The sequence below is a fragment of the uncultured Sphingopyxis sp. genome (genome assembly GCF_900078365.1).
Taxonomy (GTDB): Bacteria; Pseudomonadota; Alphaproteobacteria; order Sphingomonadales; family Sphingomonadaceae; genus Sphingopyxis.
This window is the reverse complement of sequence record NZ_LT598653.1, coordinates 2838633-3292283: the sequence shown is the minus strand read 5'-3', so window position 1 is coordinate 3292283 and position 453651 is coordinate 2838633. Positions and strand designations below refer to the sequence as shown.

The following is a 453651-nucleotide window of genomic DNA, read 5'->3' as shown; positions in this document are numbered from 1 at the left end:
GTAGCAGCGGTCGGCGGCGGCGTCCTCTGCGACGTCGCGCGCGATGTTGGCGAGCTGAAAGGCGATGCCGAGGTCGGCGGCGCGGTCGAGCGTCGTTTCGTCTTGCGCGTCGATCCCCATGACCAGTGCCATCGCGACCCCGACCGCGCCCGCGACATGATAGCTATAGCGCAGCAGGTCGTCCTCGCTGCGCGGGCGCCAGTCGCGCGCATCGAGCTCGAAGCCCGCGACGATGTCGTCGATCACCGCGCGCGGAATATCGACCTGGGTGAGCAGGAAACCGAGCGCGTCGAACGCCATGTCGCCGGTCGGCTCGCCGGCATAGGCCCTGCCGGTCTGCGCGCGGATATGCGCGACGGCGGCGGCCGGATCGTGACCCGGCGTCATCGCGCCGCCATGATCCTGTCCGTCGGTCAGGTCGTCGGCGGCGCGGCACCAGGCATAGAGCAGCCAGACGCGCTCGCGCGTCTCGCGGTCGAACAGCTGGCTTGCCAATGCGAAGCTTTTCGATCCGCGCGCGATGCTGTCGTGCGCGAAACCGTGGAGGGCGTGTGCGTCATAGGCCCCCTCCTCGATCATCAGAGATTTTCGGCCTTCATCGCGAAGATCGTCTGGTGCGGGACATAGGCCGCCATCTTGTCGAGCAGCTCGTCGAGCCCCGCGTCGACGATCATGATCCCGGCATGCGCGGGGCGGATGAAACCGACCTCGATCATGTTGCGGTTGAAGGCGATCAGGTCGTTATAGAAGCCCGCGGCGTTGAGCAGCCCGACGGGCTTCGCATGATAGCCGAGCTGCGCCCAGCTGATCGCTTCCCACAGCTCGTCCATCGTCCCGACCCCGCCGGGGATGGTGAGGAAGCCGTCGGAGAGGTCGGTGAACATCTTCTTGCGCTCGTGCATGCCGCTGACGACATGGAGCTCGGTGACGCCGCGGTGCGCGACCTCGGCGCCGACGAGCGCGTCGGGAATGATGCCGATCACCTCGCCGCCGGCTTCCAATGCGCTGTCGGCGACCGCGCCCATCAGTCCGAGCCGCCCGCCGCCATAGACGACGCCGATCCCTCGTGTCGCAAGCGTGCGCCCGACGTGGCGCGCGGTTTCGATATAGATCGGATCTTCGGGGGTCGCGGACCCGCAATAGACGGCTAGGCGTTTCATCTCTTCACTCTATTCCTGTTCGTCACCCCCGCGAAGGCGGGGGTCCAGCTGGATTCCCGCCTTCGCGGGAATGACGGGAAAGTAAAGGGCTGGCGGCTTGCAGCATCAGCGTCGCCGTCGCTTTTGCGCTTCCAACCACCCCGGGAATCCCCGCGCCCGGATGCGTCCCCGCGCCGACGAAGTAAAGATTGGAAATCACATCGTCGCGGTTGTGCGCGCGGAAATATGCGCTCTGCCGCAGCAGCGGTTCCAGGCTGAACGCGCTGCCGAGATGCGCGGCGAGGTCGCGGCCGAAATCGGCGGGGGTATAGTGGAAGCGTGTGACGAGATTGGCGCGGAGGCCGGGCGCGACGCGGCGCTCGACTTCATCGAGAATCGCATCGGCGAAGCGGGCGCCGAAGTCGCCGTCCCAGTCGGCCCGCGCCTTGCCGAGATGCGCGACAGGGGCGAGCGCATAGAAGGTCGAATGGCCCGGCGGCGCCATGCCGGGGTCGGTAATGCTGGGATGGTGGAGATAGAGCGAAAAGTCGTCGGGGACTTTCCCGCCGTAGATGTCGCCGAGCAGCCCCTTGTAGCGCGGGCCGAAGAGGATGCTGTGGTGCGCCACATCGGGATATTCGCCCTTCACCCCGAAATGGACGACGAAAAGCGAGGGCGACCAGCGTTTGCGCGACAGGCTCTTCGCGACCTTGTTCCCGCGTACATGCCCGGCGAGCAGGTCGCGATAGCTGTGCATCAGGTCGCCGTTGCACGCGACCATGTCGGCCTCGCCGTGCCAGCCGCCCTGTGTCGTCACGCCGGTCGCGCGGTCGCCTGCGGTCTCGATCCGCATGACCGCATCGCCGAGGCGCAGCGTGCCGCCCAATCGCTCGAACAAACATACCATAGCCGCGACGAGCGCGTTGGTGCCGCCGCGCGCGAACCAGACGCCGCCCTCCTTTTCGATCGTGTGGATCAGCGCATAGATCGCGCTCGTCGTCATCGGATTGCCGCCGACGAGCAACGTATGGAAGGACAAGGCCTGCCGCAGCCGCTCGTCCTTCACATAGGAGGAGACGACCGCATAGACGCTGCGCCACGCGCGATATTTCATCAGCGCCGGTGCGGCCCGGACCATCGCGGTGAAGTCGAGAAAGGCGACCGCGCCGAGCTTCACATAGCCTTCTTCGTAGACGCCCTTCGAATAGGCGAGGAAGCGGTCATAGCCGGCGACGTCGGCGGGGTTGAGCTTCGCGATCTCCTCGCGCAGCGCCGCCTCGTCGTTCGCATAGTCGAAATTCGTGCCGTCGGGCCAGCCCAGGCGGTAGAAGGGCGTGACGGGGACGAGCTCGACGTCGCGCTCCATATCCTGCCCGCTGAGCGCCCATAGTTCGCGAAGGCACGGCGGGTCGGTGATGACGGTCGGTCCCGCGTCGAAGGTGAAGCCGTCGCGCTGCCAGTGATAGGCGCGCCCGCCCGGCTTGTCGCGCGCCTCGACGATCGTCGTCGCGACGCCCGCCGATTGCAGCCGGATCGCGAGCGCGAGCCCGCCGAACCCCGCGCCGATAACGATGGCGCGGCGAGTCATCGCCAGTCGAGCTTCGCCAGCGCGGCGATCGCGCGGCCGACCGGAACCGGGGGCTTGCCCGCGAGCAGGCGCAGCTTGTCGCCCGTCGTCGAGCGCCCGGCATAGAAGCGCGCGATCAGCCGCGGCGACAGGCGGTAGAAACGCTGGAAGATGCGGAAACGCGCGTCGGGCTCGGCCGCCCGGAACAGCATTGCGCCGAGCATCCGGTAGAAACGCTGGCGCCGCCACGCCGCGGCCGCGAGGCCGCGAAGCGCGGCGGCGAGATCGGATCGATCGGCGAGCGCGGGCAGCGCCGATGCGGTGCGCACGGCATGGGCGAGCGAATAGCCGGTCGTCGCGTGGAACTGCCCCGCGCGCACGCCGATCCGCGCGGTGCGGTCGGACGCCGGCCACAGCCGCTCGAAATCGCCCGCGATGACGACGGGCAGTACGCCGCTTTCCTCGCGCGTCGTCGCCTTGACCTTCCAGCCTTGTGCCGCGGCATAGGCGGCGATGCGCTCGCGCACCGCCCCCGCATCAAGGTCGGCGTCGTCGCTGTAATAAGTGTCCTCAACGAACAAGGTCTCGGCGTCGAAGGGGAGGAGATAGACGAAGCGATAGCCGTCCAGTTGCTCGACCGTGGCGTCCATCACCACCGGATATTCGATCCCGTGGCCGCCCTTCACCGTCAGCGCCTGTCCGACGAATTTCTGCCAGCCGCAGTCGAGCCCTGGGAATTTGCCAGCGCCGCGCGCGTCGATGACATGCTTCGCCGACAGCCGCCCGCCGCGCGCCAGCAGCAGATGGTCGGGCGCGACATGCTTCGCCTTGTCGGCGATGATGTGCCCCGCGGGCAGCGCCGCCGCGACCGCTTCGGCGAGCGCCTCGCCGGTGATGCTCTTGTACCCCATGCGCAACCTGCGCTCGTGCGACGGGAAGCGGACGTCGTAGCGCGGCCAGTGATGGCGCACCAGCGGCGCGACGAGCCAGCGGTCCTTCTTCGCGATGTCGCTGTCGAAAAAGGACCAGATATGATTGCCGCCGATCGGCCCCGGTTCGACCAGCCGCACGTCGAGATCGGGCCGCTTCGCCGCCAGCGCGAGCGCCGCGAGCCCGCCGGCGAGCCCGCCGCCGACGATCGCGATGTCGCATTTATCGATGCTCTGCCCCGCCATGTCTTTGCCTTAGCCACCCGAACGCGCGGGCGCAAAGCCATTGCAACGCGGCGGCGAGCGGCTAGCCTTGCGCCATGACCGGCTGGGCGATCCTTTTTTCCGCGCTCGCGATGACCGCGATCGTCGGCGTGCGCTATCTGGTCACGAGCGGCGCCTTCGCCTTCGCGACGCGGCTCCGGCACCCCGGCCTCTATCGCGGACTGGAACCGCAGATGAAGCGCGAGATCGGCTGGAGCCTCGCGAGCGCCGCCATTTACGGGGTTCCGGCAGGCATCGTCGCCTGGGGGTGGCAGGAACATGGCTGGACGCGCATCTATACCGACGTCGACGCCTTTCCGCTCTGGTATCTGCCCGTCAGCCTGTTCGCCTATCTCCTCCTCCACGACACATGGTTTTACTGGACGCATCGCTGGATGCACCGTCCGGCGCTGTTCCGCGCCGCGCACGCGGTTCATCATGCGAGCCGCCCGCCGACCGCTTGGGCGGCGATGAGCTTCCACCCGCTGGAAGCGGTCACGGGGGCGGTCGTGATTCCCGCGCTCGTCTTTCTGATTCCCATCCACGTCGCGATGCTCGGTCTCGTGCTCGCGATCATGACGGTGATGGGGGTCGGCAATCATATGGGGTGGGAGATGTTTCCGCGCGCGCTGGTCCATGGACCCGCGGGGAAATGGCTGATAACCGCAACGCATCACGAGCGGCATCATGCCGCCTACCGGGGGAATTATGGTCTTTATTTCCGCTTCTGGGACAAGGCGTGCGGCACCGATATCGGGCTTGGCGCTTTTGCCCCTGCTGCTGACCGCCGCGGCCCCGCCGCCGCCGACGGTTGAGGTCAGCGTCACCGGGCTGCGTAGCGAGAAAGGACAAATCCTCGTCTGCCTGACCACCAACCGCAAGGCCTTTCCCGATTGCAGCAAGGACGCGGGATCGGTGCGCATGGCGGTGAAGGCGGCCGAGGCCGGAAATTTCGCCGTCCACGCGCCCGCCGCCGGAACCTATGCGATTGCGGTCGTGCATGACGAGAATGGCAACAACAAGCTCGACAAGGCGATCTTCCTGCCGAGGGAAGGCTTCGGCTTTTCGCGCAACCCCACGATCACCGTCGGGCCGCCGAGCTTCAAATCGGCCAGCTTCACGGTCGCGGGCGACATGCGCCAGTCGATCCGGATGAAATATATGCTGTAAATGTGCCGGCGGCTTTGGGGCGGTGAGCTGTCGTTGCGATCCATCAAGCCCCTCCCCTTCAGGAGTGTCAGGTCGGTCATGCCCCCGGCATGACCTAAACCGTCCGGGGGACGGTTTACCTGACACTGGGTTGGGGTGGGGGCCATCGGCCTTGCGCTAGGCCGATAGCCCCCACCCCACTGCGACTAGGCAGCAAGCTGCCAAGTCTTCGTTGCCCCTCCCCTGAAGGGGAGGGGCTTGACTAGGAGAGGGAAGCTTCCGGTCGCTTTCAGACCTCCTGCGCCCGCAATTCACCCGGCGTAGGCATCGCGCAGTTCGCGTTTCAGCACCTTGCCGATCGGACTGCGCGGCAATTCTTCAACCACGGTAATCGCGCTGATCCGCTGCGTCTTGCCGACCTTGGCGTTGCAATCCGCGCGCACGCTTTCGGGGTCGGCTCCATCCTTCAGCACCACAAACGCCACCGGCGTCTCGCCCCACTCCTCGCTCGGCATGCCGACGACCGCCGCCTCGACGACACGCTCGTCGGCGATCAATATCGCTTCGAGGTCACTCGGGAAGATGTTGAAGCCGCCCGAAATGATCATGTCCTTCGCGCGGTCCATCAGCGTCAGGAAACCGTCCTCGTCGATCCGGCCGATGTCGCCGTGGCGATAGAAGAGATGTCCTTCGCCGTCGTACCAGTGCATCGCCTTGGTCGCGTCGGGACGGTTGTTGTATCCGGTCATCATCGCGGGGCTCCGGCCGACGACTTCGCCGACCGAACCTTGCGGCAGTTCCTTGCCGTCCTCGTCGATCACCTTCGCGATATGCCCGGGCGCGGGCTTGCCGACGGTGTGGAGCTTGTCGGGGAATTGATGCGCCTCGAGGATGAACGCCGCGCCGCCTTCAGTCATGCCGTAGATCTCGACCAGCCCGCCGGGCCAGCGTTTCAGCACATCGGCCTTGAGCGCGGCGGGGAAGGGCGCCGAGGTGCAATATTTCATCACGAAGCTGGAGAGGTCGAAGCGGTCGAAATCGTCGAGCGCCATGATGCGGCGATATTGCACCGGCACGAGCATGGTGTTCGTCGCGCGTTCGCGCTCCGCCAGTTCGAGGAAGCCGCGCGCGTCGAATTTCTTCATCAGGACGACCTGCCCGCCCGACCCGACGGTTGGCATGAAGCTCGCCATCGTCGTGTTCGAATAGAGCGGCGTCGACAGGATCGTCACGGCATCGGGGCCATAAGCGGGGGCGCCGCGCTGGATATGCTGCCAGCGCATCGCATGGCTGTGGACGATGCCCTTCGGCGTGCCCGTCGTGCCCGACGAATAGATGATGTTGAAGCCGTCCCCGGGCTCGATGTCCACGCTTGCGGGGCGGGTGCCTTTGGGCGCGATCCAGTCGGCGAGGGGTGCTCCGGCATCGCTCCCGTCCATCGCGATCAGGTCGCGCGCGGCGATGCTCTGTCCGGCGAGGCTCGCTTTCGCCGCGCTGTCGAGAAACAGGTGGCGCGCGCCGGTGTCGGCGATCATCGCCGCCATCTGCTCGCCGGTCGCGCTGTTGGTGACGAGCCCCGCGACGCCGCCGGCGCGCAAGGTGCCGAGGATCACCGCCATCTGCTCGACGCTGTTGAGCCCGGCGATCGCGGTGCGCTCTCCTTTTGTAAATCCGTCCTGTTGCAGCCGCGCGGCGATTCGGTCGGCCAATTGATCCAGTTCGGACCAGCTCAGCCGCCGCAGCGGGTCGGCAGCCGCTACGGCATCGGGACGTTCCGCGGCGTGGGCACGGACGAGGTCGGGCAGGGTGGCGAAGTCGCCGTCAAGCATTTCGATACTGGTCATGCCTATGGGTTAGCACAGCCGAAAGGCGGTGCAATGCCGGTGGGGCGACAAGATATTACGTCGACGACGGGGGAGACGGATGGCACCATCGGAGATTGCGGAGGCCGGCGACAGGAAATTGCTCGTCGCCGTCTATCATCCGCAGCCGGATCGGGCCCATGCGCTGATGACGGCGATCGGTGCCGCCGGCCTTGCGGTGCAACTGCTGCCGCAGCATGTCGACGGGCTGCGCGCTTGGGTCGACAGCTGTTTCGACCTGCTTCTCGTCAATCCGTTTCTGGGTTGGCAGGAACCGTCCGAATTTGTCCGGCTGGCGCGATCGATCGCCGGACGGCGGCCGCTGCTCGTCGTATCGGATCGCGACGCGCTGGGTGACCGGATGACGGCGCTGTCCGCGGGCGCCGACGATGCGGCCGGATGGACGAACAATCTCCCCGAACTGCTCGCGCGGATCGCCGGCCTGCTCTGGCGCAGCCGCATCGCGGCGGGGCAACTCGGCGAGGGCGAGCTTCGCATCGACCTGATCGACCGCCGCGTCGAGCGCGCGGGACGGCTCATCCGCCTGCCGCTGCGCGAATTCGACCTGCTCGCCAATCTCGCGCGCGTCCCCGGCCGCCCCGTGTCGCGCGATGCGCTGCTGCGCGCGGTGTGGCGGATCGATTTCGACCCCGGCACCAACCGGGTCGAGGCGCATATGTCGCGGCTGCGCGCCAAGATCGATCGCGGCTTCGACTGGCCGATGCTGCATACGGTGAAGGGGCGGGGCTATGCGCTGCGCTCGCGGCCGGAGTAGCGCGGTCTTCCCAATTTCGTCATTCCCGCGGGAGGGATTTGTCGCACCCCCTGTCACGAGCCTCAGCTTGCTTGACCAAAAGTTTCAGGTTGCTACTCATCTTCGACATAAAGAAACCAGCGATTCCGGAGATGATGCCCGATGCACCCCTCAGTCCACGCCCGCGCCAACCCCGACAAGCCCGCGATCATCGTCGCCGAGACGGGGGAGGAGATCAGCTATGGCGAACTCGACGCGGCGTCGAACCGCGCCGCGCAGCTCTTTCGGTCGCACGGGCTGGGGCATGAGGATGTCGTCGCCTTCATGCTCGACAATACGCCGCATTATTACGGCCTCACCTGGGGCGCGCAGCGCGCGGGGCTGCGCTATGTGTGCATCTCGTCGCGGCTGACGCAGGACGAAACCGACTATATCCTCGAAAATTCGGGCGCGAAGATCCTCGTCGTTTCGGCGAGCCTTGCGGGCGCGGCGCAGCAGCTCACGACCGGCATCGAGCGTTTCGCGATGGGCGGCGACATTCCGGGCTATGCAAGCTGGGAGGATGCCGTCGCCGCGATGCCCGCGACGCCCGTCGCCGACGAGCGCGCCGGGGTCGACATGCTCTATTCGTCGGGGACCACCGGGCGGCCGAAGGGTGTGCGCGTGCCGTTGCCCGAGGATCCCGCGATCGACGCGGTCAACAGCCTCGTCATGCTCGCCTCGGCGGTGTTCCAGATCAATTCGGACAGCATCTATCTGTCGCCCGCGCCGCTCTATCACGCCGCGCCCTTGCGCTGGTCGATGACGATCCACCGGCTGGGCGGCACCGTCGTGCTGATGAAGAAATTCGACCCCGAAGCGGCGCTGTCGCACATCGAGACTTACCGTGTGAACAGCAGCCAGTGGGTGCCGACCCATTTCGTGCGGATGCTCAAGCTGCCCGACGAGGTTCGCGCGCGTTACGACATCTCATCGCTCAAGGTCGCGATCCACGCCGCGGCGCCGTGCCCGGTGCCGGTCAAGCAGGCGATGATCGACTGGTGGGGGCCGGTGCTCTTCGAATATTATGCGGGGTCCGAAGGCAATGGCATGACCTTCATCTCCAGCCCCGACTGGCTGACCCACAAGGGCAGCGTCGGGCGCCCGATTCTCGGCGCGGTGCATATCATGGGCGAGGATAATGAGACCGAACTCGGTCCGGACGAGGAGGGCGCCGTCTTCTTCGAAAGCGAGAATGTCTTCGAATATCATGGTGACAGCGAAAAGACCGCATCGAGCCGCAACTCGAAAGGCTGGTCGACTCTCGGCGACGTCGGAAAGGTCGACGCGGAAGGCTTCCTCTACCTCACCGACCGCAAGAGCTTCATGATCATTTCGGGCGGGGTGAACATCTATCCGCAGGAGATCGAGAACCATCTCGTCACCCATCCCAAGGTCGCCGATGTCGCGGTCGTCGGCGGCCCGCACGAGGAAATGGGCGAGGAAGTGATCGCGGTGATCCAGCCCGCGAATATGGCCGATGCGACCGAGGCATTCCGCGACGAGCTGATCGCCTATGCGCGCGAGAAATTGTCGGGCGTGAAGATTCCGCGCCGCATCGACTTCCTCGAAGCCCTGCCGCGCCACGACACGGGCAAGCTCTACAAGCGCCTGCTGTGCGACCGATATTGGGAGAAAGCGAAGGCGGAGGCCTGATCCGGTGAGCGCACGCGTCGAATTCTTCTTCGACCTGTCTTCGCCGTGGACCTGCCTGGCGTTCCACAATCTGCCCGGTGTGCTCGAACGCACGGGCGCGACGGCGATCTATCGGCCGATCCTCGTCGGCGGGGTGTTCAACGCGGTCAATCCCGCCGTCTATGCGGCGCGCGAGCAGGCCGACAACCGCCGGCTCCAGCATAGCTGGAAAATACTGAAGGACTGGGCGCAGCTCGCGGGCGTGCCGATGAATTTCCCGTCAGAGTGGCACCCTGCGAAAAGCATCGCGGCGATGCGCTTCTGCTGCGCGCTCGAGGATGATCAGGCGGCGCTCGTCCGTTTCGCGCGGGCGGCCTTCGCGAGCTATTTCGGCCGGCAGGAGAATCTCGACGACCCGGCGGTGCTGGCAGCGGTCGCCGATGCCGAGGGGCTCGACGGCGCCGCGCTCGCCGGGGCGGCGGGCCGCGATGCTGTCAAGGCGCGGCTGCGCGCCAACACCGATGAACTCATCGCGCGCGGCGGCTATGGGTCGCCGACGATCTTCGTCGACAAGGACGATATGTATTTCGGCAACGACCAGCTTCCGCTCGTCGAGGCCGCCCTTAAAAGGACTCTCCCATGAAGGACCGCATTTCGATCGCCATGCTCGATGGCGGCATCGCCGACGTCCGGCTGATCCGCGCCGACAAGATGAATGCGCTCGACCCCGCGATGTGGGAAGCGCTGGCCGAAGCGGTCGACCGGTTGAAGGCGACCGCAGGGCTGCGCGTCGTCGTGCTTTCGGGCGAGGGGCGCGCTTTTTGCGCGGGGCTCGATCTCTCCAGCCTCGGCAATGATCGCGATCCGGGCGCGAGCAGCGCGGGTGGCAGTCTTGCCGACCGCACCAGGGGCATCGCGAACAATGCCCAATATGCCGCCTGGGGCTGGCGCGAACTGCCGGTGCCGGTGATCGCCGCGGTGCATGGCGTCGCCTTCGGCGCGGGCAGCCAGATCATGGCGGCCGCCGACATCCGCATCGTCCATCCCGACACGCGCATCGCGATCATGGAAATGCGCTGGGGCCTCGTCCCCGACGTTGCGGGCATGGCGCTGTGGCGCACGCAGGTCGCCGACGATGTGCTGCGCGAGTTGATCTATACCAACCGCGAATTCACCGGTTCGGAGGCGAAGCTGCTCGGCTTCGCGACGCATGTCTCGGACGATCCGCTGGCGAAGGCGATGGAACTGGCGGAGGTGATCGCCGACAAGAATCCGCACGCGATCCGCGGCGCCAAGCGGCTCTGCAACCTGCTCGGCCATGCGAGCGACGCCGAAATCCTGCAGGCCGAGAGCGACGAACAGGTCAAGGTCATCCGCACCCCGAACCAGATCGAGGCGGTGATGGCGCATATGCAGAAGCGGAAGCCGGATTTTACGGACTGATCGTCGATGCCGCGAAGGCGCGCGCTGGAGAATGATCATTTTTGACTGAATCGTCATCCCGGCCTTCCGCCTTCGGCGGAAGTTTATCCTGAGCGCCTGCAAGGCAGTCGAAGGGCCGGGATGACGAGATAGGGAAGGCGGGGTTTCAGTCTAACCCGATCACGCTACGAGGAGATAGCGCAAGATGCCAGCGGCCCCCGCTTTCGCGGGGGGACGTCCTGACCGCAACCCTACAGCAGCACCAAAAAGCGCGCCGCATTGTCCCAGTCGCGCTGTTTCGCGGCGCGCGCCTTTTGCGCTTCGCTGTCGGCGCCCCAGCGGCGCTCCTGATAAAGCTCGTCGAGGCTGACGGCCTCCCACAGCATGTTCGCATCAAAGGCGTCCTCGACCAGCGCGAGGCCGGCGACGAGCGAGCCGCCGATCGTCACCAGCGGGGTCAGCGCGGCGACCCGCCAATGATCCTGCGCGAGCACCGCGTCCCGCAGCGCCGCGACGGTCGCCTCGGGCTGGTCGATCGGCAGCACGCCCTGCGTCAGCGCGAATTCGATGCCATAGCGCGCCTCGGCCCAGGCGAGCAGCGGGTTCCACGCCGCCGCCTGTTCGGCCTGCAGCGCCGCATCGCGCGCGTCGCGATAGCAAAGGAGGTCGCTCTCCGCATAAGCCGCGACCGGGGCGGCAAAGGCGGCTAGGTCGGGGGCGGCGAGGTCGATCGCCGCGTTGGCGAGCCCGGTCATCGGCATCGCCGCGGGATCGATCGTCTCGCCGACATCGCGCCATTCGCCCGCGATCGCTTCGGCGAGCGCAAGGCTCGCGGCCGCCAGCGGCGCGCGCTGCGGCGTGCGCACCGGCCGCCCGTCGAGCGCGATGCCCCAGCCGTCGCCCTCGGCGACGACGGCAACCTCTTTCCAGAAGCGCTTCACCGGTCTTTGGGCGAGCGCCAGCGGCGCGCGAGGAGCATCGGCATCACCGCGAAATCGAACGCGCCGACGAGCACGATGGCGACGCCGATCCAGCGGTCGGCCGGTTGTCCCGCGAAGGCGAAGCCGCCGCCGATCAGGATGAAACCGATCGCCACAAAGGCGACGCCCATCAGGCGCATCAGGGTGATCGCGAAAAAGCGTTTCCTGGCGAGTGCGTCGTCGGCCGGGGTCATGCGTCCTCCCTATCGCTGCCGAGATGGCGCATCAACTGTGCCAGCGCGCCGTGGCCGGTGGTCTCCATTCCCGCAATGACCCGGTCACGCTCATCGGCGGACTTGTTCTGCGACAGTTTGATCGTCGGGCGCCATGCAGTGATCCGCATCTCGAAGCCGGCGATCGCGCCGGTCATCTTGCTGAACAATACGGGATTCATCTTCGCACGCGTCCACGGCGGGTTCGCCCCGACGCGGGCTTCATGTTGCGCGGAGAGCGCATCGAGCAGCGCGACGAGGGCGTCGTCGTCGAGCCGCCGCGCCACGCCCTCCATCTCGATCGCGACATAATTCCACGTCGGTACCTGATCGGCCTCGGCATACCAGCTCGCGCTGACATAGGCGTCGGGACCCTGCACGACGGCAAGCGCGGTGGTGCCGCCCAAATGGCGCGTCAGCGCATTGCCGCGCGCGAGGTGGAATTGCAGCGCCCGACCATCCTCGCTCAGCACCACCGGCGTATGCGCGACGCGCGGGCCATCGGGCGTGCCCGCGAAAATCGCGGCGAAGCCGATCTCGCGCACGAACAGTTCGGCGAGATCATCCTGTTTCGGCCGGAAAGCATTGTTGGGGTGCATCAGCGCGGCCGTGCGGGACGCGCCGGCGATTTCTTCGCGGCGGGTTTGCGGCCCGCGGGCTTGCCGGGCTTTGCTTTGACCTTGGCGGGCTTGGGTTTCGGCTTGCCGACATGGTCGGTCGGCTTGCTCGTCGCGGTGCGCCCGCGGCGTTCGCCGCGCCGCGCCTTGCGGATCGCCTTGCTGTGCGCCTTGGCCGCGGCTTTCGCGGCGGCTTTGGGCGGCGGGCCCTTGGCGACGTCGTCGATGCCGACTTCGCCGAGCAGCGGATCGAAGCCGAGCGCGTCGAGGCTCGCGGCGAAATGCTCGGGCACCTCGGCGCTGATGTCGATCGCGCCGCCGTCGGGATGGTCGATGCGCAGGCGGCGGCTGTGCAGGTGCATCTTGCGGCTGATCGTGCCGGTCAGAAAGGCGCCCTTGCCGCCATATTTGCCGTCGCCGACGATCGGGTGGCCGATCGCCGCCATATGGACGCGCAGCTGGTGCGTGCGGCCGGTCAGCGGCTGGAGCTCGACCCATGCGGCGCTGTTCCCCGCGCGCTCGATGATCCGGTAGCGCGTCTTCGCCGGCAGGCCGCTGTCGTGGACGTGCATCTTCTCGCCGCCCGATCCCGGCTGCTTGGCGAGCGGCAGGTCGATCTCGCCCTGCGCGATGTCGGGCACGCCGACGACGATCGCCCAATAGGTCTTGCGCGCGCTGCGGTTCGAAAAGCTCTTGGCGAACCAGGCGGCGGCGCGTGGGCTTCGCGCGATCAGCAGCGCGCCCGACGTGTCCTTGTCGAGCCGGTGGACGAGCTTCGGGCGCACCGGCGCGTCATATTTCAGCGCATCGAGCAGGCCGTCGACATGTTGATCGGTCTTCGTCCCGCCCTGCGTCGCGAGGCCGGGCAATTTGTTCAGCACGATGGCGCTCGCGTCGCGGTGGATCAGCATCGACGTTGCGAGTTCGATGTCGGCGTCGGTCAGTGGCCGCCCCTTGCGCGCCGGGCGCGCTTCGGCCTCGACCGGCGGGATCGGCATGACGAGCTTCTGTCCGCCCGCGATCCGGTCGGACACATCGGCCTTCTTGCCGTCGAGCGTCAGCTGCCCCGAACGCGCCCAGCGCGCGAGCAGGGCGTGCGGCGTTCCCGGCCGGTGGCGCTTGAACCAGCGGTCGAGGCGGATGCCGTCATCCTCCTCGGCAATCGTCGCGCCGTCGAAATGGGCCTTGGGTTCGCTCATGCCGGCAACTGCCGCACGGCGAGCATGCCGAGCCCGCAGGCGAGGATCGCCCCGATCACCGACGCGAGGACATAGAAGGCGGCTTGCCCCATCTGCCCCCGCTCGAAAAGCGTCCAGAATTCGAGGCTGAACGAGGAGAAGGTGGTGAAGCCGCCAAGAATTCCGACCCCGACGAACAGTCGCACCGTCTCGCTGCCGCCGCTGCGCGCGAGGAGGCCGATCAGCAGGCCCATCGCCAGGCTGCCGGCGATGTTGATCGAGAGCGTCCACCAGGGAAAACCGGGGCCGAGCCGCGCGAGCATCGCCTGGCCGGCGAGATGGCGCGCACCGGCGCCGATCGCGCCGCCGATCATGACGGGAAACAGGCTGTTCATGCGCTCGCCCTAGCCGGAAACGGCAGCAAGGCAAAGGCGGCATTGCTATGCGTCGGGTCGCTCGTGCGCCGCGCGCCAGTCGGCCGGACGGGTGAAGCTGCCTTGCCAAATGCCGCGGCGCTTCGCCTGGGCTTCGCCTTCTTCGAGCAGATAGCTGTCCCCTGTTGCGATCGCCCAGCCCGCCCGCACCATTTCGGCGCCGAGGTCGATGCCATCGGGGAAGGGCGCGGTGCGGCAGACGGCGAGCGTGCGTCCATAACGGTCCTTTGCCGCCAGTTCGCAATGAAGCGGCCCGGGGCCGGCGAGTTTTTCGAGCGCCGCCCTCGCTTCGCGGCCGCACGGCCAACGCGTCGCGGCGCGCTCGCAATCCTGCCGATATTCGACCGCGTCGAGGCCGGTCAGGCGAAGCGCCAGCGCCGCCCCATCGCCTCGCACCGCAAGGCTGTCGCCGTCGATCACATGCACGAGCGGTACGGTCGCGACCGGCGCAGGCAGCCATACCCACGCCGCAAACGCCAGGCCGCCGAGCAGGATCAGCGCCAGCAGCGACCGGAAGCGTCGGCGCCAGCGCAGCCGGGTTGAAGAGAGGCGGGGCATCGTGCGGATCGACTGGCGCGAGCCCGGCGGTTTGGCAAGGGTGAATGAGTGGTTGACGATGAGAACAAATCATGTCCAAAATGGACCAAATCGATTTCGGCGGACGCGCGCCAAACCGGTGCCGCCATCAGGCTTGGGTCCGGATCGGCGGCAAACAGGAGTGAACAAAAGGGGAATCGCGCCGAAATGACGGCATGATCATGCCAGGGTGGAGCGATGCCAATGGGGGACGACATTATGATCGATCAGGATATCATCGATGGCGGAACGGGCGCGCACGCGTTCCCGTCGAAGGGCTTCGGCGGCCGGGATGCCCGGCCTCTTGCGGCGCTGCGCGGGCCGATCGGCGCGGGCGGCGCATCGCCGCTCCTGTTTGTCGGGCCGCGCGGCGATTGGTCCGACATGGCGTCGCTTGCCGAGGTGCGCCTCGCCGGTATCGTGCCCCCGTCCGGCGCGGCCGAGCATATCCGGCGGACTCCGACGCTCGACATCGTCTGGCTCGCGGCGGGGGAGACGGTCGAAGCGGATATGCTCGCCGACATAGGCGCGGCGGTGGGGGAAAGCGGCTGCAACCTCGTCTGCGAAACCGGGCTGGCGGCGCTCGACCGGGTCGCCGCGGCGATTCCCGCTTCGGTCCATGTCCAGTTCCTCGTCGATGCCGATCCCGCCGACCGGCTCGTGGCTTTGGCCTCCGCGCGGCGTACCCGGAACTGGGCCGTTCACGATGTCGCGCGCGGCGAGGCGATGGAGCGGATCGACCGGCTTCAGGAAGAGGTGGCCCGCATCTCGCGCCTGTTGGGGGACCTGGCGGCGCAAAACGGCGGGCTTCCCGGCGCGCCCGCCGGTTTTGCGCCGCGCGGCGAGGAGTTTGCGGATTATCCGGGGCAGGTGCGCGCGCCGGCGCGCGACTATGCCGCGATGCCGCGCAGCTTCGTCCCCGAAGAGCGGGCGCTCGACCGGCAGCGAGCGAAAGCGGTGCGGCGCATGCTGCGCCAGCGGCGGATGCGCGAGCAATTTTTCCCGGCCGATCTGTTCGCCGACCCGGCGTGGGACATGCTGCTCGACCTCTATGCCGCGCGGCTTGAGCGCCAGCCGGTCTCCGTGTCGAGCCTGTGTATCGCGGCCGCTGTTCCCGCGACCACGGCGCTGCGCTGGATCAAGACGATGACCGAGGCGGGGCTTTTCGTGCGCGAGGCCGACCCGCACGACGGCCGCCGCATCTTCATCGCACTGGCCGACGGGGCGTTTGACGCGCTGGCGCGCTATTTCGAGGCGCTCGACGAATAGGCGTGGCCCGACATCGGCAAACCCGCTAGCTTTCGAGCGATGAGGGACGCCGTCGAAGTGGTCGTGCACGATCGGATGCAGCAGGGGTATCGCTACATGCGGACCGCTCCGGTGGGCCGATGTTTCGATCCCGGTTTCGAACCCGAACTCGCGCCGGCCGAGATGCTGAAGCTTGGCATATTCTGCGGCAAATATATGACCGATTGCACGGCCGAATTTCCGGGCTGGTTCGAGGGAGCGAAGCTGGCGCCGGACGGACCCGATTGTTCGCTGAATTATTTCGGCATTCGGGCGAGCGTGCCGCTCCGCGTCTGGATTGAAAAGGGCTGGATTCATCCCCACGACCCGCGCGGCTGGTTCCAATGGTATTGTCGCTATTATTCGGGGCGGCGGATGGCGGACGAGGATCAGCGCCAGATCAAGCGGTGGCGAGCGTTCCGGCGCCACGCCGCGCAGATACGCAAGCATTGCGAGCCGGGCGATCCCTTTTGCAGGCCGAAGCAACGCCAGGCGCTGCTGCAATGGGCCTATGACAGCCGCGCTATCTAGCCACGGGCTAGGGCTATTTCGCTTGCGGCCGGCGCGCATTATGTAAGCTCCCGCACCAAGGGAGTTTTTGCCGATGCCGATCATGGCCGCCCGCGTCTATCATGACGGCAAGCTCGTCCGCGACCTCGGCCCCGACGAGGCGATTCCGGAAGATTGCGATCCGGGCGATTTCTTCTGGCTTGGCCTCTACGAGCCGACCCCGGACGAACTGGCCGGCATCGCCAGGCGGTTCGGCCTGCATCCGCTCGCGGTCGAGGATGCGCTGAAGGCGAACCAGCTGCCCAAGGTCGAAACCTATGGCGATCAGCTGTTCCTGATTACCCGCACCGCCAATCTCGATGGCGATACGATCCAGCCGGGGGAGACGGCCTTTTTCGTCGGTCCGCATTTCTTCGTCAGCGTCCGCCACGGATCGGCGCGAACGCACACCGAGGTGCGGGCGCGGCTCGAAAGCCTGCCGGCGAAGCTCGCGCACGGTCCCGACTATGTCCTCTATGCCGTGCTCGATTTCATCGTCGACGGCTATTTTCCGGTGGTCGATGCCATCGAGGAGCGGATGCTGGGGGTCGAGGACAGCGTGATGGATACGCCGCTCGACGCCGCGGAAATTCGCCATCTTTACAAGCAGCGGCACGAAATCATCCGCTTTCAGCGGCTGGTCGGAATGATGAAGGATGTCGCCGGCCGTCTGACCACCGACGATGACCTGCCGAATATAGACCCTGCGGTGCGCCCCTTCTATCGCGACGTCTGGGATCATGTGCAGCGCGCCGAATATCGCCTCAACGGGCTGCGCGACATCGCCGTGTCGGTGATCGAGACCAACGGCATGCTCGAGCAGCAACGCCAGGGCGCCATCACGCGCCAGCTCGCCGCATGGGCCGCGATCCTGGCGGTGCCGACCGCGATCGCGGGCATATACGGCATGAATTTCGAGCATATGCCCGAACTCGGCTGGACCTTCGGCTATCCGCTGATCGTCGGCGCGATGGGCGCGATCTGCCTCGCGCTCTATTGGCGCTTCAGACATATCGGCTGGCTCTGACCCCGACGACCGCCGCTTGCCAGCGCCGGCGGCTTGTGGCAGGGCGCACCTCCCTTCGGGGGCGCTTAGCTCAGTTGGTAGAGCATCTCGTTTACACCGAGAGGGTCGGCGGTTCGAGCCCGTCAGCGCCCACCACCCCCACCATCCTCCCCTTGTCCTGTGGGACGCCGCGGCGCTAAAGCCCTTTCCTGTTCGGAAAGGTCGCCCATGAAATATCTGCTCGCCGCCCTCGTCTTGCCGCTGCTTGGTCTCGCGTCGCCCGCCGTCGCGGCGCCGAAACAAGGCGACGTCGTCATCCGCCATGTGACGATCGTCGACGTCGCGGCGGCGAAGACGATTCCTGGGCAGGCCGTTGTGCTGAAAGGCGACGATATTGTCGCGGTGGGCGCCGATGGCGTGATTGCAAAAGGCTGGCGCGCGGCGCGGACGGTCGAGGGCGAAGGGCGTTACCTGATCCCCGGCCTGTGGGACATGCACGTCCATTTCGGCGGCGGGCCCGAACTGATCGAGGAGAATCGGGCGCTGTTGCCGCTCTATGTCGCTAACGGCATCACGACGATCCGCGACGCGTCGGGCGACCTGCCCGATCAGGTGCTCGCATGGCGCGGCGAGATTGCCAGCGGCAAGCTGTTCGGGCCGCGGCTGTTGACCTCGGGCGCCAAGATCGAAGGGATCGCGCCGGTATGGAAGGGCACGATCGAGGTCGGCAGCGAGGCCGACGTCGATGCGGCGCTCGACCGCTTGAAGAACCGCGACAAGGTCGATTTCGTCAAGATCACCGACAGCACGCTGAAGCCCGAACTGTTCCTCTATGCGCTGCGCCGGGCGAAGGCGCTCGGGCTCAGGACGTCGGGGCATATCCCGATGGCGCTGACCACCGAACAGGCGGTCGATGCGGGGATCAGCTCGATCGAGCATCTCGATTATGCCTATAACGCCGGGGCGAAGGACGAGGCCGCGATCGCCGCCGATTTCGCCGCGAAGCGCATCGACCGTGCCGAGGCGAACCGCCGGCTCGACGCGGGGTTCGACCGCGACACCGCGATGGCGGCCTATCGCCGCTTTGCGGCGAAGGGCGTGTCCGTGACGCCGACGCTCAACGGCAGCCGCATCATCGCATATCTCGACCGCGACGATCATTCGAAGGACGAGGGGCTCGCCTATATCGGGCCGAAGCTGCGCAAGACCTATGACTGGCGGATCGAGCGCGCGGCCAAAGCCGATGCTGCAGCGATTGCGGCACGGCACAAGCAGATCGAGGATGTCGCCACGATCCTGCCGATGCTCGCCGAGGCCGGGGTTCCGATCATCGCGGGAACCGATGCGGGGTTCCTCAACAGCTTCAACTATCCCGGTTTCGGGCTGCACGACGAAATCGGCCTGTTCGTCGAAAAGGGGCTGACCCCGGCGCAGGCGCTCGCGTCGGCAACGCGCGCGGGACCGGCATGGTTCGGCTGGCTCGATCGTTATGGGGCGATCAAGCCTGGAATGGCGGCCGACCTGGTATTGCTCACCAAGAATCCGCTTGAAGACATTGCGGCGACGCGCGCCATCGACACGGTGGTGCTGCGCGGGATGGTCCAGGATCGCGCCGCGCTCGACAAGATGCTCGCCGATGCGCGGGCGAAGGTCGCGGCGTGGAATGCCGAGGCGGCGGCGCGTTAACGGATCGCGGCGCGCGCCGCCTGTCGCGCGCGCCAGACGCTCCACAGCGTGAACAGCCCCATCGCCGCCCATATGACGTTGAGCACGGCCGAGGGCAGCGCGCCGTTATAGCCCGAGTTGACGATGAAGCCGCCGGCGCCGATCACATTCATCCACTGATAGAAATAGCTGCGCCCCTCGAGCTTGCCGAGCGACAGCAGGATATAGGCGGCAAGGATGATCGCGGCGGCGGTCCAGCCGATCACCTCGATGACGATGACCTCCGCGTCCATGCGGCCCTTCTCCAAATGAAAGCGCCCGCCCCCGGTCAGGGGGGCGGGCGTCGATAGCATCAACTGTTTGCGGCGTCAGGCAGCAAGCTTGCGCAGCACATAGTGCAGGATGCCGCCGTTCATATAATATTCGACCTCGTTCGCCGTATCGATGCGGCAGAGCGTGTCGAAGGCGAAGGTCGAGCCATCGGGGCGGGTGACGTTCACGGTGACCGTCTGGCGCGGCCCCAGGTCCGCGACGCCGGTGATGGTGAACTGGTCGTCGCCGGTCAGCCCCAGCGTTTCGCGGCTCTGGCCTTCGAGGAACTGCAGCGGCAGCACGCCCATGCCGACGAGGTTCGAGCGGTGGATACGCTCGAAGCTTTCGACGATCACCGCGCGGACGCCGAGCAGATTGGTGCCCTTAGCCGCCCAGTCGCGCGACGAGCCGGTGCCATATTCCTTGCCCGCGATGACCACGAGCGGCGTCCCGTCGGCCTTGTGGCGCATCGCGGCGTCGTAGATCGGCATGACTTCGCTGCCGTAGCGCGACATGCCGCCCTCGATGCCGGGGACCATCTCGTTCTTGATGCGGATATTGGCGAAGGTGCCGCGCATCATCACGTCGTGGTGGCCGCGGCGGGCGCCGTAGCTGTTGAAGTCGGCCTTGCTAACCTGATGTTCCATAAGCCATTTTCCGGCCGGCGAGTCCGCCTTGATCGACCCCGCGGGGCTGATGTGGTCGGTGGTGATGCTGTCGCCGAGGATCGCGAGCGGCTTCGCGCCGATGATGTCCGCCACCGGCGCGGGGGTCATCGTCATGCCCTCGAAATAGGGCGGGTTGGCGACATAGGTCGAGCCCGCGCGCCACTGATAGGTGTCGCTGCCCTCGACCTCGATCTTCTGCCAATGTTCGTCGCCCTTGTAGACATGCGCGTAGCGCGCCTCGAACATGTTGCGGCTCACCGCGCCCGCGACGACCGACGCCACTTCCTCGTTGGTCGGCCAGATGTCGGCGAGGAAGACGTCCTTGCCGTCCTCGCTCTGCCCGATCGGGGTGGTGGTGAAATCCTCGATCACCGTGCCCTTCAGCGCATAGGCGACGACGAGCGGCGGCGAGGCGAGGAAGTTGGCGCGCACGTCGGGCGACACGCGGCCTTCGAAATTGCGGTTGCCCGAGATGACGGCCGCGGCGACGAGGCCATTCTCGTTGATCGCCTTCGAAATCGGCTCGGCGAGCGGCCCCGAATTGCCGATGCAGGTCGTGCAGCCGTAGCCGACGAGGTTGAAGCCGATATTGTCGAGATGCTTCTGGAGGCCCGCCTTCTCCAGATAGTCGGTGACGACCTGGCTACCCGGCGCGAGGCTGGTCTTGACCCACGGCTTGGGCTTCAGCCCGAACGCATCGGCCTTTTTCGCGACGAGCCCCGCGGCGACGAGCACGCCGGGGTTCGAGGTGTTGGTGCAACTGGTGATCGCGGCGATGGTGACGTCGCCGTCGCCGATGTCGAAATCCTTGCCCTCGACCGGCACGCGCGTCTGCGCCTTGTTATAGAGTTTCGCCATGTCGGCGTTGAACACATCGTCGACCTCGGGAAGCGAGACGCGGTCCTGCGGGCGCTTCGGCCCCGCGAGCGACGGCACGACGCTGCCGAGGTCGAGCTCGAGCGTGTCGGTGAATATGGGGTCGGCGGCGCCATCGACGATCCACAACCCCTGCGCCTTGGCATAGGCCTCGACCAGCGCGATATTCTCTTCGCTGCGGCCGGTCAGGCGCATATAATCGAGCGTCTTGCCGTCGATGCCGAAGAAGCCGCAGGTCGCGCCATATTCGGGCGCCATATTGGCGAGCGTCGCGCGGTCGGCGAGGCTGAGCGAGGCGAGGCCGGGGCCGAAATATTCGACGAAGCGGCCGACGACGCCGCGCTCGCGCAGCATCTGCGTCGCGGTGAGCACGAGGTCGGTCGCGGTGACGCCTTCCTTGAGCTTGCCGGTGAATTTGAAGCCGACGACTTCGGGGATCAGCATCGACACGGGCTGGCCGAGCATCGCGGCCTCGGCCTCGATCCCGCCGACGCCCCAGCCGAGCACGCCGAGCCCGTTGATCATCGTCGTGTGGCTGTCGGTGCCGACGCAGGTGTCGGGATAGGCGACGGTTTCACCCGAACCGTCTTCGCTCGACCAAACCGCCTGCGCGATATGTTCGAGATTGACCTGGTGGCAGATGCCGGTGCCCGGGGGCACCGCCTTGAAATTGTCGAGGCTCTTCGATCCCCATTTCAGGAAGTCGTAGCGTTCGCCGTTGCGATAATATTCGATCTCGACATTCTGCTCGAACGCCTTGGGGTGGCCGAATTCGTCGACCATCACCGAGTGGTCGATGACGAGGTGGACGGGGACGAGCGGATTGATCTTCGACGTGTCGCCGCCGAGCGTCGCGATCGCATCGCGCATCGCGGCGAGGTCGACGACGCAGGGCACGCCGGTGAAATCCTGCAGCAGCACGCGCGCGGGGCGATACTGGATCTCGCGGTTCGAATGCGGGTCCTTCTGCCAGTCGACCAGCGCCTGCACATCGTCGGTCGACACGGTGAAGCCGCCATCCTCGAAGCGCAGCAGGTTTTCGAGCAGCACCTTCATCGAGAAGGGCAGGCGCGAAACGTCGCCGAGCTTGGCCGCGGCCTTGTCGAGCGAGTAATAGGCGTATGTCTTGCCGCCGACGTCGAGCGTCGAGCGGGTTCCCAGCGTGTCGTTACCCGTGGTGGTCATAGGATTGCAGTCCCCATGTTGGCGCGGCGGGGAATGACGGCCGGTGCCCGTTCGGGAGAGCGGAGCTAAGCGGAGTCGCACGCGCAGGTTTATGTTGGCGACGCCTTACGCCGGGCCCAAGGAAATGCAAGGGGGTGGGGGGAAGATTTGGCTCGCGCAAAGGCGCAAAGACGCAAAGAAAACCGCAGCGTTTATACATGTCGTCACCCCGGATATGATCGGCGATTATCCCCCTTGCATCCGTAATCTCGTCATTGCGAGCGAAGCGAAGCAATCCAGGGCCCGCGTAAACTGCTCTGGATTGCTTCGCTTCGCTCGCAATGACGAAGGAAAGGCGCGTTACGGATGTCGAAGCGATAATCGCCGACCTGGTCCGGGGTCCATGCGGCATCGATGAAATGGATTCCAGATCAAGTTCGGGATGACGATTCAAGGAATAATGATTGCGCTCAGCCGCCCGCCGCGCTGCGCACCGGCTTGGGGGCGAAGGCGCGGACGCGGTTGCGGCCCGTGCGCTTGGCTGCGTAGAGCGCCTGGTCGGCCTGTTGCATCAGCGCCGGCAGGCCGGTGCCGGGGGCGCCGATCGCGATGCCGAAGCTCGCGGTGGGGCAGAGGCTGGCGGGAATGCGGCCGGCGCAGGCGGCGGCGAGGCCGGTGCGGACCGCTTCGGCGAGCCGGCGCGCCGCCTCGACCAGGGCCAGAAGCCGGCCGTGGTTGAGCGCCGCGCAGGTCAGCCGGCGCGCCGCCTCGACCCCCGCGCCGGGGAGGAGCAGCGCGAATTCCTCGCCGCCGATGCGCCCCGCGACCATCTCGGCGGGGCCGATCAGCCGGACATGTGCGCCGAAGGCGGCGATGATCGCGTCGCCGACCGCGTGGCCGTGATTGTCGTTGATCGACTTGAACCGGTCGAGGTCGGCGACGATCAGCGCCACCGGCGACCGTTCTTCGAGGCAGCGGCGGAGCGCGGCGCCCGCCTGCGCCTCGAACCCGCGGCGGTTGAGCAGGCCCGAGAGATCGTCGGCGTCGACCGCGCGGCGCAGCTCGGCGATCTGGTCGATCGCGACCGCGACCATCAGGCTGATCGCGGCGACGATCGACACCATCGCCTGACTGAACTGGACGGTGGTCCAATAGAGCGACTGCTGGAAGCCGACATAATCGTCGAAGCCGCCGTGGAGCGAGAGCAATACCGCGGGGCGGACGATGAGGTTGAGGGCGGAGATCGCCGCGACCCAGAAGAGCACGCGGTCGATGAGGTGGCGCTTTTCGACCGGCCAGAGCGCGACGACGACCATGATCGCGATGATCCCGGCGCCGATGCTGATCGCGAGGATCCGCCCGGCGATGCTGGGGCTCGCCAGGAGGAACCAGACGAAGACCGCGGTCGCGACCGCGACGATCGCCGCCATCGTGCGCCACGGGACGGGGAGCGCGTAACGCTTGATGATCGCGGCGGCGAAGAGCACGCCGGTCATCAGGAAGAGGAAATTGGCGGGAAGCCGCTGCAGCTCCATCGGCAGGACCGGGCCGACGTCCTGGATCAGAAAGGCGAGCGCGGTGGCGGTATAGGCACCGGCGGCATAGGCGACATACCGCTCGCGCCGGTTCAGCCACAGCAGGAAAAAGGCGGTGGCGAACAGGATGCCGATGCCCGGATTGAGCAGCGAGATGAAAAATTGTCCGTTCACACTACCGCTATCTGCCCCGGCCCCGGGGTAGCAGGGCATGGATAACGAAGCGTTACTTTTCGGGGAGTTAAGTCGCGGTTACGCGGTGCCGCGGACGACGAGGTGGACGGGGATGCGCGTGCCGCTGCGCGTGCGCTCGTCGTCCTCGAGCGCCATCGCGACGAGCGCCTCGCCCGCGGCGTCGAGGTCGGGCTCGAGCGTGGTGAGCGCGGGGTCGGCGAGGGTGCCGGCGCGGATACCGTCGAAGCCGATCAGCGCGACGTCCTGCGGCACGCGGCGGCCGGCGTCCTTGAGTCCCTGCAAGACGCCCAAGGCGAGCATGTCCGAGGCCGCGAAGATCGCGTCGGTTTCGGGGTGCGCTGCGAGCAGCGCCTGCGCCGCGGCGACGCCCTGCGCGTGGCGGTCGGCGGCGGCGGGGGGCTCGGCGACGATAGGGGTGAGGCCGTGGAGGCCGAGCGCGGCGGTGAAGCCGTCGCGGCGCTCGTCGAACTGGCGCTGCGGCGACTGCTGCGGTCCGACGAAGGCGATATGGCGGCGGCCGGTGGCGATGAAATGCTCGGCGGCGAGCTGGCCGCCGATGTCATTCTCGCTGCGCATCCAGTGAAAGGGGCTGCCCGGGCTGCCCCAGCAGACGAAGTCGAGGCCCGAGGCCTGCGCCTCGGCGAAATATTTCCACGCTTCGCGGTTGCTCGTCGTGCCGATGACGATCATCGCGTCGGCGAGGCCCGAGGCGACGAAGTCGGCGCGGAAATTGTCTTCATTCTCCTGGAACGAGACGAGCAGGTTGAAGCCGCGCGCCGAGGTCGCGGCGGCGATGCTGCCGAGGAGCGCGAAATAGAAGGGATTGATCGCGCTGCGATCCTCGCCGGGGCGGCAGATGGTGACGAGCGCGATCGTCTCGCTGCTCTTGAGGCGCAGCGACGAGGCGTGGCGGTCGACGACATAGCCGAGTTCGCGCGCGGCGGTCGCGACGCGCGCGCGCGTTTCGGCGTTGACGCCGGGCGAGTTGCGGAGCGCCCGCGAGACGGTCGACTGCGACACGCCGGCGCGCTCGGCGACGTCGAACGATGTGGGACGCAGCATCTTTCCGTTCACCTCTCGCCTCTCCCCCTTGGGCCGTCTGTTGCCGCGCGGGCGGGGCTTGTCAATGTAGGGTGGAGGGTTTCCGTTCCCGTCACCCCGGACTTGATCCGGGGCCTGCCTTCCTAAAAGAAAAGGCGGGTCCCGGGTCAAGCCCGGGATGACGACCTTTAAAGGCCGTCGAGCGCGAGGAGCGCGAAGCTCGCGAGCCAGTGTTCGCCCATATAGTCGCCGGTGACGTGCGGGAGGGCGGCGGCGAGGTGGCGTTCGGCCGCGGCTTCGGCTTGCGCGGCGACGGGATGGGCGGGACCGAGCGCGGCGGCAATCGCGCGCCAGCTCCACGCGCGGCTGAGGTTGAGGCCGTCGAGATGCGCGATCTTGCCGTCGCTGCGGTCGGAGACGGTCGCCGGGGTGAAGAGCGTCGCGGGTTGCTGCGCGGCGGCGCGCGGAAGGAAGGCGTCGAACCAGCGCGGGAAATCGTCGCCGAGGACGGCGGCCATCAGATGCGCTTCGGTGAGCGCCGAGGAAAGAAATTCGTCGCCGCCGGGTTCCCACGCCTGGCAGTCGCGATCGCCGGCGAACCAGTCGCGGGCGCGGCCGTCGATGAGCCGGGCGAGCGCGGGGTCGCGGCTTTCGGCCCAGTGGCGCGCGAGCAACAGCGCGAAGGCGATGTTGAAATGGGTGCCGACGCGCAAGGGATAGGTGAGCTTGGGCAGGAAGGCGTGGAAGCGTGCGGCGAAGGCGGCGGCGAGCGGTTCGAGCGCGGCGCTCCACGGCGCGTCGTGGCGTGCCGCTTCGGCATGGAGCGCGAGGAGCCACGCCCAGCCATAGGGGCGCTCGAAGGCGGCGGCGTAAGGACGATCGAGGAAAGCGCGTTCGCCCGCGACCTTGTCGGCGACGAGCATTTCATCGGCGCGCGCGCGGATGTCGGCGGCGACGGGCAGGTCGGGGAAGCGGCGCGCGAGGCGGAGGATCTGCCACCAGCCGTGGACGCAGCTGTGCCAGTCGAAGCTGCCGTGGAAGATCGGGTTATGTTCGCGCGGGGGCCTGGCGTCCTCGGGGCCGGTGAGGACGAGGTCCATCTTGTAGGGATATTCGCGGCCGAGATGCGCGAGGGTGGCGGTGGCGAAGCGGGTGGCGTGAGTGGGGGTGAGGTTCATATCCTGTGTCCAATTGGCGTCATTGCGAGCGCAGCGAAGCAATCTCCTGTCATCGGCGTTGCGCTTGGTCGATAGCTGGAGATTGCTTCGCTGCGCTCGCAATGACGGTTAAAAGGCGAAAAGCCAGATGAAGACGATGTTCACCGCGAGCAAAGGCACCGCGGTGCCGATCTGTGCCTTGATCACGCCATAGGGGTTCTTGAGTTCGAGCAAGGCCGCGGGGACCAAGTTGAAGTTCGCCGCCATCGGGGTCATCAGCGTGCCGCAGAAGCCCGCGAGCATGCCGATCGCCGCGACCACCGCGGGGTCGCCGTCATATTGCTCGATGAGCAGGGGCATGCCGACCGCGGCGAGCATCACCGGGAAGGCGGCGAAGGCGTTGCCCATCACCATCGTGAACAGCGCCATGCCGAGGCCGAAGGCGAGGGTGGCGCCGAACAGGCTGCCTTCGGGGATCGCGGTGCCGATGAGGTCGCCGACGACTTCGCCCACACCGGCGAGCGCGAAGACCGCGCCGAGGCTCGCGAGCATCTGCGGCAGGATCGCCGCCCAGCCGACCGCGTCGAGCAGGCGGCGGCCCTGCTGCAGCGGGAGCAAAGGCGGCGGCTTGAGGCGCGCCATGCCGACGCCGAGCGCGATGAGCACGCCGAGCGCGAGCGAGATCAGCGTCGCCTGCTTGGGGTCGGCGAGGCCGGGGATCCATTTGAACAGGAAGGTGCCGGCGAGCGCGACCGCGGGAATGATCAGCGCGACGAGGAGGAGGAAATTGCCGTGCTTCGCGGCGCGCTGTGCCTGCACGTCGGGCGGAACGTCGCCGCCCGGCGCGCGGCCGATCTGGCCGGTGCCGGCGATGGCGACGAGCGCGAGGACGAGCAGCCCGTTGCCGAAATCGCCGAGCCGGTCGCCCGCGAACATCGACAGCGCGAGCAGGCCCCAGAAGGCGGCGTTGCCGAAGCGTTTCGGGTTGCTGCGGTCGCCCAGCCCGAGGACGGCGAAGAGTGCGAAGGTGACCCCCGCGAGGATATAGACGAAGCCGAGCGTGATCATGCGCCCGCCTCCTGCTTCTTCATTCGCTTTTCGAGGCGGCGGAGGCGGAGGCCGTGGATCAGGAAGGCGGCGATCGCGGTGGGAATCGCCCAGAGCGAGAAGTGCAGCGGCTCGATGCTATAGCCATAGCCTTCGAGCACGCCCTTCATCAGCAGGATCGAGCCGATCGCGAGGAAGATGTCCTCGCCGAAGAAGAGGCCGACATTGTCGGTCGCGGCGGCGAAGGCCTTGACCTCCTCGCGCTGGTCGTCGGTGAGCGCGTCGTTCTTCGCCTCGGCGGCGGCTTCGGCCATCGGCGCGACGAGCGGGCGGACGGTCTGCGGGTGCCCCGCGACCGAGGTGAGCCCGACCGCGGCCATCGCCTGGCGCAGCAGCAGATAGGAGGTGAGCAGGCGGCCGAGCGTCGCGCCCTTCATGCGGTCGATCAGGCTGCGCGCATGCTGTTGCAGGCCATAGGCTTCGAGCAGGCCGATGACGGGGAGGACGATCCAGACGATGCTGACATAGCGCGTGTCGTTGAACGCCTTGCCGAAGGCGGCGATGATCGCGGTCACGTCGAGCCCCGCGGCGAGGCCGGTCGCGAGGGCCGAGGCCATGATGACGAGCAAGGGATTGAAGCGGAGCAGGAAGCCCGCGATGATGATGAGGATGCCGATCAGGACGAGCATGGCTAATTTCCTCCCCCTCGATGGGGGAGGCAGCGAGACTTGCGAACTTGTTCGCTAGTCGCAGCGGTGGGGGTGTTGTTTCGGCCCGAGGTGACGGTGCGGGGGCGCACCTTCACCCTCATCCAACTTCGCCTAATCGCTTCGCGATAAGGCTGCGTATCCTTCTCCCATCGAGGGAGAAGGAGGGTTTGCGCCGCTGCCATCAAGTCTCATCCCCCTCGGCTTTCCCATAGCCCCCGCCGCCGGGCGTTTCGATCACGAAGGCGTCGCCCGCCTGAAGCTCTGCGCTGCCGGTGGCGGCGAGTATCTCGACCGAGCCGTCGGCGCGTTCGACCCAGTTGCGCCCCGGCGCGGCATCCTCGCCGCCCGCGAGGCCCTTTGGCGCGATTCTGCGGCGGTTCGCGAGGATGTTCGCGGCCATCGGCTCGCGGAAACGGATGCGGCGCCTCGCGCCGTCGCCGCCCGCCCAGCGGCCCGCGCCGCCCGAGCCTTTGCGGATCGCAAACTCCTCGACGATCACGGGGAAGCGCGTCTCCATCACCTCGGGGTCGGTCATGCGGCTGTTGGTCATATGCGTCTGGATCACGCTGGTGCCGTCGAAGCCGGGCCCCGCGCCCGATCCGCCGGCGATCGTTTCATAATATTGGTGAGCGTCGTTGCCGAAGGTGAAATTGTTCATCGTGCCCTGCGCGGGCGCCATCGCGCCGAAGGCGGCAAACAGCGCGTCGGTGATGACCTGGCTCGTCTCGACATTGCCCGCGACGACCGCGGCGGGATAGCTTGGGGAAAGCATCGAATCCGCCGGAACGATCAGGGTAACGGGGGCGAGGCAGCCTTCGTTCATCGGGATCGGGTCGTCGAGCATCGTGCGCAGCACATAGAGCACGGCGGCGCGGACGACGGGCAGCGGGGCGTTGAAATTGTCGGGGAGCGTCGGCGAAGATCCGGTGAAGTCGATCGTGACGTGGCGCGCGGCGCGGTCGACCTTCACCGCCACCGCGACCTCGGCGCCATTGTCCATCGCGTAGCGGAACTCCCCGTCGCCCAAGCCCGCGATGAGCTGGCGCACCGCGGCTTCGGCCTGCCGCTGGCCGTGCGCCATATAGGCGGCGACGGTTTGGACGCCGTGCGCGGCGCTGAGGCCGGCGAGCGCGCTGGAGCCGCGCTGGCAGGCGGCGACTTGGGCCTTCAGATCGGCGATGTTGAGTGCGGGGTTGCGGGCCGGATGGTCGCCAGTCGTGAGGTGCTTATGGACATCGGCGTCGAGGAAATTTCCGTCATCGACGATGAGCATATTGTCGAAAAGAATGCCTTCGTCGGCGATGCTCCTGCTGTCGGGCGGCATCGAGCCGGGGGCGATGCCGCCGAGGTCGGCGTGGTGACCGCGCGCGGCGACGAAAAAGCTGGGTTCTGGGCCTTCGACGAAGACCGGCATGATGACGGTGATGTCGGGAAGATGCGTGCCGCCGTCATAGGGGGCGTTGAGGGCATAGGCGTCGCCGGGGCGGATGCCGCGGGTGTCTTTTGTACGTTGGCGCAGGATGGTGCGGACGCTCTCGCCCATCGAGCCCAAGTGAACGGGCATGTGCGGGGCGTTGGCGACGAGGCGGCCTTCGCCGTCGAAGATCGCGCAGGAGAAATCGAGCCGCTCGCGGATGTTGATCGACGAGGCGCTGTGCTGGAGCGCGCCGCCCATCTCCTCGGCGATCGCCATGAACAGGCTGTTGACGATTTCGAGGCGGATGGGGTCGGGGGTCGCGTTAACGCCCTCCCCTTCAGGGGAGGGCAGCGAGACTTGGTCCGGCGAAGCCGGCCCTAGTCGCAGCGGGTGGGGGCCATCGGCCTTGCGCAAGGCCGATGGCCCCCACCCCAACCCCTCCCCTGAAGGGGAGGGGCTTTTGGCGAGTCGAAGCGTGCCTTCGGCTTCCACCGTCGCGGCCCAGCCGGGTTCGACGATGGTGGTCGACAGCGCGTCGATGACGATCGCCGGTCCCGCGATGCTGCGACCGGGGGCGAGGGCGCTGCGCTGGTGGAGCGGGACGGCGTGCGCCGCGCCGGCGAGCCAGGCGGTGATGGTTTCGGGCTCGGCCTCTTCGGCGGGCGCGGGCGGCGGCAGCGTTGCGCCGCCGCCGCCCGCTTCGGTCAGTTCTACACGGATGCGGTCGACAACCAGATTGTCATGCGGGGCGTAGCCGAAACGCTGGCGGAAGGCGGCGGCGAAGGCCTGTCTGACGTCGGCGGGCGGCGCGAGCGGCAGTTCGATCGCATTGTCGCTGTCGGCGAGGCGGACGAAGAGCAGGGTTTCGCACGCAGTCTCGGCATCGGGGGCGAGGTCGGCGCGGGCCTGTTCGGCGAGTTCGGCTTCGGCGGCGGCGAGGGTGGCGGCGCAATCCTCGTCGAGCGCGAGCGCCAGCGTGCGCTCGCGGATCGCCGAGGGGCGCGCGAGGCCCATGCCATAGGCCGAGAGCACGCCCGCGAGCGGATGGAGCAGGATTTCGTCGATCCCGAGCGCGTCGGCGACGAGGCAGACATGCTGGCCCGCGGCGCCGCCGAAGCCGACGAGGCTGTAGCCTTGGGTGACGTCGTGGCCGCGCGCGATGGTGATGCGCTTGATCGCGTTCGCCATCTGCTGGACCGCGATGGCGAGCAGCCCCTCGGCAAGGGCTTCGGGGGTGATGTTCCCGACTTCGGCCGCCATCGCGGCGAATTTCCGCACCACGACCTCGCGGTCGAGCGGCTGGTCGCCGTTCGGGCCGAAGAGCTTGGGGAAATGATCGGGCTGGATCTTGCCGAGCAGCACGTTGCAGTCGGTGCCGGCCAGCGGCCCGCCGCGCCGCGAACACGCGCGGAAAGAAATCGGGCTGGATCTTGCCGAGCAGCACATTGCAGTCGGTGACCGTCAGCGGCCCGCCGCGGCCATAGGCGGCGGGGCCGGGGTTGGCGCCCGCGCTTTCGGGGCCGACGAGCAGGCGCGCGCCGTCCCAGCGGCAGATCGAGCCGCCGCCCGCCGCCACCGTGTGGATGCGCAGCATCGGCGCGCGGATGCGCGTGCCCGCGACGATCGTCTCGTTATCGCGCTCGAGGCGGCCGGCATAATGGCTGACGTCGGTCGAGGTGCCGCCCATGTCGAAGCCGATGAGGCGCGTCTTGCCCAAGGGCGCGGCGCTGCCGGCCATGCCGACGATGCCGCCCGCGGGGCCCGAGAGGATTGCGTCGCGGCCGTGGAAGGCAGAGGCGGAGGCGAGGCCGCCCGAGCTTTTCATGAACTGCGGGTCGATGCCCTCTCCGAGTTGGGCGCAAAATTGATCGACATAGTGGCGCAGCACGGGCGAGAGATAGGCGTCGGCGAGCGTCGTGTCGCCGCGGCCGACCAGCTTGATCAGTGCGCTGACGTCGTGGCTGGTCGAGATCTGGGTAAAGCCGAGGTCGGCGGCGATTTCGGCGAGGCGCGCTTCGTGCGCGGGGTGGGCGTAGCCGTGCATCAGCACGATCGCGATGCTGGAAAGGCCGCGGTCGCGCGCGGCCGCGAGCGACGCGCGGGCGGCATCCTCGTCGAGCGGCGTCAGCACTTCGCCATCGGGGGCGACGCGCTCGGCGATTTCGGCGACTTCGGCGTGGGGCGGCAGGGTGCGGTCGAGCCGCCGCGCGAACAGCTCGGGGCGATCCTGATAGCCGATCGTCAGCGCGTCGCCGAAGCCGCGCGTGATCGCGAGCAGGGTCGGTGCGCCCTTGCGCTCGAGCAGCGCGTTGGTGGCCACGGTGGTGCCCATTTTCACGCGTTCCACCTGGTCGCCAGCAATGTGCGCTCGCCCTTGCGCTCGAGCAGCGCGTTGGTCGCGACGGTCGAGCCCATGCGGATCGCGAGCGGCGGCAGCGCGCCGTCCCCTGCGCCGGTGAGGTCGCGGATCGCGCCGACCGCGGCGTCGCCGGGGCGCGCGGGGTCTTCACTGAGATATTTGGTCGTGACGACGGTGCCGTCGGGGCGGCGCGCGACGACATCGGTGAAGGTGCCGCCGCGGTCGATCCAGATATGCCAGCGGTCGTCAGTTTGCAGAGCCATTGTCCGGCCAGCGGATGACGATGGTGAGCCTGTTGTCAAGCGCGGTGCGGCGCCAGCTTCCCTTCAACTGCCGCTCGATCATCGTGCGGATGAACTGGGTGCCAAAGCTTTCGCTTTCGATTTGCGGGGTTTCGGCGAGGCCGCTTTCGGTCCAGTCGAGCTCGATCTCGTCCCCGTCGCGGCGCCAGCCGACCGCGAGACGGCCCTGGCCCGCGAGCGCGCCATATTTGATGCTGTTGGTGACGAATTCGTGGACCGCGAGCGACAGCGCCTGCGCGCCCTCTTCGCCGAGGCGGACCTCGGGGCCGACGACGCCCGCGAGCTGCGCGTCCGGCACGCCGGCGAGTTCGAGCTCGCGGCGGACGATTTGCCCGAGCTCGACGCTACCGACCGCGCCGGTGACGAGCATCTGCTTGGCGTCGGACAGCGCGCGCAGGCGGCCGTCGAAGCGGGTCTCGAAATCCTGAAGGCTCGTCGATTCGCGCACGGTGATCCGCGCGAGCGCGCCGATGCGCGCGAAGGCGTTCTTCATCCGGTGCGCCATCTCGCCGATCATCAGCTCGCGGTCGGCGGCGCGCAGCGCCTGTTCGTCGGCGAGCGCCTGGAACGCGCCGACGCGGCGCTGCTGGACGCGGTGAAGCTGCATCGCGAGCAGCATGATCGCGAAGCCGAAGAGGAAGATGCCGAACGGCCGCCCGATCCTCTCGAGCATCCGGCCATAGGAGATGCGCATCGTCCATTGCCGGTCGGCGACGCGGAGCGTCTGCTCGTGCGTCGCCCAGCCCATAGTGCCGTGGCGGAAGACGAGCGGCGCGGCCGGACCCTCGCCCGCATGGACTTCGAGCCCCTCGATCGTATCGAGCTGCGACCCGAGCACCGCGGTCATCAGGTCGCCGATGCGGAAGGGGGCATAGACGAAGGCCTCGATCGGCCGCGCGCCGGGCGCGGTGGCGATGACTTCGCCTTGCAGGAGGCGGCCGGCGGCGGCGCGTCGCCCGCCGCGTCCGCCGGGGCGGGCGCGTCGCGGCCGGCATAGATGGGGACATAGATCAGAAAGCCCGCCTGCCGCCGGGCGACGCCCTTTTCCTGAACGAGCTGGACGATCCCGCTCGCCGCGGGCTGGCCGGTCTGCCACGCACGGCGCATCGCCTCGCGCCGGATGCGCTCGCTGTACATGTCATAGCCGAGTGCCTGGTCGCGGCGCGGCGTATAGGGTTCGACGAGGACGATCGGAAAGCCGATCGGCTGGCTGGTCGCGGGCCAGACGCGAATGTCGCGCCCGTAATTTTGGCGCAGCATCGCCTCGGCAGCGGCGGGCGTCCCCTGCCGCATCGCCACCGCGATGCCGATCCCCTCCATCCCCGGCGCATGGACCTCCGGCCGCAGCGACGCGAGATAGGCGCGGATGCCCGGGCCGCTCGACTGGCTGTCGGATTGATAGAGGGCGCGCACGCCCTCCAATACCGCGACATGATCGCGCAGCCGCATGTTGACCTGCATCGCGATGCGGTCGGCGCGGTCAGCCTCTTCGCCGCGATTGTAGAGGAAGCTCGCCCCCGCGGCGAGCAGCGTGGCGATCAATATGACGAGACCCACGAAACGGGCGGAGAGTGCCAGCAGCCGATCTGCCCACGACGAAGGGCGCATAGATTCATCCTGCCTGATGGCTGCCGCGGCAGCGCCCCCCTCCGCCGCCGGATGTTCCATGCCGCGCCGCCGATGGCAAGTTTATTTCGTGCCGGTGCGGCAGCTTGAGGAAAGGGAGGGGGACGGGTTGCGATCCGCAACCCTTCGCCTATGGTGGCGCGAGGAAAAGGGAGAAGCGCGATGATCATTTACGGGTCGGTGGTGTCGCCGTTCGTGCGCAAGCTGCTCGGCTATCTGGGCGAGAAGGGGATCGAATTCGAACTGAAGGGCGTCGGCATCGGCGACCCCGATCCGGGTTTCCGCGCCGCATCGCCGCTCGGCAAGATGCCCGCGATGGACGACGACGGCTTCCTGCTCGCCGATTCGAGCGCGATCATCCAATATGTCGAGGCGAAGCACCCCGAGCCGCCGCTGATTCCCGCCGACCCGCGGGAGCGCGGGCGGGTGATCTGGTGGGAGGAATTCGGCGACACGGTGTTCGCGGCGTGCAGCGGCAAGATCTTCTTCAACCGCATCGTCGCGCCCAAATTCCTCGGGCGCGAAGGCGACCTCGCCGCGGCGGCCGAGGCCGAGAGCGAGGAATTGCCGAAGCTGCTCGCCTATCTGGAAAGCGCGATCCCGGCGTCGGGTTATCTGGTCGGCGACCGGCTGACGCTCGCCGATCTGGCGGTCGCGTCGCCGCTGATGAATTTCCGCCATTGCGGCGCTGGCATCGACGCGGCGGCGCATCCGAAGATCGCGGCGTGGAGCGAAGCGATATTGTCGCGGCCGAGCATGGCGCCGTGGATCGCCAAGGAAGAGCGGCTGATGGAGCGCGTGCTGGCGGGGTGAAGGCGGCGAACGAAAGGGCTGGAAGCGGTCGTTGCGCCTTAAATATCCGTTCGCATCGAGCGAAGTCGAGATGCCCATCGGGCTAGTCGCGATGCCGATGGGTGTCTCGACTTCGCTCGACACGAACGGAACGTGGGAAATGGCTGAAGGCGACCGGTAGTGGCCTCTTGCATCGTCATTCCCGCGAAAGCGGGAACCCAGAGCGTGCGTCGGCTTACCCCACACTGGGTTCCCGCTTTCGCGGGAATGACGAATGTTGGGAAGGGCCTCTCGCCACCCCAAAGGAGACAACCCGCCTAAGGCGCGATCGCGAGCCCGTCGCCCTGCTTGCCCGCCGCGATCCGGCGCAGCACTTCGCCGCTCGCGACGTCGATCTCGGCGACCTTGTCGTGCCCCGTCTCGGCGGCATAGAGCCACTTCGAATCGGGGCTGAACAGCAAGGTCACCTGGTCCTTCGCCGCGTCGCCCGACACCTTGATCGTCTTCAGCGGCGCGCGCGTTCCGGCGTCGAACAGGCTGATCGTGCCCGATGCGATATTGCTCGTCGCGACGAGCTTGCCGTCGGGGCTCGCGAGCACGCGGATCGCGACCGGATCGACGGGCAGTTCGGCGATCTTTTCGCCCGCCTGCGTATCCCAGATCGACACGCGCGGCGCGTCGAGGTCGCCGACCCACAGCTCGTGCCCGCCCTTGGTCAGCGCCAGCCCCTCGGGCTTGCCGCCGACCGCGAGGTCGCGCAGCTTCCTGCCTGCGACGAGGTCGAGCACGCTCACCGTCCCCGACCCGATATTGGCGGTATAGGCGGTGCGGTTGTCGGGCGCGACGACGATCATATGCGTGCCCTTCTGCCCGGTCGCGATCGACGTCAGCGCGCCGCCCGGCGCGATGACCGCGACCGATTCGCTGCCCTCCGCCGTCGCGACGAGCCGTCCGTCGGACAGCCAGAGCAGCCCGTGCGGCCGCCGGTTGGGGCTGAGGTCGATCGTCCTCAGCTTCGCGCGCTTTTCAACATCGAACACATCGATCGTCGTCCCGCCATAGGCGACCACCGCGGCCTGTTTGCCGTCGGGCGAGATCGCGATCTCGTGCGGCATCTTCCCCGTCGGCAACCGCGCGAGCTCGGCGCCGCTGTCCAGCGCGATGACGCTGAGCGTATCCTCGCCCTTGTTGCCGACGAGCAGCGTTTCGGCGGCGGCGGGAGCGGCGAGCAGCATGCCCGCAAGGGCGGAAAATAGGACGCGGCGCATGGGCAATCTCCCGGTTCCGATGCCGCCATCCTACTCGGCACGGCCGCCGCGGCAACAATGCTTCGAACGGCGACATGCGTAAAATTACGCAAAGTTAACTCGGCGATCGGCGCGGGCGCACCTAGCCCTGCCTGCGGCGGCGGGTCGCGCCGCCGTTCAGGACAGGAGGGGACTATGGAATTGCCGCCCGTTGACATCGCCGCGCTGCCGTTGCTCGACACCGCGGTCGGGCTGTTCGGGTCGCTGATGGGCGAAAGCGCCACGTCGGGGCCATCGATCTTCGAGATCGCGGTCACCATCGCGCTGATCGTTCACGACTGATCGCGAGCGGAGGCGGGCGGCGCGCTCCGCCGCCCGCCTCCGCGCCTTTCGCATGACCGCCGCCCACTCGCGCCACGACCATTTCCCCCGCGCCGATCGCGCCCGCCGCCAGCGCATCGGACGCGCGGTTGCCGCCGCCGACGCGGCGTGGCGCGCCGCCGATAGCGCGCCCGGCGGCCTGCTCGCGGCGATCGACGCGGCGGGGGACGCCGCGCCCGAGATCGCCCTCGCGCGCCTCCTGCCCTGGCTCGACGACACGGCATGGCTGCAGGCCCGGCTCGACGCCGCGCTCGCGCTTCTCGCCGCCGATCCCTTCGCCCGCCCGCCGCTGCGGCTGGTCGGCGGCGGCGATGGCGGAGCGGGGGGAGCGGGCGGCGGCGCGGGCGGGCTCATCCTTGCCGAGCGCGGCGCCGTCCGCCTCACCCTCCTCGTCCGCCCCGCGGGCAGCTGCGTCGCGCCGCCGTCCAGCGCCGTCTTCGTCCCCGGCCGCGCCGCGATCCGCGTCCTCGCGAGCGACGGCGCGTCGCTGATCGCCCACCATGCCGCGGTGAGCGAAGCCGAGGAGGCGGGCGGCTTCACCGCGTCCGCTGCCGCCCCGTGCCGCAGCGAGCCGCCGCGCCCCTTGCGCACCGGCGAGCTTATCCGCCTCGACACCGCGCGGCAAAGCTGGTCGCTCGCCGATGCCGCGCGCGACGTGCTGCTGCTCGAACTTGCCGTCCAGCCGCCGTCGCCGCTCCCCATCCGCGCCTATGACATCGCGACCGGCCGGCTGATCCACGTCAGCGCCTCGCGCCGCGACAGCAGCTTTCGCGCCATGGCGCTGACGCTGCTCCGCCATCTCGGCCGCGCCGACGCCGCGCCGTTCTTCGCCGCCGAAACGCGAAGCGAAGATTTCGCCGCGCGCTGGCACGCGATGCGCGAACTGGTCGCGCTCGACCCCGCCGCCGCGCGCCCGCATCTCGCCGCGATGGCGGCGGATGATCCGCATCCCGAAGTGCGCGCCGCCGCCGCGGCGACCGAGGCGCTCTATTCATCCCCTCCCGCAAGCGGGAGGGGCAGCGAGACTTGCGAGCTTGCTCGCTAGTCGCAGCGGGGTGGGCAGGCCGCACCGTCGCTACCCGCCCGGCGTCGGGTGAACCGTCCCCCGGACGGTTCAGGCCGGTCCGGGGGACCGATCGACCCGAAACCCCCCTCCCGCCTGCGGGAGGGGAGCAGGAGAACCGCATGCCCCGCCTGATCGACCCGCCCCCCGGCCCCGCGCTCGACCTTGCCGAAGTCACCGCGCGCCTCGACGAAAGCGGCGTCGACCTCGCCGACGAAGCCAGCATCGCGCATTGCGCCGCGCTCCTCGCCGGGCTCCAGCAAAACCGCACCTTCCTCGCCGATCGCGTCATCGCCGCGCTTCAGGCGAGCTACGCCGACCAGCTCGAAATCAATCGCTATTCGGCGCAGGTCTTCCTGCTTCATCGCGGCGCGCGCGGCTTCTATCTGCGCGCCAACCTCTGGCCCGCCGCGAGCGACGCCGTCACGACCGCGAGCGGCCCCGCGGCCTTCTCCTACGGCGTCCCGCACGACCATAATTTCAGCTTCCTCACGGCGGGTTATTTCGGCCCCGGCTATGTCAGCGATTATTATGAATACGACCCCGAAACCGTCGACGGCCGCCTCGGCGAGCCGCTGGACCTGCAATTCATCGAGCGCAGCAGCTTGAGCGAAGGCAAGATGATGCTCTACCGCCCCCACCGCGACATCCACAGCCAGCTCCCGCCGCCGAGCCTGTCGGTCAGCCTCAACATCATGGACGAGGGCGAGCACGTCCCCTGGCGCGACCAATATATCGTCGACCTCGAAGCCGGCACGATCGCGCGGCGCCCGACGCTGACCAGCGGCGAAATGCTGCTGCGCTGCGCGGTCCACCTGACGGAGAACGGCAAGGACATCGCCGGGGAGTTCGCGAAAGCGCACCCCGTGCCAAGAGTCCGTGCCAACGCGATCGCCGCGCTCGCGGCGGTGGCGGAGGGCGCGGGCAGGGCGGCGGTGCTGGAACGCGGAATACGCGATCGCGACGCGCGGGTGCGCGACGATTGCGCACGCTGGCTGGCGGTATGATCCGTCCGCTTGCCCCTTGCGACCGATCGAGCTGTGCTGCCCGTCATTCCGCCCCGAAAATCTCTTTCCTACATTGTCCCGCCATGCCAGCGTCGCCGTCATGGCCCATTCTCTCAGCCCTCTCGGATATGCTGCACCGGCGCAGTCGCGCGCGACGGGTATCATTATACCGGAGGGGAATGACAAGTTTGACAACTTCGGAATAAAATTACGCGGACACGGATGGTATCGCGGGGGCCTCGTGGGCGGCGACTCGCCTGCTGACAGCGCCGCAAACCCCTGCTAACGGCGCCCGATGACGACTCCCCTTTCGCATATCCGCAATTTTTCGATCATCGCGCACATCGACCATGGCAAGTCGACGCTCGCCGACCGGCTGATCCAGTTCACCGGCGGCCTCACCGCGCGCGAGATGTCGGCGCAAGTCCTTGATAATATGGACATCGAGAAGGAGCGCGGGATCACGATCAAGGCGCAGACGGTGCGCCTGAAGTACACCGCGAAGGACAGCGAGACCTATGAGCTGAACCTCATGGACACGCCGGGGCACGTCGACTTCGCCTATGAAGTGTCGCGCAGCCTCGCGGCGTGCGAGGGCGCGCTGCTCGTCGTCGATGCGGCGCAGGGGGTCGAGGCGCAGACGCTCGCCAACGTCTATCAGTCGATCGAGCATGATCACGAGATCGTGCCGGTGATCAACAAGATCGACCTGCCCGCGGCCGACGTCGACAAGGTGAAGGCCGAGATCGAGGACATCATCGGCCTGCCCGCCGACGACGCGGTGCTCGCCAGCGCGAAGGCCGGGATCGGCATCGAGGAGGCGCTCGAAGCGATCGTCACCAAGATCCCGCCGCCGAAGGGCGATGCGGCCGCGCCGCTCGTCGCGATGCTCGTCGACAGCTGGTACGACCCCTATCTGGGCGTCGTCATCCTCGTCCGCGTCGTCGACGGGGTGCTGAGGAAGGGCCAGCAGATCAAGTTCATGCAGGCGGGCACCACCCATTTGATCGACCGCGTCGGCTGTTTTACGCCGAAGCGCGAGGAGCTGACCGAGATCGGCCCGGGCGAGATCGGCTTCATCACCGCGCAGATCAAGGATGTCGCGCAGGCGCGCGTCGGCGACACGGTGACCGATGCGAAGAAGCCCGCCGCCGCGCCGCTGCCGGGGTTCAAGGAAGTCCAGCCGGTCGTCTTCTGCGGCCTGTTCCCGACCGACGCGAACGACTTCGAAAAATTGCGCGAGAGCATCCAGAAGCTCCGCCTCAACGACGCGAGCTTCTCGTTCGAGATGGAAAGCAGCGCGGCGCTCGGTTTCGGCTTCCGCTGCGGCTTTCTAGGCCTCCTCCACCTCGAGATCATTCAGGAGCGGCTGACGCGCGAATATGACCTCGACCTGATCACCACCGCGCCGTCGGTGGTCTACAAGCTCAAGCTTTCCCACACGAAGAATGAGGCGGCGAAGGAGATCGAGCTCCACAACCCCGCCGACATGCCCGACCCCAACCGCATCGACGAGATCGAGGAGCCGTGGATCGAGGCGGTCATCTATGTCCCCGACGACTATCTCGGCCCGATCCTCAAGCTCTGCCAGGACCGCCGCGGGGTGCAGAAGAACCTGACATATGTCGGCGGCCGCGCGCAGATCACCTATGAGCTGCCGCTCAACGAAGTGGTGTTCGACTTCTACGACCGGCTCAAGAGCATCAGCCGCGGCTATGCGTCGTTCGACTATCATCAGATCGGCCACCGCGCCGGCGACCTCGTCAAGATGAGCATTCTCGTCAACAACGAGCCGGTCGATGCGCTGAGCATGATCGTCCACCGCGGCTCGGCCGAAAGCCGCGGCCGCGGCATGTGCGAGCGGCTCAAGGACCTGATCCCGCGCCACATGTTCAAGATCCCGATCCAGGCGGCGATCGGCGGCAAGGTGATCGCCCGCGAAACCATCGCCGCGCTGCGCAAGGACGTGACCGCCAAATGCTACGGCGGCGACGCGACCCGCAAGAAGAAGCTGCTCGAAAAGCAGAAAGAGGGCAAGAAGCGGATGCGCGAATATGGCAATGTCAACATTCCGCAGGAGGCGTTTATCGCCGCGCTGCGGATGGGCGACGACGCCTGACCTTACGGCGCGGTTGCAGAAGGGGCGTTGCCTGAGCGGGCCGAGCCTTCCGGTGCGGGGGCCGTTTCGGGCGGGACGAACGTCCAGATCACATCCTCGGGCTCGACGGCGGGGCGCCGGTCGCTCGAGAAGATGACCAGCTCGCCCGACGCCTTGGCAACGGCGAGGCTGTCGCCGCCGTTCGCCTTCATCCGCGCGACGAAATCCTCATAGGGGAACTTTTCGGTGATCCGCGTCCGGCCGAAGCTCCAGCCGGCCTGCAGCCGGTCGAGCAGCTCCTCGATCGGCGTGCCGGCGAGCGTGAAGATGCGGCCGCGGCGCAGGCCCTTGAGACGCGATTGACCGCCCGTGCGGCTGACGCGGTCGGCGCCGATCTCGGGCGCAAGCTCGCTGCAGACGAGCGCGTTGTAGCTGTCGCTGCCGGTCGCCGCGATCAGCTGGCGATATTGGCCGAGTTCGACCTCGTCCTCATGCGCCTCGTCGAGAATGTCGCCGTGATAGACGGGAATATCGGCGCGGCGGGCGCGGCGGAGCGCGAGCTTGTCTTCGTCGGCGATCAGCACCTCGCGTCCTTGCCGCTTCACGAACTCGGCAAAGGCGATCGTCCAGCTGTTGGCGCCGACGAGCAGCACGCCGTCGCCCTTGCCGCGATCGAGACCGAGCAGCCGCGCCACCCTCGCCGCCGTAAAGCCGTGCGCGAAGATCGTGACGATCACCACGCCGAAGCCCAGCGGTACGAGCGCCTCGGCGCCCGGAACGCCATAGTCGGTGAGCCGAAGCGCGAAGAGGCCGGTCACGGCGACCGCGACGATGCCGCGCGGGGCGATCCACGCGACGAACAGCCGCTCGCGCAGCGGGATGCGCGTGAAGAGCAGCGCGGCCATGATCGTGAGCGGGCGGACGACGAAGAGGAGAAGCAGAAGGAACAGCACGAAGCGCAGCTCGAAGTTGCGGACGACCTGCCAGTCGAGCGTGGCCGACAGGATAATGAAGACGCCCGAGACGAGCAGGATCGTCAGATCCTCCTTGAACCGCCGGAGCATGTGGCTCGAATAGGTTTCGCGATTGCCCATCACGACCCCCATGGCGGTGACGGTGATCAGCCCCGTCTCGTGCATCACGAGGTCCGACAGGACGAACACCGCGATCACCGAGGTCAGCAGGATCGGCGCCTTCAGATATTCGGGAATCCAGCCGCGGAGATAGGCGGTGGTGAGGGCAAAGCCAGCCGCGGTGCCGATCAGGATCGCGAGCAGACTCGCCGCCGCGACGTCGATCACGACCGTACTCGCCGCCGTGCCGCCGCCGTGGGTGATATAGCTGTAGACGCCGACCGCGATCAGCGCGCCAATCGGATCGTTCACGATCGCTTCCCACTTGAGCATATGCTTGACGCGCGGCGGAATGTTGAGCGAGCGGAGCAGCGGCGCGATGACGGTCGGGCCCGTGACGACCATCACGCCGCCGAAGAGGGCGGCAAGTTCGAGCGGAAGGCCGGCGCCATAATAGGCGGCGGCGGTGCCGAGCGCCCAGCCGAGCGGCACGCCGATGAACACGAGCATCAGCACGGCGGTTCCCGCTTGCCGGAGTTCGCGGAACTTGAGGCTGAGCCCGCCCTCGAACAGGATCACCGCCACGGCCAGCTTTATGATCGGCTCGCGCAGAGCGCCGAAGTCCCGCTCGGGATTGATGAAGCCGAGGATCGGCCCCGCGACGATGCCGGCGATCAGCATCAGCGCAATGGCAGGCCGCCCCGTTCGCCACGCGATCCACTGAGCGCCGAGTCCGATGATGCCGATGAGGGCGATTTTGACGAGCAGCGAGTCGATTGCGAACATGTGCGCAAGCTATGCAGGAAGCACGCGATGGTTCCAGTTTGAATGTGCAATTGGGACACGCCGCCGGGCCTTCGACCCCAGCCATGGTCGAGGCCGGGGGATGGGGAAAAGCCCGGGCTTTGGGTGCCTCGGCTTTCGTGGTAGAAAAAGGCCGCTGTTTCGGTTCGCCTTGGGGAAGGGGAATTGTCATGCGTCATCCGTTCCGCATCGTGGCGGCGCTCGGCATCGGGCTGTCGGCCGCGAGTTTCGCGCCGCCTGCGGGCTTTTCGGCGGCCGCGCTCGACGCGCTCGACCCGAGCCGGCTCGCGAGCCTGTCGTGCGGCGCGCGGCGCGCGGGGTCGATGCTGGCGAGCGAGCTGCTGATCGCGGCGGCGGTCGCGGCGCCGGCGAGCGCGGGACGGACGATCCCGCTCTATCCCGACCTTGCGAAATCGCCCTTTCCGGTGTCGACGCGCGATGACCGGGCGCGGCGCTATTTCAGCCAGGGGCTGCTGATGTCCTATGGCTTCAACCACGCGGGCGCGGTGCGATCGTTCCGCGAGGCGCAGCGGCTCGACCCTGAATGCGCGATGTGCTGGTGGGGCGAGGCGGCGGCGCTCGGGCCGAACATCAACGCGCCGATGGACGATCGCGACCGGGATGCGGCGCTGGGCGCGATGGACCGCGCGATGGCGCTGCGCGGGCGCGCGACGCCGATGGAGCGCGCGCTGATCGAGGCCGTCGCGCGGCGCTATTCGCGCGATGCGGCGCAGGACCGCGCGGCGCTCGACGCGGCCTATGCCGATGCGATGCTCGATGTCGCGCGCCGCTTTCCGGGCGACGACGACGTCGCCGTGCTCGCGGCCGAGGCGGCGATGGACACGACGCCGTGGAATTATTGGGAGCCCGACGGAAAGACGCCGGTCGGACGGAGCGGCGCGGCGGTGCGGCTGGTCGAGGGGGTGCTCGCGCGCAATCCCGACCATGTGCAGGCGAACCACCTCTATATCCACCTCGTCGAATCGACGGACCCGGCGCGCGCCGAGGCAGCGGCCGACCGGCTCGCGAACCCGCTGGCGCCGAGCGCGGCGCACCTCGTGCATATGCCGGGGCATATCTTTCAGCGGCGCGGGCGGCACGCCGACTCGATCCGCGTCAATGTCGCGGCGGCGCGCGCCGACGAGGCCTATATCCGCGATGCGGGCGATGCGGGGCTCGTGCGTTACGGCTATTATCCGCACAATGTCCATTTCATCGTGACCTCGGCGCAGATGGCGGGCGACCTTCGCACCGCGATCGAGGAAGCGCGGCGGCTGCGGACCCTGCTCGACCCCGACACGTCGGCGGCGATCGCGTGGATCCAGTCGATCGACGCCGCGCCTTATTTCGCGATGGCGCAGTTCGCCGAGCCGAAGGTGATCCTCGCGATGCCCGCGCCCGACGCGCGGCTGCCCTATGCGAACGCGATGCGCCATTATGCGCGGGCCGTCGCCTATGCGCGGCTGCGCGACCGCAAGGGGTTCGACGGCGAACTCGCGGCGATGGCGAAGCTCAGGACATCGGGCGCGTTCCAGGCGATGGTCGATCAGGGCGTGCCCGGCCCCGACCTCGTATTGCTCGCTGAAACGGTCGCGCGCGGGCGCCTGGCCGCGGCCGAGGGGCGCCATGACGCGGCGGCGGGCCTCTACGCGCAAGCGATCGGGCTCGAGGACAAGCTGCCTTATCAGGAGCCTCCCTATTGGTATTTCCCGGTCAGGCAGGCGCTGGGCGCTGCGCTGTTCGAGCAGCGCCGCTATGCCGAAGCGAGCGAGGCATTCCGCGGCGCGCTCGCGCAGACGCCAAACAATGGCTGGGCGCTCTATGGCCTCCAGCGCAGCGAGGCGATGCAGGGCAAGCGGCTCGAGGCGGCGGCGGCGGGCAAGGCCTTGTCGAAGGCGTGGCTCGGTGACCGGCGCTGGCTGCGCATGGACCGGCTGTAGATCCTAGATTTCGATCGTGATCCGCACCTTTGACGGGGTGGTGCCCGCGGCATGGGCGATTTCGGCGCGCATCCGGCTGACGAGGTCGGCGAGATGGTCGCCGCCGGGCGCGCTGTCGCGGCTCAGCAGCTCGGTCGGCGAGGTGCCGAGGAGGTCGGCGAGCGCCTGAAGCCGCGCGAGCCGCGGGCGCGACCGGCCCTGTTCCCAATAGCAGATCGAGGTGACGGTGACGCCGAGCCGGTCGGCGAGATCGGTCTTGCTCAGCCCCCGATTGCGGCGCAACCGTGCGAGGCGGTCGCCGAGCACCTCATAGGATAGTTTGTTGTCCGGGTGGGCAGGGATCACGCAGGTGCAACCTTTCGGACTTCGAAGCGCAACATTTATCAAAGTTAAGCGCGGTTCGCTTTCAACATTTCACCGATCGCGGCCGGAGAAATTGCTTAGGGTTTGGCGGTGCGACGATTGCGGGGATGCTTCGCATTGCCTATCGTCGGGTATCGGGAGACTGCGATGACCGGCACGGACGGGCAGCGGGCGGCGAAGATGCGGCCGCGGATCGAGGATGTCGCGGTGCATAGCGCGCTGAACGACGGCACCGCGGTGTGCCTGCGCACGATCACCCCCGAAGATGCCCCGCTGATCCGCGACGGCATCGCCAGATTGTCGGCCGAATCGCGCTATCTGCGCTTCTTTTCGCCCGCACCGGAGCTGCCCGATGCGGTGGTGCAAAGACTCGCCGAAGTCGACGGGCACGACCATATCGCGTGGGGCGCGATCTGCACCGAATGCCCCGGACGCCCGCCGATCGGCGCGGTGCATGCGGTGCGATACCGGCACGATGGTCCGGTGGGCGAATTCTCGGTCGCGGTGCTCGACGCGTTCCAGGGGCAGGGGCTCGCGCGGATGATGACCGCGGCGCTGCTCGTCCATTGCCGCGCTGAAGAGCTCGCTGTGCTCGATGTCCATATATTGTCGGAAAATGCCGCGGCGCGGCGGCTGGTCAAATCGCTCGGCGCGGCGTGGACGGGTGAGACGGCGGGGGTTGCCGAATACAGGCTCGATGTCGGAGCGGCGATCGAGACGCTGCGCGCCGACAGCGATGCGCCGGGGGTGCGGGATGTGCTGCGTGCGCTCGAAGGAGAATAGTCCCTCCCGCCGCCCCGGGTCGCTTGGGGCGGCGGGAGGGTGGTCCGTGAGCGGTCGCTGAAAGCGGGTGCCCGTCCCGAAGACGCTGTTAACCCTGATGGGGGAACGCCGACGTGATGCCGGTCACAGGTTGGGCGAAAAATTCGGCGGGCAGAACAAAGGGCGCCGGAATCGACCGGCGCCCTTCGCCCTGCCCTTTAGGGAAGGCAGCCCTTGTCTGGTTCGCCTTATTTCTTGGCGGGATCGGCCGGCGGCGTGGTCGGGGCGGCCGCGCCGGTCTCCGACGGAGCGATTTCGCCATTATCGTCCATCGCATTAGCCTTTTCCTCGCCCGCGGCTTCGACGGCGTCCGCCTTATTTTCCATGGCTTCCTGCGCGGGGCCTTCGGGCATCGCGTCGGCCTGATCGTCGATCGCGTCGGCCTGGGCTTCGGCCTGATCCTCGACCTTGTCGGCCTGCGGGCTCTGGCAGGCGCCAAGCGCGAGGGCCGAGGTGGCGGCGAGGGTGATGAACATCTTGCGCATATCGAGTGACTCCCAAAGTTGACTCGGGGGCTTAACGCGGGATGAACGTCAGGGTTGCAACGAAATTGTCATTGCACTGGAATCGCGTCGATTTCATTGAAAAATCGTAGGTGCGGCGTCAGTCTTTCGCCTTGAGCCTCACCCATATCTGAACCGTCGCGGCGAATTTTCCCGGCGCGGGCGGCGTGACGTCGATGCGCTCCGCCGTGACAAGTTCGCCGGTGGCGAGATTGAAGCTGGCCCAGGGTTTGGGCATGCGGCCGAAGCTCATCTTCTGGATCGGCTGGCCGGTGGCGGTGTTCATGATCGTAGCGGTGATAGCCATGGCGCGCCGCTAGCGGGATGCCCCCTCCGCTGTCCACCCGCGGGAGCAAAAAAGAGGGCGCCCGAAGCGCCCTCTTCATGCCTGGTCCGGTCCCGCGGCCCTTCAGAAGCGCTGTTGGCGCTCGTAGAGGTCGCGATAGTGCTGGATGCGCGTGACGCGCAGTCCGGGCATGCCGCTGCGGTCGATCGACCGTTGCCAGCTGGCAAATTCCTCGAGGCTCAACCCATAGCGTTCGCACGCTTCATCGACGGACAGGAGCCCGCCGTTGACGGCCGCGACGACCTCTGCCTTGCGGCGAACGACCCAGCGGGTCGTCGTCGACGGGGGCAGCGAGTCCAGCGTCAGCGGTTCGCCCAAGGGGCCGATGACCTGTGCGGGACGGATTTTCTGATTCTCGATCATGCTCATTCCATATTTGCAACGTCGGAAGGGGGTGTGTCCGACGCTTCATGCTCTAAATCGGAGGGATTCAACATCGGCTGAAATCCTCTGGTAAACAGGCTGTTCATAGTTTCGGGCAGGGCGTGCACATCGTCGGACAGATCGAAGAAGCGAACGACGGACGGAGCCTTTTGTTCCGTCGAGCCGCGCGCGCCGCACAGGATTTGCCGGAGCGCGTTAAGCTTTGCCGCATGGCGATCGCGCTCGGCCCGCGCCCGCAACCGGCGCACCGTCGGCAGCATCGCCTGGCGCGCGCTGGAGACGGCCAATATGATGTCGAAGCCGGGCTTCGACAATCGGGCCGCACCGGCGATGCGCGGAAGATCGGACGGGTCGAGGTTCATGCGACTCGTCTAGCCCATAGGGCCTAAGGTCCCGTAAATGCCTGTTTCAGCACCTGTTAGCGAAGCTTAACCCCCGTCAATATCTTGACAGGCGCGGCGGAAAAGCTGGTATTTCGGGACCGGCATCCCTAGATGGCGCCGACGATGATCGAGGCGATTTCTTCCCCCGCCGGGCTTGCCCAGGCCGATTTTCAGCTGCCCATGCCGCTGAAAGACAGGCGAATCGTCGTCGCCATGTCGGGCGGAGTCGATTCGAGCGTCGTCGCCGCGCTCGCCGCGCGCTCGGGCGCCGAGGTGATTGGCGTGACGTTGCAGCTCTACGATCATGGCACCAAGGCGAAGCGCGTCGGCGCCTGCTGCGCCGGGCAGGATATTCGCGACGCGCGCGCCGTCGCCGACCGGCTGGGGTTCGTGCATCATGTCCATGACCATGAAAGCCGTTTCCGCGACACGGTGATCGACCAGTTCGCCGACGAATATCTTAGCGGAAGGACGCCGATCCCTTGCGTGCGCTGCAACATGGGGGTGAAGTTCACCGACCTGTTCGCGCTCGCGAAGGATCTGGGCGCCGACTGCCTGGCGACCGGCCATTATGTCCGGCGCGTGATGGGGCCCGCGGGCGCCGAGCTGCACCGCGCGGTCGATCCGGCGCGCGACCAGAGCTATTTCCTTTTCGCGACGACGCGGGAGCAGCTCGATTTCCTGCGCTTCCCCTTGGGTGGGCTTGAAAAGAGCGTGGTGCGCGAGATCGCGCGCGAGCTGGGGCTCGGGGTGGCGGGCAAGCCCGACAGCCAGGACATCTGCTTCGTCCCCGACGGCGACTATGCGACGCTGGTCCGGAAGCTGCGCCCAGAGGCCGACGATCAGGGCGCGATCGTCCATGTCGACGGCCGCGTGCTCGGCGCGCACAAGGGGCTGATCCATTATACCGTCGGCCAGCGGCGCGGGATCGAGATCGGCGGACAGGCCGAGCCGCTCTATGTCGTGCGTCTCGACGCGGACAGGAAAGAGGTCGTCGTTGGGCCGCGGCGCGCGCTCGGCGTTTCGGGCGCGCGGCTGGGTGAGGCGAACTGGCTTGCCGATGTCGAGGGGCGCGACGTGCTCGCGAAAGTGCGCAGCATGGCGAAGCCGGTGCCGGCGAAGATCGCGGGCGACCGGCTGGTCTTTGCCGAGGCCGAATATGGCGTCGCGCCGGGGCAGGCGGCGGTGCTGTACGACGCCGCCGATCCTTCGCGCGTGCTCGGCGGCGGCTGGATCGAAGAGACGTTCGCGGCGGACGTCAGGCCGGAATAGATTGCACTTCTTGCTCCGATGCCGCAGCCTGCCGGCAAAACAGGGAGAAGAGTGATGGTCAATTGGGTCTTGCGCGGCGCCGTTCTGCTGTGGGCGCTGCTCTTCGTCATCGTCGGGGTGCGCGGGCTGTTCGATCCCGCGAGCTATACCGAGACCTTCGGCATATTGGTCGAGGGGCCGGCCACCAATACGATCCGCGCCGACCTGTCGGCCTTTTTCCTTGTCGCCGCGGGTAGCGCCGCGATCGGCGCGCTGGTGCCGGGCTGGGTGCGCGCCTTGCTGGTCCCCGCCGCGCTCTACGGCACCGCGCTCGCGGGCCGGCTGTTCGGCGCGGCGAGCGGCGATCCGGTCAATGCGGGGATCGTGCAGGCGATGATCATCGAGGCGCTGACCGTGCTGCTGATGGCCGGAAGCTGGTGGGTGCTGTCGCGGCCGGCGGCGGCGGTGGATGGGGCGGCCGACAGGGTGCATTGAGGGAATGGCGGGTTTCGGCTGGAACTAGCCGTCGCCCCCGCGAAGGCGGGGGCCGCTGTCGGTTTACGCGGGCACTGCTGATTAAGGCCGCTGGCGGCCCCCGCCTTCGCGGGGGCGACGGTTATAGGCAACGTCCGCTCCCACCCCAAAGCTGACCTACTGAAAATGGCAGATTTCCGGCGTTGCTTGTCTTTTTAACCATTTTGTGAGTTACTGCGCGCCGGGTCGCTTTTCCGTTTTCCTTTGGGTGGGGAGGAAGCATATGGCGAGCGATGAGGAAAAAAGGGCGCGTTCGGAGCGGCGGTCGGGCGACCGTCGTGCGGGCGACGACCCGAATTATAACGGGCCGGATCGTCGCAAGGGCGACCGGCGGACAGGCAAGGATCGGCGGCCGGCCGACTAGGGGCCTGACCCCAAGCGCGGCACGCCGGCGGGAGAAGAGTTTTGACCGAACCGCGCGTGCCGCGTCTGAGCGTCGACATCGTGTCCGATGTGATGTGCCCCTGGTGCATCATCGGCTGGCTGAAATTCCGCAAGGTCATCGATCATTTCGCGGGCCGGCTGGACTTCCGCGTCCAGTGGCATCCGTTCGAGCTCAATCCCGATATGCCGCCCGAAGGCGAGGATGCCGCCGCGCATGTGATGCGCAAATATGGCATCAGCGCCGAGCAGAGCCGCGCCAATAGCGGGCGGCTCGCGGGTATCGCGGGCGAGCTGGGTTTCACCTTCAACCGTGGCCCGGCGTTCCGGATGCGCAACAGTTTCGACGCGCATCGGCTGCTGACCTGGGCGGGCGCGATCGAGGAACCCGAACAGGATGGGCCGACGGGCGTGCAGACCGAGCTGAAGCTGGCGTTGTTCAAGGCGCATTTCACCGACAATCGCGATGTCGGCGACACGCAGGTGCTCGCCGATGTCGCGGCGTCGGTCGGGCTCGACCGCGACCGGGCGGCCGCGATTCTCGCTTCGGGCGAGTTCGGCGACATGGTGCGCACCGAGGAAGCCTATTGGGCCGACCGGAATATCACCGGCGTGCCCGCCTTCATCCTCGGCAGCCGGATGCTGGTTCCGGGCGCGCAGGATCCCGAGATGTTCATCCGCGTGATCGAGAATAAGGTGCTCGCGGCGACAGCCTGAGGAACGGCGGTCGGGGCCCGCGCGTTTTCGAGCTATTCCCGAAAGGAGCCCGCCATGATCGACGATCCCCGCAAACCCGAAGCAGAGGCCCCCGAAGCCCGCAACCGCGAGCAGGACGACGAGACCGCGCAGGCGCAGAGCGTCGCCGCGGCGGCGCGGCGCGAGGCGCGGCTGGAGGACAGCGACAAGAAGCCGGGCGGCGGCGCGAGCGACGATGTGCAGGATCTGGTCGACCATATGCGCCAGATGGAGCGGTCGGGCCGGATCGACATGGACGCCTATCGCGGCGAGCGCAGCGACGACGACGAGGATGATGAGTTGGGCCCCGGCGGCGTCGAGGACGACGAGCCGCGCGGCGCGCCCTAACGGTCGCGCACGCGGTGCCCGGCGCGATCGGGCACCGGTTTGGGAAGCCGGCGCGGCTTTCGGGCGGCTTGTCCCGGCCTATGGAGCCGACTCGCTTTCCATGCGTATGATCGTCAGGCTCCCTCCCCCCGGAGCGGCAAGGAGAATGACCATGGCAGAGCATGACCATAGCGCGATCAAGGAAGACATGAATGTCGTGGGCGCCGACGGCGTCCACATCGGCACCGTCGACCATCTCGAGGGCGAACGCATCAAGCTGACCAAGGCCGACAGCGGCGACGGCAAGCATCATTATCTGCCCGCGGGCCTTGTCGCCGCGGTCGAAGGCGACACGGTGCGCCTGTCGGCGAATGCCGCCAACGCGGTCGACCTGTTCGAAGAGGCCGAATAGCCCAATCTGCGGACAACAGAGGGCCGGGCGCGCAATCGGGCGCGCCGGCACCGAACTGGCCCGCTCCCTCCCCTGGGGCGGGCCATTTTCATAGGGCAATTCTCAGGGGGCCGGGCTTTAGGGCGCCGGGCGATGGAACTGGCGAGCGATCCCGTTCCTGCGCTGGGCGGCTAGTCCGTCCTGATTTAGCGGAATCAAACCCTACCCCTCCCCTGAAGGGGAGGGGCTCAATCGGTTCAATCTAAATAGGACAGACTTTAGCGCGGCGAAAGCGAGCCGGCATTCCGGCTGCCTCCCCGATCGCGGACGCGATGGGTCTCTCCAACCCGGTTCGGCGGGGAGCCAGATGCACCCGGCTCCCCCGGCGCGCGGCAACATCTCGCCGTGCGGGAGGTCGCCGCGGCTTGTCCGGGCTCAGCGCGATTCGACCTCGGCGGTCGTGCGCGCCTGGATTTCGGCGCGCGACAGCTTGGTGACGAGGCCGTGGGTCGCGCCCACCGCGCCATGATAGATTTCGGCGAGCGGCACATTGTAGAGCTTGCCGCCGCGGACGATGACCGCGGTGTCGCCTTCGACGCTCTGCACCGTGCCGACGCTGGTGCCGTCGGTGCCGTAGAGCTCGGCGCCGGCGCGCACCTGCTCGCGCGTTGCGAGGGTGAGGTTCGCGGTGTCGACGCTTTTCTGGACCGCGCCGTCGAGCTGATCGACGGTATCGCCGACGGGGTCGGTCGCGTCCTGAACGGCGGCGTTGCCGCTGAGGCCGACCTTTCCGACAAGGTTGACGTTGGCGACGCCGTCGCTGCCGAGGCTGGCGGGATCGCTTTGGGCCAGCGCGGGCGTGGCGGCGAGAAGGGCGGAGGCGGCGGCCAGAAGGGTCAGCGCGCCGGGAACGGGGGCGTGCGCATCTCTCTCTCCATCATCGGGTCGGCATCGGCGTCGCCCTCGGGGGGGGGGTAAGGGACGGCGCCGATGCCTTCGCCGGAGAAACCGGCGCGAAGTCCGCGCGTTGCATCGCGCGGGGCGCGAATGCGACGGACGGTCGCATCCGGGCGACGAGTGGCGAAGGATGCGATGGGGGCTAGTGCGTGCGCGAGCGCGGCGCCCCCGCGATCAGCTTGTTGAGCGTCGCGAGGCGGCGGCGCGCCGCGGTCCAGTCGCGTTCGGGATGCGCCTGAATCTGCTCGAGGAGGATGCGGACCTCCTTGCGGCGGTCGCCTTCGGTTACGGCCTGCATGGGCTTTCTCCTTTCGAGTCGCAGCATAGCATGACGGCGCGGCGGCGGGGAGCGTTCGCCGCGCGGCCGGGGCGGTTGACCCCGGCGGAGGCGCGGCGCGCGGCGGGACGGGCAAGGCTGCGTTGCCGAAGGGCGCGGGGCGTGCGGGCCGAAGATCGCAAAGATGACCCATGCGGCGCATGCGGCAAAGGTCGCAAACATCGCGCGCAGCACGATATTTCATCCGGTCGAGGGCAGGGAGTTCAGCATGTCAAAGAGCCAGCGCGCGAGGCTGGCACGCGGCGGCAATGTAGGAAAGGGGGCGCCGGTCCTATTTTGCACCGGCGGGCGTCGCGGGCGTCAGGGCGTGGCCGCGTCCGGCGGCGGATAGGGCGCGGCGGGAGCGTGGTCGTAGCTCAGGCTTTCGGACAGGCGAAAGCGCCCCTCGGCGGGCATCCATTGCCAGACATTCATATATCTGGCGCCGCCGACGAGCGTCCAGCGCGGCGCGCGCGGTGTCCATTCGAAGAAGAGATGCGCGCCTTCTTCGAGCGCGCCCCAGTCGCCCATCGGCCGGACGATGCGCGATCCGGGGACGAACTGGCGGCGGTTCTTATAGCCTTCGTCCTCGCCGCCGGGCCGGCGCCGCGCGCATTGGCGTTCGAACCCCGCGATCATGTCGGCGCGGTCCTTCGCCGACAGGCCGCCGCGATCGTGGATCATGCGATAATCGGGGGTGAGCAGACCGGTCAGCGCCGGCGGCGTGCAGCCCTCGAACGCCGCCCAGAAAAGGCGCGCATCGTTTTCGGCGATCGCGGCGGTCAGCGCGTCGCCGGTGGGCATCGGCGCGGGGGCGGCGGGCGGCGTTGCGGGCGCCGCGGCCGAAAGCGCGGCGGCGAAGAGGAGTGAAAAGGCCATGAGTCGCTCATCCTTACTGTATCGGTGATATAATACAGTAAGCCAGAAAGAAAGCAAATGTCCGCCGCGTGGCGGCGAAAGCTGGCGCGGGCGCGCCGCGATGCCTATCTGGACGGCGATGACGAACGGGGATCGGAAGATGGTGGTGGTGGCCCGGCTGCGCGCGGCGCCGCTGGTGGGGTGGCAATTCGCCTGCGCGGTGCTGCTCGGCGTGCTCGCGGCGCGGCTGAATTGGGAGGCGTATCCCGCCGATACGCTGCGAGGGATAATCTTCGGGCAGCCTTTGCTGCTGCTTGGCATCGCCGCGGTGCTGGGCGTGTGGGCGTATATCCTTGGTATGTGGCGGCGGCGCGGCGATTATCTGCGCCATGACGGGGTGACGCTCTATCGCGGCACGAGCGCGCGGTGGCCGCTCGCGCTGGTGCGCGATGTCGTGGTGGCGCGCGGCAATCTGGGGCTCGACGCGCTACGGCTGGTCGTCGATGACGACAGTGAGGTCACGCGCGAGCTGGTGAAGCTCTATATGCTCGAAGGCCCGCCCGAGGTGGTGCGCGACGGGGTGATGTTCGCGGTGGCGCGGGTGGGCGGACGGATGGAAGCGGTTACGGTGCATTGAGGGTGAAGGTGGTACGACATAAAGGGTAGCGATCCGCCCGAAATAGCGGATCGCTACAGTTGCTTGGTGTGTTGGTGCTTAGCTGGTGTGGCAAGCGTTGCAGCACCAAAAGCAGCCATTTGACTGCCGATAGTACTTTTTCGCTTCCGCGACGGCCCCGCGGCAGTCGGCATGCCAGCCGAGATCAACCTGGTTGTGAGTGGCTGGGAGATATGTGCAGTTGTTCCGTTCGTGGACCTCATGGTCTCCATTGGACTGCTCATTGCGGTTTACGATGTAGAAAGGCATTATTGTTGCTCCACAGTGTTTGCCAAAGTGCAAACCGAGGAGTAACGACACTGGTGTCGTTGGAGTGAGGTCACTCCTCATCCCGACCGGGGAATGGCGTTGGCGCGCCATTCCCCACTCAGGGGCGAGGCCTATTCTGGCCTAGCCATTTGCAATTTCGGGGTTAGCAAAAAGTTGATCACTGATCAAGAAAAAGGGTTTGGGCCTATGACCCAAACCCTCCATATTTTTAGGCCGCCATCGATTCCCGAGGTGCCTCATCCCATTGTTCTTCCGTTTGCTCTTGCGAATCACGCGTCTCATCACTTTTGCGAACAGAAAAAGTCATAGATAGCGGCTTATCTGCAGAGTGAACGCAGGATATATCAATGTCTCTAAAAACATTTTTTAGCTTATTTACGGCGTCTCTATAAGCCTCAAGCTCTTTTTTTAGAGATGGTTCATCTTCATTGTTTCCGATTTCATCCTCTATGTCAAAGACGTGGAGGATTATTGCGAGCCTAAGGCATTTTTCTATTCCGGGAGATAGTATTCTCTCTCCAGATTCGCATCGGGACATATGTTCTACTGAGATGTCTATCATTTCCGCCAAGTCCTTCGCCTTTATTTTTAGGGCTTTGCGGACAAATTTAATCTCCTCTCCATTCAACTTTCTCGGGTGAGCTAAGCGATGGAGAGCAACCTTTCTAAGAAGGTCTCGCGGATTGGGAATAGTGGTATTTAATACCTTTCCAGTGCTCTTGTCGATCTGTTGCTTGACAGAGTCCTTTAGGATAACCTTGAACGGAGCGCCAAGGTTATCCGCCACAAACTCTGGCAAGACAACCCAGTTGTCTTGCTGGTTCTTCATAGCGATTTATCCTTAGAGGCGCTGTACGCCGTGAACACAGATCCCAACGAGGGGATCAATCGAGAGCGTCACGCGCAAGCGCTCGCCATCGACAGTCGTTCCGGTGATGGAAAAGAAAGCGTCATGCGGGTTCTCCTTGGTTGAGCTAGCGTCGTCGCTTGCTTCGAGAACGTCAATCAGATCGGTCAGCGGGATCGTTTGCGCCTTCATATCGGCTTGGGTCTCAGCCGAAAGCGTGATTTGATCAGAGAGTTGCTCCAACCAAGCTTGGACATATCCCGCGACGAGCGCATTGTTGAGCTTCGCCATAACGTCTCCTAAGCAAGCTATCGCCTTTTGCCAAAAAATTGACCTCAGGTCAACAAAGCATGCGCTGCTTCAAAATCTTCCACTAAATGCCTCAAACCGAAAACCCGCCCGAGTTCCGCCGGTTCGAGCTGGCCGCGAGCACCTTCTTGCCCGTCGGGGTCAGTGCCCATTTGGCGCCCTGCTTGACGACGAGGCCCAGCGTGACGAGTTCGTCGCGGACGGGGTCGGTGGGGAGCTGGGGGCGGCGGTTCGAGAGGCCTTCGAGGGTCGCGCGCTGGGGCTGGCTGAGGATCAGGAGCTTTTCTTTTTTCTTTTCGGTCATTTTTGGCCTCTGACTTCTTGTTGTTCGGTCGGGAGCGTGGCTCTGTTTCGTGAGCCCCCACCCCGCTTCACTAAGCCAGCAAGCTGGCAAGTTTCGCTGCCCCTCCCCTGAAGGGGAGGGGGTTTGGTTTACTCGGCGGCGATGCCGGCTTTCGCAAACATGTCTTCGCCGTCGTCGCCCGCTTCGCCGGCCGTCGCGTCGTCGTCGTTGGCTTTCGCCTTCTTGCGGTTGTCGAAGCTGGTCCAGACGGTGTTCCAGTCGCCGCGCGTCGCGCCCTTGCTGTACTCGGTCGCGCGGGTTTCGAAGAAGTTGGCGTGCTCGACGCCGTTGAGGAGCGGGGCGAGCCAGGGGAGGGGGTGTTCGTCGATCATGTAGATCGGCTGGAAGCCGAGCTGTCCGAGGCGCCAGTCGGCGATGTAGCGGATGTAGCGCTTGATCTCCTTCGGCGTCATGCCGGGGACGGGGCCCTGTTCGAACGCGAGGTCGATGAACGCATCCTCGAGCCGTACCGTCTTCTGGCACGTGTCGATGATGTCTTCCTTCACCGCCTTGGTCAGGCAGCCGCGTTCCTTCACGAAGGTGTGGAACAGCTTGATGATGCCTTCGCAGTGGAGGCTTTCGTCGCGGATCGACCAGCTCACGATCTGGCCCATGCCCTTCATCTTGTTGAAGCGCGGGAAGTTCATCAGCATCGCGAAGCTGGCGAAGAGCTGCAGCCCCTCGGTAAAGCCGCCGAACATCGCGAGCGTGCGCGCGATATCCTCGTCGCTCTCGACCCCGAAGGTGCCCATATAGTCGTGCTTGGCGCGCATCTCGTCATATTCGAGGAACATGCCATATTCGCTCTCGGGCATGCCGATCGTGTCGAGCAGATGGCTGTACGCCGCGATATGCACCGTCTCCATGTTGCTGAACGCGGTCAGCATCATCTTGATCTCGGTCGGCTTGAACACGCGGCCGTATTTTTCGTGGTAGCAATCCTGCACCTCGATGTCGGCCTGGGTGAAGAAGCGGAAGATCTGGGTGAGCAAATTGCGTTCGTGGTCGCTGATCTTCTGCGCCCAGTCGCGGCAATCCTCGCCCAGCGGCACCTCCTCGGGCACCCAGTGGATCTGCTGCTGGCGCTTCCAGAAATCGAACGCCCACGGATATTCGAAGGGCTTGTAGGTTTTGCGGGCTTCGAGAAGGGACATGTTCTTATCCTCGATCTTGATCTCTTGTTTCAGTGTCCCCGCGAAGGCGGGGATCCAGTCTGGCTTGGCGTAATGCCGCTCTGGGTCCCCGCCTTCGCGGGGACACGCGGAGCGTCGGGCCTCACTGGCAGGCCAGACACTCGTCGTAATCGGTGCTCTCGGCGCTCAGTTCGAACTTCGCGGCCTCGGGCGTGTTGTCGGCCTCGACCCCGCCCGCGAAGCCGGCGCGCTGGACCGATTTCGAGCGGAGATAATAGAGCGATTTGATCCCGAGCTCCCACGCGCGATAGTGGAGCATGAGCAGGTCCCACTTCTCGACGTCGGCGGGGATGAAGAGGTTCAGGCTCGCCGCCTGGTCGATATAGGGGGTGCGGTCGGCGGCGAGTTCGAGCAGCCAGCGCTGGTCGATCTCGAAGCTGGTCTTGAACACGTCCTTTTCGTCCTGCGTCAGGAAGTCGAGGTGCTGGACGCTGCCGCCGCGTTCGAGGATCGAGTTCCACACCGCGTCGCTGTTCTTCGCCTTGTCGACGAGCAGGGCTTCCAAATGCGGGTTGCGGATCGAGAAACTGCCCGAGAGCGTCTTGTGGGTGTAGATGTTCGCGGGGATCGGCTCGATGCACGCGCTGGTGCCGCCGCAGATGATGCTGATCGACGCGGTCGGCGCGATCGCCATCTTGCACGAAAAGCGTTCCATCACGCCCTGATCGGCGGCGTCGGGGCAGGGGCCGCGCTCGTTGGCGAGCAGCATCGACGCCTGATCGACCTGCGCGCGGATATGCTTGAAGACGCGCAGGTTCGACGATTTCGCCATCGCGCCCTCGAAGGGCAGGCCGCGCGCCTGGAGGAAGCTGTGGAAGCCCATGACGCCGAGGCCGACCGAGCGTTCGCGGCTCGCGCTATATTTGGCGCGCGCCATTTCGGGCGGGGCGCGGTCGATATAGTCCTGCAGCACATTGTCGAGCATGCGCATGACGTCTTCGATGAAACGCTTGTCGCCGTTCCACTCGTCCCAGGTTTCGAGGTTCAAGGACGAGAGGCAGCAGACCGCGGTGCGATCGTTGCCGAGATGGTCGCGGCCCGTCGGCAGCGTGATTTCGGAGCAGAGGTTCGAGGTCGAAACCTTGAGCCCGAGGTCGCGATGATGCTTGGGCATCATGCGGTTCACCTGATCGATGAAGATGATATAGGGCTCGCCGGTCGCGAGGCGCGTTTCGACGAGCTTCTGGAACAGGCCGCGTGCGTCGACGGTGCCGCGGACGCTCTGGTCCTTGGGGCTGCGCAGGTTGAATTCGGCGCCGTCGCGGACGGCCTCCATGAACTCGTCGGTGATCAGCACGCCGTGGTGGAGGTTCAATGCCTTGCGGTTGAAGTCGCCCGAGGGCTTGCGGACCTCGAGAAACTCCTCGATCTCGGGGTGCGAGATGTCGAGATAGCAGGCGGCCGAGCCGCGGCGGAGCGAGCCCTGGCTGATCGCGAGGGTTAGGCTGTCCATCACGCGGACGAAGGGAATGATGCCGCTGGTCTTGCCGTTGAGGCCGACGGGTTCGCCGATGCCGCGCACCGCGCCCCAATAGGTGCCGATGCCGCCGCCGCGGCTGGCGAGCCAGACATTCTCGTTCCACGTGCCGACGATGCCTTCGAGGCTGTCATCGACCGAGTTCAGATAGCAGCTGATCGGCAGGCCGCGGCCGGTGCCGCCGTTCGAGAGAACGGGGGTCGCGGGCATGAACCAGAGCTTCGAGATATAGTCGTAGAGGCGCTGCGCGTGATCCTGATCGTCGGCATAGGCGTCGGCGACGCGCGCGAAGAGGTCCTGATAGGATTCGCCGGGCAGGAGATAGCGGTCCTGCAGTGTTTCCTTGCCGAAATCGGTGAGCAGCGCGTCGCGGCTCGCGTCGGTCACGATGGCGAAGCGGCGCGCATGCACCTTGGGCTCGCTGCCGTCGTTGAGCTTCGCCGCGGGCTTCGCATCTGCAGGCGATTCGCCCGTCGATTCGGGTGCCGCCGGAGCGTCAGTCTTCGCCAGTTCCATCGTCGCCACGTCGCTCGTCTCCACCCGTTCGCTTTCCCGAAAATCCATTGCATTCGCCCCCGTTCCGACCGCGCACATCGGTGCGCCTTGTTCCTGTCTTGTTCGACTCGGGGCGAAGCCCCGATCCTAGCATCTAAACCTCTCCACGGGGCACTTTATTTGGGCGCAGAAAGGGTTTTTCCGGGTCCATATGCGATGGACGACGGAAATCCGCCACTTGCAGCCTGATACAATTTCTTGGGGTGCCCCCGTGGCCGACCCACCACCTATAGTGCCACGTCGGCGCGGCGATGCAAGACGGTAAATGACAGGTTGAAGACTCGACTCGTCGATAATTTGATTCGTCTCGTCGCTGCCGATGGACGAACGAAACGCGTCGCGCCAGCGTTTCCGCGGCTTTGCGCGCGAAGGGGCGGATATGGGTGCCGGGCCGAAATTTTTTCGGCCGGGAAGAAAGGCTTGCCGCGACGTGCTGTTGCGGCCCGACGCGCGATGCGGTGAGGGGAATGACGGTTCGGCCCGGTCGTCTGCGCGGATCTCCGCGCGGATCGTCGCCGGGCAAAAAGAAAGGGCCCCGGCGATGCCGGAGCCCTCTCCTTAATTTGTTTCCGAGTTAGGCCTGACCGCCACCGTTACCGGTGCCGCCGCCACCCAGAAATTTCCAAAACCAACCCATTTCAGATCTCCTGTTGGCACTGCCCATGCGGAACAGTTAACGGAGCGTATACCTTAATTAGTAAGGTAAATCGAGTCTTAACTATAAGCATTACTGCCAATCTGGCAGTTATGCGGTGCGGTTCTGCGGGGAGGCGGAGAGAGTCGCGGCGAGTTCGGAAAACAATTGGGGTTTTCCAAGGTGATAGCCTTGACCGACATCGCAGCCGAGGCCCGCGAGCAGCGCCATGGTTTCGGCGTCCTCAATGCCTTCGGCGACCGCGACGGCGCCGAGGCGGTGTGCGAGATCGATCGTCGATTTGACCACTTCGAGGTTCCGCTGCGAATCGCGCATCGTCATCACGAATCGCTTGTCGATCTTGATCTCGTCGGCCTCGATCTCGGTCAGATATTCGAGGTTCGACTGGCCGGTGCCATAATCGTCGATCGACAGACGAATACCTGTCCGGCGCAGCTGGGCGAGCGTCTGGCGCGCCTGGCGGCTGTTTTCGATCTGCGCGGTTTCGGTGATCTCGATCGTCAAAACCTCGGGCGGCAGATGATGCGCGGTCAGCATCACGCGGATCGTGCCGACGAGGTCGCTGTGGTCGAGCAGGCTGGCGGACAGGTTGACCGACATGTTGATGCGCAAGCCGCGCTCGTGGAACTGCGCCGCCGAGCGGATCGCCTGATCCATCACGAACAGGGTGAGGCGATAGATGTCCTGGCTCTTTTCGGCCTGGACGATGAACTCGTCGGGGGGGATCGGCCCGCGTGTCGGGTGCGTCCAGCGCGCGAGTGCTTCGACCCCGACGAGCCTCTTCGTCGCGATTTCATATTGCGGCTGGAAGGCGACCCAGATGTCGCCGCCGGTGAGCGCGTCTTCGAGTTGGGAGTGGAAGGAGAGTTGCCAGCCGGCGTCTTCCTTCTGGCGCGAGGTATATTTGGTCCACAGCGCGCGGGTGCGGATCGCGCGTTCGGCAGCGACGAGCGCGGCCGCGAGGCGCTGTGCGTTCGAGCCTTCGAACTCGTCGTTGACCCCGAAGGCGATCGCGACGTCGACGCGCAGCTCGCCGATCGTCAGCGGCGCGTTGAACAGCGCGGCGAGGCCCGCGAGCTGCCCCTCAATCTGGCTGTGCTGATAATAGGGGACGAGCCAGGCGAAGGTGCCGTCGAGATCGTGGTGGAGCGCGGTGCCCTGCGAGGCGAGCTGGAGGCGGCGGGTGACCTGTTCGACGAGCTTGCCGATGCCGTCCCCCGGGATGAAGGCGGCAAGATCTTCGAAATTGACGACCTTGGCCGCGATGACGGTGGCGCTGCCGAACGAGGGTTGCGAGCGCAAGGCTTCGAAATTGGGGAGGCCCGATAGGGGATTTTCGCGCTGTGCCAAGCGGCGGCGACTGGTACGCGAGACGTTCGCGCCGATCACGGCGGCAAGAAACAGGGCGGCCCCGATCGAACTGCTGACCAGCATCGTCATCAGATAGATTTTGCTGACGATCAGCACGATGGCGAGCGCCGCGGCGATGATGTTGAACCAGCGTGCGCGGCGAAAGGCGGCTGCGGCAAGCAGGAAGACCGCCGTGATGGCGAGATGAGGAAACCAGCCGATGTCGACGGGCATGCCGCGTTTCAGCGTTTCAGCACCGATCACATGCACATAAGCGCCCGGCACGCGGTCGTGCCCGGGAAGATAATGATTGTCCTGAAACTCCGCTGCAGTCGGTGCGAAGATTACGTCGCGGCCGGCCAGTTCGCGCGCGACCTTGCCCGACAGGACGTCGCTTGCGCTATATTCGGTGATCGAACTCGTCTTGTAGGAATAATCGAGAGCATAAACTCCGGCGTCGTTCGATCGCCGGTTCGCGAGCAACGACGAGAAGCTTGGAATGGCCCGACCGTCGACGTCCAGCGTGATCGGTATCCGCCAGACCTGCCAGAGTTCATATTCCCAGCCGATGCACGCGATCTGGACGGCGGTACCGAAGGCGGGGCTGGGGAAGCGCGCCAATTCGGAATCCCCGCTGCGTGCCGATTTCGCCGCGACCGCGAGGATGGCGCGGTCGCCCATTTTCCTCACCGCCGCGGTCAGCAACCGAAAATCGGGATCCCTTTCGCGCCGGTCATAAGTAAAGTCGATAAACAGGCGTTTGGCGCCGGCCCGGTCGATCGCATCGACCACCTGCGCATGCCGGGTCATCGAAAAATCGCGACCGGCGACTTCGTCGAGCGTCCGGTCGTCGAGGGCCACCACGACGATGTCATCCGAGACCGGTCGCCACGCAACGCGGCCAATCGCAGCCTCGATGACGCGATCGATCGGCTCGCTGACCGCAGCCAGCCCCACGACCACGCTGAGCAGTAGCGACAGTGCGATCGTCCGCCAGCTGATGATCAGACTTTTGACCGGGAAGGGCACGCACGTCTCCAGCAATTGCCGGTCGCGTCTAGTCCCAGATGGTTATCATCGCGTTAATTATGAATGAAATCCTGCGCGGCCCGGGAAGAGGGAAAGCACAGGATTTCCTATGATTCAGCCCATCGCGGGCAGCGGTTCGAGCGCCGCGTCGCCGGCGAGCGCCGATGCCGCCAGCCCCGTTGCCACTGGAACGATCTGCTGAAGGTAGAAACGCGTCGAGGCGATCTTGGCTTCGAGGAAGGCGCGGTCGCCTTCGCCCTCGTCGAGCGCGGCGCGCGCGGCCTTGTGCTGGATCGCCATCAGCCAGCCGCAGGTCGCGGTCGCGAGCATGGTGAGATAGGGGTAGCTGCCCGCGAGGCGGTCTGCGGTCGGAGCATTGACCATCCAGTCGGTGACCGCGCGGCACGCATCGACGAGCTGCTGCAATTCGGGGAAATCGGCGGCGCCGGCCGCAACATCGTCGATGAGGCCGCGGACGAGGTCGCCGCCCGCCATGCCGAGCTTGCGGCCCACCAGATCGGCCGCCTGGATGCCGTTGGTGCCTTCATAGATCGGGGCGATGCGCGCGTCGCGATAATGCTGCGCGGCGCCGGTTTCCTCGATGAAGCCCATGCCGCCATGGACCTGCACGCCGAGGCTGGCGACTTCGCAGCCGATGTCGGTCGCGTGCGCCTTGACGAGCGGGATGAGGATGTCCGCGCGCATCGCGGCCGCCTCGTCGCCCAATTTGCCGAAGTCGATCTGCGCCGCGGCATAGTAAGTGAGCGCGCGCGCGGCCTCGGTCTGCGCGCGCATTCGCCATAGCATGCGGCGGACGTCGGGGTGCTGGTCGATTGTCACCGGAGTGCGGTCGGGCGAGCCCGCGAGCGCCGACTGGACGCGTTCGGCGGCGAAGGCCTGCGCCTGCTGCGTCGCGCGCTCGCCGATCTGGATGCCCTGGCAGCCGATCATCAGGCGGGCATTGTTCATCATCACGAACATCGCGCGCATGCCGCCCATTTCGTCGCCGACGATCTCGCCGAGGCAGTCCTCGTCCTCGCCATAGACCATCACCGCGGTCGGCGAGCCATGGATGCCGAGCTTGTGCTCGATCGAGGCGCAATGGACGCCGTTCGAAATCGTCGGATTGCCCGCGTCGTCGAGGCGATATTTGGGGACGAGGAAAAGCGAGATGCCGCGCGTTCCCTCGGGCGCGCCGGGGGTGCGTGCGAGAACGAGGTGGACGATATTGTCGGTGAGGTCGTGCTCGCCGAAGGTGATGAAGATCTTCTGGCCGCGGATTTTATAGAGGCCGGCGTTCCGGCCCTCGGTGATCTTTTCGGCGGTCGAGCGCAGCGCGCCGACGTCGCTGCCCGCGGCGGGCTCGGTCAGGTTCATCGTGCCGTTCCACTCGCCGGTGACCAGCTTGGGAAGCCAGGTCTGCCGCTGTTCCTCGGTGCCATAGGCCATCAGCGCGTGGATCGCGCCGGGGGTGAGGATGCTGCACAGCGAAAAGCCCATGTTCGCGCTGCCGAGCGCCTCGATCACCACGGTCGCGAGGGTGAAGGGCAGGTCCTGCCCGCCATATTCGCCGGGGCCGTCGATGCTGCCCCAGCCCGCCTCGACGAACTGTTTGTACGCCTCCTTGAAGCCCGGGGGCATGGTGACCTTACCGTTGTCCCACTTGGGGTTTTGCGTATCGCCGACGCGGTTCAAGGGCGCATAGACGTCGGCGGCGAATTCGCCGATGCCGGTGACGATCGCCTCGACCATGTCGGGGGTCGCGGCGGCGAAACGCTCATGCTGCGCCATCGCGTCGATGCGCGCGATATGGTTGAGAACGAAGAGCTGTTCGGTGGTGGGCGGCGTATAGGTCATGGGCTCGGCACTTTGCTGGTGAATATCGTTGCGCGGGCGCTATAGCGCGGCATGGCCCATGCCTCAAAGCATACACTTGTTCGCGCCTTCGATAGCGCTTCTATCGCCGAGGCGGCGGCGCTGATCGCGGGCGGGCAGCCGGTCGCGGTGCCGACCGAGACGGTCTATGGTCTTGCCGCCGATGCGCGGAACGCCGAGGCGGTGGCGCGCATCTATGCCGCGAAGGGGCGGCCCGATTTCAACCCGCTGATCGTGCATGTGCCGACGCTTGGCGTCGCCGAGACGCTGGGCGCGTTCGGGGCGGCCGAGCGCGCGCTCGCGACGCGCTTCTGGCCGGGCCCGCTGACGCTGGTCGTGCCGCGCACGCCGGGATGCCCGGTCGCGAGCATCGCGACGGCGGGGCTCGATACGATTGCGCTGAGGGTGCCGGGGCACCGCGCGATGCAGGCGCTGCTGGCGGAGAGCGGCGCGCCGCTCGCGGCGCCGAGCGCCAATGCGAGCGGGCGGGTGAGCCCGACGAAGGCGGAGCATGTGCTGGCGAGCCTGGGCGGGCGGATCGCGCTGGTAATCGACGACGGGCCGACGACGGCGGGCGTCGAATCGACGATCGCGCGGGTGCGCGATGGCGCGGTCGAGATATTGCGGCCGGGACCGGTGACGGCGGATATGCTGGCGGAGGCTGCCGGGCTGCCGGCCGCCGGGGTGAAGGGATCGGAGGTCGTCGCGCCGGGGATGCTGGCGAGCCATTATGCGCCGGGCAAGCCGGTGCGGCTGGGGGCGGCGGGTTTTGCCGACGACGAATATGGCATCGGGTTCGGCGCTGTCGCCGGCGATTATGATCTGAGCGCGACGGGCGATCTGACCGAGGCGGCGGCGCGGCTGTTCGACGCGCTGCATGCGGGGGCGGCGAGTGCGAAGGCGAAGATCGCGGTTGCGATGATCCCGGGCGAGGGGTTGGGCGCGGCGATCAACGACCGGCTGGCGCGCGCGGCGGTGTGACCTGCTCCCCTCCCGCTTGCGGGAGGGGTTGGGGGTGGGCAGCGCCGTCGCAATGCCCACCCCGCTGCGACTAGCGGCCCTTCGACAAGCTCAGGACTCGCAAGTCTCGCTGCCCCTCCCGCAGGCGGGAGGGGATAAACAAGTCATGCCGCCGCCGGTTCGATGGGGTCCTCGTGCGGCACCTTGCGCGCGACGATCAGGCAGGCGGCGACGATCAGCAGCGCGCCGGCGAGCGTCGGGAGCGTCACCGGTTCGCCGTAGAAATACCAGCCGAAGAGCATTGCCCAGAGGAAGCCGGTATATTCGGTCGTTGCGAGAATCTGCGTCTCGGCGCGGGCATAGGCCCAGCTCAGAAGGAGCAGCGAGGTGGTCGCGAGGAGGGCGGCGCCCATGATGTTCGGGGCCTGCGTGGCGGCGGGCACCGCGAGGAACCATGGCGCGCCGAGCGCGAGGATCGCGGCGACGAAGAAATTCTGGAAGAAGGCGATCTCCATCGGCTCGGCCATCTTCGCCTGCCGCCGCGCGAGGATGAGGTTATAGGCGTAGAAGGTCGCGGACAGGAACACCGCGCCGACCGCCCACAGCGCCTCCTCATCATAATCGCCGCCGAGCTTGCCCGCGACGATGACGACCACCCCGGCCAGCCCGAGCAGCGATGCCGCGATCGAGCGCGGGCCGATCTTCTCGCCCAAAAAGATCGCCGCCATATAGAGCGCCATCAGCGGCGCGACGAAAGCGAGCGCGATCGCTTCGGCAATCGGCAGCCGCGCGAGCGCCCAGAAGAAGCATAGCGCCATGCCCGCGACGAAGAGCGAGCGCCAGGCGTGGATTCGCAACGTCGCCCGGCCGGGCCATTTGGGGCGGCTCGCAAGATAGAACGCACCCGCGAGGAACGTGCCGGCGCCGGTGCGCCAGAGCACGGCATTATAGGCGCCGATGTCGATCGATAGCCCCTTCATCAGCACGTCCATCGCCGAATAGGTCGCGATCCCCGCGCAGGCGATCAGAAAGGGGATGGCGGGCGAGGGCGAATCGGGGCGCATGGGAAGGGGCTGTAGCTTTCCTTCTCCCCTTGGGGGAGAAGGATATGAAGCCTTGCCGCGGAGCGGCTAGGCGGAGTTGGATGAGGGCGGCCGGTTGCGTCGGCGAGGCCGGCCGACCCTCACCCAGCTCCAGCTAGGCGGCAAGCCGCCAAGCTTTCGCATCCCTCTCCCCCAAGGGGAGAGGGACGTTAACGAAACGTCGCCTGTCCTGCGCCGTCGATATTGAGTTTCTGGCCCGAGCAATAGGGGTTCGCATCCGAGACGAACCATACCACCGCCGCCGCGACGTCGGCGGGGACGGCGACGCGGCCGAAGGGCATTTTGGCGTCGAGATGGTGGATGTCGGCGTTGCCGGTGATCGCGCGCGAAAGCTTCTCGCCCATGTCGCTAACGGTGAGCGCGGGGGCGACGATGTTGACGCGGACGCCGTTCGCGAGTTCCTCCTTGGCAAGCGTCAGGGCGAAGGCTTCGCCCGCCGCCTTCGCCATCGTGTAGGGCGCGCCGTTCGGCGAGTTTACATAGGTGGCGATGCTCGAAATGACGATGATGTCGCTGCGCGCGTGGGTGCGCAGTTGCGGGAGCGCGAGGCGCGAGAGGCGGTGCGGGCCGGCGGCGTGGACGGCGAAAAGCTTGTCGACTTCGGCGGGGTCGGTGTCGGCCACCGCAAGACCGCGGCTCGCGATGCCGGCGTTGTTGACCAGGATCGACATCGGGCCGAAATCGGCCTCGACCGCCGCGACCATCGCGGCGCAGGCACCCTCGTCGGTGACCGACGCCTGATAGGCCTTCGCCTTGCGGCCGAGCGCCCGAATCGCGGCGACGGTTTCGGCGGCGGCTTCCTCGCCGCGGGTGTAGTTCACCGCGACGTCGGCGCCCGCCTCCGCCAGCCCCAGCGCGATGCCGCGGCCGATGCCGCGCGAGGCGCCGGTAACGAGCGCGACGCGCCCCGCGAGGTTCATGTCGGTCATCTGTCTCTCTCCCTTTTCTCCCCTACCGCAAGAGGGAGGGGCAATGAGGCTTGGCAGCTTGCTGCCTGGCCGCAATGAGGTGGGCAGGCGACGTTCGCGCATGATGCCCACCCCGCTGCGACTAGCGCCTGCTGCGCAGGCCCAAGTCTCGCTGCCCCTCCCGTATATGGGAGGGGAGAAAAGGGGAATGACGTTTCCGTCAACGTAAGCTAGCTTTCGCGCCATGAGCTGGAAAAAGGAAATTGAAGAACTCGCCGCGCGCCGCGCGATGGCTGAGAAGATGGGCGGTGCGGAAAAGGTCGCGCGCCAGCACGGCCGCGGCAAGATGGACGCGCGGGCGCGCCTCGCGGGAATCGTCGATGCGGGGAGCTTTCGCGAGATCGGCAAGATCGCGGGGCGCGGGACCTATGGCGCCGATGGCGAACTCGAGGACCTCGCCGCGAGCAATTTCATCTTCGGGCGCGCAAATATCGAGGGGCGGCCGGTCGTCGCGTCGGCCGACGATTTCACCGTGCGCGGCGGCGCGGCCGACGCGGCGCTGCACAGGAAGTTCGTGCAATGCGAGGCGATGGCGCATGAATATCGCCTGCCGCTGATCCGCATGATCGACGGCACCGGCGGCGGCGGGTCGGTCAAGACGCTGGAGGATATGGGCTATACCTATATCCCGCACGTGCCGGGCTGGCACGAGATCATCGCCAACCTCGACACTGTGCCGGTGGTGGCGCTCGCGCTCGGGCCGACCGCGGGGCTGGGCGCGGCGCGCGTCGTCGCGAGCCATTACAGCGTGATGGTGCGCGGGCTGTCGCAGCTGTTCGCGGCGGGGCCCGCGGTCGCGGCGGCGATCGGCGACACGCTCGATCGTGAGGAGCTTGGCGGCAGCGACGTGCATACGCGCAACGGCGTCGTTGACGACGAGGTCACGAGCGAGACCGAAGCCTTCGCGGCGGCGCGGCGGTTCCTGTCCTATCTGCCCTCGTCGATCCACGACCGCGCGCTTCGCACCGAATGCAGCGATCCGGTGAGCCGCCGCGACGAAGCCTTGCTGTCGATCGTGCCGCGCGAGGCGAAGCAGGTCTATTCGATGCGGCGCATCTGCTCGGCGGTGTTCGACCAGGGCAGCGTTTTCGAAATGGGCGCGCGCTGGGGGCGGGCGGCGATCACGGCGTTCGCGCGGCTCGACGGCTGGCCGGTCGCGGTGCTGGCGAGCGACCCCTCCTATCTCGGCGGGTCGTGGGACGCGAAGACGAGCGAGAAGGCCGAGCGGTTCGTCAAGCTCGCCGACCAGTTCCGGTTGCCGATCGTCCATCTGGTCGACAATCCGGGCTTCATGATCGGCGGCGAGGCCGAGCGCACGGGGACGATCCGCTACGGCGTGCAGGCGATGAACGCGATCTATCGCGCGACGGTGCCGCTCGCCTCGGTCGTGGTGCGGCGCGCCTACGGGATCGCGGGGAGCGCGATGTCGAACGCCGAGCGTTTCCAGTATCGCTTCGCCTGGCCGTCGGGCGACTGGGGCAGCCTGCCGATCGAGGGCGGGGTCGAGGTCGCGTACAAGAGCGAGCTCGAAGCCGCGGATGATCCGGCGGCGCATCTGGAGGCGATCCGCGAGCGGCTCAACCGCGTGCGCTCGCCGTTCCGGACGGCGGAGAAATATGGGGTCGAGGATATTATCGATCCGCGGGATACGCGGCCCTTGCTTTGCGAGTTCGCGGAATTGGCCTGGCGGGTGCTGAAATAGACCGGCCATCCCCTCCCGCTTGCGGGAGGGGCAGCGAGACTTGGGGCTGCGCAGCAGGCCCTAGTCGCAGCGGGGTGGGCATGTGGGGCAGCGTTGCCAGCCCACCCCACTGCGGCTAGCCAGCAAGCTGGCAAGCCTCGTTGCCCCTCCCGCAGGCGGGAGGGGAGGGTTTGGGAGGGATCATGCCCACGCAACGCCATCTCGGCATGGACTGGCTCAGGATCGGGGCGTTCGCGCTGCTCATCCTCTATCATATCGGCATGTATTTCGGGCCGTGGGGCTGGCATGTGAAGATCGACCCGGTGATCGACTGGGTCGCGATCCCGATGTATGCGACCAACGGCTGGCGCCTGCCTTTGCTGTTCCTCGTGTCGGGCTATGCGAGCGCGGCGCTGGCCGGAAAGCTCGGCGGGGCGGGGGCGTTCGCGAAGTCGCGGAGCGCGCGGCTGCTGATCCCGCTCCTCTTCGGGGTCGTGGTCGTCATCCCGCCGCAGCCGTGGATCGAACTGGTGACGCAGCACGGCTATGCCAAGGGTCTCGGCGCCTTCTGGACCTCGGACTATTTTCGTTTCGGCACGCTCGACGGGATTGTGCTGCCGACGTGGCAGCATTTGTGGTTCGTCGTCTATCTGTGGGTCTATACGATGCTCGCGGCGCTGCTGCTCGCCCTCGTTCCGGCCGCGGCGCGCGGGCGGTTTGCCGGCGGAGCGGCGCAGCTGCTGCGCGGCTGGGGGCTGCTGATCGTGCCGATGCTCGGGTGGCTCGCAATCTATGCGGCCTTTCCGGGTCATGACGAGACGCATGCGCTGTTCGACGACGGTCCGTCGCATCTCCATTATCTGATGGCCTTCGGGGTGGGCTGGCTGCTGCGCGCGCGGCCGGCGCTGTTCGAGAGTGTCGCGCGCTGCTGGAAGGCGGCGGCTTTGCTGGCGGTCCTCGCCTTCCTGCCGGTCGCCTGGACCGAGTGGACTTGGCCCGGCGACACGCGCGCGCCTGGCTGGGCGGTCATCCTGTTCCATGTCGCGCGGCTGGTGCAGGGCTGGGCGGCGATCGTCGCGCTCGTCGGGGCCGCCGATCGCTGGTGGAACCGCGACCATCCGAAGCGCGCGATGCTCGCCGAGGCGGTGTTTCCCTTCTACATCATCCATCAGACGATCATCGTCGTCGTCGGCTGGTATCTGCTGCAAGCCGGTGTCACGGCACTGCCCTCCTTCCTGATCCTGCTCGTCGCGACCGCGCTCGGATGCTGGCTTTTCTATGCGATCGGGCGCAGCATCGGCTGGCTGCGGCCGCTGATCGGACTGCAGCGCAAGGAGGGGAGAGCGGCATGGGTGCGTTGAAGGGCATATTGGCGATCGTCGGCGTGGCGATGATCCTCGTCGGCGGACTGTGGGCGCTGCAGGGGCTCGACATCGTTCGCTGGCCGGCGAGCAGTTTCATGCTCGGCGATACGACATGGACGCGAAATGGCGTCGTGGTGGCGGTGGTCGGCGTGGTGCTGGTCTGGTTCGCGCGCAAGAAATAGCAATCGACTACAAATGTAGTTGATCTGTGTTGCGTACGTGATACACCTCCAACCGGCCGGGGCTGGAATGGAGACAGGAATGATTCGCCTATTGCCCGCCCTGTTGATGGCAGCCGCGATGGTCGCCGGACCGACATTTGCACCGCCGTCCGCGATGGCGGCGGATGATGTCAGTGCCGATGCGGTCGCCGAGGCATATGCCGCGCTGCTCGAACGCGATTATCTCTACCCCGAAACGGGCAAGAAATATGCCGACGCGATCCGTGCCGCCATTGCGGCGGGGCGTTACAAGGGGCTCTCCGGCGAGGCGCTGGGCGCGGCGATCGACAGCGACGTGAACGCGGTTGCGCCCGACGGGCATTTGCGGCTGCGCGTGCCCGAAGCGACCCCGCCCGCACCGGGCGGCGCCGCACCGGTGCGCCGCCCGCCGAAGGTGCCGGTCGAGCAGGCGGGCTGGATCGCGCCGGGGATCGCTTTCGTCCGCTTCAACGTCTTTCCGATGGACGATGCGGTGACCGCCGAAGCCGCGAAGTTCATGGTCGACCATGCCGATGCCAAGGCGATTATCTTCGACATCCGCACGCATAATGGCGGCGGGCTCGACCAGATGGACGTCATCTTCCCCTGGCTGTTCGGCAAGGAAACGCGGCTGGTGACGATGGCGACGCGCGCGTCGGTCGATGCCGAGGGCGGATCGCCGATCGCGGGCATCGCCTCGATGCGGATGGCGAAGGGCGATGCGGGCATGGTCGCGCGCGAGCATTGGGCGACGCCGAACGCGGATAAGCGGCTGCGCGACGCCAAAATCTATGTGCTGACCTCGGGCGCGAGCGCCTCGGCGGCCGAGCATTTCGCGCTGGCGATGAAGCATACGGGGCGCGGGGTCCTTGTGGGTGCGCCGACCGCGGGCGCCAATCATTTCGGGCGCGGCGAGGATCTGGGCGGCGGCTATGGCGCCTTCATCCCGGTCGGGCGTACCTATGATCCGGTGACGGGCAAGGATTGGGAGGGCGAAGGGGTTCTGCCCGACATCGCGGTCCCGCCGGCCGAGGCGTTGGAGCGTGCGCTCACCGAACTCGGCGTCGCGCCCGCCGAGGCGAAGCGGCTGTCCGACGCGCATATGCCGAGCTGGCCGATGGAGCGGCGCAAAGCGAGGGGGGCGAAATAGGCGGGCACGCGAAAACCCCTCTCTTCGTCATGCCGGACTTGATCCGGCATCCCGCTTTCCGAGGTTGAAGCGGGACCCCGGATCAAGTCCGGGGTGACGACTATTGAGATGCGAGTTTGATGAGCGCTTCGCCGTCCACCCGCATCACGGTCCATTCGTCCATCAGCTTCGCGCCGAGACTTTTATAGAAGCCGATCGAGGGCGTGTTCCAGTCGAGCACCGACCATTCGAGCCGCGCGCAATCACGCTCGACGCAAAGCTTGGCGAGATGCGCGAGCAGCGCCTTGCCGAGCCCCGAGCCGCGCGCTTCGGGGCGGACGAACAAATCCTCGAGATAGAGGCCGGGGCGTCCCTCGAAGGTCGAGAAATTGTGGAAGAAGAGCGCGAAACCCTGCGCTTCGCCGCCGATCTCGCCGATCAGAACCTCGGCATAGGGGCGCGCGCCGAAGAGTTTTTCGCCGAGCTTCGCTTCGTCGAAGCGGACCTCGTGCGCGAGCTTTTCATAGGCGGCGAGGTCGCGGATGAACCGCGCGATGAGGGGCAGGTCGGCGGGCGCGGCAGGGCGGATGGCAACGGTCATGCGCGCGCTGTGTCCAGTCGGAGGCCGGCTGTCAAATTTCGACCGGTAGCGGGCCTTCCCTCTCCCCTCCCTTTTAGGGAGGGGTTGGGGGTGGGTAGCCGCCGAAGGCGGCGTTCTTTGTGGGCTCGCTTCGCTCGCGCACCCACCCCTAACCCCTCCCTAAAAGGGAAGGGAATGTCTCAAATCCACCCCAAAGGCGACGGCCTCGGAAGGGTCGCTTCAATGCTGGCCTGCGTCATGCCGCCTTGCCGTGGAGCGTATCCATGCTCACCGCGCTGCCCGCCTCGATCTCGGCCGCCTTGGCTTCGACGAGCTTGACGATGTGCGCGATCATGTCGGCGTCCTCGACATGATGGTCGGTGACCCCCGACAAGAACACCATATGCTTGCCGTTGCCGCCGCCGGTGATGCCGATGTCGGTCTCGCGCGCTTCGCCGGGGCCGTTGACGACGCACCCCAATACCGAGAGCGACATCGGGGTCTTGATGTGCTGGAGCGCCTCCTCGAGCGCCTGCACGGTGCGGATGACGTCGAAGCCCTGCCGCGCGCAACTGGGGCAGGAGACGACGCGGACGCCGCGGGTTCTGAGGCCGAGCGATTTCAGGATTTCATAGCCGACGCGGATTTCCTCTTCGGGTTCGGCCGAGAGGCTGACGCGGATCGTGTCGCCGATGCCGGCCCAGAGGAGGTTGCCGATGCCGAGCGCCGACTTGACCGTGCCGCCGATCAGCCCGCCCGCCTCGGTGATGCCGAGGTGCAGCGGGCAATCGACCGCGTCGGCGAGCTGCGCATAGGCGGCGACCGCGAGGAAGACGTCGCTCGCCTTTACCGCGACCTTATATTCGTGGAAGTCGTGGTCCTGCAGCAGCTTGATATGGTCGAGCGCGCTTTCGACGAGCGCCTCGGGGCAGGGCTCGCCATATTTTTCGAGCAGGTCTTTCTCAAGGCTGCCGGCGTTGACGCCGATGCGGATCGCGCAGCCATTCGCCTTCGCGGCGCGCACGACCTCGCCGACGCGTTCGGAGGAGCCGATGTTGCCGGGGTTGATGCGGCGCGACGACAACTTCGCCCAGATGATCGAAGTGGCCTGCCGCCGCCCATGTTGCCGGGGTTGATGCGCAGGCACGCGGCGCCCGCGTCGGCGGCTTCGAGCGCGCGCTTATAGTGGAAATGGATGTCGGCGATGATCGGGATGCGTGCCGCGCGGACGATCTTCCCCAGCGCCGCGGTCGAATCGGTATCGGGGCACGAGACGCGGATCAGGTCGGCGCCGGCGTCCTCGCAGCGGCGGATCTGATCGATCGTCGCGGCGGCGTCGGACGTCAGCGTATTGGTCATCGTCTGGACGCTGATCGGCGCGCCGCCGCCGACCGGGACGTCGCCGACCATGATCTGGCGGCATTCGCGTCGTGCAATATCGCGCCAGGGGCGCAGGCCGGGATTGTGATCGCTCATCGCTAGTGGCTCGACAGATAGGGAGATATGCGCCGCTCTTTAGCGGGGCCGGGGCGGCTTGGCAAAGCCAAGCGGCGGCGGGCGGCTTGTGGCGGAGCGGCCGCGGCCCTATGCTGGGCGGATATGCGGCGGAGGCTTTGTTGCTCCACGCGTCGCGATCGGCGATTTCCCGCCAGACATGAGAGACTATTGATGCGTTTTTTCGACACGGCCGGCGCTGGCCTTTCGCTCGCGGCCGCAGCCATGTCGGCCCCCGCTTTCGCCCAGGATGATCCGATCGCGGGCGGCGGTAGCCCGTTTTCGCTGTCGGGCGAGGTCGCGGTCGTCAGCGACTATCGTTTCCGCGGCCTTTCGCTGTCGGATGAGGAAATCGCGCTGCAACCGACGCTGACGCTCAGCCACCAAAGCGGCTTTTACGTCGGCGTCTGGGGCTCGACGATGCCCGACAGTCCGCTGTCGGGGAAGTTCGAACTCGACCTGTACGGCGGCTATGCGACCGAGATCGCGCCCGGCACCTCGGTCGATGCCGGGGTGATCTGGTACAGCTATCCCGGCAACCGGAGCTGGGCCGGGCCCGCCGATTATGTCGAGTTCAGCGGCAAGCTGTCGCACGACATCGGGCCGCTGTCGGCGACCGGGACCATCGCCTATGCGCCCGCGCAGCGGTCGAAGGGCGACGGCTGGTATTATAACCTCGGCCTCGCGTCGGGCATCCCCAATACTCCGGTCACGGTCCACGCCGGGGTCGGCTATTCCGACGGCTCGCTTGCGCTGACCGCGCCCGCAGGCGATTATGTCGACTGGTCGCTCGGCGCCTCCTATGTCGTCGGCCCGGCGACGCTTTCGGCGCGCTATATCGACACCGACATCAAGAAGACGGGGGTGAAGGCAATCGATACGCTTTACGACCCGACGGTCGTGTTTACGCTCGGCCTTTCCTTCTGATCGCGCGCAGGCGTGCGATTCCGCATAATATAATTTCGCGGCGCGCATATATTCCTAATCACCTGTTGCACAAAAGTCGCATCGCGCCGTTTTAACGCGGCGGATGCGGCTTTTTCGTTTGTGCGCCGCACCAATCTGGTGAAGATCGACGCACGCACGACGGGACCAGACCCGAAAAGAGGCCGGCAGCCGTGCGGCAGGCAGGGACGATCCATCAACCAACAGGGATCTGTCCATGAAAACTCTCGTACGCGCGTGCATCGGCGCGCTTGTCGCCGCGACGGCGATGTCCACCCCCGCTTTCGCCCAGGAAGAAGAAGCCAGCGACGGCATCACCATCAGCGGCAATGCCACCGTCGTCAGCGACTATCGCTTTCGCGGCTTCAGCCAGTCGAACGAAGAGGCCGCGATCCAGGGCGGCTTCAGCATCAGCCACGACAGCGGCCTTTACGTCGGCACCTGGGGATCGAGCATCGGCTTTGCCAACGGCACCGAAATCGATGTTTTCGGCGGCTATTCGACCGAGGTCGCCCCGGGCCTGACCGCCGACATCGGCGCGACCCTCTATCTTTATCCCGGCACGTCGAACAGTTCGGTCATCGAGCCTTATTTCTCGGTCTCGGGCGACCTCGGCCCGGCTTCGATCAAGACCGGCATCGCCTGGGCGCCGGGCGGCCAGGATTCGCTCGGCGACGACAGCGGCGTCTATATCTATACCGACGCCGGCGTCGCGATCCCCAGCACGCCCTTCACGCTGAACGGCCATATCGGCTTTGCAAAGAGCGACAGCTTCCTGGGCGGCGCCGACGGTGAAGTCATCGATTATTCGGTCGGCGTGTCGGCGAGCTACAAGATGCTCACCGGCAGCGTCGCCTATGTCAACACCGATGCCCCCAAGGCCTTTGGCTACAAGGAATCGGTCGGCGCCGACGGCGCCGTGATCTTCACACTCGGCGTCTCCTTCTGACGCCGGCGCCGGGGCGGTCTCAGGGGGAGGCCGCCCCGCTTTCCGGATTCAATGCCAGCGCAGATTGGCGCGCGAGAGGTCGGCCAGCGACCTTGCGCCCATCAGCTTCATGCCGCGCTCGATCTCGGCGCGGAGCAGGGCGACTGCGCGGCTCACGCCATCCTCGCCCGCCGCGGCGAGCGCGTAGAGATAGAGGCGGCCGCCCGAACAGGCTTTGGCGCCGACCGACAGCGCCTTCAGCACATGCGTGCCGCGCGTGATGCCGCCGTCGCAGATCACTTCGACCCTGTCGCCCACGGCATCGACGATTGCGGCGAGCGCGTCGAAGGGGGCGATGCTGCCGTCGAGCTGGCGTCCGCCGTGGTTCGACACCATAATTGCGGTGGCGCCGATGTCGGCGGCGCGCTTCGCATCCTCGACCGCGACGATCCCTTTCAGGCAGAAGGGGCCGTCCCACTTTTTGCGGATCGCCTCGGCGCGCTTCCAGTCGAGGCTCTGGTCGAGCATCGAGGTGAAATATTCGGCGACCGACCTGGGCACGCTCGATCCTTCGGACACATGCGTGGCAAGGTTGGGCAGGCTGAATTTCTCGCGCAGCACATAGTTGAGCCCCCAGCTGGGTTTGGCGGCGTAGGAGAGCATGTTGCGCGCCGTGAAGCGCGGCGGCGAGGTGAAGCCCGAGCGCAGGCAGCGTTCGCGGTTGCCGCCGACGATGGTGTCCACGGTGAGCGCGACGGCATCGAATTGCGCCGCGCGCGCGGCGTCGAGCATCGCCTGGTTGAGCCCCTCGTCGTGATGGACATAGAGCTGGAACAGCTTGGGACCGGTGGTCAGCGCGCCCGCTTCGGCGAGGCCGATCGTCGCGAGGCTCGAAATGCCCGCGACGGTGCCGGCATTGGCGGCGGCGCGGAGGACGGCGCGCTCGCCCTGCCAGTGGAAGAGGCGCTGGAGCGCGGTCGGCGCGAGGAAGAGCGGCATCGCGATCTCGCGCCCGAACAGCGTCGTCTTCATGTCGACACTTTCGACGCCGGCGAGCACGCGCGGGATGAGGTCGCAGCCGTCGAACGCCGCGCGGTTGCGGCGGCGCGTGACCTCGTCGTCGGCGGCGCCGTCGATATAGTCGAACACCGGCCACGGCAGGCGGCGCTTCGCGAGCGCGCGGAAGTCGTCGATATTGTGGCAGTCGGTCAGGCGCACGCTTGCTCCCCTTTCAAATCGTCATCCCGGCGAAGGCCGGGATCTCACCCTCTCGTTTTGCCGCACCGGCGAGATCCCGGCCTTCGCCGGGATGACGAATGAGGGGGCGGGGGTCCATCAGAACACCGTCCGCGCCGCGACGGTCCCCTTGGTCGCGAAGCTGAAGCGCGGTTCGACCGCGAGATCCTCGTCGAGGATATGCGCCGCGACGCGCTTTCCCACCGCGGGGCCGTTCTTGAAGCCGTGTCCCGACCCGCCGCCGACGAGCCAGACGCGTTCCTGCCCGGGCAGGCGGTCGATCAGATAGTCGCCGTTCGAGCTGTTCTCATATTGGCAGACGCGCCCGCCGAGCAGCGGGGCGCCCGCGAGACCGGGGAAACGCCGCGCGACATAGGCGCGCGCTTCGGCGATGCCCGCCGGGGTGAGCTGGCGTTCGAGCGTGTCGGGGTCGATCGCCGGACCGTGCGTGTCGAACGCGATCTTGAACCCCGCGCCTTCGAGGTCGGGGATGCCGTAAACGATGCGGCCGTTGTTGAAATCGGCCCAGACGGGAAGCTCGGGCGGGGCGAAGCGCGTGTCGCCTTGCGGCGCGCCGAAATGATAGACTTCCTGCCGCGTCGCGACGATCTTGTTCATCAGTTGCTGCGGGAAGAGTTCGGCGATCCACGGGCCCGCGGCATAGACGAGATGATCGGCGGTGCCGCCGTCGGGGAGCGTGTGGCGCTTCGTCCGCTTCGAGAAGAGCGGCGCGGGCATGACGACGCGTTCGACCTCGATCTGGGCGTCGGCGATCAGTTCCTGCACGCCGCGCGCGGCGATCAGCGCGCCCGCCTCGGTCTCGAGGATGCCCGTCTCGCCCTGATAGAATTGGATCTGGCGATATTTGTTCTGGAGCCAGCTGACGTCGCCATGCTCGTGGCGCACGCGGTTCGCCTGCAGCCAGGCGAGCGACTGTTGGGTGTAGGCCTCGCCCTGCGGCGCGAACCAGAGCACGCCGGTGTTGTGGAAGATCGGCGCGCTCGCGCTGTCGGAAAGCTCTTTCCAATATTCGAGCGATTCGCGCGCCATCTCCGAATAGAGGGTGTCGGCGCCATAACCCATGCGGATGACGCGGCTCGCTCCGCCCGACGAGCTGCGCGCGTTGCCCGCGCCATAGGCGTCGAAGAGGCGCACCGACTTGCCCGCGCGGAGGAGATGCCACGCGGTCCACGCGCCGAAGACGCCGGCGCCGATGATCGCGACATCGACATGCTGGACCTTGGGCTTGGGCGGCTTGCGCTTTTTCGAGCGGCGCTCCTTGCGCTCGGCCGCCGCCGCGCTCGCCGCGACGGGCAGCGCCGCGAGGCCGGTCAGCAGCGCGCGGCGCGAAGGACTATCGGCCAACGGTCGCGCCTTCCTTCTGCTTGTAATAGCGATAGCCGCCGACCCAGGTTTCGAGCGGCGCCATGCGGCGGATCTCGTCGGGGCTCGCGAGCATCGGGTCGGCGTCGACGATCAGGAAATCGGCGCGCATCCCCGGCATCAGCGTGCCGATGCGGTCTTCCGCAAATCCCGCATAGGCCGCGGTGCGGGTGAAGCCGTCGAGCGCGGTCTCGCGGCTGACCGCTTCCTCCGGGCGCCAGCCGCCGAAGGGTTCGCCCTTGGCATCGGTGCGCGAGATGGCGGCGGCGATGCCGGGGAAGGGGTTGGCGCTTTCGACCGGCACGTCCGAACCGAAGGCGAGGCGGACGCCCGCATTCTGGAGGCTGCGCCACGCATAGGCGCCCTTGAGGCGGTCTGGGCCGAGGCGCGCTTCGGCCATGAGGCGGTCCGATGGTTGGTGGATCGGCTGCATCGAGGCGACGACCTTGAGCTCGGCGAAGCGCGCGATGTCGGCGGGGTCAATGATCTGCGCATGTTCGATGCGCCAGCGGCGCTCGCCGGGCAGGTCGGCGGTGAGGTCGGCGATGGCGGCGAGCGCCTCGGCATTCGCCGCATCGCCGATCGCGTGGATCGCGACCTGAAACTTGTCCATCGACGCGCGCACCATCTTGTTGCGCAGCTGCGCGGGGGTGAGGAGGGGAAGCCCCTTCTGTCCCGGCGCGTCGGCATAAGGCGCCTTCAACCACGCGCCGCGCGAACCCAGCGCGCCGTCGAGATAGAGCTTCACCCCGACCATGCGCAGCCGGTCGTCGTAGAGCCACGGTGTCGGTTCGGACCCGGCGATGATCGCCATATTGTCGATGTCGCCGCCATAGGAGAGGATGCGCACCGCGAGCTGCTTCTTGTCGCCTGCGCGGCGATAGGCCTGCCATTCCTCGATCGTCGTGCCCATGTCGGCGATCGTCGTGATCCCCTGTTCGAGCAATTTCTGCTGCGCCAGATACAGCGCGCGGTCGAGGTCGCGCGCGAGCGGCTTGGGCTTGGCGCCGTCGATCAGGCGCATCGCGGCGTCGACGAAGACGCCGCTCGGCTTGCCGCCCGCCATTTCGATGCGGCCACCCTCGGGCGACTTGCTCGCGGGGGTGATTTTCGCCGCCGCCATCGCCGCGCTGTTCGCCCAGCCGGCGTGGCCGTCGACGCGTTCGAGCCAGACGGGGCGGTCCGGCACGGCGGCGTCGAGATCGGCGGCGGTCGGGAAGCGGCCGAGGCCCCATTTCTCCTGATTCCACCCCGACCCGATGATCCACGGCATTTCGGGATTTTCGGCGGCATATTTGCGGATCGCCGCCTGCGCTTCGGCGAGGCTGCCGGTGCCCGACAGGTCGAGAAGCATCAGCTTGAAACCGAGCCCCATGACATGGCCGTGCGCGTCGATCAGCCCGGGGATGAGGGTCTTGCCCTTGCCGTCCTGCTTGAAATCGGGGCGTTCGGGGCGCTTGTCCTTGCGGCCGAGCAGCTGCTTCACCTTGCCCTCGGTATCGATGACGAGCCCGGTGAAGCGGACGAGCTTGCCGTCCTTGTCGAGCGTGATGCCGTTGACATTGTCGATCAGCGTGTCGGCGTGCGCGGGGGCGGCGAGGGTGAGGGCGAGAAGGGCCAGCAATCCCATCCCGCAGGCGGGAGGGGCAGCGAGACTTGCCAGCTTGCTGGCTAGTCGCAGCGGGGTGGGCAGGAGGCGAAGGCAGCTTGCCCACCCCGCTGCAACTAGGCCCGGCTTCGCCGGACCAAGTTTCGCTGCCCCTCCCGCCTGCGGGAGGGGATGATTTTTGCACGCGCGCCTCACTTCGGCAGCCTCGTCACGAGCGAGCTCGTATCCTTGCGGCCGCCGCCGGCCTTTTGCACGTCCGCGTAAAATTGGTCGACGAGGCTGGCGACGGGCAAGGTCGCGCCGTTGACGCGCGCTTCGTCGAGCGCGAGGCCGAGGTCCTTGCGCATCCAGTCGACCGCGAAGCCGAAGTCGAATTCGTCCTTCGCCATCGTATCCCAGCGGTTGAGCATCTGCCAGCTCGCCGCCGCGCCGCCCGACACCGCTTCGAACACCTTGTCGGTGTCGAGCTTCGACGCCTGCGCGAAGCGCAGCGCTTCGGAGAGGCCCTGGACCACGCCCGCGATCGCGATCTGGTTAACCATCTTGGTCGTCTGCCCCGCGCCGGGTCCGCCGATATGGACCATGCGCGCGGCATAGGCCTGCATCACCGGCGCGGCGGCGGCAAAGGCTTCGACGCTGCCGCCGCACATGATCGAGAGCGTGCCGTTCTGTGCGCCCGCCTCGCCGCCCGAGACCGGGGCGTCGAGGCAGAGGAGGCCGAGCCCGTCGGCCTCGACCGAGAGCTGGCGCGCGATGCGCGCCGAAACGGTGGTGTGATCGACGAACAGCGCGCCCTTTTTCATCGCCTTGAACGCGCCGTCGCGTCCGAGCGTGACCTGCGCGAGATCGTCGTCGTTGCCGACACAGGTGAGAACGACATCGGCGTCCTCCGCGGCCTCCGCCGGGGTCGATGCCGCGGTTCCGCCATGCGCCGCGACCCAGACGTCGGCCTTCGATCTTGTGCGATTATAGACGGTGAGGTCGTGCCCCGCTTTCGCGAGATGCCCCGCCATCGGTCCGCCCATGACGCCGGTGCCGATGAAGCTGATGCGCAATTTCTGTTCGCTCATGGCGGGGTTCATAACGGCGGTTTGGGTGCCGCGCTAGGTGCGCATCAAGCCCCTCCCCTTCAGGGGAGGGGTTGGGGTTGGGGGCCATCGGCCTTGCGCAAGGCCGATGGCCCCCACCCGCTGCGACTAGGGAGCGAGCTCCCAAGTCTCGCTGCCCTCCCCTGAAGGGGAGGGCGTAAGAAGGCCTTCCCCTGTGGCTTTCATGCCGTTAGGGCCGCACTCTATGACCGATCACCTCACCCTGACCCCCGCCGCCGATTTTCCGGCGATCACATTGGACGATGTGCGCGCGGCGGCGGGGCGAATTAACGGCGCGGTCGTGCGCACGCCGACGCTGCATTCGCAGACCCTGTCCCAACTGGTCGGCGCCGAAGTGTGGCTGAAGTTCGAGAATCTGCAATTCACCGCGGCGTATAAAGAGCGCGGGGCGCTCAACGCGCTTCTCCTCCTCAGCGACGAAGCCAAGGCGCGCGGCGTGATCGCGGCGTCGGCGGGCAATCATGCGCAGGGGCTCGCCTATCATGGCAAGCGCCTCGGCGTGCCGGTGACGATCGTGATGCCCAAGACGACGCCGCAGGTGAAGGTGTCGCAGACCGCGAGCCACGGCGCCGGAATCGTGCTGTTCGGCGAGAAGTTCGACGACGCCTCGGCGCACGCGCGCGTGCTCGAGAAAGAGCGCGGGCTGACCTTCGTCCATCCGTTCGATCACCCGCATATCGCCGCGGGGCAGGGAACGGTCGCGCTCGAAATGCTCGAGGATGTGCCCGAACTCGACACGATGATCGTGCCGATCGGCGGCGGCGGGCTGCTCACCGGCATGGGGACCGCGGCGCGCGGGATCAAGAACGACATGCGGCTGATCGGTGTGCAGGCCGAACTTTATCCGTCGATGTATGCCGAACTCAACGGCGTCGATATGGCGTGCGAGGGCGACACGCTCGCCGAGGGCATCGCGGTGAAGGAACCCGGCGCCTATACGCGCAAGATCGTCGCCGAACTCAACGACGATATCGTGCTCGTCGCCGAACGGCATCTCGAGCGGGCGGTGAGCCTGCTGCTTCAGATCGAAAAGACGGTGGTCGAGGGCGCGGGCGCCGCGGGGCTCGCGGCGATGCTTGCGCATCCCGAGGAGTTCGCGGGGCGCAAGGTCGGTCTCGTGCTCACCGGCGGCAATATCGACACGCGGCTGCTCGCGAATGTGCTGCTGCGCGATCTCGCGCGGTCGGGGCGCATCGCACGGCTGCGCATCCGCTTGCAGGACCGGCCGGGGGCGCTGTTCAAGGTGATGAAGCTGTTCGACGAGAAGCAGGTCAACATCATCGAAATCTATCACCAGCGCATCTTCACGACCTTGCCCGCCAAGGGGCTGATCACCGACATCGAGTGCGAGGCGCGCGACCGCGAGCATCTCGACAGCCTCGTCGCCTCGCTCCGCGATGCGGGCTATATGGTGACGACGGTGGAATTGGCGTAATTTACCCCTCCCCTTCAGGGGAGGGGTAGTGAGACTTGGCTCGGCGTAGCCGGGCCTTAGTCGAGCGGGGTGGGGGCCATCGGCCTTGCGCCACGCCGACAGCCCCCACCCCAACCCCTCCCCTGAAGGGGAGGGGCTTGCTATGGCCCACCAATGAAAGAATTCACCCTCCAACTCACCGCCACCCCCGACGCCATCGACGAACTCGGCCATGTCAATAATGCGGTCTGGGTCCAGTGGATCCAGCAGGTCGCGACCGGCCATTGGGAGGCTGCAGCGCCTGAGGCGCACAAGGACGCCTATATCTGGGTCGTGGTGCGCCACGAGATCGATTATCTGCGCGCGCTCGGCCCCGGCGAGACGGTGACCGCGCGGACCTGGGTCGCCGACAAGCCGCAGGGCGCGAAGTTCGACCGCTTCATGGAATTCACCGGTGCGTACGGCAAGGTCCATGTGCGGGCGCGGACGGTATGGGCGCTGCTCGACAAGGCGAGCGGGCGGCCGCTGCGCGTGACCGACGCGATACTCGCGCCGTTCCAATGATCATCCGGCCCGCCACGCAAGCCGATGCCGCCGCGGTCTGGGCGATCATCGAACCGGTGATCCGCGCCGGCGAAACCTATGCGCTCGACCGCGACATGCGCGAGGGCGACGCGCTCGCCTATTGGTTCGGGGCCGACAAGGAGGTGTTCGTTGCCGAAGCGGGCGGCACCATCCTCGGCACCTATTATCTGCGCGCCAATCAGGCGGGCGGCGGCGCGCATGTCTGCAACGCGGGCTATATGACGAGCGCGGCGGCGACCGGGCGCGGGGTCGCGCGGGCGATGGGCCTCCATTCGATCGACCATGCGAAGGCACGCGGCTTTCGCGCGATGCAGTTCAACTTCGTTGTCGGCACCAATGTCCGCGCGATCGGGCTGTGGCGGTCGCTGGGGTTCGAGGCCGTCGGCCTTCTGCCCGGCGCGTTCGCGCATCCGACCGGGGGGTTCGTCGATGCGCTGGTGATGTTCCGCGCGATTTAGGGGTAGGCGGTTTCGGGGTGGAGAACTGCCCTAGCCCTCTCCCCTTCAGGGGAGAGGGTTGGGAGAGGAGGCCGAAGCGGTTCATGCCCCTCTCAACTGCGGCTAGCCGGTAAAACCGGCAAGCCTGCGTATCTCTCCCCTGAAGGGGAGAGAGCAATCGCGCTTCGTCCGCTCCCGGCCGAAACCACCGTCACGCATAGCCCACCCAGCCGCGCCAGGTGAAGGCGGCGTAGAATTGTTCGACGCCGGTGAAGCCCGCGGCGCGGAGCACCGCCTCGTCGGCTTCGGGGCTGAGCATCGCGACATGGGCGGCGACCGCCTCGCGGCCCTTGGTGACCTGGTCGGGGTCGCCGCCCGAGGCGATAGCGAAGGCGGCGTAGCGGTCGAGCCAGCGGTCGCGTTCGTCGGCGCCCTGCGGGAAGCTGCCGTGCGCGGCGACGAAGGGCGCACCGGGTTTCAGCCGCTTGCGAATCTCGGCGGCGGTGCGGATACGCTCTTCGGTGTCCAGAAAGTGAAGCGTGAGCAGGCAGGTCGCGCCGTCGAAGGGGCCCGCGGGGGCGTCGTCGATAAGGCCTTCGATCAGGTCGGCGCGGTGCGCGTTCGCGCCCATGACCTCGGCGGCAAGGTCGAGCATCGGTCCCGCGGGATCGACGCCGGTGAAGCGCCAGCCGGGATGCGCCTCGGCCATCGCCTTCATCTCGCTGCCGCCGCCGGCGCCGAGGACGAGGATATGCGCGCCCGCCGGCACGCGCTCGGCGAGCAACAGCCCGGTCATGCGGTGGAGGCTGTCGAGGCCGGGGACGAAGCGGCGCGGCCCTTCGGTGTAGCGTGCGACCGCCGCGGGATCCTTGAAGCTGTCGAGGAAATGCTGGGCGCCTTCAGCCATGGAGTTGCTCCTGTATCGTGGGGGAGGTGGATCGCGCGGCCATGCGCGCGTGGAAATCGGCGGCGAGGGCGGCGAGCGTCACTTCGCCGAAGCGCGCGAGGAGCAGCGCTTCGGCCTCCCGAAAGCTGGTGTCGAGCGCGGCGTTGACCGCCTGCTCGACGAGGCAGCCGGGCGCCTCGGTGCGGTTGCCCATCGCCATCAGGCTCGGGCGGCCGATCGCGTCATAGACGTCGCGCATCGTGATGTCGGTGAGGGGCTTCGCGATCGTCCAGCCGCCGCCATGCCCTTTTTCGCTGTGGACGAAACCCGCATCGCGAAGGCCGCCGAGGATGCGGCGGATGACGACCGCGTGCGTTTGCATCGCCTTCGCGAGCTGCTCCGACGTCATCGGCGCGCCCTGTTCGGCCATGTGGAGGAGGACGTGGAGTACGCCCGAGAGTCGGCTGTCGCGTTTCATGTAACTTTAAATAGTGCGTGAAACGACATCGTCAAGGCGCGGGATTGACCGGCGTCGCCGGAGCGGTTAGCCACGTCGGCGATGACCAACGACCGATCCACCCGATTCAAGGCGTATTGGCGCTCCTTTACATAGGAGCGGCATGGCATCACCTGTGACCATCGCCGCCGTGTCCGGAAGGCGAATGGTTGTCATCACATCATCACACCACCCGGTCGCGGCGCGCGCTTTTGAAAAGAAGACGCGACATGACCGATACTCTGCTTGCCCTGTCGACCGACCATTGCCGTATCACGCCGCTGCTGGCCGACGATGCGCGCGCGCTCGCCGCGATCACCGACGAGACGGTGACCTCGCGCGTGCATTTCCTGCCCGCCCCCTTCACCGAAGCCGACGCCCGTGCGCTGATCGCGGGGTCGGGCGGCGGCGACGTCTTTCACGCGGTGCGCGACGCAAGCGGCCTCGACCTCAACGGCGTGATCGGCGTCCATCGCCGGCCGGGCGGCGAATATGAGATCGGTTACTGGTTCGCGGCGCGCGTGAGGGGCAAGGGGGTCGCGACCGAGGCGGTACGCGCGGTGGTCGAGGCGCTCGCCGCATCGCGGCCGGGCTCGACGATCGTCGCCGAATGCCATCCCGACAACGAACGATCGCGCGCGCTGCTGCGCCGTATCGGCTTCGTGTCGACGGGGCGACCGGGCAAGCGGCCGGGGCGGATGCTGATGACGTGGCGCGCCGCGCCGGCCTGGCGCATCGATGTGTGCTGAATATGCTCCTCCCTGTCGCGAAGCGATGGGGAGGTGGCAGTGGCGTAGCCGCTGACGGAGGGGCGATGGCGCGACGTCGCGGCCCCTCCACCACTCGCTTCGCGAGCGGTCCCCCTCCCCATGGCTTCGCGACAGGGAGGATTTACTCGTCTGCCCCGACCTCTTCGGTCAGCGCCTTGACGATCGCCGCGACCGAGGTGGGGGCATAGGCGAAGCCCATATGGCCGCAATCGACCTCGACCTGCCGGTCGCTTTCGTGGGGAAGGCCGCGCGCGCTGTTCACCGCGACGACGCCGTCATGCTTCGACCACAGCGCGAAGGTCGGCATTTCGGGGCGCGGCGCGGGGTGGAAGTCGATCGGCGGATTGTCGACCGGATGGCGCGCGATCAGATGATAGAGGCGCCACGCGCGGTTGGCGCGGCGGCTGCCCGAGAAAGGCGAGCCGAGCGTCACCACGCGCGCGACCCTGTCCGGATGATGCTTGGCATATTCGCGGGCGTAGATGCCGCCCAGACTCCAGCCGACGAGCGCGGGGGCATAGCCCGTGCGGTCGATGATCCACTGGACGCGGGTGTCGATCCGCTCGATGATGTCGGCGGTCGCGCCGCGGTTGAAGCCGAGGCCCCAGGCATAGCAGCGAAAGCCCGCGCGGCGAAGGTCGGCGCGCAGGGCCTTGGTCGCCCAGTCACCCGACAGAAAGCCGGGGAGCACCATCACCGGCGGATGTTCGCTGTCGGGATTGGGTTCGGGGGGCAGCGGCCGGATGCGCCCGCCGATCGCGCGCGCCAGCGATCCGACCTCGCGCCACAGCAATTTCAGCGGCGGCGGCGCGTCGGGATCGGGGACACGCGCGGGCCATTCGGCGCGCCGGGTGAGGAAGCCGCGGATCATGAGGGGGATATAGGGATAGTCGCGCCGCGGCGAAAGCCGGCGGGCCGCTACTTCTTCGGGACGAGCTTCACCAGCTTGCCGTCCTCGCCGTCGGTGAGCAGCCAGACCGAGCCGTCGTCGCGCACCTCGACCTCGCGGATGCGCTGGCGGAAATCCCACCGGTCGGACTTGTGCAGCGTCTCGCCGTCGATGCCCATGCGGATGAGGCCTTCACCGGAGAGCGCGCCCATCAGCAGGCTGTTCTTCCAGCCGGGATAAAGGTCGCCGTCATAGAAGGCGAGCCCGGCGGGCGAGACCGAGGGATTCCACCACAGCTTCGGCGCCGCATATTCGGGGCGCGTCACATGGTCGGGAATGTCCTTGCCGTCATAATGGTCGCCGTTCGAAACGATCGGATAGCCGTAATTGGCTTTCGCCGCGACGAGATTGACCTCGTCGCCGCCCTTCGGCCCCATTTCCTGATTCCAGAGCTTGCCGGTGCTGTCGAAAGCGAGGCCGAGGATATTGCGGTGGCCGAGCGACCAGATTTGCGCCGTCACGCCGCCCTGATCCGCAAAGGGGTTATCCGCGGGGACGCTGCCGTCGGCGTTGAGGCGGACGATCTTGCCGAGATTCGCGTTCATATCCTGCGCGGGATCAAATTTCTGCCGCTCGCCCGACCCGATGAAGAGATATTTGCCGTCGGGCGAGAAGGCGAGGCGGTGCGAATAATGGCCGCGGCCCGTCACCTTGGGATATTGTTTCCAGATGATCTCTAACCCCTCGATCCGCGGCGCCGCGCCCTGAACGAGCTTCGCCTTGCCGACGACGGCGCCGGCGGTGTCGCCGCTGCCCGCTTCGACCCAGCTGAGGTAAATGGTGCCGCTCGCAGCGAAATCGGGCGCGACGATCACGTCGCCGAAACCGCCCTGGCCGCCATAAGCGACGGCGGGCACGCCCGCGACATCCTGCGTCGGGCCATTTTCCTGCCAGAGTTTGAGTTTGCCCGCCCGCTCGGTGATCAGCGCGGCGCGGGTGCCGGGGACGAAGGTCATCGCCCAGGGCTCTTTGAAATCCGCGATCTCCCGCACGGTGAAGGGCGCGTCGGCGAGCGGGGTCGCGGGGTGTGCGCCCGACGCATCGAGCTTCGCCGTGTTGGCCGGGGCGGCCTCGGTCGTGGCGGGCGCCGAGCAGGCGGCGACGGCGAGCGCGGCGATCAGGGCGAGGGGGGGCAGGTTCTTCATCGGGGAGGCTCGCTTTGCTGGGGAAGGACGCGTCGTTTTGCCGCGACGGCCACTCGTTGTCGAGAGATGTGATTTATCCGTCGCCCCCGCGAAGGCGGGGGCAGCCAGAGGCCTTGCTCGGCGGGGTGGCATAAACCGCCAGCGGCCCCCGCCTTCGCGGGGGCGACGACGTGCTAACGGTTCGCCGCCTCGCGCCGCGCGGTGATCGTCTCGACGCTGTCCATGATCGCGTCGACCGCTTCGCTCGACGGCGGCGCATCGGCGCGCTTCTGCGAGAATTGGCCGCTGTTCATGATCTCCTCGAGCGCGGCGCGGGCGCGCGACACGCGGCTTTTCATCGTCCCGAGCGCGCAGTCGCAGATGCTCGCCGCCTCTTCGTAGGACATGCCGCCCGCGCCGACGAGGATCAGCGCCTCGCGCTGGTCCTGCGGCAATTCCATGAGGCCGCGCTGAAGGTCGGCCATTTCGCCGCTGTCTTCCTGATTCGCGGGGGTCGACATGGTACGCTCGACCGCGGTTTCGTCATATTCGCCGACGAACTTGTTGCGCCGCATCTGCGACAGGAAGGTGTTGCGCAGGATGACGAAGGTCCACGCCTTGATCGACGTGCCGCGCTCGAAACGGTCGCGCGACGCCCACGCCTTGACCATCGTGTCCTGCGTCAGGTCGTCGGCGAGGTCCGGATTGCCCGACAGGCTGCGGCCATAGGCGCGCAGATGCGGAATGACGCCGGCGAGCAACGCCTTGAATTCGCTGTCCGACAGGGTGTCGGCCTGCGGCTGCGACGCAGCGGCGGGGGTTCGGGTCATTATTGCTTCGGGCTTTTCTGATCGAGCTGGGACAGGAGGTCGAGCATGTTGTCGGGCAGTTGTTCGGAAACGATATTGCCATAGATCATGCGCAGCTTGGCGCTGACCGGCTCGGGCGCCTGCCGCCCGGTCAGCGTGCGATGCCACTGGTCGCCATAGGTGCCGGGGAAGCTTCCCCGGTCGCGGCGCGGCGCATCGGCGCCGGGCGGGAGAGTGCCCTTTCCGTTCATCCTGTCATTGCCTTGCGTAGCCATGCGGGAGCAACGAGGAAAAGGGGCGCTGGTTCCCCCGCCACTGGTTTTTTCGACGAATGGTGTTGCCGCAAAAGCACAGCAGGGTGCGGGCGACGGGGCGGTTTCGGGATCGGAGCCAGGGGCCCGCAATGCGCTTTCGGTTCCCATAATGGATTCAACCCGCTAAGCCTGTCCTCCATTCAGCGGCGCTTCAGGGCGCCCAACCGATCAGGATTGTGTGACTAGCGACCAGACGCCCCAGCCGCTCGACGACGCCAGCTTCAAGCGCGAGCTCGCCGCGATGTTGCCGCATCTGCGCGCGTTCGGGCGCAGCCTGACGGGCAACGCCGACCTCGCCGACGATCTGGTGCAGGAAACGATGCTGAAGGCGTGGAAGGCGCGCGCGCAATATATCCCGGGTCCCGCGAGCATGAAGAGCTGGGCCTTCGTCATCCTGCGCAACTGTTTCCTGTCGCAGATGCGGCGCAAGAAATTCACCGCCGACTATGACGAGTTGGCGGCCGAGCGGCTGCTCGTCGCGCCCGACGACCAGGACGACAGTCTGCACCTCGCCGACGTGCAGCGCGCGCTCTTGATGCTGCCCGTCGATCAGCGCGAGGCGCTGGTGCTGATCGGCGCGGGACAATTATCCTATGAGGAAGGCGCGGCGATCTGCGGCTGCGCGGTCGGCACGATGAAAAGCCGCGTGTCGCGCGGCCGCGCTGCGCTCCAGGCGATCCTCGAAAGCGGCGAGATGCCGCGGCGCAGCACCGACGAGATACCGTCGAGCGAAGCGTTCCGGTCGATCATGGAGAATGTCGACCAGCTGACGGCGAACGGGTCTTCGCCGGATTGAGGTTGTTAAAGGTTTCACCCCTCCCGCTTGCGGGAGGGGTCGGGGGTGGGCAACACCGTTTCAGATGCCCACCCCGCTGCGACTAACGAGCAAGCTCGTAAGTCTCGCTGCCCCTCCCGCAAGCGAGAGGGGAGATTACGCCGCAAGCTGCGGCGTGAAGAGCAGGCTCTGGCTGATCGCGGCGCGCACCGTATTCTCGCGGAACGGCTTGGAGATCAAGAAGGTCGGCTCGACCCGCCCGCCGGTGAGCAGCCGTTCGGGAAAGGCGGTGATGAAGATCGCGGGCACCGGCGCGATCGCGAGGATGTCCTGCACCGCATCGATGCCCGACGATCCGTCGGCAAGCTGGATGTCGGCAAGGACGAGACCGGCGTCGGTTTCCTCGAACGCCGCGATCGCGGCCTCGTGAGTCGTCGCGATCCCCGCGACGCGGTGGCCGAGGTCGCGGACGATCTGTTCCAGCTCCATCGCGATCAGCGGCTCGTCCTCGATGATCAGCACCGAGGTGCGTGATTCGCGGTCGAGTTCGCCGACCGCGTCGGCGAGCAGCGCCTCGACCGTCGGGCGGTCGGTTCCGGTGATCAGCCCGGCCTCTTCGACCGAAAAGCCTTCGAGCGCGGTGAGCAGCAGGATCTGCCGGCCGAGCGGGGTCAGCTGCGCCAGCCGGCGATGCGCGGCGCAGACCAGCGGGTGTTCGTCCTCGCCGGCGCCTTCGCCCTCGTCGATATAGGCGCTTTCCCAGATACGGTGAAAATTGCGGTAGAGGTCGATCCGCGTGCCGTCGCCGCTGTGGAACTCGCCGGGCGCCGCGACGATGACCTCGAGGGTGGTGTGGACGAAATTATCGCCATGTTGCTGACTGCCCGTCAGCGCGCGCGCATAGCGGCGCAGATAGGGAAGATGGCTCCGAATTTCCTCGCCCAATGTCATCGAAACACCTCCCTCTTGAGAGGAGTCATACGCGTGCCCGCGCGGGTCGGTTCCCTTGGCGGACGCCGAAAAAGCGATGCGCCGCGCTGCAACTTGTCTTGCCTTGAAGCGTAGATTCAGCCGGGACGCCATGGGGCCGCGGCGTAAGCGGGCGGAATGCCGCCACTTTCTTGTTGCGCGGCAAGGATGCTTTTGTAGGGACCATATGATGGCAGAGCGGCGGCCCGGGGAATATAGCGGTGCGGCGGCATCGCACGACGGCGGGGGACGGCAAGTGTCGGACGGGGGGGACGAAGAGGCGAAACGGGCCGAACGGCTGCGTCTCGATACGCTTCGCGAGTATCGCATCATGGACACCCCGCCCGAGGCGGCGTTCGACCGCGTGACCAAGATGGTCGCCGACCTTTATGGCGTACCGATCGCGCTGGTGTCGTTCGTCGGCGAGCACCGCCAATGGGTCAAGTCGGCCCATGGCCTCGGCGCGGCGGACACGCCGCGCGACATCGGTTTCTGCCGCCATGTCGTTGCCGGGGGGCGGTCCGTCATGGTGACCGATGCGGCGAATGATGCCCGCTTTCGCGACGATCCGCTCGTCGTTGGCGATCTTCGGGCGCGTTTTCATGCCGGGGTGCCGCTCCGCGCCTATAATGGCGCGATCCTGGGGACGCTGTGCCTGATCGGCGGCGAAGAGCGCGCGCCGTTGACCGCCACCGAAATCGAACGGCTGGAGGATTTCGGCGGCATCATCATGGCCGAGGCCGATCTGCGCCGCATTGTCGGCGAACGCGACGAGGCGCGGCGGACGCTCGAGCGCGCGCTCGATTTTTCGGGGATCGCGACCTGGCGCTACGATGCGCGCACCGGCGCGATCCACTGGCGCGGCGCGGTGGCCGAGCTGTGGGGTGCCGACCATGCGACCGCGCTCGCGCATGTCGACGGCTTCTTCGACCGCATCCATCCCGACGACCGCGAAGCCGTGCGCGGCGTGCTCGGCGATTCGGTGGCGAGCGGCGCGCATTATGCGACCGAATATCGCATCCAGCATCCCGAACGCGGCGTCCGCTGGATCGCCGTGCATGGCGACTGGGACGTCAAGACCGACGATGCGATCCTGACCGGCGTCAGCATCGACATCACCGAGCAGAAGAGCCGGCAGGAAAACGCCAATCTGCTGATGCGCGAACTGCACCACCGGATGCGCAATCTGTTCGCGACGGTCAGCGCGATCATCTCGCTCACCCGCCACGCGGCGCAGGGCGTCGACGATTATGTCGAGCGGATCAGCAGCCGGCTCGACGCGCTCAACCGCGCGCAGAATGTGCTGCTCGGCGCCAATTTCATGACGGGGTCGATGCACGCGCTGATGCGCGAGGTCGAGGCGGCCTTTCCGCGCATCCACTGGTCGGGCCCCGACCTGCTGCTCCCCGAAAACGCGCTGGTCGCGATGGCGCTGTTCTTCAACGAGCTCGCGACCAACGCCGCGAAGCATGGCGCGCTGACCGGCGCGAACGGCCGGGTCGAGGTGAACTGGACGCAGGACGCCGAAGGCAGCGACGATCGCCGGTTCCGCCTGACCTGGGCCGAAAGCGGCGGTGACAAGCAGGTGGTCGCGCCCGACCGCACCAGCTTCGGCACGCTGCTGATGGAGCGTAGCGTCAAGAACAACCTCGGCGGCACGATCGAACGGCGTTGGGAACCCAGCGGGCTGGTCGTCGACATCACGCTGCCCGCGCGGTGGCGCGAGGCGTAGGCGCACTCCCGACCATTTGTTCTCTTCATGTTCTCGTGCTAGCCATGGGGCATGTCCGTCCACGCGATTCCCGAACGACCGGCCCGGTATTTCCTCCTCCGCTCGCGGGCGCGGGTGGAACGCATGCGCGCAGCGGCCGTTTCCCTTGCGAACCCGTTGACCGATACATGGCGGACGCGCGTGCCCGACGAACCGGCCCCCGATGATGATGTAACGACGCTGGACGCGCTGGCGCGCGCGATCGATCGCTGCACGCGCTGCCCGCTCTATCGCAACGCGACGCAGGGGGTCGCGGGCGAGGGGCCGAAGGCGGCGCGCATCATGCTCGTCGGCGAGCAGCCGGGCGATCAGGAGGATCGGCAGGGACGCCCCTTCGTCGGCCCGGCGGGGCAGTTGCTCGACGCGGCGCTGGACGAAGCGGGGCTCGACCGGCGGCGGCTGTTCCTCACCAATGCGGTCAAGCATTTCAAGTTCGAGCCGCGCGGCAAACGGCGGCTGCATCAGAATCCGACGATCGCGGAGATCGACATCTGCCGCTGGTGGCTCGACAAGGAGCGGGCGCTCGTCGAACCCGAGCTGATCGTCACGCTCGGCGCGAGCGCGCTGCGCGGCGTGACCGGGCGGAGCGTGAGCATCAAGTCGATGCGCGGCGCGGTGCATAGGTTGGAAGGGGGCGGCAGGCTGATCGCGACGGTCCATCCCTCCTTCCTGCTGCGCATGCCCGACCGGACGCGCGCCGCCGCCGAGCGCGCGGCCTTCGTCGCCGACCTGATCCGCGCGCGGAAACTCGCCGCCTGATGGCGAAGTCCAAAACCTGGATCGAGTCGCACCCCAGCGGCATCTATGTGAAGCCCGCCGACCTGTGGATCGACCCGTCGCGCCCGGTTGCGCGCGCCGCGGTGACGCACGGCCACGCCGACCATGCGCGCAGCGGCCATGGCGCGGTGTTCGCGACGCCCGGGACGCTCGCGATCATGGCGCTGCGCTATGGCGTCGATGCCGAGGCGAGCCATAACCAGGCCTTCGGTTACGGCGACGGCTTCGAGCGCGGCGGCGTGCGCTTTTCCTTCCATCCCGCGGGGCATGTGCTCGGCAGCGCGCAGATCCTGATGGAATATCGGGGCGAGCGGATCGTCGTCACCGGCGATTACAAGCGCCGCGCCGACCCGACCTGCGCGCCCTTCGAGGTCGTGCCGTGCGACATTTTCGTCACCGAGGCGACCTTCGGCCTGCCGGTGTTCCGCCATCCGCCCACGGGGGACGAGATCGCCAAGCTGCTCGCCGCGGTGCGCGCTGAGCCCGAGCGGTCGGTGCTCGTCGGCGCCTATGCGTTGGGGAAGGCGCAGCGCGTGATCACCGAATTGCGCGGCGCCGGATGGGATGCGCCGATCTATATCCACGGCGCGCTCGAGAAGATGTGCCAGCTTTATGCGATCCACGGCGTCGAGCTCGGCGAACTGCGGCTCGTTTCGGAGACCGGCAAGGCCGAGATGGCGGGGCAGATCGTCCTCGCGCCGCCGTCGGCGCTGAATGACCGCTGGTCGCGGCGGCTGCCCGATCCGGTGACCGCGATGGCGTCGGGCTGGATGCGTGTGCGCCAGCGCGCGCGCCAGCGGATGGTCGAACTGCCGCTTGTCATTTCGGACCATGCCGACTGGGACGAACTCACCGCGACGATCGCGGAGGTGAACCCGCGGGAGACATGGATCACCCACGGCAGCGAGGACGGCCTCTTGCGCTGGTGCGAGCTGACGCAGCGCAAGGCGCGCGCGCTGCATCTCGTCGGACGCGATGTCGAGGATGAGGGCGGGGAGGCGGCGGCGTGAAACGCTTCGCGGCCCTGATCGACCGGCTGATCTACACGCGCTCGCGCAATACGAAGCTTGCGCTGATCGCCGATTATCTGCGCCATACGCCTGATCCCGACCGCGGCTGGGCGATCGCGGCGCTGACCGAGAGCCTCGACTTTCCGGCGGTGAAGGCGGGGACGGTGCGGGCGCTGCTGGCGACGCGCGTGGATGAGGAATTGTTCCGCCTGTCGCGCCACTTCGTCGGCGATACGGCGGAGACGGCGGCGCTGTTGTGGCCGGAGCCTGATAAGCCCCTCCCCTTCAGGAGTGTCGGGTCGGCCATGCCCCCGGCATGGCCTAAACCGTCCGGGGGACGGTTTACCCGACACTGGGTTGGGGTGGGGGCCATCAGCCTTGCGCAAGGCCGATGGCCCCCACCCGCTGCGACTAGGGAGCAAAGCTCCCAAGTCTCGCTGCCCTCCCCTGAAGGGGAGGGCGGATTGAGCGTCTCCGAAGCCGTCGCAGCCCTCTCCGCCGCCACGCGCAGCGATGCCCCGGCCGTCGTTGCTTCGCTGCTCGACCGGCTCGACGCCGACGGGCGCTATGCGCTGCTCAAGCTCGCGCTCGGCGGGATGCGCGTCGGGGTGTCGGCGCGGCTCGCGAAGCAGGCGTTCGCGCAGGCGTTCGCCGTGCCGGTCGACGATGTCGAGGAGCTGTGGCACGCGATCCCGCCGCCCTATGCGCCGCTGTTCGCGTGGGGCGAGGGAAGGGCGGAGCGCCCCGACCTCGCCGATGTGGCTTTCTTCCGTCCCTTCATGCTCGCGCATCCGCTTGAGGGAGAGAGCGTCGATCTCGCCGATTATGCCGCCGAGTGGAAATGGGACGGCATCCGCGTCCAGATCGTGCGCGCAGGGAAGGGGGGCGGCAGCGAGACGCGCATCTACAGCCGCGGCGGCGAGGAGATCGGCGGGGCGTTTCCCGAGCTGGTCGCGGCCTTCGATCAGGACGCGGTGATCGATGGCGAGTTGCTCGTGCGCGGGGCAGTCCAAGGGGGTGAAGCGGCGAGTTTCAACGCGCTCCAGCAACGGCTCGGGCGCAAGACGGTGTCCAAAAAGATGCTCGCCGATTATCCGGCCTTCGTGCGCGTCTATGACCTGCTCGCGCTCGACGGCAATGACCTGCGCGGCCTGCCGTGGACCGAACGGCGGCGGCAGCTGGAGGCTTTCGTCCCGCGCCTCGCCGCCAGCCATTTCGACCTGTCGCAGGTGATCGATGCGAAGGACTTCGACGACCTTGCCGAACGCCGCGCGGGCGCGCGCGACGCCGCGATCGAGGGGGTGATGCTCAAGCGCCGCGATGCGCCCTATGTCGCCGGCCGCCGCGCGGGGCTGTGGTACAAGTGGAAGCGCGACCCGCTCACCGCCGACTGCGTGATGATGTATGCGCAGCGCGGCAATGGGCGCCGCGCGAGCTTCTATTCGGACTATACCTTCGGATGCTGGTCCGACGCGGGCGAGTTGCTGCCGGTAGGGAAGGCCTATTCGGGCTTCACCGACGAGGAGTTGAAATGGCTCGACAAATTCGTGCGCGACCACACGCTGAACCGCTTCGGCCCGGTGCGCGAGGTCGAAAAGTCGCTCGTGCTCGAAGTCGCCTTCGATTCGATCCATGGCAGCAAGCGCCACAAATCGGGGCTCGCGATGCGCTTCCCGCGCATATCGCGCATCCGCCGCGACAAGCCCGCCGAGGAGGCCGACCGCATCGCGACGCTGCGGGCGATGGTGACCTAGGGACCCCTCCTCTTCAGAGGAGGGGCAGCGAGACTTGCGAGCTTGCTCGCTAGTCGCAGCGGGGTGGTGCTCCTTCACCGGCACCCACCACCCCAAACCCCTCCTCTGACGAGGAGGGGCCTAATTATAAGGAAAATTGCCGCCACGGGGTTGCAACTCGCGCGAAAATACCGAGTTAGACCCCCGAACACATAAAGGAGACTGCCATGACGATCGCTTTCCCGCCGCTGCCCTATGCCCAGGACGCGCTGGCGCCGCATATCTCGGCCGACACGCTCGCGACCCACCATGGCAAGCACCACAAGACCTATGTCGACAAGGTCAACGCCGCGATCGAGGGCACCGAGCTTGCCGACAAAACCCTCGAGGAAATCATCCACCACGCCGAGGGATCGGGCAACAAGGGCCTGTTCAACAATAGCGCCCAGTCGTGGAACCACGCCTTTTACTGGAACAGCCTGTCGCCCACGAAGACCGCGCCCGCCGGCGATCTCGCCGCCGCGATCGACCGCGACTTCGGTTCGCTCGACGAGCTGAAGAAGAAGCTCAAGGAGACCGCGGTCAACCATTTCGCGTCGGGCTGGGCCTGGCTCGTCTCACGCGACGGCGCGCTGTCGGTCACCGACACGCATGATGCCGGTACCGAGCTGACCGCGGGTATCAAGCCGCTGCTGGTGATCGACGTGTGGGAACATGCCTATTATATCGACCGCAAGAATGTCCGCCCCGACTATGTGAATGCGGTGGTCGACGAGCTCTTGAACTGGGATTTCGCCGCCGAAAATCTCGCGCGTGACGGGACGTGGACCTATCCGGCGTAATATCGTTACTTTCAGGATAATGCCGTGTGTCCCCGCGAAGGAGCATCGGGTCGGATCGTCCCCCGGACGATCCTTGACCATGCGGGGCATGGTCAACCCGATACTGACCCATCTCCCGAGGGTTCAAAATGGCGCCGACCGGAGATGGGCTCCCGCCTTCGCGGGAGCACACCCTCTCTTTTGACGTTGGTCGCGTAGGGTTCCGCGGTGAGAGAGGTTTCATGCAGGCCGTAACGAAATTTGGCCCGCGCGGGCCTATCGGGATCGTCCGCCTTCGCCTATAGGCGCGGCCATGACGATCAGCCTGTTCGAACTCTTCAAAATCGGTGTCGGTCCTTCGAGCTCGCATACCGTCGGGCCGATGGTCGCGGCGCGGCGCTTCACCGTCTGGCTCGACGAGCAGGCGTTGCTCGCGAAGACCGCGCATGTCGAAGCCGATCTTTACGGCTCGCTCGCGCTGACGGGGAAGGGCCACGCCGCCGACACCGCGGTCGTCGCGGGGCTCGCGGGCGAAATCCCCGCCTCGACCAGCCTCGCCGCGATCAAGGCGCATTGGGACCGGGCGGAGAGCGAGGGCTTCCTCTATCTGCTCGGCCGCCAGCGCGTCCGCTTCCAGCCCGCGCGCGACCTCCATTTCCAGATGAAGCAGCGCCAGCCCTTCCACAGCAATGCGGTCAGCTTCACCGCCCGCGACGGCGAGGGCGAGATCCTCGCGAAGCGCATGTATTTCTCGATCGGCGGCGGCTTCGTCGTCGATGAGGATGAGGCGGGGCGCAACAGCCGCGGGGCGGAGGACGAGGTCGAACTGCCCTTCGCCTTCACCTCGGGCGCCGACCTCATGGAAATGGGCGCCGCGTCGGGCAAGAGCTTTGCCGAAATGATGCTCGAGAATGAGCTTGCGCACCGCAGCCTCGCGGAGGTGGAGGCGGGGCTCGACGAAATCGCGGCGGCGATGGACGCGTCGATCGACGCCGGCTGCTCGAGCACCGGCGTGCTGCCCGGCGGGCTCAAGGTCAAGCGCCGCGCGCCGCAGATCGCCGCCGACATACGCGAACGGCATGAGGCGAACCTGTCCGATCCGATGGCGATGATGGACTGGATCAACCTGTGGGCGATGGCGGTGAACGAGGAGAACGCCGCGGGCGGCAAGGTCGTCACCGCGCCGACCAATGGCGCGGCGGGGATCATCCCAGCGGTGATCCGCTATTACCGGCGCAGCTATCGCGGCGACGCGGCGGGCGTGCGCACCTTCCTGCTCGCCGCGGGCGCGGTCGGCGCGCTCTACAAGCGCAACGCCAGCATCTCGGGCGCCGAGGTGGGCTGCCAGGGCGAGGTCGGCGTCGCCTGCTCGATGGCGGCGGCGGGGCTGACCGCGGCGCTCGGCGGCACCAACGCGCAGGTCGAAAACGCCGCCGAGATCGGCATGGAGCACAACCTCGGCCTCACCTGCGACCCCATTGGAGGGTTGGTGCAGATCCCGTGCATCGAGCGCAACGCGATGGGCGCGATCAAGGCGATCGACGCGAGCCGCATCGCGATGATCGGCGACGGCACGCATGTCGTCAGCCTCGACACAGTGATCGCGACGATGCTGCAAACCGGCCGCGACATGCGCGACAAATATAAGGAAACGTCGAAGGGCGGGCTGGCGGTCAGCGTGGTGGAGTGTTGAGGGACGATTATGGTCGACACAGTGCCAATCCTCCCTGTCGCGCAGCGATGGGGAGGTGGCAGCGCGGAGCCCTGACGGAGGGGCCATGGCGCGGCCCCTCCACCACTCGCTTCGCGAGCGGTCCCCTCCCCATGGCCTTCGGCCACAGGGAGGAATGCGCATCTTGCATTGCCGCCGCGTTTGTCTGATTGGGAGCGCCAAGAAGGAGACCGCCCCATGAAGACCCGCGCCGCCGTTGCGTTCGAAGCGAAGAAGCCGCTCGAGATCGTCGAACTCGACCTCGAAGGTCCGAAGGCGGGCGAGGTGCTGGTCGAGATCATGGCGACGGGCATCTGCCACACCGACGCTTACACGCTCGATGGCTTCGACAGCGAGGGCATTTTCCCGAGCGTGCTGGGGCATGAGGGCGCGGGCGTGGTGCGCGAGGTCGGCGCGGGGGTGACGAGCGTGAAGCCCGGCGACCATGTGATCCCGCTCTACACCCCCGAATGCCGCCAGTGCAAAAGCTGCCTCAGCGGCAAGACCAACCTCTGCACCGCGATCCGCGCGACGCAGGGCAAGGGGCTGATGCCCGACGGCACGACGCGCTTCAGCTACAAAGGTCAGCCGATCTTCCATTATATGGGCTGCTCGACCTTCTCGAACTTCACCGTGCTGCCCGAGATCGCGGTTGCGAAGATCCGCGAGGACGCGCCCTTCCAGTCGAGCTGCTACATCGGCTGCGGCGTCACCACCGGGGTCGGTGCGGTCATCAACACCGCGAAGGTGCAGGTCGGCGACAATGTCGTTGTTTTCGGGCTCGGCGGCATCGGGCTCAACGTGATCCAGGGCGCGCGGCTTGCGGGTGCGAACCAGATCATCGGCGTCGACATCAACCCCGATCGCGAAGAATGGGGCCGCAAGTTCGGCATGACCGAGTTTCTGAACTCGAAGGGCATGAGCCGCGAGGATGTCGTCGCGGCGATCGTGCAGATGACCGACGGAGGCGCCGACTACACCTTCGACGCCACGGGCAATACCGAGGTGATGCGGACGGCACTGGAAGCCTGTCACCGCGGCTGGGGTACCTCGATCATCATCGGGGTCGCCGAGGCGGGCAAGGAGATTGCGACGCGGCCGTTCCAGCTCGTTACCGGGCGCAACTGGCGCGGCACCGCGTTCGGCGGCGCGAAGGGGCGCACCGACGTGCCGAAGATCGTCGATATGTATATGCAGGGCAAGATCGAGATCGACCCGATGATCACCCATGTCATGGGCCTCGAGGAGATCAACAAGGGCTTCGACCTGATGCACGCGGGGGAGAGCATCCGCAGCGTCGTCGTTTATTGACGATTTCGCTATTCCCCTTATCGGCGTCATTGCGAGCGAAGCGAAGCAATCCAGAGCGGCTTCACTCTGGATTGCTTCGCTTCGCTCGCAATGACGGGAAGAGGAGGAAGCGTTTGACCGGACCCTATGTGCTGACGTTCAGCTGCGCTGACGCGGTCGGCATCGTCGCGGCGGTGACGGGGCTGCTCGCGGACGCCGACGGCTTCATCCTCGACAGCCAGCAATATGCCGACCTCGATTCGGGGCGCTTCTTCATGCGGGTCGAGTTCCGCGGCGAAGGACCGCGCTTTCCCGAGGGGCTGGCCGGGGTGCAGGCGGCGTTCGCACCGATCGTCGAGCGATTCCGGATGGATGCAAGGATCAGCGATACCGCCGCCAAGCCGCGCTTCGTGATCGCGGTGTCGCAAGGCAGCCATTGCCTCAACGACCTGCTCCACCGCTGGTCGACGGGCAATCTCGCGATCGACGTGGTGGGCGTCGTGTCGAATCATGAGACGCAGCGGCGGCTTTCCGAATGGCATGGGGTGCCCTTTCACTACCTGCCGGTGAGCGATGCGAACCGCGCCGAACAGGAAGCGGCGATCCTCGACGTGATGATGCGCGGCGGCGCTGAATATCTGGTGCTCGCGCGCTATATGCAGGTCTTGTCGAGCGATCTGTCGGCGCGGCTAGCGGGCCGCTGCATCAACATCCACCACAGCTTTCTGCCGGGCTTCAAGGGCGCCAAACCCTATCACCGCGCGCACGAGCGCGGCGTGAAGCTGATCGGCGCGACCGCGCATTTCGTGACGAGCGACCTCGATGAGGGGCCGATCATCGAACAGGCGGTCGAGCGCGTCGATCACCGCGACGGGGTCGAGGAACTGATCCGCATTGGCCGCGATACCGAGGCGCAGGTGCTCGCGCGCGCGGTGCGCTGGGTCGCCGAACAGCGCGTGCTGATCGACGGCCGCAAGACGGTGGTGTTTCGCTAGGACGCGATCGATGGAATCGTCATCCCGGCCCTTCGACTGCCTTGCAGGCGCTCAGGATAAACTGGCCCAGGGCCAGTCCGGGATGACGGGACAGGGAGGGCGGTGCTAGGGTCTGATCCGATCACGCGGCTTGCCGCTTTCGGGTTCGTCATTTTCGGGGAATCCGGAGCAGAATGGCGGCTGGCCCTCCCCGGCGGAGCAGGGTAGGTATCGATTCGCAACCAGAATCAGGAGGAGCGGAAAGCCATGTACAGTCACAATATGGTCGGATCGAACGACCTCGCCGCGTCAAAGGCATTCTATGACGCCACCTTCCAGGCGATCGGCGGCAAGCCGGGAATCCAGGACGAGAAGGGGCGCCTGATGTATCTGCACAACGGCGGCATCTTCATGGTGACCGCGCCGATCGACGGCGAGCCCGCGACCGTCGGCAACGGCTGCACGATCGGCTTCGCGATGGAAAATCCCGAACAGGCGAAGGCATGGCACGACGCCGGCGTCGCCGCGGGCGGCACCTCGATCGAAGATCCGCCGGGCATCCGCGAAGGCGGTTTCGGCCAGCTCTACCTCGCCTATCTGCGCGATCCGTCGGGCAACAAGCTCTGCGCGCTGCACCGCGTCGTCTGAGCCGGAACAGGCAGAAGCCATGCGCGGCGAAGCGGGATTGCTGGCGGACCTTGGCGCGCTTGCCATCCCCTTCGCCGCCTATGAGCATGAAGCGGTGTTCACCGTCGCCGAAAGCGACGCGGTCAACGCCGCGATCCCGGGCGCGCATACCAAGAATCTGTTCCTCAAGGACAATGGTGGCGCCTTCTGGCTCGTAACGGTGCCGTCGGCGGCGCGCGTCGACCTGAAAGCCCTGCCCGCCGCGATCGGCAGCAAGCGGGTGAGCTTCGGCAAGGCGGAGGATATGGAGCGGCTGCTCGGCATTTCGCCGGGATCGGTGACCCCGCTCGCGGCGATCAATGCCGCGCCGGCAAGCATCACCGTCGTGCTCGACAAAGGGCTGGCCGCGGCGGAGACGGTGAACGTCCATCCGCTCCGCAATACCGGCACGTTGGGCCTTTCGGGCGCAACGATCCTCGACCTCTTGCGTCATTGGGGACATCGGCCGCTCGTCGCGTCCATCCCCGTTCAGGACCCCGCATGACCATCGAAACCCTTTCCACCGTTCGCAGCCATGGCGGGACGCAAGGCGTCTATAAGCACGCCAGCACGACAACCGGCACCGACATGACCTTCGCGGTCTTTGTCCCCGACCATGAAGAGGGCGCGAAGCTGCCGGTGCTCTGGTATCTGTCGGGGCTGACCTGCACCCATGCGAATGTGATGGAAAAGGGCGAGTATCGGGCGGCCTGCGCCGAGCATGGCGTGATCTTCATCGCGCCCGACACGTCGCCGCGCGGCGAGGATGTTCCGGACGATCCCGATGCGGCCTATGATTTCGGGCTCGGCGCCGGCTTTTATGTCGATGCGACCGAGGAGCCATGGGCGCAGCATTACCGGATGCGCTCGTACATCGAGGACGAGCTGCCGTCGCTGATCCTGCGCCATTTCGCGAGCGCCGACCTGACGCGGCAGGGCATCACCGGCCATTCGATGGGCGGGCACGGCGCGCTGACCATCGGGCTGCGCAATCAGGACCGCTATCGTTCGGTGTCGGCCTTTTCGCCGATCGCCGCGCCGTCGCAATGCCCGTGGGGCGAAAAGGCGCTCGGCGGCTACCTTGGCGACGATCGCGAGGACTGGCACGCCTATGATGCGTGCGCGCTGCTCGATCAGGGACTGCGCGTGCCCGACCTGCTCGTCGATCAGGGCGAAGCCGACAATTTCCTGACCGAGCAGCTCAGGACCGAATTGCTGGTCGAAGCGTGCGAGCGCAACGGACAGAAGGCCGAAATCCGGATGCAGCCGGGATATGACCACAGCTATTATTTCATCTCGACCTTCATGGCCGAGCATGTCGCGTGGCATGCGGAGCGGTTGAAGGCGTGAGCTTTCTCCCTTCCCGCCCGCGCGGGAGGGGGGTCAGGGATACGCCCGGCTCGCGGCGCGCGCAGCCATCAGGTCCCAAAGGCCGCTGTGCTGCGTGACGAGTTGCTGCGCGCCGAACAGCATCGCGCGTTCGATCGCGGGCGTGTCGGCGACCATCGTGGCGAGCCGCGCCGTGCCCGGCAGGTCGGGCAGGGTGCAGGTCGGCGGCACCAGGTCGAGCCGCAGCGCGCTGATGTCGAGGAGCACGCGAATCATCCGCCAGTCGAGCGTCAGCGCGATCGCGGCGCCGAGCGCGCAGCCATGGCGATCCGATTCGGCGAGCATGTCGAGCGCCTTGCGCTGCGCGGCGACCGCGGCCTCGCACTGCGCCTGCCCCTGCGTACTGGGCACGGGGCCGGCCGCCGCGGCGATCTTGGACAGGAAAGCGCGTTCCAGGGCGAAGGCCTCGGCGGCTTCGTCCATCCAGCGGCGCGATGCGGGGTCGACCGCCTTGCGCGCGGCATTGTCGATGACGCCGGGATGGCGGCCGTGGAGAAGGCAGAGGAAATGCACCGCGTCGGCGAGGTTGCGCATCGCCTCGGGCCCGCTCGACAGCGCGCCCGAACGGACGTGCGCGTGCGCGCCGGTGCCGTCGCTGGCGACCAGCGCGTCGAGCAGTTCGGCGGCGCCGCGCGTCGGCGTTTTGGGCTGGGGCGACTGGCTCAACGCTCGATCCTCGCTGTGGCAGGGCGCGCAGGCCCAAGCCGATGGAATGTCAGCGATCGGTCATAGGGCAACGTCGTAAACGACGCGTTTATAAGCGGCGACGGATTTATGACCCAAGTGTTTCAGCCGGGGACAGAAATCCGAAAAACGAAGGAACCGGCAAGCCCCGGGGAGAAGCTTGCCGGTCCCATGCCATGGCGCCGGGGGCGCCATCGGAGCGGAAGGGCCAGACGGGGAGAGGGAATGCCCGGCCGGGACCGCTCAAGCCGCGAGTGCGAGTTCGCCGGTCTTTTCGGGGGTCTTTTCGGCGTTCGGCGCGTCAGCTTCGATCGTCGTCAGCGCGGGCTCGCCGGCGGTCTTCGCGGGGAAGAGCAGCCGCGAGGCGAGCACGACGAGACCGAGCGCGAAATAGGCCGCGAAGGTCTGGGCGGGGAAGAAAAAGAGCGGCGCGATGAACGCCAGGCGCAGATAGAGCGGGTTGAAGCCGAAATCCTGGCCCACGGCCTCGCAGATACCGAAGAAGGTGTCGCGGCGGCGGAAGAGATTGGTGGTTTCGTTGTCCATTTTTCTGTCTTTCCCTTTGGCTGCGAGCACTGCCCCGCGCCGATGCCCGAAGCATCGCAAAGGCCGTGCCAATTTGTGCAGTCCCTCGAATTTCCGGGCTTTTTCCCGCCTCGCCCCGACGGGTTGCCCGCTATTCCTCGTGCATCGATTCCCAACGAGTGGGAATGATTGCCATTTGATGGGTGGTGCCTGAACCGGTGATGAAGCCCCCGCATCGCTGTGACGCGGGCTATGTGATGAGGAAATATGAAGATTTAAAGAGGATTGGCGAAAATAATTGTGCAATGCAACATCGCGGCCCGCGGCCCGCGGCCCGCGGCCGGCGGCCGGCGGCCGATTCGGGCGGAAGCGGACCCATCTTTCATCGTCACCCCGGACTTGATCCGGGGTCCATTCACGCAGGGTGGAAAGAATGGATCCCGGATCAGGTCCGGGATGACGCATGTCTGGGACTGACCGGGAGCTGCCATTGATCCTCCCTGTGGCGAAGCCATGGGGAGGTGGCAGCGGCGAAGCCGCTGACGGAGGGGCAATGACGCGACGTTGCGGCCCCTCCACCATTCGCTTCGCGAACGGTCCCCCTCCCCATGGCTTCGCCACAGGGAGGATCAGGAATCGGCCGCTCTCTACCGCAAAGCGGACGGAAAAAGGCGGCCCGTCGCCGGACCGCCCTCCGATTCCCGTGGATCCCGGCCTTATTGGTCGAGGAAGCTGCGCATCTTGCGGCTGCGCGACGGGTGCTTCAGCTTGCGGAGCGCCTTCGCTTCGATCTGACGGATGCGTTCGCGCGTCACGCTGAACTGCTGGCCGACTTCCTCGAGCGTATGGTCGGTGTTCATGCCGATACCGAAGCGCATGCGCAGCACGCGCTCCTCGCGCGGGGTGAGCGACGCCAAAACGCGCGTCACCGTTTCCTTGAGGTTCGACTGCACCGCGGCGTCGACCGGGATCACCGCGTTCTTGTCCTCGATGAAATCGCCGAGGTGGCTGTCTTCCTCGTCGCCGATCGGCGTTTCGAGGCTGATCGGCTCCTTGGCGATCTTCATCACCTTGCGGACCTTTTCGAGCGGCATCGACAGCCGCTCGGCCATTTCCTCCGGCGTCGGCTCGCGGCCGCTCTCGTGGAGGAACTGGCGGCTGCAGCGCACCAGCTTGTTGATCGTCTCGATCATGTGGACCGGGATGCGGATCGTGCGCGCCTGGTCGGCGATCGAGCGGGTGATCGCCTGCCGGATCCACCAGGTCGCATAGGTCGAGAACTTGTAGCCGCGGCGATATTCGAATTTGTCGACCGCCTTCATCAGGCCGATATTGCCCTCCTGAATGAGGTCGAGGAACTGCAGCCCGCGGTTGGTATATTTCTTCGCGATCGAGATCACGAGGCGCAGGTTCGCCTCGACCATTTCCTTCTTGGCGATGCGCGCCTCGCGCTCGCCCTTCTGGACCATGTTCACGACGCGGCGGAATTCGGTCAGGCTCATGCCCGCCGCCTGCGCGATTTCGCTGATCTCGATGCGGATGCGATCGACCGCGCCGGCTTCATTCTCGGCGAAGGCGGCCCATTTCTTGTCGATGCCGCTGACGCTGTCGAGCCAGTTTTCCTCGAGCTCGCGCCCGACATAATTGTCGAGGAACGACTTGCGCGGCACCTTGTGGCGCTCGGCGAGGCGCAGCATCTGGCCGCCCAATGCGGTCAGGCGGCGGTTGTAGCTGTAGAGCTGGTCGACGAGATATTCGATCTTGGTGCCGTGGAACTGCACGCTTTCGACCTGCGCGGTCAGCTCCTCGCGCAGCTTGTGATATTTCTTCTCTGACGCCGACGGAAATTCCTCGCCGCCCGACAAAGCTTCGAGGCGCGCGTCCTGCAGCTTCGAGAAGGCCTTGAAGCTCTTGGTGATCGCGGCGAACTTCTCGAGCGCGTCGGGTTTCAGCAGCTCTTCCATCGCGGCGAGGCTGAGCGTGTTGTCCTCCTCATCCTCCTCGAAGCTTTCGCGCTTGCCCGACGAGCCTTCGCCGTCCTCGTCGTCGCCGTCGGCCGAGGGTTCCTCCTCGACCTCATCCTCGTCCTTGAACGAGACGCCGGCGGTCTTCTCGCTGATCTCACCGTCGTCCTCGGCGCCTTCCTCGTCGAGATTTTCGGGCGCGGGATCCTTCGACAGCATCGCTTCGAGATCGACGATCTCGCGCAGCTGCATGTCGCCGTTGTTGAGCGCATTCGACCATTCGATAATCGCGTTGAAGGTCAGCGGGCTTTCGCACAGCCCGAGGATCATCGTGTCGCGGCCCGCCTCGATGCGCTTCGCGATCGCGATCTCGCCTTCGCGGCTGAGCAATTCGACCGCGCCCATTTCGCGCAGATACATGCGAACGGGATCGTCGGTGCGATCGACCGTTTCCTTCTTCTTCTCGATCGCGGGGTTGGAGACCGAACCCGTGCCGGCGCTGACGTCGATATCGTCGTCGCTTTCCTGCTCGGCCTCTTCCTGCACATCCTCGTCGCTCTCGACGATGTTGATGCCCATGTCGGAGATCGCCGACATGATGTCCTCGATCTGCTCCGACGACATCTGGTCCTGCGGCAGCGCCTCGTTCAATTCGTCATAGGTCAGGTAACCGCGCTTCTTGCCGCGCGCGATCAGCTTTTTGACGTCGGCCTCGTTGAGGTCGATCAGCGGGGCGTCAGTATCGGCTTCGGTGTTCTTGGTTGCCATCTGTTCTTCCTGCCTGAAAGGGCATTTGCTGGTCGTTACTGGCTGCTGCTCTCGGACAGCGCGGCCAGGCGGCGGGTCAGATCCTCATCCATGGCGCGCAGTTTCTGCTGCCGCGCCAGGCCTTCCTCATCCATCGTGCGCTGGAAATCCGCGGTGGCCTGTGCCAGCCGCTCGCGGATTTCGGGCTGGGTGACCAGCACGCCGATATATTCGTCGAGGTCGCGAAGCGCGGTTTCGCGCGCCGCTGCGGCCTCGTCACTGCTTTCCAGCCTGCGATTGAACGAGAAGTGCATTCCGTCGGCTCTGAGCAATGTCGTCGCCCTATTATACACTTTCATTGGCTCCAATATGGCAAGCAACCCCTCGCAATCAAGCCCTTCGCGGCACATTGCGCTGTCAAGCATCAGCCGGAGCAGTGCGGCGTCGCCCGGATCGCTCACCGGCAGGCGGGTGAGCGCCTCCTCGTTGCGCCGCAGCGCCTCGGGATAGCGCAGCAATCCGCCGATCAATGCCGCGACATAGGGCGCCGAAATCCCGGCTTGCCCGATGGAACGCGTTTCGTCGGCCGGAGGTTGCAGCCGCGGGTCGGGACCGAAGCGGCGACCGGCACCGCGTTGAGGGCTCGGCGTCCACGGCTGGCGCGGTCCGCGCTCGGGGCGCGCTCTCGCGAACAGCGCGTCGAGTCGCTCGCGAAAGGCCTCGCGATAATGGTGGCGCACGTCGGCGTCCTGGATCGCGTCGGCGTGGGCGAGCAGGCGCGTCTTGAGCGCCGCGCGTTCCTCGGGGGTCGTCAGCGGGCCTGCTGCGACCTCGTGCGCCCAGAGGCGCTCGACGAGCGGCTGGGCGTCTTCGAGGATTTCGACGAAGCCCGCCGCGCCGCGTGCGCGGACGAGGTCGTCGGGATCCTGCCCGGCCGGGAGAGTCGCGAAGGACAGGCTGAAGCCGGGACGAAGCAGCGGCAGCGCGCGCATCGCAGCGCGCATCGCTGCCTTCTGCCCCGCCGCGTCGCCATCGAAGCAGAGCACGGGCACGGGCACCATCCGCCAGATCATCGCGAGCTGATTCTCGGTGAGCGCGGTGCCGAGCGGCGCGACGGCGTCGGCGATCCCCGCCTCGGCGAGCGCGATCACGTCCATATAGCCCTCGACGACGATGATCCGGTTCGTCTGCCGCGACGCCGGGCTCGCCTTGTCGAGATTGTAGAGCGTGCGCCCCTTGTCGAAGAGCGGCGTGTCGGGCGAGTTCAGATATTTGGGCTCGCCGTCGCCGAGGATGCGTCCCCCAAAGGCGATGACCCGCCCGCGTGCGTCGCGGATCGGGATCATCAGGCGGCCGCGGAAACGGTCGTAGGGTTCCTTGTCGTCGACTGCGATCAGCATCCCCGATTCGACGAGCATCGCGGTCGGGAATTTCTTGAGCGCCTCTTTCAGCGCGCTGCGGCTTTCGGGCGCGAGGCCGAAGCCGAAGGCCTTGCGCGTCGCCTCCGAAATGCCGCGTTTCGCCAGATATTCGCGCGCGGGGGCCCCGTTGCTGCTGCCGAGCTGCTGGACGAACCAGTCGGCCGCCGCCTGCGTCACGTCGCGCAGGCTCGCCTGCTCTTCGGCCTTTTTCGCGGCGCGCGGGTCGGGGGCGGGGACCTCCATGCCCGCTTCGGCGGCGAGTTCCTTCACCGCATCCATGAACGACAGGCCGCGCTGGTCGGTCATCCAGCGGATCGCATCGCCATGCGCGCTGCAGCCGAAACAGTGGTAGAAGCCCTTTTCGTCGTTGATCGTGAAGCTCGGCGTCTTCTCGTTATGAAAAGGGCAGCAGGCCTTATACTCGCGCCCGGCGCGCGTGATCTTCACCGTGCGGCCGATGAGCGTCGACAGCGTGATGCGCGAGCGCAGCTCGTCCAGCCATTGCGGGGTGAGGGTCATCAGTCCCCCTCCCGCTTGCGGGAGGGGTTAGGGGAGGGCATGTCCGCAAGAACCCGTTCGATCTCGCTCACGACGCCCTCGATCCGTTCCAACACATCATTGTTCCAGAACCGGATCACCCGATAACCTCGTGTTTCCAGATAGGCCGTGCGCGCTTCGTCTTTCGCTACATCAACGGCGTGCTGTCCGCCATCGACTTCGATGACCAATTTGGCCGATCGCGAAACGAAATCGCAGATGAATGGGCTGACGGGGAATTGGCGATTGAAGCGGATGCCTGCAAGTTTGCGGGCACTGAGTTGAGTCCAGAGCTTCCGTTCGGCGTCGGTGGCGTTCAGGCGCAGTTCGCGTGAGCGCGCCGTCGGTCGTTTATAGCCTTTGTCCAAACAGGCCCTCCCCCGACCCCTCCCGCAAGCGGGAGGGGAGATTCTCGGCGCGCCCGGCTCAACCAGTCCCCTCCCATTTATGGGAGGGGTTAGGGGAGGGCATGTCAGCCCAATGCCGCCTTCACCCAGCCCGACGCCTTGCTCATGTCGAGCTGCGAGCCCAGCCGGTCCTTCACCGCGGCCATCACCTTGCCCATGTCCTTGAGGCTCGTCGCGCCGAGCTCCGCCACGATCGCATTGATCGCGGCGGTCGCTTCGTCGTCCGAAAGCTGCGCGGGCAGGAAATCCTCGATCACCGCGACCTCGGCGGCTTCGATGTCGGCGAGTTCCTGCCGCCCGCCCTGTTCGTACATCGTGATCGACTCGCGGCGCTGCTTGACCATCTTCTGAAGCACGTCGGTGACGAGCACATCGTCATCGGCGGGCGCGGTGCCGGTCCTGAGTTCGATGTCCTTGTCCTTGATCTTCGCCAGCATCAGCCGGATCGTGCCCAAACGCGCCTTGTCGCCCGCCTTCATCGCGGCGACCTGCGCAGCCTTGATGTCATCGCGAATCATGCGTGTCCCCATGCGCTGCAAATTTCGGAAAGACCCTCCCTAGCGGGAAGATTCCAAATCCGATAGCTTGTGAATCACTTTTTTGCCGCCTACTTGGTCGGCCGTTTAGCCCCCCGTCCGGAGCATGTTGAATGGCACCTGCCAACCCCCCTGCGGCGCCTAAAGTCGCGTCCAAAGCCCAGCCTTCCGGGGCTACGGGCGTCCTGGTCCTCGCCGATGGCACGATCCTGTGGGGCGTCGGTTATGGCGCGAGCGGGTCCGCCGTAGGCGAGATTTGTTTCAACACGTCGATGACGGGCTATCAGGAAATCCTGACCGATCCGAGCTACGCCGGGCAGATCGTCACCTTCACCTTCCCGCATATCGGCAATGTCGGCGCGAACCCGGAGGATATGGAGCGCGGCGTCCACGGCGCGCTCGGCGCCATCACGCGCGAGCTGCCGACGCAGCCGAGCAATTTCCGCAGCGTCCAGACCTTGCCCGAATGGATGACCGAACAGGGCGTGATCGGGCTCGCGGGGCTGGACACGCGCGCGCTGACCCGCCGGATCCGCGATGCCGGCGCGCCGAACGGGGTGATCGCGCACAGTCCCGACGGCAAGTTCGACATTGACGAACTGCTCGCTATGGCGCGCGGCTGGCCGGGGCTTGAAGGGTTGGACCTCGCGAAGGCGGTCAGCCGGACGGATACGGGCGATTGGACCGGCGGTGCGTGGGAATTGGGCAAGGGCTACCAATCCCCCTCCCGCTTGCGGGAGGGGCTAGGGGAGGGCATGTCGACCTCCGCCTCGACCGAAACAGACCCTCCCCCGACCCCTCCCGCAAGCGGGAGGGGAGATGACAGACCCCATGTCGTCGCGATCGACTATGGCGCGAAGGACAATATCTTCAGGAGCCTCGTAAAGGCCGGCGCGCGCGTCACCGTGGTGCCCGCGACCGCGAGCCTCGACGAAGTGCTGAGCCACCAGCCCGACGGCGTGTTCCTCTCGAACGGCCCCGGCGACCCCGCGGCGACGGGCGACTATGCGGTGCCGGTGATCCGGGGGCTGCTCGAACGCGACGTGCCGATCTTCGGCATCTGCCTCGGCCACCAGATGCTTGGGCTAGCGGCGGGTGCCAGGACCGTGAAGATGCACCAGGGCCACCGCGGCGCGAACCACCCGGTCCAACGCGCCGAAGATGGCGTGGTCGAGATCACCAGCATGAACCACGGCTTCGCGGTCGATGCTTCGACGCTGCCCGCCGGGGTGGTCGAGACGCACAAGAGCCTGTTCGACGGATCGAACTGCGGCATCGCGATCACGGGGAAGAATGCGTTCAGCGTGCAATATCACCCCGAGGCGAGCCCGGGGCCGCAGGACAGCTTCTATCTGTTCGAGAAGTTTGTCGGTGGGCTGAAGTGAAGGCATCTCTGCCCGCAGTTTTCCTGATCGCTCTCCTGGGCTGTAAACCCGACGGGGAAGCGAAACCGGCAGGAGACGAAGCTGCGAAGTATGAGGCAGCTTTCGACAGCGGAAATGAGCTGCTTGGCTTCTGGATAGAGGATTTATCCGGCGGTCCGATCAAGGGCGGCAAAGAGACGACCGATCCCGTGCCGAGCGCAGGGTCGGCCGACCTTCTAGTGAGGCTACTATCCGATTGTGGGGAGACGAGATTTTTGATCGACCATAGTTGGACACACCATGAGTATGTCTCTGTTCCTATGAAGAAAAATAATCCGGCTCGCAGTCTGAGCGATTTCGAGCTCGTTGATTGCGTCCGTAAGAGTTCCCCATTCTCATTTGGTGCCGGAATTGGCCGGGTTCCCGATGTAGATCCCTCATCCTTCAAGAGTTTGTATGCCCAAAAGAACTGACATCCAATCCATCCTCGTCATCGGCGCCGGCCCGATCGTTATCGGTCAGGCGTGCGAGTTCGACTATTCGGGGACGCAGGCGATCAAGGCGTTGAAGGAGGAGGGCTATCGTATCGTCCTCGTCAACTCCAATCCGGCGACGATCATGACCGATCCTGACCTCGCCGACGCGACCTATGTCGAGCCGATCACGCCCGAGATCGTCGCGAAGATCATCGCGAAGGAGCGCCCCGACGCGGTGCTGCCGACGATGGGCGGGCAGACCGCGCTCAACACCGCGCTGGCGCTCGCGCAGGACGGCACGCTGGCGAAATATGGCGTCGAAATGATCGGCGCCGATGCCGAGGCGATCGACAAGGCCGAGGACCGGCAGAAGTTCCGCGACGCGATGGACAAGATCGGGCTCGAAAGCGCGCGCAGCGGCGTCGCGCACACGCTCGACGAGGCGTTCGCGGTGCTCGAACGCACCGGGCTGCCCGCGATCATCCGCCCGTCCTTCACGCTCGGCGGCACCGGCGGCGGCATCGCCTATAACCGCGAGGAATTCGAGCATATCGTCCGCGGCGGGCTGATCGCCTCGCCGACCACCGAAGTCCTGATCGAGGAATCGCTCCTCGGCTGGAAAGAATATGAGATGGAGGTGGTGCGCGACCGCAAGGACAATTGCATCATCATCTGCTCGATCGAGAATGTCGATCCGATGGGCGTGCATACAGGCGACAGCATCACCGTCGCCCCCGCGCTGACGCTGACCGACAAGGAATACCAGATCATGCGCAACGCCTCCATCGCGGTGCTGCGCGAAATCGGCGTTGATACCGGCGGCTCCAATGTGCAGTTCGCGGTCAACCCCGACAACGGCCGCATGATCGTCATCGAGATGAACCCGCGCGTGTCGCGCTCGTCGGCGCTCGCGTCGAAGGCGACGGGCTTCCCGATCGCCAAGGTCGCGGCGAAGCTCGCGGTCGGCTACACGCTCGACGAGATCATGAACGACATCACCGGGGTGACCCCGGCGTCGTTCGAGCCGACGATCGACTATGTGGTGACCAAAATCCCGCGCTTCGCGTTCGAGAAATTCAAGGGCGCTGAGGCGACCCTGTCGACCGCGATGAAATCGGTCGGCGAGGTGATGGCGATCGGCCGCACGATCCACGAGAGCCTGCAAAAGGCGCTGCGCGGACTGGAGACGGGGCTTTCGGGCTTCAACTTCGTCGAGCGATTGAAGGGCGCGAGCCATGAGCAGCTGCGCAACGAGCTTGCGCAGCGCACCCCCGACCGGCTGCTCAACACCGCGCAGGCGATCCGCGAGGGACTGCCGCTCGAAGAGATCAACCGCGTCGCTGGCTACGACATGTGGTTCCTCGAACGCATCGCCGAAATCGTCGCGGCCGAAGAGCAGGTCTGCCGCAACGGCCTGCCGCGCGATGCCGAGGGGCTGCGGCGGCTGAAAGCGATGGGCTTTTCCGACAAGCGCCTCGCCTATCTGGCGCTGCAGTCGGCGAACCTCCAGCCCGGCGCCAGCCATGCGACCGCGCGCGGCAGCGGCCTGATCCACGAAGCGGTCAAGGCGATGACCGGCGGCGTCACCGAGGCCGAAGTGCGCGCGCTGCGCCACAAGCTCGGCGTGCGGCCGGTGTTCAAGACGATCGACACCTGCGCGGCGGAGTTCCGGGCGCAGACCCCCTATCTCTATTCGACCTATGAAGCCCCGACCTTCGGCGAACCCGAGTGCGAGGCGAACCCGAGCGAGCGGAAGAAGGTCGTTATCCTAGGCGGCGGTCCGAACCGGATCGGGCAGGGGATCGAGTTCGACTATTGCTGCTGCCATGCCTGCTTCGCACTCGAAGAGGCGGGTTACGAAACGATCATGGTCAACTGCAACCCGGAGACGGTGTCGACCGATTATGACACGTCGGATCGCCTCTATTTCGAGCCGCTGACCGCCGAGGACGTGCTCGAAATCCTGGCAGTAGAAATGTCGAAGGGCGAGCTGGTGGGCGTGATCGTCCAGTTCGGCGGGCAGACGCCGCTCAAGCTCGCCCAAGCCCTCGCCGAAGCGGGCGTCCCGATCCTCGGCACCTCGCCCGACGCGATCGATTTGGCCGAGGACCGCGAGCGGTTCGCGGCGCTCGTCAACAAGCTCGGCCTCAAGCAGCCCGAGAACGGCATCGCGCGCAGCCGCGAAGAGGCGGTCGCGGTCGCGGCGCGCATCGGTTATCCGGTGCTGACGCGCCCCAGCTACGTGCTCGGCGGCCGCGCGATGGAGATCGTCGACGATCAGGCGCAACTCGAAAATTATATCGAGACCGCGGTGCAGGTGTCGGGTGACAGCCCGGTGCTGATCGACCGCTATCTGCGCGATGCGATCGAGGTCGACGTCGATGCTTTGTGCGACGGCACCGACGTGGTGGTCGCGGGCGTGCTCCAGCATATCGAGGAAGCCGGCGTCCATTCGGGCGACAGCGCCTGCTCGATCCCGCCCTACAGCCTGCCCGCGCATATCGTCGCCGAGATCGAGCGGCAGGCTGACGCGCTGGCGCGCGCGCTTGAGGTTCGCGGGCTGATGAACATCCAGTTCGCGGTGAAGGATGACGAAGTGTACCTCATCGAGGTCAACCCGCGCGCCAGCCGCACCGTGCCCTTCGTCGCGAAGGCGGTGGGCTCGCCGATTGCCAAGATCGCCGCGCGCGTGATGGCGGGCGAAAAGCTCGCCGACCTGCCCAAGATCAACCGCGACATCGCGCATGTCGCAGTGAAGGAGGCGGTCTTCCCCTTCGCGCGCTTCCCCGGCACCGACCCGGTGCTGAGCCCCGAGATGAAATCCACCGGCGAAGTCATGGGAATCGACCGCGATTTCAACCTCGCCTTCGCCAAGGCGCAGCTCGGCGCGGGCGACCGTCTGCCCACGACCGGCCGCCTGTTCGTGTCGGTCAAGGACAGCGACAAGCCGCGCATCGTCGGCGCGGTGAAGCGGCTCGCCGACTGGGGGTGGAAGGTGATCGCGACCGGCGGCACCGCCGACTATCTGGCGGGGCAGGGCGTCGAGGTCGAGCGCGTCAACAAGGTCGCCGAGGGCCGCCCGCATATCGTCGACCGGATCAAGGACGGCGACGTCCAGCTGATCTTCAACACGACCGAAGGCTGGCAAAGCTTGCAGGATTCGCAATCGATCCGCGCGTCGGCGCTCGCGGCCGACATCGCCTATTATACGACGGCGGCGGCGAGCGATGCGTCGACGCAGGCGATCGGCGCGCTCCGCGCGCACTCTCTTGAAGTAAAGCCGCTTCAGGACTATTATTGAAGGACCGCTCCACCTCCCCACATTGACGGAAAAGCGGCGCAGCCGCCCGGCGAAGTTTCGCTGGCGCTGGATTATTGACGAAGGACAACAGGATAATGGCAAGCGTTGAAAAGGTGCCGATGCTGGCAGAGGGCTATGAGAAGCTGACCGCGCAGCTGTCGGCGCTCAAGGCCGAGCGGCCGCTGATCGTCGATGCGATCGAGGAAGCGCGCGCGCATGGCGACCTTTCGGAGAATGCCGAATATCACGCCGCCAAGGAACGCCAGGGCCAGGTCGAAGCGACGATCGGCGACCTCGAGGACAAATTGTCGCGCGCGCAGGTGATCGACCCGACGACGCTGTCGGGCGACCGGATCGTGTTCGGCGCGACCGTCACGCTCGCCGACGAGGACGACAAGCCGGTGAAATATCAGATCGTCGGGCAGGCCGAGGCCGACGCCAAGGACGGCAAGATCAGCTATAATTCGCCGCTCGGCCGCGCGCTGATCGGCCGCCGCGTCGACGACGAGGTCGAAGTCACCGTGCCCGCGGGCGACAAATATTATCTGGTGACCAAGATCGAATTCATCTGACGGGCGTGCGAGGATGAAAACGCAGGACGCGCCGCTGGTCACGGGCTATGCGCTCGCCTGCGTCGTCATTTTCGTGCTTCTCTGGATCACGGATTTCCAGATCGACGCGATCGTGCGCGCGGGCTTCATTCCCGCGCGTTTCGGCCATGAACTGATCCTGCCGCCGGGGACGATGGTGCCCTTCCTGCTGACCCCGTTGTCGTCGGCTTTCCTGCACGGCGGGGTGCTGCACATCGCTTTCAACATGGTCGTGCTTCTGTTCATCGGCCGCCAGCTCGAAGCGCCGCTGGGGACGAAGGCGATGGCGGTGTTGCTGCTCGCCGGCGCCTATGGCGGCGCGCTCGCGCAATATCTTGCCGATCCCGCCTCGGCGGTGCCGATGATCGGCGCGAGCGGCGCGATTTCGGCGCTGATCGCGGTATTCGCGCTGATCTTCAGCCGCACGCAGGCGCCCGCGATCGGTCCGGTCCCCGGTCATTGGGTGCGCGCGCTGTGGCTCGCCGCGGCGTGGATCGGGTTGCAACTGCTGCTCGGCTTCGCGGGCGGCGGCGGCTTCGGCGCGGTCGCGATCTGGGCGCATGTCGGCGGCTTCCTCGCCGGCCTGTTCCTTGCTCGGCCGCTCTTAAGGTGGCGGTTCGGGGGGCGGTAGGCGCTCGCTTCCTAAAACGGTGTCGGCTTTGGGGTGGGGAGCCGCCATTCCCTGCTTTCGTCATTCCCGCGAAAGCGGGAACCCAGTGCGGGATCAGCCTATGCGCGCACTGGGTTCCCGCTTTCGCGGGAATGACGAAACAATGAGATACTCAACGGCCGCTTCCGGCCAAAACCAGCTACTCTGCCAGCAATCCGCCCGCCAGCAGCATCGCGACACGCACGTCGATCCCGCAGCCTTCAGCGCGCTTCGCCACGACGAAATCGGCGACATCGGCCAGCGGCACGCGGTGGACGATGATCTCCTCGCCATCGACGCCGCCGCCTTCGCCGACCCGGGTCAGCCCGGTGGCGACGAGCAAGGTAAAGCTTTCGCTGACCATGCCGGGCGAGCTGTAGAATTCGCCGACTGTGCGCCAGTGGCGGGCGCGATAGCCCGTTTCCTCCTCAAGCTCGCGCTCCGCCGCGATCTCCGCCGCCTCGCCGGCCATGTCGTCGCCGACCAGCCCCGCGGGCAGTTCGAGGCAGTTGATCTTCAGCGGCACGCGATATTGCTCGACCAATATGACGTGGCGGCCGGCCGCGTCTTCGTCGATCGCGAGGATCACCGCGGCGTGGATCCCGCGCGAGCGCGAGACATATTCCCACGTGCCCTGCTGCCTGACCGTGATGAAGCGGCCTTCCCACCGCGTGTCGATGGGCGTGTCGGGGGCGGGGCGGGTCATCTGCTATCCTATCGTCATTGCGAGCGAAGCGGGCCGAAGGCGGCCGTAGGCCAACCAATCCAGGGCGGTTTGCGCCGCTCTGAATTGCCACGCGGCTTCGCCGCTCGCAATGACGATACCGGCTATAATTCGATCAGCCGGTCCGGAAGCTCGTTCGGATTTTCGCTGCCGCGCGGGAAATGTTCGGCGAGCACGAGGCCCATCTGGCGCACGGCTTCGGCCATGCCCTCGCCGGGCTTGCCCGCGCGCACGCGCTCGATCAGCGCCGCCATCGCATCGCCCCACACACCGGGCGCGACCTTCGCGGCGATCGCCTCGTCGGCGACGATGTCGGCGCGATGCTCCTTCAGGCTGAGATAGAGGAGCACGCCGGTGCGCCCCGTGGTCTTGCCCTCGGTCCCCACCTTGAACAGGTCGATCGCGCGCGCGCGCACGCGCTCGGCCCTGATGCTGCGCGGGGTCAGCGCCATGCGCAGCGGGCGCCACAGCAGGATCAGCCACATGCCGATCCATTTGAGGACGCCGACCGCGATCACCGTGCCAAGCCATTGATTGGCCGTCAGTTCGTGCCCCCAGCCGCCGGTCAGCCGGTCGTAGAGGGTGCGATAAAATTCGGGGAAGAGCGCGACGATCGACATGGCGAGGAAGGCGATAATGCTCGCCCAGACGAGCGCGACATCGTCATAGTCATTGGATTTCCCCGCGACGACGGTGACGATCTCGCCGCTCGTCTGCGCCTCGGCCGCCGCGACCGCGGCGGTGACGATGTCGTGGTCGGCTTCGCTGACATGGCTGACTTTCATAGGCCCGCTCCCTTACCAGCCGCCCGAGGCGCCGCCGCCGCCGAAGCTGCCGCCGCCGCCCGAGAAACCGCCGAAGCCGCCGCCCCCGAAGCCGCCGCCTCCGCCCCACGACGACCCGCCGCCACCGCCGCCCCAATTGCCCCAGTCATCGTCGTCGCCCCAGATGATGATCGGCGCGGCGCCCCATGGCCCGCCCTTGCGCCGCTTGCGGCCGCGCCGCGAGCGGCTCGACAGCCAGGGGATGACGAAGAAGATCAGGATGATGAAGCCGATGAAGAAGAGGCCGCCGAAATCGCCGTCGTCGGCGCGGTCGCGTTCGGCCTTGTCGGCGGCGGCGGCGCGCGCCGCGGCCTCCTCGGGCGTCAGCTGGATCTGCTCGGCGATCGCGTCGACGCCGTCCTGAATGCCACCGGGATAATCATTCGCCTTGAACTTCGGCGTCACGACATCGCGGATGATCCGGCCCGACAAGGCGTCGGTGAGGACGGGTTCGAGACCATAGCCGACCGAGATGTTCATCCGCCGCTCGTTCGGCGCGATCAGGAAGACGACCCCATCATCCTTCTCCTTGTCGCCGATCTGCCACTCGCGGCCGAGCCGGTAGCCATAATCCGAAACATCATGGCCTTCGAGGTCGCTGACCGTGGCGACGACGAGCTGGTGTCCGGTCTTCTGCTGGAGTTCCAGAAGCTGCGTATTGAGCGCGGCTTCCTCGGCCGCGGGGATGATGTCGGCCTGATCGACGACCGGATTGCCCGCGAGCTTGGGGAAGCTCTGCGCGGTCGCGGGTGCGGCAAGCAGCGAAAGGCCCAGCGCCCAGCCGAGCAGAAGCGACCTCATTCGGGGTCTCCCGTTTGCGCGGCGATGGCGTCGATTCCGGTCGCAAGACCTCCCGCATAGTCGCCCTGCTCGAACTGCGGCGTCATTTCACGGATCACGGCGAGCGCCTTGTCGTCGGTCAATATCTTTTCCATGCCGGTGCCGGTCGCGATCCGCATCTGCCGCTCGTTCGGAGCGACGAGAATGACGATGCCGTCGTCATGGTGCTTCCGGCCGATCGCCCAACGACTGCCAAGGCAGGTTCCGAAATTATCGACCCGTGCGCTGTGCAGGCTCGGCGTCGTCGCGACGACCATCTGGTGTTTCGTTCGCGTTTCATACCGGGCCAGACGATCGGACAAGCGCGCCTCTTCCTCGCCGGTCAATATGTCCGCCGCGTCCGTTACGCGGCCAGCAAGCATCATCCGGGGAACGCCGTCGCAGGCGGCTGTTTCCTTCGCGGTGGCTGGCTCCGGCGCGGCCGTGCATCCGCTCGCGACCAGCAGGATCGCGAGTGGAGCGGCAAGAACGGTGCGGCCCACCTTATTGCCCGAAATCGACCTTCGGCGCCTGATTGGCGTTGGGCGTCACCGCGCGGTATGGCGTCATCGGCTCTGCGCCATGGACGATCTTGGCGCCGATGATGTCGGGGAAGGTGCGGATCGTCGTATTATAGTCCTGCACCGCGGCGTTATAATCCTGCACCGACACGTTGATGCGGTTCTCGGTGCCCTCGAGCTGGGTCATCAGGTCGGCGAAGCGCGCCTGGCTCTTGAGGTCGGGATATTGCTCGACGGTGACGAGCAGGCGGCCGAGCGCGCCCGACACATTGCCCTGCGCCTGCTGGAACGCCTGAACCTTTGCGGGGTCGTTCAGATCGTCGGTGCTGAGCTTCACCTGCGTCGCCGACGCGCGCGCCTGGATGACGCCTTCGAGCGTCGATTGCTCGATATTGGCGGCGCCCTTCGCGGTTTCGACGAGGTTGGGGATCAGGTCGGCGCGCCGCTGATAGGCCGCCTCGACATTCGCCCATTTGGCCTTGGCCGCTTCTTCCTTGGTCGGGACGCTGTTGATGCCGCAGGCGGACAGGCTCATCGCGGCGACGGGCAGGATCAACCAGCGGGCGTTACGATAGGTCATGGTCATCAGGCTCCCTCCGGCGGCGTTTTGCCGCAACAATACACATAATAGGATCGCGCTTGCCTTTGTGCAATCGTCGCGGCAGTTTCCGGCCCTAGGCTCAACAATCCGGGGTACGGCAAGATGCTGAATGAGTTCAGGGAATTTATCGCCCGCGGCAATGTCATCGACCTCGCGGTCGGCGTCATCATCGGCGGCGCGTTCGCGACGATCACCGGCTCGCTGACCGAGGATCTGATCATGCCGCTGGTCGGCTGGATTTTCGGCGGAGTCGATTTCTCGAGCCAGTTCATCCTGCTCGGCAGCGTTCCCGACGGCATCGCTGCGACCGACTATGCCGCGCTTAAAAAGGCCGGGGTGGCGATGATCGGCTATGGCGCCTTCATCACCGCGGTGATCAACTTCCTGATTCTGGCCTGGATCATCTTCCTGCTGGTCAGGATGGTGAACCGCGTGATCCGCAAGGGCCCCGACGCGCCTGCGGGGCCGACCGAAGTCGACCTGCTCACGGAAATCCGCGACGAGCTGAAAAGGAAGTAGTTCGCCATCCGCGACGAAACGCCCGCCCGCTCTTCCCAAGCGCGGGCGGGCTTCCTATATAGGAGGTGCCGGTTTCGACCGGCTATGAGGATAAATGGTGTCGTGGAATAGACACAGCGGACCCGGGGGCAGTACCCGGCGGCTCCACCACAAACCCGCGTTTCATCGATGGGCGCGCGGGTTTCTGACGGGGCCGAACCAGGATCGACGTGTGTTCAAAGACGATGTTTTCTTCCGGGCTGAGTAACCCGTTCAAGGCTCAAAACTATAAGTGCTAACGATAACGAAGCACTCGCTCTTGCTGCCTAACCGATAAGCCTCACGGCCTAAGGTTAGACAAATAGAACGCGGTTCGGACCGAACCGGGCAACAGAATCGGATACCAGCGGCTGGGGACGAGCCGGGCAACAGAATCGTCCCACCTTTCCTTTCCGTCGTTCTCTTGATCCTCCCTGTCGCGAAGCGATGGGGAGGGGGACCGTCCGCGAAGCGGATGGTGGAGGGGCCGCGACGTCGCGCCATTGCCCCTCCGTCAGCGCTTCGCGCTGCCACCTCCCCATCGCTTCGCGGCAGGGAGGATTTGGTTGCTTGTCAGCTGCCCTGCGGCGCGAAGGACGCGCTGTCGACGCGCAGATTGTTCTGCACATGCTTCACGCCCGTCACATCGTCGGCCAGATCCTCGGCGCGGCGCTTGGCGCGCTTGCTGTCGACATGGCCGTCGAGCGTGACTTCGCCGTCCGCCACGCTGACGCCGATGCGCGAGGCGTCGATCCAATAATCCTCGGTCAGCCGGTCGTTCACATCCTCGCGGATGCGGTCGTCCGAGCGGACATAGTCGGCGGGGCCGCGTCCGCGATGGTCGCGCTCGCGGCGGCGTTGCGCTTCCTCGTCGCCGAACCACGACAGCAGCTCGTCGCCCGCGCGCTCGAAAAAGCCGCGCTCGTGGCGCCCGCGCGGCGGAGTGCCGGCGGGGCCATAGGTCGATCGGCCGAAATCGGCGGCGCCATAGGGGATATAGGTCGGCCAGCCATAGGGGTCGGCATATCCCATATAGGTCCAGGCCGACTGGCGCTCATATTCGTCGCGCCGGTCGCGGGCGGCGCGATAGCGATCCTCTTCACGGTCGCGATGGCGCTGATCGTCGTCCCAATAGCGCCGCGCGCCATAGGTGCGATTCCAGTCGTTTCCGGCATAGTCGCGCGGGCGGTCGGCGCTGTAATGGCTTCGTTCGGTGCGCTCGCGCCCGCCGCGGTCATGGTCGCCATAACGCCGTGTCTCGCGCGGGCCGAATCCGGCTTCGGGATAGCCGCCATAGGCATAGCCGCCGTCGTCGCTGCGGCTCGTTTCCCAATCATAGAGCGGTCCCGACTGCGTCTCGCGATCGCCGGTTTCGTCGCGGCTGCCGCGATCTCTGTTCGTCTGCCTTTCCACTTTCCGTCTCCTCGTTTCGCTTGGGGGAGCGGTTGGCAGGCGCGTGGGGGACGACGCCCCCAACCTGTCCGACTGACGCGTGCCCCGGATGCAAGTTCCGGCGCATTCGACGAACCGAGTGGAAAAGGGTGAGCGGCGTCGCGTCGCCGTCAGTGCGGGCTTTCGCAGCGGCTGTGATCGCCGAGCGCCTCGATGACGCGGCAATCGGCGGCGGCTCCGCCGCGGCAGCGCCCGACGATGCGCGTGAGCTCGTCGCGGAGCAGGGTGAGCTGCGTGATCTTCGCCTCGACCTGCTTCAGATGCGCGGTCGCGATCCGGTCGGCCTCGCCGCAGTCGCGCGTCGGATCGTCCGACAGGTCGAGCAGCGAGCGGATCTCCTCGATCGTGAAGCCCAGTTCGCGTGAATGGCGCACGAAGCTCAGCCGCGACCGGTGCGCCTCGCCATAGCTGCGATAATTGGCCGCGGTGCGCGCCGGCGCGGGGAGCAGGCCGATGCGCTCATAATAGCGGATGGTTTCGATATTCGTGCCGGTGGCACGCGACAGCTCGCCGATCTTCATCGCTTGACCCTGTAGTTGCTACAGGGTCCATATAGGGTGCCGACTCGAAGATGACAGGAGATTTCGGCGATGGCCGATCAATGCTGTGCCGGCAAAAGCGGCAAGACCGCGCTCAATGACCCCAAGTGGCGGCGAATCCTGTGGTTAGCGCTGCTGATCAACGCCGTGATGTTCGGCGTCGAGATCGTCGCGGGCGTCGCGGCGGACTCACGCGCGCTGCAGGCCGACGCGCTCGATTTCCTGGGCGACAGCGCCAATTATGCGATCAGCCTCGGCGTCGCGGGCATGGCGCTCGCATGGCGTGCGCGCGCCGCCTTGCTGAAGGCGGCGACGATGCTGGCCTTCGGGCTTTGGGTGTTCGGGGCGGCGGTGTGGGGCTTCGTCGCCGGATCGGCGCCGCATGCCGAGACGATGGGGGCGATCGGCGCGCTCGCGCTCGCCGCCAATGTCGCGGTCGCGCTGATGCTCTATCGCTACCGGACGGGGGACGCGAACATGCGTTCGGTGTGGATCTGCTCGCGTAACGACGCGATCGGCAACCTCGCGGTGATGGGCGCGGCGCTGGGTGTGTTCGGCACGGGGCGCAGCTGGCCCGACCTCGCCGTCGCGGCGATCATGGCGGGGCTCGCGATATGGGGCAGCCTCGAGGTGTTCCGGCAGGCGCGGGTCGAACTTGCGGCCGAAATCTAAGGGTTGTGGGGATTCGGGTCGAATATTCTCTCTTCGCTATAAAAAAGCCATGTGCTCCCGCGAAGGCGGGAGCCCATCTCCGGTCGGTGCAAGATGGAGCCGGCCGGAGATGGGTCCCCGCCTTCGCGGGGACGCACGGCTTTTACATATAGGGAAAGGATTCGACCTGAATCCCCACAAACCCTAGATTTCGGGGGCGCAGGGCGCGTCGGGCGCTCCGCAGGGCGCCCACCCGCCGCCCATCGCCTGAAACAGCTGGACGCGTGCGGTGAGCGCGTCGGCGCGCAGCTGGACCAGCGACAATTCGGCGCCGAGCAGCCCGCGCTGCGCGTCGAGCTGTTCGAGATAGGGCGAATAGCCTTCGCGGTAGCGGTTGGTCGCGAGGCGCAGCCCTTCGGCGAGCGCGTCGCGCTGCGACTGCGCGAACAATAGCTGCTCGTCGATCCGCCTGACCGCCGCGAGCGCATCTTCGACCTCGCGGAACGCGGTGAGCGCGGCGCGGCGATAGGCGAAAGCCGCCTGGTCCCGCTGCGCCCCTGCCGCATCGGCCTGCGCGGTCAGGCGGCCACCCTGGAAGATGGGTGCGAGGATGCTGCCGCCGACCGACCAGATGGTGATCGGATCGCCGAGCAGCGTCGAAAAGGCCGCACCCGCCGCCGAGGTGAGACGCACTTGCGGGAGGAAACGTTTGCGCGCTGCCGCGAGATTCTTGTCCGACGCCGCGAGCTGATATTCGGCCTGCGCGACATCGGGCCGGCGGCGCAACAGTTCGGAGGGCAGGCCGCCGGGGATCGCGGGCACGGTCAGGCGATCGAGGGGAACACCGCGATCGATCGCGCGCGGCGTCTCACCGACGAGCAGGCTCAACGCATCTTCGGTGCGCGCGATTCCGAGCTCGAGCTGCGGGACGATCTGCGCGGTCGCGTCATATTCGGCCTGCGCCTGTTGAAGTTCGAGCTTGGGCGAATAGCCCGATCCGACGCGCGATTTCGTGATCCGCAACGATTCGGAACGCGCGCGCACCGTTTCGCGCGCGACCGCGAGCCGCGCGTCGAGGCTGCGCAGCACGACATAATTGTTCGCCACCGCCGCAGCGACCGACAGCCGCACCGCGTCGCGCGCCGCTTCGCTCGCGAAAAAGGCGTCGCGCGCGGCCGATCGCTGGTCGGCGAGGCGGCCGAACAGGTCGACCTCATAGGCGATCTGGACTTGCGGCTGGGCGAAGCTCTGTTCGGCCGGCTGGCCGAAGGCGTTCACCGATCGCGACCGTCCGGCGCCGAGCGTCGCGTCGATCGCGGGCAGGGTCTGCGCCCGCGCCAGCGCGACATTGGCGCGCGCCTCGCGCACGCGCGCCGCGGCGATGCCGACGTCGCTGTTATGGGCGAGCGCCTTTTCCACCAGCGCCGCCAGCGCCGGGTCGCCGAACGATTGCCACCAGCCGTCTTGCAGCGGCGCGGCGCCGCCCGCTTCGGTTCGCCACGCGGCGGGCGGCGCGACGGGCGCGACCTCGGTGAGCGCGACATTCGGCCCGGCGCAGGCGGTCAGCGTGCCTGCCAGCACGGCGATCGCGAAGGGCGCTATCCTCACCGCCGCGATCCGCCGCTGGTGTCGACGCGTACCTCGACCGACATGCCCGGCCGCAAGCGTTTCGCCAGCGGCTGCCCGTTGTCGATGGCGATCCGCACCGCGATGCGCTGCGCGACCTTGACGAAATTGCCGGTCGCATTGTCGGCTTTCAGCACCGCGAATTCGGACCCCGCCGCCGGCGACAGATTCTCGATCCGCCCGGTGAGTTCGGCGCCGCCGAGCGCGTCGACGCTGAACCGCGCCGGCTGGCCGACCGCCATATCGCTCGTCTGGGCCTCCTTGAAATTGGCGATCACCCAGACATTGTGCGGCACGACCGACAGCAATTGCGTGCCCGCGGTGACATAAGCACCCTGGCGGACGCCGATTTCGGAAAGCTGGCCGTCGGCCGGCGCGCGGATGACCGTATTGTCGAGGTCGATCTGCGCGAGGCGAAGCTGCGCCTTCGCCGAGGCGACGGCGGCTTCGAGCCCGGCGCGGCCGACGACGACGGTCCGCACGTCCTGCGTCCCGATCGCGCGACTGGCGCGCGCCTGTTGCAGCGAGGCCTGCGCCGCGAGCAACGCGGCGCGCGTCTGGTCGAACTCGCGGGTCGAGATCGAGCCGTCGGCGACGAGCGTGCGCGCGCGGCGCATGTCGGCCTCGGCCCGGGCGAGCTGGGCTTGCGCGTTGGCGATGCCCGCATTCTGGCTATCGGTGGCGACCTCGCGCGACCGCTGCGCCTGCGCCGAATTGGCGAGCGCGGCCTGCTGCGCCGCGACATTCGCTTCGGCCTGCGCGACGCGCGCGCGATAAATGCGGTCGTCGATCGTCGCGAGTGTCTGTCCCGCCTTCACCTCGGCGAAATCCTGGACAAGGACGCGGGTGACATAGCCGCTGACCTGCGGGCTGATGATCGTCACCCGCCCGCGCACATAGGCATTGTCGGTCTTTTCCGCCCAGCCGGCGAAGGGCGGCAGCTTCCAGGCGTAAAGGATCGCGAGGATCGCGGCGAGCGCCGCCGCGACGATGACGATCACGGCCGTGCGCGACTTGGCGGGCGGGCGCCACGACGACGGCGGCGGATCGATCTGCGGCTCGTGCGCCTCGGCATCGGGCGTCGCTTTCGGCTCTTCGCTCATCTCATTGCCCCTGCTGCGCCTGCGCCTGAAGGCGCTGCACCAATAATATCACCGGCGACGGTTCGTTGCGCCGGCGAACCGACCGGCTGATCATGAAGCCCCAGATCGTCATCAGGATCGCCAGGACCCCGACCAGCAGGAAAACATCGTTGTACGCGAGGATGTTGGCCTCGCGCGTGACCTGCCGGCTCAGCAGCGCGGCGCCTTCGGCATGGCGCAGCACCGGATCGCCGATCGTTCCGGCGACCGCGCGGCTCCCTGCACCCAGCCGCGCCGCGACGAGCGGATCGGTCGCGACGATGTCCTGGACCAGTTCGTGCGAATGATATTTCTCGCGCACCGTCTGGAACGTGCCGAGCAGGGTGCTGCCGGCAAGGCCGCCGATGCTCTGGCTGAGGCTGAACAGCACGACGAAGCTGATGAAATTCTTGCCGCCCGCGAGCAGCGTGCGCGCGATGCCGATCACCATCGCCTGCGCGAGGAAGAGCAGGGAGGCGAAGCCGATCAGCGCCTGGCTGATATAGAAGCTGCTCGGGCGCGTGAGGTTGTTCGAACTGGCATCCATGAACGATCCGATCACGATCAGCACGACCGCGATGATGATCGGCCGCGACAGATTGTCGGGGCGGAAGGTCAGCACCGCGGTCGCAAGACCGGCGATCGAGGCGAGCACGACGATCAGGTGCAAGGTGACCATCTGGTCGTTGATCATGCCGACGACGGTGAGGAAGCCGACCGATCCGAACGCCTGTTCGGACAGCAGGATGCGGACCGACGCGGCGACCGCGAACAGCCGGAGCATCTCGCGGCTGCCCAGCCAGCGGGTGTTGATGAGCGGGTTACGGCGATGATGTTCGACGAGCACCGCCGCGGCGATCAGCGCGACGCTTCCCGCGAGCGCCCAGCCCATCCAGGCGCGTTCGGTCCACCATTGGATGCGGCCCTGCGATAGTACCGCGATCAGCAGCCACAGTCCCGGCGCGAGCAGGGCGAAGGTCGCGAAGTCGAGCGGCTCGAAGACCTTCTCGCGCTCGCTGGGCGGCAGCGGCTGCGCCATCACCGCCGCGAGCGTCGCCAGCGCCAGCCCGAATTCGAACCAGTAGAGATTGTGCCATTCGCCCCAGACGAGCAGCCCCGGCGACAGGATGCGCGCGAGCGGCGTCGCGATCTGCGGGATGCAGATGCCGATCATCACCGCGGCGAGCCGCTTGGGCGCCGGAAGCGCCTGGAAGAAATAGAGAATGGTCAGCGTCGTCAGCCCGCTCGCCGCGACCCCGCTCATCGCCCGGACCGCGACCGAGGTCCAGAAATCATGGATGAACAGGTGCATCAGCGTCGTCACGGCATAGGCGACGAGCGTGTAGCGGATGAAGGGCTGGAGCCCGAATTGCTGACGATATTTGACCAGCAGCAGGTTCGCCGTGACGTTGGTCATGAAATAGGCCGCGGTCAGCCAGGCGGCCTCGTCGCTGTTGAGCCCCAGCGTGCCCTGCGCGAAATTGAGGTTCACGGTGACGAGCGCGTTGCCGAGCCCGCCCGTGATCCCGATCAGGCAGCCGATGAGGAAATAGCGCAGCCGGCGCCGGCCGGGATGGTCGGGGTTGGCGGGCGATCCCGGCAGCGTCGGCCGTTCGTGCGGTTTGAAGACATAGTCCGCCATCGCGTGCTAGGTCCTGCCGGTGGTCGACACGGCACCCAACCGGCTGTGGCGAGTCGGATCAATGGACATGCCGCTTCCTTAATCCATTGCCGGGGCGCTGACAGCCTATTCGGATGGATAACGCGACCCAAACCTTCCGCCAGACGTCTTCCGCACGGATCATCCTGTATCCGGCACGAGCCCGCGCTGGCGGCTTGTATTTCTCTCCACCCCGGACATGTTGCATCGCAACAAGATTGCGTGCTTCAGGGAGTCTCCCCATCCCATGACCAAGATCGACCTGGCGCTCCAGGGCGCGCCCGTCCGGACGCCGCTCGCGAAAGCGGCGCGACGCGACGCCAAAATCTGGCTCTGCCTCGCCCTGATGGGGCTCGACGCGGTGGCGCTGATGGCGGGCTTTGCCGTGACGCTGATCATCGAAGCGCCGCGGAACATCTCGGACGGGCTGCTCACCGCGATGTTCGGCGCGCTGCTCGTCCACGCGGCGATCGCCTTTCAGAACCAGGCCTATAACCCGCGCTGCCTGACGCGGCCGCTCAAGAGCTGCCGTCAGACGCTGATTTCCTTCGCGACGACGCTGCTCGTCTTCCTGCTCGCCGCCTTCTCGCTGCGGTTGACGGGAGAGGTGCCGCGTTTCGCCCTCGGCATGGGCATGGTGACCGCGGTGACGCTGCTCGTCGCCCAGCGGCTGCTCGTCTGCCATGTCGTGCGCCGCGTTTTCGGTGAGCTAAGCGCGGAACTGGTGATCGTCGACGGGGCGAACCTGCCGCCGGCCTATCTGAAGCGCGACATCATCGACGCGCGCGCGTCGGGGCTCCGCACCGATCTCGACGATCCCTATATGCTCGACCGGCTCGGCACGGTGCTGCAGGATTACGACCGGGTGACGATCGCCTGCGCGCCCGAGCGCAAGGTCGAATGGGCCCGCGCGCTGAAGGGCGTGAACATCCTCGGCGAGATCGTGATGCCCGAGATCGCCGAACTGGGGCCGCTGACCACGCGGCAAGCGGGCGGGGTGACGACGCTGGTCGTGTCGTGGGGCCCGCTCAACCGCGCCAACCGGGTCAAGAAGCGCGCGCTCGACCTCGCGGTGACGATCCCGGCGCTCTTCGTGCTGGCGCCCTTTCTGATGCTGGTCGCGATCGCGATCAAACTCGATTCGCCGGGACCGGTGTTTTTCCGGCAGGAGCGGATGGGGCGCGGCAACCGCATTTTCCGCATCCTCAAATTCCGCAGCATGCGCGTCGAGGCGACCGACGCGAACGGCGCGCGCTCGGCGAGCCGCGACGATGACCGGATCACGCGCGTCGGCAAATTCATCCGCGCGACGAGCATCGACGAGCTGCCGCAGCTGATCAACGTGCTGTCGGGCGAGATGAGCCTCGTCGGGCCGCGCCCGCACGCGCTCGGCTCGACCGCCGGGAATGAGCTGTTCTGGCGGGTCGACAGGCAATATTGGCATCGCCACGCGCTCAAGCCCGGCATCACCGGGCTCGCGCAGATCCGCGGTTTTCGCGGCGCGACCAACACGAAGCGCGACATCGTCAACCGGCTGGGCGCCGACCTCGAATATCAGCAGGGCTGGTCGCTGCTGCGCGACGTTTCGATCCTGGTGCGCACGGCGCAGGTGCTGATCCACCGCAACGCCTATTGAGGCAAACCCTCAGCCATCGACGATCTGCGGCGCGACGCTGGCGAGCGCGGTTTCGAAAGCCTCGGCGCGGCCGCTCGCGCGCATCAGCCCGCCATAGTCGCCGGTCCATTGATCGGCGAAACCCGCGACCTTGCCATAGCTGTTGTCGAGCAGCACATGCGGGATGTCGAGCAGCAGGGAGAGGATATGCGCGTGGAGCCGGTCGGTGACGACCAGCTCGCCGATGGACAGCATCGCGAGCCCGCGCTGCAGCCGCCATTCGGCGAGGCGCTGTTGCCGCGCCGCGCGCTGCGCCATCGGATCGCGGTTGAAAAGGCGGCCGAGCTTCAGCGACAGGCGCAGGCGGCGCTTTTGGGCGGGGTCTTCTTCGAGCCAGTCGTCGGCGACCACCCCGGCGGGGAGGGCATTGGCGCCGCCGGGTGCCCGCTCATGATCGGTGCGGAGCAGCGCGAAGACGGGCGCGGTCGCCGGGCTGCGCTGCTGGCGGCCAAGCATCAGCGCGGCATCGGGGCAGAGCCGGATCGCGCAGTCGAAATGCCGCTCGGCAAAGGCGAGCGAACGGGCGTCGCGGACGAGCAGGGTGAAGCGGCCGTGATCGCGGATCGCTTCGGCCATCTCGGCCGCGGCGGCGGGGTCGGCATAGTGGATCGACTGCGGCATCTGCACAATCGGGCGACCGCGATGCGTGCGCAGGAGGTGGAGGCGAAAGGCTTCGTGCTTGGGCCACAGCGTTCCCATGTTGCCGCCGCCGTGGATCAGGATTGGACCGTCGCCGATCGCCGCCCGGCACGCTTCGTCGTCGAAATCGGCGATCGCCGAATAATAGGCGGGAAGGCGGTTTCGTTTCCGCAGATAGGCCATCTCGCCGAGCCAGATCGCCGAGTCTCCCACATTGGAATGGTCGGGAAAATCGACGAGGGCCAGCCGGCCCGCCGGCAGCGCGGCATCGAGCACGCGGGCAAAATGGTCGGCGAGTTCGCCGACGAGCAGGTCGGCGCTTTTCATGGTCATATCGGGCTCTTTCTGAGCTGTCGGGAGAGGGAGAGAAGGCGGCCGCGCCACGTCCCCGAGATGGCGAGCAACGCGATACCGTAAAAGAGCGCCCCGACCGCGGTAAGCAGCAGCAGGGCTTGCCAACCCGCGAGACGGTCGCCGAGCAGCCGCATCGCGACCGCGAGCGCGACGCCCATCAGCGAGGAAGCGACGAGCGGCGGCGCAACCGCGCGCAAGCTGTCGATCGGCCGGATGCCCGACGCGCGGCGGAGCAGCCAGATCTGCATCGGGAGGGTGAGATAGGCGCGCCCGACATAGGAGACGGCGACCGCGAACAGGCCGAAGGGCAGCGCCGCGAGCGTCAAGGCGACGCCGAGCACGAGCTGGGTCGTCGCCAGCGAGATCAGGCTGCGCGATGCGCCGAGCACGCTGAGCGAGGGCGAGGCGAAGAAGTTGAGCGTGAAGGGTAGCGCCATGAAGGCGAAGATCTGCGCGAGCTGCCCCGCCTCGGCCCATTTGGCGCCGAATATGGTCGGGATCGCGATCGGAGCGAGCGCGCCGAAACCGACCAGCGCCGGAAAGGACAGCGCCGACGCGCGCGAAATCATCCAGCGATAGGCGCGGCGCAGTTCGGCGGGATCGTCCTTGACGCGCGCGAGCGTTTGCACCGCGACCTGGGTGAAGGGCTGGATCGCGCCGCGGCCGATCAGCTCGACGGTGCGCCAGGCGGTGCGATAGATGCCGACGGCGGCAAGCCCGATCCCGGCGCCGATCGCCATTTCCTGCACGCGGACGGTGGCGAGGAAGGCGAGCTGGACATAGATCAGGCTGGCGTTCAGCATCAGATTGCCGCGCAATATGGCCCAGTCGAACCGCCAGCCGGGCTTCCAGTCATAGGAGGCGCGTGACAGGATGAGCCCGACGATCTCGGTGACGAGGCGCTGGATCACGAGGCTCCACAGGCCGAGCCCCGCAAAGGCGGCAACCACGGCGGCGGTCCCGCCGATCAGCCCGCCGGCGACCGAGCGCAGCGCGGTGGTGCGGTGCCCGAACTCGCGCAGGCGCAGCGCCATGTGGGTCGCGCCGAAGGAGGAAATCGGCAGCGTCAGGCTCATCACCGCGAGTGGGAGCGCGATGTCCGGCGCACCCATCCAATTGGCGATCGGCTGCGCCAGCGCCATGATCAGCAAGGCGGAGAGGAAGGAAAAGGCCTGCTGCGAGCGATAGATGGTGTCGAGGAAGGCCGGTGTGATTTCGCTCTTGCGCGCGATCGTCTGAACGAGGCCGGCGGTTGCGATGATGCGGAACGCCTCGGCGGTCACCGCCATCACCGCAAAGGCGCCGATGTCCGCCTGCGCCAGCAGGCGCGCGAGGATGACGAAGACGACGAAGGAGAAAATCTGGTCGGACAGGAAGCGCGTCACCGTCCAGCCGATCGAACTGCGGCTGCGTGCGCGTAACCCCTCGTCGAAGCGGGTGGGGAGGTCAGCGTTCAAGCAGGCGCCTCGCTTTCAGCATCCGCATCCGCGCGCGCTCGATCTGGCGCCAAAGTTTTTGCCTTGCCGAATGATAGAGCGGGTCGTGCTTGGGAACGAAGCGCGAATGGCCGATGTCCGAGACGATCGCCGCTTCGAGAATCGGCGCCGGATAGAGCGCGAGATTGGGCAGGCCATGCGCCCACGACCGGTCCATCTCGTCGTCGATCGGGCGGCGGACGGTGCGGCAATGCTCGACAAGCCGCCGCGCGCCTGCGAGGGTGATCGCATAGCCCTGCGTCCCGTAGGCGAGGCCGACCAGCTCGACCACCGCGCGCGAATGCTGGAGGAAGTCGCGCTTGACCACGCGCTGCCACGTCGGCCGCTTGGCATAGAGCCTCAGATAATCGATGCCCTCCGCATGGAGGTCGGTGCGCGCGAGCGGCTCAAGATAAGCCCAGTCGACCACCGTATCGTCCTCGAGGATGATCGCCTGGCGCACGCCGCGACCCACCATGTCCTGCCAGATCGAGAAATGGCTGGCGTAGCAGCCGATCTCGCCCTTGCTCATCGCGCGGCCCTTGTTGCGGCGGATCGCGGTTTCGTCGATCGTCATGCCCGGCGCGGGGCCGGTGCAGGCGTCGAAGAAGCGCCAGGCGAGCGACGTGCCCGCGGCGCGCGCGGCGAAGGCGTGGCGCCGAGCCTCGGCGGATTCGAGCGACACCACCAATATTTCGGCGGTTTCGCCCGATTCGGGCAGGAACTCATCCACGGATATACGTCTCCTATTCACCGTCGCCGCCCTAGCCTGCGCGGGTGCAGAACGGGCGACCGGCCCGACGCGATCCTTGGTAGCGGGCAAACATTTGCGAGCGAAGGCGCGCGGGCTCCGGTCGTCCGGTCAACGGGGCGGCTCGTCTTCGCAGGTGCAGCATGAGGTTGACCCGGATGGGGCGACGACCCGATTGGGATGCCTGCGGGGGCACTTAAACAGGCGAATCCATGTTTGAAGTCGCAGTCGTCATACCCGTATGGAACGGCGAAGCCGTGCTCGGCCGCTGTCTCGACGCGCTCGCGCGCCAGACCTTGCCGCGCGAGGCCTATCAGATCATCGTCGTCGACAACGGGTCGAGCGATGCCACGCGCGAAATCGCGCGAAGTTACGCCGGCGTCGAGCTGCTCGAAGAGCTGCGGCCCGGCTCCTATGTCGCGCGCAACCGCGGCATTGCGCGGGTGCGCGCGCCGATCACCGCCTTCACCGACGCCGATTGCGAGCCCGCGCCCGACTGGCTGGAGCGGGTCGTGCGCGCGGCGGAGGCGAATCCGGGTTTCGGCGTGCTCGCGGGCAAAATCGAGCTGTTCGACGAAATCGCGCCCGAGCGCGAGGTGTTCGGCGATTACGAACGGCTTTTCAGCTTTCCGCAGGCGCATGCGTCACGCGGCAATTGCGCGACGGCCAATTGGGCGAGCGAAACGGCGGTGCTTCGCGAACTCGGCGGGTTCGATGCGGCGCTGAAATCGGGCGGCGATCGCCAGATGGCGCTGCGCATCCGCGAGGCCGGCTATCCGCTCGTCTATGTGCCGGCGATGGTCGTGCGCCATCCGGTGCGCGCGAGCCGCGCCGAGCTGGTGCGCAAGCGCCAGCGGCTGAGCGGCGGGCGCTGGGATCGCACCACCGGACGCCCGCGCCTCGCTCATGTGCTCGGCATCACCGCCGTCGATACGGTGCGACGCTTGCGCCGCGCGGCGATCACGCGCGAACTGTCGCTCCGCCGCCGGCTGGCGGTGATGCTGCTGACGTTGCAGCTCGCCGGGGTGGCGGTGGGCGAGTTCCTCAATCTGGCGGGGGGACGAAAGGCGGCACGCGACTGATGACAAATTCCCGACCCGCTCCGCGCTTTTCGGTGGTGATGCCGCTCTATAACAAGGCTGCGCATGTCCGCGCGGCGATCGAGAGCGCGCTCGCGCAAAGCTTTCCCGCGCATGAGATACTCGTGATCGACAATGGCTCGACCGACGGCGGCCGCGAACTGGCGGCCGCGATCGGGGACGAACGGATCAAGCTGCTCGACCTCGCGGCGCCGGGGCCGGGCGGCTATGCCGGGCGCAATATCGGCATTCGGGCGGCCAGCGGCGACTGGATCGCCTTCCTCGATGCCGACGATCTTTGGGAGCCCGATCATCTGGCGGTGCTTGCCGAGGGCATCGGCGCCGACCCCGACGTGCGTGCCGCGGCGACGCGGTTCGACCATGTCTTCGACGATCGCGTGCAGCCGCAGCGGATCGCGCCGCAGCTCGACCGCGCGCGGAGCCTTGACTTCGCGGACTTCCTTGCGGCGTGGCTCGCGGTGCGCGAATGTCCGATGTGGACCGGAGCGATCGCGATCCGCCGCGACACTCTATTCGACGCCGGGCTCTTTCCCGAAGGACGCGCGGTGCGCGGGGGCGACAAGGATCTGTGGCTGCGCGTGCTCGCGAAGGGCGCGCTGCGTTACGATCCGCGGATCACCGCGCGCTTTCACCGCGACAGCGACAACAAGGTCAGCAAATCGACCACGACGCTCGACCTGCCCTGTCTGGTCGAGACGGCGCGGGCGATGCTCGCCAATGCCGCCGGGCACGAAGCGGCATTGCTGCGCCGTCTGGTCAATCAGGAGATCGCGCATTACGCCCGCTATGCGATGAAATATCCGGGGCGAACGGCGATCCGGCTAAGCGACCTCTATCTCCCCGAAGGGACCGGAACGGCTGCCTTGCTGCTCGCCGCGAAGCTGATCCCCGCACCGCTCCGCCAATCGGGCCATGCCCTGCGCAACCGGATGCGCGCCCGCGCATGATGAAGCTGGTTCGCGTCTTTGGTTCCCTGCTGACTGGTGGGGGGTGTCTCGCTGCGTGGCTGTCGCTCGCGGGCTCACGGGTGCCAGGGTTCGACCTGCTTGCGTCCTTCCTGCCGCTGTTCGGCGCGGCGGTCTTGCTGGGGCTGCTGCTTGCCCGGTGGCGGCCGGGCGCGACGGTCGCCGCGGCCGTGCTGGCGCTGGCACCGGTCGCCATCGGTGTCGCGCCCGAATGGCTGCGCGATATTCCCGCTGCCCCCGCGGACGCGCCGCAGGTTCATGTGCTGACGCACAATGTCTGGAAAGGCAATCCCGACCCCGCCGGCACCGCGCAGGCGATCATCGATGCGAAGCCCGATGTGGTGATGCTGCAGGAGGTAAGCGGCAGTTTCCGGCCGATGCTTGCGGCGCTGGACCAGCATTTCGCCCATGCGGCCGAATGCCCGCGCGGCTGCGACCTCGCCATTTTTTCGCGCTGGCCGATCGCCGATAGCGATTATTTCCTGAAGGATCGGAACGGCCGCAAATTCGGCCCCGCCTTGCTCTGGGCGCGGATCGCGCCGCCGGCTGGAAAACCGTTCAGGGTGGCGACGCTCCATTATCCCCGGCCGACCTCGCGCGATCAGGCGGTGCGCAGGCGCGACGTGGCGCGGGCGCTGGCACGGATCGATCGCGACGCCTTGATCGTTGCAGGCGACATGAACCTGACCCCCTGGGCCGCGGCGATGCGCGAGCAGGACCGCGCCCTTGCCCCGCTCACTCGCATGACGCGTGCGCCCAGCTGGCCGCGCGCCGTTCCCGTGCTGCCGATCGACCATCTTTATGCCGGGCCCGATTGGGGACTGGTGTCGGCGCGGCGATTGTCCGCGACCGGATCGGACCATCGGCCGATCCTCGTGACGCTGGCGCGCCGGTGAAGCGCGTCCTTTCCATCGCGCTGCTCGGCGGCTGCGGCCTGGCGGCGCCCGCGTTCGCGCAGCAATCGGATGCGACCGACGGGCTCGGTTCGGTATCGAGGGAAAACAGCTTCGGGCGCGACCGCAATGTCAGCGTGCTCGAACGCCGCCGCCCCGACTACACGGCGGAGCCGATCCGCGTCGGCTCGCTCGAACTGATGCCGCGCATCGCGGTCGGGGCGGGTTATGACGATAATCTCTATGCGCAGCCGAATGACGAGATCGGCGACGCCTATCTGCGCATCCGCCCGCGCATTTCGCTGGTGCGGCCGTCGCCGGACCTCAAGCTGTCGCTCGAGGGCGAACTCGACCTGCTCCGCTACGCCGACCGGTCGAGCGAAAATGCCACCCAATATGCGGTAAATGCCGGTGCGCTCTATACGATCAGCAAGTCGGACACGCTCGACGTCACGCTGCGCCACGGGCGCTACAGCCAGGAACGCGTCTCGCCCGATAGCCCGACGCAGGCGTCGCGGCCGATCCGCTTCACGCTGAACGGTGGTACCGCGACCTATACGCATGTCTTCAACCGCCTGCGCGTGCGCGGCGTGATCGATGTCGAGAACCGCGATTACAGCGACAGCGTGACGCCGGGCGGCGACCCGATCGATCAGGATTTCCGCGATCATACCAGCTATACCGGCACCGCGATCGGCGAATATGCGCTGAGCCCCAGCGTCGCGCTGTTCGTCGCCGGATCGCTGGGCAAGCGCGACTATCGCGAACGCAGCGGCCCGGTCGCCGCGCGGGATTCCACCGGCTTCGATCTGGCCGCCGGGGCGAGCTTCGAGCTGGGACGCAAGGCGCGCGGCTCGCTCCGCCTCGGCTATCTTCATCAGGATTACAAGGCGGCCGAGTTCGAGGATGTCTCGGGCTTCCTCGTGCGCGGCGAGCTCGCCTATTTCCTGAGCCCGCTGGTGACGATCACCGGCACGGTCGATCGCGGCATCAAGGAAACCGGCGTCAACGGCGCGACGGGCTATCTTGCCACCAACATGACGCTGCGCGCCGATTACGAGCTGCTGCGCAACCTGATCATCAGCGCGGGCGGCGAGCTGGAAAAGCGCGATTTCAACAATATCGACCGGCGCGACGACCGCTGGACCTGGCGCGCCAACGCCTCCTATTTGGTGAGCAAGCGGCTGGCGCTGCGGTTCGACGTGCAGCGGCGCACCCAATCGAGCTGGGGTTTCAACGCCGGCCGCGAATTCACCGACAATCGCATCTCGGTCGGGGTGACCTTCTCGGGATTGTAGATCATAATCGTGGACTGAAGCATTTGAAAATTCCTGTGTCCCCGCGAAGGCGGGAGCACACGGGTTATTCAGTCAAGATGCAGACTCTAATCCCGGTCAGCCGGACTTTGCCGCGACCCAGGGAATGCCCCCTCGCAGGCGGCGAGCAGTTCGGGCGGGGCGAGACGGTTGATATAGCCCGCCGACCCCTGATCGGAGAGCAGCTTCGCCGGGATTCCCCCGACCACGCCGCGCTCGGGCACGTCCTTGGTCACCACCGCATTAGCGCCGATCGCCGCCTCGGCGCCCACGGTGATGCCGCCGATGACCTTGGCCCCCGACCCCAGAAAGCTGCGGTCGCCGATCACCGGCGCGCCGCGCCGGCCGCCGCGGTTCATATAGCCGAGCACGACGCCGTGGGTGATGTTGACATTGCTGCCGAGCACCGCGTCGCCGTGAAAATAGAAGCCGCCGAAACGGTTGAGGAACAACCCCGGCCCGATTTCCATATATTCGGGGATCGCAAAGCCATATTTGTAGCGCGCGCGCAGCAGCAGCCATTTGGCGAGCGGATAGAGACCGAAGGCCTTGGCCGGTTTCAGCTTGAGCCAGCCGGTCGTGCGCATCAGCACGGTATATTTATACCCCGGGGTGAAGGCATAATGCCGCGCGAAGGCGCCGAAGCCGGTGCGGCCGGCGTAACGATAGAGGTCGGCGGCGAGCAGCGCCTTGAGCTTGGCGAAGCTCACCGGGCAACCGCGCAGGTGCGGCTTGCCGCTGTCCTCCGAAACGGACTCCTCGAATGCCGGAGCGGGGGCGAGCGATGCGCTGGCGATGTCCATCAGAAATAACGCTCGCCGAAACGGATCGTGTCGCCGGGGAGCACGGGGAAATCGGCGGTCAGCTCATATTCGCGCTCGCCGGCCTCGCCCGCGCGCTTCAGGAAGACGCGCTTTTCGTTGGCGCGATAGGTAAAGCCGTCGGCCTTGGCGACCGCGCCGCGGACGGTCAGACCCTGCGTATAGGGATATTCGCCGGGCTTGTTGACTTCGCCGAGCACATAGACGGGCCGGAAACTCGCAACCTGGACCGAAACTTTGGGCTCGAGCAGATAGCCGTCGCCGAGCTTCGCCTCGATCGCCTTCGACAGTTCATCGGTCTGGAGCCCCGCGGCCTTGACCTCGCCGATCAGCGGAAAGGCGATCGTACCGGCGGGCGACACTTCGAAATCGCCGGTCAGCGTCTCTTCGCCAAAGGTCGCGATCTTGACCTTGTCGCCGGGCGAGAGGCGGAAGGCTTCGGCGGGCGGCGGCGCGGCGCCGCTACCGGCGAGCGGCGCTTGCCCGGCGCACGCGCCGAGCATCGCGAGCGCGCCCGCCAATGCGATCTGCTTATGCCATTTCATGAGCTCACTCCCGGACTTGATGCTGCAATGTTCGTGAATCGGGTCGGCGCGGCGAGCACCGCCTCGATCCGGGCCCAATAATGAGCGGCCGCCTGCTCGACGCCGTAGGCGAGCGAGCGGGTGCGCGCGCGGGCGCCGCATTCGCCGCGATGCGGTTCGGCGAGCACCCGGTGCAAGGCGGCGGCGAAGGCGGGCACATCATCGGTCGGCACCAACGCGCCCGCATCGACATCGATCCCGCCGGTGACGCTCTCGCGCGGCCGGTCGGCCAGAATCTCGGACGGGCCGGAGGCGCAATTGGTCGCGACGACGGGAACGCCGCACGCCATCGCCTCGACCAGCCCGTTCGGGAACCCCTCGGCATTGGAGGGCATCGCATAGGTCCGCGCGCGCGCGACCACCGCGAAGGGATTGGCGACGAAGCCGGGCATATCGACTTGGCCCGCGATGCCGAGCGACGCGGCGAGCGCCTCCAGCGCGCCGCGCTCGGGCCCTTCGCCGAGGATGACGAGCCGCTCCGGCGGCGCGGCCTTGGCATAGGCGCGCAGCAGCAGCGGAAAATTCTTGTTGGGAACGAGCCGTCCGGCGGCGACGATATAGGGTGCGGCGGGGGTGAAGGCGGGCGGCTCGGCGGCCAATTCGGCGATGCGCCGATGATCGACCGGATTGGCGATCGCCGACATGCGGCTTCGCGCCACGCCGAAATGGGCGGCGAGATCGTCGACGACCCCTTCGGACACCGCGATAACGTGCGCCGCGCGCGGATAGACGAGACGCACCATCGCTTTCGCCGCGAACGCATCGCCAAGATGGGCGCTGGTGTTGACCCGTTCGCTGATCAGCCACGGCCGCCGGCGCCCCGCCATCGCCCAGCCATTGGCGATATTGGCGCGGGTAAGGAAGCTGAGCGTCGCGTCGGGTGCCAGCCGCCGGGTCAGCGCGCGTAGCTGGGTCAAGCTCGGCAGCAATTTATGCCGGGCGTCGAGCTGGTGAACCTCGACCCATTCGGGAATATCATAGGCGCGCGGTTCGTCGTCGAGCAGCGCGAGATGGATGTCGTAGCGCGCGCGCCATGGCTCCGACCCGCCGAGCAAGGTCGCGAGCACGCGCTCGGCGCCGCCGCCCGCGAGCGAGTTGATCGCGAACAAGATCCGCTTTCGGTGCAGCATGATTCCTCGTTGGGGCCTGGCGCGGAATGCGCTTCGGAGGAACCCTTACCACGCCGATTTGTTGCAGCGCACACAGGCGCGCCCGCTTCATCGTCCCGAGGGGGCAACTGGCCGATTCGAGCGGGTTTCGCGCGGCGAGACGTCTATCACCAGCGGCACCGATGAAGCTTTGCGGAGATGAGTAATGGACATTCGGCGCGTCGAGTGTCTGGACGGCTTGCGCGGCGTCGCGGCGCTCTGGGTGCTGCTCGGACATATGATGATCCTCACCGGTTTCCGGCTGCCGTTGATGAGCAAGCCCGACCTCGGCGTCGATCTGTTCATCCTGCTCTCGGGCTTTCTGATGATGTTCCAATACCGGCTGCGCGCGGGCCGCGAGGACTGGACCGTGCCCGGCACCTGGGCCGCCTTCTGGACGCGGCGCTTTTTCCGGCTGGCGCCGCTTTTCTATGTCACGCTCGCCGCCGCGCTGATCGCGGGACCGGCGATCTATGAGGGCCGCGTCGCGATCGACAGCTTCCTCGGCCAGTCGCTGCAGCCGCCCGAACGCTATCTCGACGGCAGTCTCACGAACATCGCGCTGCATCTGAGCTTCCTGTTCGGATTGCTGCCCGATTATGCCTTTCGCACCCCGCTGCCCGACTGGAGCCTCGGGCTCGAGATGCAATTCTATCTGCTCTTTCCGTTCCTGGTATTGCTCGGGCGACGGTTCGGCTGGATCGCGTCGGCGCTGGTCGCGGCGGGGGGCGGGGTGGCCGTCGCGCTGCTCGCCGGGGCGGCGGGCCTCGACTATCCGATGCCGTCCTTCCTGCCGTTGAAGCTCCAGCTTTTCCTCGCCGGCATGTTGATCGCCGCCGGTGCGGACGAGAGCCCTGCGCGGCTGTGGACGCGCCTCGGCGCGGCGATGCTGCTCGCCGCGATCCCGATCGGGGGCGAGCAGGACGTGCCCCATTTCGTGGTTCGCGAGCTGCTGGTGTTCGGCTTTTTCGCGCTGGTTCACCTGCGCTCGCTCGGCGTCATCGGATTGGTTTCGCGGCTGTTCGGCAGCCGGCCCTTCTATTGGCTGGGCGAGCTTTCCTATGGGACCTACCTGATCCACCTCCTCATCCTCCAGCCCGTCGCGGCGGCGGTGATCGGGCGGTTCGGCACCGGGCTCGGCGCGGTCGAGCGTTTCATCTTGACCGGCGCGATCGTTGTGCCCGCGACCTATGCCCTTGCCTTTGTGACCTATAAGCTGGTCGAGCTGCCAGGGCAGCGGCTCGGGAAGGCGGTCATCAAACGAGCTGCCGGGCGCGGCACCCCGCGCGCGCATCAGACCGTGCCCGAAAAGATCGCCGCGCCGTGATGACCGGGCGCTGTCCGCATTCAATGGAGGTTATTCGATGGATCGACGAACATTGCTGACGTCAATCGCCGGCGCCGCCACGGCGAGCGCCTGCACCCGGCGCGACGACGATGACGCCGGGGCCGGCCGCACCGGCCGCCCAACCTTGGCGATCGAGTCCGAAGCGCCGGGCCGCTGGCGTATCCGCAGCTGGCAATGGCGCGCCGGCGCATGGCGGCCGCGGATCGCCCAGGCACGGACGGCCGATGGCAAGATCGAAATCAGCGGCGCGATCGACGCCGCCGACCGGGCCGAGGTGATCGCCCGGCTGCGCGCTTAAGGGCGCGATCACCTTTGTCTGAATAAGCCGTGTGCTCCCGCAAAGGCGGGGACACGGCTATTTCAGCCCTAACCCCCCGCCGTTCCCGGGGTGGCGGAAGGGCGCGGAACCGGCCGGCGCGGCGCAAGCGCGGCGCGATAGACTTCGAGTGTGTCCGCCGCCGCCTTGTCCCAGCTGAAGCGTTCGCGGACGGTGTCGCGATCGACCTGAAAGCTGGCGCAATCCGCATTCAGCCGCGCGGTGAGTTCGGTGACGTCGCCGACGGGAAAATAATTCGCGGGATCGAGCCCGATGTCGAGATTGGCCGGGATGTCGCTGAGCAGCATGCGCGCGCCGCAGCTCGCCGCTTCGAGCGCCGCGATCGGCAGGCCTTCGTGATAGGAGGGCATCACGAACAGCGCGCAATGTTCATAGAGGCATTTCAGCGTCGCGCGCGACTGGACGCCCGCGAAGATCACGCGGTCGCTGGCGCGCGCGAGGAGTTCACGCGCATATTCGCTTTCGTGATCGGCCGACCCGGCGATCACCAGCTTGGCGGTGCAGCCCGACCGTTCATAGGCGTCGATCAGGTCGTGCAGGCCCTTTTCGGGAACGAGGCGCGCGACGGCGAGGAGGAAGTCGCCGCCTTCGATCCCCAGCCGCTCGAATATCAGCGCGGGATCGGCATCGCCGGGCAGGTCGGACGTGCCGTTGGGGATATAGGCGATCCGCTCCGCGCGCTCGGGAAAGCTCCGCCGCAATTGCGCGGCGAGCGAGGGGGACACGGCGATGACCCGATCGGCGAAGCTGAGCGCCAGCCACTCGCCGGCGCGCAGCGCGCCGCGCGCGAGCGGGCCCCATTTGGCGCGATGATAATCGGTGCCGTGGTGCGTCACGACGACTTTCAGGCCGATCAGCCGCGCGACCGGCGCCAGCAGGCCGGGACCGATCGCATGGATATGGACCAGCCCGGCGCCGCGCCTGCGCGCCGACAGGACGGCGAGGAAGGTCGACACGATCGCCTCGAAATGCTGCGAGCGCGGGCAGGGGATGCCGACGATCTCGACCCCGCGATGCTCGGCCCTGAGCTCGGGCAGATAGGGCGCGCGGCCGAGCACGACCGAGCGGTGATCGGGCCACAGCGCCTTGATCCGCGGCAGCAGTTCCTCGCAATGGCTTTCGATCCCGCCCATGACGTGCGGGAAGCCGCGAAGGCCGGTCACGCAAATGACGGGCGACCCCGCGCGATCGCCGGAAGACATATTTGTCCGTTGCAGCATCATAAACTCCAATCGCGCCCGGCCGGATTTCCCGGCTCAGGCCACCGCTGCCATCGGCCCTCTTCCACCATTTTCTATTTCGCCCAGATACCAGTCGACGAAACGCTCGATCCCCTGTTCGAGCGACACTTTCGGACTGTATCCGGTAAGCGCGTTGATCGCCGAGATGTCGGCATAGGTCGCGGTCACGTCGCCTGGCTGCATCGGCCGCATCAGCTTGACCGCCGTCCGGCCGAGCGCGCGTTCGAGCGTGGAAATCATGTCCATCAGCCCGACCGGATTGCAGTCGCCGATGTTGAGCAGCCGGTTTTCGCCAGCCGCCGGCGGTCTGTCGAGCACCCCGACGATGCCATCGACGATATCGTCGATATAGGTGAAATCGCGCGCCATCCGCCCCTCGCCGAACACTTCGATCGGCTGGCCGAGCAGGATTTTCTGCGCAAAGCCGTAATAGGCCATGTCAGGCCGGCCCCACGGGCCATAGACGGTGAAGAAGCGCAGCCCGCTGAGCGGAAGATGGTAGAGCGTGGCATAGCTCTGGCTCATCAACTCGCAGCTGCGCTTGGTCGCCGCGTAGAGCGAGACCGGCGCGGTGCAGGGCTCGTCCTCGCGGAAACCGGCGCCGCCGATCGGACGGTCGCCATAGACCGAACTCGACGAAGCATAGACGAGATGCTCGATGGTGCCCGCGTGGCGCGCCGCTTCGAGCACCGCGAGATGCCCTTTGAGGTTGCTATGCTCATAGGCGAAGGGGTTTTCGAGGCTGTAGCGCACGCCCGCTTGCGCCGCGAGGTGGACGATCCGGCGGATGCCGTTCGCTTCCACCAGCTCGCTCACAAGCCCCGGGCTGGCGATGTCGCCGTCGATCAGCCGGAAACCCACATTGTCCGCCAGCCGCGCGGTGCGCGCCTTCTTGAGCGCGACGTCATAATAGTCGGTGAAGCTGTCGAGGCCGATCACCCGCTCGCCGCGCGCGAGTAACCGCTCGGACACCGCATGGCCGATGAAGCCCGCGGCGCCGGTGACGAGGATGGGGCTCTCGTCCGTCATGCCGCGCGCCTTTCGTTCGAAAGCGCGTCCTCGATCAGGTCCGGCCGGCCGATGCCGACATAGCGCAGGCCCGCTTCTTCGGCCTGCGCGGGGCGATAGATGTTGCGCAGGTCGACGAGCAGCGGATCGGTCATCGCCGCTTTGAGGCGCGCGAGATCGAGCGCGCGGAACGCATCCCATTCGGTGACGATCACCGTCGCCGCTGCGCCCTCCGCCGCGGCGTAGGCGGAAGGGGCATAGTCCACGTCGCTGAGCACTGCCCTGGCCGCCTCCATGCCCTCGGGGTCATAGGCGCGCACCCTGGCGCCGGCATCCTGCAGCGCCTGGATGATCGCGATGGACGGCGCGTCGCGCATGTCGTCGGTGTTGGGCTTGAAGGTCAGCCCGAGCACCGCGACGGTACGGCCGCGGACCGGCCCGTCGATCGCCGCCAGAATCTTGCGGCCCATCGCGCGCTTGCGCTGTTCGTTGACGGCCACGGTCGCCTCGATCAGCCGCAGCGGCGCGTCATGATCCTGCGCGGTCTTCATCAGCGCGAGCGTGTCCTTGGGGAAGCAGGAGCCGCCATAGCCGGGGCCCGCATTCAGGAATTTGCCGCCGATCCGCTTGTCGAGCCCGATGCCGCGCGCGACCTCCTGCACATCGGCGCCGACCTGTTCGCACAGGTCCGCCATCTCGTTGATATAGGTGATCTTCATCGCGAGAAAGGCGTTCGCCGCATATTTGATCAGCTCGCTCGTGCGCCGCCGGGTGAAGACGATCGGCGCCGTGTTCAGCGACAGCGGGCGATAGACTTCCTCCATCGGCGCGCGGGCGCGCTCGTCCTCGATGCCGATGACGACGCGGTCGGGGCGCTTGAAATCCTCGATCGCGGCGCCTTCGCGCAGGAATTCGGGGTTGGAGGCGACGGCGAACTCGGCTGCGGGATTGCACTCGCGGACGATCCGTTCGACCTCGTCGCCGGTGCCGACGGGAACGGTCGACTTGGTGACGATCACGGTGAAGCCGGCGAGCGCCCCGGCGATTTCGCGCGCCGCGCCATGGACATAGGAGAGATCGGCGTGGCCGTCGCCGCGGCGGCTGGGCGTGCCGACCGCGATGAACACGACGTCGGCGGCGCCGACCGCCTCCGAAAGCTCGGTGGTGAAGTCCAGATTGCCCGCCGCGACATTGCGCGCGACCAGATTGTCGAGCCCGGGCTCATATATGGGAATGCCGCCGGCGCGAAGCCGGGCGATCTTGTCCGCATCCTTGTCGACGCAGGTCACATGATGGCCGAAATCGGCAAAACACGCGCCCGAAACGAGCCCGACATAGCCGGACCCGATCATTACGATACGCATACCGCGTTGCTCCCTATTTATATGAAGGCGATTTTGCTGCGCTTGCGAACAATCATCGCGCATGACCCCCGCGCGTCAACTTGCCAGCTTTGAAAAGAGGCAATTGAAAGGCGAAGCGAATGCTGCCGCAATCGCGATTCAAAATAGGACAAAATAGGGAAACGACCCCGGATTATAAGCAGATAACTCGCGGCTTCGGCTAAACGAAGGTTGGGCGATTTGGCTGCAATGCGACGAAACGCTTCGACTTGAACTTGCCACGCGTCGGCGTCGGATTAGAAGCTGGATACGATAAATTGCGGGAAGGGCAGGATGCTGGAAGCGCGACGTGCGGCATTCTTCGCCGACCTGCCGGTGTCGCCGGCCGTCCGCCGCGACCGGCTGGCGCGGGCGATGCGGATGATCGGGGAAAATGCCGGCGCGTTGTGCGCCGCGCTCGCCGCCGACCAGACGAATCAGGACGCCGAGTCGGCGCGGCGCACCGAAGTCGCGCCCGCGCTGGCGGTGTTGCGCGCGGCGCAGGGCAGCGTCGGGCGCTGGATGCGCCCCGAAAGCGACGGCGGGCTGCTCGCGCGGCTGGGCGGCGGCGACTATGTGGAATATCAGCCGGTCGGGGTGATCGGCATAGCGGCGCCGGCCGCGCTGCCGCTGCTCCACACGGCGGGTATCATCGCGAGCGCGCTCGCGGCGGGCAATCGCGTGATGCTGAAATTCGACGCCGCGTCGCCGCGGCTGGGCGACCTGGTCACCCGGCTGGCGTCCGGCTACTTCGACCCGCTCGAATTGGCCGTCATATCGGACGGCGTCTTTGCCGGCCTCGCCTTCGACCTGCTCGTGACCGGCGAGGAACAGGGCGACGGCGTGACGATCGCGCGCTCGGGCAAGTCGCCGGTCATCTTCGGACGCTCGGCCGATTTCGCCAGGGCCGCCGACAAGGTGATCGCGCGCAAGCGTGTTCGGGGCGGGCGCGTGCCGCTGGCGCCCGACTATCTGCTCGTGCCCGAGGAAGAGGAGGAGGCGATCGCCGGCTGGCTTTGGCGGGCGGCGATGCGGGCGGGGCCGAACGAAGCGCCGCCGGCCGATGCCGAGCAGCAACGATGGACGCGGCTGCTGGACGACGCCCGCGCGCGCGGAGGCGAAGTGATGACCGCGCACCCGCGCGGCACGGACATGCCGCTCCATATCATCCGCCACGCGAGCGACGACATGCGGGTGATGCAGGAAGAGGTCGATGGGCCGATCTTGCCGCTGCGCAACTATGCCCGGATCGAGGACGCGATCGCTGCGATCCACCGGCGCGCGCCGCCGCATGTCATCTTTTATTTCGGGCGCGACGCCGCCGAGCGCCGCCATGTGCTCGATCGCACCCTGTCGTCGGCGATCGCGATCGACGGGCGGGCGCCCTCTTTGGCGAAGGCGGGCGCGGGCATGACGCTGAATATCGGCTCGGGGGAAGCAGGTTTTCGTCGCTTCAGCCGGATCCGGCGCGTCTGCCGTCCGCCTTTCTTCGACCTTGCGCGCCGGTTCGCAATCAAGGGCGGCGGCGATCTTGCCGATGCGGCGCCCGCGCTGCGCTGATCCCGGACGCGCCACGCCGCGCCGCATCGCGCTCGCCATGTGCGGGCCCCTCCGCTTAACGCCGGGGCATGGCCGACATGTCTTCCCGCCGCGCCGCGAGCGCGGTCCAGATCGCCGCGGACGGCGAGCCCGTCTATGTCGTGCGCTCGGGCGGCGTCTATCGCCGCGTGCGCGCCCGCGACGTCGGCAACGGCCTGTTCCTGATCAACGAACCGGTCCGCGATGTGCGGATTTCCGACGTCAGGGTGGCGGGCGGCTACCGCGTCATCGAAAATACGGCGGCGCCCGATCTGGTGGCGGCGGGCGTCGCCGGACTCCATGTGCGCGGCGCGCGGGCGAGCGGCCTCGAACGCAGCTTTGCGCGCATCCGCTACGACAGCCATCACGGGGTGATCGAGGATGTCAGCGCGAGCGGCACGCTCGCCACCGGCTCGACCGACCTGCCCGTCGGCATCGGGTTTGCCGACACCGCGCATGATTTCCGCATCGAACGCTGTTTCATGCGCGGCTTTCAATGGAAGCGCCGCGACAGGCAATATTGGAACGGCGACGGCTTTTCGACCGAGCGCGGCAATGCGCGCTTCCTGTTCCGCCAATGCGCCGCATGGGACAATAGCGACGGCGGGTTCGACCTCAAATCGACCGAGACATTGCTCGACGATTGCACGAGCGGCCGCAACGCGCGCAATTTCCGCCTGTGGTCGAGCATCCGCGCGACGCGGCTGATCAGCATCGATCCGATCAAGATCGGCGGGATCGGCGACACCAATCATTTTTCGATCATGGCGGTGAAAGGCGCGAGCGAGCCGCTCGTCATCACCATCGATCATCTGGTGGTGAAGAGCGACCGCGGCTGGCCGATCTTCGATGTCCACAACGGGCCCGCCCAGATCATCATCGGCTCGCACGACATCCAGGTGCCGCCCGGAACCCCGCTCGTCCGCTCGCGCAGCGGCGGGACGGTGCCGGGCGGCGTGTACTTCAAGGGCGACCCGCCGAAGCTCTGAGATAGCCCCGGCGCGCTTTGCACACGCTTCGACGCCGCGCTCTTGCTGCAATGCAGCGTAAGGGCGAAAACCGCTCCCGTCAGCACGTGGCGATCGTGTCTGCGGAATCCGAATACTGGTTTTTGGGGGGGAACCCAGTGACCAGCAAAGGGTGGAAAGATGCGAAAGATACGCAAGGCCGTGTTCCCCATTGGCGGCCTTGGAACCCGGTTCCTTCCGGCGACCAAATCCATGCCAAAGGAAATGCTGCCGGTCGTCGACCGGCCGCTCATCCAATATGCCGTCGATGAGGCGCGCGAGGCGGGCATCGAACAGTTCATCTTTGTGACCAGCCGCGGCAAGAGCCTGATCGAGGATCATTTCGATCACGCCTTCGAGCTTGAGGAGGCGATGGCGCGGCGCGGCAAGTCGCTGTCGTCGCTCGACGGCACCCGTCCGTCGCCAGGCGACATCACCATCGTGCGCCAGCAGGAGCCCCTGGGGCTCGGTCACGCCGTATGGTGCGCGCGCCGCCTCGTCGGCGACGAGCCTTTCGCGGTGCTGCTGCCCGACGATCTGATGGTCGGCGAGCCGGGCTGTTTGAAGCAGATGGTCGACGCCTATCACGACCTTGGCGGCAATTTGATCTGCACCGAGGAAGTGGCGGCCGACCAGACGCAGAAATATGGCATCGTCACCCCGGGCGCGCAGGCCGGGCCGATCACCGAAGTGAAGGGGCTGGTCGAAAAACCGGCGCCGGAGGTCGCGCCGTCGCGGCTCGCGGTCATCGGCCGCTATATCCTCCAGCCCGAGGTGATGGATGTGCTCGGCAGCCAGGAGGAAGGCGCGGGCGGCGAGATTCAGCTCACCGACGCGCTGGCGCGGATGATCGGCCAGCAGCCGTTCCACGGCGTCACCTTTGCCGGCAAACGCTACGACTGCGGCGACAAGAGCGGCTTCGTGACCGCGACGCTCGCGCTCGCGCTCGGCCGCCCCGACATCGCGCCCGCGGTGCGCGCCTTCCTGGCCGCCGCGTGACATGGATGCGCTTTCACGGCACGCGCCGCTTCGCCGGGAAGCGGGCATCGAGGTCGATCGCGGCGCGCTGATCGATCTCCGTCATGTCGGCGGGATTTTGCGCCGGCGATGGATGGTGCTGTGCGCGGCGATGGTCGCGGCGATTATCGTCGCCGCGGCCGCCTATCTCGTCGCCGAGCCGCGCTATCTGGCGACCGCGCAGGTCGCGCTCGAACGGACGGCCGAGCGGGTGATCGATGTCGATTCGGTGACTCCGACCGCCGATCCCGACTCGGCGGCGGTCGATACCGAAGTGCAGGCGCTGCGCTCGCCCGAGCTGATCGGGCGGGTGGTCGACCGGCTGCGGCTCGCGCGCGATCCCGCGTTCAACGAGGCAGCGGGGCAGGGTGCCCCGGCGGCGCAGCCCGATCTCATCGGGCGTCAGCGCGCGATCGGCACTCTGCTCGGCGGCCTGACGGTGAAGCGCGACGGCCTCTCCTATGCGATCAGCGTGTCCTATGAGGGGAATACGCCGGCGCAGGCGGCCCGGATCGCCAACGCACTCGTCGACGACTATGTCGCGGGCCAGGCGGGTTCGAAGGCCGAGGCGACGCAACGCGCGCAAGGCTTTCTCGAAAAACGGCTTGAGGATCTGCGCACGCAGGTGCTCGGCGCCGAGCGGGCGGTCGCCGACTATCGCGCCGCGCACGATCTTTTCGCCGTTTCCGAAGCGAGCACGGTGACGCAGCAGGAATTGTCGGGCCTTTCGACGCAGCTCGCGCAGGCCAAGGCGGAAAATGCGGCGGCGCAGGCACGGCTTTCGGCGGCGCGCGCGCAGCTGCGCGGCGGGCGGAGCGGCGAGGAACTCGGCGACTCGCTCGATTCGCCGGTGGTCAGCCAGCTCCGCGCCCAGCGCGCCGAGGCGGCGCGCGAGGTGGCGGCGCTCGAAAAACGCTACGGCCCGCGTCACCCGGCGCTGATCCAGGCGCAGAACCAGCTCCGCACCGCCGACCAGCATATCGCGGCCGAAGTGCAGCGCATCGTCGCCAACGCCTCGATCCAGGCGAGCATCGCCAGCCAGCGCGCGGCGTCGCTCGCGGGCTCGGTCGCGCAGACGCAGGGCAAGCTCGCGAGCGACAATGAGGCGTCGGTGCGGCTCGCCGAGTTGGAGCGCAACGCCGAATCGGCGCGGACGCTCTATCAGGCCTTTCTCGACCGCTATCGTCAGACGGTCGCGCAATCGGGGCTCGAACGCAGCGATTCCTATATCGTCAGCCGCGCGCGCGTTCCCGGCGCGCCCAGTTCGCCCAACATGCTGATCTATGCGGCGATGGCCGTGGTCGGCGGGCTCGGCATCGGCGTGCTGCTCGTCGTGCTGCTGCAATTGCTCGAGCGCGGGCTCGAGACGAGCGACGCGATCGAGGATGCGCTGGGGCTGGCGACGCTCGCCTCGATCCCCGATGCGCGCACGCTGCCCGGCTATCGCAAGTCGGGCGTGCCGGCGCCGCCCGCGGAGCTGCCGGTCAAGCGGCCGCAATCGACCTATGCCGAGGCGTTCCGGACCCTGCGCACCTCGATCCAGTTCGCCGAGGCCGCGCAGCCGGTCCGCGTCGTCGCGATCACCTCGGCGGTGCCGGGCGAAGGCAAGACGACGACCGCGATGGGCCTCGCCCGCGCGATGGCGGCGGCGGGCGGCAAGGTGCTGCTGATCGACGCCGACGCGCGCCGACGCGCATCGAGCCGGCAGTTCGCCGAGGGCGTGGAACTCGGGCTCGACGAAGTTCTGGCGGGCGAGGCGACGCTCGATCAGGCGATCGTCAAGGACAGCCTGTCTGACGCCTGCCTGCTGCCGCAACGGCTCGATTCGAAGGGCATCGGCCTGACGGAAAGTCCGCGGCTCGCCGAGCTGATCGAACAGGTGCGCGACCGCTACGACCTCGTTATCCTCGACACGCCGCCGGTGCTGCCGGTCGACGAGGCGCGCGTGATCGCCAGCATGGCGGACGGCGTCGTCTTCCTCGTGCGCTGGCGCAAGACGCCGTCGAAGGCGGCGTCGGTGGCGTTGCGACGGCTCTACGACGTTCATGCCGAAATGCTGGGCGCGGTGCTGACGCTGGTCGACGTGCGCGAGCAGGAGCGCGCCGGCTATGAGGATGGCGGCACCTTCCTCAAGGCGTACCGCCCCTATTATGCCGACTGACCTGTCGCTGCCGTGACCGCGCAGGCGCTGCCCTATGGTCCGGCCTTCGGGCTCGGCATCTTGATACCCGTCACGCTGCTGCTGCTCGTTCCGCTCGTCGTCGCGGCGCGGCGGGCGGGCAGCGTGGCGGGCGCGTTCGTCGTGGTGGCGCTGTGGCTGCGCACCACCGCGGGGGCCTATCATCTCTATATGTTCCAGCCGCTCGCGGGCGGGCTTTCGGGCAATGCGCTGCTCTCGATCGCGGTGACCGGCTTCGGGCTGCTCTTCGTCGTGCGGCCCGCCAATCTGGCGCTCAAATGGCTGCTGCCCGTCCATGCCCTGATCCTGCTCGCGCTGCTGAGCGCCAGCCTCAACGGCGATCTGGTGGGCGGCATCAACGTCGCGGTCAAATATGCCTATATGATCGTGATCCTGATTGCGGCCTTTCAGGCGCTGCGCCGCGATCCCGAGGCGCGCTTCCTGAACTGGGCGATGGTTTCCTTCCTGCCCTTGCTCGTCTTTCAGGCGCTGTCGCTGGCGCTCAATATGCCCAAGGGGGCAGAGGATGGCGACGGGCTGGTCTGGATCGGCGGCTATAATCACGAGGCGGCCTTTTCGGTCGCGCTGCTGACGGGGTTTCTGGTCGGCGGCCTCGCGCGCTCGGCGCCGCGCGCGGTGCGCACCGCCTTTCTGACCCTTACGCTCGTCGCGATCCTGCTCGCGGGCTACCGCACGACGATCCTCGCGCTCGCGCCGCTCGCGCTGGCGACCTTCCTCGGTGGGCTGACGATGAGCGTGCGGCGCGATCAGCGCGGGGCGATGGCGGTGACGGCGACCGTCGCGGGCGTGCTGCTCTTTGCGATCGCGGCGCTGTCCTACAGTCAGAGTTTCGCCGACCTCGCCGCCTTCCTCGCCGACCCGGCGGCGCTGATCAAGCCGCCGCGCGACTTCGACCTGCTCGAACGCCAGGTGATGTCGGGCCGGCCGCTGATCTGGAGCAGCTATATCTACGCCTGGGCCGATGGCACGCCGCTCCAGCATCTGTTCGGCCTGGGGCCGGAAAGCTGGGAGGGCGTGTTCAAGGTCTATCCGCACAACACGCTGGTGTCGACGCTCTACGAACTCGGCTGGTTCGGCGTGGCGGCGATGATCGCCCTGTGGACGGTGATGTTCGCGGCGGCGGCTTCAGCGCGCGGCGACCGCTTCCTGCTGATCGCCGCGCATTTCGCTTTCTTCCTGCTCAACATGGCGACGATGCCCTTCTGGCAGGTCGAGGGGCTGGCGCTCTATGGCCTGCTCTGCGGCTACACCGTCCATACCGCGCGCGCGGCGCGATGGGGCGCGGCGCCCACGCGGGACCGGCTTGCCTATGGTATATCGCACTTTCAGGACCGGCGAGGTCCCGAAAAACATCATCGAGCCTCGCCCCGCGCGGCCGGCGCGCGGCGAAGATAGCCGGCGATCAGGCGGGTCGCTTCTTCGACGAGCTCGTCCACGCGCCTTTCTTTTCAGGAGCATGGCACGCGCCCGGCCCATGTACACGAGGGGCCGCGGCGGGAGGCGCTTCGAATCGCAGACCAGGCTTGCATTTAATGACGGACAGTATACGATATATTGTAGGAGTTAACGAATCGAAGCAAAAGTGGGGAGACAGGGCAATGCGGATTAGATCGACGATTCTGTGTTCGGCGGCTTTCGGAGCGATGGCGTTCGGGTGCGTCCCGACGGCCGCGGCCGCACAGGAAGCGGATGGCGTCACGAGCGACGCCGAAGCAAGCGATGACGCGACCATCGTCGTCGTCGGCATCCGCGGCAGCGTCGAGGCGGCGAACGAGACGAAGCGCAATTCGAAACAGATCGTCGACTCGGTCGTCGCCGAAGACGTCGGCAAGCTCCCCGATAACAATGTGCCGGAGGCGCTGTCGCGCGTGACCGGCGTGCAGATCGACCGTGCCCGCGGCCAGGGGCAGAGCGTGACGATCCGCGGCCTTTCGGAGATTCAGACGACGATCAACGGCAACCAGACCAATCTGGGCGACGGGCGTTCGCTCAATCTCGCCGACATTCCGGCCGAGCTTCTGAAGCAGGTCGACGTCTACAAGACGCGCACGGCCGATCAGGTCGAGGGCGGGATCGCGGGCACCGTCAATGTCGAACTGCGCCGCCCGATGGACCTCAATCGCGGCTGGACGATCGCCGGCAGCGCGCGCGGCGTCTATGACGATATTTCGGAAAAGGTCAGCCCCTATGGCAGCCTGCTCGTCGCCAAGCGGATGGACGCGGGCGACGGAGAGATCGGTTTTCTGGTCAACGCCTCGTGGACGAAGAATTTCTACCGCGAGAATTATATTGAAAGTGAATCCCCGTTCGAGACGGTGATCGACGGCGATACCGTCGTGATTCCCTATCGCGCCCAATATGGGCTCGAATCGGGTCACGTGACGCGGCCCTCGATCAACGCGGTGCTGCAATGGAAGCCAAGCGACAATCTCGATTTCGTGCTTGAAGGCGGTTATCTCGGCTCGCGCGAGAAGCGTTCCGTCGAGCGGCTCTATGTGCAGGATATGCCCTTCCTGTCCGCCGACAGTTACAGCGACATCGAACTGATGCCCGACGGCCAGACGGTGAAGTCGCTGACGCTCACCAATCCGAACGGCATCCCCGCAGGCATCGACGCACAGTATAACTCGTTCCACTCGAACCTCTACACAACCAACTTCGAGGCGCACTGGCGCGGCGATCGCGCGCAGATCAATGCCAGCGTCCAGTATAACTGGAGCAACGAGGGCAATTATTTCGTCGAGCAGATATTGCGCCCCGGCGCGCTGACGTCGGCGACCGTCGATTTCGCCTCGGACCAGTATAAGGGCGGGGTGCCGTCGATCACCTTCAACGGCGCCGACCTTTCCGATGCCGACAGCTATGTCGTCGATCGCTTCCAGGACAATCGCGGCGGTTCGAAGAACAAGGAGTTCGCGGCGCAGGCCGACCTGACGCTGCAGCTCAGCGACGCGCATTTCCTGCGCAATTTTCAGGCGGGTTTCCGTTATAACCGCCGCCTTACCAGCCGCTATTACGGTTATCGCGACGGTTTTCCGCGTATCGGCGGCGCGCGCACCCCGCTCAGCGATTTTCCCGGTGGTGACAGCGCCAGCCTGACCGGACCCGATATCGCAGGCGTCGACAGCGCGTCCTGGTATCGTATCCCGGGATCGGTCGTACGCGACAATATCGATGCGATCCGCGCCTATATCCAGCAAAATGACCCCGGCAATGCCGAACGTTTCTCGAGCGAGTTCCCGCCGAGCGACCAGGGTCAGACCTTTGATTCGACCGAGAATAATTTCGCCTTCTATGGTCAGCTCAACTATGGCTTCGATGCGCTCGGCTTTCCGATCGACGGGTCAGCGGGCGTGCGTTACGTCAATACTTGGGGTAAATCGTTCAGCTTCAACTATCGCCCCGGCGACGCGTCGAATGGTTTCCAGGACATCGTCGAGGAATCGCCCGGTCGCGGGAATTATACCGACATCCTGCCGAGCGTAACTGCGCTGCTGCACTTCACGCCGAAGCTGCAATTGCGCCTATCCTACACCACTAACGTCCAACGCCCGAGCTTCTATAATACGCGCCCCTTCTATTTTGCCGAAACGCGCGCCAACCCGCCGGTCATTTTCGCGGGGAATCCCGGCCTCAAAGCGCAGCGCGAACAGGCTTTTGACGCCAGCGCCGAATATTATTTCGGTCGTGGCGGCCTGATTTCGCTCGCGGGCTATTACAAGAAGGCGACAGGCTTCCTTTATTACAGCCGCGAACCGGTCGAAAATCTCGCCGAATATGGGCTGCCGGGGCAGAGTGGTTTCGTCGAGCAATTGCGCAACGCCGGCGACGGCACTTTCGCAGGCATCGAGGGATCGGTGCAGAGCTTCTTCGACTTCCTGCCCGGCATCGGGAAGAATTTCGGCGTCAGCCTCAATGCCAGCCATATCCTGGAGGCACGCGTCGAATATCCCTATCCCGAGGAATTCCCCGGCGCTTTCGATTCACCCAATACGTCGAAATGGACCGCGAACGCCGCGCTCTTCTATGACACGCCGAAGTTCAGCGCGCGCGTCGCGTTCAACTATCGCTCGCCCTATCGCCTGTTCGTGTGGACGAACAATCCGGCTTATTCCTGGTATAATGACGACACCTACCGCCTCGACGCGGCGATCAACTATACCCCGGTGAAGTGGATGACGCTGTCGCTCGAGGGCGGCAACATCCTCGGCCACGACGTCTACCGTTATTTCGGGAAGGAAAAGCTGCTGCCGCTCGGCGTGCGTACGCTGGGGCGCACGGTGCAGGGAAGCGTCCGTTTCCGTTTCTGAACCATCAGGCGAAGAGGCTCGATGGGTCGCAGTGGGTCGCGGCGCGGAGGTGCCGCGGCCCATTGCCGTCTCGGGGAGGATGAGCGAAGGAAAGGGGGAAGCGGATTTTCCGCCTGCCGTCGCTACTCCTCGGTCCGGATCAAGATCATCTCGCCGATCAGCGCGAACAATATGAACGGCCCCCACGCCGCGAGGAAGGGCGAATAGGCGCCGAGGTCGCCCATCGCGAGCGCGAAATTGTCGGCGACGAAATAGGCGAAGCCCAGCCCCATGCCGATGATCGCGCGCACGAACAGCTTGCCCGAGCGCGCGAGCCCGAACGCCGCGACCGCGCCCAGCAGCGGCATCAATATCGCCGACAGCGGCCCCGAAATCTTGTGCCACAGCACGCCCTTCAGCGCGTCGACCGGGCGCCCCGCGGCTTCGAGGTCGTCGATCGCGGACTTGAGCTTCAGGAAGGGCAGCTCGTCGCCATCGACCTGCGCGAGCGTGAACTGGTCGGGGCGGACATTCTTCGCCGCGACGATCGTGCCCAAGGGTTCGAGCGTGCCCGAACGGCGGATGAAGCGCCGTGCGTTCGTCAGCTCCCAGCCGCCGCCCGCGAGGGCGCGCGCGCTGTCGGCGGACAGCATCGACGACAGTACGCCGCCGGTCCGCTCATAGATGGTGACATAGCCGAGGACGGTCACCGGCCCGCTGGTATCGACCGTCGTCGCGTTGATCAGATCGTCGCCGTCGCGAACCCAGATGTTGGTGCGTATCCCGCTATCCTTCGGCACCTTTTTATATTCGACTTTCTGCCACGCGCTGAGTGCGGCGGTCGAGCGGGTGACGATGCGTTCGTTGAAGGCGAAGCTGATCCCCGCGACGAGCAGCGCGGCGAGGAACAGCGGCGCGAGCACCTGATGCGCCGACATGCCCGCGGCCTTCATCGCGATGACCTCGCTGTTCTGGTTGAGCGTCACCATCGTCAAGATCGTGCCGAGCAGCACCGAAAAGGGCAGGAAGGTCTCGATGATCTGCGGCAGCCGCATCCCGACATAGCGCCACACGTCCGAATCGCTGTTGCCGGCCACGGCGAGAATCTTGCCGCTCTCGCCGAGCAGGTCGAGCGTCTGGAGGATCAGCACGAGCGCGAAGAGGATCGAGAAGGAGCGGACGAGGAACAGGCGGCCGACATAGAGCGCCATCGTGCGCGAGGGAAAAAAATGAAGCTGGTGCATCAGGTAAGCCGCTGCTTGCGCTGGAAGACGGCAAGGAGCGCGCGGATGCGCTGCGCCGCCTTGGCGGCGACACGTTCGAGTGCGCCGATCGGCTGCCCGCCGGGAACATGCGCGATCGTGTAATACATCCAGATCGCGAGCGCCGCGAAGAGCAGATAGGGAACCCACAGCGCGATCAGCGGGTCGATCGTCCCGCGCGCGCCCAGATCCTCGGCATATTGGTTGATCTTGTGCTGGGTGACGAGCAGCACGATCGACAGGAAGACGCCGAGCGACGAGGTCGATCGCTTCGGCGGCACCGCGAGCGCGACCGCGATCAGCGGGATCAGGAACATCGACATCACCTCGACGATGCGGAAGTGGAAATTCGCCCGCGATTCGAGGCGCGTCTGCTCGGGCTGGCTGCTGTCCTTGCCCGCGACGAACAGTTCGGGGATCGTCATCTCGCGGTCGGCGCCGCCGCGCAGGCGGAACGCTTCGATCTTGGGCAGCGGGATCGGCAGGTCGTGATTGTCGAAGGTCAGGACGCGCGGCACCGGAAATTTGGGCGATTCATGGATCAGCACGCCCTGCGACAGGCGCAGGATGATCGTGTTGGGATCATCGGTCGCGAGGAACTGCCCGCGCGCCGCGGTCGCCGACACCCGCTGTCCGTCGCGCTGCTCGCCGCGCACGAAGATACCGCGCAGGGACCGGCCGTCGTTATAGCTTTCCTCGATGCGCAGCGTCATGCGGTCGCCCAATTTGGTGAATTCGCCGACCTTGATCGACGCGCCGAGCGCCCCCGAGCGCAGGTCGAATTGGAGCCCTTCATAGGCGTAGCGCGCATAGGGTTGGATGAAGCCGACAACAGCAAGATTGAGCGCCGCGAGCGCGATGGCATAGGCGAAGGGCACGCGCATCAAGCGCCCGAAGCTCATGCCGACGCCTTTCAGCACGTCAAGCTCGCTCGACGTCGCAAGTCGCCGAAAAGCAAGAAGAATCCCGAGCATCAGGCCAATCGGAATACCGAGCGCGAGATATTCAGGGATGAGGTTCGCGAGCATTTGCCAAACGACCTTTACCGGCCCGCCTTCGACCGAGACGAACTCGAACAGGCGAACCATTTTTTCCAGGATGAGCAGCATCGACGCCAGAACCAGCGAACCCAGCATGGGAAAGAAGATGAGCCGCGCGATATAGCGGTCGATGGCAGGCAGCTTATTCAATCTTTCGTCGCCCCATCACCATGATTTGGCCGCAGTTGTTTCCGATATGCCGATTCAAGGGCGACAGGGACCCACGTCGGCGCGCGCTCAGCGTGTGCGGATGTGGCTATAGCCTCTGGAGGTTTTGAGGTCATGTCGAAATTTCTATCCGGGCTGCTTGGCGTTTCCGTGCTGGCTGTCGCCGCAACGGCGCAGGCGGAAGGCCGGGTCATCTCGAACGATCTGTCGCAGTGCAAAAGCGGTCCGTCGACGCTGGTCCAGATCAGCGGCGTCAAGGCGTCGACCGGCAAGATCCGCGTACAAAGCTATCGTGGCACCTCGGCCGACTGGCTGGAGAAGGGCCGCTGGCTCACCCGCACCGAAGTGCCGGCGCGCGCCGGGTCGATGACCGTCTGCGTCCCGCTGCCCGAAGCGGGCGTCTATGGCATCGCGGTGCGCCACGACGTCAACGGCAACGGCAAGACCGACCTCACGCGCGATGGCGGCGGCATGTCGAACAATCCCAGCATCAACATCTTCAACCTCGGCAAGCCGAGCTACAAGAAGACGGCCTTTTCGGTCGGGGATTCGCCGCGAACGATCTCCATCTCGATGAAATATATGTAAAGACATGGCTAGCGTCGCGCTCCTTTCGAATCCGCGTTCGACAGGCAACCGCGCCCTGTTGCCGCGCGTTCGCGAATATTGCGCGGCGCATCCCGACATTTTTCACTATGAGGTCGAGGACGTCGACCAGATCGGCGAAGCGATCCGCACGATGGCGATGGTGTCCCCGCGCATCGTCGTCATCAACGGCGGCGACGGCACGGTGCAGGCGGCGCTGACCGAACTTTATTCGGGCGGCCATTTCGGCGGCTCGCCGCCGCCGGTCGCGGTGCTCCCGAACGGCAAGACCAATTTGATCGCGCTCGACCTCGGCGCCGAGGGCGATCCGATCAAGGCGCTTCAGCGCGTCGTCGATCTGGTCGGGAGCGGCCGGCTCGAGGATCATGTGATCGAGCGCCAGCTGATCTCGCTCGACAGCGGCGGTGAATCGCGCCCGGTGCTCGGCATGTTCCTCGGCGGCGCCTATCTCGCCGACGTGATGCTCTATTGCCGCAACCGCATCTATCCGCTCGGCCTGCCCAACGGGATTTCGCATTTCCTCGCGGCGATGCTCGCGCTGTTCGCGATCATCTTCGGCGTCGGCGGCGGGCGGCTGCCGCCCAAACCCGAGCCGATGACGGTGTCGCTGATCCGTCAGGGCGAGTTCAAGGGCAAATTCTCGCTGCTGATCGTGACGACGCTCGAGAAATTGCTGCTCAGCATCCGCACGAGCGAAGCCTATGGCACGAACGGCAATATGAAGCTGCTCGCGACCGACAGCAGCGTCGGCGCGCTGTTCCGCATGCTCGGTGCGACCTGGCGCGGGACGCTGGGGCAAAAGCAACTCGAAGGCGTGCATTTCCAGCAGGGCGATGAAATCCGTATCGAGGGCGAACGGTCGAACGTCATCCTCGACGGCGAAATCTTCCAGGCGAAGAACGGCGCGCCGATCATCCTGACCTCGACGCAGCCGGTTCCCTTCCTGCGCCTCGCCGCCTGAGCGCGGGCCGTTCGGCGATGCCTGAGCCAATCCTTCCATCCGCATCCCCGAGCGAAGACGAGGGGCCCGTTCGAGCGAAGCGAGAACCGGAACGCAGCTTCGTCTTTGCTCGGCTTAGCCCCTCGTCTTCGCTCGGGGATGCGGGAAGATTGGCACATTTGGTTCGCGAAGAGCTCGCGACCCCCGTCGATCCGCGCGTCGCCGCGATGGCGGCGGCGCTCGCCGCCCAATATCCGGGCAGCGCGCGCGCGGTGCTCTTCTATGGCAGTTGCCTGCGCGAGAGCGAGCTCGACGGGCTGATGCTCGATTTCTATCTGATCGTGTCCGATTATGGCGACGCCTATGCGAAACGCTGGATGGCGGCCGCGAACCGGCTGATCCCCCCCAATGTCTTCCCGTTCCAGCACGGCGGCCTGATCGCCAAATATGCGGTGCTCAGCGAACGCGACTTCGAGTTGCTGAACAGCGACGAGGCATCGAACGTGTCCGTATGGGCGCGCTTTGCCCAGCCGAGCCGCCTTGTCTGGTCGGTCGATCATGTCGCGGCGGACCGCGCGATTGCGGCGGTTGCCGAGGCGCCGGTCACGCTGTTCGAATTGACCTTGCCGATATTGGCGCCGGAGCAAGCGACCGATCCGGTCGACATCTGGCGCGCCGGTTTCGCGCAGACCTATCAGGCCGAGCTACGCGCCGAGCGCAAGGGGCGGTCGGGGTCGATCGTCGATGCCGACCCCGATCGATACGAGCGGTTCGCATTGGCGACGCTGGCCGAGATGGCGGAGCGCCGGGGCGCCGGTCCGGACGGCAAGGTTTCCAATTCGCTCCACCCCAATGCCGCGCGCCGCCGCTGGCGCCGGATGCAGCGCCGGGGCAAGCTGCTCAGCGTCGCGCGGCTCGCCAAGGCGAGCCTGACCTATGCCGGCGGGATCGATTATCTGGCGTGGAAGATCAATCGCCACGCGGGAACGAAGATCGAGATCAAGCCGTGGCAGCGCCGCTGGCCGCTCGTCGCCGCGCTGACGCTGGTACCGCGGCTGATCCGGGGCGGGGCGATAAGGTAAATGAAGCTGCCATCCCGGCCTTCGCCGGGATGACGGCTGGACTCAACTCGCGAGCCGCTGGCCGTCGGGCCGCGTTTCGCCGCTGCGCCGGATCGCCCGGTCGAGCGCGCTGAGCGTGAAGGGCTTGCGTAGCACGTCATGGTCGCCGAAAGCGGCGTCCTCGCTCGCGTCGCCGGCATAGCCGGTCACGAACAGCACCGACAATTCGGGCCAGCGCCGTTTCAATTGTGCGACCATTTCGGGGCCGGTGAGCTCGGGCATCAGCACGTCGGACAGGATCAGATCGAACCCGCCGCCACCTTCGGCCAGCCGCTCTTCGACCAACGCCTCGGCCTCCAGCGGATTGCCGCACGCGACCGCGCTATGGCCGAGCTCGCTCACGGCATCGACCGTCGCCGCCAGCACGCGCGCATCGTCCTCGACCACCAGGATGCTGAGCGCGTTGGCGGGCGATGCGGGCGCGACGGTCTCGCCCGGCGCGGCTTCCGTCGCGGCCTCCGCTACCGGCTGGGCTATGGGCAGCAGCATCGAAACGCGCGTGCCTTCGCCTTCGGCCGAGGCAATCTGCACCTCGCCGCCCGACTGGCGGCAGAAGGCGAAGACCTGGCTCATGCCGAGGCCGGTTCCCTGGCCTGCCGGCTTGGTGGTGTAAAAGGGATCGAAGACGCGTTCGAGAACCTCGGGCGACATGCCGCAACCGGTGTCGATCACCTGCACCGCGAGCGCTGCCGCCTTCTCCTCGCCGTCGCCCTGCGTGCGGATCGTCAGCGACCCGTGGCCGTCCATCGCGTCGCGCGCATTGACCGCGAGGTTGAGCAGAGCGTTTTCGAACTGCTGGCGGTCGACCCAGCAGGCGAGATCGCCGGCGCGAAGGTCGAGCGTGAGCGCGATCCGGTCGCCGATCGTGCGCTCGAGCAGCTGCGCGAAGCTCGCGATGCACGCGTCGATCGGCGTCATTTCGGGGCGTGCGGGCTCCGAGCGGGCGAAGGTCAGCAGCCGCCGCGTCAGGTCGGCGGCGCGATTGGCCCCGTCGAGCGCGTTGGCGAGGTGGCGCTGCGCCTTGTCCGGCGTGTCGGGGAGCCAGCGCTGCGCCAGTTCAAGCCCGCCGACGACAACCGCGAGCATATTGTTGAAATCATGCGCGATGCCGCCGGTCAACTGGCCGACCGCCTCCATCTTCTGCGCCTGGCGCAGCTGCGCCTCCGCCGCCTCGCGGTCGGACATCTCGCTGCGCAGCGCCGCGTTGGCGTGGGCGAGTTCGGCGGTCCGCTCCTCGACCGCGGCTTCGAGCTGCGCCGCGCGGTCGCTTTCGACGAGCTGCTCGCGCCGGGCGAGCCGCCGTTCGCCCTCGGCGCGGATCAGGGAGAAGGTCGCGCCGATCGCGATGACCGCCGCGGCGGCGCCGAGTAGCGAAAAGAGCAGGATCGCCTGGTTGAGGCTGGCGCGGTCGGCGGCGGCGAGCCGGTTGCGGTCGCGCAGCAGGGCGCGTTCGTTGGCGATGATCTCGCTCAGCAGATCGTCGATCCGCGCCAGCCCGTCGCCCTGACCGGCGGCGTAAAATTTGGAAATGGCGGCGACGGTCTGATTATAGTTGGCGCTGAGCGCCGCATCGCCGAGCTGTTCTCCGCGGCTGTCCATCTCGCGCGCCAGCTGCTCGACCAGCGCGATCTGTTTGGGATTGTCGCGCACATTGCGCTTCAGCCGCGTCATGAACTGGCGCGCGCGGCCCCATTGATATTCATAGATGCGCCCGTCTTCTTTTTGCAGCCCGACCGCGAAGCGGCCGAGCGCGGCCTCGGCGCGTGCGATCGCGGCGTCGACCGAGCGGGTCTGCGAAATGACTTCCATGCTCTGCGTCTGCCATCCGAGCGAGCGATCGTAATCGTCGTTGGCGCGCGCGAGCAGCAGGACGAGCGCCCCGACCACACCGGTCAGGACCGCGCCGACGACGATCGTCAGCCAGAAGCGAATACGCTCCCGCCGCCCGTCATTTTCGCTGTCGATATCCCGCTCGAACACGCGCATCTCTTACCGGACAAGCCGAGCGCCGCAAAGCACCGAAGACCGCGCGGCTTCAACTCGCCGCGAAAAGGAATCCGCTGGTCGGCGTGAACGCTCGGTTCAGCCGATAATCCCGGCGCGCTTGCCCGCGCGCTCGAAACGGCCGAGGATTTCGGTGACCTGCTCGCTCGAATGCTCCGCGCACAGCGAACAGCGCAGCAGCGTCATGCCCGCGGGGGTTGCCGGCGGACGCGCGAGGTTCACATAGAGCCCCTCTTCGAGCAAGGCTTCCCACATCATCGCGCCGCGTTCGAGGTCGGGCATGATGACGGCGATGATCGCCGACTGCGGCTCGTCGGTGCCGAGGGTGAAGCCGAGGTCCTTGAGCCCCTTGTGGAGCGTCTTGGAATTTTCCCACAGATGCGCGCGCTTGTTCGACCCGTGCATCAGCTTGCGGATGCTCGTCGCGGCGGTCGCGACGACGCTCGGCGGCAGCGATGCGGTGAACACATAGGGGCGGCACACGAGGCGCATGATCTCGAACTTCGGGTGGTTCGAGACGCAGAAGCCGCCGACGGTACCGACGCTCTTCGAAAAGGTGCCGATGATGAAGTCGACGTCGTCGATCACGCCCTGCGCCTCGGCGACGCCGCGGCCATGCTCGCCGATGAAGCCCATCGAATGCGCCTCGTCGACCAGCACCATCGCGCCATTTTCCTTGGCGATACGGATCATTTCCTTGAGCGGCGCGACGTCGCCGAGCATCGAATAGACGCCTTCGAGCACGACGAGCTTGCCCGCGTCGGCGGGCAGGCGCTTCAGGCGCTTTTCGAGCGCCTCGATGTCGTTGTGGCGAAAGGCGACGATTTCGGCGTCGCCCATCTTGCACCCGTCATAGATCGAGGCATGGCTGTCGATGTCGAGGATGACATAGTCGCCCTTGCCCGCGATCGTCGAGATGATGCCGAGGTTCGCCTGATAGCCGGTCGAGAACACCATGGCGTGATCCATGGCGTAAAACTCTTTCAGCGCGTCCTCGCACTCCTTGTGCCCCTGATAGGTGCCGTTGAGCACGCGGCTGCCGGTCGTCCCGCTGCCGAATTTGTCGAGCGCGTCCTTGCCCGCCTCGATGACGTCCTCGTCGAAGGTCATGCCCATATAATTATAGGTGCCGAGCAGGATCGTCTCGCGCCCGTTGCAGATCGCGACGGTCGGCGAGAGCACCTTTTCCATCACCAGGCTGAACGGATCGGTGACGCCGGTCGCGAGCAACGCCTCGCGCTGCTGGATCAGCGGGTCGAATTTGGTGAAGAGGTCGGTCATCGCGGTGTCAGCCCTGCAGCTTTTCGACCGCGGCGACGAGCTGGCCGACATTTTCGATCTCGGCCTGCATGTTCATGCTGATGATGATATCGAACGTGTCCTCGACCTCGGCGACGAAATCCATCACCGTCAGGCTGTCCCACTCGAGGTCGCCGGCGAAGGTGGTCGCGTCGGTCAGTTCGATGCCCTTCTTGTTGAACGGGGTGATCAGGCCGAAAATCTGGTCGCGCAGGGCGGTGCTCATAGGGTGCGTCCCATAATGGTAGAAAGTTGCGCGCGGGAATGCCGCGATGCTTGCCGATTGGCAAGCGATTGCGGCGGGAACAGGGCAGCATCTTGCCGCACCCGGCACTTCATGTCATCCCTGTGGCGGGTCGCTGACGGGGCAAATGGGGCAGGGGCAGCTTGGCATGGACAGCGCAGATTCAAAGATACCGCCCGAACGTGCGGCAACCTCTTATCCGCCGAACGCGGTTCATCTGGTGCGCACCAACCAGCAATTGACGATGCAACTGTCGCAAATGGCCGACCAGAAGGCGTCGATCCTGATGGGCGCCACTTTCGTGGTCTTCACCCTCGCCGTCGGGCAGGCGCGCGCCGGGGCGGGCGCGCTCGCGATGCCGCTGACGATTCTCGCGACCTTTTCCTTCCTCTCGGCGCTGCTCGCGGTGTCGGCGGTGCTCCCGCGCGTCGGCAAGGGCCCGCCGGTCGTTTACAAGGACGGCAAGGATCACAGCAACATCCTCTTCTTCGGCCGCTTTTCGCAGATGGAGGAGGATGACTATATCGCCGCGGTCAAGGCGCGGCTGCGCAGCGAGGACGACATGTATGAAACGATGCTGCGCGATACCTATCAGAACGGCATCGTCCTCGCGCGGCGCAAATATCGTTATCTGGCCTATGCCTACCGGCTGTTCGTGGTGGGGCTGACGTTGACCTTTCTGGCTTTTGCCTATGAGATGGCGGGGCTTTGGAACCGATGAGGCTGCCGCGCACGGGACAGGAGCGATGACCTGGGTCGTGAACTTATAAATGCCGTCGTCATCCCGGACTTGATCCGGGATCCATTTTTCCAACGCGGCGCGAATGGACCCCGGATCAAGTCGGCGATTATCCCCCTCGCATCCGTAATCTCGTCATTGCGAGCGAAGCGAAGCAATCCAGGGCCCGCGTAAACCGCTCTGGATTGCTTCGCTTCGCTCGCAATGACGAAGGAAAGGAGCGTTACGGATGTCGAAGATAATCGCCGATCAAGTCCGGGGTGACGATGAGGGATGGTGGCCGCTGTTGCCATTCTGCCACCCCCAACCACAAATGAACCGTCGCCGCTCCGCCGTACTTGAACCGTAACATTCGCGCGCCTATCCGGGCCGGCTATGCTGCAACGGGCCGCCCCCTTGACCGCGGATATGCCGCAGGGTCTTCGCGCCGAATTCCGCGCGACGCTGGCGCTTGCCGTGCCGCTGGCGGCCGCGAACCTGTTGCAGATGCTTGTCCACGCGATCGACGTGATCTTCGTCGCGCGGCTCGGCGACGCCGCGCTCGCCGCTTCCTCGCTCGGCGTCGCGATCTTCGGCCTGCTGCTGTGGACCGGCACCGGGCTGATCGGCGCGTCGGCGCCGCTGATCGCCGCCGAGCTCGGCCGCCGCAAACATGCGGTGCGCGAGGTGCGGCGCACGGTGCGCATGGCGCTGTGGCTCTCCGCGCTCCTCTCGCTGCTCTTCATGGGCATTTGCGCCGCGGGCGGGCCGATCATGCGCGCGACGGGGCAGCCGCCCGAAACCTCGGCGCGCGCCGCCTCGTTCCTGCTCATCCTGATGTGGGGTCTGTTCCCGATGATCGCCGCGGCGGTGCTGCGCATCTTCGTGTCGGCGCTCGGCCGGCCGGCCATTGCAACGGCGATCACCTTCGGCGCGCTCTTCGTCAACGCGCTCGGCAACTGGACGCTCGTCTTCGGTCATCTCGGCATGCCCGCGCTCGGTCTCCACGGCTCGGCAATCTCGAGCGTGCTCACGAGCACGCTGATGCTGGTCGCCTATATCGTCGTCATCCAGACCGACCGGCGGCTGCGGCGTTACCACCTGTTCGGCAATTTGTGGCGCAGCGAATGGTCGCGCTTCGTCGAGATGCTGCGCATCGGCACGCCGATCGGCCTGACGATCCTTGCCGAAGCCGGGCTGTTCACCGGCGCCGCCTTCCTGATGGGCCGCATCGGCGAGGCCGAGCTGGCGGGCCATACGATCGCGCTGCAGGTCGCCGCGCTGACCTTTCAGATTCCCTTCGGCGTCGCGCAGGCATCGACGATCCGCGTCGGGCTCGCCTATGGCGCGCGCGATCACCGCGCGATCGGCCACGCGGGCTTCGCTTCGCTCGCGCTCGGTGTCGGGTTCATGGCGGCGATGGCGGTGCTGATCTGGCTGTTCCCGTCGCTCGTGCTGTCGATCTATGTCGACGTCGATGCGGCGCGCAACGCGGCGATGGTCGGTTTCGCGATGCAGTTCCTCGTCGTCGCGGCGGCCTTCCAGCTCTTCGACGGCGCGCAGGCGGTGGCCGCCGGCGTGCTGCGCGGGCTGCAGGACACGCGCACGCCGATGATCATCGCGATCTGCGGCTATTGGATCGCCGGCTATGGCACGGCGATCTACCTCGGTTTCTGGACGCCGCTTGCGGGCGTGGGCGTATGGATCGGCCTTGCCGTCGGGCTGGTCGTGGTGGCCGCGCTGCTGATCATGCGCTGGCGGATGCGCGCGCGGCTGGGGCTGCTTCCGGCCTGACGCAAAAAACTTGATCCGGGCCGCTTGACGCCCATCGGACTCCCACCCATATGCCCGCCTGTTAGCACTCGCGCCCTGTGAGTGCTAAGCGACATCCATTGCACTTTTGGAGGGATATCCATGCAATTTCGTCCGCTGCACGACCGCGTGCTCGTCCGCCGTATCGAAGCCGAAGAAAAGACGGCCGGCGGCATCATCATCCCCGACACCGCCAAGGAAAAGCCGCAGGAAGGCGAAGTCGTCTCGGTCGGTTCGGGCACCCGCGCCGACGACGGCAAGGTCACCCCGCTCGACGTCAAGGCCGGCGACCGCATCCTGTTCGGCAAATGGTCGGGCACCGAAGTCAAGGTCGACGGCGAAGAGCTGCTGATCATGAAGGAATCGGACATCCTCGGCGTCATCGCCTGAGTCCATCCGTCGAATTGAGAGTGAAGTTGCGCAGTTTTCTGCGCCTTTGAAAGGAATGAGCCAATGGCTGCCAAGGACGTTAAATTTTCGCGCGACGCGCGCGAGCGCATCCTGAAGGGCGTCGACATCCTCGCCGACGCCGTCAAGGTCACGCTGGGCCCCAAGGGCCGCAACGTCGTGATCGACAAGAGCTTCGGCGCGCCCCGCATCACCAAGGACGGCGTCAGCGTCGCCAAGGAAATCGAACTCAAGGACAAGTTCGAGAATATGGGCGCGCAGATGCTGCGCGAAGTCGCCTCGAAGGCGAACGACAAGGCCGGTGACGGCACCACCACCGCGACCGTTCTCGCGCAGGCGATCGTTCGCGAAGGCATGAAGTCGGTCGCCGCCGGCATGAACCCGATGGACCTGAAGCGCGGCATCGACAAGGCCGTGTCCGCCGCCGTGGCTGAACTGGCCAAGCAATCCAAGCCGGTCACCACCAGCAAGGAAATCGCCCAGGTTGGCTCGATCTCGGCCAACAGCGACGAATCCATCGGCAAGATCATCGCCGACGCGATGGACAAGGTCGGCAAGGAAGGCGTGATCACCGTCGAGGAAGCCAAGGGCCTCGAATTCGAACTCGACGTCGTCGAAGGCATGCAGTTCGACCGCGGCTACCTGTCGCCTTACTTCATCACCAACCCGGAAAAGATGATCGTCGAGCTCGCCGATCCCTACATCCTGATCTTCGAGAAGAAGCTGTCGAACCTCCAGTCGATGCTGCCGATCCTCGAAGCCGTGGTGCAGTCGGGCCGTCCGCTCCTGATCATCGCCGAGGACATCGAAGGCGAAGCGCTCGCGACCCTCGTCGTCAACCGTCTGCGCGGCGGCCTGAAGGTCGCGGCCGTCAAGGCGCCGGGCTTCGGCGATCGCCGCAAGGCGATGCTGCAGGACATCGCGATCCTGACCGCCGGCGAAATGATCAGCGAAGACCTGGGCATCAAGCTCGAGTCGGTCACGCTGAACATGCTCGGCCAGGCGAAGCGCGTCACCATCGACAAGGACAACACCACTATCGTCGACGGTGCGGGTGAAGCCGAGGCGATCAAGGGCCGCGTCGAACAGATCCGCGCGCAGATCGAAACCACGACCAGCGACTATGACCGCGAAAAGCTGCAGGAACGTCTGGCGAAGCTCGCCGGCGGCGTTGCGGTGATCAAGGTCGGCGGTGCGACCGAGGTCGAGGTCAAGGAACGCAAGGACCGCGTCGACGACGCGCTGCACGCGACCCGCGCTGCGGTCGAGGAAGGCATCGTCCCCGGTGGCGGCACCGCGCTCCTCTATGCGACCAAGGCTCTCGACGGGCTGAAGGGCGCCAACGACGACCAGACCCGCGGCATCGACATCGTCCGCAAGGCGATCGAAGCGCCGCTGCGCCAGATCGCGGCCAACGCCGGCCACGACGGTGCGGTTGTCGCTGGCAACCTGCTGCGCGAAAACAACCAGGAGCAGGGCTTCAACGCCGCGACCGACGTCTATGAGAACCTCAAGGCCGCCGGCGTCATCGACCCGACCAAGGTCGTGCGCACCGCGCTTCAGGACGCCGCGTCGGTGTCGGGCCTGCTGATCACCACCGAAGCGGCGGTCAGCGAGCTTCCCGAAGACAAGCCGGCGATGCCGATGGGCGGCGGCGGCATGGGCGGCATGGGCGGCATGGACTTTTAAGTCCGTACCGTTCGGCGCTCAGCCAACGAGAAACGGGGCCGGGGGAGCGATCCTCCGGCCCTTTTCTTTCCGGGCCCCTGCGAAGGCAGGGGCCCATCTCCTGCCGTCGCCTTTTCATCCGCCGGTCGCGCGGAAACCCGCCGTCCGGAGATGGGCCCCTGCCTTCGCAGGGGCACGGCGGTTCCGTCATTGTCAGTTCAGGCGATGCGGCATAGCTAGGGCGGCGATGATGTTCTTCCTTGCCCTCGCGCTCCTCGCCGAACCCGGCGCGGCCACTACGGCCCCGCCGCCGGTGGAACGCTGCGGCTACCGCATCGTCCAGAGCTATCCGCACGACACGACCAGCTTCACCCAGGGCCTCTTCTGGCACGACGGGCATATCTACGAAGCCACCGGCCAATATGGGAAATCGCGCGTCGCTCGGCTCGACCTTCGGACCGGCAAGGCGCTCTCCGAAACCAGATTGCCCGCCGACCAGTTCGGCGAGGGCATCACGCGTTGGGGCGATCAGATCATCGGCGTCACCTGGCAGGGCGGCGTCGGCAACCGCTGGTCGATCGAGGATCTGAAGCCGACCGGGACCTTCAGCTATGACGGCGAGGGCTGGGGCGTGACGATGGTTGGGGACGATCTGGTGCTGAGCGACGGCACGCCCGACCTGCGTTTCTTCGACCCGGCGACGATGACGGAGCGGAAGCGCGTGACGGTGCGCTTCGCCGGCCGGCCGATCCCGATGCTCAACGAGTTGGAGACGATCGACGGGCAGGTCTGGGCGAACGTCTGGATGACCGATTTCATCGTCCGCATCGACCCCGCGACCGGCAACATCGCCTCGCTGCTCGACCTGTCGGGACTGAAGGCCGACGCTGGCGCGCGCGGCACCGACAGCGTGCTCAACGGCATCGCGTGGGATGCGGAGAAGAAACGCCTTTTCGTCACGGGCAAATATTGGGCGAAGCTCTACGAGATCGCGCTGGCGGATTGCGGTTGAACCAGCCTGTGTGTCCCCGCGAAGGCGGGGACCCATCTCCGGTGGGTTCGGAATAGCGCCCACAGGAGATGGGCCCCCGCCTTCGCGGGGGAACATGCTCTTTATTCAAAGGATCGTGAGCGCCGCCTCCATCCGCGCCGCCGCGGCGTCGTAGACGCGCGCTTTCAGCCCCGCGGTCACCGCCTCCGGCGCGCGATCGGGGTGTCCGCCGGGAAAGGGCGGGGCGGGATCATATTCGATCGCGAGCTGGATCGCCTGCGCCACCGCGTCGCCCTTGATCCGCGCGATCAGGGTCAGCGCGAAATCGAGTCCCGAGGTCACACCGCCGCTGGTGACGACTTGGCCGTCCTCGACCACCCGGGCGTTTTCATGGCGCCCCCCGACGAGCGGCAGGAGATGCGTATAACCCCAATGCGTCGTCGCGCGCTTGCCCCGAAGCAATCCGGCACGGCCGAGCAGGAAGGCGCCGGTGCATATGCTCGTTACCCACGCGGCGCCCGCCGCCTGCCGCGCGATGAAGCCGATCGTCGCCGGATCGTTCAGCGCGTCGGTCACGCCGTGCCCGCCGGGGATGCAGAGAATATCGGCTTGCGGCGCGCTCGCGAAATCATGCGTGGGCAGAATCGCGAAGCCGCTATCGGTCGCGATCGGATCGAGGTTCGCCGCCGCGCCCGATAATATGGCGCCGGGCATCCGGGAGAGCGCCTGCGCGGGCGCGGTGAAATCGAGCTGGGTGATGCCCGGAAAGAGCAGGAAGACGATGGTGGTCGTGTCGGTCATGCGGATGGTCCTTCGCTGGCGTGGATCACCCAGGCGCGCGGCTCGCATCGGTCCCGTTCCCCGATGGAACTCCATCTTCAGCGCCAGTCGCGGAACGGCATCTTTTATCCCTCGCAGCGCGGCAAGGGAAGGCTATTCGGCGGTTTCTCCGGCCGGCTGATCGGCCGCGGGTGCGCTGTCGCGGCTTTCGAGCATCGCGGCGGCGTCGTCGAGCGCCTTGGCTTCGCTGACGGTCACGCCGCCGGGACCCGGTTCATTGTCGGTGCGGCTGCATCCCGTCGCGAGCAAGCCCAGCAGGACGGCGAGCACGAGGTTTCGCATCATATGCTCCCTATGAAAAGGGCCCCACCCGTCCGGATGGAGCCCCCTCCTTGACAGCCCAAGGGCGTGCCGGCGACTATTGCTTGTCGTTGGCTTCGGCCTTCTTGGTTTCCTCGGCGATCTTGTCGCCCGCCTTGTCGGCGGCGGCGCCGGCGGCGTTCACCGCGCCTTCGACGGCATTGCCTGCGTCGTCGGCGGCGCCTTCGACCGCGGCACCGGCGTCGGCGGCGGCATCGGCGGTCGCATCGGCGGCATCGGCCGCGCCTTCGGCCATGGCGTCACCCGCGGCGGCGGCGTCGTCAGCCATGGCGTCGGCGGTTTCGCCGGCGGCGTCCTGCGTCTTTTCCGAGCAGGCGGCGAGGCTGAAGGCCGCGGCGGCCATCGAGGCGATGATGATCTTGCGCATGGATATTCCTTTCGAATGAATGACCGGGCGAGCCGGCCATGGGCAGAGAGTTAACCGGGGATCAGGGGCTTGGCAACCGCGCTGCGAAGCCTCTCCCGAAAAGGAAAGGGGCCGCCGGCAAGCCGTCGACCCCTTCCTGTTTCTTCGGCCCCGAAGAGGCCGGAAAGAAGCTTACTTCTTGGCTTCTTCCATCGCGCCCTTGGCGGCGTCGGCGGCTTCCTGGGCAGCGCCGGCAGCTTCGGCCGCCTTGTCGGTGGCGGTGGCGGCGTCGCCGGCAGCGGCGGCATCGGCCGCAGCGTCGGCGGCGGCGCCGGCTTCGCCAGCGGCGGCGGCGGTCGCGTCGGCGGCGCCTTCGGCAGCTTCCATCGCGCCGTCAGCGGCACCTTCGACGGTCGCGGCTGCGTCTTCGGTCGTGGCGGCCGTGTCGTCGGCAGCCTTTTCGGCGCAAGCAGCGAGGCCCATCGAGGCGGCGAGGACGAGCGACAGAGTGATCGATTTCTTCATGTGGGTATACCCCTCTCAATTTGGACTGATCGACCGGCACAGGAACTGATCGATCCCGAACATTGCCAATCGCGCGCAGAATTACCCACTCGCCAAATGGCGTGCAACCGTCCTTGTGGCGATTGGCCTCCGCCATTTGTCGCAATCCGCTCACGACCACGACGCGCACCGCGGAAAATCGGGGCGCGGCGCTCGGTTGACCGGATATAAAGAAAGCTTTATATGTATGTCCATGAGCGAGCTCATCGATATTTTCCGCGCTCTTGCGGATCCGACGCGGCTGCGAGTCGTCGCGCTGCTGCGCGAGATGGAGCTTGCGATCGGCGAACTCGCGATCGTTCTCGATCAGAGCCAGCCGCGCGTTTCGCGGCATGTGCGTATCCTCGTCGAGGCGGGGATCGTCGAACGGCGGCGCGAGGGAAGCTGGGTTTTCCTGCGCATCGCCGCCGAAGGGCCGGTGGCCGAGATCATCGGCCAGGCCGAGAAATGGCCCTTTTCCGCGCGCGAGACGCGCGTCATCGCGCATGATGCGCGGCGGCTGGCGGCGGTACGTGACGAGCGCGCCGCCGCGGCCGAACGCTATTTCGCCGAGCATGCGGCCGAATGGGACGCGATCCGGTCGCGCCATGTCGCCGAGAGCGAAGTCGAGGCCGCGATGCTGGCGATGATGCACAACCGCCGGCTGGGCCATCTGCTCGACGTCGGCACCGGGACCGGCCGGATGGCCGAGATTTTCGCGCCGACCGCGCGGCGGATCACCGCGCTCGACCGGAGCCCCGAAATGCTGCGTATCGCGCGCACCAAGCTGGAGCGGCAGCCGGTGCCCGTCGACCTGCTGCAGGGCGATTTCCTCGACCTGCCGGTCGCCGACGCCAGCATCGACAGCATCGTCATCCACCAGGCGCTCCATTTCGCGCACGAGCCCGACCGCGTGATCGCCGAGGCGAGCCGCGTGCTGCGCGGCGGCGGTCATCTGCTCGTCGTCGATTTCGCGCCGCATGAGGATGAGGAACTGCGCGCGCTCGCGGCGCACGCGCGCCTCGGCTTTTCGGACGCGCAGATTCGCGGCTGGTTCGCCTCGGCGGGGCTGCTCCTTGAAAATACCGAAACGCTCGAAGGCGGGGAACTGGCCGTGAAGCTGTGGCTCGGCCGCCGTCGCAGCGATGAAGATCAACCCCCCGCCAGCGAAGGCGGGCAAAATAAAAGGCTTGCGGCATGACGTCGAACCTCAATTCGCTGGCGGAGGCGCGCCGCGCCGCGGCTACGCCGTTGTTCGCCAACCTCGACGGCGACATCGGCGTCAGCTTCGAATTCTTCCCGCCGAAGACCGAGAAGATGGAAGCGCAGCTGTGGGACACGTTCCGCACGCTCGAGCCGCTGGCGCCCAGCTTCGTGTCGGTCACCTATGGCGCGGGCGGGTCGACGCGCGAGCGCACCCACGCGACCGTCGCGCGCATCGCCGCCGAAAGCCGCGTGCCGCCCGCGGCGCACCTGACCTGCGTCGAGGCCTCGCGCGCCGAAATCGACGAGGTCGCGCAGGCCTATTGGGAAGCGGGCGTGCGCCATATCGTCGCGCTGCGCGGCGACGTTCCCGGCGGCTTGCCCTATCGCCCGCACCCGGACGGCTACGCCAATGCGATCGAACTGGTCGCCGGGCTGAAGGCGATCGCGCCGTTCGACATTTCGGTCGCCGCTTATCCCGAAGTGCATCCCGACGCCGATTGCCCGCAAGCCGACCTCGACAATCTGAAGCGCAAGCTCGACGCCGGGGCGACGCGCGCGATCACCCAATTCTTCTTCTCGCCCGACAGCTTCCTGCGCTTTCGCGACGCGGCGGCCGCGGCGGGGATCGATGCGCCGATCATCCCCGGCATCCTTCCGGTGTCGAACGTATCGCAGACGCGGCGCATGGCCGATATGTGCGGCACCGCGATCCCGGCCTGGATGGTGTCGCTGTTCGACGGTCTCGACGATCACCCCGCGGCGCGCCAGCTGGTGGCGGCGACGATCGCCGCCGAAATGTGCCGCCGCCTCTATGCGGGCGGCGTGCGCGACTTCCATTTCTACACCCTCAACCGCGCCGAGCTCAGCTATGCCATCTGCCATCTGCTGGGCCTGCGGCCGGTTTCGACCGCAAAGGATCAGGCAGCATGAGCGCCAATTTGAAAATGGGGGCACGCGAAGCCCTTGCAGCGGCGGCCAAGGAGCGCATCCTGCTGACCGATGGCGGCTGGGGCACCCAGATTCAGCTCAGGAAGCTGGTCGAAGCCGATTATGCGGGATCGCTGGGCCTGTCTCACGACCAGAAGGGCAACAATGATATTCTCGCGCTGACCCGGCCCGACGTCGTGACCGCGATCGGCGAAGCCTATCTGGCGGCGGGGTCGGACATCGTGTCGACCAACACCTTCAGCGCCAACCGGATCAGCCAGGCCGATTATGGCGCCGAGCATCTGGTCGCCGACATCAACCATGAGAGCGCGCGGCTGGGGCGCGAAGCCGCCGACAAATTTGCGGCGCGCGATGGCCGCCGCCGCTTCGTCGCGGGCGCGGTCGGGCCGACGAACAAGACGCTGTCGCTGTCGCCCGACGTCAACAACCCCGGCTTTCGCGAGATCGACTTCGACGAATTGAAGGACGTCTATCGCGAACAGGTGGTCGCGCTGGCCGAAGGCGGCGCCGATTTCATCCTGATCGAGACGATCTTCGATACGCTCAACGCCAAGGCGGGGATCGCCGCGACGCTGGAGGCCGAAGCGAAGGTCGGGCGCGAACTGCCGCTGATGATCTCGATGACGCTGACCGACCTGTCGGGACGCAACCTGTCGGGGCACACGGTCGAGGCCTTCTGGTATGCGGTGCGCCATGCGAAGCCACTGACGATCGGGCTCAACTGCTCGTTCGGCGCGGCGCAGCTTCGCCCGCATGTGAAAGTGCTGTCGGATCTCGCCGATGCGCTGGTGATGGTCTATCCGAACGCGGGCTTGCCCAACGAGCTCGGCGAATATGACGAATTGCCCGAGACGACCGCGGAACTCGTGCGCGAATGGGCCGAGCACGGACAGGTCAATATCCTCGGCGGCTGCTGCGGCTCGACGCCCGCGCATATCGCGGCGATGGCGAAAGCGATCGACGGCCTCGCGCCGCGGCCTGTCCCCGCCGTTCCGGTGCGCACCCGGCTCGCCGGGCTCGAGCCCTTCACCATGGCGGCGGCTTCGTGATGGGGGAAGGACCGACATGGACGATTCGCGAGGCCGGAGAGGATGATGTCGCTGCGCTCGCCCTGATCGGCGCCGCGACCTTCCTCGAAACCTTCGCCGGCATCCTCGACGGCGCGGCGATCACCGGCCATTGCGCCGCGCAGCATAGCGAGGCCGCCTATCGCGCCTATCTGGCGTCGGGCGCGCGGGCGTGGCTCGCCGAGGCGCAGCCGGGCGGCGCGCCGATTGGCTTCGCGCTCGTCGCCAGCCCCGATCTTGCGGTGGCGGAGGAGGGCGATATCGAGCTCAAGCGCATCTATTCGCTGTCGCGCTTCCACGGCAGCGGTCTCGGCGCCGCGCTGATGCGGGAGGCTATCGCTGCCGCCCAGGGGCATCGCCGCCTGCTCCTCGGCGTCTATGCCCGCAACGAGCGCGCGCTCGCCTTCTACCGCAAGCAGGGCTTCGCCGACCTCGGGACGCGTCGGTTCGACGTCGGGGGCAAGCTCTACGACGACCGCGTCCTCGCCCGCCCGCTCGCTCTCTGATCTCTTTCCCCCGGATCCATCAATGACCGCCTCTCTCTCCTCTTCCAGCTTCGTCAATATCGGCGAGCGCACCAACGTCACGGGTTCCGCGGCGTTCAAGAAACTGATCCTCGCCGATGACTATACGGCGGCGGTCGAAGTCGCGCGCCAGCAGGTCGAAAATGGCGCGCAGGTCATCGACGTCAATATGGACGAAGGCTTGCTCGACGCCGAATATGCGATGACGACCTTTCTGAAGCTCATCGCGGCCGAGCCCGACATCGCGCGCGTGCCGGTGATGATTGACAGCTCGAAATGGGACGTGATCGAGGCGGGGTTGAAATGCGTTCCCGGCAAGCCGATCGTCAATTCGATCAGCATGAAGGAAGGCGAAGAACAGTTTCTGAGCCATGCGAAAAAGTGCATGGCCTATGGCGCCGCGGTCGTGGTCATGGCGTTCGACGAGGTCGGGCAGGCCGATACCAAGGACCGCAAGATCGACATTTGCGAGCGCGCCTACAAGCTGCTCATAACCATCGGCTTCCCGGCCGAGGACATCATCTTCGACCCCAATATCTTCGCGGTGGCGACGGGGCTCGAAGAGCATGACAATTATGCGGTCGACTTCATCGAGGCGGTGAAGGAACTCCGCGTCCGCTGCCCGCACGCGCATTTCTCGGGCGGCCTCTCCAATCTGTCCTTCGGTTTTCGCGGTAACGAGACGGTGCGCCGCGCGATGCACAGCGTTTTTCTCTATCATGCCATTCCGGCCGGACTCGACATGGCGATCGTCAATGCGGGCCAGCTCGACGTCTACGACACGATCGATCCTGAATTGCGCAATGCCTGCGAGGACGTCATCCTCAACCGCAAGGTCGAGGGCGAGGCCGAAAGCCCGACCGAGCGGCTGATCGCGCTCGCCGAACGCTATAAGGGCACCAACGCGGCGCAGGAAAAGGCGGCCGAGGAATGGCGTGGCTGGGCGGTCGAAAAGCGGCTCGAACATGCGCTGGTCAAGGGCATCGACGCCCATATCGTCGACGATACCGAGGAAATGCGCCTTTTGATGCCGCGTCCGATCGAGGTGATCGAAGGGCCGCTGATGGACGGGATGAACGTCGTCGGCGACCTGTTCGGATCGGGCAAGATGTTCCTGCCGCAGGTGGTCAAATCGGCGCGCGTGATGAAGAAGGCGGTCGCGCACCTTCTGCCTTTCATCGAAGCGTCGAAGGAGCCGGGCGCGAAAGGCAAGGGCAAGGTCGTGATGGCGACCGTCAAGGGCGACGTCCACGACATCGGCAAGAATATCGTCGGCGTCGTGCTTCAGTGCAACGGGTTCGAGATCGTCGATCTCGGCGTGATGGTGCCTTGGTCGAAAATACTCGAGGCGGCGAACGAGAATGACGCCGACATGATCGGCCTGTCGGGCCTGATCACCCCCTCGCTCGACGAGATGGTGACGGTGGCCGAGGAGATGCAGCGCGCGGGCATGACGATGCCGCTCCTCATCGGCGGCGCGACGACGTCGAAGGTCCACACCGCGCTCCGCATCGACCCGGCCTATCAGGGCCCGGTGCTCCACGTTCTCGACGCGAGCCGCGCGGTCGGCGTCGCGACGGCGCTCGTCAGCGACACCGGGCGCGATGCCTATGTCCAGGGCTATAAGGAGGATTACGCCCATGTTCGCGACGTGCGCGCGGGCAAGGGGCAGAGCGTGCTGCTCAGCATCGAGGAGGCGCGCGCGAACTATTACGACGCCTATCTCAGCGACAAGCCCGCGCCGCCGTTGCAGCCCGGGCTGCACCGCTTCGACGACTGGTCGCTCGAGGATCTGCGCGAGTGCTTCGACTGGACGCCCTTCTTCCGCGCGTGGGAACTTCACGGCACTTACCCGTCGATCCTCGACGACGAGGTGGTCGGCGAAACCGCGCAGGCATTGAAGGCTGACGCCGACGCGATGCTCGACAGACTGATCGCGGAGAAATGGCTCACCGCGCGCGGCGTCTGCGCCTTCTGGCCCTGCGCGCGCGACGGCGACAGCGTCACGATCCACCTCGCCGACGAGGAACGCCATGTGACGCTCCCCTTCCTGCGCCAGCAGATCAAGAAGAGCCGCGACCGCGCCAATATGTGCCTCGCCGATTTCATCGATCCGGCGGGCGATTGGATCGGCGGCTTCGCGGTCGGCCTCCACGGCATCGAGCCGCACTCGGAGCGTTTCCGCGCCGACAAGGACGATTATTCGGACATCTTGCTGAAGGCGCTCGCGGACCGCTTTGCCGAGGCTTTCGCCGAGCGGCTGCACCAGCATGTCCGCACCGAATTGTGGGGCTATGCGCCCGGCGAGCAACTGACCAACGAGGCGCTGATCAAGGAGCAATATCGCGGCATCCGCCCGGCTCCCGGCTATCCCGCCTGCCCCGATCACAGCCTCAAGCCGATCCTGTTCGACCTGCTCGCGGCGGGTGAAAACGCCGGGCTGGTGCTGACCGAAAGCTTTGCGATGCTGCCGACGGCGGCGGTCAGCGGCTTCTATTTCGGGCATCCCGAAAGCCAGTATTTCGGCGTCGCGCGGATCGGGAGCGATCAGCTCGAGGATTATGCGCAACGCCGCGGGGTCGACCTGGAGACCGCGACGCGCTGGCTGCGGCCCAATCTGGATTGAGACTCGTCGCCCCCGCGAAGGCGGGGGCCGCTGGCAACCTTGCGCAAGGCCGACTGCGGCCCCCGCCTTCGCGGGGGCGACGGTTAATGGACGTGTCCGCGCCTGTCCGAAAGCGGGACAGTCGCGCGATTAACCAGCTTAGCCAACGACTTGCGCCGCGAAAATCGCTATGCGCGGACCATGTTCAAATCGATCCTTCGCCGGCCCCTGCTGCCGCTGCTCGCCCTGCCGTTGCTCTTCGCGTCCGCGCCGCTGCCGGCGCAGACGGGCGGCGCGCCCTACAGCATAGACGGCCGCGGCTTTTCGCGGCTGCAGGATGCGGTCGACGCGATCGGCGAGGGCGAGGGGACGATCCGCATCGCGCCCGGCTATCACCGCGACTGCGCGGTGCAGACCGCCGGACGCATCGCCTTCGTCGCCGCCGAGCCCGGCCGCGCTGTCTTCGACGGCGTGACCTGCGAGGGCAAGGCGGCGCTTGTGCTGCGCGGCGATGGCGCACGCGTCGACGGCGTCGTCTTCCAGAACATGCGCGTCCCCGACGGCAATGGCGCGGGGATCCGGCTCGAAACGAGCGATCTCGACGTCGTCAACGCGATGTTCCGAAACAGCGAGGAAGGCATATTGACCGCCGACGATCCGGAAGCGACTCTGACGATCGACCGTTCGACCTTTTCGCGCCTCGGCCGCTGCGACCGGGGTTTGAGCTGCGCGCACAGCGTCTACACCGGCATCTACGGCCGCGTCGCCGTCACGCGCTCGCGCTTCGAAAAGGGCAGCGGCGGCCATTATCTGAAGACGCGCGCGGTCCAGGTCGACGTTGACGACAACAGCTTCGATGACACGCAGGGGAAGGCGACCAACTATATGATCGACTTGCCCTCGGGTTCGGTCGGTCGGATTACGAACAATCTGTTCGTGCAGGGCCGCGACAAGGAAAATTATTCGGCCTTCATCGCCGTCGCGGCCGAGGAGCGCAAGAATCCGTCGCGCGGCCTCGTCATCGAGGGCAACCGCGCGAGCCTGCCCGCGGGCATCGACCGCCGGTCGGTGTTCGTCGCCGACTGGAGCGGCGAGCCGCTGGTGATCGGGGCGAATGAATTGGGTGCGGGGCTGACGAAGTTCGAGAAGCGGTAAATTCTTTTGTCCAACATCTGCTCGCCCTGAGCTTGTCGAAGGGCCGTTCTTCTTCTCGACGTGGAAAGGAAGGACGGCCCTTCGACAAGCTCAGGGCGAACGGGAAAGAGGCGGGCTCAGGCCTCGCCGCGCGTTTCGATGAGCGAGGCGGCGAGCGCCTCGGCCGGACTCTTGCCGCCCCACAGCACGAACTGGAACACCGGATAGAAGCGTTCGCATTCGTCGATCGCGCTTTCGATCAGCGTCTCGGTCAGGTCGAGCGACAACCCCGCATCGGCGCCGACGAGCATGCCGTGGCGGAAAAGGATGGTGCCGCTGTTCGACCAGAGCTCGAAATGGCCGAGCCAGAGCTGCTCGTTGATCAGCGCGAGCGCCTCGTGCGCCACGGCGCGCTTGTCCTCGACGACGCGGATGTCGGGAAAGGCGAGGAGCTGGATCACCCCGTCGTCGGGGCGCCACACCGCGCGCAATTCATAGGTCGTCCAGCTGCCCTGCGCGGTCGCAACAATCTCGTCCTCGCCGACCATCTCGTGCGGCCAGTCGTGCGCGGCGAAATAGGACGCCAGCATCTCCATCGGCGCTGCGTCCTGGCCGTCATCGTCGTCGTAAAGATCGTCACTCATAGGCGCGGCCTTTAGCGGGTTCCGACCACGCTGGCGAGTCCGGCAGTCACCGTCGCCCCCGCGCAGGCGGGGGCCGCCGGCAACCTTGCGCCACGCCGACAGCGGCCCCCGCCTGCGCGGGGGCGACGCTCATTTTTTGGGCGCAGCCTTGGGAGTGCGCGCCGCGGGCTTGACGGCCGGTTTCGCCGCGGGCTTCGCTGCGGCCGGTTTCGCCGCGGCCTTCGATGCCGCCGCCGGCTTCGTCGCACCCTCGAGCTTGTCGAGCCGCGCTTTCAGCGCTTCGGCTTCGGCGCGCGCGGTGGCGGCCATCTGCTTCACCGCCTCGAACTCCTCGCGGCTGACGAAATCCATGCGGCCGACCCATTCCTTCGCGCGGTCGCGCATCGCGGCTTCGGCTTCGCGTCCGGCGCCCGCGACGGTCCCGGCAATGCCGTTCACCATCTTGGCGAGGTCGTCGAAAAAGCGGTTTTCGCTCTGCATGTCTGATATTCCTTAGTGGGGGTCATCCCCTTGCCTTCTCCCTATCTGGGTGCTGGCGGCGGCGGGGACAAGGGTTTCGGCGGCGGGATTGCGCTGATCGATCTGGAAATTGAGGATCGCGGCGAAGGCGAGCCAGGCCATGTAGGGGACGAGCAGCCACGCCGCCGCCTTGCGGATCGGGGCGAAGGCGAAGGCGGTGGCGATCGTCACCATCAGGATGAAGATGATCAGATAGAGCGCGGTCGTCACCTGATGCTGGCTGAAGAAGAGCGGCGACCAGGCGAAATTGGCGACGAGCTGGACGAAGAAGAGCAGCAGCGCGAAGCCGCGTCCCTTCGCGCCGCGCGCATGGAGGATCATCGCGAGCGACAGGCCGAGGCAGATATAGAGGATCGGCCAGACGGCGGCGAAGACCCAGCCCGGCGGCGTGATCGGTGGCAGGTCGAGCGCGGCGAACCAGCGATTGCCGTAGCCGCTGTTCGACAAGAGGCCCATCAGGCTGCCGATCAGCACGATCGCCGGAACGGTGACGAGCGCCCAGCGCAGATAGGACATGCGAAGCTGGCTCGGCGTTGCGATTTCGGTCATGTCCGCACTATCCCCCATATGCGAATCCATTGCATTTGTGTCGCGATTGTGCGGCGCAGCGTCAAGCGCGACGATTCACTGCCGCGATCAGAAATTCGACATTGCCCTCGGGGCCGGTGATCGGGCTTTCGACGATGTCGGCGACATCCCAGCCTTCGCCGGTCAGCCAATCGCGAACTTCGGCGCACACGCGGGCGTGGACGGCGGCGTCGCGCACGACGCCCTTTTTGCCGACTTCGTGCCGTTCGGCCTCGAACTGCGGCTTGATCAGCGCGACGAGGCGCGCGCCGGGTTTCGCGAAGCCCATCGGCACCGGCAGCACCTTCGACAGCGCGATGAAGCTCGCATCGCAGACGATCAGGTCGACGGGCTCGGGGATATGGTCGGCGGTCAGGATGCGCGCGCTCGTCTGTTCGTGGGCGATGACGCGCGCATCCTGCCGCAGCTTCCACGCGAGCTGGTTGGTGCCTGAATCGACGGCATAGACGCGCGCGGCGCCGCGGCTGAGCAGCACGTCGGTGAAGCCGCCGGTCGATGATCCGACGTCGATCGCGACCGCGCCCGCCACGTCCCAGCCGAGATGGGTGAGCGCATGATCGAGCTTGATCCCGCCGCGCGACACCCACGGATGATCGCGGCCCTTGACGCTGACCTCGGCGTCGTCGGCGATCTGCTGTCCCGCCTTGTCGATCTTGCGGTCGCCGACGAAGGCGAGCCCGGCGAGGATCAGCGCCTGCGCACGCGTCCGGCTCTCGGCGAGACCGCGATCGACGAGCAACTGGTCGGCGCGCTGCTTTGCCATCAGCCGTCCGCCTTGCCGGTGAGCAGGCCCGGGGTCAGGATCTGCGGCAGGATTTCAGGCTTCGTCGCCCCGGGTGCGTACCAAAGATAGAGCGGCACGCTGTTGCGGCCATGCTCGGCAAGCGTGCGCGTGATGACCGGATCGCCGTTCGTCCAGTCGCCGACGAGTGTGACGACCCCCGCCTTGTCGAAGGCTTTTTGCACCGCCTCGCGATCGATCGCACCGGCTTCGTTCGCCTTGCACGACAGGCACCAGTCGGCAGTGAAATAGACGAAGACGGGCTTGCCGGTGGAGCGCGCCTTGACGAGCGCGTCGGGGGAGAAGGTCGAGCCCGCGCCGTCAAAGCTGCGCTCCGCCTCGACAACCTCGGTCACCGTCCCTGCAAGGCTGACGACGAGGAGCAGGCCCGAGGCGATCAACAGCCATGAGCGCCGGTCGCCGCGCTGGATTGAACCGTAATGGGTCAGCAGGACCAGCGCCATCGCGACGGCAAGGCTGGGCCAGAGAAGCTGCTCGCCGCTGCCGAGCTGGCGCCACAGCAACCATGCCAGCGCGAGCGTGGTGAGGCCCATCGGCAGCGCCATCCATTTGCGGAAGCGGTCCATCCATGGACCCGGCTTGGGCAGGCGGCGGCGCAAGGCGGGGACGAAACCGATGGCGAGGAAGGGCAGGGCGAGCCCGAGGCCCAATCCGCCGAAGATCGGCAGTGCCGCCCATGCGGGCAGAACCAGCGTCGCGCCCAGCGCCGCGCCGAGCAACGGCCCGCTGCACGGGGTGGCGACGAAGGCGGCGAGCGCGCCGGTCCAGAAGCCGCCCGCCGCGCCGCCCTTTTCGGCGAGTGCTTGTCCACCGCCGAACGACGGCAATTCATAATATCCGAGCAGATTGAGCGTGATCGCGAGCGCGAGGATCAGCAGCGCGAGCACGCTGACCGGATGCTGCAACTGAAAGGCCCAGCCGACCTGTTCGCCCGCCGCGCGGAGTGCGAGCAACGCGCCGCCGAGCAGCAGCGCGGTGATGACCGCGCCGGCGGTGTAGGCGAGCGCCTCGACCTTGGCGGTCCTTGCGTCGCCGCCCGACCGCGCGAGACTGAGCGCCTTGAGACTGAGGATCGGAAAGACGCAGGGCATCAGGTTGAGGATCAGCCCGCCGAGGATCGCGCCGCCGAGCGCGGTCCAGAACAGCGTCCCGTCGATCCCGTCCGCGGGGCCGGCGATCGCCTCGCCCGCGGCGGGCACGGTGCCGGGCTCGAGCTTAAGCGACAGGCCGCGCCCGCCGCCGAGCTTCAGCAGCGCCGACACCGGCCCGGCCTTCTCGCCCTTGGCACGCGTTTCGACGATGATCTGATCGCCGTTACGGCTGAACTGCTGGGGTGCGGCGTAATCGACGACATCCTGCGTCTCGACGAACAGATGCGGGGTATCGACCGTGGTGCTGGCGGGCAGGGGAACGGCGAAGCGCACCATGTCGCCGCGCCGTTCCCATGCGCCGTGGCGGTCGAGCGGCTGCGGAAGCAGCGCGCGCCAACCGTCGAAGCGCGCGCGCGATGCTTCGGAAACCGTCCCGTCGCCTGCTTTCAGCGCGACCGAGATCACCGCCTTTTCGGGCACGCACACCTTGTCGGTGCAGGCGAGCCAGTTGGCGACGCCCGACAGTGTCAGGTCGGTGCCCGGCGCGATGCTCTTGTCGATCTGTACCTCGGCGAGCAGCGCATAGGGATGCTCGTAGACATGGTTCATCATGCCGAAGAGGATCAGCGCATCGGGAACGGGGTAGCGGAAGGGAGCGATCGTCACTCCCTCGGGCGCGTTCCATTCGACCGACAGGCCGAAGCCCGCGTCGCCGCCATTGACCCAATAGCCGTGCCACGTCTTGTCGGGCGTCATGGTCAGCGCCAGCGTCGTCGCGCTGCCGGGCGCGGGAGCTGCCGATTCGGCGACGAGTTTCGGCTGGATATGCGTCGATTGCGCGTGCGCGGGACCGAATGCGGCGAGGATCAGCGCCAGCACGGCGAGCAGTGCGCGCCCGATGCGTGTCACAAAAGCCTCACTCAGCAAATTCATGGCCCGTCCGCAGCTGTTGATCGTTCGAAGGCTTGCCATATAGGCGGCTTTCGTCGAGAGGACAGCCCGCGCTGACATACCTCTTATGGAGAAGCCGCCCGTGAAGCTGAAATCGCTGTCCGCTACCCTCGCCGCCGCGCTGTGCCTTGCCGCCGCCGGAAACGGTCTCGCGCAGGATGCGCCGCCGCCGGTGCAGAAGGTGACGGCGGCCACCCCGGCGCCGAAACTGATCGTGATGATCGCGGTCGACCAGTTTTCGGCCGACCTGTTCGCCGAATATCGCGGCCGCTTCACCGGCGGTCTCGCGCGCCTCGCTTCGGGTATCGTCTTCCCGTCAGGCTATCAGGCGCATGGCGCGACCGAAACCTGCCCCGGCCATTCGACGATCCTGACCGGCAACCATCCGGCGCACACGGGCATCGTCGCCAATCATTATTTCGATCTGTCGGCGGCGCGCGAGGACAAGCGCATCTATTGCGCCGAGGACGAAACCGTCGCGGACACCAGTTCGGGCGGCGGCAAATATGCGCCGTCGGTGAACCATCTGCTGGTCCCGACGCTCGGCGACCTGATGAAGGCGCGCGATCCGAAGGCGCAGGTCGTCTCGGTGTCGGGCAAGGACCGTTCGGCGATCATGATGGGCGGACGCCGGGCGGACGAGCTGATGTGGCTCGTGCCCACCGGCCTCACCAGCTATCGCGGCACCACGCTGTCGCCGACCGCGCAGCAGGCGAGCGCCGCGATCGCTGCCGCGATCGGCCAGGCGCGCCCCGCGCTGACGCTGCCCGCCGACTGCGCGCCGCACGACATCGCGATCCCGCTCGACAAGGGCGGCTCGGTCGGTACCGGCCGGATGGCGCGCGATGCGGGCGACTTCCGCCGCTTCATGGCCTCGCCCGAGGCCGACGGGGCGGTGCTCGCGACCGCCGCCGCGCTCCGTCAGGCACGCAAGATGGGCGAAGGCGACAGCACTGACCTCCTCATCGTCGGCCTGTCGGCGACCGACTATGTCGGGCACAGCACCGGCACCGAAGGCAGCGAGATGTGTATCCAGATGGCGGGGCTCGACCGCGAGCTCGGCGATTTCTTCACGCGGCTCGACGCGACCGGGATCGACTATGTCGTCGCGCTGACCGCCGACCATGGCGGCCATGATTTGCCCGAGCGCAACCGCCAGAACGCCTGGCCCGATGCGCAGCGTGTCGACAAGGCGCTCGATCCCGAAGCGATCGGCAAGGCGGTCGCCGAAAAGCTCGGCCTGCCGCAGCCCATTCTGTATGGCGACGGCGGCGATTATTATTTCGCCAAGACGCTGACCGCGGCGCAGCGCAAGGCGGCGCTCGCCGAGCTGCTGCCGCGCCTGCGCGCGCATCCGCAGATCGAGGCGGTGGTGACGCGCGAGGAATTGGGCGCGCATCCGATTTCGAAGCGCGCACCCGATACATGGACGCTGATGGACAAACTCAGCGCCTCCTATAATCCGCAGCGGTCGGGCGACTTCATCATCGCGCTGAAGCCGCGAGTTACGCCGATCCCCGAATCGGGTGTCGGCTATGTCGCGACGCACGGCTCGGTGTGGGATTACGACCGCCGCGTGCCGATCCTCTTCTGGCGCAAGGGGATGGCCGCGTTCGAACAGCCCAATGCGGTGATGACGGTGGACATCATGCCGACGCTCGCGTCGCTGATCGGCTTGACCGTGGATGCAAACAAGATCGATGGCCGCTGCCTCGACCTGATCTCGGGTCCCGAAAGCAGCTGCCGGTAACAAAGAAGAACCAGGGACCATGACGAAGAGTTTGAAGAATTTTGCCGGCCGGATGCTGCTGGTGGGATGCGGCAATATGGCGGGCGCGATGCTGGGTCGCTGGCTGAAAGCGGGGCTCGATCCGGCCGCGGTTGCCATCGTCGACCCATTCGCTGCGCCGCGCGAGGGCATCGCGCAATTCGCCTCGCTCGCCGAATGGCTCGGCTCCGGCGGCGGCGCCGAGTGGATCATGCTGGGCATGAAGCCGCAGCAACTCGGCGACGTGGCGAGCGAGCTTGCCGAGGTCGTGACGGGCGAAACCCATCTCCTGTCGATTCTGGCGGGCGTTTCGCTCGCCGACCTCGCGGCGCGCTTTCCGGCGGCGCGAGCACAGGTCCGCATCCTGCCCAACCTCGCCGCGCGCATCGGCGCCGGCGTGTCGGCGGTCGCCAGCCACGGAAGCGCCGACGAGGCGGCGATCGCCAGCCTGCTCGATCCGCTCGGCACGGTCGTCGCGCTCCCCGACGATACGACGATGGATCTGGTCACTGCCTTCACCGGCAGCGGCCCCGCGTTCGTCTTTCGCCTGATCGAATCCTATGCGGCGGCCGGCGAGCGGCTCGGCCTGTCGGCCGAGGACGCGCTGAAGCTCGCGACCGCGACTTTCGGCGGCGCGACCGCGCTGCTCGCCGACAGCGGCGAAAAGCCCGGCACATTGATCGCGCAGGTCGCGAGCAAGGGCGGCACGACGCAGGCGGGGCTCGACATACTCGACAGCGACGGCCAGCTCGCCGCGCTGCTCACCAACGTGCTGCGCGCGGCGCGCGATCGCGGGCGCGAGCTGGCGGACATCGCGCGCGGCGAGGGATAAAATAGTCGTCGCCCCCGCGAAGGCGGGGGCCGCTGGCAGCCTTGCGCCACATCGATAGCGGCCCCCGCCTGCGCGGGGGCGACGCTTTTTCAACCCGCGTCCTTCCCCAACTCCGCGATCCGGCGCCGTTCGCGCGGCGGGACGAGCGCCTCACTGACCTGCCAGAATCCGGTCACCGCCTGCTGTCCCGCATGGGTATAGGCGCGGCTCATCGTATCGCGCAGCGCCGCGAATATCTCGCGCTCCGCCGTGCGGCCGGCGTCGGTCAGGCGCAGTTCCTTCGCGCGCCGGTCGCGGTTGCCCGGCCGCGTCGTCAGATAGTCGCGCGCTTCGAGTTCCTTCACCACCCGTCCGAGCGACTGTTTGGTGATGCCCAGCAAGGCGAGCAGATCCGAAATCGTCAGCCCCGGTTGCCGCGCGATGAAATAGAGCGCGCGGTAATGCGCGCGCCCCAGCGCCTTTTCGGCGAGCCGCGCGTCGATCGCGCGCCAGAGCGAGGCGTGCGCGAAAAAGAGGAATTCGATGCCGCGACGCACCTCCTCTTCGCGCAAGAAAAGAGCAGAAGCGGCGGGAACTTGTGAAAGAAAATTTTCATCCGGCATAGTCGCTACCGTTGCGCGCCGGGCCGCTCTTTGGCAAGAGGCGCGCTCCCGAAACCAGCAACCAAAGGTGTTTTCGCATGTCCGCTCCCGCCTTCACCCATCTCCCGCATCCCAATCCGGCGGCGGACGATGTACGGGCGGCGGCGATTGCGGATCCGCTTTTCGGACGCGTCTTCACCGACCATATGGTGTCGATCCGCTACTCGGACGAAAAGGGCTGGCACGACGCGCAAGTGATGCCGCGCGGCCCGCTGACGCTCGATCCCGCGACCGCGGTGCTCCATTATGCGCAGGAAATCTTCGAGGGGTTGAAGGCCTACCGCCTCGACGACGGGTCGATGGCGCTGTTCCGCGTCGAGGCCAATGCCGCGCGCTTCAACGCGAGCGCGCGCCGCATGGCGATGGCCGAACTGCCCGAGGAGATGTTCATCGCGGCGGTGAAGGAAGCGGTCGCGGCCGACGCCAAATGGTTCCCGCCCGTCGACGGCGGTGCGCTCTATCTCCGCCCCTTCATGTTCGCGAGCGAGGTGTTCCTCGGCGTCAAGCCGGCGTCCGAATATCAGTTCCTCGTCATCACCTCGCCGGTCGGCAATTATTTCAAATCGGGCGCGCCCGCGATCTCGCTCTGGGTGTCGGAGGATTATACGCGCGCCGCACCCGGCGGCACCGGCGCCGCCAAATGCGGAGGCAATTATGCCTCCAGCCTCGTCGCGCAGCGCGAGGCGATCGCCAAGGGGCACGACCAGGTCGTCTTCCTCGATGCCGCCGAGCATCGCTGGATCGAGGAACTGGGGGGCATGAACATGTTCTTCGTGTTCGACGACGGCAGCATCGTCACCCCGCCGCTGACCGGCACGATCCTGCCCGGCATCACCCGCGACGCGATCATCACGCTCGCGAAGGACGCGGGCCTGACGGTGCGCGAGGAGCCCTATGCGATCGACCAATGGCAGAGCGATGCGGAGAGCGGCCGCCTGACCGAAAGCTTCGCCTGCGGCACCGCCGCGGTGGTGACCCCGGTCGGCAAGGTGACGCGCGGCGAGGCAAGCTTCACGATCGGCGCGGGCGGCCCGGGGCAGGTCACCGAAATGCTCAAGGGCAAGCTCGTCGACATCCAGCGCGGCCGCGCCGCCGACCCGCATGGCTGGGTCATGCGGCTCTGATCCGGCCCGCCTTGCATTAGGCGCCGACGCGCTATAGAGCGCGCGTCGCACCGGCCGTTGGGGCGTAGCCAAGCGGTAAGGCAGCGGTTTTTGGTACCGCCATGCGCAGGTTCGAATCCTGCCGCCCCAGCCAGCCGGTGCCCTTGATTCGGCTCTAAGGAGTTGAAATCAAGGAGAAAGCGTGACGCGCGATCGAACGAGTAGTTGGACCGGGTTTGACTCGGTTAGACCGGTTTGGACGGCGCTTGACCCGCGATTTGTCCCCATGATTTTTTGCTTCCGGGGAACCGACCAAGGAGTCGGCAATGGCAGGGAATAAGACATTTACACCCGCGTCGATCGACGCCCATTGCAAGGGCAGGCTTTACGATCCCCGCACGCCGGGACTCATGATCGAGGTCATGCCCAGTGGTAAGAAGCTCTGGAAATACGAACGTCGCGTGACCGGAGACGGAACGAAGGTCTGGCTTTCCTTCGGACAGTTTCCCGCACGTTCGATGTCGGATGCCCGTCAGTGGGCGGACGTAGATTATGAAACCGCCGAGGCGATGCTCAATCATCTCAAGGCCGGGATGGAGCGCATCTATGACGGCTACGAACTGGAAACTGAAATGGCCGCGTGGTTCCGGAAATGGGAGAATGAAATTGTCCGCATAGCGCGCAAGGCCGGTATCGCCGACCGGCTTGAGGTTCCGAAACCCGCGCGGTCTCGTCGCACCAAGCCGCACATAACTTCTCGTCGCGGTAAGTCACGGCCGATTGTGCGTAAGCAGGTCGTCAACGTGCATGGTTAGATGATGCAGCGGACGTCCAGATTCTGCTCGAGGAGTTCGCGAAGGCGACGGGCGGAAGCACCGCCGACCATCGTCGCAACGGCCGCGTTCTCAAGATCATCCTCTTCGGTTCCTACGCGCGCGGCAAACATGTCGTCGATCCGATGGGCCGCTATTTCTCGGACTATGACCTGCTCGTCATCGTCGATCACGAGGATTTGACCGACGCATCCAAATATTGGTACGAGGCGGAAGACCGGATGGTTTCGCCCGGATCGGGACCTACATGAAATATGAGCTGAAATTCGTCGCCGACCTACCGTCGCCGATGGGCAATGTTGACGACCGCCGGCGACCATGAGCCATAATAGATCAAGCAGATCCGATGGAGAAATGCGCTTTCGGAACATGCGTGATCCGGCAAGCGAGGTCGGCTTCGCCTGACGCCACGATATAATGATCGCCGCCGTCGGCGATGCCAGTCGTGAAGACGACGTCGCGGACATAGAGCCTGTCTTCGAGCGGGCGCGTGAGTTCGGGCGCGGCTTCCAGCAGCGGTTCGGGTGCAGTGTGGATCAGCTTCGATGGGTCGTCGCGGTCGAGCAGCGACCAGTAGGTGCGGTAGATGCCGACGATCTCCTTCGGCTCGACGCCGTGCCAGAGCGTGAGCCAGCCGTCATCGGTGAGAATGGGCGGCGTACCGCCACCCATGCGCGCGTTCGCGACGGTCGCGGCATGGGGGCGCAGGCCGGGCGCCCGGTGCGGCTTCCAGTGGAGTGCATCGGGCGAGGTCGCGAGGTTGATCGAGGGGCCCGCGCGCCATTCGGACCCCGGCGGGTAGGTGAAATAAAGGTCACCGAGGGGGCGGGTCTGAGCCCAATATTGTCCATCGATACGCCCTTCGAAGATCAGCATGTCCTTGTTCTGATGGTCGAGTACGATGTCCTCGAATTGCCAGTCGAGGCCGTTCGTCGAGCTATAGAGCGTCGTCGAATGCCGCTCTGGGCTGACCGAGCAGGTCGTCATCAGCCAGCGGTCCGCGACGCGGCTGATCCGCGCATCCTCGACGCCATAGCATTGAAAATCCGCATGCGGAGCGACGGCGCAATCATAATGGACCGCGACGACGTCGAGTCCGTCCTCCGACAGCTCGACCGGCAGAATCCAAGATAGCGAGGTCAGCGCCATCACGCGCCACGCGCCGCCGCGGACGAGGAACTTGCGCGGGTCGGCGGTATCGCAAAGGTCGAGCGGCCAGGCGTCCAGCAGGTAGCGCCCGCTCGCCCATCGGATGCAATGGACATGGCCGCCCGCAACCGGATCGCGCAGCGCCTCGGCGACGCGCACCATCATCAGCAGATGGCCGCCGGGCAGCCGGGTCAGGCCCGGGTTGAACGCGCCGAGCACATAGGTTTCGGCGGCGAAATGCCCCGCGAGCGGCGAGCGCGACAGGTCGACATCGTCGGGGCCGAAGACGAGGCGGTCGACGGCGAAAGGTTCAGCCATCGGAAATCGTCTCGTCTTCGATCGCCGCGGTGATCATGCGGTCCCATATCGCGGCGTCGCCCGCCGCGACCATGCGGCCGCTGGGCTCGCGGAGCGTGCGCAGCACGGCGAGCGCGGCGTCGCTATATTCGGGCCAACTGTCGTCGACCGCGCGCGCGGCCGAGGTGAGGTCGCCTTCGGCGTTCCGGCTGAGCGCATGGCCCGCGAGCACGCGCGCAATGCGTTCGACGGGAGCGGTTTCCGCCGCATCCAGAAGTTCTTCACGCTTATCGGACATCGTTCGTCTCCTTGTTCGTTCTGGTGACGCTCCCGGCGGCGCGATGTTTGAGAGCGGATGCCTGGACCGGAACGGTCAGGGGTGGTCGAGCCGCGTCTCGACGCGGATGAGCGAAACCGCGGTGCGGCGCGGCTGGGTGAGCATGAAGTGCGCCGCCACGGCGATATCCTCGGCGCGCAGCATCTTGTCGGCATGGATCAGCTCGCGCTGCTTTTCCGGCGGAAATTCGGGGTATTGGAAGTCGGCGCCAGTAAAGCCGGGTTCGATCAATCCGACCTTGATGTCGTCCTCGGCGAGTTCCTTGCGAAAGGATGCGGCGAATCCCTGAATGCCCGCCTTGGCGGCGACGTAGATCGAACTGCCGGGGGTTTTCGACACCGCCGACATCGACCCGATGAAGATGATGTCGCCGCCCGCGCCCATCCGCCGCGCGGCTTCCTGCGCGCAGACGAGATAGGCGGTAAGGTCGGTTTCGAGCTGGTAGCGCGTTTCGCTCTCGCCGCTTTCGGCGAGCGCCGACGCGGGGATCGCGGCGTTGATCACCGCGATGTCGAGACCGCCCAGATAGGCCCCGGCCGCTTCGAAAAAGCCATCGACGTCTTCGGCGATCGAAAGGTCGACGTTGATGCCGTCGCCATAGCCGACCTCGGCGATCCGCTCCAACGCGTCATCCAGATGTTCGGGCGTGCGCCCGCAGACGAAAACCTTGACCCCATGGCTCGCGAGCAGGACGGCGATCGCGCGTCCGATACCGGTGGTTCCGCCGGTGACGACGGCGCGGCGTCCGCTAAGATCGGGCCGTTCGGTATGGGCGTCCTTCTCGTCGATCACGGCCGGCTCCTGCGGCACCCACCCCGCTGACCGACGATTCGGGCTGCGCGAAGTTCCGGACGCCGATCCGGCACGCGGCTTCTTTTTCGGGAATCGTGATGCAGGTTAACGGTCGCGCCGACGGACGGCAGGCCGGCGCCGATCCATCGCGTAAACATGATCCATGTTAGCGCGCAGGTGCGCAGGGCCGTGTAGGACTCGATCTCGACGGCTGCGGTTCCACCCTGATCGGCTTTTCGTGGTTTCGGCTCAATGCCGCAGTCCCGTTAATGCGGTCAGCCGATCATCCAAGCCGAGAGCCAGGTAGCACTTGCTCCCGACGAAGGAGCACTGCCATGCGTGCCTTTCATCTGATCATCAGCGATACCGAAGCGACGGAACCGCGGCGGATCGACTTTCACGCCGAAGGTCCCGACCATGCGTTTCAGATCGCGCGCAACGAAAACCAGGGCGTGGACGTTGCCCTGTGGGAAGGTCGGCACTTGCTGGCCCGCATGACGAAAACCGAAGCCAACGTCTGGAAACTGCACCCCCTCGACTGACGGGTGCCGACCGGCGCCAAGCGAGGATGATGTGCCGAGCGACGTCACGCCCTTGTCGCGGTGGATGGACCAGCACCGCCGGCAAATGGAACTGGGGCCGCTGAGCATCCTGATACGGAAATTGCTCAGCCACAGCCCCTTGTCGACTGCCGATCAGCAAGCGATCGCGGCGTTGCCGCACCATATCAAGCGCCTGCCGCCGGGCGGTTCGATCCTGCGCGAAGGCGACCAGGCCGAGGTCTGTCCGATTCTTCTCGATGGCTTCGCCTATCGCCAGAAAGTCGCATCGGACGGCGGCCGGCAGATCGTCGCGCTGAAATTGCCCGGCGACGCGCTCGACCTGCAATCGCTCTATCTGCACAAGGCGGATCATGACATCCGCGCCTTGACCCCGGCCGAATTCGCGCTGGTGCCGCTGGTGGCGCTCGAACGGCTCACGATGGCGCGACCCGCCGTCGCGCGCGCCGTGCTGATCGACATATTGATCGAATCCTCGATCAGCCGCGAATGGCTGCTCAATATCGGCCGGCGCAATGCGCTGTCGCGGCTCGCGCACCTGCTTTGCGAACTTCACGACCGGGTCAGCGACATCGCGACCGAGACGAGCACGAATTTCGAGGTGCCGCTGACGCAGGAGCAACTCGCCGACCTGCTTGGCCTGACGCCGGTGCATGTGAACCGGATGATCCGGCAGCTCGAAAAAATGGGAGCGATCGGCCGGCCGTCGCGATCGCTGACGATCCTGCATTTTTCGAACCTCGCCAAAATTTCAAGCTTTTCGTCGGCTTATCTGCATCGAAACAATATCTCGCGGGTTTGAACGGGCGGTCCGCGCAACAAGCCGGGAGTATTTCAATGCCCCATTATTACTTCAACACGACCAACGGGTCGCCGCATGTCGACGACGCCGGGATGGACCTTCCCGACCTCTATGCCGCGCGGCGCGAGGCGGTTCGCTATGGCGGAAATCTGCTCAGCGACGATCCCGAGATGGTGATGCAGGATAATGGCCTTCGTATCGACGTGGTCGACGAAGCCGGCAGCCCATGCTTCGCGATTCGGGTGGTGATCGAATAGCGGAGCCGCGGCCGCGGTTCACGGCGCGGCGGCGATCATCGGCCGGAAAAAGGACCGTCATAACCTGGATTAATTTCACCCACTATTTTCGCGATTTGCTGTCTTGCCGCGCCGGATGTCTGCAACTTCCGGGGGAAGATATTCATTTAAATCGCATGGGGGCACAGGAAAGGGACTGCAATGAAATCCAGCGATACCGACGCGACGCACATCCTTGCCGCCGACCACCGTGCGGTCGAAGCCCTGTTCGAGGAATTCGAGAAGGCGAGCGGCAGCGACCGCAAGGCGAAGATCGCCGACCGCATCTGCACCGAACTCAAGATCCATGCCCAGATCGAGGAAGAGGTCTTCTACCCGGCGCTCAAGGGCATGATCGACGACGACCTCCTGAAGGAGGCCTATGTCGAGCATGACGGCGCGAAGCTGCTGATCAACGACATCGTCGCATCGGGTCCGGACGACGAATATTTCGAGGCAAAGGTCACCGTGCTGTCCGAAGAGATCAAGCATCATGTGAAGGAAGAAGAGAAACAGCACGACAATATGTTCCAGCAGGCGCGCGCGGCGGGCGTCGATCTCGACGCGCTCGGCGAACGGTTGCTGGCGCGCAAGGAAGAGCTGAAGCGTCGGGCGGAGACGGCGGGGCTGCCGCCCGCCGAACTCGTGACGATGTAGCGGGCACGGGAGCCGCCGCTCCGATGCGCACATGCCGGATCGACCGGTCGTCGATGATCGATCGCGCCGCGTTCGACGCGGACGCTTCGATCCTCTGCATCCGCTTTCGGGACAGCGGCTCCTATTTCTATTTCGACGTCCCCGAGGCGCTGTTCGATGGCTTGTGCAACGCGGCATCCGCGGGCGCTTTTTTCAACGATCGGATCAAGGATCGCTTTCGTTGCGAGCGCGATCCCGAGCGTCGGCGCTATCGTCCGGATTGACAAGGGGGGAGGAGTGCGCGGGGGCGGTCACTGCGGAGCCGGTTCGTCCGCAATCAAAGGATCACCCAATAATCGCCCGCGGGGGTGCCGGCGCGTCCGAGACGGCAGATCGTCTTGCCGTCGGCGCTGAGCTCCGCCCAGCGGCCCTCCGCTTCGCCTTGCGCAATAAGCAGCGCCTGCGCCGGATTTCCGGCATCGAATTCAACTCGCTTTTCAAGACCGAGCCCGTCCTCGGCATAGCGCAGGGTGAAGGTCGTCATCGCCATGCTCGTTCAATAGGCGGGCGGGTCGCTGGCGGGAAAGGATTCATCGGTCGCCTGATCGACCTTGTTCCATTCGCGCCGCGGCATGTCGCGCATGGCTTCGGGGCCGGCCGAGCGGGTCTGGTCGAAATTCTCGGGATGGGTTTCGGCATCGGCGAAGGCGGCGGCGTGATCATCGGTTTTCGCCGCCTGCGGAGGTGCCTTGAAATATTTCCAGAGCGCGGCGCCGATCGCGGCGACGGCTACGAGCTTTCCTGTTCGCATCTCTTGCTCCACTTCGGTTCGGGCAACGATGCAGAGCGCTCCGAGGTTGCTCTCGCCGTGGTTCGGCAGAAGCAATTTTCGACCAATATTATCACAGATCAAGCTTTGCGACGAGGACGGCCCGGCGCGGGGAACTTCGCCCGGTCGATGTCGTTGTCGATGCGAGGGTCGGGGCAGAAATCAAGGGAGAATCCCGTGAAAAAGGCCTGTCTGATCACCGCCGTGCTGCTGCTTGGCGCATGCGGCGGAAACGCCGATACGAGCGCGCCGCCTGAGGACGGCAGCGCCACCGTCCCGACCGACACGATGGCTGCGCCCGTCGATAACGAGTCGGTCGCCGGTACGCCCGCGACGCCCACCGACGCCGCGGGCTATATCGCCAAGGCCGGTGCCGGCGATCTTTGGGAGATCGAATCGTCGAAGGCGTTGCTCGCCAAATCGGACAAGGCCGACGTCAAGGCATTCGCACAGATGATGATCGATCAGCACGGCCAGTCGACGGCGAAGATCAAGGCTGCCGCGACCGCCGCGGGGCTTACGGCTGCGCCGCCCAAACTCGACGCCGATCAGCAGAAGATGCTCGACGAGATCAAGGCGGCCGATGCGGCCGCAATCGATGCGACCTATCTGGCGCACCAGCGCACCGCGCACGACGCCGCGCTCGCCCTGCACAACGCTTATGCGACGAACGGCGATACCGACGCGCTCAAGAAGGCGGCCGGCGAGATCGTGCCCGTGGTTGAGGCGCACCGCGTCGAACTCGACAAGCTTGCGGCCGGACGTTGACCATGAGCGACAATGTTCCGCGCGGCCCGCTCGGCGACGCGCGCCCCGAAGCCACCGACAAGAATATCAAGACGCCCGGATCGCTGCCACCCGAAAAGGTCGAGAATCGCGAGAATGTCGGCACCGTCAGGCCCGAGGATTATCCGCGCGAAGATCGGATAGCGGGCAATGCCGCTGCCAATCGCGGCGCGCGGGCCGGAACGGGAAGCGGGCCGGCGACCGGAAGCGGTGCGGGCGCAGGCGGGCGGGGCAATCCCGAAGATTATGATTCCGACCCGCAAGGCGGCGGCGGTGCGGCGCCTTCGCCGACGGATCGTGGTCCCCGCACGGGCGCCGATGCGCCGGTGGGGGGCAGCCGCTGAACATGCCCGCCGGTGGAGGGGACAAGGCGAAGCGAGGTCGAACATGAAATATGATGGCGAAGACAGGTTCGTTCCGCGTTTTCCGGAAGACGCCGACGAGATAACATCCGCATTGGAGCGCACTGCAAAGAGCCGTGTGGGGCGTGTCGCGCTGATCGGCTGTTTCCGGCCGCGCCGGTGCGGGATCGCCACCTATACCGCCGATGTCCACGATCATTTGCGCCGCGAATACCCCGAGACGGCCATCGACGTCTATGCGATGCGCGCCGATCCCGCGCAGCTCGGCGACCCCGCCATCACGAGGGAAATCGAGGCTGACGATCCGGATTCCTATCGGGCCGCGGCGGCGGCGATCAATGCGAGCGGAGCCGAAGTGGTCTGGCTCCAGCACGAGTTCGGTATTTTCGGCGGCGCCGCGGGCGGGATGGTCCTCGATCTGATCGATCGCGTCGCCGCGCCGCTCGTGGTCACCCTGCACACCGTTCTGGCCGAGCCGGACACGGCGCAGCGCCGCGTGATGGAGCGGATCGTCCAGCGCGCGTCGCGCCTGATCGTCATGAGCGAATTCGGGCGAAGCGCGCTGATCGCCCTCTACGGCGCGCGGCCTTCGGATGTCGTGACGATCGAGCATGGCACGCCCGATCGCACCTTCGTCGCGCATTCGCCGCTTCGCGCCTCGCTTGGCCTGGTTGACCGCCCGATTCTTTCGACTTTCGGTCTGCTGGGGCCGGGGAAGGGACTGGAGATCGCGATCCGCGCGCTTCCGGCGATCACCGCCCGCTATCCCGACGTCCTGTACCGGGTCGTCGGCGCGACGCATCCGAACCTGCTGGCAGCCGAAGGCGAGCAGTATCGCGAAAGTCTCAAGGCACTCGCGGCGGAACTCGGCGTCGGCGCCAATCTCGCATGGGATAATCGCTTTCTCGACACCGAGGAACTGCTCGACCAGATCGAGCTGTGCGACATCTATCTTGCGCCCTATCCGAACCTTGCGCAGGTCACGTCCGGCACTTTGGCCTACGCCGTTGCGCTCGGCCGCGCGGTCGTGTCGACGCCGTTCATCCATGCGCGCGAATTGCTCGCCGGTGACGTGGGTGTGCTCGTGCCCGAAAACGACAGCGCGGCGATCGCCGGTGCGGTGCTCGATCTGCTGGCATCGCACGAGGGCCGGCGCGCCTTGCAGGCGCGCGCCTATCGGCGCGGCCGCCGGACGGCGTGGCCGCATATCATCCGCCAGAGCGCGGCGGCGATCGACGAAGTCGCATTTCACAGCCTGTCGGTGCCGGCCGATCGGACGGCGCCCGCGCTCGCGGGAGTTTGGGCGCTGTGCGACGATGTGGGGATATTGCAGCACGGATGCGGCAGCGTCCCCGATCGTGCGCACGGCTATTGCCTCGACGACAATGCGCGCGCGCTGATGCTGTTCGCCGGGTTGCCGGCGGCGCCCGCCGTCGACGCGCAGATGCTGCGGTTCGCGAGCTTCATCCAGCACGCGTGGAACGACGAGGAAGCGGCGTTCCGCAATTTCATGGGCTATGATCGCCGCTGGCTCGAGGCTCGCGGGTCGGACGACAGCAACGGGCGGGCGATCTGGGCGCTGGGGCATTGCGCGGCGCATGTACAGTCGAACGAACTCGCGCGCTGGGCCGCCGGATGGTTCCACAAGGCCGCGCGCGGTTTTGGAAAAGTCCGGAGCCCGCGCGCCGTCGCCTTCGCCACACTGGGGGCCGGCGAACTCCTGGGGCGGTTCCCCAGGGACGAGGCCGCGCACGCGCTCATGCAGCGGGGCGGGACCTTGCTCGCCGGCCTCCAGAGCGACGATGACGCCGATTGGGCCTGGTTCGAGCCCGTTCTGACCTATGACAATGCGCGGCTCCCGCAGGCGCTGATCGTCGCGGGCGGGGGCCTTGGCGTCGATGAATGGCATCGGGCGGGGCTGCAAAAGCTCGACTGGCTTTGTGAACGGCAGGCGGCGAGTGGCGGCCGTTTTCGCCCGATAGGGTCGGAAGGCTTTGGCCGGGACCATGACAATCTGCCGTTCGATCAGCAGCCGCTCGAAGCCTGGGCGACGATCGACGCCTGCGCGGCCGCCTATCGGGCGACCGGCGCCGCGGCGTGGCGCGATCGTGCCGAGGCCGCCTGGCGATGGTTTCTCGGCGACAACGACCGTGCGGTCGCGATCGCCAGCATCGAAACGGGACGATGCTGCGACGGGCTGACCCCGCGGGGGGTCAATCTGAACGTCGGCGCCGAATCGACGCTGGCATTCCACCTTGCCTACCGCGCGATGGACACCCTATTCTGGCGGAGGGGCGCCAGAGAGGATGCCGGTCTCGCCCATGCTGAATTGCAGACCTGACCAAACGCCGCTGCGCATCCTGCGCGAGAAGCTGACAGCCGATCCTTCGCGGGTCGTGCTGCGCCCCTTCCATCTCGCCTGGCAGGAACGCGTCGTCGAAGCGTCGCGCGCCGCCTTGCTGGTTCGCGACATCCTTGGTCTCGATGAGGATCGGGCGGAAGCGGAGCTCGATACGGTCTGGAAGGATTTTTCGGAGCGGCACTGGCAGATCGGCCGGATCTTCGATGAGCGTTTCGCCGAGATCGCCGAAGATCTGGCGCTCGACGAAGGCGGGATTTCGCCGGTCAAGCGGCGGCTGATCGGGGCCTATTTCTGTCACGAATACAGCTATGCCGCAGCGGCGCTGATGAATCCCAGCATCGTGCCGCATCCCGACCAGAGCGGGCTGGCGCGCAACCAGCAACGGTTCGTCATGTCGATGCGCGCGGTCGGCGAGGGGCACATCAGCTCGATCGCCTTTCGCGAAGGGATCATCGGGCCCGGCGGCGATTTCCGGCTCTGGCCGCAGTCGGGGCCGGCGATGGCGGGCGTGCCCGATGACTGGCACGATCTCGGACCCGATCATCCGACGATGGTGCATCGCCAGCCCGACAGCCCGATATCGAACAGCGTGCTCTTTCCGGTGACCGAAGCGCAGCGCAACGGGCTCGAGGATCTGCGGCTCGTCCAGTTCACCCACGACGACGGAAGCAAGGAATATCTTGGAACCTATACCGCCTATTCGGGGCATTCGATTCGGTCCGAACTGCTCAGGACCAAGGATTTCGCGAGTTTCTGCCTCGCGCCGCTTTCGGGCCGCGCCGCGCGCAACAAGGGAATGGCCCTTTTCCCGCGGAAAGTCGGCGGGCGCTTCCTGATCGTCGGGCGGCAGGACGGCAAGAATATCACCTTGCTGGCGTCGGACCGGCTGACCGATTGGGACGATGAAGGAATTCCCCTGCTCAGTCCGGCCTTCCCCTGGGAATTCGTCCAGATGGGCAATTGCGGCAGCCCGATCGAATGCGACGAAGGCTGGATATTGCTGACGCACGGGGTCGGGGCGATGCGGAAATACAGCCTCGGCGCGGCGCTGCTCGATCGCGACGATCCTTCGCGCGTGCTCGGGCGGACGGCTTGTCCGATCCTTTCGGCCGCCGAAAGCGATCGCGAGGGCTATGTTCCCAATGTCGTCTATACGTGCGGCGCGCTGCGTGTCGGCGACGAGCTTTTCATTCCCTATGGCATATCGGACAGCGCGATCGGCTTTGCCACGGCGACCATCCCCGACCTGCTCCGGTTGATGATCTAGCCCTCCGCACCACTCGGCAGACGGCGCGTTTCATCAAAAATATCGATGCGCGCGCCAAACTTAACCTGTGTGAATGTGTGCCTGTCACATACCGCACATCAGGCCTCCATGACGGGGGCTTACAGCGTGACATTCGGCCGGATTCTCAATCGCCTGCTCAGCCCTCGCGAGCGGCTGTTGTGGGAGGCCAGCCTTGCGCGCAACGCGCGCGATTATGCGAAGGGGGCCGATATCGTCCGCGAAGGCGAGCGCCCGGCCGCGCTGCGCATCATATTGTCCGGCTGGGCGCAGAAATACAAGCAACTGCCCGATGGACGCCGCCAGATCCTGGCGCTTCTCCTGCCCGGTCAGCCGTGCGATCTCGACCTGTTCACGGTGGTGCGCACCGATCATTCGCTGTCGGCGGTGCGGCGGCTGACCATCGCCGAAATCGGCCGGCAGGAAGCGATCACGCTGGTCCGGCAATGCCCGAACCTCGCGCAGTTCCTGTGCTGGAGCGAAATCGTCACCGCGGCGATTCAGCGCGAATGGACGATCAACATCGGCCAGCGCAACGCGATCGAGCGGGTCGCGCAGCTGATGTGCGAAATCTTTGCGCGGCAGCAGGGCATTCCGGCATCGGGCGGCGGCGAATGCGATTTCCTGCTGACCCAATGGCAACTGGCCGAGGCGACCGGGCTCACGCAGGTGCATGTCAATCGCACGGTCCAGGAACTGCGGCGGCGCTGCTCGGTCGAGTTGCGCAACCTGCGCCTGTTCATTCCGGACTTCGCCCAGCTCGCCAGTATTGCCGCTTTCAACGCCAACTATCTCCATCTCGACGAGGCCGAACCGGCCGTCGACAGGGCTGCGGCGCTATTCGGAGGGGGCGGAGCGGGATAGCCAGGAAACGCGCGGCTGCCGCTTTTGGTCCACCGCGAGCGCCGGCATGGCGAGATCGCCGGCGATTTCGGCAAGCAGGGCGAGACCGGCCGCGACCGCCATGTCGAGCACGCGGTCGCGGCCGATGGCGCCGAAATGGCATTCCTGCGCCCGGAACGCGCCGCCGCGCGCCGCGCAGGCGAGATGAACGAGGCCGACCTCCTCATCATCCTGCTGCGGGCCACAGAAGCCGGTAATGCCGACTGCGAGATCGGCGTCGCTGCGGGCGAGCGCGCCGCGGGCCAGACCCTCGGCGACTTCGGGATTGACCGCGTCGCAGCGGTCGACGTCCTCGCGGTGGACGCCGAGCAGCTGGTGTTTGGAGCCGGCCGAATAGACGACGAAGCCGCGATCGAGATGCGGGCCGAGTTCGACATCGCGCGCGAGCAGCGCGGCGAGCTGGCCGCCGGTGCAGCTTTCCGCCACCGCGATGCGGAGGTCCGTTTTCCGGAGCGCGGCGACGAGCGCGCGCCTGCCTGCTTCCATGTCCTGCATCGCGCTGCCGGGGCCCAGCTGGGTTCAGCCGCGCTCAATAGGGATAGTTCAGCCCGTAATAGCCATAGACTTCACGGCCATAGTCGCGCGTGAAATCCGGGCGCTGGTCGGCGCTGAAGCGCGGTGCCTTTTCGAGCAGCGTCTTGTCGAGATTGACCGCATAGCCGCCCTGCGTCGTGTCATAGGTGAGCACGTCCCAGGGCAGGGGATAATAGTCGCTGCCGAGGCCGAGGAAGCCGCCGAATTGCAGCACGGCATATTCGACGCGGCCGCTCCGCTTATCGACCATGAAATTATAGATCGAACCGAGCTTCTCGCCTTCGCTGTTGTAGACCGCGGTGCCTTCGACCTTGTTGGAGGCGATCAGGCGATCGGTTTCGTCGGTTGCGATATCGGACAGGGTCATGATGTTTCTCCTTTGGATAGGGATGAGGGGCAGCCGGATCGCGCCGCCTATTTCGCGGGAGGTGGAACCGCGTCGTCGGTCGGCGGGTTGACCGGCCCGGGTGCGCGCGTCGTGCTGGTGTCCTGCGTGTTTTCCGGGCCCGCGTTCGCATCGGGAGCCGTGGGCGGCACCGTCGTATCGGTCGTTGCCGAACTGCCGGAGCCGGGCGTTCCCGAATCCATCGTGTCGGCTGGCGCCGCCACCGTGCCGTCGTCGCCCGGAACCGTCGCCGTTTCGCTCTGGGTGGTCGCATTGTCCTGGGTGCCGCACGCGGCGAGCAGGGCCAGTGCGGGCAAGGCAAGGAAGAGGGAGCGCGTCATGGGGTCGCCTTTCGTGTAGTGTCTCCCAAACGACGTTATGCCTCCGCATTTGTTCCGGGAGCGGGCGCGGCCGATTTATGGAAAGTTGATCTGGTATAAGATCGAGCAAGATAGCGGCGCGGGCGCCGGCTCCCCGGGGCGTCTTCGCGCGTTCCGAGCACCATCACGGGCTGGGAAAGGCGAAGGATATGCCGGACAGAAAATGGTCGCAGGAGGTGACCGAGCATTCGGACGCGCTCGACCTCGAGAAAGACCTGTTCACGAAGGACGATCCGAAGGAGATCGCCCGGTCGCTCAAGCGGTCGGCCGAACACAGCAAGCGCCGCAAGGGAACGCCGCTTCAATCGGCGATGGGTATGCTGACATTCTACATCAACCGCGCGGGCGACAATCTGCCCGAAAAGGAGAAAGCGAAGCTCGAGCGCGCGAAGGATGAACTGCGCGCGCTGTTCGGTGCCAAAAAAGATTAGGCTCGGGGCGTCGATCAGAGCCCGAAGGGCCAGGTTTCGGGCAAGTCCTCCGCAACGTCCGCATCGCCGATCGGAGAAAGGGCGGTGGTCTCGTCGAACCAGACCCATGCGTCGAACTGTTCGGGCAGGGTGGCGCTCGCATAATGGCTCCAGCGTTCGGTATCGGGGCGGTAGATCACGCCGATGAAGCGTTCGAGCCGCGGTTCCATCAAGCGGGCGCGGGCATCGGGGCGCTCGCCTTCGCGCAGGTCGAGCAGCGCGAGCGCGTGCCCCGTTTCGTGGAACAGCGCCTCATAGCTGCCCGGGCGCGACGGGTTGACGCGCTTGACCTCCATATCGCCGCCCCAGTTCGTTGCGGCCATCAGGGTGCCGCCGTGGGTGCCGAAGCCGATCGAACAGGCTTCGCGGCCATATTCCTCGCGGCACAGCTGGCCGATGTTGAGTTCTCCGCGGCTTTGGCCCATCTCGGTCGCGCGCGCGTCGCCGATATGACTGTTGTGCGCCCAGACCACCGCCTTCGACGCCGCGCCGCGCGACTGGAGCAGCAGGTCGAGCGTGTCGAACATGTGTCGGTCGCGCAGGTTCCAGCTTTCGGCCGCGCCATAATAGATCGCGCGATAATAGGCCTCGGCGTTTGCAACGAGGCGCGCATTCTGCGCCGCGTCGAGAAAATCCTCGCCGTCTTCCGCGGCATAGTCGCGCGCTTTTTCGAGCAGATGCCGAAGCTGTTCGATCACCGCCTGCTCGCATTGCCTATTCCCCTCGCTGACCGCCATGCGGCCATAGCTCGCCGGATCGGACCCGAAGGGGCCGAGACAGCCGTAGCGCTCGCGCGCGATGGCGGCCGCCGCGGGATCGACCCGGTCGAGATAGGCCAGCACCGCGCGGATCGAGGCATGGAGGCTGTAAAGGTCGAGGCCGAAGAAGCCCGCGCGCGCGGCGGGCTCGCGGTCTTCGTTGTGTGTTCGGAGCCAGTCGGCAAAGGCGGCGACCTCATGATTGCGCCACATCCAGGTCGGAAAGCGCCGAAAGGGCGGCTCGTCGGGAGCGGCGATCGCGGAGCGATGCCGGACATAGCGGTCGATCGCGGCGCCGTCGGGCCAGTCGGCCTCGACCGCGACGATCGTGAAGCCGTGCCGCTCGATCAGCCGCCGCGTGATCGCGGCGCGCGCGCGATAATATTCGGAGGTGCCGTGGCTCGCCTCGCCGAGAAGGACGATGCGGGCATCGGCAAAACGGTCGAAGGCTTCCGCAATGGCGGGATCGTGGATTTCGGGAAGCGGCTCGGATGCTGCGGCGACGATCCGGGCGGGCGCCGCATCGCCGGGTGGAGACGTCCGGTCGGCGCCCGACCAGCCATGCTCGCCGATCAGCGGCACGAAATGGACTGGCCCCAGATCTTCCTCCCGATATCCGCTTTCGCCGTCGTTGGTCACACGCATCAGCCGCTGCTGCTCGGCCGCGCCGGCGGGGATGACGAGTCGCCCGCCGATCGCGAGCTGGTCGAGCAAGGGCTGGGGCATGGCGGGTCCGCCCGCGGCGACGAGGATGACATCGAACGGCGCATTCTCCGGCCAGCCCTTCGTCCCGTCGCCGGTGCGGATGACGACATTGTCGTAGCCGAGCTCGGCCATGCGCTCGCGCGCGCGCTCGGCGAGTTCGTCGTGACGGTCGATGGCGTGGACGCGCCGCGCGAGGCGGCTCATCACGGCGGCCGCATAGCCCGAGCCGACGCCGATCTCGAGCACGCGGTCGTCGCGGCCGATCCGCGCCGCGTCGATCATCAACGCGACGACATAGGGTTGCGAGATCGTCTGCCCCGCCTCGATCGGCAACGGGCGGTCCTCATAGGCGAATTCGGCGAGCTCCTCGGGCACGAAGCGTTCGCGCGGAACATCCGCCATCGCTTGCAGAATATGGGGGTCGAGAATGTCGCGTGCGACGATCTGGTCGGCGATCATCGCGTGCCGCCGCGCTTCCATCGCGTCGAGGGCGGTCGCCTCCGCCATGCTGACGCCTAGCCGGCGGCGCGGCGACGACGCGTTTCCCAGCCCTTCTTCGCCGCGGCGGAACGCTTTTCGCTGCTCTGGCTCGACCCGCCCTTCCGGCCGCCCTTGCGCGACGAGGCATGGCTTTCCTTCTTGCCGCGGCCCGAGCCCGATTTCTTGCCGCCGCCCGATTCCTTGTTCACCGTCGCCCAGGCGCGGCGTTCGGCCTCCTTGTGGCTCGTGCCGCGCTTTTCATAGCCTTCCTCAATATGCTCGGCCTTGCGCTTCTGCTTGTCGGTGTAGCTCGATTTGTCGCCGCGTGGCATCGCGAGTCTCCTCGGATCCCCTCTGCCCCGACAACCCGCCCGCGATTCCGAAGTTCCGGTCGCGGTCCGGCGCGCCCGCGCAAAGAGTCCGAATAGATGATCTGGATCAACTTATTCGCGGAGCCGGGCCCGAAACGGGGCAGGGCGAGCGCAACCTTAACATGGATTGATGTGTCTCATACATCTGGGGTTCATCATGCGGGCCTGGCTTTCAAAGGTGATCCTTCATGCCCTTTCGGGAGATATTGAACAGGTTGCTCGGACCGGGCGAACGCGTGCTTTGGGAAGCCAGCCTGGCGCGCAACGCCCGCGACGTTCGGCGGGGCGCGGATATCCTTCGCGAGGGGGAACGGCCGCAGGCCCTCTATGTCGTGCTTGCGGGGTGGGCGCAGAAATATAGGCAGCTTCACGACGGCCGGCGCCAGATCGTCGGCATCTACCTTCCGGGGCAGATCTGCGGTCTCGACCTGTTCACGATCGCGCGTCACGATCATTCGCTGGCTGCCGTGCGGCACGTTAGCATCGCCGAAGTCGGTCGCGCTGAACTGTGCGATCTGCTGCAACATTGTCCCAATCTGTCGCAGATTTTCTGCTGGAGCGAGCTGGTGGCGGGCGCGATCCAGCGCGAGTGGATGGCAAGCATTGGGCAGCGCAACGCCATCGAACGGGTGGCGCATCTGATGTGCGAGATGTTCGTGCGTCAGGGTGGCGAACGCGCGGACGGTGTATGCGATTTCCTGCTGACGCAGCGACAGATAGCCGAGGCGACCGGGCTGACGCAGGTGCATGTCAACCGCATGGTTCAGGAATTGCGCCGTCGCTGCGGAGCGGAACTCGGCCAGCAGCGGCTGCGTGTTCCCGATTTCTCCGCTCTCGCCTCGATCGCCTGTTTCGACGCCAATTATCTCCACCTCGGCGAAGCGGACCGGATCGCGGATCTTGCCTATCCCCTGTTCGATGCCCGGCCCGAATGGGCCGCGGGCAAGCGCCCGCCGGTCGGGCGGGAAGACGGGCTGCGGCTGGTCGGCGCGAGCTTGTGATCCCGATTACGCCGGAATATCAGCCGGGATAAGGCGACTGCTTGAGCAGGCGAGCAAGATGCGCGGCGTTGCTCGCGACCATCTTCGCGGTCTTGGTGATCATGCGCGGGCGATGCTCCAGATCCTTGAAGTCGACCGAGCCCATCGCCTCGCCGACCCAATAGCAACTCGCGACCGCCGGGATCGTCCAGCCGGTGTCGTTCAGCGACTGGAAGAGCTGCGAGCAGACATGGTGGGCGCCATCCTCATTGCCGACGATCGCTGCGACTGCGACCTTCGAATAACTCGGCATCCGGCCGGGCCCGTCGGTCTCTTCGAGGAACGCGTCCATTCTTTCGAGCACCAGCTTCGCCACGCTCGACGGCTGGCCCATCCAGATCGGGGTGCCGAAGATGAGGATATCGGAGCCGAGAATCCGTTCGCGGATGCGGGGCCAATCGTCGCCCTCGCCCTCGTCCGAGGAAACACCCCATTTGACGTTGTGGGCGGCGATGCGGATCGGCTCGCTCACCTCGACTTCATGGTCTGCGAAATGTTCTGCAAGCACGGCGATCATTGCGTCGGTCGAACTCTTGCGGCCCTTCGCCGAGAGTGAGCAGTTGATGGCAGTTGCGGTGAGCGAGGGCATGATGTCTCCTTGGGCCCCCCACGAAGATAATGATTGCCCTCCGCTCGGGTTCCGCTGGCTCTTTGGAATTGCGATTTGGGCAACGAGACTGAGCGCGCATCCCTCGACGCGCCAGGAAGCGAATTTGGCTGAGGCTGACGGACGCGCTTTCCTTGGATTGGTCCTGAAGCGGCCTGACCGCAACCGGCCATTTGAAGCAACTCACGAGGTTTTTTTTGAGATATTCCTGGAAGAAGGCCGTCCCCCCGATACGTGTCATAGCCGGCGTATCCGGGCACACTTCTTCATCCGCTGGGCATATCGACGGTCGTAGGCGCGGGACTGTGCCGGATGATAGACTGGTGCCATGACAGATGAACTAGATGGCCGAATACTCCAAATCGAAAGCGGGGCGATCCGCGGCAAAATTGGCGGCTCCGTCGTGCGCTTTCTTGGTATTCCATATGCGGCCCCTCCGCAGCGCTTCGAATTGCCGCAGCCTCCGCTCGGCTGGAACGGCGTGCGCGATATGGACGATCCGGGTCCGGCTGCGCCGCACCGGATCAGACCTTTTCCTGCGATCGACCTGTTGCCGCTTGTCGGGCGCGGAAGCGACGGCAGCGATGGCGACTATCTCCGCCTCAATATCTGGGCACCAAGAGAGGCCAGCGCTGCACCGGTGATGGTTTTCATCCACGGCGGCGGCTTTGTCGGCGGCTGCAAGGACGCGTCGGTCCACGACGGGACCGCGTTCGCGAAATCGGGTATCGTCTGCGTCGCGATAAACTATCGCATGGGCATCGACGGCTTCCTCCCGGTGCCCGGCGTGCCCACGAACCTCGGCCTGCGCGACATGCTGTTTGCGCTGGCGTGGGTCCAGCGCAATATCGCGGCCTTCGACGGCAACCCCGCCAATGTCACGGTATTCGGCGAAAGTGCGGGCGCGATGGCGATCGCCGACCTTGTCACCTCGCCGCTCGCGGAGGGCTTGTTCGCGCGTGCGATCATCCAGAGCGGCCATGGTGCGATGGTACGCGAGATCGACGTGGCGCAGCGGCTGGTGAAGAAGCTAGCCAAAATATTGCGCGTGACGCCCGACGCCGACGGCTTCCGCACCATTTCGCACGCCGCCGCTATGGACGCGCTCGATAAGGTGGCGAAGCCGTGGGCGGTCGATCTTCGCGACGGCGAAGGGCGCGAGCCGGTCTACGGGATCAGCCGTTTCATTCCTGTCCATGGGGACGACGTGCTGCCCGAAAAGCCGATTGATGCGCTTCGCAGAGGGGCCGGCCGCGATGTGGAAATTGTCATCGGAACCAATGCGGAGGAGATGAATCTCTATTTCGTCCCCACCGGCGTGCGCCGAAAGGTCGGCGGTCTCCTCGCGCGCTGGCTGCTCGGCAGATCGATGCCGCGGGCGAAATCGGCGCTCATGGCCTATGGTTATAAGAGAAAAGGCGTGCGGCCGGGCGAGGCGATGACGGACGCGATGAGTGACCTCGTCTTCCGTTGGCCCGCGCGCCAATATGCCGCGGCGCACCAGGGCAGGACGTGGATGTACGAGTTCGACTGGCGCTCGCCCGCGTGCGATGGCGAACTGGGCGCGTGCCACGGGATCGAGTTGCCGTTCGTGTTCAAGACATTGCCGAGCGTCACCGGCGCGCGCGGGCTCGCGGGGATGGACCCGCCGCAGGCGCTTGCCGATCAGGTGCATGACCTGTGGGCGGGCTTCGCCAAGGACGGATCGATGCCTTGGTCCGAATTCGGCGTTTACCGGACGGTGTACCAGATGGCGCGGGACGAGGCGCTCCACGAACCCGTGATGCCCGCCGCTGCCTTTGTGCCGGAGTAAGACCATGTATCTTGAGAGACTACGCCTCGACGGGCGCACCGCTTTCGTTACTGGCGGGGCGCAAGGGATCGGCCTTGCGACGGTGGAGGCGCTGGCCGAAGCCGGTGCGTGCGTCACTATCGCCGATCGCGATTTGGCCGCGCTCAATCGCGCGGTCACCGACCTTGGTGCCAAGGGATATGCCGTCTTCGCCGAGCAGCTCGACGTCACCGACAGCTCCGCGGTCGACGCCGCCGCCGATGCGATGCTGGCGCGCCATGGCCGGATCGATATTCTCGTCAACAATGCCGGCATCGCACGCAGCGAAACCGCGGCGGAGGATGTCGCCGACGAACATTGGCTCAACGTCCTCGATGTGAACCTAAACGGCAGCTTCTGGTGTGCGCGCGCCTTTGGTCGGCGCATGCTAGCGGCGGGGCAGGGGAGCATAGTCAATGTCGGATCGATGTCGGGGTTCATCGTCAACCGGCCGCAGTCGCAAAGCTATTACAATGCGTCGAAGGCGGCGGTGCATCAACTGACCAAGAGCCTTGCCGCCGAGTGGGCGGGCCGGGGCGTGCGCGTCAATGCGGTCGCGCCGACCTATATCGCGACGCCGCTCAACGCCTTTGCCGACAAAGAGGGCGACATGTACCGACGGTGGATCGACGGCACGCCGCAGGCGCGGCTGGGCGAGCCCGAGGAGGTCGCCTCCGTGATCCTGTTTCTCGCTTCGGATATGGCGAGTCTGATGACGGGTAGCATCGTGCTGGCCGATGGCGGCTATAGCTGCTGGTAGGCGCGGTCGGCAAAGCCGGGCTGCGGATCGGCACAACGACGAGACCTTTCATATAGGTTCAAAGCTGTCATATAGGTGCCAACGGGCGGCCGAGACCGCCGTTTTTGGGGATGCCTGATGACCAAGTTCCAATTTGCTGCCGTTTCGTCGTTCGTGCTCGCCGCGGTAGCGGGGGCCACGCCCGGCTTTGCGCAGGATAGCGCGGCGATGCCGGCCGTCACCGAAGGCGAAGATGACGGCGTCATCGTCGTCACGGCGCGCAAGCGCGACGAGACGCTGGCCGACGTGCCGATCGCGGTCACCGCGATCGACGGGGATACGCTGACGGCGCGCGGGCTCAATTCGGTGCGCGAGGCGGCGGTTCTGTCGCCCGGCCTCAACATCAACAGCGACGGTACCGGCCGCGCCTTTGTTTCGATCCGGGGTGTCGGCGTAACGCTGGTGCAGAGCGTGCAGCCGGGCGTCGGGCTGTTCATCGACGGCATTTACCAGCCGAATACCGCCTATCTCAACAACCCGCTGCTCGACGTCGAGCGCATCGAAGTGCTGCGCGGGCCGCAGGGCACGCTCTATGGCAAGAATACGATGGGCGGCGCGATCAATGTCATCACGCGCCAGCCGGGCAATGATTTCGAAGTGCGCGCCAATGCCAGCTATGCCGGGCCGGACGATGCCTGGACGGTGTCGGGTTCGGTTTCGGGGCCCATCGTTCCCGACAAGGTCGCGCTCCGCGTCGCTGCGGCGCATCGCCAGCAGGATGGCTTCCTTCACAACAGCGTGATCGGCGGCAACGCCAATCCGTTCAACACCGACTCGATCAACGCGACGCTGCGCGTGACGCCGTCGGACGATTTCGCGCTGACCGTCAAAGGCTATTACGACTGGGTCGACGGGGTGAATACGCCCTATTCGCGCGTCAGCGGCCCAAGGGATTATTCACGCGACGTCCAGTTCAACACGCTGAATGCGGTGTCGTATAAATATCGCGGCATCAACGTACGCGCCGAGGGCGATCTCGGGGGCGGGTCGAGGCTCAGCGTCATCGGCGCCTATGACATGCGCAACGGTTTCACTCCCGACGGTGAGGGCGATTTCGGGCCGAGCGACATCGTGCGGACCATCGCGCGCGACAGCCTGCGCACGATGACGCTCGAATCGCGGCTCGACAGCGAATGGTCGGACCATTTCTCGACGCTGTTCGGTATCTTCTACAGCAACGAAATGGTGCAAGCGCAATCGCGCGACACCATCTCTCTCGGGCCGGTCAACATCGTGCGCACCACCAGCGCGAGGAATTTCGCCGACACCTATGCCGCCTTCGGCACGGTCTTCTGGAAGCCGAACCTCGATTGGGAAGTCGCGCTTGGCCTGCGCTATGACCATGAGGATCGCGTCGCCAACGGAGCGGTTTCGGGCGCGATCGTGCCTACCGCGCGGATCAAGTCGAATGAATGGCAGCCCAAGCTGTCGGTCACGCGCAAATGGACGCCCGACCTGATGACTTATGTGTCGGTGGCGCGCGGTTATCGCGGCGGCGGTTTCAACGCGCCGACGGCGCCGACGCGCACCTATCGCGGCGATTCGGCCTGGACCTATGAAGCGGGCGCCAAATATTCCTCTCCGGGCCTCAATCTGTCGGGGAGCGTCTTCTACAGCGATTACAAGGATTATATCGGGCTCAACTCGATCGCGCCGGCGGCGGGTGGCGGGCTCGTGACGGTCGACCTCAACACCGGCGACGTCGAAAGCTATGGCGTCGAACTCGAAGCGATGGTGCGCCCGGTGCGCGACTGGACGCTGCGCGGCGGCCTGACCTGGATGCACGCGCGCATCACCGACGACAGCGCCTATACCGCGACGACCGGCCGGCTGCTTGCGTCCGACCGGCTGACCTTCCAGCCCGACTGGACCGCGAGCTTTGCGAGCGATTACCGGATCGAGACCGGCGGCGACAGCGACGTGACGCTGAGCGCGGGGCTGGTAGGCAAGGGCAAGCGTCTTGCCGCGACGCTGAACGAGACGGTGCCGACCTTCCTCGACAGCTATTGGCTGACCAATGCGTCGATTGCGTATCGCACCGGACCGGTGGAAGTCGCGCTGTTTGCGAACAATATCTTCAACACCGAATATTTCGAAAGCTATATCGAACAGACGACGCTGGCGCTCGCGGGGCTGCCGGCCTCCGACCTCGGCATCACTGGCGACCGCCGCCGTTATGGCGTGCGCGCGAGCCTGAAGTTCTGACGATGGGGGGGACGGCGCATTCGGGGGAACGCAAGCCGCTCCCCGCCAGCCTGGTGACGGCGCTGGAAGAGCGGTTCAGCGACCGTTTCCAGCGGGCCGACGCGGCGCTCGGGCAGCATGGATCGAGCGAGTCGCATTTCGCCCCCGTGCTGCCCGATGCCGTGGTTTTCGCGACGTCGACCGACGACGTCGTCGCGCTGGTGCAGCTGTGCTCGGCAGCCGATATTCCGATCGTGCCTTTCGGTGCGGGGACGTCGATCGAGGGCAATGCGCTCGCGATCCAAGGCGGCATCTCGCTCGACATGAGCCTGATGGACAGGGTCATCGCGGTGAATGCCGAGGATTTCGACTGCGTCGTCCAACCGGGCGTGCGCCGCGAGGAACTCAATGTGCATCTCCGCGATCAGGGGCTGTTTTTTCCGATCGACCCGGGCGCCAATGCGACGATCGGCGGGATGGCCTCGACCCGCGCGTCGGGAACGAACGCGGTGCGTTACGGCACGATGAAGGATGCGGTGCTCAGCCTTGAGGTCGTGACGCCGCAGGGCGAGGTCATCCGCACCGCGCGCCGGGCGCGCAAGTCTGCGGCGGGATATGATCTGACGCGGCTTTACGTCGGCTCCGAAGGCACGCTCGGCATCATCACCGAAGTGACGCTGCGCCTGCATCCGGTGCCCGAGACCATTTCGGCCGCGGTGTGCAGTTTCGGCACGCTGGGCGGCGCGGTCGATACCGTCGTGCAATCGATCCAGTGCGCGGTGCCGCTCGCGCGCGTCGAGATCCTCGACGCCAAACAGATGATCGCGGTCAACCGCTGGTCGAAGCTCGATTATCCCGAGGCGCCGACGCTCTTCTTCGAATTTCACGGCAGCGCGGGGCATGTCGCCGAACAGGTCGAGACGGTGAAGGCGCTCGCCGAAGCCAATGGCGGCAGTGCGTTCAGCTGGTCGAACCTGCCCGAGGAACGCAGCAAATTGTGGCGTGCGCGGCACGAGGCCTATTATGCGGCGGTCAACATGCGGGCGGGGGCGATCGGCTGGGCCACCGACGTGTGCGTGCCGATGAGCCGGCTTGCCGAATGCATCGCCGAAACGCATGTCGATCTCGATGCGGCGAGCGTTCCCGCGACGATCCTCGGCCATGTCGGCGATGGCAATTTCCACGTGATCTTCTCGATCGATCCGGACGCGCCCGAAGAAATGGCGGAGGTTGAGGCGATCAATGCCCGGCTGGTCGAGCGCGCGCTCGCGATGGACGGGACGTGTACGGGCGAACATGGCATCGGCATCGGCAAGCAGGCGTGGCTCGTCGCCGAACTCGGCGCGGCGGTCGAGCAGATGCGGATGATCAAGCGCGCGCTCGACCCGCGGAATCTGCTCAATCCCGGCAAGATTTTCACCCTCTGATGGCGACGCAGACCGAACCGCTTGCCGTGCCGTCTGCGCGGCTTACCGCGACCGCGACCTTCGTCCCGCTACTGCTGCTCGCGCTGGTGACGACGATCGGTTTCACTGCGCTCGGCAGTTTCGGCACGATCCAGGAAAGCGCCAAGGCCGAACTGGCGCTCAGCGACGATGCGCTCGCGCTGATCCAGGGGCTCGGCGCCGCAGTACCGATGGTGCTCTTTTCGATCCCGATCGGCATCCTCGTCGACCGGCGCAACCGGGTGCGACTGACGATCGGGCTGGCGCTGCTCTGGACGCTCGGAACCTTGCTTACCGCCTTCGCGCCGGGCGCGGGGTGGCTGACCGCCGCGCGCATGCTCGTCGGGATCGGCTCGACCGGATCGCTCACCGCGGCGCTCTCGCTCTGCGCCGATTTTTGCGTGCCCGAACAGCGCGGGCGTGCGATGCTGATCGTCAATCTGGGCAAGGCGCTCGGCGTCGCGCTCGGCTTTGCGCTCACCGGCTGGCTGTTCGGGCTGCTCACCGATTTCGGCGCGCCCGGCTGGCTCGGGGGGCTCGCGCCGTGGCGGAGCACGCATGTGCTGCTCGCCGCGATCAGCGCGGTATGCCTGCTGCCTTTGCTGTTCCTGCGCGAGCCCGCGCGGCGCGAGGTCGAGGCGAGTTCCGATGCGCCCTTCCGTATCGTCGCCGCCGAACTCTGGGCGCGGCGCGCCTTCCTCGGCCCGCTGTTCGCGGGGCAGGTCGCGGTGGTGATGGCTGACGTTGCCGCAACGGTATGGGTCGCTCCGGTGCTCTCGCGCGATTTCGGATTGCAGCCGCCGCACTTCGCCGGCTGGGTCGGCGCGTTGATGTTCGGCACGGGGGTCGCCGGCGCGGCGCTCGGCGGGATTTCGGCCGATATTGGGCAGAAGAGCCGGCGCCGCGGCGGCTTGCTGCTGGGAGCGGTGATCGCGGCCGGTATCGGCGTGCCGGCGGCGCTGTTCCCTCTAATGCCGAGCGTGACCGGCCTCGCCGTCGCGCTCGGCGTGATGTCGATGTGCGGTGCGGTGACCGGCCTTGTTGTGTCGGTCGCGCTCACCGTGCTGCTTCCGAACGAACTTCGCGGGCTCTGTATCGGCGCGTTCATCGCCATCGCAGGACTGATCGGGTTCGGGCTCGCGCCCTGGGTGGTGACGCGCGTCAGTGCGCTGATGGGCGGCGAGGCGATGCTTGCCGAGGCGCTGGCGCTGGTCGGGGTCATCGTCAGCGCAATGTCCTTCTTCGCTTTCCTGCTTGCGATGCGCCGCGCGCCGGAACCTGTCAGATAGCTATTGCAAAAGCTATCAGACAGGTTAGAGGTTGAGGCAGGAGAATCGCGTCATGCCGTCCAAACATCCTGTGATCGTGTCGCCCGAAATGACGACCTATATCGGTCGCGGCGAGTGTGATCGCCGGCTGCTGCCGCCGGATGCGTTGTTGCTCGGTTTCGGTGACGTCGGCGAGCCGATGGTGCGGACGCTGGCTTTTCGCGAACTCGAAAGCGAAGAGCATCTGCTGGTCGTTGCGGTGTCGCGTGGTGCGTGCCACCGGCTGTTCGGTGACATGCCCGACCCGGATGCCCGCTGGTATTTGCCCTCGGACTTGCGCGCGCTTGCCCAGTCGATCGTCGCGCCCGATTGCGACGAAGCCGCGGCCGACACGCTGCGGTTGGCGCGCAGTATCGAACTCCTCTGCCAGTTTTTCGCCGCGCTGCGCGCCGGGGATCTCGTGCCGGTAGAGGGTCAGCCGAGCCTGGCGCCCGAAAGCGACATCGCGCGCAAGTTCGAAACGGTGCTGGACGGCCACACGCGCTGGCACGAGAAGCTCACGATCGACGACATTGCAAAGAGCTGCGGCATCAACCGCGACAAGCTGACCCGCGGTTTTCGGGAGCTGTACCAGTGCAGCGTCGCCGAAGCGCTGAGCGAGCGGCGACTGCGCCAGGCACGGCAGATGCTCGCGGCGAGCGACTTGCCGGTAGCAAGCATCGGTTATCGTTGCGGCTATCTCAACAACGCCAGCTTCACGCGCGCCTTCTCGCGCCGCTTCGGCATGGCGCCGACTGCGATGCGCCGGGTGGGAGTCGCGGCATGAGCGGCATGCTCGACCCCGCCGCGCGGGGCTCGCTGGTCGAGCGCGCGGTCGAATCGGTGCGCGACTTCATCCGTATCAACGACCTCAAGGTCGGCGATACGCTGCCGGGAGAGGGAAGCTTTGCGCAGCAGCTCGGTGTCAGCCGGCCGGTAATGCGCGAGGCGTTCGGCGCCCTCGCCGCGCTTCGCCTCGTCGATGTCGGCAACGGCCGCAAGCCGCGCGTAGGCGCGATCGACGGATCCGTCATGGCGGCGTCAATGGGTCATGCCGTAAACACGGCGCAAGTGTCGCTCGCCGATGTGTGGGAGGTGCGCCGCACGCTCGAGTTGCGCACCGCCGAACTGGCGGCGATCAACCGCACCGACGAACAGGCGAAAGCGATTCTCGCCGCCGCGCACGGCTTGTCGGCCGGGCATGACGAGGCGGCGCGCACTGCGGCCGACACGGCGTTTCACCAGACGATCGCCAAGGCGAGCGGTAACCAGCTCTTCTACCAGATCGTCCGTTCGTTCGAGCAGTTGATGGCGGTTGCGATCCCGCGCGCCTGGGCTGGTCGCACAACGCACGAAGAACGCGATGAGACGCTGGCGCTGCACCGAGAGGTCGCCGAAGCGATTGTCGCGCGTGATCCCGCAAGGGCGCGCGCCGCGATGGAGAGCCACTTCAACAATTCGATCGGTGAGATGCTAAAAGATCAGTTCTGATCGAAGTGCCGTGCTGGGCAGGCTCTAGAAAAATCGGCTTGCAAGAGCGCCCGCTTTTATACGGAGTGCATCATAAACGGCCTGACCGCAACCGGCCATTGGCACGCGCGAGCCGAACCAGAGGGATCGTTTCATGTAAGCCTGTGGCAGGCGAAGAAGGGCTTGAGCCGCAACACGATCTGCGCGGGGCTTGATCGATCGATCTCGTGCTAAGCTGCGGAACATTGCCGGCGTTCGATGGTTGGCCTTGCATGATCATCGGCAAGGGAGCTTTCGAGATGAACAAGATGAGTTGGGCCATGATCGCGCTTCTGCCCCTTTTGACGGGCTGCAACGCGCCCGATGCATCGACGCCACCGGCGCAGGACGATTCTGTGGTTGCGGAAGAGGCGGCGCCCGATGCCGCCGGGGTCCTGCCGACCGAACGCGCCGTGGCGGATATCAAGACGGCGGATGGCAAGCCAGCGGGCAACGCGTCGGCGACTGTCGACGATGGACGCGTGATGCTAAGTTTGCAGGTCGAAGGGCTCCCGCCCGGCGAGCACGGCGTGCATGTTCACATGACCGGCAAGTGTGATGCGCCGAAATTCGAAAGCGCGGGCGCGCACTGGAATCCTGCCAACGCACAGCATGGCCTTGAAGCGCCAGCTGGACAGCATGCCGGCGATATGCCGAACCTTGTGGTGGACGCAAATGGTCGCGGCAAGCTTGCCTATGAACTGAAGGGCGCGACCTTCGCCGGCCTGATGGACGCGGACAGCTCCGCTATGGTCGTTCACGCCGCGGCCGACGACCAGAAGACCGACCCGTCGGGCAATAGTGGCGACCGTATCGCTTGCGGGATATTCAAGGCCGGCCAAGCGGTAGGGACGCCGACAGGTTGATCCCGTCGGGGCCTTGGCGCCACCGATCCAGTAACGCCGACGCTGCTCAGGTCGCTTCGTAGCGGTGCGCCATAAGGGATTTTGGCGTTTTCTTGGGCCTTGAGAGGATGGGACAATGACAACAGGGAAGGACCTTTATCAGATCGAGGAGGGCTTTTGGCTAATGGGAAAGGAGCACTTTCTCGATAATGTCGATGAACGATGCCTGCTCGCCTTTCCGCAGATGGGCGAGATGCATGGCGTGCATTCGCGCGCCGAGGTGGCAGCAACCGCGACGAGCGCAAACCGGTGGCGTGACCTCGCGATGAAAGATCGCCAGGTGCTGGAGATCGAAGACTTCGCAATCATCAGCTACCGCGCCGAAGTGACGCGCGCCGATGGCGAGCCTTATGCGGCGCTGGTAAGTTCCGGTTATGCGCGGCGCGCGGGCGGTTGGAAGCTCGCGTTCCATCAGCACTCGCCGCTCTGAGCGAGACTATTGGGCCTCCTTGATCGGGATGACATCGCCGCCCTCGCCGGATGCAATATCGGCAGCTCCGACCATTCGGTCGTGTTCAGCGAACACGCGCTCAATTTCCTCGCGTTTTTCGAAAAGCAGCTTTGCGACGCCTGCGGTCATGCCACCCTCTTCGCCTACCCGGCCCAGCACGCCCGCCAGGTCGGCAAGCGTCGCTTTCTCAGGCGTCGAGTGCAAACCTCCCTTGTCGTCGCGATAGGCAGTGCATTCGATGGCCATGCGATCCTCCCGAAATGCCGATTTCTGCCCGTATTACGCGGGAACCCGCCGAACGCTCCGTCATGCCCGTGGATTTGGAAGGGACGGGGACCGGTGATATGCTCGGGGGGAGCAAAATGGAGTCGCACCGATGGGAACCCGGGCCGAAAACGACCTTTGGGGCCAAGTGCTCGCCATCGAAAATCGATATGGCGATCGCGGACCAGCTATATTGACGCAGAAGATTCGGAATCTTCGCGCCGCCGGAGAACGGACGGAAGCCGATTTCTGGTCGGAGGTGGCTGGATGCCTCGACGATCTCCATGCGATCCGTATCGGTGCTCCAATACTCGAGCCCAAGCCCATCGGCGCGTCATCAACAGGGCAGGGTTCCGCGGCGGTTTTTCGCGAAGACGCGGCAGCGTCGGGTAGCTGAGCCGGCCACGGCGGTCGGCGCAAGCGGCTATCCGGCGCCAACCGGCGAGCGGCCAGCCTATCAATCGGGGCCGGGCAGGTTGGCCGGATTCCAGACAATCTCCCAGAGATGACCGTCGGGTGCAGCCCAGCAGCCGCCGCCTGAAGCAGCAGGTCGTCCACCTCGTTGTCCTCTGAGTCCGCCACGGTGGCCCGCACGGCGATGTCGGTCGCCAGGGTCGTCACTGCTTCGAACGCCGGAGTCCTTCTGAGGGTATCCCGCTCCACTTCCGAAGCGGCGTTGTAGCGCGCCATGAAGGTCTTCACCGCCTCGGTCACCGTGTCCACGAGGTCGCTCGCTTTCTGCTTCGCCTCAGCTTCGATCACTGCCGCTTTCGCGGCTGCTCGCTGGGCCAGGGCGACGACAGCAGACCTTCCGCCTTCGCTCGGGCTCGTTCAGCGGCCGCCGCCGTCCGCTCCGCTGCCGCAGTGTCGCGATCCTTCTTGGCTGCTGCTTTCGCTTCAGCCACAGCCTCCTGATCGGTTTGAATCAACGCCCGTGCGTCGGCCAGGCCCTTCTCCCTGGCGTTGCGCTCGGCAGCGGCCTTAATTTCGTTTACTTCCGCCTCCGCCTTGTCCCGTGCGGCTTTTGCGTCGGCCTCCGCCTTCTCGCGCGTGACCTTCGCATAGGCGTCTGCATCGCGGCGGGCCCCATCGGCTTCTCGCTGCGAGTCTTCCTTCGCCGAGGCGATCTGAAGCTGTTGGGAAGTCTGATCCGCTTCCCGGACGACGATCCGATCCTCCCGATCATCCAGAAGCCGCTCGCGCGCCGCTTGGTGTTGTTTGGCCGCAGCGAGACCTTCCTCGTAACCGACCTTTCGAGCTTCCACCGGCGGGTGTGGCAGGGGCCGCCGGCCGTCGGGGCCAAACAAGGACAGAAGGGAGGAAGCGAGCTTCCCGAAGAGATGAAATTCGAAGGGAGCTTAGGCCGGCACGAGCCGGACCTCATGCTATCGGAGTTCCTCCTTATGAATATTGCAGTTTTGGGCGACGGCACCTCCCGCACTGCTCGTCGAATGATCAAGTTCCTCCACGCAGCGGCGGGTGGAGGCGAGGCGTCGGTCGCACCCGACCTGCTCCCGGTCGGAGCTCTCTATCTGGAGCAGGATAGACTCATCCTCGCCACAACCTCCTGCGGCAAGGGCGTCTTCAGCGAGGCGATCCGCGATATTGCCGCGCAGACGGGCGCCGACATCATCCTGGCCCATCAGGGACGCTATCCAATTCCCGAGATCCTCGACGAAGTGACCTTCACGGTTCTGGCCCATGTCGGCGGCGAGCCGCGCATCATGGAGGACATGGTCCTCTACTGGCTACCCGGAGACGGCTATTGGCTTCTCCCATCCGCACCGGCTCCGTTCGTGGAGCTCAATGCTGACGGTTCGCGAGTGTCGTTCCATGCTCCATTCGTCGATCGGTTCGAACGAGCCGATGGCGTCGACGCAGCGGCCGCGAAGATGATCCGGGCCACTCGGTATCAAGAGGCATTCTGATGTTGATCAAGAAGCACGCGCCCATGCCCAACGGCGACTACGCGCCCGTGACGGGTGCGCATCCGGAGATCAGCTTCGGGGTCGTCCGGAATCCTGCCCCTGACGGATTGGTGATGACAGCCGAAAGGGCCGTCTTCCGGCGGCTCTATCCCGTCGCTAAGCCCGCCGATCCTACCGCTTCATGGGACTGGACGCACAGACCCTCTGCAGGACCTATGATGAGGCGTCCTTCGGGACGATTCGCGACATCGTTACGAACGTTGCCGTGCGGTTCGCCGAAGCCGATCTCATCGAGGCGCCTCTGCGGCTGGCGGAGATGTGGGAGATTGGCAGGAGCTACTTCCTCTACCTGGCGCAAATCTATCAGACGCCGATCGTCCTCTGCCTCCACCTCCCAGGGAGGGCGGCTCGTCCGGGCGTGCCTCACCTGCACGGACTGGCTCTAGGGCGCACCTGCCTGCCCAGCGGCTGGTCCCTGTTCTCGAAGCTGGCCACCGATGAGGCGCGCGCCATCATCGACGAGAGCTGGGCCGAGCACCGCGAAGGAATGCGCCTTGTAGAGTGAGGACGACCTGCTCCTGAGGCTCGAGCGGTGGCTCGCGACACAGTCGCGGCCACCGACTCTCCTTGACGTGCTGGAGACCCGCGATAGCGGCCTACTTGGAGCCTACATCCTCAAGGGCTTCAGAATCGCTACGGCCGAGGCTGTCATACAGCGGGAGCGCGTTGCGCGGGTGCGGAGGGCGGCCATCAAGGCATTTGATGGCGACGAGGACCGAGCCGAAGATTTCCTCCGCTCCCGCCAGGGAGAGCTAGGCGGGCGTCCTCCACTTCGGGCCGCTGTTTCATCTGATGACGGTGCCGAGGCGGTCCTCCGGATCCTCTCTCAAATCCGGGGTTCCCCTTAGCTCACCGCTGATATCCGGAGCTGGCGCAGCAAGTGTGTTCGGCATTACGTACTCACAGCGCGCTGGACCGCATTACTAATATTCCTTAGAACGAAACCGTGCCCGGACCGAGTGGTTTTGAGGGCAAAGAAGAGGCACAATGAACGGCTTGAGGGTGAAACAGAAGCGGCGCCGCGCAACAGACGTTGCTGGAGAAGCAAGGTTAGGCTTCGAAGAACACCTTTGGGGAGTAGCTGAGGCGCTCCGGGGGAAGATAGGCGGTAGTGGATACTGCAGCGATTGAGGAGTGAAGGAGATACGCGGGAATGCATGGACCTTGGACATACAGCCGTCCGGCCCGAGAAGCGTTTGAAATCGCGCCTTGACACTGTGCCATTAAATTGAGTCAATGGACTGTGCAGGCGGTTCCTGCACGTTAGCAATATCAAGCATTTAGCGGCTTGTGCGCTTGGCTGGGCCTCCTGCCGCCCCAGCCAGTCGGTGCTTAAACTGTTGATTTTGATGGCTCGATGAGAATCGCCAGTCAAAATATACACTTGGATGTACTAATCCGCTGGCCGCACGGGCGGGCACATATGGCAAAATCAGCATGTCTTTCGGCGCGGCCATGTTTTCTGGTGGCACGGGCTTCGCTATTGTTCTCGGGTTGTCGAGCCCGATAAACCCACCATCCGAGCCGCCGGGCGAACGCGAGAGGTGGAAACTCGGTACCGTCAGATTCGTGTTCGGGAAAATTTCAATTTTTCGGATGGACGTGCATCATGTTCGCATGGTTAGCCTGGAACGTCAGGGCCGAGTATTTACTGCGGGGATATAGTTCGAGGATATGGGACAGCGGCAGGTTTTTTCGCTGCGCGGGGTGTGCCTCGATCGGTATGCAATCGAACCGTCAGCTTGAATTGCTTTCCGGTAGCGCGGCAAATTACCGCGCGCGAAATAGGGTGCTTTGCCGGAAGGAATGCGGCGGGATGATGATCGGAAAAAATGGGTTCCCGCTCTCGTGCGCGGTGCTGCTCGTCATTCTCGCCACCGTGCCGATGTTGGCCGTCACAGTGCCCGGAGCGTCGGATTACCCCAATCATCTCGCGCGCCATCATATCTTCGCGGCGATCGCGCCGGGAACGGCACTCGACCGTTATTTTATCGTCGACTGGCGCTGGGTCGGCAATCTCGGCGTCGACCTTCCGGTCCTGGCGCTGTCGCCCTTGCTTGGAGTGGAGTCCGCCACGCGCATCGTGAGCGCGCTGATCGCTCCGCTAACCGTTGCCGGCATCCTCTTGTTGTCCCGTTCCGCGCACGGCCGCGTGACGGGGGGTGCGATGCTCGCGCTGCCATTCGCTTTCGCGCAGCCCTTTTTGTTCGGTTTCCTCAACTATTGCCTGTCCGTGGCGCTGGCGCTGCTCGTCGCGGCGGCGTGGTATGCCAGCCGGCGGGCGAGCCTTTATACGTCGCTTGCCTTCGGTCTCGGCGCCATCGCGGTATGGACCGCCCATATCATGGGGTGGGCGATCCTGCTCCTCCTGGTTGCCGGTGCGGAACTGGCGATGGTGCGAAGCCGGCGCGACCTGGTGCATCGCGCCTTGCGCGCCGTGCCGTTGCTTTTGCCGATCGTTCCGCTCCTGGTCTGGCGCGCCGAAGGCGGCGGCCGCTTGTTCTGGTATGCGCCGCACCTCCTGCAGGCGAAGGCCATGAATTTCGCCACGGCGCTCAAAGGCCTGTCGATGCCATTCGACCTCGCGATGACGGCGAGCCTCTGCCTCGGCGCGGTCCTTGCGCTCCTGTGGGCGGGCGGGCGCCGGCTGGAGCCTCGTCTCGCCGCGGGCGGCGGATTGCTGCTGTTCGCGACGCTCTTGCTGCCGACGACGGTTTTGGGAAGCTGGGGTGCGGACCTGCGCCTCGCTCCCGTGGCGATGATGGTGATGGTCATGGCGATCCGCCCCGCCGAAAGACCCGAACGCGAGCGGCTGCTGATCATGCTGGGCGCGAGCCTGTTCGTGCTGCGCGCGGGGTGGACATCGGTGCATTGGCGGCAAGCCGATCATGTGCTGCAAAAGAGGCTGGTCCTGCTCGACGAGGTGCCACGAGGGAGCCGGCTTGGCTTCCTGTCGGTGGAGGCGGGGTGCGACAACTGGGCATTGACCCCCAACCGCAAGCTCGGCGCCTATGCGATCACGCGGCGCGACGCTTTCAGCAATACGCTGTTCCAGATCCCCGGGTCGGACGTGATGACGATCCGGCAACCGTCGGATCGCGCCCGCTGGTTCGACGGCTCGCAGGACATTCCGGTCCGTTGTCCCGAAGGCGCGCCGGACCGGAATGTCCTTGGTGAGCGAATGAGAAGCATGGCACAGGCGGATTTCAACGCATTGTGGATCGCAGGGCTCGATGCCAAGAGCGTTCCCCGCTTGCCGGGCTATGCGATAGCCTACAGCCGCGGGATCGATACGCTGTTGATCAAACAGGCGTCGGAACGCCCCTGAGCCTCGACTCGATTCCGCGCCCTCAACCGGCGATCAGCTGGACGGCCGCCGGTCCGTAGAGGGCGGCTAGGAAAATGCAGGCCATCACGGCGCCGACGAAGAGGCTCCGCCCGTCCTTTATCGCGAAGGCCACCGGGTCGCCCTCGACCTCGCCGCGCCGCGCCATCATCCAGATGCGGTTCAGCCAGTAGATCAGCGGCAGGCAGAGCAGCCATAGCATTTCGGGCAGCGCATAATGTTCGGCCGTTTCCGGGTCGTGCGCAAACAGAGCGAGCACGAGGATCGCAACCATTCCGGCCGAGATCCCCGACATCATCACCACGTCAAGGTCGCCGCCGACATAGCCGCGCCCGCTGAGCAGGCGCCCGGGTTCGATCGCGTCGCGCATCTCGACATAGCGTTTGAGATAGGCGAGGCTCAGGAACAGGAAGACCGAGAAGAGCAACAGCCAGAAGCTGAGCGCCACCCCGATCGCGATCGCGCCGATCCAGATACGGATCGTGTAGAGCGAGGCGAGGACGATCGCATCGCCGACCATCACCGCCTTCAGCCGGAACGAATAGGCGGTCGTGATAGCCATATAGGCCAACAGCCAGAAGGTCAGCTCGGGACCACCCAACAGCCATCCCCCGGCAAGACCCGCGGCCGCGAGAAGCAGGGACAGGCCGAGCGCGGCGGGTATCGGGAGATCGCCATGCGCAAGCGGCCGTTTCCATTTGGTGCGATGCGCGCGGTCGGAGTCGATATCGAGCAGGTCGTTCAGCAAATAGATCGACGAAGCGATCAGCGACATGAGCAATGCGGCCGCCACCGCCGTCGGCAACACGGCGGGTTTCATGAATTCGCCCGACGTAAACGCGGGCACGATCACCAGCGCGTTTTTGGCCCATTGGTGAGGGCGCATAGCCTTGATAATCGACCGGGCGGGGCCGGGGCGCGGGTCGCCGAGGCGTTCGACCGGCGATCGCGGCGGAACATGGCCGACCGACCAGCCGCGCCGCGCTTCGCGCCACAGGCAGCTGTCGGCGCGGCTGTCGCCCACATAGTCGAACGGCGCATCGGGACCGATGCGTGTGCGGATGGCGGCAAGCTTGGCGGCTCCTTTCAGATTGGAGCGGCCGCGCGTCGCAATGACCGGATCCGAAAGCGTCAGATGATCGGCGATGCGGCGGATGTGCCGCCAATGGCTTGCGCTCGCGAGGATCACGGGGCGGCCTTCGGCCTTGGCCTGCTCGATGAGATGGAGCACCTCCGGACGGTAAGGCAGTCGCGCGGCGTCGATGCGGTCGCGCCGCGCCGCCATCGTCTTGGCGACGGCGCGGCCCGCGATCAGCCATGCCAGCACCGCGATCAGCGCGGCTATGCCCGATCGCCCGATCCGCACGAAGCTTTCGAGCGAAATATCCGCGCGCGTCAGCGTCCCATCGACGTCGACGAACAGCGGCACGGCCTCGTTGACGCTGTCGGGAACGTGGTTGGGTTGTTCATGCAGCATTGCGCAGGGCCCTTTGCGCCGCGAACCGCTCGATCCAGGCCGCGACCGGGATGGCAGCCATGACGATCAGCAGCGGAATCGCCGGATCGCGGTAGCGGGGGATGATATAGGCGGCGGCGTGGATCAGCCAGAAGCCGGCGATCATGGCGGCAAAAATCCATTTGCCGTCGCTTGCGACCCCCCGCGAACGAAAGGCGAGCAGCCCGATCAGCAGGGTCAGCCCATATTGCGCAACTTCGAAGAGCCGGATCGACGCGAGCGCCGTCGAGGCCGCGAAGTCGTTCGCGTCGGGAAGATTGGGTTGCCAGAAATAGACGAGCTTGAGCGCGGCCAGTTCTGCCGCTCTGCCGGGATTCGCGTGGATCCAGTCGAGTGCTGCGGCTTGCAGGCGGTCGGCATTACCGACCTCGCCAAGGCGCAGGCGCGCGGCGTCCCAATTCTTTGCCAGCGGGGTGTCTGCGATGCTCACGAACTTGCCGGTCGCGGCGGGGTTGTTGCCGAGATACAGGTTGAACGCGGCGTTGGTGGTGAGGACCGGGCGGCCGACCATCTGGTTGGTCGCGTAGAGCCACGGCGCCAGCATCACCGCGGCGCCGACGATGAAGCACAGCCCGGCGGAAAAGGCCGGCGCAAAACTGCCGCGCGCGCGCCACAACATCAGCAGCGCGGCGGCGACGCCGAAGCAGAGCAGCAGCGCGGAACCGCCCGTGACCAGCGCCGCGCCCCACAACAGCCCGGCGGCCAGCGCGGTGCCGGCGGGGCGTTCGCCGCGTGCGATCCCGATCGCGCACAGGGCGATGCCAAGCAGCAAAGGCGCCGCGAGATTTTCCTTTGCGAGCATCGTCGCGTTCCAGAGGCCAGGAAACCATAAAGCGTAGACGGCGGCAGCGATCAGGCCCGCGCCGCGATGTCCGGACAGCGCAATCGTGAGCCGGTAGATCAACCCGATGCTGACGGCGCACAAAAGCAGATTGACCGCTATCGCCGCGCCGACCGAGCTGCCAAACGCCTTGAAAAAGGGGGCCAGCAGCAAGGGGTAGCCGGCGCTGTAGAAAGCCTTTTGGCCGTACATATCAGCGAGCTCGCCGCGTTCGGCGAGGCCTTGGGCCATGGTGAAATAGGCGAGCGGATCGCTATCGAGCGGATGCTTCAGCACCCATGCGGCCGCCACTCTCAGCGCCACGGCGACAAGGATGATCGCGGCGAGCAGGGCCGAGCAGGCTCGCGGTGAAAGCTCCAGTATCGAGGGCTGAAAACTTGGGCTCGGTGGAGTCACGGGATTTACGCCGAGCGCGCGACAAGCACGCAGCCTATGGCGATCAGCAGGGTTCCCGCAACGCGGGCGACGCTTATGCTTTCGTTCAGCCAGAAGGCGCCCGCGAGCATCGTCAGGATGAAGCCGATCCCGACGAAGGGATAGGCCAGCGACAGCGGGGCACGGCCGAGGACGAAAAGCCAGAGCAGCGCGCCGATGCCGTAGAGGCCGAGGCCCAGGATGATCATCGGGGATTGGGCGAGGCCGCCAATCTCTCCGCCGATTCCCGTCGATCGGCCGCCGGCGGCGGCGGTGGTTCCGATCTTGAGGGTGAGCTGCGCAAGTGCGGAGAGGCTTACGCTTGCGAGGATCAGAAGGAGCAGGCGTACTGTCATGGACAATCTTTCGGTCTATCAGCGGTTTGCTACTAATCGCGGCGGCTCAAGATAAGGTTAATGTCGAGCCAATTCCTGCGCACCTGCCGCAATGTGCCGCTGGGTCGCATTTGGTCCGGAAATGCGCAAACGAAGGGCGGAACGTCAATGACGATCCGCCCCTTGGGGTCCTGATCCTAAGCTCGGCAATCGGTCCGCACCGAACGGGGCTTGTCAGCCCAGCCAGCCGTTGAAACGCCGCTCGCCTTCCGGGTCAAAGCTGATGATGCGTGATTCGGGCAACCGCCGTGCCCAGGAAAGCGCCAGAACGCGATCCAGTATGGCTTTGCCCGCGCGGCCGGCCAGATGTTGGCGCCGCTGGCTCCAGTCGAGGCATGAGCGACACAGGGGCCGGTTGCTGGGCGGCAAATCCGCCAATTCCAGACCGATCTCCGAAAGCTTGTCACGACCGTGCCCGGTAAAGGCCAGTCCATCCTGCAACCACCGATCTTCCCGCATCCGCTCAAAGAGCCGGACGCAGAGTCGTGCAGTCCATAGGGAGACCCGCGACCATGTTTGACCCCCGAGTCTCACCTTGGGAACCACGCTGCCGCGAGGGACCATTTTTCAGACTCTCCGCGATGACGAATCCCTGAGAGCCGCAACAAATTTGCTGATGCGCCGTTCGCGAACGTCCGCACTCTTGGCTTCCTGAATCGTTCTGACGTGCTTTTGCCGAAGTCCAAAAGGCAGGCGGTCGAAAGAGGCTCTGGCTTGCGGACAATCATTGAGCGCCTCCGCGAGGTCGGCGGGCTCGGCAACTTCCCGCGGCGCTTCGTCGCGTTCGACATCGATTTCGATGACATCGCCTTCGCTGATCCCGGAGGCGGCGCGGTGGGCAGCACTGATCCCTATGAGCCGCTGCCCGCGCATTGCCGCCACCCTGCTGCGCCAGCTGTGGCCGTTGATCGTGATCGTTACCGGCGGGCGGCCCTCGGGACCGAGCGCCTGCATGACTTTGTCAGGCACCTCGACGCCCGTCGCATTGCCGAAAGGAATGACTTGTGCCCGGAATTTCATCTTATAATCACCTGCAACGTTAATCCAATCGTGCCACTGGGGGCATCCTCGACAACTCCCCCGCTCGAACTTCGCTGAGTCTCCTGCCGCCCCAGCCAGCCGGTCAATCCTCCTCGCCCAATTCCTTCGGCGTCGGCGCGGCATAGTCGGCGCGCCGATATTCGCGGCCGCGCTTCACGGTCATCTCGATCCGTTCGATATTGTCGATGTCGGCGAGCGGGTCGGCGGCCAGCACGACGAAATTCGCGAGCTTGCCGGGTTCGATCGATCCCATATCCTTGTCCTGCCCGGCCGCCCGGGCGCCCACGAGCGTTGCCGAATGGACGACCGCGAGCGGCGGCATGCCGACATCATGCGCCAGATAGCGCAGTTCGGCATGGACTTCGGGCCAGGGATTGCTCGCGGGATCGACGAAGTCGGTGCCGGTCGCGATCGGAATGCCGGCGCGCCACGCCTGCTGCGTCAGGCGGATCGTCCGTGCGCCGCTGCACCGCAGCGGTTTCGCCTTGGGGTCGGCCTTGCGCGCCGCCTCGAACTTCACGAACAGGCTGCCGGTCGCGTCGAGTATCGTGCCCTGCTTTGCCATCGCCCGGTAGAGGCCGGCGACCACCGGATCGTCGCCCGTCGGCGCGAGGCGCGTCTCGTCGACCGGCGTGCGGTCCTCATAGGCCGCGAGCATTTGCGGCTGCGCTTCATAGCCCAGATAGCAGACATGGCTGACGACGTCGGCGCCCGCGGCGATGACCTCGGCGGGACGGGCGGGAAAGACCGCGCTGTGCGCCCAGATCATCATCTTCTGCCGGTGGGCCTCGGCGGTGATCGCCGCGACGCGCTCGGCGGGAAGATCGGCATAGATTTTAATCGCGGTCGCCGATGTCCCCCGCGCCAGCGTCACTGCGGTACGCAGATCGGTGTCGGCATCGACCGCCTGCATCCACGGCGCGGTCCCCGGCGCGAAGCCGCGGCTGACCGACAGGACGCGCGGATCGGCGAAAAAGGGCGGGCCCGCCATCAGCGCGGCATAATAGATGTCGGGCGCGGGAATTTCGCCCACGAGCGAGGCGCGCGCCAGATCGCCCACCGCGCGCAGGTCGTCGGCCATGTCGCGCACCGCGGTGACCCCGCCATAAAGCTGACGGCGCAGGATCGCCTCGGCGCGGACCCGGTTCGGCGGCGTCGCGAGATGGACGTGACTGTCGATCAGCCCGGGAATGACGAAGCGCCCGGACAGATCGACCCGCCGGGCTGCCCCCGCCCTTGACGCCAGTGCCCCATGCGCCCCGATCGCCACGATACGCTCGCCATCGACCAATATATCCTGATCGGGGCGAGCAGCGGCCCCGGTGCCGTCGATGACCGTCGCGCCCGTATACAGCGTGGCCTGGGGAGCCTCGGCCGCGGTCGCGGCTGGGGGCGGGAGCGCCAGGCCAAGATAGGCCAGGGCGGCGAGAATGGCGAGGCGACGGTGGCAGGGCTTTGTCATGCGCAAGGCGCTACCCGGGCTGTTTCGCCTTCGCAATCGCCGAAGCGTAATCGCCTCACGCCGATCGCGCACCCTTCGGTTGTGATTGCACCGAAGCAAGCGGTGGCTACAAGCAACGCATTCGACAGGAGAATTTTCATGCGTTTCGCCATTGCCCTGATGATGATGCCCCTCTTGCCGCTCGCCGTCCTTCCCGCCCCGGCGCTGGCCGAGGCGGCGCCGGCGGCGACGCAGGACGCGGCGCTGCTCCGTTTTCTCGACGACGCCTTCGACGCGCGGATCGCGCTCCAGCCCGAAAGCCAGACGCATCTCGGGCTCAAGACCAACTATGACCGGCTCGACGATTATACCGACGCCGCCGCGGTGCGCGAGCAGGCGCTGATCGAGCAGCAGCTCAAGGAAATGAAAGCGCGCTTCCGGCCCGAACAATTGGGACCGAGCGCGCGCGTCAGTTACCGCCTGTTCGAATATGACGTCGAGCGTCGCCGCGCTTCCTTCCCTTTCCGCAAGCTCCGCTTCCCCGTGACGACCAGCGGCAGCCCGGCGGGCGATATTCCGGTGCTGCTGATCAACAATCACAAGGTCGATAGCGTCGCCGATGCCGAGGCCTATATCGCCCGCCTGCGCGACACCGACCGCGTGATGCGCGAGGTCGCGGCGACGATGCGCGAACAGGCGGCCGCCGGGGCGGTGCCCAACAAGGTGAATTTCGCGCCCGCGCGCGCCGATGCGAAGAAAATCCTCGTCGGCGCGCCGTTCGACGGCGGGTCCGATTCGACCTTGCTTGCCGATTTCCGCAAAAAAGTCGGCGCGCTCGATGCGTCCGATGCGGTCAAGGCGAAGCTGCTCGCCGATGCGAGCGCGGCGCTGACCGGGCCGTTCAAGCACGGTTATGACGTGCTGATCGCCGCGATCGACGAGATCGAGCCCCAGTCGAAAGGCAATTTCGGCGTGTGGAGCCTGCCCGACGGTGCGGCCTATTATGCCGACCGGCTCAAGAATTCGACCACGACCGACCTCACTGCCGACCAGATCCACGAACTCGGGCTGAAGCAGGTCGCGGCGATCCGGCAGGAAATGGAAGCGATCAAGCGCGAGGTCGGGTTCGAGGGCACGCTCGAACAATTTTTCGACCATATTCGCACCGACCCCAAGCTCAAATATCCGAACACCGAAGCCGGCCGCGAAGCCTATCTGACCGACGCGCGCGCGGTGATCGCCGCGGCGATGGAAGCGGCGCCGCGCTATTTCAGCGTGCTGCCCAAGGCGGCGCTCGAAGTGCGCGCGGTGGAGAAATGGCGCGAGGCGACCGCCTCGACCGCTTTCTACAATCCGCCCTCGGCGGACGGGTCGCGCCCCGGCATCTATTATGTCAACCTGATCGACATGAACCAGACGCAGAAGGTCCAGGTCGCGGCGATCGCCGCGCACGAGGGCGCGCCGGGCCATCATTTCCAGATCGCGCGGCAGCAGGAACTGACCGGCATCCCGAAGTTCCGCAAGTTCGGCGGCTATGGCGCCTATATCGAGGGCTGGGGGCTCTATTCGGAGCGGCTCGCGAACGAGATGGGCGTATACAAGACCCCCTATGACCGGTTCGGCATGTTGTCGCTGCAGGTGTGGCGCGCGATCCGGCTGGTGCTCGACACCGGCATCCATTCGAAGCGGTGGACGCGCGACCAGGCGATCGCCTATTTCCGCGCCAACAGCTCGGTGTCCGACACCGACATCGCGCGCGAGGTCGACCGCTATTTCAACTGGCCGGGACAGGCGACGAGCTACATGGTCGGGCAATTGAAGATCGCCGAATTGCGCGAGCGCGCCGAACGCGAACTCGGTCCGCGCTTCGACATTCGCGAATTCCACGAGGCCATATTGAGCGAAGGCGCGCTGCCGCTGAGCGTGCTCGAGGAACAGGTGGCCGCCTATATCGCGGCGAAGCGATGAGACTGGCGGCGTTCGATTGACAGGACGCCGCTGCTCCGCTTTATCGAAAATCATATTATTAAAGCGGCTACGCTTTATGGCATGAGTCTGTTTGGCGGGGGGCGCCGGGCATTCGAACCAGCTTGGAGGGCAGTCCTGCAATGAGTCTCAACCTTCCGGGTCGCGACCGCCGCCAATCGGCCACGAGCGGCCCCGAGGCGCGCGACGCGCGGCTGACGCTCAGCCTGTCGGGCACGAATCTCGAGCGCGCGGGCGACTATAACCAGCGGATCGTGCTCCAGGCGATCCGCCTGACCGAAGAGACGACGCGCAGCGACCTGGCGCGCGTGACCGGGCTGACGCCGCCGACGATCGTCAACATCACGAAGCGGCTGATCGACCTCGGCCTCGTCAAGCCCGCCGGGCGGCTGCAGGGCAAGCGCGGCCAGCCGGCGATGCGGATCGTCATCGATCCCGACGGCGCCTTCGCGATCGGGCTCAACATCGACCGCGATCATATCACGCTGGTGACGCTCGACCTTGCCGGCAAGATCCGCAGCCGTCACACGCGCGAGATCGCTTTCGCGCTGCCCGAAACGGTCGTCGATCATGTGCGCGACGTGCTGCCGAAGCTGCTCGAGGAGGGCGGGGTCGACCGGGCGCGTATTCTCGGCGTCGGGGTCGCGCTCCCCGACGATCTTGGCCGCATCGCGCTGCCGCATCGGCCGAAGGAATATGATGCGTGGGATGCGATCGACCTCGGCGCGCTGCTTGGCGAGGTGCTGCCCTGGCCGCTGCACGCCGACAATGACGCCGCTTCGGCGGCGCTCGGCGAAGTGCATCTCGGCAACGGCATCGCGCTGCCGAGCTTCTTCTATCTGCTGATCAGCGCGGGGCTGGGCGGGGGGCTCGTCATCGACCGCAGCTATGTCCGCGGCGCCGATTCGCGGTCGGGAGAGATTTGGGCCATGCCCGATCCCGAACGCGGCGACGGCGCCAATGTGCAGGATACGGTGTCGCTGTCGGCACTCTACGCCCGGCTCGAAGCCGAAGGGCATCGGGTCGATGCGCCCGACGCGCTGCTCGGCAGTTCGCCCGAGCGCGAGGCGGTGATTCTGCAATGGCTCGACGATGCCGCCGACGCGCTCGTCCAGCCGCTGATCGCGGTCAACTGCCTGATCAACCCCGCCGCCATCCTGATCGGCGGGCGGCTGCCGGGCAAATTGGTCGACGGCCTCGTCGAGCGGCTCAATGCGCGGATGGCGGGGCTCCAGCTGCCGGTGGTGGCGCCGGTGCAGCGGGCGGGCGCGGCCGATGACGCGTCGGCGATCGGCGCCGCGATCATCCCCTTCCTCGACCATATCCTGCCATCGGAATCGATTCTGATGCAGGCGGGGCGCTGACGGTCAGATCGCCGCGATCCGCCGGTCCATGTCGTCGAGATCGACGCCCTTCGTTTCGGGAAAGACCGCCGCGACGACGACGAATTGCAGGACCATCGCGGCGGCGAAGATCGCGAACGGCGCGCCGGGCGACCAGGCGACGAGCACCGGGAATATCCCGGCGATCAGGGCGTTCATCAGCCAGTGCGTGCTGGCGCCGAGCGCGCTGCCGCGCGCGCGCACCGGGGTCGGGAAAATTTCCGAAATATAGACCCAGATGACCGCGCCCTGGCTGGTCGCGAAAAAGGCGATGAACCCGACCAGCGCGGGCAGCATCAGCGCCTTGTCCAGAGCGCCGAACAGCACGCCGGCCGCGGCGGCGAGGCACAGCGTCATGCCCGCCGCGCCCGCGAGCAGCAGCGTCTTGCGCCCGAGGCGGTCGATCAGCGCCATGCCGGCGAGCGTGAAGACCAGATTGGCGATCCCGATCAGCACCGCCTGGCGGTCGGGCGACAGCGACCCCGCGCGCGCGAAAATATCGTTCAGATAATAGAGGACCGCGTTGATGCCCGCGAGCTGGTTGAACATCGCGATCAGGATGGCGAGCAGCATCGGCCGGCGGTGCCGCCGCCACGACAGCTTCTCGCCCGGCGGATCGCGTTCGAGCGCCTCTGCGATCCGGTCGAGTTCGGCGGCCGGCGCGCCGATCCGGATCATCGCCATGCCGGCTTCGTCGCGGCGTCCCTTGGCGAGCAGCCAGCGCGGACTGTTAGGGATCGCGAAGAGCAGGAGGAAGAAGATCAGGGCAGGGGCCGCGGTCACGCCCAGCTTCCAGCGCCACGCCGTCTCGCCGCCCATGATCCCCGCGATCGTCGCATTGCTGAGATAGGCGACGAGGATGCCGGTGACGATCATCAGCTGGAACAGGCCGACGAGCAAGCCGCGGTGCCGCGGCGGCGCGATCTCGGCGATATAGACGGGGGCGAGGACCGACGAGCCGCCGATCGCGAGCCCGCAGATGAAACGGAAGACGAGGAAGGATGTCCAGCCCGGCGCGAGCGCGCAGCCGAGCCCCGCAACGAAATAGAGGATGGCGAGCACGCGGAGGCTGTCGCGGCTGCCGAAGGCGTCGCCCGGCTTGCCCGCCAACAGCGCGCCGGCCAGCGTTCCCCAGAGCGCGGCGGAAACGGTGACGCCGAGCGTTTCGGGGGTGAGGGCGAAGAGGCGGGTCAGGTCGCCGGTCACGCCCGCGATGACCGCGGTGTCGAAGCCGAACAGCAGGCCGGCGAGCGCCGCGGTTCCGATCGCCGCGGCCAACACGCCGCGGCGGGCGGGGGCCTGTGCGCCGGGGCCGGAAAAAGCTGCGCTTTCAGGCGTGTCGGTCATCTTTTCTCTCCCGCAGGATCGGGCATCGGCACCGTCCTCTTTCGCCGGGACATGCCATAAACGCGTCCTCGATCAAATAAATTAATTTTCATTATTATCTTGACGCCGACAGCGCGCGCGGGGCAGGCTGCGAAAAATCGGCCGCCGGAATGCCTTCGGGTGGCGGTGCTCCTGACCCGGAATGGCGGGCGGGGCAATGAAGGAGGGGATTGGTGCCAGCGACCTTGCTTGCGACTCACCGGGTGGAAAAGCCGTGGGGACGGCGCGAATTGCGTGCCCCCTTCGGCGACTCGCCGGCGGATGGCGAACCGGTGGGCGAGATATGGTTCCAGGCGCCCGGCGACGCGGCGCCCGACCTGCTGATCAAATATCTGTTCACGAGTGAAAAACTGTCGGTGCAGGTCCACCCCGACGACGCGCAGGCGCATGCCCGCGGTTTGCCGCGCGGCAAGGACGAATGCTGGCTGATCCTCGGCGCCGAGCCCGGTTCGACGATCGCGCTCGGGACGAAGGCACCGGTCGACCGGGAGCAACTGCGCACGTCGGCGCTCGACGGCAGCATCGAGCAATTGCTCGACTGGAAGCCGGTCAAGGCGGGCGATTTCTTCTATGTTCCCTCGGGCACGGTCCATGCGATCGGCGCAGGGCTGACGCTGATCGAGGTGCAGCAGAACAGCGAGACGACCTATCGTCTCTATGATTACGGCCGCCCGCGCGAATTGCACCTCGATGACGGCATCGCGGTCGCCGACCCGCGGCCCTACGCACCCTATCCGTCGCCCGGTCGCATCGCCGCCGACCGCGAAATCCTCGTCGATGGTCCGAAGTTCGTGCTCGAACGGCTCGCGGGCGGTGCGCGGACGATCACGCTTCCCGACGGGATCACCGCGTGGCTGATCCCGGTGACGGGCAATGGGCTCGCCGACGGCGTCGCCTTCGCAGCGGGCGAGTGCCTCGCCCTCACCGGCACGGCACGGATCGCGGCCGATGCGGGCGCCGACCTGCTGCTCGCCTATCCGGGGGAGAGCCGCCTCCCATGACCGCACCGCGCTGACGCGCAATCAACGATAATTTTTCAGGGAAGAGGGTCGCGATGAAAAAGGAAATGGGTTCGAACGGGTTGCAACCTCGGCTGCGAAAGGCGGCGATCGCGCTGGCGTCGTCCGCCGCGCTGCTGGCATTTACGGCCGCGACGGCGCAGTCGCCGGTCGATCTCGCCAACCCGCTCGTCGGCACCGCGCCGCTCGACGATCCGGCGGTGATCGGCAATGCGCCGCCGCCGGGCGAGCCCGTCTATTCGGGGCAGACCTCGCCTGGCGCGCGCCTGCCGCACGGCTCGGTCGAGGCGGCGCCGGTCAACAACAATATCGAGCTTCTCTATCCGAACGGCGTCCCCGTTCCCTATTATTACACCAACCCGACAATGATCGGCTTCACCGGCGGCGGCGGCTCGACCTATGGCGGCGGCGCCGAACCGATCGTCATGCCGGTGGTGGGCGACTGGTCGCCGCCGCCCGCCTACAGCCAGTCATACTATGACAAGTCGCGCGAAAAGGCGTCGCCGGGCTATTATTCGGTCTATCTCGACACCTTCCGCACCCAGGTCGAGCTCACCGCGACGCGCTGGGCGAGCGTGATGCGCTTCACCTTTCCCGCGAGCGAACGGTCGAACGTCATCGTCAATCTGCCGCGCCACGGCGGGACGGTCGAGCTCGTCGGCGACCGCATCGTTCGCGGCATATCGAAGGACGAGCGCAGCGCCGACGGCGCCTTTTTCGTCGCCGAATTCTCGAAACCCTTCGCGGCGCTCGGCACCTTCCGCAAGTCGCCCGGCGACAATATCGGCTGGGGTATCGGCACCAGCGACGTGCAGCCCGGCGCGCGCGACATCGCGGGCAGCTACGCCGGCGGCTATGTGACCTTCCAGACCAAGGCGGGCGAGCAGGTACTGATGAAGATCGCGCACGGCACCAGCTATGAACAGGCAGCCGAGCGGCTCGCCGCCGAAGTGCCGGGCTGGGATTTCGACGGCGTTCACAAGGCGGCGCGCGACACCTGGGCGCAGCTTTTGAACCGCGTCCGCGTGACGGGCGGCACCGACAAGCAGCGGAAGCTCTTCTACTCGACGCTGTTCCAGTCCTTCGCCTCGCCGCGATTGATCGCGCAGAAGGGCGAGAAATTCGCCGACACCAACGGCAAGGTCCAGACCGCGACGCACGACCGTTACGGCCCGGTGCCCTTTTGGGATACGGGGCGCAACCAGATCGTGCTGCTCGAGCTGATGGAGCCCGAGGCGGTCCAGAACATCATGGCCTCCGAACTCGCGATGGCGCGCGAGAAGGGCTATATGAACACCTCGTTCCACGGCGACAATGCGGTGTTCCTGTTCCTCGGCGCGTGGGAGCGCGGGATCGAATTCGATTACGCGGCCGCCTATGAATATCTCCGCAAGAATGCGACCGATCCGAAGGGACCGCGCGGCTATCTCGCCGAATATATGAAGCAGGGATGGATTTCGGACATCGTGCCCGACCATAATCCCAGCCCGCCCTATGCCGGCGGCAAGGCGGGCGCCGACAAGACGCTCGAATATGCGTGGGACGATTATGCGCTCGCGCTCTATGCGAAGAAGCTCGGCAAGGATGCCGATTACCGGATGTTCCTGAAGCGCGCGGGGAACTACGTCCATGTCTTCGACAAATCGATCGGTTTCATGCGTGGGCGCACCGCCGACGGCAAATGGATCGCGCCCTTCGACCCGCAGGAGCCTTATTACAACTTCATGATGAAGGAGGCGTCGGGCTGGTCGACCTTGTGGCTCGTCCCGCACGATGTTCAGGGGCTGATCGGCCTGCTCGGCGGCCGCGCCGCGTTCAATGCCAAGCTCGACGAATTTTTCACCAAACCCTATAATCCGACGGGCATCTGCCGCGACTGCACCGGCGTGATCGGCCAATATGTCCACGGCAACCAGCCAGACCAGCAGGCCCCCTATTATTACAACTGGAGCGGCCAGCCGTGGAAGACGCAGGCGCTCGTCCGCCAGATTCTCGAGAAAACCTACGCCAGCGACGCCGCGGGTTACGGCTATCCGGGGATGGACGATCAGGGCGCGACTTCGTCCTGGTATGCGCTGTCGGCGCTCGGCTTCTATCCGGTCGATCCGTCGAGCCAGGATTATATCATCGGCAGCCCGCTGTTCGACGACGCCAGCCTCGACATGGGCAATGGCAAGACGCTGCGGATCGTCGCGAAGAATAATTCGGACACGAACGTCTACATCCAGTCGGCGACGCTCGACGGCAAGCCGTGGAACAAGCCATGGTTCCGCCACGACGACGTCAAGTACGGCGCGACCTTCGTCTTCATCATGGGTCCCAAACCCAACAAGGCGTGGGGCGCGTCGCCCGATGCCGCTCCGCCTTCGATGTCGCGAAAGCGCTGATCCGACGAGCCCCTCGCCCCCGTGTCCTCCGCAGGGGCGCGAGCCCGGGATCCGCCTTCCCCCTCTGGATCCCGGGCTCCCCTATTCGACAGGAGATACCATGCGCAGCCTTCTGATCACCGCCTCGCTTCTCGCGCTTGCGCCGCTCGCGGCGCAGGCCCAAACCGCTGCACCGCCCGCCGACGATGCGGTCTACACCGGCGAGCTGATGACCCGCTGGGGCCGGGAGGTGACGCCCGAAAACGCATGGCGCCTCTATCCACGCCCGCAAATGGTGCGCGAGCGGTGGCTCAACCTCAACGGCCTATGGGACTATGCGATCGCGCCCAAGGAGGCCGAGCGTCCGGCGGCGATGGACGGCAAGATCCTCGTGCCTTTCCCGGTCGAATCGAAGCTGTCGCGTGTCGCGCGCAGGGTCACTCCCGACGACCGCGTCTGGTATCGCCGCAGCTTCACCGTCCCCGCCGGCTGGCGCGGCGAGAATGTCATGCTCAACTTCGGCGCGGTCGATTATGAGACGGTGGTGCGCGTCAACGGCTCGGTCGTCGGCTCGCACAAGGGCGGCTTCGACGCCTTCGGTTTCGACATCACCCCCTATCTGAAGGAGGGCGCGAACGAGCTCGTCGTCGAGGTCCTCGACCCGACGAGCGCGGGCACCCAGCCGCGCGGCAAGCAGATCCTCGACCCCGCCGGCATCTGGTACACCGCGGTCAGCGGCATCTGGCAGACGGTGTGGCTCGAACCGGTGCCGAAGCTCCATATCGCCGAGGTGCGCGCGACGCCCGACATCGACCGCGGCACCGTCGACGTCGCGGTGGCACTCTCCGGCTGGGCGAACGACACCGATGCGGTGCGGCTGACCGCGAGCGCGGGGGGCAAGCCGGTCGCCTCGACGATCATCCGCGCCAACCGGCGGGCGACGCTTGCGATCCCGAACGCGCATCTCTGGTCGCCCGACGATCCGCATCTCTACGACCTCAAGGCCGAACTGGTGACGATCGCCGACCCCTATGCAGGGGAGGCCGAGCGCGACCGAAAGGCCTATGACTCGCGCTTCACCGACCATGAAAGCCGCGTCTATGCAAAGGCGCAGGTCGAGGGCGCGCCGCGCGACAGCGTCGCCGCCTATTTCGCGATGCGCAAGGTGTCGATCGGACCCGGCCGCGTCGCGGGGCAGCCCGCGATCCTGCTCAACAACAAGCCGCTGTTCCAGCACGGCACGCTCGATCAGGGCTGGTGGCCCGACGGGCTCTACACGCCGCCATCGGAGGAGGCGATGAAGAGCGACATCGTCTTTCTGAAGAAGGCGGGGTTCAACATGCTGAGGAAGCATATCAAGGTCGAACCCGCGCGCTATTATCATGACGCCGACCGGCTCGGCATGCTGATCTGGCAGGACATGCCCTCGGGCGGCGGCGAGGATCAGTATCTCGCCGGGACCAGTCAGTATCAGGCGATCTTCCCCTCCGAAACGCTCGCCGAGCAGCAGAAGCAATTGTCCGAAATGGTCGGCGAACTGCGCGCGTTCCCGTCGATCGTGACCTGGGTGATCAACAATGAAGGGTGGGGCCAATATGATTCGGAAACGCTCGCGCGCTTCGTGAAGGGGCTCGATCCCTCGCGGCTGGTCAACGCCAATTCGGGCTGGCTCGACGTCGCGCCGGGCGCATCCGAAATGCTCGACATCCACACCTATGAGGATGTGCCAAGGACGCCGCCGCTCCAGACGGATCGCGCGATCGTACTCGGCGAATATGGCGGCGTCGGCTTTCCCGTGCCGGGCCATATCTGGAAACCGGGCAAGGGCAATTGGAGCTATCAGGTCGCCAAGGACGAGAAGGAATATCTCGTCCGCTTCCGCCGCAAGATGGAAGGCGTGATCCGCCAGGCGAAGGAGAATGGCCTCAGCGCCTCGGTCTACACCCAGACCACCGACGTCGAGGACGAGATCAACGGGCTCCTGACCTATGACCGCGCGGTGCCCAAGGCGCCGGCGGAGGCGTTGGCGGACATCGCCGCGCCGCTGTGGACGACTCCGGCGCCCGACTGACCGGGCAGCGGTGGAAAGCGGGACAGCCCCGCCATCCCCTGAGCCGGGATGGCGGGCCCGGCGCCGTGCGGCTGTCCATCAATCCCGGAAAATCACGAAAAACCTTGGTTTTTTGTAGTTCGGAAACGATTCGTCGCGTCCCGCCACCAGCCCGAAAAAATTATTTTGACAAATTGTTTTTTATATTCTGATAGAGACTCAACGGATCCGATGATCCGCGGCTCGGTGACCTGAGGGCGCCGGATAACAAGCGGGGGCGAACAGCCCCTCGAACAGGGAGGTCGATGTGATGAAGGCAGGACAAATCCATTCAGCGAAGACGAATCGGCGCGCGGCGCTGGTGCGTGAGCTGATGCTGAGTGCGGGTGCGATGGCCGCCTTGTGCGGTGCGGGGCAGGCGCATGCGCAGACCGCAGCGCCGCCGGCGGACGACGCGGCAGCGGAGGCCCCCGGCGACGCGATCGTCGTCACCGGCTATCGCCAGTCGATCGAACAGAGCCTCGAGCAGAAGCGCGAAGCCAATTCGCTGATCGAAGTCATCACCGCCGAGGACATCGGCAAATTCCCCGACAAGAATGTCGCCGACGCGCTGCAGCGCGTCCCCGGCGTGATCATCACCCGCGACGGCGGCGAGGGCAGCCGCGTCAGCATTCGCGGCCTCCAGTCGGATCTGACGCTCACCCTGCTCAACGGCAATTTCATCGCGGGCGCCGACAGCGGCGATCCGTCGCGCTCGTTCAACTATGTGCTGCTGCCGTCGAACTTCATCGCCAGCACCGAAGTCTATAAATCGTCCGAAGCGCGGCTCGAGGAAGGCGGCGTCGGCGGCACGGTGATCCTCAACACCCGCCGTCCGTTCGACCTCCCGGCCTGGTCGGGTTTCGTTTCGGCCGAAGGCACCTATTCGGACACGACCAAGAAATTCGACCCCCAGATCGCCGGCCAGATTTCGTGGAAGGACCCCGAAGAGCGGCTCGGTTTCCTCGTCGGCGCGACCTATCAGGAACGCTCGAACCGCGAACTGCGCGGCTCGACCGAGACCTGGCGCTGGTGGAGCGACCGCGATGCGGACAACAACGTCCTCACACCCGCGACCGACGTCAACGGCAATCCGTTCGAGAATGACGACGCGATTTCCTATTGGCCGGGCGAGGGCGTGACCGCGCAGGACGGCACGCATTATTCGGGCCATTGGGCGCCGCAGTCGGTCAATGCCGAAATCTTCTCGCAGCACCGCAAGCGCCTCGGCATCCAGGCGACCGCGCAGATGCGGCCGATCGAAAACCTGACCGTCACCGCCAATTATTTCCGCTTCGACTATAGCAGCAACTGGCAGAGCAATGTGCTGAAGATCCCCGAATGGGGCTATGGCAATTTCTTCACCGGTCCGACCTTCGACGAGAGCGGCACCATCTTCCAGTCGGCCAATTTTCAGGTGCCCGCCGCGGGAACCGGATGTCTTGATCCGCAGCCGGGCACGCCGCCCTGCACGATGGAAACGCCGCAGATCGCGGGTTCCTACAGCCGCGAAAAACAGGTTTCGAACACCTTCGAAACCGAAGTCGTCTGGAACACCGACAATTTCGACGCGGTGGTGAAGTTCGGCAAGACGCGCGCGACCGGCGGCCCGTCGATGCGCTTCGGCGTCGCCGCGAAGCCGCGCCTCACCGTGACCGGCGAAGAGCAGAACGGCAATTTCCTCAGCATGTGGGATTTCACCGGCGGCAATCTCAACATGGAATTCTCGCCCGAACTGCAGGAGAATATCAAGAACGGCATTGCCCAGATCGACGTCGGCTCGACCGGATCGGGCTTCACCAACAGCGCGATCACGCAGCGTTATGCCCAGCTCGACCTCGTCCGCCGTTTCGACAGCTTTTTGAGCGCCTTCCGCGTCGGCGGCAAATGGCGCGAGATGAGCATTCACCGCGAAACCGGCCGCAACGAATGGTATGCCGATCCGGCGACCAAGCGGCGCTATCAGGACACGCCCGAAGGCGCCGTCGCGCGGCCCGAATATTTCTATGACAATCCGATCGGCAACATCGCCGGCGGGTTCGACGCGAACCTGTTCCCGGGGATCAATTTCGAAAATTATCTCGACTATATCAATTCGACCTATGGCCCGTCGGTGCGCGTGCCCGAGCCGAACAACACCTATGACCTCAAGGAAAAGGTGTTCGCCGGCTATGTGCAGGCCGATTTCGAAAGCGGCCCGCTGCGCGGCAATATCGGCCTGCGCGTCGCGCACACCAAACAGTCGGGCGTGACCTCCGACCGCCTGCAATATCTCAACGATTATTGCGTCGACGGTCCGGGCGGCCCGTTCGATCCCGACGTGCCGCTCGGCCCCGACGGCAATTGCCAGGTGCGGCCGCTCGACGAGCGCGAGGAGATCGTCAACACGCGCATCGACCAGTCGAAGAGCTACACCGACTGGCTGCCCAGCCTGAACATCGTCTATGAGGTCGTGCCCGACGTCGTCGTTCGCGGCGCGGTCGCCAAGGTGATCTCGCGTCCGTCGTTCAACGATCTGGGGTCGCAGCGTTCGCTGACCTATCGCTCGGCGGCCTATGCCTTCGACCGCGGCCAGTTCGGCGAATTCGAAGGCTGGTCGGGCAGCGGCGGCAACGCCGATCTCCAGCCCTTCTCGGCATGGCAGTACGACCTTGGCGTCGAATGGTATTTCGACCGCGGCTCGGTGCTCGGCGTCGGCCTGTTCCGCAAGGACGTGTCCGACTTCGTCGTCCCGCTCGTGCTCGACGTGACGCGCGAAGTGAATGGCGAACAGGTGTTGATCCAGCCCTATTCGACCGTCGCCAACGGCTCGAACGCCCGGTCGCAGGGCGTCGAAGTCTATGCTCAGCATACGCTCGACTTCGGCCTCGGCGCGCAGGTGAACTTCACCTATAACGACACGTCGGTCGCCGACATCACGCTCGACGGCGAGACGGTGGGCAAGTCGGCGCTCGTCGGCAGCGCGAAGACGCAGGTCAACGCCTCGGTCTTCTATGAAACCGACAAGTTCCTCGTCCGCGCCTCCTACAACCGCCGCGGCGAAGTCGTCGGCGGGCTCGCGTCGGGGCTCAACGTCTACACCGACCCCTATGAACAGGTCGACATCAACGCCTCGTACGAGCTGATGGACGGGCTGATGCTCACCGCCTCGGTCATCAACCTGACCAAGTCGGAAGAGCGCCAGCACCTCGGCAACGACACCAAGGCGCGCTTCGTCCGCAGCAATTATTTCGGCCGCCGCGCTTATGTGGGCGTTTCGTACAAGTTCTGATGGGGCGCATAGCCCAGCTCTCCCCCTCGGGTGGCTCCGCGAGGAGCCACCCGCCTCTTTCCGGGCGAGCGGGAAAATGCTTCGGTGTTTCTAACGGATGACAGGGAGGGACGCGAAGTGCGTGTCGGGTTGAAATCGCTGCTGCTGGGCATGGCGCTGATGACGGGCGGCCCGGCTGCGGCCGAGAATCCGATCGTCCCCGGCTGGTATGCCGACCCCGAGATCCGCGTCTTCGGCGATCGTTACTGGATCTATCCGACCTATTCGGATCATGGCGAGACGCCCGACGTCTCGAAACATTTCAGCGAACAGCAGAAAAAGCTGCGCGAACAGAAGACGGTCCGGCCATCCTATCATTTCCAGACCTTCTTCAACGTCTTTTCATCGCCCGACCTCGTCCATTGGACGAAGCATGACCATGCGCTCGACGTCGAGAATGTGGCGTGGGCCGCCTACGCCGTGTGGGCGCCGTCGGCGATCGAGAAGGACGGCAAATATTATCTCTTCTTCGGCGCGAACGACATCCAGTCGGACGACCAGCTCGGCGGCATCGGCGTCGCGGTCAGCAACAATCCCGCGGGGCCGTTCAAGGATGCGATCGGCAAGCCGCTGATCGGCGCCTTCCACAATGGCGCGCAGCCGATCGACCAGTTCGTCTTTCGCGACGACGACGGGCAGCATTATCTCTATTATGGCGGCTGGAAGCATTGCAACGTCGTCCGGCTGGGCGACGACCTGACCTCGATTGAGCCCTTTGCCGACGGCACGACCTTCAAGGAAATCACGCCCCCCGGCTATGTCGAGGGCTCGTTCATGGTGAAACGGAAGGGCGTCTATTATCTGATGTGGTCGGAGGGCGGCTGGACCGGCCCCGACTATTCGGTCGCCTATGCGATGGGGCCGTCGCCGACCGGACCGTTCAAGCCGATGGGCAAGATTCTCAGCCAGGACTTCAGGATCGCGCGCGGTGCGGGGCATCATTCGGTGGTCAATGTGCCCGGCACCGACGACTGGTATATCGCCTATCACCGGCGTCCGCTGGACGAGGACGCCGGCGAGCGCCGTCAGCTCGCGATCGACCGCATGATCTTCAACGCCGACGGCACGATCGCGCCGGTGAAAATGACGAACGAGGGCGTCGCAGCGCGCCCGCTGCCGGCCCGAACGGCGAACAGGGGAGAGACGAAGTGAAGACGATCCGCAAGACGATGCTGGCCGCCACCGCGAGCGCGCTGCTGCTCACCAGCGTCGGCACCCGCGCGGCGCTCGCCCAATCGGCCGCGAACCAGACCGCGCTCGTCGATTACGTCAACCCGCTGATGGGCACCGATTCGAGCTATCGCCTGTCCTACGGCAACACCTATCCCGCGGTCGCGGTGCCCTTCGGTATGAACAGCTGGACCCCCGTGACCGGCGAGCCCAGCAGCGGCTGGGGCTATACCTATGACGGCGAAAAGATCAGCGGCATCAAGCAGACGCACCAGCCGAGCCCGTGGATGAACGACTATGCCGCCTTCGCGCTGATGGCGGAAACCGGCCCGGTGAAGGTCAAGCAGCAGGAACGCGGCAGCTGGTTCAGCCACAAGGCCGAGGTCGCGCGCCCCTATTCGTACAAGGTCTATCTCGCCGACTATGACGTGACCGCAGAGGTCGCCCCGACCGAACGTGCGGCGCAATTCCGCTTCACCTTCCCCGAAAGCGACGATGCGCATATCCTGCTCGACGGGCTCGCAGGCGGCTCGATGGTCAAGGTCGACGTCAAGAACCGCCGCATCACCGGCTATGTCCGCAACAATCACGGCGGCGTGCCCGACAATTTCCACAATTATTTCGTCGCCGAATTCGACCGCGACTTCGCGCTTGCACGCACCTGGGCGGGCGAAAATGCCCCGACGAACGAACTCGCCCGCGAAGCCGACCATGTCGGCGCGGTGCTCAGCTTCAAGACGAAGAAGGGCGACAAGGTCCACGTCCGCGTCGCCTCCTCCTTCATCAGCCCCGAACAGGCGCTCCGCAACCTGCGCACCGAAATCGGCAACGACAGCTTCGACGCGACAAAGGCGAAGGCGAAGGCGGCGTGGGAGAAGGAACTGTCGCGCATCCGCGTAACCGATCCCGACGCCGAAAAGATCCGCACCTTCTATTCGGCGCTCTACCGGATGCTGCAATTCCCGCGCACCTTCTACGAAAAGGACGCGAACGGGAAGATCGTCCACTACAGCCCGTATGACGGCAAGGTGCACGACGGCTACATGTTCACCGACAACGGTTTCTGGGACACGTGGCGCGCGGTCTTCCCCTTCTTCGCGCTGATGTATCCCGAACGCGACAGCCAGTTCATGCAGGGGCTGGTCAACACCTACAAGCAGGGCGGCTGGCTGCCCGAATGGGCGAGCCCCGGCTATCGCAACGTGATGATCGGGTCGAACTCGGCGAATTTGATCGCCGACGCCTATTTTAACGGCGTGCGCGGTTTCGACGTCGAGACGCTTTACGAAGCGATGATCAAGAATGCGACGACGAGCGAGGGGCGCCCGAAGGACAAGGCGGGCAAGGTCATCGCCGCGGTCGGCCGCGAAGGCGCCGAATATTACAACCGCTTGGGCTATGTTCCCTATGATGTCGGCATCAACGAAAATGCCGCGCGCACGCTCGAATATGCGACCGCCGATTTCTCGATCGCGCAGCTCGCGAAGCTGCTCGGCAAGGATGCCGATGCGAAGAAATATACCGAACGCGCGCTCAACTATCGCAAGCTCTACGACAAGGAGAGCGGCTGGATCCGCGGCCGCAACCAGGACGGATCGTGGTCGACCCCCTTCAATCCCTACAAGTGGGGCGACGCCTTCACCGAAGGGAACGCACTTCACTATAGCTGGGCCGTGATGCAGGACGTTCACGGACTCATGGAGCTGATGGGCGGACGCGAGAAATTCGTCGAACGGCTCGACGCGATCTTCACCACCCCGCCGATCTTCGACGAAAGCTATTACGGACAGGTGATCCACGAGATTCGCGAGATGCAGATCGTCGACATGGGGCAGTACGCCCATGGCAACCAGCCGATCCAGCACATGCCCTATCTCTACAACTGGGCGGGTGCGCCGTGGAAGACGCAGCATCATGTGCGCGACATCATGGCGAAGCTCTATTCGTCGGCGCCCGACGGCTATCCGGGCGACGAGGATAATGGTCAGACCTCGGCCTGGTATGTCTTCTCGGCCCTGGGCTTCTATCCGGTCGCCTCGGCGACGGGCGAATATGCGATCGGCAGCCCGCTGTTCCAGCAGGCGGAGCTGACGCTGCCCAATGGCAAGACGCTGACGATCAACGCGAAGAACAACAGCGACGCGAACGTCTATCTCCAGTCGGTGGCGCTCGGCGGGAAGCCGCATGCGAAGACCTATTTCACTCACCGCGCGCTGTCGCAGGGCGGCACGGTCGACTTCGTGATGGGTGCGCAGCCCAACAAGCAATGGGGCAGTGCCCCCGCCGATGCGCCCTTCTCGATCAGTGCGCCGTCCAAATGATTTCGGAGATGAACATGACCCCCAATCGCCGCGAGATCATGGCCGGCGCTGGCGTATTGGCGCTCGCCGCCGCGATGCCCGCCGCCGCGCGCGCCGCAGCCGCCGGCAGCTTCGCCAGCAAGCGTCCCGCGCCCGGCGAGCGCGCCTTCACCAGCCCGGCGATCGAGGCCGAGATTTCGCGCGTGAAGGCGAAGATCGCCGACCCCGAACTCGCCTGGCTGTTCGAAAATTGCTATCCGAACACGCTCGACACGACGGTGCAGACGGGCACGCTCGACGGCCGCCCCGACACCTTCGTCATCACCGGCGATATCGAGGCGATGTGGCTGCGCGACAGCTCGGCGCAGGTGCAGCCCTATATCCATCTCGTCGCCAAGGACGCGAAGCTCAAGCGGCTGTTCCAAGGGCTGATCCAGCGGCAGGCGCGCTGTATCCTGATCGACCCCTATGCCAATGCCTTCGACAAGGATCCGACCGCGCCGTCGAAGCTCGAATGGTCGCAGACCGACAAGACCGAGATGAAGCCCGGCGTCGCAGAGCGCAAATGGGAAATCGACTCGCTCTGCTACGCGATGCGCCTGTCCCACGAATATTGGACGCGCACGAAGGACAAGGCGCCGTTCGACGACACTTGGTCGCGCGCGATGAAGCTCGCGGTGGCGACCTTCCGCGAACAGCAGCGCAAGGACGGCCCTGGACCGTATAAATTCCAGCGCCCCGCGCTCCAGCCCTCGGACAGTCTGATGCTCGGCGGCTATGGCCGGCCGACGAAGAAAATCGGGCTGATCCACTCGATGTTCCGCCCGTCGGACGATGCGTGCCTCTATCCCTTCCTGATCCCGTCGAACCTGTTCGCGGTTTCGGTGCTGCGCAAGATCGCCGCCGTCCACCGCGAAGCGCGCGGCGACAATGCGGCGGCGACCGACGCCGAGACGCTCGCCGCCGAAGTCGAAGCGGCGCTGAAAGCGCATGCGCTGATCGACGACGGCAAGGGCGGTCAGGTCTGGGCCTATGAGATCGACGGCTTCGGCAACTATGTCTTCATGGACGACGCCAATGTGCCGAGCCTGTCGGGCTTGCCGCTGATCGACGTCGTCGACAAGAAGGACCCGCTTTTCCGTCGCACCGCCGAACTCGCCTGGTCCGAACGCAACCCCTATTTCTTCAAGGGCACGGCGGCGGAGGGCATCGGCGGGCCCCACATCGGCCTCGACATGATCTGGCCGATGTCGATCATCACCCGCGCGATGAACGCCGACGACGATGCGACGATCCTCCAGTGCTTGCGCTGGCTCAAGGCGACGCACGGCGGCACCGGCTTCATGCACGAAAGCTTCCACAAGGATGATCCCAAGAATTTCACGCGCAGTTGGTTCGCCTGGGCGAACGCGCTGTTCGGCCAACTGATCGTCGAGGTCGCCGACAAGCGCCCCGCGCTGCTGGCGCGGCCGCTGTGAGCGGGGAGGGAACGATGATCACCGCCAGCCGCCGCCAGCTTCTCGCGAACACGGGGCTCCTCGCGCTCGGCGGCGCGATCCCCGCCGGCTGTTCGCGCGTCGCGGGCGAGGCGCTCGCTGTCGGCAAGCCCAACCTCTTCATCGGGACCGGCGGGCACGGGCACACCTTCCCCGGCGCATCGCTGCCGTTCGGGATGGCGCAGCTCAGCCCCGATACGAACACGCATGGCTGGGATGCCTGCTCGGGCTATCACCAGAAAGACGGCTCGATCATGGGGTTCAGCCACACGCACCTGTCGGGCACCGGCATCGGCGACATGCTCGACGTCCTCGTCGTGCCGACGCGGCGCGAACTGAAGCTCGAACCCGGGACGATCGAAAAGCCTGGTGAGGGCTTTCGCCAGCGTTATTCGGACGAACATGCCGAGCCCGGCTATTACCGCGTGAAGCTGGAGACCGGCGTGCTCGCCGAACTCACCGTCACCGAACGCTGCGGGCTGCACCGCTATCGCTTCGGCCAGGGGCCGGGCCATATCCTGATCGATTTCGCGCATGCGATCGAGGATGATTGGGACAAGGGCATCGTCGTCGAAAACGCCTCGCTCGATCTGGGCGAGGATGGCATGCTCACCGGCAGCCGGCAGGTCAATCGCTGGGCCAAGGGCCGCCACATCCATTTCGCGATGCGGATGTCGCGGAGGCCCGACCGCGTCCAGTTCTTCGGCGAGGACGGCAAGCCCGCCCCTGACGGGGCGAAGTCGATCAAGGGCAACAAGCTCAAGGTCGCCTTCTTCTTCGACGATGCCGGCGGCCCGCCGATCATGATCAAGACCGGCCTCTCGGCGGTCGACGTCAAGGGCGCGCGCGATGCGTTGGAACAGGAGGCGCCCGCCTGGGATTTCGATGGCGCGGTGAAGGCGGCGCGCGCGACATGGACGAAGGCGCTCGGCGGCGTCCGCGTGTCGGGCGGCACCGAGGCGCAGCGCGTCATCATGGCGAGCGCGCTCTATCATGCGCAGCTCGCGCCGACGCTCTTCACCGACCGCGACGGCCGCTATGTCGGGCTCGACCGGCAGGTGCATCAGGCTGCGAAGGGCGAGGAGGCGTTCAGCACCTATTCGCTGTGGGACACCTATCGCGCGCTCCATCCGCTCTTGACGCTGATCGACCCCGAGCGCGCCGGGCTCCTGACCCGCGACATCTGCCGTCAGACGGCGCAGAGCCCTGCGGGCCCGCTCGTCTGGCCGCTGCAGGGGGTCGAGACCGCGTGCATGATCGGCTGGCACGGCGTGTCGGTGCTCGCCGAGGCGCATGCCAAGGGGATCGAGGCCGACTATGCCGCCGCCTGGCCCAATATCCGCCGCCGCGCTTTCGACCGCGATTACAAGGATATCGACAGTACCTTGGGGCGCGGCTTCTATTACGATCTCGGCTACATCCCGTGCGACGAGGTGTGGGAATCGGTCAGCCGGACGCAGGAATATGCCTATGACGACTGGGCGATGGCGCGTCTCGCCGACGCGGTCGGTGCCAAGGAAGACGCGGCGGCCTTGCGCAAGCGCGCGCAGAATTACCGCGGCGTCATCGACCCCGAAACCCGCTTCGCGCGCCCGCGCTTCAAGGACGGAAGCTGGTGGCAGGATTATGATCCGGTCCAGATCGGCCACAATGTCAAGAAATGGCGCGATTATACCGAGGCGAACGGCTGGCAGGCGACCTTCCTCAACCAGCATGACATCTATGGCCTGATCGATCATTTCGGCGGCGACGCGGCGTTCGAGAAACAGCTCGACGCGCTGTTCAACGCGCCCTCGACCCTGCCCGACAATGCGCCGCCCGACATTTCGGGGCTCGTCGGCCAATATGCGCACGGCAACGAGCCGAACCACCATGTCGCCTATATGTACGCCTATTGCGGCGCGCCCGCGAAGGCGCAGGCGATGGTGCGCCGCCTGCTCGCCGAAATGTACAAGAACGACCCCGACGGCGTGATCGGCAACGACGATTGCGGCCAGATGAGCGCGTGGTTCATCCTCTCGGCACTCGGCTTCTACCCCGTCGATCCGGTGAGCGCGGTCTATGTCTTCGGCTCGCCCCTGTTCGACGTCGCCGAGGTCACGGTAGGCGCGGGCAAGACGCTGACCGTCCGCGCCGAGGGCAATGGCCCCGATCGCCCCTATGTGCAGTCGGTCACTTGGAACGACAAGCCGTGGAGCAAGAACTGGATCGCGCATTCCGACCTGATCGGCGGCGGCGAACTCGTCTTCGAAATGGGCGCCAAGCCCTCGGCGTTCGGGACCGCGAAAGCCGACCGCCCGCCGTCCTTCGGCTCCACTCCGGCGTGATTCAGACAAAGACAATTGGTAGTAAAAAGAAAATGATAAGAACGGAATGTCTCGTGAAATCTCTCCAGATCCCGCCACGTTCGGCCTTGCGCTGCAGCCCGGCGCCCGCCACAAGCCTGAGCGATCGGGCGAAGGGGTGGCGCTGATGGATGGTCCCGTAACAGACCACGGCGAAGCGCGCCTGTTCGCCGGCGTCGAAGCGGGCCAGGAAAAGGTCTACCAGGCCGCCGTGGCCGACCTTTTCCTGGCCTGTTCGCCGGCGTCGAACTGGGCGGCACCAAATGTATCTGCACGCTCGCCGCGGGTCCGGGCGACATCCGCGACCAGCGCACGATCGCGACGACCGTGCCTTCGGAAACGCTGCCCGCGATCATGGCCGTGCTCGATGGCTGGGCACGCTCGCCCGGTTTCTGCGGTATCGGCGTCGCGTCCTTCGGTCCGATCCGGGTCGATCCCGCCAAGGCCGATTATGGCCGGGTCGGCGCGACGAACAAGCCCGATTGGGAAGGCGCCGACCTGCTCGGCCCGCTGCGCGACGCCTTTCCCGTCCCGATCGGGTTCGACACCGACGTCAACGGCGCGGCGCTGGCGGAGATCCGCTGGGGCAGCGGGCGCGGCCTCGACGACTTCGCCTATGTCACCGTCGGAACCGGCGTCGGCGTCGGACTGGTCGTCCATGGCAAGCCGACGCGCGGCTTCAGCCACAGCGAGATCGGCCATATCCTCGTGCCGCGCCTTGCCGGCGACGATATGGTCAGCGTCTGCCGCTTCCACGACGATTGCGTCGAGGGACTCGCCTCGGGCACCGCGCTGAAGGCGCGGCTGGACGGCCGAGTGCTGGCGGACGTGGCGCCCGACGATCCCGTCTGGGACCCGATCGTGCATATATTGGCATCGATGGTCCACTCGCTCGCCTGCACGACCGGGCCGATGCGCGTCGCGATGGGCGGCGGCGTGCTCGCGGGCCAGCCGCAGCTGCTTCCGCGGATCAACGCGCGGCTCGAGGCGAGCCTCGCGGGCTATATGCAGATTCCGGGGGACGGCCGCTATGTCGTGGCCCCCGAACTCGGGACAATGGCGGGACCGCTCGGCGCCATCGCGCTCGCGATGGATGCGGCCTAGGTCGCGGCATGAGTGATGCAGGCGGCTTGGCGTTGGACAGGGCGAGGCCTTCGCGGCACAAGAACGTGATGAAACGCCTGACCGTCGCTGCCGCGCTGCTCGCCCTCCTGCCGATCCAGTCCTTCGCCGGGCAACCGGCGCCCGATCCGCTGGCCTTCGTCGACCCGATGATCGGCACCGGCCCCGAAGGCCACACCTTCCCCGGCGCGACCGCGCCCTTCGGCATGGTCCAGCTGTCGCCCGACACCGACGCGACGTGCCAGATCCGCGACTGCTACGATCATGCCGCGGGTTACAGCTACCACGACCCGACGATTCAGGGGTTCAGCCACACCCATTTTTCGGGCGCCGGCCACTCCGACCTCGGCGACATCCTCGTCATGCCGCAGGTGGGAGAGGTCAAGCTCGATCCGGGCGATCCCGCCAAGCCCGGTTCGGGCTATCGCCAGCGTTTCGATCATGCGACCGAAAAGGCCAGCCCCGGCTATTATGCCGTCACCTTGGCCGACAGCGGCATCCGCGCCGAACTGACCGCCGGCACGCGCGTCGGCGTCCATCGCTACAGCTTCCCGGCGGGCAAGGATGCGCATCTGCTCCTCGACCTCCGCTCGTCGCTCTATGATTATCCGGGCAAGATCCTCTGGTCGGGGCTGCATCTGCGTTCCGACGGCACGCTGACCGGCTTCCGCGAAACGCGCGGCTGGGCGCCGGGTCGCAAGCTCTATTTCGCGATGCGCTTCTCGGCGCCGCTCAAGGGTCATGCCTTTCTCGATCGCGACGAGAAGATTCCTTACAAGGGCTTCCAGGCACCCGGCCGCGGCACCGACGCGCTCGCCGAAAAGCTCGGCAAGGCGCTCGAAGCGCGGCTCGATTTTGGCGCACTTTCCGGTCCGCTCGAGGTGCGCGTCGCGCTCTCGGGCGTCGACGAGGCGGGTGCGGTCGCCAATCTCGACGCGGAAAGCGCCGGCTTCGACACCGTCCGTGCGCGCACGGAAGGCGAATGGCGCAAGGCCCTGGGCGCGCTTCAGATCGAAGCGCCCGCGCCGATGCGCACCAACCTCTACACCGCGCTCTACCACAGCCTGCTTGCGCCGAGCGTGTGGAGCGACGCCGACGGGCGCTATCGCGGTCCCGACGATGCGGTCCATGCCGCCAAGGACTTCACCTTCCGCTCGACCTTCTCGCTCTGGGACACCTTCCGCGCGCAGCATCCGCTGCTGACGCTCGTCGCGCGCGATCAAACCAACAGCGACATCGTCAAATCGCTCGTTGCGAGCCGCAAGCATAGCCCGCACGGCATCCTTCCCGTGTGGCAATTCCACGGCCGCGAGACCTGGACGATGATCGGCTATCACGCGGTCCCGGTGATCGCCGACGCCTATCTGAAGGGCGTGGGCGATTTCGACGCCAATGAAGCTTTGGACGCGATGGTCGCGAGCGCCGAATATGCCCCCTATGGCGGGCTCGGCGACTATATGAAGCTCGGCTATGTCGCGATCGACCGCGAGCCCGAGGCGGCGTCGAAGACGGTCGAATATGCCTATGACGACTGGACCATCGCCCGCATGGCCGAGAAGATGGGCCGCAAGGACATCGCCGACCGCTTCTACAAGCGCGCCGGCTATTGGCGGAACAGCTTCGATGCGAAGACCGGCTGGCTGCGCGCGCGCAAGGCCGACGGCAGCTTCCGCACCCCCTTCGATCCGACCGCGATCAACTATGGCTCCGACTATACCGAGGGCAATGCGTGGCAATATTCGTGGTTCGTCCCGCAGGACCAGGCCGCGCTCTTCCGCATCCTCGGCGGCGATGCCAAGACGATCGCCAAGCTCGACGCGATGTTCGATTATGACATTTCGAAGCTCGATTACAGCCATGCCGAGGATATTGCGGGCCTCATCGGCCAATATATCCACGGCAACGAGCCGAGCCACCACGTCGCCTATCTCTATGCCTATGCCGGCGCGCCGTGGCGGACGCAGGAGCGGTTGAAGCAGATCGTCGACAGCCAGTATAAGCCCACTCCCGATGGTCTGTCGGGCAACGACGATCTGGGCCAGATGTCGGCGTGGCTGGTCTTTACCTCACTGGGTTTCTATCCGGTTGCGCCGGGGTCGAACCAATATGTGATCGGCCGCCCCTTCGTCGATCGCGCGGTGCTGAACCTGCCCGGCGGCAAGCGTTTCACGGTCGAGACGGTGGGCCTGTCCGACGCCAACCCCTATGTCGGCAAGGTCGAGCTCAACGGCAAGCCGCTCGCGCGCAGCTGGATTTCGGACGCCGAAATCCGGGGCGGCGGCACGCTCCGCTTCACCATGCAGGCGAAGCCCAATGCCGAGTGGGGCAAGGCGGCGGCCGCGCGTCCCTATTCGCTCTCGACCGCCCGCCGCGCGCCGTGACCTTCCTTTCCCGAATCGTCATCCCGGCGAGGAAGAAGAGATGGCGCTTCAATCCGGGATGATCATTCTTTAAGCCACGATTCGAGCCCGTCTTTCCGCGCGGGTTCGCGATCGGGTGAAGGGGACGGGCGATGGCCGCCGAAACAGCACATGCCGCCGAGGCGGCCGCGCACGGGTTCGACCTGCTGCCGATCGTCATCCTGCTCGCCGCCGCCGTCGTCGCGGTTCCCCTGTTCAAGCGGCTCGGGCTCGGCTCGGTGCTCGGCTATCTCGCGGCGGGGCTCGCGATCGGCCCGTTCGGGCTGGCGCTCTTCTCCGACGCGCAGACGATCCTCCACGTCGCCGAACTCGGCGTCGTGATGTTCCTCTTCATTATCGGGCTGGAGATGCAGCCGTCGCGGCTGTGGGCGATGCGCGGCGAGATTTTCGGGCTCGGCGCGGCGCAGGTCGGCGGCGCGATCGCATTGCTCATCTGCGTCGGGCTCGCGCTCGGCTATCCGGTCGCGGCGAGTTTCGTCGCGGGCACCGGCTTCGTGATGACCTCGACCGCGATCGTCATGCAGATGCTCGACGAGCGGCGCGCGATGGGCCAGCCCAAGGGGCGGAGGATCATTGCGATCCTGTTGCTCGAGGATCTGGCGATCGTGCCCTTGCTCGCGCTCATCGCCTTTCTCGCACCGGGCGGCGAGGCGGTGTCGATGACCGACCGGCTGGTCGCGGTCGCGATCGGTCTCGGCGCGATCACCGGGCTGATTCTCGCCGGCCGCTATCTGCTCGACCCGATGTTCCGTCTGCTCGGGCGCGCGAAGGCGCGCGAGGTGATGACCGCCGCGGCGCTGCTCGTCGTCCTCGGCGCCGCGCTCGCGATGCAACTCGCGGGGCTGTCGATGGCGATGGGCGCCTTCCTCGCCGGCGTGCTCCTGTCCGAATCCTCCTTCCGCCATCAGCTCGAAGCCGATGTCGAGCCGTTCCGCGGTGTCCTGCTCGGCCTCTTCTTCCTCGGCGTCGGCATGGCGCTCGATCTCGACATCGTCGCCGCCAACGCCGGGCTGATCGCGACCTCCGTCGCCGCCTATATGCTGCTCAAGATGATCGTCATCTATGCCGCCGCGCGGCTGTTCAGAAGCGGCCATGCCGAAGCGGTCGAGCGCGCGGTGCTGATGGCGCAGGGCGGCGAATTCGCCTTCGTCCTCTATGCCGCGGCGGCGAGTGTCGGGATCATCGATGCGGAAAGCAACGCGACGCTGACCGCGATCATCATTGTGTCGATGGTGCTGACCCCGGTCATGATCATCCTGCACGATCGCTTCATGCCGCGCGCCGAGGAGACATCCGACGACCTCGACGTCGCCGACAATCTCAGCGCCAGCATATTGATGATCGGCTTCGGCCGCTTCGGCCAGATCGTCAGCCAGCCGCTTTTCGCGAACGGCTGCTCGATCTCGCTGATCGACACCGATACGATCGCGATCCGGGAATCAATGGCCTTCGGTTTCAAGGTCTATTACGGCGACGGAACGCGGCTCGACATCCTTCACGCCGCAGGCGCGCAGAATGCGCGGATGATCATCGTCGCGACCGACGACCGCGAAACGACGCTGAGGATCGTCGAACTGGTGAAGGCGGAATTTCCGAACACGCCCCTGCTCGTCCGCGCCTTCGACCGCGAACATGCGGTCGAACTGATCCACGCCCATGCCGACTATCAGATACGCGAGACCTTCGAATCGGCGCTGGTGATGGCGGAAGAGGCGTTGCGGCGGCTCGAGGTCGATGAAGAAGCGATCGGCGACATCATGGAGGAAACGCGGCGGCGCGATCAGGAACGGTTCGACATCGACATCTGCAACGGCGTCTACGCCAGCCGTCACCTGATCCAGGGTAATGTGCCGGTCGAGGATCGCGACCAATATATCGTCAAGCCGGCCGATCAGCGATAGCGGACCTTTATCCCCCGCCCGCCGCACCCGGCGGCCGCGACGGGGGATGAGGTTCGTTGTGCACAATGAGAACATTAAGTGAACAAAGTTGCTCCGTCAACCCCTTTGCGACGTTTTTTCGATGGCCCTGCCCGTTGACGTAAACGTCAATCGCGACCAATGCGTAGCAGGTGAAGGAAGGGAAGATGATGGCCGAGCAACCCAAGTTCGATCTGACCGGGCGCGTCGCGCTCGTGACCGGCGCCTCCTCAGGCCTCGGCGCGGGCTTCGCCAAGGCGCTTGCCGCCGCGGGGGCCAAGGTGGTGCTCGCCGCACGCCGCGCCGACAAGCTCGCTGAGCAGGTCGCCGCGATCGAGGCGGCGGGCGGGCAGGCGATGGCGGTGTCGATGGACGTCACCGACGAGGCGTCGACCAGGGCCGCCTATGATGCCGCCGAGGCCGCCTTCGGCACTGTTGATACCATTGTCGCCAACGCCGGTGTCGCGACCGAGAAGATGGCGATGGGGCTTTCGGTCGAAGAGGTCGATTTCCTGCTCGCCGCCAACGTCCGCGGCGTCTTCCTGACCGCGACCGAAGGGGCGAAGCGGCTCGACAAGGCGGGCAGCCGCGAAAAGCAGCACGGCCGCATCGTCCTGATCGGCTCGATCACCGCCGAGAAGGTCTTTCCCGCGACTTCGGTCTATGGCGCGACCAAGGCGGCGGTGCGCCACCTCGGCAAGGCGCTGGCGCGCGAATGGGCGCGCCGCGGGATCAGCGTCAATGTGATCCAGCCCGGCTATTTCGAATCCGAAATGACCGCCGAACTGTTCGACAGCGACGTCGGCGCGGCGATGGTGAAGGGCTTTCCGCGCCAGCGGATGCGGCCCCCGAGCGATCTCCATGCGCCGCTGCTGCTGCTTTGCTCCGACGCCGCGCTCGGCATCACCGGCAGCGTGATCACCGTCGACGACGGGCAGACTTTGTGAGCGAACTGCTGATCGAACGCCGCGGCGCGGTCGAGATCGCGACGCTCAACCGTCCCGAGCGCCTCAACGCACTGAACGAAGGGTTGGTCGGCGACCTCAATACATATTTCGGCGGCCTCGCCGATCGCCCCGAGGTGCGCGTCGTGGTCCTGCGCGGCGCCGGGCGCGGCTTCTGCGCAGGGCTCGATATTCAGGAGGACCGGTCGAGCGATGAAACGCCGGTGCTCCGCACGCTGCGCACGCAGACGAGCATCGGCAACATCTATCGCAAGATGCGCGCCTGTCCGCAGCCGATCGTGGCGCTCGGCCACGGGGCAGCGGCGGGCGGCGGGCTGTCGCTGCTGCTCGCTTCCGACGTGCGCTATGCGGCGCCTTCCCTCCGCTGCAACGCCGCCTATATCCGCATCGGTCTCGGCGGCTGCGACATGGCGTCGAGCTATTTCCTGCCGCGGCTCGTGGGCGCGAGCCTCGCGTCCGAGATGATTCTCACCGGCCGCTTCATCGACGCCGAACGTGCGCTGCGCGCCGGGCTGGTCAGCGAAATCGTCGAAGAGGAAGCACTGCTGGACCGCGGTCTCGCGCTCGCTGACGAGATGCTCGCGACCTCGCCTTATGGCCTGCGCCTCTCGAAACAGGCGCTGAGCCTCAACATCGACGCGCCGAGCCTTGAGGCCGCGATGGCGATCGAGGACCGCCAGCAGGTGATCCTCTCGGCGACCGAGGATCATAACGAGGCGCTCGCCGCCTTCCTCGAAAAGCGCGCGCCCGACTATCGCGAGCGTTAATTGATCGCGCACCGCCCCATTGACTTGAAAATATATTGGCATAGTAAGTGTCACATCCCGAGGGGGTGGGAGTGATGGCAGTACGCTGGAGGACCACTAAGCGGGGTCGCATAGGCGCGTCCCGGTGTGCTGCCATCATCGCAATCGGCGCGCTGATCGGCGCTTCCCCCGCCCGCGCGCAACCCGCCAGCTCTGCGCCGGATCGCCCCAACATCGTCATCCTGCTCGCCGACGACTGGGGCTTTTCCGACGTCGGCGCGTTCGGTGCCGAATATGCGACCCCGAACATAGACGCGCTCGCCTATGCCGGGATGCGCTTCTCGAACTTCCATGTCGCGGGATCCTGCTCGCCGTCGCGGGCGATGCTGCAGACCGGGGTGATGAACCACCGGAACGGCCTCGGCAACATGCCCGAGACGATCCCCGACGAACATCGCGGCAAGCCCGGTTACGACACGGTGATGAACCACCGCGTCGTAACGATCGCCGAGCTTTTGAAGGCGGCCGGCTATCGCACCTATCTCACCGGCAAATGGCACCTCGGCAGTGATGCCACGCGCCTGCCGCACGCGCGCGGCTACGATCGCGCCTTCAGCCTCGCCGATGCCGGCGCCGACAATTTCGAACAGCGCCCGATCGAGGGCATGTACGACAAGGCGAACTGGACCGAGAATGGCAAGCCCGCGACGCTGCCCAAGGATTATTATTCGTCGCGTTTCGTCGTCCAGCGGATGATCGACTATATCGAGGAGGGGCGCGCCAGCGGCAAACCTTTCTTCGCCTCGATCAATTTCCTCGCCAATCACATCCCGGTGCAGGCGCCCGACAGCGACATCGCGCGCTATTCTGCGATGTATCGCGATGGCTGGACGGCGCTGCGCGAAGCGCGGGCGAAGCGCGCGGCGGCGCTCGGCATCATGCCGGCGGGCATGGCGATGGCGCCGATGTCGACGACGCCCGACTGGAAGAAACTCGACGCCGACGAACGCGCGGCGGCGGTGCGCGTGATGCAGGCCTATGCCGGCATGGCGAGCGCGATGGACCGCGAGATCGGCCGCCTCGTCGCACATCTGAAGGCGGCGGGCGATTACGACAATACGATCTTCGTCTTCCTGTCGGACAATGGCGCCGAGCCGACCAATCCGTTCGCCAGCCTGCGCAATCGCCTGTTCCTCGGGCTGCAATATGACCTAGCGACCGCCAATATCGGCCGGCGCGGCAGTTTCTCGGCGATTGGCCCCGGCTGGGCGAGCGCGGCGGTGTCGCCGCTTTCGGGCTATAAATTCACCGCGTCCGAAGGCGGCCTGCGTGTCCCGCTAATCATCGCCTGGCCGGGTCATGCCGAAATCCGCGCGGGCGGCATCAGCGATGGCCTCGCGCATGTCACCGACATCTTGCCGACGCTGACCGAACTGGCCGGCGTGCCGGGCCATGGCGGACGCTGGCAGGGCAGGATTGTCGAGCCCGTGACCGGCCGCAGCCTTGTGTCCGCGCTGAAGGGCCAGCCGGGAAGCGTCCACGGCGACGCGCCGCTCGGCTATGAGCTGTCGGGCAATGCGGCGCTGTTCCGCGGCGATTACAAGCTGGTGCGCAACCTCGCGCCGACCGGCGATGGCGAGTGGCGGCTCTTCAACCTCAAGGCCGATCCCGGCGAGACGCGCGACCTTGCCGCCGCCGAGCCCGATCGCTTCAAGACGATGATGGCCGATTACCGCGCTTACGCCAGGGCGAACGGCGTGCTCGACATGCCCGCGGGCTACACCGCCGACGAACAGATCAACCGCTACGCCTTTGAACATCAGGGCAAGCCGCGGCTGATCCGCTTCGGCCTGTGGGTCGGAGCCTTCGTCCTGCTGGTTTCGGGCCTGATCTGGGGCCTGCGCCGCCGTCGGCGTGCGCGAGGCGGATAGCGGTTAGAGGCTGAGCCTTCCCACCTGAATCGTCATCCCGGCCTTCGCCGGGATGACGTTCGAACAAGGATGGCCGGTCCTAATCCGCTGTGATGGCCGCCATCTGCGCCTCGACCATGTGCGCCATTACCGCGCCCGCCTCCTCGGCCGACAGGCTCTGGTCGTGGCGAAGCGTGCGCCAGCTATGGAAGGACAGCGCGGCGCACAGCGCCTCGACGCCGATCCGGTCGGCGCGCACGGCCGCCGGCAACAGGCGCAGGATCAGCTCGCGCTCGAGCATCACGACGCGGCTATACTGCCCCATCAGGAAGGGCGACTGATAGCGTTTGATATTGGCGGCGAGGCGAAAGGGCAGCGTCGTCTCGAACACCCGCACGCGCCGGCCGACGAGTTCGCGGATATTGCCCTGCCACGGCTGGTCGGGATAGGGCGCCATCACCGCCGGCATCACCTCTTCGGTGATCGTCGCGGTGATCTCGGCATAAAGCGCATCCATATCGTCGAAATGGCGGAACACGGTGCGCAGGCCGATTCCCGCCTCCTCGGCGACGCGCGCCGCGCTCGGCGACAGATCGCCCCCCACGATCAGCTCCATCATCGCCTCGACGATCCGCCGGTGGCTCGACCGCCCGCGTTCGCGGCGGCCATCGACCCGCGATGGTGCGAGTTTTTGCGCGCTCGATTTTCCCGACCCTGTCGCCATCGCACCCCTGCTGGCCCGGCTTGGCGCCGGGGTCAAACGATCTTGCGTATCGGCCAATATAATGACACATATAGTGTCAATAGTTTTCGAACATGCCGACAGCGCGATATGGGGGGGAAGATGATGAAGAAGAGATGGCTCGCCCTCTGCGCATTGCTACTCGCCGGCGCCGGCGGATATTGGGCATTCGAAGCGAATAAATATCGGATTCCGGGCATCCTCCAGGACTGGAACGATCCGGTGCAGCCGAACCGCGCGGTCGCGTGGCAGCAAGGGCCCGCCACGGCGCCGGAAGGCAAGCGCCCGCCCAACATCATCCTGATCGTCGCCGACGATATGGGATTCAACGACATCAGCCTGAACGGCGGCGGCGTGGCGGGAGTCGTCAAGACGCCGAACATCGACGCGCTCGCGCGCGAAGGCGTCAACTTCACCACCGCCTATGCCGCGAACGCGACCTGCTCGCCGTCGCGCGCCGCGATGATGACCGGGCGCTATCCGACGCGCTTCGGCTTCGAATATACGGCGGTCCCCGTCGAGTTCGCCGAAAACCTCGCGCATGGCGAGGGCGTCGGGCCGCACCGCGCGATCTTCCACGACGAACTGATCACCCCCGACATTCCCGCCTATCCCGACATGGGCGTCCCCGCCAGCGAGGTGACGATCGCCGAGGCGGTGAAGGCGGCGGGCTATCACACGCTTCACATCGGCAAATGGCATCTCGGCGAAGCGCCGGCGCTTCAGCCGCAGGCACAGGGCTTCGACGAAAGCCTCGCCATCCTCGCGGGCGCGGCGATGTTCCTGCCCGAGGGTGATCCGGACGGCGTCGACGCCAAGCTGCCCTGGGATCCGATAGATCGCTTCATCTGGGCGAACCTCCGCCACGCCGTCACCTTCAACGGCGGCAAGCGGTTCCATCCCAGGGGGCATATGACGGACTATTTCGCCGACGAAGCGATCGAGGCGATCGAGGCGAACAAGAACCGTCCCTTCTTCATGTATCTCGCCTTCAACGCGCCGCACACGCCGCTGCAGGCGACGAAGGCCGATTACGACCGGCTGCCGCAGATCAAGGATCACAAGACGCGCGTCTATGGCGCGATGATCGCGCAGCTCGACCGCCGCATCGGCGACGTGATGGCGAAGCTGAAAGAGGCGGGCATCGACGACAATACGCTCGTCATCTTCACCAGCGACAATGGCGGCGCCTGGTATAACGGCATGCCCGATCTGAACGCGCCGTTCCGTGGCTGGAAGGCGACCTTCTTCGAAGGCGGCATCCGCGCCCCGCTGTTCATGCGCTGGCCGGGCGCGATTGCGGCGGGCACGCAGCGGGCAGACGTGACCGGCCATCTCGACATTTTCGCGACGATCGCAGCGGCGGCCGGGGCGAAGCTGCCGGATGACCGGACGATCGACAGCGAAAATATTCTCGCTGGCCCCGCCAAGCGCCCTGCGATGTTCTGGCGCTCGGGCGACTATCGCGCGGTGCGCGCGGGCGACTGGAAATTGCAGGTGACGAAGCGCCCCGAAAAGGCGCGCCTTTATAATCTCGCGAGCGACCCGACCGAACGCCATGATCTCGCCGCGAGCGATCCGCAGCGCGTCGCCGAACTCGGCGCGATGATCGAGGCGCAGAACAAGGGCATGGCGAAACCGATCTGGCCGGGGCTTGTCGAAGGTCCCATACGCATCGATGTGCCGCTGAACGCGCCGTGGCAGGACGGACAGGACTATATCTACTGGACCAACTGAGGCAGGTTGGGCGCGGTGACGGCCGAGGCAATTGGCGGCGCGCATCCTTTGTGGCAGGGCTGGGGCACTTCCTACCCCCGCGCACTGGAGACATCATGCGAGCCCTGCTGCTTTCGATTGCCCTGCTGACGACGTCGGTGCCCGCCTTTGCGCAGGACGCCGCCATCGACACCCACGTCCACCTGCACAAGGGCGAGGCATCGCTCGCAGACTATCGGACGCAGTTGAAAGCGGCCGGCCAGTCGGTCGAGGCGTTCGGCGCGATGTGGTTCGGCGGCCCCAACCAGGCGCTTGCGGGCAATCCCGCCGACATAGCGCGGCGCAACGACGCGCTGATCGCGCTCGCCGCGAAGAACCCCGACATGATCGCAATCGCGACGGTCCATCCCTATGACGGCGACGCCGCGCTCGCCGAGGTCGACCGCGTCGCCGCGCGCGGCGTCCGCCTGCTCAAGATCCACCCGCACACGCAGAAATTCGACGCCGCCGACCCGCGCGTGCTGACGCTCGTCAAACATGCGGGCGACAAGGGCATGATCGTCGTCATGGACAATGCCAGCATCGTCCCCGCCGATAACGAGAAGCTCTTCAACCTCGCGCTCGCGGCACCGAAGACCAAGTTCATTTTCGGCCATATGGGCGGGCTCGGCTTCCGCTTCTGGAACATCCTTGCGCACGCGCGCACCGCCGAAAATCTCTTTGCCGACAATATCTATTTCGACATTTCGGCGAGCGTGATCCTCGCCGCCGACTCGCCGATCGAGGAGGAATATGTCTGGACGATCCGCAACGTCGGGGTCGACCATGTGCTGATCGCGTCGGACTTTCCGCAGATTTCGCTGCCCAAAACGCTCGAGGCCTTCGCCAAACTCGACCTCACCGACGCGGAGCGCGCGAAGATCCGCTCGGGCAACGCGCGCAAGCTGCTCGGGCTCTGACCGATGCCGGTCCATCTTCCCGCTCCCGCCCCTGTGGACATCGCCGGGCACGCGGTCGCGCCCATCGCCTGGGGCATGTGGCGCTTCGCCGGCGTCGACCTCGCTATGGCCCGCGCGCGCATCGACGCGGCGTTCGAGGCGGGCGTCACCCTGTTCGACACCGCCGACATCTACGGCTTCGATACGCTTGGCGGCTTCGGATCGGCCGAAACCTTGCTCGGCGAGGTGTTTGCCGACGCTTCCGGACTGCGCGAGGCGATGGTCCTCGCGACCAAGGGCGGGATCATCCCGGGCGTGCCTTATGACAGCAGCGCACCCTATCTGGCATCGGCGATAGATGCTTCGCTCCGCCGCCTGCGCACCGAGCGGGTCGAACTGTGGCAGATCCACCGCCCCGACCTGCTCGCCCACCCGCAGGAAATCGCCCGCGCGCTCGAAGAGGCGCACCGCGACGGCAAGATCGGCGCGATCGGCGTTTCCAACTTCACACCCGCGCAGACGTCGGCGCTGGCCCACTTCCTGCCCGTTCCGCTGGTCAGCCACCAGAGCGAATTTTCGCCGCTCCATCTCGCGCCGCTCTTCGACGGGCTCTTCGATCAGTCGATGGAGCAGGGGATGGCCTTTCTCGCCTGGTCGCCGCTCGGCGGCGGCCGGCTTGGGGACCCGGCCGACGAGCGCGGCCGGGCGGTCGCCGCGCTGCTCGACGCGAAAGCATCAGAATATGACGTCTCGCGCGCCGCGGCGACCTATAGCTGGGTGATGGCGCACCCCGCGCGTCCGATCCCGATCGTCGGCACGCAGAAGGTCGAACGGATCAGGGAGATTCCGCAGGCGTTCATCCCGCGCTGGACGCGCGCCGAATGGTATGCGGTGCTGCAGGTCGCGATGGGAGAGCGGCTGCCGTAACCGTTTCGCGGCCCGCAATGGCGATTTCTTGAAAGGGATGCCCCGCCTCCACATCGAGACGTAGGAGAGCGGGAAGCGGGGCGAGCGCGCTTAAGCAGGGCGCAGCTTGCCGGTCAATGAACGAAGCGCCAATCGCCGATGGCCCGCTTCTTGCTTGCGCCGCCCGTGGTGATATGCCTTCGCCTCATGGAACGCACCGCCTCCTGTCACTGCGGCAAGCTCGTCCTCACCTGCACCGGCGATCCGGCGAAGGTGTCGCTCTGCCATTGCTTCGATTGCCAGCGGCGGACCGGGTCGCTCTTCAGCGTTGCGGCCTTTTTTCCCCGCGAGCGTGTAAAATTGCCCGCAGCGGGCGCCAAGGCGTTCAAGCGGCCGTCGGCGAGCGGGCGCGACGTATCCTTTCATTTCTGCCCCGATTGCGGATCGTCGCTGTGGTGGGAGCCCGAACGGCTCCCGCACCTGATCGGCGTCGCGGCGGGCGCTTTTGCCGATCCTGGCTTTCCGATACCCGAACAGGCCGTATGGGCCGAACAGCGCCACGCGTGGCTCGATCTCCCGCTACCTGCGCATCCGCGCAATCCTGTCAGAACCGCGCCAGAGGGCTGATCTAGAGCCGCCGGCCGAGGCTGATGCGCTCCTCGACCGCATATCCCAGCGCGCGATAGAATTGGACGACCGCTTCGTTCGTCGCGCGGACCTGCAGGTTGATCTTTTCGCATCCGAGCGCGTGCAGCGCCCGCTCGGCTTCGCGGACGAGCGCCGTTCCCACGCCGCCGCGCTCGCACGCTTGCCGCACCGCCACCGAACAGAGCCAGCCGCGATGCCCGTCGTAACCCGCCATCACCGATCCGATCACCGCGCTGTCGTCCAGCGCCACGAAAAACAGCTCGGGTTGGAAAGCGAGTTTGGCCGGGATCGCCACTTCGGCGCGGTTCCACGGCGGGTCGTTCGGAAACGCCTCTTCCCAAAGCGTTTTCACGCCGTCGAAGTCGGATGCCGCATAGCGCCGGATTTCCATCGCGGTGCCTAACTCGCCCAGACCAGCGCATAGAGCGCCGCCATCTCCTCGGCATCGGGCACGCGCGGGTTGTTCGCCGGCGATCCCGACGCCGCCGCCTGCGCGCACATCGTCGGGACCAGCGCGTCCCAGCGCGCCGCGTCGATCCCCCACGCCGCCGGTCCCGGCACCTCGAGCTCGCGGTTGAGTGCCGCCAGTTCGTCCAGCAGCCGCGCCACCGCCGACTGGTCGCCCTCGGCCTCGTCGGCGACCCCCATCGCCCTTGCGCAGTCGGCATAGCGAGTGAGCGCCGCGGGCGCAGACCAAGCGGTCACCGCGGGCAGCAGCATCGCGTTCGACAGCCCGTGCGGGACATGGAAATGCGCGCCTATCGGCCGGCTCATCCCGTGGACCAGCGCGACCGAGCTGTTCGAAAAGGCGATCCCCGCCTGCGTCGCGCCCAGCATCATCGCCTCGCGCGCCGCCGCGTCCATCGGGTCGGCGCACACCCGCCGCAAATTGGGCGCGATCGCGCGCATCGCGAGCAAAGCCATGCCGTCGCTGAACGGATTCGCGCGCTTCGACACATAGGCCTCGATCGCGTGGGTCAGCGAATCGATGCCGGTGTCGGCGGTCAGCCGCCTAGGCTTGGTAAAGGTCAGCTCATAATCGACGAGCGCCGCGACGGGCAGATAGGCGAGGCCCGGGCATAGCATCTTCTCGTCGGTAACCTCGTCGGTGATGATCGTGAAGCGCGTCGCTTCCGAACCCGTCCCCGCGGTCGTCGGGATCGCGATCACCGGCAGCCCCGGCGTGTCCTGCACATGCGGGGCTTTATAGTCCGCCATCGCCCCGCCGTGCAGGCCGAGCAGCGCGATCGCCTTCGCGCTGTCGAGCGGGCTGCCGCCACCGAAGCCGACGACGCAGTCATGCTCGCCTTCCTTCAGGAACGCGACCCCCGCGTCGATCGACGCCACCGTCGGGTCGGGCACGGTCTCGGCGAACACGCGCGCGGCGAGCCCCGCCGCGGCCAGCCCGTCGGTCAACTCGGCGACGCGCCCGCTGCTGACGAGATAGGCGTCGGTCACGATCAGCGGCCGCGACAGGCCGAGACTCGCGAGCACTTCGGGCAGCTGTTTCGACGCGCCGCCGCCGATGCGAAGGATGCGGGGCAGGGCGATGCTGGCGACACTCAACGGACCATCTCCTCGGCGATCGGACGGCGCGCGTCAGGCGCCGCAGGATTCGCGCACAATCAGATGCGTCGGCAAATAATCAAGATATTGTTCGGCGTGCGGGTCCATGACCTGCGACACCAGCCGGCGGCCCGCCTCCAGCGTGTCCTGCTGGATCGTCGTCAGCGCGGGGGTGCTGAGCCGCGCGAGCAGCATGTCGTCATAGCCGACGACCGACACGTCCCTGGGCACCGACAGATTGGCCTTGCGCAGCGCGCGGATCGCGCCGAGCGCGATCAGGTCGCTCGACGCGAAGATGGCGTCGGGCCGGCGGCCGCGCGCGAGAAGCTGGCCGAGCGCGCGCTCGGCCGATTCGAAGCCGAAATCGACGCGCACGTCGAGCGCGGGGTCGGCGTCGAGCCCGTTCGCCTCGAGCGCTTCGAGATAGCCCTGGCGGCGCTGCATCGCCTCGGGATCGCTCGACCCGACGAAAGCGATCGCCTTTCGCCCCAGCCGCGCGAGATGGAGCGTCGCGCGGCGCCCGCCGAGCACATTGTCCGATCCGACCGAGCGATATTTCTGCCCGGGCAGATGCGCGCCCCAGACGACGAAATTGCTGTTCGCGTCGGCGAGCTGATTGAACCCGTCGTGGAGCATCGACTGGCCGAGGAAGATTACGCCGTTGGCGCGGCTGCTGTTCATTACCGTCAGCAGATCGTCGACGTCGCGCGGCGCGGTGTGGCTGACGGTGAAGTCGCAATCGCGCGCGCGCGCCGCTTCGCCGATGCTCGCGAGCAGTTCGAGGAAGAAGGGATGCGATAGCGGCAGCGGGCGGCCCTGCATATGCGGGGTGACGACGACGATCGAACCTTCGGCGCCGACCGGCGCGGCGGACATATGGCTGCGGAACGGATAATTATGCTCACGCGCGAGCGCCCAGATCTTCTTCTTGGTGGCGAGGCTGATCAGCGGATGGTCGTTGAGCGCGCGCGACACCGTCGAGATCGACACGCCGGCCATCCTTGCCAAGTCTTCCAATCTCGTATTGTTGGTGCTCATAAGCTTGCCATCCATGTTCGACGCCGACATGCGTTAGCACGATTAGGGGGAGGGAATGCAAGATTTGCATGTCGATAACCCGCGAAAGCGTCAAGGGAATGGAGTTTCACGCGGCGCTCGCCGCGCGAATTTGCACATCTGGAACATGTGCTTTGCATTGTTCGGCATCCAGATCGTCTGGGCGCTCCAGAATGCGAACACGACGCGGATTTTCCAGACGCTCGGCGCCGACGTCGCCGCATTGCCCGCGCTGTGGATCGCGGGGCCGATCACCGGGCTGGTCGTCCAGCCCATCGTCGGTCATCTCAGCGACCGCTCGCGATCGCGCTTCGGCCGGCGGCGGCCGTTCCTGATCGCCGGCGGGTTGCTGACGGCGCTCGCGCTGCTGATCATGCCCAATGCGGCGACGCTGTGGGCGTCGGTCGCCGCGCTCTGGCTGCTCACCGCCTCGAACAATATCAGCATGGATCCCGCGCGCGCGCTCGTCGCTGATAATCTGCCCGAGGCGCAGCGCGCCCGGGGCTATGCGATCCAGGTCTTCTTCATCGGCGCGGGCGCGGTCTTCGCCTCGTCGCTGCCCTGGATGCTCGTCAACTGGTTCGGCGTGTCGGGAGCCGCGGAGCCGGGCGCCTTGCCCGCCGCGGTGCGCTACGCCTTCTACATCGGCAGCGCCTGCTTGCTGCTTTCGGTCTTCTGGACCGCGGCTTTGACGCACGAGCAGCCGGCGCGTGTCGCCATGGTGTCCCACGGCGATCGGTTCGACAGTCCGGCGGATCGAGCGAGCGGCCGCCTTCTCGCGCTTGCCGGTGCGGGCTTGTTGCTGGCGGCCGTCCTCTTTCGCTGGCGTTGGGAGGTGCTTGTCCTCGGGGCGTCGGCACTGATGATCGGGGCCGGACAACTCGCGGCGGCATGGCGCCGGGGGCGCGGCGCCGACGCGCTCGGCCTGCTCCAGATCGGCGAGGATTATGCGCGCATGCCTGTCGCGCTGAAGCGTCTCGCGCTCGTGCAATTCTTCACCTGGTTCGCGCTGTTCACGCTGTGGATTTATGCTGCGCCTACCGTCGCGAGCCGATATTTCGGCAGCAACGACCCCGCATCCGCCGCCTATTCCGCGGCGGCCGACTGGGTCGGCGTCCTGTTCGCGGCCTATAATGGCGTCGCAGCGATCGGCGCGCTCGCGCTGCCCGCACTCGCGGCGCGGATCGGTGAGCGCGCCACCTATGCGCTCTGCCTGCTGTGCGGCGCGGCGGGGATGGCGGGCTTTGTGTTCGCGTCCGGCCCGGCGTGGCTGTGGATCGCGGCGGTGGGCATCGGCATCGCCTGGGCCGCGATATTGTCGCTGCCCTATGCGATCATCGTCAACGCCGTGCCGGCGGGGAAGGTCGGGGTCTATCTCGGCATTCACAACATCTTCCTCGTCGTGCCTCAGCTCGTCGCGGCGATCTGCCTCGGCGGCGCCGTGCAGCATCTGTTCGGCGGCCAGCCGGCGCCGGCGTTGGCGCTCGCCGCGCTTTTCCTCGGCGCCGCCGCGCTCGCCGCTCTGGCGATTCCCGCCTCGCGATCCTGACATCCGATCCGTCCGCTTTGTCGCCTTGTGCAATAATTTGCATAAGGCAAATCGGAAGCAAACGTATGCGGCGCTTTCTTCCGATGCGCCTATCGCGAGCTGAAACCCTAAGTAATCCCATGCTTTATTGGTGTATCACTCCGATATTCGCCTTTTGCAAAAGACGCTTGCCATTTGTGCAACAATGCGCAAAATCATGCAAATGCTGAGCGGGAAGCTTTCTCGCCGTCGGCAAGGGAAGCCTCCGCAAAAGGAGGCGCCATGGGAAGGGGAGAGAGATGAGGCTCAAGGGATTCGCGATTTGTCGGGAACGCATGCTGCGGAGCGCTTCGCTGCCGGTGGTGGCCGCCGGCCTGCTGATGGCGTCGCCGGCGCTGGCGCAGGATGCGCTGCCCGCCGACGACAGCGCGGCGGCGGGCGACGAGATCGTCGTCGTCGGCGTGCGCGCGGCGTTGCAGGACGCGCAGGACCGCAAGCGCGACGCACTGACCGTCGTCGATTCGATCACCGCGACCGACATCGGCGCCTTCCCCGACAATTCGGTGGCGAGCGCGCTTCAGCGCGTTCCCGGCATCACCGTTTCGCGGCTGCAGTCGACCGACGACAGCACCCACCCCTCGGGCGAGCCCGCCGGGGTGCTGATCCGCGGCCTCACCTTCGTGCGGACCGAGATCAACGGCCGCGACAGCTTCTCGGCCGACAGCTATCGCGGGCTCAACTTCAACGACATTTCGCCCGAACTGATGTCGCGCGTCGATGCCTATAAGAACCAGACCGCCGACATGATCGAGGGCGGCATCGCCGGCACCGTCGATCTGCGCACGCGCCTGCCGCTCGACGAAAAGGGACTGGTCGTCGCCGCCAATGCGAAAGCGACCTACGGCGACCGGTCGGACAAGTGGAACGGCGAATTTTCGGTGCTGGTCAGCAAGACCTTCGACACCGACATCGGCCGCTTCGGCCTGATGGCCGACTATGCGCGCAGCCACCTCGTCACGCGCACCGAAAGCGTGATCATGGACAAGATCCGCACCTATTGCTCGGCCGGTGCGGTCGATGCCGAAGGCAACGGGATCGTGAACCCCGACGGCAGCGTCGCCTGTACCGCAAACCCGTTCGGCGGGACGGGCTGGGCCTTTCTGCCCGACGGCATCCGCTATTCGCAGGTCGATTACGACCGCACGCGCGAGGGGATCGCGCTCGCGGGGCAATATGAAAGCCCGACGGGCGACGTCCGCGCGACGGTGCAGTTCATCAAGTCGTCCTACGACAATGCGTGGCTCGAAAATGTCTCGCACGCCAAACTCGAGGGCACCTATTACGGCACACCGGCGTTCAACCCCGTCGGATCGACGATCCTGCGCACGCCGACCGGTAATGCGGGCTTCACCTTCGGCCCCGACGGCATGCTGCGCTCGGCGCAGCTCAGCCAGGGCTATGGCAGCTGGCGCGGCAGCTTCGGCAGCGAAGCCGAAATGATCGACACCGGATCGGCGGTGCCCGGCCTGCCCTTCGTCAACTATTGCGGCCCCGGCTCGGCCTGCGCCGTTCCCGACCGCAACGGCCTTTATTTCGAGAATGAGGCGCGCAATTTCGACCATCGCGAAAGCACGCGCGACCTGTCGGCGAACATCCAGTGGGACGTGACCGACCGGTTCAAGCTGAATTTCGATGCGCAGTGGATCAAGGCGAGGACGACGAACGACGACATCCTCGTCGCGACCGCGTCGGCCGCCGATTACGAATATAGCGTCAACAAGGACGGCACGCCGAACATCGAACTGCTGCCCGGCACCAACATCAACTATGCCGACGGCGGCCTCGCCAATCCGCACAATTACTGGATGCCCTTCATCCAGGCGCATCTCGAGGACAATGACGCCGAGGAGCTCGCGCTCAAGGCCGACGCGGAATATGATTTCGACGGCAATGACTGGATCGACTCGCTGAAGGTCGGCGTCCGCTACACCGACCGCAACCAGAATGTCCGCTATTCGACCTTCAACTGGACGCCGATCGCGGCGCCTTGGAACTGCAACGGGCCGGGCTTCAACGTCGACAGCACGTCGGCGGCGCCCTACCCCGCGGGCTGCGGCGCGCGTCCCGGTTTCAACGGCTATGGCGAGGGTCTGTTCGAACCGGTGAGTCTGGGCGGCAGCTTCTATAACGGCGGCGTCTTCGACAATGGCGAGCTCGTCTATCTGAGCCGCGATGCGCTGCGCGACCGCGACCGGCTCGTCGATGGCCTGCGCGGCTCGAATGTCAGCCCGCCGATCCTGCCCGGCTGGACCCCGATCTGCGACCGGATCGAGGCGACGGTCGGCTGCTTCACGCCGTCGGAGGTGATGGAGGTCACCGAAAAGACCAAGGCGGCCTATGCGAGGCTGGGCTTCGGCGGCGACAATGCGATGCTCGGCGGGATGAACGTGCGCGGCAATATCGGCGTGCGCGTCGTGCGCACCGACATCGACAGCGTCGGCAATGTCGGCTTCCCGCAAGCCTCGATCTTCACGCCGGTGCTCAACCGGCCGTGCGGGACACCGCTGCCGCCGGGCGACGTCGTCAATCCGGCCTGTTTCCTGACGCCCGAGATATTGGCCTTCGCCAATGGCGCGGCGGTGCCGAACAATCTGAAGGCCGATTACACGACGGTCCTGCCCAGCTTCAACGTTCGCTTGGGGCTCGACGACAGTAATTTCATCCGCTTCGCCTATTCGCGGGCGATGGCGCGGCCCGACTTCGGTCTGCTCCGGAACTTCGTCGCGATCCAGACGCCGTCGTTCGATGCGTCCGCCGACAGCCCGAACATCGTCCGCGACGGGGCGGGCAACATCACCGGCTATAATTTCACCTTCCGCGCCGAATCGGGCTTTGCCGGGCTGAAGCCGATCCTCGCCGACCAGTTCGACCTCACCTTCGAACATTATGCCGGCAGCACCTCGTTCCACGCCGACATCTTCTACAAAAAGCTGCGCAATACCGTGGCTTACGGCGAATTCGAGCGCGTCTTCACCAACAACGGGGCCGAACAGACGGTGCTGATGCGCGGGCCGCGCAACGTGAAGGACGGCGGCGAGCTTTATGGCTTCGAAACGGGTTTCCAGACCTTCTTCGACTTCCTGCCCGGCCTGCTCAGCGGCCTCGGCACGCAGGCGAACTACACCCACGTCCGGCAGAGCGGGATCAGCAATTCGAACCTGGTGACGCAGGGCGCGCTCGACGGCGGCGGCACGGGGGGCTTCGGCGCCGGGCTCGACGTGTCGGGCGGACGCGGCGTGGTGATGGACTCGCACCGCCTCGCGGGCATTTCGAAGCACACCTTCAACCTGGTCGGCCTCTACGAAAAGGGACCGGTGGCCTTCCGCGTCGCGTATAATTGGCGCTCGCGTTTCCTGACCAACAATCTCGACTGCTGCATCGGCCTGCCGGTGTTCCAGAAATCGGTCGGCTTCCTCGACGCGTCGCTCCGCATCTCGCCGACACCGTGGCTCGAGCTGTCGGTCGAAGGCCAGAATCTGCTCAACACCACTACGGTCTATCAGCAGCAGATCTTCGGCGACACGCCGCTGACCCCGGGGGCGAAGCCCGTCTATCGCGATGCGAACTGGGGCAGGGTCGATCGCCGCTTCCAGTTTGGCGCGCGCGTCAAATTCTGATGCGGGCGGAGCGCGGCCGGTCATGCGACGGTCGCGCTCCGGCGTAGATAAGGGAAGGTGGACCGGCCATGACGTCTGAGGGGCCCTATCGCATCGTGATCCTCGGTGGCGGCACCGCCGGCTGGATGTGCGCGGCGGGCCTCGCCGGCCTGCTGGCGGCGATCGATTACGACATCACCCTGATCGAGAGCGACGAGATCGGCACCGTCGGTGTCGGCGAGGCGACGCTGCCGCATATCAAAAGCTTCAACGATATGCTCGGCATCGACGAGGCCGAGTTCATGCGCGCGACCCGCGGCACGATCAAGCTCGGCATCGAATTCGTCGACTGGCTGCGCCCCGGCGCACGCTATATCCACCCTTTCGGCACCTTCGGCGATCGCTGGGCGAGCGCGGATTTCCAGCACCATTGGGCGCGCGCGCGGCTCGCGGGGACCGACGGCCGCTCGCTCCAGGACTACAGCTTCGCGGTCGCCGCGGCGCGCGCCAACAGCTTCGAGCATCCGAACACCGACCCGAAATCGATCCGCTCGACCTACAGCTATGCCTATCATTTCGACGCCGGGCTCTACGCCGTCTTTCTGCGCACATGGGCGACGGCGCGCGGCATCCGGCGCATGGAGGGCAAGGTGGTCGATGTCGCGCGCCACGCGCAAAACGGCGAGGTCGAACGCCTGATATTGGCCTCGGGCGCCGAGGTTGCGGGCGATCTCTTCATCGACTGCTCGGGCTTTCGCTCGCTGCTGCTCGGGCAGACGATGGGCGTGCCGTGGCTCGACTGGAGCGCGTGGCTCCCCTGCGACCGCGCGCTGGCAGTGCCTTGCGAGAGCGCCCGGCCGCTCACCCCCTATACGCGCGCGACGGCGCAGCGCGGCGGCTGGACCTGGCGCATCCCGCTCCAGCACCGGATCGGCAACGGCCATGTCTTTTCCAGCGCCTTTTGCGGCGAGGAGGAGGCGCGGCGGACATTGCTCGGCGGGCTCGACGGCGAAGCGTTGGACGAACCGCGGCTGCTGCGTTTCCAGACCGGGCGCCGCGCGGCGGGCTGGAAGAGCAATGTCGTCGCGCTGGGGCTTGCGAGCGGTTTTCTCGAACCGCTCGAATCGACGAGCATCTTCCTGATCCAGGCCGCGACGACCGACCTCGCCGGACTGGTCCCGCGGCGCGGCGCGGGCGTCGACCCGCGCATGATACGCGAGTTCAACCGCCTCTTCGAAATCCACCACGACCGCATCCGCGACTTTCTCGTGCTCCATTACAGCGCGAACGAGCGTGTCGGCGAACCGCTGTGGGACCATGTGCGGACGATGCCGCTGCCGGACAGCCTAGCGCACAAGCTGGCGCTGTTCCGCGAAAGCGCGGTCGCACCCGATTACAAGCTGGGCCTCTTCTCGCGCGACAGCTGGCTGTCGGCGCTCGAGGGGCAGGGCGTTCTGCCGTCGGCGGCGAGTCCGCTAACCCATCGTCTGCCGGCGGCGGATTTGCAGGCGCGGCTCGACGATCTTGCGATGCGGATCGCGGTCAACGCTGCCGACATGACGCCGCATGCCGAATTTATCGCGGGCTATTGCGCGGCGGGGTCTGCGGTCCGGCCCGCGGCGAGCGCGGCATGACCGGCCCGCGCGACATCACGCTCGTCGGCCGCGACGCGCCGCTGTGGCTCGCGGCGGCGGCGCTACGCCGCGCGCTCGCCCCCGCCGGCGTCGCGGTGCGCGTGGTCGAACTGCCGGCGGAGACGGGCGCGGCGGACCTCTACCCGACGCTGCCTGCGATCGAGGCACTGCACAATCAGATCGGCATCAACGAGGCGGCGTTGCTGCGGACCACGCGCGGAGCGTTCACGCTCGGGCAGAATTTCGTCGATGCGAGCGATGCGGGGCGGCCGTCCTTCCTGCACGGCTACGGCGCCCATGGCACGGCGATCGACGGCGGCGATTTCTTTCCGCACTGGGTCAAGGCGCGTCATCACGGCCTTGACGTCGGGCTCGACGATTTCTCGCTGACCGCGAGCGCGGCGCGCGGCGGGCGGCTGTTCTTCCCCGACGCGGACAGCGAAATCTATGGCCGCAGCGACTATGGCTATCATCTGCCCGCCGCCGCTTATGCCAAGAGCCTGAAGGCGATCGCGCGGCATCTGGGCGTCGAGCTTTTCGAGACAGCGACCGTCGCGGTCGAGCGCGGCGACGCGGGGGTCGCGGCGCTGCTGCTCGATGATGGAAGGCGGATCGAAAGCGCGCTGTTCGCCGATCTGACCCGAGAACGCCTGCTGTCCGGTGGCGCTTTCGAGGCATGGGACACGCCCGGCGACCGGGTGCTGAGCGCGCTCGCGCCGCGCCCCGCCGCGCTTCCCGCCTATGCCGAGATTCGCGCGGGCGCAGGCGGCTGGACCGGCCTCTTCCCCGGCCTGACGCATATCCATGTTCAGCACGTCTTTTCGCGCGCAGCGACGACCGACCAAGAGGCGCGGGCGGCGGCGGAAGCGGCCTGCGGCCTGCCGCTCGACGCGGTGACGGTCCGCCCCTTCGCGGCGGGCGTCGCGGCAGAGCCATGGGCGGGCAATGTCATCGCCCTCGGCGACGCTGCGTGCGTTTTAGACCCGGCCCACGGGTTCGCGCTGCACGGGCTGCAACTCGGCATCGTCCACCTGCTTGCGGCCTATCCCGCCGACGGCGCTGGCTATGCTGCGCGGCGCGTCGAATATAACCGCGTCCTGCGCTCGCACCTCGCGCGCGTCGCTGATTTCCAGGCGGCGCATCATGTGCTTCAGAATTATTCGGGCGCCTTCTGGGACGCGGCGCGCGCGCTGCCGCTGTCCGAAGAGCTGGGGCACCGGATAGACCTTTTCGCCGCGCGCGGCGAACTCGCGCCGCTGGAGGACGAGAGTCTGCCGCCTGACAGCTGGCGCGCCTTGTTCGTCGGGCACGGGATCATGCCCGAAAGCTGGCGTCCCGCCGCCGACCGGGTGCCGCCCGACGAGGTGAAGGCGCATTTCCGCAAGATGCTCGGTTTCGTGCGCGAGGCGGTGCTGCGCCAGCCGACGCATGACGCCTGCCTCGCGCGCATCATGCAGTCCGCGCATGGCTGAACCCGCGCGCATTGACGGCATCGCGGCGCCGTCTTCGCCGCTCGATGGCATGCCGCGCGTCGCGGCGCGCGGGGCGCCCGCACCCGCCGACTTCGCCGCGCTCGTCGCGGCCGAAATGCCTGTCGTCATCAAGGGGGTGTTCGACGACTGGGTCGCGCTGGCGGCCGGGCGCCATTCGCCCGGCCGCCTCAACGCTTATCTCGCGGGCCTGGACCGCGGGACGCCGGTGCCGCTGATGGAGGCGCCCGCACGCGCGCGCGGACGTTTCGCCTATCGCGCCGACATGCGCGAATTCACCTTCACCAAGCGCTACGCGCCGCTGCGGGGCACGCTGGCGCGGATCGAAGGATTGATCGGGCGGGAGGATGCCCCGACCCTCGCGATCCAGATGCTGCCGCTCGCCGAAGCGCTGCCCGATTTCCTCCGCCAGAATCCGATGTCGCTGCTGCCCGCCGATGCCGGGCCCAAGCTGTGGCTCGGCGGCGCGGTGAGGACGCAGACGCATAACGACCGCGACCATAATCTCGCCTGCGTGATCGCGGGGCGGCGGCGCTTCACCCTGTTCCCGCCCGATCAGGTTGCGAACCTCTATATCGGGCCGCTCGACAATCCGCCGCCACTGTCGCTCGTCGACCCGGAGAATCCCGATTTCGACCGTTTCCCGCGCTTCCGCGATGCGCTCGCCGCCGCGCGCGTCGCGACGCTCGATCCCGGCGATGCGATCTTCATTCCCCGTTACTGGTGGCACCATGTCGCCTCGCTCGACCCCTATAATGCGATGGTCAATTATTGGTGGGGCGCTGCGGCGACGGGGGTCGAAAGCCCGAACAATGTCTTCCTCGCCGCGCTGCTCGCGTTCAGGGATCTGCCGCCGGGCGAGCGCGCTTACTGGCGGGCGATGTTCGACACGCATGTGTTCGGCGATCCCGAGGTATCGGCGGCCCATATCCCGGAGGCGCTGCGCGGCGCGCTCGGCGCGATGCGCCCAGACGAGCGCGCGGCGCTGCGGCGGCAGCTGACGGCCGCTTTCCGGCAATAATATCTTCCCCAGCATGAGAGACGCTATGAACCTGAAGACGCTTCCCCTGTTCGGTCTGTCGATGTTCGCCATGGCTTCGCCCGCCGCGGCGCGCGAATGTGCGCAGTCCCCCGGCAATGTGCTCGAGCTGTGCGTTTCGGTCGAAAAGGGTGAGGCAGTTTATCAAGTGAAGCGCGGCGGCGTGACGGTGATCGCGCCGTCGCGCCTCGGGCTGCGCTTCGCGGGCGAGGCCGATCCGCGCTTTGCGGCAATCACCGATGCGAAGCGAAGCGCGGTCGACACGACATGGGAACAGCCGTGGGGCGAACAGCGCCTGATCCGCGACCGTCACAACCAGCTGTCGGTGACGCTCGCGGGCGACACGCCGCTCAGCAAGGCCGTCGGCGTCACCTTCCGCCTCTTCGACGACGGCTTCGGCTTCCGTTATGATTATGGCGCGATCCCCGCCGGACAGGCGGTGTCGGTGACGGCCGACCATAGCCAGTTCCGCACGGTCGGCGCCTATCAAGCCTGGTGGTATGAGGGGTTGGGGCAGGAACGCGACGAATATCTCTACAAACAGACCGACGCGCGGCGCGTCACCCTCGCCGAAACGCCGCTGACGCTGAAGGGCGACAACGGCCTCTATCTCAGCTTCCACGAAGCCGCGCTCGTCGATTTTCCTTCGATGCTGCTGCGGGGCGACGGCGTGGGCACCTATGACGCCTGGCTGATGCCCTCGCCCGATGGCGTGCTCGCGAAAAAGACCGGGCCGTTCACGACGCCGTGGCGCACGGTGCTGGTCGGCGAGACGCCCGGCGCGCTCGCCGACAGCCGGATCACGCTCAACCTCAACGAGCCGAGCAAGGTCCCGGGCATCGGCCAATGGTTCAAGCCCGGCAAATATGTCGGCATCTGGTGGGAAATGCACCTCGAGAAATCGACGTGGGGCAGCGGACCCAAGCACGGCGCGAACACCCGGAATGTGAAGCGATACATCGATTTCGCGGCCAAATATGGCTTCGACGGCGTGCTGGTCGAGGGGTGGAACGAGGGCTGGGATGGCGACTGGATCGCCAATGGCGACAAGTTCAGCTTCACCCGCGCCTATCCCGATTTCGACCTTGCCGAGATCACGCGATACGGCAAGGCGAAGGGGGTCAAGCTGATCGGCCATCACGAAACCGGCGGCGGGGTCGAAAATTACGCGGCGCAGCTCGATGCCGCGCTCAAACTCTATGCCGGCCATGGCGTGTCGCTGATCAAGACCGGCTATGTCCGCCACAGCGGAACGATCAAGGATGGGGCTGGCGGGATGCAATGGTTCGCGGGCCAATATATGGTGCGCCACCATCTCGACGTCGTGAAGCGCGCCGCCGAGCATCGCATCGCGATCAATACCCACGAGCCGGTGAAGGACACGGGGCTGCGCCGCACCTGGCCCAACTGGGTGAGCCGGGAGGGCGCGCGCGGGCAGGAATTCAACGCCTGGGGCAATCCGACCAATCCGCCCGAGCATATGACGATCCTGCCCTTCACGCGGATGCTCGGCGGGCCGATGGATTTCACCCCCGGCATCTTCGACATCGCGCGCGGCGGCACGGAACTGACGCGGCGCGTGCAATCGACGCTCGCGACCCAACTCGCCGAATATGTCGTCATCTATTCGCCGATCCAGATGGCGGCCGATCTCCCCGAAAATTACGAGGCGCGGATGGACGCCTTCCGGTTCATCCGCGACGTGCCCGCCGACTGGGAGCAGTCGAGGACGCTGCAGGGCGCGATCGGCGACTATGTCGTCGTCGCGCGCCAACAGCGCGGCAAGGGCGACTGGTATCTGGGCGCGATCGGCGACGAGGAGGCGCGCGAACTACGGCAGCCGCTGGCCTTCCTCGCGCCGGGCGCGCGCTACGAGGCGCAGATCTATGCCGACGGCCCCGGCGCCGACTATCGCAGCAATCCCGGCGCGCTGACGATCGAAAAGCGCCTCGTCACCAGCACCGATACGCTGACATTGCGCCTCGCGCCCGGCGGCGGCACGGCGATCCGGTTCCGCCGCGTCGAATAGAGCAAGATCTTTCCGTCTGAATCGTCATCCCGGCCTTCGCCGGGATGACGTTAAATCAACGATGGTCGCGCTATGCGGACCGCACGGAGCATCCCTAAAAGGGAAAGAAGACACGGATCGCCATGATCGCCACCACGCAGGTGATGATATTGAGCGGCAGGCCGATGCGGACAAAGTCGAGATAGCGATAGCCGCCCATCTGATAGACGATGACATTGGTCTGATAGCCGAAGGGTGTGGCGAAGGCGGCGCTTGCCGCCATCATCACCGCGACGAGAAAAGGCCGCGGGCTGACGCCGAGACTGTCGGCGAGCGCCACCGCGACGGGGGTGACGAGCACCGCGACCGTCGCGTTGGACAAAAGTTCGGTGAGTATCATCGTCAGGAGATAGAGGATGATGAGCGCGATCAGCGGGCTGAGGCCGTGGACGCTGGCGATCAGCAGTTCGGACGCTTCGGCCGCGAGCCCGCTCTGCTCCATAGCGATGCCGATCACCACCATGCCGGCGATCAGGATCAGGATTTCGGGACGGAGGCCGCTATAGGCCTCGTCGGCACTGATGACGCGCAACAGGATCAGCAACACCGCGCCGGCGAAGGCGGTCGCTGCGATCGGCGCGACACCCATCGTCGCGAGCGCCACCGCCGCGACGAAGGTCATGAGCGCGATCGCGGCCTTGAGCGGCTGGAGCGGCCGTTTCACCTCGAACAGCCGGGCGTCGCCAATCTGCGCATTGCCGATATGCGCGGCGTCGATCTCGGCCGGCGCGCCCTCGCGCTCCTCGGCTTCGTGGCGCCCGCCGAGCAGCCGCCCGCTCACCAGAAAGAGATAGAGCCCGCCGACGAGCGCCATCGGCAGGCCGACCGGCGTGATTTCGAAGATGCCGAAGCGCGACTGCCCCGCGACGCTCGCCATGTCGTCGACGAGCAAATTGGTCGACGTCCCGATCAAGGTGCAGCAGCCGGTGAGGATGGTGACATAGGATAGCGGGATCAGGAAACGCTTGGGCGACAGGCCCAGCGACGTCGCGACGTCGCGGATCACCGGCGCGCCGAGCACGACGATCGGCGTCGAGTTGAGGAAGCAGGAGACCGAACCGATCATCGACAAGAGCAGCCAGAGGCCGCCGGTGCCGAGCCGCCGGCACATCGCGACCGCCGCGGCGATCGCGCGGTCGAGCAGCCCGGCCAGCTCGAGCGCATAGGCGATGACGAACAGCGACGCGAGCGCGATGATCGCCGGACTGGCGAAGGCGCCCTGCACCTCGACCGGCCGCACGACCCCCGTCATCAGCAGGACCGCGGCGCCGGTCAGCGCGACGACGTCGGCTCGCACCTTGTCCCAGATGAGCGCCGCGACCACCGCGGCGAGGACGAGCAGAGTCAGGATCTGGTCCACCGACATCGATCCTGCGTCAGACGGCATCGCGCCCAAGTCAATGTCCAACGACAAAAAAATGCGCCTGGGGTCTGGAGGATGCGCGCGGATTTGCTATCGAGGGACCATGCAGGAACCCAGCGTCAGAACCAGCCGGCTCGCCATCGCTGGCGGATTCGCCGCAATCCTCGTGGTCGGCGGCGGCGGCTTCTTTCTCGGGCGGGCGACCGCGCCGGCGCCACAGGCGCCCGCGCCCGTCGTCGTCCCGGCGCCTGCTCCTGCGCCCGTTCCCGAAACGCCGAAGGATTTGGGGCGCGGCGACCTCATCGCGCTGGCGCAGCGGGCCGCGGACGCCTTCGCGTCGGGCGAGGCCATGCCCGCGGCGGTCGGTGAGGCGGCCGGGCGCCGCTTCGAACTGCTGCTGCCGTTCGGATGCGGGGGGGCGAGCGAGGCCGAAAGCAGCCTGCCGATGCAGTGGCGCTATGACGAAGCGGATGCGACGCTGCGCGTTTCGGTCAAACCGATGATGTGGAACAGGACCGACTGGAATCTCGGGGACGGGGCGAAGATCGACGCCGCCGAAGGCTTCTGGATCACGCGGCCCTGGTCGAGCAGCGGCGTCTGTCCGGCGCGCGCGGGGCAGGCCTTTCCGCGCGGCGTCGAGCCGCTCACCCTACCGGGCCAGACCCTCGCCATTGCCCAATTCTTCGCGAGCGAGGCGGATCGCGACGGCCGCCGCAACGGGCGGCCGTTCGAAACCGTGACGCGGGTCGCGGCCGATCAATTCGACGGTTCGCGGGGTTTCCGCTTGCGCGTTGCAGGCCGGATCGAAGCCATTGCGGGCAATGGGCCGGTCCGCTGCGTCCAGCCCGCCGGTGCCGAGCAGCGGCCGATTTGCGTCATCGGCGCCCGCATCGATACCGTCCGGCTCGAAAATCCCGCGAGCGAAGAAGTCCTCGCGACCTGGACTATCGGGCGTTCGGGCCAATAGCCCGCTCGCCGGGGCGGCGAAGCTCGGCTGGTAAGTCGCGATACAGTCTGGGGCTGAACGCTTCCCGGCCCGCTTCCGCAAGCGGGGAGGCTATGAACGCTCCGGAATCAACAGGCTGGACCCCGTCGTGCGCCCGGCCTCGAGGTCGGCGTGCGCCCTTGCGGCATCTTCGAGCGAGTAACGCTGACCGACGGTGATCCGCACCGCGCCGCTTTCGATCATCTCGAACACGCGCGCCGCGCCTTCGGCGCGTTCGCCGGGGTGGAGATAATAATCGAACAGGGTCGGCCGCGTCACGAACTGCGATCCGTGCTGCGCCAGGACGCCGAGATTGACGCCGGTCACCGGGCCGCCGGCATTGCCATAGCTGACGATCAGCCCGCGCCGCGCGGTGGCTTTGAGCGAGGTCGCCCAGGTCGCCATGCCGATGCCGTCGAAAGTGACGGGAACGCCCTGACCATCGGTAATTTCGCGGATGTGCGCGGCGACGTCTTCCTGCTTGTAGCGGATGACATGGTCGGCGCCGGCTTCGCGCGCGGCATGTTCCTTCGCCTCGGTGCTGACGGTGCCGATGACGCTCGCGCCGATCGCCTTCAGCCACTGGACGAGGATCAGCCCCACCCCGCCCGCGGCGGCGTGTACGAGCACGGTCGCGCCGGCTTCGACCCTGGCGCAGCGTTCGACGAGCGCCTCGACGGTACAGGCCTTGAGCAGCGCGGCGGCGGCGGTTTCATCGTCGATGCCGGGCGGCAGCTTGAACAGCGAAGCGGCGGGGACGAGCCGCGCCGACGCATAGGCATTCCGCTGCGGCCCGAAGGTCGCGACGCGGTCGCCGGGCTGGAGGCCGTGAACGTCGGGGCCGATCGCGATCACTTCGCCCGCCGCCTCGACGCCGAGCCCGCCCGGAAGCTCGACCGGATAGGTGCCGTCGCGGTGATAGGTGTCGATATAGTTGAGCCCGACCGCGGTCTGACGGAGCAGCACCTCGCCGGGCCCGGGATCGCCGAGCGTGACGCTACGCCAGTCGATGACCTGGGGCCCGCCCTGCTTTTCGATGAAAGCCTCAATCGCCTGCATGCGCCGCTCTCCTGCTGATCGCCTCCATCTGGGATGGGGGCGAGGGTGGTGCAAGGGTCAAGTCGCCACAGACTCCGTCATTGCGAGCGAAGCGAAGCAATCCAGAGCGGTTTACGCGGGCTCTGGATTGCTTCGCTTCGCTCGCAATGACGAGGCTTATTGCTTGCCGCCGTGGCGCGGCTTGCCCTTGCCGAAGGGTTTGGCCTTGTAGCCGCCGGGCTTGCCGCCCGCGCCGAAGGGCTTGCGCGGGCCGTCGTGGCGCGGGCCGCCCTTGTGCCCGCCCTTTTCGCGGCGTGGCGGATAAGTGGGACCGTCGGGCGCCGGGGTGATCGAAACGCCGCTGTCGTCCTCGCCATCCTGATTGGCGGTGCGCTGCACGGCTTCGGCGAAGCGGTCGGCGATGGCGAGCGGGATGTTGAAGAGGGTTTCGGAGGGGCCGATACGGATCGCACCGATCTCGTTCTTCGTCACATGGCCGCGGCGGCAGAGCAAAGGCAGGATCCAGCGCGGGTCGGCATTCTGGCGGCGGCCGATGTTGAGGCGGAACCAGGCGCTGTCGTCGAACTGTTCGCGGCGCTCGCCGCGTTCCGGGCGGTCGCCGCGCTCGCGCTCGAAACGGTCGCCGCGTTCGGGGCGCTCGCCGCGCGGGCGCGGACCGGTGTCGAGCAGATCCTCGGGCGGCGGCATCAGCGCGCGGTGCGCGCGGACGAGCGATGCGGCGATGTCTTCGGCGCTGCGTTCGGCCATCAGCCGCTGCGCGAGTTCCAGATCCTCGGCCTCATGCTCGACCGGGGCAAGCAGCTTTTCGATCAGCCGTTCCTGATCCCTTTGCCGGACATCGGCGGCGGTGGGCGCGTCCATCCATTCGGCGTTGATGCGCGCACCGCGCAGCATGCCGTCGACGCGGCGGCGGCGCGGATAGGGGACGATGAGGACGGCGGTGCCCTTCTTGCCCGCGCGGCCGGTGCGGCCCGAGCGGTGCTGGAGCGTTTCGGCATCGCGCGGGATTTCGACGTGGATGACGAGGCTGAGGCTCGGCAAGTCGATGCCGCGCGCGGCGACGTCAGTCGCGACGCACACCCTTGCCCTGCGGTCGCGAAGGGCTTGCAGCGCATGGTTGCGTTCGTTCTGGCTATGCTCGCCCGAGAGAGCGACGGCGGCAAAGCCGCGGTTGACCAGCCGGGCGTGAAGGCGGCGGACATTGTCGCGCGTCGCGCAGAACAGCATCGCCGTGTCGGGTTCGTGCAGCCGCAGCAGGTTGATCACCGCGCCCTCGATGTCGGCGGGGGCGACGGTCACGGCCTGATAGGCGATGTCGCCATGGCCGCGATCCTCGCCGACAGTCGAAATGCGGAGTGCATCGCGCTGGTAGCGTTTGGCGAGCTGGGCGATCGGTTTCGGGATCGTCGCCGAGAAGAGCAGGGTGCGCCGCGCCGCGGGGGTCGCGTCGAGGATTTCCTCCAGGTCCTCGCGGAACCCCATGTCGAGCATTTCGTCGGCCTCGTCGAGCACCGCGACGCGCAGCGCCTCGAGGTCGAGCGCGCCGCGCTCGAGATGGTCGCGCAGGCGGCCCGGCGTGCCGACGACGATATGGACGCCCTGATTGAGGTTGCGGCGCTCGCGGCTCGCGTCCATGCCGCCGACGCAGGTCGCGATGCGCGCGCCGGCCTTGGCATAGAGCCAGCCGAGCTCGCGGCTGACCTGCAACGCCAGTTCGCGCGTCGGCGCGACGATCAGCGCGAGCGGCGCGGTCGCGAAGGGCAAGCGGCCGTCTTCGAGCAGTTCGTCCGCCATCGCGAGGCCGAAGGCGACGGTCTTGCCCGAACCGGTCTGCGCCGAAACGAGCAGGTCGCGGCCCTTGGCCTCGTCTTCGGTGACCTGTGTCTGCACGGGTGTAAGGGCTTCATAGCCGCGCGTGGTGAGGGCGTCCGCAAGGACGGGGGAAAGATTTTCGAAAGCCATTTTATTCTTCTTGTCCTGTACGGCCATGCGCGGCCGATTCTGTAATTCTTCATGCCGGACTTGATCCGGCATCCATTCGTCACTTTCCACGAAGTGCTGAATGGACCCCGGATCAAGTCCGGGGTGACGAAGGGGAGTACGAGTTTTTTCCTAAAGGGCTTGACCCGCCGCATATCCGCTGGCCCAGGCCCATTGAAAATTATAGCCGCCCAGCCACCCGGTGACGTCCACGGCTTCGCCGACCGCATACAGGCCGGGAACGCTTTTGACCATCATTGTTTGCGACGACAGGTTCGCGGTCGAAATTCCGCCGACGGTGACCTCGGCCTTGGCGAAGCCTTCGGTGCCGTTCGGGTGGAAGGACCAGCGCTTGAGACGCGCTTCCGCGTCGGCGAGCTTGCGGTCGGTGAGCGCGCCGAGTTCGCCGGGGAGCGCAAGGCGTTCGGCGAGCGTCTGCGCGAGGCGGTCGGGAAGCGCGAGCGCCGAGGCGAGCGTCGCGCGCGGCCGCGCGCGCTTGGCTTCGAGAAGCCAGCCTTGGGGCAGGTCGGGCAGGAAGTCGATCGTCACCGGCTCGCCGTGCCGCCAATAGCTGCTCACCTGGAGGATCGCGGGGCCGGAGAGGCCCTTGTGCGTGAAGAGCGCGGCTTCGCGAAAGACCGCCTTGCCGGCGCGGGCTTCGACCGGGGTCGCGACGCCTGACAGGTCGCGGAACAGCACATCCTCGCCGCCAAGCGTCAGCGGGACGAGCGCGGGGCGCGGCTCGACGACCTTCAATCCGAACTGGCGCGCGAGGTCGTAGGCGAAGCCGGTCGCGCCCATCTTCGGGATCGACGGCCCGCCGGTCGCGATGACGAGGCTGGCGGCGGTGAAATGCCGGTCGCGGAAGGCCACGCGAAAGATGCCGTCGCCATGCGTCACTTCGCGCACCGGCTGGCCGCAACGGACATCGACGCCGCCCTTGGCGCATTCGCCCAGCAACATCGCGACGATCTGTTTCGCCGAGCCGTCGCAGAAGAGCTGGCCCAGCGTCTTTTCGTGGTGCGCGATGCCGTAGCGGTCGACGAGGGCGATGAAATCGGCGGGCGTGTAGCGCGCGAGCGCCGATTTGGCGAAATGCGGGTTCGCGGAGATGTAGCGGTCGGGCGCGCTATGGATGTTGGTGAAATTGCAGCGCCCGCCGCCCGAGATCAGGATCTTCTTGCCCACCTGCTCGGCATGGTCGAGCAGCAGGACGCGCCGCCCCCTTTGCCCCGCGACCGCGGCGCACATCAGCCCGGCCGCGCCGGCACCCAGCACGATGGCGTCATAATCATGGGTGGTCATGCGATCGTCAGCGCAGCTTCGCGATCGAGAGACTGTCGGCCTTGGCGCGTTGCTTTACCGATTCCTCGCTGCGCGTCAGCGCCTTGGCGATGGCTTTCAATGCCATGCCCTTCTTGGCGAGCGTGTGGAGCTTGTCGATCTCGGCCGCGGTCCATGGCTGTTTATGCCGTTCGAACTTGTCCTTCATGCCATGATCTCCGGATCGGCGGCGGCGGCGAGAATCTCGATCGCATCCTCGCGCCCCTGGAAGGCGACCATGTCGCCGGTCTCGGCGCCCATCAAGGCGCGGCCGAGCGGCGCCGAAAAGGCGATATGGCCCGCCGCGGGATCGGCCTCGTCATGGCCGACGATCGTGACGGCGCGTTCGGCGCCGTTCAACGCATAGCGGATGCGGCTGCCGATGCCGGCGACGTGGTCGCGGGTCGGCGCCTGCACCTCGGCCGTCGCGTGGCGGGTGTGAAAATAGCGCAGCCGGCGCTGGAGCTTCCCCCGCGCTTCCTGGTCGGTTTCGGCGGCGATGGCGGCTTCGAGACGCACGACCTCCTCGCCGAGCAGGCGAAAGCCGCGCGGGGTGACGAGGTTCGGCCCGACCGGAATCGGCCACTCGAACTCGGGTTCTTTATGTTCGTCGTCGCTCTCGCGGCGAAAGGCTACGCTCATCGTCTCTTTCCTGAAGGATGCGCGCCTCTGCGCCATGAAGGTGGCGACAAGATGGCGGTGCGCGCTGGACACTCGTGCCGAGTGTGTGTTATGCAAATAACACACGAAGGAGATTCTCGATGCGTAACTGGACGATGGCGGCACTGCCGCTGGCTCTCGCGATGACCGTCACGGCGTGCAGCGCCGAAGGAACGGGCGACGGCAAAAATGGCAGGCGCACGGTTGATGCCGGGCCGGTGACGACGCAAAGCTTCGACCTGACGGGCTTCACCGGCGTCAAGGTCGCAGGTCCCGACGATGTGACGATCCGCCGCGGCGCCGCCTTTTCGATCAGCGCCAAGGGGCCGAAGGCGGTGATCGACGAACTCGAAATCGAACTCGACGGCGACATGCTGTCGATCGGGCGCAAGAATTCGGGTTTCAGTTTCAGCGGAAGTGACGATGATGTCGACATCGCGATCACCATGCCGTCGCTCCGCGCGGTGCGGTTGACCGGATCGGGCGAGATCGACGCCGATGCGGTCGACGGCGACGCGGTCGAGGCGGTGGTCACCGGCTCGGGCGACCTCAAGGTCGCGACGCTCAATGGCAAGCGCGCGAAGATCACCGTGTCGGGATCGGGCGATATCGAAATCGGCGGCGGAACGATCGGGTCGGGCAATTTCGACGTGACCGGATCGGGCAATATCGCGGCGGGCGGGCTCGCGGCGACGACGCTCGACGTGTCGATCACCGGCTCGGGCGACGTCGATGCGAAAGCGAGCGGCAGCGCCGATATCGCGATCCTGGGATCGGGCGACGCGACGATCGGCGGCGGCGGCAAATGTTCGACGCGCACGATGGGTTCGGGCACCGCAACCTGCAACTGAGGCGCCTATGGTGCTGCCGGCCCGAAAAGACTAGGGCAGCAGCATGACCAGCGCCCTGTCCTGTATCGCAAGGGGCGCCGCCGTCGCGGCGGCCGCCCTGTCGCTCGCCGTCTCCGCGCCGGCGGCCGAGAAACGCTTCGGCCTCACCAGCTTCGAGGCGATCGAGGTGAGTGCCGACGTCATCGTCGAGGTGGTGACGCGCGCGCCGGTCAGCGCGGTGGCGACGGGGCCGCAGGACGCGCTCGACCGGCTGAGCCTCGAAAGCCGCGACGGCCGGCTGGTGATCGGCCAGCGCCAGTTTGCGGGCGATGAAAAGCGGCGGCGGCCGCACGGGCCGGTGACGGTGCGGGTGAACGCCGCCAATCTGAACAGTGCGACGCTGGCCGGCGCCGGCTCGCTGCGCATCGACACGCTTAAGGGGCAGCGCGCGATGGTCGGGCTGCGCGGTCCCGGACGGGTGACCGTGGGTGAGATCGCGGCCGACCGGCTGCAGGTGGCGATGATCGGCAACGGCACGATGACGCTCGGCGGCGCCGCCAAGACCGCGCGCATGACGCTGTCGGGCGCGGGCGTGGTCGATGCCGGCGCGTTGGCCGTCGGCGAGCTGATCAGCGACAGCGAGGGCGCGGGCGATCACATCCTCCACGCGGTCAAGAGCGCCGCGGTCACCGCGCGCGGGATCGGCAAGGTCGTGGTGCTCGGCCGGCCGGTCTGCACGGTGCGCAATGTCGGCAGCGGATCGGTGACCTGCGGGGCGGGGAAATAGGCTCGGTTGGAGGGGCGGCTTTCGGCTGGTTGCGGACGTATCTTTCATCGTCACCCCGGACTTGATCCGGGGTCCCGCTTGATGCCGAAGACCGGTCGACGCCCCAAAAGCGGGATCCCGGGTCAAGCCCGGGATGACGGAAGTGGAGGAGAGCTATGGCCGCTCACCACCCCCAACCCGCCGCCGCGCTTCAATGCCCCGCCGTGCCCAGCCCGTCGATCTTCTTCGACTGGCGCGCGATCAATCCCGGGAACCAGCGCGCGAGGCGCGACAAGCGTTTTGCCATCTTGCCGACCGGCATATGCACGCGGTCGCCATGCACCGCGTCCCATGCCGCGCGCGCGACATCCTCGACCGGCGAAATCTCGAACCCGCTCGCTGACAGGCGCGCCCGCGCAGGTTCGTTGCTGTCGGCGCTGACCTGATCGAGCAGCGGCGTGTCGATGAAGCCGGGCATCAGCGAGCGCACCTTGATGCCGTGCTTGGCGAACTCGATCTCGAGCGCCTCGGTCAGCCCGCGCACCGCGAATTTGGTCGCCGAATAGACCGCGAGGCCTGCGACGCCATAGAAGCCCGACGCCGATCCGGTGTTGAGGATCGCCGACCCCGGCGTCGCCTTGAGCAGCGGTAGCGCCATATAGATGCCGTTGACGACCCCGCCGAAATTGATCGCGATCAGCCGGTCGGCCTCCGCCGGATCCATGTCCATATATTGCCCGCCCGACCCGATGCCGGCGTTGTTGAAAAGGACGTCGAGGCGGCCGCCGCTCGCCGTGGCGAATTCGTCGAGCGCGGCCTTCCACTGGTCGCGGTCGCGCACGTCCATGACGTGGCGCGAGGATGCGCCTTCGGGGAGCAGCGCGGCGGTCTCGTCGATCCCGGCGCGGTTGACGTCTGCGATGCCGACGAACCAGCCCTGCCCGGCGAAATGGCGCGCGACCGCGCGGCCGATGCCCGATCCGCCGCCGGTGATGAAAATCGCCTTTCGTGCCATCCGGCCCCTCCTTACATCGATGTCAATGAGACATGATGCGAAGTCGGCGTCGCGGTCAAGCGGCAATCGCGCTTGGCAAGATTGGAGGCTGCTGGCTAAGAGGGCGGGGATGACCCGCGGCCTTCGCTTTATCATCCTGTCGCTGCTGATGCTGTGCGCGGGCCTCACGACGCCGGCGCGCGCCGAAGTGGTCGTGAGCTTTTACAGCCATGATTTCGGCGATCGTTTCCCGCACGCCTTCATCGTGATGAAGGGGACCCTCGACGCGACGGGCGAGGTCGTTGACGTCAATTACGGTTTCACCGCGACATCGGTCAGCCCCGCGATCCTGTTCGGGTCGGTGAAGGGCAAGGTCGAATCGTCGAAGCCCGATTATATCGAAAAGAGCGACCGCCAGTTCGACGTGACGGTCGACGACGCGACCTATGGGCGGGTGTTGGCGAAGGTTGCCGAATGGCGCGACCGCGAGCAGCCCAGCTACAGCCTAAACAAGCGCAACTGCGTTCATTTCGTGATGGAGCTGGCCGAGGTCGTCGGCCTGAAGGTCAACCGCAAGAGCAAATTGTTCAAGAAGCCCAAGAGCTTTCTGATCGAAGTGAAGGGACTGAATCCGGGGGTTGAATAGGGGGGAGTGACGATGCTGACGATGATGTTCTTGCTGGCGATGCAGGGCGCGCCGGCTCAGGAGAGCCGGGCCGAAACGGGGCTCGCGCCGGCGACCAATCCGGGAAGCTGGGCCACGAACGATGATTATCCGGCGAGCGCGATGCGCGAGGAGCGCGAAGGGACGACGGGGTTCCGGCTGACGATCGCCGCCGACGGCCTGCCCACCAGTTGCGAAATCACCGCGCCGAGCGGCCATGCCGACCTCGACGCCGAAACCTGCCGATTGGTCATGGCGCGCGCACGCTTCACGCCGGGGCGCGACGCGCGCGGCGAAGCGGTCGGCGGGACCTATAGCAACCGGATCCGCTGGCAGATTCCTGAAGGCGCCGGCTATGCGGTGGAGGTCGCGGGCTTCGGGCTCGATACGACGCTGGAAAGCTGGCCGCGCGCCGCGATCCCCGACGACGCCTTCACGCGGATCGATCCCGCCGCCCATTATCCGCCCACCGCGCTCGCCGCGCGCGAGCAGGGCACCGTCCATATGGAACTCACCGTCGACAGCGCCGGGCGGGTTGCGGCATGCAAGGTCAATGAAAGCAGCCTGTCGGCCGCGCTCGACGACGCGGCGTGCGCGCTGATGCGCAGCGAGGGCAAATTCTCGCCCGCGCTCGACAGCGACGGCAAGCCGACCAAGGGCGTCCTTGCGGCGAAATTTCGCTGGTCGCTGCCGAGCGAAGTGCGGGAAGGCGGCGACGGCGTATCGATGGCGCCCGATCCGGGCTTTCCGATGAGCGAACCGGGCAGCGCGACGATAACCGTGCTGGTCGGCGCCGATGGCCGCGTTCAGGATTGCCGCTTTTCGAACACGGGCAAATTCGGCGCCACACCGAACGGGATGACGCCGTGCGACATGTTCGGGCGTCAGACGCGCTATTCGCCCTTCACCGACGCTGGCGGCAAGCCCGTCGCAAAGCGCGTGATCCTGCGCACCGACCTGACTATCGAGGATGCGCCCGCCGCAGCCGAATAGCCGGAACGCTGGACGTGGCGCCGCTTTCACCCTATGTTCAGGGAACGGGGCGCAATATTTCGCGCTCCGGACGTATAGAGGGGCGATTCTTGCGGTTGTTGCTGACCCTTTTGGCATTGCTGACCGGCTTGGCGACCGCCGACCGGGCCGTTGCCGCGCCCGCCACGCCGGCGGCGATGGGGGCGCTGGTCCTGCTGGCCGAAACGACGGGCAAGGCCGAAGCGAGCGATAGCGAGCGCCGCCCCACGACGAGCACTCCGCCGCGGCGCCAGTCGAGCGGCAGCGGCAAGGCGCGCAAGACGGCTCCGCCCTATCTTCCCGGCTTGCTGACCGGCAGCGACCGCGCGCTCGAATAGCGCCCGCTGCCCCGCGCCTTTTCAGGGCGCCGCCCCGTATAGGGCCCGTTTCCGATAGTTTTCGCGGCTCAGAGCGCCGCCATTTCATTCTCATTCCAAGGAAAATTTCATGTTTGCTGGCCTTGCCAAGAGCCTGTTCGGCTCGTCCAACGACCGTTATGTCGCCTCGATCCGCAAGATCGTCGACAAGATCAACGCTTTCGAACCCGCGATGCAGGCGCTCGATGACGCCGGATTGCAGGCGCAGACGCAGAAATTCCGCGACCGGCTTGGCGCCGGCGAGACGCTCGACGACATATTGCCCGAAGCCTTTGCGACGGTGCGCGAGGCGGCGGTCCGCACGCTCGGCATGCGCCATTTCGACGTGCAGATGATCGGCGGCGTGGTGCTCCACCGCGGCGAGATCGCCGAGATGGCGACGGGCGAGGGCAAGACGCTGATGGCGACCTTGCCCTGCTATCTGAACGCGCTTGAGGGCAAGGGCGTCCATGTCGTGACCGTCAACGACTATCTCGCACGCCGCGACGCCGAATGGATGGGCACCGTCTATGGCTTCCTCGGCCTGACCACCGGGATCATCGTCCCCAACCTCAACGAGATGCAGCGCCGCGACGCCTATAACGCCGACATCACCTATGCGACGAACAACGAGCTGGGCTTCGATTATCTGCGCGACAATATGAAGTTCGACCGCGCGCAGATGGTCCACCGCGAATTCAATTTCGGCATCGTCGACGAGGTCGATTCGATCCTGATCGACGAGGCGCGCACCCCGCTGATCATCTCGGGCCCCACCGACGACAAGTCCGAACTCTATATCCGCGTCAACGAGGTCGTCCACCAACTCGGCGAAGAGGATTATGAGAAGGACGAGAAGTCGAAGTCGATCAGCCTGACCGAAGAAGGCACCGAGCATGTCGAGCGACTGCTCGAAGCCGCCGGCCTGCTCCAGGGCAACAACCTCTATGACATCGAGAACACGCAGGTTGTCCATCACGTCAATCAGGCGCTGAAGGCGATCCAGATGTTCAAGCTCGACACCGACTATATCGTCAAGGACGGCAAGGTCGTGATCATCGACGAGTTCACCGGCCGCATGATGGACGGGCGCCGCTGGTCCGATGGCCTGCACCAGGCGGTCGAGGCGAAGGAAGGCGTGCAGATCGAACCCGAGAACCAGACGCTCGCCTCGATCACCTTCCAGAATTATTTCCGCATGTATCCGAAACTTTCGGGCATGACCGGCACCGCGGCGACCGAAGCGGCGGAGTTCTTCGACATCTACAAGATGAACGTCGTCACCATCCCGACGAACCGCCCGATCGCGCGCATCGACGACGAAGATGAATTTTACAAGAATATCACCGACAAGTTCGGCGCGATCGCCAAGACGATCCGCGAGGCGAACGAACGCGGTCAGCCGGTGCTCGTCGGCACCGTGTCGATCGAGAAGTCGGAGCTGCTCTCCTCCTATCTCGAAAAGGAAGGCGTGCCGCACAGCGTCCTCAACGCGCGCTTCCATGAAAGCGAGGCGCATATCGTCGCGCAGGCGGGCCGCACCGGCGCGGTGACGATCGCGACGAACATGGCGGGCCGCGGCACCGACATCAAACTCGGCGGCAACGAGGAATTCCGCATCGACGACGAGCTCAAGGATATGCCCGAGGGGCCGGAGCGCGAGGCCGCGGTCGCGCGCATCCAGGCCGAGGTCGCCGCCGAGCGCGAAGCGGTGAAGGCCGCGGGCGGGCTGTTCGTGCTCGCGACCGAGCGCCACGAAAGCCGCCGCATCGACAACCAGCTGCGCGGCCGTTCGGGACGCCAGGGCGACCCGGGCCTGTCCAAATTCTACCTTTGCCTCGACGACGACCTCTTGCGCATCTTCGGCCCCGACACGCTCTTCTCCAAGATGATGAACAAGAATCTGGAGGATGGCGAGGCGATCGGATCGAAATGGCTGTCGAAGGCGATCGAGACCGCGCAGAAGAAGGTCGAGGCGCGCAACTATGACATCCGCAAGCAGGTCGTCGAATATGACAATGTCATGAATGACCAGCGCAAGGTCATCTATGAACAGCGCGGCGAAATCATCGACAGCGAGACCGTCGACGAGGTGATGGCCGCGATGCGCGCCGAGACGGTCAACTCGATCGTTGCCGACGCGTGCCCCCCGGGCAGCTATCCCGAACAATGGGACGTCGAGGCGATGAAGGAGCGGGTGGCGAACATCCTCGACCTGTCGCCGCCGATCGACGACTGGATGCAGGAAGACGCGGTCGATCCCGAAATCTTCGAGGAGCGCATCCAGCAGGCGGCCGACGCGGTTGCCGCCGAGAAGGCGGGCCTCGTCGATGCCGAGACGTGGAAGGGGATCGAGAAGTCGATCCTGCTCCAGACGCTCGACCATCACTGGAAGGAACATCTCTCGACCCTCGACGCGCTGCGCCAGGTCGTGTTCCTGCGCGCCTATGCGCAGAAGCAGCCGATCAACGAATATAAGCAGGAAGCTTTCGCGCTGTTCGAGCGCATGTTGTCGAATATCCGCGAGGATGTGACGCGCACCGTCGCGCGCATCGACCTGCGCTTCGAAGAGCCCGAGCCGATGCCGCTCCCCGACCTGCCCGATTTCCTGACGACGCACATCGACCCCTTCACGGGCGAGGACAACAGCGGCGACGTCGATGCGGGCGCGCTCGGCGTGATCGCGAACACGCTGCCGCCGATGCAGGTGCCGAGGCCCGATCTGCCCGAGGGCGAGAATCCTTACGCCGCGCTGGAGATCAGCCGCAACGCGCCATGCCCCTGCGGTTCGGGGCGCAAATACAAGCATTGCCACGGGGCGATCTGAGGCCTCGCCGTCGCCCCCGCGCAGGCGGGGCCGCTGGAGGTTTACGCAGCAATGAAGAGTAAGGCCGACAACGGCCCCCGCCTGCGCGGGGGCGACGGGCTGCATTCGCCCGCTTGCCAAGGCGCGGGCGCGCGATTAGCATCGCCTTCATAAGCTTGGCGGCCGCGTAGCCAGACAAGCGACGCAGCAGGCAGGAACATAGGGGGCCGCGCCCCGCGTGCGGCCCGGTGGCGGCGTGCAGCGTGGAAAGGTCCGGGGCATTCATTTCTTCGACGAGATGACGGGACAGGGGGGCGAGGTCCGGTCGCCCTATCGCGACTATTCGGACTGGTTCGACCGCGAGGACGCGGCGCGCATCCAGCGCAAGGCGCAGCAGGCCGAGGCTTTTTTCCGCACCACCGGCATCACCTTCAACGTCTATGGCGAGGATGAGGCCGACGAGCGGCTGATCCCTTTCGACGTCGTCCCGCGCATCATCGCGGCGAGCGAATGGCGGCGGCTGTCTCGCGGGATCGAGCAGCGCGTGCGCGCCTTGAACGCCTTCCTCCACGACATCTATCACCGGCAGGAGATTTTGCGCGCGGGCCGCGTGCCCGTCGAGCTGATCGCGCGCAACGAGGCCTTCCTGCCGATGATGATGGGCATGGACCCGCCGGGCGGCGTCTATACGCATATCAGCGGCATCGACATCGTCCGCACCGGCGCCGACGAATATTATGTACTCGAGGATAATGCGCGCACCCCGTCGGGGGTCTCCTACATGCTCGAGAACCGCGAGACGATGCTCCAGATGTTCCCCGAGCTGTTCGCGAAGATTTCGGTGCGCGAGGTCGGCGACTATCCGCTCAACCTGCTCAAATCGCTGTCGGCCTGCGCGCCGCCCGTGTGCAACGGGACGCCGACCGTCGCGGTACTGACGCCGGGCATCCACAACAGCGCCTATTTCGAACACAGCTTCCTCGCCGACCAGATGGGCGCCGAACTGGTCGAGGGGCACGACCTGCGCGTCGTCGACGGGCGCGTAGCGATGCGCACGACGCAGGGCTATACGCCGATCGATGTCCTCTATCGCCGGGTCGACGACGACTTCCTCGATCCATTGAATTTCCGGCCGGACTCGGTGCTGGGCGTGCCGGGGATCTGGGACGTCTATCGTGCGGGCGCGATCACCATCGCCAACGCGCCCGGCACGGGGATCGCCGACGACAAGGCGCTCTACAGTTATATGCCCGACATCATCGAATTCTATACGGGCGAAAAGGCGCTGCTGCCCAATGTGCCGACCTGGCGCTGTTCGGAACCCGAGCATCTGCGCGAGGTGCTCGACCGATTGCCCGAGTTGGTGGTGAAGGAGGTCCATGGGTCGGGCGGCTATGGGATGCTCGTCGGGCCGGCGGCGAGCAAGAAGGCGATCGCGGCGTTCCGCGCCAAGCTGGAGGCCAATCCCCGCAATTATATCGCGCAGCCGACATTGTCGCTTTCGACCGTGCCGATCTTCACCAAGGCGGGACTGGCGCCGCGCCATGTCGATCTCCGCCCCTTCGTGCTGATGTCGCCGCAGGGGATACGGATCACGCCCGGCGGGCTGACGCGCGTCGCGATGAGCAAGGGGTCGCTGGTGGTCAATTCGAGCCAGGGTGGCGGGACCAAGGATACGTGGGTGCTGGAGGATTGATGGGGATGGGGCTTCAATTCATGCCCTATCCCCTCCCGCCTGCGGGAGGGGAGGGGCTTTAAGATGCTAGGGAAAACCGCAGGCTCGCTCTACTGGATGGCGCGCTATCTCGAGCGCAGCGAGAATAATGCGCGGCTGATCGACGCGGGGTTTCGCATCGCGCTGACGCGGTCGAGCACCGCGCGGTCCGAATGGCGCTCGGTGCTCGTCACCGCGGGGCAGGATTTCGGGTTCCGGCAGGCGCATGGCGAGGATTATACGTCGCAGCGCGTCGTCGATTTCCTGCTGCGCGATCCCGCCAACCCGTCGAGCATCCTGTCGGTCGTCAAGCAGGCGCGCGACAATGCGCGCACCGCGCGCACCTATCTGACGCGCGAGGTGTGGGAGGCGGTCAACACGAGCTGGATGACGCTCGGCGCGCTGCTCCGGCGGCAGGTGCGCGAGGACGATCTGCCCGACGTGCTCGCGGCGATCCGCCAGCAGAGCGCGCAGGTGGTGGGGGCCTTTTCGGGCACGATGCTGCGCAACGACGGCTATAATTTCGCGCGGCTCGGCACCTTCCTCGAACGCGCCGACAACACCGCGCGCATCCTCGACGTCAAATATTATCTGCTGCTGCCGTCGGTCGCGCATATCGGCAGCTCGATCGACAATGTGCAGTGGGAAACGATCCTGCGCTCGGTGTCGGCGCACCGTGCCTATCACTGGCTCTATGGGACCGAGATCAGCGCGCTCAAGATCGCCGAATTCCTGATCCTCTACAAGCAGATGCCGCGCAGTCTCGCCTTTTGCTGCGACCAGATGAACGATAATCTCGGTTTGTTGCAGCGCACTTATGGCGAGGAAACCGAAGCGGTGCGGATGGGCGCCGCGATCTGCCGCGACCGGCTCTCGCGTCCGATCGCGTCGATCTTCGACGGCGGGCTGCACGAGTTCATCACCGACTTCCTTCGCGCCAACGCCGCGCTCGCGCGGCAGATCGAGCGCGACTATCGCTTCGTGGAGTGACCATGCGGCTGCGCGTCGAACATATCACCCATTATCAATATGACGGCCCGGTCCGCTACGCGCTGCAGCAGCTCAAGCTGACGCCGAAGGAGCGGCCGGGGCAGCAACTGATCCATGGCTGGACGGTCGGACTCGAAGGCGGGGCGCAGCAGCTTCACTATACCGACCATCACGGCAATGGCGTCGATCTCGTCGCGGTGGACGGCGGCGCGCGCGAACTCGTCATCCGCTGCACCGGCGAGGTCGAGCTGGTGACGTGGGACGGCGTGATCGGGCCGCACCGCGGGGCGATGCCGCTCTGGACCTTTCTGCGCCCGACCCCGCTGACGCGCGCGGGGCGGGGAGTGCGCTCGCTGACCGCTGAGCTTGGCCGCGATTTCGCGAGCGATATCGAACGGGCGCATGCGCTGTCGGCGCTGATCCTCGACAAGCTGCCGTACCGGATCGGGGTCACCGATGCCGAGACGACCGCCGAACAGGCGTTCGCGGGGGAGGGCGGCGTGTGTCAGGACCATGCGCATATCTTCATCGCCGCGATGCGCCATCTGGGCCATCCGGCGCGCTATGTTTCGGGCTATCTGATGATGAACGACCGGACCCATCAGGATGCGACGCACGGCTGGGCGGAAGCGCATTTCGACCATATCGGCTGGATCGGCTTCGACGTGAGCAACGGCCATTCGCCCGACCGGCGTTATCTCCGCGTCGCGACCGGCTTCGACTATCAGGACGCCGCCCCGGTTCGCGGCATGCGTTATGGTGCGGCGCAGGAAAATCTGGTTGTCCAATTGCAGGTCCAGCAATAAGCGGACCGGAAAGCGGGGCAGGGACTACGGGATTCGATGACCTATTGCGTTGGCATGCGTTTGAACAAGGGGCTGGTGTTCATGTCGGACACCCGCACCAATGCGGGCGTCGACGACATCTCGCAGGTCCGCAAGATGCGCAGCTGGACGGTTCCGGGCGAGCGCGTCATCACGCTGATGTCGGCGGGCAATCTCGCGACGACGCAGGCCGTCGTCAGCCTGCTCGACGAGCGCACCAAGGCGCCCGAGGAACGGCATCCCTCGATCCTCGCCGCGCCGTCGATGTTCGCGGTGGCGACGATCGTCGGCGAGACGCTGCGCAGCATCGTGATGCGCCACAATGACGAGGGGCCCGCGGCGGAGTCGCTGTTCCGAGCCTCGCTGATCGTCGGCGGGCAGATCAAGGGCTCCGAACCGCGGCTGTTCCTGATCTATCCCGAGGGCAATTTCATCGAGGCGGGCGAGGACAATCCCTTCTTTCAGATCGGCGAGACGAAATATGGGCGGCCGATCATCGTGCGATCCTACGACCCCGCCATGTCATTCGAGGATTCGGTGAAATTGCTCTGTGTCTCGTTCGATTCGACGATCCGTGCCAATGCCGGCGTCGACTTGCCGATCGACCTCAAGATCCACGAGCGCGACGATTATACAACGGTCCGCGAACGACGCTTCGAGCGGGGCGACCCCTATTTCGAGAGCGTCGCGAACGGCTGGGCCGAGGCGCTGGGGATCGCGCTGGCGGAACTGCCGGATTTTCATTTTTAAAGAGCGACGCTGACGTAATAAGCCGCGTGTCCCCGCGAAGGCGGGAGCCCATCACCGGCCGGCGCCAAATCGAGCCGGCAGGAGATGGGTCCCCGCCTTCGCGGGGACAGGCGGCGTTATCAGCAGGCGGCGTTCAGCGGTTCTTCCGCCCGTCGATCAGCCCGTCCACCAGGCTCGGGTCGGCGAGCGTCGATGTATCGCCCAGCGACCCGAAATCATTCTCGGCGATCTTCCTGAGGATGCGCCGCATGATCTTGCCGCTCCGTGTCTTGGGCAGCGCGGGGGTCAGGTGGATATGGTCGGGGGTGGCGATCGGCCCGATCTCGGTGCGGACCTGCTGCTTGAGTTCGGCGGCGACCGCGTCGGTCGGCTCGACCCCGGCGTTGAGCGTGACATAGGCGTAGATGCCCTGGCCCTTGATGTCGTGGGGGAAACCGACGACCGCCGCCTCGGCGACGAGGTCGTGCAGGACGAGCGCGCTTTCGACCTCGGCGGTGCCCATGCGGTGGCCCGAAACGTTGATGACGTCGTCGACGCGGCCGGTGATCCGCCAATAGCCGTCGGCGTCGCGGCGGCAGCCGTCGCCGGTGAAATATTTGCCCCGATAGGTCGAGAAATAGGTCTGGATGAAGCGGTCGTGATCGCCCCACAGGGTGCGCGCCTGCCCCGGCCAGCTGTGCGTGATGCAGAGATTGCCCTCGGCCGCGCCGCCGCTCTGTTCGTCGACGAGCACGCCGCCCTCGGCATCGACGAGCTGCGGGCGGATGCCGAAGAAGGGCTTGCCCGCGCTCCCCGGCTGCATCGGATGCGCGCCGGGCAGGGTGGTGATCATGATGCCGCCGGTTTCGGTCTGCCACCAGGTATCGACGACGGGGACGCGGCCTTTGCCGACGGTCTGGTGATACCAGCGCCAGGCTTCGGGGTTGATCGGCTCGCCGACGCTGCCGAGCAGCCGGAGCGACGAGAGGTCGTGGCGCGTCACATAATCGTCGCCCTCGCGCATCAGCGCGCGGATCGCGGTCGGCGCGGTGTAGAGGATGTTGACCCTATGCTTGTCGACGACCTGCCAGAAACGGTCGTGGTCGGGGTAGTTGGGTACGCCCTCGAACATCAGGGTTGTCGCGCCGTTCTGCAGGGGGCCGTAGACGACGTAGCTGTGACCGGTGACCCAGCCGATGTCGGCGCTGCACCAGAAGATTTCGCCCTCGCGATAGTCGAAGCCGTAGAAGAAGGTCGAGGCGACCCACACGGCATAGCCGCCGACCGTGTGGAGCACGCCCTTGGGCTTCCCCGTCGAGCCCGAGGTGTAGAGGATGAAGAGCGGGTCCTCGGCATTCATCGGTTCGCACGGGCACGCATCGCCGACGTCGGCGGAGAGCGCGTCGTACCAATGGTCGCGGCCTTCCTTCATCGCGACGTCGCCGCCGGTGTGGGCGATCACCAGCACGGCCTTCACGTCGACGCGCTCCAATGCCTTGTCGACATTGGCCTTGAGCGGCACCACCTTGCCGCCGCGCAGTCCCTCGTCGGCGCAGATCACCCAGTCGCTGCCGCAATCCTCGATCCGGCCGTGGATCGCCTCGGGCGAGAAGCCGCCGAAGACGACGCTGTGGACCGCGCCGATGCGCGCGCAGGCGAGCATCGCCACCGCGCCCTCGGGGATCATCGGCATATAGATGGTGACGCGGTCGCCCTTTTGGACGCCCATCTTCTTCAGCGTGTTGGCGAAGCGGATGACGTCGGCGAGCAGCGCCTGGTAGCTGATGTGCCGGGTCTCGCCATCGGGGGCGTCGGGTTCGAAGATGATCGCGGTGCGTGTCCCATGGCCGGCGGCGACATGGCGGTCGATGGCGTTGTGGCAGAGGTTGAGAACGCCGTCCTCATACCATTTGATCGCGACGGGATCATAGGACCAGCCCGCGATCTTCGTCGGCGGGGCGATCCAGTCGACGCGTTTCGCCTGTTCGGCCCAAAAGGCATCGGGGTCCGCAATGCTCTGGGCATAGAGCCGGTCATAGTCGGCGGCGGTGCAGTGTGTGTTTGCGGCGGCGTCCGCGGGAACGGGAACCAGCGGTTCGGAGGGGGGCAGGTCGGACACGGCAAGATTCTCCCGCTTTCGATTTGACTCACTTGCTGGCTGCGATAACCCGCGAGCCGCAAACTGCAAGGCGCATGCGCGCTTATGAAGGGACGGAATATGGTTCAACTGGGCCAAGAGATAGGTGGACTGCTCGATGGGCTTGGCGTCGATCGCGCGCTGTGGACCGAAGGGTCGATGCCGTCGGTGACCCCGCTGACGGGCGAACAGCTCGGCATGGTGCGGATCGCCGATGCGGCGACGATCGATACGGTGCTGAACGGCGCGCGCGCGGCGTTCCGCGCGTGGCGCACCGTCCCGGCGCCGCGCCGCGGCGAACTGGTGCGGTTGTGGGGCGAGGAACTGCGCGCCGCGAAGGACGATCTCGCGAAGCTGGTGACGATCGAGGCGGGCAAGATCGCGTCCGAGGGTGCGGGCGAGGTGCAGGAGATGATCGACATCTGCGATTTCGCGCTCGGCCTGTCGCGCCAGCTGTATGGCCTGACGATCGCGACCGAGCGGCCGGGGCACCGGATGATGGAGGTCTGGCATCCGCTCGGCGTCGTCGGTGTGATTTCGGCGTTCAACTTTCCGGTCGCGGTGTGGGCGTGGAACGCCGCGCTCGCGCTTGTCTGCGGCAACAGCGTCGTGTGGAAACCGTCGGAAAAGACGCCGCTGACCGCGCTCGCGACGCAGGCGATTTTCGAACGCGCGGTCGCGCGCTTCGGCGACGCGCCCGAGGGCCTGTCGCAATTGCTCATCGGCGGTCGCGAAGCGGGCGAGGCGCTGGTCGATGACCGGCGGGTGGCGCTCGTCTCGGCGACGGGCTCGACGCGGATGGGCCGCGCGGTCGCGCCGCGCCTCGCGCAGCGTTTCGCCCGCGCGATCCTCGAACTCGGCGGCAACAACGGCGTGATCGTCGCGCCCTCGGCCGATCTCGATCTCGCGCTACGCGGCGTCGCATTCGGGGCGATGGGGACCGCGGGGCAGCGTTGCACGACGACGCGGCGCCTGTTCCTGCACGACGGCATTTATGACGGCTTCGTCGAAAGGCTGAAGGCCGCCTATGCCAGCGTCGGCGTCGGCAATCCGCTGGCGGGCGAGGTGCTCGTCGGGCCGCTGATCGACCGCGCGGCCTATGAGATGATGCAGGGGGCGCTGGCGGCTGCCAGAGCGGCGGGCGGCGTCGTGCATGGCGGCGAGCGGGTGGGCGAGGGCGAAAGCTTCTATGTCCGGCCCGCGCTCGTCGAGATGCCCGCGCAGATCGGGCCTGTGCTGGAGGAGACGTTCGCGCCGATCCTCTATGTCATGCGCTATGACGATCTCGACGCGGCGATCGAGCAGCATAATGATGTCGCGGCGGGCCTGTCGTCGGCGATCTTCACGACCGACATGCGCGAGGCCGAACGCTTTCTCGCCGCGAGCGACTGCGGGATCGCCAACGTCAATCTGGGGACGAGCGGCGCGGAAATCGGCGGGGCGTTCGGCGGCGAGAAGGAGACGGGCGGCGGGCGCGAGTCGGGATCGGACAGCTGGAAAGCCTATATGCGCCGCGCGACGAACACGGTGAATTATTCGGACGCGCTGCCGCTGGCGCAGGGGGTGAGTTTCGAGGTCTGAGTTCCCCTCCCGCTTGCGGGAGGGGTTAGGGGAGGGCGTGTAGCTCTCGCGCACCTCGATATTGAAACAGCCCCTCCCCCGACCCCTCCCGCAGGCGGGAGGGGAGAGGCTTACGCGCGCCAGCCATAGCCTTCGTCCAATGCGACGATCCGACCCTCGGTGCCAACCGGCTCCACCTTGCCGTCGGTCAGGAAGGCCAGCATCGCGGCGTCGCTCACATCGACATGCGCGAGCGTGCGCTTGCCTTCCGGCGTGCGCGCGACGACCACCCCCGCTTTCGGCGCACCGTCGCGCCCGTAGAACACGGTATAGCTCTCGATCGTCGCCGCCCCGGCATAATCCTCGATCAGCTCGGGCACCGCCCCGCGCTTCGCTTCGGCTTCGGCCTGATAGTCGAAATCCTGCGGGAAGCTCGCCGCCGCGATCGGCTCCTTCGCCAGCACGATGCAATGATTGTCGGTCGCGAAGCCGCCGTTGGCGAAGAGGAAGCCGGTGCGGCCCTCGTTGCGCAGTTTCTCGACCATCGAGACGATCGCGTGGCTCATATAATTGGCGATCGGGCCGCCGCCGAAGGTCAGCCCGCCGAACACGCTCGCGGGGCGATCCCACGGCCAGCCGAGGATGCGCCGCGCCATCTTGGGCACGCAGGGAAAGCAGCTGTAGAGTTCGACGCAGTCGAAATCACCGGCGGTCATGCCGTTGAGTTCGAGCGTGCGGGTGATCGACGTTTCCATGCTGACGCTGCCGTCGTAGCGGTCGCGGTGGAGGATGCTCGCGGGTTCCTTCGCGGCGGCGCCCATGCCGACGTAGATCAGCCGCTCCTCGGCGATCCCGCGCCGCCGCGCTTCGGCGAGGCTGGCGACGATAAAGCCCGCCCCCTGATTCACCGACGAATTGGCGACCATCAGCTTCGAATAGGGGAAGGCGATCGGGCGGTTGCGCTCGTCGATGCGGAGGATGTCGGCGGGCGAGGCTGGTTTCCTGATCCACGCGCCGTCGTTCGCCGCGGCGACTTCCGAAAAGCGCGACCAGATTTCGGCGCTTTCGAACTGCGCATCCTCGAGGCTTTCGCCCCATGCGGCGCGCGTCGCATTCTCGTAGAGCGGATAGACGTCGACCGGCGCGGCGAGGCCATGGCTTTGCGCATAATTGGGCTCGCGCCGCGTCGCGACCTTGCGCACCGCATTGTAGCTTTTGTCCTCGCCGCTCGCGGCCTTGGCGGCGCGGCCGGCGGCGGTGCGCAGGGCTTCGCCGCCGACGATCGCGGCGAGTTTGATTTCGCCCGCGCCGATGCGGTTCGCCGCCTCGTTGAGCAGGCGCACCGGGGTGTCGCCGTGCGGCGCGGCGGACTGATAGTTGATCGCGGGGCTCGCGCCGATCGCAGCGGCGAGCGGCTCGCAGAGCTTGCCGAGGTGGTGGAAGCTGATCTGGTCGACGATCGCGAGGCTGTCGATGTCGGCGAGTAGCACGCCTGCATCGTCGGCAGCGACTTTCAGCGCCGCGACCATCAGTCCGAGCGAATCGAGTCCCGCGTCGGGATCGTCGGGGCGATCGTTGACCTGCCCGACGCCGATGATGACGGGGATGCGTTCGGGATCGGTCATCATGTCAACGCGCTTTCCATTCGGGCTTGCGCTTTTGCGCGAAAGCCAGCGGGCCTTCGCGCGCGTCTTCGCTGCGCATCAGGACAGCGCGCTCGCGCGTATTATGTTCCCAATAGGGCGCGTCGGCGGCGATGCGGCCCTGCTCGATGCCGAGCGCGACGCGCTTCGACGCCTGCACCGACAGCGGCGCGTTGGCGGCGATCTTTTCGGCAAGTGCCAGCGCCGTCGGCATCAGATCGGCGAGCGGAACGACATGGTTGACGAGGCCATATTCGGCGGCGCGCGCGGCGGGGATCGGGTCGCCGGTCAGCATATATTCCATCGCGAGTTTCCTCGGTAACTGCTGCGCGAGGCGGAAGGCGCCGCCCGCCGCGGCGAACAGCCCGACCTTGACCTCGGGCAGCCCGAATTGCGCATGATCGGCGGCGACGATGATGTCGCTCATCAGCGCGATTTCGCACCCGCCGCCAAAGGCGAAGCCGTTGACCGCTGCGATGATCGGCTTCGAGATCGGGTGCGACACCATGCCTGCGAAACCCCACGCCTGCTGCGCCGGATCATCGGGGTAGAGGCTCTCGCCGCGCGACAGCGCGACGAGGTCGGCGCCCGCGCAGAAGCTCTTGTCGCCCGCGCCGGTGATGACGACGGCGCGGATCTCGGGGTCGTTCTCGGCCTCTTCGAGCGCGGAGCCGACGCCGATATGGACCGCGGCATTGACCGCGTTGCGCGCCTCGGGCCGGTTGATCGTGACGATCAGGATGTGGCCGCGGCGTTCGGTGAGGATGGTGGTGTCGGTCATCGCGAATCTCTCCCTTTCGGGCGAGTATCGCGGGAGGTTGACGTTTACGTCAACTGTAAAGGGTGACGGTACTCAAACAAGCCCTGTGCTCCCGCGAAGGCGGGAGCCCATCACCGGTCGGTGCTATTTTGAACCGGCAGGAGATGGGTCCCCGCCTTCGCGGGGACGCACAGCTATTCTATTTCGGCCGGATCAGATCGACTGCCCGGTCTTCGCCCAGTCGGCGAGGAAGCCTTCGATGCCCTTTTCGGTCAGGACATGCTTGAACAGCCCCTTGATCACCGACGGCGGCGCGGTCATCACGTCGGCGCCGATCTTGGCGGCTTCGAGGACGTGGATGCCGTGGCGCACGCTCGCGACGAGGATTTCGGTCGCGAAACCATAATTGTCGTAGATCAGGCGGATATCCGAAATCAGTTGCATGCCGTCGAAGCCATTGTCGTCGTGGCGGCCGACGAAGGGCGAGACGAAAGTCGCGCCGGCCTTGGCGGCGAGCAAAGCCTGCGTCGCCGAGAAGCAGAGCGTGACGTTGACCATCGTGCCGTCGCCGGTCAGCGCCTTGCACGTCTTGAGGCCGTCGATCGTCAGCGGCACCTTGATGCAGACATTGTCGGCGATCTTGCGGAGGATTTCGGCCTCCTTCATCATCGTCGCATGGTCGAGCGCGACAACCTCGGCCGAGACGGGGCCATCGACGATGGCGCAGATTTCCTTCGTCACTTCCTTGAAGTCGCGGCCCGACTTGGCGATCAGCGACGGGTTGGTGGTGACGCCGTCGAGCAGGCCGGTCGCGGCGAGTTCCTGAATGTCGGCGATTTCGGCGGTGTCGGCGAAGAATTTCATGGGATGGGCTTTCCTGTGGGAAGGTGATTCGGGATTGCTGCTCCCCTAGAGCAACGCGCGCGAAAACTGAACCGCCACCCTCCGTTCGTCATTGCGAGCGGAGCGAAGCAATCCAGAGCGGTGTACGCCGCCCTGGATTGCCGCGTCGCTACGCTCCTCGCAATGACGAGGGTGGAAAGGGCTGGAGTTCTTTGTTTGTTCCGTTTAAGCGCCGGCTATGGCAAAAGCGAAGCGTCAATATGTCTGCCAGAATTGCGGGGGCGTCTCGTACCGCTGGCAGGGGCAGTGCGCCGACTGCGGCGAATGGAACACGCTGGTCGAGGAGGCGGCGGAGACCGTCTTTTCGGCGAAGCACGACCTCAGCCGCGGCGGGCGCACGATCGCGCTCGAAACGCTCGATGCCGACAGCCGGATGCCCGAGCGGATGCTGTGCGGGATTGCCGAGTTCGACCGCGCATTGGGCGGCGGCTTCGTCGCGGGGTCGGCGACGCTGATCGGCGGCGACCCGGGGATCGGCAAGTCAACCTTGCTGCTGCAGGCGGCGGGGCGGCTCGCGAAATCGGGCAAGTCGGTCGTCTATATCAGCGGCGAGGAGGCGGCGGCGCAGGTGCGGCTGCGCGCGCAGCGGCTGGGGCTCGGCCAGGCGCCGGTTGCGCTCGCGAGCGCGACGTCGGTGCGCGACATATTGGCGACGCTCGACGGGCGCGATGCCGATTTCGTCGTGATCGATTCGATCCAGACGATGCACAGCGACCTGATCGACAGCGCGCCGGGAACGGTGAGCCAGGTGCGCGCGAGCGCGCAGGAACTGATCCGCTATGCCAAGGACAGCGACGCCGCGATCGTGCTCGTCGGCCATGTGACGAAGGACGGGACGATCGCGGGACCGCGCGTGCTCGAACATATGGTCGACACCGTGCTCGCGTTCGAGGGCGAGCGCAGCCACCAATACCGCATCCTGCGCGCAGTGAAGAACCGCTTCGGCGGCACCGACGAGATCGGGGTGTTCGCGATGGGCGAGGAGGGGCTGGGCGAGGTTGCCAATCCGTCGAGCCTGTTCCTGACCGACCGCAGCCGCGACGTGCCGGGGTCGGTGGTGTTTCCGGCGCTCGAAGGCACGCGGCCGGTGCTGGTCGAGGTGCAGGCGCTGACCGTCCGCCTCGCGAGCGGGGCGACACCGCGCCGCGCCGTCGTCGGTTGGGACAGCGGGCGGCTGGCGATGGTGCTCGCGGTGCTCGAAGCGCGCTGCGGGCTCCAGATGGGCGCCGCCGAAGTCTATCTCAACATCGCGGGCGGCTATCGCCTCACCGATCCCGCCGCCGACCTCGCGGTCGCCGCGGCGCTGATCTCGGCATTCAGCGAGCGGCCGGTGCCCGCCGATGCGATCGTCTTCGGCGAACTGTCGCTGTCGGGCGAGGTGCGGCAGGTGGCGCACGACGCCCTGCGTCTCCGCGAAGCGGCGAAGCTCGGTTTTTCGCGTGGATGGGGGCCGCAGGGGATGAAGGGCGTCGGCGGGATTTCGGTTACCGGTTTCGGCCGGCTCGGCGAACTCGTTGACCTGATGCTCGGGCGCGACTAGCGACCGGGAAATGGGAAGTCTGACGGCTCTGGATATCATCGTGCTGACGCTCGTCGGCGGCGGCGCGGTGCTCGGTTTTTCGCGCGGCCTGGTGCAGGAAGTGACGACGCTGCTGGCGTGGGTCCTCGCAATCGCGGCTGTGCGTTTCTTTCATCCGCTGGTCACCGACCTGCTCGCGGGCTGGGTCGGGGGTGAGGGCGGCGCGGCGATGCTGGCGTTCGTGCTGCTGTTCGGGGGCGTGTTCGCGCTCGCCAATTGGGGATCGCGCGCGATGGGACAGCGCAGCCGCGCGTCACTCGTCGGCGGGTTCGACCGCGGGCTCGGCGCGGGCTTCGGCGCGGTGAAGGGCCTGCTGATCGCGACGATCGGCTTCATGATCGTGACTTTGCTCTACGACATCGGCTATGGCAATGCGCAGCGCCCGGCGTGGATGACGGGCAGCCGCACCTATCCGGCGCTCAACGCGACGAGCGCGGCGATGAGCAAGGTGATCGCCGAACGGCGCGCCGAGGCGCGCGAGGCCGAAACCGAAGCCGCGAAGGACGACGCATCATGAGCGCGCCGCTCTATAATCGCGACATATTGGCGCTGGCGGTCGCGACCGCCGACTATCTGCCGCTCGACGATGCGCGGCACCGTGTCAGCAAGCGGGCGCCGCTGTGCGGCAGCGCGATCATCCTCGATCTCGACACCGACGATGCGGGCCGCGTGACGCGCGTCGGCCTGCATGTCGAAGCCTGCGCGCTCGGCCAGGCGTCGGCCGCGCTGCTCGCGCGTCACGCGCGGGGGCGGGGGCTCGCCGAAATCCGCGCCGCGCGCGAGCGGATAGCGGGCTGGTTCGCGGGCGAGGGCGAGCGGCCCGACTGGCCGGGCTTCGACCTGCTCGCTCCCGCGCGCGATTATCCCGCGCGTCAGGGGGCGATCCTGCTGCCCTTCGATGCCGCGATCGCGGCGCTCGAGGAGCGGGCGGCGGCGGCGTGACGCTGCTCGCGCTTACCGCGGCGGCATCCGAAGCGGCCGAGACGGCGACCGACACCGCGCTGATGGAAGGCGCGATCCTGCTCGGCGTCGCGACCCTGTTCGTGCTGATTTTCCGCCGGCTCGGCCTCGGCGCCGTGCTGGGCTATCTCATCGCCGGCGCGATCGTCGGGCCGCACGGGCTCGGTCTGGTCGGCGGCGGCGAATCGAAGCTGGCCTTCGCCGAGCTCGGCATCGCCTTCCTGCTCTTCCTCGTCGGGCTCGAGCTGTCGCCGCGCCGGCTGTGGCAGATGCGCCGCGCGATCTTCGGGATCGGCATGGTGCAGGTCGTGGCGACCGGGCTGGTGCTCACCGCGCTCATCCATTTGACGCTGGGGTTCAGTCCCGCGGCTTCGCTCGCGCTCGGCCTGCCGCTCGCGCTGTCGTCGACCGCGCAGGTGCTGCCGGGGCTCAAAAGCTCGGGGCGGATCAATTCGCCTTTCGGCGAAAAGGCCTTTTCGATCCTCCTCTTCCAGGATCTCGCGATCGTTCCGATGATCACGATCATCGCCGCCCTGTCGCGCGCGCCCGCCAACCCCGCGGCGCCGTCGGGCTGGCAGATGGCCTTTTTCACGCTGTGGGCGATCGTCGTGCTGGTGCTGGCGGGCCGCTTCGTCGTCAATCCGCTGCTCCGGGTCATCGGCCGCTATGGCGAGCGCGAATTGTTCGTCGTCGTCGGCCTGCTCACCGTGCTGGCGAGCGCGGCGCTGATGCACAGCCTGCACGTCTCGACCGCGCTCGGCGCCTTCGTTGCGGGCGTGATGCTCGCCGATTCGCCCTATCGGCACGAGATCGAATCGGACATCGAGCCCTTTCGTCTGATCCTGCTCGGCCTCTTTTTCCTCGCCGTCGGCATGGTGCTCGACGTCGGCGCGGTCATCGAGCGGCCGATGCTGGTGCTCGTGCTCGCGGCGGGACTGGTCGCCGTCAAATTTTCGGTCCTCACCGTGATCATCCGCCTTTTCGGCAAGCCCTGGAAAGCGGCGCTCGGCCTTGGCCTGCTCCTGAGCCAGGGCGGCGAGTTCGGTTTCCTGCTCTTCGCGCAGGCCGCCGACGCGATGCTCATCCAGCCCGAAGCCGCGAGCCTGTTCAGCGCCGTCGTCACCTTGTCGATGATCTCCACGCCCTTTCTGATGCTGTTCGCGCGCAACCTGGAATTCGCGCCCGAAACCGACGCGCCGGTGCTCGACGATCCCGCCGATGCGCCGCGGGGATCGGCGATCGTCGTCGGATATGGGCGGTTCGGGCAGATCGTGGCGCAAATGCTGCACGGCGTCGCCTGCTCGGTCACGCTGATCGACAAGAAGCCGAGCCAGATCGAGCTGTCGAGTCGCTTCGACACCAAGGTCTATTTCGGCGACGGGCTGCGGATCGATCTGCTCCGCCGGGCGGGGGGCGAGGAGGCGCGGCTGATCATCTTCTGCATGGATGACGCGTCGGTCGACGCCGACGCGATGAAGCCGATCGTCGAGGCGTTCCCGAACGCGAAGATATTGATGCGGGTGTTCGACAGGCGACAATTGCTTGCGATCGACGGATCGGGCGTCGACGGCGTCATCCGCGAAGTCTTCGAAAGCTCGATCGCGATGGGGTTGACGGCGCTTCGCCATCTGGGTGTCGATCCGGCCGAGATGGACGACGTCGAGGCGACCCTGCGCCACCTCGACGACACGCGGCTGCAGGCGCAGCTCGACGAGGGCGACCTGTCTGCGGGCATGGACCACCGTTTCAAGCCGGGCGGCGGGCGCGAGGCCGACAGCGTGCTCGAAAAATTCCGCCGCAAGCGGCAGGCAGCGAAAGCGGTCCGCGACGAGGATGAGGTAATGGGCTGAAAGGCATCGCCGGGCGCTGCGACAGGTGAGCAGGGGATGGCCGCTTTGGGGTGGAGAGCTGCCGTTCCTATAGCCGTCGCCCCCGCCTTCGCGGGGGCGACGTCCATTTTTGGGTCGTCAGCCCACTCTGCCCGCACCGTCCAGAAAGGCCGCGACGGCGTCGAGGCCATGTTCGTCGGTGACGAAGCTTTGCCCGATGCCGCGCGTCAGGATCAGCGGCAGCTTGCCGCCGCGCACTTTCTTGTCATGCGCCATATGCGCGGCGAGTTCGGCGCCGGGCGTGTTCACGCCCGCGCTCGCGAGGCTGTGCGGCAGATCGACGCTGGCGAGATGCGCACGCACCCGCTCGGCATCGGCGGCGGAGCAAAGGCCGTTCGCGGCCGAGAATTGATGCGCGAGCACCATCCCCGCCGCGACCGCCTCGCCGTGGAGCAGCCGGTCCGAATAGCCGGTCTCCGCCTCGAGCGCGTGGCCGAAGCTGTGGCCGAGGTTGAGCAGCGCGCGAATATCCTGCGTCTCGCGTTCGTCGGCGGCGACGATGCGGGCTTTGGCCGCGACGCTGTGCGCAATCGCCTTGTGGCGGGCTGCGCTGTCGCCCGCGAGCAAGGCTGCGCCGTTCGCTTCGCACCAGGCGAAAAAGTCGGCATCGTCGATCAGCCCATATTTGACGACCTCGGCATAGCCAGCGCCGAGTTCGCGGCGCGGCAGCGTTTCGAGCGTCGTGGGATCGATCACGACCATCGCGGGCTGGTGGAAGGCGCCGATGAGATTCTTGCCGGCCGGCACGTTGATCGCGGTCTTGCCGCCGACGCTGCTGTCGACCTGCGCGAGCAAGGTGGTCGGGACCTGGATGAAATGGCAGCCGCGCTTGACGATGCTGCACGCGAAGCCGACGAGATCGCCGATCACGCCTCCTCCCAGCGCAATGACATGGTCGCCGCGCTCGACGCCTTCGCCGATCAGCCATTCGGTGAGCCGCGCGAGCCCCGCCCAGCTTTTCGTGCCTTCGCCGGGGTCGAGGACGAAGGAGGAAAAGGAGATATTCTCCATCGCCAGCGACGTGCCGAGCGGGGTCAAATAATGGTCGGCGACATGGGCGTCGGTGACGATCATCGTCCGCGGGCGCTTCAGCAGCGGCGCGACATGCGTGCCGATTGCGCGGATCAGCCCGTCGCCGATCAGGATCGGATAGCTGCGAGCGCCCAGCTCGACGGTCAGCTCTTCCATTGCGGATCTTCCCATTTTGACAGGGCCTCCAGGATCGCGCGCACCGTATGGTCGTGCGGCGTGCTTGCCGAACTGACGCGCAGATGCGCCTCGGCGTAGATGGGGTTGCGGACTGCCGCCAGTTCGCGCAGCACCTCGCCCGGATCGCGGTCCTTCAAAAGCGGGCGGTGGCTGCGGCGCCCGACGCGGTCGACGAGGGTCGGGATGTCGGCGTCGAGCCAGATGCAGAGGCTGTCCTGCAGGATCAGCGCGCGCGTCTCCTCGTTGATGAAGGCGCCGCCGCCGGTCGCGAGCACCATCGGCTTTCCGGCCAGCAGGCGCGCGATCACGCGGCGCTCGCCATCGCGAAAATGCGCCTCGCCGAAGCGCGCGAAAATGTCGGAAATCGTCATGCCGGCGGCGCGTTCGATCTCGTCGTCGGCGTCGGCGAAGCGCATGCCCAGCCGCTGCGCGAGGCGGCGGCCGATCGTTGATTTCCCCGACCCCATCAGCCCGACGAGCACGATCGACCGGTCGCGGATCGACGCGGCGATGGCTGGCAAGGGGCTTTTCGGGTTTCGCGACATGGTGCGCGCGGCTATACCGCCCGTGCGGCGCGGAACAATGGTTTTGCGCGATATGGGACGAACGGCGGGCATGGGATATTGCGCGGGCCGGAATGATTGAGGTGAATGTGACCGACAAGATGGCCGAAGGCGCGACGCGATGAAGGAAAAGACGCTGTCGCTGACGTTGGGCCTGTCGGCCACGGCGCTCGCCGCCATATTGGTGCTGCCCGCGATCGCGCAGGAATCGCTGTTGCCCGAAGGGTTTGGCAACCCGGCGGAGGCGCCCGCGCCGCGCCCGTCGCCGACGCCGAGCGCGACCCCCACGCCAACCCCCGCGCCGGCCAACGGCACAGCTCCGCCGCCCGTCGCGCCGACGCTCGGCACGACCAATGTCGACGCGCCGGCCGACGAAGGCGAGGATGGCGAGGAAGGCGAAGAGGCCCAGACGGGCGGGCTGAAATATGACCTGCCGCCCGGCGCGCGCCGCCTGCTCACCCGCATCGGCCCGCTCACCCCCGAGACCGGGGGACTCGCCCCCGACGCCTTCGGGGTTCGCGGCCAATATGCCGCGGCGATCATGCGCAAGACGAGCGGCCGGCTCGCGTCGCGCTGGGGCCAGATATTGCTCCGCCGCGCGCTCGCCTCGGCGATCGACACGCCGTCGACGATCAACGGTGCGGACCTGGCGGCCGAGCGTGCGTCGCTGCTGCTGCGCATGGGCGAATCGATCACCGCGCGCCGGATCGTCCAGTCGGTCGACTATGACCGCGCGAGCCCGCGGCTCGTCGCCGCGGCGCAGCAGGTCTATCTCGCCAACGCCGATCCGGCGGGCATGTGCCCCTATGTGCCCGCAGGACTCGCGCATGGCGACGAGCAGGCGTGGCGCCTGTCGGCCGCGATTTGCGCGGGCCTGTCGGGCGAAGCCGGGCCGGCCGGCTGGGCCGTCAGCCGCGTGCGGTCGAGCGGCAGGATTTCGAACTTCGACATATTGCTCGCCGAACGCGTGCTCGGCGCGACCGGCGCGGGGCGGCGCTCGACGACGATCGAATGGGACAATATCGACCGGCTGACGAGCTGGCGCTTCGGCATGGCGACCGCAACCGCGGTCGAGGTTCCCGAGGCGCTGCGGACTTCGGCGCCCTATTATATGAAGGGCTGGGCGGTCCTCGCGCCGATGACCGACATGGCGGACCGCATCGCCGCGGCGCCCGAGGCGGCGGCGCGCGGCGTGCTGTCGAGCGAGGCCTATGTGTCGCTGCTGAGCGCGGCGGCGAGCGAGGAAGAGCCCGGCGAGGCGCTCGCGGCGCAGACCGATCAGCTTCGTGGTGCCTTTTCGCTCGCCACCGGCGCCGAGCGCTATGCCGCGATGGAGCAATTGTGGGGCGCGGGCGGCAGCGCGGCGCAAAGCTATGCCGCGATGGTCGCGACCGCGCGCGCCGCCGCCGCGCTTTCGCCGAACACCGAAACTGGCGGCGATCCGTGGCAGCTTTTGGGGTCGATGCTCGCGGGTGGTTATGACGCGAATGCGCTCGCGTGGGTTCCGGCCGTGTCGGTCGGCAGCCGGGCATGGGGCGTGCTCGCGGTCGGTTCGCCGCGGGCGCTCAGCGGGATGAGCGCGGATGCGGTCGAGCGGTTTTCGGACGATGACGACAGCGCCGGCACGCTGCGCTCGAAATTCCTGCTCGCGGGGCTGGCCGGCCTCGGGCGGCTCGATGCGAATGACGCGGCGTCGGCGGCGCGCGACCTCGACGTCGATCTGAGCAGGCAGACGCGCTGGACGCGCGCGATCATGGCGGCGGCCGAGCGGCGCGAGCCGGGCATGGTGGCGTTGCTGGCGGCCGCAGGGATGCAGGGCGAATGGTCGAAAGTGCCGCCCTATCACCTCTATCATATCGTCCGCGCGCTGCGCGAGGTCGGCTTGCCGTCCGAAGCGCGGATGATCGCCGCCGAAGCCCTGGTGCGTGTCTGAGTTTCTTTTGAAGGATGCGGCGCCAGCCCGCTCCCGTCCTTCGTGCGAGAAAATGTCCGGGGGACATTTTCGCCGGAGGGGCCGGCCTCCCATAGGCTACTATCGTTGGGGAGGCCGGGAGGGGGAGCGGGCTGGCGCCGCTTTCGTCAATGTCTGACGCCGCTTTAATCGGCCGCTTTCTGGAAATGATGGCGGCCGAGCGCGGGGCGTCACGCAACACGCTGGCGGCCTATCGCCGCGACCTCGAACAGGCGGCAGAGTGGGTCAAAGGCCCGCTCGGCGACGCCGATGCTGCGGCCTTGCGCAAATTGATGGCGGATTACCGGTCGCTTGCCGCAAGCAGCGCGGCGCGCAAATTGTCGGCGTTGCGGCAGTTCTTCGCTTTCCTGCTGGACGAGGGCGAGCGGGCGGACAATCCGGCGCTCGACATCGCGAGGCCCGCGACGCGGCGGCCGTTGCCGCGCATCCTGACGCACGCCGATGTCGAGCGGTTGTTCGAGCGAGCGGGCGAGGAGGCTTCGGGGGAAGCGCCGCCCGCGAGCGCGGTGCGGATGCTGCTATTGCTCGAACTCCTCTATGGATCGGGGCTCCGCGCGAGCGAACTCGTATCGCTTCCGCGCCGCGCCGTGGCGGGCGAGCGCGAATATCTGATCATCCGCGGCAAGGGCGACAAGGAACGGCTGGTGCCCTTGTCCGAACGCGCGCGCGCGGCGTTCGATCGCTGGCTGCCGCTGCTCGCCGACGGATCGCCCTGGCTCTTCCCGTCGGGCAAGGCGCATATCTCGCGCGTGCGGCTGTTCCAGATGCTGCGCGAACTCGCCGCGCGCGCCGGGATCGATCCGGCCGCGATCAGTCCGCATGTGCTGCGCCATGCCTTTGCGACGCACCTTCTGGAGGGCGGCGCCGATCTGCGTGCGCTGCAACTGATGCTCGGCCATGCCGACATCGCGACGACCGAGATTTACACGCATGTCGATAGTCGCCGCCTCGTCGAGCTGGTCAACAGGCGGCACCCGCTGGCGCGGATGGGCGTCGATGGAGATGGCGCATAGGAAGAACGTCGGCCCCGCGAAGGCGGGGGCCGCTGGAGAAATAGCGCAAGGCCGATTACGGCCCCCGCCTTCGTGGGGCCGACGGATTCTCCTTTTGGCAGACGTTGACCTCGCTCGGCCTTCGTCCTAGCGACTCCGCATGACAGCCTTTCTGGACTTCGAAAAACAGGTCGCCGCGCTCGATCGGCAGATTGCCGAATTGCGCGAAATGGGTGACGATCCGTCGCTCAACATCGACAACGACATTGCGCGGCTGGAGGACAAGTCCTCGAAACTGCTGCGCGAAATCTATGCCAAGCTGACGCCGTGGCAGAAGACGCAGGTCGCGCGGCATCCCGACCGTCCGCATTTCAAACATTATGTCGCCGGCCTGTTCGACGACTGGATGCCGCTGGCGGGCGATCGTAATTTCGGCGACGACCAGGCGATCCTCGGCGGGCTCGCGCGCTTTCGCGGGCGCCGGGTGATGGTGATCGGTCATGAAAAGGGCGACGACATCCCGTCGCGCATGAAGCATAATTTCGGCATGGCGAAGCCCGAAGGCTATCGCAAGGCGATCCGCCTGATGCAGCTCGCCGACCGCTTCGGCTTGCCGGTGGTGACGCTGGTCGACACCTCGGGCGCCTTTCCTGGCATCCAGGCCGAGGAGCGCGGGCAGGCCGAGGCGATCGCGCGCTCGACCGAGCAATGCCTCGCGCTCGGCGTGCCGATGGTCGCGGCGGTGGTCGGCGAGGGCGGTTCGGGCGGCGCGATCGCGCTTGCCGCGGCGAACCGCGTGCTGATGTTCGAACATGCCGTCTATTCGGTGATCTCGCCCGAGGGCTGCGCCTCGATCCTGTGGCGCACGTCGGACAAGGCGGCCGACGCCGCCGCGGCGATGAAGATGTCGGCACAGGACCTGCTCGGCCTCAAGGTCATCGACCGGATCGTCCCCGAACCCGTCGGCGGCGCGCACCGCGCGCCCGACGTCGCGATCGCGTCGCTGGGCGATGCGATCGAGCAGGAACTGGGCGCGCTGACAGGATTGCCGCGCGACACTTTGCTCGCCGCGCGCGAGGAAAAATTTCTCGCGATGGGACGGGCCTGACCGGCCGGAACCGAAAAGCGCAGGCTGGCGTTTCCTTTCCAGCTATGGCTATTTTTATCCACCGTTCGCCCTGCGCTTGTCGAAGGGCTGTCCATTCTCTTTGCCTCGGCTGAAGAAAGGACGGTGCTTCGACAAGCTCGGCACGAGCGGGTTTGTTGAATGACGGTAAGACAGGGAGGCGCGTTGATGGCCCGGATGACGATGACGGCGCTGGCATTGATTCTGGCGGGCTGCGCGATGACGGGGGGCAGCAGCCCCGCCGATGCGCAGCTGAAAGCGATCAAGACCCAGACGAATATTTCGCCCGCCGAGCGCAAGCAGGGCGACGAGGCGCACCCGCAATTGCTCCAGGAATTCGGCGGCGCATATAAGGGGCCGCAGGCGGCCTATGTGAACCGCGTCGGGCAGAATATCGCGGTGCAATCGGGCCTGTCGCGCTCGCCCAGCGATTTCACCGTCACTTTGCTCAACTCGCCGGTGAACAACGCCTTCGCGATCCCCGGCGGCTATGTCTATGTCACGCGCCAGCTGATGGCGCTGATGAACGACGAGGCCGAGCTGGCCGGCGTGCTAGGACACGAGGTCGGCCATGTCGCCGCGCAGCACAGCAAGAAGCGCCAGTCGGCGGCGACACGCAACACGATCCTCGGCGTGCTCGGCGCGGTGCTCGGCGGCGCGATCGGTGACAATGGCGGCCTGCTCGGCGGGCTCGGCGGGCTGCTCCAGAATAATTCGATGCGCGTCGCGCAGCTCGCGACGCTGGGCTTCTCGCGCAGCCAGGAATTGCAGGCCGACCAGCTCGGCGTTCAGTATCTCAGCAGCGCGGGTTACGACCCGCTCGCGCTGTCGACGATGCTCGCGAGCCTCGCCAACCAGACCAACCTCGACGCGCGCCTGTCGGGCGGCGACGCGCGCTCGCTGCCCGAATGGGCGAGCACCCACCCCGACCCCGCCTCGCGCGTGCGCAATGCGCAGTCGCTCGCCAGTCGCGTCGGCGGGCGCGGCGGCATGCGCAACGCGGATGCCTTCCTCGCCTCGGTCGACGGCGTGCTGTACGGCGACGACCCGGCGCAGGGCGTCGTCGAAGGCCGCGATTTCCTGCACCCCGATCTGAAACTGCGCTTCACCGTGCCGAACGGCTATGGGATGCAGAATGGCACCGACGCGGTATCGATCAGCGGCAATGGCGGGCAGGCGCAATTTTCGACCGGACCCTATAATGGCGACATGAACGCCTATATCTCGGCGGTTTTCCGGGCGGTCGCCGGCAATGCTTCGATCAGCCCGAGCGCGATCCAGCGCACGACGGTGAACGGCATTCCGGCGTCCTATTCGACCACGCGCGTGAACAGCCAGTCGGGTCAGGTCGATGTCACCGTCTTCGCCTATGAATTTTCGCGCGGGCAGGCCTTCCACTTCGTCACGCTGACGAAAGCAGGCGGCAGCGGAGTCTTCAATTCGATGTTGGGCAGCGTCCGGCGGCTGAGCACCGCCGAGGCGGCAGCGATCCGGCCGCGGCGGGTCGACGTCGTTACCGTTGGCCGCGGTGACACCGTCGCCAGCCTGGCGCGGCGGATGGCGTACAGCAATTATCAGACCGAACGCTTTCAGGTGCTCAACCGCCTGACCGCATCGAGCCGGCTGACGCCGGGGCAAAAGGTCAAGGTCGTGGTCTACGCGAACCGATAAGTCCGAAAGCACGAAAAAGGGCGGTGGGATGACCCACCGCCCTTTCCGATGTCGGTGCAGGCCGCAATAGCGGCGAGCAAATCCGGACAACTAACCTTATGCGGTTTCGCCGTTGAGGCCCGTCGCAACCTCGTTGAAGGTGTTGCCGACGGCACCGCCGACTGCACCCATCGCGGTGATACCGGCGACGGCGATGAGGGCCGCGATCAGGCCATATTCGATGGCGGTGGCGGCTTTGGTGTCGCGAACGAACTTCTTGATGAACTTCATGACTGGTCTCCTGATTTCACTTACCCTGTTGACGGTCTGGTCTGGGTCAACATCTGCGGCTTAGGGCGAATAGGTTTTGAAAAGCTTAATATCGGCCGGCGGAACGGGGGCGAACGCCGTCCCGGAAAGGGACCGCCCCGCGGCTACATGTTGGTTTCGGCGGCGTTCGAAACCTTACCCCACATATTGCTAGTGGAGTTCGCGACATTGCCGACCGCAACGACAGCCGCCAGAAAGACGAGGGCCAGGATCAGCCCATATTCGACGGCCGTCGCGGCCCTGGTCGACCGCATCAGCCTGTAAAAGTTTCGCATTGTTCCACCCCTGCCTGAAATATAGTTCCCGAGGGGGCCGACATTCGCATAGGAAGGTTAACAATTTGTCCGCGCTTATCCTTGGAAAACCGCCAAAAACATCGCTGGTCGTCGTCGCCGCCGCGCTGATCGACCGCGACGGACGGTTGCTTGTCCAGCAGCGCCCCGAAGGGCTGGCAATGGCGGGACTCTGGGAGTTTCCGGGCGGCAAGCTCGAAACCGGTGAAACGCCCGAGCAGGCGCTGATCCGCGAGCTCGCCGAGGAACTGGCGATCGACGTCGACCACGCCTGCCTCGCGCCCGCCTGCTTCGCGAGCGACATGCTGGGCGACCGACATCTGCTGCTCCTGCTTTACGTGTGCCGCAAATGGCGCGGGACGCCGGTGGCGCAGCACGCGAGCGCGCTGCGCTGGGTGCGTCCGGTCGAACTGCACGGTCTCGCCATGCCGCCCGCCGACAAGCCGCTGATCGGACTGCTGGAGGCGTTGGTCTAGCGAGTGAGCGGGTTAAACTGAAACACCGTGGTCATCCCGGCGAAGGCCGGGATCTCGCCGGTGCGTCAGACCGAAACGATGAGATCCCGGCCTTCGCCGGGATGACGATTCAATCAAGAGTGACCGCGCTTTAATCGTTCCGCTTCAGCGCCTCCGCGAGCGAGGCGGTGCCGCTGCCGCGGCGCGCGGGCTGCGGCTGATCGGGATGCGGCGCCCATCCGCTGAAGTGGACGATGCGGAAGCTTTCGGCGATACGGCCATCGGGATCGGCCTCTGCCGCGAACGCCGCGGCGATCCGCGCCGCCTCGTCGCGGGTCAGCGGCGGGGAGGCGGGGGCGAGGCGGCTCGACAGGCCGGCGGCGCGCAGGTCGCGCACGAGCGCCAGCAAGTCGCCATAGCGCACGGTCAGTGCCTCGACATCGACGACGGGAAGCGCGAAGCCGACGCGCTGGAGCAGATTGCCCATCGCGGCGAGGTCGATCTGCGGGTGCAGCCGCGCGATCGACCGCACGCCATCGGCCATCACCGCGCGGCGGAGGCGCGGCAGGCTGCCGTCGCCGACGAAGGCGCCGAGCAGCAGGCCGTCGGGCGCGAGCAGCGCGCGGAGCCGCACGAGCGCGCCGGGCACATCGTTGACGCTGTCGAGCCCGCCCGGCCAGAGGATGAGGTCGAAACTGCCGAAGGGCAGGTCGACCGCATCGGCCTCGACCGCGATCGCCGCGGTGCGGTCCGCGAGCCGCGGAGCCGCCTCGATAATCGTGAGGCCGGTGCCGGTGGCGCGCAGATGGTCGATCAGCGCCGCGTCGTGTGCGCCGACGAGCAGCGTGCGGCGAAATTCGCGCGTCACCATCGTCAGCCGGTCGAGCAATGTTTCGGCGATGATCGGCGCGAGGAAATTGGCCGATGCGGGCAGGCGCGCCATACGGTCGCGCTGGGCGCGGTGGCGTGCGGACGAGAAAAGCGGGCGGGGGGCTTGCGACATGCGCCGCTTGTGCCGCCCCCGGCGATGCGGCACAACCCGCTGATGGCAGGGGCGACGGGGGATGCCGAAAAAGCAGGCGCGCCAGCGGGGGCATGGCTCGCCGGTCTGCGCGTCGCGTCGCGCGCGATCGTGGATTATGCGCTGCCCCCGCGTTGTCCGGGCTGCGGCGCGATCGTCGGCGATGACAGCCAATTCTGCCTTGCCTGCTGGTCGTCGCTCGATTTCCTCGGCGAGCCGGCGTGCGCGCATTGCTCGATCCCGCTCCCGGAGGTCGTGCCCGGCGGGGAGATCGCTTGCGGGGCATGCCTGGCCCAGCCGCCGCCGTTCGAGGGCGCCCCCGCGGCGCTCGCCTATGGCCCGGTCGCGCGCACGGTCGCGCTGCGGCTCAAATATGGGCGGCGGACCGGCCACGCGCGGCTGATGGCGCGGTTGATGGCGCGCCGGCTCGCCCTGCTGGGTGACATCGATGCGATCCTGCTCGTTCCGGTGCCGCTCCACCGCTGGCGGCTCTGGTCGCGCGGGTTCAACCAGGCCGCGCTGCTCGCCAACGAGCTTGCGCGGCTGACGGGCGTGCGGCGCGATCATCATCTGCTACGCCGTGTCAAATCGACAGCATCGCTGCGCGGCAAGGGGCGCAAGGAGCGCGAGCGGATCGTCGCCGGCGCCTTCGCGCTGGCGAGCGATGCCAGGGCGCGCGCGGCGGGAAGGCATCTGGTGCTGATCGACGATGTTCATGCGAGCGGGGCGACGCTCCGCGCCGCGGCGCGGGCGCTGCGGCGGAGCGGGGCGGCGCGGGTGTCGGCGTTGACCTGGGCGCGCGTCGTGCCGGATGCCGCGAAGGGCAACATATTTGACTTTGCTTCGTTGGATTCCGATATGCAGGGCGAAAGGATGACAGGATAGCCGCATGGCCCAGATCGAAGTCTATACCAAGGCCTTCTGCCCCTATTGCACGCGCGCGAAGATGCTGCTCGACCGCAAGGGCGCCGATTTCCGCGAAATCGACGTGACGATGGATCGCGCGGGGTTCGACGCGATGGTCGCACGCGCGAACGGGCGCCGCACCGTGCCGCAAGTCTTTATCGACGGCAGGCATGTCGGCGGCAGCGACGACCTCGCCGCGCTCGATGCGAAGGGCGAACTCGACGCGCTGATCGGAGCGGCCTGACCCCATGATCGTGTTCGACCTTTGCTGCACCGCCGGCGACCACCGGTTCGAGGCCTGGTTCGCGAGCAGCGACAGCTTCGCCGACCAGCAGGCGCGCGGCCTGATCGGCTGCCCGGTTTGCGGCGACAGCGCGGTGAAGAAGGCGGTGATGGCGCCGCGCGTCGGCGCGAAGTCCAATCAGGCGGCGGCTGCGCCCGTTTCGGTCGCGACCGAACCCGAATCCGGCCCCGAACTGGTCCGCAAGCTGCTCGCCGGCATCGCGGCAAAACAGGCCGAAATGCTGCCGCGGTCGCGCTGGGTCGGCCGCGATTTCGCCGATGCCGCCCGCGCGATGCACGAGGGACGCGCGGCCGAGGATCTGATCCACGGCCAGGCCTCACCCGAAGAGGCCGAGGCGCTCCGCGACGACGGGATCGCGGCGATGCCCCTGCTGGTGCCGATCGTGCCGCCCGAAGCGGCCAATTGATCCAATCCGATTGACGCTCCGCGCGCTCCACCGCTACACGAGCGGCGGCGCACCCGTAGCTCAGCAGGATAGAGCATCAGATTCCTAATCTGGGGGCCACTGGTTCGAATCCAGTCGGGTGCACCACTTCGGAACAAAGCTGGGCACTGCGCCCGGCTTTGTTTCGGTGGCCCCCGCGATCAAGGCTTGCAGCAGATTGCTTTTCGAGCCGAGAATCCGGACCTCCCCGACATAGACCTCCACGCGCTGCGCAAGTGCGCGGAGATGCTCGCGGTGATAGCCGCCACCCTCGATTCGTATCCTCTGGCGCGCGGTGGCGGCGAACTTCGTGAGCATGTCAGGTGCGACCGACTCTTGACCCGCCGCGCCGAGTGAGGCCGTCACGCGTTCCGCATCGGCCTTCGCCTGATCGCGCGTTGCCTTGAGCGTTGCGATGCGGTCCTTGAGGACAGGATCGCTGACGTCGGCAATCCCATTCTCGATAGCGTCGAAGAGCAGCTTTAGTCGCAGGTCGGTCTCGGTGGCTCGCTTGTTGGGATCGGCAACATGAGCGCGCTTGCGCGTTGTCTGTTCCTGCCGCCGGTCCCGCACCGCCGACAAAATGACTTCCAGCCGGTCGGGTTGGAGAAGCCTGTCCTCCAGATGATTTGCGACCAGATCGTCGAGCTTATCCATTGGAACGCTCATCCCGGTGCAAGCGGTCGGCCCCTTGCGCGCTGCGGCTGCGGGCAGGGGCGCTTCGATCCGCTCGGCGGTCTCCGGCCGCGTGGCGTTGCGCGGCGCGGCCTGTTCATGAACGGGAATTTGCCGAAAACCGCCGCTCCGTGTCGCCCGCATTTCCAAAGAGTCTTGTCTCTATTGCGTCGCAGTCGCAATTAGTCTAGGGGCGCCCTCGTCATTGCAGAACAGCGGGGGGGCCTCATGTTTCGTTCGTTTCGTCCAGTCTTCAAATTCGCGCTCCTCGCCGCCAGCGCCCTTTCGGTTCCGGCGCTTGCGCAGGAAGCCGGACCGGAGCAGGAAGAGGGCGAGGCGACCAGCCGCAACGACGACACGATCGTCGTCTATGGCAGCGGCATCGACCGCAATACGGCCGCGACGGGGCTCGACCTGACGCCGCGCGAGACGCCGCAGTCGATCACGATCATCACGCGCGAGCAGATCGACGACCAAGGGGCGTCGACGGTCGCCGACGTGCTCGAATATACGACGGGGCTTTCGGTGAAGCGGGTCGATCGCGGGCGCAACCTGCTGTCGGCGCGCGGCTTCGACATCACCGCCTTTCAGCTCGACGGCCTGCCCTTTGCGACGGGCAATGTCGGGCTCGAGGAAACGAGCACGGCGATCTATGACCGGGTCGAGGTCATTCGCGGCGCGACCGGCCTGCTGCAGGGGGCGGGCGAGCCGTCGGCGTCGATCAACATGGTCCGCAAGCGCGCCGACGCGCGCGAGCCGGGCGGCGAAGTGGATTTCGAAGCGGGTTCGTGGAACCATTTTTCGGGGACGATCGACATCGGCGCGCCGCTGACCGCCGACGGATCGGTGCGCGCGCGCCTCGTCGCCGAGGTCTATTCGCAGGATGCCTTCGTCGACATCGAAAGCAGCAACGGCTTCACCCTTTATGGCACGATCGCCGCCGATCTGGGCCCCGGCACGCGGATCAATGCGGGGGCGAGCTATCAGCGCGACGAGCGCGACGGGGTGATGTGGGCGCAGCTGCCCTATTGGTATGCCGACGGCTCGCGCCCCGACTGGGCGCGGTCGAAGACCACCGGCGCCGACTGGAACGAATGGGACACCACCGAAAAGGCAGCGTTCGTGTCGATCGAGCAGGATCTGGGCGGCAGCTGGCAATTGCGCGGCGACCTCTCCTATTTCGAGCAGGTCGAGGATTCGAAGCTGATCTGGCTGTGGGGCAACCCCGACCGCGCGACCGGGACGGGCATGGAAATTTGGCCCTATTGGTATCTTTCCAAGCCCAAGCAGTGGAGCGCCAACCTGCAGGTCAAGGGCGACTATCAGCTCTTCGGCCGCCGGCACGAGCTGGTGTTCGGCGCGATGTACAGCCACCAGAAGGGCGGCTGGACCAATCGCGATCCCGACCCCGCGAGCGTCGCGCCGGTCGGCGACTTTCACGCCTGGGACGGCAGCTATCCCGAGCCCGTCTGGGGCGAACGCTATCGCATGAGCAGTTTCGGCACGACCGAGCAGACCGCGATCTATGGCGTGACGCGCTTCCAGATCCTCGACCGGCTGAAGCTGATCGCGGGCGGGCGGCTGAGTTCGTGGACGCGCGACGAGGAGGAGGCGGCGTTCACGCCTGAAGCCTATCGGATCGAGCACAAGGGGGTGTTTACGCCCTATGCGGGGCTGATCCTCGACTTCACCGACTTCCTCTCGGCCTATGCGAGCTACACGAGCATCTTCAACCCGCAGACCGCGCGCGACCGCACCGGCCGCTATCTCGATCCGCTCGAGGGCGACAATTACGAAGCGGGGCTGAAGGCCGACCTGATGGACGGCCGGCTGCGCGCGTCGGCGGCGGTTTTCCGTGTCGAGCAGAGCAATTTCGCCGTTCCCGACCTCGATCCCGAAACGGGCGATCCCTATTTGATTCCCGGCACGCCCGACGTAGCTTCGCGCACCGCGCAAGTGGTGTCGAAAGGCTATGAACTCGAAATGCAGGGCGAGCCGCTTCGCGGCTGGGACATCAGCGTCGGGTGGAGCCATTTCAAGGCAAAGGATCCGTTCGGCGCCGACGTGCAGGCGCACCAGCCGCGGCGCGTGTTTCGCATGGCGACCAAATATGATTCGGCGGCGCGCTGAACGGCTTCAGCCTCGGCGGCTCGCTACGCTGGGAAAGCCGCCCGCCGCAGACGGCGCCCAATCCCGTGACCGAACAGGATGAACCGGTTGGGCAAAAGGCCTATGCCTTGGTGAACCTGATGGGCGCTTATGACCTGACCGAGGCGCTGTCGGTGCAGGTCAATGTCAACAATGTCTTCGACAAGAGCTATTACAACACCAACAGCTGGTTCGGCGGCTTCATCTATGGCGAACCGCGCAACGCGCGCGTGACGTTGCGCTACGGGTTCTGATCGCGGCGAACGCGACCGCGCCGCTGTTGCGGCCGGCCTCGCGCTCCCGGCGCCTGTCAATTTTCGCGATATTTTCCGCGCATGATGTCGCGCCGCCGCGCCCGCTCGCGCTTGAACCGGGCGATGAAATAGACTGCCGCGCCCACCATGAAGAGGATGATGGCGTAAGCGATGAGGATTCTCGGTTCGATTGCAGTTACTCCGACCTGAATGAGCGAGACCCCGCCTTGAAACGCCGGCCCGTCGATTAGGTTCCGCAAAAGCCGCCATAAAGTCGGCATCAGATCGTTGCTTTCCATCTCGGATAAAACCATATAGGTTAAAATAACTTGACATCGTCACGCTGATATGGCACAAGTGTCACATCATGAAGAATTGTGAGTCGGGCCGGCGGCCTTCCGTTTTCGGGAGGCTGTCCGGCCCGAAGCTTTTTCGGGAGACGGGCGATGGGACGAACGGGCAAGGTAGCGGACGGCTCAGCCAATGCGCGCCCGGGCCGGCGGCAGATGGATGTCTTTCTCGATGCGCTCGCCGAATCCTCGAACGTTGCCGCCTCGGCCCGCAAAGCGGGAATATCGGCGAACGCCATGTACCGCGAGCGGCGGCGCAACCCCGGCTTTGCAGCGCGGTGGCACGCGGCGCTGTGCGAAGGCTTCGCGCGGCTGGAGGCCGAGCTTTTGTCGGAGGCGCTGATCGCGCCGACGGGCAATGTCAAGGACGCGACGCTGAAGTCGCGGGCGCAGAAATACCGGCTCGGGCTGGCGCTGTTGGCGGCGCACCGGGCGGCGGTGCGGGGCGGCGCGCCCGCGGGCGGGGCGGCGCCGAGGGGCGACGCGAAGGCGAAGCTTATCGCGAAGCTCGAGGCGATACGGGCACGGGCGGCCACCGAGGACGCCGAAGAGGACAGGCTTTGAAGAGCCTCGACGAACTGCGTCATTCGCCGCCGTCCGCATTCGCCGCGTGGGCGCACCGGCTTTCCGACGACCGGGCGGCGAAGCTGATGACCGACTGGGCGTGGTGGCGCCGCGACGATCAATGCCCGCCCGGGGGCGACTGGCGCGTCTGGATGCTGCTCGCGGGACGCGGGTTCGGCAAGACGCGGACCGGCGCCGAATGGATACGCGGCTACGCCGAAACCCATCCCGGCGCCCGGATCGCGCTGGTCGCGGCGTCGTTGCACGAAGGGCGGCAGATCATGGTCGAGGGCGAGAGCGGCCTGCTCGCGATCGCGCCCGACTATGATCGCCCCGAATATGAAAGCAGCCTTCGCCGGCTGAACTGGGCGAACGGGGCGGTGGCGACGCTCTATTCGGCGGCGGAGCCCGAGAGCCTGCGCGGCCCCGAACATGGCGCGGCCTGGTGCGACGAGATCGCCAAATGGCCGCAGGGCGAGACGGCGTGGGACAATCTGATGCTGACGATGCGGATTGGCGATGCGCCGCGCGTCGTCGCGACGACGACGCCGCGCGCCGTGCCGCTGGTGCGGCGGCTGAAGGGCGAGCCGGGCGTTGCGATCACGGGCGGGAGCACCGCCGCGAACCGCCTGAATCTGTCCGGGCCGTGGCTTGCGGCGATGCGCGGGATCTATGGCGGGACGCGGCTCGGGCGGCAGGAACTCGACGGCGAGATGCTCGAGGATATCGAAGGCGCGCTGTGGACGCGCGCGCTCGTCGAGCGGTGCCGGGTCGATGCCGATGCGGCGGTCAAGCCGCTCCGCGTCGTGATCGGCGTCGACCCGCCGGCGACGGCGAAGGGCGATGCCTGCGGGATCGTGGTCGCGGCGCTGCTGCGCGACAAAAAGGTGGCGGTGGTCGAGGATGCGAGCGTCGAAAATCCGCCGCCGCATGTCTGGGCGCAGGCGGTCGCCGCGGCCGCGGCGCGCTGGGGCGCCGACCGCATCGTCGCCGAGAGCAATATGGGCGGCGAGATGGTCGAGAGCACGCTGCGCCAGGCCGACTGCGCGCTGCCGGTGGTGCCGGTCTATGCGAGCGTCGGCAAGGGACGCCGCGCGGAACCGGTCGCGATCGCCTATGAGCGCGGCGAGGTGGTGCATGCGGGGGTGTTTGCGGCGCTGGAAGACCAGCTTTGCGGGCTCCAGACCGGCGGGGGTTATGCAGGGCCGGGGCGGTCGCCGGATAGGGCGGATGCGTGCGTCTGGGCGCTGGCGGCCTTGCTGGAGGGGAAGCGGAGGGCGCGGGAGCCGGGGGTGCGGCGGGTTTGATCCGCTGTTCTCCGAGCCGCGATTGCGGAGCCCGATGAGATCGGCTTTGGGGTGGGGAGCGGGCGTTGCGATCCATCAAGCCCCTCCCCTTCAGGGGAGGGGCAACGCAGACTTGGCAGCTTGCTGCCTAGTCGCAGTGGGGTGGGGGCTATCGGCCTAGCGCAAGGCCGATGGCCCCCACCCCAACCCCTCCCCTGAAGCGGAGGGGCTTGACTAGGAGAGGTCCGCAACCGGCCAGTTTTGGAGGTTTCTCATCCCAGATCTGATCGGGGACCATTTTTTCGAGGCTGCGAGAATGAGCTCCGGATTCCGTCCGGGATGATGAGATTGGGAAAGCAGGGCGTCGCGGCGCGACGGATAGGAGATCATCATGAACTGGTTTGGCCGCAAGGCCGCGCAGGGTGCTGCGCGGCCCGCTTTGTCGCGTGTGTATGGGAACTGGAGCGCGCCGGCGCCGCTGTCGTTCGAGGGGCAGGTGCGCGAGGGGTATCTGGGTAACGCGATCGTCCAGCGGGCGGTGCGGCTCGTTGCCGAGGCGGCGGGGTCGGCGCCGTTGGTGGCGAGCGATCCGGCGCTGGCGGCGCTCGTTTCCGCGCGGTCGGGCGGGCAAGGGCTGGTCGAGACGCTCGCGTCGCAGTTGCTGCTGCACGGCAATGGCTATGTGCAGATCCTGACCGACGGCGCGGGCGCGCCGGCGGAGTTGTTCGCGCTGCGGCCCGAGCGGGTGACCGTCGAAGCCGACAGCCGCGGGTGGCCGGTGGCCTATCGTTACAAGGCGGGCGGGTCGGCGGCGGTGCTGCCGGCCGAGGACGGCGCGGGGCGCGTCGCCGTCGTGCATGTGAAGGCGCTGCATCCATTGGACGATCATTATGGCGCGGGCTGCCTGGGCGCCGCGTCCGGCGCGATCGCGGCGCATAATGCCGCCGCGAAATGGAACGCCGCGCTGCTCGAGAATGCGGCGCGGCCTTCGGGGGCGCTGGTCCACGATCCGGGCGACAAGGGGATGCCGCTGTCGGCCGAGCAGGTCGACCGGTTGCGCGAGGAACTCGCCGAGAGTTTCTCAGGGGGAGCGAATGCGGGGCGGCCGTTGCTGCTCGAGGGCGGGCTCAAATGGCAGGCCTTGTCGCTGTCGCCGGCGGAGATGGATTTCCTGGCGCTGAAAGATAGCAGCGCGCGCGAGATCGCTATGGCGTTCGGGGTGCCGCCGATGCTGCTCGGGCTGCCGGGGGATGCGACCTATGCCAATTATCGCGAGGCCAATCGCGCGCTGTGGCGGCTGACGGTGCTGCCGCTGTGCGCGAAGATTTTGGGGGCGGTGGCGCAGGGGCTCAGCGGATGGTTCGCGGGTGCGGAACTGCGCGTCGATCTCGACCGGGTGCCGGCGCTCGCCGAGGACCGGATGGCGCTGTGGCGCGAGGTGTCGGCGGCGGACTGGCTGACGGCGGACGAGAAGAAGGCGCTGCTGGGGCTGGAATAGTGCCTGCAGGCGACGGCCCGCCCCCACCCAGCTTCGCCTAGGCAGCAAGCTGCCAAGGCTGCGCAACCCTCCCCCATCCCAGGGGGAGGGGTTTTCATGAGGATAGCGAAATGGATGAGGAAGAGGCGCTGGCGCGGTTGATCGCGCTGGCGGGAACGGGTGCGGCTGCGCCCGATGCGGCGCTGCTGCGCGCGGTGGTCGAGGAGGCGAGCGAGCTCGGGGCGCGGCGGGCGCTGGCGCGGCTCGGGCTCGCCGACGAGGCGGCGCGCGACGACATCGGCGATTTGCGGCAGCTGCTCGGCGCGTGGCGCGATGCGAAGAAGAGCGTGTGGGCGGCGGTGGTCGATTGGGCCGTGCGCTGCGTGCTCGCGCTGGTTGTGGTCGGGCTCGCGGTGAAGCTGGGGTTGCCGGGGTTGCTGAAGTGAGGGCGGTCGGTGCCGCCGCCCACCCCCCGACCCCCTCCCGCCTGCGGGAGGGGGAGATACGGTTCGCGGGCTATGCGTCGGTGTTCGGCCGGGTGGACCGGGGCGGCGATGTCGTGCGCGCGGGGGCGTTTGCGGCGAGTTTGCGCGAAGGGCGCGCGGTGCCGCTGCTGTGGCAGCATCGGCCGGGCGCGGTGATCGGGGCGATCGAGACGCTGGCGGAGGATGCGCGGGGACTGCGCGTCGTGGCGCGGGTGACGCATCCGACCGCGGCGGCGCTGGTCGCGCGCGGCGCGCTGACGGGGCTGAGCTTTGGCTATCGGGTGCGCGGTGCGCGGGGAGAAAATCCGCGCGAGCTGACGTCGCTCGACCTGGCGGAGGTGAGCTTGGTGGCGGCGCCGATGCAGCCGGCCGCGCGGGTGATTGCGGTGGAAAATCTGGCCGTCGCCCCCGCGAAGGCGGGGGCCGCTTGAAGGGTGGCGGGAGGACGGCAGCGGCCCCCGCCTTCGCGGGGGCGACGTTTTTCTTTTCGGGATTGGTGAAGGAGTGAAACGCATGGACGATATGGAAGTGAAGGCGGACGCGCTCGAGGGGGCGTTCGATGCGGTGCTGGCGGCGGAAGCGGTCGATGAGCTGAAGGCGTCGGTGGCGGCCTTGCAGCGCCAAGTCGATGCGCAGGCCGTGGCGGCGTCGCGGTTGCCGCTCGACGGAGCGAAGGCGGCCGATCCGGCGCGTGACGCCTTTGTCGAACGCTATCTGCGGCGCGGGATCGATGCGGGCGTGGAGATGAAGAGCCTGTCGGGCGCGTCGGGCGGCGAGGGCGGCTATGCGGTGCCGCGCGAGATCGACGGGAGCATCGCCGCGACGCTGAAGGCGCTGTCGCCGATCCGCGGGATCGCCACCGTCGTGCAGACGGGGACGAGCGGCTATCGCAAGCTGGTCGCGACGGGGGCGATGGGCGCGGGCTGGGTCGGCGAGACCGATGCGCGCCCCGGGACCGCGACGCGCAGCTTTGCCGAGATCGCGCCGCCGTCGGGCGAGCTCTACGCCAATCCGGCGGCGAGCCAGGCGATGCTCGACGATGCGATGTTCAATGTCGAGGACTGGCTGGCCGACGAGATCGGGCGCGAGTTCGCGGTCGCCGAGGGCAGTGCCTTCGTGACCGGTAACGGGACGAACCGGCCGAAGGGCTTTCTGGCCTATGCGACGACCGACGAGGACGATAGCGCCCGCGCGTTCGGGACGCTCCAGCATCTGGCGACGGGCACGGCGGGCGCTTTCCCGGCGTCGGACCCGCAGGACAAGCTGGTCGAGCTCGTCCATTCGCTGAAGGCGCCCTATCGCCAGGGCGCGTGCTGGGTGATGAATTCGGACACGCTGGCGCGCATCCGCAAGTTCAAGACGAGCGACGGCGCCTTCATCTGGCAGCCGGGGCTGGTCGAAGGGCAGGCGGCGAGCCTGCTCGGCTATCCGGTGGTCGAGGCCGAGGACATGCCCGATGTCGCGGCGGACAGCCTGTCGATCGCCTTCGGCAATTTCCGCGCCGGTTACCTGATCGCCGACCGCGGCGAGACGCGCATCCTGCGCGATCCGTTCAGCAACAAGCCCTTCGTGCATTTCTATGCAACCAAAAGGGTCGGCGGGGCGATCATCGATTCGCAGGCCATCAAGCTGATGAAATTCGCCGCCAGCTAAGCGGCTGGCGCGCGATGGGCGCCCGGCTCCGCGTCTCTTTCCCTTTCGGGACCGGGCCGGGCGCCAATCTTTTCCAGACCCACGATCTTTTGAAAGGATGGCCCTGCCATGCCGACCCCTTTTTTCGCCGACCTGGTGCGCGAACTGGCGCAGGAGGGCGGGACCGGGCCGCTGACGCCGACCGGCGCGGTGCCCGGCCATCGCCGCTTTGCGGGCGCGGTGCCGCCGGGCGTTTCGTTTCACTATGCCGTCGCGGGGATTGCCCATCCCGACCAATGGGAGGTCGGGACCGGGCGGATCGACGGCGGCGGGCGGCTGCTTCGCGACGTGGTGGCGGCTTCGTCCGCGGATGGCGCGACGGTCGATTTCGCGGCGGGGCTGAAGACGATCGCGCTGACCGTCGGCGCCGACTGGTTCGCGGCGCGCGATACCGCGGCCGCGGCGCTGGCGGGCGAGGTCGCGGGGCTGGGTAGCGAGCTGGCGGGCCTTTCGGGCGCGCTAGACGCGAAGCAGCCGTTGTCGACGACGCATGGCAGCGCCGATGCAGCGGACGCCGCGGACATGATGACGGTTCGCCGCGGCGCCGGCTGGGTCAATGTCCCGCTGTCGTCGCTGGCGTTTCGGGGAGCCGATGGCCGCTATGCGCTGGACGGCGCACTCGGCGTGCAACGGACGGTCGATGGCGACATGGCCGCGATCGGCAAGGAGGGCGGCCAGCGGCTGCATATATTCGCGAGCGCCGATACGATCGGGTTGTTCAACGTCGCGGACGCCGGAACCGGCCGCGACGGGCTGCGCATCGTCGATGGCGCGGTCGCCTGTGATATTGCGGCGAGCGAGGTCGCACGGCTCGATGCGGGCGGCCTGAAACTGGGCGCCGGCCAGCTGCACGCACCCGATGGATCGGCGGCCAACCCGGCGCTGACCTTCGGAAACGACCTCGATACCGGGATTTATCGTATCACCGGCAATAATCTGGGGATTGCGGCGGGGGGCGCCGAGCGGTTCAGGGTTAATACGTCCGGCGTGTCGGTCTCCGGAAACTTTTTGGCGGAAGCCAGCGCGAACAGGCGCATCCGGGTGGTCGACGCCGCGCATAACACGCTGACGAATCTGGCGGCGGCGATCACATTTTCGCGCGGTTCGGATATTGGTGAGCTGGCCGCCGTCATGGCGACCGGCAACGGCGGGATTGCCGTCGCGGGCCGCGAGGGCGTGTCGCTCTGCGCGGGCGGGGGATCGACCTATAGCGCGACGGTCGAAATCATGCGGGTGACGGGAACCGACATGCGCCCCGCCGCCGACGACACCTACGACCTTGGCGCCGCCTCGTCCCGATTCGACGATGTTTACGCGACCAACGGCACGATCCAGACATCGGACGCACGCGAAAAGAGCTGGCGCGGCGCGCCGGGCGAGGCCGAACTGCGCGCGGCGCGGCGGATCGCCGGCGAGTTGGGCTTCTATCAATGGAACAGCGCGGTCGCCGCGAAAGGCGCGGACAGCGCGCGGCTGCACTTCGGCGTGCGCGCGCAGGCGGTGTGGGCGATCATGGCCGACGAAGGGCTCATCGCCCCGCTTGCCGAAGGGGTGGCGCCGAGCAGCCGATATGCCTTCCTCTGCTTCGACCAATGGGACGGGGCGGGCGAGGGCGGGGCCGCCGGCGATCGGTTCGGGATTCGGAGCGACCAGCTCGCGCTATTCCTGATCGCTGCGCAGGACGCGCGCCTCGCGGCGCTGGAGGCGGCGGCATGATCGACGGATCGGCCTTGGCGGCGCGCGCGATCGGCGATGCCGCGCGGCGCGATCTGGCAAGCGAATGGGCGGGCCCCGAGCCAGCGGCGCCGCAGACGCCGCTGCCGCTGGTGCGCGAGGCGGCGCGGCGCGTCACCTTGCGCAAGCCCTGAGGGAAAGGGGGGAGACGATGACGATGATGGTGAAGGATCCGGGCACGCGGATCGATTTCGAGTTCGACTGGGCGGCCGCCTATCCGGGCGGGCAGGCGGTCGTCGCGAGCGACTGGTCGGTCGCGCCGGTGGAGGCGGGCGGTGTGACCGTGATCGGCGGCGCGCACGATCTGATGGAGGTCACCGTCACGCTGGCGGGCGGGATCGCGGGGCGCGTCTATCGCGTCACCAATCGTGTGACGATGAGCGACGGGCAGATCGACGAACGGTCGATGACGCTGCGGGTGGAGGAGCGATGATGGCGGAAAGCCTGCTGCCGGGCGAGGCCCCGGTGAGCCTGAACGAAGCGCGCGGCTGGCTGCGGCTGGGCGCGACGGTCGACGATGCGGTGATCGCGGGGCTGGTCCGCGCGGCGACCAATATCTGCGAAGCGTTCATCGGCCAGTGGCTGATCGTGCGATCGGGCGAGGAGGAGGCGCCGTTCCCGGCGGATCGCATCCTGCTCGTGGCGCGGCCGGTGGTCGCGGTCGACGGCGTGACGCTGCTGTCGGCGGACGGAACGGAAAGCCCGCTCGGCGCGGAGGCGTATCGCGTGACGATCGCCCGCGACAGCAGTGCCTGCGTGGCGGTGCCTAATCCGGGAGACGCCGCGCGGGCGCGTATCGCCTATCGCGCCGGCATGGCCGAGGGCGCGAACGGCATTCCCGAAGCGATCCGCCAGGGCATCGTGCGGATGACGCAGCATCTGCACGATGCGCGCGACGGCGCGGGAGCGGGGCCGCCCGCCGCGATCGCGGCGCTGTGGCAACCTTGGCGGCGGCTGACGCTGGGAAGCGGGCGATGAGCGGCGCCGAACAGGCGGTGCGCGCAAAGGCGCTCGCGTTGCTGGCGGATGATTCGGAGCTCGCGGCGCTGGTGCATGGCGTTTTCGACGGCGTGCCGCCGCGGGCGAGCGCGCCCTATGTCTCGGTCGGCGGGGCGGAGGGCCGCGACTGGGGCACCAAGGACCGGGTGGGACGCGAGGTGCAGGTGGCGCTGGTGCTGAACGGTATCGGCGAGAGTGCCGACCGCGGTGCAGTCGCGCGGATCGAGGCGGCTGCCGGGGCGTTGCGCGGCGCGGCGGATGGCTGGACGATCGTGGGCGCGCGGGTGATGCGGACGCGGTTCGCTTTTGGGCGCGATGGGGGCTGGCGTCATGAGACGGTGGTGCGATGCCGATGTTTGGCGGGATAGGCGGAACGGCGGGTTTCGGGCGGTAGCGGACGTCGAGAGAAGAAAGCCCCTCCCCTTCAGGGGAGGGGTTGGGGTGGGGGCTATCGGCCTTGCGCGAGGCCTATAGCCCCCACCCCACTGCGACTAGGCAGCAAGCTGCCAAGTCTTCGTTGCCCCTCCCCTGAAGGGGAGGGGCTTGATGAATCGCAACGGCAGCTTTCCACCCCAATGCCGACATTTCCCTGCGCTTGGGGGAGGCGGCATCGCTTGCGCTGGCGACCTTTGGCTATTCGCCCGGCATCGTGTTGGTCGACTTATAGTCCTTGAATTTTTCGGTGAAATTGGCGTGGTAATCCTCGACCTGCAGGTCGGCGTCCTCGGTCGCGACCGCTTCGGAATCGCCGCTCGCGCGGCCGAGCGCGATCACCGCCTTGCGGAAGGCGTCGCGCTCGGGCCCGCAGTTCGATTTCACCTGCATTTCATATTGAACGTCTTCGACCTTGGCCTCGAGCGCCTTCTTCATGTCGTCGCGCAGGCATTTGGTGAAGGCAACGCGCGTCGTGGCGACCGTCGCCGCGGGCGACGACTGCACCATGGCGGCCAGAAGCAATGTCGTGATCAGCATCCTGCGACTCCCCATTCCGCATGACTATATTTTGAGGAGGTTAGACGATGGCTATCGAAAATGGGAGCGATTTTCTGCTCAAGATCGGCGACGGCGAAGCGCCGCCGACCTATCGCACGGTCGCGGGCCTGCGCACCACCCAGCTGTCGGTGAACGGCGAGGCGGTGAACGTCACGACCAAGGATTCGGGCGGGTGGCGCGAGCTGCTGTCGGGGGCTGGCATCCGGTCGGTGTCGGTGAGCGCGGCGGGCATTTTTACGGGCTCGGACGCCGAGGTGCGGCTGCGCGGCCATGCCCTGTCGGGGACGATCGACGATTATGAGCTCAGCTTCGAAAGCGGCGAGCGGATGCGCGGGCGCTTCCTCGTCACGCGGCTCGACTATGCCGGCGATTATAATGGCGAGCGCAATTACACGCTGAACCTGGAATCGAGCGGCGCGGTGGTGAGCCTGTGAGCGGGGCCAATGCGCTTCGCGGCGAGGCGGAGCTGTGCGTCGGCGGGCGGCGGCTGGTGCTGCGGCCGAGCTTTGCGGCGCTGGTCGCGGCGGAGGCCGAGCTGGGGCCGCTGTTCGGCCTGGTCGAGCGAGCGGCCGACGGGCGGCTGGGACTGGGCGAGCTGACGAGCCTGTTCTGGCATTGCGTGAAGGAACGGCCCGAGGCGCTGACGCGCGAGGGGGTTGGCGAAGCTGTCGTCGCGCAGGGGTTGGCGGCGGTGACGCCGGCGCTGCGCGTGCTGCTGGGGCAGATATTGCAGGGGCGGTGAGGTGGTGGGCGCAGACCAGCAAGCCCCTCCCCTTCAGGGGAGGGGTTGGGGTGGGGGCTCGAAAGTTCGCGCAAGGCCGATGGCCCCCACCCCCTACCCCTCCCCTGAAGGGGAGGGGCTTATCGGGTCGGCGGCGGTGGCGCTTGTGGGCCTGATGGCGCGCGTCGCGGGGTGGCGGCCGGGCGAGGTCTGGGCGGCGACGCCGGCCGATGTCCGCGCGGTGCTGGCGGGGTGGGGCGACCGCGCGGAGGAGCCCTGTTTCGACGGCGCGGCGCTGGCGGCGATGATGGAGAGATTTCCCGATGGATGAGGTGAACGAAATGGTCGTCGCGGTGCGCGCCGATACCGGGGCGTTCCGGCGCGACATCGCGGCGCTGCGCGCCGAGCTGGGCGGGCCGCTGGTCGTCGAAGCCGATCGGGCGGGGCGTGCGATCGAGCGGGCGCTGTCGCGCGCGATCGTCAGCGGCAAGCTGGGGTTCGAGGATCTGAAGCGGCTCGCGCTGTCGGTGATGGCCGATATTGCGCGCGCGGCGATTGCGAACGGTATTGGTGCCGTAGGGGGCGGATCGGGTGGCGGGGGATTGCTGTCGCTCGGCGCCTCGATCGCGGCGGCGCTGTTCGGCGCGCCGGGCCGCGCGACCGGCGGGCCGGTGAGCGCGGGGCGCGCCTATCGCGTCGGCGAGCGCGGGCCCGAACTGTTCGTGCCGACCGCGAGCGGGCGGATCGAGGCGGCGGGCGGAGGTGTGCGCAACATCGCGATCACGGTGAACGTGCGGGGCGAGGCGGGCAGCGAGCCGCAGCGGCTGGCGCAGACGGGGCGGCAGCTGGCGCGCGCGGTGCGGCGCGCGGTGGCGGCAGGCGAGGAGTAGGAGCGGGGGTATGGTGGAGGTGCTGGACTGTGGGCGAGATGCTGCGGCTCCCCTCCCGCAGGCGGGAGGGGTTGGGGGTGGGCCTGAGGCGTTGGGTCGGCCCACCCCGCTGCGACTAGCGAGCGAGCTCGCAAGTCTCGCCGCCCCTCCCGCCTGCGGGAGGGGAGGGGGTTTGTGATGGGCTGGGCGCTGGTGGCGGCCGAGCCGCATCATCGGAAAGGCTGGCTCAAGCGGTTCGACCCGCGCTTCTGGACGGTCGATTTCGCGCGGCCGATGATGGCGAGCGTGACGAGTGAGCTGCCGGGCGCGCTGCGCGTCGAGGCGGTCTTTTACCGGAAGCAGGACCTGGCGGGGCTGATCTGGGAGAGCGAGGACCGGTGGGATCATCCGCTGCTCGCCTATGAGACGAAGCGCGATTTCCGGCACACGCAGCTGAGGTTCCGGTGGCGGTCGGGCGGGGTGAAGCCGCTCGACGCGCTGCACGGCCCGACGCTGACGATCGAGGGGCGCGACGCGGCGGGCAGCCCGCGCGCCTGGTATGTGCGGTTGTGGAATTATGCCGTGGGGACGGCGGAAGATGCCGTCGTCACGCTCGATTTCGATGCGCTCGACGGCGGGTTTCTGTTGCCCGGCGAGGCCGACCGGGTGTGGGCGGGCGATATCGACCGGATGTTCATTTCGCTGGTCCCGCCGGACTATGACGGCGGCGACGGCGCGCTGCCGGCGCCGGTGGAGGGCTGGGCCGAGATGAGCGCGATCGCCTGTTCGGGGTCGGGATCGGTGCTGGCGATCGGCGATGTGGTGATGCCCGAGCACGGCCTTGGGATCGCGGGCGGCTATGACGACAGCTATCATCTGACGCCGGCGCGGCTGGTGCGGCAGATGGTGCAGCTCGGCTATCGCGGCGATGTCGTCCATTATGTCGGGATGAGCCATTATATGCGGCTCGAGGCGGCAGACGGTGCGTTTCATGCGAGCGTGGCGGGCGGGGCGCTCAATGCGCCGTGCGCGGCGTGGCACGCGGGGTTCGCGGCGGCGTGCGAAGCGGCGGGGCTGGGGGTGATCTGGTCGCTCTCCTACGAATTGTTCGATGCCTATTGCCCCGACGAATGGAAGCAGCGCGCGAGCGACGGGTCGCCGGCGCTCACCGGATGGGAGCCGCCATCGACCTTGCTCTCGCCCGCGAATGGCGAGGCGATGGGGTATTTGCAGGCGGTCGCCCGCGCCTTCGTCGCGATCGGCGCGGCGGCCGGACTCGCGCCGAAATTCCAGGTCGGCGAGCCGTGGTGGTGGATCGCGGGCGAAGGGCGGATCTGCGCCTATGACGCCGCGACTACGGCGGCGCTGGGCAGCGCGAGCGTGCCGATCGCCGACGTGCGGGCGGCGCTGGACGCGCCGCAGCTGGCGATGCTCGATGCGCTGGGGGCGCTGCTCGCGGGATCGACCGCGGCGCTGCTCGCAGCCGCGCGCGATGCGGCCGGGGCGGCGGGATTGATGAGCCACCTGCTCGTCTATCTGCCGACGGTGCTCGATCCCGCCGCGCCCGCGCTGCGGCGTGCCAATGTGCCGCTGGGGTGGGCGGCGCCGGCCTTCGACGTGCTCCAGCTCGAGGATTATGACTGGGTGACCGGCGGGCGCGGGGCGGAGACGGCGCGCGCGCGGGCGGCGATGGCGGTGAGACTCGGCTATCCGATTGAAGAGCAGCATTATTTTTCGGGCTTCGTGCTGTTGCCTGAGCAGCGCGCCGGGTGGGCGGCGATCGCCGATGCCGCTCGGGCGGCACAGCGCGCAGGGGTGGCGCACACCTTTGTCTGGGCGCTGCCGCAGGTGGCGCGCGACGGGTTCGTGGCCTTTGACGGGGAGGATGATGTGCAGGCTTTCGATGCGGTGGATTTTCCGCTCGCGATCGGGCGCGAGGCGGTGGTCGCGACCGAATTTTCGACCCAGATCGTGAGCTCGCCATCGGGGCACGAGCAGCGGGCGAGCGAATGGGCCGAGGCGCGGATGCGTTATGACGCGGGACCGGGGATAAGGTCCGAGGCCGATGTGCGCCTGCTGGCCGATTTCTTCCGCGCGCGGCGCGGCGCGGCGCGGGCGTTTCGCTTTCGCGATCCCTTCGACAGCAGTTCGGCGTCGGACGGCGGTCTGCCCGCGGCGGACGATCAACTGCTCGGTCTGGGCGACGGGGTGCGGCGGGAGTTCGCGCTGGTGAAGCATTATGGCGCGGGCGACGCCGGGCAGGCTCGCCCGATCCGGCTGCCGGTCGAAGGGAGCGTGCGCGTATCGGTCGACGGGATCGAGACGGCGGCGTTTCTGGTCACGGACGACGGCGCGATATTGCTCGACGCCGCGCCGGCGGCAGGGATCGCGGTGCGTGCAGGATTCCTGTTCGACGTGCCGGTGCGCTTTGCCGAGGACCGGCTGGAGGCGAGCCGCGCGACCTTCCTCGCGGGCGAGCTGGCGAGCGTGCCGCTGGTCGAGGTGCGGGCGCCGCAAGGGGGTTCGGCATGACGCTGATGGCGGCGCCCGGCTGGCTGCGCGAGGAAGTGGTGACGCTCGCGTGGTGCTGGCGGCTGGCGCGGCGCGACGGGGTCGCGATCGGTTTTACTTCGCACGACCGGGATCTGGTGATCGACGGGTTGGCGTATCGCGCGGCGCCGGGAATGAAACCCTCGGCAATCGAGACGAGCGATAGCCTCGACGTCGCGACGATGGACCTGGAGGGCGCGATTGCGAGCGATGCGATCGCCGCACGCGACCTGGAAGCGGGGCGATGGGACGGGGCCGAGCTCGAGCTGTTCGTGACCGACTGGACCGCGCCCGAGGCCGCGCCGGTGACGGTCGCGCGCGGATCATTAGGCGCAATCGAGCAGCGCGGGGCCGCCTTTGCCGCCGAGTTGCAGGGCGTGACGCGGCTGCTCGACCGGCCGGTGTGTCCGGCGACTTCGCCCTCGTGCCGCGCGATGCTGGGCGATCGTGCGTGCCGCATCGATCTGGCGCCGCGCACGCATGTCCGGCGCGTCGTGGCCGTGGAGGGGCGCGTGGTGACGCTCGACGCGGCGCTGGACGGGATGGCGTTCGGCAGCTTGTCGTGGATCGAGGGCGCCAATTGCGGCCTGGAAAGCCCGGTGATTTCCGCCGACGGAGCCAGGCTTCACCTCGCCGAGGCGCCGGCGTTCGCGCCCTCGGGTCCGGTGCGCGTGCGGCTGGTCGAGGGATGCGACAAGCAGCTTGCGACCTGCCGCGACCGTTTTGCCAATGCGATCAATTTCCGCGGTGAGGCGCATCTGCCGGGCAACGACCTGTTGACGCGCTATCCTGGTGGCTGATTGCGGCGCGGCCGCCTTTCGCGCGGCGCGCGCGATGGTGGGGGCCCGGTTCCGCCCGCAGGGGAAAGATCCGGCGACGGGGCTCGACTGCGTCGGGTTGGTCTGGGCGGCCTATGCGGCGGCGGGACGGCGGCTGGCGCGGCCGGCGGCCTATCCGCTGCGCGGCTGGTGCCTCGATCGGATCGAGGGCGCGCTCGCGGCGGCGGGTTTCGTTCGCGCTAGCGATGCGGTGCGTCCCGGCGATGTCGCGCTGATCGCGCATCCGGCGCGGCAATATCATCTGGGCCTGATCGGGCCCGAGACTTTCATCCATGCCCATGCGGGGCTGCGGCGGGTGGTGGAGACGCCGCTGGATGACGGATTGCGGGATGCGGTGCGCTGGCGATTGCCGCTGTGCCCACCCCGCTGCGACTAGGGCGCGAGCGCCCAAGTCTCGCTGCCCCTCCCGCTTGCGGGAGGGGGATTTTCGGGGAGCAAATTGATGGCGACGTTGGTGCTGACGGTAGTGGGCGGGATTGTCGGAGGCCCGGTGGGCGCCGCGATCGGCGCGGCGGTCGGGCAGCAGGTCGACGCCCAGATCTTCAAGCCCAAGGGGCGCGAGGGGCCGCGGCTCGTCGATTTGAAGGTTCAGGCGTCGACCTATGGGCAACAGATTCCGCAATTGTTCGGGACGATGCGCGTCGCGGGCAGCGTGATCTGGGCGACCGACCTGATCGAGCGGCGGACGAAGCGCGGCGGCGGCAAGGGACGGCCCTCGACGACCGAATATAGCTATGCCGTGTCGCTGGCGATCGCGTTGTCGTCGCGCCCCGTCCGCGCGATCAGGCGCATCTGGGCCGACGGCAATCTGCTGCGCGGGACGAGCGGCAGTTTTCGGGAGCGCTGCACCTTCCGCTGGTATGACGGGAGCGAGGATCAGGCGGCCGATCCGTTGATCGCGTCGGCGCTGGGGATCGCGTCGGCGAGCGCGTTTCGCGGTCTCGCCTATGCGGTCTTCGAGGAACTCGAACTAGGGGCGTTCGGGAACCGGATTCCGTCGCTCACCTTCGAGGTCGAGGCCGATGCGGGCAGCGTCGATGCCGGGTCGATCGGCGACGCGTTGCTCGGCGGCGCGGGGCGCTGCCGGGGCGCTTGGCCCTTTTCGGGCTATGCGGCGTCGGGTGATCGGACGCGCGATGCGCTGGCGCCGCTGTTCGACGCCGACGGCATTCGGCTGGCGAGCGGGCCCGAGGGATGGCGGCTGGCGCCCGCCGCGGAAACGGGCGCGGTGCCGGTGCTGGGCGATTTTTGCGAAGCGCGGCGGAGCGATGTCGCGGGCGATCGCGCCGAGCGGCGGCGCGCGCCTTTGTCGTCGCTGCCGGGAACGATCCGCCTGCGCCATTATGAGCCGGAGCGGGATTTCCAGCTCGGCCAGCAGACGAGCCTGGTCGCGGGTGGCGGCGCGCGCGAGGAGCGGATCGACCTGCCCGCGGTGCTGCCGGCGACGTCGGCGCGGGCGCTGGCGCAGCGGCTGGCTTCCGCCGCGGCGGACGAGCGCGAGACGTCGGTGCGGCACGCCGACCTTGCCGCGCTGGCGCTGACCGTCGGAGCGGTCGTGGCCGGCGCCGACGGGAGCCGCTGGCGGCTGGCAGGGCGGACGGTGCGTGGCAACGACATCTCGCTCGAACTGCGGCGTTATCAGCCGCTTCCCGCCGCCGAGCTTCCCGCGGCGCCCGGCGCTCCCGTCGGTGTGCCCGACTGGCCCGACGCGGCCGGCATGGTCCAGCTGTTCGACCTGCCCAATTTGGGCAGCCCCGCGGCTTCGGCGCCGCGGATATTGATTGCCGCCGCGGGCAGCAACGACGGCTGGCGTGGCGCCGATTGCTGGTTCGTTCCGTCGACCGGGGCCGAGCCGATCCCGATCGGATCGGTGCGCCCGGCGGCGGCGCTTGGCCTGCTTGCGGAGCGTTGGCGGCGGGGAGCGACAGCCTTTTCGATCTTTCCGGCACCGTGATGGTCGAACTGGTCAATCCATCGATGACGCTCGAATCGGTCGATGACGCCGCGCTGCTGAGCGGCGCGAACCGGGCGATGGTGGGCGGGGAATTGCTGCAATTCGGCGAAGCCGAGATCGCGGGACCGGGGGTGTGGCGCTTGTCGCGCCTGCTTCGCGGGCGTGCCGGGACCGCAAGCGCGACGATCCATCCGGCGGGCGAGCCGTTCGTCCTGCTCGACGATCCGGCGCTGCTGATGCTGACTGGCGATCTTGCCGCGATGACGGCGGGCGGCGGGGCGACGCTTCAGTGGGCGCCGCGGAACGGCACCGCGCTGACCGAGACCGGCATCGCGGCGGCCGGGCAGGCGCTGCGGCCGCTTTCGCCGGTGCATGGGCATATCCGTCCCGATGGCGCGGGCGGCGTGACGATCGGATGGACGCGACGAAGCCGCATCGACGCCGGCTGGCGCGACCATGTCGACCAGCCGCTGGGCGAAACCCGCGAAATGTGGCGCGTTTCGCTGGTGCCGCCGGCCCCGGGTATCGGACCATGGGAGCCGGTGTCGCCCGTGCTGAATATCGGCGCGGGCGAACTCGCCGCGCTGGCGCCGGGGCACGTGCTGGAAATTCGCCAGACTGGCGATTTTTCGCGGTCGCCGCCGCTTTTCCTGGCTTTGACATAAGGACTGATCATGACCGACATGCCGATCACGCCGCGCTTTGCGTTGCCGTTACTTGCCGTTGCGCAAGCGCAAAAGGAGGTGACGCACAATGAGGCGCTCACTTTGCTCGATGCGCTTGTCCACGCGGCGATCGAAGCGGGGCCGCTTGCAGCGCCGCCGGCGAATCCCGCGATCGGACAATGCTGGATCGTCGATACCGCTGCGGCCGGGGCCTGGGCCGGAGAGAGCAATGCGATCGCCATCTGGACCGCAGGAGGCTGGAGATTCGCCGCGCCGCGCGCCGGGGTGCAGGTAACCCGTCTCGCCGATGGCGCGCGGCTGAGATTCGACGGCAGCGAGTGGACGGCGCCAGCGACGGTCAGCGCGCCCACGGGCGGGACGACGGTCGATTCCGAAGCGCGTGACGCGATTACGGCACTGATCCTCAACCTCGCTGCGCAGGGCATTCTGATTTCAGGCTGAATTTGCGTTCGTTGGCGAACAAAGTGCGACTTTTTGGCAACAGATTGACGATTTGTTCACTTGCACGGAACCAAAGCGGCGAGTAGGACGTCTGCCGAGACGTATATCTCAAATTGAAAGGGGAATTACTATGAGGAAGCTTGCCGTCGCTGTGGCGTTGGCCTCCACCACCCTGGCGTCGCCGGTTCTTGCGCGCGACAACTCCTGGTATGTTGGTGTTGGTGCCGGCGCAATGCTCGTCGAGGACCTGGACCTCGATATCGGCACCTTCAACAATGCCGGTTCGCTCGATCATCGTGCTGGCTATGATGTCGAAGGCACCGTCGGTTACGATTTCGGCGGTTTCCGCGCGGAAGTCGAAGTCGGTTTCCGTGAAGCCGACATCAAGTCGGGCCGTTTCACGACCCCCGGCATTCCGACCACCCCGGGTGGCGCTGGCACCTTTACCGGTAACACCGACCTGAACGGCGATTCGAACGCGCTCAGCTTCATGGTCAACGGCCTGCTCGACTTCGGTGACGACGACGGCCTTCAGGGCTTTGTCGGCGGCGGCGCCGGTGTCGCCCGCGTTTCGGTCGAACCCGTTTTTGCCGGTCCGTTCCTCGACGATTCGGACACGGGCTTTGCCTGGCAGGCGATCGCGGGCGTCCGCGCTCCGCTGAGCGACAACATCGACGTTGGCCTGAAGTATCGCTTCTTCAACGCCGACAATCTGGATCTGGTCGATCAGACGGGGCGCGACGTTTCGACGCGCTTCCGTTCGCACTCGATCCTCGGCACGCTGACGTTCAACTTCGGTGGCGCTCCGGAGCCGGTGGCACCCCCGCCGCCCCCGCCGCCTCCGCCGCCTCCGCCGCCTCCGCCGCCTCCGCCGCCGCCGCCGGTCGTGGAATGCGCACCTGGGCCGTACATTGTGTATTTCGACTGGGATCAGTCGAACATCACGCCGGAAGCGGCTTCGACGCTCGACAACGCGATCAGCGCCTACAACCGTGGTTGCACGGGTACGCAGGTCATGCTCGCCGGTCACGCCGACCGTTCGGGTTCGGCCACGTACAACGTCGGCCTGTCGAACCGCCGCAACGACGCGGTTCGCAGCTACCTGACCGCTCGTGGCATCTCGGATGGCTCGATCAGCGCGCAGGGCTTCGGCGAAACCCGCCCGGCCGTTGCGACCGCCGACGGCGTCCGCAACGACCAGAACCGTCGCGTGGAAATCACTTACGGTCCGAACTCGGGCATGTAAGACCGGTTTCCATCCCCGACGGGGACTGGAAGAAAAGAGGGGCGGTGCCGAAAGGCGCCGCCCTTTTTTATGCGATTTTGCGCGAGGGTGTTCGAAGTCCTTTCTCGATTTTCCTTGCTTGTCCGATATTCTGATATATCGTTACATAGAGGGTGCGGGCCGATCCCGCGCCCTCGATGCGGGGGCGGGGCGCCCATCGATTGCGGCGCTCGCTCCCCAAGCGGGAGAGAGACGATGCGCAGACGCCGCAGCATGTTCCATCGCAGCATTTTTCGCGCCGACCCCAATGGCGATCCCGACATCAACACCACGCCGTTGATCGACGTCATGCTGGTGATGCTGGTAATGTTCATCATCACCATTCCGCCGCCGACGCACAGCGTCGACGTGATGCTGTCGAATGGCGAAGTCCTCCCCGGGGAAATACTCGACCAAAATCGGGTCACAATCGATAGGCGCGACGTGATCCGCTGGAACGACGAAGCGATCGACATCGCCGAACTGGGCGTTCTGGTAAAGCAGGCGTCGGAGCGCGCCGAGCCGGCGGCGATCCTGCTCGAACCCGATGCGCGGGCGCGTTATCTGCGCGTCGATGAGGCAATCGGAGCGATCCGGCGCAACGGCGGGACCAAGCTCGCCTTTCCAGGTATCGAGAATTACGCCGGGCTGATCTGAGATCGGGGCGCCACGTCGCCGATCAGGCGGCGGGGGCCGTTCCCGGGCGGAGGTGGCGCATCATATAGACGACATAATCGGCCTTGCCGAGCGGGACGCCCATGTGGCGCAGGATCGCATAGGCCGCAATGCGGTGGAAGTAGAATTGCGGCTGCGCCCAGTCGCGGACATAGTCGCCGGCGCTGAGGTCGAAGATCATGCCGTTCGGCAGGTCGAAGCTCACTGCCCGCTCCATGTCGCCGCCGAGCGCGGCGCGATCGACGCCATCGAGGACTGCCAGCGTCGCAGCGATTTGCTCCTGCATTCCGGCGAAGTCGGTCGCATCTTCGGGAAGTTCGGGAATCGCGATGCCTCCGAGGCGGCTCAGGGGTTGCAGCGCCTGAATGCAGGTGAACCGGATCTGCGAGGCGAGTGGAAACATGTCGGGAGCGAGCCGCGCGACCGAGAACTGCAACTCCCCGATGCCGTTATCCGCGCCCCACGCGCTTGCCTTCGACAATTCGCCCGACAAAGCCTTCAGGCCGTTTTGATAGGCCGGTACGGTCAGGTCATAGAGCATCGTCATTTCCTTCGATCTGGTCAGGCGGCGGCGAGATTGTCCTGAAACTGGAGCCGCGCGAGGCGGGCATAGAGGCCGTCGGCGGCGACGAGTTCGTCATGTTTGCCTTCTTCGACGATGCGGCCGTCGTCCATTACGATGATGCGGTCGGCGGCGCGCACCGTCGCGAGGCGGTGCGCGATGACGATCGTCGTGCGGTCCGTCATCAGCGTTTCGAGCGCATCCTGCACGAGCTTTTCGGATTCGGCGTCGAGCGCCGAGGTCGCTTCGTCGAGCAGCAGCAGCGGCGCGCGGCGGAGCAGCGCGCGCGCAATCGCGACGCGCTGGCGCTGGCCGCCAGAGAGACGGGCGCCACCTTCGCCCATGAAAGTGTCGAGGCCTTGCGGGAGCTTGCGCAGAAATTCCTCGGCATTGGCGGCGCGTGCGGCCGCCCAGAGCTCGTCATCGGTCGCACTCCAGTTGCCGTAGCGCAGATTATCTCGCGCCGAGGCGGCGAAGATCACCGTTTCCTGCGGCACCATTGCGATGCGCGCGCGGATGTCGGCGGGATCGGCCTCGGTAAGCGGGACGCCGTCGAGAAGAATCTGTCCCGCCTGCGGGTCATAAAAGCGTTCGGCGAGCTGGAAGAGCGTCGACTTGCCGGCGCCCGAGGGGCCGACGATCGCGACCGTCTCGCGCGGGCGGATCGCGAGGCTGAAGTCGTGGAGCGCCGGCGCATCGGGGCGGGTCGGATAGTGGAATTCGACGTCCGCATATTCGAGCGTTCCGAGCGGCGGTTCGGGGAACGGCCGCGGCTTCGCGGGCGGAGCGATCGTCGCTTCGGCGTTCAGCAACTCGCTCAATCGCTCGGCGGCGCCGGCGGCGCGGAGCAGGTCGCCATAGACTTCGGTGAGCGCGCCGAACGCTCCCGCGACGAGCCCGCCGGTGAGGACGAAGGCGGCGATCGTGCCGCCGGTGATCGTGCCTTGCGCAACGCCTTCGGCGCCGTACCAGAGCAGCGTCGTGATCGCGCCGAACAGCAGGCCGATCACCGTCGCGGTGATGATCGCACGAAGGCGGATGCGGCGCTTCGCGGTCGCGAAATTGGCTTCGACCGCGACCGAGAAACGCTCGGCTTCGCGTGTTTCCTGACCAAAGGCCTGAACGATCTTCATCGCTCCCATCTGTTCGGCGGTGGTCGCGCCGATGTCGGCGACGCGGTCCTGGCTGGTCCGCGAAACTTTCTGGAGCCGTCGGCCGAGCAGCACGATCGGCAGGATGATCACCGGAATGCCGAGCAATATGCCCGCGGTGAGCTTTGGCGACAGGCTGAACAGATAGATGACGCCGCCGATACCCATCACCATGTTGCGCAGCGCCACCGAGACGGTCGTCCCGACGACCTGCTCGATGATCGCGGTATCCGAGGTCATGCGCGAGGCGATTTCGGACGGACGGTTTTCCTCGAAGAAGCCGGGGGCGAGGCGCAGCAGGTTGCGCTGGACCGCCTGGCGGATGTCGGCGACGGTGCGTTCGCCGAGCCAGCTGACGAAATAGAAGCGCAGCGCGGTAGCGAGGGCGAGCGCGACGCAGATCGCATAAAAGAGGCGGAAATGCGGTGCGACGTCGCCGCCGCCGGCGATGAAGCCGCTGTCGATCATTTCCTTGAATTGATAGGGGATTGCGAGCGTCGCAAGCGCGGCGACCCCGAGCGCGATTGCGGCGACGATCAATTGCAGCGGATAGCGGCTGGCATGTTGCCACACCATGCGCAGGCTGCCGAGCTTGCGGCGGGGTTCGGCTGGTGCGTTCGCGGCGGAAGGATCGGACTGGCTGACCATCGCACCGGCCCTAGCAGCGGCGGGGACCGCGCTCAACGACGCAGAATGGCGCCGCGCTTCAAAGGGCGTGAAGCATCGCAAAATGATGCGTTGCACAATGACGATGATTGCCTAGAGTGTGAAGCATCAGGGCGCCGGAAGAGTGCCCATATGGACGCAAGGAATATCAATTGATGCTGTACCACGCCTTTGACATGCAGAAAAACTGGCTCGCGGGGGCGAGCGCGCTTGCCACGGCGGGCGCGCAGGTGATGCAGCATCCGGCCAATCCGCTCGGCTATTTCGGCGGCAGCCCGATGTTCGCCTCGGCGCTCGAAGTCTTCGCGCATGCGGCGGCGCCGCGCGGCAAGCCGGGGTTCGAACTTTACGATACGGTCGTCGATGGCGAAACGGTGCGCGTGGCCGAAGCGATCGAGGCGCGCAAGCCCTTCGGCCAGCTCAAGCATTTCAAGCATAAGGGCGCGAAAGGCGCGCCCAAGCTGCTGATCGTCGCGCCGATGTCGGGCCATTATGCGACGCTGCTGCGCGGGACGGTCGAGCGGATGCTGCCCGGGCACGACGTATGGATCACCGACTGGCGCGACGCACGCAACGTGCCGCTGGAGGCGGGCAAGTTCGACCTCGACGATTATGTCGACTATCTGATCGGCTGGCTCGAGCATATCGGTCCGGGCGCGCATGTGCTGGCGGTGTGCCAGCCGTCGGTGCCGAGCCTTGCCGCCGCGGCGATCATGGCGGCGGCGGGGCACAAATGCCGGCCGAAGACGCTGACGATGATGGGCGGGCCGATCGACACGCGCAAGGCGCCGACCGCGGTGAATCAGCATGCGACGACGCGGCCCTATGCCTGGTTCCAGGAGAATGTCATCGCGACCGTGCCGGCCTATTATCCGGGCGCCGGCCGCCGCGTCTATCCGGGCTTCCTGCAGCTTGCGGGCTTCATGTCGATGAACCTCGGCAATCACATGATGAGCCATTGGGAGATGTTCAAGCATCTGGTCGAGGGCGACGGCGAAGGCGCCGACAAGACCAAGGAATTCTACGACGAATATCGCGCGGTGTGCGACATGACCGCCGAATTCTATCTGCAGACGGTCGATGTCGTGTTCCAGCGCCACCTGCTGCCAAAGGGCGAGATGACGCACCGCGGTCAAATAGTCGACGTCGGCGCGATCGAGGACATTGCGATCCTCGCGATCGAGGGCGAGCGCGACGATATTTCGGGGATCGGCCAGACCAAGGCGGCGCTGACGCTCGCGAAGGCGCTGTCCGCGGCGCAGAAGAAATATCTGATGGCGAAGGGTGTCGGGCATTACGGCATCTTCAACGGCCGCAAATGGCGCGAGGAGATCGCGCCGGTTGTGGAGAAATGGATCCAGACGCACGGCGGGTAGCGGCCATTAGCGACCGGTAGCGGACATTGATCCTCCCAGTCGCGCAGCGATGGGGAGGGGGACCGCGCCCGCAGGGCGTGGTGGAGGGGCCGTGACGGCGCGTCATAGCCCCTCCGTCAGCCCTTCGGGCTGCCACCTCCCCATCGCTTCGCGACAGGGAGGAGTTTAGGGCAGCTCTCCACCCCCAAGCAGGTATTTCGCCTGAGGCTCAATGCCAGGGTGAAATCCGCACGCCCCAATAGACGATGTAGAGCAGCCCTGCCCAGATCAGCAGGACGAACGCCATGCCGGCGCGGCTCGATGGGCGCTCGCTTGCGGTTTCGGCGGCGGCGTGGAGTTCGGCCCAGAGCGGAGCGGGGATCGATCGCCGGACGATGAGCAGGCCGAGCGGGACGATGACGAGATCGTCGAGCCAACCGAGCACCGGAATGAAGTCGGGGATGAGGTCGATTGGCGACAGCGCATAGGCGGCGACCGCGACCGCGAGGATGCGCGCGAACCATGGCACGCGCGGGTCGCGCGCCGCGAGCCAGGCGGCCTGCGCCTCGACCGCGAGACGGTGGCCGAGATCGCCGATGCGTTCGGAAAGGGATTTGCCGGTCATGGCGATCTACACTAGCCTTTCCATATGGCTATCCAACTGAAAAGCGCGCGCGTCGAGCGCTGGGCGGTTGCCGGCGAGTTCGTCATCAGCCGCGGCGCCAAGACGCATGTCGACGTCGTCGTCGCCGAAATCGAGGGCGAAGGCGCGGGCGGGCGCGGCGAGGGCACACCCGTCTATTATCTCGGCGAGGATGCGGCGGGATGCCGCGACCAGATATTGCTCGCCGCGCCGCATATCGCCGAGCTGGATGCCGCCAGCGCGCGCGCCGCGGTGCAGGAGCTGATGGCGCCGGGCGCGGCGCGCAACGCGCTCGATTGCGCGCTATGGGATCTGGAAGCGCGGCAGCGCGGACTCCGGCTCTGGCAGCTTGCTGGCTGCGACGGGGCGCCGACCGCACGGGTCACGGCCTATACGATCTCGCTCGGCACGCCGGGCGCGATGGCCGAACAGGCGGCGACGGCGGCGGCCGACGGCTATCGGCTGCTCAAGATCAAGCTGACCGGCGAGGATGATCGCTTGCGGGTTGCCGGCGTGCGCAAGGGTGCGCCCGAGGCGCGGCTGATCGTCGATGCGAACGAAAGCTGGGGCGGGATCGACATATTGAGCGAGGCCGAGGCGCTCGCCGACATGGGGGTCGAGATGATCGAGCAGCCGGTGCCGGTGGGCGCCGACGCGCTGCTCGATCCAGTTTACGCGCCGCTGCCCTTTGTCGCCGACGAAAGCTGCCAGACTGCCGCCGACGTCGCGCGGATCGGTCCCTTTTATGACGGGGTCAACATCAAGCTCGACAAGGCGGGCGGGCTGACCGAAGCGCTCAGGATCGCCGACGCCGCCGACGCGGCGGGGTTGTCGATCATGGTCGGGTGCATGCTGTCGACCAGCCTCGCGATCGCGCCGGCGTTCGTGCTCGCGCAGCGCGCGCGCTGGGTCGATCTCGACGGTCCCGCGCTGCTCGCGCGCGACCGCGAGGGCGGGTTCGAGTTTCGCGAGGGACGGATCGGACCGCCCCTCTAGCCCGCGAAGGCGAGCGCCGCTGAAGAGGCTGCGCAAGGCCGATGACGGCCCCCGCCTTCGCGGGGGCGACGCCTTTAAAGCGCCACGGTGGCGTGCTGGCCGAGTTCACTTTTCTTCATCGTCATGCCGGTGGCGAGCTTGAACATGCCCTTGACGCTTGGGTCGGCGGTCCAGATTTCGGCGTCGTCGAGGTCGAAACGCAGCAGGACGAGCTTGGGATCGTCCTTGCCGTCCGGATACCAGGCCGCGATGCTGTTGTTCCACAATTTGTCGAGCACCGCGCGATCATTCTCCCGCACCAGCGTTCCCGAAATGCAGGCGAACAGGTCGTGGCCTTTCGAGGCGAATTGCGCCATCGCCGGACCACCCGCCGCGAGGCGGTTATCGGTCGCAGTGAAGAACCAGAAGGCCCCGTGAGCATCCTTGTCGAGCTGTGCGTTCATCGGGATATGATGCTCGCGTTCGCCGGTCGCGCCGACCATGAGATAGGGGCTGGCGGCGAGGGCTTTCCAGAACTGCTTCTTGATGTCGTCGCTCATGGGAACGGCTCCTTTCGTTCCCCCCCTTGATGACCGATCAACGCCGCAGATGGCCGGTCGTTGCCCGGTTCAGCGCGGCCGCGGCTCCGCATAGCTGACGACTTCATATTCGATGCCGTCGGGATCGAGGAAATAGAAGCGGCGGCCGGGTTCATAGTCGCCATGGCTGAACGGGGTGAGCCCGACCGCCTTCACGCGCATCTCGATCGTGTCGAGATCGTCGACCTGCACCCCGACATGATTGAGCGGTTCGCCCTTGGGATAGCGTATATCCCCCTGCTCGCCGTCGGGACCGGTGTAGAGCGCGACATAGGCGGCTTCGCTGCCGAGGTGAATCGTGCGCCCGCCATCGCGTGCGGGGCCGCGCCAACGTTCGTGCCAGCCGAAGATCGCCGACAGGATGCCGGCGGTGCGGTCGGGATCGCTGACGGTCAGATTCACATGCTCGATGAAGGGATGCGTCACGAAAAAGCTCCTGATTCGGGTTGACGCAGCGGCTTATGAAAGCTCAAGTGAGGTTTAGATCAAGCGAAAAGCGAGGAGTGCGTGTCATGCACCGGACCGACCTGATCGCCATCGGCGAACTCGCCGCGCGCACCGGCGTCGCGGTGTCGGCGATCCGCTTTTACGAGGCGAGGGGACTGATCGAGGCGCTGCGCACCGGCGGCGGGCAACGTCGCTTCCTGCGGGCCGACATTCGCCGCGTCTCCTTCATCCTCATCGCGCAGCAGATGGGGCTGAGCCTCGAGGAAATCGGCGACGAGCTTGGCCGATTGCCCGCGGGGCGTACGCCCAACGGCGCCGACTGGACGCGGATCAGCACCGGGCTCCGCGCGCGAATCGACGCGCAGATCGCGGCGCTGACGCGAACGCGCGGGCTGCTCGACCAGTGCATCGGCTGCGGTTGCCTGTCGCTCAAGAAATGCGGGCTCTACAATCGCGAGGACAAGGCCGCGCAGCGCGGCGCCGGGCCGCGTTACGTGATCGGCGACCGGGCCGGGGAGATTGCGGAGATCGGCTGACGACATAGCGGTGGGGGGCAGCCATTCCCTACCTTCGTCATTCCCGCGAAAGCGGGAACCCAGTGTGGGATCAGCCTACGCGCGTTCTGGGTCCCCGCTTTCGCGGGGATGACGATGTAAGAGGCCCGCAATCGGTTGATTTCAGCCCCTCGTTATCCCGGACTTGATCCGGGATCCACTCTTTCCACGCTGCGTGAATGGACCTCGGATCAAGTCCGGGGTGACGATGTAGGATAGGTCCGTAATCGGTCGATACCCGCCACTCAGGCTGCGCTTAGCGTCTCGATCTCGGGCGCGCCCGCAAGGCACGGGCCGAGTTTTGCGCCGAGGGTGCGGAAGTGGTCCGAGGCGCGGTGCGCTTCGACGGCGGTTTCGTCGTCATAACATTCCATGACCTTGTAGACGCCCGCCTCCGCGGCGCGGAACAGCTTGTAATAGCTGTTGCCGGGCTCGTTCGCGCGGACGGCGGCGGCGAGTTCGGCGAAGACGCCTTCGAAGGCCTCTTCCTTGCCGGGCTGCACGCGCAGGGTCGCGATGATGCCGATGCTGCTCATCTTCTCTCCTCTTGTAATCAGGCCCTCAGGTCGGGATCGACGGTCCAGCCTTCCTCGACCTGGATGCCAAAGCTGTTCAGGATCATCGATACCTGGGTGTATTGGCCGACGGTCATGACGAGGTCCATGCGACCCTTGTCGCCGAGCGGCGCCAGCGCGGCCCATGTCGCGTCGGTCAGGAAATGGCCGATCGTCAGTTCGTCGGTCGCGCGCAGCATCGCGCGGTCGAGGTCGTTCCAGCCTTGCCCATCGGGGCCGGCCTTGATCCGCTCGATCTCGGTTTCGGAAAGGCCGCAGTCGAGCCCCATGCGCTTGTGCTGCGTCCATTCATAGCCCGAACGGCAATTATAGCCGGTACGCAGGATGACGAGTTCGCGATTCCGCGGGCTGAGCGCGTTGCGCTTCGACAGGATATAATTGCCCCAGCCGAGAAAGGCGGTGAGCGCCTTGGGCGCATGGGCAAGGGTGCGGAAGATGTTGAGGATCTTGCCGCCCCCGACCTTGCCGCCATCGGTGGCAAGAAAGGGTTCGAGCGCGGCGCGCTGATCGGCATCGAGCCGGTCCAAGCCGACCGGCTCGATACGCGGTGCGTTCAAACGCAAATCAGAAGACCTCGAACAGGCCCGCTGCGCCCTGACCGCCGCCGATGCACATGGTGACGACGGCATATTTGACGCCGCGGCGCTTGCCCTCGATCAGCGCGTGGCCGACGCAGCGCGCGCCGGTCATGCCGAACGGGTGGCCGATCGAGATCGAGCCGCCGTTGACGTTGAGCAGCTCGTTCGGGATGCCGAGCTTGTCGCGGCAGTAGAGGACCTGCACCGCGAAGGCTTCGTTGAGTTCCCACAGGCCGATGTCGTCCATCTTGAGCTCGAAGCGTTCGAGCAGCTTGGGGATCGCGAAAACCGGGCCGATGCCCATTTCGTCGGGCTCGGTGCCCGCGACCGCCATGCCGACATAACGCCCCAGGGGCTGCAATCCCCGTTTTTCCGCGACCTTGGCTTCCATCACGACGCAGGCCGACGAGCCGTCGGCGAGCTGGCTCGCATTGCCTGCGGTGATCGTGTGGCCTTCGCCCATCACCGGCTTCAGGCTCGCGAGCCCTTCGAGCGTCGTGTCGGGACGGTTGCACTCGTCCTTGTCGGCGACGACGTCCTTGAAGCTGACTTCCTTGGTTTCCTTGTTCACCACCGCCATCGTCGCCTTGCACGCGACGATCTCGTCGTCATATTTGCCCGCGGCCTGCGCGGCGGCGGTGCGCTGCTGCGACTGGAGCGAATATTCGTCCTGCGCTTCGCGGCTGATGTTGTAACGCTTCGCGACGACCTCGGCGGTGCCGATCATCGGCATATAGGTGTCCTTGTGCATCGCGATCAGCTCGGCGTCGGTCTCGATGAACACCTTGCCGCTGCCGCTGACCTTCGAGATCGACTCGATGCCGCCGGCGACCGCGATGTCCTGCCGGTCGACGATGATCTGCTTCGCGGCGGTCGCGATCGTCATCAGGCCCGACGAGCACTGGCGGTCGATCGACATGCCGGGGACGGTGACGGGCAGGCCGGCGCGGAGTGCGACGAGGCGGCCGATGTTCATCGTCTGCGATCCCTGCTGCATCGCGGCGCCGAACAGCACGTCGTCGATCTCCCCGCCTTCGAGGCCGGCGCGCTCGACCGCGGCGCGCACGGCGTAGGCGGCCAGCGTGGGGCCTGGGGTCTGGTTGAATTCGCCGCGGTGGGCCTTGGTGATGGGCGTTCGGGCGGTGGAAACGATAACGGCGTCACGCATGATAGGGGTCCTTCTTTCTGGTTCCGGTTATCTTAACGGGGGAGGTCCGCCAGGAAAGCTATGCTTTAGACGAAGAACTGGCTGATCCATTCGGCGATCAGCGCGGGCTTTTCCTCGCCCTCGATCTCGATCGTCACTTCATTGGTCTGCTGCCACTGGCCGGGGCGTTTCTCTTCGAGCTCGAGCAGCTTCACATGGCTGCGCACGCGCTTGCCCGAGCGGACAGGGGCGAGGAAGCGGACCTTGTTGCCGCCATAGTTGACGCCCATCTTGACGCCCTCGATCTTCGGCCCATCGGTACGCGCGCCGAGCATCGGGATCAGCGACAACGTCAGGAAGCCGTGCGCGATCGTGCCGCCGAAGGGGGTGAGCCTGGCCTTTTCCTCGTCGACATGGATGAATTGATGGTCGCCCGTCGCGTCGGCGAACTTGTTGATCATCTCCTGATCGACGAGCACCCATTCGGACGTGCCGAGATGTTCGCCCACTTTGGCTTGCAGGTCCTGCGGCGTGATGGCGGCCATATGTCATCCCCTCAATTGCTGGTTCGGGGCGCGTTCTAGGCCCCTCTTGCCGCGTTGCACAAGGGCCAAGGGCTTTGGCTACGGCGCCGTAGCGTCAGCCTTCGGAGGCTTTGGGGGCTTCATCGTCACACTCTCGGCATAGGGGAGAATCATCGAGCCGTCGGGCGCCGCGGTAAAAGTCGTCTGGGTCGGATAGGCAAATTCATATCCGGCTTTCGCCATCGCTTCGAACAGGCGGATCGCGACGTCCGTGCGCGCGGCGGTGACGACGTCATAATCGTCGCTGAACACGTCGAAGATCAATTCGAAGTCGAGACTCGACGGGCCGAAGGTGACGAAGCTCGAACGGATGAACTCCTGCCCTGCCGTCTTCACCTGCTCCTCGAGCAGTGCGGGCAGGTCGCGCAGCATCGCGGGCGTCGTCTGATAGATCACCCCGATCGTGAAGGTCACCCGGCGGCGATGGAGGTGCGCGAAATTGGTGATCTCCTTCGCCAGCAGATTGGTGTTCGAGATGACGAGGAGCTCGCCGTTGACCGAGCGCAGCCGCGTGCTCTTGAGCCCGATCCGCTCGACCGTTGCGGTGCTCGTGTCATATTTGATCGTCTCGCCGACGCGGAACGGCCGGTCGAAGATGATCGAGAGCGAGGCGAAGAGGTCGGAGAAGATGCCCTGCGCCGCGAGGCCGATCGCGATGCCGCCGATGCCGAGGCCGGCGATCAGGCCGGTGACGTTGACCCCCATATTGTCGAGGATCACGATGCCCGCGATCGCGAACAGCGCGACGCTGATCAACAGGCGGATGATGCCCATCGCATTGCTGAGCGTTTCATTATGGCCTTCGGCGGCGCGGCGTCGGATCAGCCCGAGCAGGATTTCGCGTGCCCAGATCGCGACCTGCAGCACGACCGCGACGATGAAGACGAAATGGATGACCTGCATGATCATCGCGGGCGGCTGCGCATAGCCCGCGACCATGCGGATCGCGACGATCGCGAGCACGAACGACTTGGTCTTGTGGATCACGCGTCCCGCGATGTGGGTGAGCGTCAGCTCGCCCTCAGCCGACTGGGCGTGTTTCAGCGCGAAGCGGCGGAGCATCGACAAGAGGAAATAGATGGCGAGGCCGGCGCCGATCGCCACTCCGATCTGCAGCCAGTGGCTGTTCACCCACGCGGCGCTCATGTCCCAATAGCGTTGCATATCCTCGATCGGGTTGGTCGCCGGGGCCCGGGCGGGCGCGGCTTTCGGGGCGGCGGTGGTCGCGGCGGCGATCGGGAAGAAAGTCATGCAGCGGTCCTTGGGGGTCCTCTAGAATCGGATCAGGCGGATCGAAGCAGCACCGCGGCGGCGGGCGCCTGCTCCAGATAGGTCAAAAATCCGCGCTCGTAACGCGAAAGATAGCGTGTCGCGCGTGGCAGCCTTCCGGCCATCGCCGCAAAGTCCGCGCGCTCCTGCGCCGCCGCGATCATCGCCGGATGAACATAGGCCTTGCGCGCGATCGCGGGCGTGTTGCCGAGGCGGTCGGCGACATGTTCGAGCATGGCTTTCAGCGGCGGCGGCTCGGGCGCGTCGTAAAGGAAAGCAAAGGCCTCGACGCTGGCCGACCAGGTCCGGAAATGCTTGGCGCTGAACTCCTCGCCCATCGCTTCGCGGATATAGGCGTTCACATCCTCCGACCCGACCGCGCACAGGCCGTCCGCATCCTCATATTGGAAGAGCTTCTGCCCCGGCAGATCCTGCAGTCGGCGCACCAGCGTCGACAGGCTGCGGTCGCTGATCGTCACGTCGCGTTTCGCGCCGCCCTTTGCGGCATATCGAAGGCGCAGCGTCCGGCCCGACGCCTTTGCGTGGCGCTGGCGCAGCGTCGTCGCGCCGAAGCTCTTGTTCGCGGCGACATATTCCTCGTTTCCGATACGCAGCGCGGCGAGGTCGAGCAGGCGCACGACCGCCGCGACGATGCGTTCCGCGCACAAGGTCCGCCGCGCCAGATCGTCGGCAAGGCGCGCGCGGAGCAGCGGCAGCGCGTGGCCGAAAGCGGCGCAGCGGTCATATTTGTCCGCCTCGCGCGCCGTCCGGAAGTCGGGGTGATATCGATATTGCTTGCGCCCGCGCGCGTCGTAGCCGGTCGCGAGGATATGCCCGTTCGGTGCCGGACAGAACCAGGCGTCCTCATAAGCCGGAGGCAGTGCAATCGCGTTGAGGCGGTCGATTTCGTCGCGGTCGCGGATGATCTTGCCCTTGGCATCGCGATAGCGCCAGCCGGCCCCCGAACGCTCGCGGCCGATGCCGGGCAGGCTGTCGTCGACATGGACAAGGCGGGTCGCGGCCATGCGTCCATAGCGCCCTGGCGCGCCCAATGGTTCCGGGATCAGCCGGAGTTCGCCACCGGATGGCGCGCGGGAACCTGTGCCGGGCGCGCGGTCAGCGGGCGCCATCCCGCCTCCTGCCCGCGGCGGCGCACATAGGTCGACAGCCCCATTTCGAGCGCGAGCATCATATAGATGAAGGGCTGGAAGGCGATGCCGACGAACAGCGACCCGATCATATAGACGATATGACCATGCTGGAGCGCGGTCGCGAGCGGCGCGATCCATTGCTCCTCGGCGCGCCGCGTCTTGAGGTAGCGGCGGCGGAGCTGTTCCATCCGCAGCAGCCCGACCGCGTGCAGCAACAGCCACAGCGCGAGCCCGGGATAACCCTGTTCGCCGAGCATCTCGAAATAGCTCGAATGATAGGCGCGCGAATGTTCCTCATAGACCGTCGGCTCGTCATTTTGCGGGGCGTCGGGGTCATAGCCGCTCGCCGCTCTTTCGACGCGGACATGGTTCTGGATATAGGCTTCGAAGCCGCCGCCGAAGGGATTTTCCTTCGCATATTCCCACGTCCACGCCCACACCGCGACGCGCGTCGATGCCGACTGGTCGGACTTGTGGTCGCGGATCGTCTCCATCCGCTCGGTAAAGCTTTGCGGCAGGAAGGGGATGGCGGCGACGGCCAGCAGCCCCGCACCCGCCATATAGAGGAAGCGATGCTTCACCGCGCGCAGCGACAGGACCGCGAGGATGACGAGGCAGACGAGCCCGGTGCGCGCCTGCGTGCCGACGGGGAGCAGCGCGCAGGCGAAGACCAGCGCGAAGCAGAAGAGCGACACCCGCCAGTCGGGCGGAAAGATCGTGCCATGCCTGCGATACCAGAAGATCAGCGGGATGATCGAAATGCCCACCGCCGACATGATCGACCCTTCATAGAGGCCGTAATTCTCGTTGAGCAGCAATTGCAGCGTGCCATAGCCGCCGCCGCCCGTCACGGTCTTGATTCCGCCCGCGATCGCGATCGCCGCCGCTGACAGCAGCATGACGAGGACCAGCGATTCGATGCGCAGCTTGGTCCGGAGCGTGAGCGGCAGGAAGATCGCCCAGACGAGCGCCTTCCACACCCAGCTCCATTTGTCGGCGGCTTCGACCGGGAAGTCGGCCTGGATCGTCGTCATCCAGCAATAGAGGAGCAGCGCGACCAGCAGGAATTGCCGTCCCGACCACCGGACATCCTTCTTGTCGTCGACCGCGAGCCAGCCGGTGATCGCCAGCCCGAAGACGATCAGCGAGATCGGGATCGAGTTGATGAGGAAATAGCTGAGCCGCTGCGGCGCGACGATGTCGATATAGCAAAAGCACAGCACGAACAGGAACGGCTTGCGAAAGCCGAGCCCGATGAAGGCGAAGAGAAAGGCGACAAAGGCGATGTCACGCATCGGGGCGGGCATCCGCTTCGGCGCGTTCGGCGTCGCGGCGCTGCTGCCACAGCATGCGCGGGCTCACTTCGCGGTCGAGATCGTCGCGATAGAGCAGGCGCCAGAGTGCAATCGCCATCAAGACGTGCGTCAGGCCAATGGAGAAATTGTCGACCATGTCGGCTCCCGCTACGCGATCTGGGTTGACGCCGCGTTAAGGCTTGTATGTCAGGGACATCAACGATGACCCGAATATTGCATGTCCTCGACCATAGCTTGCCCGCGCACAGCGGCTACACCTTTCGCACCCGCGCGCTGATGAAGGCGCAGCTTGCCAAGGGGTGGGAGGTCGCGGGGGTCACCGGCGTGCGCCATCCCGAACCCGGACCCGATGTCGAAACGGTCGAAGGGCTGACCTTTTACCGCACTCCGCTGATCGCGCCCATGCGCTCGCCGATCCGGGAATGGCGCGAGATCGGCGCCTTGGCGAAGCGCGTCGAGGCACTGGCGAAGGGGTGGAAGCCCGATGTGCTTCACGCCCATTCTCCCGTTCTCGACGGGCTTGCGGCGCTGCGCGCCGGCAAGAAGCTCGGTATCCCCGTCATCTATGAAATCCGCGCATTCTGGGAGGATGCAGCGGTCGGCAACGGCACCGGACGCGAGGGCAGCTTGCGTTACCGGCTGACCAAAAAGCTCGAAACCCATGCGGTAAAGGCGGCCGATGCGGTCGCGGTGATCTGCGAAGGGCTGCGCGGCGACCTGATCGCGCGCGGCATCGACGCCGACAAGATCGTCGTATCGCCGAACGGCGTCGACCTCGACCTGTTCGGCGATCCGCCGCCACGCGACGATGGGCTCGCCGAAAGTCTGGGCCTGGCCGCCGGCGATGTCGTGATCGGCTATATCGGCAGCTTCTACGACTATGAGGGGATCGACGATCTGATCGCGGCGATGCCCGCGCTGGTCGCCGCGCAGCCCGGGGCGCGGTTGCTGCTGGTCGGCGGCGGGCCCATGGAGACCGCGCTCAAGGCGCAGGCCGCGGCCTCGCCCGCCGCGGCGCAAATCCATTTCGTGGGCCGCGTCCCGCACACTGAGGTCGAGCGTTATTATTCGCTGATCGACATTCTCGCCTATCCGCGCAAGAAAATGCGCCTGACCGACCTTGTCACGCCCTTGAAACCGCTCGAGGCGATGGCGCAGGGCAAGCTGGTCGCGGCGTCCGACGTCGGCGGGCACCGCGAGCTGATCGAGGATGGCGCGACGGGGACGCTGTTCGCGCCCGATGACCCGGCCGCGATTGCCGGGGCGCTCGCTCGCCTGCTCGAAAATCGGGCGATGTGGCCCGAACGCCGGCGAACCGCACGTATTTTTGTCGAAAGCCATCGTAACTGGTCATCAAACATTTTACGTTACGAGCCGGTTTACCAGCGATTGCTGCGCGGCGCCTGAGGGCGTTCGATGATAAGTCAGGATGGCCCGGCGGGCCGATGGATTTGGGACGATATGGAAGAAGCCAGCGAGAACCGGGTCAAGGCTGCAGCAACCGAGCTGCTGCGCGCGCTCCAGCCCGCGATTCCGGCGGTGATCGGCGCCGCGGCGCTGACCTTCCTGTTCGCCGCGCTGATGCCCTTTTCATGGGTCGCCGCGATCAGCTGGAATCTTTACCTCGACCGCCTGTCCGATCTGTTCGTCCCGCCGATCGGCAATGGCGGACGGCTCGCGCTCGCGCTCGGCATGTCGGCGGTCGCCGCCGTGATCGCCGGGCTCGTCGCGCTGCTGATCGCGCGACCCGAGGCCGCCGGTCTGACCGCGCTGCGCAATCCTTTCCGCCGCGCCGCCGAAGTGGCGGAGGATGATGACGAACCCGTCCTGACGCGCCGCCGCGTCGATCTGCATCCCGACGATCCGCCGCGCCCGCCGATCCGCGCGGGCCGCGATCTGCCGGCGGGCGGGCTGGGCGCGGTCGGATCGGCCAGCATCTACGAGCCCGCCGAATTCGATCCGTGGCGCGGCGGAGCGGCGGTCGAAGCCTTCGAACAACAGGAAGACGAAGAAGCCGAAGACGAACTGGTCCTCGCCGACCTTGCTCCCGAAGAGGATTTCGGCGACGACGCGCCCTGGTTGCAACCCGCCGAAATGACCGCGCTGCCTCCTTCGCCCGATCCCGCGGATACATCGCTCGGCGCGATGGTCGCGCGGTTCGAGGCGGGGCTGGCGCGCCGGCGTCAGGATGCGGTCGCGAAGGCGGCGATCCCGGCGGCGACGGACTTAGCGGCCGAAGACGAGCCCGAGGTCGATTTCGCGCTCGAAGCCGCGCTCTCCACCCTACAGCGGATGACGCGCCAGTCGGCCGGTTAGACCATGATCGGTTTCGACTAGGATTTGTAGGGATTTCTCGGCGAATCCTTCCCCTATATGCAAAACGCCGAGTGTCCCCGCGAAGGCGGGGACCCATCTCCCGCCGGTTCAAGATGGCGCCGGCGGAAGATGGGCTCCCGCCTCCGCGGGAGCACACAGCCTATTCAGTCAAAGAGGCTCATGCTCTCGGCCAGAGCCTAATCCTCGACCGTCAATATCTCGATCCGCAACGTCTGCGGGTCGGGCCCGCATTCCACCGCGACATCGGCGACGATATGCCCGGGCAGCGTCCATTCGGCCGCCCCGAGCTTGTCCTGCAGCGCGCGCCGCGTCGCGGCCGCATCGCCCGCCGCCAGCGCGCAAGGAAAGATGTGACGCGCGCCGACGAAGCTCGCGCTCGCCCAGGGCCGGAAGGTCGAGGCGCCGGGAGAGAGGCCATGCGGCAATTCGCGCGTCAGCAGACGGCGCAGCCGCCGATGCGGACAGCCGGGACGCGGCGGCAGGGCGGGGGACCAGCGCATCATGCTTCGCTCCCCGCATCAAGGCGCCAGAAGGCACGCGTTCGGCGATCGCCCAAAGGGGCGACATGGCCGACGCGCTGGTCGGCGCGCCATTGGCTCATGAAATGCTCCACGCGGCCTATGATTGCGCGTCCCGGCGCGCGGCCCCTGCGCAGATCGCTGACGAGGCACGGATCGCGCGCCGCGGCCCGGCCGAACACGCTGGGCGGCATGGCCGATTCCTTCAGAAAGGCCTCGATCCGTTGCAACAGACTGCGCTCCATCATGTCCTCCCTGCTCGCGCTCGAAACCGGGCGACTCACCCGATAGGATATTTCCTATCTGTTGACAGTCGATTTCCTACTTGTCTAGGAAAAATCCTCTTGCTAGATACGAAATAGGAAGGACCAGCCCCGCACGATCCCATGACCGATTTCGTTCACGACCCCCGCGCCGCGCTCGATCGCCTCCTCGCCGACAAGGGCATCGATTATGCGCGCCTGTCGCAGGTGATCGGGCGCAACCCCGCCTATATCCAGCAATATATCAAGCGCGGCTCGCCGCGGCGGCTCGCGGAGCAGGACCGTGCCCGCATCGCCGCCTATCTCGGCGTGTCGGAGGCGATGCTCGGCGGGCCGGTGCAGCGCGTCGCGACCCCGGCACGCGGGCGCGGACCCGGGATGGTCCTCGTGCCGAAACTGGCGATCGGCGCATCGGCGGGCGCGGGGGCGAGCGTCGACGGCGAACCGGTCGAGGGCGAGGTCGCTTTCGATCCCAAATGGCTGCGCGACCTCGGCGCCGATCCGCGCGCGCTCAGCATCATTCGTGTCGAAGGCGATTCGATGGCGCCGACCCTCGACGACGGCGACGATATTCTGGTCGATGGCGGGGATGCCGCGGCGCGGCTGCGCGACGGCATCTATGTGCTGCGCATGGACGATGTGCTGATGGTGAAGCGTATCGCGCGCGCGCCGGGGCAGGGACGCATTTCGGTGATCAGCGACAATCCGCATTATCGCAGCTGGGACGATTTGCCGATGGCGGCGATCCAGCTGATCGGCCGCGTCGTATGGACCGGACGGCGGGTGCGTTGATCATCTTCGCCTGATGGCGAAAGCGGTACCGGTTCGCCCTCCACCCGGCCTTCCGTTTTCCGTCATCCCAGCCTTCGCCGGGATGACGATTCAAATAAGGATGATCGATCTAGCGCGGCGCCGCCATTTCGGCCTCGATCTCATGCTCGAGCACCTCGGCGCGCCGGCACTGCTCCTCATCGCCGTCGCGGCATTTCTCGACCGCCTTGTCGCGCTGGCGCGACAATTTGCCGACGCGCTCTTCGCTCTTGCGCAATTCGCGGCCGCGATTGCGGTCGGATTCGTCCTGGCTGGTCGTCGACCAGTCGGCGACCTGGCCGACGGCCTTCACCGGCGCGGTCACCACGGACTTCACCGCGCCGACACAGCCGGCGAGCAGGGGCGCGGCCAATGCCGCAACGATTACACCGCGCATTTCATTCTCCTGCCGACCGGGCGTCCCATCGCATAATCGCCTTCGTCTGAACAGAATATTGCGACGGGACGACGGCCGCTTCGGTTCATGTGTCATATCACTGAAATAAATGGTTAAATTACTATTTACCCTCTGGCTCTAGTCGGGGCGCGAACCGCGTCGCTACTTGAAGAGGATCGAATGAACGCCATCGGACATGCCTTTACGCCGGCGTCGGGCCATGCGTCCGCGATCGGCGCCGACGCGCATATGTCCGAGGTCATCGACCTGTTCCGCCGCAATCCGCAATTGCGCGCGCTCGCCGTGGTCGATGCGGGGGATCGCCCGATCGGCATCATTCGCGAACAGCGTGTGCGCGAACTGCTCTTCTGCCCCTTCTGGTTTTCACTGATGCAGAATCCGACGATCGGTGGGTCGATCGCCTCGCTGATCGAGCCTTGTGCGACCGCCGACGTCGCGCGATCGACGACCGACCTTCTGCGGGTCGCCGCGCGGTCGGCGGGGCAGCAGGAACTGATCCTGACGCGCGCGGGCCGGTTCGTCGAGACGCTCGATGGCGGCCAGCTTGCCAAGCTCGCGATGCTGCGCGAAGTCGAACTGGCGCAGGAACGCGCCACGCGCGCGACCCATATCGACGACGCCGGGCGGCGGTTTCAGCAGGACATTGCGGCGCTCGCCGCGACGCTCTCCGAAATGGCGAAGAAGGTCGAGGCGGTTGCCGGCGCGTTGTCCGAGCGCGCGCAGCAGACGGGCCGCGACGCGGTGACCGTCGCGGGAGCGACGGCGCAGACGCTCGCCGGGCTTCGGGACCTTGGCGATCGCGGCCATGCGCTGGCCGCGACGATGGTGAAGATCGTCGACGACGGGTCGCGCGCCCGCGCGGTCCGCGGCGAGGCGCACGGCAAGATCAGGCAGGCCAGCGAGCGGGCGGCGGCGCTGAAGACGGCCAGCCAGTCGATCGAGCAGATGCTCGCGCTGATCGTCGACATGGCGAGCCGCACCAACATGCTCGCGCTCAACGCCGGGATCGAGGCGGCGCGGGCGGGCGATGCCGGTCGCGGTTTCGCCGTGGTCGCATCCGAAGTGAAGACGCTTGCCGGCCAGACGCGCGTCGCGGCGGGCGACATCAGCCAATATATCGACCGGATCCGCGACATCGTCGGGCAGGTTGCGGCGGGATTCGACGAGGTCGAGAAGGCGATCGATGCGAACAACGGTTTTTCCGACGCGATCGATCGCGCGGTCGACGGGCAGAGTGCGACGACGCTGACGATCGCGAGCTATGTCGAGCAAGCGGTGTTCGCCGGGCGCGAGATCGACGCGCGCGTTCGCGAGATCGGCCATGGCGCGACCGCGGTGGGGGACGGCGCCCGGACGCTCGGCCGCTTGTCGGCGGGGCTCACCGAAGCGGCGCAGTCGCTGCACCAGCGCGCGCAGCACTTCGTCGAAGCGGTCGCCGCCGCCTGATTCCGCGCGCTTGAACAAGCGCTTGCCCGATTCCGCAACGCTGATAGGATACCGCCCGCGCCGGAGGCGTCTGAGGCCATCGGCGGGGAGGAGGGTCATCATGACGAATATCCAAAAGGGTTTGGCCGAGTTTATCGGCACGTTCTGGCTCGTTTTCGGCGGCTGCGGCAGTGCGGTCCTCGCCGCTGCCTTTCCCGAGGTCGGGATCGGATTGCTCGGCGTTGCGCTCGCTTTCGGCTTGACGGTCGTCACCATGGCCTATGCGATCGGCCATATTTCGGGCTGTCACCTCAATCCCGCGGTCACCGTCGGCTTGTGGGCCGGCGGGCGCTTCGACGCGCGCGACATTCCGCTCTATGTCGTTGCGCAAGTGCTCGGCGCGATCGTCGCGGCGTTCGTGCTCTTCTATATCGCGAGCGGCAGTCCCGCCTATGATCTCGCGACAAACGGCCTTGCCGCGAACGGCTTCGGCGAGGGATCGCCTGGCGGCTACGACATCTGGTCGGGGCTGCTGATCGAGATCGTGCTGACCGCTTTCTTCCTGTGGATCATCATGGGCTCGACCGACGGGCGCGCGCCCGCGGGCTTCGCCCCGCTGGCGATCGGCCTCGCGCTGACGCTGATCCACCTCATCTCGATCCCGGTGACCAATACCTCGGTCAACCCGGCGCGCAGCACCGGCCCCGCGCTCGTCGTCGGCGGGCTGGCGTTCAAGCAATTGTGGCTGTTCTGGGTCGCACCGATTGTTGGCGGCCTTGTCGGGGGGCTGCTCTATAAGCTGCTCGGCGCCGACAGCTTCCCGAAACCGAAAATCGAGGGCGAATAATCGTCTTTCCGGCGGGGGCAGCCGCCTCCGCCGGTCCTATTTCAGCAGATCGACCGCAAAGGCGCGGACCTCGTCCGCCATGTCGCGGCGTTCGAGCGCCACCGCCAGATTGGCCTGGATATAGCCGGCCTTCGATCCGCAATCGTAACGCGCGCCGTCGAAGGTGACGGCGTGGAAAGGCTGGTTGCCGATCATCGCCGCCATCGCATCGGTGAGCTGGATTTCGCCCCCCGCGCCCTTCTCCTGCCCTTCGAGCACGCGCATGACTTCGGGCTGGAGGATATAGCGGCCCGAGATGATCAGGTTCGACGGCGCGGCATCGGCCGCCGGTTTCTCGACGAGGCCGGTCACCTCGGTCAGCGCGCCGTCGCGCGCGCCGGGCGCGATCACGCCATAGGAGGACACCTGTTCGCGCGGCACTTCGAGCACCGAGATCAGGTTGCCGCCGACGCGGGCATAGGCATCGACCATCTGCTTCATGCAGCCGGGCGATCCGTGCATGAATTCGTCGGGCAGGAAGATCGCGAAGGGCTCGTCGCCGACGATGTCGCGCGCGCACCAGATCGCATGGCCCAAACCGAGCGGCTCCTGTTGCCGCACATAGGCGCAATTGCCGGGGCCAAGCCGCGTCGGTTCGAGCACCGACAAATCCTTGCCGCGTTCGGACATCGTCTTTTCGAGTTCGAAGGCGACGTCGAAATGGTCCTCGATCGCGCTTTTGCCGCGCCCGGTGACGAAGATCATCTGCTCGATCCCCGCTTCGCGCGCCTCGTCGACCGCATATTGGATCAGCGGCCGGTCGACGACGGGCAGCATTTCCTTCGGGATGGCCTTGGTCGCGGGCAGGAAGCGGGTGCCGAGGCCGGCGACGGGAAAGACGGCTTTGCGGATCGGTTTCATGGACGAAGGCCTAGCGGTGAACACCGCTCAAGGAAAGGGCAGGACGACGGTGCGCGCGCCGCGCTATTGCGGCGTGACGATCACGACCACGCGGCGGTTGTCCTGCCGTCCTTCGGGCGTCGCGTTGCTCGACAGGGGCAGGGTCTCGCCGCGGCCGACGACCTGATCGGCGGTGAACCGCATCCCGCCCGCCTGCATCGGTGTCGCGACCGCCTCGGCGCGCGCCTGCGACAGCCACAGATTATAGGCCGAAGCTCCGGTCGAATCGGTGTGTCCCTCGACCCGTGCGGTCGTGATCCCGACCGAGACGAGCTTGGCCGCGATGTCGGTGATCCGCTTTTGCTGATCGGCCGGGATGCTGCTCTGGTCGGAAGGAAAGAGAAGGCGCTCGGGCATGTTCAATTCCCAGCCGAGCCCGGTATCGACGAAACCCTCCGACCGGAGCGTCGCGATTTGCGCCGCGCTGAAACCGCTGGCGGGCGGCGCGCTCTGGCACGCCGCGAGGAGCAGCGCCAAAATGGCGACCGCGACGAAGCGAACGGGGTGGGGGAAGGCGTAAGTCACGGCGTCTCTCCGGGGGTCATCGGGAACGGTTGGTCAATTTGTCGGCATACATGGCGGCGTCGGCGGCGGTAAGCAGTGCGGTCGCGTTGCTGCCATCGTCCGGGAAGACCGCGACCCCGACGCTGACCGATGCGCGATAGGTCTGTCCGTCGGGCAAGGCGATCGGTTGCGACACACAGGCCCGGATCCGGTTGGCGAGTTCGTCGGCGACCGCGTCGGCGTCGAAGGGATCGATGATGACGACGAATTCGTCGCCGCCGATGCGCGCAGCGAAATCACCCTTGCGCAGCGTCTCCTTGATGCAGGCCGACAGCGCGACGAGCACCGCGTCGCCCGCGGCATGGCCGAAATTGTCGTTGGCCGCCTTGAAATTGTCGGCGTCGATGAACAGCAGCGCAAAGCGGCCGCCGCGTGCGGCGGCGTCGTCGATGCGCCGCGCCAGTTGTTCGTCGAAGGCGGCGCGGTTCGGCATCGCGGTTAGCGGGTCGTGCGACGCCCGGTGGGCGAGCATCGCGCGCTCGCTTTCCATATGACCCTGCCAGCCCTGCAATTCGTCGAGCAGGGCATTGATGTCGCCGCCCAGCCGGTCGAGTTCGGCGATGCCGAGCGGCTGGACCCGCTTGTCGAAACGGCGGTGCAGCCGCACGTCGTGCGCGACGGTCGCGATTTCGTTCAAAGGCTTGACGAGCTCATATTCGAACCGCCGCGCCAGGAAAATCGTGCCGAATGCAGTGACGAGCAGGCAGGCCAGCCCGGCGAGCAGGCCGAGCCGGACATAGTCGATCAGCGTCGAACTGTCGCCCCAGACCTCGATCGTCCCGATCGCCGATCCATTGCGCTCGACGGTCACCGCGAAAGGACGGGGGAAGAAGATACGGCTGAGCATCGGTGCCGGATCGACGGTGGGTGACGTCCATTCGGTCACCGGCTGGCCGACGTCGTTGAGCACGCGCAGCCGTGCGATCCCGGGGATGCGGGTCAGCGGTTCGAGCCCTTCGCGCGCGGCGACCGGGTCGTTGAATACCAGCGCCGGCTCGACGCCATAGGCGCCCAGTTGCGCCGCCAGCTCCATGTTGCGGTCGGCATAGCCGCGCAGCGCCGTCACCCCGGCGAGCAGGATCGTCAGGCCGGACAGCGCGACGGCGAACAGCGTGATGCCGAAGTGGAAGCGCGACAGCAGTTTCTGCAGCGTCGTGCGCGCACCGATGCGTTGGGCGGGGCGAGGGCGGTCCGACCCGCTCATCATGCGTCCCCCTCGCCGGAGCCGATGCGCAGCACGCGCGGATCGACCCGCAACGGCCCGCGGCCGATCGCATCGAGATTGACCGAGAAGCTGAGGCTCGCGGCGCGGCTGTTGAGGCAGAACATCGCGCCATAGATGCACGCCGCGTCATCGTCGGTGATCGTCAGGACCGGGCGGCCGCGCACCCAGGCGATCAATTGCCGCCGGTCGGCGACGGGCATCCGGCCGAGGAACAGGATGTCGCAGTCGGGGGTGACGCCGGCCGCGGTGGTCGCGCGGACGCTAATCGAACCCCGGCCCGGCGTGTCCGGGGCCATGCGGGGCGCGAGGCGAGGCGTTCCGACGACGCACATCTGCCGGCCCGCCGCGGGGCCCCCGTCGGGCCAGCGAGCATAGCTCACGATGCCGCCGATCATCCGGTTGACCGCCTGCGTCATCCCGCCGGCGCTATCCTCGACGAGCGACTGGCTTGCCGCCTGAACCGACATCTGCGGCGTCGTCACCAGCGCGCCGATCAATAACAGTGATGCCAGCACCCGGCTGCGCCCCCAGCTGTGTTTCAGGGCCATCCTGCCCCAGCGAAGGCGCGTCCGCTAGTCAAAACAATTGGAAAGTCAATGAAAAGTGACGTCATGCGGCCATATTGCAACAACCGCCGCTTATGTCGTGGCGCTTCTATGCCGTCCGCAAGCGGTCGCCGAATCCCTTGCGCAATTTGGCGAGTTTCGGCGGAATGACCGCCATGCAATAGGGGTTGCGCTGTCCTTCGCCGTCCCAATAGGCCTGATGATAATCCTCGGCCGGATACCATTCGGACGCGCTTTCGACCGTTGTGACGATCGGCGCGGGCCAGTCGGCCGCGGCGCGGGCGATCCCGGCGCGCGCGGCATCGGCCTGCGCGGCGTCGAGCGGGAAGATCGCGCTGCGATATTGGGTGCCAATGTCGTTGCCCTGGCGGTTGAGCTGCGTCGGATCGTGCGTCGCGAAGAAGACGTCGAGCAGGTCGGCATAGGAAATGACCGCGGGGTCGAAGCCGATGCGGATCGCTTCGGCGTGACCGGTATCGCCGCCGCACACCTGCTTGTAGGTCGGGTTTGCGACCGTGCCGCCGATATAGCCGCTTTCGACGCCATCGACGCCTTCGAGCGACTGGAACACGGCTTCGGTACACCAGAAGCAGCCTCCGGCGAAAATGGCGGTCTCACGGGTCATGATGGCGATCCTTGTCGGGGAGAAGGGAATATCTCCCAAATAGGATGCGCCGCATCCTATTCCAAGGGCGGCGGCGCGTCGATGAGCGGCGGGTGCAGCGGCCGGCCGAGCATCCGCGCCGCGGCGATGGCGGCGGCTTCGGCTTCGAGCGCGGCGACCCGGTCGCGCCAAGAGGGATGGGTGCTCGCCTGGAACAGCGGCCGGCCCTTCCGCTGGCCGAAGCGCGACCAGAAGCGCGCGGCTGCGGCGGGATCATAGCCCGCCCCGGCGAGCAGCCACACCGACAGGCGGTCGGCCTCGATCTCGGTCTGCTTGAACATGCGCGCGTTGCGGCCGAACTGCTTTGCCAGCCCGCGATCGACCCCCGCCGCGTCGAGCCGGGCGCGGTGGCGCAGGATATTGTGCGCCAGCTCGTGCGCGATCGCCGCCGCCAGTTCGGCGTCGTCGGGCGAAAAATCGACGAGGCCCTGGTTGACGAGCACCATGCGGCCATCGGCGACGGCGCCCGGTTTCTCGTTCGCCTCGACGCGAAAGTCGCTGACGCACCCGGGCTTGGGCATGATGTCGACCACGCGCCCCCCGCCGGTATGGAGCGCAAGCGCGGCGTCGGCGGGCAGCGCTGCGAGATAGGTTTCGATCGCGGTGATCCGCGCAAAGGGATGCTTGCCCGCGCCGTCGGGGACGGGTGCTTCGCCGATACCGGTCACCGGGGTGCCGACGCCGATCCCCGTCGATGCGGCCGGCGAGGCCGGCGCCAGCGCGGCGATGAAGGCGTGGGTCTGATCTTCAGCGCCATAGACCCCCAGCGCTTCGGCGCGCCGGTCCGCGTCGTAAAGGCGCGGGTCGCCCCAGATCCAGCCGAACTGCGGCTGGCGCACCGGGCACCAGGCGGCGTTTTCGGTCGTCAGGCGAAAGCCGATCGCCGCGACGCGCGCCTCCGCCGCCGCCAACGCGGAGTAGGGCGACGGTTCGGCGGGCGCCGCCATCGACGGCACGGCTATCGACAGCATCAGGACGGCAAGGATCGATCGGGCGCGGTGCGGCATCGGTCTTCCCCTATCAAGGCGTGCCTGTCGCGACCATGAATTTCCCCTCATGGTCGGCTTCCCGGCCTCTTGCCTATCGCCCTGCAAGCGTCGATAGGGCGGCGATGACGCAGATTTCCACCTCGTCCGCGCCCGCTGCGCGGCAACCCCGTCCCGCCGCACTGGCGCGCTGGCTCTGGGCCGTCGCGCTGCTCGTGATTATCGTGGTCGGCGTCGGCGGCATCACCCGCCTGACCGAATCCGGCCTGTCGATCACCGAGTGGCGGCCGGTCTCGGGCGTGATTCCGCCGCTGACCGAGGCCGGGTGGATCGAGGAATTTGAGAAATACAAGCGGATCCCCGAATATCGGGCGATCAACCTCGGCATGACGCTCGCGGGGTTCAAGGCGATCTTCTTCTGGGAATGGCTGCACCGCATCCTCGGCCGTCTGGTCGGCATGGCGCTCGTCGTCCCGCTGATCTGGTACGCCTGCCGCCGTGCCGTCCCCGCTGGCTATGGCTGGCGCCTGTTCGCGCTGGCGGCGCTCGTCGGGCTCCAGGGCACGATCGGCTGGTGGATGGTGGCTTCGGGCCTCGAATATCGCACCGACGTCAGCCATTTCCGCCTCGCGGCGCACCTGTTGACCGCGCTGTTTCTGCTTGCTGGACTCGTCTGGACGGCGCGCGATCTCGGCGCGCTGGCGCGCGACCCCGCAGCGCGTCCGGCGCGACTGACCGGCCCGGCGGTCGCCGTGATCGCGATCCTCGTAGTCCAGCTGCTGCTCGGCGCTTGGGTCGCGGGGCTCAACGCCGGCTATGTCGCCAGCACCTGGCCGCTGATGAACGATCATTTCGTGCCCGAGGGGATCGACTGGACGGGGGGCGCATGGCTCGCGCTGACCAACGATCCCTTCCTCATCCATTTCCTCCATCGCTGGTGGTCGTGGATTGCGGCGCTCGCTTTGCTGCTCCTCGCGCGGACGCTGTCGCGGCGCGGCGCGGCGCGCGAGGCGCGGCTGCTCGTCGCGGTCGTCGCGGCGCAGATGCTGCTCGGCATCTGGACCGTCGTGTCGGGGGTTTCGATGTGGATCGCCGTGCTGCATCAGGTCGTCGGCGCGATCCTCGTCGCGACCGCCGCGGCATCGCTCCACCGGCTCGGCCGCGGCGGCGCATGATGCCGGCGGGCGCTTTTGGTGCCTTGCTGCTGCTGATGGCTCCGCCGCCGGCGGCGCCCGCGTCGGGCGATGTTCCGACCGCCGCGACCGCGCAGGTCCGGTTCGCACCGCCCCTGGGCGTGCCGCTGCGCTATCGCGTGACGACGCGCCGGATCGGCCGCGACGGGACGCTGATCGATTTCGCGCTCGTCTATGCGCTGCAATGGCAGCGGGCGGGACGGGGCTATCGGCTCGATTCGGTGCTCGAACGGATCGATTCGGGCGCGGAGCCCGAGGTGACGCGCATGCTGACGATGATGCTGAGTCCGCTGGTCGGCGAAGACGTCGCCTATCTGGTTCCGCCTGACGGCAGCCGGATCGATCTCGTCGATCCCGACCGGTTGTGGGAGCGGGTGACAGCGCGGATGGAGAAGGCCGGCGCCGAAGCGGATCGGCCCGAAGCGAAGCAATTGGCGCAATTGATCGCCGCGCTGCCCGCCGCCGAGCGCGACCGGCTGGCGACCGCCGACATCCGCGCGCTGATCGCACCGGCGAACGATGCCATTCCCGTCGGCGCGGCGTCCGGGGATGGCGAGGTATCGATAGCCGACCACGGCGCCCGGCGGTCGATCGCCATGGTCGAGCGCGATTCGGCGCCGGTCGCCGGAAAGGTCCAGCCGCTCCAGATCGACAATCTGTGGACCGTCGACCGTGATACGGGGCTGGTCCTGCGCGAGCGCCGCCAGAGCTGGATCGTCGAGGCGGGCGGCGACGGCCGCAGGCTGGTCGAGGAGCGCGTGCGCGCGCTGGAACCGGCCTCTTGAAACCAAGGGTATCATAATACCCGTCAGCAAAGCCGCGCTGTGCTTGACTTTTTGCTTGTCCGGCGCCATTGGCCCGCTCCGAAGCGCCGCTTCGTCCCGACGGGACAGGCGGCGCCCCTGTTTCGGGGCGCTCATGCTCCGGTCCATATCTGTCAAGGAGCGTGCCATGAAGGCGCTGACCAAGACGACCCAGTCGGCGAACGCCGCGACGGTCGAAAAGAAATGGGTGCTGATCGACGCCGACGGTCTCGTCGTGGGCCGCGTCGCGACGATCATCGCCAACATCCTGCGCGGCAAGCACAAGCCGTCGTTCACCCCGCACGTCGATTGCGGTGACAATGTCATCGTCATCAACGCCGAAAAGGTGGCGTTCACCGGCAAGAAGCTGCAGGACAAGCGGTATTACAAACACACCGGCTATGCCGGCGGCATCAAGGAAACCAGCCCCGCGAAGGTGCTGGAAGGCCGTTTCCCCGAGCGCGTGCTCGAAAAGGCCGTCGAACGCATGATCCCGCGCGGTCCGCTCGGCCGCCAGCAGATGCGCAACCTGCGCATCTTCGCCGGCGCCGAACATCCGCATGAAGGGCAGAACCCCGAAGTGATCGACGTCGCGTCGATGAACCGCAAGAACAAGGTGGGTGCATAATGGCTGACGAACAGACCATGACCGATCTCAAGGATCTCGGCGGCGCCGTCGAAGGCACCGTCGCTCCCGCGGCCCCGGCCGCTCCGCTCCGCGAAAAGATCGTCGACAAGCAGGGCCGCGCCTATGCGACCGGCCGCCGCAAGGACGCCGTCGCCCGCGTGTGGGTCAAGCCCGGCACGGGCAAGATCACGATCAACGGCCGCGACCAGGAAGTCTATTTCGCGCGTCCGACGCTGCGTCTCGTCATCAACCAGCCCTTCGGCCTGACCGAGCGCGTCGGCCAATATGACGTCGTCGCGACTGTCAAGGGCGGCGGCCTGTCGGGCCAGGCGGGCGCCGTTCTGCACGGCATCGCGCAGGCGCTGACCCGCTTCGAACCGGCGCTGCGCAGCCCGGTCAAGGCGGCCGGCTTCCTGACCCGCGACAGCCGCGCGGTCGAGCGCAAGAAGTACGGCAAGGCCAAGGCCCGCCGCAGCTTCCAGTTCTCGAAGCGTTAAGTTTTTCCGCCGACGGGTGGAGAAGGAAGGGCGGTCCGGCAACGGGCCGCCCTTTTTCGTGTCTGTTTTGGGGTGGGGAGCTGTCATTCTCTACCTTCGTCATTCCCGCGAAAGCGGGAACCCAGTGTGGGATTAGCCTACGCGCGCTCTGGGTCCCCGCTTTCGCGGGAATGACGATGTAAGAGGCCGCAATCGGCCGCTAGCCGATATTGCCTACAGCAACTCCAGACTCCCCAGCATCAGCGCCTGCCGCGCGGGACGCTCGGCCATCACGGCGAACATCTCGTCGCCGCGCGTCGTGCGCTCGACGCTCATCGACGCGAAAACCGCCATGAAATAGCCGCTGAGCGCACCGATCCGATAGTCGGTCCACAAACCCTCTTCGTCGGGCGCGATGCCGAGCTGCTGGAGCGCGCCGATCCAGTGATCGAACGCCGGCCGGTCGGCCGCCGCGCACTCGACGGGATCGGCGATGCTGGTGCCCACGAGATAGGCCAGGTCGCTCGCGCCGCTGCCGCGTCCCAGCGTCTGCCAGTCGACGAGCCAGCAGTGGCCGCCGTCCGGGGCAAAGAGGATGTTGTCGATCCTGAGGTCGCCGTGAACGATCGTCCGCGCCGCGGGCGCGCGCGCCAGATAGGCATCGAGCCGCTCGACGATTCCCGCCCCGAGGTCGAGCACGTCCCGATCGAGCCGCGCCGCATAGCGTTCGCGAAAGCCGAGGTAGAGTTGCGGAAAGAGGTGGCGAATCAGATCGCCATTGTCGCGCGACAGCCAGGGCAAGGCCTCGAGCCGCGGATCGTTCCAGAGCAGCGCGTGCAGGCCGGCCGCGGCTTCGATGCAGGGGAGGAGCCCGGCGAGGTCCAGCCCCGCGAGCTGGTCGCCCTGCCGCGCCGGCGCGAGGTCGGACAGGATCAGCACGAAATTGACATCGTCGTCGGCGATTTCGGCATGATAGCAGCGCGGCGCGGCGACGCCGCTGTCCGCCGCGAGTTCGCGATACCAGCTGACCTCCTTGACATAGGTGCCGGTCAGCTTGGCAATGTTGCGGCTCGCCTCGTCATGGCTCGGGCATTTGGCGATGACGCTGGCGGGCGCCGCGGCGCCGTCTTCCCAATCGAGCGCGAGGCGGTAGCTGTCGCACATCTGACCGGTGCCGACCTTGGCGACGGTGAAGCCGCGCAGTGCTTGGGGGTCTTGTCCCAATTTTTCCGCGAGCCACTCGGGCGACATGGCGTCGGGCGAGGTCGGAAAGCTCAAGGCGCGGGGTCCATCAGGCCGGTGAGGCCGGTCGGATCATGCGGGCCGACGAACAATTGTTCGAGCATGCCCGTGCCGCGATGGACGCTGCCGCCGTCGATCAGTTCGGCGGTCACGAGCGCCTGAATGTGCATCGCCAGCGGATTGCCCCAGCCGCGGTCTGCCTCGGACAGGCTGTCATGCGCGACCGCGAGTTCGGGCCCGTGGTCGAGACCATGGGCCCATGCCGGGTGGGTATAGCCGAGCCCGCTCATCGCGAAGACCGGCCCCGCGGGCGTCAGCGTCAATGTCCGGCCGCCGCCGAGGTCGGCGGTCATCTTCGCAATCCGCCGCGATCGCGCCTGCCATTCGATGTCAAAGGTCGCGGCGTCGAAATGCCGCTCGGCCCCGCCGTCGCCGACGACCACGGCACGGCGGTTCCACGGCTGGCCCGCGCCGTCGTCGTTGCTGTGGAAGAAGAGCGAGCGCTCCGCGAAATTGCACGGCGTCCACAGCCAGAAGAATTGGCTGAAATTGCCCTCGGGCGGCGGCTGCGGTTCGCTGGCGCCGACGGGGCGAATGCCCCAACTGCGGTCGCGGGTGCCGCTCCAGCCGTCCGCCACCTCGATCCGCCTGCCGCCGGCCGACAGCCAGCCCGACCAACGGCCGTTCTGCGTCATGCGGGTATAATCCATGAACAGGCGCGTGCCGTTGCGGCGGATGAAGCGCGGTTCCTCGATCGGGAAATGGCGGCCGGTGAAACGAAGCTCGCCCGCGAGCGGTCCGTCATTAGGTGCGATGCGCAATGTGACGATTTCGAGCGGAAGGTCGATGTCGAACGCGATCGGCCCCACCGACAGGTTCAGCCGCTCGCCGCCCGATCGCCGGCTGGCGCGGAGGTTATGCTGCACGCCGTCGGCGATGACGCAGAAACTTGCGTCCACGATGCCGAGCTGCGGATAAAAGCCCATCGCGGCGGCGAAGAAGACCGACCCGTCGGGGCTGTAGCCGTTGAAGAAATAGCGGTCGTAGAAGTTGCGGTCGGTCCCGGCGAACGCAACCGGCTCGCTGGTCTGATGCAACGGATAATCGTCGCCTTTTGTGAGCATCATCCTCATCCCGTTTTTTGTTGCAACCTAACGGGATGCGGCGTGGCGTCAATGCACCGGCGGATCGACCCGCGGCACCGCCGCAACGGGCGCCACCGGTTCGCCGGCTTCGCGGGGCGGCAGCGCGTCGGGCGGCACATCGTCGATCTGCATGTCGGGGGTCGGGACATGATCGAGATTGCGCACGCGGACGTCGATCGCCGCGCCTTCGAGGGTCAGGTCGTTGAAGCCCGGCGGGGTCGAGCGGATCCGCCGCGATAGCGTGCCGGCCCCGATCATGCGGATCGGTCCGGCGGCGGTCGCCTTCACGAGGTCGAAGGCATCGTGGACATGGCCGGTCAGCACCGCCGCCACGCCGCGCTTCGCCAGCGCCGCGAGCGCGCGCTCGCCGCCGCGGGTCAAGGCGCGCCCTTTGGTCCCGGCTTCGACCAGCGGGTGATGCGCGGTAACCAGCACCGTCGTACCGCCCGGCAGCGCATCGATTGCGGCGAGCGTCTTTTCCAGCGCCTCCCGCGTCACCCATCCCTTCGACCAGTCGAGCCGCCATTGCGCGCGCGCGGTCGTCTTGAGCGGGACGATCGCGACGCCCGGCAGGTCGAGTTCGCGCTCGACCAGCCGCCTGATCCCGCGAATGCGGCGATAGGGGAAGAAGAAGCGTTCGACGGGGTTGAAATAGGGGAGGTCGTGATTGCCGACCTCGACGGTCACGGGCACGTCGAGCGCGCCGATCCAGTCGCACGCCGCCGCGAATTCGCGGGTCCGCGCGCGCATCGTGAGGTCGCCCGTGATCAGCACCGCATCGGGACCCTCGCGCCGCACGCAATCGGCGAACCAGGCGAGCGCGGCGCGATCCTCGAGCCCGAAATGCAGGTCGCTGATATGAAAGAGCCGGGTCATGCCGTCGCGACGAAGTCCACCGCGCTCGCGGCGAGTCCGAAGCGCGCGGGCGAGGGCGTTTCGCCAAGCTCGCCGTCATATTCGAGGCTGATCGGAGCGGCGCTTTCGAGGATGATCGTCTCGCCGCTGACGACCTCCTCGCTCGGCCCGTCGCGAAAATCGCCGCCGAGCCAGGCGAGGCCATGGCGCAGCACGTCGGCAGTGCCCTCGGTCAATATGCCGTCGGCGCGGATGCCGTGCGCCGTCGGGGTGAGGATGATCGCCGGATAGGCCCGGCCATGCCCGGCCACCGCGACGCCGGGGGCGTTCATCATTTCGTCGAGCGCATCGGGCGCCGACCGGCTCGCTTCGATCAGCCCGTCCTGCCGCATCGTCTCGCGCACTTCGGCCCATCGCGTCGCGGGGCCGGCGACGATCGTGATAAAGGCGTCGCCGCTGTCGGACCGGATCATCGGCACCGGCTGGCGCCGGCCCTTGCCTCGCAGCGCGTCCGACAGGATGTCGGGCGCCGGCCGGTCGCCGTGCAGTTCCTTTGACAGAAGATTGAGCGTGCCGCCGGGCAGCGGCAGGATGGCGCCGTCCCAGCCGGCCGCCTTGCTCGCTGCCGCATTGATCGTTCCGTCACCCGTCCAGACGAGCAGCAGGTCGATGCCTCGCCGCGCGAGTTCGGCGGCGCCCGGGATCTCATCGTCGGGCAGCGCGAAGGTCGCGGCGAGCGGCGCGCCATGCTCGCGGCAGCTTTCCACGATCTGTTCGAGGACGGCCTCGTCGTGACTGCCGCTCTGATCGTTGCAGACAAGCGCGGGGCGGGAGAAGGGACTGGTCATCGTCCTTTTCTACGCGTGAGCGGCGAAAAGGTGTCCCTTGAATTTCGTCATCCCGGCGAAGGCCGGGATCCCTCCGGCGCGTTGAACCGCAAGGTCGAGATCCCGGCTTTCGCCGGGATGACGGATGGACGGATAAACGCTTGCATATGCTCTTCCACCGCTTGTTCGCCGCCCGGCCGCCCTGTAGGGCGCGAAACATGGCGCGCCGCTTTCCAAAGGACGACGGTTGATCAAGATCCTCTTCGTGTTGCTGTTGCTCGTGCTGCTGTTCGGCGGCGGGGCCAAGGCGATCGTCGCGGGCGGCGCGAAATCGCTCAACATGGCCGACCGGCTGCTGGGGCAGGGCGATGGCGCGCGATTGCTGCTCGCCGATCAGCCCTATGGCCGCGGACCGCGCCAGTCGCTCGACATCTGGGCGCCCGATAGCCTCAAGGAGGGCGACCGGCTGCCGGTCGTGGTCTTTTTCTATGGCGGCGGCTGGGACAGTGGCGAGCGCGGCAGTTACGGCTTCGCCGGGCGCGCGCTGGCGCGGCAGGGCTTTGTCGTGGTGGTCCCCGATTACCGCCTCGTGCCCAAGGCGCATTGGCCCGACTTTCTCGAAGACAGCGCGGCGGCGGTCGCCTGGACGCACGAACATATCGAAAAGCTGGGCGGCGATCCCGATCGGATCGCGCTGATGGGCCATTCGGCGGGCGCCTATAATGCGGTGATGCTCGCGCTCGACCCGCAATGGCTGCGCGCCGCGAAGAGCGATCCGTCGATCATCCGCGGCGTTGCGGGGCTTGCCGGTCCCTATGATTTCCTGCCGCTCGAAAAGGGCGGCCGTGCCGAAAAGGCGATGGGCAAGGTCCGGCCGATCGAGCGGACGCAGCCGATCCACTTCGCGCGCGGCGATGCGCCGCCGCTGTGGCTCGCGAGCGGTGACGAGGATGCGGTGGTGCGCCCGCGCAACAGCCAGAACCTCGCCGCCGCGATCGAACGCGCGGGCGGCTCGGCACGTTTGCGCATCTATCCCGGCATGGGGCACACCGGCATCGTGATGGCGCTCGCCGCGCCGTTTCGCGGCAAGGGGCCGGTGCTCGACGAGGTCACCGATTTCCTGCGCGGCGTGACCGCCCGCCGTCTCGCTCCGGCGGCGGAGACCGTGCGATGACGGCTCCGATCGCGGCGATCGTCCTGGCGGGCAGCCGCCCCGGCCCCGACCCGCTGCTGGCGGGCAGCGGCGTTTCGACCAAGGCGCTGCTGCCGGTCGCGGGGCAGCCGATGCTCGTCCATGTCGTGCGGGCGCTGCGCACTTCGCCCGAAGTCGGGCCGATCACGATCCTTGCGCAGAACAGCGCCGAACTGGCTGCAGAACCCGGGCTTGCGGGCCTCGCCGACCTGCATTTTGCGGACTCGGGGCAGGGGATCAGCAGTTCGCTGGCGGCCGCGCTGCCGCCCGGCGACGCCCCGCTGCTCGTCACGACCGCCGACAATGTGCTGCTGACCCCCGCGATGATCGCCGAGTTTCTCGGCGGCGCGGCGGGCAGCGATGTCGCGGTGGCGATGGTCGAGCGCGACGTGCTGCTCGCGCGCTATCCGGAATCGAAACGTACCTGGCTGAAATTCCGCGGCGGCTGGTGGTCGGGCGCGAACATGTTCCGCCTGCGCGGGCGGCGGGTGCTGCCGTTACTCGATTTCTGGGGGCGCATCGAGCGCGACCGCAAGAAGGGGCTCAAGATCGTCGCCGCCTTCGGGCCGTGGCTGCTGATCGGCGCGCTGCTTCGCCTCTTCACGATCCATCAGGGTATCGCGCGCGCCGGGCTCCGTTTCGGGCTCAAGGCGAAGGTCGTGCCGATGTCCGAGCCCGAGGCGTGCATCGACGCCGACAAGCCCGCCGACATCGAATTGATCGAAGCGATATTTGCCGCGCGGCGGCAAGCCGCTATAGGCCAGCCCCTATGACCATCGACAAAGCCATCATCCTGTCGGCCGGGCAGGGCTCGCGCCTGCTGCCGCTGACCCGCGACATCCCCAAATGCCTGATCGAGTTCAACGGCCGCAGCCTGATCAGCTGGCAGGTCGCGGCGCTCGTCGCCAACGGCATCAAGGACATCGTCGTCGTCACCGGCTTTCGCACCGAACGCGTCGAGGATCATGCGCTCCAGCTCTATCGCGACACCGGCGCGCGCATCCGTACCCTGTTCAACCCGTTCTTTCAGGTCGCCGACAATCTCGGCACCTGCTGGATCGCGCGCGAGGAGATGGACCGCGATTTCATCATCCTCAACGGTGACACCATCGTCTCGGACGAGATCGTCGCGAAGCTCATCGAAGGCGCGAACGAGCCGATCAACGTCACTGTCGACGTCAAGGCCGACTATGACGACGACGACATGAAGGTGAACCGCGACGCCGAGGGGCGCCTGCATCACATCGGCAAGCGGCTGCTGCCGCCCGACACCAACGCCGAGTCGATCGGCATGCTGGCCTTCGTCGGCGACGGCCCGTCGATCTTCCGCAACCAGGTCGACCAGATGATGCGCACCCCCGATGGGGTCGAACGCTGGTATCTGCGCGCGATCGACATCATCGCCAAGGGCAACCGCGTCGGCACCGTGTCGATCGAAGGGCTCGAATGGCAGGAAGTCGACTTCCCGCAGGACGTTGAAGCCGCCGACGCGCTCACCGCGAAATGGGTCGAGGAAGGCCGTTACGCGAAATAGGGTTTGAGCCAGCCGGCGAGCGCGGCGACCTGCGCGTCGTCGAGCTTCACCGCCGCTCCGAGGTCGGGCTGCGCCGGCCAGCCGGCATCGGCGACCGTCAGCCCCGCGCCGCTGCGTTCGCCTTCGTAGCGCGGCAGGACGTGGAAATGGACGTGCGGGTCGACCATCATCAGCATCAGATAATTGATCTTCGCATAGCCGACGGCCTGCGCCAGCGCGGCCTCGATCGCCGCGGTCGCGGTCTTGAGCTCGGCATGCGCTTCGGCGGGCAGGTCGCCGAACGCCGTCGCGTCCGACTTCGCCGCGAGCACCAGCGCGCCGAGCGTCGGCTGCGCGGGGCGCAGCAGCACGACCCAATGCGCATATTCGGCGATCAGCGTCGCGGGGTGGCCGAATTTGGCGATGGTGTCGTTCATGCTTCCTCCATCCAGCTGGTGATCGGGCGGCCCGACCGCTTGACGGCATAGGCCTGCACCAGCCGCACCGCATGGACGATCAGCGAGATGACCGTCCACCAGGCGAGCGCGATCAGGCCGATGTCGGGACGCCCGGCGAGCGTCGCGAAAAAGAGGATTGCGATATTCGGGTTGCGCCGCGCGGTGATCAGGCGGAACCGGCTGTCGAACCTTTGCCAGACATGGATGTCCATGCCGAAGTCCTTGATGAACAGCCCCTCGACCACGCGTTGGAGGACATATCCCGCGACGACCGCGATCATCACCCAAAGGAAGGCCTGGCCGGGCAGGGCGAGGCCCCAGGCGCCGAGTCCGACGCCCCAGAAATACCACCAGAAGGGCGGGTGGATCAGGTCGACGCCATGATCGGCGACATTGCCCCATTTCGACGAGGTGATCGTGCAGCGCGCGAGCTTTCCGTCGACGGTGTCGAGCACCATGAAGACGAAGCCCGCGAGCATTCCGGTCCAATAATGGCCGTAAGCGAAAAGGTAGGTGGCATAGACGCAGAGCGCCGCGCCGATCGCGGTGACCATGTTCGGCGTCATGCCGATGCTCGCCGCGCCGCGCGTCAGCCATAGCGCGAGTTCGGGCCAGAGATATTTGGTGAGCAGGTCGGTGACGCCCTTATAGGCGCCGAAATAGCTCTTCCGCTCGATCGCGCGCCGCGTTTCGGGCGTCAGCCGCTCGATGAAGGGGCAGTCGAGCTTGCGCAGCTGGCGGTTGTAGATTTGCGGATTGTCCCGATAGTCGATGATCGTCAGCGCGCCGCGATGCTGTGCAACGTCCTCGGGGCCGAGACCGCCGATCAGATGCGCCATCACCAGATTCCCGCCGTCCATCACGACCGTCCCGGGCAGCGTCACGATATGGCGCAGCCACACCGGATCGAACACATAGTCGAGATTGACGTAAAGCCGCGCGTCCGATGCGCCGCCCTGCTCGGGCAACCCCTCGGCGCGCGCCAGCCGCCGGAGCCGCTCGGCATTGGTCATGCCCCAGATGGGGGTCGAATTTTCGCCGATCGGGGTCAGGGCGGGCAGGGGCTTGGCGTCGGTCATCCGCCGCTCTTATCCTGCCCGGCGTTCTTTGCAAGGAAGCCGAGGATCGCTTCGGCGCCGCGCCGCGCCGCGCCAGCCGGATCGCTACCGATCGATTCGGCCAGCCTTTCGCGCTGGGCATCGGCATAGAGAGGATGGCGACTGGGCGCTTGTTCGAGCGCGTGTGGCAGTTCGGCAAGATCGTCGATGACGTCGCCGAGCGTCCAGAAGAGGTAATCGGGATCGCCCGCCCAATCGACCCCGTGCGCGTTGAGAAACAGGCAAGGCCGCGGGGTGGCGAGAAACTCGTAAACCTGACTGCTCACATCGCCGAGGTAGATGTCGGCGCCGCTCGTATAGCTCATGTCGAACAGGCGGTCGGACGCGAGGTCGATCAGGATCTTGCCCGGCACTGCCAGCTTCGCCACCGCCGCGCGCTCGGCATCGCTCGCTTCGGCGAACAGGCGAACATGCGGCGCGACCACCAGGTTGTAGCGATCCTGGCCCGCGAACCAGGCGATGATGTCGCGGCCGAAGCGGTCCCACGAGGACAGTTCGCGCTTGAAATGCGGCGAATAAAGAACCGTGGTTCGGCCATTATCGAACAATGGCTCGCGCGCTGCCTGCAACCGCGGCATCAGGTCGAGCTTCACATAGCCGTTCACCGCATAATGACCCGGTCGGATCGTCCCGGCGTCGAGTAGGCGCTGTTCGCTCTTCGTTCCGGCCACGAGCACGAAATCGAAATGCCGGTCGCGCGGGTCGAGCATGATCGCCCGGTCGCCCGCGCCGTGCGGCGTGAAGATCAGCCGTGTCCTGCGCGGCAGGAAATGCCGGATCGCGGTGGTCGTGCGCTCGGGCACGACGATCGCATCGAACTGCCGCAGAAAAGGCAGGGCATCGAGCAGCATCGGAAGGCGCGGATTGCGAAAGAGGCCCTTGTCGCGGAGCCAGCGTGGCAATCCCTTCTGCCCGAGCAGGGTGATGCACGGGGAGAAGCCCGGGTAGGCAAGCGCGACCTGCTCGACCATCCGCAGATGGTCGGCGCTCGCCACGGCGACGTCGATGGCTTGCCCCGCGGCCGCCATCTCCGCCGCGATAGGCAACGCATGGAATACATGATGCGGCTCGCCGATGAAGAGGAACAGGATGCGCATCAATGGGGTTCGGCCACGGCGGCGTCCTCGAAATCGGCGGCGCGCCATCCGTGCTTCGCGGCCAGCCGGACATATTTGCCGCCGCGCCCGACCAGCCAGGCCTCGCTGGCGAGCGCAAAGGTCGGCGCGTCGCTGAGATGGTCCGAATAGGCGCGGATATGCGCCGTGCCGCCCGGCGCGTTCGCGGCAAGCCACTCGCCGACGCGCCGCGCCTTCTCCGCGCCGTAGCAATTGGGCCCGTCGAGCGGAGGGAGCCAGTTGCCCTCGGCGTCGCGGTGGTGGCGCGAGGCGACGATGGCGTCGAAGCCGAGCGCCTCGGCGATGGCGCCCGCGTAGAATTCAGGCGCCGCGGTCGCCATCAGCAGCCGATAGCCCTCGGCCCGGTCGCGCGCGATGCAGGCGGCGGCGCCCGGCGGCACGTCGCGCGGGACGCGCCAGGCGGCGAAGGCGACGGCGAGTCTTTCGGCCCGTTCGGGCGTGATGCTCTTGCCCAGCATCAGGCGGATCGCGGCGGGCTTGAACCGCTCGCGCCCATAGAGGCGCAGCGCATGGCCGATCATCAGCCCGGCAAGCGCGGGCAGCAGCAGCAAGCGCCAGCGCGCTTCGCGCCACGCCGCCCAGAGCAGGAACAGGGTGAAGGTCGGCGTGCGCAGCACCGTCCGGTCGAGATCGTAGACCGCGACGCGAAGGGAGGATGGCGTGCCGGTCATGCGGCTTCGGGCTCGAACAGCCGGAGCTTGCGGCCGGTCTTGCCCAGCGACATGCGATCGGCGAGCGGCAAGGCGAAACGCAGCGCAGCCCATATCGACGCGGCGGCGATCAGCACCAGCAGCGGCAGCGAAAGCGCGTCGGGCAAAAGGTCGGCGAGCATCGCCGCGGTGCCGGCAACAAGGGTGATGGCAATGCCGCGAAGGGCGACCGCCGGAAATTGCGGGTCGAAAGGATGCAGCTTCTCGGTGATCGCGAGCTGGATCATCGGGATCGCCGCCATCACGACAAGACCGACGGCCGTCGCGAGCGTCACCCCGGTCAGCGGACCGACATGCCCGACGATCAGCCAGCCCGAACCGATCGCGACCGCGACGCCGAAGAGGCTGGCGGTGAGTTGATGCCGGAAGGCGGCGACGACTTGCAGCACCGGCGCCGAAATGCCGAGCACCGCCTCGGCGGCGCGCGCGAACAGCAGGATGACGAGCGCCGCTTGCGCGGCCTGCGCGCCGTGCCCGAACAGCCCCAGCAGCGATGCGCTGCCCGCCGCGAGCACCGCGGCGAGCGGCAGCGCGATCGCCAGGATCAGCCGCGTGGCATAGGCATAGATGTCGGCGACCTGGCGCCGGTCCTCGCGTTCGGCGCTGGCGGCGAGCGGCGCCATCACATAGGTGAAGGCGATGCGGACGAGCTGGACGACGCTCGACAGCTTGCGCGCGATCGTGAACAGCCCCGCCGCCGCCGCGCCCGCGGCACCGGGCAGCAGCATATTGAGGATCAGCGCCGGCGCATCGCCGAACAGCCGGCCGATGATGTTGGATGGCAGGATCGAGATACCGGCCCAGAAGGTGTCGCGCTCCACCCCGCTGCCGCGCCCGCCGCGGAGCAGTTCGGTAAAGTCGAAATGGCGGCGGAGCAGGCGCACACTGAGCGCCGCTGTAGCCGCCAGCGAACAGAGATGCGCGATGAAAAGCCCCTTAAGGCCGAGCCCGCCCGCGAAGAACAGGCCGGCAAACACCAGCCGCATCACCTGTTCCCACACGATGCGCAGGCGGATTTCGGCGCCGAACACCATGCGCGCGCGCAGCGCCGATGTCGCGATCTCGACAAAGGCCCATAAAGGCAGCGCCCAGACGAAGATGCGGATGGCGGGCGTGACGAGGTCGCGGTCCTTCGCCGCGACGTTGAGCAGCGGGGCGAGTTCCCCGGCGAAGACCGCGACCAGCGCCGCGACGAGGATGCACGGGCCGACGCCGAAGACCATCGCCGTGCGCAGCGCCGCCGCCGCTTCGGCATCGCTCGCCGACTGCGGAACGGTGCGCTGCATCGCGCTCGTCATGCCGAGGTCGAAGATATTCTCGAGCAGGTTCACCGCCGCCCACAGCACGGCATAGAGGCCATAGCCGGCGAGGCCGAACATCAGGACATAGAGCGGCTGCGCGACGATTTCGACCACCGCGCCCAGCCGCGCCAGTACGGTCGTGCCGAGCCCGCGCGCGACGCTGCGGCTGGTAACGGCGGGCTGATCGGCGCTTTCGCTCATCGGATGTGGCCGTAGCAGCATTGAAGCAAAAAAAAAGCGGTGTGCTCCCGCGAAGGCGGGAGCCCATCTCCCGCCGGTTCGATACGGCGCCATCCGGAGATGGGTCCCCGCCTTCGCGGGGACGCACCGAAACCAAGGAAAGGCCGAACTCCCTTGATCCACCCCCTTGTCGACTCCGCCAATCGGGTCTAGGCAGCGCGCGATTGCATAGGGAACTTCAGCGATATGGCCCAATTCGTCCTGCCCAAGAACAGCCGCCCGCAAAAGACGGGCACGGTCCACAAGGCCGAGGGCGCGACCGCCGTCAGGAAATTCAAGGTCTATCGCTACGACCCCGACAAGGGGCAGAACCCGCATTTCGACACGTTCGAGATCGACACCGAAAAATGCGGCCCGATGGTGCTCGACGCGCTGATCAAGATGAAGAGCGAGCAGGATTCGACGCTGACCTTCCGCCGCTCGTGCCGTGAGGGCATCTGCGGCAGCTGTTCGATGAACATGAACGGCAAGAACGGCCTCGCCTGCACGACCGCGATCGAGGATCTGAAGGGCGACATCACGATCACCCCGCTGCCGTCGATGGACGTCATCAAGGACCTCGTCCCCGACTTCACCCATTTCTATGCGCAATATGCGTCGATCGAGCCCTGGCTCAAGACCAAGACGACGACGCCGAGCGGCAAGGAGCGGCTCCAGTCGCCCGAGGAACGCGAAAAGCTCGACGGGCTTTACGAGTGCATCCTCTGCGCCTGCTGCTCGACGAGCTGCCCGAGCTATTGGTGGAACAGCGACAAGTTCCTCGGTCCCGCGATCCTGCTTCAGGCTTATCGCTGGCTCGCCGACAGTCGCGACGAGATGACCGGCGAACGCCTCGACGAACTCGAAGATCCGTTCCGCCTCTATCGCTGTCACACGATCATGAACTGCGCCAATGCGTGCCCCAAGGGCCTGAGTCCAGCGCGCGCGATTGCCGAGATCAAGAAGCTCGAGGCCGAGCGGCAGGTGTGAACGACGGCATCGAGGAACCGAAGCGCCGCGACCATTTCAGCGCCGAGGAACTGGAGGACGGCTGGGTCAGCTGGAACCTCAAGGATCCCAGCCGCTTCAACGCTTTCATCGAGCCGCTGACGGTTCGCGTCGAGCCGCCGACGGCTGATGGCCGCCCTTGCGCGCGAGTGCGGATGATTCCGGAGCGCAAGCACAGCAATCTCGGCGACAATGTCCATGGCGCGGTCAGCCTCGCGCTCGTCGACATCGCGCTCTTTGCGGCGTCGCACCAGTTCGGATCGCTCAACGCCGGCCATTCGGTGACGCTCGATCTCTCGACCCAGTTCGTCGGCGCGGGCCGCGTCGGCGAGCCGCTCGACGCCGTGGTCGAGCTGGTGCGCGAGACCGGCCGGCTGATTTTCCTGCGCGGGCTGGTCGTGCAGGGCGAGGGCGACAGCCACATCGTGCTGAGCTTCGCCGGAACGATCCGCAAGGCGAGCAAATGACCACCGTCCTTGCGGCCTATGACGCGCTCGTCGCGGCGGGCGAGCTTCGCCCCGATCCCGAGCAGCGCGCCGCCGCCGAACGGCTGAACCAGCTGCAGGCCGAACTCGAAGCGGTGCCGAAGCGCGGCAGCCTGCTGTGGCGCCTCGCGGGGCGCAAGCCCGAGGCGCTGCACGGCGTCTATCTGTGGGGTGCGGTCGGGCGCGGCAAGTCGATGCTGATGGACCTCTTTTACGACCAGCTGAATATCCAGCGGAAGCGGCGGGTCCATTTCCACGCCTTCATGCTCGACGTCCATGCGCGGATGCGCGAGGTCAGAAAGAGCGAGAGCGGCGACCCGATCCCGCTCGTCGCCGAGGCGCTCGCCGAAAATACCCGCTGCCTCGCCTTCGACGAGATGGTCGTGAACAATAGCGCCGACGCGATGATCCTCTCGCGCCTGTTCACGGCGCTGATCGATCATGGCGTGACGATGGTCGCGACTTCGAACCGGCCGCCGAAGGATCTCTACAAGGACGGGCTCAACCGCGAGCATTTCCTGCCCTTCATCGCGCTCGTCGAGGAAAGGCTCGAGGTGATGAGCCTCAACGGCCCGACCGATTACCGCCGCGACCGGCTAGGCGATGGCGCGCGCTGGTTCGTGCCCGCCGACGATGCGGCGAGCGCGGCGCTGTCGGCCGCCTTCTTCCGCCTGACCGACTATCCGCCCGAGGACCGCGCGCATGTGCCGAGCCTCGACCTCGATGTCGGGGGCGGGCGGATCTTGCACGTACCCAAGGCGTTGAAGGGCGTTGCGGTGTTTTCGTTCAAGCGGCTGTGCGGCGAGGCGCGGGGGGCGGCCGACTATCTCGCCGTCGCGCGGCATTTTCACGCGGTGATCATCGTCGGCATCCCGCGCATGGGGCCCGAGAACCGCAACGAAGCGGCGCGCTTCGTCACGCTGATCGACGCGCTCTACGAATATAAGGTCAAGCTGCTCGCGAGTGCCGCCGCGACGCCCGATCAGCTTTATGTCGCGGGCGACGGGGCGTTCGAATTCGAGCGCACGGCGAGCCGCCTCGCCGAAATGCAGTCGGACGATTATCTGGCGCTGGGCCACGGGCCGGCCGAGGACTGACCCTACACCAGCACGAGCAGGACGCCGCCGGCGATCTTCCCCCAGCGCGACGTGTTGGCGGCGACATAGGCCAGACTGCGGACGTAACGCATTTCGTGGGCGAGATGTCCGGCAGCCTGTTCGGCGGTGCGGCGCATCGTCCGAAAGGGGCGCGGTTCGGGCGGCCTGATCGGCCCCGGCCGTGCCGGGGGCGAGGGCAGGTCGGCGAAGCCGCCGTTGGTCACGCGCGGGTCGGCGGCGACCGCCTGGCACAAGGCTTCCATGCGCGCGATCGCCAGCCGGTTCGGCACCGCGCGATCACGGCTGAGCAGCTCGAAACTATGGCTGAAGGCCGAGAACTGGATCGCCCCGCTCGCCGCCGCATGGTCGAGCGCGTCGCGCATCTCCTCTTCGGACATCGCGCACAGCTGCGCGGGGCGAAAGCTGTCGACGCGGTCCATCAGGCCGCTGACCGGCACCTCGCAGACACCGTGGTGCAGGCGCATTCCGATATTGCGGCGGTCGAGCGCAATGTCGCAGCCATGGCCGACATGGGCGCCATTGAAGCTGCTGTCATAGTCGAAACCCAGCGCGGCGAGCGCGCGCAGCGTATCGTCGTTGGCGCCGAAATTGCCGGCGCGAAACGCGACCGGGTCGGGCGCGCCCGCGCGCACCAGCATGTCAGCCGCCAGCCCGATCAGCTTTTTCTGCGCGCCCAGCGGAAAGTCGCCGATGTTGCGCCCGGTCAGCCGCCCGGCCGGGTTGAAGCGCGCGAAGGCGAGCCATTCGGTGTGGATGTGGAGCTGCACCTCGTGACCGCGCGCGACAATCGGAGCGACGATGTCGCGGACGATCGACGGCCCGTGGACGAGCGCGGGCATCGGATCGACGAAGAAGACGCCCTTCAGGCCGTATCTTTCGAGCATGTCCATCTGGAAATGGATGCCGAAATCGCCATCGCGGCAGCGGCCGAGGATCGAGCTTTCGAAATTGGCGCGCGCGTCCTGGCCCCGTTGATAGAGGCCCGCCGACAATTCGGTGTCGAAGCTGATGATCGCGCGCGTCATCATGGGCGCGTAACAAAGCGGGAATAAGGGAGGGTTAATCGGCGTTGCGCAATAGCCCTATGCGAACGGCGCATTTTTCTTCCATCCTGCCGCGAACCCGTTGCGATCCTGCCATGGCACGCGCCAGCCTGTCATCTAAATCAATTTTCGAGGCCATTATCGTTATTGCGAACTATTAGCAAAAAAAGGCGGTTTTTCGGCTTTTTCGCGGTTGTTTCCTTAAGGGAATCGGCGTAGGGGCGTCGCCAGTCTTGGGACCGGTGCGGAGCTTTGGCCCGTGCCCCCGCCGGTCTGTGAACCAAATGCCGGGCTTGCCAGGAAGGGAGTGCCGCGCGCCATGGGACGCAAGAAGATCGCTTTGATCGGAGCCGGGAATATCGGCGGAACGCTGGCGCTGCTCGCCGCGCAGAAGGAACTCGGCGACGTCGTCCTGTTCGACGTGGTCGAAGGCGTGCCGCAGGGCAAGGCGCTCGACCTGTCGCAGGTCGGCCCGATCGCGGGCTTCGACGCGAAGATCACCGGCACCAACGATTATAAGGACATCGCGGGCGCCGACGTCATCATCGTCACCGCCGGCGTTGCCCGCAAGCCGGGCATGAGCCGTGACGACCTGCTCGGGATCAATCTGAAAGTCATGAAGGCTGTGGGTGAGGGCATCAAGGCGAACGCCCCCGACGCTTTCGTCATCTGCATCACCAATCCGCTCGATGCCATGGTGTGGGCGCTGCGCGAATTCTCGGGCCTGCCGCACAACAAGGTCGTCGGCATGGCGGGTGTGCTCGATTCGGCGCGCTTCAGCCACTTCATCGCCGACGAATTCGACGTGTCGGTGAAGGATGTGAACACCTTCGTGCTCGGCGGCCACGGCGACACGATGGTTCCCGTCGTGCGTTACTCGACCATCAACGGCATTCCCGTTCCCGACCTCGTCAAGATGGGCCTGTCGTCGCAGGACAAGATCGACGCGATCGTCAAGCGCACCCGCGGCGGCGGCGGCGAGATCGTCGCGCTGCTCGGCACCGGCTCGGCCTTCTATGCCCCCGCGGCCTCGGGCATCGCGATGGCCGAAGCCTATCTCGGCGACCAGAAGCGCATCCTGCCCTGCGCCGCCTATGTCGACGGCCAATATGGCGTCGACGGCCTTTACGTGGGCGTGCCGGTGCTGATCGGCGCGAACGGCGTCGAGAAGATCGTCGAAATCGAACTCGACGACGCCGACAAGGCGGGCCTGCAGGTGTCGGTCGACGCGGTCAAGGAACTGCTCGACGCGTGCAAGGGTCTGGATTCGAGCCTCGCATAAAGGACATTGTGCCCCTGCGAAGGCAGGGGCCCATCACCCGCGCTCTCAAATCAGGGCGGCGGGCGACGCGAAATCAGGAGATGGGCCCCTGCCTTCGCAGGGGCACGAGAAACGGAACGAAATCTATGTCCATCCTCATCGACAAGAATACCAAGGTCATCACGCAAGGGATGACCGGCGCCACCGGCACCTTCCACACCGAACAGGCGCTCGCCTATGGCACGCAGATGGTCGGCGGCGTGACGCCGGGCAAGGGCGGCACGACGCATATCGGCCTGCCGATGTTCAACACCGTCGAGGAAGCGAAACATGCGACCGGCGCGACCGCGTCGGTCATCTATGTGCCGCCGCCGTTCGCCGCCGATTCGATCCTCGAGGCGATCGATGCCGAGATCGAGCTGATCGTCGCGATCACCGAGGGCATTCCGGTGCTCGACATGGTCAAGGTGAAGCGCGCGCTCTCGGGCTCGAAGTCGCGCCTGATCGGCCCGAACTGCCCCGGCGTGCTGACCCCCGACGAATGCAAGATCGGCATCATGCCCGGCAACATCTTCAAGAAGGGCAGCGTCGGCGTCGTCTCGCGCTCGGGCACGCTGACTTATGAAGCCGTGTTCCAGACCTCGAACGTCGGCCTCGGCCAGACCACCGCGGTCGGCATCGGCGGCGACCCGGTTAACGGCACCAACTTCATCGACGTGCTCGAACTCTTCCTCGCCGACGACGCCACCAAGTCGATCATCATGATCGGCGAAATCGGCGGCCCCGACGAAGTCAACGCCGCGCAGTGGGCCGTAGACCCGGCGATGAAGCCGACCACGGGTTTCTTCATGATCGGCGAAATCGGCGGCGACGCCGAAGAACAGGCCGCGCAGTTCCTGATCGACGAAGCGAAGCGCGGCCGCAAGAAGCCGATGGCCGGCTTCATCGCGGGCCGCACGGCGCCTCCGGGCCGCCGCATGGGACATGCAGGGGCAATCGTGTCGGGCGGCAAGGGCGACGCCGAAAGCAAGATCGCGGCGATGGAAGCCGCCGGCATCAAGGTGTCGGCGAGCCCGTCGGAACTCGGCACGACGCTCGCCGAAGTGCTCAAGGAACGCGTCTGATTTTCATACCAACCTTCTTTTCGTGTGTCCCCGCGAAGGCGGGGACCCATTGCGACGTTGCATGGACCCCCGCCTTCGCGGGGGAGCACGGAGGGGAGGTCTGAGATGGTTCGGCCTGGCTTCGTCTACATCATGGCAAGCCGGAAAAACGGAACTATCTATATCGGCGTGACGAGCGATCTACCGCAGCGGATTTGGCAACATCGCGAAGGGATGATCGAGGGATTTACGAAGGAATATGGCTGCAAGCTGCTGGTCTGGTTTGAAGCGTTCGAGAGCATTCACGACGCCCGGCAGTTTGAAGCGCGAATGAAGAAATGGAACCGGCGTGGAAGATCAGCCGCATCGAGGAGCGCAACCCCGAGTGGACCGATCTGTTTGAAACGCTTGTTTGAAACCCCCCAGGAGATGGGCCCCTGCCTTCGCAGGGGCACAGCGAGTTTGAGACTATGAACCTCGAGAGACAAAGCTTCGACATCGATGAGCCGCAGGCCGGCCCGAGCTGGGCGCCGAAGAACTGGCCCGTCATCGACAGCGACGACCTGACCGCCGCGCTCGACCCGCAGCAGATGCAGGTCGCGGTAAAGGCCGCCGCCGCCAAGGCGGGGGCCGCGTTGTCGAGCGCCGAGGTCGAGCGCGCCGCCGACGATTCGATCCGCGCGATGATGCTGATCCGCACCTATCGCGTGCGCGGGCACCTTGCCGCCACGCTCGATCCGCTTGGGCTCAGCCAGCGCGAACTGCCCGCCGACCTGACGCCCGAATATCACGGCTTCGTCGGCGCCGATCAGGATCGGCCGGTGTATATCGGCGGAACGCTGGGTCTCGAAAAGGCGACGATCCGCGAGATCGTCGCGATCCTGCGCGCCAATTATTGCGGCCATGTCGGCCTCGAATATATGCACATCTCCGACGTCGAGGAGCGGCGCTTCCTGCAGGACCGGATGGAGGGCGCCGACAAGAGCGTCGAATTCACCCAGGAAGGCAAGCGCGCGATCCTCAACAAGGTGATCGAGGCCGAGGAATGGGAGAAATTCCTCGCGCGCAAATATGTCGGCACCAAGCGTTTCGGGCTCGACGGCGGCGAATCGATGATCCCCGCGATGGAATCGATCATCAAATATGGCGGCCAATATGGCGTGAAGGAAATCGTCTATGGCATGGCGCACCGCGGGCGGCTCAATATGCTCGCGAACGTCATGGCGAAGCCCTATCAGGTGATCTTTCACGAATTCGCCGGCGGCAGCGCCAACCCCGACGACATCGGCGGTTCGGGCGACGTCAAATATCACCTCGGCACCTCGACCGACCGCGAGTTCGACGGGGTTTCGGTGCATATGTCGCTCGTCCCCAACCCCTCGCACCTCGAAGCGGTCGATCCCGTCGTGCTCGGCAAGGTGCGCGCGCAGCAGGTCGTGCGCGACGACCTCGCCGAACATACGCAGGTGCTGCCGGTGCTGATCCACGGCGACGCGGCGTTCGCGGGGCAGGGGATCGTCTGGGAATGCCTCGGCTTCTCTGGGATCCGCGGCTACAATACCGGCGGCTGCATCCACTTCATCGTCAACAACCAGATCGGTTTCACGACCAGCCCGCAGTTCGCGCGCTCGTCGCCCTATCCGTCGGACGTCGCCAAGGGCGTCCAGGCGCCGATCCTGCACGTCAACGGCGATGATCCGGAGGCGGTGACCTTTGCGTGCAAGCTCGCGATCGACTTCCGCCAGCAGTTCAAGCGCGACGTCGTGATCGACATGTGGTGCTATCGCCGCTTCGGCCATAACGAAGGCGACGAACCCTCGTTCACCCAGCCTTTGATGTACGAACGCATCCGCAAGCATCCGCCGGTGTCGCAGCTTTGCGCCGCGAAACTGCAGGACGAGGGCGTGATCGACGCCGGCTGGGCCGACGCGCGCCGCGCCGAATTCACCGCGCGGCTCGAAGGCGATTTCGAGGCGGCGAAGACCTATAAACCGAACAAGGCCGACTGGTTCGCCGGGCGCTGGTCGGGCCTCTATGCGCCGACCGATTCCGAACATGCGCGCCGCAACATCGCGACGGGCGTTTCGGAAAAATTGTTCGATTCGATCGGCCGCACGCTGACGACGATCCCCGCCGATGTCGAGGTTCACAAGACGCTGCGCCGCGTCATCGACGCGCGCGGCGCGATGTTCGCGAACAAGGACGACGGCGAAGTGTTCGACTGGGCGACCGCCGAGAGCCTCGCCTTCGGCACCTTGCTCAGCGAAGGCTATCAGGTGCGCCTGTCGGGGCAGGATTCGGGCCGCGGCACCTTCAGCCAGCGCCACGCCGTCTGGGTCGACCAGAAGAGCGAGGAAAAATATGTTCCGCTGACGACCGTGCCGCACGGCCGGTTCGAGGTGCTCGACAGCCCGCTCTCCGAATATGGCGTGCTCGGCTTCGAATATGGCTATGCGATGGCCGACCCCAAGAGTCTCGTGCTCTGGGAAGCGCAGTTCGGTGACTTCGCCAACGGCGCGCAGATCATGATCGACCAGTTCATCGCCGCGGGCGAGGCCAAGTGGCTGCGCGCCAACGGCCTCGTGATGCTGCTCCCGCACGGTTATGAAGGACAGGGGCCCGAGCATAGCTCGGCGCGCCTCGAACGCTTCCTTCAGCTGTGCGCGGGCGACAATATCCAGGTGTGCAATATTTCGACCCCGTCGAACTATTTCCACGTCCTGCGCCGCCAGATGCTGCGCTCGTTCCGCAAGCCGCTGATCATCATGACGCCCAAGTCGCTGCTTCGCCACAAGCTGGCGGTGTCGCAGCGGTCGGACTTCATCGGCGACGCGCATTTCCGCCGCATCATGTCCGACCGCACGCCGCCCGCCGACAAGGACATCAAGCGCGTCGTGCTCTGTTCGGGCAAGGTCGGTTACGATCTGATGGAAGCGCGCGACGCCGCGGATCTCACCGACACGACGGTGATCCGCATCGAGCAGCTCTATCCCTTCCCGGGCGAGGCGCTCGCGGTTCGCCTGAAGCGGATGCCGAAGCTCGAAGAGGTCGTCTGGGCGCAGGAAGAGCCGCGCAACAACGGCGCCTGGTTCTTCGTGGGCGAGCTGATCGAGGAATCGCTGGCCGAAGCGGGCCATAAGGGCATGCGCCCGCGTTACGCCGGCCGCGCCGCCGCGGCATCGCCCGCGACGGGCCTGATGAGCCGTCACCAGACCGAACAGTCGGCGCTCGTCGCCGATGCCCTGGGTTTGTCGGTTAGAGCGGAAATCAGGCGCGCGAAGAGCAAGGCATAGAATATGGGTGTGCCCCTGCGAAGGCAGGGGCCCATCTCCCACCCTTTGATGATGGGCCCCTGCCTTCGCAGGGGAACGGAAAGAGAAGAAGCGATGAGCACCGAAGTCAAAGTCCCCACGCTGGGCGAAAGCGTCACCGAAGCGACGATCGGCGAGTGGCTGAAACAGCCCGGCGAAGCGGTCGCGCTCGATGAGCCGATCGCGAGCCTCGAAACCGACAAGGTCGCGGTCGAAGTGCCGTCGCCCGTCGCCGGCGTGATGGGGCAGCAGCTCGCCGCGGTCGGCGACACGGTCAATGTCGGCGCGACGATCGCGACGGTCGAAGCGGGCGGCGCGGTCGCTGCGCCCTCACCCGCCGCTCCGGCACCCGCCAAGGCCGAAGCCGCGGCTCCGGCCCCCGCCGCGACCGCCGCTCCGGCGGGTGAGGGCGTCGATACGGTCACCACCATGTCGCCCGCCGTGCGCCGCCTCGTGCTCGAACATGGCGTCGACCCGACGAAGATCCAGGGTACCGGCAAGGACGGCCGCCTGACCAAGGAAGATGTGCTCGCGGCCGCCAGCGCGGCGCCTGCCGCCGCGCCTGCGCCCGCTGCCGCGCCATCGGCGCCCGCCGCGAGCGGTGCGCCGGGCCGCCAGGAAGAGCGCGTCAAGATGACGCGCATGCGCCAGACGATCGCCAAGCGCCTCAAGGCCGCGCAGGACACTGCGGCGATGCTGACGACCTTCAACGACGTCGACATGTCGGCGGTGATGGCGACGCGCGAGAAATATCGCGACAGCTTCGAAAAGAAGCATGGCGTGCGCCTCGGCTTCATGAGTTTCTTTACCAAGGCGGTCGCGCTCGCCGCGCACGACATCCCCGCGGTCAACGCCCGGATCGAGGGCGACGAGATCGTCTATCACAATTATCTCGACGTCTCGGTCGCGGTCAGCGCGCCGAACGGCCTCGTCGTGCCCGTCGTCCGCAACGCGGACAGCATGAGCTTCGCCGACATCGAAAAGGCGATCGCCGACCTCGGCAAGCGCGCGGCCGATGGCAAGCTGGGCATCGAAGAAATGACGGGCGGCACGTTCTCTATTTCGAACGGCGGCGTGTTCGGCGGCCTGATGTCGACCCCGATCATCAACCCGCCGCAGTCGGCGGTGCTCGGCCTCCACCGCATCGAGGATCGCCCGGTCGTGCGGAACGGCGAGATCGTGATCCGCCCGATGATGTATCTCGCGATGAGCTACGACCACCGCCTGGTCGACGGGCGCGAGGCGGTGACCTTCCTCAAGACGATCAAGGAAGCGATCGAGGATCCGACGCGCCTGCTGATCGATCTGTAGTTCCGTCGCCCCAGCGAATGCTGGGGCCGCTATCCCCCTGGCGCCGCCTTTGGCAGCCAGCGATCCCAGCTTTCGCTGGGATGACGAATGGAGTGAGTTATGGCTGATTACGACTACGACGTCCTTGTCATCGGTGCCGGTCCCGGCGGTTATGTCGCGGCGATCCGCGCGGCGCAGCTGGGCCTCAAGACCGCGTGCGCCGAAGGGCGCGAAACGCTCGGCGGCACCTGCCTCAACGTCGGTTGCATCCCCTCGAAGGCGATGCTCCATGCCTCCGAATATTTCGAGGCCGCGGCGGGCGGCGCGATGGCGGCGATGGGCATCAAGGTGAAGCCCGAACTCGACCTCGGCACGATGCACGGCCAGCGCAAGGACGCGGTGAAGGGCCTGACCGGCGGCATCGAATTTCTGTTCAAGAAGAACAAGGTCGACTGGCTGAAGGGCTATGCGCAGTTCACCTCGAAAGATACCGTCGAAGTTGCGGGCAAGGCGGTGCGCGCCAAGAATATCATCATCGCGACCGGCTCGTCGGTAACCCCGCTTCCCGGCGTCGAAGTCGATAACGACAAGCAGATCATCGTCGATTCGACCGGCGCGCTCGAACTTGCCAAGGTGCCGGGCCATATGGTCGTGATCGGCGGCGGCGTGATCGGGCTCGAACTCGGCAGCGTGTGGCGCCGCCTCGGCGCCAAGGTCACCGTCGTCGAATTTCTCGACCAGATCCTGCCCGGCATGGACGGCGACGTCCGCAAGGAAGCGAACAAGATCCTCAAGAAGCAGGGCATGGAGTTCAAGCTCAAGACCAAGGTCACCAAAGCCGCGGTCAAGGGCAAGAAGGCCGTGCTGACGCTCGAGCCTGCAGCGGGCGGCGATGCCGAAACGCTCGAAGCCGACGTCGTGCTCGTCTCGATCGGCCGCCGTCCGAACACCGACGGTCTCGGCCTCGACAAGGCGGGCCTTACGGTCAACCAGCGCGGCCAGATCGAAACCGACCATGATTTCCAGACCAATGTCCCCGGCATCTGGGCGATCGGCGACGTCATCCCGGGCCCGATGCTCGCGCACAAGGCCGAGGACGAGGGCATCGCCTGCGCCGAGAATATCGCCGGGTTGACCGGCATCGTGAACCACGACGTGATCCCGTCGGTCGTCTACACCTGGCCCGAAATCGCCGGCGTCGGCCTGACCGAAGAGCAGGCTGTTGAGAAGGCGGGTGGGGAAAAGGGCGCGGTCAAGGTCGGCAAATTCCCGATGCTCGCGAACAGCCGCGCCAAGACCAATCACGAGCCCGACGGTTTCGTGAAGGTCATCGCCGATGCCAAGAGCGACCGCGTGCTCGGCGTGTGGTGCATCGCGAGCGTCGCGGGCACGATGATCGCGCAGGCGGCGCAGGCAATGGAATTCGGTGCGACGTCCGAGGACATCGCCTATACCTGCCACGCGCATCCGACGCACAGCGAGGCGATCAAGGAAGCCGCGATGGCGGTGACGGGCAAGCCGATCCATATCTGACGCGAAGATGAGGGGGAGAATATGATGGCGAAGCACGGGCTCTGGGCAGCGGCTTCGCTGCTCCTCTCCCTCACCGCGACCGGCGCGCAGGCGGCGCCCGATCTTGCCGCGGCCAATGCGCGGCTGACCGGGCTGCTCGACAAAAATTATCCGGCGCTTGATGCGATCTACAAGGATCTGCACCAGCACCCCGAACTCGGGATGCAGGAGGTCCGCACCGCGGGTATCCTGGCAAAGCATCTGCGCGACGCGGGCCTCACCGTGACCGAGAAGGTCGGCGGCACCGGCGTCGTCGGCGTGCTCAAAAATGGTGAGGGGCCGACGATCCTCGTGCGCGCCGACATGGACGCGCTGCCGATGGAGGAAAAGACCGGGCTCGCCTGGGCGAGCAAGGCGCGCGCGACCTATGAGGGCAAGGATGTGCCCGTCATGCACGCGTGCGGCCACGACACGCATGTCGCCTATCTGGTCGGCGTCGCGCAGGCCCTGAGCGCGATGCGCGACAGCTGGTCGGGGACGGTGGTGCTGATCGGCCAGCCCGCCGAGGAACCGCTCAGCGGCGCGCGCGCGATGCTCGACGACGGGCTCTTCAAACGCTTTCCGAAGCCCGATTTCGGCTTCGCGGCGCATGTCACCAACCTTCCCGCCGGCGTCGTCGCGATCAAGGCGGGGCCGTCCTCGTCGGCGTCGGACAGCTATGCGATCACCTTCCACGGCCGCGGCGGGCACGGCTCGATGCCCGCGGCGACGATCGACCCGATTCCGATCGCCGCGCGCTTCGTCACCGATACGCAGGTGGTGATCAGCCGCGAAAAGGATCCGGCGGCGTTCGGCGTGCTGACGATCGGCGCGATCAACGCCGGCAGCGCGCCCAACATCATCCCCGACAGCGCCGAGGTGAAGGTCAATCTGCGCTCGCAGTCGCCCGAAGTGCGCAAGCTGCTCCAGGACGGCACCGCGCGCGTCGCCAAGTCGGCCGCCGCGATGGGCGGCGCGCCCGAACCGACGATCCGCTACCTCGGCGGCACGGGCATCATGATGAACGACCCGGCGATGGCGAAGGCCGCGGTCGCGGCGCTGACGCCCGCCTTCGGCAAGGGGCTGGTCTTCGCGCCCGAAAGCGCGACGCCGATGTCGGGGAGCGAGGATTATTCCGAATTCGTCGATGCCGGCGTGCCGTCGCTCTTCTTCGGCATCGGCGGCTACGACCCCGCCGTGCTCGCCGATCTCAAGGCGAAGGGCGAGCCCGCGCCGACGAACCACTCGCCTTTCTTCGCGCCGAAGGCCGAGCCGGCGATCCGCAACGCCGTGACCGCGATCGTCCTCTCGATCGTCGGGGGCGTACGGCCGGCGGCGAAATAGGCTCCCGCCTTGATCGAGCTCGACAATGCGCTGATCGTCCGGTTGCTCGACCTGATCGGCATCGGCGTCTTCGCGCTGTCGGGCGCGCTGATGGCGGTGCGGCTGCGCCAGACACTGGTGACCGCGGCCTTTTTTGCGCTGGTGACCGGCGTCGGCGGCGGCAGCGTGCGCGATCTGTTGATCGGGGCGCCGGTGTTCTGGGTGCAGGACGGCGCCATCGCCGCGGTGTGCATCGCGATCGCGCTCGTCGTCTGGCTCACGCCCGAACGCTGGTGGCAGGGGCAATTGCTCGAATGGGCCGATGCGGTCGGGCTCGTCGCTTATGCCGTGTTCGGGACGGCGAAGGCGATGGCATGGGGCGTCCCCCCCGCGCCTGCATTGCTGATGGGCGTCATCACCGGCTGCGTCGGCGGCACGATCCGCGATGTCCTCGCCGGCGTCCCGTCGATCATTGTCCGGCCCGAAATCTATGTCACCGCGGCGGCGCTCGCTTCGGGGCTGTTCCTGATTCTGCTCTGGCTGGGCGCCGGGACCCCGGTCGCGGCGGTCACCGGCGCGGTCGCCGGTTTCATCCTGCGCGGCGCCGCGATCCGCTGGTCGCTTGCGCTGCCCGCCTATCGCGATCCGAAGGCGTAGATAAAGTACAGGCGTGTCCCCGCGAAGGCGGGGACCCATCTCCGGTGGGTTCAAAATGGCACCGGCAGGAGATAGGCTCCCGCCTTCGCGGGAGCACGGCCTTTTCCGTCGAGGTCACGCCTAAACTTGCCAAATCGCGAATCTGTGGCAGGTTCGTCTTATGAACAATGATGTCAGCACGATCGCCCGCCGGGTGCGGGACCAGGCGGATGCCTTGCCCGAGCTGTTCGGCCGCTTCGATTTCGACAAGGCGCCCGAACGCTGGGCGCCCGAGGCCGATGCGGTGAGCGAGCTCAGCCGCGTCCGCAGCATCGACCGGTCCGACTATCTGCATGATCCCGATCTCCTCGGCCGCATCCGCGAATATACGATGCTCGGCGACCGCACCGGCGACGCCTATGCCGCGCTGATGCCGAGCTATGGCTTCCAGCGCACCGTCGCGATGCTCGTCGATGCGTGCGACAAGGGCATCGAGGCGGTCGAGGATGCGCCCGCCGAACTGATCGCGCTGATCCGCGAGATGGAGCAGAAGCCCGACTGGCTCGACATGGAACTGGTCGAGGAAGGCGCGGCCTATGAACGCAACGCAACGGCGAACCTCTCGCCCTTTCTGATCCGCGGCGCCTTCATCGCGACCTTCCTCAACAAATATTCGGCGCTGCCGATGGCGCTCACCGGCACGCTCGGTCATGCGACCGCGGCGCGGCGGGTCAAGGAAACCGCGACCTTCTTTGCGACGACGGCATTGCCGGGCGCGCTCGACCGCTATGGCCCCGGTTTCAAGGCGGCGGCGATGGTTCGGCTGATGCACTCGATGGTGCGCGTCAACGTGCTGTCGCGCCCGGGCATGTGGGACGCCGACACCTATGGCATGCCGATCCCGCAACTCGACCAGATGCCCGCGGGGCTGATCCCCATCTACTTCCTGTCGCAGGAGGTGCTGGCGAAAGGGCGCACGCGCTTCACGCGGATCGAGCGCGGCCGCGTCGAACTCGCGCGCTATCGCTGCTATCTTTTGGGGCTGCCCGAGGATCTGCTCGCCGACACGCCGCAGGAGATCGTCCGCATCTGGCGCACGCGCAGCGCGACGCTCCGTTACGAATATGACGATCAGGTCTGCGGCGGGCTGCTCCGCGCGACGATGGACGCCGAATTGTCGAAGGACCGATCGCCCAAGGGGCAGGTCAAGCGCCGGCTCGAATATTCGGTCAGCCGCGTCTTCTTCGTGAAGGCCTTTCTGGCGGGCGACGAGGCGCGCGCCGCCCAGGTCGGCGTTCCGGTGCGCCGCCGCGATCACCTCATCTATGGTGCGACGATGCTCGGCATCGCGGGGCGGATGGCGGCCTATCGCTTCGCGTCGCGGCTGCCGCTGATCCGCCACTTCGCCGACCGCCGCCTCGTCCACCGGATCGAGCGCCAGCTTGCCGAATATGGCCGCGCCGAATTCACTTCCGACGCCGCGCATTACAAACCCGCGACGGCCTTCTAGATATTTCCAGCCAAGGGGATTCCATGCAGACCGAACAGGCGGCCGTCAACGGCATCAGCATCACCTATGAGGACAAGGGGCCGCGCGATGCGCCCGTCATCCTGCTGGTCATGGGCCTCGGCGGGCAATTGACACTCTGGCCCGACGAGTTCGTCGATGCGCTGAACGCGCGCGGTTTCCGCACCATCCGCTACGACAATCGCGACGTCGGCCTGTCGACGCGCTTCGAGGCGGCGGGCATTCCCAATGTGAAGTGGATGATCGTCAAATCGGTGATCGGCCTCCCGGTGCGCCCCGCCTATACGCTCGCCGACATGGCGGCCGACGGCATCGGGCTGCTCGACCATCTCGGCATCGAGCGCGCGCATGTCGTCGGCGTGTCGATGGGCGGCATGATTTCGCAGCATATCGCCGCGCGCTATCCGCAGCGCGTGCTGTCGCTGACGTCGGTGATGTCGACGACGGGCAACCGCCGCCTGCCGCGCGCGCGGAAGGAAGCAATGCAGGTGCTGGCGAACCGCCCGATGAGCGGCGACAAGGAAGCGCTGATCGCCTATTCGGTCAATGCGGCGCGGGTGATCGGCAGCCCCGGCTATCCGCAGGACGAAGAGCGGCTCCAGCGCCGCGTTCGCGCCGATTTCGAACGCGGCTGGTATCCGCAGGGCGTCGCGCGGCAGATGGCGGCGATCGTCGCCGACGGCGACCGGCGTCCGATGCTGAAGAAGATCAAGGCACCGACGCTCGTCATCCATGGCGAGGATGATCCGCTCGTGCCGCTGCCCGGCGGGCGCGATACCGCCGACAATATCGCGGGGGCGCGGCTCAAGACGATTCCCGGCATGGGACACGACCTGCCGCTCGCGCTGGTCGATACGCTGGCCGATGCGATCGCGGAGCATATCGGCGCAACGACCGCCGTCACGGCATAGCTTCTCCGCTCCCGCTCGCGGGCAAGGGGCGGCATCCTCGTATCGCCCGGCATCAAGGCCCGCGCCAAGCGCGCCAGGAGTCAAAACATCCAATGAAATCAATGGATGATGGTGCGGTCGAGAAGACTCGAACTTCCACGGCCTTTCGGCCACAACGACCTCAACGTTGCGCGTCTACCAGTTCCGCCACGACCGCACATCATGATGGTCCGGATCGGGTCCGGCACCAGGTAGGAGCGGGCGCCTAGCAAAGCTTGCCGGGCGATGCAAGCGAGCTTCGCCGCTTTTATTTTTGCGCGTGCGAACGCGCGCGGCCCCGGGCCGCCTTCCATGTCATCGAACCGACTCCAAAGAGTCATGCAACTGTCACGGCTCTGGCGTCAGACCGTCATCGAATCACCCTAGTGGCGGCGTCACCGGGGGCGAGACAGCAATCCTTTTCTCGACCGCGGCGTGTTTTTCATCAGGCGCGCGCAGGCGCACACCGGGACGGAGATTTTCATGGCGGCTTTCGCACGCATTCGTTTGGTCATGCTCAGCGGCGTGGCCTGTTCCATTCTTGCGGCATGCGGCGCCGACGGCGTCGCGTCGCCGGGCGAGGGCGTGATCGTCATTCCCGCGCCGACCCCGACCCCGACGCCCACTCCGACCCCGACCCCCACGCCGACCGGCGTGACGCCGGCCGACGCCTGCCCGAACATCAACGGCGCCGATAAGCTCTCCGACCTCGGCACCATTTCGGGGCCGCAGGGCACCTGGCGCAACTGCGGCTTCCCCGCGAAGTTCAACTCGACGACCGCGATCCCCAAGGTCGACGGCGTCATCTATTCGCTGCCGGGCCGCGTCGATGTCGGCACCGACAAGGGGCCCGATCCCGATGCCCCGACCTCGGCGGCGCCCGAAGTCACGCTGACGATCGATCCCGGCGTCACCATCTTTGCCTCGACGGGCACCGCCTTCCTTGCCGTCAATCGCGGCAACAAGATCGACGCCGTCGGCACGCCGACGCAGCCGATCGTCTTCACCGGCCGCGGCAACGTCGTCGGCTCGGCAACCGACAACACCTCGCAGCTGTGGGGCGGGGTCGTCCTGCTCGGCCGCGCGCCGATCACCGATTGCGACGCGGCGGGTGCGGTTCCCGGCACCAACGATTGCGAACGCGATACCGAAGGCACGTCGAATGCGCTCTATGGCGGCGAAGTCACCGACGATAATTCGGGCCGTCTGAGCTATGTCCAGATTCGCTACTCGGGCTTCAACCTGTCGCCCGACAGCGAATTGCAGGGGCTGACCCCGTCGGGCGTCGGTTCGGCGACCCAGTTCGACCATATCCAGATCCACAACAGCTCGGACGACGGCATGGAAGTCTTCGGCGGCCGTCCGAACTTCAAGCATATGATCGTCACCGGCGCCGAGGACGACAGCTTCGACACCGACGTTGGCTACAAGGGCAATATCCAATATGCGATCGCGGTCCAGCGCGCCGGCGGCGCGGTCGGCGACTCGATCATGGAAATCGACTCGGACGGCGATGAAAACGCGATCCCGCGTCAGGAAGTGAATATCTCGAACTTCACCTTCATCCACCGCAACGCCGCGGCCGGCAACGGCGCCGCGATCCGCATCCGCGGCGGCGCCGACTACACCTTCGCCAACGGCCTGATCACCACCGGCGCATCGTGCATCCGCATCGACAGCGCGACGACGGTGCAGCCCGCCGACCCGGCGCTCGACGAAAACGGCCCGCCGCGCTTCGAATCGGTGTCGATGCAGTGCAACGACCGGCCGTTCCGCGGCTCGAACGGCCCCGACGACGCCGCGGTCCGTGCGATCTTCGAACTCGGCACGAACAACAGCTCGACCTACACGCCGAGCCTGACCGACGTCTTCGTCAACGGCGCGACTGAAACCGCGCTGCAGGCGTTCGACGCCTCGGCGCTCGACGACTTCTTCGATGCGACGGCCTATGTCGGCGCGGTCGCCGACGCCAACGATAGCTGGTACGCGGGCTGGACCTGCAATTCCGCCACGGCGTCGTTCGGCGACACCAGCGGCAACTGCACCGACATCCCCGTAAGCTGACGCGCCGACGTCCGATACCGGGGCGGGGCGCACCAACGGCGCGCCCCGCCCCCATTTCCATCTGCCATTAGGGCCCATCTCCATTAGGGGTAATCCAACATGACCAAGCGGTCGCTATTCGCCAGCTTCCTGCTCCTTTCGTCGGCGCTGGTGTCGCCCGCGGCGCTCGCCCAGACGGCCGAGCCCGATCCCGCGCCCGCCGAGACGCCGCCCGCCGACCCGGCTGGCGAAGAGGTCGATGTGTCGATCCCCGGCGGCGCCGACGCCGAGATCGTCGTCACCGGCCGCTATACCCCCAATGTCGTCCGCGCGACGCCCGAGGTCGTGTCGGTCCTCTCGTCGGCCGACATCGCGCGCACCGGCGAAGGCGACATCTCGGGCTCGCTGCAGCGCGTGACCGGCCTGTCGGTCGTCGGCGGCGGCTTCGTCTATGTCCGCGGTCTCGGCGACCGTTACTCGCTCGCGCTCTTGAACGGCTCGCCGCTGCCCAGCCCCGAACCGCTGAAGCGCGTCGTCCCGCTCGACATCTTCCCGACCAACGTCATCGATTCGACGCTGGTGCAGAAAAGCTATTCGGCGAACTTCCCCGGCGAATTCGGCGGCGGCGTGATCAACCTCACGACCAAGGCGACCCCGCGCGAGACCTTCCTGACCTTTTCGGGCGGCATCGGGTGGGACAGTGAGACGACGAACGAGCTCGGCTATACCTATTATGGCAGCGACACCGACTGGACCGGCTTCGACGACGGCACCCGCGACGTCCCGCCGCTCCTGAAAGCGGCTTTCGCCAGCGGCAAGCCGATCCTCGAGGGCGCCGATTTCAGCCTCGACGATCTGAAGGCGATCCAGATGGAGCTCGTCAATTCGGAGACGAGCCTGCTCCAGCAGAACAACCATATCCCGGTCAACTGGTCGGCGGGCATCACCGGCGGCACGACGATCCAGCTCCCCGACGGCGAGCTGGGCATCATCGCGACCGCGGGCATCAGCAACAAGTGGCGCACGCGCGATACGCTCCAGCAGACCTCGCTCGAAACCGACCTGTCGGGCGAGCCGCAGACCAATTTCAACCGCGTCGTCACCGACAACCGCATCGTCGTCAACGGCCTGCTCGGTTTCGGACTCGAACTCGGCGACCACAAGTTCCGCTGGACCAACCTCTACATCCGCGACACGCTGAAGCAGGCGCGCCTCGGCCTCGGCACCAACCGCAACCAGTCCGACCGCGACATCATGCAGCAGGACACCGCCTGGTACGAACGCCAGCTGATCAACAGCCAGATCGTCGCCGAATTCGATTTCGACCGCATCCAGCTCGACCTGCGCGGCGGCTATGCCAATTCGCAGCGCGAGGCGCCCTATGAGCGCAGCTTCACCTATGTCCGCACCAACCTGCCCACCGAGGTCGATCCCGTCGGCGACAAGTTCGTCAACGACCTGACCGGCGGCCGCGGTTCGGCGAGCATTTCCTTCTCGGACCTCAATGAGGATCTCTGGTCGGGCGGCGTCGACCTCTCCTACGAACTCGCGCCGCGCATCACCGCGACGGTCGGCTATGCCTACAGCGACACGCACCGCACCTCGGTGCGCCGCGATTTCCTGTTCCGCGCGCAGAATCTGCCGATCGAGGTCCAGCAATTGCGCCCCGACTATCTGCTCTCCGACGCCTCGATCCAGCTTTACGACATCCGGCTGCTCGAAACCTCGGCGCAGGACGGCGCGGCGGCGTTCGACGCCAATCTGACCACCCACGCCGGCTATGCGCAGCTCCAGGCCGAAGTCGTGCCGGGCGTCAACATCAACGCCGGCGTCCGTTATGAGGACGCCAAGCAGACCGTTGTCCCGGTCGACCTGTTCAACACCGGCTCGTCGGTGTTCGTGCCGACCAACCTCAACAACGACTATTGGCTGCCGGCGGTGACGCTGACCTGGGAAATGGCGCCCGACATGCAGCTGCGCCTCAACGGGTCGAAGACGATCGCGCGGCCGCAGTTCCGCGAGCTGGTCGCGCAGGTCTATCTCGATCCCGAATCGAACCGCCTCTATCGCGGCAACCCCTCGCTGACCGACAGCGAGCTGTGGAACGCCGAACTGCGTTACGAATGGTATTTCGACCGCGATCAGCGGTTCACGATCGCGGGCTTCTACAAATCGATCGACAATCCGATCGAGGCCTATACGTCGGCGTCGGACAATCAGGTCAGCACCAGCTACGCCAATGCGCCGAAAGCGACGCTTTACGGCGCCGAGGTCGAGGTGCAGAAATATTTCGCGCTCGATACGCTGTCCGACGCGCCCTTCTGGCAGAGCCGCCGGCTCGTCCTGATCGGCAACTACACCTACACCCAGTCGGACATTCAGGTCGGCGAGGACGACGTCACCTTCATCAACGGCGTCGAGCGTCCGGCCGGCATCTTCTTCTTCGACGGTTCGCCGCTGACCGGCCAGTCCGACCATTTGGTCAATTTCCAGATCGGGCTCGAGGATCAGGACCGGCTGTCGCAGCAGACCTTGCTCCTGACCTACGCCAGCCCGCGCGTCACCAGCCGCGGCCCGTCGGGCCAGCCCGACCTCAAGGAAAAGCCCGGCATCCAGCTCGACTTCGTCGCGCGGCAGGGCATCAACCTCCTGAACAAGGAAATCGAGCTGAAGTTCGAGGCGCGCAACCTCACGGGGCGCAAATATGAAGAAGTCCAGACCTCGGGCGACAACAAAATCTATTTCAACCGCTACAAGCTCGGCCGCACCTTCTCGCTCAGCGCCTCGATCAAGTTTTGAGCTAAGCTACGCCCTCCCCTTCAGGGGAGGGCAGCGAGACTTGCCAGCTTGCTGGCTTAGTCGCAGCGGGTGGGGGCCATCGGCCTTGCGCAAGGCCGATGGCCCCCACCGCCTACCCCTCCCCTGAAGGGGAGGGGCTTATGCGAAGCGCCCCACCGCACCGGACTCGCCCGGCTGACAAAAAACTGTAATCTTGCCGTCAACTGATTGTCATCAATCGCCCCTAGGCGATTCGCGAGACCGCATTCTTTCAGTTGGGGGACGAGAAAAACCACATGGCAACGCTGATGTCCGGATCGGCCGTTCGGCTGCCGCGCGCGCTGCCTTCGTGGCTCCGCGTCCGCAAGCGGAACCCGCGCGAAATTGGGCCGCACCTGCTCGTCGGTCTGCTCGGCGCGCTCCTGATCTGGCAATGCGTCCGCCTGCTCTGGACACTCGTCACACCGCTGTCGCCGCTCGGCGCGTGGCAGCCGCAAACCGCCGTCATCGCGTCGCCCGCCGAACGGCGCGCGCTCTTCACCAGCCTCGATCCCTTCTTCCGCGGCCAGGTACAGGGTCCCGCCGCCGCGACGGTGACCTCGGCGGGGCTCACTCTCTTCGGGATCAACCTCAACGAAGCGACGGGCGGCGGCTCGGCGATCATCGCCGGCGAGGACGGGGTGCAGACGAGCTACGCCGTCGGCGAGGAGATCGCGCCGGGACTGAAGCTCGCCGGTGTCGCCTTCGACCATGTGCTGCTCGACCGCGGCGGCGCGCGCGAAAGCCTGTTCCTCGATCAGAGCGGCGCGGCGCCCCTCGCTGCTCCGGCAACCGCGCTTCCCGCGCCGACGCCCGAAATCGGTGCGGCGCCATCGGGAACCAGCGGCGACATGACCCCCGCCGCGATCAAGGCGGGCGTCGCCTTCGCCCCGCGCACCGAAGAGGGCCGCGTGACCGGCATCGTCGTGCAGCCGCAGAGCGACGGGGCGACCTTCCGCGCCGCGGGCCTCCGTCCCGGCGATGTCGTCCGCTCGGTGAACGGCCGCCCGATCACATCGGCGAGCGACATCGCGGCGCTTTCCAATCAATTAGCCCCGGGCGCGCGCATCGCGCTCGAGGTCGAACGCGGCGCCAGCGTCGTTCCCGTCGCCATCTTCCTGTCGAAACAATAGGTCTTATGCGTCTCAAGCTTTCTCTCATGCTCGCCGCTGCGCTGGTTTCCGCCGCGCCGGGGCCCGCACTGGCCCAATATACGCTGAACGTGCGCGACGCCGACATTCGCGCCTTCATTCAGGATGCGGCGCGGATCACCGGGCGCACCTTCGTCATCGACGGACGCGTCAACGGCAAGGTGTCGGTCGTCACCGACCGGCCGCTGTCGCGCAGCGAATATTTCGAGATTTTCCTCGCCACCCTGCGCTCGAACGGCCTCGTCGCCGTGCCGGGCCCGAACGGCAGCTATCGCGTCCAGCCGATCGACGGCGCCGCGGCGCAGCCCGGCCGCATCGGCAGCGGCGGCGCGGCGCAGAACCAGTTCGTCACCGAAATCATCCGCCTTCGCCACATCGACGCCGTCGCGGCGGTCGAAACCTTGCGCCCGCTCGTCAGCCCGCAGGGCTCGCTCACCGCGAACCGCAACGCCAACAGCCTCGTCGTCGCCGATTTCGCCGACAATATCCGCCGTATCCGGTCGCTCGCCGCGAGTATCGACCGCGACAGCTCGACCAGCCAGATCGTCACGCTCAAGAACGCCGGCGCGCGCGAGATTGCCGCCGCGCTCCAGGCGCTCGTCCCGGCGGCGGGGGAGGGGGCGCGGGCGCCGGTCGCGATCGTGCCGATCGACAGCAGCAACGCGATTGCGCTCAGGGGTGATCAGGCGCTTGTCGCGCGCTTCGTCGCGATGGCGAACGATCTCGATGCGAAGGCGGCGGGCGGCACCGAACTGCGCGTCTATTGGCTCGAACATGCCAATGCCGAAACATTGTTGCCGACGCTCCAGCAACTGATCGGCGGCGGCAGCGACCCGGCGCAAAAGGCGGGGCTGCCGCCCGCGTCATCCTCGACCTCGTCGGCGGATGGCGGCAGCGCACCCGCGCCCGCCGCCGCCGCGCCCGCGGCGACCTCGACCGGCGCTGGGGGCAGCGGCAGCATCTCGACGCGCGGTCCCGCCATCGTCACGCGCTACGAAGGCGCCAACGCGATCATCGTCGCGGCGAACAGCGAAGTGCAGCGGATGCTCGGCGAGCTGATCCGTCAGCTCGACACGCGGCGTCAGCAGGTGCTCGTCGAGGCGATCGTGGTCGAAATCGGCGACGATGCCGCCAAGAAGCTCGGCGTCCAGTTCCTGCTCGGCGGCAAGAATATCCCCTTCGTCGCAACCAGCTACAGCAACGCCTCGCCTAATATCCTGACGCTCGGCGGCGCCTATGCCTCGACGCAGATCAGCGAGGAGACGACGACCACCGACGGAACGACCGTCGTGACCACGACGTCGAGCGCGCTCGGCGATGCGTTTCAGGAAGCCGCGGCCGCGCAGCTGCTTCAGGCCACCGGCGGCTTCGCCGGCTTCGCGGGCGACATCGGCAAGAATACGATCTTCGGCGCGATCATCAACGCGGTGAAATCGGACACGACGTCGAACCTGCTCGCGACCCCGCATATCGTCACGCTCGACAATCAGGCGGCGAAATTCCTCGTCGGCCAGGAAGTGCCGATCACCACGGGTGAGGCGCTTTCCGACAATTTCGACAACGCCTTCCGCACCGTCCAGCGCGAAGAGGTCGGCATCAAGCTCGACGTCACGCCGCAGGTGAACGGCGCGGGCGAGGTCAAGCTCTTCCTCCGCCAGGAAGTGTCGAGCGTCGCGGGGCCGGTGTCGTCGCGCAACAGCGACCTCATCATCAACAAGCGCGCGTTCGAAACCGTGCTGACCGTCGACGACGGCGAAATCCTCGCGATCGGCGGGCTGCTCAACGACGACGAGCGCCGGACAATCGAGCGGATCCCGCTGCTCAGCGACATTCCGCTGATCGGCGAGCTCTTCAAGTCGCGCAGCCGGACGCGCGCCAAGACGAACCTGATGGTCTTCATTCGCCCCACGATCCTGAAAAGCCGCGAGGACAATGCCGCGCTGACCGCGCGCCGTTACGGCTATATCCGCGACTTCCAGCTCCAGCGAAACCCCGATCAGGAACCCGCGATCGACGCGCTGGTGCGCGACTATATGGGCGCCACCCCGCCGTCGCCGCCGAGGCCGAACGACGTCACCGTCGGCCCCGTCAACCTCCCCGAATTGCGCCGCCCCGATGGCAGCGTGACGCCCACCGATGTTCCGCCCTCGACGTCAGAGGCGCCCGCGCCGCCCGCCGGAGACTATCCGTGACCGACATCGAACCGGCGGCGCCTCCCCCGGCGCCGGTCGATATTCCTTACGGCTTCGCGCGCGCGCACGGCGTCGTCATCGCGCCCGGCGAGGACGGCGTCTGGCTCGCGACGCTGCGCGAGGGCAGCGATCCCGCCGTGCTGATTGAGGTCAAACGCTATCTCGCGCAGCCGCTGCGCGTCGCGACCGCGGGTGCCGGTGATTTCGACCGGCTGCTTTCGGATCATTATGCGATCGACAGCTCGGCCGCCGCGATGGCGGGCTCGCTCGACGGCAGCGACCTCGACCTCGGCATCCCCAGCGCCGAGGATCTGCTCGACAGCGCCGACGACGCGCCTGCGATCCGCCTGATCAACGCGATCATCGCCGAAGCCGTGCGGCAGGGCGTCAGCGACATCCATATCGAGCCCTATGAAAGCGGGCTCGTCGTGCGGATGCGCGCCGACGGCGTGCTGCGCGAGCATCTGCGCATGCCGCCGCACGTCGCCCCCGTCGTCGTCAGCCGCATCAAGGTGATGGCGCGCCTCGACATCGCCGAACGCCGCGTGCCGCAGGACGGCCGCATCGGCCTGACGCTCGCGGGGAAAGCGGTCGACGTCCGGGTCTCGACCTTGCCGAGCCGCGCGGGCGAACGCGTCGTGATGCGTATTCTCGACAAGGACAGCGCCGGGATCGACTTCGACGTCCTCGGCCTGTCGGGCGAGGCCGACCGCATCCTGCGCGAGGCGCTCGCCGAACCCAATGGCATCATCCTCGTCACCGGCCCGACCGGCTCGGGCAAGACGACGACGCTTTACGCCGCCTTGAAGCAACTCAATGACGGCCAGCGCAACATCCTAACCGTCGAGGATCCGGTCGAATATGCCGTTGACGGCGTCGGCCAGACGCAGGTGAACAGCAAGGTCGGGCTCGATTTCGCGGCGGGCCTGCGCGCGATCCTGCGCCAGGATCCCGACGTCGTGATGGTCGGCGAAATCCGCGACCGCGAGACCGCCGACATCGCGGTGCAGGCCTCGCTCACCGGCCACCTTGTCCTCTCGACCGTCCACACCAACGATGCCGTCGGCGCGATAACGCGCCTCAAGGATTTGAAAGTAGAGCCTTTTCTTCTCGCCTCCACGCTCCGCGCCGTCCTCGCCCAGCGCCTTGTGCGCAAGCTTTGCGACAATTGCCGCGAACCCGTCCAGGCCGACAACAGCGTCGCCGCCATGCTCGGCCTCGACATCGGCACCGTCATCTGGCGCCCCAAGGGCTGCGAGGCGTGCGGCGGCACCGGCTTCAAGGGCCGCATCGGCGTGTTCGAGGCGATCAAGGTCGACGAGACCGTCCGCCGCTACATCTACGCCGGCGGCGACGAGGCGATGATCGCCAAGCACGCCTTCCTCAAATCGCCGACGCTCGCCTCGGCGGCGCGGGCGATGGTCGCCAAGGGGCTGACGACCGCCGAGGAAGCGATCCGCATCGCGCGGCGCGAGGATGTCGATGCCTGATTATCGCTATGTGGCGATCGATCCCCAGGGCCGCGAGCGCAAGGGACGGCTGACCGCCGCGAATGACGAGGCCGCGCGCGCCGATCTGGTGCGGCGGAAATTCCACATCGTTGCGGTCGAAGCCGCCGGAGCGAAACCCGCCGGCCGCTCGCTGCTCGCATTCCGCAAGACCAAGCTCAGCAGCAAAGAGCTGGCGCTCTTCACCCGCCAGCTCGCAACGCTCGCCGAGGTCGCGCCGCTCGAAGAGGCGCTGCGCACCTTGACCCGCCAGAGCGAAGCCGAAAGCGCCCGCGCGATCATCGGCGACGTCCATGCCGGACTGCTCGAAGGCCGCCGCCTCGCCGACGCGATGGGACGCCAGCCCGCCAGCTTTCCGCCGCTCTATCGCGCGATGGTCGCGGCTGGCGAGACGACGGGCAGCCTCACGACGATCCTCGCGCGCCTCGCCGATCTGCTCGAGCGCCAGGCCGAAGTGCGCGGCAAGCTGATCGCCGCGCTTGCCTATCCGATCGTGCTCGCGGTCGTCGCGATCGGGGTCGTCGCCGCGCTGATGATCTTCGTCGTCCCGCGCGTCGTCGAGCAGTTTACCGACACCGGCCAGCAACTGCCCTTCCTGACCCGCGCGGTGATCGCCGTCTCCAGCTTCGCCGCCAATTGGTGGTGGCTGATCGCGCTGCTGATCGCCGCCGCCGCATTCGGCTGGGTCACGGCGCTGCGCCGCCCGGCGTTCAAGGCCGCGGTCGATGCGCGGCTGCTCCGCTTGCCGCTCCTCGGCCGCCTGCTCCGCGACCTTTACGCGGCGCGCTTCGCGCGGACGCTGTCGACGATGGTGTCGAGCCGCCTGCCGCTCGTCGAAGGGCTGAAATTGACGGTGCCGACGATCCGCAACGCCGCGCTCGCCGGCGCGACCGCGAATATCGTCGATCAGGTGCGCGCCGGCGGCGGTTTGTCCTCTGCGCTTCGCGACGCCGGCGTCTTCCCGCCTTTGCTCGTCTACATGACCGCGAGCGGCGAAAGCGCGGGCCGGCTCGAGGTCATGCTCGAACGCGCGGCCGATTATCTCGAGCGCGAATTCGACCGCTTTACGGCTGCATCGATGGCGCTTCTCGAACCTGTCATAATTGTCGTTATGGGGTCGTGCGTGGCCCTGATCATCCTCGCCATTCTGCTTCCGATCCTTCAGTTGCAGAATCTAGCCGGACTATGAAAATGTCGCTGATGCAGCTATTCCTTCACTTGATGTTCGATACCGCCCGACCGACCGCGCACCGCCGCCGCAAGAAGGACGAACGCGGTTTCACGCTGACCGAATTGATGGTCGTCATCTTCATCATCGGGCTGCTCGCGACGGTGGTGATGATCAACGTCCTGCCCAGCCAGGACCGCGCCATGGTGACCAAGGCGAAGGCCGATATCGCGACGCTCGAAAATGCGCTCGAACAATATCGCCTCGACAATCTGGTCTATCCGGCATCGACCGACGGGCTGAACGCGCTCGTCACCGCGCCGCCCGCGCTGGCCCAGCCCGAACGCTATCGCCGCGGCGGCTATATCAAGAAACTGCCCGCCGACCCGTGGGGGCGCCCCTATAATTATCAGGCGCCGGGGCCGAACGGGAAGGCGTTCGACGTCTGGTCGCTCGGTGCCGACGGCGCCCCCGGCGGGACCGACGACAATGCGGATATTCGCAGCGATAATTGAGAGGCGTCTGTTCGACTGGGGCCCCGCCTGCGCGGGAGCACGTTCGCCGGACGGCGAACGTGGCTTCACTCTCGTCGAACTGATGGTCGCGCTCGCGATCCTTGCGCTCGCCGCGACGGCGGTCGTGCTCACCATTCCGGGCGAGGAACGCACGGTGCGCAGCGAGGCCGATCGGCTCGCGGCGCGCCTTGCCGCCGCGCGCGATGTCGCGGTGATCGAGGGGCGCAGCGTCGCGGTCAACTTTGCGCCCTCGGGCTATGGATTCGAACGGCGGGTCGCGGGCGAATGGCAAGTGCTGCCGGGCCGGGCCTTCGAACAGCGGAACTGGCCCGGCGACGTCCGCTTCGCGGCGGGCGACGGTCGCGGCGCGGCGCGCCTGCTCTTCGACCGCGTCGGCACCAGCCCGACTCCGCAGGCCATCGTGCTCGCCGGGGGAGACGCGCGCGAGGTCGTGCGTGTCTCCGCGACGGGGGAGGTCAGTCGTGAAGAATGAGCAGGGGTTCACGCTGCTCGAAATGCTCGTCGCGCTCAGCGTCATCAGCATCGCCGCGCTCGCGCTCGTCCGCCTCGATGCCTATGCGGTGCGCACCGCGGGCGACCTCGACGAAAGCACGATGGCGGGCATCGTCGCACAGAACCGCGCGGTCGAGCTATGGACCGACCCCGCGCCGCCGACGATCGGCAACAGCGCGATCGGAGTTTCCAACGCCGGGCGCAACTGGCGCGTCGAACAGCGCGTCGCGAGGACCGCAGATGACGCGCTGCTGCGCATCGACCTGCTCGTGCGCCCCGAAAGCGGGCGCGGGCAGGCGGCGCTGACAATCATCCGGCCGTCGCGATGAAGGACGAACGTGGCTTCACCCTCGTCGAGATGCTCGTCGCACTCTCCATCTTCGCGGCGATCGCGGCGATGGGCGTCGCTCTCCTGCGCAGCAGCGTCGATACGCAGGACGCGGTGCAGGAGCGGCTGAAGGCGATGGGCGGCATCAACCGTCTGCGCGCGGTGATGGCGAACGATCTGGCGCAGGCGGTCCAACGCTCGACGCGCGGCCCGGCGGGCGAGGCCATTCCTGCTTTCATCGGGTCGTCGAACGGCTTTGCCTTCGTCCATGGCGGTGCGGGCGCGCTCGACGGCAGCCCGCGCCCGAATGTGGAGCGCGTCGGCTATGCGCTCGTCGGGGGCGAGTGGCGCCGCGCGACGCAGCCGATGCTCGACGGAGCCGCGCTCGGCGACGGCGACCGGCTTGTGGGCGACGTTGCGGCGGTCGCGGTGCGCTATCGCGACGAACGGGGCAATTGGAGCGAAAACTGGACGTCGGAGCCGGGCGACCGGCTGCCGTGCGCGGTCGAGGTGCGGCTGACGCGCGCCGGGCGCGAGCCGCTGACGATGGCTTTCCTGACCGCTCCGACGCTGCCACCGCCGCCCGCCGCCGGGGTATCGGCGCCATGAAGCGCCAAACCAGGGGAGAACGCGGCGCGGCGCTGCTCAGCGTATTGCTGCTCGTTGCGGTGATGGCGGTGATCGCGGCCACCGCGCTCGACCGCTTGACGCTCGCGACGCGCATCGCGGGCAGCGCGGCGACGGTCGATCAGGGGCGTGCCTATGCCTTTGCCGCCGAACAGATTGCACTGCGCCGGGTCGCCGATCTCGTCGGGCGCGACCCGGCCAAGCTGACGCTCGCCGGTAATTGGCTGGGGCGCGATTTCACGCTGCCGCTGCCCGGCGGCGAAGGGCAGGCGAAGCTCGGCGATGCGAACAATTGCTTCAACCTCAACAGCCTTGTCGCCGAAACGATACCCGGGCGGTTCAGCCAGCGGTCGGCCGCGATGCGCCAGTTCGGCGAATTGATGATATTGCTCGGGATCGATTCCGGCGAGGCGCAGGCGATTGCGGGTGCGGCCGCCGACTGGATCGACAGCGACAGCAACGAAGGCCGGCTGGGCGCGGAGGATAATGTCTATCGATCGATGCAGGGCGCCTATCTGCCCGCCAACCGCAAGATGGCCGACGTCAGCGAACTGCGCGCGGTGCGCGGGGTCACTCCGAAAATCTATGCGCGGCTGAGGCCCTGGATCTGCGTGCTACCGGTGACCGATCCCGTAAAGCTGAACGTCAATACGCTCGCGCCCGAACAGGCGCCGCTGGTCGCGATGCTGCTGCCCGGCGAGATCGGTATCGCCGACGCACGGGCGGCGCTGGCGGCCTGCTGGCTCCGGTGACCAACCTGGTGGGCGGCCTGACGGGCGGCCTGGGTGGCGGCACGGGTGGCACGGGCGGCGCTGGCGGCGCGCCCCGCGGGCGGCTATGGCAGCAGCGTACGATTCTGGGAGGCGCGTGTGTTCGACGGACGCAAGCCGCCGAGTGATGTTGCCGAACAGGCGGGCGTGACCAGCCGCTGGCTGACGCTGACGACGAATGTGACGATGGGGGACGGTTTCTTGACCGCAGTTTCGCTGATCGATGCCAATGGCGGAGCGCCGTCTGCCGGAATGACGCCGCCGGTGATCGTGCGCCGCGATTGGGACGAGAGCGACTGACATGCCGCGCACGCTGGTTCTCTGGCTGCCCCCGGTGGCGGCGCTCGGTGAGGAAAATGCACCGCATCCGGCGTGGCTGCGCGTCGATGACGGGGTGATCGTCGATTCGGGACAGGATGACGGCTGGGTCGGCGCGTGGGAGAAGCCGCAGGATGATGACGCGGACGACCGGCTGGTCGCGCTGGCGCCCGCCGCCGACGTGCCGCTGCGCTGGCTCCGCTATCCCGACGCCGCGCCGGCGCAGGCGGCCGCCGCGGCGCGGATCGATGCGCTGAAGGAGAGCCTTGGGGATGCAGCGTCGCTGCATGTCGTGACGGGTCAGCCGACGGGCGAGGGGCAGGCCGTCCCGGTGGCGGTCACGACCCATGCCGCGATGACCGCGTGGACCGAGTGGCTGAAGGCGCGCGATCTGGCGCCCGCGATTTTCATTCCGGCTGCCGCTGCGGTGCCGCCCCCCGAACCCGATATGCTGTGGACAGTGGAGGTGGGCGGTGAGCAGATCGTGCGTAGCGCCGATCGCGCCTATCGCTCCGATCCCGAGCTCGATGCGCTGATCGCGGGCAGCCACGACATTGCCCCGCTCGACCCCGGCCGGATGCGCGAGGCGCTGCTGTTAACGCTCGCCGCACCGCCGCTCGACCTGCTGAGCGGCGGATGGAAGCCCAAGCGGAGCTGGGCGGTCGATCCGGCACTGTTGCGGATAGCGAAGCGGCTATTGGTCGCCCTTGTTGTCGTGAGCCTGCTCATTCCCGCCATCCATGCGGTGCGTCTCGCCTCTGACACCAACCGCGCCGACGAGGCGGTCGTGGCGATGGCGGAAAAGGGCGGCGTGACGGCGAGCGATGCCGCTGCGGCCGAAGCCGAACTCGACCGCCGTCTTGCGGCGGCCGGCGGAGGGCCGCTTGCCTTCTCGGTGCCGGCCTCGGCGCTTTACGATGCGATGGGCGACGCGCCCGGCGTGTCGCTCAAGACGCTGTCGCACCGCACCGACGGGACGCTGACGACGACGCTCGCCGCGCCGCGCGTCGAGGACATCAACCAGGTGCTGCTCGCGCTGCAGGCGCGCGGCTATCGCATCACCGCGCAGCCGATGGCGGGCAGCGACGGCCAGCAGATGGCGAATATCACGATCCGGGCGGTGCCATGACCGACAAGCTCAGACATTGGTGGGGCGGCCTTTCGCTACGCGAACGCTGGCTCGTCGGCGTTGCGGGCGTGCTGGCGCTCGGCGTGCTGATCTGGGGCGTTGCCCGGCCGGCGGTGGCGGCGTTCATCGATCTCGAAAGCCGGCATCGCGCCGCGATCGAGCGCGAGGGACGGGTCAAGGCCAAGGTGCAATTGCTCGGACGGACCCCCGCGAAATCCGGTGCGGCGGCGGCAGAGGCGCAAGCGATCGATCAATATCTGGCGCAATCGGCGGGTGAGATCGGGCTGATGCTCGACCGCAATGAGGCGCGGGGCGGCGGGCAGGCGACGATCGCCATCGCGACCGCCAAGGCGCCGGTGCTGATCGACTGGCTCGCTTCGCTCGAAGCGCAGGGCTTCGTCGTCGACCAACTGACGATCACCCCCGCGGCCGACGGCACCGTGGGATTGACCGCCGAGCTTCGGAAGGGCGGCCGATGAGCGCGCGTAGAGGGTGGATCATCGCCGGGGCCGCGCTCGCGCTGCTGCTGCTCATCGCGACCTTCCCGATGCGGCTCGCGCTCGCTTGGTCGGGCGCGACCGACGCGGGCGTCGCCGCACGCGAGGTTCGCGGTCCGGTCTGGTCGGGCCAACTTGTCGAAGCGCGGCTCGGGGCCTTGCCGCTCGGCACGGTGCGCGCGAGCCTTTCGCCGCTCGCGCTTCTCGGCGGGAATGTCGAACTCGCTTTCTCGCGGACCGACGAGCGGCTGGGCGCGCTGGCCGGACGCCTCTACGGCAGCGATCCGCGCGGCGTGTCCGACGTCAGCGGCACGACCTCGATGGCGGGCGGGCTGGGCGCGATCCCGGTGGACAGGATCAGTTTCGAGGGCGCGACGGTGCGCTTCGATGATGCAGGCAAATGCGCCGCCGCCGGCGGCCGGATCCGGCTTGTGGTCAGCGCGCCCATCGCGGGCCTCGATCTGTCGCGCGGCCTCTCCGGCCCGCTCAGCTGTGCGAACGGGCGCGCGCAGGCCGCGCTCGCCAGCCAGTCGGGCATGGAACGGCTGACGCTGTCGTTCGACGGCAGCGGTGCGTATCGCGCGCAATTCGCGATCAATGTCGACCGCGACCCGGCGATGGCCGCGGCGCTGGCCGCGCTCGGGTTCAAGGCGGGCGCGGGCGGGTTCGTGCTGGCGACCACGGGCCGCTTCTGACGTGACATATCTCGATGCCTTGCCCTTCGGCACGGGCATCGCCCTTGCCGGTCTGATCGGCTTGATCCTCGGCAGCTTCATCGCGACGCTGGTGCTGCGTTGGCCCGCGGGCCGGTCGGTGCTGGGGCGATCGCAGTGCGACGGGTGCGGACGTCCGCTCGGCGCGCTCGATCTGATCCCTTTGCTCTCGGCGCTCGCCGCGCGCGGGCGCTGCCGGACGTGCGGCGCGCCGATCGATCGCTTTCATTCGCGTGTCGAGGCGGGGTCGGCGCTGATCGGCATGATCGCGCTCGCCCTGATGCCCGGGATCACCGGCTGGCTATGGGCGCTTTTCGGCTGGCTGCTCCTGCCGCTCGCCTTGCTCGATGCGCGCCACTTCTGGTTGCCCGACCGGCTCGGCGCGCTGCTGGCGGTCACGGGCTTGCTGTTGGCGGGACCGCTGTTCGGAGCGGGATTGCTCGATCGCTGGATCGGCGCCGTCGCGGGCGGGATGACGCTCGCGCTTCTGGCCTGGGGTTACAAGCGGACGCGCGGCGCGGAGGGCATGGGCGGCGGCGATCCGAAACTCGTCGCGGCGATCGGCTGCTGGACCGGGTGGCAGGCACTGCCACTGCTACTGCTGCTCGCGAGCGCCGGCGGGATCGGCTGGGCCCTGTTCGCGCAACGAAAAGGGGACCGGCCGCTCGCCGAGCGACGGGTCCCCTTCGGTGTTTTCCTGAGCATCGCGGCATTCGCCGCGGCGCCCATCTGGCGCTGGCTTACTGGCCGATAACCACGGTGACCGCGCGGCGGTTCTTGGCATAGGCTGCTTCGGTCGAGCCGAGTTCGGCCGGACGTTCCTTGCCATAGCTGATGACGTTGATGCGGCTCGGGTCGATGCCGAGCGACGCCAGATAATTTTTCGCGGCATTGGCGCGGCGTTCGCCGAGGGCGATATTGTAATCGCGGGTGCCGCGTTCGTCGGCATGGCCTTCGAGCGTGACGCGAACTGCGGGGTTGCGCTGGAGCCACTGCGCCTGGCTCTGCAGCGTCGATTGATCCTGCGCGTCGACGTTATACTGGTCGAAGTCGAAGAAGATGCGGTCGCCCTCCAGGCCCACGCTGGCGAGGAAATCTTCCTGTGACCCCGGGATCACACCGGTGCCCGTGCCCGCGCCGGGGTCGGTTCCGGTGCCTTCGGGGGCCGGAGGCAGCGTGTCGGGAGCCTTTTTCGCGCAGGCGCCAACAGCAAGCATGGTGATCGCCGCGATCATCGCGGTGCTTTTCCGTATCGTCATGTTTTCTGTCCTCTTGTTGTTGTTGGGAAATCATTCTGCAGGCAAAAAGAACCGGCCGGACGCGATATTTGAACCCGAGCCGGGCGTTTTGGTTCCGCTTTGCTCAAGGCAGGACCGGGCCCCAGCTGGGATCCGATCCGTCCTGCGGCGTCGGCAGGCGGCGCAGGTTCACCCCGGTCAGATCGACCTGCCACAGGCTCGATTTGCCTTCGCGCCCGCGCGTCGTGCGGAAAAACTGGATGACGCGGCCGTTCGGCGACCAGGTCGGCGCCTCGTCCTGCCAGCTGTTGGTCAGCATCCGCACCCCGCCGCCCGACGGGGTCATCACGCCGATGCGGAATTCGCCGCCGCCCATGCGGGTGAACGCGATCAGGTCGCCGCGCGGCGACCATTCGGGGGTCGCATAACGCCCGCCGCCGAAGCTGATCCGCTGCTGGTTCGACCCGTCGATGTTCATCACATAGATTTGCTGGCTGCCCGACCGGTCGCTTTCGAAGACGATCTTTCTGCCATCGGGCGAGAAGCTGCCGCCGACGTCGATCCCGGGCGTGTTCGTCAGCCGCACCGGCGTGCCGCCATTGGCCGAGATGCGATAGATGTCGGTGTTGCCGCCGACCGCCATCGAATAGAGAATCTGCGTGCCGTCGGGCGACCAGCGCGGCGCGAAGGTCGCGTTGGCGCTTTCGGTCACCAGCTTCTGCGTCCCAGACGCGACGTCGTAGACGAAGACGCGGACGCGGTTGTTCAAATAGGAGACGTAGACGATCTTCTTGTAATCCGGCGAGAAGCGCGGGCTGATCGCAAGCGCCTGACCGTTGGTGATGAAACGGTGGTTGCCGCCATCCGAATCCATGATCGCGAGCCGCTTGATGCGATTCCCCTTGGGCCCGCTCTCGGCGATATAGGCGACGCGGCTGTCGAAGAAGGGCGCTTCGCCCGACAGGCGCGAATAGATGGCGTCGGCGCATTTATGCGCCGCGCGGCGCCAGTCGGCGGGCTGGATCTCGAACCCCTTGCGCACCAGCTCGCTGCCGAGCGCGGTGTCGTAAAGATAGCAGCCGACGATCAGGCTGCCGTTCGATCCGGCGTCCACAAAGCCGTGGACGACATTTTCGGCGCCGCGCGCCTGCCATTCGGCGAAGCGCGGCGCCTGTACCTCGGCGCGGGTGATCGCGCGGACCCCGTTCGGGCCGATCGGCTCGTAAAGGCCGCTGCGCTCGAGGTCGGCGGCGATGACGTCGGCGAGCTGGCGGCCGAGGCTGTCGGTGCGCAGCCCGGCGACCGTCTGCACCGACGCGGTGGCGAAAGGCGGGATGCCGATAACCGTGCGTTCGTTTGACAATTCGCCCTCGACCGTCTCGCGCGGCGTCGTCGGGGTAACCGCGGGCGGGGTCGGGGCGGTCTGCGCGAGCACCGGCGCGGTGGTCAGCAGCAGGGCGAGTGAAAGGCTGATCGGACGGAGAAGCATCTCTCTTACCTCTTGATGAAATCGAGCGTGTAATTCTGCCAGAAGCTGTAATTTTCTTCGGGCAGGTCGAAGGGGGCGGCGAGTTCCACCGCGCGTTTGGCGCATTCCTGGTGGCGCGGAATCTGGAATTTGTTGCTGTCGGTCTCGCCCGACGTGGTGACGCTGGTGAAGCCTGCGAGCGCACCCGACTGCGTCAGACGGAATTTCACGACGGTCTTGAGCTGGGCGACCTCGACCCCCGAAACGCGGCAGCCGTTCCAGCGCGGGGCGACCGCCGCCTTGATGCTGACGTCGATCGAACGGCGCACCTCGGCCGCGGTCGCCGCGGCGGGCGCGCCCTTGCTCGCTGGCGATTTGGGCTGCGATTTCGACAGGCCTTCGGCGATGCCGTCGAGCCGTCCGGTCGGGCGCGCGGGGCGGTCCTTCGCGGGCGGCGCCTTGGGGGCAGCCTTGGGCTGCGCCTTTTTGGCGGCCGGCGGCTGTTTCGGCGGCGCTTTCTTGGGCTTTGCGACCTGCTTGGGTGTCGGGGCAGGGGTGGGGCGCACGACGGGTTCGGGAAGCGGCGGAGCCGGCATGGGCTCGGGCGCCGCAATATCGACGTCATCCTCTTCGCCCAGCCGCGCGGCGGGCGGTGTCTCGCTGATCACCGGTGCGGTCGATTTCACCGCGGTTTCGGCGATCAGGTCGACCTCCATCGGCGGATTGTCGAAACGGCGCTCGCCCGCGGTCCACTGGACCGAGAGCAGGCCGATGATCAGGACATGCGCCGCCACCGCGATGACAAAGCCGCGTCCTTCCTTCCCCCCGAATGCCCGTTGTTCGGCCATCGTCCCAGCCTATCGCCCCGTTTCTGAACCGCCGGTGACCGCCGCGGCCGGTTCAGCATTCGCGCCGGTGGTGACCAGCGAAATCCGCGTCAGGCCGGCGCGATTGAGTTCGCCCATCACGCGCATCACGCGGCCGTAATCGAGCCCCTTGTCGGCGCGCAGCATGATCTGGCGCGGCCGGTCCTCGCCCTCATTAGCGCGGGCGATCGCGTCGAGACGGGCGGGAAGCTCGGCTTCGGGCACCACTTCTTCGCCGATATAGAGCGTGTCGTCGGCGCCGACCGACAGCTGAATCGGTTCCTGATCCTCGGTTTCGACGGGCTTCGCCCGGCTTTCGGGCAGGTCGATCGGCACGGCGGAGGCGAGCAGCGGCGCGGTGATCATGAAGATGATCAGTAGCACGAGCATCACATCGACGAGCGGGGTGACGTTGATCTCCGCCATCGGCGCGCGGCGGTTGCCGCGGCCGCGCCGGCCGCCGACGCCGCCCGAGGGGCCGGACATCGCCATCAGGCTTCGACCTCCAGTTCGCGGCTGAACGTCGCGTGCAGCCCGTCGGCAAAGCGACCGAGCCGCGATTCGAGCCGGTTCAGCCGCTGCGAAAAGGCGTTATAGGCGATGACGGCGGGGATCGCCGCGAACAGGCCGATCGCGGTCGCGAACAAGGCTTCGGCGATGCCGGGGGCGACGACGGCGAGACTGCTGTTATTTTCCGCCGCGATCGCGGTGAAGCTGCGCATAATGCCCCAGACGGTGCCGAACAGCCCGACGAAGGGTGCGACCGCGCCGATCGTCGCCAGCGTTCCGATCTTTTCGGCGAGCCGGTCGACTTCGCCCGCGACCGCCGAGTTCATCGCAATGCCGAGGCGTTCGCGGGTGCCTTCGCGATCGATATTCTTGCCCTTGGTCGACCGGCGCCATTCGCCGATTCCGGCCGACAGCACTTTCGCGCTCGGCAGGTCCTCGCCGCTGTTCTTGTCGAAGAATTTGTCGATATTGTCGGCGCGCCAGAAATCGCGCTCGAAGCGTTCCGACGCGCTCATCAGCTTGCCGACCCCGCGCCCGTGGGTGAAGATCACCGCCCAGACATAGATCGACGCGAGCAGCAGGCCGATCATCACCGCCTTCACGATGATGTCGGCCTGAAGGAACAGCGCGACCGGGGACAAGGTCGCCGCATCGGCGGCCAGCGAGATATTGTCTAGCAAGGGAAAGTCTCTCCATTCATGATGGCGGTGAATCGGTCGGCCCACCCCGCGGGCTGGCGGCGCGGCCGGCCCCCGGGCGAGAGGAAGGCTGCGGTCACTTGCGCGTCGGTCAGTATCACGGGTGTCAATGTCTCGCCGCTTAACGTGTCAGTTCCGCGAAGGATGCGCTGTGCGATGATCACGCTCGCGCCGCGCACCGCCTCGACCGTGCTGACGACAAGCAAATCGTCGTCGAGCTTCGCCGGGCTGCGGTATTTGATGGCGAGATCGGTGACCGCCCACGCGCCTTCGCCTGCCTCCATCGCCGCGCGCTGGTCGATGCCCGCGATCCGTAGCATGTCCGACCGCGCGCGCTCCATATAGCGCAGATAATTGGCGTGATAGACGATGCCCGACAGGTCGGTGTCCTCGAAATAGACGCGCGCCCGGTAATGATGCTCGGCCCCGACGAAGGCGCCGGGAACAAAGGGAGGCGGGGCGTTTACCATTCTCCCGACCGATAGCCGGTGGGCGACTCGCCGCAAAGCCCTCATAAACGATTCGTCGCAGATGGGGAGCGGTTGGCGGAATGAAAGCCGCGGAAATCGGCCTATTTCGCCTGATCGAAAAGTCCGTCCTGCGATCCCGCGGGCGGGTTGAGCCCCAGATGCTTCCAGGCGCTGGCGTTGAGCATGCGTCCGCGCGCGGTGCGCGCGATCAAACCGGCCTGGAGCAGATAGGGCTCGATCACATCCTCGATCGTGTCGCGCGGTTCGCTGAGCCCCGCCGCGAGTGTCTCCACCCCGACCGGACCGCCGCGATAAATGTCGGCGATCATCGTGAGATAGCGCCGGTCCATCGCGTCGAGCCCGAGCGCATCGACCTCGAGCCGGTTGAGCGCCGCATCGGCGGCGCTCGCGTCGACGACCGCATGGCCCGCAACGGTCGCGAAATCGCGCACGCGGCGGAGCAGGCGTCCCGCAATCCGCGGCGTTCCGCGCGACCGCTTTGCGATCTCCAGCGCGCCGTCGGTGGCGATCGGCAGCGCGAGCAGGCGCGCGGCACGCGAAATCACCTGTTCGAGCTCGGCGTGGGTATAGAAGTTGAGCCGCACCGGAATGCCGAAGCGGTCGCGCAGCGGCGTCGTCAGCAGTCCCTGCCGCGTCGTCGCGCCGACGAGGGTGAATTTGGGCAGGTCGATGCGCACCGAGCGCGCCGACGGCCCTTCGCCGATCATGATGTCGAGCGCGCGGTCCTCCATCGCGGGATAGAGAATCTCCTCGACCGCGGGCGCCAGCCGGTGGATCTCGTCGATGAACAGCACGTCGCCGTCCTCGAGATTGGTGAGCAATGCGGCGAGATCGCCCGCCTTGGCGATCACCGGGCCGCTGGTCGAGCGGAAGCCGACGCCAAGCTCCTTCGCGACGATCTGCGCGAGCGTCGTCTTGCCGAGCCCCGGCGGCCCGAAGAACAGCACATGGTCGAGCGCATCGCCGCGCGCCTTCGCCGCCTCGACGAAGATACGCAAATTCTCGCGCGCCGCCGCTTGCCCGACGAATTCGGCGAGCGATTTGGGGCGAAGCGCGGCGTCGGCGTCCTCGGGGGTGCGCAGGGGGGTGGTGAGGTCGGTCACGCCGTCGCCTTATCTACAAATCTGGTCATATCGCCAGCTAATCAAGAGGTGGTTTCGGAATCGACGTACGTTTGTGGGTCGTATCGCCGCCACAACCATAGCAAATGCGGGTCGGCCAGAAGGAATGGCGCGCACTTTCCAACTCGAAGCCGCTGGGCGGCATTCTATCGAAGACCGACTGTCCGCATTGGGGGCATCCCTTCGACGCTAGGCGCCGCCCGAGATATTCGAAAAATTCCGATGTGTCGTATTCTGCCCGGCGCCAGACCGGCCCACGGTCGCCGATCAACCCGCCAACCACAAGACACACGAGAGCCAACTGGAAGTCGATGCTATCGACTGGGCTGCCAACTGCGTACAGGAATCCGACAATTATCATGGGCATGCCCAAAAGGCCCAACAGGCGCATGGCAAGCCAAACATAATAGGGCGGGCGTTCCGATCCGGTGGCCGGTTCAGTCATAATGCTCGATCCCTTCGCCGGTGATCGAAACCCAAGGCTCCTTGCGCTCCTCATAGACTGAATAATCGGGCACGAAGCCGTGGCCGGGCTCGAAATTGCCGAGCGGGATTGCATAGGCGTCATGATAGGGCCGCGCCCGATACCAGACGCCCGAACCGCAGGTGGCGCAGAAGAAGAAGTCGGCGGTGTTGCCGCTGTCGCCGGTATATTGCCACATCTTCGCATTGGCTTCGCCCTCGATGCGGACCTGTTCGGCGGGGAAGCGCACCTGCGCGGCAAAGGCGCTGCCGCTGCGCGCCTTGCACTCGCGGCAGTGGCAGACCGACACGCGGATCGGTTCGCCCGTGCAGGCGATGCGTATTTTGCCGCAGCGGCAGGATGCGTTGCGGACACAGCCGGTCACTTGGCCGCCTTCCTGAGCGCGGCGCGAACCAGCGCGTCGAGGCTCGCGCCCGCACCGAGTTCTTCGCTTGCGGCCGCGACCGCGGTGCTTGCTTCGCCGGGCTTGAAGCCGAGACCGGTGAGCGCCGCGACGGCGTCGCCGAGCGGGCCGGACGTAGCGGAGAGGGCCGGGCCACCGCCGGCGATTCCGCCTAGCGCGCCGGCCTTGTCCTTCAGCTCATGCGCGATCCGCTGCGCCAATTTCGGCCCGACGCCGTTGGCACGCGCGATCATCGCGCTGTCGCCGCTGGCGAGCGCGCGTTGCAGGTCGCCGATTTCGAGCGCGGAGAGGATCGCGAGCGCGACCTTGGCGCCGACGCCCTGGACGCTGGTGAGCAGGCGGAACCAGTCGCGTTCCTCGGCCTTGGCGAAGCCGAGGAGGCGCAGGAAATCCTCGCCGACGAGCATCTCGGTATGGATGGTGACGTCGCCGCCGACCGGGCCGAGCGCGTCCAGCGTGCGCGCCGATGCCTCGACCAGATAGCCGACGCCGCCGACGTCGATCACCGCATGGCCTGCGCTGCTGCTGTCGAGCCGTCCAGTGAGTTTGGCGATCATCGAGCCCCCCAATATCCGTTCGCGCTGAGCTTGTCGAAGCGCCGTTCTTTCACTCTTTGTTCTCCTTAAGAGAAGAACGGTCCTTCGACAAGCTCAGGACGAGCGGACGGGAGGATTTAGCGCAGGGGCCGATGGTTCGCATGGCAGATCGCCACCGCCAACGCATCCGCCGCGTCGGGGCCTGCGACTTTCGCGCCGGGCAGCAGCACGCGCAGCATCGCCTGCACCTGTTCCTTCGCTGCGCCGCCGGTGCCGACGATCGCTTTCTTGACGAGCCGCGGCGCATATTCGGTGACCGCCAGCCCGCCGCGCGCGCAGCCGAGCAGGACGACGCCGCGCGCGTGGGCGAGCTTCAGCGTCGATTGCGGATTGTCGTTGACGAACACTTCCTCGACCGCGGCGCACATCGGCGCATGATCGGCGATCACCGCGGCGAGCATTGTGTCGAGGTGCGCGAGTCGGTCGGGCAGGGGCGCCTTGGCGTCGGTCTTCACCTGCCCGTTGGCGACATGGCTGATCCGGCTGCCCTCGACGCGGATGACGCCCCAGCCGGTGCAGCTGAGCGAGGGGTCGAGGCCCAGAATGATCCCCGGGTCAGAACCAGCCGTCGAAAGGGCCATCGAGCGTTTCGTTCAACTGCTCGCGCAGCGCCGCCGGCGCACGGTCGCGGACCGCCTCGGCCATCGCCGATGCGTCTAGGCCGTTGCCGCACTCGAGCCGCCCCAGCGACTTGCCGCCGTCGGGCCCCGCGACGATCGCGATGCCCGAATAGGTGAAGCCGGGCCGCGTCGTGGCCTGTCCGTTTGCGCCCTCGAACACGACATAATGCGTGTCGCCGCGCGTGAAGCGGATGTGGCTTTGATGCCCGCCCTGCTGCCCATTGACGAAACCCAGGCGGATGTTCGACCAGTCGGGCTTGCTGGCGATTTCCATCTCGGTTCTGGCTGCGCTGCCGAAGCGATAGGTCACGCGGTCGGAGCCGCCACAGACGCTGCCGATCTTCCTGCCGAAGCGGCACGAATAGAGCGGTTCCTCGCCGGCCTTGCAAAGTCCCGCCACAGCGGGCGCGGTCATCGCCATCGGGGCGGACCCCGCGAGGAGGCCCGCGATCAATGCGGTCGCGGCGAAGCGCCCGATCACCCGAGCTTTTCCATCACCGCATCGGGGATTTCGTAATTGCCCCATACGGTCTGGACGTCGTCGTCGTCGTCGAGCGTGTCGATCAGCTTGAATAGGGTCTGCGCGACCGCCTCGTCGGCAACCTCGCTTTTCAGCGTCGGGCGCCACGCGAGCTTGACGCCTTCGGCCTCGCCGAGCTTGCCCTCGAGCGCCTTCGCGACTTCGTGCAGGCTGTCGGTGCTCGTCCAGATGTCGTGGCCGTCCTCGGACGATTCGACGTCGTCGGCGCCCGCGTCGAGCGCGGCTTCGAACACCGTGTCGGCGTCGCCGGCGCTGGCGGCATAGTTGATCAGGCCGAGCCGGTCGAAACCGTGGCTGACGCTGCCCGAGGTGCCGAGGTTGCCGCCGTTCTTGCTGAACGCGGTGCGGACGTTGGTCGCGGTGCGGTTGCGATTGTCGGTCAGCGCCTCGACAATCAGCGACACGCCGCCGGGGCCATAGCCTTCATAGCGGATTTCCTCGTAATTCTCGCCGTCGCCGCCCGCGGCCTTGTCGATCGCGCGCTGGATATTGTCCTTGGGCATCGACTGCGCCTTGGCGGCGTTGACCGCCGCCCGAAGACGGGCATTCGCGTCGGGATCGGGCAGGCCCATCTTCGCCGCGACGGTGATTTCGCGGCTGAGCTTCGAGAAGAGGCTGCTGCGCTTTTTGTCCTGCGCACCCTTGCGGTGCATGATGTTCTTGAATTTGCTATGGCCGGCCATGGCTCTCTTCTTTTTGGCTGGGAGGAACTGGAGGCGCGCTTACATCAGGACCGAACGTCAAAGCAACCGCTGCCACCATCCGACATCGCGCCAGCCGCCCATTTTCCAACCGACCTCGCGGTAGATTCCGACCGGCCTGAAGCCCATTGCTTCATGCAAGCCGATGCTTGCGTCATTCGGCAAGGCAATTCCGGCAAAGATTGCGTGGACGTTGCGATCCTTCAGAATCGGAAACAGTGCATCATAAAGCTGCCGCCCAACTCCGGAACGTGCAAAAGCCACATCGACGTAAACCGTGACATCTGCCGAAGTCGCATACGCTTCTCGTGTGCGGTGAGGCGAGCCATAGGCATATCCCGCAATTTGGCCTTCGACTTCCGCAACCAGCCAGCCATGGCTTGCCCCGTAATCTTCTATCCGGCGCGCCATTTCAATCGCATCGGGCGGATCGCGTTCGAAACTGACCCAATTGTCGATGACATAGGGCGCATAAATCTCGGCACAGCGCGCGGCATCGGCCGACGCGGCTGGACGGATGTGGGCACTCACCCCAGCGTCACCGCGGTTCCCGACGCGCTGACCATCAGCATCGAGCCGTTCTGGCCGAGCACTTCATAGTCGAGGTCGACGCCGATCACCGCATTGCCGCCGAGGCGTGCGGCCTCGGCTTCCATCTCGGCGATCGCTTCCTTGCGCGCGCGGGCGAGGACGTCCTCATATTTGCCCGAACGGCCGCCGACGATGTCGGTGATTGACGCGAACAGGTCGCGGAACAGATTGGCGCCGACGATCACCTCGCCGGTGACGATGTCCAGATATTCGCGGACCGGACGACCTTCGACATTGTTGGTGGTGGTGCTGAACATAGGATATATCTTTTCTGGCTAGGGGCTGACTCTAAGCTGCTATGTGTAGGCATAAGCCGCCGGATGCACTCATATGTTCTGCGGCTGGCTTGGCGGCTTGATCGGCGGCATGCGCAATTCGATCTCGCCCTTGCTGATTTCGACGCCGTGCGGGTAGGGAATGTCGATACCCTCGCGATCGAAGGCTTCCTTGACCCATTGCAGCATGTCGGCGCGGTACTGGAAATAATCGTCGATGCTTGTCCACGCCCGCACGGAAATATCGACCGAATATTCGCCCAGATTGTCCACCCCGATCCAGATCGGCGGTTCGGTTCGCGTCCGCGGGTCCGCCATCAGCACGTCCCGGACGGCCTTTGCCGCCTTGTCGATATCATCGTCATAGCCGATCCCGAACAGGAGGATGCAGCGGCGGATTCCTTCGCGGGAGAAATTGACGATCGGGTTCGATACGGCCTGGGTGTTGGGGACGTAAATCCGCTTGTCGTCGAGCGTTTCCAATTGGGTGAAGAACAGGTCGAGGTCGACGACCTGCCCTTCGAGCCCATTGACTTCGACGAAATCGCCGATCCGGTACGGCCGCATGAAGGCGATCATGATCCCGGATGCGACATTGCCCAGGGTTCCTTGCAGCGCGAGGCCGATCGCCAGGGCTCCTGCGCCGAGCGCGGCGACCAGGCTGGCCGTCTGCACCCCGAATTTCTGCAACACCGCGATCACGACGAAGGCGATGATCACATAGCGTATGACCAGTGCGAGAAAGGAGCCGAGCGTCTCGTCGATGCGCGGATGCTTCGCGGCCTGCCGCCGCGCCGCATTGGAAATGAAGAACGCCAGCCAGAGCCCGGCGGCAAGGATGACGCCGGCATACAGGATTTGCAGTCCCCACACGATCGCGGTGTTGACGAGTTGCGGGGTCACAGCGGGGGCAATATCCACAGTCAAAGCGGCATTCCGTTCCTTTCGCTAGGCCCGATGGCCCGGCATTCTGGCTTCTGCCAACCTGTTTGGCAACGCCGCGAAACCGGTGAAGACGGCGCTAGTCGATCCCCAGCGCCGATTTATAGACGTCGAGAATCGCTTCCATTTCCTTGCGGTCGTGTGGCGGCAGCTTACGCAGGCGGACGATCTGGCGCATGATCTTCGGATCATAACCCTGCGATTTCGCTTCGTTATAGGTGTCGCGGATGTCGTCGGCGATGCCCTTCTTCTCTTCTTCCAGACGCTCGATGCGCTCGATGAAAAGGCGCAGTTGTTCGTCGGACACGGTGGCTTCGCTCATTTTATACTCCGCTGATGCTGGGTGGTGATGTGGCGAGAATCGCCCTCGGCGTCCACCTAGCGGCGTCAGGGGTTCTTCGCCATGCTTTCTTCCATCCGCGCGAGCTGTTCGGGTGTCGCCGCGACGTGATGGTGCGCTTTCCACTCCGCGGTCGGCATGCCGTGGACGATCGCGCGCGCCGCTTCCTTGTCCATGCCGCCCGCCTCCGCGATCCAGTCGCCGAGGCAGTTGCGGCAGAAGCCGGCAAGGCCCATCAGATCGATGTTGGCGGCGTCGCTGCGATGCTGGAGCAGGCGGACGAGGCGGCGGAATGCGGCGGCCGCGACGGCGTCGTCGAGGCTATCGAGCGCGTCGTTCCCGGTCGTCTGATCGTCGCTGCAGGACATGGTTCCTCCGTTGAATGATTGAATAGCTATACGGTTGTTGCCTAGACTGTATCAAGGCGGCATTGCCCTAGCGTCCCCCCGACCTAAACTATCCAGTCACCGGAGCATTTGTGGTTCAGAGCTTTACCCCCCGCCAGCGCAAGGTCCGCATCCTGGCGACCCTCGGTCCCGCCAGCGCCAATGCCGAGATGATCGCGCAGCTGCACCGAGCGGGCGCCGATGCCTTTCGCGTCAACATGAGCCACGGCGACCATGAAGGCCATGCGAAGGTGATCGCCGCGATCCGCGCGCTCGAAAAGGAGACTGGCCGACCGACGACGATCCTCGTCGACCTGCAGGGGCCGAAGCTGCGCGTCGGGACGTTCAAGGACGGCCCCGCCGAACTGATCAAGGGCAAGCCCTTCATACTCGACGCCGACAAGGCGCCGGGCGACGCGACCCGCGTCCATCTGCCGCATCCCGAGCTCTTTGCCGCGCTCGAACCCGATACGCGGCTGCTCGTCGACGATGGCAAGCTGGTGCTGCGCGTGAAGAGCGTCGCGCCCGAGCGCATCGAGACGATCGTCGAGGTCGGCGGCCGGATTTCGGACCGCAAGGGCGTCAACGTCCCCGACGTCGTCGTCCCGCTCGCGGCGCTGACCGAAAAGGACCGCAAGGACCTCGCTTTCGCGCTCGAACAGCATGTCGACTGGATCGCGCTGTCGTTCGTGCAGCGGCCCGAGGACGTCGCCGAGGCGCGCCGCCTGATCGGCGGCAAGGCGGCGCTGCTCGTCAAGTTCGAGAAGCCTTCGGGCGTGCAGCGGATCGAGGAAATCCTCGAACTCGCCGACGCGGCGATGGTCGCGCGCGGCGACCTCGGGGTCGAATTGCCCCCCGAGGCGGTGCCGCCGCTCCAGAAGCGTATCGTCGCGACCGCGCGGCGGATGGGCAAGCCGGTCGTCGTCGCGACGCAGATGCTCGAATCGATGATCGTCTCGCCCTCGCCGACGCGCGCCGAGGTGTCCGACGTCGCGACCGCCGTCTATGACGGGGCAGACGCGATCATGCTCTCGGCCGAGACCGCGGCGGGCGCCTGGCCGGTCGAGGCCGTCACCATGATGGATTCGATCGCGCGTTCGGTCGAAAGCGATCCCGACTATTTCCGCCGCCTCCATTTCACCGAGACCGCGCCCGACGCGACGACCGCCGATGCGCTCGCCGAGGCGGCGGGGAGCATCATCACGACGATCGCCGCCGACGCGATCATCTGTTTCACCGCATCGGGATCGACCGCGCGCCGCGTCGCGCGCGAGCGGCCGGGCGCGCCGCTGCTGGTGCTGACGCCGAAGAAGGAAGCGGCGCGGCGCATGGGGTTGCTGTGGGGCGCCCATGCGGTGCCGACGAAGGATATCGGCAGCTTCGAGGAGATGATCGCCAAGGGCAAGCGCATGGCGCTGCGCCACGGGATCGGCAAGGCGGGCGCGAAGCTCGTGATGATGGCGGGGGTTCCGTTCGGCACGCCGGGGTCGACCAACGTGCTCCATGTCGCGACGCTGACCGGCGACGAATTGCGCGGGTATAGCTGACCGAAACGCGAACTCGCGGCCATCGACAATAATCCGTCGCCCCCGCGAAGTCGGGGGCCGCGGTGGCCGTTGTCCTTCGTGGCTTCGTAAACCTCCAGCGGCCCCCGCCTGCGCGGGGGCGACGGTTATCCCTGATTCAAATCGGCACAAAAGTTACCGGACGATTCAGAAAATTTTCTGCCTGATTCAGAACGGGACGGACTAAAATGGTAAATGGCCTTTGCACCATTGACGCCGCGCGGCATAGTTGGTGCAAACAGCGCGTCGGACCCGCGTCGGGGGGCTCCGCATCGCCAGTCCGGAGGTCTTTCTCGCGTGTCCGCACCGTTCCGTTTTCCGCGCTTTTTCGTCACCAGCCCGGCGCCGTGCCCCTATCTGGCGGGCAAGACCGAGCGCAAGGTGTTCACCGAGCTCAGCGGCAACAATGCGAACGAGCTCAACGACGCGCTCGGCCGCATCGGGTTCCGCCGCAGCCAGTCGGTCGCCTATCGCCCGAGCTGCGCCGATTGTTCGGCGTGCGTGTCGGTGCGCGTCTGCGCTGCCGAATTCGCGCCGAGCAGTTCGCAGAAGCGCAACCTGCGCCGCAACGGCGATCTGGTCGCCACCGCCTGCAAGCCGTGGGCGACCGAGGAACAATATGCGCTGCTCCGCGCCTATCTCGCTTCGCGCCATCCCGACGGCGGCATGGCCGACATGGACGAGCAGGATTTTGCCGACATGGTCGAGCAGACCCCGGTCGATTCCTATATGATCGAATATCGCGAGCCGGCGGTGGATGGCGGCAAGGGCCGCCTCGTCGGTTGCTGCCTGACCGACCGGCAAGGCGACGGGCTTTCGATGATCTACAGCTTCTTCGACGCGCACCATCCGCTGCGCGAGGGGCTCGGCACCTATATCATCGCCGATCATGTCCAGCGCGCGGCGCGCGCCGGGCTGCCCTATGTCTACCTCGGTTACTGGATCGAAGGGTCGGCGCGGATGGCGTACAAGGCGCGCTTCCGCCCGCTCGAAAAGCTCGGCCCTGACGGCTGGTCGCGCCTCGAGGAGACGCAGTCCGATCGCATCGCCGCAATGTTCGAGCTCGCCTGACCGCCACCGGCCGGTTGACGCGGCGGCTGTCACAGGTCATTGAACCCCAAGGGGATTTCGAGGCGGGGAACAGAGGAGACGAGCTTGTTCCGCCATCATGCCGCCGCGAAATATCTGCTTCCCGTCCTTGCCGCCCACCTCGCTTTCGCCGCCGCGCCGCTCGCCGCGCAACCGAACCGCGGCGCCGGAACCCGTGACGGCGCGGCAATCAGCGGCGTCGATCAGGCGCACCGCATCGATTGCGAAGGGCGGCCCGCCGAAGTGTCGGGATCGGACAATCACATCGACTTCATCGGCGATTGCCCCAGCCTGACTGTCACCGGCGTCGGTAATCGGATCGGTATCATCCTGCGCCCCGGTGCGCCCCTCAGCGTGTCGGGCGTCGACAATGTCGTGACCTGGCGGGTCGCCGGAACGGGCAAGCCGAAGCTGACGGTGAGCGGCGTCGACAATCAGGTGCGACCGGCACGGTAAGGGATGGGTAAGGGGCGAACGCGCTCCGCGCCTAGAAATTGCGAACGTGTCGCAGCAACGGAAATCTCCGCCTCATCGGTTGACCTTTTCCCGCTTTCAAGGGCATAGCCTTGCACCCAGGACATAAGTCCGGGTCGCATCCGTAGTTGTGGTCGCTTGGGGAAGCGATTGAGGGGAATGGGGTGCCCGTGCGTGCGTTCACCAGCATCTTGATCGTGGATGATCGCTTCGGCCGCGCGAGTGCGCCGGCGTGAGCGGGGTCGTCAAAGTTGCGATCATCGGCTCGGGGCCGGCGGGCCTCAGCGCGGCGGCGCGCGCGGGGCAGCTCGGCATGAGCCACATTCTGCTCGAAAAGACCGACCATCTTTCCGACACCATCTTCAAATATCAGAAGGGCAAGCGCGTGCTCGCAACGCCCGAGCGGCTCGACCTCCGCTCCGACTGCCGTTTCGCCGAGGGCGCGCGCGAATATATCCTCGGCAACTGGGACGAGGATGCGGTCAACAACAAGGTCGAGGTCGCGTATCACGCCGATGTCGTCGAGGTGACGGGGCAGCAGGGCGCGTTCGCGATCAAGACGGCCAAGGGCGACGTCTATCAGGCCGAGAATATCGTGCTGGCGATCGGCACGCAGGGCAATCCGAACCGCCTGCGCTGCGACGGATATGACCTGCCGCACATCATCTATCAGGTCGACGATCCCGAGGATTTCAAGGACAGGCATATCACCGTCGTCGGTTCGGGCGACGCGGGGATCGAAAATGCGCTCGGCGTCGCCGAGGAGGCGCTCGAAAATACGGTCACTATCCTCAACCGCTCGAAGGATTTCGCGCGCGCCAAGGCGAAGAATGTCTCCGACATGATGGAGGCGGGTGAAAACGGGTTGATGAGCATCCGCACCGAGACGCAGCCGAAGAAGGTCGAGCCCGGCTGGCTGACGCTCGAGACGCCCGACGGCGAGGAGCGGATTCCGTGCGACGTCATCGTCGCGCGGCTGGGATCGGTCGCGCCGCGCGCTTTCGTCGAATCGATGGGGATCGAGTTCACCGGACCCGACCGCGAGGCCTTTCCCAAGCTGTCGCCGACGTTCGAATCGACCGTTCCGGGCATCTTCGTGATCGGCGCGCTCGCGGGTTATCCGCTGATCAAGCATTGCATGAACCAGGGCTATGACGTCGTCGAGTTCATCAATGGCAATAGCGGCCTGACCCCGGCGGACGAAAAGGATCTCGCGGCGATCTTCGCCGGACTGCCGCAGCAGAAATCGGTGAGCGAGTGGCTCGAATATCTGCGCGCGCGCGTCAGCATCTTTGCCGACGTGTCGCCGCTGCAAATGCGCGAATTCATGCTCGATTCGAAGGTCGCCTTTTATCGCAAGGGCGATGTCGTCTTCGAGAAGGGCGAGCCGGGATCGTCGCTCTTCGCCATCGCCGACGGCTTTGCCGAGGTCGAGGTCGGACCCGGCGTCACCGTGCCGATCGAGCAGGGATCTATCTTCGGCGAGGTCGGGCTGATTTCGGGGCGCAAGCGCGGCGCGACGATCCGCGCGGGGGCGGACAGCATCTTCGTCGAGGTGTCGCGCACCGCGGCATTGAAGCTGATGGCATCGGTGCCGGGCGCGAAACGTGCGATCAACCGCATCTCGCTCGAACGGCAATTGCTCCAGATCTTCAAGGGCGGACTGACGGTGGAGGACCTGGGTCCCGTCGTCGACACCGCCGAGGTCGAGCGCGTGCCCGCGGGCAAGGTCGTGCTGACCGAGGGGGAGCAGGGCGACGATGTCTATGTCATCCGCTCGGGATCGATGGTGGTCGAGAAGGATATCGGCGGCAAGCCGATCTTCCTCCGTTATCTCCCGGCAGGCAGCTTCTTCGGCGAAATGGGCGTGCTGAGCGGTGCGCCGCGCAATGCCACGGTCAAGGCCGCGGTCGGCGCCGAGCTGATCAAGCTCACCGGCGAAAGCTTTCGCAAGATGCTCGCGGCGCGGCCGCAGGTGCGCGAGGCGACCGAAGCGGCGGTCGCCGAGCGTGCGCAGATGAACAGCTTCATCGAATCGCGCAAGGCGAGCTATTCGAGCGCGGTCGACCTCTATTCGGACACCGCGAGCTTCATCATGAAGGAAGGGCTCGGCGAGGCGACCGATGCGCTGCTGATCGACGAGAATCTGTGCGTCGGCTGCGACAATTGCGAAAAGGCGTGCGCCGACAGCCATGAGGGGCTGTCGCGGCTCGACCGCGAGGCGGGCAAGACCTTCGCCCACCTGCATGTCCCGACGAGCTGCCGCCACTGCGAACATCCGCACTGCATGGCCGACTGCCCGCCGAATGTGATCCACCGCGGTCCCGACGGCGAGGTGTTCATGGAGCCGGGCTGCATCGGCTGCGGCAACTGCATGCGCAACTGCCCCTATGGCGTGATCCGCATGGAAGCCGCACCGCCCGAGAAGCCCAGCCTGCTGCGCTGGCTGCTCACCGGTTTCGGCCCGGGGCCGGGCGAGCCGTCGCCCAAATGGACCAAGAAGCAATTGGGCGACGAGAAGCCCAAGAAAATCGCGGTCAAGTGCGACATGTGCAAGGGCATATCGGGCGGTCCCGCCTGCGTCCGGGCGTGCCCGACCGGCGCCGCGATCCGCGTGTCGCCCGAGGAATTCCTGTCGATCGCGCGGCTCGAGGAGGATGCGGACTGATGGCGACGCTTTTCGAGCGACGCCGTAACAAGGCGACGCAGACCGAGCGGGTCCGTGAACGGCGGCACGAAGGTTTCCTGCGCTATGCGGGTTTTCGCTGGGCGAAGATTTCGGGCGGGCTGTGCCTGCTGATCATCACTTCCTACGCGCTGATCGACGTCACGCCGCGGCATAATGGCGGCAGCTGGTACGGCTATACGCTCGGCACGATCGGCGCGCTGCTGATCCTGTGGCTCACCGCGCTTGGCTATCGCAAGCGCAAGATGACGAGCAGCCACTGGTCGCTGAAGGCGTGGACATCGGCGCATGTCTATCTGGGGCTCAGCCTGATCGTCATCGGCACCTGGCACACGGGATTCCAGCTTGGCTGGAATGTCCACACGCTCGCCTGGGCACTGATGATGCTGGTGATCCTGTCGGGGCTCTACGGCGTCATCGTCTATGCGACGCTGCCGCAGGCGCTCTCGAACAATCGCGACGAGATGACGCAGATGCAGATGCTCGAGGCGATCCGCGCCTTCGACCGCCAGTTGCACAGCGCCGCGCAGCCGTTGACCCCCGAAGACACCGCGCCGGTGCTCGCCGCGCTCGACGAGGATCCGTTCGCGGGCGGTATCCGGGCGCGGCTCGGCGGGCGGTACCGCAATTGCGCGACCGCGGCCGCCCATCGCGCCCTGTCGGCGTCGCGCAGCAGCGAGGCGGAGGTGCGCGAAAAGGTCATCGGGCTTCTGTCCCAGAAGCAGGCGGCGCTGGCCCGGCTGCGCAAGCATCTTCGCATCCGGGCGCTGCTCGAAATCTGGCTCTATGTGCATGTGCCGCTGACCTTCGCGCTGATCGCGGCGCTGTCGGCGCATGTCATCAGCGTCTTCTTCTACTGGTGAGGCGCGGACGATGAGCTTCATCCTCCGCCGCATCGCGACGACGAAGACGGGCAAGCAGATCGTCCGCGACCAGGCGCTGCCGGGCGATACGATCACCCTCGGCCGCGACGCCGGCAACATCATCCATGTCGCCGATCTGGCGGTGAACCCCCACCATGCGACGATCAGCAGCAGCGACGGGCGCCATGTGCGCGTCGCGGCGCTCGAAGGGCTGGGGTTCGATTTCAACGGCCGCAGCGTCGATGCGGCCGACATCGACAGCGCGGCGGGCGCCGAGCTGCGCTTCGGCGGGCACCGGCTGACGATCGCGCGCGAGGACGACAAGATCATCCTGCTCGTCGAACGGATCGACGAGCTGTCGCAATCGTCGAAGGACGTCGACGAGGCGAAGGCCTTTTCGCTCGCGGGGACGATGCCCGGCAAGCGCATCGCGGCGTGGGCGTTCGGCCTGTTGATGCTGCTCGCCTTCCTGATCGGGCCGATCTGGGCCTGGTACAGCTATAAAAATGTGAACGAGCGCCCCGACGGCTATCATGCCGACAGCGCGTGGCTGTCGGGTCCGCTGTCGAGCGCGCATGCGAGCCTGAAGAACGACTGCCAGTCGTGCCATGTCGAGCCCTTCGTCGCGGTGACCGACAAGGCGTGCGTCGGGTGCCACACCGGCGAGCACAAGGCGATGAGCGCGGCGCACGCCAATGCGCCGACCGCGATGCTGCTCGCCGCGCGCCACCCGCCGGGGGTGGGCGAGCGCATCCTTGCGGGCTTCGCCAAGACCTTCAACAAGCCGCAGGGGCGCTGCGTCGATTGCCACACCGAGCATGAGGGCGCGGGGCCGATGGCGGCGACGCCGCAGAAATTCTGCGCCGACTGTCACGACGGCATGTCGGCGCGGCTCAAGACCGCGGGACATCCGACGACGCTCGCCGACGCCAGTGATTTCGGGACGAGCCACCCCGAATTCCGCCCGCTCGTCCGCCCCGCGACCGGCGGCAAGCTGGTGCGCACGACGCTGACCAAGGGCGTCGTCGATTACAACGGCCTCAAATTCCCGCACGACATGCACTTGCAGGCGACCGGCGGGGTCGCGCGCATGGCGGCGAGTTTCCGCGGCCGCTTTGATTTCGGCAAGAAGCTCGAATGCGCAAATTGCCATCGCGTCGAGGCCGACGGGGTGCGGGTCAAGCCGGTCGAGATGGAGCGCGACTGTGCGATGTGCCACAGCCTCGCTTTCGAGACGGTTGGCGGGGTGACGCGGACCTTGCGGCATGGCGATCCCGATCAAGTCGCGGCCGACCTCACCGCCTATTATCGCTCGGCGCCGCCGGCGCGGCCGCTCCAGCTCGGCGGGATGCAGCGGCGGCGGCCGGGCGCCTATGCCGAGGGGCAGGTCTACAACATCTATTTCAACGAGGTCGCGGTGCGGCCGTCACGCGCAGAAGATGCGGTGCGTGCGGTCTTTTCGAAGGGCGGCGCCTGTTACGATTGTCATACGATCTTCGCGCCGCAAGCAGGGAACGGTTGGCGCGTCGCGGCGGTCGACCAGACGCCACGCTATCTGCAAAAGGGCTGGTTCGACCATGACGCGCACAAGGAAACCGCGTGCGCCGATTGCCACGTCGCCGCGCCCGCGTCGAAGGCGTCGACCGACCTGCTCGTGCCGGGCGTCCGCCAGTGCCGCGACTGCCATGTGGGCGAAAATGGCGCGCGGCTGGTCAAGGTCGAAACCGCGACCGAATCGCCATGCGCGATGTGTCACGAATATCATTCGGACGGCGGCAAACCGTGGATGCCGCAGCGCAGAGCCAAGAAAAATGTGACCGCAATCACAAATAAACCTCTGCGTGCTACCTATGGTGTGAGCCTGATCACAGGAACCGGGGGGCGGGGCCTTTACGAAGTGACGTGGCGCACACCCGCCTTGCATGGGGCAAGACGGGGCGGATAGGTTTTGGGCGGTCGGGGGGAACCGGCCGGGGCAGGGGGCCGATATGCTGATCGCACAGATCACGGATATTCATATCGGGTTCGATCCGGGCAATCCGGCCGAATATAATCGCGAGCGCCTCGACCGGGTGCTGGGCATGCTGATCGACGGGCCGAACCGCCCCGATCTGTTGCTGGCGACGGGCGACATCACCGACCGCGGCGACGGGGAAAGCTATCGCCGGCTCGCCGACATCTTCGCGCGCTGCCCCTTTCCGGTGTGGCCGAGCGTTGGCAATCATGACCTGCGCGACAATTTTCACGCGCACTTTCCGGGCTTCGACGACGGCAACGGCTTCGTCCAATATACGGTCGAGCTTCCCGAACTCCGGCTGGTGACGGTCGACACGCTCGAAGAGGGCCGGCATGGCGGCGCCTTCTGCGACCGGCGCGCGGCGTGGCTCGACGCCGAGCTGGCGAAGGACAGGGTCAAGCCGACCTATATCGTGATGCACCATCCGCCGGTCGAAAGCGGAATCGAATGGATGAACACTCATCCGGACGAGCCGTGGGTGGAGACCTTCTCCAGCGTCGTTCGCCGCCATCCGCAGGTCCGCGGGCTGATCTGCGGGCATCTCCACCGCAGCGTGACGGTGGCGTGGGAGGGGCGCACGATCGCGATCTGTTCGTCGACCGCGCCGCAGGTGTCGCTCGACCTTCGCCCGATCGACGCGGATCGTCCCGACGAACGGCCGATGATCGTCGCTGAAGACCCGGCCTATGCGCTGCATCGCTGGAACGGGCGCGAACTCGTCAGCTTCTATGACAATGCCGGCGTCCGCGCGACGCTCGCCAGATATGACGAGGAGCTGCAGCCGCTCGTGCGTGCGCTGAAGGCCGAACGGCCGGGATGACGCGGCGCGATCACCGGGACTTCCCTGACCGGCAAGCCTCGCCATAAGCGAGGCGGTAAGGTTTGCTGAAGCAACGGATCAACCCATCCACGACGCCCAAATTGGGCGGCCAGGACCGGGTCTTGATCGCCTTCGCCTCGGGCCTTGCGCCGGGCTGCTCTGCCGGGGGCGGTAGTGTGGCAAGTGCTTGTCTCGCGGCCTTCAGGCCGTCCATATCCTGACGCAGAAAGGCTATGGTGGCATCGACATAGCTGTTCCAGCCGGAGTCGATGTTCCAGATATTCCCTCGGTCATACGATCGCTCAAAAAGCGCGATCGCCGCTTTGGTTTGTCCTTCATCGGCCCTCAACTGCCCCTCGTGCCAGTAGAGTATCGTCGTATGATCCGGGTGAGCCTCCCGGTAGGCGGCGATCAAATCTGCCGCTGCCGACGTGCAGCCGGAGCGCCCGGCCACTCTGCGCCATCCGCCGTTCATGTCCTGATCGAACGCGCGCTCGTCCAAGGCGAGCATCGCCTCCCGGTCCACCGAACATTCAGGAGCAGGCACCGATCCGGCGATGAGAAAAAGTGCGGGCAGCCACATCACGGCTTCAATAGCCCAGCGTCAGATCGACCCGCGGTTCGACGGGCTCGCCCTTTTTCCAGCGATCGAGGTTTTCGAGGAAACGCTGCGCCGAGCGGACGAACATCTTGTCCTGCGCGCGGCCCGACAGGTGCATGGTGATATGCGCGTTGTCGAGGCTCCACAGCGGATCGTCGGCGGGCAATGGCTCGGGCGTCGTCACGTCGAGAAAGGCCGACGCGATCCGCTGCGCGTCGAGCGCCGCGACGAGCGCGTCCTGATCGACGACGCTACCGCGCGCGATGTTGATCAGCGTGGCGGTCGGCTTCATCGCGGCCAGTTCCGCCGCGCCGATCATGCCGTCGGTTTCGGGGGTCGCGGGGACCGCGAGGATCACCCAGTCGAAGTCGCCGAGCTTCGCGCGCCACTGGCCGGGGGTCAGCGTGTTCGCTCCGGGCGAGCGGCGGACGACCGTCACATCGACCGCGAAGGCCTTCAGCCTTTCCTCGATCAGCTTGCCGATCGCGCCATAGCCGAGGAGCAGCGCCTTCGACCCGAACAGCTCGACCTTGCCGGGCGAATCGAGCAGCCATTCGCGGCGCTCCTGCGCGCGGACGACGTCGCGATAGCCCTTCGCAATGGTGAGCATGCCCATTACGACATATTCGGCGATGGTGATCGCGTTGATCCCCGCGCCGTTCGTCACCACCGTGCCGCGCTCGGCGAGCAGGTCGAGCGGCATGCCGTCGACCCCCGCGTAGATCGAATTGAGCCATTTGAGCTGCGTCGCGGTGGTGATGACCGCGGCCATGTCCTTCTTGTCGTACATGTCGAACCAGCCGATCTCGGCTTGGGGCGCGAGCTCCATTGCCTCCTCTTTCGACGCGAAGAAGCGCGGTTCGACCCAGCCGGGCAGGCGGTTTTCGACGAGCGGACGGATCAGGCCCGACAGGACGGTAACGGTTTTCGACATTTGACCTCTCTTCGGTTCTATTCTGCAACCGATCATGGCGGGCGAGAGGCTAGTTGTCGAGCCGCCACTCCCAGCCGAGCGGATCGCCGTCCATTACCTCGACTCCCGCTGCGCCGAGCTCGTCGCGGAGCGCGTCGGACGCGGCGAAGTCTTTGGCGGCGCGGGCTTCTTTGCGGCGCGCGAGGATCGCTTCGATTTCGTCTTCGGCGATAGTCGCCGCCTTGGGCCGGACGCGCAAGTCGGCGCGGTCGATCGTCAGCAGGTCGAGGCCGAGCACCGCGTCCATCGCGGCGAGCGTCGCGCGCTTCTGGCCCCCGTCGATCTTTTTCATCGCCGCCGCTTCTTCGAGCAGGGTCAGCGCGACGGGCGTGTTGAGGTCGTCGGACATCGCCGTGTCGAACCTGGCGAGCAGTTCGGCGAGGCGGCGGTCGGCGGGTTCGGCAGGCTCCGCATCGCGAACCGGTGCCGCCGCCATCACCAGCCGCTTCAATCGCGTCAGCGCGGCGCCGAGGCCTTCCCACGAAAATTCGAGCTCGCTGCGATAATGAGCCTGCAGGCACATCAGGCGATAGGCGAGGGGGTGGTAGCCCTTGTCGATCAGGAGCTGCACGCGCAGGAACTCGCCGCTCGACTTCGACATCTTGCCCGAGCGATCGACGAGGAAATTATTGTGCATCCACAGCCTCGCGCCGCTCGCGTCGCTGCAGCTGTGCGCCTGATTCTGCGCGATCTCGTTCGGATGATGGATCTCGCGGTGGTCGATGCCGCCGGTGTGGATGTCGAACGGAAAGCCGAGCAGGGCTTCGGACATCACCGAGCATTCGAGATGCCAGCCGGGCGCGCCGCGGCCCCAGGGCGAATCCCACTCCATCTGGCGTTTCTCGCCCGGCGGGGTCCTGCGCCAGATCGCGAAATCGGCGGGGTGGCGCTTGCCGTCGACGGGGTCGATACGGCTTTCGCCTTCGTCGGTGCCGTGGCGCGCGAGGCGACCGTAATCGGCGACCGTCGTCGTGTCGAAATAGAGGCCGCCGTCGAGTTCGTAGCAATGCTTGTCGGCGATCGCCTTTGCGAATTCGATCATCTGCGGGACATAGTCGGTTGCGATCGACCAGTGCGCGGGCTGGCGGATGTTCAGCGCCTCGATGTCGGCCCAATAGGCCTCGGTATAATGGCGCGCGATGTCCCAGATCGATTGCGCGCGCTCGGCCGCGGCCTTTTCCAGCTTGTCCTCGCCCGCATCGGCGTCGTCGGTTAGATGGCCGACGTCGGTGATGTTGATGACGTGGGTGAGCTTGTAGCCTTTGTACGTCAGCGTGCGGCCGAGCGTGTCGGCGAAGACATAGGCGCGCATATTGCCGATATGCGGATAATTATAGACCGTCGGGCCGCAGCTATAGACGCGCGCCTCCGGCGGCTGAGCCGGATCGCCAGGGACGCCGGGGTGGACGGGCTCGAAGGTCTCGAGGCTGCGCGTCAGGCTGTTGAACAACTTTAGCGGGGAGGCAGGGGCGTCGGTCATGACCGCGCCCATGCCTCGCCCCGATGCGATCCGTCAACCGAAACGGCGGCTACTGCGCTGGCGGCGTCCACAGATCGTCGTTGCCCGCGCCGGTCACCGGATCGTCGAGGAGCGGCGCGCCGGTCAGCGGGTCGACCTCGCGCATCGTGATCAGCGGTTGCGGCAGCGTGTTGCCTTCGCCCGCGCTGTCCTCGTCGCCGTCGATCTCGTCGATGACGTCCTGCACCGGGAAATTGTTGTCGATGTCGAAGACGACGGTGGCGCAGACGGCCGGACTGGAGAGGAGGCAGCCGTTGACGGTCGACCGCGGATCATAGCTGCCGGCGACCGGCGCCGCGCCGGCGATGGTCAGGAGCTGGAGCGTGTCGAGGCCGGTGACCTGACCGTTCGGGCCCAATTGCACGCCGTTGACCACGATGCGCGACGGCCCTTCGGTGACGACATCGAGCCCGCCGGCGCCGAAGATCAGCCCGCGGCGCTGGGCAAAATCGGTGCCCGCCCCGCTGTTCTGGACATAGAAGCCGCCGACGACCTCGGCACGGATTCCGCGTGCGAAGAGCGCGCCTTCGTCGAGCACGACACCGTCATTCTGCTCGAGCCGCGTGTTGATGGCGGCGGTCGAGGTCGCCGCGCCGACGTCGGCGATCGCTTCGGCGGTGGCGACGATGATGTCGTCGGAGACCATGTTGAGCTGTCCCGCCGGGGCGGCGCCATTCACCAGGCGAACGCTGCCCTGACCGAGAATCACCTCCAGCGCGTCGCCCGCAGCGAGATTGAGCGCGTTGGCGTCGGTCAGTCCCGTCAGTTCGACATTGCCGACGATGCGCATCTTGCCCGGCGTGCGGATCGTCAGCGCGCCGTTGGCGCCGAGGTTCGACCCCGACGCGCCACCCGTCATGGTGAAGCCGTCGACGACGATGTCGGGCGGCGCGGCCGATCCGACCGCGCTGCTGCCCACCGCCTGCACCGCGGGCGCGAAGATGTCGATCTGGCTGCCATAAAGGCGGGTCAGTTCGTCGGCGTCGATATGATAGCCCGCGACGCTGCCGCCCGGCGCGCCGCCGACGAAGGTCTGGTTGTCGCTGTCGCTGTTCGCGACCGACAATTGCTGCGTGACGCCCGCGGTGCCGACGCGGCCCGCCGATCCGATCGCGATGTCCGCCGAGGTGAGCGCGATCGACTGGCCGGTGATGACGCCGGTGATGCCGAGCGAGGCGAGCGCGCTCGCGTCGAGGTTGCCCGCGACGGTCACGCTATCGAGGTTCAGGGACCCGCCCGAATTGACCAGGATCGCATTGGCGGCATTGAGCGTGCCGACGCTCATGCTTTCGCCTTGCGTGCCGAGGTCGGCCGTGCCGGCGACGTCGCCGCTCGCGACCGACAGGTCACCGCTCGCGCGGACATAGGCGTCGCCGACGTCGGTGGTGAGGGACGCAAAGGTCAGGTCGCCGCCGCCTTCGATGCGGATCGCATCGGCGCTGGCGTCGATTGGGCCCGAAGCGAGCAGGCTGCCGATCCTTATGTCGCCGCTACCGCTGTCGAAGCTGGCCGCGCCGAGCACGGTGGCCGCCCCGACGTCGATGCCGGTCGCGCCGGTCAGTGCGGCATTCTGGGCCTCGATCGCGGTGAGGTTGATCGCCGTGCCTGCCGTGAGCGCCGCGTCGCCGAGCGCGCGAACCCCGCCGCCCGCAATGCCCGCCGCCGAATTGACCACCACATCGCCGTCCGCACTCAGCGTCGGAATGACGCCGCCGCCGAGGTTGCTCAGCGCGGCGAGGGTCACGTCCTGCGCGGTGATTGTCGCGTTGCGGCCGGCGGCGACGATACCCGAGAGGTTGGCAATACCCGCCGCATCGACGACGACGTCGCTGAACGCATCGATGCCCGCGAGCGTCGTGGCGCCGCCCTGCGTGCGGATGCTGCTGTCGCCGCCGGTCGTGCCGAGGCCAAGGGTGGTCGCGCCATTGACCGCGATGCCGTTCGCGGCGTTGAGCAATATATCGTCGCCCGCCGAAAGGCCGGCGGCGTCGATCGCGCCGTTCGCTGACGCCATGACGATGTCGGCACCGTTGACGCCTTCGCTTCCTTCACCGACCCCGATCGTGAAGATCGGACTGCCCGAATCTGATGAGAAGTCGAGGATATGCGTGTCGGCGCCCGCGCCCGTCGCGCTGACGTTGATCGCATCGATGTTGCCGGGCGTGCGGACGGTCAGGTCGTCGCCCACGCTGACGTCGGTCAGGCTGGCGGTCGTCGCGGCGACGACGAGCATGTCCTCGCCCGCGATGCCGCCATCGATCGATGCGGCGCCCCCGGCGCTGACGCCGAACATGCGCGCCGCCGAACTGTCGGTCAGCGCCGCGTCGCCCGCGGCGATGACGAACAGATTGCCCTCCGTGCCGATGCCGTTGCCGTCGACATAGCCGCCGTTGGCTTGCGCCGACGCATCGATATTGCCGTCAGAATTGAGGAAGATGTCGCCGCCTGCGACGAAGCTGCCGGCAAGATCGTCGGCCGCGAAGACCGAGATGGTGCCGGCAACGTCGGCACTGTTCACCGAAACCGCGCCCCCGGTTCCGAAGGCGAAGAAGGAGGCGTCGCCCGTCACCGGGCCGGTCAGCGCGATGCTGTCCGCGAACAGGTTGATGTCGCCGCCGGCCGCAATCGACCCGCCGCTGATGCCTTCCGCCCCCGGCGCCGTCCCGTTCGCCGTCAGGCCGACGGTCAGACCGGCGTCGATATTGTTGAAAGCGATCGACTGCCCCGAAACCTGAACGAAGCCGCCCGCGCTCGAATTGCCGAGATCGACCGCGCCCGGCGAGGTGATCTCGATGTCGCCGCCGGTGATGATCGAATTGAGCCCGGTCGCGAAGCTGGCCGCGTCTGCCGTGAAGTCGTTAACGGCTTCGGCATGCTCGACATTCGTCGCGCCGGTGCTGGTCAATATGATGTCGCCGCCCGCGAGGCCGTCGACGCCGATCTCGAACTGTCCAGGGTGCGCTCGTTGTGGCGCACCAGGGTCCCCCCCGAGGCCGTCGACGCCGATCGTGCCGGGGGTGGTCAGCGATAGCGCGCCACCGGCGGCGATCAGGCTGCCCGGCGCGCCGCTGATGCTGGTGACCGCGGTCGCGATCAGGTCGCCGCTCGCGCGCAGTGTCGGAGCGTCGCCTTCGCGCGCATCATGGCGGATGTCGATCTGATCGCCCGCGTCGATCGTAAGGGTGCCATCGACGTCGAATATGCCGTTCGACTGGGCATGGACGCCGATCGAACCGTCGGTGGTCAGCGTGGCGTCGCCCTGGCTGGCGATGGTGCCGCCGGTCGGCGCGACGAAGATGCCCGCAAGCGCGGTATCGGTGTCGTTGTTCGTCGGTGCGGCGATCCCGAGTGCTTCGGCCGTAAGGCCCGCGAAGCTGATATTGCCGCCCGCGCGCAATTCGATGCGTCCCGCAAAATCGCCGTTCGCCGCAATGTTCGTCGGGCCGAGATCGATCTCGCCGAGCCCTGAGGCGCCGGCCGCGGTTTCGATTACGACGCGGCCGCCGGTGGTCTGTCCCGGATTGCCGAGGCCGCCGTCGGTGCCGCCGCCCTGGCCGGTGCCGCCGCTGCCGCCTGCGCCGGCAAGGCCGCTCGCCGTGATGTCGACCGCTTCGCCGTTCGAGGTGATCGTTCCGCCCGTCGCGACAAGGCGGATGGTGCCGCCGGTTCCCGCGCCGCCGTCGCCGCCATTGCCCGACTGATTGCCTTCGCCGAAGCTGCTGTTGCTGCCGAGCCCGCCGACGCCGCCGCTTCCGCTGCTGGAGAGCGAGACGAAGTCGCCGCCGTCTTCAAGACCGAGCGCGACGGTCGCGCCCTCGCTCGCGGCAATCTCGATCGTGCCGCCCTGGCCGTCGCCGCCATTGCCGCCGTCGGGCGCGACCGCAGGGAAGCCGAAACCGAGTCCGCCCGCGCCGCCATTGCCGCCGATGCCGGCCGAGATGAGGTTGCTCTGCAGGGCGGTCAGGCTCGCTCCTGCGCCCTCGGCCAATATCCGCGAGGTGCCGCCGGTGCCGTTGCCGCCGCTGCCGCCCGCGCCGTCACCCCCGTCGGCGCCATTGCCGCCTATCCCGGTCGAATCGATGATGACCGCGAGGTCGCCGGCCTCGAAGCCGGTCACGATCGCCTGCGCCGTCCCGCCAAAGCCGTCGCCACCGTCGCCGCCGACATTGTGGAGACCTCCCGCGCCGCCCGTGCCGAGCGCGAGGCTGCTCGCCGCGCCGACGCCATCGATCGCGGTTTCGAGCGCGATCGTCGCGGTGCCGCCCCGGCCCGCGCCGCCGGTGCCTCCGACCCCGACGCCGGTGGCGGGGGCGCCGCTGCTGGAGAAGAAGCTGTCGCCGCCATTGCCGCCGGTCCCCGACGCATCGGCGGTCAGGCTGCTCGCGGTCGTCGTGCCGCCGCGCACATTCACCGTCGCGGTGCCGCCGATGCCCTCGCCCGCATTGCCGGGGGTGCCGGGCGTGTCGCTGAAGAAGGTGTCGAACTGCCCGCCGTCGCCCCCTTCGCCGCGCGCACTGGCCTGGATGACGCTGGCTTCGACCACGGCTGTGCCGTCGATGCTGATCGTCGCCGTGCCGCCGCGCCCGAGGCCGCCGGTCCCGCTCGGCACGATATTGAGCGGGTCGAAGTCATCGCCGGACAGGCCGAAACCGCCCTGGCCGTTGGCCGAGGCCGTGATGTCGGCCACGTTGATCGTGCCGCCCGACAGAGTGATCGTCGCGAGGCCGCCGACGCCCGTTCCCGACACGCCTTGCGCATCGCCGCCGACACCGTCGGCGTCGATGCTCATGTCGCCGAGCGATACGGCTCCGCCCGTCTGGGTGAAGGTCGCGGTGCCGCCGGTCCCGGTTCCGCCGCCCGCGCTCGCACCCCCCGCCGACAGTTCGAAGAAGCCGCCGGTGAGGGCGCCGCCGGCGACCTCCACCGTCATCGTTCCGCCCTGACCGTTGCCGGCGGGTGCTTCGACGCCGGGCGGCGTTTCGCTTTCGGCCTGGGTCTGGCCGCCAGCCGATGCGAACAGGTCGCCGGCGTCGATGCGGCTGCTCGCGTCGGCTGCGACGCGGATCAGGATCGCGCCGCCGGTGCCGGTCGGGCCGCCCAAGCCGCCGCCCGACGTGCCGTCGGCGGTGATGTCGGCGCCGACGGCAAGGTCGATCGTGCCGGCATCGGCGATCAGCTGGATGGTGCCGCCGGTGGCCGCCGTTCCCGCCGCGCTGACGCCCGAGCGCGCGCTTGCGGTGAAATTGTTGAAGCCATCCTGCGTCGCGATGATCTGGCCGCCGTCCGAGGCGAGAAGGTCGATCGTCCCGCCTTGCGCGGTGCCGCCCGCGCCGGTGACGCCGACCGTGTCGCTGCTCGCATCGACGTCGAAGATTCCGGCCTGGATCGTCCCGCCGTCGGCGATGAAGTCGATGTCGCCGCCGATGCCGTTGCCGGCGCTTTGCCCGATCGAGCCCATGCTGCCGCCCATCGCCTGAACGGTCAGCGTGTTCGCCGTCGTGATCGCGCCGCCCGCCGTCGCGCCGACCGCGACATCGCCGCCGCTGCCCGCGCCGAAATTCTCGCCCGAAACGCCCATGCCCACCGCGAAGAGGTTGATGTAGTCGCTGCTGGCGATCGTCGAACCGTTGGTCGCTGAAAGCGTCACGTCGTTCGCGGTGGCGGTCCCCGTCTGGCCCGTCGTCCCGCTCGGGCTGAACCCGCTTCCCGCCGCCGCCGAGGCGTTGAGCGTGATCGCGGTGAATTGCGCATTTACGCCGCCATCGACAGTCAGTGTGGCGGTGCCGCCGGCCGCGTCGCCGCCGCTGGCATTCTCGCTACCACTCGCATCGCCGCCGCGAGCGAGCGCGGACGCGAGGAGTTGCCCGGCCGAGACGGTCGATGCCGTATCGGCGTTGACGAGAAACTCCGCGGTTCCGCCGATGCCGTCGCCGCCGTTCTGCGTCTGAAAGGGCCCGAAGTCGCCGCCGCCGTCGCCGCCCGCCTGGACGAAGCTCTGCGTCGCCGAGAGCGAGGATCCGGCCCCCGATACCCTGATGCGCGCGGTGCCACCGGTGCCATCGCCCGACTGGGTCAGGCCGAAGCCGCCGGTTCCCGTCGCGTCGAGCGACAACAGGGCTACCGGGCCGACGGCGCCGCCGTCCGCCACCGTCAGCGTCGCGGTGCCGCCGATGCCGTCGCCGTTGACGGCCGGCAGGTCGCTGAAGCTGTTGTCCCCGCTTCCGGCCGCATTGATGAAGATATTGCCGGCCGTCAGCGTGCTGCCGGCGTTGCTGACCGAAATGCTGGCGCTGCCGCCGCGCCCGGTCGCGCTGGTGCCGCCCGCGTCGAGGTCGCCGAAGCCACTGGCGTCGACCGTGACGCCTTGGGCGCTTACATTGCCGCCGGTGATCGTCAGGCCGGCGATGCCGCCCTGCGCATCGCCGGTCACCGCGTCGGGCGTCCCAAAGGCCAGGATCGCCAACCCTGCGGGCGTCGAAAGCGTGCCGCCGGTGACGTTGATCGCGGCATTGCCGGGGGTGCCGCCGGTTCCGCCCGACTGGATCGTCAGCCCGCCTGTGGCGCCGCCCAGCTGGTCCGCGCCGATGGTCAGCACCGCGCTGGCATCGCCGGCGAAGGTCCCGCTGCCCTCGACGAAGAACTGGCCTTCCGATGACGTCGGCGCGGCGGCGAAGGCGCCACTCGCGCGCGCGGTCGTATCGCTGCGAAACAGCGTATCGCCCGCGGTGATGTTCGCGGCCGTGGCGTTGACGGGCGCCGCGGCGAGTTCGCCGCCGACGATATTATAGCCCGCCGACAGGCGCACCGCGCCGTCGGGATCGACCTGCGCCGAAAGCGCATCGTCATAGCCGATCGCGCCGCTGACCAGCATCGTGACCGCGTCATTCTTGGGAATGGCGACCATATAGATGCGGCTCTGGTTGCCATTGGTGTCGAGATGCGCCGGGCCGGTGGTCGTGCCCGTGTGGGTGATCGCGGTGCCGCTCTCCGCGCCCACGGTGACGTCGATGTCGAAGAGGCCGCCGTTGATACGGATATTCGCCTGCTCGGCGGCGACATAGGCGGCCGATCCGTCGACGCGGACGGCGCCCGCCTGGACGACGCGCGGCGCGACCAGGGCGACATAGGAACTGCCGGGGCTGCCGGTGACATTGGCGTTGATCGCGCCATTGACGGTGATCGCCGACGTGCTGCCCGAAGCGCCATTGAAGCGGATCGAACCGTCTGGGCCGAACAGGCCGCCGGTGGTGACGATGTCGTTCGTCGTGAGCAGCAGGCTGCCGACGTTGACCACGCCGCTCGCGCCGATCAATATGCCGCCGGCGTTGTAGAACCAGATATTGCCTCCGCGCGGGCCGGTGGTCGATCCGACATAGCTGTTCACGGTGCCGTTGAGCGCGATCTGGCGGCTGAGCGATCCGCCGCCGCCGTTCACGAAGCGGTTGAGGACGGTATAGTCGCCGGTGCCGACGAAATTCCAGGTCGAGCCGGACGGCAGGAGATCGATGTCGCCGCCGGTCGGCGCGCTGTCGGTGGGCACCCAGTTGATCACATTCTGCGCCTGGGTGACGGTGGTTGTCGTCGTGGTGCCGCTGACGCCGTTGGGCGTGCCTCCGCCGCTCACGATGGTTCCGGTGCCAGCGACCTGCGCCAGCGCCGGCGCGCCATAGGCCAGCGCCGCCATGCCGGCGGCGAGCGCGCAGCTCTCGAGCAGGCGTCTTTTCCTTTTGTGGAGGGGTGAAAAGCTGGCGGTGGCACGCATGTCCGTTGTCCTCGATGCAAAGCTCATGTCAGCGTCTCCGCACGCCGAATTGGGTGGTCAGCGACACGAGCAGCCGCGGGTCGGGCCGCTCGGTGAGGAAGCCGCCGCGGTTGAGCGGCACCGCCAGCGTCATGTCGAGCCGCGCGACATTGCCATAGGCGATGCGAACGCCTCCGCCCGCCGAATAGAGTTTCTGCGGATCGAGCCCGTCGAAGGCCGTGTCCTTGTTCCACACCCAGGCGGTATCGAAAAAGACGAAGGGCTGGAAAGCAAAGGCCTTTGTATTGGCGGGAACGAACGAGCCGTAGCGCGCCTCGAGCGCCACCGCGACGCCGCTGTCGCCGATCACCGTGCCGGGGTCGAAGCCGCGCCCGACGGTGAAATTGCCGCCCGAAAATTCCTCATAGGCGAGCAAAGGATCGTTCGCCCATTGCGCGCGGGGCGCCGCCGACAGCGTGAACAGCTTGGCCGGCCGCCATTCGGCGAGCGCGTTGGCGCGGACGAGAAAGGCGTCCGGCTTGCCCTCGATGCGCGACAGCGGCACCGCGCCGGGCAGGAAGCAGGCCGTGCCGCCGGGGCCGCAATCGTCGCTGGCGCCAAGAAAATTCACGCCCTGCCGTGCTTCGAGCGAAGTGGCGAGCGACCAGCGCGGTTCGCCGGGATTATAGCCGCCGCGCCCGGCGATCGAAGCGGGATCGATCCAGCTGGCATCGGCGCGCAGATTGAGGACGCGCAGCCGGTCCCTGTTGAGCGGCACGCCGGTCAGGCTGATGTCCTGATCGATGATGTCGAGCCCGCCGCCTACGCTCAAGCGCCGCGCTTGCGTCAGCACGAGCGGATAGGAGCCGAACAGGCTGACGATCTGGGTGTTCGACTTGATCGGCAGGCCGGTGAGGTCGGGACGCGTCCAGGCATAGGTGTAGCTGGCGCCGAGGCGCAGCCCTTCGCCGCCGACGCGGAACTCGTGCGACGCCTGCACGACCTTCTGCTCGTCGAAATCGGGGGTGGCATAGAAGCTGACCGTCGTAAGATCGCCCATGCCGGTCAGGCCCGCGAAGCGCGCGCGCGCATTGCCGCCCCACCGGCCGACGTCGCGCGACCCGAAATTCTGTGCATTGAAGTCGAAGGTCACGGGCGTGCGCGTGACGGTCACTTCGCCGATGACCTCGCCGGGAACCGCGCCGGGGCGCAGCGTCAGCCGCGCGTCCATCCCCGGGATGTCGCGCGCCAGCAGCAGATAGCGTTCGGCGTCGGCGATATTGAACACCGGCGCATCGTCGAGCCGCGAAAGATAGCGTTGCAGCAGCCCTTCGTTGGCGCCCGCGTCGCCGCGCACCTCGATCCGCGTCATGCGCGCGGACAATATGTCGAGCCGGACGATGCCGTCGCCGATCGTCTGCGGCGGCACGCGGACCGCGGCGAGATAGCCCTGCGAGCGCAGGATCGTCGCGGCGCGGTCGCGAATCTCGCACACCGCCGCAATCGGCAGCTCCTGTCCGACGCGATCGGACCAGCTCGGCGCGAGCAGCGCGTTGTCGATGCCTTCGACGCTCGAAAATTCGACCCCGCGCAGCGTGAAGCGGATATGGGCGAATTCGGGGTCGGCAAGCGGGCAGGGGGCACGTTCGATCCCGTCGTCGATCGCGACGATCCGTTCGCCGGGCTGGATGGCGGGGGGGAGCGCCGGGCGCTGGATTTCCTCGCGCGTCGGAATCTGCGGCGTCGCCTGCGCCCACAGGGCGGCGGGCAGGGCTGTCGCGATCAATCCCGCCGAGCCGGCCAGAGCCTTGCGGATCGCCGCGCGCCCGGACCTCGCGGCCCCATGAAATCGCATATCCCCCGACACGGCCATCACCACCCCTTGCGTTTCGGCGCGCCGCGATCGCGGCGCGCCTGTTTCATTGGCGCCGCCGGCAACCCGGCGAGGCAAATTCGACCCAAGGAAGGTTCCGCCACGCGACAGGCGGTATTTCCCAGGAATATATCAGACGGATAGGGCGCGTTCAATTGCGCCCTATCCCTTTGCTCAGCCCGCCTCCGCTTCGGACATCGTATCGACGAGGCGGTCGAGCTGCGACGTACAGCCCTTCGCCATCAGCATGTCGACCGACCCCTCGACCGTATCGGGGGCGTTTTCCATGGCGGTGAAACGCACCGTCACCGGCTGCGCCAGCCCGCCGCCCGAGAGGCGATAGTCGGCGCCATATTGCACCGGCAGAACATCGGTCGGCCATTTGCGGAAATTGGCGCCGTCGACGATCGCCACAGTCGTCTTCTTGTCGCCGCTCTGAATCTCGAGCGCGGTGTCGCCCTGCATATTGGGGCGCCACAGCATCAGCATGGCGGGGTCGAGGACGCAAAAGGTCCCGCCCTCGCGATAGTCGAGCAGCCAGAGATTGGGGGCGCGAAGCTCGGTCGGCATCTGGGTGACGCCTTCGCGCGAAAATCCGCCGCGCGATCGCATCGTCGGCCCCTTCGCAAGCATCCGCGTGACGTTGGCGCCGAGCGACTGGCTCGCCTGCACCGTGCCGGTGGCGCCGAAGGTGCCGGGGCCGGAAAGCGTGCGCGTCTTGCCCGACTGCATCAGCACGATCCGATCGCCCGCGACGAGGGTCAGCTTGTCGGTCGACTTGAGCCGTGCCCCGGTCGGATATTTGGCCGCCGACGGGCCGGTCGAGCGGACGACCATCGATTGCGCCGTGGCGGCGGAGACGATGGTCAGGGCGGCGACGGCGGCGGCGGCGGTCAGGCCGAGGCGGCGCATCCGGAAGTCAGGAAAGGACATAGCTTTCTCCCTTTTCGGTTTCGTTCAGGCGTTCGATCAGGAACAGGATGGAAGCGTCCTGCGCGAATTCGGCGGCCAATGCTGTGGCGCCGGTCACATGCGCCTTTTTATCGCCCGCCGCGTGCGCGGCGACAAGCGCGGCGATGCGGGCGCGCCGTTCCGGAACAAGATCGGGGCGCGGGGTGAGGACGTCGACGGGCTGCGCGCGCCCGCGCAGCGTCACGCGGCCCATCGGCACGAGATCGTCGCGGCCCGAGCGCGCCGCGGCTTCGGCCGAGATCAGCACCCCGGTCTTCAGGCTCTTGTTCGCCGCCTCGAGCCGCGAGGCGGTGTTCATGCTGTCGCCGAGCGCGGTGTATTGGATACGCCCTTCGCCGCCGAAATTGCCGACGATCGCGTCGCCGACATGCAGGCCGACGCGCGTCATGCCGATCGGCGGCACGTCCTCGGCGGCGAGGTCGGTGCGGAATGTCTCGCCCGCTTCATACATGGCGAGCGCCGCCGCGGCCGCCCGCTCGCCGTCGTCGGGGCGGCCGAGCGGCGCCCCCCAGAAGGCGACGATGGCATCGCCGACGAATTTGTCGATCGTTCCGCCATGGTCGAGCACGATGTCCGAAAGCCGGTCGAGATATTCGTTGAGCAGGCGCGCGACGGTCTCCGGGGTCACCGCATGACTCAATTTGGTGAAGCCTTCGAGGTCGGTGAAGACGCAGAAGATGTTGCGCCGCTCGCCGTGCAGCGAGAGCTGGTCGGGATCGCGCAAAATCTGCGCCGCGACATCGGCGGGCAGATATTTGCCGAGCGCCGACTGCGCGAAGGCGCGCTGGCGCGATCCGATCGTGCGCGCTGCCGTGCCCACCGCTGCATAGCCGAACAGCCAGCCGACCGCCCAGCCGAAGGTCGGCAGCGTCGTCGTGTCGACGCCGCGCCCGTGCAGCCAGAAAGGGAAGGCGGCGAAGAAGGCCATCTGTCCGAGGAAAGCGAGCGCGACCCAGCGCGCGCGCAGGTCGATCAGGCTGGTGAGCCCGCCCGCGGCGACGATCAGCACCGCGAGCGCCCAGAGAGCCGGTGCCGGGATCGGGCGCGCCCAGGCGCGATCGAGCTGCTGCGCGAGCATATGCGCATGCACCTCGAGCCCGATCATCGTTTCATGTTGGCCGGTGATCGCGTCGGGAAAGCGGCTGAGTGGCGTGTTGAACTGGTCATTGTCGATGATGTCGCCGCCGATCAGCACATAGCGGCCCTTCACCAACTCGGCGAAGCCGGCGCGCATTTCGGCGTCCATCGGCATCGCGAAAGTGTCGATCGGGATGTTGGCGAATACCGGTTCCTCCTGCCCCGCGGCGGCGCGCGCGGGAACGAGGAAGCGGATGCCGCCCTGATAATCGGCATAGGCGGGATCGACCGGAGCGAGCGCATTCGCCATCAACGGCGGCAGGTTCGGCGGCCGGTGCGGCCATTTGCGGATCACATCGTCGTCGTCGGTTCGGAACAGGACGCTCGTCGGCCGGGTCTTGGCGGTCGTGACGTCGGCGATGAAGGTTTGGAGGAATTTCTGCTGCTCATAGAAGATGGTGTTCGGATTGCTCGCCTGCTCGGCGTAGGCGAGCCAGGTCGGCGTTCGCATCGCGCGGAGCTGCGCTTTCAGCAAATCGTCGTCGGGGCGCGGCGAATCGAACGCGATATCGATGCCGATCGCCTTTGCGCCCATCCGGTCGAGATTGCCGAGCGCGTTCGCGAGCAAGGTCCGGTCGAGCGGCGAACGGATGCCGGTGTTGAACAATGTCTCGTCATTATAGGTGACGAGCGTGATGCGCCGGTCCTGCCCGGCCTTGGGCGCCATCAGCGTCGCGCGCGCATCGTAAAGCGCGCGCTCGGCGGCGTTGATCAGCGGTAACTGCCAGCTGAAACGTGCGATCAGGATCGCGACGAGCAGAAAGACGATCGTCGCCGCCAGCCGCGACGGGCCGAGCTGCGTCGCCAGCCGGCGCACGCGCTTGCCGAGCGGCACCGCAGCCCGCTGGCCGCCCTGCTCGGGTGCGTCCGCCGCGGCGGGGGTGATGGCTTCGGGCGCGTTCATAGGATCAGCGGGCGGCGCGGCCGGCACCCTCTCCCTTGCCTGCGGTGGTCGTGCCGCGCTGCAGCAGCGCCTGACCGCCATCGCCGACGATCGCGAAGCCCGCCCAATAATAGGGGTGCGAGGTCTGCCGATCGTCCATCAGCCGCATCTGCGTCGCCCATAGCGCGTCGGCGACGCTCACTCCCTCGTCGGCCGTGAACAGGCCGCCGATCAGCCGCTTGGTCGCGTCGAAATCGTCGGGTGCGGGCCAGTGGCTCGCGATCACCGAACGTCCGCCGGCGCCGATGAAGCTGCGGACGAGCCCGTCGAGCGCGCTGCCGCCGCCGGACAGCCCCGCTTCGCGCGTCGCCGCGACGCTCGCCGCGCCGGCGGTATCGCAGGCCGAGAGGATGACGAGGTCGGCGTCGATCCGCAGGTCGAAGATTTCCTGAAAGCTGAGGAGGCCGTCCGAATCCGCGCCGCCGAACGAGGTGACGAGCGCGGGGCGCGCGGGGCAGGCGGGGCGCGGCGCGGTGACGAGGCCGTGGGTCGCGAAATGGATGATGCGATAATCGGCGAGGTCGGCGCGGTTCTTGACTGCCGTGTCGGTGAAGGCGCCCCCCGTGAGCAGCGTTCCGGCCGCACGGCCCACGGCGTCGCGCGCCGTGACCAGCTCGTCGGCCGAGATCGGGCGGCCCCATTGGGCGATGTCCCACAGGCAGTCGGGATCGGCGCCGCCGTCCGCCGCGCCGCGGGTGCCGGTGGACGGCAGGCGACCCTCGACCGGCAGATTTTCCCCCAGCCCGAAATATTGGCGGCTCGCCTTCGACGGCGGCGCCTGCCGCGCGTTGCGGAAGCCGAGGGTCGATACTGCGGTGCTCGGGCGGACCGTGCGGCCGAGCCATGCGATCCGGCGCATGTCGAACGGGTCGGCATCGGGGTCGCGCAGCCGCCGCTCATAATCGGCGAGTCCCGTGTCGGCGGTGATCAGCAGATTGATCGGCAGCCGCAGCATCGCGCCGTCGGGCTCGAAGATCAGGTGCGGCACCGCCGGGAGCCTGGCCGCGACAGGACCGAAAAGCTGGCCGTAAAGCTTGTAGGAAGTCGCGGCGTCGAAGGGATAGGTGACGCGGCGGCCATTTTCGACGATCGAGATGGTCGAGCGGATCGTGTCGACCGCCCGCTCGAGGTCCGATGCGCCGATGTCCGATTTCCAGAGCTGTGCGCCGCCCGGTTCGATCAGCATCGCATAGACGCCTTCGCCGACGACGAGCATCTTGAGATAGGCCTCGTCGGGCCGCAGCACCTGCTGCAATTCGGCAAGCTCGAGCTTGCCCGACGCGACGACGCGATATTGCGGAAAGGCCGCCAGCTGGACGACGGTTTCGGACTGCTGGAAGGTCAGATTGTCGAGCTGGGTCCGGATGTCGGCGCGCAGCGCACCCACTTCGGGCGAGGCGGGAAGCTGGGCGAGGCGGGCGTCCTCGATCCGCGCGCGTTCGATGTCGCGGTTCAGCGTCGTCGCCTGGCGGAACAGCCGCGCGCCGTCGTCGCTGCCGCTCGACAATTCGCGCGCCAGCACCGCCTGCGTATCGGCGACGCCGGGACGGATCTGAAGCTGGCTGGCGACGAAGAATTCGCCGACCGCGGCGGGATCGGTCGCGGCGCGGGTCGCCAGCAGCCGGTAATAGGGCGCCATGACGTTCGCCATGCCCGCGGTCGAACGCTGCGAGTTCGCGAGCGCCGCGACGACCTCGCGATAGATGCCCATCGCCTTGTCGTCCTGCCCATGGCGGGTGAGGAAGGCGGCGTAGCGCGCGCGCGCCGAAGCGAGCGCGGTGGTTTCGGGATATTCGGCCGCGAGCAGGCCGACCGATTCGACGAAACGCGCGTCGGCGGCGCCGGTGTCGCCGACCGCTTCCTCGGCCAGGGCGAGTTCGCCGAGCATCTGCGAGCGCAGCCGGATGATCGAGGTCACGCGGCCCTCCCGCACGGCGAGCGCATCGCCGAGCCCCTTCAACTGCGCGGCCTTCGCCGCCGCGGCATCGCCGCGCAGCCGCTGCGCGGTGCCGAGCAAGTGAACCGCCTGCGCATCGATGATCTGCGCGCGCTCGACCGGGGTCAGCCGCTCGCGGTCGTTCGCCTGGCGGAGGACGCGCGCATTGTCGCCGCTGTTGACGCCGGCCACGATTTCGGGGGTCAGCGTCACCGCATCGCCCGCGACCGTCACGCCGGTGGTCAGCGGAGCGATCGGCGCCTGGAGCAGCGCCGCCGCGCGGTCGTAGTCGCGCTGGTTGAGCGCGTTGATCGCGCGGAAATTGCGGCGGAGGCGCAGCTGGACGGGATCGCTGGTCGGGATCGCCTCGACCTCGGCGAACAGGCGCTCGGCTTCGGCAAATTCGCCGAGGTTCGAGCGTTGCAGCGCGCGGTTCAGCGTGAATTCGGTGGGGTCGATGCCGGCCGCCGCCTGTTCGTCCTGCGCGCGGCGCGACAGCGCCTCGAAAAATTCGGCGGCTTCGGCATAATCGCCGCTATGATTGCGGCGATAGCCCTCGGCCAGCGCCTTGTCGATGTCGATCGATCCCGCAAGCGTGCGCGCGAAGCCGTCATTGTCGCCGACCGAGATCGTCGCGACCTCGATCACGCCGGGGACGACCCGGCGCTGACGCACCGACTCGAGCGCGATCCGCAGCGCATCGTCATAGGCGGCGAAGCCTTCGACGCTATAGCTCGTGTCGCCGTCGGCTTCGATGCGCGTCGTCCACGCCACATTGCTGTCCTTGACCGTGCAGGCGCCATCGGCCGCGCAGGTGATCGTGCCGGCGCGGGCGCGTTCGATCCGCGCGCGCGCCGCATCGGCGCTGGCGCGCAGCGCACGCACCGTGCCGACGGGCTGACTGGCGTCGCGGCAGACGATCGTCCAGGCGCGGTCGAACATGCCCTGGGTCACGCGGTCGTGAACGGTGGCCTGCACCTCGCACAGCGAGCCGCCGTGCTCGCCGATCGAAAAACTGTCGCGGAGCGTCGGGTCGCTTTCCTGCGCCGGCGCGGTTCCCGGCGCGGCCAAAGCCAGCGCAGCCAGAGCCGGCGCGAAATGCGAACGTCGAGTCATCACCGATCCCCCAAACACAAGCGTGAAGGCGCCGTGCCGACGCGATGCCGGCAAGGCGCAGTCTTCGTTGCTGCGGTACGACCCATTCCCTTGACGACGAACCCTAAACCTTTCGTAAGCGAAAGGGAAGTGATCTGCCGCACAGGCGGCTTGCGCCGCCGGGGCCGCCGACCTATCTGCAAAGAGAGATTCATTCGCACGAGGACAAGATGAGCGCATTCGACGATCGGGAACGGGCTTTCGAGACGAAATTCGCACGCGATCAGGAGGTGCAGTTCCGGATCACCGCGCGCCGCAACCGGCTGCTCGGCGAATGGGCGGCCGAACGCATGGGGCTAACGCCCGAGGAAACCGACGCCTATGCCAAGGCGGTCGTGCAGGCCGATTTCGAGGAAGCGGGCGACGAGGACGTCATCCGCAAGCTCGCGGGCGACCTGACCGCGGCGAGCGTCGAGATCAGCGACGCCGAAATCCGCGCCGCGCTGAACGACAAGGCGGCCGAAGCGCGCCGCCAGTTCATCGACAGCGAGAATTGAGGCGATCGCCATGGGCATGCGCGAGGACGATCTGCGGGCGATGATCGTCGCGGCCTTCCCCGATGCCGAGGTGACGATCACCGACCTCGCCGGCGACAACGACCATTATGCCGCGCATGTCGTCAGCGCCTCCTTTCAGGGAATGACCCGCGTTGCGCAGCACAAGGCGGTTTATGCAGCCTTGGGAGGACGCATGGGCGGCGAACTTCATGCCTTGCAATTGACGACCGCGATCCCCTCATAGGGGGTGGATATTTCGCCGGCGCGATGGCGCGCCTGCCCGGAGACTGACAATGACCGACCCGACCACTCACGACCGCATCGCCACGCTGGTCGCCAATAACCCCGTGCTGCTGTTCATGAAGGGCACGCCCCTGTTTCCGCAATGCGGCTTTTCCTCGCGCGCGATCGCGATGCTCGACCGGCTTGGCGTGGAATATGAGACGGTCGATGTGCTGCAGGACATGGAAGTCCGTCAGGGCATCAAGGAATTTTCGGACTGGCCGACGATCCCGCAACTCTATGTGAAGGGCGAATTCATCGGCGGCAGCGACATCATGATGGAAATGTGGGAAGCGGGCGAACTGCACACGCTGATGGACGGCATCCCGACGCGCGCCGAATAAGGGCGCATTACTGAAAACAAAAGCCCGCCGGAGCTTCGGCCCCGGCGGGTTTTTTGTCAGCATTGAGGTGGGAGCGGACGTTGCCTACAACCGTCGCCCCCGCGAAGGCGGGGGCCGCTGTCGGTTTACGCAACACTGCTGATTAAGGCCGCTGGCGGCCCCCGCCTTCGCGGGGGCGACGGCTAGTTTCGGCCGTTTTCAGCCCCTCGTCATCCCGGACTTGATCCGGGATCCATTCCTCCAGCCCTGGCGTGAATGGACCCCGGGTCAAGCCCGGGGTGACGATGAAACATAGGTCCGCTATTCAGCCGATTGCTGGCATTTTACGCCGCCTCTGCATCCTCATAGGCCTGCGCTTCGGCCGAGATCAGAATGTCGGCGAGCATCCAATAGGCTTCGCCCCATGCCGCGAGTACCGCGTCGG

The 453651-nt window shown here is 66.7% G+C and carries 433 protein-coding genes, 4 tRNA genes, 1 other RNA gene, 4 pseudogenes and 1 riboswitch (2 of these 443 running past the window's edge); of the genes and pseudogenes, 244 read left to right on the top strand and 198 right to left on the bottom strand.

Translation table 11 applies throughout. The features are described from left to right. The 4 genes in view from QZL87_RS15315 to crtY are tightly spaced (at most 22 nt apart) and all read right to left on the bottom strand, a layout consistent with a single transcriptional unit that may run on beyond the window. Positions 1 to 579, bottom strand: partial view of a phytoene/squalene synthase family protein gene (locus QZL87_RS15315; protein ID WP_295321012.1) — the 5' portion only. Its footprint begins 399 nt before the window's first position; only the first 579 of its 978 coding nucleotides appear in the window; the start codon lies at positions 577 to 579; its stop codon lies off the left edge, out of view. Continuing rightward, positions 579 to 1160: a TIGR00730 family Rossman fold protein gene (locus tag QZL87_RS15310; protein ID WP_295321008.1), complete on the bottom strand. Its 582-nt coding sequence runs from the start codon at positions 1158 to 1160 to the stop codon at positions 579 to 581. Before QZL87_RS15310 ends, QZL87_RS15315 begins: the two co-directional genes overlap by 1 nt. A 22-nt stretch (positions 1161 to 1182) precedes the next feature. Further along, positions 1183 to 2727 (bottom strand): phytoene desaturase, encoded by a 1545-nt coding sequence (locus QZL87_RS15305; protein WP_295321006.1) that lies wholly within the window; start codon positions 2725 to 2727, stop codon positions 1183 to 1185. Continuing rightward, the gene (gene crtY, locus QZL87_RS15300) at positions 2724 to 3881 is read right to left on the bottom strand and encodes a lycopene beta-cyclase CrtY (RefSeq protein ID WP_295321005.1); all 1158 of its coding nucleotides are present in this window, start codon (positions 3879 to 3881) and stop codon (positions 2724 to 2726) included. The genes QZL87_RS15305 and crtY overlap by 4 nt, the downstream gene beginning before the upstream one ends. A gap of 74 nt (positions 3882 to 3955) precedes the next feature. Between crtY and QZL87_RS15295 the strand changes: the two genes are divergently transcribed. Together QZL87_RS15295 and QZL87_RS15290 are read left to right on the top strand one after the other, a co-directional pair. Beyond that, positions 3956 to 4714, top strand: a complete 759-nt coding sequence (locus QZL87_RS15295) for a sterol desaturase family protein (RefSeq protein ID WP_295321003.1) — start codon at positions 3956 to 3958, stop codon at positions 4712 to 4714. After that, positions 4659 to 5069 carry a DUF2141 domain-containing protein gene (locus QZL87_RS15290; protein WP_362987661.1) on the top strand — a complete coding sequence of 137 codons (411 nt, stop codon included), beginning with the start codon at positions 4659 to 4661 and terminating at the stop codon, positions 5067 to 5069. Before QZL87_RS15295 ends, QZL87_RS15290 begins: the two co-directional genes overlap by 56 nt. A gap of 290 nt (positions 5070 to 5359) precedes the next feature. Here QZL87_RS15290 and QZL87_RS15285 read toward each other — a convergent pair whose 3' ends face one another. After that, positions 5360 to 6892, bottom strand: a complete 1533-nt coding sequence (locus QZL87_RS15285; protein WP_295321000.1) for a class I adenylate-forming enzyme family protein — start codon at positions 6890 to 6892, stop codon at positions 5360 to 5362. Positions 6893 to 6971: 79 nt separating this feature from the next. Between QZL87_RS15285 and QZL87_RS15280 the strand changes: the two genes are divergently transcribed. From QZL87_RS15280 to QZL87_RS15265, 4 genes are all read left to right on the top strand, one after another. Further along, complete coding sequence (locus QZL87_RS15280) at positions 6972 to 7685, top strand: response regulator transcription factor (protein ID WP_295320998.1); 714 nt, start codon at positions 6972 to 6974, stop codon at positions 7683 to 7685. A 141-nt stretch (positions 7686 to 7826) separates the two neighbouring features. Further along, positions 7827 to 9359 (top strand): acyl-CoA synthetase, encoded by a 1533-nt coding sequence (locus tag QZL87_RS15275; protein WP_295320996.1) that lies wholly within the window; start codon positions 7827 to 7829, stop codon positions 9357 to 9359. 4 nt (positions 9360 to 9363) lie between these two features. Further along, positions 9364 to 9981, top strand: coding sequence for a 2-hydroxychromene-2-carboxylate isomerase (locus QZL87_RS15270; protein ID WP_295320993.1), 618 nt, complete (start codon positions 9364 to 9366; stop codon positions 9979 to 9981). Next, positions 9978 to 10781 carry a crotonase/enoyl-CoA hydratase family protein gene (locus tag QZL87_RS15265; RefSeq protein ID WP_295320992.1) on the top strand — a complete coding sequence of 268 codons (804 nt, stop codon included), beginning with the start codon at positions 9978 to 9980 and terminating at the stop codon, positions 10779 to 10781. Before QZL87_RS15270 ends, QZL87_RS15265 begins: the two co-directional genes overlap by 4 nt. 230 nt (positions 10782 to 11011) lie before the next feature. Here the strand turns inward: QZL87_RS15265 and QZL87_RS15260 are convergent, their stop codons facing one another. From QZL87_RS15260 to QZL87_RS15235, 6 genes are read right to left on the bottom strand one after another with little or no spacing between them, the layout of a single operon-like run. Continuing rightward, positions 11012 to 11701 carry an ATP12 family protein gene (locus tag QZL87_RS15260; RefSeq protein WP_295320990.1) on the bottom strand — a complete coding sequence of 230 codons (690 nt, stop codon included), beginning with the start codon at positions 11699 to 11701 and terminating at the stop codon, positions 11012 to 11014. After that, positions 11698 to 11934, bottom strand: coding sequence for a hypothetical protein (locus QZL87_RS15255; RefSeq protein ID WP_295320988.1), 237 nt, complete (start codon positions 11932 to 11934; stop codon positions 11698 to 11700). Before QZL87_RS15255 ends, QZL87_RS15260 begins: the two co-directional genes overlap by 4 nt. Next, entirely contained in the window at positions 11931 to 12551 is a 621-nt protein-coding gene (locus QZL87_RS15250) for an FMN-binding negative transcriptional regulator (RefSeq protein ID WP_295320985.1), read from the bottom strand. Before QZL87_RS15250 ends, QZL87_RS15255 begins: the two co-directional genes overlap by 4 nt. Beyond that, positions 12551 to 13768: an RluA family pseudouridine synthase gene (locus QZL87_RS15245; protein WP_295320983.1), complete on the bottom strand. Its 1218-nt coding sequence runs from the start codon at positions 13766 to 13768 to the stop codon at positions 12551 to 12553. Before QZL87_RS15245 ends, QZL87_RS15250 begins: the two co-directional genes overlap by 1 nt. Beyond that, on the bottom strand, positions 13765 to 14142 hold the full coding sequence (gene crcB / locus QZL87_RS15240; RefSeq protein WP_295320980.1) for a fluoride efflux transporter CrcB: 378 nt from the start codon (positions 14140 to 14142) through the stop codon (positions 13765 to 13767). The genes QZL87_RS15245 and crcB overlap by 4 nt, the downstream gene beginning before the upstream one ends. Before the next feature lie 45 nt (positions 14143 to 14187). Further along, on the bottom strand, positions 14188 to 14739 hold the full coding sequence (locus tag QZL87_RS15235; protein ID WP_295320975.1) for a thermonuclease family protein: 552 nt from the start codon (positions 14737 to 14739) through the stop codon (positions 14188 to 14190). A 222-nt stretch (positions 14740 to 14961) separates the two neighbouring features. On the opposite strand from QZL87_RS15235, the gene QZL87_RS15230 reads away from it, so the two are divergent. From QZL87_RS15230 to QZL87_RS15210, 5 genes are all read left to right on the top strand, one after another. Beyond that, a complete protein-coding gene (locus QZL87_RS15230) occupies positions 14962 to 16026 on the top strand; it encodes a MarR family winged helix-turn-helix transcriptional regulator (protein ID WP_295320973.1) in 1065 nt (354 codons plus the stop codon). A 39-nt stretch (positions 16027 to 16065) separates the two neighbouring features. After that, the gene (locus QZL87_RS15225) at positions 16066 to 16575 is read left to right on the top strand and encodes a hypothetical protein (protein WP_295320971.1); all 510 of its coding nucleotides are present in this window, start codon (positions 16066 to 16068) and stop codon (positions 16573 to 16575) included. A 73-nt stretch (positions 16576 to 16648) separates the two neighbouring features. Next, positions 16649 to 17620, top strand: a complete 972-nt coding sequence (locus QZL87_RS15220; RefSeq protein ID WP_295320968.1) for a magnesium and cobalt transport protein CorA — start codon at positions 16649 to 16651, stop codon at positions 17618 to 17620. Positions 17621 to 17679: 59 nt separating this feature from the next. Continuing rightward, positions 17680 to 17755: transfer RNA gene (locus QZL87_RS15215), tRNA-Val, on the top strand. A gap of 72 nt (positions 17756 to 17827) precedes the next feature. Beyond that, positions 17828 to 19285 (top strand): amidohydrolase family protein, encoded by a 1458-nt coding sequence (locus QZL87_RS15210; RefSeq protein WP_295320966.1) that lies wholly within the window; start codon positions 17828 to 17830, stop codon positions 19283 to 19285. On the opposite strand, the gene QZL87_RS15205 is transcribed toward QZL87_RS15210, so the two are convergent. The 12 genes and pseudogenes from QZL87_RS15205 to QZL87_RS15150 all read right to left on the bottom strand — a co-directional run bounded on the left by QZL87_RS15205 (position 19282) and on the right by QZL87_RS15150 (position 33655). Further along, entirely contained in the window at positions 19282 to 19557 is a 276-nt protein-coding gene (locus QZL87_RS15205) for a hypothetical protein (protein ID WP_295320964.1), read from the bottom strand. The genes QZL87_RS15210 and QZL87_RS15205 overlap by 4 nt on opposite strands. A 75-nt stretch (positions 19558 to 19632) precedes the next feature. Then, entirely contained in the window at positions 19633 to 22305 is a 2673-nt protein-coding gene (gene acnA / locus QZL87_RS15200) for an aconitate hydratase AcnA (protein WP_295320962.1), read from the bottom strand. 449 nt (positions 22306 to 22754) lie between these two features. Next, positions 22755 to 23993 (bottom strand): GGDEF domain-containing protein, encoded by a 1239-nt coding sequence (locus QZL87_RS15195; protein WP_295320960.1) that lies wholly within the window; start codon positions 23991 to 23993, stop codon positions 22755 to 22757. A gap of 78 nt (positions 23994 to 24071) precedes the next feature. Beyond that, positions 24072 to 25076, bottom strand: coding sequence for a LacI family DNA-binding transcriptional regulator (locus QZL87_RS15190; protein WP_295320958.1), 1005 nt, complete (start codon positions 25074 to 25076; stop codon positions 24072 to 24074). Between the two features lie 167 nt (positions 25077 to 25243). Next, on the bottom strand, positions 25244 to 26233 hold the full coding sequence (locus QZL87_RS15185) for a DUF2891 domain-containing protein (protein ID WP_295320955.1): 990 nt from the start codon (positions 26231 to 26233) through the stop codon (positions 25244 to 25246). Between the two features lie 108 nt (positions 26234 to 26341). Then, positions 26342 to 27280 (bottom strand): DUF979 domain-containing protein, encoded by a 939-nt coding sequence (locus QZL87_RS15180; RefSeq protein ID WP_295320953.1) that lies wholly within the window; start codon positions 27278 to 27280, stop codon positions 26342 to 26344. Further along, positions 27277 to 27948, bottom strand: a complete 672-nt coding sequence (locus tag QZL87_RS15175) for a DUF969 domain-containing protein (RefSeq protein ID WP_295320949.1) — start codon at positions 27946 to 27948, stop codon at positions 27277 to 27279. The genes QZL87_RS15180 and QZL87_RS15175 overlap by 4 nt, the downstream gene beginning before the upstream one ends. A 202-nt stretch (positions 27949 to 28150) precedes the next feature. Beyond that, positions 28151 to 30832: a hydantoinase B/oxoprolinase family protein gene (locus tag QZL87_RS15170; RefSeq protein ID WP_295320947.1), complete on the bottom strand. Its 2682-nt coding sequence runs from the start codon at positions 30830 to 30832 to the stop codon at positions 28151 to 28153. Between the two features lie 106 nt (positions 30833 to 30938). Further along, positions 30939 to 31718, bottom strand: a pseudogene (locus QZL87_RS15165) (hydantoinase/oxoprolinase family protein); the annotation flags it as partial. Positions 31719 to 31720: 2 nt separating this feature from the next. Continuing rightward, the gene (locus tag QZL87_RS15160; RefSeq protein ID WP_295320945.1) at positions 31721 to 32008 is read right to left on the bottom strand and encodes a hydantoinase/oxoprolinase N-terminal domain-containing protein; all 288 of its coding nucleotides are present in this window, start codon (positions 32006 to 32008) and stop codon (positions 31721 to 31723) included. Next, positions 31992 to 32894 (bottom strand): sensor histidine kinase, encoded by a 903-nt coding sequence (locus tag QZL87_RS15155; protein ID WP_295320942.1) that lies wholly within the window; start codon positions 32892 to 32894, stop codon positions 31992 to 31994. The genes QZL87_RS15160 and QZL87_RS15155 overlap by 17 nt, the downstream gene beginning before the upstream one ends. Beyond that, on the bottom strand, positions 32894 to 33655 hold the full coding sequence (locus QZL87_RS15150) for a CHASE domain-containing protein (protein WP_295320939.1): 762 nt from the start codon (positions 33653 to 33655) through the stop codon (positions 32894 to 32896). The genes QZL87_RS15155 and QZL87_RS15150 overlap by 1 nt, the downstream gene beginning before the upstream one ends. A gap of 180 nt (positions 33656 to 33835) precedes the next feature. Between QZL87_RS15150 and QZL87_RS15145 the strand changes: the two genes are divergently transcribed. Beyond that, complete coding sequence (locus QZL87_RS15145; protein WP_295320936.1) at positions 33836 to 34486, top strand: glutathione S-transferase family protein; 651 nt, start codon at positions 33836 to 33838, stop codon at positions 34484 to 34486. Positions 34487 to 34782: 296 nt separating this feature from the next. Here the strand turns inward: QZL87_RS15145 and QZL87_RS15140 are convergent, their stop codons facing one another. Beyond that, positions 34783 to 35733, bottom strand: coding sequence for a YncE family protein (locus QZL87_RS15140; protein WP_295320934.1), 951 nt, complete (start codon positions 35731 to 35733; stop codon positions 34783 to 34785). 174 nt (positions 35734 to 35907) lie between these two features. Here QZL87_RS15140 and QZL87_RS15135 point away from each other — a divergent pair, with 174 nt between their 5' ends. The 4 genes from QZL87_RS15135 (at position 35908) to lepA (ending at position 40282) form a co-directional block, all read left to right on the top strand. Further along, a complete protein-coding gene (locus QZL87_RS15135; protein ID WP_167922524.1) occupies positions 35908 to 36054 on the top strand; it encodes a hypothetical protein in 147 nt (48 codons plus the stop codon). Between the two features lie 52 nt (positions 36055 to 36106). Continuing rightward, positions 36107 to 37138, top strand: coding sequence for a HEAT repeat domain-containing protein (locus QZL87_RS15130; RefSeq protein WP_295320932.1), 1032 nt, complete (start codon positions 36107 to 36109; stop codon positions 37136 to 37138). Positions 37139 to 37278: 140 nt separating this feature from the next. After that, positions 37279 to 38163, top strand: coding sequence for a transposase (locus tag QZL87_RS15125; RefSeq protein WP_295320931.1), 885 nt, complete (start codon positions 37279 to 37281; stop codon positions 38161 to 38163). 295 nt (positions 38164 to 38458) lie between these two features. Then, a complete protein-coding gene (gene lepA / locus QZL87_RS15120; RefSeq protein ID WP_295320930.1) occupies positions 38459 to 40282 on the top strand; it encodes a translation elongation factor 4 in 1824 nt (607 codons plus the stop codon). 2 nt (positions 40283 to 40284) lie between these two features. Here the strand turns inward: lepA and QZL87_RS15115 are convergent, their stop codons facing one another. Beyond that, positions 40285 to 42120 carry a sodium:proton antiporter gene (locus tag QZL87_RS15115; RefSeq protein ID WP_295320929.1) on the bottom strand — a complete coding sequence of 612 codons (1836 nt, stop codon included), beginning with the start codon at positions 42118 to 42120 and terminating at the stop codon, positions 40285 to 40287. Between the two features lie 188 nt (positions 42121 to 42308). Here QZL87_RS15115 and QZL87_RS15110 point away from each other — a divergent pair, with 188 nt between their 5' ends. Next, the gene (locus tag QZL87_RS15110) at positions 42309 to 44078 is read left to right on the top strand and encodes a hypothetical protein (protein ID WP_295320927.1); all 1770 of its coding nucleotides are present in this window, start codon (positions 42309 to 42311) and stop codon (positions 44076 to 44078) included. 3 nt (positions 44079 to 44081) lie between these two features. Here the strand turns inward: QZL87_RS15110 and QZL87_RS15105 are convergent, their stop codons facing one another. After that, positions 44082 to 44423, bottom strand: a complete 342-nt coding sequence (locus QZL87_RS15105) for a helix-turn-helix transcriptional regulator (RefSeq protein WP_295320925.1) — start codon at positions 44421 to 44423, stop codon at positions 44082 to 44084. 165 nt (positions 44424 to 44588) lie between these two features. On the opposite strand from QZL87_RS15105, the gene QZL87_RS15100 reads away from it, so the two are divergent. After that, complete coding sequence (locus QZL87_RS15100; RefSeq protein WP_295320923.1) at positions 44589 to 45224, top strand: GNAT family N-acetyltransferase; 636 nt, start codon at positions 44589 to 44591, stop codon at positions 45222 to 45224. A gap of 227 nt (positions 45225 to 45451) precedes the next feature. Here QZL87_RS15100 and QZL87_RS15095 read toward each other — a convergent pair whose 3' ends face one another. The 4 genes from QZL87_RS15095 to QZL87_RS15080 form a co-directional block, all read right to left on the bottom strand. Next, entirely contained in the window at positions 45452 to 45748 is a 297-nt protein-coding gene (locus QZL87_RS15095) for a hypothetical protein (protein ID WP_295320920.1), read from the bottom strand. Positions 45749 to 45866: 118 nt separating this feature from the next. Further along, positions 45867 to 46073 carry a hypothetical protein gene (locus tag QZL87_RS15090; protein ID WP_295320918.1) on the bottom strand — a complete coding sequence of 69 codons (207 nt, stop codon included), beginning with the start codon at positions 46071 to 46073 and terminating at the stop codon, positions 45867 to 45869. A gap of 102 nt (positions 46074 to 46175) precedes the next feature. Next, the gene (locus QZL87_RS15085; protein WP_295320916.1) at positions 46176 to 46475 is read right to left on the bottom strand and encodes a DUF1153 domain-containing protein; all 300 of its coding nucleotides are present in this window, start codon (positions 46473 to 46475) and stop codon (positions 46176 to 46178) included. Positions 46476 to 46477: 2 nt separating this feature from the next. Then, on the bottom strand, positions 46478 to 46858 hold the full coding sequence (locus QZL87_RS15080) for a hypothetical protein (protein ID WP_295320914.1): 381 nt from the start codon (positions 46856 to 46858) through the stop codon (positions 46478 to 46480). Between the two features lie 132 nt (positions 46859 to 46990). Between QZL87_RS15080 and mnmA the strand changes: the two genes are divergently transcribed. From mnmA to QZL87_RS15055, 5 genes are all read left to right on the top strand, one after another. Beyond that, a complete protein-coding gene (mnmA, locus tag QZL87_RS15075) occupies positions 46991 to 48151 on the top strand; it encodes a tRNA 2-thiouridine(34) synthase MnmA (protein ID WP_295320912.1) in 1161 nt (386 codons plus the stop codon). A 54-nt stretch (positions 48152 to 48205) separates the two neighbouring features. After that, positions 48206 to 48625 carry a hypothetical protein gene (locus QZL87_RS15070; RefSeq protein ID WP_295320910.1) on the top strand — a complete coding sequence of 140 codons (420 nt, stop codon included), beginning with the start codon at positions 48206 to 48208 and terminating at the stop codon, positions 48623 to 48625. 459 nt (positions 48626 to 49084) lie between these two features. Then, on the top strand, positions 49085 to 49762 hold the full coding sequence (locus QZL87_RS15065) for a DsbA family oxidoreductase (protein WP_295320908.1): 678 nt from the start codon (positions 49085 to 49087) through the stop codon (positions 49760 to 49762). A gap of 54 nt (positions 49763 to 49816) precedes the next feature. Further along, complete coding sequence (locus QZL87_RS15060; RefSeq protein ID WP_295320906.1) at positions 49817 to 50128, top strand: hypothetical protein; 312 nt, start codon at positions 49817 to 49819, stop codon at positions 50126 to 50128. Positions 50129 to 50279: 151 nt separating this feature from the next. Further along, positions 50280 to 50519 (top strand): DUF2171 domain-containing protein, encoded by a 240-nt coding sequence (locus QZL87_RS15055; RefSeq protein ID WP_295320904.1) that lies wholly within the window; start codon positions 50280 to 50282, stop codon positions 50517 to 50519. Positions 50520 to 50933: 414 nt separating this feature from the next. Here QZL87_RS15055 and QZL87_RS15050 read toward each other — a convergent pair whose 3' ends face one another. From QZL87_RS15050 to QZL87_RS15040, 3 genes are all read right to left on the bottom strand, one after another. After that, positions 50934 to 51155, bottom strand: coding sequence for a hypothetical protein (locus tag QZL87_RS15050; protein ID WP_295320902.1), 222 nt, complete (start codon positions 51153 to 51155; stop codon positions 50934 to 50936). 442 nt (positions 51156 to 51597) lie between these two features. After that, positions 51598 to 51753, bottom strand: coding sequence for a hypothetical protein (locus tag QZL87_RS15045; protein WP_295320900.1), 156 nt, complete (start codon positions 51751 to 51753; stop codon positions 51598 to 51600). A 339-nt stretch (positions 51754 to 52092) separates the two neighbouring features. Beyond that, complete coding sequence (locus tag QZL87_RS15040; RefSeq protein ID WP_295320897.1) at positions 52093 to 52650, bottom strand: DUF4440 domain-containing protein; 558 nt, start codon at positions 52648 to 52650, stop codon at positions 52093 to 52095. A gap of 100 nt (positions 52651 to 52750) precedes the next feature. Here QZL87_RS15040 and QZL87_RS15035 point away from each other — a divergent pair, with 100 nt between their 5' ends. After that, positions 52751 to 53266, top strand: a complete 516-nt coding sequence (locus QZL87_RS15035) for a hypothetical protein (RefSeq protein WP_295320895.1) — start codon at positions 52751 to 52753, stop codon at positions 53264 to 53266. Between the two features lie 517 nt (positions 53267 to 53783). Here the strand turns inward: QZL87_RS15035 and QZL87_RS15030 are convergent. The 7 genes from QZL87_RS15030 to QZL87_RS15000 all read right to left on the bottom strand — a co-directional run bounded on the left by QZL87_RS15030 (position 53784) and on the right by QZL87_RS15000 (position 63190). Next, positions 53784 to 54404, bottom strand: a complete 621-nt coding sequence (locus tag QZL87_RS15030; protein ID WP_295320892.1) for a helix-turn-helix transcriptional regulator — start codon at positions 54402 to 54404, stop codon at positions 53784 to 53786. 12 nt (positions 54405 to 54416) lie between these two features. Then, entirely contained in the window at positions 54417 to 54713 is a 297-nt protein-coding gene (locus QZL87_RS15025; protein WP_295320890.1) for a hypothetical protein, read from the bottom strand. Positions 54714 to 54804: 91 nt separating this feature from the next. Continuing rightward, complete coding sequence (locus tag QZL87_RS15020) at positions 54805 to 55035, bottom strand: hypothetical protein (RefSeq protein WP_037554869.1); 231 nt, start codon at positions 55033 to 55035, stop codon at positions 54805 to 54807. Positions 55036 to 55163: 128 nt separating this feature from the next. Further along, positions 55164 to 56228 (bottom strand): ribonucleotide-diphosphate reductase subunit beta, encoded by a 1065-nt coding sequence (locus QZL87_RS15015; RefSeq protein WP_295320889.1) that lies wholly within the window; start codon positions 56226 to 56228, stop codon positions 55164 to 55166. Positions 56229 to 56349: 121 nt separating this feature from the next. Next, positions 56350 to 58308 (bottom strand): ribonucleoside-diphosphate reductase subunit alpha, encoded by a 1959-nt coding sequence (locus tag QZL87_RS15010; protein WP_295320887.1) that lies wholly within the window; start codon positions 58306 to 58308, stop codon positions 56350 to 56352. 736 nt (positions 58309 to 59044) lie between these two features. Then, positions 59045 to 61333 carry an EAL domain-containing protein gene (locus QZL87_RS15005; protein ID WP_295320885.1) on the bottom strand — a complete coding sequence of 763 codons (2289 nt, stop codon included), beginning with the start codon at positions 61331 to 61333 and terminating at the stop codon, positions 59045 to 59047. Positions 61334 to 61447: 114 nt separating this feature from the next. Then, positions 61448 to 63190 (bottom strand): acyl-CoA dehydrogenase, encoded by a 1743-nt coding sequence (locus QZL87_RS15000; RefSeq protein WP_295320883.1) that lies wholly within the window; start codon positions 63188 to 63190, stop codon positions 61448 to 61450. A gap of 51 nt (positions 63191 to 63241) precedes the next feature. On the opposite strand from QZL87_RS15000, the gene QZL87_RS14995 reads away from it, so the two are divergent. After that, positions 63242 to 64189 carry an L-threonylcarbamoyladenylate synthase gene (locus QZL87_RS14995; protein ID WP_295320881.1) on the top strand — a complete coding sequence of 316 codons (948 nt, stop codon included), beginning with the start codon at positions 63242 to 63244 and terminating at the stop codon, positions 64187 to 64189. A gap of 143 nt (positions 64190 to 64332) precedes the next feature. Here the strand turns inward: QZL87_RS14995 and QZL87_RS14990 are convergent, their stop codons facing one another. Both QZL87_RS14990 and QZL87_RS14985 read right to left on the bottom strand, forming a co-directional pair. Continuing rightward, the gene (locus tag QZL87_RS14990; RefSeq protein WP_295320878.1) at positions 64333 to 65232 is read right to left on the bottom strand and encodes a DMT family transporter; all 900 of its coding nucleotides are present in this window, start codon (positions 65230 to 65232) and stop codon (positions 64333 to 64335) included. A gap of 188 nt (positions 65233 to 65420) precedes the next feature. Then, a complete protein-coding gene (locus QZL87_RS14985) occupies positions 65421 to 66200 on the bottom strand; it encodes an SDR family oxidoreductase (RefSeq protein ID WP_295320875.1) in 780 nt (259 codons plus the stop codon). 223 nt (positions 66201 to 66423) lie between these two features. Between QZL87_RS14985 and QZL87_RS14980 the strand changes: the two genes are divergently transcribed. From QZL87_RS14980 to QZL87_RS14965, 4 genes are all read left to right on the top strand, one after another. Then, positions 66424 to 67941: a carboxyl transferase domain-containing protein gene (locus tag QZL87_RS14980; protein WP_295320873.1), complete on the top strand. Its 1518-nt coding sequence runs from the start codon at positions 66424 to 66426 to the stop codon at positions 67939 to 67941. Positions 67942 to 68123: 182 nt separating this feature from the next. Continuing rightward, positions 68124 to 69281: an acyltransferase family protein gene (locus QZL87_RS14975; protein ID WP_295320870.1), complete on the top strand. Its 1158-nt coding sequence runs from the start codon at positions 68124 to 68126 to the stop codon at positions 69279 to 69281. Then, the gene (locus QZL87_RS14970; RefSeq protein WP_295320867.1) at positions 69269 to 69466 is read left to right on the top strand and encodes a hypothetical protein; all 198 of its coding nucleotides are present in this window, start codon (positions 69269 to 69271) and stop codon (positions 69464 to 69466) included. Before QZL87_RS14975 ends, QZL87_RS14970 begins: the two co-directional genes overlap by 13 nt. A gap of 79 nt (positions 69467 to 69545) precedes the next feature. Next, positions 69546 to 70634, top strand: coding sequence for a S41 family peptidase (locus tag QZL87_RS14965; RefSeq protein ID WP_295320865.1), 1089 nt, complete (start codon positions 69546 to 69548; stop codon positions 70632 to 70634). Positions 70635 to 70734: 100 nt separating this feature from the next. Here QZL87_RS14965 and QZL87_RS14960 read toward each other — a convergent pair whose 3' ends face one another. Both QZL87_RS14960 and ispG read right to left on the bottom strand, forming a co-directional pair. Beyond that, positions 70735 to 71214: a GNAT family N-acetyltransferase gene (locus QZL87_RS14960; RefSeq protein ID WP_295320862.1), complete on the bottom strand. Its 480-nt coding sequence runs from the start codon at positions 71212 to 71214 to the stop codon at positions 70735 to 70737. Between the two features lie 235 nt (positions 71215 to 71449). Further along, positions 71450 to 72669 (bottom strand): annotated as a pseudogene (gene ispG / locus QZL87_RS14955) (flavodoxin-dependent (E)-4-hydroxy-3-methylbut-2-enyl-diphosphate synthase). Between the two features lie 192 nt (positions 72670 to 72861). Here ispG and QZL87_RS14950 point away from each other — a divergent pair. Both QZL87_RS14950 and QZL87_RS14945 read left to right on the top strand, forming a co-directional pair. Further along, entirely contained in the window at positions 72862 to 73614 is a 753-nt protein-coding gene (locus QZL87_RS14950) for a TorF family putative porin (protein ID WP_295320860.1), read from the top strand. Positions 73615 to 73849: 235 nt separating this feature from the next. Next, a complete protein-coding gene (locus QZL87_RS14945; RefSeq protein ID WP_295320858.1) occupies positions 73850 to 74581 on the top strand; it encodes a TorF family putative porin in 732 nt (243 codons plus the stop codon). 48 nt (positions 74582 to 74629) lie between these two features. Here the strand turns inward: QZL87_RS14945 and QZL87_RS14940 are convergent, their stop codons facing one another. The 4 genes from QZL87_RS14940 to QZL87_RS14925 all read right to left on the bottom strand — a co-directional run bounded on the left by QZL87_RS14940 (position 74630) and on the right by QZL87_RS14925 (position 79858). Further along, complete coding sequence (locus QZL87_RS14940; protein WP_295320855.1) at positions 74630 to 75778, bottom strand: alpha-hydroxy acid oxidase; 1149 nt, start codon at positions 75776 to 75778, stop codon at positions 74630 to 74632. A 117-nt stretch (positions 75779 to 75895) separates the two neighbouring features. Then, complete coding sequence (locus QZL87_RS14935; protein ID WP_295320852.1) at positions 75896 to 77161, bottom strand: FAD-dependent oxidoreductase; 1266 nt, start codon at positions 77159 to 77161, stop codon at positions 75896 to 75898. After that, positions 77151 to 78809, bottom strand: coding sequence for an amidohydrolase family protein (locus QZL87_RS14930; protein ID WP_295320850.1), 1659 nt, complete (start codon positions 78807 to 78809; stop codon positions 77151 to 77153). The genes QZL87_RS14935 and QZL87_RS14930 overlap by 11 nt, the downstream gene beginning before the upstream one ends. Before the next feature lie 170 nt (positions 78810 to 78979). Further along, a complete protein-coding gene (locus QZL87_RS14925; RefSeq protein WP_295320847.1) occupies positions 78980 to 79858 on the bottom strand; it encodes an NAD(P)-dependent oxidoreductase in 879 nt (292 codons plus the stop codon). Between the two features lie 223 nt (positions 79859 to 80081). Here QZL87_RS14925 and QZL87_RS14920 point away from each other — a divergent pair, with 223 nt between their 5' ends. From QZL87_RS14920 to QZL87_RS14910, 3 genes are all read left to right on the top strand, one after another. Beyond that, on the top strand, positions 80082 to 81332 hold the full coding sequence (locus QZL87_RS14920; RefSeq protein ID WP_295320844.1) for a threonine ammonia-lyase: 1251 nt from the start codon (positions 80082 to 80084) through the stop codon (positions 81330 to 81332). Between the two features lie 153 nt (positions 81333 to 81485). Further along, positions 81486 to 81875 carry an acyl-CoA thioesterase gene (locus QZL87_RS14915; protein ID WP_295320842.1) on the top strand — a complete coding sequence of 130 codons (390 nt, stop codon included), beginning with the start codon at positions 81486 to 81488 and terminating at the stop codon, positions 81873 to 81875. Continuing rightward, entirely contained in the window at positions 81872 to 82354 is a 483-nt protein-coding gene (locus tag QZL87_RS14910; RefSeq protein WP_295320840.1) for a GNAT family N-acetyltransferase, read from the top strand. The genes QZL87_RS14915 and QZL87_RS14910 overlap by 4 nt, the downstream gene beginning before the upstream one ends. Positions 82355 to 82544: 190 nt before the next feature. On the opposite strand, the gene QZL87_RS14905 is transcribed toward QZL87_RS14910, so the two are convergent. Continuing rightward, positions 82545 to 83240: a class I SAM-dependent methyltransferase gene (locus QZL87_RS14905; protein ID WP_295320837.1), complete on the bottom strand. Its 696-nt coding sequence runs from the start codon at positions 83238 to 83240 to the stop codon at positions 82545 to 82547. Further along, positions 83233 to 83697: an Rrf2 family transcriptional regulator gene (locus QZL87_RS14900; protein ID WP_295320835.1), complete on the bottom strand. Its 465-nt coding sequence runs from the start codon at positions 83695 to 83697 to the stop codon at positions 83233 to 83235. Before QZL87_RS14900 ends, QZL87_RS14905 begins: the two co-directional genes overlap by 8 nt. A 248-nt stretch (positions 83698 to 83945) precedes the next feature. On the opposite strand from QZL87_RS14900, the gene QZL87_RS14895 reads away from it, so the two are divergent. Next, entirely contained in the window at positions 83946 to 84464 is a 519-nt protein-coding gene (locus QZL87_RS14895) for a GNAT family N-acetyltransferase (protein ID WP_295320833.1), read from the top strand. Between the two features lie 142 nt (positions 84465 to 84606). On the opposite strand, the gene QZL87_RS14890 is transcribed toward QZL87_RS14895, so the two are convergent. The 4 genes from QZL87_RS14890 to QZL87_RS14875 form a co-directional block, all read right to left on the bottom strand. Further along, positions 84607 to 85356 carry an alpha/beta fold hydrolase gene (locus QZL87_RS14890; RefSeq protein WP_295320831.1) on the bottom strand — a complete coding sequence of 250 codons (750 nt, stop codon included), beginning with the start codon at positions 85354 to 85356 and terminating at the stop codon, positions 84607 to 84609. A gap of 47 nt (positions 85357 to 85403) precedes the next feature. After that, complete coding sequence (locus QZL87_RS14885; protein ID WP_295320829.1) at positions 85404 to 86579, bottom strand: PQQ-dependent sugar dehydrogenase; 1176 nt, start codon at positions 86577 to 86579, stop codon at positions 85404 to 85406. A gap of 173 nt (positions 86580 to 86752) precedes the next feature. Beyond that, positions 86753 to 87388, bottom strand: a complete 636-nt coding sequence (locus QZL87_RS14880) for a sigma-70 family RNA polymerase sigma factor (RefSeq protein ID WP_295320827.1) — start codon at positions 87386 to 87388, stop codon at positions 86753 to 86755. Next, complete coding sequence (locus QZL87_RS14875) at positions 87388 to 87618, bottom strand: NepR family anti-sigma factor (RefSeq protein ID WP_295320825.1); 231 nt, start codon at positions 87616 to 87618, stop codon at positions 87388 to 87390. The genes QZL87_RS14880 and QZL87_RS14875 overlap by 1 nt, the downstream gene beginning before the upstream one ends. A gap of 241 nt (positions 87619 to 87859) precedes the next feature. Here QZL87_RS14875 and QZL87_RS14870 point away from each other — a divergent pair, with 241 nt between their 5' ends. After that, positions 87860 to 88477: a sigma-70 family RNA polymerase sigma factor gene (locus QZL87_RS14870; RefSeq protein ID WP_295320823.1), complete on the top strand. Its 618-nt coding sequence runs from the start codon at positions 87860 to 87862 to the stop codon at positions 88475 to 88477. A gap of 135 nt (positions 88478 to 88612) precedes the next feature. On the opposite strand, the gene QZL87_RS14865 is transcribed toward QZL87_RS14870, so the two are convergent. Then, positions 88613 to 89407 carry a response regulator gene (locus QZL87_RS14865; protein ID WP_295320820.1) on the bottom strand — a complete coding sequence of 265 codons (795 nt, stop codon included), beginning with the start codon at positions 89405 to 89407 and terminating at the stop codon, positions 88613 to 88615. Positions 89408 to 89681: 274 nt separating this feature from the next. On the opposite strand from QZL87_RS14865, the gene QZL87_RS14860 reads away from it, so the two are divergent. The 11 genes from QZL87_RS14860 to fghA all read left to right on the top strand — a co-directional run bounded on the left by QZL87_RS14860 (position 89682) and on the right by fghA (position 101528). Continuing rightward, positions 89682 to 91157, top strand: a complete 1476-nt coding sequence (locus tag QZL87_RS14860) for an HWE histidine kinase domain-containing protein (RefSeq protein ID WP_295320819.1) — start codon at positions 89682 to 89684, stop codon at positions 91155 to 91157. Positions 91158 to 91208: 51 nt separating this feature from the next. Beyond that, positions 91209 to 91955 carry a UdgX family uracil-DNA binding protein gene (locus QZL87_RS14855; RefSeq protein ID WP_362987607.1) on the top strand — a complete coding sequence of 249 codons (747 nt, stop codon included), beginning with the start codon at positions 91209 to 91211 and terminating at the stop codon, positions 91953 to 91955. Next, on the top strand, positions 91955 to 92983 hold the full coding sequence (locus tag QZL87_RS14850; protein WP_295320816.1) for a ligase-associated DNA damage response exonuclease: 1029 nt from the start codon (positions 91955 to 91957) through the stop codon (positions 92981 to 92983). The genes QZL87_RS14855 and QZL87_RS14850 overlap by 1 nt, the downstream gene beginning before the upstream one ends. Beyond that, positions 92980 to 94737, top strand: coding sequence for a cisplatin damage response ATP-dependent DNA ligase (locus tag QZL87_RS14845; protein WP_295320814.1), 1758 nt, complete (start codon positions 92980 to 92982; stop codon positions 94735 to 94737). Before QZL87_RS14850 ends, QZL87_RS14845 begins: the two co-directional genes overlap by 4 nt. Positions 94738 to 94943: 206 nt before the next feature. After that, positions 94944 to 95558, top strand: a complete 615-nt coding sequence (locus QZL87_RS14840; protein WP_295320812.1) for a superoxide dismutase — start codon at positions 94944 to 94946, stop codon at positions 95556 to 95558. A gap of 292 nt (positions 95559 to 95850) precedes the next feature. Continuing rightward, positions 95851 to 97230, top strand: a complete 1380-nt coding sequence (locus QZL87_RS14835; protein WP_295320809.1) for an L-serine ammonia-lyase — start codon at positions 95851 to 95853, stop codon at positions 97228 to 97230. 216 nt (positions 97231 to 97446) lie between these two features. Then, the gene (locus QZL87_RS14830) at positions 97447 to 98559 is read left to right on the top strand and encodes an S-(hydroxymethyl)glutathione dehydrogenase/class III alcohol dehydrogenase (RefSeq protein WP_295320807.1); all 1113 of its coding nucleotides are present in this window, start codon (positions 97447 to 97449) and stop codon (positions 98557 to 98559) included. A 113-nt stretch (positions 98560 to 98672) separates the two neighbouring features. After that, the gene (gene purU / locus QZL87_RS14825) at positions 98673 to 99533 is read left to right on the top strand and encodes a formyltetrahydrofolate deformylase (RefSeq protein WP_295320804.1); all 861 of its coding nucleotides are present in this window, start codon (positions 98673 to 98675) and stop codon (positions 99531 to 99533) included. A gap of 246 nt (positions 99534 to 99779) precedes the next feature. Then, complete coding sequence (locus tag QZL87_RS14820) at positions 99780 to 100160, top strand: VOC family protein (RefSeq protein WP_295320802.1); 381 nt, start codon at positions 99780 to 99782, stop codon at positions 100158 to 100160. 19 nt (positions 100161 to 100179) lie between these two features. Then, the gene (locus QZL87_RS14815; protein ID WP_295320800.1) at positions 100180 to 100683 is read left to right on the top strand and encodes a prolyl-tRNA synthetase associated domain-containing protein; all 504 of its coding nucleotides are present in this window, start codon (positions 100180 to 100182) and stop codon (positions 100681 to 100683) included. Then, on the top strand, positions 100680 to 101528 hold the full coding sequence (fghA, locus tag QZL87_RS14810) for an S-formylglutathione hydrolase (protein WP_295320798.1): 849 nt from the start codon (positions 100680 to 100682) through the stop codon (positions 101526 to 101528). The genes QZL87_RS14815 and fghA overlap by 4 nt, the downstream gene beginning before the upstream one ends. A gap of 33 nt (positions 101529 to 101561) precedes the next feature. Here the strand turns inward: fghA and QZL87_RS14805 are convergent, their stop codons facing one another. From QZL87_RS14805 to QZL87_RS14780, 6 genes are all read right to left on the bottom strand, one after another. Beyond that, a complete protein-coding gene (locus QZL87_RS14805; protein ID WP_295320795.1) occupies positions 101562 to 102233 on the bottom strand; it encodes a hypothetical protein in 672 nt (223 codons plus the stop codon). 261 nt (positions 102234 to 102494) lie between these two features. Continuing rightward, positions 102495 to 102797 (bottom strand): PspC domain-containing protein, encoded by a 303-nt coding sequence (locus QZL87_RS14800; protein WP_295320792.1) that lies wholly within the window; start codon positions 102795 to 102797, stop codon positions 102495 to 102497. Positions 102798 to 103492: 695 nt separating this feature from the next. After that, positions 103493 to 105508 carry an RNA polymerase sigma factor RpoD gene (rpoD, locus tag QZL87_RS14795; RefSeq protein WP_295320790.1) on the bottom strand — a complete coding sequence of 672 codons (2016 nt, stop codon included), beginning with the start codon at positions 105506 to 105508 and terminating at the stop codon, positions 103493 to 103495. A gap of 35 nt (positions 105509 to 105543) precedes the next feature. Next, positions 105544 to 107427, bottom strand: a complete 1884-nt coding sequence (dnaG, locus tag QZL87_RS14790; RefSeq protein ID WP_295320787.1) for a DNA primase — start codon at positions 107425 to 107427, stop codon at positions 105544 to 105546. Further along, positions 107427 to 107813, bottom strand: coding sequence for a DUF559 domain-containing protein (locus QZL87_RS14785; protein ID WP_295320784.1), 387 nt, complete (start codon positions 107811 to 107813; stop codon positions 107427 to 107429). Before QZL87_RS14785 ends, dnaG begins: the two co-directional genes overlap by 1 nt. A 104-nt stretch (positions 107814 to 107917) precedes the next feature. Then, entirely contained in the window at positions 107918 to 108370 is a 453-nt protein-coding gene (locus tag QZL87_RS14780) for a GatB/YqeY domain-containing protein (RefSeq protein ID WP_295320781.1), read from the bottom strand. 131 nt (positions 108371 to 108501) lie between these two features. Between QZL87_RS14780 and carA the strand changes: the two genes are divergently transcribed. From carA to QZL87_RS14755, 5 genes are all read left to right on the top strand, one after another. Next, a complete protein-coding gene (gene carA, locus QZL87_RS14775; RefSeq protein WP_295320779.1) occupies positions 108502 to 109773 on the top strand; it encodes a glutamine-hydrolyzing carbamoyl-phosphate synthase small subunit in 1272 nt (423 codons plus the stop codon). Beyond that, positions 109770 to 110225, top strand: coding sequence for a hypothetical protein (locus QZL87_RS14770; protein ID WP_295320777.1), 456 nt, complete (start codon positions 109770 to 109772; stop codon positions 110223 to 110225). Before carA ends, QZL87_RS14770 begins: the two co-directional genes overlap by 4 nt. After that, positions 110209 to 113529: a carbamoyl-phosphate synthase large subunit gene (gene carB / locus QZL87_RS14765; protein ID WP_295320775.1), complete on the top strand. Its 3321-nt coding sequence runs from the start codon at positions 110209 to 110211 to the stop codon at positions 113527 to 113529. Before QZL87_RS14770 ends, carB begins: the two co-directional genes overlap by 17 nt. Before the next feature lie 95 nt (positions 113530 to 113624). Continuing rightward, the gene (gene greA / locus QZL87_RS14760) at positions 113625 to 114101 is read left to right on the top strand and encodes a transcription elongation factor GreA (RefSeq protein WP_295320773.1); all 477 of its coding nucleotides are present in this window, start codon (positions 113625 to 113627) and stop codon (positions 114099 to 114101) included. A 13-nt stretch (positions 114102 to 114114) separates the two neighbouring features. Beyond that, the gene (locus QZL87_RS14755) at positions 114115 to 114750 is read left to right on the top strand and encodes a rhomboid family intramembrane serine protease (protein ID WP_295320771.1); all 636 of its coding nucleotides are present in this window, start codon (positions 114115 to 114117) and stop codon (positions 114748 to 114750) included. Between the two features lie 178 nt (positions 114751 to 114928). On the opposite strand, the gene QZL87_RS14750 is transcribed toward QZL87_RS14755, so the two are convergent. From QZL87_RS14750 to QZL87_RS14730, 5 genes are all read right to left on the bottom strand, one after another. Next, positions 114929 to 115474 carry an NUDIX hydrolase gene (locus tag QZL87_RS14750; protein ID WP_295320769.1) on the bottom strand — a complete coding sequence of 182 codons (546 nt, stop codon included), beginning with the start codon at positions 115472 to 115474 and terminating at the stop codon, positions 114929 to 114931. Between the two features lie 122 nt (positions 115475 to 115596). Further along, positions 115597 to 116277, bottom strand: coding sequence for a hypothetical protein (locus tag QZL87_RS14745; protein WP_295320767.1), 681 nt, complete (start codon positions 116275 to 116277; stop codon positions 115597 to 115599). Between the two features lie 12 nt (positions 116278 to 116289). Then, positions 116290 to 117117 (bottom strand): TPM domain-containing protein, encoded by an 828-nt coding sequence (locus QZL87_RS14740; RefSeq protein WP_295320765.1) that lies wholly within the window; start codon positions 117115 to 117117, stop codon positions 116290 to 116292. After that, the gene (locus tag QZL87_RS14735; protein ID WP_295320763.1) at positions 117114 to 117638 is read right to left on the bottom strand and encodes a TPM domain-containing protein; all 525 of its coding nucleotides are present in this window, start codon (positions 117636 to 117638) and stop codon (positions 117114 to 117116) included. The genes QZL87_RS14740 and QZL87_RS14735 overlap by 4 nt, the downstream gene beginning before the upstream one ends. Position 117639: 1 nt before the next feature. Next, on the bottom strand, positions 117640 to 118242 hold the full coding sequence (locus QZL87_RS14730; protein ID WP_295320761.1) for a LemA family protein: 603 nt from the start codon (positions 118240 to 118242) through the stop codon (positions 117640 to 117642). A 117-nt stretch (positions 118243 to 118359) separates the two neighbouring features. Here QZL87_RS14730 and mscL point away from each other — a divergent pair, with 117 nt between their 5' ends. Further along, complete coding sequence (gene mscL, locus QZL87_RS14725) at positions 118360 to 118776, top strand: large conductance mechanosensitive channel protein MscL (RefSeq protein WP_295320760.1); 417 nt, start codon at positions 118360 to 118362, stop codon at positions 118774 to 118776. Between the two features lie 28 nt (positions 118777 to 118804). Beyond that, positions 118805 to 119160: a transfer-messenger RNA gene (gene ssrA, locus QZL87_RS14720) on the top strand. A gap of 207 nt (positions 119161 to 119367) precedes the next feature. Here the strand turns inward: ssrA and QZL87_RS14715 are convergent. Beyond that, a complete protein-coding gene (locus tag QZL87_RS14715; protein ID WP_295320758.1) occupies positions 119368 to 120207 on the bottom strand; it encodes a BON domain-containing protein in 840 nt (279 codons plus the stop codon). A 149-nt stretch (positions 120208 to 120356) separates the two neighbouring features. Then, complete coding sequence (locus QZL87_RS14710; RefSeq protein WP_295320756.1) at positions 120357 to 120767, bottom strand: helix-turn-helix domain-containing protein; 411 nt, start codon at positions 120765 to 120767, stop codon at positions 120357 to 120359. 69 nt (positions 120768 to 120836) lie between these two features. Between QZL87_RS14710 and QZL87_RS14705 the strand changes: the two genes are divergently transcribed. Beyond that, positions 120837 to 121457: a cation transporter gene (locus QZL87_RS14705; RefSeq protein ID WP_295320754.1), complete on the top strand. Its 621-nt coding sequence runs from the start codon at positions 120837 to 120839 to the stop codon at positions 121455 to 121457. A gap of 183 nt (positions 121458 to 121640) precedes the next feature. Here the strand turns inward: QZL87_RS14705 and QZL87_RS14700 are convergent, their stop codons facing one another. The 3 genes from QZL87_RS14700 to QZL87_RS14690 are packed head-to-tail and all read right to left on the bottom strand — an operon-like array spanning position 121641 to position 125825. Continuing rightward, entirely contained in the window at positions 121641 to 123044 is a 1404-nt protein-coding gene (locus QZL87_RS14700) for an efflux transporter outer membrane subunit (RefSeq protein ID WP_295320752.1), read from the bottom strand. Continuing rightward, entirely contained in the window at positions 123041 to 124165 is a 1125-nt protein-coding gene (locus tag QZL87_RS14695) for an HlyD family secretion protein (protein WP_295320750.1), read from the bottom strand. The genes QZL87_RS14700 and QZL87_RS14695 overlap by 4 nt, the downstream gene beginning before the upstream one ends. 1 nt (position 124166) lies before the next feature. Then, positions 124167 to 125825 carry an MFS transporter gene (locus QZL87_RS14690; RefSeq protein WP_295320748.1) on the bottom strand — a complete coding sequence of 553 codons (1659 nt, stop codon included), beginning with the start codon at positions 125823 to 125825 and terminating at the stop codon, positions 124167 to 124169. Positions 125826 to 126090: 265 nt separating this feature from the next. On the opposite strand from QZL87_RS14690, the gene QZL87_RS14685 reads away from it, so the two are divergent. Further along, a complete protein-coding gene (locus QZL87_RS14685; protein WP_295320745.1) occupies positions 126091 to 127479 on the top strand; it encodes an exopolysaccharide biosynthesis polyprenyl glycosylphosphotransferase in 1389 nt (462 codons plus the stop codon). A 9-nt stretch (positions 127480 to 127488) separates the two neighbouring features. Here QZL87_RS14685 and QZL87_RS14680 read toward each other — a convergent pair whose 3' ends face one another. The 3 genes from QZL87_RS14680 to QZL87_RS14670 are packed head-to-tail and all read right to left on the bottom strand — an operon-like array spanning position 127489 to position 130719. Further along, a complete protein-coding gene (locus QZL87_RS14680; RefSeq protein WP_295320742.1) occupies positions 127489 to 128490 on the bottom strand; it encodes a polysaccharide pyruvyl transferase family protein in 1002 nt (333 codons plus the stop codon). After that, positions 128487 to 129968, bottom strand: coding sequence for a lipopolysaccharide biosynthesis protein (locus QZL87_RS14675; RefSeq protein WP_295320740.1), 1482 nt, complete (start codon positions 129966 to 129968; stop codon positions 128487 to 128489). The genes QZL87_RS14680 and QZL87_RS14675 overlap by 4 nt, the downstream gene beginning before the upstream one ends. Beyond that, on the bottom strand, positions 129958 to 130719 hold the full coding sequence (locus tag QZL87_RS14670; RefSeq protein ID WP_295320738.1) for a glycosyltransferase family 25 protein: 762 nt from the start codon (positions 130717 to 130719) through the stop codon (positions 129958 to 129960). The genes QZL87_RS14675 and QZL87_RS14670 overlap by 11 nt, the downstream gene beginning before the upstream one ends. A 230-nt stretch (positions 130720 to 130949) precedes the next feature. Between QZL87_RS14670 and QZL87_RS14665 the strand changes: the two genes are divergently transcribed. Genes QZL87_RS14665 through QZL87_RS14650 form a run of 4 tightly spaced genes read left to right on the top strand, consistent with a single transcriptional unit; the run spans position 130950 to position 134993 of the window. After that, positions 130950 to 131819, top strand: coding sequence for a glycosyltransferase family A protein (locus QZL87_RS14665; protein WP_295320737.1), 870 nt, complete (start codon positions 130950 to 130952; stop codon positions 131817 to 131819). Further along, positions 131819 to 132784: a glycosyltransferase family A protein gene (locus QZL87_RS14660; protein ID WP_295320735.1), complete on the top strand. Its 966-nt coding sequence runs from the start codon at positions 131819 to 131821 to the stop codon at positions 132782 to 132784. Before QZL87_RS14665 ends, QZL87_RS14660 begins: the two co-directional genes overlap by 1 nt. After that, entirely contained in the window at positions 132781 to 133698 is a 918-nt protein-coding gene (locus QZL87_RS14655) for an endonuclease/exonuclease/phosphatase family protein (protein ID WP_295320732.1), read from the top strand. Before QZL87_RS14660 ends, QZL87_RS14655 begins: the two co-directional genes overlap by 4 nt. Next, entirely contained in the window at positions 133695 to 134993 is a 1299-nt protein-coding gene (locus QZL87_RS14650; RefSeq protein ID WP_295320730.1) for an outer membrane beta-barrel protein, read from the top strand. Before QZL87_RS14655 ends, QZL87_RS14650 begins: the two co-directional genes overlap by 4 nt. A gap of 86 nt (positions 134994 to 135079) precedes the next feature. On the opposite strand, the gene QZL87_RS14645 is transcribed toward QZL87_RS14650, so the two are convergent. Genes QZL87_RS14645 through QZL87_RS14635 form a run of 3 tightly spaced genes read right to left on the bottom strand, consistent with a single transcriptional unit; the run spans position 135080 to position 137546 of the window. Then, positions 135080 to 135814: a serine acetyltransferase gene (locus QZL87_RS14645; protein ID WP_295320728.1), complete on the bottom strand. Its 735-nt coding sequence runs from the start codon at positions 135812 to 135814 to the stop codon at positions 135080 to 135082. Next, positions 135814 to 136377 carry a polysaccharide biosynthesis/export family protein gene (locus QZL87_RS14640; protein WP_295320725.1) on the bottom strand — a complete coding sequence of 188 codons (564 nt, stop codon included), beginning with the start codon at positions 136375 to 136377 and terminating at the stop codon, positions 135814 to 135816. Before QZL87_RS14640 ends, QZL87_RS14645 begins: the two co-directional genes overlap by 1 nt. Next, complete coding sequence (locus tag QZL87_RS14635) at positions 136374 to 137546, bottom strand: glycosyltransferase (protein ID WP_295320723.1); 1173 nt, start codon at positions 137544 to 137546, stop codon at positions 136374 to 136376. Before QZL87_RS14635 ends, QZL87_RS14640 begins: the two co-directional genes overlap by 4 nt. Before the next feature lie 184 nt (positions 137547 to 137730). On the opposite strand from QZL87_RS14635, the gene QZL87_RS14630 reads away from it, so the two are divergent. Continuing rightward, positions 137731 to 138891, top strand: a complete 1161-nt coding sequence (locus tag QZL87_RS14630; RefSeq protein WP_295320721.1) for an acyltransferase — start codon at positions 137731 to 137733, stop codon at positions 138889 to 138891. Positions 138892 to 138928: 37 nt separating this feature from the next. Beyond that, the gene (locus QZL87_RS14625; RefSeq protein WP_295320718.1) at positions 138929 to 139210 is read left to right on the top strand and encodes a hypothetical protein; all 282 of its coding nucleotides are present in this window, start codon (positions 138929 to 138931) and stop codon (positions 139208 to 139210) included. A gap of 68 nt (positions 139211 to 139278) precedes the next feature. On the opposite strand, the gene QZL87_RS14620 is transcribed toward QZL87_RS14625, so the two are convergent. The 3 genes from QZL87_RS14620 to QZL87_RS14610 are packed head-to-tail and all read right to left on the bottom strand — an operon-like array spanning position 139279 to position 142862. After that, positions 139279 to 140451 (bottom strand): glycosyltransferase family 4 protein, encoded by a 1173-nt coding sequence (locus tag QZL87_RS14620; RefSeq protein WP_295320716.1) that lies wholly within the window; start codon positions 140449 to 140451, stop codon positions 139279 to 139281. 54 nt (positions 140452 to 140505) lie between these two features. Continuing rightward, a complete protein-coding gene (locus QZL87_RS14615) occupies positions 140506 to 141519 on the bottom strand; it encodes an NAD-dependent epimerase/dehydratase family protein (RefSeq protein ID WP_295320714.1) in 1014 nt (337 codons plus the stop codon). Continuing rightward, positions 141516 to 142862: a UDP-glucose/GDP-mannose dehydrogenase family protein gene (locus QZL87_RS14610; RefSeq protein WP_295320711.1), complete on the bottom strand. Its 1347-nt coding sequence runs from the start codon at positions 142860 to 142862 to the stop codon at positions 141516 to 141518. Before QZL87_RS14610 ends, QZL87_RS14615 begins: the two co-directional genes overlap by 4 nt. 312 nt (positions 142863 to 143174) lie before the next feature. Here QZL87_RS14610 and QZL87_RS14605 point away from each other — a divergent pair, with 312 nt between their 5' ends. From QZL87_RS14605 to QZL87_RS14580, 6 genes are all read left to right on the top strand, one after another. Next, positions 143175 to 144440: an aldehyde dehydrogenase family protein gene (locus QZL87_RS14605; RefSeq protein ID WP_295320710.1), complete on the top strand. Its 1266-nt coding sequence runs from the start codon at positions 143175 to 143177 to the stop codon at positions 144438 to 144440. Between the two features lie 68 nt (positions 144441 to 144508). Next, on the top strand, positions 144509 to 145447 hold the full coding sequence (locus QZL87_RS14600; RefSeq protein ID WP_295320709.1) for a hypothetical protein: 939 nt from the start codon (positions 144509 to 144511) through the stop codon (positions 145445 to 145447). 159 nt (positions 145448 to 145606) lie between these two features. After that, positions 145607 to 146464 carry a UTP--glucose-1-phosphate uridylyltransferase gene (locus tag QZL87_RS14595; protein WP_295320708.1) on the top strand — a complete coding sequence of 286 codons (858 nt, stop codon included), beginning with the start codon at positions 145607 to 145609 and terminating at the stop codon, positions 146462 to 146464. 1 nt (position 146465) lies between these two features. After that, a complete protein-coding gene (locus tag QZL87_RS14590) occupies positions 146466 to 148643 on the top strand; it encodes a polysaccharide biosynthesis tyrosine autokinase (protein WP_295320704.1) in 2178 nt (725 codons plus the stop codon). Positions 148644 to 148655: 12 nt separating this feature from the next. Further along, complete coding sequence (locus tag QZL87_RS14585; RefSeq protein ID WP_295320702.1) at positions 148656 to 150077, top strand: hypothetical protein; 1422 nt, start codon at positions 148656 to 148658, stop codon at positions 150075 to 150077. Positions 150078 to 150325: 248 nt separating this feature from the next. Beyond that, positions 150326 to 152992 carry a TonB-dependent receptor gene (locus QZL87_RS14580; RefSeq protein ID WP_295320700.1) on the top strand — a complete coding sequence of 889 codons (2667 nt, stop codon included), beginning with the start codon at positions 150326 to 150328 and terminating at the stop codon, positions 152990 to 152992. Positions 152993 to 153114: 122 nt separating this feature from the next. On the opposite strand, the gene lptG is transcribed toward QZL87_RS14580, so the two are convergent. Continuing rightward, positions 153115 to 154215, bottom strand: a complete 1101-nt coding sequence (lptG, locus tag QZL87_RS14575; protein ID WP_295320699.1) for an LPS export ABC transporter permease LptG — start codon at positions 154213 to 154215, stop codon at positions 153115 to 153117. Continuing rightward, positions 154215 to 155423 (bottom strand): LPS export ABC transporter permease LptF, encoded by a 1209-nt coding sequence (gene lptF, locus QZL87_RS14570; protein WP_295320697.1) that lies wholly within the window; start codon positions 155421 to 155423, stop codon positions 154215 to 154217. The genes lptG and lptF overlap by 1 nt, the downstream gene beginning before the upstream one ends. Positions 155424 to 155555: 132 nt before the next feature. Here lptF and QZL87_RS14565 point away from each other — a divergent pair, with 132 nt between their 5' ends. From QZL87_RS14565 to QZL87_RS14555, 3 genes are all read left to right on the top strand, one after another. Beyond that, a complete protein-coding gene (locus QZL87_RS14565) occupies positions 155556 to 156029 on the top strand; it encodes a DUF2141 domain-containing protein (protein ID WP_295320694.1) in 474 nt (157 codons plus the stop codon). A 4-nt stretch (positions 156030 to 156033) separates the two neighbouring features. Continuing rightward, positions 156034 to 157008, top strand: coding sequence for an acylglycerol kinase family protein (locus QZL87_RS14560; protein WP_295320693.1), 975 nt, complete (start codon positions 156034 to 156036; stop codon positions 157006 to 157008). 206 nt (positions 157009 to 157214) lie between these two features. Further along, positions 157215 to 158069 carry a hypothetical protein gene (locus tag QZL87_RS14555; protein ID WP_295326953.1) on the top strand — a complete coding sequence of 285 codons (855 nt, stop codon included), beginning with the start codon at positions 157215 to 157217 and terminating at the stop codon, positions 158067 to 158069. Positions 158070 to 158111: 42 nt separating this feature from the next. On the opposite strand, the gene QZL87_RS14550 is transcribed toward QZL87_RS14555, so the two are convergent. The 3 genes from QZL87_RS14550 to QZL87_RS14540 all read right to left on the bottom strand — a co-directional run bounded on the left by QZL87_RS14550 (position 158112) and on the right by QZL87_RS14540 (position 161637). Continuing rightward, entirely contained in the window at positions 158112 to 160094 is a 1983-nt protein-coding gene (locus QZL87_RS14550) for an ATP-binding protein (RefSeq protein WP_295320692.1), read from the bottom strand. A 96-nt stretch (positions 160095 to 160190) separates the two neighbouring features. Further along, positions 160191 to 161393, bottom strand: coding sequence for an aminotransferase class I/II-fold pyridoxal phosphate-dependent enzyme (locus QZL87_RS14545; RefSeq protein WP_295320689.1), 1203 nt, complete (start codon positions 161391 to 161393; stop codon positions 160191 to 160193). Between the two features lie 7 nt (positions 161394 to 161400). Further along, on the bottom strand, positions 161401 to 161637 hold the full coding sequence (locus QZL87_RS14540; protein ID WP_295320686.1) for an acyl carrier protein: 237 nt from the start codon (positions 161635 to 161637) through the stop codon (positions 161401 to 161403). Positions 161638 to 161803: 166 nt separating this feature from the next. Between QZL87_RS14540 and QZL87_RS14535 the strand changes: the two genes are divergently transcribed. The 5 genes from QZL87_RS14535 (at position 161804) to QZL87_RS14515 (ending at position 167273) form a co-directional block, all read left to right on the top strand. Beyond that, complete coding sequence (locus QZL87_RS14535) at positions 161804 to 162376, top strand: Pycsar system effector family protein (protein WP_295320683.1); 573 nt, start codon at positions 161804 to 161806, stop codon at positions 162374 to 162376. Between the two features lie 426 nt (positions 162377 to 162802). After that, positions 162803 to 164167 (top strand): MATE family efflux transporter, encoded by a 1365-nt coding sequence (locus QZL87_RS14530; RefSeq protein ID WP_295320681.1) that lies wholly within the window; start codon positions 162803 to 162805, stop codon positions 164165 to 164167. Positions 164168 to 164287: 120 nt separating this feature from the next. Next, positions 164288 to 164575, top strand: a complete 288-nt coding sequence (gene groES / locus QZL87_RS14525) for a co-chaperone GroES (protein WP_037554105.1) — start codon at positions 164288 to 164290, stop codon at positions 164573 to 164575. Between the two features lie 63 nt (positions 164576 to 164638). Further along, positions 164639 to 166282: a chaperonin GroEL gene (gene groL / locus QZL87_RS14520; protein WP_295320679.1), complete on the top strand. Its 1644-nt coding sequence runs from the start codon at positions 164639 to 164641 to the stop codon at positions 166280 to 166282. A 229-nt stretch (positions 166283 to 166511) separates the two neighbouring features. Further along, positions 166512 to 167273, top strand: coding sequence for a glutaminyl-peptide cyclotransferase (locus QZL87_RS14515; protein WP_295320677.1), 762 nt, complete (start codon positions 166512 to 166514; stop codon positions 167271 to 167273). Between the two features lie 105 nt (positions 167274 to 167378). Here QZL87_RS14515 and QZL87_RS14510 read toward each other — a convergent pair whose 3' ends face one another. From QZL87_RS14510 to QZL87_RS14495, 4 genes are all read right to left on the bottom strand, one after another. Beyond that, the gene (locus tag QZL87_RS14510; RefSeq protein ID WP_295320674.1) at positions 167379 to 168053 is read right to left on the bottom strand and encodes a DJ-1/PfpI family protein; all 675 of its coding nucleotides are present in this window, start codon (positions 168051 to 168053) and stop codon (positions 167379 to 167381) included. Between the two features lie 20 nt (positions 168054 to 168073). Then, positions 168074 to 168154, bottom strand: a riboswitch (ZMP/ZTP riboswitch). Positions 168155 to 168185: 31 nt separating this feature from the next. Continuing rightward, the gene (locus QZL87_RS14505; protein ID WP_295320672.1) at positions 168186 to 168377 is read right to left on the bottom strand and encodes a hypothetical protein; all 192 of its coding nucleotides are present in this window, start codon (positions 168375 to 168377) and stop codon (positions 168186 to 168188) included. A 73-nt stretch (positions 168378 to 168450) separates the two neighbouring features. After that, positions 168451 to 168780, bottom strand: coding sequence for an entericidin EcnAB (locus QZL87_RS14500; RefSeq protein ID WP_295320669.1), 330 nt, complete (start codon positions 168778 to 168780; stop codon positions 168451 to 168453). 171 nt (positions 168781 to 168951) lie between these two features. Beyond that, the gene (locus QZL87_RS14495) at positions 168952 to 169284 is read right to left on the bottom strand and encodes a hypothetical protein (protein WP_167922069.1); all 333 of its coding nucleotides are present in this window, start codon (positions 169282 to 169284) and stop codon (positions 168952 to 168954) included. 232 nt (positions 169285 to 169516) lie between these two features. On the opposite strand from QZL87_RS14495, the gene QZL87_RS14490 reads away from it, so the two are divergent. From QZL87_RS14490 to QZL87_RS14465, 6 genes are all read left to right on the top strand, one after another. Then, complete coding sequence (locus tag QZL87_RS14490; protein WP_295320667.1) at positions 169517 to 170503, top strand: metalloregulator ArsR/SmtB family transcription factor; 987 nt, start codon at positions 169517 to 169519, stop codon at positions 170501 to 170503. Continuing rightward, positions 170500 to 171438: a methylenetetrahydrofolate reductase gene (gene metF, locus QZL87_RS14485; protein ID WP_295320665.1), complete on the top strand. Its 939-nt coding sequence runs from the start codon at positions 170500 to 170502 to the stop codon at positions 171436 to 171438. The genes QZL87_RS14490 and metF overlap by 4 nt, the downstream gene beginning before the upstream one ends. Before the next feature lie 14 nt (positions 171439 to 171452). Next, the gene (locus QZL87_RS14480) at positions 171453 to 172505 is read left to right on the top strand and encodes a homocysteine S-methyltransferase family protein (protein ID WP_295326948.1); all 1053 of its coding nucleotides are present in this window, start codon (positions 171453 to 171455) and stop codon (positions 172503 to 172505) included. After that, positions 172505 to 173029 carry an N-acetyltransferase gene (locus QZL87_RS14475; RefSeq protein WP_295326944.1) on the top strand — a complete coding sequence of 175 codons (525 nt, stop codon included), beginning with the start codon at positions 172505 to 172507 and terminating at the stop codon, positions 173027 to 173029. Before QZL87_RS14480 ends, QZL87_RS14475 begins: the two co-directional genes overlap by 1 nt. Positions 173030 to 173051: 22 nt before the next feature. Then, the gene (metH, locus tag QZL87_RS14470) at positions 173052 to 175673 is read left to right on the top strand and encodes a methionine synthase (RefSeq protein WP_295320663.1); all 2622 of its coding nucleotides are present in this window, start codon (positions 173052 to 173054) and stop codon (positions 175671 to 175673) included. A 180-nt stretch (positions 175674 to 175853) separates the two neighbouring features. Further along, positions 175854 to 176807, top strand: coding sequence for a right-handed parallel beta-helix repeat-containing protein (locus QZL87_RS14465; protein WP_295320661.1), 954 nt, complete (start codon positions 175854 to 175856; stop codon positions 176805 to 176807). A 116-nt stretch (positions 176808 to 176923) separates the two neighbouring features. Here QZL87_RS14465 and QZL87_RS14460 read toward each other — a convergent pair whose 3' ends face one another. The 5 genes from QZL87_RS14460 to QZL87_RS14440 form a co-directional block, all read right to left on the bottom strand. Continuing rightward, a complete protein-coding gene (locus QZL87_RS14460; RefSeq protein WP_295320660.1) occupies positions 176924 to 177430 on the bottom strand; it encodes a YbjN domain-containing protein in 507 nt (168 codons plus the stop codon). 129 nt (positions 177431 to 177559) lie between these two features. After that, positions 177560 to 177910, bottom strand: coding sequence for an accessory factor UbiK family protein (locus QZL87_RS14455; protein WP_295320658.1), 351 nt, complete (start codon positions 177908 to 177910; stop codon positions 177560 to 177562). 12 nt (positions 177911 to 177922) lie between these two features. Next, positions 177923 to 178498: a TspO/MBR family protein gene (locus tag QZL87_RS14450; protein WP_295320656.1), complete on the bottom strand. Its 576-nt coding sequence runs from the start codon at positions 178496 to 178498 to the stop codon at positions 177923 to 177925. 61 nt (positions 178499 to 178559) lie between these two features. Beyond that, complete coding sequence (locus QZL87_RS14445; protein ID WP_295320654.1) at positions 178560 to 179300, bottom strand: TlyA family RNA methyltransferase; 741 nt, start codon at positions 179298 to 179300, stop codon at positions 178560 to 178562. Beyond that, the gene (locus QZL87_RS14440) at positions 179300 to 181363 is read right to left on the bottom strand and encodes a thioredoxin family protein (RefSeq protein ID WP_295320652.1); all 2064 of its coding nucleotides are present in this window, start codon (positions 181361 to 181363) and stop codon (positions 179300 to 179302) included. The genes QZL87_RS14445 and QZL87_RS14440 overlap by 1 nt, the downstream gene beginning before the upstream one ends. Positions 181364 to 181448: 85 nt before the next feature. On the opposite strand from QZL87_RS14440, the gene QZL87_RS14435 reads away from it, so the two are divergent. Both QZL87_RS14435 and QZL87_RS14430 read left to right on the top strand, forming a co-directional pair. Continuing rightward, positions 181449 to 183131 carry an alkaline phosphatase family protein gene (locus tag QZL87_RS14435; RefSeq protein WP_295320649.1) on the top strand — a complete coding sequence of 561 codons (1683 nt, stop codon included), beginning with the start codon at positions 181449 to 181451 and terminating at the stop codon, positions 183129 to 183131. 19 nt (positions 183132 to 183150) lie between these two features. Then, complete coding sequence (locus QZL87_RS14430) at positions 183151 to 183981, top strand: pyrroline-5-carboxylate reductase (RefSeq protein ID WP_295320647.1); 831 nt, start codon at positions 183151 to 183153, stop codon at positions 183979 to 183981. Between the two features lie 89 nt (positions 183982 to 184070). On the opposite strand, the gene QZL87_RS14425 is transcribed toward QZL87_RS14430, so the two are convergent. Further along, positions 184071 to 184583: a MarR family transcriptional regulator gene (locus QZL87_RS14425; protein ID WP_295320645.1), complete on the bottom strand. Its 513-nt coding sequence runs from the start codon at positions 184581 to 184583 to the stop codon at positions 184071 to 184073. A 77-nt stretch (positions 184584 to 184660) separates the two neighbouring features. Between QZL87_RS14425 and QZL87_RS14420 the strand changes: the two genes are divergently transcribed. The 3 genes from QZL87_RS14420 to QZL87_RS14410 all read left to right on the top strand — a co-directional run bounded on the left by QZL87_RS14420 (position 184661) and on the right by QZL87_RS14410 (position 186540). Further along, on the top strand, positions 184661 to 185746 hold the full coding sequence (locus QZL87_RS14420; protein WP_295320642.1) for a branched-chain amino acid aminotransferase: 1086 nt from the start codon (positions 184661 to 184663) through the stop codon (positions 185744 to 185746). Positions 185747 to 185804: 58 nt separating this feature from the next. After that, positions 185805 to 185879: transfer RNA gene (locus QZL87_RS14415), tRNA-Gln, on the top strand. 172 nt (positions 185880 to 186051) lie between these two features. Then, positions 186052 to 186540, top strand: coding sequence for an Arm DNA-binding domain-containing protein (locus QZL87_RS14410; RefSeq protein WP_295320640.1), 489 nt, complete (start codon positions 186052 to 186054; stop codon positions 186538 to 186540). Here the strand turns inward: QZL87_RS14410 and QZL87_RS14405 are convergent. Next, on the bottom strand, positions 186537 to 186671 hold the full coding sequence (locus QZL87_RS14405; protein ID WP_295320637.1) for a hypothetical protein: 135 nt from the start codon (positions 186669 to 186671) through the stop codon (positions 186537 to 186539). The genes QZL87_RS14410 and QZL87_RS14405 overlap by 4 nt on opposite strands. On the opposite strand from QZL87_RS14405, the gene QZL87_RS14400 reads away from it, so the two are divergent. Further along, entirely contained in the window at positions 186636 to 186809 is a 174-nt protein-coding gene (locus QZL87_RS14400; protein WP_362989366.1) for a nucleotidyltransferase domain-containing protein, read from the top strand. The two genes, QZL87_RS14405 and QZL87_RS14400, sit on opposite strands and share 36 nt — an antisense overlap. Before the next feature lie 82 nt (positions 186810 to 186891). On the opposite strand, the gene QZL87_RS14395 is transcribed toward QZL87_RS14400, so the two are convergent. From QZL87_RS14395 to QZL87_RS14385, 3 genes are all read right to left on the bottom strand, one after another. After that, positions 186892 to 188025, bottom strand: coding sequence for a glycosidase (locus tag QZL87_RS14395; RefSeq protein ID WP_295320635.1), 1134 nt, complete (start codon positions 188023 to 188025; stop codon positions 186892 to 186894). Then, complete coding sequence (locus QZL87_RS14390) at positions 188018 to 188302, bottom strand: hypothetical protein (protein ID WP_295320632.1); 285 nt, start codon at positions 188300 to 188302, stop codon at positions 188018 to 188020. The genes QZL87_RS14395 and QZL87_RS14390 overlap by 8 nt, the downstream gene beginning before the upstream one ends. A gap of 75 nt (positions 188303 to 188377) precedes the next feature. After that, entirely contained in the window at positions 188378 to 189133 is a 756-nt protein-coding gene (locus tag QZL87_RS14385) for an SDR family oxidoreductase (RefSeq protein ID WP_295320629.1), read from the bottom strand. A gap of 335 nt (positions 189134 to 189468) precedes the next feature. On the opposite strand from QZL87_RS14385, the gene QZL87_RS14380 reads away from it, so the two are divergent. The 5 genes from QZL87_RS14380 (at position 189469) to QZL87_RS14360 (ending at position 191690) form a co-directional block, all read left to right on the top strand. Further along, on the top strand, positions 189469 to 189675 hold the full coding sequence (locus tag QZL87_RS14380; RefSeq protein ID WP_295320626.1) for a hypothetical protein: 207 nt from the start codon (positions 189469 to 189471) through the stop codon (positions 189673 to 189675). Between the two features lie 31 nt (positions 189676 to 189706). Beyond that, positions 189707 to 190495 (top strand): Crp/Fnr family transcriptional regulator, encoded by a 789-nt coding sequence (locus QZL87_RS14375; RefSeq protein WP_295320624.1) that lies wholly within the window; start codon positions 189707 to 189709, stop codon positions 190493 to 190495. A gap of 35 nt (positions 190496 to 190530) precedes the next feature. Further along, positions 190531 to 190752, top strand: a complete 222-nt coding sequence (locus QZL87_RS14370; protein ID WP_295320622.1) for a hypothetical protein — start codon at positions 190531 to 190533, stop codon at positions 190750 to 190752. Positions 190753 to 190932: 180 nt separating this feature from the next. Next, complete coding sequence (locus QZL87_RS14365) at positions 190933 to 191427, top strand: hemerythrin domain-containing protein (RefSeq protein ID WP_295320620.1); 495 nt, start codon at positions 190933 to 190935, stop codon at positions 191425 to 191427. A gap of 53 nt (positions 191428 to 191480) precedes the next feature. Then, positions 191481 to 191690 carry a KTSC domain-containing protein gene (locus QZL87_RS14360; RefSeq protein WP_295320618.1) on the top strand — a complete coding sequence of 70 codons (210 nt, stop codon included), beginning with the start codon at positions 191481 to 191483 and terminating at the stop codon, positions 191688 to 191690. Between the two features lie 53 nt (positions 191691 to 191743). Here QZL87_RS14360 and QZL87_RS14355 read toward each other — a convergent pair whose 3' ends face one another. Continuing rightward, positions 191744 to 191950: a hypothetical protein gene (locus tag QZL87_RS14355; RefSeq protein WP_295320616.1), complete on the bottom strand. Its 207-nt coding sequence runs from the start codon at positions 191948 to 191950 to the stop codon at positions 191744 to 191746. A 12-nt stretch (positions 191951 to 191962) separates the two neighbouring features. Beyond that, positions 191963 to 192217 (bottom strand): hypothetical protein, encoded by a 255-nt coding sequence (locus QZL87_RS14350; RefSeq protein WP_295320614.1) that lies wholly within the window; start codon positions 192215 to 192217, stop codon positions 191963 to 191965. A 195-nt stretch (positions 192218 to 192412) separates the two neighbouring features. Here QZL87_RS14350 and QZL87_RS14345 point away from each other — a divergent pair, with 195 nt between their 5' ends. The 5 genes from QZL87_RS14345 (at position 192413) to QZL87_RS14325 (ending at position 197894) form a co-directional block, all read left to right on the top strand. Then, a complete protein-coding gene (locus tag QZL87_RS14345) occupies positions 192413 to 193003 on the top strand; it encodes a DUF4142 domain-containing protein (protein WP_295320612.1) in 591 nt (196 codons plus the stop codon). Positions 193004 to 193005: 2 nt separating this feature from the next. Further along, positions 193006 to 193365: a hypothetical protein gene (locus tag QZL87_RS14340; RefSeq protein ID WP_295320610.1), complete on the top strand. Its 360-nt coding sequence runs from the start codon at positions 193006 to 193008 to the stop codon at positions 193363 to 193365. Between the two features lie 43 nt (positions 193366 to 193408). Then, positions 193409 to 195724: a glycosyltransferase family 4 protein gene (locus QZL87_RS14335; protein WP_295320607.1), complete on the top strand. Its 2316-nt coding sequence runs from the start codon at positions 193409 to 193411 to the stop codon at positions 195722 to 195724. After that, entirely contained in the window at positions 195690 to 197012 is a 1323-nt protein-coding gene (locus QZL87_RS14330) for a glycoside hydrolase family 130 protein (RefSeq protein ID WP_295320603.1), read from the top strand. Before QZL87_RS14335 ends, QZL87_RS14330 begins: the two co-directional genes overlap by 35 nt. A 108-nt stretch (positions 197013 to 197120) precedes the next feature. Next, entirely contained in the window at positions 197121 to 197894 is a 774-nt protein-coding gene (locus tag QZL87_RS14325) for a Crp/Fnr family transcriptional regulator (protein ID WP_295320597.1), read from the top strand. On the opposite strand, the gene QZL87_RS14320 is transcribed toward QZL87_RS14325, so the two are convergent. From QZL87_RS14320 to QZL87_RS14310, 3 genes are read right to left on the bottom strand one after another with little or no spacing between them, the layout of a single operon-like run. After that, the gene (locus tag QZL87_RS14320) at positions 197868 to 198419 is read right to left on the bottom strand and encodes a CinA family protein (RefSeq protein WP_295320595.1); all 552 of its coding nucleotides are present in this window, start codon (positions 198417 to 198419) and stop codon (positions 197868 to 197870) included. The genes QZL87_RS14325 and QZL87_RS14320 overlap by 27 nt on opposite strands. Before the next feature lie 43 nt (positions 198420 to 198462). After that, on the bottom strand, positions 198463 to 198834 hold the full coding sequence (locus tag QZL87_RS14315) for a PRC-barrel domain-containing protein (protein WP_295320587.1): 372 nt from the start codon (positions 198832 to 198834) through the stop codon (positions 198463 to 198465). A gap of 47 nt (positions 198835 to 198881) precedes the next feature. After that, positions 198882 to 199193 carry a hypothetical protein gene (locus tag QZL87_RS14310; protein ID WP_295320581.1) on the bottom strand — a complete coding sequence of 104 codons (312 nt, stop codon included), beginning with the start codon at positions 199191 to 199193 and terminating at the stop codon, positions 198882 to 198884. Between the two features lie 188 nt (positions 199194 to 199381). Here QZL87_RS14310 and QZL87_RS14305 point away from each other — a divergent pair, with 188 nt between their 5' ends. After that, positions 199382 to 199663 carry a DUF3175 domain-containing protein gene (locus QZL87_RS14305; protein ID WP_295320578.1) on the top strand — a complete coding sequence of 94 codons (282 nt, stop codon included), beginning with the start codon at positions 199382 to 199384 and terminating at the stop codon, positions 199661 to 199663. A 14-nt stretch (positions 199664 to 199677) separates the two neighbouring features. On the opposite strand, the gene QZL87_RS14300 is transcribed toward QZL87_RS14305, so the two are convergent. Together QZL87_RS14300 and QZL87_RS14295 are read right to left on the bottom strand one after the other, a co-directional pair. Next, positions 199678 to 201672 carry a protein-L-isoaspartate(D-aspartate) O-methyltransferase gene (locus tag QZL87_RS14300; RefSeq protein WP_295320575.1) on the bottom strand — a complete coding sequence of 665 codons (1995 nt, stop codon included), beginning with the start codon at positions 201670 to 201672 and terminating at the stop codon, positions 199678 to 199680. Between the two features lie 8 nt (positions 201673 to 201680). Continuing rightward, positions 201681 to 201977, bottom strand: a complete 297-nt coding sequence (locus tag QZL87_RS14295) for a plasmid stabilization protein (RefSeq protein WP_295320573.1) — start codon at positions 201975 to 201977, stop codon at positions 201681 to 201683. A gap of 227 nt (positions 201978 to 202204) precedes the next feature. On the opposite strand from QZL87_RS14295, the gene QZL87_RS14290 reads away from it, so the two are divergent. Further along, positions 202205 to 203017 carry a Crp/Fnr family transcriptional regulator gene (locus tag QZL87_RS14290; protein WP_295320571.1) on the top strand — a complete coding sequence of 271 codons (813 nt, stop codon included), beginning with the start codon at positions 202205 to 202207 and terminating at the stop codon, positions 203015 to 203017. A 19-nt stretch (positions 203018 to 203036) separates the two neighbouring features. Here QZL87_RS14290 and QZL87_RS14285 read toward each other — a convergent pair whose 3' ends face one another. Next, positions 203037 to 203645 (bottom strand): NAD(P)H-dependent oxidoreductase, encoded by a 609-nt coding sequence (locus tag QZL87_RS14285; RefSeq protein ID WP_295320567.1) that lies wholly within the window; start codon positions 203643 to 203645, stop codon positions 203037 to 203039. A gap of 346 nt (positions 203646 to 203991) precedes the next feature. On the opposite strand from QZL87_RS14285, the gene QZL87_RS14280 reads away from it, so the two are divergent. The 9 genes from QZL87_RS14280 (at position 203992) to QZL87_RS14240 (ending at position 214073) form a co-directional block, all read left to right on the top strand. Beyond that, positions 203992 to 205476 carry a carboxylesterase family protein gene (locus tag QZL87_RS14280; RefSeq protein ID WP_295320565.1) on the top strand — a complete coding sequence of 495 codons (1485 nt, stop codon included), beginning with the start codon at positions 203992 to 203994 and terminating at the stop codon, positions 205474 to 205476. A 4-nt stretch (positions 205477 to 205480) separates the two neighbouring features. After that, positions 205481 to 206254: a glucose 1-dehydrogenase gene (locus tag QZL87_RS14275; RefSeq protein ID WP_295320562.1), complete on the top strand. Its 774-nt coding sequence runs from the start codon at positions 205481 to 205483 to the stop codon at positions 206252 to 206254. A gap of 117 nt (positions 206255 to 206371) precedes the next feature. Next, positions 206372 to 208498, top strand: a complete 2127-nt coding sequence (locus QZL87_RS14270) for a TonB-dependent receptor (RefSeq protein ID WP_295320560.1) — start codon at positions 206372 to 206374, stop codon at positions 208496 to 208498. A gap of 2 nt (positions 208499 to 208500) precedes the next feature. Continuing rightward, positions 208501 to 209904 carry an FAD-linked oxidase C-terminal domain-containing protein gene (locus QZL87_RS14265; protein WP_295320558.1) on the top strand — a complete coding sequence of 468 codons (1404 nt, stop codon included), beginning with the start codon at positions 208501 to 208503 and terminating at the stop codon, positions 209902 to 209904. Then, positions 209904 to 211211, top strand: a complete 1308-nt coding sequence (locus QZL87_RS14260) for an MFS transporter (RefSeq protein ID WP_295320556.1) — start codon at positions 209904 to 209906, stop codon at positions 211209 to 211211. Before QZL87_RS14265 ends, QZL87_RS14260 begins: the two co-directional genes overlap by 1 nt. Positions 211212 to 211263: 52 nt before the next feature. Then, complete coding sequence (locus QZL87_RS14255; RefSeq protein WP_295320554.1) at positions 211264 to 212016, top strand: AraC family transcriptional regulator; 753 nt, start codon at positions 211264 to 211266, stop codon at positions 212014 to 212016. Beyond that, positions 212013 to 212720 (top strand): FCD domain-containing protein, encoded by a 708-nt coding sequence (locus QZL87_RS14250; protein WP_295320552.1) that lies wholly within the window; start codon positions 212013 to 212015, stop codon positions 212718 to 212720. Before QZL87_RS14255 ends, QZL87_RS14250 begins: the two co-directional genes overlap by 4 nt. 251 nt (positions 212721 to 212971) lie before the next feature. Then, positions 212972 to 213604 (top strand): superoxide dismutase family protein, encoded by a 633-nt coding sequence (locus tag QZL87_RS14245; RefSeq protein ID WP_295320549.1) that lies wholly within the window; start codon positions 212972 to 212974, stop codon positions 213602 to 213604. A gap of 115 nt (positions 213605 to 213719) precedes the next feature. Then, positions 213720 to 214073 (top strand): DUF4440 domain-containing protein, encoded by a 354-nt coding sequence (locus tag QZL87_RS14240; protein WP_295320547.1) that lies wholly within the window; start codon positions 213720 to 213722, stop codon positions 214071 to 214073. 6 nt (positions 214074 to 214079) lie between these two features. Here QZL87_RS14240 and QZL87_RS14235 read toward each other — a convergent pair whose 3' ends face one another. Next, positions 214080 to 214340, bottom strand: coding sequence for a hypothetical protein (locus tag QZL87_RS14235; protein ID WP_295320545.1), 261 nt, complete (start codon positions 214338 to 214340; stop codon positions 214080 to 214082). Between the two features lie 130 nt (positions 214341 to 214470). On the opposite strand from QZL87_RS14235, the gene QZL87_RS14230 reads away from it, so the two are divergent. Continuing rightward, positions 214471 to 214755 (top strand): hypothetical protein, encoded by a 285-nt coding sequence (locus tag QZL87_RS14230; RefSeq protein WP_295320543.1) that lies wholly within the window; start codon positions 214471 to 214473, stop codon positions 214753 to 214755. Between the two features lie 361 nt (positions 214756 to 215116). On the opposite strand, the gene QZL87_RS14225 is transcribed toward QZL87_RS14230, so the two are convergent. Next, entirely contained in the window at positions 215117 to 215623 is a 507-nt protein-coding gene (locus QZL87_RS14225; RefSeq protein ID WP_295320541.1) for a hypothetical protein, read from the bottom strand. A 186-nt stretch (positions 215624 to 215809) separates the two neighbouring features. On the opposite strand from QZL87_RS14225, the gene QZL87_RS14220 reads away from it, so the two are divergent. The 4 genes from QZL87_RS14220 to QZL87_RS14210 all read left to right on the top strand — a co-directional run bounded on the left by QZL87_RS14220 (position 215810) and on the right by QZL87_RS14210 (position 219674). Next, on the top strand, positions 215810 to 216286 hold the full coding sequence (locus QZL87_RS14220) for a hypothetical protein (RefSeq protein WP_295320539.1): 477 nt from the start codon (positions 215810 to 215812) through the stop codon (positions 216284 to 216286). 181 nt (positions 216287 to 216467) lie between these two features. Then, positions 216468 to 216851, top strand: a complete 384-nt coding sequence (locus tag QZL87_RS14215; protein ID WP_295320537.1) for a hypothetical protein — start codon at positions 216468 to 216470, stop codon at positions 216849 to 216851. 67 nt (positions 216852 to 216918) lie between these two features. Next, the gene (locus QZL87_RS19260; RefSeq protein WP_362987536.1) at positions 216919 to 217194 is read left to right on the top strand and encodes an MbcA/ParS/Xre antitoxin family protein; all 276 of its coding nucleotides are present in this window, start codon (positions 216919 to 216921) and stop codon (positions 217192 to 217194) included. A gap of 761 nt (positions 217195 to 217955) precedes the next feature. Then, entirely contained in the window at positions 217956 to 219674 is a 1719-nt protein-coding gene (locus QZL87_RS14210; RefSeq protein ID WP_295320534.1) for a hypothetical protein, read from the top strand. A 22-nt stretch (positions 219675 to 219696) separates the two neighbouring features. On the opposite strand, the gene QZL87_RS14205 is transcribed toward QZL87_RS14210, so the two are convergent. From QZL87_RS14205 to QZL87_RS14180, 6 genes are all read right to left on the bottom strand, one after another. Continuing rightward, positions 219697 to 221169: a UbiA family prenyltransferase gene (locus QZL87_RS14205; RefSeq protein ID WP_295320532.1), complete on the bottom strand. Its 1473-nt coding sequence runs from the start codon at positions 221167 to 221169 to the stop codon at positions 219697 to 219699. Beyond that, positions 221159 to 222340 carry a hypothetical protein gene (locus QZL87_RS14200; RefSeq protein WP_295320529.1) on the bottom strand — a complete coding sequence of 394 codons (1182 nt, stop codon included), beginning with the start codon at positions 222338 to 222340 and terminating at the stop codon, positions 221159 to 221161. The genes QZL87_RS14205 and QZL87_RS14200 overlap by 11 nt, the downstream gene beginning before the upstream one ends. A 110-nt stretch (positions 222341 to 222450) precedes the next feature. Beyond that, complete coding sequence (locus tag QZL87_RS14195) at positions 222451 to 222819, bottom strand: hypothetical protein (RefSeq protein WP_295320527.1); 369 nt, start codon at positions 222817 to 222819, stop codon at positions 222451 to 222453. A 213-nt stretch (positions 222820 to 223032) separates the two neighbouring features. Further along, positions 223033 to 223299, bottom strand: a complete 267-nt coding sequence (locus tag QZL87_RS14190; RefSeq protein WP_295320525.1) for a hypothetical protein — start codon at positions 223297 to 223299, stop codon at positions 223033 to 223035. Between the two features lie 126 nt (positions 223300 to 223425). Next, positions 223426 to 223878 (bottom strand): YdeI/OmpD-associated family protein, encoded by a 453-nt coding sequence (locus tag QZL87_RS14185; RefSeq protein ID WP_295320523.1) that lies wholly within the window; start codon positions 223876 to 223878, stop codon positions 223426 to 223428. A gap of 103 nt (positions 223879 to 223981) precedes the next feature. After that, positions 223982 to 225361 (bottom strand): amidohydrolase family protein, encoded by a 1380-nt coding sequence (locus tag QZL87_RS14180; RefSeq protein ID WP_295320520.1) that lies wholly within the window; start codon positions 225359 to 225361, stop codon positions 223982 to 223984. Between the two features lie 138 nt (positions 225362 to 225499). Here QZL87_RS14180 and QZL87_RS14175 point away from each other — a divergent pair, with 138 nt between their 5' ends. Then, positions 225500 to 227308 (top strand): DUF885 domain-containing protein, encoded by a 1809-nt coding sequence (locus tag QZL87_RS14175; protein ID WP_295320517.1) that lies wholly within the window; start codon positions 225500 to 225502, stop codon positions 227306 to 227308. Positions 227309 to 227448: 140 nt separating this feature from the next. Further along, entirely contained in the window at positions 227449 to 228690 is a 1242-nt protein-coding gene (locus QZL87_RS14170) for an ROK family transcriptional regulator (RefSeq protein ID WP_295320515.1), read from the top strand. 3 nt (positions 228691 to 228693) lie between these two features. On the opposite strand, the pseudogene QZL87_RS14165 reads toward QZL87_RS14170, so the two are convergent. Continuing rightward, a pseudogene (locus tag QZL87_RS14165) lies at positions 228694 to 230061 on the bottom strand (sugar porter family MFS transporter); the annotation flags it as partial. A gap of 206 nt (positions 230062 to 230267) precedes the next feature. Here QZL87_RS14165 and QZL87_RS14160 point away from each other — a divergent pair. From QZL87_RS14160 to QZL87_RS14095, 14 genes are all read left to right on the top strand, one after another. Beyond that, the gene (locus tag QZL87_RS14160; RefSeq protein ID WP_295320512.1) at positions 230268 to 231095 is read left to right on the top strand and encodes a class I mannose-6-phosphate isomerase; all 828 of its coding nucleotides are present in this window, start codon (positions 230268 to 230270) and stop codon (positions 231093 to 231095) included. Between the two features lie 53 nt (positions 231096 to 231148). Continuing rightward, positions 231149 to 233500, top strand: coding sequence for a GH92 family glycosyl hydrolase (locus QZL87_RS14155; protein ID WP_295320509.1), 2352 nt, complete (start codon positions 231149 to 231151; stop codon positions 233498 to 233500). 100 nt (positions 233501 to 233600) lie between these two features. Then, positions 233601 to 235550, top strand: a complete 1950-nt coding sequence (locus QZL87_RS14150) for a sugar-binding domain-containing protein (protein WP_295320507.1) — start codon at positions 233601 to 233603, stop codon at positions 235548 to 235550. Positions 235551 to 235839: 289 nt separating this feature from the next. Beyond that, positions 235840 to 238839 (top strand): TonB-dependent receptor, encoded by a 3000-nt coding sequence (locus QZL87_RS14145; protein WP_295320505.1) that lies wholly within the window; start codon positions 235840 to 235842, stop codon positions 238837 to 238839. Between the two features lie 117 nt (positions 238840 to 238956). After that, positions 238957 to 240030, top strand: a complete 1074-nt coding sequence (locus tag QZL87_RS14140) for a glycoside hydrolase family 43 protein (RefSeq protein WP_295320502.1) — start codon at positions 238957 to 238959, stop codon at positions 240028 to 240030. Positions 240031 to 240047: 17 nt separating this feature from the next. Then, positions 240048 to 242369, top strand: coding sequence for a GH92 family glycosyl hydrolase (locus QZL87_RS14135; RefSeq protein WP_295326931.1), 2322 nt, complete (start codon positions 240048 to 240050; stop codon positions 242367 to 242369). Between the two features lie 14 nt (positions 242370 to 242383). Then, positions 242384 to 243826, top strand: a complete 1443-nt coding sequence (locus tag QZL87_RS14130; RefSeq protein ID WP_295320500.1) for a glycoside hydrolase family 125 protein — start codon at positions 242384 to 242386, stop codon at positions 243824 to 243826. A 14-nt stretch (positions 243827 to 243840) separates the two neighbouring features. Next, positions 243841 to 246171 carry a GH92 family glycosyl hydrolase gene (locus tag QZL87_RS14125; protein WP_295320497.1) on the top strand — a complete coding sequence of 777 codons (2331 nt, stop codon included), beginning with the start codon at positions 243841 to 243843 and terminating at the stop codon, positions 246169 to 246171. 249 nt (positions 246172 to 246420) lie between these two features. Further along, on the top strand, positions 246421 to 247293 hold the full coding sequence (locus QZL87_RS14120) for an ROK family protein (RefSeq protein WP_295326924.1): 873 nt from the start codon (positions 246421 to 246423) through the stop codon (positions 247291 to 247293). A gap of 68 nt (positions 247294 to 247361) precedes the next feature. After that, positions 247362 to 249692 (top strand): GH92 family glycosyl hydrolase, encoded by a 2331-nt coding sequence (locus tag QZL87_RS14115; RefSeq protein ID WP_295320496.1) that lies wholly within the window; start codon positions 247362 to 247364, stop codon positions 249690 to 249692. Positions 249693 to 249823: 131 nt separating this feature from the next. Then, a complete protein-coding gene (locus QZL87_RS14110) occupies positions 249824 to 251632 on the top strand; it encodes a monovalent cation:proton antiporter-2 (CPA2) family protein (RefSeq protein ID WP_295320494.1) in 1809 nt (602 codons plus the stop codon). A 188-nt stretch (positions 251633 to 251820) separates the two neighbouring features. Beyond that, entirely contained in the window at positions 251821 to 252597 is a 777-nt protein-coding gene (locus QZL87_RS14105) for an SDR family NAD(P)-dependent oxidoreductase (RefSeq protein ID WP_295326916.1), read from the top strand. Then, positions 252594 to 253382 (top strand): enoyl-CoA hydratase-related protein, encoded by a 789-nt coding sequence (locus tag QZL87_RS14100; protein WP_295320492.1) that lies wholly within the window; start codon positions 252594 to 252596, stop codon positions 253380 to 253382. Before QZL87_RS14105 ends, QZL87_RS14100 begins: the two co-directional genes overlap by 4 nt. A gap of 74 nt (positions 253383 to 253456) precedes the next feature. Beyond that, the gene (locus tag QZL87_RS14095) at positions 253457 to 255292 is read left to right on the top strand and encodes an arylsulfatase (protein WP_295320489.1); all 1836 of its coding nucleotides are present in this window, start codon (positions 253457 to 253459) and stop codon (positions 255290 to 255292) included. A gap of 79 nt (positions 255293 to 255371) precedes the next feature. On the opposite strand, the gene QZL87_RS14090 is transcribed toward QZL87_RS14095, so the two are convergent. Then, positions 255372 to 255995: a TetR/AcrR family transcriptional regulator gene (locus tag QZL87_RS14090; protein ID WP_295320487.1), complete on the bottom strand. Its 624-nt coding sequence runs from the start codon at positions 255993 to 255995 to the stop codon at positions 255372 to 255374. Between the two features lie 120 nt (positions 255996 to 256115). On the opposite strand from QZL87_RS14090, the gene QZL87_RS14085 reads away from it, so the two are divergent. The 4 genes from QZL87_RS14085 (at position 256116) to QZL87_RS14070 (ending at position 260200) form a co-directional block, all read left to right on the top strand. Further along, complete coding sequence (locus tag QZL87_RS14085) at positions 256116 to 257750, top strand: sulfatase-like hydrolase/transferase (RefSeq protein ID WP_295320485.1); 1635 nt, start codon at positions 256116 to 256118, stop codon at positions 257748 to 257750. Between the two features lie 95 nt (positions 257751 to 257845). Further along, positions 257846 to 258688 (top strand): amidohydrolase family protein, encoded by an 843-nt coding sequence (locus QZL87_RS14080; protein WP_295320483.1) that lies wholly within the window; start codon positions 257846 to 257848, stop codon positions 258686 to 258688. Between the two features lie 75 nt (positions 258689 to 258763). Further along, complete coding sequence (locus QZL87_RS14075; protein WP_295326909.1) at positions 258764 to 259594, top strand: aldo/keto reductase; 831 nt, start codon at positions 258764 to 258766, stop codon at positions 259592 to 259594. A gap of 186 nt (positions 259595 to 259780) precedes the next feature. Further along, positions 259781 to 260200, top strand: coding sequence for a GFA family protein (locus QZL87_RS14070; RefSeq protein WP_295320480.1), 420 nt, complete (start codon positions 259781 to 259783; stop codon positions 260198 to 260200). A gap of 1 nt (position 260201) precedes the next feature. Here the strand turns inward: QZL87_RS14070 and QZL87_RS14065 are convergent, their stop codons facing one another. Genes QZL87_RS14065 through QZL87_RS14055 form a run of 3 tightly spaced genes read right to left on the bottom strand, consistent with a single transcriptional unit; the run spans position 260202 to position 262825 of the window. Beyond that, on the bottom strand, positions 260202 to 260612 hold the full coding sequence (locus QZL87_RS14065) for a GNAT family acetyltransferase (RefSeq protein ID WP_295320477.1): 411 nt from the start codon (positions 260610 to 260612) through the stop codon (positions 260202 to 260204). A gap of 8 nt (positions 260613 to 260620) precedes the next feature. Next, on the bottom strand, positions 260621 to 261787 hold the full coding sequence (locus QZL87_RS14060; RefSeq protein WP_295320475.1) for an iron-containing alcohol dehydrogenase: 1167 nt from the start codon (positions 261785 to 261787) through the stop codon (positions 260621 to 260623). Between the two features lie 33 nt (positions 261788 to 261820). Further along, positions 261821 to 262825 carry a LacI family DNA-binding transcriptional regulator gene (locus tag QZL87_RS14055; RefSeq protein ID WP_295320472.1) on the bottom strand — a complete coding sequence of 335 codons (1005 nt, stop codon included), beginning with the start codon at positions 262823 to 262825 and terminating at the stop codon, positions 261821 to 261823. 145 nt (positions 262826 to 262970) lie between these two features. Between QZL87_RS14055 and QZL87_RS14050 the strand changes: the two genes are divergently transcribed. From QZL87_RS14050 to QZL87_RS14025, 6 genes are all read left to right on the top strand, one after another. Continuing rightward, positions 262971 to 264392, top strand: coding sequence for an MFS transporter (locus QZL87_RS14050; RefSeq protein WP_295320470.1), 1422 nt, complete (start codon positions 262971 to 262973; stop codon positions 264390 to 264392). A gap of 314 nt (positions 264393 to 264706) precedes the next feature. Next, positions 264707 to 268048, top strand: a complete 3342-nt coding sequence (locus tag QZL87_RS14045) for a TonB-dependent receptor (protein WP_295320468.1) — start codon at positions 264707 to 264709, stop codon at positions 268046 to 268048. Positions 268049 to 268116: 68 nt separating this feature from the next. Beyond that, complete coding sequence (locus QZL87_RS14040) at positions 268117 to 269661, top strand: tryptophan halogenase family protein (protein WP_295320466.1); 1545 nt, start codon at positions 268117 to 268119, stop codon at positions 269659 to 269661. Further along, positions 269658 to 271133: a tryptophan 7-halogenase gene (locus QZL87_RS14035; RefSeq protein WP_295320463.1), complete on the top strand. Its 1476-nt coding sequence runs from the start codon at positions 269658 to 269660 to the stop codon at positions 271131 to 271133. Before QZL87_RS14040 ends, QZL87_RS14035 begins: the two co-directional genes overlap by 4 nt. Beyond that, positions 271126 to 272172, top strand: coding sequence for a cupin-like domain-containing protein (locus QZL87_RS14030; protein ID WP_295320461.1), 1047 nt, complete (start codon positions 271126 to 271128; stop codon positions 272170 to 272172). The genes QZL87_RS14035 and QZL87_RS14030 overlap by 8 nt, the downstream gene beginning before the upstream one ends. Before the next feature lie 25 nt (positions 272173 to 272197). Next, positions 272198 to 274219 carry a glycoside hydrolase family 97 protein gene (locus tag QZL87_RS14025; RefSeq protein WP_295320458.1) on the top strand — a complete coding sequence of 674 codons (2022 nt, stop codon included), beginning with the start codon at positions 272198 to 272200 and terminating at the stop codon, positions 274217 to 274219. Between the two features lie 94 nt (positions 274220 to 274313). Here the strand turns inward: QZL87_RS14025 and QZL87_RS14020 are convergent, their stop codons facing one another. Then, the gene (locus QZL87_RS14020) at positions 274314 to 275645 is read right to left on the bottom strand and encodes an SLC13 family permease (protein WP_295320457.1); all 1332 of its coding nucleotides are present in this window, start codon (positions 275643 to 275645) and stop codon (positions 274314 to 274316) included. Between the two features lie 79 nt (positions 275646 to 275724). Here QZL87_RS14020 and QZL87_RS14015 point away from each other — a divergent pair, with 79 nt between their 5' ends. Then, the gene (locus QZL87_RS14015) at positions 275725 to 276588 is read left to right on the top strand and encodes a hypothetical protein (RefSeq protein WP_295320455.1); all 864 of its coding nucleotides are present in this window, start codon (positions 275725 to 275727) and stop codon (positions 276586 to 276588) included. 90 nt (positions 276589 to 276678) lie between these two features. On the opposite strand, the gene QZL87_RS14010 is transcribed toward QZL87_RS14015, so the two are convergent. The 5 genes from QZL87_RS14010 to QZL87_RS13990 form a co-directional block, all read right to left on the bottom strand. Continuing rightward, positions 276679 to 277665, bottom strand: a complete 987-nt coding sequence (locus QZL87_RS14010; RefSeq protein WP_295320453.1) for a quinone oxidoreductase — start codon at positions 277663 to 277665, stop codon at positions 276679 to 276681. Between the two features lie 156 nt (positions 277666 to 277821). Continuing rightward, on the bottom strand, positions 277822 to 279627 hold the full coding sequence (locus QZL87_RS14005; protein WP_295320451.1) for a DEAD/DEAH box helicase: 1806 nt from the start codon (positions 279625 to 279627) through the stop codon (positions 277822 to 277824). A 150-nt stretch (positions 279628 to 279777) separates the two neighbouring features. Further along, positions 279778 to 280950, bottom strand: a complete 1173-nt coding sequence (locus QZL87_RS14000) for an NAD(P)/FAD-dependent oxidoreductase (RefSeq protein ID WP_295320448.1) — start codon at positions 280948 to 280950, stop codon at positions 279778 to 279780. Between the two features lie 7 nt (positions 280951 to 280957). Continuing rightward, on the bottom strand, positions 280958 to 281137 hold the full coding sequence (locus QZL87_RS13995; protein ID WP_295320446.1) for a hypothetical protein: 180 nt from the start codon (positions 281135 to 281137) through the stop codon (positions 280958 to 280960). Then, a complete protein-coding gene (locus QZL87_RS13990; protein ID WP_295320444.1) occupies positions 281134 to 281610 on the bottom strand; it encodes a GreA/GreB family elongation factor in 477 nt (158 codons plus the stop codon). Before QZL87_RS13990 ends, QZL87_RS13995 begins: the two co-directional genes overlap by 4 nt. Positions 281611 to 281729: 119 nt before the next feature. Between QZL87_RS13990 and QZL87_RS13985 the strand changes: the two genes are divergently transcribed. Continuing rightward, positions 281730 to 282479: a head GIN domain-containing protein gene (locus tag QZL87_RS13985; protein WP_295320442.1), complete on the top strand. Its 750-nt coding sequence runs from the start codon at positions 281730 to 281732 to the stop codon at positions 282477 to 282479. A gap of 43 nt (positions 282480 to 282522) precedes the next feature. Beyond that, positions 282523 to 283245: a head GIN domain-containing protein gene (locus QZL87_RS13980; protein ID WP_295320440.1), complete on the top strand. Its 723-nt coding sequence runs from the start codon at positions 282523 to 282525 to the stop codon at positions 283243 to 283245. A gap of 190 nt (positions 283246 to 283435) precedes the next feature. Here QZL87_RS13980 and QZL87_RS13975 read toward each other — a convergent pair whose 3' ends face one another. After that, positions 283436 to 284239, bottom strand: coding sequence for an SDR family oxidoreductase (locus tag QZL87_RS13975; RefSeq protein WP_295320438.1), 804 nt, complete (start codon positions 284237 to 284239; stop codon positions 283436 to 283438). 109 nt (positions 284240 to 284348) lie between these two features. On the opposite strand from QZL87_RS13975, the gene QZL87_RS13970 reads away from it, so the two are divergent. The 8 genes from QZL87_RS13970 (at position 284349) to QZL87_RS13935 (ending at position 293333) form a co-directional block, all read left to right on the top strand. Further along, positions 284349 to 284864 carry a hypothetical protein gene (locus QZL87_RS13970; RefSeq protein ID WP_295320436.1) on the top strand — a complete coding sequence of 172 codons (516 nt, stop codon included), beginning with the start codon at positions 284349 to 284351 and terminating at the stop codon, positions 284862 to 284864. A 12-nt stretch (positions 284865 to 284876) separates the two neighbouring features. Further along, positions 284877 to 285875: a TonB family protein gene (locus QZL87_RS13965; RefSeq protein ID WP_295320434.1), complete on the top strand. Its 999-nt coding sequence runs from the start codon at positions 284877 to 284879 to the stop codon at positions 285873 to 285875. A gap of 89 nt (positions 285876 to 285964) precedes the next feature. Continuing rightward, positions 285965 to 286231 carry a hypothetical protein gene (locus QZL87_RS13960; protein ID WP_295320433.1) on the top strand — a complete coding sequence of 89 codons (267 nt, stop codon included), beginning with the start codon at positions 285965 to 285967 and terminating at the stop codon, positions 286229 to 286231. Positions 286232 to 286340: 109 nt separating this feature from the next. After that, the gene (gene secA / locus QZL87_RS13955) at positions 286341 to 289076 is read left to right on the top strand and encodes a preprotein translocase subunit SecA (RefSeq protein WP_295320432.1); all 2736 of its coding nucleotides are present in this window, start codon (positions 286341 to 286343) and stop codon (positions 289074 to 289076) included. Positions 289077 to 289353: 277 nt separating this feature from the next. Further along, the gene (locus QZL87_RS13950) at positions 289354 to 290751 is read left to right on the top strand and encodes a circularly permuted type 2 ATP-grasp protein (protein WP_295326904.1); all 1398 of its coding nucleotides are present in this window, start codon (positions 289354 to 289356) and stop codon (positions 290749 to 290751) included. Between the two features lie 63 nt (positions 290752 to 290814). Then, on the top strand, positions 290815 to 291759 hold the full coding sequence (locus tag QZL87_RS13945) for an alpha-E domain-containing protein (RefSeq protein ID WP_295320431.1): 945 nt from the start codon (positions 290815 to 290817) through the stop codon (positions 291757 to 291759). A gap of 2 nt (positions 291760 to 291761) precedes the next feature. Continuing rightward, the gene (locus tag QZL87_RS13940; protein ID WP_295320430.1) at positions 291762 to 292565 is read left to right on the top strand and encodes a transglutaminase family protein; all 804 of its coding nucleotides are present in this window, start codon (positions 291762 to 291764) and stop codon (positions 292563 to 292565) included. Positions 292566 to 292601: 36 nt separating this feature from the next. Beyond that, the gene (locus tag QZL87_RS13935; RefSeq protein ID WP_295320429.1) at positions 292602 to 293333 is read left to right on the top strand and encodes a peptidase; all 732 of its coding nucleotides are present in this window, start codon (positions 292602 to 292604) and stop codon (positions 293331 to 293333) included. 133 nt (positions 293334 to 293466) lie between these two features. Here the strand turns inward: QZL87_RS13935 and acs are convergent, their stop codons facing one another. Further along, positions 293467 to 295431, bottom strand: coding sequence for an acetate--CoA ligase (gene acs / locus QZL87_RS13930; protein WP_295320428.1), 1965 nt, complete (start codon positions 295429 to 295431; stop codon positions 293467 to 293469). A 99-nt stretch (positions 295432 to 295530) separates the two neighbouring features. Between acs and QZL87_RS13925 the strand changes: the two genes are divergently transcribed. Further along, positions 295531 to 297030, top strand: coding sequence for an aldehyde dehydrogenase family protein (locus QZL87_RS13925; RefSeq protein ID WP_295320427.1), 1500 nt, complete (start codon positions 295531 to 295533; stop codon positions 297028 to 297030). Between the two features lie 110 nt (positions 297031 to 297140). Here QZL87_RS13925 and QZL87_RS13920 read toward each other — a convergent pair whose 3' ends face one another. The 3 genes from QZL87_RS13920 to fsa all read right to left on the bottom strand — a co-directional run bounded on the left by QZL87_RS13920 (position 297141) and on the right by fsa (position 300276). Beyond that, positions 297141 to 298634: an acetyl-CoA acetyltransferase gene (locus tag QZL87_RS13920; RefSeq protein ID WP_295326902.1), complete on the bottom strand. Its 1494-nt coding sequence runs from the start codon at positions 298632 to 298634 to the stop codon at positions 297141 to 297143. 4 nt (positions 298635 to 298638) lie between these two features. Beyond that, positions 298639 to 299433 carry a crotonase/enoyl-CoA hydratase family protein gene (locus QZL87_RS13915; RefSeq protein ID WP_295320426.1) on the bottom strand — a complete coding sequence of 265 codons (795 nt, stop codon included), beginning with the start codon at positions 299431 to 299433 and terminating at the stop codon, positions 298639 to 298641. Between the two features lie 192 nt (positions 299434 to 299625). Beyond that, positions 299626 to 300276: a fructose-6-phosphate aldolase gene (fsa, locus tag QZL87_RS13910; RefSeq protein ID WP_295320425.1), complete on the bottom strand. Its 651-nt coding sequence runs from the start codon at positions 300274 to 300276 to the stop codon at positions 299626 to 299628. Between the two features lie 217 nt (positions 300277 to 300493). Between fsa and radA the strand changes: the two genes are divergently transcribed. The 4 genes from radA to QZL87_RS13890 all read left to right on the top strand — a co-directional run bounded on the left by radA (position 300494) and on the right by QZL87_RS13890 (position 304704). After that, the gene (gene radA, locus QZL87_RS13905) at positions 300494 to 301855 is read left to right on the top strand and encodes a DNA repair protein RadA (RefSeq protein ID WP_295320424.1); all 1362 of its coding nucleotides are present in this window, start codon (positions 300494 to 300496) and stop codon (positions 301853 to 301855) included. A gap of 10 nt (positions 301856 to 301865) precedes the next feature. Then, positions 301866 to 302411: a CvpA family protein gene (locus QZL87_RS13900; protein WP_295320423.1), complete on the top strand. Its 546-nt coding sequence runs from the start codon at positions 301866 to 301868 to the stop codon at positions 302409 to 302411. Continuing rightward, positions 302408 to 302836, top strand: a complete 429-nt coding sequence (locus QZL87_RS13895) for an iron-sulfur cluster assembly scaffold protein (protein WP_295320422.1) — start codon at positions 302408 to 302410, stop codon at positions 302834 to 302836. The genes QZL87_RS13900 and QZL87_RS13895 overlap by 4 nt, the downstream gene beginning before the upstream one ends. A gap of 62 nt (positions 302837 to 302898) precedes the next feature. Beyond that, positions 302899 to 304704 carry a cation:proton antiporter gene (locus QZL87_RS13890; protein WP_295326899.1) on the top strand — a complete coding sequence of 602 codons (1806 nt, stop codon included), beginning with the start codon at positions 302899 to 302901 and terminating at the stop codon, positions 304702 to 304704. A gap of 117 nt (positions 304705 to 304821) precedes the next feature. Here the strand turns inward: QZL87_RS13890 and aroB are convergent, their stop codons facing one another. Beyond that, positions 304822 to 305931 carry a 3-dehydroquinate synthase gene (gene aroB, locus QZL87_RS13885; protein ID WP_295320420.1) on the bottom strand — a complete coding sequence of 370 codons (1110 nt, stop codon included), beginning with the start codon at positions 305929 to 305931 and terminating at the stop codon, positions 304822 to 304824. After that, positions 305919 to 306497: a shikimate kinase gene (locus tag QZL87_RS13880; protein ID WP_295320417.1), complete on the bottom strand. Its 579-nt coding sequence runs from the start codon at positions 306495 to 306497 to the stop codon at positions 305919 to 305921. Before QZL87_RS13880 ends, aroB begins: the two co-directional genes overlap by 13 nt. A gap of 139 nt (positions 306498 to 306636) precedes the next feature. Between QZL87_RS13880 and QZL87_RS13875 the strand changes: the two genes are divergently transcribed. From QZL87_RS13875 to QZL87_RS13860, 4 genes are all read left to right on the top strand, one after another. Further along, entirely contained in the window at positions 306637 to 308448 is a 1812-nt protein-coding gene (locus QZL87_RS13875) for a hypothetical protein (RefSeq protein WP_295320415.1), read from the top strand. A gap of 149 nt (positions 308449 to 308597) precedes the next feature. Then, on the top strand, positions 308598 to 309500 hold the full coding sequence (locus QZL87_RS13870; protein WP_295320413.1) for a tyrosine recombinase: 903 nt from the start codon (positions 308598 to 308600) through the stop codon (positions 309498 to 309500). 139 nt (positions 309501 to 309639) lie between these two features. After that, positions 309640 to 310587, top strand: a complete 948-nt coding sequence (locus tag QZL87_RS13865) for an acetyl-CoA carboxylase carboxyltransferase subunit alpha (RefSeq protein ID WP_295320411.1) — start codon at positions 309640 to 309642, stop codon at positions 310585 to 310587. Between the two features lie 237 nt (positions 310588 to 310824). Next, positions 310825 to 312276 carry a M48 family metalloprotease gene (locus QZL87_RS13860; RefSeq protein WP_295326897.1) on the top strand — a complete coding sequence of 484 codons (1452 nt, stop codon included), beginning with the start codon at positions 310825 to 310827 and terminating at the stop codon, positions 312274 to 312276. A 96-nt stretch (positions 312277 to 312372) separates the two neighbouring features. Here QZL87_RS13860 and QZL87_RS13855 read toward each other — a convergent pair whose 3' ends face one another. After that, positions 312373 to 312546, bottom strand: a complete 174-nt coding sequence (locus QZL87_RS13855) for a Flp family type IVb pilin (protein WP_295320409.1) — start codon at positions 312544 to 312546, stop codon at positions 312373 to 312375. Positions 312547 to 312689: 143 nt separating this feature from the next. Next, positions 312690 to 312839: a Flp family type IVb pilin gene (locus QZL87_RS13850; protein ID WP_295320407.1), complete on the bottom strand. Its 150-nt coding sequence runs from the start codon at positions 312837 to 312839 to the stop codon at positions 312690 to 312692. Between the two features lie 86 nt (positions 312840 to 312925). Here QZL87_RS13850 and QZL87_RS13845 point away from each other — a divergent pair, with 86 nt between their 5' ends. After that, positions 312926 to 313354 carry a (deoxy)nucleoside triphosphate pyrophosphohydrolase gene (locus QZL87_RS13845; RefSeq protein ID WP_295320405.1) on the top strand — a complete coding sequence of 143 codons (429 nt, stop codon included), beginning with the start codon at positions 312926 to 312928 and terminating at the stop codon, positions 313352 to 313354. Positions 313355 to 313484: 130 nt separating this feature from the next. On the opposite strand, the gene QZL87_RS13840 is transcribed toward QZL87_RS13845, so the two are convergent. Then, positions 313485 to 314336, bottom strand: coding sequence for a methyltransferase domain-containing protein (locus tag QZL87_RS13840; protein ID WP_295320403.1), 852 nt, complete (start codon positions 314334 to 314336; stop codon positions 313485 to 313487). Positions 314337 to 314360: 24 nt separating this feature from the next. On the opposite strand from QZL87_RS13840, the gene QZL87_RS13835 reads away from it, so the two are divergent. The 6 genes from QZL87_RS13835 (at position 314361) to QZL87_RS13810 (ending at position 319065) form a co-directional block, all read left to right on the top strand. Continuing rightward, positions 314361 to 315239: a ComF family protein gene (locus tag QZL87_RS13835; RefSeq protein ID WP_295320401.1), complete on the top strand. Its 879-nt coding sequence runs from the start codon at positions 314361 to 314363 to the stop codon at positions 315237 to 315239. 4 nt (positions 315240 to 315243) lie between these two features. Further along, a complete protein-coding gene (grxC, locus tag QZL87_RS13830; protein ID WP_295320399.1) occupies positions 315244 to 315504 on the top strand; it encodes a glutaredoxin 3 in 261 nt (86 codons plus the stop codon). A 4-nt stretch (positions 315505 to 315508) separates the two neighbouring features. Then, entirely contained in the window at positions 315509 to 315970 is a 462-nt protein-coding gene (locus tag QZL87_RS13825; RefSeq protein WP_295320396.1) for a DUF1178 family protein, read from the top strand. Positions 315971 to 316019: 49 nt separating this feature from the next. Next, a tRNA-Arg gene (locus QZL87_RS13820) sits at positions 316020 to 316096 on the top strand. A 795-nt stretch (positions 316097 to 316891) separates the two neighbouring features. Further along, positions 316892 to 318793 carry a TonB-dependent siderophore receptor gene (locus tag QZL87_RS13815; RefSeq protein WP_295320394.1) on the top strand — a complete coding sequence of 634 codons (1902 nt, stop codon included), beginning with the start codon at positions 316892 to 316894 and terminating at the stop codon, positions 318791 to 318793. A 65-nt stretch (positions 318794 to 318858) separates the two neighbouring features. Further along, complete coding sequence (locus QZL87_RS13810; RefSeq protein ID WP_362987496.1) at positions 318859 to 319065, top strand: hypothetical protein; 207 nt, start codon at positions 318859 to 318861, stop codon at positions 319063 to 319065. Positions 319066 to 319121: 56 nt separating this feature from the next. On the opposite strand, the gene QZL87_RS13805 is transcribed toward QZL87_RS13810, so the two are convergent. Beyond that, complete coding sequence (locus tag QZL87_RS13805) at positions 319122 to 319364, bottom strand: hypothetical protein (RefSeq protein WP_295320393.1); 243 nt, start codon at positions 319362 to 319364, stop codon at positions 319122 to 319124. 147 nt (positions 319365 to 319511) lie between these two features. Between QZL87_RS13805 and QZL87_RS13800 the strand changes: the two genes are divergently transcribed. The 11 genes from QZL87_RS13800 (at position 319512) to QZL87_RS13750 (ending at position 328020) form a co-directional block, all read left to right on the top strand. Beyond that, positions 319512 to 319979: a hypothetical protein gene (locus QZL87_RS13800; RefSeq protein WP_295320392.1), complete on the top strand. Its 468-nt coding sequence runs from the start codon at positions 319512 to 319514 to the stop codon at positions 319977 to 319979. Next, positions 319976 to 321286 (top strand): terminase family protein, encoded by a 1311-nt coding sequence (locus QZL87_RS13795; protein WP_295320389.1) that lies wholly within the window; start codon positions 319976 to 319978, stop codon positions 321284 to 321286. Before QZL87_RS13800 ends, QZL87_RS13795 begins: the two co-directional genes overlap by 4 nt. A gap of 370 nt (positions 321287 to 321656) precedes the next feature. Then, a complete protein-coding gene (locus QZL87_RS13790; RefSeq protein WP_295320388.1) occupies positions 321657 to 322763 on the top strand; it encodes a phage portal protein in 1107 nt (368 codons plus the stop codon). Between the two features lie 110 nt (positions 322764 to 322873). Next, positions 322874 to 323188: a DUF6127 family protein gene (locus tag QZL87_RS13785; protein ID WP_295320385.1), complete on the top strand. Its 315-nt coding sequence runs from the start codon at positions 322874 to 322876 to the stop codon at positions 323186 to 323188. Between the two features lie 41 nt (positions 323189 to 323229). After that, entirely contained in the window at positions 323230 to 323658 is a 429-nt protein-coding gene (locus QZL87_RS13780; RefSeq protein WP_362989358.1) for an HK97 family phage prohead protease, read from the top strand. A gap of 82 nt (positions 323659 to 323740) precedes the next feature. Next, positions 323741 to 324880, top strand: coding sequence for a phage major capsid protein (locus tag QZL87_RS13775; RefSeq protein WP_295320381.1), 1140 nt, complete (start codon positions 323741 to 323743; stop codon positions 324878 to 324880). A gap of 108 nt (positions 324881 to 324988) precedes the next feature. Continuing rightward, positions 324989 to 326635: a tail fiber domain-containing protein gene (locus QZL87_RS13770; RefSeq protein ID WP_295320378.1), complete on the top strand. Its 1647-nt coding sequence runs from the start codon at positions 324989 to 324991 to the stop codon at positions 326633 to 326635. Continuing rightward, positions 326632 to 326787: a hypothetical protein gene (locus QZL87_RS13765; protein WP_295320376.1), complete on the top strand. Its 156-nt coding sequence runs from the start codon at positions 326632 to 326634 to the stop codon at positions 326785 to 326787. Before QZL87_RS13770 ends, QZL87_RS13765 begins: the two co-directional genes overlap by 4 nt. 17 nt (positions 326788 to 326804) lie before the next feature. Beyond that, the gene (locus QZL87_RS13760) at positions 326805 to 327086 is read left to right on the top strand and encodes a hypothetical protein (RefSeq protein WP_295320374.1); all 282 of its coding nucleotides are present in this window, start codon (positions 326805 to 326807) and stop codon (positions 327084 to 327086) included. Beyond that, a complete protein-coding gene (locus QZL87_RS13755; RefSeq protein WP_295320373.1) occupies positions 327083 to 327631 on the top strand; it encodes a hypothetical protein in 549 nt (182 codons plus the stop codon). Before QZL87_RS13760 ends, QZL87_RS13755 begins: the two co-directional genes overlap by 4 nt. Then, positions 327628 to 328020 carry a DUF3168 domain-containing protein gene (locus tag QZL87_RS13750; RefSeq protein WP_295320372.1) on the top strand — a complete coding sequence of 131 codons (393 nt, stop codon included), beginning with the start codon at positions 327628 to 327630 and terminating at the stop codon, positions 328018 to 328020. The genes QZL87_RS13755 and QZL87_RS13750 overlap by 4 nt, the downstream gene beginning before the upstream one ends. 265 nt (positions 328021 to 328285) lie before the next feature. Here QZL87_RS13750 and QZL87_RS13745 read toward each other — a convergent pair whose 3' ends face one another. Further along, entirely contained in the window at positions 328286 to 328624 is a 339-nt protein-coding gene (locus QZL87_RS13745) for a hypothetical protein (protein WP_295320370.1), read from the bottom strand. A gap of 47 nt (positions 328625 to 328671) precedes the next feature. On the opposite strand from QZL87_RS13745, the gene QZL87_RS13740 reads away from it, so the two are divergent. The 12 genes from QZL87_RS13740 (at position 328672) to QZL87_RS13685 (ending at position 338626) form a co-directional block, all read left to right on the top strand. Next, positions 328672 to 329079, top strand: coding sequence for a phage major tail protein, TP901-1 family (locus QZL87_RS13740; RefSeq protein WP_295320368.1), 408 nt, complete (start codon positions 328672 to 328674; stop codon positions 329077 to 329079). Continuing rightward, complete coding sequence (locus tag QZL87_RS13735) at positions 329076 to 329387, top strand: gene transfer agent family protein (protein WP_295320365.1); 312 nt, start codon at positions 329076 to 329078, stop codon at positions 329385 to 329387. The genes QZL87_RS13740 and QZL87_RS13735 overlap by 4 nt, the downstream gene beginning before the upstream one ends. Positions 329388 to 329466: 79 nt before the next feature. After that, positions 329467 to 329697, top strand: coding sequence for a phage tail assembly chaperone (locus tag QZL87_RS13730; RefSeq protein ID WP_295320363.1), 231 nt, complete (start codon positions 329467 to 329469; stop codon positions 329695 to 329697). Further along, on the top strand, positions 329690 to 330256 hold the full coding sequence (locus QZL87_RS13725) for a tail tape measure protein (protein ID WP_295320361.1): 567 nt from the start codon (positions 329690 to 329692) through the stop codon (positions 330254 to 330256). Before QZL87_RS13730 ends, QZL87_RS13725 begins: the two co-directional genes overlap by 8 nt. A gap of 177 nt (positions 330257 to 330433) precedes the next feature. Continuing rightward, positions 330434 to 332767 (top strand): DUF2460 domain-containing protein, encoded by a 2334-nt coding sequence (locus QZL87_RS13720; RefSeq protein WP_295326893.1) that lies wholly within the window; start codon positions 330434 to 330436, stop codon positions 332765 to 332767. Beyond that, on the top strand, positions 332764 to 333585 hold the full coding sequence (locus QZL87_RS13715; RefSeq protein WP_295320359.1) for a DUF2163 domain-containing protein: 822 nt from the start codon (positions 332764 to 332766) through the stop codon (positions 333583 to 333585). The genes QZL87_RS13720 and QZL87_RS13715 overlap by 4 nt, the downstream gene beginning before the upstream one ends. Then, on the top strand, positions 333578 to 334000 hold the full coding sequence (locus QZL87_RS13710) for an NlpC/P60 family protein (protein ID WP_295320357.1): 423 nt from the start codon (positions 333578 to 333580) through the stop codon (positions 333998 to 334000). Before QZL87_RS13715 ends, QZL87_RS13710 begins: the two co-directional genes overlap by 8 nt. Before the next feature lie 66 nt (positions 334001 to 334066). Beyond that, positions 334067 to 335578 (top strand): phage tail protein, encoded by a 1512-nt coding sequence (locus tag QZL87_RS13705; protein ID WP_295320355.1) that lies wholly within the window; start codon positions 334067 to 334069, stop codon positions 335576 to 335578. After that, positions 335575 to 336243 carry a hypothetical protein gene (locus QZL87_RS13700; protein ID WP_295320353.1) on the top strand — a complete coding sequence of 223 codons (669 nt, stop codon included), beginning with the start codon at positions 335575 to 335577 and terminating at the stop codon, positions 336241 to 336243. The genes QZL87_RS13705 and QZL87_RS13700 overlap by 4 nt, the downstream gene beginning before the upstream one ends. A gap of 9 nt (positions 336244 to 336252) precedes the next feature. Continuing rightward, a complete protein-coding gene (locus QZL87_RS13695; protein WP_295320351.1) occupies positions 336253 to 336705 on the top strand; it encodes a DUF2793 domain-containing protein in 453 nt (150 codons plus the stop codon). 130 nt (positions 336706 to 336835) lie between these two features. Then, positions 336836 to 337951 carry an OmpA family protein gene (locus QZL87_RS13690; RefSeq protein ID WP_295320348.1) on the top strand — a complete coding sequence of 372 codons (1116 nt, stop codon included), beginning with the start codon at positions 336836 to 336838 and terminating at the stop codon, positions 337949 to 337951. A gap of 234 nt (positions 337952 to 338185) precedes the next feature. Beyond that, a complete protein-coding gene (locus QZL87_RS13685) occupies positions 338186 to 338626 on the top strand; it encodes a biopolymer transporter ExbD (protein WP_295320345.1) in 441 nt (146 codons plus the stop codon). A 22-nt stretch (positions 338627 to 338648) separates the two neighbouring features. On the opposite strand, the gene QZL87_RS13680 is transcribed toward QZL87_RS13685, so the two are convergent. Further along, positions 338649 to 339185, bottom strand: coding sequence for a DUF1993 domain-containing protein (locus tag QZL87_RS13680; protein ID WP_362987480.1), 537 nt, complete (start codon positions 339183 to 339185; stop codon positions 338649 to 338651). A gap of 20 nt (positions 339186 to 339205) precedes the next feature. After that, the gene (locus tag QZL87_RS13675) at positions 339206 to 341005 is read right to left on the bottom strand and encodes an ABC transporter transmembrane domain-containing protein (protein ID WP_295320340.1); all 1800 of its coding nucleotides are present in this window, start codon (positions 341003 to 341005) and stop codon (positions 339206 to 339208) included. Positions 341006 to 341178: 173 nt separating this feature from the next. Between QZL87_RS13675 and phaZ the strand changes: the two genes are divergently transcribed. After that, complete coding sequence (phaZ, locus tag QZL87_RS13670; RefSeq protein WP_295326891.1) at positions 341179 to 342399, top strand: polyhydroxyalkanoate depolymerase; 1221 nt, start codon at positions 341179 to 341181, stop codon at positions 342397 to 342399. Positions 342400 to 342607: 208 nt separating this feature from the next. On the opposite strand, the gene QZL87_RS13665 is transcribed toward phaZ, so the two are convergent. Then, positions 342608 to 343003 (bottom strand): YkvA family protein, encoded by a 396-nt coding sequence (locus QZL87_RS13665; RefSeq protein WP_295320338.1) that lies wholly within the window; start codon positions 343001 to 343003, stop codon positions 342608 to 342610. Between the two features lie 24 nt (positions 343004 to 343027). Here QZL87_RS13665 and QZL87_RS13660 point away from each other — a divergent pair, with 24 nt between their 5' ends. Then, positions 343028 to 344017, top strand: coding sequence for a dipeptide epimerase (locus QZL87_RS13660; RefSeq protein ID WP_295320335.1), 990 nt, complete (start codon positions 343028 to 343030; stop codon positions 344015 to 344017). A gap of 74 nt (positions 344018 to 344091) precedes the next feature. On the opposite strand, the gene QZL87_RS13655 is transcribed toward QZL87_RS13660, so the two are convergent. Then, positions 344092 to 344556 carry a pyridoxamine 5'-phosphate oxidase family protein gene (locus QZL87_RS13655; RefSeq protein ID WP_295320333.1) on the bottom strand — a complete coding sequence of 155 codons (465 nt, stop codon included), beginning with the start codon at positions 344554 to 344556 and terminating at the stop codon, positions 344092 to 344094. Between the two features lie 69 nt (positions 344557 to 344625). Further along, positions 344626 to 345021, bottom strand: a complete 396-nt coding sequence (locus tag QZL87_RS13650; protein ID WP_295320331.1) for a VOC family protein — start codon at positions 345019 to 345021, stop codon at positions 344626 to 344628. A gap of 86 nt (positions 345022 to 345107) precedes the next feature. On the opposite strand from QZL87_RS13650, the gene soxR reads away from it, so the two are divergent. Next, complete coding sequence (gene soxR, locus QZL87_RS13645; RefSeq protein WP_295320329.1) at positions 345108 to 345578, top strand: redox-sensitive transcriptional activator SoxR; 471 nt, start codon at positions 345108 to 345110, stop codon at positions 345576 to 345578. Positions 345579 to 345841: 263 nt separating this feature from the next. Here the strand turns inward: soxR and QZL87_RS13640 are convergent, their stop codons facing one another. The 8 genes from QZL87_RS13640 to QZL87_RS13605 form a co-directional block, all read right to left on the bottom strand. Then, a complete protein-coding gene (locus tag QZL87_RS13640) occupies positions 345842 to 346132 on the bottom strand; it encodes a putative quinol monooxygenase (protein ID WP_295320327.1) in 291 nt (96 codons plus the stop codon). Between the two features lie 17 nt (positions 346133 to 346149). Beyond that, positions 346150 to 346698, bottom strand: a complete 549-nt coding sequence (locus tag QZL87_RS13635) for a carboxymuconolactone decarboxylase family protein (RefSeq protein ID WP_295320325.1) — start codon at positions 346696 to 346698, stop codon at positions 346150 to 346152. A gap of 37 nt (positions 346699 to 346735) precedes the next feature. Further along, entirely contained in the window at positions 346736 to 347917 is a 1182-nt protein-coding gene (locus QZL87_RS13630) for an acetyl-CoA C-acyltransferase (RefSeq protein ID WP_295320321.1), read from the bottom strand. 65 nt (positions 347918 to 347982) lie between these two features. Next, positions 347983 to 348441 (bottom strand): MaoC family dehydratase, encoded by a 459-nt coding sequence (locus tag QZL87_RS13625; RefSeq protein WP_295320318.1) that lies wholly within the window; start codon positions 348439 to 348441, stop codon positions 347983 to 347985. A gap of 78 nt (positions 348442 to 348519) precedes the next feature. Further along, the gene (locus QZL87_RS13620) at positions 348520 to 349731 is read right to left on the bottom strand and encodes a mechanosensitive ion channel domain-containing protein (protein WP_295320317.1); all 1212 of its coding nucleotides are present in this window, start codon (positions 349729 to 349731) and stop codon (positions 348520 to 348522) included. A gap of 32 nt (positions 349732 to 349763) precedes the next feature. After that, on the bottom strand, positions 349764 to 350774 hold the full coding sequence (locus QZL87_RS13615) for a DNA topoisomerase IB (RefSeq protein ID WP_295320314.1): 1011 nt from the start codon (positions 350772 to 350774) through the stop codon (positions 349764 to 349766). Between the two features lie 38 nt (positions 350775 to 350812). Then, the gene (locus QZL87_RS13610) at positions 350813 to 352195 is read right to left on the bottom strand and encodes a putative O-glycosylation ligase, exosortase A system-associated (protein WP_295320312.1); all 1383 of its coding nucleotides are present in this window, start codon (positions 352193 to 352195) and stop codon (positions 350813 to 350815) included. Beyond that, a complete protein-coding gene (locus QZL87_RS13605) occupies positions 352188 to 352352 on the bottom strand; it encodes a hypothetical protein (RefSeq protein ID WP_295320309.1) in 165 nt (54 codons plus the stop codon). The genes QZL87_RS13610 and QZL87_RS13605 overlap by 8 nt, the downstream gene beginning before the upstream one ends. A gap of 65 nt (positions 352353 to 352417) precedes the next feature. On the opposite strand from QZL87_RS13605, the gene QZL87_RS13600 reads away from it, so the two are divergent. Together QZL87_RS13600 and QZL87_RS13595 are read left to right on the top strand one after the other, a co-directional pair. Then, complete coding sequence (locus tag QZL87_RS13600; protein ID WP_295320307.1) at positions 352418 to 353623, top strand: TIGR04063 family PEP-CTERM/XrtA system glycosyltransferase; 1206 nt, start codon at positions 352418 to 352420, stop codon at positions 353621 to 353623. A 54-nt stretch (positions 353624 to 353677) separates the two neighbouring features. Further along, positions 353678 to 354532: a hypothetical protein gene (locus tag QZL87_RS13595; RefSeq protein WP_295320305.1), complete on the top strand. Its 855-nt coding sequence runs from the start codon at positions 353678 to 353680 to the stop codon at positions 354530 to 354532. Between the two features lie 197 nt (positions 354533 to 354729). Here the strand turns inward: QZL87_RS13595 and QZL87_RS13590 are convergent, their stop codons facing one another. Beyond that, positions 354730 to 355056: a hypothetical protein gene (locus tag QZL87_RS13590; RefSeq protein WP_295320302.1), complete on the bottom strand. Its 327-nt coding sequence runs from the start codon at positions 355054 to 355056 to the stop codon at positions 354730 to 354732. Next, complete coding sequence (locus tag QZL87_RS13585) at positions 355053 to 355316, bottom strand: hypothetical protein (RefSeq protein ID WP_295320299.1); 264 nt, start codon at positions 355314 to 355316, stop codon at positions 355053 to 355055. Before QZL87_RS13585 ends, QZL87_RS13590 begins: the two co-directional genes overlap by 4 nt. Before the next feature lie 141 nt (positions 355317 to 355457). Here QZL87_RS13585 and QZL87_RS13580 point away from each other — a divergent pair, with 141 nt between their 5' ends. Then, positions 355458 to 356126, top strand: a complete 669-nt coding sequence (locus QZL87_RS13580) for a S24 family peptidase (protein WP_295320296.1) — start codon at positions 355458 to 355460, stop codon at positions 356124 to 356126. Between the two features lie 109 nt (positions 356127 to 356235). Here QZL87_RS13580 and QZL87_RS13575 read toward each other — a convergent pair whose 3' ends face one another. After that, a complete protein-coding gene (locus tag QZL87_RS13575; protein WP_295320294.1) occupies positions 356236 to 356541 on the bottom strand; it encodes a hypothetical protein in 306 nt (101 codons plus the stop codon). A 180-nt stretch (positions 356542 to 356721) separates the two neighbouring features. Between QZL87_RS13575 and QZL87_RS13570 the strand changes: the two genes are divergently transcribed. Together QZL87_RS13570 and aqpZ are read left to right on the top strand one after the other, a co-directional pair. After that, a complete protein-coding gene (locus tag QZL87_RS13570) occupies positions 356722 to 358008 on the top strand; it encodes a methyl-accepting chemotaxis protein (RefSeq protein ID WP_295320291.1) in 1287 nt (428 codons plus the stop codon). A gap of 100 nt (positions 358009 to 358108) precedes the next feature. Next, complete coding sequence (gene aqpZ, locus QZL87_RS13565) at positions 358109 to 358834, top strand: aquaporin Z (protein WP_295320288.1); 726 nt, start codon at positions 358109 to 358111, stop codon at positions 358832 to 358834. 36 nt (positions 358835 to 358870) lie between these two features. Here the strand turns inward: aqpZ and galU are convergent, their stop codons facing one another. From galU to QZL87_RS13535, 6 genes are all read right to left on the bottom strand, one after another. Beyond that, the gene (galU, locus tag QZL87_RS13560; protein ID WP_295320285.1) at positions 358871 to 359734 is read right to left on the bottom strand and encodes a UTP--glucose-1-phosphate uridylyltransferase GalU; all 864 of its coding nucleotides are present in this window, start codon (positions 359732 to 359734) and stop codon (positions 358871 to 358873) included. A 63-nt stretch (positions 359735 to 359797) separates the two neighbouring features. Further along, complete coding sequence (locus QZL87_RS13555) at positions 359798 to 360298, bottom strand: OmpA family protein (protein WP_295320283.1); 501 nt, start codon at positions 360296 to 360298, stop codon at positions 359798 to 359800. A gap of 16 nt (positions 360299 to 360314) precedes the next feature. Beyond that, complete coding sequence (locus QZL87_RS13550) at positions 360315 to 361544, bottom strand: diguanylate cyclase (protein WP_295320281.1); 1230 nt, start codon at positions 361542 to 361544, stop codon at positions 360315 to 360317. Then, positions 361541 to 362110: a YfiR family protein gene (locus QZL87_RS13545; RefSeq protein WP_295320278.1), complete on the bottom strand. Its 570-nt coding sequence runs from the start codon at positions 362108 to 362110 to the stop codon at positions 361541 to 361543. Before QZL87_RS13545 ends, QZL87_RS13550 begins: the two co-directional genes overlap by 4 nt. A gap of 106 nt (positions 362111 to 362216) precedes the next feature. Further along, positions 362217 to 362753, bottom strand: a complete 537-nt coding sequence (gene msrA, locus QZL87_RS13540; protein WP_295320275.1) for a peptide-methionine (S)-S-oxide reductase MsrA — start codon at positions 362751 to 362753, stop codon at positions 362217 to 362219. A gap of 56 nt (positions 362754 to 362809) precedes the next feature. Continuing rightward, positions 362810 to 363799: a M48 family metallopeptidase gene (locus tag QZL87_RS13535; RefSeq protein ID WP_295320273.1), complete on the bottom strand. Its 990-nt coding sequence runs from the start codon at positions 363797 to 363799 to the stop codon at positions 362810 to 362812. Positions 363800 to 363903: 104 nt separating this feature from the next. Between QZL87_RS13535 and QZL87_RS13530 the strand changes: the two genes are divergently transcribed. The 4 genes from QZL87_RS13530 to rpsI all read left to right on the top strand — a co-directional run bounded on the left by QZL87_RS13530 (position 363904) and on the right by rpsI (position 366899). Continuing rightward, complete coding sequence (locus QZL87_RS13530) at positions 363904 to 364953, top strand: COX15/CtaA family protein (RefSeq protein WP_295320271.1); 1050 nt, start codon at positions 363904 to 363906, stop codon at positions 364951 to 364953. A 35-nt stretch (positions 364954 to 364988) separates the two neighbouring features. Next, a complete protein-coding gene (locus QZL87_RS13525; RefSeq protein ID WP_295320269.1) occupies positions 364989 to 365756 on the top strand; it encodes a hypothetical protein in 768 nt (255 codons plus the stop codon). A 166-nt stretch (positions 365757 to 365922) separates the two neighbouring features. Beyond that, a complete protein-coding gene (gene rplM, locus QZL87_RS13520; RefSeq protein ID WP_295320267.1) occupies positions 365923 to 366402 on the top strand; it encodes a 50S ribosomal protein L13 in 480 nt (159 codons plus the stop codon). Next, positions 366402 to 366899, top strand: coding sequence for a 30S ribosomal protein S9 (rpsI, locus tag QZL87_RS13515; protein ID WP_295320265.1), 498 nt, complete (start codon positions 366402 to 366404; stop codon positions 366897 to 366899). The genes rplM and rpsI overlap by 1 nt, the downstream gene beginning before the upstream one ends. A gap of 213 nt (positions 366900 to 367112) precedes the next feature. On the opposite strand, the gene QZL87_RS13510 is transcribed toward rpsI, so the two are convergent. Genes QZL87_RS13510 through QZL87_RS13495 form a run of 4 tightly spaced genes read right to left on the bottom strand, consistent with a single transcriptional unit; the run spans position 367113 to position 370968 of the window. Continuing rightward, the gene (locus QZL87_RS13510; RefSeq protein WP_295320263.1) at positions 367113 to 368156 is read right to left on the bottom strand and encodes an aminoglycoside phosphotransferase family protein; all 1044 of its coding nucleotides are present in this window, start codon (positions 368154 to 368156) and stop codon (positions 367113 to 367115) included. After that, positions 368153 to 369247 (bottom strand): hypothetical protein, encoded by a 1095-nt coding sequence (locus tag QZL87_RS13505; protein ID WP_362987456.1) that lies wholly within the window; start codon positions 369245 to 369247, stop codon positions 368153 to 368155. Before QZL87_RS13505 ends, QZL87_RS13510 begins: the two co-directional genes overlap by 4 nt. Before the next feature lie 45 nt (positions 369248 to 369292). After that, on the bottom strand, positions 369293 to 370141 hold the full coding sequence (locus tag QZL87_RS13500) for a metallophosphoesterase (RefSeq protein WP_295320261.1): 849 nt from the start codon (positions 370139 to 370141) through the stop codon (positions 369293 to 369295). Further along, a complete protein-coding gene (locus tag QZL87_RS13495; RefSeq protein ID WP_295320259.1) occupies positions 370138 to 370968 on the bottom strand; it encodes a diacylglycerol kinase family protein in 831 nt (276 codons plus the stop codon). Before QZL87_RS13495 ends, QZL87_RS13500 begins: the two co-directional genes overlap by 4 nt. A 226-nt stretch (positions 370969 to 371194) precedes the next feature. Between QZL87_RS13495 and QZL87_RS13490 the strand changes: the two genes are divergently transcribed. Genes QZL87_RS13490 through QZL87_RS13480 form a run of 3 tightly spaced genes read left to right on the top strand, consistent with a single transcriptional unit; the run spans position 371195 to position 373673 of the window. Continuing rightward, positions 371195 to 372121 carry an alpha/beta hydrolase gene (locus QZL87_RS13490; RefSeq protein ID WP_295320257.1) on the top strand — a complete coding sequence of 309 codons (927 nt, stop codon included), beginning with the start codon at positions 371195 to 371197 and terminating at the stop codon, positions 372119 to 372121. Beyond that, positions 372118 to 372912: a nucleotidyltransferase family protein gene (locus QZL87_RS13485; protein WP_295320254.1), complete on the top strand. Its 795-nt coding sequence runs from the start codon at positions 372118 to 372120 to the stop codon at positions 372910 to 372912. The genes QZL87_RS13490 and QZL87_RS13485 overlap by 4 nt, the downstream gene beginning before the upstream one ends. Next, positions 372909 to 373673 carry a phosphocholine cytidylyltransferase family protein gene (locus tag QZL87_RS13480; RefSeq protein ID WP_295320252.1) on the top strand — a complete coding sequence of 255 codons (765 nt, stop codon included), beginning with the start codon at positions 372909 to 372911 and terminating at the stop codon, positions 373671 to 373673. Before QZL87_RS13485 ends, QZL87_RS13480 begins: the two co-directional genes overlap by 4 nt. Here the strand turns inward: QZL87_RS13480 and QZL87_RS13475 are convergent. Genes QZL87_RS13475 through QZL87_RS13455 form a run of 5 tightly spaced genes read right to left on the bottom strand, consistent with a single transcriptional unit; the run spans position 373661 to position 378576 of the window. Beyond that, on the bottom strand, positions 373661 to 374089 hold the full coding sequence (locus tag QZL87_RS13475; protein ID WP_295320250.1) for an HIT domain-containing protein: 429 nt from the start codon (positions 374087 to 374089) through the stop codon (positions 373661 to 373663). The genes QZL87_RS13480 and QZL87_RS13475 overlap by 13 nt on opposite strands. Beyond that, entirely contained in the window at positions 374086 to 375189 is a 1104-nt protein-coding gene (locus QZL87_RS13470; RefSeq protein WP_295320248.1) for a CDP-alcohol phosphatidyltransferase family protein, read from the bottom strand. Before QZL87_RS13470 ends, QZL87_RS13475 begins: the two co-directional genes overlap by 4 nt. Next, the gene (locus QZL87_RS13465) at positions 375186 to 376325 is read right to left on the bottom strand and encodes a hypothetical protein (RefSeq protein ID WP_295320234.1); all 1140 of its coding nucleotides are present in this window, start codon (positions 376323 to 376325) and stop codon (positions 375186 to 375188) included. The genes QZL87_RS13470 and QZL87_RS13465 overlap by 4 nt, the downstream gene beginning before the upstream one ends. Continuing rightward, positions 376325 to 377035 (bottom strand): HAD-IB family phosphatase, encoded by a 711-nt coding sequence (locus QZL87_RS13460; RefSeq protein WP_295320231.1) that lies wholly within the window; start codon positions 377033 to 377035, stop codon positions 376325 to 376327. The genes QZL87_RS13465 and QZL87_RS13460 overlap by 1 nt, the downstream gene beginning before the upstream one ends. Beyond that, positions 377032 to 378576: an oligosaccharide flippase family protein gene (locus QZL87_RS13455; protein WP_295320229.1), complete on the bottom strand. Its 1545-nt coding sequence runs from the start codon at positions 378574 to 378576 to the stop codon at positions 377032 to 377034. Before QZL87_RS13455 ends, QZL87_RS13460 begins: the two co-directional genes overlap by 4 nt. A gap of 225 nt (positions 378577 to 378801) precedes the next feature. On the opposite strand from QZL87_RS13455, the gene QZL87_RS13450 reads away from it, so the two are divergent. Genes QZL87_RS13450 through zapE form a run of 3 tightly spaced genes read left to right on the top strand, consistent with a single transcriptional unit; the run spans position 378802 to position 381184 of the window. Further along, positions 378802 to 379584 (top strand): succinate dehydrogenase iron-sulfur subunit, encoded by a 783-nt coding sequence (locus QZL87_RS13450; protein ID WP_295320227.1) that lies wholly within the window; start codon positions 378802 to 378804, stop codon positions 379582 to 379584. Then, positions 379581 to 380069 carry a PaaI family thioesterase gene (locus tag QZL87_RS13445; protein WP_295320225.1) on the top strand — a complete coding sequence of 163 codons (489 nt, stop codon included), beginning with the start codon at positions 379581 to 379583 and terminating at the stop codon, positions 380067 to 380069. The genes QZL87_RS13450 and QZL87_RS13445 overlap by 4 nt, the downstream gene beginning before the upstream one ends. Beyond that, positions 380066 to 381184: a cell division protein ZapE gene (zapE, locus tag QZL87_RS13440; RefSeq protein ID WP_295320222.1), complete on the top strand. Its 1119-nt coding sequence runs from the start codon at positions 380066 to 380068 to the stop codon at positions 381182 to 381184. The genes QZL87_RS13445 and zapE overlap by 4 nt, the downstream gene beginning before the upstream one ends. A gap of 2 nt (positions 381185 to 381186) precedes the next feature. Here zapE and QZL87_RS13435 read toward each other — a convergent pair whose 3' ends face one another. Then, on the bottom strand, positions 381187 to 382233 hold the full coding sequence (locus QZL87_RS13435) for a hypothetical protein (RefSeq protein WP_295320220.1): 1047 nt from the start codon (positions 382231 to 382233) through the stop codon (positions 381187 to 381189). Between the two features lie 334 nt (positions 382234 to 382567). On the opposite strand from QZL87_RS13435, the gene mdh reads away from it, so the two are divergent. The 10 genes and pseudogenes from mdh (at position 382568) to QZL87_RS13385 (ending at position 395162) form a co-directional block, all read left to right on the top strand. After that, the gene (gene mdh, locus QZL87_RS13430; RefSeq protein ID WP_295320218.1) at positions 382568 to 383530 is read left to right on the top strand and encodes a malate dehydrogenase; all 963 of its coding nucleotides are present in this window, start codon (positions 382568 to 382570) and stop codon (positions 383528 to 383530) included. Positions 383531 to 383655: 125 nt separating this feature from the next. Continuing rightward, positions 383656 to 384633: a succinate--CoA ligase subunit alpha gene (gene sucD, locus QZL87_RS13425; RefSeq protein ID WP_295320215.1), complete on the top strand. Its 978-nt coding sequence runs from the start codon at positions 383656 to 383658 to the stop codon at positions 384631 to 384633. A 105-nt stretch (positions 384634 to 384738) separates the two neighbouring features. Then, positions 384739 to 385028, top strand: a pseudogene (locus QZL87_RS13420) (GIY-YIG nuclease family protein). A gap of 54 nt (positions 385029 to 385082) precedes the next feature. Beyond that, on the top strand, positions 385083 to 387905 hold the full coding sequence (locus QZL87_RS13415) for a 2-oxoglutarate dehydrogenase E1 component (protein ID WP_295320212.1): 2823 nt from the start codon (positions 385083 to 385085) through the stop codon (positions 387903 to 387905). 93 nt (positions 387906 to 387998) lie between these two features. Beyond that, a complete protein-coding gene (gene odhB, locus QZL87_RS13410; protein WP_295320209.1) occupies positions 387999 to 389234 on the top strand; it encodes a 2-oxoglutarate dehydrogenase complex dihydrolipoyllysine-residue succinyltransferase in 1236 nt (411 codons plus the stop codon). Between the two features lie 99 nt (positions 389235 to 389333). After that, entirely contained in the window at positions 389334 to 390746 is a 1413-nt protein-coding gene (gene lpdA, locus QZL87_RS13405; protein WP_295320208.1) for a dihydrolipoyl dehydrogenase, read from the top strand. Between the two features lie 21 nt (positions 390747 to 390767). After that, positions 390768 to 392108 (top strand): amidohydrolase, encoded by a 1341-nt coding sequence (locus QZL87_RS13400; RefSeq protein ID WP_295320206.1) that lies wholly within the window; start codon positions 390768 to 390770, stop codon positions 392106 to 392108. 9 nt (positions 392109 to 392117) lie between these two features. Continuing rightward, positions 392118 to 392744 (top strand): trimeric intracellular cation channel family protein, encoded by a 627-nt coding sequence (locus tag QZL87_RS13395; RefSeq protein ID WP_295320204.1) that lies wholly within the window; start codon positions 392118 to 392120, stop codon positions 392742 to 392744. A gap of 160 nt (positions 392745 to 392904) precedes the next feature. After that, a complete protein-coding gene (locus tag QZL87_RS13390) occupies positions 392905 to 394233 on the top strand; it encodes an oxygenase MpaB family protein (protein ID WP_295320203.1) in 1329 nt (442 codons plus the stop codon). Positions 394234 to 394256: 23 nt separating this feature from the next. Beyond that, complete coding sequence (locus QZL87_RS13385) at positions 394257 to 395162, top strand: alpha/beta fold hydrolase (protein WP_295320199.1); 906 nt, start codon at positions 394257 to 394259, stop codon at positions 395160 to 395162. Positions 395163 to 395271: 109 nt separating this feature from the next. On the opposite strand, the gene QZL87_RS13380 is transcribed toward QZL87_RS13385, so the two are convergent. Further along, a tRNA-Leu gene (locus QZL87_RS13380) sits at positions 395272 to 395358 on the bottom strand. 305 nt (positions 395359 to 395663) lie between these two features. Here QZL87_RS13380 and QZL87_RS13375 point away from each other — a divergent pair. The 16 genes from QZL87_RS13375 to QZL87_RS13300 all read left to right on the top strand — a co-directional run bounded on the left by QZL87_RS13375 (position 395664) and on the right by QZL87_RS13300 (position 412223). After that, complete coding sequence (locus tag QZL87_RS13375) at positions 395664 to 397244, top strand: hypothetical protein (RefSeq protein ID WP_295320197.1); 1581 nt, start codon at positions 395664 to 395666, stop codon at positions 397242 to 397244. Positions 397245 to 397343: 99 nt separating this feature from the next. Beyond that, entirely contained in the window at positions 397344 to 400022 is a 2679-nt protein-coding gene (locus QZL87_RS13370; protein ID WP_295320194.1) for a TonB-dependent receptor, read from the top strand. 275 nt (positions 400023 to 400297) lie between these two features. Continuing rightward, a complete protein-coding gene (locus tag QZL87_RS13365) occupies positions 400298 to 401173 on the top strand; it encodes a type II secretion system protein N (RefSeq protein ID WP_295320192.1) in 876 nt (291 codons plus the stop codon). 5 nt (positions 401174 to 401178) lie between these two features. Beyond that, positions 401179 to 403383 (top strand): type II secretion system secretin GspD, encoded by a 2205-nt coding sequence (gene gspD, locus QZL87_RS13360; RefSeq protein ID WP_295320189.1) that lies wholly within the window; start codon positions 401179 to 401181, stop codon positions 403381 to 403383. After that, complete coding sequence (locus QZL87_RS13355) at positions 403380 to 404873, top strand: ATPase, T2SS/T4P/T4SS family (protein WP_295320186.1); 1494 nt, start codon at positions 403380 to 403382, stop codon at positions 404871 to 404873. Before gspD ends, QZL87_RS13355 begins: the two co-directional genes overlap by 4 nt. Beyond that, the gene (gene gspF / locus QZL87_RS13350) at positions 404866 to 406080 is read left to right on the top strand and encodes a type II secretion system inner membrane protein GspF (protein ID WP_295320184.1); all 1215 of its coding nucleotides are present in this window, start codon (positions 404866 to 404868) and stop codon (positions 406078 to 406080) included. Before QZL87_RS13355 ends, gspF begins: the two co-directional genes overlap by 8 nt. A gap of 32 nt (positions 406081 to 406112) precedes the next feature. Beyond that, entirely contained in the window at positions 406113 to 406574 is a 462-nt protein-coding gene (gene gspG, locus QZL87_RS13345) for a type II secretion system major pseudopilin GspG (protein WP_295320183.1), read from the top strand. After that, positions 406549 to 407067: a GspH/FimT family pseudopilin gene (locus QZL87_RS13340; protein WP_295320180.1), complete on the top strand. Its 519-nt coding sequence runs from the start codon at positions 406549 to 406551 to the stop codon at positions 407065 to 407067. The genes gspG and QZL87_RS13340 overlap by 26 nt, the downstream gene beginning before the upstream one ends. Then, entirely contained in the window at positions 407057 to 407416 is a 360-nt protein-coding gene (gene gspI, locus QZL87_RS13335) for a type II secretion system minor pseudopilin GspI (protein ID WP_295320178.1), read from the top strand. The genes QZL87_RS13340 and gspI overlap by 11 nt, the downstream gene beginning before the upstream one ends. Beyond that, positions 407413 to 408024, top strand: coding sequence for a type II secretion system minor pseudopilin GspJ (gene gspJ / locus QZL87_RS13330; protein ID WP_295320176.1), 612 nt, complete (start codon positions 407413 to 407415; stop codon positions 408022 to 408024). Before gspI ends, gspJ begins: the two co-directional genes overlap by 4 nt. Further along, positions 408021 to 408794, top strand: coding sequence for a type II secretion system minor pseudopilin GspK (gspK, locus tag QZL87_RS13325; RefSeq protein WP_295320175.1), 774 nt, complete (start codon positions 408021 to 408023; stop codon positions 408792 to 408794). Before gspJ ends, gspK begins: the two co-directional genes overlap by 4 nt. A gap of 33 nt (positions 408795 to 408827) precedes the next feature. Continuing rightward, positions 408828 to 409112, top strand: coding sequence for a type II secretion system protein GspK (locus tag QZL87_RS13320; RefSeq protein WP_295320173.1), 285 nt, complete (start codon positions 408828 to 408830; stop codon positions 409110 to 409112). Position 409113: 1 nt separating this feature from the next. Further along, complete coding sequence (gspL, locus tag QZL87_RS13315; RefSeq protein ID WP_295320171.1) at positions 409114 to 410259, top strand: type II secretion system protein GspL; 1146 nt, start codon at positions 409114 to 409116, stop codon at positions 410257 to 410259. After that, complete coding sequence (gspM, locus tag QZL87_RS13310) at positions 410256 to 410738, top strand: type II secretion system protein GspM (RefSeq protein ID WP_295320169.1); 483 nt, start codon at positions 410256 to 410258, stop codon at positions 410736 to 410738. Before gspL ends, gspM begins: the two co-directional genes overlap by 4 nt. Next, positions 410735 to 411451 (top strand): type II secretion system protein N, encoded by a 717-nt coding sequence (gspN, locus tag QZL87_RS13305; protein WP_295320167.1) that lies wholly within the window; start codon positions 410735 to 410737, stop codon positions 411449 to 411451. The genes gspM and gspN overlap by 4 nt, the downstream gene beginning before the upstream one ends. Position 411452: 1 nt before the next feature. Then, positions 411453 to 412223: an A24 family peptidase gene (locus tag QZL87_RS13300; protein ID WP_295320166.1), complete on the top strand. Its 771-nt coding sequence runs from the start codon at positions 411453 to 411455 to the stop codon at positions 412221 to 412223. On the opposite strand, the gene pal is transcribed toward QZL87_RS13300, so the two are convergent. The 18 genes from pal to QZL87_RS13210 form a co-directional block, all read right to left on the bottom strand. Further along, complete coding sequence (gene pal, locus QZL87_RS13295) at positions 412210 to 412722, bottom strand: peptidoglycan-associated lipoprotein Pal (RefSeq protein ID WP_295326888.1); 513 nt, start codon at positions 412720 to 412722, stop codon at positions 412210 to 412212. The two genes, QZL87_RS13300 and pal, sit on opposite strands and share 14 nt — an antisense overlap. A gap of 109 nt (positions 412723 to 412831) precedes the next feature. Beyond that, positions 412832 to 414196, bottom strand: coding sequence for a Tol-Pal system beta propeller repeat protein TolB (gene tolB, locus QZL87_RS13290; RefSeq protein ID WP_295320164.1), 1365 nt, complete (start codon positions 414194 to 414196; stop codon positions 412832 to 412834). Positions 414197 to 414201: 5 nt separating this feature from the next. Further along, positions 414202 to 415023 (bottom strand): hypothetical protein, encoded by an 822-nt coding sequence (locus tag QZL87_RS13285; RefSeq protein WP_295320161.1) that lies wholly within the window; start codon positions 415021 to 415023, stop codon positions 414202 to 414204. Between the two features lie 9 nt (positions 415024 to 415032). Beyond that, positions 415033 to 415533 carry a protein TolR gene (gene tolR / locus QZL87_RS13280; protein WP_295320159.1) on the bottom strand — a complete coding sequence of 167 codons (501 nt, stop codon included), beginning with the start codon at positions 415531 to 415533 and terminating at the stop codon, positions 415033 to 415035. Next, entirely contained in the window at positions 415533 to 416231 is a 699-nt protein-coding gene (tolQ, locus tag QZL87_RS13275) for a protein TolQ (protein WP_295320158.1), read from the bottom strand. Before tolQ ends, tolR begins: the two co-directional genes overlap by 1 nt. Next, positions 416225 to 416719: a YbgC/FadM family acyl-CoA thioesterase gene (locus QZL87_RS13270; RefSeq protein ID WP_295320156.1), complete on the bottom strand. Its 495-nt coding sequence runs from the start codon at positions 416717 to 416719 to the stop codon at positions 416225 to 416227. Before QZL87_RS13270 ends, tolQ begins: the two co-directional genes overlap by 7 nt. A gap of 101 nt (positions 416720 to 416820) precedes the next feature. Further along, positions 416821 to 417843 (bottom strand): Holliday junction branch migration DNA helicase RuvB, encoded by a 1023-nt coding sequence (gene ruvB / locus QZL87_RS13265; protein WP_295320153.1) that lies wholly within the window; start codon positions 417841 to 417843, stop codon positions 416821 to 416823. A 37-nt stretch (positions 417844 to 417880) separates the two neighbouring features. Next, on the bottom strand, positions 417881 to 418306 hold the full coding sequence (locus QZL87_RS13260; RefSeq protein WP_295320152.1) for a hypothetical protein: 426 nt from the start codon (positions 418304 to 418306) through the stop codon (positions 417881 to 417883). Beyond that, a complete protein-coding gene (locus QZL87_RS13255) occupies positions 418299 to 418709 on the bottom strand; it encodes a GFA family protein (protein WP_295320149.1) in 411 nt (136 codons plus the stop codon). Before QZL87_RS13255 ends, QZL87_RS13260 begins: the two co-directional genes overlap by 8 nt. Further along, on the bottom strand, positions 418706 to 419305 hold the full coding sequence (gene ruvA / locus QZL87_RS13250) for a Holliday junction branch migration protein RuvA (RefSeq protein WP_295320146.1): 600 nt from the start codon (positions 419303 to 419305) through the stop codon (positions 418706 to 418708). Before ruvA ends, QZL87_RS13255 begins: the two co-directional genes overlap by 4 nt. 116 nt (positions 419306 to 419421) lie before the next feature. Beyond that, positions 419422 to 419925, bottom strand: coding sequence for a crossover junction endodeoxyribonuclease RuvC (gene ruvC / locus QZL87_RS13245; protein ID WP_295320143.1), 504 nt, complete (start codon positions 419923 to 419925; stop codon positions 419422 to 419424). After that, positions 419900 to 420445: a hypothetical protein gene (locus tag QZL87_RS13240; protein ID WP_295320141.1), complete on the bottom strand. Its 546-nt coding sequence runs from the start codon at positions 420443 to 420445 to the stop codon at positions 419900 to 419902. Before QZL87_RS13240 ends, ruvC begins: the two co-directional genes overlap by 26 nt. Further along, positions 420442 to 421188: a YebC/PmpR family DNA-binding transcriptional regulator gene (locus QZL87_RS13235; RefSeq protein ID WP_295320138.1), complete on the bottom strand. Its 747-nt coding sequence runs from the start codon at positions 421186 to 421188 to the stop codon at positions 420442 to 420444. Before QZL87_RS13235 ends, QZL87_RS13240 begins: the two co-directional genes overlap by 4 nt. A gap of 57 nt (positions 421189 to 421245) precedes the next feature. Further along, on the bottom strand, positions 421246 to 421737 hold the full coding sequence (locus QZL87_RS13230; protein ID WP_295320136.1) for an arsinothricin resistance N-acetyltransferase ArsN1 family B: 492 nt from the start codon (positions 421735 to 421737) through the stop codon (positions 421246 to 421248). Beyond that, entirely contained in the window at positions 421734 to 422054 is a 321-nt protein-coding gene (locus QZL87_RS13225; RefSeq protein WP_295320134.1) for a heavy metal-binding domain-containing protein, read from the bottom strand. Before QZL87_RS13225 ends, QZL87_RS13230 begins: the two co-directional genes overlap by 4 nt. Before the next feature lie 69 nt (positions 422055 to 422123). Further along, positions 422124 to 422975: a mechanosensitive ion channel domain-containing protein gene (locus tag QZL87_RS13220; protein WP_295320132.1), complete on the bottom strand. Its 852-nt coding sequence runs from the start codon at positions 422973 to 422975 to the stop codon at positions 422124 to 422126. A 118-nt stretch (positions 422976 to 423093) separates the two neighbouring features. After that, positions 423094 to 423336 carry a DUF2312 domain-containing protein gene (locus QZL87_RS13215; protein WP_011540653.1) on the bottom strand — a complete coding sequence of 81 codons (243 nt, stop codon included), beginning with the start codon at positions 423334 to 423336 and terminating at the stop codon, positions 423094 to 423096. A 65-nt stretch (positions 423337 to 423401) separates the two neighbouring features. Then, on the bottom strand, positions 423402 to 423722 hold the full coding sequence (locus tag QZL87_RS13210) for a DUF1244 domain-containing protein (protein ID WP_295320130.1): 321 nt from the start codon (positions 423720 to 423722) through the stop codon (positions 423402 to 423404). 110 nt (positions 423723 to 423832) lie between these two features. Here QZL87_RS13210 and pyk point away from each other — a divergent pair, with 110 nt between their 5' ends. From pyk to QZL87_RS13175, 7 genes are all read left to right on the top strand, one after another. After that, the gene (gene pyk / locus QZL87_RS13205; RefSeq protein ID WP_295320127.1) at positions 423833 to 425287 is read left to right on the top strand and encodes a pyruvate kinase; all 1455 of its coding nucleotides are present in this window, start codon (positions 423833 to 423835) and stop codon (positions 425285 to 425287) included. A 315-nt stretch (positions 425288 to 425602) separates the two neighbouring features. Continuing rightward, complete coding sequence (locus QZL87_RS13200) at positions 425603 to 426376, top strand: arginyltransferase (RefSeq protein ID WP_295320124.1); 774 nt, start codon at positions 425603 to 425605, stop codon at positions 426374 to 426376. A gap of 84 nt (positions 426377 to 426460) precedes the next feature. Then, positions 426461 to 426850, top strand: a complete 390-nt coding sequence (locus QZL87_RS13195; RefSeq protein WP_295320122.1) for a DUF3060 domain-containing protein — start codon at positions 426461 to 426463, stop codon at positions 426848 to 426850. Between the two features lie 250 nt (positions 426851 to 427100). After that, positions 427101 to 429536, top strand: coding sequence for a cyclic nucleotide-binding domain-containing protein (locus tag QZL87_RS13190; RefSeq protein WP_295320120.1), 2436 nt, complete (start codon positions 427101 to 427103; stop codon positions 429534 to 429536). After that, positions 429536 to 430417 (top strand): hypothetical protein, encoded by an 882-nt coding sequence (locus QZL87_RS13185; RefSeq protein WP_295320118.1) that lies wholly within the window; start codon positions 429536 to 429538, stop codon positions 430415 to 430417. Before QZL87_RS13190 ends, QZL87_RS13185 begins: the two co-directional genes overlap by 1 nt. A gap of 10 nt (positions 430418 to 430427) precedes the next feature. Continuing rightward, on the top strand, positions 430428 to 432362 hold the full coding sequence (locus tag QZL87_RS13180) for a cytochrome c3 family protein (protein WP_295320116.1): 1935 nt from the start codon (positions 430428 to 430430) through the stop codon (positions 432360 to 432362). Between the two features lie 43 nt (positions 432363 to 432405). Beyond that, positions 432406 to 433254 (top strand): metallophosphoesterase, encoded by an 849-nt coding sequence (locus QZL87_RS13175; RefSeq protein ID WP_295320114.1) that lies wholly within the window; start codon positions 432406 to 432408, stop codon positions 433252 to 433254. 10 nt (positions 433255 to 433264) lie between these two features. Here QZL87_RS13175 and QZL87_RS13170 read toward each other — a convergent pair whose 3' ends face one another. The 8 genes from QZL87_RS13170 to QZL87_RS13135 all read right to left on the bottom strand — a co-directional run bounded on the left by QZL87_RS13170 (position 433265) and on the right by QZL87_RS13135 (position 452065). Next, complete coding sequence (locus QZL87_RS13170) at positions 433265 to 433837, bottom strand: hypothetical protein (protein ID WP_295320111.1); 573 nt, start codon at positions 433835 to 433837, stop codon at positions 433265 to 433267. Between the two features lie 7 nt (positions 433838 to 433844). After that, positions 433845 to 434789: a D-2-hydroxyacid dehydrogenase gene (locus QZL87_RS13165; RefSeq protein ID WP_295320108.1), complete on the bottom strand. Its 945-nt coding sequence runs from the start codon at positions 434787 to 434789 to the stop codon at positions 433845 to 433847. 49 nt (positions 434790 to 434838) lie between these two features. Next, positions 434839 to 436308 (bottom strand): cysteine--tRNA ligase, encoded by a 1470-nt coding sequence (gene cysS, locus QZL87_RS13160; protein ID WP_295320106.1) that lies wholly within the window; start codon positions 436306 to 436308, stop codon positions 434839 to 434841. A 49-nt stretch (positions 436309 to 436357) separates the two neighbouring features. Further along, positions 436358 to 444109: a hypothetical protein gene (locus QZL87_RS13155; RefSeq protein ID WP_295320104.1), complete on the bottom strand. Its 7752-nt coding sequence runs from the start codon at positions 444107 to 444109 to the stop codon at positions 436358 to 436360. A gap of 28 nt (positions 444110 to 444137) precedes the next feature. Further along, positions 444138 to 445943 (bottom strand): ShlB/FhaC/HecB family hemolysin secretion/activation protein, encoded by a 1806-nt coding sequence (locus tag QZL87_RS13150; protein WP_295320101.1) that lies wholly within the window; start codon positions 445941 to 445943, stop codon positions 444138 to 444140. A gap of 192 nt (positions 445944 to 446135) precedes the next feature. After that, a complete protein-coding gene (locus tag QZL87_RS13145; RefSeq protein ID WP_295320099.1) occupies positions 446136 to 446894 on the bottom strand; it encodes a hypothetical protein in 759 nt (252 codons plus the stop codon). After that, complete coding sequence (locus tag QZL87_RS13140; protein ID WP_295320097.1) at positions 446881 to 448974, bottom strand: adenylate/guanylate cyclase domain-containing protein; 2094 nt, start codon at positions 448972 to 448974, stop codon at positions 446881 to 446883. The genes QZL87_RS13145 and QZL87_RS13140 overlap by 14 nt, the downstream gene beginning before the upstream one ends. Before the next feature lie 4 nt (positions 448975 to 448978). Then, a complete protein-coding gene (locus QZL87_RS13135) occupies positions 448979 to 452065 on the bottom strand; it encodes a CHAT domain-containing protein (protein ID WP_295320094.1) in 3087 nt (1028 codons plus the stop codon). Between the two features lie 209 nt (positions 452066 to 452274). Between QZL87_RS13135 and QZL87_RS13130 the strand changes: the two genes are divergently transcribed. Genes QZL87_RS13130 through grxD form a run of 3 tightly spaced genes read left to right on the top strand, consistent with a single transcriptional unit; the run spans position 452275 to position 453227 of the window. Beyond that, positions 452275 to 452601, top strand: coding sequence for a DUF1476 domain-containing protein (locus QZL87_RS13130; RefSeq protein ID WP_295320091.1), 327 nt, complete (start codon positions 452275 to 452277; stop codon positions 452599 to 452601). A gap of 10 nt (positions 452602 to 452611) precedes the next feature. Beyond that, on the top strand, positions 452612 to 452845 hold the full coding sequence (locus QZL87_RS13125) for a BolA family transcriptional regulator (RefSeq protein WP_136175179.1): 234 nt from the start codon (positions 452612 to 452614) through the stop codon (positions 452843 to 452845). A 49-nt stretch (positions 452846 to 452894) separates the two neighbouring features. Further along, a complete protein-coding gene (grxD, locus tag QZL87_RS13120) occupies positions 452895 to 453227 on the top strand; it encodes a Grx4 family monothiol glutaredoxin (protein ID WP_295320089.1) in 333 nt (110 codons plus the stop codon). A gap of 323 nt (positions 453228 to 453550) precedes the next feature. Here the strand turns inward: grxD and QZL87_RS13115 are convergent, their stop codons facing one another. Beyond that, positions 453551 to 453651, bottom strand: partial view of a globin domain-containing protein gene (locus QZL87_RS13115; RefSeq protein ID WP_295320086.1) — the 3' end only. It continues 349 nt past the right edge of the window; 101 of the gene's 450 nt are visible here — the last part of the coding sequence; its start codon lies beyond the right edge, outside the window — the gene reads right to left on this strand; the stop codon is at positions 453551 to 453553.

Bases quoted from the DNA above. Each gene is read 5' to 3' on its own strand.
- QZL87_RS14115 (WP_295320496.1), top strand. From the start codon at position 247,362: ATGAAACGCCTGACCGTCGCTGCCGCGCTGCTCGCCCTCCTGCCGATC.
- QZL87_RS14915 (WP_295320842.1), top strand. From the start codon at position 81,486: ATGAAAGAATTCACCCTCCAACTCACCGCCACCCCCGACGCCATCGAC.
- gspL (WP_295320171.1), top strand. From the start codon at position 409,114: ATGCCGCGCACGCTGGTTCTCTGGCTGCCCCCGGTGGCGGCGCTCGGT.
- QZL87_RS14865 (WP_295320820.1), bottom strand. From the start codon at position 89,407: ATGACATTGGGCGAGGAAATTCGGAGCCATCTTCCCTATCTGCGCCGC.
- odhB (WP_295320209.1), top strand. From the start codon at position 387,999: ATGAGCACCGAAGTCAAAGTCCCCACGCTGGGCGAAAGCGTCACCGAA.
- rplM (WP_295320267.1), top strand. From the start codon at position 365,923: ATGAAGGCGCTGACCAAGACGACCCAGTCGGCGAACGCCGCGACGGTC.
- fghA (WP_295320798.1), top strand. From the start codon at position 100,680: ATGACCATCGAAACCCTTTCCACCGTTCGCAGCCATGGCGGGACGCAA.
- radA (WP_295320424.1), top strand. From the start codon at position 300,494: ATGGCAAAAGCGAAGCGTCAATATGTCTGCCAGAATTGCGGGGGCGTC.
- QZL87_RS13600 (WP_295320307.1), top strand. From the start codon at position 352,418: ATGACCCGAATATTGCATGTCCTCGACCATAGCTTGCCCGCGCACAGC.
- QZL87_RS14395 (WP_295320635.1), bottom strand. From the start codon at position 188,025: ATGGCTGAACCTTTCGCCGTCGACCGCCTCGTCTTCGGCCCCGACGAT.
- QZL87_RS13570 (WP_295320291.1), top strand. From the start codon at position 356,722: ATGAACGCCATCGGACATGCCTTTACGCCGGCGTCGGGCCATGCGTCC.
- QZL87_RS15275 (WP_295320996.1), top strand. From the start codon at position 7,827: ATGCACCCCTCAGTCCACGCCCGCGCCAACCCCGACAAGCCCGCGATC.
- carB (WP_295320775.1), top strand. From the start codon at position 110,209: ATGCCCAAAAGAACTGACATCCAATCCATCCTCGTCATCGGCGCCGGC.
- QZL87_RS13915 (WP_295320426.1), bottom strand. From the start codon at position 299,433: ATGACCGACACCACCATCCTCACCGAACGCCGCGGCCACATCCTGATC.
- QZL87_RS14710 (WP_295320756.1), bottom strand. From the start codon at position 120,767: ATGAAGATCGGCGAGCTGTCGCGTGCCACCGGCACGAATATCGAAACC.
- QZL87_RS13485 (WP_295320254.1), top strand. From the start codon at position 372,118: ATGACGGCTCCGATCGCGGCGATCGTCCTGGCGGGCAGCCGCCCCGGC.
- groES (WP_037554105.1), top strand. From the start codon at position 164,288: ATGCAATTTCGTCCGCTGCACGACCGCGTGCTCGTCCGCCGTATCGAA.
- QZL87_RS15190 (WP_295320958.1), bottom strand. From the start codon at position 25,076: ATGCTGCGTCCCACATCGTTCGACGTCGCCGAGCGCGCCGGCGTGTCG.
- QZL87_RS14175 (WP_295320517.1), top strand. From the start codon at position 225,500: ATGCGTTTCGCCATTGCCCTGATGATGATGCCCCTCTTGCCGCTCGCC.
- QZL87_RS14305 (WP_295320578.1), top strand. From the start codon at position 199,382: ATGCCGGACAGAAAATGGTCGCAGGAGGTGACCGAGCATTCGGACGCG.
- QZL87_RS13895 (WP_295320422.1), top strand. From the start codon at position 302,408: ATGAGCGCGCCGCTCTATAATCGCGACATATTGGCGCTGGCGGTCGCG.
- QZL87_RS14250 (WP_295320552.1), top strand. From the start codon at position 212,013: ATGAGCGGCATGCTCGACCCCGCCGCGCGGGGCTCGCTGGTCGAGCGC.
- QZL87_RS13155 (WP_295320104.1), bottom strand. From the start codon at position 444,109: ATGCGTGCCACCGCCAGCTTTTCACCCCTCCACAAAAGGAAAAGACGC.
- QZL87_RS14835 (WP_295320809.1), top strand. From the start codon at position 95,851: ATGACGATCAGCCTGTTCGAACTCTTCAAAATCGGTGTCGGTCCTTCG.
- QZL87_RS15035 (WP_295320895.1), top strand. From the start codon at position 52,751: ATGCCTATCTGGACGGCGATGACGAACGGGGATCGGAAGATGGTGGTG.
- QZL87_RS13880 (WP_295320417.1), bottom strand. From the start codon at position 306,497: ATGTCGCGAAACCCGAAAAGCCCCTTGCCAGCCATCGCCGCGTCGATC.
- QZL87_RS14330 (WP_295320603.1), top strand. From the start codon at position 195,690: ATGCCGGTCTCGCCCATGCTGAATTGCAGACCTGACCAAACGCCGCTG.
- QZL87_RS13435 (WP_295320220.1), bottom strand. From the start codon at position 382,233: ATGATGACGCGCGCGATCATCAGCTTCGACACCGAATTGTCGGCGGGC.
- QZL87_RS15015 (WP_295320889.1), bottom strand. From the start codon at position 56,228: ATGTCCCTTCTCGAAGCCCGCAAAACCTACAAGCCCTTCGAATATCCG.
- QZL87_RS13450 (WP_295320227.1), top strand. From the start codon at position 378,802: ATGGCCCAATTCGTCCTGCCCAAGAACAGCCGCCCGCAAAAGACGGGC.
- QZL87_RS14005 (WP_295320451.1), bottom strand. From the start codon at position 279,627: ATGGCTTTCGAAAATCTTTCCCCCGTCCTTGCGGACGCCCTCACCACG.
- QZL87_RS13890 (WP_295326899.1), top strand. From the start codon at position 302,899: ATGGAAGGCGCGATCCTGCTCGGCGTCGCGACCCTGTTCGTGCTGATT.
- phaZ (WP_295326891.1), top strand. From the start codon at position 341,179: ATGCTGTACCACGCCTTTGACATGCAGAAAAACTGGCTCGCGGGGGCG.
- QZL87_RS14000 (WP_295320448.1), bottom strand. From the start codon at position 280,950: ATGACCACCCATGATTATGACGCCATCGTGCTGGGTGCCGGCGCGGCC.
- QZL87_RS14500 (WP_295320669.1), bottom strand. From the start codon at position 168,780: ATGCGCAAGATCATCATCGCCTCGATGGCCGCCGCGGCCTTCAGCCTC.
- cysS (WP_295320106.1), bottom strand. From the start codon at position 436,308: ATGACCGACGCCCCTGCCTCCCCGCTAAAGTTGTTCAACAGCCTGACG.
- QZL87_RS14245 (WP_295320549.1), top strand. From the start codon at position 212,972: ATGATCATCGGCAAGGGAGCTTTCGAGATGAACAAGATGAGTTGGGCC.
- QZL87_RS14830 (WP_295320807.1), top strand. From the start codon at position 97,447: ATGAAGACCCGCGCCGCCGTTGCGTTCGAAGCGAAGAAGCCGCTCGAG.
- QZL87_RS13140 (WP_295320097.1), bottom strand. From the start codon at position 448,974: ATGAACGCGCCCGAAGCCATCACCCCCGCCGCGGCGGACGCACCCGAG.
- QZL87_RS14435 (WP_295320649.1), top strand. From the start codon at position 181,449: ATGGAGAAGCCGCCCGTGAAGCTGAAATCGCTGTCCGCTACCCTCGCC.
- QZL87_RS14295 (WP_295320573.1), bottom strand. From the start codon at position 201,977: ATGCCACGCGGCGACAAATCGAGCTACACCGACAAGCAGAAGCGCAAG.
- QZL87_RS14975 (WP_295320870.1), top strand. From the start codon at position 68,124: ATGCCCACGCAACGCCATCTCGGCATGGACTGGCTCAGGATCGGGGCG.
- QZL87_RS14840 (WP_295320812.1), top strand. From the start codon at position 94,944: ATGACGATCGCTTTCCCGCCGCTGCCCTATGCCCAGGACGCGCTGGCG.
- QZL87_RS15155 (WP_295320942.1), bottom strand. From the start codon at position 32,894: ATGACCGCGGTGCTCGGGTCGCAGCTCGATACGATCGAGGGGCTCGAA.
- QZL87_RS14945 (WP_295320858.1), top strand. From the start codon at position 73,850: ATGAAAACTCTCGTACGCGCGTGCATCGGCGCGCTTGTCGCCGCGACG.
- QZL87_RS14285 (WP_295320567.1), bottom strand. From the start codon at position 203,645: ATGCCCTCGCTCACCGCAACTGCCATCAACTGCTCACTCTCGGCGAAG.
- QZL87_RS13685 (WP_295320345.1), top strand. From the start codon at position 338,186: ATGCGCAGACGCCGCAGCATGTTCCATCGCAGCATTTTTCGCGCCGAC.
- QZL87_RS13235 (WP_295320138.1), bottom strand. From the start codon at position 421,188: ATGGCCGGCCATAGCAAATTCAAGAACATCATGCACCGCAAGGGTGCG.
- QZL87_RS13920 (WP_295326902.1), bottom strand. From the start codon at position 298,634: ATGACCGATCCCGAACGCATCCCCGTCATCATCGGCGTCGGGCAGGTC.
- QZL87_RS13365 (WP_295320192.1), top strand. From the start codon at position 400,298: ATGGCAACGCTGATGTCCGGATCGGCCGTTCGGCTGCCGCGCGCGCTG.
- QZL87_RS13130 (WP_295320091.1), top strand. From the start codon at position 452,275: ATGAGCGCATTCGACGATCGGGAACGGGCTTTCGAGACGAAATTCGCA.
- QZL87_RS14920 (WP_295320844.1), top strand. From the start codon at position 80,082: ATGACCGATCACCTCACCCTGACCCCCGCCGCCGATTTTCCGGCGATC.
- QZL87_RS13455 (WP_295320229.1), bottom strand. From the start codon at position 378,576: ATGAGCGAAAGCGCCGATCAGCCCGCCGTTACCAGCCGCAGCGTCGCG.
- QZL87_RS14065 (WP_295320477.1), bottom strand. From the start codon at position 260,612: ATGGAAATCCGGCGCTATGCGGCATCCGACTTCGACGGCGTGAAAACG.
- QZL87_RS13185 (WP_295320118.1), top strand. From the start codon at position 429,536: ATGGCGACGCTTTTCGAGCGACGCCGTAACAAGGCGACGCAGACCGAG.
- QZL87_RS14350 (WP_295320614.1), bottom strand. From the start codon at position 192,217: ATGCGAACAGGAAAGCTCGTAGCCGTCGCCGCGATCGGCGCCGCGCTC.
- QZL87_RS15250 (WP_295320985.1), bottom strand. From the start codon at position 12,551: ATGCACCCCAACAATGCTTTCCGGCCGAAACAGGATGATCTCGCCGAA.
- groL (WP_295320679.1), top strand. From the start codon at position 164,639: ATGGCTGCCAAGGACGTTAAATTTTCGCGCGACGCGCGCGAGCGCATC.
- QZL87_RS14705 (WP_295320754.1), top strand. From the start codon at position 120,837: ATGGCCGATCAATGCTGTGCCGGCAAAAGCGGCAAGACCGCGCTCAAT.
- QZL87_RS13660 (WP_295320335.1), top strand. From the start codon at position 343,028: ATGGCTATCCAACTGAAAAGCGCGCGCGTCGAGCGCTGGGCGGTTGCC.
- QZL87_RS13145 (WP_295320099.1), bottom strand. From the start codon at position 446,894: ATGTCCTTTCCTGACTTCCGGATGCGCCGCCTCGGCCTGACCGCCGCC.
- QZL87_RS13715 (WP_295320359.1), top strand. From the start codon at position 332,764: ATGACGCTGATGGCGGCGCCCGGCTGGCTGCGCGAGGAAGTGGTGACG.
- QZL87_RS15100 (WP_295320923.1), top strand. From the start codon at position 44,589: ATGACCGGCACGGACGGGCAGCGGGCGGCGAAGATGCGGCCGCGGATC.
- QZL87_RS13615 (WP_295320314.1), bottom strand. From the start codon at position 350,774: ATGGCCGCGACCCGCCTTGTCCATGTCGACGACAGCCTGCCCGGCATC.
- QZL87_RS13400 (WP_295320206.1), top strand. From the start codon at position 390,768: ATGATGGCGAAGCACGGGCTCTGGGCAGCGGCTTCGCTGCTCCTCTCC.
- QZL87_RS13180 (WP_295320116.1), top strand. From the start codon at position 430,428: ATGAGCTTCATCCTCCGCCGCATCGCGACGACGAAGACGGGCAAGCAG.
- QZL87_RS14535 (WP_295320683.1), top strand. From the start codon at position 161,804: ATGGACAGCGCAGATTCAAAGATACCGCCCGAACGTGCGGCAACCTCT.
- QZL87_RS14450 (WP_295320656.1), bottom strand. From the start codon at position 178,498: ATGACCGAAATCGCAACGCCGAGCCAGCTTCGCATGTCCTATCTGCGC.
- carA (WP_295320779.1), top strand. From the start codon at position 108,502: ATGGCACCTGCCAACCCCCCTGCGGCGCCTAAAGTCGCGTCCAAAGCC.
- QZL87_RS15025 (WP_295320890.1), bottom strand. From the start codon at position 54,713: ATGGCGAAGCTCAACAATGCGCTCGTCGCGGGATATGTCCAAGCTTGG.
- QZL87_RS14320 (WP_295320595.1), bottom strand. From the start codon at position 198,419: ATGGAAGCAGGCAGGCGCGCGCTCGTCGCCGCGCTCCGGAAAACGGAC.
- QZL87_RS13550 (WP_295320281.1), bottom strand. From the start codon at position 361,544: ATGATGAGCGGGTCGGACCGCCCTCGCCCCGCCCAACGCATCGGTGCG.
- QZL87_RS13970 (WP_295320436.1), top strand. From the start codon at position 284,349: ATGACCCGCGGCCTTCGCTTTATCATCCTGTCGCTGCTGATGCTGTGC.
- QZL87_RS15040 (WP_295320897.1), bottom strand. From the start codon at position 52,650: ATGGCCTTTTCACTCCTCTTCGCCGCCGCGCTTTCGGCCGCGGCGCCC.
- galU (WP_295320285.1), bottom strand. From the start codon at position 359,734: ATGAAACCGATCCGCAAAGCCGTCTTTCCCGTCGCCGGCCTCGGCACC.
- QZL87_RS13580 (WP_295320296.1), top strand. From the start codon at position 355,458: ATGACCGATTTCGTTCACGACCCCCGCGCCGCGCTCGATCGCCTCCTC.
- QZL87_RS15175 (WP_295320949.1), bottom strand. From the start codon at position 27,948: ATGCTCGTCCTGATCGGCATCCTCATCATCATCGCGGGCTTCCTGCTC.
- QZL87_RS15055 (WP_295320904.1), top strand. From the start codon at position 50,280: ATGGCAGAGCATGACCATAGCGCGATCAAGGAAGACATGAATGTCGTG.
- QZL87_RS13285 (WP_295320161.1), bottom strand. From the start codon at position 415,023: ATGGCCGAACAACGGGCATTCGGGGGGAAGGAAGGACGCGGCTTTGTC.
- gspG (WP_295320183.1), top strand. From the start codon at position 406,113: ATGTTCGATACCGCCCGACCGACCGCGCACCGCCGCCGCAAGAAGGAC.
- QZL87_RS14420 (WP_295320642.1), top strand. From the start codon at position 184,661: ATGTCCGCTCCCGCCTTCACCCATCTCCCGCATCCCAATCCGGCGGCG.
- QZL87_RS13730 (WP_295320363.1), top strand. From the start codon at position 329,467: ATGGCCCCCACCCCCTACCCCTCCCCTGAAGGGGAGGGGCTTATCGGG.
- QZL87_RS14660 (WP_295320735.1), top strand. From the start codon at position 131,819: ATGACAAATTCCCGACCCGCTCCGCGCTTTTCGGTGGTGATGCCGCTC.
- QZL87_RS14685 (WP_295320745.1), top strand. From the start codon at position 126,091: ATGACCAAGATCGACCTGGCGCTCCAGGGCGCGCCCGTCCGGACGCCG.
- gspF (WP_295320184.1), top strand. From the start codon at position 404,866: ATGCCTGATTATCGCTATGTGGCGATCGATCCCCAGGGCCGCGAGCGC.
- mnmA (WP_295320912.1), top strand. From the start codon at position 46,991: ATGGCGCCGACGATGATCGAGGCGATTTCTTCCCCCGCCGGGCTTGCC.
- tolB (WP_295320164.1), bottom strand. From the start codon at position 414,196: ATGCTTCTCCGTCCGATCAGCCTTTCACTCGCCCTGCTGCTGACCACC.
- QZL87_RS14235 (WP_295320545.1), bottom strand. From the start codon at position 214,340: ATGGCCATCGAATGCACTGCCTATCGCGACGACAAGGGAGGTTTGCAC.
- QZL87_RS15295 (WP_295321003.1), top strand. From the start codon at position 3,956: ATGACCGGCTGGGCGATCCTTTTTTCCGCGCTCGCGATGACCGCGATC.
- QZL87_RS13850 (WP_295320407.1), bottom strand. From the start codon at position 312,839: ATGCGGTCGACCAGGGCCGCGACGGCCGTCGAATATGGGCTGATCCTG.
- QZL87_RS14080 (WP_295320483.1), top strand. From the start codon at position 257,846: ATGCGAGCCCTGCTGCTTTCGATTGCCCTGCTGACGACGTCGGTGCCC.
- QZL87_RS14565 (WP_295320694.1), top strand. From the start codon at position 155,556: ATGTCGAAATTTCTATCCGGGCTGCTTGGCGTTTCCGTGCTGGCTGTC.
- QZL87_RS15030 (WP_295320892.1), bottom strand. From the start codon at position 54,404: ATGAAGAACCAGCAAGACAACTGGGTTGTCTTGCCAGAGTTTGTGGCG.
- QZL87_RS14265 (WP_295320558.1), top strand. From the start codon at position 208,501: ATGGGGGGGACGGCGCATTCGGGGGAACGCAAGCCGCTCCCCGCCAGC.
- rpoD (WP_295320790.1), bottom strand. From the start codon at position 105,508: ATGGCAACCAAGAACACCGAAGCCGATACTGACGCCCCGCTGATCGAC.
- QZL87_RS13590 (WP_295320302.1), bottom strand. From the start codon at position 355,056: ATGATGCGCTGGTCCCCCGCCCTGCCGCCGCGTCCCGGCTGTCCGCAT.
- QZL87_RS13610 (WP_295320312.1), bottom strand. From the start codon at position 352,195: ATGCGTGACATCGCCTTTGTCGCCTTTCTCTTCGCCTTCATCGGGCTC.
- QZL87_RS14600 (WP_295320709.1), top strand. From the start codon at position 144,509: ATGGCCGACATGTCTTCCCGCCGCGCCGCGAGCGCGGTCCAGATCGCC.
- QZL87_RS14620 (WP_295320716.1), bottom strand. From the start codon at position 140,451: ATGTCTTCCGGCGATCGCGCGGGGTCGCCCGTCATTTGCGTGACCGGC.
- QZL87_RS13175 (WP_295320114.1), top strand. From the start codon at position 432,406: ATGCTGATCGCACAGATCACGGATATTCATATCGGGTTCGATCCGGGC.
- sucD (WP_295320215.1), top strand. From the start codon at position 383,656: ATGTCCATCCTCATCGACAAGAATACCAAGGTCATCACGCAAGGGATG.
- msrA (WP_295320275.1), bottom strand. From the start codon at position 362,753: ATGACCCGTGAGACCGCCATTTTCGCCGGAGGCTGCTTCTGGTGTACC.
- QZL87_RS15115 (WP_295320929.1), bottom strand. From the start codon at position 42,120: ATGTTCGCAATCGACTCGCTGCTCGTCAAAATCGCCCTCATCGGCATC.
- QZL87_RS15285 (WP_295321000.1), bottom strand. From the start codon at position 6,892: ATGACCAGTATCGAAATGCTTGACGGCGACTTCGCCACCCTGCCCGAC.
- lptG (WP_295320699.1), bottom strand. From the start codon at position 154,215: ATGCACCAGCTTCATTTTTTTCCCTCGCGCACGATGGCGCTCTATGTC.
- QZL87_RS13640 (WP_295320327.1), bottom strand. From the start codon at position 346,132: ATGAGCAGCATCGGCATCATCGCGACCCTGCGCGTGCAGCCCGGCAAG.
- QZL87_RS13765 (WP_295320376.1), top strand. From the start codon at position 326,632: ATGATCGACGGATCGGCCTTGGCGGCGCGCGCGATCGGCGATGCCGCG.
- fsa (WP_295320425.1), bottom strand. From the start codon at position 300,276: ATGAAATTCTTCGCCGACACCGCCGAAATCGCCGACATTCAGGAACTC.
- QZL87_RS14125 (WP_295320497.1), top strand. From the start codon at position 243,841: ATGATCACCGCCAGCCGCCGCCAGCTTCTCGCGAACACGGGGCTCCTC.
- QZL87_RS14460 (WP_295320660.1), bottom strand. From the start codon at position 177,430: ATGAGTGACGATCTTTACGACGACGATGACGGCCAGGACGCAGCGCCG.
- QZL87_RS13935 (WP_295320429.1), top strand. From the start codon at position 292,602: ATGACCTATTGCGTTGGCATGCGTTTGAACAAGGGGCTGGTGTTCATG.
- QZL87_RS13680 (WP_362987480.1), bottom strand. From the start codon at position 339,185: ATGCTCTATGACCTGACCGTACCGGCCTATCAAAACGGCCTGAAGGCT.
- QZL87_RS14850 (WP_295320816.1), top strand. From the start codon at position 91,955: ATGGCGAAGTCCAAAACCTGGATCGAGTCGCACCCCAGCGGCATCTAT.
- QZL87_RS14135 (WP_295326931.1), top strand. From the start codon at position 240,048: ATGCTGGCCGCCACCGCGAGCGCGCTGCTGCTCACCAGCGTCGGCACC.
- QZL87_RS15305 (WP_295321006.1), bottom strand. From the start codon at position 2,727: ATGACTCGCCGCGCCATCGTTATCGGCGCGGGGTTCGGCGGGCTCGCG.
- QZL87_RS13370 (WP_295320194.1), top strand. From the start codon at position 397,344: ATGACCAAGCGGTCGCTATTCGCCAGCTTCCTGCTCCTTTCGTCGGCG.
- QZL87_RS13465 (WP_295320234.1), bottom strand. From the start codon at position 376,325: ATGCGCATCCTGTTCCTCTTCATCGGCGAGCCGCATCATGTATTCCAT.
- QZL87_RS14730 (WP_295320761.1), bottom strand. From the start codon at position 118,242: ATGACCATGACCTATCGTAACGCCCGCTGGTTGATCCTGCCCGTCGCC.
- QZL87_RS15255 (WP_295320988.1), bottom strand. From the start codon at position 11,934: ATGACCCCGGCCGACGACGCACTCGCCAGGAAACGCTTTTTCGCGATC.
- QZL87_RS13495 (WP_295320259.1), bottom strand. From the start codon at position 370,968: ATGACCAGTCCCTTCTCCCGCCCCGCGCTTGTCTGCAACGATCAGAGC.
- tolR (WP_295320159.1), bottom strand. From the start codon at position 415,533: ATGGCGATGTCCGGCCCCTCGGGCGGCGTCGGCGGCCGGCGCGGCCGC.
- greA (WP_295320773.1), top strand. From the start codon at position 113,625: ATGGCAAGCGTTGAAAAGGTGCCGATGCTGGCAGAGGGCTATGAGAAG.
- QZL87_RS14360 (WP_295320618.1), top strand. From the start codon at position 191,481: ATGATCGATCGCGCCGCGTTCGACGCGGACGCTTCGATCCTCTGCATC.
- mscL (WP_295320760.1), top strand. From the start codon at position 118,360: ATGCTGAATGAGTTCAGGGAATTTATCGCCCGCGGCAATGTCATCGAC.
- QZL87_RS14680 (WP_295320742.1), bottom strand. From the start codon at position 128,490: ATGACCATGAAAAGCGCCGACCTGCTCGTCGGCGAACTCGCCGACCAT.
- QZL87_RS13460 (WP_295320231.1), bottom strand. From the start codon at position 377,035: ATGACCGGCACGCCATCCTCCCTTCGCGTCGCGGTCTACGATCTCGAC.
- gspM (WP_295320169.1), top strand. From the start codon at position 410,256: ATGACCGACAAGCTCAGACATTGGTGGGGCGGCCTTTCGCTACGCGAA.
- QZL87_RS13655 (WP_295320333.1), bottom strand. From the start codon at position 344,556: ATGAGCGACGACATCAAGAAGCAGTTCTGGAAAGCCCTCGCCGCCAGC.
- QZL87_RS14495 (WP_167922069.1), bottom strand. From the start codon at position 169,284: ATGAAGAAATCGATCACTCTGTCGCTCGTCCTCGCCGCCTCGATGGGC.
- QZL87_RS13165 (WP_295320108.1), bottom strand. From the start codon at position 434,789: ATGTCGAAAACCGTTACCGTCCTGTCGGGCCTGATCCGTCCGCTCGTC.
- QZL87_RS13210 (WP_295320130.1), bottom strand. From the start codon at position 423,722: ATGTCCTGCAGCGACGATCAGACGACCGGGAACGACGCGCTCGATAGC.
- QZL87_RS13475 (WP_295320250.1), bottom strand. From the start codon at position 374,089: ATGAACGACACCATCGCCAAATTCGGCCACCCCGCGACGCTGATCGCC.
- QZL87_RS14020 (WP_295320457.1), bottom strand. From the start codon at position 275,645: ATGCCGTCTGACGCAGGATCGATGTCGGTGGACCAGATCCTGACTCTG.
- QZL87_RS14040 (WP_295320466.1), top strand. From the start codon at position 268,117: ATGACGTCTGAGGGGCCCTATCGCATCGTGATCCTCGGTGGCGGCACC.
- QZL87_RS14150 (WP_295320507.1), top strand. From the start codon at position 233,601: ATGCGCAGCCTTCTGATCACCGCCTCGCTTCTCGCGCTTGCGCCGCTC.
- QZL87_RS13925 (WP_295320427.1), top strand. From the start codon at position 295,531: ATGGTTCAACTGGGCCAAGAGATAGGTGGACTGCTCGATGGGCTTGGC.
- QZL87_RS14010 (WP_295320453.1), bottom strand. From the start codon at position 277,665: ATGCAGGCGATTGAGGCTTTCATCGAAAAGCAGGGCGGGCCCCAGGTC.
- QZL87_RS14195 (WP_295320527.1), bottom strand. From the start codon at position 222,819: ATGACAGTACGCCTGCTCCTTCTGATCCTCGCAAGCGTAAGCCTCTCC.
- QZL87_RS13125 (WP_136175179.1), top strand. From the start codon at position 452,612: ATGGGCATGCGCGAGGACGATCTGCGGGCGATGATCGTCGCGGCCTTC.
- QZL87_RS14095 (WP_295320489.1), top strand. From the start codon at position 253,457: ATGGCAGTACGCTGGAGGACCACTAAGCGGGGTCGCATAGGCGCGTCC.
- QZL87_RS14880 (WP_295320827.1), bottom strand. From the start codon at position 87,388: ATGACCCGAACCCCCGCCGCTGCGTCGCAGCCGCAGGCCGACACCCTG.
- QZL87_RS14985 (WP_295320875.1), bottom strand. From the start codon at position 66,200: ATGACCGACATGAACCTCGCGGGGCGCGTCGCGCTCGTTACCGGCGCC.
- QZL87_RS14610 (WP_295320711.1), bottom strand. From the start codon at position 142,862: ATGCGTATCGTAATGATCGGGTCCGGCTATGTCGGGCTCGTTTCGGGC.
- QZL87_RS14560 (WP_295320693.1), top strand. From the start codon at position 156,034: ATGGCTAGCGTCGCGCTCCTTTCGAATCCGCGTTCGACAGGCAACCGC.
- QZL87_RS13390 (WP_295320203.1), top strand. From the start codon at position 392,905: ATGAACAATGATGTCAGCACGATCGCCCGCCGGGTGCGGGACCAGGCG.
- QZL87_RS14490 (WP_295320667.1), top strand. From the start codon at position 169,517: ATGAGCGAGCTCATCGATATTTTCCGCGCTCTTGCGGATCCGACGCGG.
- QZL87_RS14885 (WP_295320829.1), bottom strand. From the start codon at position 86,579: ATGAAGAACCTGCCCCCCCTCGCCCTGATCGCCGCGCTCGCCGTCGCC.
- QZL87_RS13545 (WP_295320278.1), bottom strand. From the start codon at position 362,110: ATGGCCCTGAAACACAGCTGGGGGCGCAGCCGGGTGCTGGCATCACTG.
- QZL87_RS14515 (WP_295320677.1), top strand. From the start codon at position 166,512: ATGTTCTTCCTTGCCCTCGCGCTCCTCGCCGAACCCGGCGCGGCCACT.
- QZL87_RS14530 (WP_295320681.1), top strand. From the start codon at position 162,803: ATGCCGCAGGGTCTTCGCGCCGAATTCCGCGCGACGCTGGCGCTTGCC.
- QZL87_RS15020 (WP_037554869.1), bottom strand. From the start codon at position 55,035: ATGACCGAAAAGAAAAAAGAAAAGCTCCTGATCCTCAGCCAGCCCCAG.
- QZL87_RS14370 (WP_295320622.1), top strand. From the start codon at position 190,531: ATGCCCCATTATTACTTCAACACGACCAACGGGTCGCCGCATGTCGAC.
- QZL87_RS13975 (WP_295320438.1), bottom strand. From the start codon at position 284,239: ATGGCACGAAAGGCGATTTTCATCACCGGCGGCGGATCGGGCATCGGC.
- QZL87_RS14210 (WP_295320534.1), top strand. From the start codon at position 217,956: ATGTTCGCATGGTTAGCCTGGAACGTCAGGGCCGAGTATTTACTGCGG.
- QZL87_RS14630 (WP_295320721.1), top strand. From the start codon at position 137,731: ATGGACATTCGGCGCGTCGAGTGTCTGGACGGCTTGCGCGGCGTCGCG.
- QZL87_RS15230 (WP_295320973.1), top strand. From the start codon at position 14,962: ATGGGGGACGACATTATGATCGATCAGGATATCATCGATGGCGGAACG.
- QZL87_RS13620 (WP_295320317.1), bottom strand. From the start codon at position 349,731: ATGACTTTCTTCCCGATCGCCGCCGCGACCACCGCCGCCCCGAAAGCC.
- QZL87_RS13505 (WP_362987456.1), bottom strand. From the start codon at position 369,247: ATGATGCTCACAAAAGGCGACGATTATCCGTTGCATCAGACCAGCGAG.
- QZL87_RS13995 (WP_295320446.1), bottom strand. From the start codon at position 281,137: ATGAAGGACAAGTTCGAACGGCATAAACAGCCATGGACCGCGGCCGAG.
- QZL87_RS13745 (WP_295320370.1), bottom strand. From the start codon at position 328,624: ATGCTGATCACGACATTGCTTCTGGCCGCCATGGTGCAGTCGTCGCCC.
- metH (WP_295320663.1), top strand. From the start codon at position 173,052: ATGACCGCCTCTCTCTCCTCTTCCAGCTTCGTCAATATCGGCGAGCGC.
- crcB (WP_295320980.1), bottom strand. From the start codon at position 14,142: ATGAACAGCCTGTTTCCCGTCATGATCGGCGGCGCGATCGGCGCCGGT.
- QZL87_RS14205 (WP_295320532.1), bottom strand. From the start codon at position 221,169: ATGCTGCATGAACAACCCAACCACGTTCCCGACAGCGTCAACGAGGCC.
- QZL87_RS13135 (WP_295320094.1), bottom strand. From the start codon at position 452,065: ATGACTCGACGTTCGCATTTCGCGCCGGCTCTGGCTGCGCTGGCTTTG.
- QZL87_RS14445 (WP_295320654.1), bottom strand. From the start codon at position 179,300: ATGGCAAAGCAGCGCGCCGACCAGTTGCTCGTCGATCGCGGTCTCGCC.
- QZL87_RS13480 (WP_295320252.1), top strand. From the start codon at position 372,909: ATGACCATCGACAAAGCCATCATCCTGTCGGCCGGGCAGGGCTCGCGC.
- QZL87_RS14475 (WP_295326944.1), top strand. From the start codon at position 172,505: ATGGGGGAAGGACCGACATGGACGATTCGCGAGGCCGGAGAGGATGAT.
- QZL87_RS14045 (WP_295320468.1), top strand. From the start codon at position 264,707: ATGCTGCGGAGCGCTTCGCTGCCGGTGGTGGCCGCCGGCCTGCTGATG.
- QZL87_RS13535 (WP_295320273.1), bottom strand. From the start codon at position 363,799: ATGCCGCACCGCGCCCGATCGATCCTTGCCGTCCTGATGCTGTCGATA.
- ruvC (WP_295320143.1), bottom strand. From the start codon at position 419,925: ATGGCCCTTTCGACGGCTGGTTCTGACCCGGGGATCATTCTGGGCCTC.
- QZL87_RS13585 (WP_295320299.1), bottom strand. From the start codon at position 355,316: ATGGAGCGCAGTCTGTTGCAACGGATCGAGGCCTTTCTGAAGGAATCG.
- QZL87_RS15010 (WP_295320887.1), bottom strand. From the start codon at position 58,308: ATGGATTTTCGGGAAAGCGAACGGGTGGAGACGAGCGACGTGGCGACG.
- QZL87_RS13840 (WP_295320403.1), bottom strand. From the start codon at position 314,336: ATGTCGCAAGCCCCCCGCCCGCTTTTCTCGTCCGCACGCCACCGCGCC.
- QZL87_RS14085 (WP_295320485.1), top strand. From the start codon at position 256,116: ATGATGAAGAAGAGATGGCTCGCCCTCTGCGCATTGCTACTCGCCGGC.
- QZL87_RS14640 (WP_295320725.1), bottom strand. From the start codon at position 136,377: ATGAAATGGCATAAGCAGATCGCATTGGCGGGCGCGCTCGCGATGCTC.
- QZL87_RS15150 (WP_295320939.1), bottom strand. From the start codon at position 33,655: ATGCGCCCTTCGTCGTGGGCAGATCGGCTGCTGGCACTCTCCGCCCGT.
- QZL87_RS13790 (WP_295320388.1), top strand. From the start codon at position 321,657: ATGAACTGGTTTGGCCGCAAGGCCGCGCAGGGTGCTGCGCGGCCCGCT.
- aroB (WP_295320420.1), bottom strand. From the start codon at position 305,931: ATGGAAGAGCTGACCGTCGAGCTGGGCGCTCGCAGCTATCCGATCCTG.
- QZL87_RS14015 (WP_295320455.1), top strand. From the start codon at position 275,725: ATGCAGGAACCCAGCGTCAGAACCAGCCGGCTCGCCATCGCTGGCGGA.
- rpsI (WP_295320265.1), top strand. From the start codon at position 366,402: ATGGCTGACGAACAGACCATGACCGATCTCAAGGATCTCGGCGGCGCC.
- QZL87_RS14800 (WP_295320792.1), bottom strand. From the start codon at position 102,797: ATGGACAACGAAACCACCAATCTCTTCCGCCGCCGCGACACCTTCTTC.
- QZL87_RS13800 (WP_295320392.1), top strand. From the start codon at position 319,512: ATGGGACGAACGGGCAAGGTAGCGGACGGCTCAGCCAATGCGCGCCCG.
- QZL87_RS13815 (WP_295320394.1), top strand. From the start codon at position 316,892: ATGTTTCGTTCGTTTCGTCCAGTCTTCAAATTCGCGCTCCTCGCCGCC.
- QZL87_RS13720 (WP_295326893.1), top strand. From the start codon at position 330,434: ATGGGCTGGGCGCTGGTGGCGGCCGAGCCGCATCATCGGAAAGGCTGG.
- QZL87_RS15110 (WP_295320927.1), top strand. From the start codon at position 42,309: ATGCGTCATCCGTTCCGCATCGTGGCGGCGCTCGGCATCGGGCTGTCG.
- QZL87_RS13950 (WP_295326904.1), top strand. From the start codon at position 289,354: ATGACGGGACAGGGGGGCGAGGTCCGGTCGCCCTATCGCGACTATTCG.
- gspK (WP_295320175.1), top strand. From the start codon at position 408,021: ATGAAGCGCCAAACCAGGGGAGAACGCGGCGCGGCGCTGCTCAGCGTA.
- acnA (WP_295320962.1), bottom strand. From the start codon at position 22,305: ATGACCACCACGGGTAACGACACGCTGGGAACCCGCTCGACGCTCGAC.
- QZL87_RS15140 (WP_295320934.1), bottom strand. From the start codon at position 35,733: ATGCGCCGCGTCCTATTTTCCGCCCTTGCGGGCATGCTGCTCGCCGCT.
- QZL87_RS14930 (WP_295320850.1), bottom strand. From the start codon at position 78,809: ATGGGATTGCTGGCCCTTCTCGCCCTCACCCTCGCCGCCCCCGCGCAC.
- QZL87_RS13150 (WP_295320101.1), bottom strand. From the start codon at position 445,943: ATGCGATTTCATGGGGCCGCGAGGTCCGGGCGCGCGGCGATCCGCAAG.
- QZL87_RS13760 (WP_295320374.1), top strand. From the start codon at position 326,805: ATGACGATGATGGTGAAGGATCCGGGCACGCGGATCGATTTCGAGTTC.
- QZL87_RS14310 (WP_295320581.1), bottom strand. From the start codon at position 199,193: ATGACGCGCTCCCTCTTCCTTGCCTTGCCCGCACTGGCCCTGCTCGCC.
- QZL87_RS14655 (WP_295320732.1), top strand. From the start codon at position 132,781: ATGATGAAGCTGGTTCGCGTCTTTGGTTCCCTGCTGACTGGTGGGGGG.
- QZL87_RS15185 (WP_295320955.1), bottom strand. From the start codon at position 26,233: ATGAACCTCACCCCCACTCACGCCACCCGCTTCGCCACCGCCACCCTC.
- QZL87_RS14300 (WP_295320575.1), bottom strand. From the start codon at position 201,672: ATGGCGGAGGCGACCGCCCTCGACGCGATGGAAGCGCGGCGGCACGCG.
- QZL87_RS13665 (WP_295320338.1), bottom strand. From the start codon at position 343,003: ATGACCGGCAAATCCCTTTCCGAACGCATCGGCGATCTCGGCCACCGT.
- QZL87_RS13260 (WP_295320152.1), bottom strand. From the start codon at position 418,306: ATGACTGAACCGGCCACCGGATCGGAACGCCCGCCCTATTATGTTTGG.
- QZL87_RS14965 (WP_295320865.1), top strand. From the start codon at position 69,546: ATGATTCGCCTATTGCCCGCCCTGTTGATGGCAGCCGCGATGGTCGCC.
- QZL87_RS13980 (WP_295320440.1), top strand. From the start codon at position 282,523: ATGACCAGCGCCCTGTCCTGTATCGCAAGGGGCGCCGCCGTCGCGGCG.
- QZL87_RS14270 (WP_295320560.1), top strand. From the start codon at position 206,372: ATGACCAAGTTCCAATTTGCTGCCGTTTCGTCGTTCGTGCTCGCCGCG.
- QZL87_RS14745 (WP_295320767.1), bottom strand. From the start codon at position 116,277: ATGAAAGTCAGCCATGTCAGCGAAGCCGACCACGACATCGTCACCGCC.
- QZL87_RS13750 (WP_295320372.1), top strand. From the start codon at position 327,628: ATGAGCGGCGCCGAACAGGCGGTGCGCGCAAAGGCGCTCGCGTTGCTG.
- QZL87_RS14290 (WP_295320571.1), top strand. From the start codon at position 202,205: ATGCCCTTTCGGGAGATATTGAACAGGTTGCTCGGACCGGGCGAACGC.
- QZL87_RS14355 (WP_295320616.1), bottom strand. From the start codon at position 191,950: ATGACGACCTTCACCCTGCGCTATGCCGAGGACGGGCTCGGTCTTGAA.
- QZL87_RS15280 (WP_295320998.1), top strand. From the start codon at position 6,972: ATGGCACCATCGGAGATTGCGGAGGCCGGCGACAGGAAATTGCTCGTC.
- QZL87_RS14645 (WP_295320728.1), bottom strand. From the start codon at position 135,814: ATGGACATCGCCAGCGCATCGCTCGCCCCCGCTCCGGCATTCGAGGAG.
- QZL87_RS13415 (WP_295320212.1), top strand. From the start codon at position 385,083: ATGAACCTCGAGAGACAAAGCTTCGACATCGATGAGCCGCAGGCCGGC.
- QZL87_RS15130 (WP_295320932.1), top strand. From the start codon at position 36,107: ATGACCGCCGCCCACTCGCGCCACGACCATTTCCCCCGCGCCGATCGC.
- QZL87_RS13675 (WP_295320340.1), bottom strand. From the start codon at position 341,005: ATGGTCAGCCAGTCCGATCCTTCCGCCGCGAACGCACCAGCCGAACCC.
- QZL87_RS14505 (WP_295320672.1), bottom strand. From the start codon at position 168,377: ATGATGCGAAACCTCGTGCTCGCCGTCCTGCTGGGCTTGCTCGCGACG.
- lepA (WP_295320930.1), top strand. From the start codon at position 38,459: ATGACGACTCCCCTTTCGCATATCCGCAATTTTTCGATCATCGCGCAC.
- QZL87_RS14665 (WP_295320737.1), top strand. From the start codon at position 130,950: ATGTTTGAAGTCGCAGTCGTCATACCCGTATGGAACGGCGAAGCCGTG.
- QZL87_RS14230 (WP_295320543.1), top strand. From the start codon at position 214,471: ATGGGAACCCGGGCCGAAAACGACCTTTGGGGCCAAGTGCTCGCCATC.
- QZL87_RS14070 (WP_295320480.1), top strand. From the start codon at position 259,781: ATGGAACGCACCGCCTCCTGTCACTGCGGCAAGCTCGTCCTCACCTGC.
- metF (WP_295320665.1), top strand. From the start codon at position 170,500: ATGACGTCGAACCTCAATTCGCTGGCGGAGGCGCGCCGCGCCGCGGCT.
- QZL87_RS15060 (WP_295320906.1), top strand. From the start codon at position 49,817: ATGATCGACGATCCCCGCAAACCCGAAGCAGAGGCCCCCGAAGCCCGC.
- QZL87_RS14050 (WP_295320470.1), top strand. From the start codon at position 262,971: ATGTGCTTTGCATTGTTCGGCATCCAGATCGTCTGGGCGCTCCAGAAT.
- mdh (WP_295320218.1), top strand. From the start codon at position 382,568: ATGGGACGCAAGAAGATCGCTTTGATCGGAGCCGGGAATATCGGCGGA.
- QZL87_RS13470 (WP_295320248.1), bottom strand. From the start codon at position 375,189: ATGACCGACGCCAAGCCCCTGCCCGCCCTGACCCCGATCGGCGAAAAT.
- QZL87_RS14075 (WP_295326909.1), top strand. From the start codon at position 258,764: ATGTGGCGCTTCGCCGGCGTCGACCTCGCTATGGCCCGCGCGCGCATC.
- QZL87_RS14240 (WP_295320547.1), top strand. From the start codon at position 213,720: ATGACAACAGGGAAGGACCTTTATCAGATCGAGGAGGGCTTTTGGCTA.
- QZL87_RS13170 (WP_295320111.1), bottom strand. From the start codon at position 433,837: ATGTGGCTGCCCGCACTTTTTCTCATCGCCGGATCGGTGCCTGCTCCT.
- QZL87_RS14925 (WP_295320847.1), bottom strand. From the start codon at position 79,858: ATGAGCGAACAGAAATTGCGCATCAGCTTCATCGGCACCGGCGTCATG.
- zapE (WP_295320222.1), top strand. From the start codon at position 380,066: ATGACCACCGTCCTTGCGGCCTATGACGCGCTCGTCGCGGCGGGCGAG.
- QZL87_RS13215 (WP_011540653.1), bottom strand. From the start codon at position 423,336: ATGAGCGAAGCCACCGTGTCCGACGAACAACTGCGCCTTTTCATCGAG.
- QZL87_RS14430 (WP_295320647.1), top strand. From the start codon at position 183,151: ATGACGAAGAGTTTGAAGAATTTTGCCGGCCGGATGCTGCTGGTGGGA.
- QZL87_RS14900 (WP_295320835.1), bottom strand. From the start codon at position 83,697: ATGAAACGCGACAGCCGACTCTCGGGCGTACTCCACGTCCTCCTCCAC.
- QZL87_RS14405 (WP_295320637.1), bottom strand. From the start codon at position 186,671: ATGTTTGCCGCGCGCGTAGGAACCGAAGAGGATGATCTTGAGAACGCG.
- QZL87_RS13695 (WP_295320351.1), top strand. From the start codon at position 336,253: ATGACCGACATGCCGATCACGCCGCGCTTTGCGTTGCCGTTACTTGCC.
- QZL87_RS14595 (WP_295320708.1), top strand. From the start codon at position 145,607: ATGCGAAAGATACGCAAGGCCGTGTTCCCCATTGGCGGCCTTGGAACC.
- QZL87_RS14625 (WP_295320718.1), top strand. From the start codon at position 138,929: ATGGATCGACGAACATTGCTGACGTCAATCGCCGGCGCCGCCACGGCG.
- QZL87_RS13385 (WP_295320199.1), top strand. From the start codon at position 394,257: ATGCAGACCGAACAGGCGGCCGTCAACGGCATCAGCATCACCTATGAG.
- QZL87_RS15225 (WP_295320971.1), top strand. From the start codon at position 16,066: ATGAGGGACGCCGTCGAAGTGGTCGTGCACGATCGGATGCAGCAGGGG.
- QZL87_RS13860 (WP_295326897.1), top strand. From the start codon at position 310,825: ATGACGGGGGGCAGCAGCCCCGCCGATGCGCAGCTGAAAGCGATCAAG.
- QZL87_RS14180 (WP_295320520.1), bottom strand. From the start codon at position 225,361: ATGACAAAGCCCTGCCACCGTCGCCTCGCCATTCTCGCCGCCCTGGCC.
- QZL87_RS13945 (WP_295320431.1), top strand. From the start codon at position 290,815: ATGCTAGGGAAAACCGCAGGCTCGCTCTACTGGATGGCGCGCTATCTC.
- QZL87_RS15220 (WP_295320968.1), top strand. From the start codon at position 16,649: ATGCCGATCATGGCCGCCCGCGTCTATCATGACGGCAAGCTCGTCCGC.
- QZL87_RS15245 (WP_295320983.1), bottom strand. From the start codon at position 13,768: ATGAGCGAACCCAAGGCCCATTTCGACGGCGCGACGATTGCCGAGGAG.
- QZL87_RS13855 (WP_295320409.1), bottom strand. From the start codon at position 312,546: ATGAAGTTCATCAAGAAGTTCGTTCGCGACACCAAAGCCGCCACCGCC.
- QZL87_RS15135 (WP_167922524.1), top strand. From the start codon at position 35,908: ATGGAATTGCCGCCCGTTGACATCGCCGCGCTGCCGTTGCTCGACACC.
- QZL87_RS13340 (WP_295320180.1), top strand. From the start codon at position 406,549: ATGCGGATATTCGCAGCGATAATTGAGAGGCGTCTGTTCGACTGGGGC.
- QZL87_RS13865 (WP_295320411.1), top strand. From the start codon at position 309,640: ATGACAGCCTTTCTGGACTTCGAAAAACAGGTCGCCGCGCTCGATCGG.
- QZL87_RS14260 (WP_295320556.1), top strand. From the start codon at position 209,904: ATGGCGACGCAGACCGAACCGCTTGCCGTGCCGTCTGCGCGGCTTACC.
- QZL87_RS14325 (WP_295320597.1), top strand. From the start codon at position 197,121: ATGACGGGGGCTTACAGCGTGACATTCGGCCGGATTCTCAATCGCCTG.
- QZL87_RS13965 (WP_295320434.1), top strand. From the start codon at position 284,877: ATGCTGACGATGATGTTCTTGCTGGCGATGCAGGGCGCGCCGGCTCAG.
- QZL87_RS13690 (WP_295320348.1), top strand. From the start codon at position 336,836: ATGAGGAAGCTTGCCGTCGCTGTGGCGTTGGCCTCCACCACCCTGGCG.
- QZL87_RS15265 (WP_295320992.1), top strand. From the start codon at position 9,978: ATGAAGGACCGCATTTCGATCGCCATGCTCGATGGCGGCATCGCCGAC.
- QZL87_RS13575 (WP_295320294.1), bottom strand. From the start codon at position 356,541: ATGCGCGGTGTAATCGTTGCGGCATTGGCCGCGCCCCTGCTCGCCGGC.
- QZL87_RS15000 (WP_295320883.1), bottom strand. From the start codon at position 63,190: ATGACCTATACGCCGCCCACCACCGAACAGCTCTTCGTTCTCAACCAT.
- QZL87_RS14055 (WP_295320472.1), bottom strand. From the start codon at position 262,825: ATGAGCACCAACAATACGAGATTGGAAGACTTGGCAAGGATGGCCGGC.
- QZL87_RS14580 (WP_295320700.1), top strand. From the start codon at position 150,326: ATGGCGTTCGGGTGCGTCCCGACGGCCGCGGCCGCACAGGAAGCGGAT.
- QZL87_RS13595 (WP_295320305.1), top strand. From the start codon at position 353,678: ATGGAAGAAGCCAGCGAGAACCGGGTCAAGGCTGCAGCAACCGAGCTG.
- QZL87_RS14170 (WP_295320515.1), top strand. From the start codon at position 227,449: ATGAGTCTCAACCTTCCGGGTCGCGACCGCCGCCAATCGGCCACGAGC.
- soxR (WP_295320329.1), top strand. From the start codon at position 345,108: ATGCACCGGACCGACCTGATCGCCATCGGCGAACTCGCCGCGCGCACC.
- QZL87_RS14615 (WP_295320714.1), bottom strand. From the start codon at position 141,519: ATGACGGACGAGAGCCCCATCCTCGTCACCGGCGCCGCGGGCTTCATC.
- QZL87_RS14555 (WP_295326953.1), top strand. From the start codon at position 157,215: ATGGCGGCGGCGCTCGCCGCCCAATATCCGGGCAGCGCGCGCGCGGTG.
- QZL87_RS13605 (WP_295320309.1), bottom strand. From the start codon at position 352,352: ATGGTCGACAATTTCTCCATTGGCCTGACGCACGTCTTGATGGCGATT.
- QZL87_RS13870 (WP_295320413.1), top strand. From the start codon at position 308,598: ATGTCTGACGCCGCTTTAATCGGCCGCTTTCTGGAAATGATGGCGGCC.
- QZL87_RS14030 (WP_295320461.1), top strand. From the start codon at position 271,126: ATGGCTGAACCCGCGCGCATTGACGGCATCGCGGCGCCGTCTTCGCCG.
- QZL87_RS14025 (WP_295320458.1), top strand. From the start codon at position 272,198: ATGAACCTGAAGACGCTTCCCCTGTTCGGTCTGTCGATGTTCGCCATG.
- QZL87_RS14340 (WP_295320610.1), top strand. From the start codon at position 193,006: ATGAGCGACAATGTTCCGCGCGGCCCGCTCGGCGACGCGCGCCCCGAA.
- QZL87_RS14090 (WP_295320487.1), bottom strand. From the start codon at position 255,995: ATGGCGACAGGGTCGGGAAAATCGAGCGCGCAAAAACTCGCACCATCG.
- QZL87_RS14695 (WP_295320750.1), bottom strand. From the start codon at position 124,165: ATGAGCGAAGAGCCGAAAGCGACGCCCGATGCCGAGGCGCACGAGCCG.
- QZL87_RS13740 (WP_295320368.1), top strand. From the start codon at position 328,672: ATGGCTATCGAAAATGGGAGCGATTTTCTGCTCAAGATCGGCGACGGC.
- QZL87_RS13875 (WP_295320415.1), top strand. From the start codon at position 306,637: ATGAAGGAAAAGACGCTGTCGCTGACGTTGGGCCTGTCGGCCACGGCG.
- QZL87_RS15125 (WP_295320931.1), top strand. From the start codon at position 37,279: ATGCCCCGCCTGATCGACCCGCCCCCCGGCCCCGCGCTCGACCTTGCC.
- QZL87_RS13775 (WP_295320381.1), top strand. From the start codon at position 323,741: ATGGACGATATGGAAGTGAAGGCGGACGCGCTCGAGGGGGCGTTCGAT.
- QZL87_RS14110 (WP_295320494.1), top strand. From the start codon at position 249,824: ATGGCCGCCGAAACAGCACATGCCGCCGAGGCGGCCGCGCACGGGTTC.
- QZL87_RS14185 (WP_295320523.1), bottom strand. From the start codon at position 223,878: ATGAAATTCCGGGCACAAGTCATTCCTTTCGGCAATGCGACGGGCGTC.
- QZL87_RS13270 (WP_295320156.1), bottom strand. From the start codon at position 416,719: ATGGTAAACGCCCCGCCTCCCTTTGTTCCCGGCGCCTTCGTCGGGGCC.
- QZL87_RS13940 (WP_295320430.1), top strand. From the start codon at position 291,762: ATGCGGCTGCGCGTCGAACATATCACCCATTATCAATATGACGGCCCG.
- QZL87_RS14035 (WP_295320463.1), top strand. From the start codon at position 269,658: ATGACCGGCCCGCGCGACATCACGCTCGTCGGCCGCGACGCGCCGCTG.
- QZL87_RS15095 (WP_295320920.1), bottom strand. From the start codon at position 45,748: ATGCGCAAGATGTTCATCACCCTCGCCGCCACCTCGGCCCTCGCGCTT.
- QZL87_RS14335 (WP_295320607.1), top strand. From the start codon at position 193,409: ATGAAATATGATGGCGAAGACAGGTTCGTTCCGCGTTTTCCGGAAGAC.
- QZL87_RS14895 (WP_295320833.1), top strand. From the start codon at position 83,946: ATGACCGATACTCTGCTTGCCCTGTCGACCGACCATTGCCGTATCACG.
- QZL87_RS14855 (WP_362987607.1), top strand. From the start codon at position 91,209: ATGTCCGTCCACGCGATTCCCGAACGACCGGCCCGGTATTTCCTCCTC.
- QZL87_RS15160 (WP_295320945.1), bottom strand. From the start codon at position 32,008: ATGGCTCTGCAAACTGACGACCGCTGGCATATCTGGATCGACCGCGGC.
- QZL87_RS14275 (WP_295320562.1), top strand. From the start codon at position 205,481: ATGTATCTTGAGAGACTACGCCTCGACGGGCGCACCGCTTTCGTTACT.
- gspD (WP_295320189.1), top strand. From the start codon at position 401,179: ATGCGTCTCAAGCTTTCTCTCATGCTCGCCGCTGCGCTGGTTTCCGCC.
- QZL87_RS15085 (WP_295320916.1), bottom strand. From the start codon at position 46,475: ATGATCGAGAATCAGAAAATCCGTCCCGCACAGGTCATCGGCCCCTTG.
- QZL87_RS13630 (WP_295320321.1), bottom strand. From the start codon at position 347,917: ATGCGTGACGCCGTTATCGTTTCCACCGCCCGAACGCCCATCACCAAG.
- lpdA (WP_295320208.1), top strand. From the start codon at position 389,334: ATGGCTGATTACGACTACGACGTCCTTGTCATCGGTGCCGGTCCCGGC.
- QZL87_RS13530 (WP_295320271.1), top strand. From the start codon at position 363,904: ATGACGCAGATTTCCACCTCGTCCGCGCCCGCTGCGCGGCAACCCCGT.
- QZL87_RS13725 (WP_295320361.1), top strand. From the start codon at position 329,690: ATGGATGAGGTGAACGAAATGGTCGTCGCGGTGCGCGCCGATACCGGG.
- QZL87_RS14455 (WP_295320658.1), bottom strand. From the start codon at position 177,910: ATGCAGAGCGAAAACCGCTTTTTCGACGACCTCGCCAAGATGGTGAAC.
- QZL87_RS15080 (WP_295320914.1), bottom strand. From the start codon at position 46,858: ATGAACCTCGACCCGTCCGATCTTCCGCGCATCGCCGGTGCGGCCCGA.
- QZL87_RS14425 (WP_295320645.1), bottom strand. From the start codon at position 184,583: ATGCCGGATGAAAATTTTCTTTCACAAGTTCCCGCCGCTTCTGCTCTT.
- QZL87_RS14755 (WP_295320771.1), top strand. From the start codon at position 114,115: ATGAAAACGCAGGACGCGCCGCTGGTCACGGGCTATGCGCTCGCCTGC.
- QZL87_RS14820 (WP_295320802.1), top strand. From the start codon at position 99,780: ATGTACAGTCACAATATGGTCGGATCGAACGACCTCGCCGCGTCAAAG.
- QZL87_RS14970 (WP_295320867.1), top strand. From the start codon at position 69,269: ATGGGTGCGTTGAAGGGCATATTGGCGATCGTCGGCGTGGCGATGATC.
- crtY (WP_295321005.1), bottom strand. From the start codon at position 3,881: ATGGCGGGGCAGAGCATCGATAAATGCGACATCGCGATCGTCGGCGGC.
- QZL87_RS14390 (WP_295320632.1), bottom strand. From the start codon at position 188,302: ATGTCCGATAAGCGTGAAGAACTTCTGGATGCGGCGGAAACCGCTCCC.
- QZL87_RS14365 (WP_295320620.1), top strand. From the start codon at position 190,933: ATGAAATCCAGCGATACCGACGCGACGCACATCCTTGCCGCCGACCAC.
- aqpZ (WP_295320288.1), top strand. From the start codon at position 358,109: ATGACGAATATCCAAAAGGGTTTGGCCGAGTTTATCGGCACGTTCTGG.
- QZL87_RS14255 (WP_295320554.1), top strand. From the start codon at position 211,264: ATGCCGTCCAAACATCCTGTGATCGTGTCGCCCGAAATGACGACCTAT.
- QZL87_RS15180 (WP_295320953.1), bottom strand. From the start codon at position 27,280: ATGATCACGCTCGGCTTCGTCTATATCCTCGCGGGGGTCACCTTCGCA.
- QZL87_RS14780 (WP_295320781.1), bottom strand. From the start codon at position 108,370: ATGATTCGCGATGACATCAAGGCTGCGCAGGTCGCCGCGATGAAGGCG.
- QZL87_RS14750 (WP_295320769.1), bottom strand. From the start codon at position 115,474: ATGACCCGCCCCGCCCCCGACACGCCCATCGACACGCGGTGGGAAGGC.
- QZL87_RS15070 (WP_295320910.1), top strand. From the start codon at position 48,206: ATGGTCAATTGGGTCTTGCGCGGCGCCGTTCTGCTGTGGGCGCTGCTC.
- QZL87_RS13990 (WP_295320444.1), bottom strand. From the start codon at position 281,610: ATGAGCGTAGCCTTTCGCCGCGAGAGCGACGACGAACATAAAGAACCC.
- QZL87_RS13785 (WP_295320385.1), top strand. From the start codon at position 322,874: ATGGATGAGGAAGAGGCGCTGGCGCGGTTGATCGCGCTGGCGGGAACG.
- QZL87_RS14540 (WP_295320686.1), bottom strand. From the start codon at position 161,637: ATGAGCACCGCCCTGCGCGACCAGATTTTCGGCCTGATCACCCCGTTC.
- secA (WP_295320432.1), top strand. From the start codon at position 286,341: ATGTTTGCTGGCCTTGCCAAGAGCCTGTTCGGCTCGTCCAACGACCGT.
- grxD (WP_295320089.1), top strand. From the start codon at position 452,895: ATGACCGACCCGACCACTCACGACCGCATCGCCACGCTGGTCGCCAAT.
- QZL87_RS15145 (WP_295320936.1), top strand. From the start codon at position 33,836: ATGATCATTTACGGGTCGGTGGTGTCGCCGTTCGTGCGCAAGCTGCTC.
- QZL87_RS14980 (WP_295320873.1), top strand. From the start codon at position 66,424: ATGAGCTGGAAAAAGGAAATTGAAGAACTCGCCGCGCGCCGCGCGATG.
- QZL87_RS14215 (WP_295320537.1), top strand. From the start codon at position 216,468: ATGGGACTGGACGCACAGACCCTCTGCAGGACCTATGATGAGGCGTCC.
- QZL87_RS13500 (WP_295320261.1), bottom strand. From the start codon at position 370,141: ATGACCCGGCTCTTTCATATCAGCGACCTGCATTTCGGGCTCGAGGAT.
- QZL87_RS13625 (WP_295320318.1), bottom strand. From the start codon at position 348,441: ATGGCCGCCATCACGCCGCAGGACCTGCAAGCCAAAGTGGGCGAACAT.
- QZL87_RS14315 (WP_295320587.1), bottom strand. From the start codon at position 198,834: ATGACCCTGTCCGATATCGCAACCGACGAAACCGATCGCCTGATCGCC.
- QZL87_RS14890 (WP_295320831.1), bottom strand. From the start codon at position 85,356: ATGATCCGCGGCTTCCTCACCCGGCGCGCCGAATGGCCCGCGCGTGTC.
- QZL87_RS13825 (WP_295320396.1), top strand. From the start codon at position 315,509: ATGATCGTGTTCGACCTTTGCTGCACCGCCGGCGACCACCGGTTCGAG.
- gspJ (WP_295320176.1), top strand. From the start codon at position 407,413: ATGAAGGACGAACGTGGCTTCACCCTCGTCGAGATGCTCGTCGCACTC.
- QZL87_RS14950 (WP_295320860.1), top strand. From the start codon at position 72,862: ATGCGTTTTTTCGACACGGCCGGCGCTGGCCTTTCGCTCGCGGCCGCA.
- QZL87_RS14545 (WP_295320689.1), bottom strand. From the start codon at position 161,393: ATGACCGACCTCTTCACCAAATTCGACCCGCTGATCCAGCAGCGCGAG.
- grxC (WP_295320399.1), top strand. From the start codon at position 315,244: ATGGCCCAGATCGAAGTCTATACCAAGGCCTTCTGCCCCTATTGCACG.
- QZL87_RS14155 (WP_295320509.1), top strand. From the start codon at position 231,149: ATGAAAAAGGAAATGGGTTCGAACGGGTTGCAACCTCGGCTGCGAAAG.
- QZL87_RS13770 (WP_295320378.1), top strand. From the start codon at position 324,989: ATGCCGACCCCTTTTTTCGCCGACCTGGTGCGCGAACTGGCGCAGGAG.
- QZL87_RS14220 (WP_295320539.1), top strand. From the start codon at position 215,810: ATGATCAAGTTCCTCCACGCAGCGGCGGGTGGAGGCGAGGCGTCGGTC.
- QZL87_RS14280 (WP_295320565.1), top strand. From the start codon at position 203,992: ATGACAGATGAACTAGATGGCCGAATACTCCAAATCGAAAGCGGGGCG.
- QZL87_RS14440 (WP_295320652.1), bottom strand. From the start codon at position 181,363: ATGAATTTGCTGAGTGAGGCTTTTGTGACACGCATCGGGCGCGCACTG.
- QZL87_RS14480 (WP_295326948.1), top strand. From the start codon at position 171,453: ATGGGGGCACGCGAAGCCCTTGCAGCGGCGGCCAAGGAGCGCATCCTG.
- QZL87_RS14145 (WP_295320505.1), top strand. From the start codon at position 235,840: ATGAAGGCAGGACAAATCCATTCAGCGAAGACGAATCGGCGCGCGGCG.
- QZL87_RS14410 (WP_295320640.1), top strand. From the start codon at position 186,052: ATGGCAGGGAATAAGACATTTACACCCGCGTCGATCGACGCCCATTGC.
- QZL87_RS13755 (WP_295320373.1), top strand. From the start codon at position 327,083: ATGATGGCGGAAAGCCTGCTGCCGGGCGAGGCCCCGGTGAGCCTGAAC.
- QZL87_RS14550 (WP_295320692.1), bottom strand. From the start codon at position 160,094: ATGCGCGTGTTCGAGCGGGATATCGACAGCGAAAATGACGGGCGGCGG.
- QZL87_RS14875 (WP_295320825.1), bottom strand. From the start codon at position 87,618: ATGAACGGAAAGGGCACTCTCCCGCCCGGCGCCGATGCGCCGCGCCGC.
- QZL87_RS13985 (WP_295320442.1), top strand. From the start codon at position 281,730: ATGCGTAACTGGACGATGGCGGCACTGCCGCTGGCTCTCGCGATGACC.
- QZL87_RS14380 (WP_295320626.1), top strand. From the start codon at position 189,469: ATGCGTGCCTTTCATCTGATCATCAGCGATACCGAAGCGACGGAACCG.
- QZL87_RS14905 (WP_295320837.1), bottom strand. From the start codon at position 83,240: ATGGCTGAAGGCGCCCAGCATTTCCTCGACAGCTTCAAGGATCCCGCG.
- QZL87_RS13805 (WP_295320393.1), bottom strand. From the start codon at position 319,364: ATGGAAAGCAACGATCTGATGCCGACTTTATGGCGGCTTTTGCGGAAC.
- QZL87_RS13225 (WP_295320134.1), bottom strand. From the start codon at position 422,054: ATGTTCAGCACCACCACCAACAATGTCGAAGGTCGTCCGGTCCGCGAA.
- QZL87_RS13835 (WP_295320401.1), top strand. From the start codon at position 314,361: ATGCGGCACAACCCGCTGATGGCAGGGGCGACGGGGGATGCCGAAAAA.
- QZL87_RS14590 (WP_295320704.1), top strand. From the start codon at position 146,466: ATGGATGCGCTTTCACGGCACGCGCCGCTTCGCCGGGAAGCGGGCATC.
- QZL87_RS14990 (WP_295320878.1), bottom strand. From the start codon at position 65,232: ATGCGCCCCGATTCGCCCTCGCCCGCCATCCCCTTTCTGATCGCCTGC.
- QZL87_RS15090 (WP_295320918.1), bottom strand. From the start codon at position 46,073: ATGGCTATCACCGCTACGATCATGAACACCGCCACCGGCCAGCCGATC.
- QZL87_RS14465 (WP_295320661.1), top strand. From the start codon at position 175,854: ATGTTCAAATCGATCCTTCGCCGGCCCCTGCTGCCGCTGCTCGCCCTG.
- QZL87_RS14605 (WP_295320710.1), top strand. From the start codon at position 143,175: ATGCTGGAAGCGCGACGTGCGGCATTCTTCGCCGACCTGCCGGTGTCG.
- QZL87_RS15210 (WP_295320966.1), top strand. From the start codon at position 17,828: ATGAAATATCTGCTCGCCGCCCTCGTCTTGCCGCTGCTTGGTCTCGCG.
- QZL87_RS14635 (WP_295320723.1), bottom strand. From the start codon at position 137,546: ATGCTGCACCGAAAGCGGATCTTGTTCGCGATCAACTCGCTCGCGGGC.
- QZL87_RS13900 (WP_295320423.1), top strand. From the start codon at position 301,866: ATGGGAAGTCTGACGGCTCTGGATATCATCGTGCTGACGCTCGTCGGC.
- QZL87_RS15205 (WP_295320964.1), bottom strand. From the start codon at position 19,557: ATGGACGCGGAGGTCATCGTCATCGAGGTGATCGGCTGGACCGCCGCC.
- QZL87_RS15235 (WP_295320975.1), bottom strand. From the start codon at position 14,739: ATGCCCCGCCTCTCTTCAACCCGGCTGCGCTGGCGCCGACGCTTCCGG.
- QZL87_RS14910 (WP_295320840.1), top strand. From the start codon at position 81,872: ATGATCATCCGGCCCGCCACGCAAGCCGATGCCGCCGCGGTCTGGGCG.
- QZL87_RS14815 (WP_295320800.1), top strand. From the start codon at position 100,180: ATGCGCGGCGAAGCGGGATTGCTGGCGGACCTTGGCGCGCTTGCCATC.
- QZL87_RS15310 (WP_295321008.1), bottom strand. From the start codon at position 1,160: ATGAAACGCCTAGCCGTCTATTGCGGGTCCGCGACCCCCGAAGATCCG.
- dnaG (WP_295320787.1), bottom strand. From the start codon at position 107,427: ATGACCCTCACCCCGCAATGGCTGGACGAGCTGCGCTCGCGCATCACG.
- ruvA (WP_295320146.1), bottom strand. From the start codon at position 419,305: ATGATCGCCAAACTCACTGGACGGCTCGACAGCAGCAGCGCAGGCCAT.
- QZL87_RS14510 (WP_295320674.1), bottom strand. From the start codon at position 168,053: ATGACCGACACGACCACCATCGTCTTCCTGCTCTTTCCGGGCATCACC.
- QZL87_RS14995 (WP_295320881.1), top strand. From the start codon at position 63,242: ATGGCCCATGCCTCAAAGCATACACTTGTTCGCGCCTTCGATAGCGCT.
- QZL87_RS13525 (WP_295320269.1), top strand. From the start codon at position 364,989: ATGGCTCCGCCGCCGGCGGCGCCCGCGTCGGGCGATGTTCCGACCGCC.
- QZL87_RS15170 (WP_295320947.1), bottom strand. From the start codon at position 30,832: ATGTGCTGCTCGGCAAGATCCAGCCCGATTTCTTTCCGCGCGTGTTCG.
- QZL87_RS13375 (WP_295320197.1), top strand. From the start codon at position 395,664: ATGGCGGCTTTCGCACGCATTCGTTTGGTCATGCTCAGCGGCGTGGCC.
- gspN (WP_295320167.1), top strand. From the start codon at position 410,735: ATGAGCGCGCGTAGAGGGTGGATCATCGCCGGGGCCGCGCTCGCGCTG.
- QZL87_RS14740 (WP_295320765.1), bottom strand. From the start codon at position 117,117: ATGAGGTCGCTTCTGCTCGGCTGGGCGCTGGGCCTTTCGCTGCTTGCC.
- QZL87_RS14960 (WP_295320862.1), bottom strand. From the start codon at position 71,214: ATGACCGTTGCCATCCGCCCTGCCGCGCCCGCCGACCTGCCCCTCATC.
- QZL87_RS15045 (WP_295320900.1), bottom strand. From the start codon at position 51,753: ATGCAGGCCGTAACCGAAGGCGACCGCCGCAAGGAGGTCCGCATCCTC.
- QZL87_RS14105 (WP_295326916.1), top strand. From the start codon at position 251,821: ATGGCCGAGCAACCCAAGTTCGATCTGACCGGGCGCGTCGCGCTCGTG.
- QZL87_RS14690 (WP_295320748.1), bottom strand. From the start codon at position 125,825: ATGGCGGACTATGTCTTCAAACCGCACGAACGGCCGACGCTGCCGGGA.
- QZL87_RS13705 (WP_295320355.1), top strand. From the start codon at position 334,067: ATGGCGACGTTGGTGCTGACGGTAGTGGGCGGGATTGTCGGAGGCCCG.
- QZL87_RS14130 (WP_295320500.1), top strand. From the start codon at position 242,384: ATGACCCCCAATCGCCGCGAGATCATGGCCGGCGCTGGCGTATTGGCG.